The following is a 461,373-nucleotide window of genomic DNA, read 5'->3' as shown; positions in this document are numbered from 1 at the left end:
TGCAGGGCAGCACCTGGTCGTCCCGGATTCCTCCGTCAGCGACGCGGCATGGTCGGGAACGACATTTGCCAGGTGCGCGGTGGCCGCTGGTAGCCGGTGGACGGCGGGCGCGGGGGAACCTTCAGCGGCAGCCGCCTCACCTCGTGGTACGGGATGGTGGACAGAAGGTGAGCGATCGTGTTGATGCGCGCGCTGCGCTTGTCGTCGCTCTCCACGATGTACCAGGGCGCTTCAGGGATGTCACTCGGGGATGTCAGTGTGGACGGGCATCCCGTCCTTGGCACGGGAGTACGCCTCCCAACGGGAGATGGACTCCAGATCCACCGCCGACTGCTTCCAGCGGCGAGTGGGGTCCTCGAGCCTGGTGCGAAAGCGCTGCTCCCGCACGGCGTCGCTCACGGAGAACCAGTACGTGCGCAGCAGGGTCCCCGGTGCGTACACCCCAGGGCCGCGCTCGTCGAGGGCCACCAGGAGCAGCGGTCGGTGTACCGCTTGACGTGGTCCGTGAAGTACGGGGTCCGCCGGTCGACGAAGAAGTCCTTGAGCACCACGTGCCCCATGGCCAGGGCGCCGTCGGTGCCCGGCCGGGCGGTCAGCCACTCGTCGGCGAACTTCACGTTGTCGGCGTAGTCCGGCACCACGGCCACGACCTTCTGGCCGCGGTAACAGGCCCCGGCCATCCACTGCGCGTCCGAGGTACGGGTCACGGGCAGATTCGAACCCCACATGATCACGTACCCGGCGTCCCACCAGTCTCCGGGCTCCGGTACGTCGGTCCGGTCGCCGAACACCTGCGGCGAGGCCGCCGGAAGGTCGGCGTACCAGTCGTAGGAGGACAGCCTGACTGGGACAGATGCCGCGCTGCGCCGGTCGGCGCGCGGCAGGGGCAGCCCTCAGCAGCCCTGCCGGTCGGCCGATCCGGTATCGAGCAGCTTGTGCGCGGCGCGCCGTGGGGTGGCGGGTCCGTCCGGGCCGTATCCCAGACGGATCAGCATCTGGGCGGGTGCCCGGCTCAGGGACCGGCGCAGGTCGGGCCATTCCATCGGCTGGTGCAGCACGGACGCGCGCAGGCCGTGGGCCGTCGCGACCAGCAGGACGTGTTCCAGCGCCTGCCCGGCCCGCAGCCAGTCGGCGCGGCGGTCGTGCTCGGTGGTCAGCAGCGCGATGACCGGCTGAGGTTCGAACGGTTGCGAGGAGAGCCGCTCCGGGTGCCGCTGCGCGGTGAAGTCGCGCATGGGGAGACGCTCGTGGGAGTCCTGCGGGCCCAGTGTTGTCCGCGGGAGCCCGACGTCGTTGGGCTCGTACCAGTCGGGGTGTATCCAGCGGCGGCTCTCGGATCCACGGTCGGGGTCGTCCCTGTTGCGCCTTTCGGCCTCTGCGGTCACCCGCAGCAGGCGGGCCGTCTCGTCGGACGCGGGGAAGTCGAGCCGGGTGCCCTCGGCGTGTGCGGCCTCGGCGAGTTCGGCGCGCACGTGCGGGGGCAGCGGTTTCGCGGAGAAGGGCAGCCGACTGCTGTGCCTGCGCCCGATCGCCTCGTACAAGTCGGCGCGGTGCGACGTCGTCGACCGGGAGGCGGATCCTGTCAGGCGGACGGTGGCGAGCAGTCCGGGGTCCCCCGGAGAGGGCAGCAGCCGAGTCACGGGCGACCAGCCGAAGTGGGCGACCGCGACACGGAGGTTGAGGACGGACGCCCCCACCGAGAGGTGCAGGGCGCGGCCCATGGGATCCGTGTGCCGCAGACCACGTTCCGGGGCTGCGCGTACCTGGAACGTGACGGTCTCGGGGACCAGGCGGTAGCACCACGGCTGCGTGTTGTAGATCGAGGGCGCGGCGACGGCGGCCGAAAGGCAGGCTTCCAAGGTCGAGGCGTCAAGGGTCGCGGATCGCATGATGTCCTCCTCGCCAGACCGACGTCGAACAGGGAGTGCTGTCCTTTGAGACTGCGAGCATCCGGGCTGCCCGGCGAGGGGCCGGTGGTCCCTACTCGGGGTCCGGGCGGTCCGGACATGCCCGGTGCGGCGGTCGGCCTCATCACCGACCAGGGCTGAACTGACCATCGCCGCACATGCCTGGTCCCCCAACGGCCCCTCGAACACGTCTGGTCAGCCCATGCCGCGACGCGTTCCCAGGTGTCACCTTGCTGACTGTGTCGACGAGGAGGTGCGGTCCGACGCACAAGGGAAAGCCCACCAAGCAGTCGTTGTGGCGGTGGCCGGGGCAATCGCCTGCGACGGCGCGACGACATCGTCGAGGCATGGATCGTGGTGGCTGTACGGACGGTCATCGCACTGGGCGGCACGCTCGCGGGCGTGGTGACGACTCGTGCCGCCGATGCGTCCTTCACATAGCTGCGCGAAGGACGGCATGCGGTCCCCGCTGTGCTCGTCGAGAGCACAGCGGGGGCTGAGCCGACGGAGGACGGCGCGTACGGCGAACGGGGCCGGGCGAAGGTCCGTTGGACCACGTCGGACGGTTCCACGCATACCGGCCGGACCTCGGTTGACTCCGAAGTCGGGAGGGCGTGCTTGGGAAGGAGGCCGACGCGTGGGGCACTGGTGATCGTGTTCAGCCTCACCGAACTCGGCTAGCGAGGCGAAGCGCCGGCCCTCGACAGCTCCGCGTGAGCTGCTCTCGTAGCGACCGGTGGCATGTCCGCCATGAGGGCGCAGAGGCGTAGGCGAGAGCCCGCGGGTCGTCCGGCAGACGCAGGCTCTTCCTTCATGAAGCATCAGGCCCGCCGTGGCGTCCGCTGATCTGGGGTTCGACATCCACGACGCCTTCCACAGCACGTGTCAGACGCGCGGCGACCGGTACGAAGACTGTCGCCGACAGGACCTCACGCTGTGGGCCGACTGTCCCGGAACGAGGGCCGAACCGGCCCTCCTGTTGCCCGCGTTCGCCGTGTCACGGTGGGGTTGTGGAACCCCTCCGGCATGCGCGTGAGAGGCGGTACGGATCATGGAGCTGCCCCTGGTCGTGGGCGTCGACGGATCGGAGTCCAGCCTTCGGGCGGTCGACTGGGCCGTGGACGAAGCAGCGCTGAGCGGGCTGCCGCTGCGGCTCGTGTACGCCTCGCGGTGGGAACGGTACGAACTCGTGTACGCCTCGCGGCGGGAACGCTACGAAGGGGGCGACCTCGCCGCCGGCGTCAGCAAGCCCTCCGCGCAGGAGGTGGCCGAGAGCATCGTCCGCGTGGCGGCGGAGCGGGCCCGGCTGCGGAATCCGGACGTGAAGGTCACAGCCCACGTGTTGCCCGAGGACACGGAAAGCGCACTGCTGCGCGAGTCACGCAACGCATCTGCCCTGGTCACCGGGGAGCGCGGCCGGGGCCAGGTGGCGGAGCTGCTGCTCGGCTCCGTCAGCCTCGCGATGGCGTCCCGGGCCCACTGCCCGGTGATCGTGGTGCGGGGCAGCAAGAAGAGCCGCAGCACTGGGCACGGACGGATCGTGCTCGGCGTGGGCGATGAGGTGAGCGGGGCGGCCGCGATCCGCTTCGCCTTCCGCGAGGCCGAGGTCCGCCACTGCGTCATCGATGCGGTACGCGCCTGGCGGTGCCCTGCGCACGAGACGGCCGATCACCCGCTGCTGGCCGGAGAGCCCGCCCACTACCACCAGCAACAGGCGGTGGAGCTCCTGGGCGCTGCGCTGCGCGACCCGATGCGCGAGCGCCCCGAGGTCGAGGTGCACCGCACCATCACCGAGGGCCCGGCGCGCAAGGTGCTCCTGGACCGGGCTTCCGACGCGGACCTGCTGGTCGTCGGTGCCCGCCGACGCCACGGACACTTCGGTATGCAGCTCGGCCGGGTGGGTCACACCGTGCTGCATCATGCGGACTGCCCGGTGGCTGTCGTCCCGCACCGCGGGTGAAACCGTGCCTCGCGCGACCCCGGAAACGCCGGGGGCCGCCGTCCAGGAAGGGCGGCTTCGTGACCGGGATCTCCGCACCGCTCAAGGGTGTACAGGACGTCGTGTGCGACACCGACGGAGTGATCACCGGTTCGGCGCGAGTGCACGCCACGGCCTGGAAGACGGCCTTCGACGGAAAATCCCGGCTGGACGGAGCCGCCCCTTTCCTCGTCTCCCGCGGGCTGCGGCCGTCCGCCTCCGCGGTGGCCGCGGTGGCCGCGGGCAAGGAAGCGCTCTTTGTCGAGCAGTTGCGCAAGGGCGGTATCGCCGCCTATCCGGGAACGGTGCGGCTGCTGCACGTGCTCAGCGCAGAGAGCGTACGCCTCGCCGCGTCTCCACATCCCGGCACGTCCGTGAACTCCTCGTGCGTTTCGGGGTGTTCGTTTTCTTCGACACCCTCGTGGACGGTGCCGAGGCGGCGAGGCTGGGGCTGCCCGGCAAGCCGGATCCCGCGCTCTTCCTGGAAGCGGCCCGCGGGCTCGGCAGTCCGCCGGCCCGCACCGCGGTCGTCGAGGACGCTCTGGCCGGCGTCTAGCGGGCAGGCGAGGCGGCTTCGGCCTGGTCATCGGCGTCGACCGCGCGGCCGGCCCGAACGCAAGCCTCCAACTGAGGCGTGACGACGCCGATGTGGCGGTACGCGGCCTCGGTGAACTGCTCACAGAAGGAGCCCCCGCGTGACCGAATCGACCTGGGAGTACGAGGGCTACGACCCGGCGCAGGAGCGGCTGCGGGAATCCCTGTGCACGCTGGGCAACGGCTACTTCGCCACCCGCGGGGCAACCCCCGAATGTGCCGCGGGCGCCGTGCACTACCCGGGCACCTACGCCGCGGGCTGCTACAACCGGCTCGTCTCGGACGTGGCAGGACGCCAGGTCGAGAACGAGGACATGGTCAACCTGCCCAACTGGCTGCCGCTGCGCTTCCGCATCCGCGGCGAGGACGGCACCGGTCGGTGGCTGACCCCGGACGTCTCCGATGTCCTCGATCACCGCCAGATCCTCCATCTGAGTACGGGCATCCTGGAACGCCGGACACGGTACGCGGACGAGACCGGGCACCGGATCAGCGTGCGCCAGCTGCGCCTCGTACACATGGCTGACCCTCATGTGGCCGCGCTGCGAACCGAGTTGACCGCCGAGAACTTCTCCGGCGATCTCGATGTCGAGGCGGCTCTGGACGGGGGCGTCGACAACTCCGGGGTCGCGCGCTACCGCGATCTGAACGGCAGCCATCTCACCCACATCCACACCGGCGCGGCCGCCCCGGACACCATCTGGCTGCGCTGCCGCACCAACACCTCCGACATCCGCATCGGCATGGCGGCCCGCACAGCCACGTCCACCGGGACAATGGCAGCGACCCACCACGAAGGTCCGCGCGCCGCCCAGCGGTTCCGGCTCACCCTCGCCCCGGACCGCACCGTCACCGTCGACAAGACCGTCGCCCTGCACACCTCCCGGGACCCGGCGATCAGTGACCCGCTCCGGGCCGCCGTCGACCGTGTGAGCAGCGCGCCCGGCTTCGACGAGCTGCTGGAATCGCACCTCACCGCATGGGATCTGCTGTGGCGCAGGGCCGAATTGGATGTACCCGGCGAAGCCGGCCGCATCCTGCGGCTGCACCTTTTCCACGTGCTGCAGACCCTCTCGCCGCACACCGCCGAACTGGACGTGGGCGTACCGGCGCGCGGTCTGCACGGCGAGGCCTACCGCGGCCACGTCTTCTGGGACGAGCTGTTCGTCCTGCCGTATCTGAACCTGCACTTCCCGGAGGTCTCCCGGGCGCTGCTCAGCTACCGTCACCGACGGCTCGAGCAGGCGCGCTCCGGAGCATCACGAGCCGGACGGTCCGGTGCGATGTACCCGTGGCAGAGCGGCAGCGACGGCCGCGAGGAGACACAGGAGCTCCACCTCAACCCGCGTTCCGGACGCTGGCTGCCCGACCACTCCCGGCTCCAGCATCATGTCGGCTCAGCCGTCGCCTACAACATCTGGCAGTACTGCGAGGCCAGCAGGGACACGGAGTTCCTGCACACCAAAGGTGCCGAGATGCTGCTGCAGATCGCCCGCTTCTGGGCGGACTCGGCGACGTACGACGACGACCTGCGCCGGTACCGGATCCGTGGCGTGGTCGGCCCCGACGAGTACCACGACGGCTATCCGGGTGCCGACCGGCCAGGGCTCGACGACAACGCGTACACCAACGTCACGGCCGCCTGGGTGCTCGCGCGCGCCCTTGACCTGCTGCGCACACTCCCTGAACCACGGCGACGGGAATTGGCCGAGCGCACCGGATTCGACGGCGGCGAACTCGAGCTGTGGGAGGACGTGTCCCGCTCGCTGCACGTCCCCTTCCACGCCGGTGTCATCAGCCAGTTCGAGGGATACGGCGAACTGGCCGAGCTGGAGTGGGAAAAGTACACGAACAAGTACGGCGACATCCGGCGGCTCGACCGCATCCTGGAAGCGGAGGGCGACACCGTCAACCGCTACCAGGCGTCCAAGCAGGCCGACGTGCTCATGCTGGGCTACCTCTTCTCGCCCGCCACCCTGAGGTCACTCTTCGGACGGCTCGGCTACGAACTGGACGACGCCGGCTGGCGCCGCACCGTCGACTACTACCTGCGCCGCACCAGCCACGGCTCGACCCTCAGCGGGCTCGTGCACGGCTGGGTACTGGCCAGGGTCCGGAGAGCCGAAGCGTGGACCTTCGTACAGGAGGCCCTGAAGGGCGACATCGCCGATCTGCAGGGCGGCACCACCGGCGAGGGCATCCACCTGGGCGCCATGGCCGGCACCCTCGACCTCGTCCAACGCGGACTGACGGGCCTGGAAACCCGGGGCGGCGCCCTGTGGCTCGACCCGGTGCCGGTGCCCGAACTCGCCGAGTACCGATTCGCGATCCGCTACCGGGGTCACTGGGGTGTACGCCTGCGCATGCGCCCCGGGCGGCTGCACATCGAGGTGCCGGCCTCCGACCGCTCCCCTATCGACGTCGAGCTGCCCGACCGGGCCGTGTCCGTGAGGCCGGGCGAGTCGTGTGAGCTGACGCTGTAGCGGTGATCCAGCCCGCGTCATGGGGCGCCGGAGTTCCCTGACACCTGGGCACGGCAAGGCAGGGCGGCCAACGGGACTCGGATGCCGGGCCGGACGGCCACCCGGGAGGGGACCGAACGCCCCTGGCCGCCGGAGTCGACAAGGCCTGTGCTGAGTGTGTGGGCCAAACGCTCGCCGAACATGGGAGACCGCGATGACGTGGAAGAGGTCCTTCACCGAGCCCAGCCGGACCCGTACGGAATGCGGACGCACCATCGCCGTGTCCCGCTTCGACACCGAAGGGCTGCCAGCCGGATCGGGGCGCGTGATTCTCGACGTCCCCCGCGAGCCGTGCGACGACCGCCAGATCCGGGCGAGCCTGACACCGCGTGAAGCGCGGGAACTGGCCGGGACGTTGCTCGCCCAAGCAGCCGCCGTCGAAGTCGGCGAGGCGCAGCACGCGGAAGGCGGTGTCCGGGAAGCCGCTGCCCAAGATCAGGTCGAAGTGGTCCATGTCCAGGGCGACGCCTACGGGGTCGAGGTCCGCGGGCACCGTCTCGCTGTCGACCAGCCTGTCGACGGCGGCGGTTCGGACACGGCGCCCACCCCCGTGGAACTCTTCGTCGCCTCCCTTGCCACCTGTGTCGCCCACTACGCCGGCCGATACCTGGCCCGTCACGCACTCGACCGCGACGGTTTGACTGTGACCGCCCGCTACACCATGGCCACGGGCCGCCCGGCGTGCGTCGCCTCCGTGGCGCTCAGCGTGACCGCTCCGGGACTGCCGCGCGAGCGGGTCGCCGGACTGCTGGCCGTGGTGAAGCACTGCACGGTCCACAACACCCTTGAGCACCCGCCCGAGCTCACGTTCGGCATCACCTCCGCGGTCTCCCTGGCCTCGCAGCAAGGAGTAAGGCCATGAAGATCTCCGACCTCATGGACTCACCTGCCGTCACGGTGCCCGCGGACGCCCCCGCCCGGCAGGCCGTTCTCCGCATGGAGGACAGCGCGGTCGGCGTTCTGCTCGTCGAGAGCGGCGGCCGGTCGCAGGCACCCTCACCGATCGCGATGTGGTGGTCCGCTGTCTCGCCCGAGGCGCGGATGCGGACACCCCGGTGTCGGAGCTGATGTCCAAGCCCGTCACCTCGGTGGCGGCCACCCACGAGGTCGCGGCCGCGCACCACGCGTTCCGCCGGCCCGGGGTGCGGCGGCTGCCCGTCCTCGACCGTCACCGCGTCGTGGGCGAACTGGCCCTGGACGACCTGGTCCTGGACGTGTTCCAGCGCCTGGCGGGTCTTGGGCCGGTCGCCTGCTCGGTGCTACGAGAGCCGCCCGAGCCTCTTCCGCACTCGGGGACCGGGAGCTGATGGAGAGACCTGCGGCGGGCGTCGCGGTGCCGGTCGGCCCGGGGCACAGGCCGACCGGCCCTGCGCCCCGGCGCCTGGAACGGGTCATGATGGTGAGGGGCAGTGATCCGGGAGGATCTGATGGACACGAAGACCTCGACCCCGACCCGCACACCACTGCTGCTGGACGGTGTGCTCCCGAGTTTCCGCTTCGCGCGTCTGGAGGCCACGGCGATCGCGGCTCCGCCGGACGCGGTGTTCCACGCCGCGCGCGAGCTGGATCTGCTCAGCGTCCACGCGCCGCTGTTCGACGCGGTGATGTGGGTGCGCGGGATGCCGGACAGGCTCCTGGACCGAACCCCGCCCCCTCTCCCGTCGATGCGGGTCGCCGATCTCTTCGACCTCGCACGCAAGGGCGAGCAGCCCTGGTTGCCGCTGGGCGAGGTCCCTGGCCGCGAGCTGGTCTTCGGTGCGGTCGGCAAGGTGTGGCGGCCGTCGATCGAGTGGCGGTGGATCGCGCCGGAGGACTTCACGGCGTTCGACGAGCCGGGCTGGGCCAAGATGGCCGCCTCGTTCGTCGTTCACCCGTACGGGAAGCGGCGTGCCCTGCTGACCTACGAGGCCCGCACGGCCTGCACCGACCCCGAGTCCGCCGCGCGGTTCCTGCGGTACTGGACCCTCGCCTCGGGCAGTATCGGCCTCGTGCTGCGCGCCACCCTCAAGGCGGCCAAAGCGGCCGCAGAGCAGAAGTGAGGAGTTGAGCACGATGCGAGTGGTGATCGTCTACGAGAGCATGTTCGGCAATACGCGGGAAGTCGCGGAGGCCATCCGCGACGGTGTGCGGCGAGCCAGGCCCGACGTACAGGCCGACTGCCTGCGCGTGTCCGAGGCAGGCCCCGAGCAGATCGGGGCGGCGGACCTCCTCGTCGTCGGAGGCCCGACACACATGCGGAGCATGACGACCCGTATGTCACGGAAGATGGGCCTGACAGCCGAAGAAAGGGAACACGCGGAGGACTCCGCCGGTCACGAGCCCGACCCGGGCGCGGAGGGGCCAGGGGTCCGCGGCTGGTTCCACAGCATCCCGCCCGACGCGCACGGCACCCACGCTGCCGCCTTCGACACCCGTGCCGACTTCCGCCTCGCCGGCGGTGCGGCACCCGCCATCGCGCGCCGACTGCGCGGTCACGGCTACGAACTCGTCACCGGCCCCGAAGGGTTCATCGTCGAGGACTCCGACGGCCCGCTGCGCGAGGGCGAGGCCACCCGGGCCGCAGCGTGGGGCGCCGGAATGCTCGACGCCGTCGGGGCTTGACGCCCCTGCAGGTCCGTCGCTCACGGTCACTGGAACGCGGCAAGCACCTCCTTCTCCGTGGCGGAATGGGAGACCAGGAGGAGTTCCCCTCCCGGCCGGAGCCGCAACTCGGGGGACGGCGCGGCGGGTTCACCGTCGCGGATGACGGCTGCGACGACGGTGCCGGGCGGGACCGGCAGGTCGACGAGGGCGCGGCAGACGGCCCGGGACCGCGGGCCGATGGTGGTCTCGACGACGTTGACGCCCCGCCTTGCTCAGGCGCAGCAGGGCGACGGTGTCGCTGGTGCTGGTGGCCTCCTCGATGAGAGAGATGAGCGGCGTGGCTGCGGGCACGGCGGCGTCGACGCCCCAGCGCTGGTCGAACAGCCAGGTGTTGTCGGTGTCACTGGCCAGGGCGGCCACCCGGGGCGCGGCGAACTCGCGTTTGGCGAGCAGGCAGATGACGAGGTTGTCCTCGTCCTCTCCGGTGGTCGCGATGACGAGGTCGGCGGCATCCACCAGCTGCCGACCGAGGTCGCGCGTGGCCCTGCTCGCCGCCGGTTCGTCACCGATCTCCGGCACGCCCGCGTCCGCCGGGTTGCGGTGCGCGATCCCATGGCCGGTGAGCGCCCTCGCTCCGGCATCCAGCACCACACGTGCTTTCGTCATTGCCTCGTCCTTGAAGAGGTAGAGGCGAACCTTCCACTCCACGGGATGGGGCATCGCTTCCTGCTCACTCCGGCACGGACCGATGTGATCCGGAGATGGTCCGCTCCGGGCTCCGCACCCGCACGGCCGGGCGTTGGGGTCCCCATGCGCCGCAGAAGGACTTGGGGGTACTCCTCAAATGAGAAGCACCCGTGGTCCGCGACATCTCAGATGCTCACCATCGAGTAACGGGGACGGCAGCGATCTGGGCCGACAGACTCGCTCACCGTCGTTCCAGCTTCCTACGAGACGGAGGCAGCCGCCATGGCGCCAGTCATCACCGTGGGCCTCGACGGCTCACCCGAGAGCATCGCCGCCGCCCGCTGGGCCGCCGACGAAGCCGAGCGGCGGAGCCGCACGCTGCGGCTGCTGCACGCGTGGCCCCTGCTGGTGCCGGAACCGGCCCGCACCCCCGCGGAAATCGATCAGAACTACTGGGCGGAGCGGCTCGTGCGCAACGCGCGGGCGGAGCTCCAAGCGCGTCACCCGGGCCTCTCCATTGCCGACGACCTCGTCGCCGACGACGCCCAGCACGCACTGCTGCGAGCGGCATCGGAGTCCGAGTTGACCGTGCTGGGGTCGCGCGGTCTTGAGCCCGTCCAAAGCTACTTCCTGGGCGACGTCAGCATGCCCGTCGTAGCGCGGGCCGAGCGGCCAGTGGTTCTGGTACGCGCCGAAACACGCGAGGCAGAGCCACCGCCCGCTCCGGGTATTGGCCGTGACGTCGTCGTGGCGCTGAAACTGCGTGGTCCATGCGACGACTTGCTCGAATTCGCCTTCGGCGCCGCCGCGGCACGTGGCACGCGCCTACGCCCCGTCCATGGCCAAAGCCTGCCCGTCCACGCATACGTTCCCTGGGGCGTGGACCACGACGTCACCGAAGAAATCACGCGGGACGCCCAGCAGCGCCTGCGCCAGACCCTCCGCCCCTGGCACGAGAAGTTCCCCCGCGTGGAGGTAGCCGACAGCATCGGTCTCGAAAGCCCCGCCAAGGCCGTCGTACGGGCTGCCGCGGGCGCCGGGCTGCTGGTGGTCGGCCGACGCAAGCACCGCCCCGCCTTGGCGCCACGCCTGGGCCCTGTGGCCGCCGCCGCCATCCACCACGCGCGCTGCCCTGTCGCCGTCATCCCCCATGACTGAGCGGAGCCCGACGTGACCGTGGGCTAACGTCGGGCGGTCTTCCGCAGGTGCCGGAAGGCCAGCTCGGCGACGAGCACCGTGGACGCGGTGGGCGAGGCACTCCGACTGCTGGTCGAGCGGTTGTTGCCGTACGAGAACGCCGAAGAGCACCCGCTCTACCTTGCGCTCGCCCCCGCACTCGGCGGCCCCGAGTCGACCGCCATCGTGAGCTGCGCCCACGCGGAGATCGAACAACTCGCCCGGCGCATCGCCGTCCACCTCAGTCTCGCCGAAACCGACGGCCGACTGGACCCGGACCAGGTCGACGACCTGTATGCCTGCCTCTATGGGCCGCACACGGTCCTACGCCTGCACTTCACGCAGGCGGAGGAGATCCGCTTCTCCCTCGCCCCCCTGATGGCTCGTCCGTCCCGACCCCACGGCCAGGCTCGCAGGCCGGGCCGTCACGCAGGCTGCGGCACGATCGCCACCGGGCAGTCCGCGTGGTGCAGCAGGGTGTGGCCCACCCGCCCGAGCTGGAGTCCGAAGTGTCCGTGCCTGCGCTTGGCCCCGACGATCACGAGGTCCGCGGCGGCCGAGCGGTGCAGCAGCACCTTGCGGGCCGCCCCTTCGACCGTGGCACGGCGCACCCATACGGCCGGATGGTCCGCCACCGCGTCATGGAGGACGGCTTCGAGCAGGGCCCTCGCCTGCTCCTCGTAGTAACGCGCGGGTTCCTCCGCCAGCAGGGGATCGTCGGCAGCGGCGTGCGCGGGGCAGCGCCAGGCGCGTACGGCGTCGAGCGTGCACTTGCGTGCCTCGGCCTCTCGGAAGGCGAACCGCACCGCTTCCGCACCTGCGGAAGGGTCGCCCGCGCCGAACAGGATCCGCTCGTGGCCGCTCTCCAGCGCCGCCTTGTCGCCACGGACCACGATCACCGGACACTGGGCGCGGGCCGCCACGGCCAGACCGACCGAGCCGAGGAGAAGGCCCTTCAGCTCGCCACGGCCACGTGTCCCCGTCACCAGGGCCGAGGCACTGCGGCCTTCGCGCAGCAACGCGGACACCGGCTCCTCGCCCACCACATCGGCGGAGACCTTCACGCCGGGGTTGCGCCGTCGGGCACGTTCCGAGGCGGATCCGACGATGTTCTCCGCGATCACCTGGTCGGAGGGGCGATCCAGACTGCCCGGCAGTGCGACGCCTTCATAGCGCTCCCAGAGGGACGCGTACACCAGGCGCAGCGACAGACCGTGCCGGGCCGCTTCGTCCACCGCCCAGTCGATCGCCAGGAGGCTCGAGTCCGATCCGTCCACGCCCACGGTCAAGGGCAGTTCCATCGTCCCCATCGCCTTTCGTCCCTTTGCGGAGATCACGCAGCGAGGTGGGTTCCGCGGTCATTGTCGCACCACCGGCCGAGCGCGAGGAGGGGCGGTTCGGCCCTTGTCGGGGACGTTCGGCCCATGCCGTCCCTGCCCCGGAAGGCAGAGGATGATCACACGTCACTGAAGGAAGGCAGGGAGCGGGAAGATGGCAGTCGCCCCGCGGATCGTGGTCCTCGGTGTCGGGAACGAGTTCCGGCACGACGACGGGGTGGGGTGGGCCGTGATCGAGCGGCTCAAGAAACGCGCGATCAGCCGTCCTGCCCCGGCCTCTCAGCTCTGTTCAGGCGGGGGACACCCCATTCCGCCCGGCACCGTCCTGGAGACGTGCGACGGCGATCCGGGCCGACTGCTCGGTCTGTGGGAGAACGCCGAGTTCGCCGTGGTGATCGATGCCGCGCACGCCCACCCTCCGCACCCCGGTCGCGTCCACCGGCTGACGCTCGGTGGCACGCAGTTGGAGCAGGCGGGAGCAACGAGTTCGCACGGTCTGGGGCTTGGGGAAGCCATCGAACTGTCCCGTGTTCTCGGGCGGTTGCCGGGCTGTCTCGTGGTGTACGCCGTCGAGGGCGCCGACGGGACGCTGGGCACCGGTCTGTCGGATCCGGTCGCGGCGCAGGTGGACGCCTTGGCGCACAGGGTGGAGAAGGACATCGCGCGGCACCTCGGCGCCACCGCGCGCGATCCCGGCGAGGGCAGGTCATGAGCGAGCGGATCACCCAGCGCATCGAGGTCTTCGGCCGCGTCCAGGGCGTCGGCTTCCGGCCGTACGTGCACAGGACGGCGACCACCCTCAGCCTCGACGGGTGGGTGCGCAACGTCAACGGCCACGTGGAACTCACCGCGTCCGGCCGCCCCGCTGCCCTGCACGACCTCGTCGCGAGGATCCGCGATCAGGCACCGCCGCTGGCCGCCGTCCGACGCGTGCAGGTGGCGGACGTGCCGGGCGGGGACACCCCCGCCCGCAGCGGCTTCACGGTGCGGGCGAGCCACACCGACGCATCCGCGGCACAGCGCGAGATCCCACCCGACGCGGCCACCTGCGAAGCCTGCCTGCGCGAGCTGTTCGACCCCGCCGACCGCCGATACCGCTACCCGTTCATCAACTGCACCGACTGCGGGCCACGGGCCACGGTGATCGAGGACCTGCCGTACGACCGCGAGCGCACCACCATGCGCGGCTTCCCGTTGTGCCCCGCGTGCGCGGCCGAGTACACGGACCCGGCCGACCGGCGTTTCCATGCCGAGCCCCTGGCGTGTCCCGTCTGCGGGCCCAGACTCTCCTGGGGCTCTCTGACCGGCGAAGAGGCCCTGCACGCCACAGTGCGGACCGTCGCGGGCGGCGGCGTCGTCGCGGTGAAGGGGCTCGGCGGCTACCAATTGGTGTGCGACGCCACCGATCCGGCGGCGGTGGCGGAGCTGCGGCGCCGCAAGCGCAGGCCCGCGAAGCCGTTCGCCGTCATGGTTCCCGACCTCGCGGCCGCGCGGCGCCTGGCGCACGTCGGCCGCACGGAGCACGACGTGCTGATCTCGCCGCAGCGGCCCGTGGTGCTGCTCTCCGCACGCCGGCCGCGCCGTGTCGGGGGACACCCGCCGATCCCACCGGAAGCGCGCGTCGGCGGAGCCGGCCGCTCCGTCGAGCGGATCGCCCCGGAAGCGCCCCCCGGCGCCCTCCCCCGAGCTCTCCACCGCGTTCCAGCAGAACAGACCCCGACGATCGGCCTCTTCCTCCCCACCACCGGTCTGCACCACCTCCTCCTGCGCGAGCTGGACCGGCCGCTCGTCGTCACCAGCGGCAATCTCGCCGACGAGCCCATCGCCACGGACGACGCCGAGGCGTTGCGGACACTCGGGCCGGTCGCGGACGGCTTCCTGACCCACGACCGGCCGATCCACGCCCGCTACGACGACTCCGTCGTCCAGACCGCCCGCCGCAGCGTGCTCACGCTCCGCCGGGCCCGCGGCTACGCCCCCGAGCCTCTCCCACTCCCGCTCTGCGCCGATCTCCCTCTGGTGGGGGCCGGGGCCCAGCTGAAGCACACCTTCACACTGGCCGAGCACGGCAGGGCCCATCTCGGTTCGCACACCGGAGACTTGGCGGACGCAGCGACGTACGACGCCTTCCAGGCCTCCTACGCGGATCTCACCCGCCTCACCGGGATCACCCCGCGCGCGGTCGCCCACGATCTGCACCCCGGCTACCTGTCCACGCAATGGGCGCACGCCAAGACCGTCGAGCACCGGATCCCCGTGCAACATCATCACGCGCACGTCGCGGCGGTCGCGGCCGAGCACGGTCTTGACCGGCCCTTCGTCGGCGTCGCCTACGACGGTCTCGGTCTCGGTGACGACGGCACGTTGTGGGGCGGCGAGATCCTGGTCGCCGACCTGACCGGCTACCGCCGCGTGGGGCGCTTCGGCCACGCACCGCTGCCCGGCGGAGAGGCAGCCGTGCGTCACCCCGCCCGGATGGCACTGGGCTATCTGTACGGGGCGGAGCCGCTGGGCGTGCCCCGGACCGCACCGCGGCTCATCCGGCCGTTCACGGACCGGCTGGACGGACACGAGGTGCGCGCGATCCGCGCCATGGTGGAGCGCGGGGTGAACTCCCCTCAGGCTTCGAGCGCGGGGCGGCTGTTCGACGCCGCGGCAAGTCTGCTCGGCCTGGGGGACACAGTGTCGTACGAAGGGCAGGCCGCCGTCGCCCTGGAGAACGCCGCGGGCACCCTCCGCGCGAGCGCGCTGCCCTGGCGGCTGGCCCGGGCCGACGGACTGTGGGTGTACGACCCCTCCCCCACTCTCACCGCGATCCTTGAAGGACTCGCCGCCGGCGTCGAAGTGTCCCGCCTCGCCGCCGCGTTCCACACCAGCGTCGCCGAGGTCACCGCCGCGCTCGTCGAGCGTGCCGTCGCCGTCGGCGCCCCACGCACCGTGTGCCTGGGCGGCGGCTGCTTCCAGAACCGACGGCTGCTGGCCGACGTGGGCCGCCTGCTGCGCGCTCAGGGGCTACGGGTCCTGACCGGCGGTGCGGTCCCCGTGAACGACGGTGGCATCAGCTACGGGCAGGCCGCCGTGGCGTCCGCTCTCCTCGCACGGCAGACCACGAAGGGATGATCGCGATGTGCCTGGGCATCCCCGGACGGATCCTCGACGTCCACGACAACGTCGGCGTGCGGATGGGCACGGTCGACTTCGGCGGCGTACGACGCGAGGTGTGCCTCGCCTACACCCCGGATGCGGACATCGGCACGTACGTCATCGTCCACGTCGGCTTCGCCATCGCCAAGGTCGACGAGGCCGAGGCCGAGCGCACCCTCGACGTGCTGCGCTCCATGGCCGACGCGGTCGCGAGCGAGCTGGGAGAGCCCCTTCCCGACCGCTTTGCGGGCTCCTGAGCGGCCGAACAGGCGTGGGGCGGCCCGGTGTCCCATCCCTCCGCCGGGAAAGGACCGTTCGGCACCCACCGAAGCCTCTCGGCCTCTCCCCGGGACCTGCCGCGCCGGGCCACAGTGGAACAAGGGGACGTCCAGGGAGGAAGCCATGACGGAACTCGTTGCCAACTGCGGCATCGTGGTCGGCGTGGACGGCTCCGAGGCGTCCATGGCCGCATTGCGCTGGGCCGCGCGACAGGCTCGGGCTCTGCGCGCCGAGGTCGTCGCGGTGCACGCCTGGGAGCCACGTGCGTACGGGATCGCTCCCTACGCACCCGTATCGGCGCTTCCGACGGTCGCGGAGGAGCGTGACCAGGCCGCTCAACTGCTTGCCTCGACGGTACGGGCGGTCTTCGGCCCGCGGATCGACGGTTGCGTACGCGCCGTCCTGGCCGAGGGGCCACCCGCACGGGTGCTCCTGGAACACACGCGAGGGGCCCTCATGCTCGCCCTGGGACGCAAGACCCACGGCGGGTACGAGCGGCCCCCGATCGGCTCCGTCGGCCGCGAGTGCCTGCGTCACGCGTCGATCCCCGTGGTCGCCGTACCCGAAACCGACCGGCCCGCGTCGCCGCTCAGGGCCGTGGAGACGTCTCTCCCCGCCCGAAGGGAACACGCCGTCAAGGTGATGTCATGATCGTCTTGGTGGGATGCGCGACCGCGCACGGTTCCACTCGCGAGATCGCGGAGCGGCCGGCCGTGAAGCTGAGCGAGGCCGGGCTGAAGGCCGAGCGAGGAGCATAGAGACGGCATAGGGACGAGAGTCTGCCGGGTGGCCTCTCGGCCGCAGGGGCACCATCGATCACGTTATGGGATCAGGTGGCGGTCGATGGCGACGGTCGGATCGAGCACCTGACGGGCCTCGATCGGGTCGTCACGACGCGATGCCGCTCGGTCCCCCCTGCCGAGGACCACCTGGAGGGGCGCCGCAGCCGCACCGACCGGGCCAACACCTCATCCCCCGCCGGCACCAAGCCGGGGACCAGGTCAGCGTGGTGCCCAGGCGATCGAGCACGGTGTCCTTGCCGTTCCTCCCTGCCGGGCATACGCAAAGCGCTCCTCCCGCACCTTCCCGGCCCGGGTTCGGGCGCGGCCACGTCAGCGGGCGACGGGCCTGCGGAGGTGCGCGGTGGCCGACCGGGGCGGGGCCTGAGTCGGTGGCCTGCGTACGCGACGGCGCAGCAGCCTGACGGCAAGCGCGTCGAGCGACGCGGCGAGGACGAGCGTGACGCCCACGGCCACGACCAGCAGCACGGCGAACATTTCCCAGAACTCAGGCGTCAGAGCCGTACGCACTGTTCTCACTCCCTTCAGGTCGACATCGTTCCCTTCACTGACAGCCAACTCCGAAACGGCGCACGGCGCATGAGCCGACCGGCTCGAACCTCAGGCCTGATGCGGCCCTTGCGCCGACAGTACGGGGCGGCCCCGGCGCACGACATCGCGCCGGGGCCGCCCGGGACTTGACCTGACTCCGCTACCTCGACCGCGTGACCAGAAACTCCACGGTGTCGGCCAGGGTGGTGAGTTGGGGATAGTCATCCTCGTCGATCCGTGTGCCCGTGCGTTCCGAGAGGATCTCCACCAGGCTCAGGAAGTCGATGGAGTCGAGCTCCAGTACGTCACGGAACTTGTCGTCCGGTCCGACGTCGGTGAAGTCGGCGTCCGGGATGATCTGTGTGATGGACTCCTTGACGACGGTGATCGCCTCCGAGCCGTTCAAGGGCTTCATCTGGCTCACAACTCCTCCGGCTTCTGCAGCAGACGGTCGACAACCGTTAGATACCGCGCGCCGACGGCACCGTCGCTTGCGCGGTGGTCGGCGGACAGGGTGGCGGTCACCACCGGGCGTACACCGAGCAGGCCGCCCGTGGCCCAGGGCCGCTCGACGACCGCGCCGAAGCCGACCAGGGCCACCTGGGGCGGGTGGATGACGCCGAACACTGACTCCACGCCCTGGTCGCCCAGGTTGGTGACGGTGAGGGTGGCATCGGACAGCTCGCTGCCGCGCAGGCGGCCCTGACGGGCCCGCCGGACCAGATCCTTCAGCGTGGCCATCAGCTCCTCGGGCTTCAGGGTGTCGGCACCGTGGATCACGGGTGTGAGCAGGCCCCCGTCCCGCAGTGAGACCGCGACGCCGAGGTGCACGCCGGTACCGGGGACGAAGCCGCCGTCCTGCCAGAAGCCGTTGAGCTGTGGTACGTCACGGCCCGCGACGGCAGCCGACTTGAGCAGCAGGGCCGCGGGGACGAGGCGCTCGCCGGGCGACCGGCCGCGGTTGGCCCGGTGGAGCCACTCCATGGCGGTCGCAAGGTCGATGGTGGTCGCCAGGTAGTAGTGCGGGATCTCCCGCTTGGAGCGGCTCATGAGGTCGCCGATCGCCCGGCGCATCGCGGCTGCGCGCTGCGCTTTGCCGTCCTCGTGCGACTTGCCCTCCTCTGGCCTCTCGCCGTCCTCGTGCGGCTTGGCGGCCGCGGGTGGCCTTCGCTTCGGCTGCTCGGGCTCCCGGCCCGGGGGACGCTCCGTCCCCTGTTGCTCGGATTCGCCTCGCACTCGTGCGGCTTCGCTCACGTCCATCGCTCGGACGGCGCCGCTGTCGCCGGAGCCGTGCAGCGCGGACAGGTCGAGGCCCAGTTCACAGGCGAGGCGGCGCGCATAAGGTGTGGCGCGCACCCTCGTTCCGGTCGCAGGGCCCGTGTGCTCGATGTCGGCCCGGGTGATGCGGCCGCCGCGCCCGGTGCCGTGCACGGACGTGAGATCGATGCCCTTCTGCGCGGCGAGGTGCCGGACGAGGGGGCCCGCCCCGACGACGGCTTCCTTCGCCGTGGTCGAGGCCGACGCCTTCGGATGCGGCATCGTGGAGGCGGCACCCACAAGAGCAGGCGTTGGTACCGGCTTCGGCGCCGAGGCAGGGATTGAGGGAACCGGCTCCGGCACGGGGCGCGCCGGCTCCGGGGCCGACTCGGGAAGTTCCGGAACCGACTCGGGAAGTGTCGCGGCAGTCGGCTCCGGGACCGGGACCGGCTCGGGCATCGGCTCGATGTCCGGCCGCGCGACCGCCGCCCCAGCCCCGGTCGCCTCGATCAGTGCCAGCGGCGTGCCCACCGGCACCCGCGTTCCCGGTTCCACCAGGAGCCGCCCCACCGTCCCCGTCTCGAAGCATTCGACCTCGATCGCCGCCTTGTCGGTCTCCACGACCGCCACCGCGTCGCCCTTGCGCACCCGGTCTCCGGGGTGCACGAGCCACTCCTGCAGCAGCCCTTCGTCCATGTCGGCGCCGAGTGAGGGCATGGTGAACTCGGCCATCTCAGCCCACCGCCCGACGTGCCGCAGCGACGATGTCCGCGACCTGAGGCAGCGCTGCCTCCTCCAGCTTGCGGGCGTAGGGGATGGGGACCTCGGCGCTGCACACGCGCTCGACGGGGGCGTCGAGGTCGTAGAAGTTCCGCTCGGCGATGCGGGCGGAGATCTCTGCGGAGAGGCTGCCGCTGCGCCAGGCCTCGTCGATGACGACGGCGCGGTGCGTGCGGGCCACCGAGCCGCAGATCGTCGCTTCGTCGAGCGGGCGCAGGACGCGCAGGTCCACCACCTCCGCGCTGATGCCGCGACCCGCCAGTTCGTCCGCGGCCGCGAGGGCCTTGTGCAGCGAACCGCCGTACGTGATCAGGGAGATGTCGGTGCCGGGCCTGCGCACCACCGCGCGGTTCAAGTCCACGGGACCCGCGTCCACCGGCAGGTCGCCGGAGACGTTGTAGAGGCTGCCGTGCTCGAAGATCAGCACCGGGTCGGGGTCGGCGAGGGCCGGGGCCAGCATGTGCCGGGCGTCCACGAGGGTCGCCGGGGCCAGCACCCTGAGGCCGGGGATGTGCGCGTACCAGCCCTCCAGGCTGTGCGAATGCTGGGCGGCCAGCTGCCGTCCGGCGCCTGTGGTCATCCTGATCACGAGGGGGACGGGCAGTTGTCCGCCCGACATGTGCTGCAGCGTCGCGGCGTTGTTGAGGATCTGGTCGAGGGCCAGCAGGCTGAAGTTGACCGTCATGATCTCGACGATCGGCCGCATGCCCGCCAGGGCCGCGCCGATCCCGGCGCCGACAAACGCGGACTCCGAGAGCGGGGTGTCTCGGATGCGTTCGGGGCCGAACTCCTCCAGCAGGCCGAGGCTGACGCCGAAGCAGCCTCCGTAGCGGCCGATGTCCTCTCCCATCAGGAAGACGCGGTCGTCGGCGCGCAGTGCGTCCCGCAGGGCCTCGCGGAGGGCTTCGCGGTACGTCTTCTTGTGCTCGGCGGGATCGCCGGTCCCGGTCGCGTGCTCAGTGACAGTCATGGTCAACTCGCCTCCCCCGCAGGGCTGGTGACGAACCTCAGCAGGTCCTCGGCCGGTTCCTCCGGCGCCTGTTCCGCCGCCTCGACGGCTGCGCCCACCTCGGCGGCCACCCGGCTCTCCAGACGGGCGAGCCCCTTGTCGGTCAATCCGCCGCTCTCCCGCAGCTGTCCGGCGAGCAGTTCGATCGGGTCACGTTCCCTCCAGTGCCCGATCTCGGCCTTGTCGCGGTAGCGGTCGGGGTCGTACATGGAGTGGGCACGGAAGCGGTAGGTGCGCACGTCGAGGAAGTGCGGTCCGGTTCCGGTGCGGATGCCCTCGGTGGCGCGCCGGGCGGCGTCCTCGACGGCGAGCACGTCCATCCCGTCGACGGCCCAGGAGACCATTCCGTACGAAGAGGCCCGCATCGCCAGGTCGGTCTGGGCCTGGGCCCGTGCGAGGGCGGTGCCCATGGCGTACTGGTTGTTCTCGCAGACCAGCAGCAGCGGCAGGCCCCACAGCGCGGCCAGGTTGGCCGTCTCGTGGAACTCGCCCTCGGCGAAGGCGCCGTCACCGAAGAAGCAGCAGGTGACGCGGTCCCGGCCGTTCATGCGGTCGGCGAGCGCGAGTCCGGCAGCGAGCGGCAGACCGCCGCCGACGATGGCATTGCCGCCATAGAAGCGGCGGCTCACGTCGAAGAGGTGCATGGAGCCGCCGCGGCCGCGGCTGCAGCCGGTGGTCTTGCCGAACATCTCGGCCATGACGGCGTCGGCGGGGATGCCACGGGCGAGTGCGTGGCCGTGTTCGCGGTACGTCGAGACGACCGCGTCGTCCTCGGTGAGTGCCTCATTGACGCCGACGGCGACGGCCTCCTCCCCGATGTACAGGTGGACGAAGCCACGGATCTGCGCGGCGCTGTACAGCTCCACGCAGCGTTCCTCGAAGCGGCGGATGCGGAGCATCGACTGGAGCAGGTCCAGCCGGTGTGCGGCCTTCTGCGTCCGCTGTGCGGTCTTGGGCTGCTTCGGCTGTGCTGATTTCGGCGCGGCGTTGCGGGGGCCACGCGGGGTGCGGGCGGCGCTCATGCCGACTCCTCCTTCTTCTTTCCCTCCGGCACCGAGAGGTCGCCCTCCAGCGTGGAGGTGTCCCCCTCGGGCAGCCCAAGTTCACGGTCCCGCAGGAGCCGGCGCATGACCTTGCCGCTGCGCGTGTGCGGCAGATGCTGGTCGAACGCGATCTCGCGCGGTGCGACGGCGGGGCCGAGCCTGCGCCGGGCGAAGGCGAGCAGTTCCCGACGTGTCGCGCCGGTCGCCTCGAAGCCGGGCCGGAGCGACACGAACGCCTTGATGATGTTCCCGGCGACGGGGTCCGGGCGTCCGATCACTCCGGCCTCGGCGACCGCGGGGTGTTCCATCAGGGCGCTCTCGACCTCGAAGGGCCCGACGAGGTGTCCGGCGGACTTGATGACGTCGTCGGTGCGGCCCACGAACCAGTACCAGCCGTCGGCGTCCTTCCGCACCAGATCACCGGTCAGGTACCAGCCTCCGGCGAACGCGGCGGAGGACTGATCCTCGGCATGCAGATAGCCGTGGAACATGGACGGCCAGCCGGGCCGCAGCGCCAACTCGCCTTCCACGCCCGGCCGCTGCAGAACACGCACGCGTCCGTCGACACCCTGGGCCCGCCCGTCCGCACCGCGCTCCAGGACCGCCGCCTCCACACCTGGCAAGGGGCGCCCCATCGAGCCTGGACGGATCTCGCACCCGGCGAAGTTGGCGATCATGATGGCGCCGGTCTCGGTCTGCCACCAATTGTCGTGCACCGGCAGCCCCAGCACGTCCCGGCCCCACACCACGGCCTCGGGGTTGAGCGGTTCGCCGACCGAGGCGATGAAGCGCAGGGCGCGCAGGTCGAAGGAGTCGGGCAGGTCGTGCGGGCCCTGCCGAGGCGTCGTGCGCATCAGCATGCGCAGCGCGGTGGGCGCGGTGTACCACACGGTCACCCGCTGTCCGGCGAGGATGCGGTACCAGCGGCGGGCGTCGAAGTCGCCCTCGTCGACCACGACGGTCAGCCCGTGCACGAGCGGTGCGATGATCCCGTACGACATCCCGGTGACCCAGCCGGGATCGGCCGTGCACCAGTACACGTCGTCCGGGTGCAGATCGAGGGCGAACGAAGCGGTCGCGTAGTGGGCGACGACCGCCTCGTGCACATGGATGGCGCCCTTCGGGGTGCCGGTGGTACCGCTGGTGAAATGGAGCAGGGCCATGTCGGCGGGGGATGTCGGTGGGATGGCGAAGGTCTCGGAGGCATCGGCCATCAGCGCGTCGTACGAGACCGTGCCGGGCAGTTCGTCCGCGCCCTCGCCGACGATCAGTACGTGCTCCAGCTCGGGGAGCAGCGCACGGCGATCGGCGACCTTCTTCCGGTAGAGCGCCGCGGTGGTGACCAGTGCCCGCGCGTCGCTGATCCGCAGCCGCTGCTCCACGGGGTCGGGGCCGAAAGCGGAGAACAGCGGGCACAGCACGCTGGTGTTCTTCAGCGTGCCGAGGACCACGGTATACAGCTCCGGGCACCGTCCCAGCAGGGTGACGACCCGGTCCCCCCGGCCGACACCGAGGACGTTCAGGACGTTCGCGAACCGCGCGGAGGAGCGGGCCAGTTGGCTGTACGTCACCGTGGTCACGGAGTCGTCGCGGCCGACGCAGCGCAGCGCCACCGCCGTACCGTGGTCGGATTCGGCGTGCCGGTCCACGGCTTCGTACGCGATGTTCAGTCCGCGTCCGCCGGGCAGCCCGTGGAGCTGGGTGCGCGCGCCCGCCCAGGAGAAGGCGGAACATGCCTTCTCGTAGTCGTCCAGATTGGGCGGGACGCTTGGCGAGGTGTCCTTGTGGATCGTCTCCCAGGGCATAGCAGCCCCCTTCCCGTTGGCCTACTTCGACCATCCGCCGAGGCCGTACGGCACGCACCGGGCCGAAGGGCCCCCTCACAGCGCCGGGCGGCTCCCGTCTGCTGCGCTCGGCGCACCCAGACGACGGGCATGCTGGGGGTAGGACCGCGGGTACGGCCCGGACAGCCGCCCCGCGAGCCGAGACTGCCCGGCTGAGCGTCGGACCTGGTCCGTCCGGACCACGGCAAGGGACCGGCGGCCCCTCCGCCCAACGGCGTCGGCGCACCACGATGAGAGCGAGCCCATCGTGGGCTGCGAAGGCGCTGGAGGTGCCACGTCATGGTTCGACCGGTTGTCGCCGGGGTCGATGGATCCCCCGAGAGTCTGGCCGCCGCCGCGTGGGCGGCCCACGAGGCACTGCGCCGTACGTTGCCACTGCACCTGGTGCACGCGACCAACTGGAGCCCGCGTCCCTCGGCCTCGGATCCCGCGAACGTGGTCCGGCGCCAGATGGGGCGCGGCATCCTGCGCAAGGCCGAGGTCCACATCGTGCGGACGTGCCCTGAAGTCCGCCTCACCGACGAGCAGGTCGAGGGACCGGCGACCGCCGCCCTCTTGAAGGCCGCGGACCGGGCCGAGCTGATGGTCCTGGGCTCCCGCGGACTGAGCGGGCTCACCGGGTTCCTGGTCAGCTCGGTGGCCCAGGGTGTCGTGGCGCGGGCGACCCGGCCGGTGGTCCTGGTCCAGGCGGGAGAGGAACCTGAGGGCGAACAGCGACTGGACCAGGACGGCCGCCCGTCGGTGCACGCCATGTGCCAAGACGTCGTTCTCGGTCTCGATCTGAACGACCCGAGCGACGAGGTGATCGGGTTCGCCTTCGAGGCCGCGCGGGTCCGCGGCGCGCGACTGCACGTCATTCATGCGTGGAGCGGCCCGTCCCTGATGTCCCTGGGCCCCGGCGAGATCGGCCTGGAGAGCGCCCCCGAGCGCACCGAGGAGTGGCGCGGCTTCCTCGAAGCGGTGCTCCAGACCTGGCGGGAGAAGTTCCCCGGCGTGGACGTGGACACGACGGTCGTCGAAGGCAGGGCGGCCACACCCCTGGTGTACGCCGGTTCCGACGCCGGACTGCTCGTCGTCGGCCGCCGCATGCACGAAGGCGGTGTCGGCCCGCACACCGGTCCGGTCACTCACGCGTTGATCCACCGCGCGCGCTGCCCGGTGGCCGTCGTCGCGCACGACTGAGGCGGCCCCGCGCACTGGTGAAGGAGGTGTCCGTCACGTTGAGGCCCGTCGTCGTCGGTCTGGACGGCTCGCGCGAGGGCGTCGCCGCCGCGGACTGGGCGGCCCGTGAGGCACTGCGCCGCAGGCTGCCGCCGCGTGTCCGTCAACGCCTGGGAGGGACTGTCCGGACGAGGAGGCGTCACTGCCCGAGTCGAAGGTCCCCCAGTACTGGGCGCGCCGTATCCTGCGAGGTGCCCTGGACCGGCTCACCGAACGGTATCCGCAGGTCTGCATCAGCTCTGCATCAGCGCGGAGCGGCTCCGGCAGTCCCCGGCCCGGACTCTCGCGGCCGAGGAGGCGGAGGTGCTGGTCCTCGGCAGTCTGGGATTCGGCGGTCTCGGCGGCTTCTTCGCCGGTTCCGTTGCGATGACCTCCGTGGCCCACGCGCAACGGCCGGTTGTGTTGGTGCGGGCGGGGAACCTCGCGGAGGACGAGCGGTTCCCGGACACCGACGGGCGGCCGTCCGACCGGACTCCGTACCGCGTCGTGGTACTCGCCGTGGACCTGGGCGAGCCGTGCGACGCCGTCGTCCGCTTCGACTTCGAGGCCGCCGTCTCCCGCGACACAGGCCCGCGAGACGAGCTCGCTTCCCGTGGGCCGCTGTCACGCCCGCCGGCCTGGCAAGTGGATACGGGCGGAGGCCCCCGTGAGGGAGCATCTGCTCGCCCGCCACGGGCTTGTCTTCCGACCCTCGCACCACGGGCTCGTGCCGCAGCAAGGGCCGACCGGCCCAATTGAAGGCCCAACCGACCCAATCCTCCACTGCCCGGGACGAGTCGGAGTTCCGAGAAGGACGCCCGGCCGCCCGGCAGGGGCGTCCACGCCCTGTCGTCTCTTCCGTCTCCTGCTGACTGCGGATGGCCTCCGACCTGGCGGCCTGCAACAGCACCTGCCCCCGCGAGACGCTCTGGGCCGCGAGCGAGGAAGGCGCTGCTGCTGCGAGTCGCCCCGCGCCCGCGAGCCCCACCTCATCGTCGGCGACGGTGTTCCCCCTGGACCGGCCGTGCGATCCGGCGCACGCTGGGGATGAGCAAGGTCCGGCACGCCCCAGGTCGACTGGGCGCATCGAAGCAGCGCCCCCACTCCGCACACGTCCGGCCCGTCCACCTCCTCCGCACAGGAGTGATCACGATGGAAACCAAGCAGTGGACCGTGCAGATCTACCTCACCGAGGAGGGCGACGACACGCATGCCCGTGCCGTGCTGACCACCCGGGACACGTCGACGGTCACCGGGCGGGGCATGGCCCGGCGCAACCCGATCGACCGTTCCATCCCGGAGATCGGCGACGAACTCGCCGCCAGCCGCGCCCTGGAGGATCTGGCCGTCCGGCTGCACGACGTCGCCTCCGACGACATCGTGCAGCTGGCCGGCCCTGCGGATCCACCGCCGCCCGGCCGCTGACCATCGCCGCACGACCTCCAGAGGTGCAGCACTGAGCGACTTCCTCGTCACGCCGCACAGGGGCCGAACGACCTCCGCCCAGGACCGGGCGGCCCGTGGCGTCTCACCCTGTCGCGCGTTCACGCTGACATCAACAACCCGCACGGCTTGCGGAGGGTAACGATGACAAGCAGCCCCGCGTCCGCTGTCCTGGACAGGAACGGGCTCGACGCCCTCATCAAGACCCTGGCCTCCCAGGGACGCACAGTCGTCGGCCCGACCGTCCGGGACGGCGCCGTGGTCCTGTCCGAGCTCGCCTCGGCCGACCAGCTGCCCTTCGGCTGGGGCACCCAGGTCGAGGCCGGCCACTACCGTCTCGTGCCCCGGGAGGACGGCGCGGCTTTCGCGCACTCCGCGGGCCCGCAGTCCTGGAAGACGTTCCTGCACCCACAGCGGGAGAAACTGTGGAGCGCCGACCGTACCGCCGACGGCCGGCTGTCCGTCACCGAAGAGCGTGCCGCCCAGCCGTCGTACGCCTTCCTGGGCGTGCGCCCCTGTGACCTGCGTGCCATCGCGATCCAGGACCGGGTCCTGACCGGCGGCCATCCCCAAGCTCTCGGCTCCGCTCGAGCAGGGGAGGCCCCATCCAAGGACACCAGCTATCAGCAAAGGCGTGAGGGAGCGTTCCTGGTAGCTGCCGAGTGCACCGAACCGGGGGCCACCTGCTTCTGCGTCTCCATGGACAGCGGCCCAGCGGCCGACACCGGCTTCGACCTCGCGCTGACCGAGGTCGTGGACAAGGCCGGCCACCGCTTCCTCATACGCGTCGGCAGCGAGGCCGGGGCCGAGGTTCTGTCCCACGTTCCCCACCGCCCGGCCGACACGGAGACGGAGACGGCGGCCCACGGCGCGGTGGACGCCGCCCGGGACCGGATGGGGCGGGCCATGCCCCCCGTGAGCCTGCGCACCCTCATGGGCGAGAGCCTGGAGGCCGAGCGCTGGGACGATGTCGCCGACCGCTGTCTGACCTGCGGCAACTGCACCATGGTCTGCCCCACCTGCTTCTGCACCACGACCGAGGACGTCACCGACCTCACCGGAGACCACGCCGAGCGCTGGCAGCGCTGGGACTCCTGCTTCGACCTCGACTTCTCCCACCTCCACGGCGGCCCGGTGCGCAAGTCGCCACGCAGCCGCTACCGGCAGTGGCTCACCCACAAACTCGGCACCTGGCATGACCAGTTCGACAGCTCCGGATGCGTGGGCTGCGGCCGCTGCATCACCTGGTGCCCGGTCGGCATCGACATCACCGAAGAAGCCACGGCACTGCATGACGAGCTCGCGGCCCGGCTGCAGCAGGACAAGGACGAGAAGCAACTGGAGGGAAGGGAGACGGAGCGATGACTTCTGCCACCACCATGGCCGCGGCCCTCCCTGTCGAGCACCGCGAGCAGCTCATGCGGATCGCCCGAGAGGTGTCCTTCGAGGCGGGCGCCCGGCTGTTCGAGGAGGGGGGGCGAGCCGACCGGTTCTGGATGGTGCGCACCGGTACCGTCGCGCTCGATCTGCACGTGCCCGGCCGTCGAGCCGCCGTCGTCGAGTCGCTCGGACACGGCGAACTGATCGGCTGGTCCTGGCACTTCGCGCCCCATGTGTGGCAGCTGGGCGCCAAGGCCATGAGTCCGGTGCGGGCCTACGAGTTCGACGCGGCGGCGGTGCGGACGATGTGCGCGAACGACCCCGAGCTCGGCCGCGCGGTCGCGGTCTGGGTGGGCCGGGTGCTCGCCCACCGGCTGCAGGCGGCACGCACCCGACTGCTCGATCTGTACGGCCCCTACGGCAGCGGCGACCGACCATGACCAACAGTCCCCTGCCCTACCAGGTGACGCACGTGCGCGGCGAGACGGCCGACACGGTCACCCTCACGCTCGCCCCGGCGGGCCCGGCGACCCTGGCCCCCTTCGCGCCCGGACAGTTCGCCATGGTGTACGCCTTCGGGGTCGGCGAGATCCCGGTCTCGGTGTCCCGCATCAACCACCACGAACTCGTCCACACCATCCGCTCGGTCGGGGCGGTCTCGGCCGCCCTGTGCGGCCTTGTGCCGGGCGCCCAGGTCGGGCTGCGCGGTCCCTTCGGCACCGGCTGGGAGCTCGGCAGAGGAGCCGGGCAGGACCTGCTGGTCATCGCCGGTGGTATCGGTCTGGCCCCGCTGCGCCCGCTGGTGCTTGACGCGCTGACCGCCCCGCGCGCGTACGGGCGGCTGAATCTCCTGGTCGGCGCCCGCACCCCGGACGGTCTCCTCTACGCCGACCAACTGCGCGCCTGGACGGCGGATCACGGCCGACTGCACTGCGCGATCACCGTCGACCGCCCGGCCCCCGCCTGGCGCAGCCACGTCGGCATCGTCACCACCCTGCTGAACGGCGCCCGGTTCCAACCGCAGAACACCACGGCGTACATCTGCGGCCCCGAGGTGATGATCCGCGCGACCGCGCGCGATCTGCTCCACCGCGGGCTTCCCGCGCACCGGATCCGCGTCTCGCTCGAACGCAACATGCGCTGTGCCACCGGGCACTGTGGTCACTGCCAGCTGGGCGGTGTCCTGTTGTGCCGGGACGGCCCGGTGATCGGCTGGGACAGGGCGGAATCCCTCCTCTCTGTAAGGGAGTTGTGAGATGACGCCGAAACTCGCGGTGTTCAAGCTGGCGTCCTGCGACGGCTGCCAGCTCACGCTCCTCGACTGCGAGGACGAACTCCTCGCGCTGGCCGGGCAGGTCGAGATCTCCCACTTCCTGGAGGCGTCGAGTGCTGTCCGGCCCGGGCCGTACGACCTCACGCTCGTCGAAGGGTCCGTCACCACGCCCGCCGACGCGGAGCGGATACGGGAGATCCGCGCGCAGTCCCACGTCCTGGTGACCATCGGCGCCTGCGCCACCGCGGGCGGCATCCAGGCGCTGCGGAACTTCGCGGACGTCGAGGAGTTCCGCCGCACCGTCTACGCCCGCCCCGACTACATCGACACCCTGGCCACCTCCACCCCCGTCTCCGCGCACGTGGACGTCGACTTCGAACTGCGAGGCTGCCCCATCGACCGCGGCCAGCTCCTTGAGCTGATCACGGCCTACCTGGCGGGCCGCAAGCCCGGCATCCCGAATCACAGCGTGTGCTTCCAGTGCAAACGGCGCGGCACGGTCTGCGTGACTGTCGCCCATGGAACCCCTTGCCTCGGCCCGGTCACCCACTCCGGGTGCGGGGCGATCTGCCCGGCGTACGGGCGCGGCTGCTACGGCTGCTTCGGCCCTTCCGGATCGGTGAATCTGCCCGCGCTCATCCCGCTGCTGCATCGCGACGGCATGGACGACCGCGACACCGAACGCTTCCTGCACACCTTCAACGCCAACGCCTTCGCGGAGATCGAGGAGGAGACGTGACCCACCGGGGCTCCCGCATCCTGCACGTCGGCTCGCTCGCCCGCGTGGAGGGCGAGGGCGCCCTGCATCTGCGGGTGGACGGCACGGCCGTGACCGAAGCCAGGCTGCAGATCTACGAACCGCCGCGGTTCTTCGAGGCGTTCCTGCGCGGCCGCGCGTACACCGAGCCGCCGGACATCACCTCCCGGGTGTGCGGGATCTGCCCGGTGGCCTATCAGCTGAGCGCCTGCGCGGCGATCGAGGACGCCTGCGGTGTCACCGTCGAACAGGGCATCCGCGACCTGCGCAGGCTGCTGTACTGCGGCGAGTGGATCGAGAGCCAGGTCCTGCACATCTACCTGCTGCACGCGCCCGACTTCCTGGGCTGCGACGACGCGATCAGCCTCGCCCGCACCCATCGCGCGCATGTGGAGCGGGGCTTGCGCCTCAAGCAGACGGGCAACGCGATCCTCGAACTGCTCGGCGGCCGCGCCATCCACCCGGTCAACGTTCGCCTAGGCGGCTTCCACCGGGCGCCCGCTCCCGCGGACCTCCGCCCACTGGCCGAGCAGTTGAGGCGCGCCCAGGACGACGCCTGGGAGACGGTCCGCTGGGTGGCGGGCTTCGACTTCCCCGACGCCACCGTGGACGCCGACTTCCTGGCGCTCGCCAGCCCGGGAACGTACGCCGTCGAGGGCGGCGAACCCACTGTCCTGCGCGCCGACGGAACGTACGCCGCCTTCTCCGTCCACGACTTCCTGGACCACGTACGCGAGGAGCAGGTGCCGCATTCCACGGCCCTGCACTCCCGGCTCGACGGGCGGCGGCATCTCACCGGCTCGCTGGCGCGGTTCGCGATCAGCGGGCGCCGGCTGTCGCCGACCGCCCGGCAGGCGGCGCGGGAGGCCGGGCTCGGCGGGGAGGTGTGCCGCAATCCGTTCCGGTCGATCCTGGTGCGTGCGGTCGAAACCGTGTACGCGGTCGACGAGGCGCTGCGGATCGTCGAGGCGTACGAGCCGCCACCGCGTCCCTTCGTGGAGGTGCCGCCGATCGCGGGCACCGGCCATGGCGCGACCGAAGCACCGCGCGGCCTCCTCTACCACCGTTACGTCCTGGACGCCGAAGGCACAGTCACCGACGCCCGCCTCGTGCCGCCGACCGCGCAGAACCAAGGCGCGATCGAGGAAGACTTGCGCCGCGTCGCCGAGAGGGCGATCACGGCGCGGGCCGTGGACGACGAGGAGTTGACCCGGCTGTGCGAGCGGGCCATCCGCAACCACGACCCGTGCATCTCCTGCTCCACCCACTTCCTCGACCTCACCGTCGAGCGCACCAGCAACCGCTGAGGAGCCCTCCATGACCGACACGCCGGCATCCACCGATACTCCGGAATGCGAGGACTCCCCGCGCCCCGAGAGCACCTGATGACCCAGACGGTCGTCGCCATCGGTCGTGAGGCCTCCTGCAAGGAGATCGTCGAGCTGTTCCAGCGATGGTCGAGCTGTTCCAGCCATGGAAGGTCAGCGCCCTGCCGGTTCTGGAGGGCGAGGGGCAGGTCGTCGGCGTCGTCTCCGAGGCCGACCTGATGCTCAAGGAGGAGTTCCGCGATGCCGACCCCACGCGCTCCGATGTGCTGCGCCGACTGCCCGACCTTGCCAAGGCCGGTGGGGTGAGCGCCGGCGAGCTGACGACCGGCCCGGCCGTCGACGCGCGCGCGGACGCCACACTCGCCCAGGCCGCCCGGACCATGGCGCACCGGCGCGTGAAGCGACTCCCGGTCGTCAACGTGCAGGGCACGCTAGGGGGCGTCATCAGCCGCAGCGACCTCCTGAAGGTGTTCCTGCGATCGGACGAGGAGATCTCCGACGAGGTGCGGCGCGCCGTCCTCGGCCGGCTGACACCCGACGCCCGCCAGACGGTCACCGTCAAGGGCGGGGCAGTGGCGATGAGCGGTGAGCTTCACGACCGGGCGCCGGTGCCGCTCCTGGAGTGGCTGGTCCGCGCCGTCGAGGGCATCGTCGACGCCCGTACCCACCTCCCCGGACAGAACGCCACCGCCTCCCCCGGACAGAACACCGACACCGCCTCCGGACGGGACACCCCATGAAGTACCTCGACGAATACCGCGATCCCGAACTCGCCCGCCGCCTCCTGGCCGAGCTGCGGACGACCGCCACCCACCCCTGGCGGATCATGGAGGTGTGCGGCGGACAGACCCACACCCTGGTCCGCCAGGGAATCGACGAACTGCTGCCCGCCGGCATCCGCATGATCCACGGGCCCGGATGTCCCGTCTGCGTCACCCCCCTGGAGACCCTCGACCGGGCCATGGCCATCGCCGCCCGGCCCGGCGTGATCTTCACCAGTTTCGGCGACATGCTGCGCGTGCCGGGCTCGGACACCGATCTGCTGGCGCTGCGGGCGCGCGGCGCGGACGTCCGCGTCGTGTACACGCCGATGGACGCGGTCCGCGTCGCGCAGGAGTCCCCGGAGCGTGAAGTGGTGTTCCTGGCCGTCGGATTCGAGACGACGGCGCCCGCAAACGCCATGGCGGTCCTGCACGCGGCCCGCCTGGGCCTGACCAACTTCTCGGTCCTGGTCAGCCACGTCCTGGTGCCCCCCGCGATGACCGCGCTGCTCGACGACCCCGACTGCGAGGTGCAGGCGTTCCTCGCGGCAGGGCATGTGTGCGCGGTCACGGGCTGGCGCGAGTACGAACCGATCGCCGCCCGCTACCAAGTACCCATCGTGGTCACGGGTTTCGAGCCGCTGGATCTCCTGGAGGGCATCCTGATGGCGGTGACGCAACTGGAGCAGGGGCGCCACGGGGTCGAGAACCAGTACGTGCGGGCCGTGCACCGTGGCGGCAACACCGAGGCCCAGGACGCGGTGCGCCGGGTCTTCCGCGTCACCGACCGGGCGTGGCGCGGTATCGGCGCCCTGCCGGACAGCGGCCTCGACCTCACCGACGCCTACGCGAAGTTCGATGCCGCGCACCGCTTCGACGTGGGCGGGCTGAGGTCGGTCGAGGACCCCGCGTGCATCGCTGGCGCCATCCTCACCGGTGCCCGGCTGCCCACGGACTGCGAGGCCTACGGCGACCGCTGCACCCCCCGCCACCCGCTCGGCGCGCCGATGGTCTCCACCGAGGGAACGTGCGCAGCCTTCCACGCCGCCGGCCGCACCAGAGACCCCGAGGACGCGCCATGACCATGGAATGCCCCGCCCCGCGCCACGAGGACGAACTCGTCCTGCTCGGCCACGGCGCCGGAGGACGCCTCACCTCGGAACTCCTCGACGCGCTCGTCCTGCCCTCCCTCGACGGCCAGAGCGGCCCGCTGGAGGACGCCGCGCTGTTGCCCGGCCACCCCGACCTGGTCGTCAGCACCGACAGCTTCGTCGTCAGCCCGCTGTTCTTCCCCGGCGGAGACATCGGCTGCCTCGCCGTCCACGGCACGGTCAACGACATCGCCATGCGCGGCGCCTGGCCCCTCGCCCTGTCCGTCGCGCTCATCGTCGAGGAGGGGCTCCCCCTCTGCGAACTCCGCGCCGTACTCGCGTCGTTGGGCAAGGCCGCCCGCGCCGCCGAGGTCCCCGTCGTCACGGGCGACACCAAGGTCGTGGACAGGGGTGCGGCCGACAAGATCTTCATCAACACCACCGGCGTCGGATACCGGCACGGTGCCCTGCGCCCGTCCGCCGCGCTCGCCCACCCAGGCGACGCGATCCTGCTGTCCGGCCCGATCGGGCTGCACGGCACCACCGTGCTCTCCACCCGCGAAGGCCTCGGCTTCGAGAGCGACATCGCCTCCGACACCCAGCCCCTGCACCGTCTCGTCCGCGCCCTGACGCCGCTGGACAAGCATGTCCACACCCTGCGCGACCCGACCCGCGGCGGACTCGCCGCCACCCTCAACGAGATCGCCCGCGACTCTTCCGTCGCTCTTGAGATCGAAGAGAGCGCCGTCCCGGTACCGGGCCCCGTCGCCTCGGCCTGCGACCTGCTCGGCCTCGACCCGTTGATCGTCGCCAACGAGGGCTGCATGGTGGCGTTCGTCGCACCCATGGTGGCCGACGAGGCGCTGGCCGCCATGCGCTCCCTACCCGAGGGCGCGGGCGCCGTGCGCATCGGCGAGGTCCTGCCGCACGGGCCGAGCGGACGGGTGGTCCTGCGCACGCTGGTCGGCGCCCAGCGGGTCGTGGACATGCCGCTGGGAGAGCAGCTCCCCCGCATCTGCTGATCGTCGGCTCCCGCCGGCACAGCTCATGAGCACGGCGGAAGAGGAGCGGTCCGGTGCCGGACAGATGTGTGCGCGGCCGGGAGTACATCCGGGCCGCACACCTGTGAACCCGCGCTCGGACGCGCCGCACGGGGATGGTCCTGGTGCCCGTCTTCGCCTCTGGCACCGGGACAGTGCTGGTCAGGACACCGTCCTTGTACTCCGCGGTCGCCTCGTCGCCCTTGGCCCCAGCCGGCAGCCGGACGGCGCGGGCGAACGTGCCGTAGCAAAATTCGGAACGATGCTTCTGTGTGGTCTCCTCACTGCGCCCGGCGCGCAGTGTCAGGACACCTTCCGTGACGCTGATCTCAACGTCCTTGGCCGGGTCGATGCCTGGAAGCTCGGACCGCAGCACAAACCTCCCATCCGCCAGCCGCTCGTCAATGCGGATGCCGGGTGGCCCCGCTGCTGCCGCCTGCTCCCGAACGGCGCCATCGCCACCCCGGGCGGCTGCGGGTTCCCGACCGAGCGGCGCTCGCCGGCGTCATGTACGTGCTGCGGACCGGTGTCGCGTGGCGCGATGTTCCCGCGGAGACCGTGGGCTGCTCCGGCGTGACGGCCTGGCGTCGGCTGCGGGACCGGACCGAGGCCGGCGTCTGGCCTCGCCTGCACGCCGCCCTGCTGGCCGAGTTGCGCCGCGCCGGTCTGCTGGACCCGGACGACTGCTCCGTGGACGGGTCGCGCGTCCGGGCTCTCACAGAGGGGATCACGTCGGCCCCTCGCCCGTCGACCGCGCCCGCCCCGGCTCGAAGCACCACCTGATCGTCGACCGTCACGGAACCCCGCTCGCTGTCACGCTCACCAGTGGCAACCGGCACGACGTCACCCAGCTTCTGCCGCTGCTGGACGCCGTCCCGTCGCTTCGGGGACTGCGGGGACGCCCCTGCCGCAAACCCCGGCGGCAGCCTCATATGCCTGCGCCGCCTACGAACCGCATCCTGAAACGATCAGTGAGTCAGGTGTCAGGAGGGCCGGATACCCTCCGGCCTATGGCCGACACTGAACTGACCACGCTGCTCGGCGTCCTGAACAGCAAGCGCACGCATGTCCTGAGCATCCTGGAGGGCCTGGACGAGGAGGAGCTGCGGCGCCCGGTGCTACCGTCTGGCTGGACGTGCCTTGGGCTGGTGCACCATCTCGCCCTGGACGACGAGAAGTTCTGGTTCCGCGCGGTCGCGGCCGGGGAGAAAACGGCGATCGAGGAGATCCTCGGGTCCGGGGAGAACGCGTGGCAGCCCGCCCCGGAGAAGACAGCCGAGGAGGTCTTCGCCCTCTACCGCCGGGAAGGTGAGCTCGCGGACGCCTTCCTCGCCGGCGCTGACCTGGAAGCGGCCCCGGGCTGGTGGCCGGACTTCTTCGGCACCTGGCGATACGACAACCTGCGCGAGGTCATCCTGCACGTGATCACCGAGACCGCCACTCACGCAGGCCACCTGGACGCCGTGCGCGAACTCATAGATGGCAGCCAACGCTTGGTCGTCGACTGACGGGAGAGCCGCTCCGCTCTGCCGACCAGATCGTCGAGCGCAAGGTCCAGAGCTCAAGCTCATTGTGAAACGATCAGTCAGCGAGTTCGTACGCGGCTGAAGGCTCCCGCGCTCAAACCCTGCTCACCTTGCGTCTCTGCCGATTCCAGCTCCGCGGAGGCGAGTCGGAGAAACTGGCGCCTCAAGGTCCATGCGACACGCGTGTGGCGACAGATGTGATCACCTCGACCGCCTCCGAGCTGCGAAGCCCCTCCCTCGCACACTCGTTGAGCCCCAGAGGAACGTGGACGACGAGGAACCAGACGCACGTCGTCATAGCTGGTCATGCCACGCTCGGCTGTCCGCGGTTCGGACTCAACGACGGTCGCCTCTCACCTCCTTGAAGAAGCAGGCCCTTTGCATCTTCCGCCGCGAGCGGTGCGGGATGCGATGGTGGCCGCTGGCCACAGCGCAGATCCCGCATGTCGCTGACAAGGGGTCCGGACCTGCTCTCGGACCGGACCCCTTGTCAGCGTGTGCTACTCCTCGCTAGGCCGCTTGACCCGTCGGGTGGAAGTTGATGCGTTCCCTGACGACGGGGAAGCCGGCCTTGGCGAAGTTCGCGGCCATGGGGAAGTTGCCCTGGTCCGTCGCCCCGGTGACGAACTCCGCGCCCTGCTCGACGAGGAGGTGGGTGCACTCCGCGAGGAGGTCGTAGGCGTAGCCGTGACCGCGCTGTTCCGGGACGACTCCGATGAAGCCGATGGTCGGGCCGGAGGGGTTGTGGGCCGGGATGTGGATGCCGGCCAGGTCGCCCTCCGGTGTGTGCGCGACCTGCCACCACTCCCGTGGGGAGGGGCACCAGTGGAAGAAGTCGAGTTCTTCCTGGGCGGCCTGGTCGAGGCCGCCCTCCTCGATGGCCCTGAGCGCGTGGGCGTCCAGGGTGACGGAGTGGATGCGGCGCAACGCGTCGAAGAACACGGTGTCGTCGGGTTCGGCGCTGAAGCGCAGGCGTCCGGGCCGCTCGGGCAGACCTCGTTCCGGGGTCCAGCGGTACAGGAAGCGTTCCACAAGGAGTTCGTACCCGGCGGCTCGTGCGGCGGCGAAGCGTGCCCCGGCCGCGGCTCGCAGGTCGGTCTTCTCTCGCCAGCCGCCGGGCAGGTTGATCTCAAGTTCGACCTGCCAGGGAGCGGAGCGCAGGAGTTCGGCCCCGGCCTCCTCCTCGCCCTCCGCCACGTCGAACCAGTTGACGTTGACGGGCTCCGAGTCTTGGGGGCCGCCCCACCAGGCGCCGCGTGCGACGACCTCGCCGTCGCGCAGGGCGACGCGCTTCCAGTCGGGGCGGAACTGGGTACGCCGATGGCTTTCACGGGCGCCCAGGGGGTCGGGAAGTGCGTCGAAGAGATGAGCGTCGCTCGCGGAGAGCGCGCGGATGACCGCATCGGTCATGAATTCCTCCGGGATACAGGCTGCTTGGAGCGCTCCCGGGCAGAACTCACGAACCACGCCGGGACAGCGTGAAGAGGGAGCGCTGGAAAGGTGTGAACTGCACGGCACTCGCCTCCTTCCATCCGTCTCAGGGCGTGGAGCCACACATTAAGTGATCTGCCACGGTCCGGTCCACTGATTTCCCTACGCCCTGGCCCGCGACTGATGCGGCGGAGAGCGCCCGGCTCTCGCGCTCAGCCACACGACCTCATCTGTGACCCCAGCCGTAAAAGATCTCCAGACGGTGGCGGCCCGAGGCCGGGTGATGCCGTCAGCGGGAGGGTCGGGGGAAGCGCGCGGGGTTGAACCGGGCGAAGGCGGGCGGCACGGTCTTCTTCTCGAACGTCGCCAAGTCAAGGACCTGCTGGAACTCCGGCTGATAGCGGCCGACGGACCGGTTCAGTGTCCGAGGGTCGGTGCTGGGCCAGCGGCCGGTGTCGGCCTTGGTCAGCAGGGCCTCCAGTGCGGTGATCTCGTCGGCCGCGCTGAACGCGCAGTGCGAGCCGCGGTTCACGTACATCTGGCGCAGGCTGCCCGGCTCGCCGTTGCGGCGGACCTGGTCGGCGTACCAGCCGGTCTGGTCGGAGACCGCGCCGCCGTCCTGGGTGTTGTGGAGCGTCACCACGGGCTGCGGAGTCGTCCCACGCGCGATGGTGTACCGCTTCATGTAGTCGACGGCCCTCGTGTCCGCCGTGATCCGCGTACCGGCGTTCAGCTTGGCCACATCGGCGGCCAGGGCGACGCCGGGCGACCCGGCGGCACGGTACGCCTTGCGGACCAGGTCCTTCTGCGCCGAACCGGCAAGCTGCCGCCGGTAGTCGACGCCTGTGTTGGAGGACGGGTTGCCGCCTGCCCGGCGCTCCAAGTCGACCCGGCCGAGCGGGCCGGTGCCCGCGACGTACGCGTTGCGCAGCCACTGCGCCTGTGCCCGCACGCGGTCCACGGTCTTCGTCGGCCGCGCCTCGTGCGCGGAGTACCACCCGGGGATGTTGCCCAGCGCGCCGACGAGGGCGAGGCGCGCCCTGCCGTGCTCGGTCTCCAGGGCGCGGTCGATCGCCGCCACAAGAACCTTGACGCTGCGCTCGGGATCGCGTGGCCGCACCAGGTCGATGTCCTGGTCCGCTTCGGGCACCAAGAGCGTCTTGAGCGCGTAGGTCATGTCCAGCGTGGTGTTCCAGGTCCCGTTGCCGTCGTACTCCGCGCACATCGCCAGTACGCCGTCGAACCGGCCCGGGTGCCGCTCCCCCAACAAGGTGGCGACGGTCCCGCCCATCGACTGGCCGGTGCTGATGGTGCGCCTGGGCCGACCGACGTTCCGGTCGAACCAGTCCTGCAGCGCGAGCTGGTCGGTCAGCGCGTCCGCCACCGCGTACCCGTGCGTGCCCTTGTAGTCGGACGCCGCCAGGGCGAACCCCTTGGCCAGCAGAGCCTTTTCGGCCTCCTCGCTGTTGGTCAGGGCGATCTTCTCCGGGGCCCAGCCCTCGGGATAGTAGCCGTGGCTGTACAGCAGCAGCGTCCCGTTCCAGCGCTTCGGGACCTCCACGCGGTACTTCGCCCCGTCGATCTCCCCGGTGTACGACCGACGCTCGCCGACCGTGTCGGCCGCTTCGGCGGCCCCCGCGGTGCCGGTCCCGAGCATCGAGCCCGCCACCAGCACGGCAGTCACGACGACGCTTCCCCCTCGTCTCCTCATCAGGGTCATCAGGAGCGCTCCTTTCATCATTCAACGTTTGACGTATACAGGGACAGACCCTCGGCACACGGTGAACTCATCGGGGTCCGAGGCATTTCCGCGTTCTCGGCGAACTTCAGGGCCACCACGGCCCGGGGCGCTCGGCCTGCGTGCGGCGGTCGGCGTCGGTGCGCCGACCGCCGCACGGAAAGAGCCCCACGGTGCCGTGGTGGGTGCCGCGCGTCGGCTACGCGGCGGTGGCCGCCGGGGCCTTGGGCCGGTAGGTGCACACGAGTACGCCGGTGCCGCTGGTGACCGTTGAGGCCAGCTCGAAGGAGCGCAGGACGCCGTCCACCGGGTATATCGACTTCCCGCCGCCGAGGACCACCGGCATGATCATGAGCCGGAGCTCGTCGACCAGACCCTCGGCCAGCAAGGTCCGTGACAGCGACGCGCTGCCCAGCACGGTCAGGTCACCGCCTTCGGTCTCGCGCAGCTTCTTGATGCGGTCGACGGCCTGGTCACCCGGGATGAGCGAGGAGTTGTTCCAGGCCGTCACGTCGTTCTCACCGAGGGTGCTGGACACGACGTACTTGGCGACGCTGTTCATGTGGTCGGCGAACGGATCGCCTGCCCGGTCGGGCCAGGCCGCGGCCATGACCTGCCAGGTGCGGCGCCCGTAGAGCATGGCCTCGGTGCCCTTGGACCAGTCGGCCAGGGCGGGGCCCATGACCTCCGGGTCGAAGAACGGGTGGGACCAGCCGCCGTGGGCGAAGCCGCCGTCGCCGTCCTCGTCCGGGTGGCCCGGGGCCTGAACGACGCCGTCGAGGCTGATGAACTCGCCGATGGTGATGCGCATGAGTGACTCGCTTTCCTGTGGATTGGATTCGTGCGGAATGCCGCGAAGCGGGATGCGGGGAGCCGCGGGTGCCGGGAAACCGCACCGGCTCGCGGATAACCCGGGCTCCTTGGGGTCAAGCGCGCCCGGGTTCGTGGTGCAGCGCCGCGGTCCACAGCCGAAGGCTTGGGCCGAGACGAGACGAAGCCGCCCGTACGCGTCGGGCCGAACACCGGCTGGCCCGCGCCGATCGCCGAGGGGCTGCCGAACAGGTGGACCTCGTCCATCGGTTCGCGGGCGAGGAGGGTGGCCGTCGACGGTCGCTCGGATCTGAAGCTGCAACTTGCGCATGGCGAAGCCCCTTTCATGGGTGTGATGGCCGAGTGGTGAGAGGTGGGGACCGGCGCGGTGAGCAGCGGCGCGAGCCCCGCTGCGGCACGGAGGGCGGTCAGATCCGCGCCGGTGCCCGGTAGTCAAGGGCGACAGCGCCGGAGGGAAACAGCGACGTGCCGGTGAGTGTCCACGTGCTCGGGGCACCACCCTGCGGGAACAGGCGCCGCCCGGTACCCGCCGTCTCCGGATGGACACACAGCTTGAGCACGTCGACCAGACCGAGCCGGACCAGCTGCTGGACGAGTTCGGCCCCGCCCAGCACCAGCAGGTCCTGGCCCGGTTCGCGCCGTAGCTTCGCGACGTGCTCGGCGAGCTGACCGGGGATCAGCACGCCGTTCCACGGCACGTGGTCAAGGGTCGTGGACACCACGTACTTCGGCGCGGCGTCCACCAACCTGGTGTATTCCTCCGCCGCGTCCCGTAAGGGCCAGGCCGCGGCCATCTCCTGGAAGGTCACTCGCCCCAGCAGCAGCGCCCGGCTCGCAGCGATCTGGCCGAGCTGGTACTTCTCGTGCTCGTCGTACCGCAACGGCCGGGCCCAGGACGGGTTCGCGACGACGCCGTCGAGAAGGACGTGCATCAGGACGACGACTTTGCTCATGTGCGGGGCTCCGATCGATGCGACGGGACACCGACGTCCGGCACAGTCCTGGCCAGGAGGAAGGCCTGTTGAACGCGGCACCGCCAGAGTGCGTGATCCATGGCTGAGCCATCAAGATCGGAGAGTGGCATGCTCCGTTGAGCGGTGCTAAACGCTGGGGAGCGGCACCAAGCACGGGGGTGGAGATGCTGGAGCGACTGGAGCTGGAAGCGTTCCTGACGCTGGCCGAGGAGTTGCACTTCGGGCGTACGGCCGAGCGCCTGCATGTGACGACAGGCCGGGTCAGCCAGACCATCCAGAAGCTGGAACGCCGCGTCGGAGCCCCGCTCTTCGAACGCAACAGTCGCAAAGTGACCCTCACCGAGGTCGGACGCCAGCTGCGTGACGACCTGTTGCCCGCGTACGAGCAGATCAGTGCTGGGCTCGCACAGGCCATCGCGGTGGGCCGCGGGGTGCGCGTCAGGGGGGTGGTACGGGTCGGCTGGTCCGGGCCGTGGTGCGGGAACCTCATGGTCCAGGCGGCGGACCGGTTCCGCGTGCGCCACCCGCACTGCGACGTCGAGATCATGGAAGTGCAGTTGTGCGACCCGCTCGGAGGGATGCGGGCGGGCACGATCGACCTGCAGCTCACCGAATTCCCCATCCTCGAACCGGACATCACGATCGGACCACTGCTCTTCACGGAGCCGAGGGCGCTCATGGTTCCGGCGGACCACCCTTTCGCACGACGGGACTCGGTGTCGCTCGAGGACCTTGCCGACACAACCCTGGTCACCCTCGACGACGCGCACATACCGCGCTACTGGATGGACCGCTACTTCCCCCGCAAGACCCCATCCGGCCGCAGGATCCCGCAGGGCCCGGCAACCAAATTCTGGCCCGAGGTCCTCGTGCACATCGCCAACGGCGTCGGAGTCAGCACGGTCTCGCTGCGGGCGGAGAACTTCCACCAGCGGCCCGGCATGGTCTTCGTACCGTTCCACGACGCCCCGCCCATCGAGTACGGACTCATGTGGCCCACCGCGGGAACAAACCCCCTGACCGGCCTGTTCCTTGACATCGTGAACGAGATCGCCCGCCCGATCCGCAGCGCTCCCCCCACCCCCGAGGAGCTGCCGCAACCGGACACGAACGGCAGGCCGCTCGGCTGACGTACAGGTCTCCGCACATGCCCGCACCTGGTGGCCTTGCGGGACGCCGGTCCGGCCGGACGTGGGAAATTCGGTTTTCCAGTGCGCCTCGTGCGCCGCAAGTGACCGGATGGGTGACCAGACTCCGAGTCCATCTCCCCTCGTGAGTATGCGGGCAACCTACGGCCCTTGCATGGCCCACGTCCGCGTGGCGTTTTCGGCCACCCACCGGCAGCGCCCGTAGACGGACGCAGCGATGATTTTCACCGACCCGGCACGTCTCACCTCCGTTGTCGACAACACAGGAGGAACACGTGGCTCAGCTGCTGAGAGTCCAGAACTTCAACGTCTCCAGTGACGGAATCGCTGCCGGTGAAGACCAGACCCTCGAGAGGCCATTCGGTCATGTCGAGCCCGAGAGGCTGTTCGCCTGGGCCGGCGCCACGGCGAGCTGGCCCATGCGCACCGACCCCGGGGGCAGCCGGGGCCTTGACGACTACCTCACGCGGGACTACGCCCGCAACATCGGCGCCGAGATCATGGGCCGCAACAAGTTCGGGCCCCAGCGTGGGCCTTACCTCAACACCCCTCACCTGTCCCACTGACGCACAGTCCGCGCACCACGGTTCCTCACGCGATGCGGAGGCGGTCACACTGTGGTCGACGGCCTCGGAGGTCAGTCGTACGAGAGGCGGCCGGAATCGTGGAGATACCCTCGGACACCGAGCCGACGGACTTGTTCGACACGGGCCCTGTGCCCCCGCACAGTCCGCTCAACCACTTCCTCCGGAACCGCGTGTACGGCGAGGTGCTCGGACTTCCGAGGCCGGAACTGCGGTTTTCCCTACGGTCGCTCGGCAACGAAACGGTACTGCGCTGCGACGAGGCCACCACGTCGACGCCGGTCCTGTTGAAGGTATACGGCCTGAAGTGGATGGACGGGCGCCGCTGGGACCGCCCCCGGCTGCGAGCCGACCTCGTGCTCAGGGAGTACGAGAATCTGTGCCACGCACGCGCCCTGGGGTTCGACGGTCAGGGGCACAGGGTCGTACGGCCGTTCGCCGTGTCCGCCGAGCTCGGGTACACGCTGGCGGAGGAGTACGTGCCCGGCCCCGATCTCCTCCATTACATCGAAGAGGCAGCGCTCCGGGGCGGGCACGGCAAGCTCGATGCCAGGCTGGCCCAGACCGCCGGCTTCCTCGCCGACCTCCACAACCGGTCGGCGACCCGTCGACCTGGCAGTGACCGCGCCGCCCTCGCCTATCTGGGCAAAGTCGTGGCCCAACTGACCGAGGCAGGAGTCATCACACGCGGTCGGGGCGACGAACTGCGCCGTATCGGGCGGTCCTGGGCGGACTCGGGACATCTGCGCGGCCCGGCCGAAGTGCTCATCCACGGAGACGCCACGCCCACGCAGTTCCTCTTCGCGGGCACCGGAGAACTGGTGGCCATCGACTTCGAGCGTCTTCAGTACGGCGACCGGGCAGCGGACATCGGTCGTATCGCCGGAGAGCTCAGGCACCTGTTCCACTTGCACACGGGCGACGCGTGGGCAGGTGAACCACACATCCGATACTTCTACGCTGCCTACCTGGACGCAGCCCCCGGGGTGGGCGACCCCGCGCTCCTCATGGAGCGGGCCCGCTTCCACATGGCCTGCTCGGAGCTGCGGATCGCCCGCAACTCCTGGGTGGACATGGGCAACCGCCGGTTCCTGGCAGGGGAGGCCGCGGCATGCATGGCGCTGTGACACCGCGTGTGGTGCTCTTCGACCTCTACCGGACGCTGATCGATATCACGACGGACGAGCGAAGCCCGGAGGTGTGGCAACAGATGTCGCGATTCCTGAGCTACTGGGACTTCGCCCGCATCGCCCCCGAGGAGTTCTCCCACCAGTATTTCGCCCATGCCGTCCAGCAGCAGCGGGACAGCGCCGAGCCACATCCCGAGATCGACATCACCAGGGTCTTCCTGGACCTCCTACGCGAGTTCGGTGTCGCGCAGGCCGATGCCTTGTCGAGCATCTGCCCGCGAGTGCTCCGCGTGCTCAGCCTCCGCCACTTCGGTACGTACCCCGATGTGCTGCCGGGCCTGGAGAGACTGCGCGGCCGGTTCCGTCTCGGAGTCGTCAGCGATGCCCAAGTCCCCTTCGTCCACAGCGAGATCAAGACCGCAGGACTCGGTCCGCTTCTTGACGTGGTGATCGTCTCTGGCGAGCACGGCATCCAGAAGCCCGACCGGCGGCTCTTCGCCTTGGCGCTCGACCGCCTGGGCGTCGGCCCGGATGAGGCGGTGTACGTGGGCGACAACGTGCAGCGGGACATCCGGGGCGCGAGAGCCGCAGGTATCAGCGCCGTACTGGTGGACCGCCGGGGCCGGTTCGACGCCGCCGCGTCGCCGTACCGGCCGGACCACGTGGTGGGCGGCATCGGCGAGTTGTGCGACACCCTGCTGGGCGCAGCCCGATAGCGGCCTCACCCCGGAGGCTGTGCCGAGGGAGGGCGCCAGTCCGGGTCAGGATGGAGATAAACCAGCCGAGTGGGCTTCTCCGGACCCAGCAGTGCGGTGAGGTCCTGGTTGGCGGACACTTCCTTGTCGGAGTCGTCCGGAAGGGGCAGGTGCAGCGCCCTGAGCAGGTCGAAACGGTGCAGGTCGAAGGCAGTCCTGATGAGGACCCCGTACAGGACGGCGGCCGTGACGGCGGAGCGGTACGCGAGCCACGACCCCAGCGCCAGCAGCGCCGGGACGATGAGCCACGGCATCCCATCGCGGCCGGACAGGGCGAACTTCACCAGGGTCAGCGGCACCAGGAGCCCCATGATCGCGCTGAAGCGCACCAGGAAGTCCAACTGGTCCCGCTGGTCGTCCACGGCCTCCCGGATCCGCGGCCCGAGCACACTGTGGAGGGCCGGCCACACGGCGACGGCGTCGAGTCCGTAGCGTTGGTGAGGGGCCTCCTCGGCGGCACGCAGCGCGTTGCCGAGGCGGGTCGGCAGGAGCTTGTCCGTCGCCGGGAACTCTTCGTTCATACGTGCAGTCGCGTACCGCTGTCGCCATTCCGGGACCAGGGCCCGTGTCTCCAGCCACGCTTCCCTGCGGTTCGTGGCCACCAGGTCGCGTTCACCGGGGCTTCCGCCAGTCGTAAGTTCTATCAGCCTCATGAGCCGTAGCCGCTGACGAGCCACCAGCAGCGTCGCCAGCCAGACCGGACAGTACGGGCGCCACGCCCAGTACCCCTCCAGCAGCCGCACCAGAGGCAGTTGAAGAGAGTGGGTGACCAAGGCGAGAGAGGCGATGGTCAGGGCCAGCAGCACCAAGCGGGTGCCGTTGAGATGGTCGATCGCGTCCTTCAGGTTGGCCCACTCCGGCGGCGCGCCGAGGGCGAACACGGCGAGGAAGACGGACACGAAGAAGGTGGACGGCAGGAGTCCCACAACCCGCATTCGGCTGAGCCCGCCGGTCAGCACCCCCGACAGGCCCTGCCAGATCACGGCTGCACCCCCGGAGGATCCGTGAGGACGTACCGTTTGTGGTGCGGCTTACAGACGGGGAAGTGCGGTTCGAAGCGATGCAGGATCCGGGTCGGCGGCAGGCCGCCATCGGCCGGGTCCGGGCACCGCACCCACGCCTCATAGAGATGCACGGGGCCGGGCAATCCGTCGTACAGCGGCACTCCGGCCTCCTGCCGCGCCGTGACCCGCGCCAGCGCGGCCTCGATGTCGGCCAGCCCATCTGTCACCTCCAGCGGCTCCAGTTGCTCGAAGGCCTCCAGCAGACGGGTGTGCGCCTCCACCAGATCACCGGCGGCTTCCTGCAACTCCGCGAGCGTGCACAGAACTCGTGCCTGCTGCTCGGGGAGGCCCATCCCCTGATACTCGGCCAGGCTCGCCCACAGCCAGGTGTCCGCGGCCTTCCGGTCGGGGCCGGCCATCGCCAGGCGTCCCAGGTGGTGCTCCATATTGGCCGTGCCCCACCTGTCCCCCGCCTGCCGATAGATCTCCAGCGCCTCCTCGTACAGCTGCCCGGCCTTCTCGTAGTCCCCCTGTGCCTCCGCGGCGGACGCCTGGCCCGAGACCAGGTGGCCGCGGACGGCCGTCGGGGTGTCCCGGGACGCCAGCTCCAGGCCATTGCGCCAGTGCAGTTCGGCCTCGATCAGAAAGCCCATCCGCGCGAACACCCGGCCCAGGTACTTCTCGGCGAGTGCCCTGCCGTGCCGGTGGTCCAGCCGCTCGAACTTGTCGTACGCCTTCTCGCTCCACAGCCGGGCCTCCTCGAAGCTGCCCTGCGCGAAGCGGACCCTGGCGAGCGGGAAGAGCGCGCACCACGCCTGCGCCTCCTCGTCGTCGATCCGGTCCGCCGCGTCGTAGGCCCACTCGCCCAGTTCGAACGCCTCGTTGTACAGGTGGCGGTGGTACAGGACGTCGTGAAGCGTGTCGCGGAAGCGCAGCACGGCGGGCCAGTCGCGCAGGCCGTAAGCCTGCCCGGCCGCCCAGAACTCGTTGGCGAGCTTGTCGGCCGAGACGCCCTGCTGGGTACTTCCCCCGGTGCCGGAATTGCGTTCCGCGAGGGTGAGGGCGTGAGCGACCGCCGCCCTGATCAGCTGCTGTGCCTTGTGCTGGCCGCAGCCGTAGAGGGATTCGAGCCGGACGCGTTGCGACACGTGCACCCGCCGCGCCCCGGGCTCCACCGCGACCAGACCGAGCACCTCCAGCCGGTGCAGGCACCGCAGGGTGTCCTCCGGGTCGCGGTGCAGCAGTTCGGCCATGTCGTCGAGGGCCAGGGGCTCGGGGAAGACCGCCGCGAACTCCAGCGCCGCACGTTCCGTGTCGGCCAGCCGGCTCATCGAGCGCCGTACGACACGGCGGATCAGCCCACCGCCGGCCTTGCCCTCGGACACGGCGAAGTCCTCGACCCGGGCGCCGTCGGCCAGCGCACCGGTGAACTGCCGCAGGGCGAACGCGTCGCCGGCCGCGCTCCTGAGGGTCTCCTGGAGCCGGTCCGGGCCGGGGACGCTCCCCCGGGACAGGCCGAGGTCCGCGGCAGTGTCGCGGACGAAGGTGTACGCGTCGCCGAGCGGGAGGGCGTCGAGCTGGATGTCGCAGCCCTGCTCATCGCAGTAACCGATCGGCACATGGCTGGTGGCCAGCACGGTGGTGGGCGCCGGAAACCGGTCGAGGAGATCGGCGGGTGTGAGTCCCCGCAGGTCGTCGATGTCGTCGATCACCAACAGATACCGCTGCTGGGCCAACGTGCCGCGCAACAGGTTCCACCGCTCGGTCGGCGAAGCCTGCAGCAGGCCGCGCACCCGCAGCCCGAAGGCGATCTGCCGGAAGAGTTCGTCTGCGGTCCACCCCATGTGCTGCCGGTTCGGGAAAGGCGCGGACAGCGGCGAGGACCGCCGGTACGCCCAGGCCACCCCCGCGATCCGGCCGGTCCGCTCCACACGCGTGAGGTAGCGCCGGGCGGCTTCGAGGATCAGGCTCGAACTGCCGTAGCCGGCCGGGCCACGCACCACGACGAGCCGCTCACCCCGCTCCAACGCCTCCCCGATGGCCCGCAGTTCGCCGTTGCGGCGGGGCAGCCGGGCGTACGGCGGCCAGGGCAGCCGCTCCACCAGGCTGTGTTGCGGCACCGGCACGACGGCGACCGGAAGCTCCTCGCCGCCGCGCTCGTCGGGCTCGGAGGCCGGCGCATCGGTGTAGAGCAGCCCGTCCTTGATGTTGCTGTAGAGCACGGGGGCGGCCCAGGACGTGTCATGCAGGGCACTCACGCTGAGCCGGTGCCGGGCACTGGTCATGGCCGCTTCGAGCCGCTCCCCGTTGATCAGCGCGTGGTAGAACTCGTACGAGAAGTCTGCCATCTGCCGGTCCGTGATCACCCGCTGCATGGCGACGGCCGCAGGCACCTCGGCCCGTAACGCCGCCTCGGCCACCCCGAGCAGCCGGTGCGGATCGCAGCCGCCGCCGTGTCCGCCGCCGCACGCGCAGGACAGGAAGAGCCGGAGCGCCGGGTCACGGAGAAGGATCTGACTGAGCGACTCGCCGTCCAGGTAGCTGGTCCGACCGCCCTCGTCCTCCAGGAGCAGGCAGTCGGTCCCGTCCTGTCGGCCACCGTGTCCGATGAAGTGGACGACGTCCCAGCCGCCGCCCATCTCCTCGTCGAGCTGGGGGACCGTCACATGTTCGACGACGCGCAGCTCGATCTTCGGCCCCAGCCCGCCGAGGGCGTCCTGGACACGGCGGACGATCCCGGCCGCGTCGAAGGGCGGCCGGTCGGCCGGTTCCGCCACCGCGACCAGGATCCGCAGGGGGTGCGGGAACTCCTGCCTCGTGCGCTCCGCCAGCAGATCGCTGCACCGCACGACGGGACGCAGCGGCGACAGCACGAAGGGATACGACGCCGGACCGGCCGCACAGATCAACTCCCAGGGCAATGAGCCGAGTTCGGGGTCGCGGATGTTCAGCCTGAGCCGCAGGGGCCGCTCCCGTCCGAGCGCTTGGACGGCCCAGTCCCACAGCGCCCGCAGACCACCGGGGAGCAGCGCGGCGAACAGCTCCTGGCCCAGCCATTTGACGTCCGCTTCCGAGGCCGTCCCCAGCTTGAAGCCGTCGAGACGGGCCACGAGACCGGGGTCGCGCAGCACGAGCTGCACGGGATCGCCCTGCCTCGGCCCGACCACCGCCTGAACCCATGTGTCATTGTTCCGGTCCCTGGTGACCATCAGGTCAAGGTCGGAATAAGACGCCGTCGCCATGACCGCCCCCCGATCCGGGCGGGGCTTCCCCAGGCCGATCGCCCGCGTATCGCCATTCAGCCCGAATCTTCAGTTTCGGGCGGCTTGGGCCGGCCCGCCATGGGCCGAACGGGACACGCTCCGGGCCCAGACGATGGGACGGTGCACTTCTGTGATGTACGGCGTGCTGAGGGACGCTGGGACGGCCCTCCCCCTCAGCCGGACTCCTCGCGCGGGGTGGTTTCGGGGGCGGACTCCTCCGCTTCGTCGGGCTCTGGCTCCGCTGTGGACATGCTGTTCTCCGAGGTGGTGCGGGCGCGCGGTACGAGCCGGGCTGCGGCCTCGGCGATGGCGAGGTCGGCCTCGGGTAGCAGGCTCGACCGCCGTGTGACGTTGGCGGAGTGGAGCATCTCGCCGTTCTCCTGGGTGAAGACGCGTCCGGTCTCCACCCAGGCAGTGCCCCATTCCTCGTGGTCCTTGTCCTGCTGCACGCGGTGCCGCTTGAGCGCCTGGACCGTGTCGGAGTCCAGCGCGATGGTCCGCGCGCCGGCATCGGTCTTGGGGTCGTCCTCGTACACCTCCCACCCGTCCACGACGAGTTGCTTGGCGACGGTGATGAGCCCGGCGTCCAGGTTGGTGTCGGTCCACTTCTGCCCGCACGCCTCGCCGCGCCGCAGTCCGCGGAACGCGATCAGGTGGAACACGTACAGGCGGCCCTCCGCGACGTGGTCGAGGAAGAGGCCGGTGTGCTCCGGCGTCCAGACCATCACCGGCGAGGGCTTCTCGCCGGTGCGCTTCAAGTGGAGGATGCGCTCCTCGATCCACACCAGCGCCTTGAGTTGCTTGCCCGCCTCCAACTCGACGTGGGCGGCCGGGCTGAAGGTGATCAGCTGCTGGGCGATCGCGGCGTTCAGCGCGGCCCTCAGTGTGGAGCGGACGCGCTGGCGCGTGGCCGGACCGACGAGGCGGCGGTAGGGCTCCATCTCGGCGATGGCCGCCTTCATTCGCCTTGCGGCGGGCGCGGGGCTCGCGCCCCTTCCAGGGAATCTGGACGAGGTCCTCGAACGCCTTGCGGCGGGCTGCGTTGCCTTCAGCGATCTCGACGTTGGCCTCAGCGATGGCTTCGAACATGTCCGACAGGTGGATGACTCCGAGGCGATCGAGTCGCAGGTGACCGATCCGCGATTCGAGGTGCACCCTGATGTTGCTCTCATCGCGGCTGATGGCACTCTGCCGCCCCTTCTTGCCCGCCAGCCACATGTCCAGCCACTCGCCTTCTCCACCAGCTCGGCAATCTGGGCCAGGCCCTCGGAGTCGTCGGACTCGGCGAGACCGAGGAGCGCGCGTATGTGGTCGAGGTCGGCCTGGGCCGCCTCGATGGACTCGTAGCCGACGCGACTGAAGGAGCGACGGGTGCCGTCCTCGCGCGGCGGGAGTTCCTGACGTATGGAATACGAGCCGTGCTTACGGCTGGAGAGCCTTTGGGGAAATTCTTGCCGAGCGGCCTGCTGCTCTTGGGGGCGCGGCAGTAGCAACAGCGGTGGGTGGAGTCCTTCAAAGATCAATCTCCTTGGTGGTGCCGGGGTCGGTTCCGGGTGGGTCGACTTCGGCGGCGTGGTGGGCGCGGAAGTAGCGCAGCATGTCGCCGTCCGCGCCAAGTGCGACGTTCTCCCCGGTGAACCAGCTCAGGGCGTTCAGGGTGGGTACGGGGTGCTGAAGTGGGAGCCGCTGCACGTAGCCGACGGGGTAGATGAGGCAGACAAGGGACGTGTTCAGGGCCTCGGCCAGGACCATGACGTCGATCAGGGGCAGAGTGGAGCGCCGTCCGGACTCCATGCTGGCGATGACACTTCGGGGGACGGGATGACCGATCTCCTCACACTTGTCGGCCAAGTCCTGCGCGCTCCAACCCAGTTCCTTCCATCGCCTGCGGACCTCGGCGGCCACGGGGGCCGTGACCTGGAGACGGGCGCGGTCGTCGTGTTAGCCGAGGGCTCAGTCATGAATGGAGCGCTGCCTGTGCGACGACGAGATCACCCACCTGCCGAAGGGCATGACTCAGGAGGAACTGTTGCCCCTTCCGGTCGCCGTTGACCTGGAGGCAGAGAACCGGGCACCGGGGCTGGGCAGAGCAAGGGGTACGAGCTCGCGAGGCGCGGCCAGTACCCGTGCAAGGTGTTGCGCCTGAGCAACGCCTACCGGGCGGTGACCGCGGATCTGCTGACCATCCTGGGGATAGCCGCGTAAGCGGAGCACTGCATAGCAGACGCTTCTGCGCTGAGCTGACACAGAAATGCTGGACTGTGGTCAAGCGTGGACGTACTGTCCGTGTCCCTCGCTGTGGCCGAGTGCCCGCGAGAACGAAGCGGGCCTCCGGCGGTGCCACGCCGGAGGCCCTCAACTCCCCTACATCCCTGATGTGCACCAACCCGGCGGCAAGGGTGTGCCAGCCCGCCACCGCCAGACGCCTGTTCTGGCACCCCGCCCCGGCACCGACTCCGCCGACGGCATCTGGGCCCTCTACGGCTTCACCGGCACCGGCATGTGGATCTCACTCGGTCAACAGCAGTGGGCCGTATTGCTGACCAACAAGCTCGACTACACCCGCGACCGCCAGCCCCTGACGGACTCCGCAACGCCGTCCGTGGGCTTGCCTTCGACTGGGACGGCAGCCCCGCAGCGAGCGGGTTCATCCTGCGCGGTCAGCCCTGTACGCCGACACACCGGGCGTTGTCGTCCGAGCGGGAGAGGAGAACGCCTTCAGGACCTGGGTCCGGCACACGGCCCTGACCAGGACCAGGGTCCTGGTCAGGGATCGGTCCCTGGTGCCTGCCCGGGGCTGGGAGCCGCTGCGAGAATGGTCCGCGGACGCTCGCTCCTCCGGGATCGCAGGCCTCCGTGAGAACGGCTCACGAACGTCGGCCGCGGTAGACCGGCGAAGGCCGGGATCGACCGGCCATGGAAAGGACCACCACCAGTATGTCGACGCACTACCGGCCCCTGCCGCCGTCACCGAGAGTCGGCGGCCCGCCCTGGACCGCCAGTGACGCGCTGGTGGCTGTCGGGGCGGCCGTCGTCGACCTCCTCGCCTACACGGTCGACGGCCCGGACCGCGGCCAGCCCGTCTCCCTGGCCGCGTTGGTCCTGCTGGTACTGGCGGCCGTACCGCTGCTCATCAGGCGCCGCTACCCGCTGGCGTCACTGACGGGTGTGCTGATCCTCGGCTTGGCGCTGAACCTGAGTGGGCCGATACCACACCACTTCAACGGCACGCTCTGCGTCGCGATGTTCGCCGTGGCCCGGTACCGCGGTCTCGCGGTGGCGGTGCCGGCCGCCCTCGTGGCGGCTGCCGCGGCGCTGCTGGGCCGGGGACATCCGCTGCCCCCGCCGGTCGCGGACATGGCGAGCAACATGATCGCCGCGGCGCTGGTCATCGCTGCGGCCGAGGCACTGAAGCGCTGGCAGCACGCGGCGGCGGTCCGGCGCAAGCTGCTGGCCGACCGTGCGGTGGCCCAGGAACGCCGCCGCATCGCACGGGAGCTGCACGACATCGTCGCCCACCACATCACCACCATGCAGCTGATGGCCGGGGGTGCCAAGGCCAACCTCGAGGGCGACACCGAGGTGGTGCGCGACGCCCTGGTCACCTTGGAGGGCTCCGGGCGCATAGCGCTGCGAGAGATGCGCCAACTGCTCGACGTGCTCCGGGCCGACGACGAACCGGAGGAGGCGCCGTCCGCGCCGCAACCCGGTGTCGGGAGCCTCGGACAGCTCGTCGACGAATCCCGGCAGGCCGGCCTGCCCGTCGACTTCGCCGTCCTCGGGAAGGAACGCCCGCTGCCACCGAGCACCGGCCTGGCGGTGTTCCGGATCGTCCAGGAGTCCCTCACCAACACCCGCAAGCACGCCGGCCGGGCCCAGGCGCGGGTGCGGCTGACGTACTTTCCGGACCGGATCACCGTCGAGGTGTCCGACGACGGCACGGCCGCACCGGCCGACACCCTGGTGGGTGCCCTGGCAGGGGCGGGCGGTGTGGGTGGGCCGAGGGCGCGCCGCACCGGGTACGGTCTGATCGGCATGCGCGAGCGCGTCGCGCTGCAGGGCGGCAGCATGGTGGCCGGCGGCCTCGACGGCGGTGGCTTCCGGGTGGCGGCCACCCTGCCAGTGGCGCCGGTCGGCGGAGAGGAGCAGCTCGAATGACGGGACCCTCGGAACGGATCCGGGTGCTGATCGCGGACGACCAGCCGCTCGTGCGGCGGGGTGTGGCCCTGACCCTGACCCCCGATCCGGCGCTCGACGTGGTGGCCGAGGCGGACAACGGGCAGCGGGCGGTCGAGCTCGCGCACCAGCACCGGCCCCACGTCGTGGTGATGGACATCCGGATGCCGGTTCTCGACGGCGTCCAGGCGACGGAGCGGCTCGCGCGGGAGCTGCCCGCATGCCGAGTCCTGGCGCTGAGCACCTTCGACATGGACGAGTACGTGGTCGCCGCTCTGCGCGCCGGCGCCTCCGGGTTCCTGCCCAAGGACGTCTCCCCGGAGGAGCTTGTGGCGGCCGTGCGCACCGTGCACACCGGGGAGGCGGCCGTGGCGCCCCGCCTGCTCACCCGGCTGATCTCCGCCTATGTCACCGCGCCCCGCCGTCCGCAGCCGCCGTCGCGGGTGTCCAGCGCGGACGAACTGACGCCCCGCGAGGTCGAGGTGTGGCACCTGCTGGCCACCGGCCTCGACAACGCCGAGATCGCGTTGGCGATGGACATCAGCGTCTCCACGGTCAAGAACCACATCACCAGCATCTTTGCCAAGCTGAGTGTCCGCGACCGTGCCCAGGCGGTGATCGCGGCCTACGAGTCGGGCCTGGTCGAGGTCGGGTCGGCGAACTCGGCGGGCTGAACCTGGCCGTCACTGGCCGACACGAGGCAGCCAGCAGGAACCCGGATGGCCGCTGTGCCTCGCGGACTGATCGCGGCTCCCGTGGACGGGAGCCGCGATCACTCCGCTCGATGTCGGGCTCCGCACAGGCAGGGGCCGTCCGCAGGGGGAATCAGTGGCAGAGCGCCGCGTCGAGCACATCTGCCATGTGCTGTGCGCCGCCCTCGTCCGGGACGGCGGTGACCGTGATGGTGGCGGCGCGGCCGTCGTCGGTGACACCGCCGCGGGAGCGGTAGCCGGGCGAGGTGCCGCCGTGGCCCCAAGAGAGGCCGCCGCAGGAAACGGGCTTGCTCTGCAGCCCCAGTCCGTAGCGGATCCCCCGGCCCAGGGAATCGGCTTCGACGGTGGTGCGCATCGCGGCGAGCTGTGCTGGGGCCAGGAGACTGCCGCCGATGAGCGCGGTGAAGAAGGAGTTGAGGTCGGTGTTGGTGGTGACGATCGCCCCGGCCGCCCAGGCCATCGAGGCGTCCATCTCGGTGTAGTCGATCCCAGGAGCGTTCGGCGTGCCGCGGAAGTAGCCCTTGGGGTGGGCCTCGTGGATGGTGGTGTCGCCGGGAGCGGGGAAGTAGGTGTGGCGCGGGCCGATGGGGTCGATGACGTGCGCAGCAGGCCCGGCAGATAGGTCCCAACAGGCGCGCCTAGGCGGATCTTTCCTTCGGCAACGACTTGCAGGACGACGACGGTGAAGGTCTTGGTGTTGCTGCCTGCGCGCACCTGGCCGTCGACAGGGACCTTGGCTCCGGTGGCGAGGTCGCCGACACCGGCAGTGTAGGTGCGGGTGCGGCCGTCGCGACCCTTGACGCTGGCCAGCGCGGCGGGCAGGCCGTCGTCGTTCACCAGCGCGTTCAGGCTCGACTGGGCGGTGTCCGGCCTGCCGCCCGCGAACGCCGCGGTCGGTGCCGGCACTCCGGCCGTCACGACCCCGGCTGCCATGAGCGCCACCACCCCGCGCCGACCGCGGCAGGAGTGTGAGAAGCGACTGTGCGGTGCGCATTCGTGCGCGAAAGAACCCCTCTGCTGGATGGCCCCGGTGATCCCCAGCTGTCGTCCAAAGGACCATTCAGGGCACGGGAATTCATCCGCTCCCAGGACGAGTCCGCCCCCAGGAGCGGACTCCTGGAAATGGTCCTCAGCCAGGACCGTGCTCCCGGATGAGGACCATTTCCCGTCCAAATGCGCCACGCGAGTCAACTCCCGTGCGTCCGGACGTGGTCCCTCCCTGCAACCACGGATCACCGCGTCACCACGAGCTTCACGAGGGGCGCACGGGCCGGGTGAGTGCCGCGACCGCGGCACGGCACGCTCAATCGCAAAGGAGCACGTCATGGCAGTACGTCGACGAGTGCGCACCGGGATGGTGGGGCTCGCCGCAGCGGCGGTGGCCGCTACCGCGTTCACGTTCCCCGCACACGCCGAGCCCAGGAAGGGGCACGCGGCGACCCAGCGTGCGATGGACGCCATGGTGACCGACGGGGTCCCCGGGATCACGGCCGCGGCAGTGGACAAGGGCGAGGCCTGGCGGGGAACTTCGGGCGTGGGCAACCTGAAGACGGGCACGCCGCGCGACGCCGCCGACCGGTTCCGGATCGGCAGCATCACCAAGACGTTCGTGGCGACCGTGCTGCTGCAGATGGAGGCCGAGGGCAGACTCGACCTCGACGACACCGTGGAGCGCTGGCTTCCCGGCCTCGTACGAGGCAACGGCAACGACGGCCGCGGGATCACCGTGCGCCAACTCCTCAACCACACCAGTGGGCTCTTCAACTACACCAGCGACCCGGAGTTCGCGCACGACACTCTGCTGGAGGGCTTTCCCACACACCGCTACGACACCCACACACCGCGGGAACTGATACGGGTGGCGCTGTCGCACAAGCCGGACTTCACGCCCGGCACCAGGCACTCGTACTCCAACACCGGTTACATCCTGGCCGGGTTGATCATCGAGAAGGTCAGCGGCAACAGCTACCAGCACGAGATCCGTGAGCGCGTCATCAACCCGCTCGGCCTGCGGACCACCCGTATCCCGGGCGCCGATCCCTTCCTGCCGAAGCCGAGCAGCCGGGCGTATTCGAAGCTGAGCAAGGATCCCGCCGCGACAAGGATCCACGACGTCACCGAGAACAACATGTCCTGGGCCTGGGCAGCAGGCGAGGGCATCTCCACGACCGGCGACCTCAACCGGTTCTTCAGCGCCCTGATGCGCGGCAAGCTGCTGCCCAAGAAGCAACTCGCCGACATGCAGACGACGGTGCCCACGCCCGACGACCCCTACTACTCCGGCTACGGCCTCGGGCTGTACAGCGTCAGGACGAGTTGCCACGCGAAGCTGTGGAGCCACAGCGGTGGCACCCCCGGCTCCATCACGGAGGCCGTGTCCACTCCGGACGGCCGCCACACCCTCACGTACAACGCCAACGGCGACTGGAGCGCGAAGGGCGACGTGGTCGACGCGGAGTTCTGCGGCGCGGTCGGCAAGGGGAAGCGGGGGGAGCGTCCTGCGCCGCGGCTGTGAAGTGCCGCCAGGAGCGGTGACATGAGGGCCCCGACAGTGCACGGGAGCTGTTCCTCCGGGTACGGCTGATGTTCGCTCCGGGGCACGATCGACGGCGGGCGCGGGCCGGTTCGGATGCAGGTGACCGAGCGGGCCCGTGCCCGTCGCGACTTCCCGGCGTTGACCAGATGGATGACCAGGGGCGGGGCACCGCGCGCTCGGTGTGCCTCTGCGGTCGTCCGGAGCACCCGCCAGATCCTCGTCCCGGACGACGACCCGGCGAGCCAGAGGTGCTTGCCCCGAAGCTGATCCCGGCCGGGCGCCCCGACGTCTGCCTCGTCTTCCAGACCGGCATCAAGGGGAACATCGGCCATGCCCCCGATGGAGGACTTCGTGAAGCACTACGCCAAGGGTCCGGTCCACACCGAGCTGAGCTTCGTCGAGGGCGGTAGGCACAACGCCAAGACGTACGTGCCCCACACGGAGGGGGTCGGGCTCATCCAGTAGACCGTTGGGCCGTGCCTCAGGGCGAACTGGGAGGTCGCTCCCAGGAAGGCATTGGGAGTCCGTTCCCAGGCAGACCGGGGTCTGATCAGGGTGATCCCTGATGGGCAGCAGCGTCTGTATCCAGCAGAGTTGATCTCGCCGCTAAGGCCCGTCACCCCCACTCTGGAGGAACCTTGATGCGTAAACGTCTCGCCCTGACCACCCTTGCCCTGGCCACCGCTGTCGCCGCCGGTACAGCGGCACCCGCAAGCGCCGCCGGGCCGGACCCCGTGCGACAGGGTCTTGAGACGCTGGTGCAATCGGATCACGCACCCGGCGCGCTGGCGAGTGTGCTGGACGGCAAGGGGAAGTTCCGTACCTATACCGCGGGGGTGGGAGACCGGGACACACACGCGAAGATGCCCCGCAACGCCCAGGTGCGGATCGGCAGCGTCACCAAGACGTTCACCGCGGCGGTCGTGCTGCAACTGGTCGGCGAGGGCAAGATCGGCCTCGACAAGCCGGTCGACAAGTATCTGCCGGGACTCGTCCGGGGCGAGGGGATCGACGGGAACCGCATCACGGTGCGCCAGCTCCTGCAGCACACCAGCGGACTGCCCGACTACGAAGACGAAGTCACCAGCGACATCCTGGAGCGCCGCTACCTCTCGCCCCGCGACGCCCTCGACATCGCCCTCAAGCACAAGGCCGTCTTCAAACCCGGCAAGAAATGGTCGTACAGCAACACCAACTACCTGGTGGCCGGCCTGATCATAGAGAGGGTCACCGGACGGCCCCTCGCCCAGCAGATCGACAAGCGCGTCATCCAGAAGCTGGGGCTGCGCCACACCTACTTCCCCGCCCCCGGCGAGACGACCATCCGGGAACGCCACCCCCAGGGCTACCGCCCGGAGCCCGAGGGCGCGCCCGCGCGCAACGTCACCGAGATCGACCCCTCCGCGGCCTGGGCGGCAGGCGCGATGGTCTCCACCAACTCCGACCTCAACCGGTTCTTCTCCGCCCTGCTCAAGGACGACGGCAACCCTCTCCTCAAGCAGGCCCAGCGCAAGCAGATGCGCACCACCGTCGTCATGAAGAAGGGGAACTCCCGCAACGCCATGGGACTGGGGATCATGCGGGTCCAGCAGTCGGACAAGTGCGCCTTCTGGGGCCACAGCGGCGGCATCCCCGGCTTCGGGACCTGGGCTGCGGCCACCGACGACGGCCGCGCCGCCAGCGTCACGATGAACCTTGAACCGAAGACCGGCGAAGCCGTAGGGCACCTTGAGGAGACCGTGGCAGCGGGTCTGTGCCGACGCTGAACCACACTGCGCGTTCGAAAGGGAGGTGAGCTCACTCATGGCCCGTCCCTTTCGAACGCGGCTCTCCACGACCGGCTACACCCCCAGCGCGAAGACACCAGAAGCCGACAAGCGTCTCCTGAGACTTACACCGCCACGTCAAGCGCCTCCTGACGACGAACCGTCAAAGATCTCTGGGATCCACCGGCCGTTGTCCTCCTGGTCCCGCCTATCGACCAGCTTGTTCAGTTCGGCCGGCGAGGCGGCTCGCGCTCGGAGACGGGGCCGAGGTGGTGGAGTGCACGGCAGGCGTGGAGGAAGCTGGGTGCCATCAAGATGTCCGCCCGTGCTGTGCGACGATCGTGGCGTGAACGATCTACGTTTCCGTCTCGCCGACGACGCCGACCTTGCCGCTGTCGTCCGGCTCCGTGACGACGCTGCTCGCTGGATGATCGCCCAGGGCATCACTGGCCAGTGGCAGCCCGGCGAGTTGGGCGAGGACCACTTCCGCCGGATCGTGGAGAGCGGGGAGGTGTGGCTCGCGGAGGCGGCTGATCGTGTGGTCGGTGCCTGGGAGTTGTGGTGGGAGGACGAGGATGCCTGGGGGCCGCAGCCTCCGACGGCCGGCTACGTACACAGGCTGATGGTGGACCACAGCCGGGTTCCGCCCGGGACCGGGCAGCACCTTCTGCGCGTCGCGGAACGCCGCGTGGCCGAGGCCGGCCGGCCGCTTGTACGTCTGGACTGCCTGGCCGGCAACGCCCGCCTGAGTGCGTACTACCTCAATGCCGGCTACCAGGTTGTCGGTCACAAGGAGGGCAAACCGCAGCCGGGCGGTACGACGAAGTCGTTCACGCTCCTCGAAAAGTCCGTCCGGGACGTGAGAGGGCAGGAGTCGCCAACCAGGGTCGGCCACTCGCACTCGTGAACACCCGGCATCCACGGGATGGAGCTCGCCCGTCATATGTCGAGGCGAACAGGTCGGAGAGGACGACGACTGCGGTTCTGGTGGACAGGGTCCGCTGTCCGTCTCAGGCCGCGAATCCCACGTTGGTCACGTACTCGTACTGCCCCCACTGGCTTCCCAGGTCCACGATCTTTTCCCCCCACGCGTCGTCCATCGCCTCGTCGTCCGCGTCCGTCCACGCTCGCACCAGGGCATCCCACTGGCGGACATTCAAACTTCGGAACTCCACCACCCGCTGACGCGGCCTGGGCACCTGGGACTGATTCAGCGGGTGAATCTCCACGCGCGTCCCCCGGCCTTCCGCGTTCAGACGCCGCAGCAGATACCGGGCCACGTTCTGCCGCCGCACCATGCGGTAGGCGACCTCAATGCGCTCAAGGTTCCTCTTCGAAGGCCTGCGCCTGCCCTCCAGCCAGCTCTTGAGCGTGCGATCGGCCACCGTCAGGCCAGCAGTTCGTGCCGCCTGGCGCGCATGGTCACTGCGCGTGAGGTAATGCAGCCTCGCCAGCAGACCTCGGCGAGACGTCACGGGCGTAGTGAAATAACCGGCGAGAGCATCGAGCTGACGTGCGACGGCCTCATGCCCTTTGATGCCACGAGCCCCGTACTTCCCGAAATCGCGAACCCTCTCCGGCACCCCAAAACCTCCCGCACAACAATTCAATCACCCAGCAGACACGCTATCCATAATACCCCAACTCCCGCCACCACGCGCGCAATTCTGCGCCCATCCGAGTATCCCCACATAACAGCCCGGACCGGTGAGGAATTTCATCCCGACACCATGGGAGCAGCGATGACCTGAATGCCAGCTGCTCGCTTCTTTCCTGGGCCGATGGCCGGAGCCCGACGAATGGGCGTCCGGCCATCATTGTTTTCCGTCCTCGCCGGCCGTCTGCCTGTCGCGACCGTGGGCCGCTCGTTACCCGAACTGGCCCGGCTGGTAATCGCCCGCGGGCTGCTGGATGATCACGTTCAAGCGGTTCAGGGCGTTCATCAGCGTGATCGCCGACACCAAGGCGACGAGCTGATCCTCGTCGTAGTGCTGGGCCGCGTCCGCCCAGGCCGCATCGCTGACACCACCCGCGGCGTCCGCGATCCGGGTGCCCTGCTCCGCCAGTTCCAGAGCGGCACGCTCGGCCTCGGAGAAGACCGTCGCCTCCCGCCAGGTCGCAACCAGATTCAGACGCACCGGAGTCTCCCCGGCGTGAGCGGCGTCCTTGGTGTGCATGTCGGCGCAGAACCCACAGCCGTTGATCTGGCTGATCCGCAGCGCCATCAGTTCCATCGTCGCCTTCGGCAGCGACGTGGCCAGCAGCGCCTGGCCCGCCGACGCGAGGTACTTCACGTGCTTGGCGCCAATCGCATTGCCATGGAAATCAATACGGGCCTTCATCATCATCTCCCCATCTCGGGCCTGACCGCTCCCCCACGGGAACGGAACGGCTGGTCGCGGGACCGTGTGCGTCCCTGTACATCCGACGAGGCAGCCCCGCCGGATGTCAGGCCAGCGAGCAAAGACCCGGTCTGCGGGGCCACCTCGAACGGACGACGGCGACAGCGACAGGGGTCGAGGTGATGGCGCCGTGGGAGACCTCGATGAGCCAGGAGCTCAGCGCCCGGCTCGCTCCCAGGTCCGACCGGCCGGTTCCTTGATGGTGCGGTTGATCCGGTTGAAGAAGTTCGTCAGCGCGATCTCCAGGTTGATCGCGCCGAACTGCTCTTCTGCGAAGTGGGCGTCGACCTCTTCCCAGATCTCGTCGGTGACTCCCTCCGCGCCGTCCTGAAGCCGGGTGGCGGCCTCCGCCAGTGCCAGCGCCGCGCGCTCCGCGTCGGTGTAGAACGGCGCCTCGCGCCACGCCGCCACGCTGTGCAGTCGCTCGTCGGTCTCTCCGGCCCTCCTCCCTCCGGTGGCGGCGGCGTGGACGCACGGCGAGCAGCTGTTGATCTGGCTGACGCGCAGGTGGACCAGCGTGAGCAGCTTCGAGTCGACGCCCCCGGCCGCGATCGCCTTCTGGAGGTGCTGGATCCCGGTCCATACGTCGGGGTTGTTCGTGTTCTTGTTCTTGAGCCGGTTCTCCACGTGAGGGTGCTCTCCTTGATCGGGGTTACGTTCCGGGGCTGGTGCCCGTCACCCCTCTGACGGAGCAGTTTCGAGGAAGGTAACAACGTGCCTGAGGCCCATCCCGTGGATCCGATCTCCGAGGCCTTCGAGTCCCACCGTGTCCGGCTCCGAGCCGTCGCCTACCGCGTGCTCGGCTCACACCCCGACGCGGAGGACGTGGTCCAGGAGGCGTGGCTGCGGCTCTCCCGCCAGGACCCCGGCACCATCGACAACCTCGGTGGCTGGCTCACCACCGTGGTCGGCCGCCTCAGCCTCGATGTTCTCCGGTCGGGCCGGACCCGCCCGCACGTCGCCCTCGACGACCAGGAGCACGAATTCACCGTGACGCTCGACGACGCCCCCGCTCCGGACGACCTCGTGGAGCTCGGGGACTCCGTCGGCCTCGCCCTCCTCACGGTTCTCGACTCGCTGCGTCCGGACGAACGGCTGGCGTTCGTGCTGCATGACGTGTTCGCCGTGCCCCACGCGGAGGTAGGCACGATTCTCGGCAAGTCCGCCGACGCGACCAAGATGCTCACCAGTCGCGCCCGCAGGAAGGTCCGGAACGTACAGGGCGCCCAGCCTCCTGCCGGCACCGCACGGCAGGAACGCGAGGTGGTTCACGCTTTCCTGGCCGCCGCCCGCGAGGGCCAGTTCGAGCGGCTTCTGGAAGTCCTCCACCCCGAAGTGGAGTTCACCGTCCACACTCCGGAGGGTCAGTTCGTCACCCTCGGAGCCACCGAAGTCGCCGCCCGCGCGCGAGTGGCCGGAGGCGCGGCTCATGGACGTCCAGCGACCGTCAACGGCCGCCCCGGCGTCATCGCCTGGAAGGAAGACGGCACCCCGCTCTCCCTCCTGGCCTTCACTGTCATCGACGGCCGCGTCACCGAGATCACTGCTGTGACCGATCCGGCCGCGCTCGCACTGATGCGGCTGCCAGCCCCGGCATGACTCCCTGACCAAGATCGCGCATGGCGCGTCGGGTTCACGCGTCGGGTTCAGTCGGTGATGTACCAGTCCTTCTTGAGGTACTCAAGGGTGTAGCTGCCGAGGTCGCTCTCGGAGAAGGTGGCGGAGGACTTGACCGCTGCGACCGGCATCTCGATCTTGGCGGGCGTGCGCACGACGACACGCTCCGGATCGACCGTCGCCGTCTTCAGGGCCTTCTTCTGCGCGGGCGAGATCATCTTGAACACTGTGGCGTACGTCGACGTACACGGGCCGGCACCCTCCTCCTCTGCCTTCTTCGCGGCGGGCCCGGCCACCTCGCAGACCGTGTCGATGTCCTCGCGGCCGAGGGCGTGGAGGTACTGCTCGTAGCGCTGGATCGCGCCCTTCTTCGTCCTGGGCGCGGGCTGGTCGCCGGACGGAGTGACCGACGGCTTCTCGGTCCGAGCGGGCTTGGAGGGCGCGGCCGACGGCTCTTTCACCGGCGTGGACGCTGACGGCCGGGACGGCTTGGAGTCCGTGTCCTTCTTCGCCTCATCCGGGCCGCACGCGCTCGCCACCAGCACCACACATGCCGACACCGCCACGCTCACCCACGTCCGCGTTCTCATACCGTCCCCTCCGGTCACGCCACCACCTGCCGACAACACACCACCAGATCACGCGGGAAGCGGAGGAACGGTTCCCGGATACGCGGTGAAGAGTGGAGAAGGACTGCGGCCGAACAGGAACTCAGGTCGTGGTGACCTCGGGTTCCGGGCGCACCTGGGCACATCGCGTGCGCGGTCGATGCGGAGCATGAGGCTCGCGGTCGGCCGCGCGAGCGGCGACCAGGTCATCGCCCTGGAGCCGGCCGTCGGAAGAAGCAGTGAGCTTCGGCCGCTGCGGACGCCAACTGCTCCCCGGCCTCCAGCCATGTGGTCACCGAAGCCGTCCAGCAACCAGTGGCTCTCAGCCAGGGGCGCAGCGTCCACGTCAGCCCGACGTAACCGCCCGGCCGGAAGACGGCCGAGACCGCGAGGTCCGCGTCAGCGGTCTCCCAACTGCGTTCGCCCTCCCATCCTCGGTAGTTCGAGGCCAGGGATTCCAGGAACGGGGCGAGCTCGTTTCCCTGGGCCCAGGACGCGATCCCGTGGGCGCGGGCGGTCAGGCCGGGGGCCCGCAGGCCGACGGTGTAGTGCGTCAGGTCTTCGTCGACGGTGAGACGGTCGCTCAATGTCACTGCGACAAACGAGTTTTCCTGGCAGGGGATGCTCACACCGGGCGCCTCGTCGGTGCCGCTGCCGCTGTTGCTTTCTCTGTCGGGGGAACTCATGGGCGGAACGCTAGGTCGGTCTTTCGTTCCCTGTCATTCGGGTTTGATGCCGGTGAAGTCAGCCGCCACAGCAGGCCGTGTGCCGGCCAGTCCGGGATGAGGCGGTCCTGGAATCGTGGCTCCGCCCGGAGGACTTCGTCCGCGGCTCGCCCCCCCGAGCGGATCGCGCCCTCGATGCAGCCGGACCACTGGGGGGGGCGGTCTCGCTGCCCGCCCAGTGGATGCGGCCCATCGGGGTGCGCAGGGCGTGGCCGACGGTGGTCAGGACTCGTGGTGGGAAGTCGGCGTGGTATCCGCCGCGGGAGTACGGAGCGTCGGACCAGTTCTTCTCGTGTCAGTCGACGGGGTGGGCCGCACGGGAGCCGTATCCGCGTACGAGGGGTCGGATGATCGTCGCCTTGCGTTCGGGCGGGGTCAGGCGGGTCAGGTGCCTGGCCGCGGGGTCGTTGGCCAGGGTGCACAGGACGCCGGGGCCGTCCGGGCGTGAGGCGTCGAAGGTCATGGGGCCGTCGAGGTCGAGTGCGAGGCCTGAGAGTCCGTCCGCGCGCCAGAAGGGGGTGTCGTACACGGCGAAGGTCTTGAAGGCCTCGCCCATGGGCATGCGCTGGGTCAGTCGGTCGCGCGGCCGTGGCGGGCCTCACACCGCGGGTGCCAAGGCCGGGGCCGGGGTCAGACGGGACGCGGGCGCGGCGAGTCCGGGGGCGCCGTCCGGCACGGGCACGGCGGCGAAGAGCGCGTTCTGCTGCGCCTGGAGTTCCTTCTTGCGCTCGGGGCTGGTCGTGGGCAGCCGCTGCTCCTCGTACAGCTTGTGCGTCTCCTCCTGGGCGTACTTGCTCGCCGGGGTGTGGAACTGCACCTCGAACCGCTGCTGCGAATCAGGCGCGCGCCAGCCTGTGTTGAGGCCCTTGTAACCCTGCGCGCGGCCCCAGGTGTTGCTCCACTTGGTGGGGTCGTTGCCCCAGGCGGACAGCACTTCGGAGGCGATGGTGGCGCCGGTGACGTACTCGCCGTCGGGCCACTGGAAGGTGTAGCGCACCGCGTCGTTGAGGCGGGCGAGCGCCTGGTCGACGGTGTTCTCGGTGTGCTCTTCGAGGTCCGTGGCGACCTTCCGCTTGAGCGAGTCGGGCGACTTCAGGCGGTGGTCGAACCCGACCAGCTCCGCCCCGCTCAGGTCCGCGGCGGCCCGCACGTCTTGGCTGATCGACGGCTCGGCCGCACGGGCACGCGTGACGTAGGCGTCGACCTTGCGGTTCTCCTCGGCGCTCAGCCGCAGCCCGTCACCCTCCCAGCCGTCGTCCGGGGCGGTCTGGGGCAGCCCCGCACCGGCACGCGGCAGGGAAGCGGCGGTCGCGGTGGTGTGCTTGCCGGTCTTGTGGGCGCTGTCGGCGGCGTGCGCGGTGAGACCGGTGGCCGCCGTGGTGAAGGCGAGGGCGGCGGTCAGTACGGCGGCGCTCCGGCCGAGGTGGTGCCGTGAGGTCATGAGCTGGTGGTGTCCCTTCTGGGCGCGTGGCACCGCCCGCCCTCGGCAGGGAGGGCGGGCGGTGATCGTCGCCGGGGACAACGGGGTGGACGCCGGGGAGGTATCGGGAATCCGCCCGGTCGGTAGATCTTGGCGCGAAGGCATCGTCCGGCGGCGCAATCGCCGGAGGCGCGCGCAGACGGGCGGGGGGCTTTACCTGGCGGGCTGCTGGGACAGGAACGTGCGGACGGCGGCGGCGAACTCGTCAGGGGCGTCGTGATGCACTACGTGCCCGGCTGGGATTTCGGCGAGCCGTGCCTGGCCGGTCCGGCGGGCGATCATTTCCCGGGCGTGGTCCTCGGCCAGTACCTCGCTGTCCGTTCCGCGGATCAGGAGGGTCGGGCAGGTCACCGCCTCCCAGTCGCTCCAGTGGTCGCCGGTGAGAGCCTTCTGGGTCAGCACCGTGTCGTCGATGCCGAAGGAATACCCCCAGCCGTCGTCGAACTGGCGGAACGAGTACGCGAAGTAGGGCGCCGTCCAGCCGATGGCCGAGGCCAACGCCTCGCGCGACGGCGCCCTGCGCGGCAGCTGTGTCGTGAACGTCCAGTCGGCGTTCACCACGGCGCCGACGTCCTCGACGACGAGGGCTGTGACCTGGTCCGCGTGCCGGACGGCGTACTGATAGGCGTTCACGCCGCCCAAGGAATGCCCGAGGATCGCCACCGGACCGAGTCCCAGGTGGCGGTGGAAAGCCGCGATGTCGGCGACGAAGTCGTCCCGTTCGTAGCTCTCGGCACGGTCGGACTCGCCATGGCCGCGCTGGTCCAGTGCGATTACCCGCCACTGCGGCGCCAGCGCCTCCGCGAGTGGGGCGAACACCGCCGCCTCGTTGAAGTTCCCGTGAAACGCCAGCAGCGGAAGACCCGGGCCGCCGAAGTCGAGGAACGACAACCGCTGCCGGTCGGCTGTGAAGAACTCACGCATGGTGCTCATGCTAGGCACCGACCCCGGCCTCCCTCCATCGACTATTTATCCGCCGACCGCCAGGACGATCTTCCCCGTGGTGCGCCCCGTCTCGCCCAACGCGTGTGCCTGCGCGGCCTGTTCGAGTGGAAGCACCGTGTCGACGATCACCCGCAGGCGGCCGTCCTCGACAAGGGCGCTGATCTCGCGCAGCCCCTGCTGGTCCGGTTCCACGAGCATGAACACCGCCCGCGCCCCGGCTTCCTCGGCCCGCTGGACGGGGAAGGTGTCGTCCGGCGGCACCAGGGAGATGAGGAGGCCGCCCGGACGCAGGGTGCGCAGCGAGCGGGCCCAGTTGGGTCCGCCGATGCTGTCGAGGGCGACGTCGACGTCGTGGACGGTGTCGGCGACGTCCTGGGTGCGATAGTCGATGACTTCGTCGGCGCCGAGCGTGCGCAGTACGTCGTGTTTGGCGGCGCTGGCCGTGGCGATGACGTAGGCCCCGCGGGCCTTCGCGATCTGCACGGCCAGGTGGCCGACACCACCGGCCGCGGCATGGACAAGGACCCGCTGCCCCGCCTGGATCCGGGCCGTGTCGACCAGGGCCTGCCAGGCCGTCAGCGCCGCCAGTGGCAGGGCGCCCGCCTGGATGGCGTCCAGGCCGCGCGGGCGCGGCGCGAAGTGGCGGGCCGGCGCCGTGACGTACTCGGCGTACGCGCCCGCCGGATGCGGGAAGCGGGGCATCCCGAACACCTCGTCGCCGGGCTGGAAGATCGTCACGCCGGGGCCCACCGACGCGACGACCCCGGCCACGTCGAATCCGAGGATGAAGGGAGGCGTCGCTCCGGTGGCGAACAGCCCCCGCGCGCGGGTCTTCCAGTCGGCCGGGTTCACACCCGCCGCTTGTACGCGGACCAGGATCTCGCCCCGGCCCGGCTCGGGCCGCCTGGTCTCCACGACCTTCAGGACGTCGGGGGCTCCAGCCCGGTCCTGGGACACAGCGCGCATGGTGGAGGGGGCGGTGACGGGCTGGGACTTGGCCATGACGACGTTCCTTGTGCGGTGGGAGGTGCTGGGGAGTTCGTACCCGTGAACCGGGGCACGACGTAAGACTGGCTGGTCGGCGCCCTCCCCGGTGGTGGCTCGATGGCCATGTACTGACAGGATCTGGCCATCCGTCGCCATGAGACGGTGGACCGGGGCATGGTCGCTGGTTCTCCCGTGGCAGTGCCTCCGCCGCACGGGGGAAGCGGATCATTCGCTGGTCCGATCCCTGCGTGCCGCGGATCCAGCACAGTCGCCCCATGGCCATCAGCGAGACGAGTCCAACGACGGCGGTCCAGACGGTTGCCGAGAGCGCCGGGCGGCGTCTGCCGCTCTGGGGCGATCCCACTGCCCGCGAGAGAGGAAGGCCTCCCTGTCGGGTGACGTACGGCAGGAACCGTCCGTGACGATCTGGCTCCTGTCGTTCCCGGCGTTCGTGTGTCAGCTCGTCTTGTTCGCCCTGGTGGAGAGCGTGTGGCGATGGTTCACGGGGCTGGGTCTGATCCCGTGGCTGCGCGGGCGCACGGGGCGGTCGCTGTCGAGCACGGCCTTCGACGAGTTCACAGCGGTCGTGAACGGAAACAAGACGGTCGAGGTGGAGCGGCGGCGGGTGGAGTTGCTGCTGCGGGACGACGAGAGCGACGGTGCGCCGCCTCGCTCCAGCATCGACTTGACCCGGGGCACGGCGTTCATCGTGTTGCCTCAGAAAGCGAGCGGCACGTGCGCCGACCGACGCGATGTCCGTGCGGGACGGCGGTGAGGGGCAGGGGCGATGGCCCTCGGTCCCGCCATCCTTCGAAGTGGGGTCGCGCATGGGTCTTTGCTGCCCCCTGTACAGCAAAGACCCATGCGGACGGGTGGTCAGAACCTCCAGGGCTTGCAGTTGAGGAGCTTCTTCGTGCCGACCTTGCGGTCGCAGGCGTACGCGACGACCTTGTCCTTGGCCTTGAACGACCACGACTTGGTGCTGTTGACGACGGCCACGCGGTTCTTGACCGTCCGCCAGCCGCCGCTCTTGAATTCGTCGTACTTGAGCGCCAGGACGGCCTCGTACCCGTCACCCGCCACGCGGTCCTGTGCCGTGGCGCCCGAGAACCTGCCGTCGTAGAAGGCGCGGCCGTTGGCGTCCTTGCCCGCGTACCAGTACTGGTACGTCCCGCTGATCTTGGCCTTGCTGCTGCCGGACGTCCCGTGGAAGCCGATGGGCGCGGCGCTCGAGGAGCGGGGGCTCTTCTCGTCCTGTGCCGTGGTGGACGCGCCGGCGGATGACGCTCCGCTGAGTACGAGCCCCGCGAAGGCGCCGGTGACGCCGATGCTCGTGGCCGCCTTGCGCAAACGGGTGCGCGGCTTCGTCGATGCAGACATGTCTCGTCCCTCCCCGCCACGGGCCGACCTCCGCTCGGAGGTCTGTGGAACCCGCGGACCGACAGCGCGGCAGGCCCCGCGCCGAGGCGGGCCGTGGCCGTGCTGATGACGAAGAGTTCACAGCGTGCGGCGTTTTTCAGCACCCCACTTCCGTGCTGGTGAACAATCACGGCAGAGTCGGGCGGGGCGTGTCGCGTGACCCGCGCGGGCCATCGCATTGCTTGGTGGGAGCGGTGGCGGCTCGTAGGTTGACACGGTTGATCAACGGAATACGGGGGGCGTGGGGTGGGGCGTCGGGAAAAGCCGCTCGATCCGACGGACGGGCCGGTGGCCCGGTTCGCGGTGGAGTTGCGCAAGGTGCGGCAGGAGGCGGGAGCTCCGTCGTATCGAGTGATGGCCCAGCGGGTGGGGTACTCGGTCACGGCGCTGTCGCAGGCGGCCGCGGGCGAGAGACTGCCGTCGCTGGCGGTGGCGCTCGCGTACGCGCGGGCCTGTGGGGCCGATCCGCAGGACTGGGAGCGCCGCTGGCGCGAGGTGGTACGGGAGCAGGCCGAGGAGTCGCTGGACGAGGGTGAGGGCGATGGCGGGCAGTCGCCGTATCGGGGTCTGACGCGCTACGAACCGGGCGACGAGGGGCTGTTCTTCGGGCGGGACCGGTTGACCGAGGACTTGGTGGGGCGTACGCGGGCGTCCCGCTTCACCGTGGTGTTCGGTCCCTCCGGGGGTGGCAAGTCGTCCCTTCTGCGGGCGGGGCTCATACCCCGGCTGCGGCGCGCCGATGACGCGGCGGAGCGTCCCGTGGCCATTCGGATCCTCACGCCGGGCGAGCATCCTTTGCGTACGCACACCGCGGTGCTGAAGCCCGCCGCCGGGGACGGTGACACCTGGCTGATCGTGGATCAGTTCGAGGAGGTGTTCACGCTGTGCCGGGATCCGCAGGAGCGGGCGGACTTCATTGACGGCCTCCTGGCGGCGCGGAGTCCCGACAGCCGGTTGCGGGTGGTCCTCGGCGTGCGGGCCGACTTCTACGGCCGCTGCGCCGAACACCGCGCCCTGGCGGAAGGGTTGTCCGACGCCAGCCTTCTGGTCACGGCGATGTCGGCCGCCGAGCTGAGGCAGGCGGTCGTGAAGCCCGCCCAGGTCGCGGGGCTGATCGTGGAACGCGAGTTGACCGCCCGCCTTGTGAAGGAGGCCGGGAGTGAGCCGGGGGCGCTGCCGCTGCTCTCCCACGCGCTGCGGGAGACCTGGCGGCGACGGCGCGGCCGGACGCTGACCTTGCAGGGGTACGAGGACACGGGCGGCGTTCACGGTGCCATCGCCCGCACCGCCGAGGACGTCCACGCCCAGCTCTCCGACAGCCGCAGGGAGTTGGCGCGGCTGGTGCTGCTGCGGCTGATCGCCCCGGGTGAAGGGGCGCAGGACACCAGGCGGCCGATCCGGCGCGCGGAACTCGACTTCGGTGACCACGACGAGGTCGACGCCGTGGTGGACCTGCTGGCCCGGGCCCGGCTCATCACCCTCGACGACGACACCGTCGACCTCGCTCACGAGGCGCTGATCACTTCCTGGCCCCGCCTTGGTGCCTGGGTGGACGCCCACCGGGACCGGCTGCGCGCCCACCGCCATCTGACGGAGGCGGCGCGCACCTGGGAGGAACTGGCGCATGACCGGGGCGCGTTGTACCGGGGCGCCCGGCTGACCACGGCGACGGAGCACTTCACCGCCGACGGTGACGGGTGTGCGGATCTGACCGGGCTGGAGCTGTCCTTCCTCACGGCGAGCCGACGTGCCCGTACGCGTGCGCGGCGCCGCCGTCGTGCCCTGTCGGGCGCGCTGGCGGTGCTGGTGGTCCTGTCGGTGGTCGCGGGTGCCATGGCGTGGCGGGAGAGCCGTACGAGCGAGCGGCGGCACGTCGAGGCGGAGGCCCGCCGCATCGCCGCTGCCGCCGCCACCATGCGTGATCACGACCCGGTCACCGCGATGCGGCTGAGCGTCGCCGCCTGGCGGCTCGCGGAGTCCACCGAGACCCGCTCGGCACTGCTGGGTGCCATGGCGCAGAACGAGGTGTCGTCCTTCTCCCTCCCCGGCGCCGCGGCGGAGACCGTGGCCACCGAGTTGACCGCCGACGGGCGGACGCTGGTAGCGGTGGGCGCGGCGCACGTGCGTACCTGGGACATGCGGGAGCTGCGGCCGAGGGTGCGGGCGTACCCCGGTCTCGGCAAGCTGGCCGCGGACGGTCCGGATGTGACGGTGAGCCCGGACGGCCGGACGCTGGCCGTGATCACGACCGACTCCACGGTGCTGTGGGACGTCCGCGCCGGTCGAGTGCTCAACCGACTGCCCGCGACCGAGTCGCCGAGCGTGGTCTTCTCCCCCGACGGCAGGCGTGTGGCGCTGAAGGTGTGGAACGTGGACGGCGAGGACACGGCGGAGGGCACGGGCGGGGCGGATGTGCCGGAGGGCACGACCGGGGCGGACACGTGGGAGGGCGCGGCCGGGTCGGACACGTCGGAGGGCGCGAGCGGTGCAGGTACGTCGAAGGGCGCGGACACCGCGTACAGCAAGCTCTTCGATGTACGCAGCGGCCGCGCCCTGCTGGCCATGAAGCATCGGCATCCGTACAAGTCGGAGAGCTTCGCGCTGAGCGCGGACAACCGCCTGCTGGCCCGGTGCGGTGAGGAAGGTCCGCTGGAGGTCTGGGACATCGCCCGGCGTGCCCGGCTCGACCGCTCCTGGCTGGACGAGGACAAGAAGCGGTTCGACTGCGGCGGCGCCTCATTCGTCTTCACCCCCGACAGCAGGTATCTGGCGCGCGTCACCGGCCGTGAGATCCGCCGCTGGGACCTGCGCGGCGGCCACGAGGCGCCGCGGGTGGTGGGCAGAGGGCTGGAAGACGTCCGCTTCAGCGCGGACAGCAGGTTCGTGGTGGCGTCCACGGCGGACGGGGTCGCGATGTGGCGGCTTGCCGCTCCGGGCGCGCCGGTGTTGCGCCACGCCACCGTCGGCAGCGCGTCCTGGGGGTTCGAGCTCGACCTGGACGCGGGAGTCGTGCGCTACTTCAACGAGACGAGGACGGTCCTGCACTCGCTGAGCGTGAAGTCGGCGGTCGAGGCGTCATGGCGCGAGGAGTACTTCTCCCCAGGGCGACTGGCCGAGGACGGCCGCACGCAGGCCGTCGTCCGCCACGCGGAGGGCGACGAGGAACTGCGCCTGGTGGACACCCGTAGCGGGCGGACCGTCTTCGAGCCGCCGGTCGAGCCCTGCCCCAAGGCCGCCGAGGACAGCCCCGCGCCCGCCGGGCCTGAAGAAACACCACCGGACGAGGAACCGGGCACGGCCGAAATGGGTGACGCTCCGGGGCCGGAGGAGTGCGCCGACCTCATGGCGTTCAGCGCCGACGGCCGGTACTTCGCCTATGCGCAGGCGCGGCAGTCGGGCGGCGCCAAGGCACCGAAGCGGGACCAAGTCAGCGTCTGGGACGTCCGGAAGGGACGTGAGCACGCGGTGGTCGATCTGGACGCGAACGAGATGGGCGGGAGCGGTCTGGACGGTCTCGTGCTCAGCGCCGACGGGTCCCGTCTGTTCCTGGCCCGCACCTCGATGCAGGAGACCACCGAGGTGTGGGACCTGCGCTCCGGCGGCCGGCCGAGGAAGGTCAGGACGCTGTCGGGCATCTCCGGCGGGCTCGCGGTACGAAGGGACTCGGCCCGGGTCGCCTCCTGGCAGGCCATCGCCGACCCCCGCTCCGGCAAGACCGTGCGCACATCGCTGAGCGGCACCCTGACCAGCGAGCTGGCGTTCAGCCCCGGCGGGCAGTACCTGGCCGCGGGCGACGCCTACGGCCGGGTGACCATCTGGGACGGCACCGGACACACGCGCCGCGCCGTGCTGACCGCCGCGGACGCCGACACCGCGCCCACCACCGACGACGACCCGGTCAGCGCGCTCGCCTTCTCCCGCGACGACACCACGCTCGCCGTCGCCACCCGCTCCGGCACCATCCAGCTGTGGGACGTCCCCTCCAGCCAGCCGCTGGGCTCGCCCCTGCCCACCCCCGGCGACACGATCACGTCGCTGGCCTTCAGCCCCGACGGCAGGACGCTGCACGCGGGCGGATCCCATGTGCCGTCGCAGAAGTACGCGCTCGCCCCCGCGCATCTGGTCGCCGCCGTGTGCGAGCGGACTGGGTCGGGGCTGTCGCGGCGGGACTGGCGGACGTATCTGCCGGATCTGTCCTACCGTGCCACCTGCTGAGTGGTGGAGCGGCCGCTCGCACCGCAACGGCAGCCCCGGTCGCTCCGACCGCGAAGTACCCACTACGGAACTGGAATGAGCCGACCTGCACGCGCGTTCGAGCAGACATGACGAATGATCACCGCACCATCACCAACCCGGCCACCCTCCACGACCCGACCCCCTTCGGCTACAGCCACGCCGTCTCGGCACCCGGCGAACTCGTCTTCATCGCCGGGCAGTACGCCTCCGACAGCACCGGCGCACCCGTCCCCGGCGACTTCGCCACTCAGGTGGAGCTCGCGCTCGACCGGCTGCGGTCGGCGCTGGAGGGTGTCGGCCTCGGATACGAGCACGTGGTCCGCCTCGGCAGCTTCATCGTCGACCACGACCTGGAGAAGCTGGAGGCCCTCGGCAAGGTACTGCACGCCCGCTTCGGCGACCGGCTTCCCGCCCAGACCCTCAGCGGTGTCGCCGCCCTGGCGCTGCCGGGCATGCTCTTCGAAGTCGACGCGATAGCGGTACGGCCGTAGCGGCGTGGCAGGAGCAGCCGGAGCGGTACCGCCGTAGCCGTACGGCCTCGGCCGCATCAGCGACGCGGGCCCGCCACCACTGAACTTGATCGGTCGCTGTCGGGCGGCTCGCCGGACGGCGTGCAGGCGGCGTCGGCAGGACCAGCGGTGACCTCTGGCCCGGGTGAAGACGCTGATCGGTCGGCTGTTCCCCGTCTCGCACGCGGTGCAGGGCACATGGCGGTTGCTGCGGCGGTACGGCTGGTCGTGGCAGCAGCCGGCTCGACGCGCGATCGAACGCGGCGATGACGCGGTGGGACTGCGGAGGCGGGAGGTGTGGCCGCAGGTGAAAGCACCGCGGCGAACGGAGCCTGGGTGGTCTTCGAGGACGGAGCCGAACAGTCGATGACGCCGCCGCGTGAGGCGGTGCGCAGGTGGGCGGTGAAGTCACCGGCACAGAGGGCATAGAGGCGGTCGGCGGCAACGCGCGGCATGCCGAGGTGGCTGGTGGAGCGTTGATGTGCGGCGGCGCGGTCGAGGACGGCCAGGGGCAGCGGCCGGGCGCCGTGTGTGGCCACGAGCGTGGTCAGTCGGCTGCGGCTGGTGATCAGGACAGTGCAGCCGGGACTGCCGGAAGGAGCGGGTGGACCTGGTCGGCGTCGCGGGCGTTGTCGAGCACGATGAGCATGCGGCGTTCGGCGACGAGGCCGCGGTAGCGCGCGGTCCGGCCATCGAGGTGCGGCGGGATGCCGTCCGGTGCCCCTACGGCTTCGTCGTACGCGGCCTGCGGCGGGTACAGACCGAGACGCTGCCGGACAACGCCGCGATGCTCCGCGCCGCCGAGCGCAACGGCTTCGTCCGCGAGGGCGTGCTGCGCTCCTCGGCCTCGGTGATGGGCGAATTCCTGGACGAGGTGCTGCTCGGGCTGCTCGCCGAGGAGGGGAAGCCGGACTCCAAGGCCTGGGACCTGTCTCAAAGTCCGGCTCATTCGTCCTTGTGGCAAGATCACGGGATGCTACGACTAACCGACTTCATCATCGATTGCCCGGACACAATGAAGCTCGCAGCCTTCTACTCCGAGGTGACGGGGCTCCCGGTGAAGGAGAGCAGTAACGAGCACTGGGCCGGTATCCAGTTCGGCGAGATAGAACTGGCCTTCATCCAGGTGGAGGACTACCGCGCCCCGCAGTGGCCCGACAGCGAGCACCCCAAGCAGTTCCACCTCGACTTCGAAGTCGACGACATCGAGGCCGAACAGCGCCGTGTCCTGGCCCTCGGCGCGACCCTGCAGCGGGACTGCATCGGCACCGACGGCTACGGCTTCCGCGTCTACACCGACCCCATTGGCCACCCCTTCTGCCTCTGCCGCAACAAGGGTGTCATCTGGACCGATCAAGGCCCCACCTGGCCCAAGCGCGACCAGTAGGCCGCGTTTCGAAGTAGGTGGAGCCATGCGTTGGTGGCGGTGATGTGGACGGTGGCCAGGTAGCGGACGGCGAGCTTGTTGAACCGAGTGGCTGCCGCCCGGTGGCGTTCGAGGCGGTTGATGCCGTACTTCCACGGCATGTCGACACGGACCCGCCGCGGCCGGGTCCGCGGCCGGCCACCATCCGGCCGGGCTATGCGGATACCGGCCGTCATCGCCCCGAAGTGCGGGCATCCCGGGCCTGCCTGGTGGACCGTTCCCCTCCCGACGCCAGGTCCGCGCGATCCCGGCCGATACGGTTGCCCCATGCACGTACGAGGAGTGGATCCGCGAGACACCACCTGGGAGCACGACGACGCCACCTATCGGGCCTGCTTCTGGGACCGGTCACAGGGGGCGTCGGACGAGTACGAGGTGACGGGCGCCGATGTCGAGGATGTCCTGACCTGGGCGCGCGTCAAGGCGGATGAGACCGGCTCGGGCTACACGCTGTACCTGCGCGTCACCGACGGGGGCAAGCCCGGTCTGGTCCGACTCAGCGGGGTGGCGGGCGACCCGTTCGCTTGAGGCCTCCGCCCGTCTCACGGCGGGTCGGCCCCGGGCGCCATCGTCAGGACCACCTTGCCCCGGGGATGGCCCCGCTCCAGACGGCGGACGGCGGCCGGGGCCTCGGCCAGGGGGTAGGTGCTGTCGACGACCGGGGTCAGGGCGCCGCTTTCGATCAGGGATGTGAGGGTCACGAGGTCGGCACGGCGTACGACCGCGAACAGGCCGAGGAGGTCGTGCCGCGCGACACGGGTCACCAGTGCCATCCGCAGCCGGGTGCCGGTGTCGCCGAGCCAACGGTTTCCGCCCTCGCCGCCGACGCGTACGAGGGTGCCGCGCGGGGCGAGGGCGCGCCGCAGCAGGGGCAGGGGACGGTTCCCGGCGGCGTCGACCACGACGTCGTACCGGTGGGGGCTGTCGGTGATCTCCTGGCGGGCGTAGTCGAGGACGGTCGTGGCACCGAGGGAGCGTACGAACGTGGCCGCGCGGCCTCCGCAGACACCGTCGACCTCCGCGCCGTGGGCGACGGCGAGTTGGACGGCGTAGCTGCCAACCCCGCCGGATGCGCCGATGACAAGGACCCGCTGACCGGCCCGCAGACCCGCCTTGGTGCGCAGCGCCTGCAAGGCGGTGACGGCGGAGACCGGGACGGCGGCAGCCTGCACGAAGGTGACGTTCGCGGGCTTGGGGGCGATCCTGTCGGCCTTGGCGAGCGCGTACTCGGCGAAGGAGCCGTCGAGGTGCCCGTACACCGCGTCGCCGGGCGCGAAGCCCGTCACCTTCGCGCCGACCGCCTCGACGCGTCCGGCGCCGTCCCAGCCCCGTACGGGATTCCTGGGCCTGCGCAGTCCGAAGACCGGGCGGACCAGCAAGGGCAGTCCGGTCATCAGGTGCAGGACATCGGGGCCGACTCCGGCGGCGTGCACGCGTACCAGCACCTCGCCTTCGGCAGGAGTGGGCCGATCGACATCCCGTACGTGAAGCGTGTCCGCGGAGCCGTAGACGTGCTGCACGATGGCCTTCACGGTGGATCCTCCCGGTCGAAGCGAGCGGGTACGGCGGGCCTCCGCAAGCATCGCGCGGACCCACTCCTCTGCCCAGAGCTCGACGGCGGTGACGCCGAAGTCCGGCACCGGCCCATGGTCGACGCCGGACTCATCGGGCAGGCTCCGGGCCGCCGCCCGTCGGTCGAGCGGTGTGCCCCGGTCCCCGCGTCCCTGCCCGGGCTCTATGAGCGGGTCAGTTCGCCCCGCCCTGCCCGGCGCTGCCCATCGGGCCGACCTTGACGGGGGAACCGCCGTCCTCGGTCACGGGCAGGGTGGAAGCGCCCGGCCACTCGACGGAGAACGACTTCGTCTCACCGGGAGGAGTGATCACAAGCCCCGTGACGCTGACGCCGGAGCCGCCCGAGTCGTTGACCGGGTAAGTGACACCGAAGGACACCGACTCGCCGTCCTTGAGGGTCATCGGGCTGGACTGCCCCGTGCGCGTGGCGGACAGGTCCCCCTCGCTGGTCTTCAGGTCGACGCCCGCGAATCCGGTCAGGGCGCAGTCCCGGCCGCCACCGTTCTTGAACGTCACCGCGACCGTGCCCTCGGTGTCACCGTCGATGGTGTGGTCCGACGCGGAGATGTCCAGCTCATCGGTGCGACACTTGCCGGCCTTGGCGCTCGCGTCGGAGCCGCCCCCGGTGGCCGAACCTTGCCCTCCGGAGCCCTGTCCAGCGGAGTCCTTGCCGCCGGAGTCCTTCCCCGCGGAATCCTTCCCGCCGTCCTGGTCCGAGCCGCCCGAGCCCGAACCGCCGGACGAGGACGACGCGGTGGACTCGGCCGACGGGGAGTCCCCTGCCGAGTCGTCACCGTCGTTGCACGCCGTGAGCGAAAGAGTCGCGGCAACGGCCAGGGCGGCGAAGGTGAGCTTGTGAACGCGCATCGTTTCTTCCTCAGTATCGGTTGGGGTGTCGGCCGCTCGGTCCGAGCTGTACGAGTCGTGCGAGTCGGTCCGAGCGAGCGTTGCTGACCTGCATGAGCCGCTCGGTTCGGAGCCGCGTTCATCCCAACCACCCGCTAATACATCCCTGTTACACGCACCACGAGGCACGGGGCACACCGCCCCAGGGCGCGCTCCGTCCGTGCCCGCCTCCCTCGGCACCGGTGCCGCGCCCTCCCCGGCCGCCCTCCAGCACGGGCAACGGGGCCCGTGCGCCGTGAGCCGCATGGGCTCGGGGGCATACCACCGAGGAACCGGTGACGCCGGTTCCGACCGCAATTGCGCACCCGTTCGAAACGGTCGCCCTCTGGGACAGACCTGTAACCCTGTGGATCTTGACCCGACCGGCGCCAACCCCCGTGCTCCGTCGACGACTTCGCGACCGAGCGCCTCTCGGGTGAGCCGATGCCCCAGGCATCCCGCCGCCCAACTACCTTTGCTCCACATGACAGTCGCCAAGACGGACATCACAGCGGACCTGATCCGGGATCTGCTGCGCGAGCAGCACCCCGACCTGGCGGGTCTCCCCGTGAAGCTGGGAGCGCGCGGCTGGGACAACCAGCTGTGGCGGCTGGGCGACGACCTCGCCGTCCGGCTCCCGTGGGCGACGGAGTCCGCGGACGCGCTGCTGCGCAAGGAGCACGCATGGCTGCCCGCCCTGGCCCCGCGCCTACCGCTGCCGATCCCCGTCCCGCAGCGCCTCGGTGAGCCCTCCGAACGGTTTCCGCGGCCCTGGATCGTCACCACCTGGGTACCGGGCGAGCCCGCCGACCGCGCCCCCGCGACGCACGCCCCAGAGGCGGCCGACACCTTGGCCGCCTTCCTGACCGCCCTCCACCGCCCCGCCCCCGATGGGGCGCCCGCAGGCCGGAACCGGGGCGGTCCACTGACCGAGCACACCGAACCCTTCGCCCAGGGGCTCGCCTCCGCGACCGAACTGGGGCTGATCCGCGACCCGGACGCCGTCCGCGCGGTCTGGGAGGACGCCCTTTCCGCGCCGGACTGGGCGGGGCCGCGTCTGTGGCTCCACGGCGACCTGCATCCGGCCAACATCCTCACCACGAACGGCACGTTCTCCGGCGTGATCGACTTCGGTGACCTGTTCGCCGGTGACCCGGCCTACGACCTCGCCGCCGCTTGGATCCTGCTGCCGGACGGCGCCGCCGACCGCTTCCACGCGGCCTACCGGCCGGCCCCGGACGCCGCGACCCTGCGTCGCGCCCGCGGCTGGGCGGTGCTGCGCGCGTTCGCCTGCCTCCACATCGGCCACGCCGGCGACCACGGCCTCCCCGGCGGCAAGCCCACTTGGGGGCCGCCCGCACGCGCCTCCTTGCGGCGCCTCACCTCGTCGTAGATCCACTTGGCCGGTGAGGGCGGCCTGCGCCTCCGGAGCCGTGACCGTCGCGGCCGTGCGCCCCTGGCCCTGCGCACGACCCGCCCACGGCCTGGAGCGCGCCGAGGAACTCAACCGCCCTCCGGGTCAGGAGCTTGGCGGCGTCCGGGTCGTGGGATGCCAGCGACTGGTCCGCGAACAAGTGCTGGCTTCCGGGATACAGGAACATCTCCGCGTCAGCGCAGTCGGAGACGAGCGCGCGGGCGGCGTCGATGTCGTCGGCGAAGAACGGATCGGCCTCCTTCGCATGCGCCTGCACCGGCACACCGTCAAGCCAGGCCACGCCGAACTCCGGGACGGGGATGCAGGCGTGGAACACAAGCGCGCCCCGCACGCCCGCCCGCGTCCGCGCCAGCTTCTGAGCGGGCAGCACACCGAGCGAGAAGCCGACGTAAACGGCGGGGCGACCGGGTCAATCCTCCAGGATGAGATCGACGATCCTGCGGGCCAGCTCAAGGTCGGCGATCGCCCATGTCCCCTTCCTGGTGCTGAAGTTGGTGAACAGCACCACCAGGGCGCGCCCGTCGACGGAGCGGACGATCTCCGAGTAGGAGCCGCCGACCTGGCTCTGCCCGGTGTGCCAGGCGATGCGGTGTTCGCCGGTGCCGGGCTCCAGGGCCCAGCCGTATCCGTACGCGAGCCCGTCCTCGGAGTCCTCGGCCGCGGACGCGTGCGGGGTGAACATCTTGCGGCGCGCGTCGGCGGAGAGGACCTCGCTGCCGTTCAGGGCGACGTGCCAGCGGAACAGGTCCGTCGCCGTGGAGAGCATGCCGCCGTTGCCCCGCAGGTTCCAGTACGGCCCGTCGGGTGCCCAGGGCTGTTCGTTCGGCCGGCCCGCGGGCTTGCCCTTCTCGTCGTACTCGACGGCGATGTCCCGCTGGGGCCACCGCGGCCGGACGTAGCCGGTCTTCTCCAGGCCCGCCGGGCGGAAGAGACGGTCGGCGAGGAACTGCTCGTACGGCAGCCGTGATCGCTCCTCGATGGCCGCGGCGAGCAGGCTGTACCCCAGGTTGGAGTAGTGGAAGGCGTGGCCCGGGCGGGAGCGCAGCTCGGTGTGGGTGAGGGCCTGGAGCATCTCCGCGCGGGACACGGGGGTGTAGTCGTCGCCGTAGCGGTCGGGCAGGAACTCCGGCAGGCCAGAGGTGTGCGACAGGAGCTGATGCACCGTCAGAGGGCGTATGTGCGGGGGAAGGCCCGGGAGCAGGTCGCCGAGGCGGTCGCGTACGTGGACGCGGCCCTCCATCTCCAGCTTCAGTACGGCGGCCGCGGTGAACTGCTTGGTGTTGGAGGCGATGTCGTACACCGTGCCGCGTCCGCACCGGATGCCGCGTGCGCGGTCCGCGAGCCCGAAGCTCTCGCTGTACACGATCCCGGACTCGCTCGCGGCGAGGACGGTGACGCCCGGCCCCTTCGGCAGGTCGGCGGTCACCACGTCGTGGATCCGGTCGTGGAGTTCCCCGTCCGACCGGCGGTCTCGCTCCTTCTGGCCGCACGCCGTGGCACCCGCCAGGGCGGGCACGATGAGTGCCGCCCCGCGCACCACCGTTCGGCGCCCGACCACAACCCCCTTGAACGCCCCGCTCGTTGACACCCTCGGCCCCGACATCGGCCACTCCCCCATCCGACACTCACGCCAGCCCGGCACCGGCCGTCGACGCGAGCACCACCGCCCGTTGATGCCCAGCATGCCGGAGCGGGCGTGAAGGCCGAGTGAGGAGATGCCCCGGGCACGCGCGTGCGTGAGCCGTGTCAGCGGCGCGTGAGCACGTCTTCGACGTCCGGGGTGTCCGCTCGGCCCCCGGCGAGGGCCGCGGCGACATGAGGGCTGCGTTCCATGGTCTCCGCCACCGTGACCAGCCAGTCGATCTCGTCGGCGAGGCCGGAGCCCTCGGGGCCCGTGGCGGTGTGCGGCGCGCCGTGGGAAGCGGGAGCCGTGTCGTGGCGGCGGGATCGGACCATGGAGGCGAGCCGGGTCGCCTCCTGAACCGCCAGGACCTGGCGGGCGCCCAGTCCGGCCGCGCGGCCCAGCTCGCCGGCGACGCGGACGGCACCCGGATCGGCGTACGGGCGCAGCGCCAGCTGGCAGTCGCGGATCTCGATGACCTGCCGGTAGACCTTGAACTCCAGGTAGGAGGGGCCCAGTCGGCGCCAGAACCCGTCCGCGCAGGCGGGCAGTTCGATGGTGGGGGCGAACTCGTGCAGGGCGTCGCGCAGGGGGCGCAGCCGCCGGTACTGGCGCCGGGCGCGCAGTCGTCGGCCGGGGGCGGCGAGGGCAGGGCCCCAGCCGGGCAGGGTCCAGCCGATGTACATGACCAGCGTGCCGAGGTCGCCGAGCACGCGCAGGAGGGGCTCCATCGCGTCCAGGTCCACCGAAAGGGCCGCCAGAGAGACGCCGGCGGCGCGGCTCAGGCTGAGGGAGAGGGTCAGCCAGGAACCGAAGGCCACGAGGTGGAGGCCGCGCCGCAGCCACAGGCGGTGGGAGACCTTGGCGTAGGCGTGGCTCATCCGCGCGATGGCGACCTCGCCCCGGATGAAGTACAGGAAGTAGATCGAGAGGAAGACGGCGAAGGGCGGGTTGTCCACGTAGTGCAGCGCGAAGTCCTTCGGGCGCTGCTCGGACGGCTCGGTCAGCGGGAAGAGGGTGAAGAGCGCGAGCAGCACCAACACGGCGGCGAGCACACGGGGCCGGGCCTCGCGGCGGGCGACGGCGGGCGGGTGGGCCCAGAAGGTGAGGACGAACTGCTGGCCGGCCAGGCCGAGCACGATGCAGCTCATCGCGACCAGGGCCGCGGCGTTGGGAAAGCCGAGGAGCCGGTCGACGGGGACGTACACGCGCGGGTGGGCGACGGTGTAGGCGATGGCGGAGAACAGCAGCGTGCCGCACAGGGCGACAAGGGCGTAGTCGCGGGGCGCCTTGCGCAGGGCGGTGAGCTTGTAGCCCAACGCCAGCCAGGCGGTGGCGGCGCACACCGAGTGGAGCGCGTACGCGTTCACCGCGGCTCGTCGGGGGCGTGCCGCAGCGAGCGGTCGAGGCGCTCGATGACGTCGGCGGAGCCGGAGGGCACGGGCCAGGAGGGTTCCCGGGTCCTGCGGTGGACTTCCTGAAGGATGAGGGAGGCGATCACCTCGGCCTCCTGTTCCTCCACGCTGCTGCGGTGCGAGCGCTCGAGCACACGCCGCACCATCCGGGGGTCCAGGGTGGGGAGGATGACGCGCGCGGCCTCGTCGCCGACCGCGCCGCTGGACTGGTGGTCGCACAGCACATGGCCCAGTTCGTGGGCGATGATGTGCTCCTGGTGCAGCGGGCTGGTCTCCTGTTCGTAGAAGACGTAGTCGGTCCCTCCTGCCGCGACCCACAGGCCGTACGGCCCGCCCGGCGGCAGGGAGACCGGCGCGAGGCGGATCGGGCGGCCGGTGTGGTGGGCCACGCGGTCGCAGAGGTCCTGGATCGTCAGCGGCGCGGTGATGGCGAGGCCGCGGACGAGAGCGCGGCATCGGCGGTTCAGCGCTCTTGAGCTCACTGTTGCTTTCCCCCGATTCGGTTGAAGTCCGCGGTGGCACCGCTGTCAGGAGTCCGAGGTGTCCCGCGGCTGCGGGGGCTGTCCCTGGTCCGGGTCGCGCGGGAGTCCTTCGAGTTCCCGCACCCGCTCGATCACCTCGTTGATCGAGCTGAGGGTCTGTGGGGACAGGCCCACCGTGCGCAGAGCGACCTGCTGCACCTGTGCGTCCCGCAGGGCGGCGAGCAGCTTGAGGTCGGCTTCGACCTTCCGGGACACGTCGTCGTCGAAGAAGTAGGCGGGCGGAACGCCGAAGAACCGCGCCATTCCCTCGATATGGCGCAGGGTCGGGTTGTCCCGCTGGCCTCGGCGCAGCAGCCAGATGTAGCTCCCGGAGATGGGGATGCCGTCGGCCGTGATGGCGCGCGCGACCTCCTCCGAGCTGTAGGGGCCCCGGCCTGCCGGTACGACCGATTCGAAGAGGTGGTTGAGCTTGGCCGCCAGCATGCCTGCCGTGTCGCGTGCACCGGTCACGGCCACGTCTCCATCCCGTCGGGCCAGGAACGGCCTCTTGACTCATGTGGATTCTGAACTTCGGCGCATCCTACGCCAGTTGACACCCCAGTTGAGGGCTGCCTAAAGTCCCCGACATCCAGAGCCGTTGACTCATGTGCGATGGATGGGGCCAGTCGTCGTACATCAGTTGACGTCGGAGTACCGACAGGTATGCACGCGCCCGGACGGAGCGGGGGAACGGGTGAATCGCGACCTACAGATCGGAACGTTGCGGACCCTGGCGACCATCGTCGACCTGGGCGGCTTCAGCCGTGCGGCGGAGGCGCTGCATCTGACCCAACCTGCCGTGAGCCAGCAGATGCGTCGCCTCGACTCCTTCCTGAAGGAGCCCGTCTTCACCACCACGGGACGGAACTTACGGCTCAGCCCGGCGGGCCAGGAACTGCTCGCCTACGCGCGCAAGATGCTGTCGCTCAACGACGAGGCGGTCGCCCGCTTCACCACGCCCCGCGACGGCCTGCGCGTCACGATCGGCATATCGGACCAGTTCAGCGAGGCCCTGCCGGCGATTCTGCGCGGTCTCAAGCGCCAGGCACCCGAGTCCCGGATCACCTTGCGGACCGGGCCCAGCGAAGCGCTCGCCGAACAGGTCGCCACCGGCAGCCTGGACCTCGCGCTGCTGATCGACCCCTCCGCCACCCCGGTCCACCGCGTCCAGGAGCTCGGAGCCATCGAGCTGGCCTGGTTCGGCCGGCCCGCGGTCGGATACGGGGCGCCCCTGCCCCTGGTCCTGTTCACCGAGCCGTGCACACTGCGCGGCCATGCGCTGAGCGCCCTCCGCCGCGCCGAGGTGCCGTGGACGAGCGCGTACGAGGGTGCCGAACTGATCGGGCTGCGCGCCGCCATCCACGCGGGGCTCGGCATCGCGTGTCTCGTGGCCAACGCCGACGAGGTGTGGGGGCTGCCCCTAGCGGTCCACCCGGCCCTTCCGCAGCCCCCGGCTCCCGTGCCCACCGCTCTGGCCATCTCCTCGCGGGTCCCGCAGGAGTACGCCCGGGACGCCCTGAGGTCCATCCGCGCGGCCCTCGCCGCCTACCCCTTCGCGGCACCCCGGCCCGTGTGATCCCGGGAGGGGCGGACACGCCCGTTCCGCAGGGCTTGTCCCGCTGACGGGACTGGCTATATCCCTTTATAGGCAGGCATGTTGGGCATGGCATCGCGGAGTCCAGTGGGGCGCGGGTCGGTCCGGTCCCGCTCGATGTAGTCCATGCAGTCGCGGCGGCCGTCCGGGCCGAAGACGCTGCGCCAGCCGTCGGGAATGTCGATGAAGGACGGCCACAGCGAGTGCTGCCGCTCGGCGTTGATGAGGACGAGGAAGACACCGGACTCGTCGTCGAACGGGTTGGTGCTCACAGTCGGACTCCTGTCGCGCTCGACCAGACCGTGATCACGACGCACGGGAATCACAGCCGGAATTCGGGACGCACTCCATTCCCCACGGAAAGGAAATGCGGTGCGGTACGAGAACAGTAAGTCCGGAGCGGCCCTCACCGCCCTCCACGAACGCTTCTTGTTTTCATCACCAAAACTTATGCGTACGGGAATATCAGTGGGCGTTGTGCGAACCATAAGAGCTCGTAGCGAGGTCTAGGTCGCTGGTGACGGCAAGGCCGGCACGGATCGAACCGCTGTTGCCGCCCCGGCCCGAGGGGGCACCGGGACCGCGTCCGGTGGATGACCGGCTGTGCGGCGTTCATAAGACGTTGATCCATCGAGGATCGCTCCCCGTCAGTCTTCACCGCGGGCGCGTCCGCGCCCGGAATCGGCAAGAAGACCGGCAAGAAGAAGGGAGCGTCCCTGTGCGTAAGAGACGCACGGCGGCTGCCTGGTGCGCGGCACTGGCCTTCGCCCTGCTCGCGACCCCCGCGGTCGCGGCGGACGGTCCGGAAGGGCCCACCAGACCCGACCGCCCTGAGAAGCCGCGGCCACCGGCGGCGGCGAAGGCGACCGGCGGAGCGGGGGCCCCGTCGGCTACGGCGGGCACGGAGGCCGCCGCGAGCGAGGACGAGGGGCCGCCGACGGACGGCAAGTTCTACATCCAGAACGCCGACAGCGGCTACCACATGTCGGCGACCAACAACCCCGTCGCCACCCACCGCCCCAAGGGCGACGAGGACGAACAGCAATGGGAGTTCGCCCGGAACACCGACGGCACGTACAAGATCAAGAACCCGGACTGGGACGGGCAGTGCCTTGCCGAGCAGAGCGGCGACCAGCTCGGGGTCGAACCCTGTGGCAACGAGCAGACGGACTGGGAATTCCGGCACCAGAAGGGTGACCGGTACCGCATCCACGTGCCGGGTTCGGAGCGCAGGTTGCGGGGCGGGGAGGACAAGGACTCTCCGCTCTGGGTGGACACCGGCGATCCGACCACCGAGAAGCAGAACTGGTACGTCACGCCGATCAAGCCCCCGAAGGCACCGATGCCGTCGGATCCGACGCTCGACGACATGACGTTCCTGACGACGCACAACTCCATGCACAACACCGAGGATCAGTACGTCGGGCTGCCCTTTCCCAATCAGCCGCACGACATCACCACGCAGCTGAAGGCAGGAGCACGGGCGCTGATGCTGGACGCCCACTTCTCCGAGGGACGAGTGCGGATGTGCCACAAAATCGCCGTGGTGCACGGGTGCGGCGGTGACATCGAGGCGGCCAAGACGTTCGCCGATATCGCCGCGTTCATGGAACAGGACAAGGAAGCGATCATCACGATCTTCCTTGAGGACTACACCACCGCAGAGCAGCTCCAGGAGGAGCTGAAGGAGCAGCTCGGCGAGGGCAAGCCGCTCGCCGGGAAGGTCTTCCGCCCCGACGCGGAAGGTGTCACCGAAAAGGGCTGGCCGACAGTGCGGTCCATGGTGGAGTCCGGCAAGCGCCTGCTGCTCTTCACCGGCGACCGGGAGGCCCAGAAGAAGGAGTACGGCAAGAACAAGCTGGGCTTCATGTACCAGCCGGACTGGACCGTGGAGAACCACTGGTCCATGGGCGCTGGTCTCGGCAACTCCGACTGGAGCTGCTACAGCCGCTGGGGCCACCCGCTCACCCACGAGGACAAGAACTTCCGGCGCCTGTACGTGATGAACCACTTCCGGGACGCCCCGATGGATCCCACCTACCGCACCGACAACGAGAAGCTCCAGGACCGCGCCGAACGCTTCTGCACGCCGGCCGCGCGCAAGAAGCCGAACTTCCTCGCGGTCGACCAGTACAAGGACGGCGACCCCATGGCCGCCGTCAAGGCCCTGAACCAGTACACGTACCACGGCGACACCCCCGGCATGGGCGGCACGCCCGAGACCCCGCCCGCCACGGGCAGCGCCGGTGACCCCATGGACAACGCCACCGACGACCGCTCCGCCAAGCCCTCCACATCCGGCCCGCACGAGCGGTGCCGCCCCGAGGGGCTCGCCGCGACCAAGGGCGTCGACACCCCGTACTGCAGGGTGTACGGCGACGACGGGCGCGAGTGGCTCGGCGGCAACGGGCACGACAAGCGGGTCGTCGGCTACTTCACGGGCTGGCGTACCGGCGCCAAGGGCGACCCGCGCTATCTGGCGAAGAACATCCCCTGGTCGAAGGTGTCTCACGTCAACTACGCCTTCGCGAGCGTCGACGGCGGCGACCGGATCTCCGTCGGTGACACGGACGACCCGAAGAACCCGGCGACCGGAATGACCTGGCCGGGCGTGCGCGGGGCCGAGATGGACGACTCACTCCCGTACAAGGGCCACTTCAACCTCCTCAACCGCTACAAGAAGAAGCACCCGCAGGTGAAGACGTTGATCTCGGTCGGCGGCTGGGCCGAGACGAAGAACTTCTACACCATGGCCACCCACGCCGACGGCTCCGTCAATCAGGCGGGCATCGACACCTTCGCCGACTCGGTGACGGCCTTCCTCGACCGGTACGGCTTCGACGGCGTCGACATCGACTACGAGTACCCGACCGCGCTGCCCGACAGCGGCAACCCCGCCGACTGGGAGCTGTCCAACGGCCGCCGCAAGGGCCTCCAGGCCGGATACAACGCGCTGATGAAGACCCTGCGCGAGAAGCTGGACCGCGCGGGCGCCGACAAGGACCGCTACTACCTCCTCACCTCGGCGGGCTCCGCCTCCGGCTACCTGGTACGCGGCTACGACGCGGGCCAGGCCCTCCAGTACCAGGACTTCGTCAACGTCATGTCGTACGACCTGCACGGCTCCTGGAACAAGTACGTCGGCCCGCAGGCGCCGCTGTACGACGACGGCAGGGACGCCGAGCTGGCGGCCGCGAAGGTCTACGACGAGAAGGAGTTCGACAAGACCGGCTACTTCAACGTCGACTGGTCGTACCGCTACTACCGGGGCACGCTGCCGCCCGGCCGCATCAACCTCGGCGTCCCCTACTACACACGCGGCTGGCAGAACGTCTCCGGCGGCACGGACGGCCTGTGGGGCACCTCGTCGCTCCCCGACCAGGGCGCCTGCCAGCCCGGCACCGGCGAGAAGGGAGACTGCGGCCACGGCGCCGAGGGCATCGACAACGTCTGGCACGACCTCGGCACCCGGGGCGAGGAGGTCGCCTCCGGCTCCAACCCCCTGTGGCACGCCCGGAACCTCCAGGACGGCATCACCCCCGGCTACCTCCCCTCCTACGTCGACACCGACAAGGAGTCCGGCAAGCTCAAGGGCACGTACGCGGAGAAGTACGACGACACGCTCAAGGCGTCGTGGCTGTGGAACGCCGAGAAGAAGGTGTTCCTCTCCACGGAGAACGACGCCTCGATCGACGCCAAGGCGCGGTACGTGAAGGACAACGGCATCGGCGGCGTCATGCTGTGGGAGCTGGCGGGCGACTACACCAAGCGCGCAGGCGGCGAGTACGGCATGGGGTACGACGTCACCAGCCGCCTGGACGAGGCGCTGCACGGCTCCGGGGGCTACAAGACGGAACGTGCCGGTGACACTCCCCTGCCCGACGACGTCGTGGACGTCTCCGCCGAGTTCGTCGACTACCCGACGGCCGAGGGCGACCTGTGGCCGATCCAGCCGAAGCTGCGCGTCACCAACAACACGGAACGGACCCTCGGCACCGGCACGGAGATCTCCTTCGACCTGCCCACGTCCACGTCCCCGCTCCTCAAGGACGCCGGCGGGGCGGAGCTGAAGGACGCGGTGAAACCCGGCCGCTCCGGGCCCAACGTGGGCGGCCTGAAGGCCGACTTCCACCGCGTGACGCTGAAACTCGGCTTCTGCGAGGCCATCGCGCCCGGCAAGTCCCACGACATCGGCCTCAAGTACTACCTGCCGGTGACCGGCCCCGCGAACATCACCGTGTCGACCGGCGACCACACATACGGCTCCGTCCAGGACGACCGCAAGGGCGTGCGGACGGTCCAGCCGGACACCGGTGACGCCAAGGAGTGCGGCGCCCCGGAGTGGAAGCGGGGCTCCGCGCACGGCAAGACGGTCGGCCGGACCTTCGCGGCCTGGGACAAGGGCGACAAGGGCTGGCAGTTCGAGTACCAGGGCAACCTGATGGACCACCACCCCGGTGAGAACCGTGCCCACCTGGTGGAGCCGCAGCCCGGCAACCCCAACCAGCTCTGGACCCCGCGCAGCGCCGGGAACGGCTGGTACACCCTCACCAACGCCGGCAAGTGCCTGACCGCGACCGGCGCCCGCGAGGACATCAAGACCGCCAACTGCGGCTCCTCGGAAGCCCAGCGCTGGCACTTCGTCCCCATCGACCCGGCGACGGGGTCGGAGGGCTCCCCCTCCACGCCCGCCCACGGCAAGCTCTTCACCCTCCGCTCGGCCGGCGGCAAGGACGTCGAGGCCGCCTTCGGCGCCACGACTCCCAACACCCATCTGTGGAGCGGCAACGCCGCCGACCCGGCGACCGGCGCCTACGTCTCCTGGAAGGGGTCGTACTGGGCGGCGTCCTGGTACACGACCGTCGAACCGGGCACTTCGGAGCGGGACAGCCAGGGGAAGGAGGTGTTTCCCTGGCGGAAGTTGGGGCGGGTGAGCTGACGCTGCCCTGAGGTCCTGGGTTCCTGGGGCGTGAGCCCCGAAAGCCTGCCGGGTCGTCGGGATCAACCTGAGGACCGGCCGTGCATGGCGGAACGGCAGGACGAGTCCCGACCGGACCGTGGCGCCCGCGCCTGCTCCGCGGACGCCACGGTCCACCGCGTCGCGCTGCCCGACCGCGGGCCCCGAGGCCCCCGCCGCAAGTGATCAACGCTCCTGCGGCCCCACGGCGTCCGGTCCCGCGGCCGGGATCCGGCGGTGGACGTCGGCCAGCAGATTCCGCATCGACAGGCGGAAGATCTCCGCCTGGTGCTCGCCCAGGAACCCCGTGTGGCCGAACACCTCCAGGACGACGAGGCCCGTCATGTGCCCCCAGCCGCTCAGGAGGAGGGAGGTCGCCGCGGGCGGCAGGTCTCCCATGCCGTCCGGAGGCAGGTGGCCCAGGAACGCCTGGAGCGAGGGTGAGAGAGCGGGGGTGTCGGCCGCGGCGAGTTGCTCCCAGGTGAAGCCGTCGAACATCGCGGCCTGGAAGATCGCGCTCATGCGGCGCACCGCCTGGGTGGTGGGGCCGTCGGCGGGTGCGGCGTAGTCGCGCAGGGGTGCCCCGTAGAGGAGTTGGAATCTTTCGGGGTGGGCGATGGCCCAGCGGCGGTAGCCCTCGGCCGCCACGACGAGTCGCGGCACGTCCGCGCCGTCCCCGGCGGTGTCGACGGCCGTCTGCACGGCGTCGGCCACATCGTCGTACGCCTTGGTGATGAGCGCCGTGACGAGGGCGTCCCGGTTCGGGAAGTAGTGGTAGAGCGCCTGCACGGTCATGCCGAGGCTGCGGGCTATCGCGCGCAGGGACATTGCGTGCGGGCCGTGCTCGGCGATGTGGCGCTCGGCGGCTTCGAGGATCTCCTGGGTGGCGGCGGCTCGACGTCGCTGGCGCAGCGTGGGCGGGGCCGCCGCGGGGATGTCTGCGGACATGTGACGACCGTACGTCGGCGACGCTCGCAGGTCAGCAGATCAGTGCGAGGTGTGAGGAAAATCTAACACTGCCAAATTTTCCTTGTCCTCGCTAACGTCGTTTGCGGCGCGAGGGGTTCGACATCAGGCCATTCGCCGCCACTGACGGGGAGCCCGCGCGGGGCGTCCCGCTCCACCTCCCTCCCCACTCTGACCCGCTTCGGGTTTCTTAGTTGGCTTTTGTCAATTTTCGTCACTTCATGGCACGTATAGAAGGAGACCTCCCGTGTTTGACCGCCTGGCCGAACTGGCGATTCGCCGCTCCCGGCTGATCCTCGTCGTCGCCGTCGTGGCCGTGGCCCTCATGGGTGCCGTCGGCAGCGGCGCGTTCACCAAACTGAAGGGCGGCGGCTTCGACGACCCCGCTTCCGAGTCCACCCGGGCCGAGAAGGTCATCGAGGAGAAGTTCGGCGGCGAGACGAACCTGATCCTGGTGGTCCGTGCCGACAAGGGCCGTGTCGACACCCCGGCCGCCCGGGACGACGGCCGGGCTCTGGTGGCCGACCTCAAGAAGGAGAAGCACCTGGAGAACGTGGTGTCGTACTGGGACACCAAGAGCCCCACGCTCCGGTCCGAGGACGGTCGCGAAGCCATGGTGCTCGCCCATGTGAAGGGCGACGCCACGCAGTTCGAGAAGAACTCCAAGAGCGTCATCGACGACTACAGCGGTCCCTACGAAGGCGGGCTGGCCGTTCGCGCCGGGGGCGGGGCCGCGGTCAGCAGCGACATGTCGAGCCAGGTCGTCGACGATCTCCTCCTGGCCGAGGCCATCGCCATCCCGCTGACCCTCGTGCTGCTGCTGTTCGTCTTCGGCAGTGCGGTCGCGGCCCTGCTGCCGCTCGCCATCGCCATCTTCGCCATCGCGGGCTCGTTCGCCCAGCTCAGCATCCTCGGGGGCATCACCGATGTCTCCAACACCGCGACGAACCTCACCACGGCCCTGGGTCTCGGCCTGGCCATCGACTACGCCCTGTTGATGATCAGCCGTTTCCGGGAGCAGCTCGCGGCGGGCGCGAGCGTGGACGACGCCGTCCGCAGGACGGTGCACACGGCGGGCCGCACCGTCGCGTTCTCCGCGGCGACCGTGGCGGCCGCGCTCGCGGCGCTCCTGGTGTTCCCGCAGTACTTCCTGCGCTCGTTCGGCTACGCCGGGGTCGGTGTCGTCGCCATCGCGGCCCTCGGCACCCTGTTCGTGATGCCCGCGCTGCTCGCGGTCCTGGGGCACCGGGTCAACAGCGGGAAGCTGCCGTGGTCGAAGCCGGGACACACCGCCGAGCGGGCCCCGCTGTGGGGCAGGCTGGCCCGGACCGTCATGCGCCGGCCCGCGCTCACCGCGCTGCCCGTCCTCGCGGTCCTGCTGGTGGCGGCGAGCCCGCTCCTCGGCATCACCTTCGGCACGCCGGACGAGCGGGTGCTGCCCGAGGACGCGCAGAGCCGCCAGGTCTCCGCGACCCTGCGGGAGGACTTCGACGGCAACGACGACGCGGCCCTGCACATCGTCATCGACCGGCCCGTGGCCAAGGGCCCGCTGGCGTCGTACGCGACCGAGCTGTCCGGTCTCGACGGTGTCGCGCGCGTCGAGACCGGCGCGGGAACGTACGCCAAGGGGCAGGCCGAGGCGGACGGCCCCGTGAACGCCTCCCTCAGCCGTGCCGACGCGCAGCGGATCACCGTGGTGAGCGATCTGGCACCGAAGTCGGACGCGGCCCAGAGCCTCGTCAAGGACGTGCGGACGCTCGCCCCGCCCGCCGGTTCCGACCCCCTGGTGGGCGGCGTCGACGCCGAACTCGTCGACTCCAAGGACTCCATCGGCGGCCTGCTCCCGCTCGCCATCGTCCTGGTCGTGCTCACCACCTTCGTGCTGCTGTTCCTGTTCACCGGCAGCGTCGTGCAGCCGCTGCGGGCACTGGTCCTCAACACGCTCAGCCTGGGAGCGACCCTCGGCGTGATGACGTGGATCTTCCAGGACGGCAACCTCTCCGGCCTGCTCGGCTTCACCGCGCAGCCCATGGAGCTGGCGATGACCGTGCTGATGTTCTGCATCGCCTTCGGCCTCTCGATGGACTACGAGGTGTTCGTCACCAGCCGGATCAAGGAGCTCCACGACCAGGGCGCGGACAACGAGACCGCCGTGACCGACGGCCTCGGGCACACGGGCCGCATCGTCAGCGCGGCGGCCTGCCTGCTCGCGGTGAGCTTCCTCGCCTTCGGCACGGCCAAGCTGAGCTTCATGCAGATGTTCGGCCTGGGCAGCGGCCTCGCCATCCTCATCGACGCCGTCGCCGTACGCGGTGTGCTCGTCCCCGCCGCGATGCGGCTGCTCGGCCGCTCGGCCTGGTACGCGCCCGGCTTCCTGCGGGCGTTCCACGGACGGTACGGCCTCAGCGAGGCGAGCCCCGAGACCGTGCCCGTGCACGCGCCGTCGGCCGGGGCCGAGTCCGAGCGCGAGCCCGCGTCCGAGCTGACGGCGAAGTCGCCGTACGTACGGAACTAGGCGCGGCCCGCGGGGAGGTCAATGGGAGAGGTGGATGCCGAGAACAAACGGAATCCCTCTCTCCGACACCCCATTGCCCCTCCCTGGACTGCCCCACGCGTCCCACTCCCGCGTTCCAGGCACCTTGCATTCCTGCAGGTCAGATCCCTTTTTACCGTTCCAGTGTCCCGAACTGCCCTACTTTCCTGGCGGTTGGGGCGGATCACCCGACATGCTCGTTCCGTGCTCATCCGAGAGCTCCCCACGCCCCACCGGAATCGTTCCCGTGTGCGGCGCCGCGGGACGCCCGGTGGGCGAGCACGGCTCAGCAGTGACGACATGGGAGTTCGTAGATGCAACGCATGCGCGCACGTTTGATCGCCGCGCCGGTCGCGGCTGTCGCCCTGACCCTGACCGTCGGCGGCTTCCAGGCCGGCGCGGCGGGGTCGTCGGCCTCGGGCGGTGCGGGACAGTCCGGCAAGGCCGCCGCGGGCGCCGCGTGCCTGGCGGGTGCCACGACGCTGGTCGGCGATCTCGACGGTGACGGCCGCCCGGACAAGATCTCGAACCCCGGGCACACCGGCACCAAGATGACGGTCCAGTGGGGCACCGCGAGCGGCTCGTTCGGCGCGAAGAAGTCGGTCGGCAAGCTGCTCGGCGCGAAGCCGGGCGAGATCGCGTCCGCCGTTGTCGCCGACTTCCAGAAGGACGGCAAACTCGACATGGTCGTCAACATCGTCAAGCCGTCCGGCATCGACGACCCCAACAAGGCGCGCGTCGCCCAGTACCGCCCCGGACCGCTCAAGCGGACGAACCTGCGCTCCACGCAGGCCCGGCACTCCGACATCGGCGACCACGGCGAGGCCAAGCAGTTGCGCGTCGCCAACTACAACGACGACGCGTACCCGGACATCGCGATCCTCAACAACTCCGGTGACGGGTCCCTCGACCGGCAGGTGCGGCTGTCCAAGCGGAACAGCGGCCCCGGCAGTTACGTCTACGAGCAGCAGACGAAGTACGGCCAGGTCGGCACTCCGGCCGAGCCGCCGACCATGCCCACCAAGGGCTGGAAGCACTTCTACAAGGCCTGCTCCTGACCCCATGAACCCCGGGCGCCGCCGATCCCCCGTGTCGGCGGCGCCCGGCACCGCCGAAGCCTCAGCCGCAGAAGTGAGGAAGTCCCTTGTCCGCTTCGCTCCCGTCCGCGTCCGCCACATCCGACGCGTCCTCAGTGTCCCCCGTGTCCCTCGTTCCCTCCATACCTTCCGCGTCCTCCGCTCCCTCCGTGCCCAAGGCGCCCCGGGTCAAGGTCAGCGTCACCGCCCCCGACCCGATCAGCCGCGAGGGGGTCCTCAGCCAGCTGCGGCGCCACCCCGAGGTCGAGCTGTGCGACGACTCCGGCCCCGCCACCGTCGCGTTACTCGTCGAGGACGTCCTCGACGAGGCCGCGCTCACCCGGCTGCGGCGGACCGTGCGCAGCGAGGGCACGCGTGCCGTGCTCGTCGTCGGTACGGTCCGCGAGAACGAGCTTCTCGACGTCATCGAGTGCGGTGTGGGCGCCATCGTCTGGCGCCGCGAGGCCACCACGCACCGCCTGGTGCAGGCCGTGCTGACCACCGCCAAGGGCGGCGGCGACCTGCCGCCGGACCTCCTTGGCCGGCTCATCGGCCAGGTGGGGCGGCTGCACCGGGGCGGCGCCGACCAGCCGGGCACCACGCTGGGCCTCACGCCCCGCGAGGTGGACGTCCTGCGTCTGGTGGCCGAGGGCCTCGACACCTCCGAGATCGCGACGAAGCTGTCGTACTCCGAACGCACCGTCAAGAACGTGATGCACGGCCTCACGACCCGGCTCCACCTGCGCAACAGGTCGCACGCTGTGGCGTACGCGCTGCGGGAGGGCTACATCTGAGGGGTCGGGGCGGGTCCGCGGGGCGCCACGTCTCCGTGTACCCAGTGCACGAGGCCCTAATCCGTTGCTAAGGGCATTCCGATGGACCGGTGGTTCCCCGGGATGTTCGAGTGCCGGATCGTGACATCCAAGGGCAGCCTGGTGATCTATGCCTCAACGTAGACCGGGTGCTCGAACTTGGCGCTCAGTGGTGGCGGTCGCGAGCAAGACGCACGCCTGGAAGGCGCATGGCCGTCAGGCCCATCGGCAGACTCGGCGGCATCTGTGCTCGCGCCCGCCATCACGTCAACATCCGCCGCCTTGATCACTCGTTGGTGTTGGTGGTGCGAGCCCGCCGTGCGGCGACCTCTCACGACGCCCGAGCCGCTTGAGCTCCTGCTGAGACCGGGGCCCGTGGGGTGCGCTGGTGCCACGAACGGCTAGTGAGGTGTCTGCCGGTACTCGGCAACGGCGGGGCGGGGACCGCAACCTGCGCCCGTAGCCAGCGCTTTTGTCCCGGGCCTCGGACGAGCAGCCACACGGCGTCCTACCGATCGGCACCGAGCTGCTGCCCGAAGCCATCGACATCCGGCACGGGCAGTGCCTCCCGAACCGCCCGAGAAACACTGCTCCTCGTCATCGACAGAGCCACCGGCTCGCCGAACGGGGTCGCGGTCGACGACAGCAGCCGCCACGGGACCGTGACCCCGGGTGCCCTCGCGGTGGTCACGCAGCCAGACGAGCCGGATGTCGTAGGCGTTGACCGCCTGGATCGGATGCCACCTCCGCGCGGTGGATGGCATCCGACTGGCCGGGCGCCGGAACCTACGCGCTCTGGGTCAGCAGACCGGCGTCGATGACCTCGGCGATAAGGGTGGCGCCGCGGCTGTTCTGGTGGATGTGGTCGGTCGTGAGCACGAGACCTCGCCGCCGCGAGATCGTGTCGAGGCTGCGGCGCAGCACTGCGTGCTGGACGAGGACGCCGACGACCGCTGCGGGCGTCACCTCCCGGTATGAAATCGGCGGCGGGTCCGCTCGGCTCAGTTCCTCGATCTGGCGTTCGTGGAGCGGAAGGTAGGCCACCTCGTTGGTGGCGGCGACCTCGGCGATCATCCGGCTGTACGCCTGCGATGCCTGTGCCGCTGCCCCGTCGAGTTGTTGGCCGAGTACCGGTAGCGACAGCAGGCCGATCGTCGCGTCGGTCTCCGCTCGCAGCCGTGCGACGACGGCTCCCAGGCACTGTTGGAACCAGCCGGCCGACGGGCGATCGGGGAGCTGTTTGCGCTTCATGGCCTGCTCGACGGGGTAGCCGGCAAGGCTCGCTCGGGCGTCGTTGGTCCCGATCAACACGGTGATCACATCGGGTGGGTTCGTGACGACAGCATCGAGGCGCTGCAAGAGGTTGTAGGCGAAGTCGCCGTTGACGCCGAATCGGGCAAGCCGCATGTCACCGGGAGGGTGATGTCGTCCGAGAAGATCCAGGTAGTCGACGCTGAACTGCGCGCGGGTGAGGCTGTCGCCGAGGCACGCGATGCGTGTCGTCACGGCGCTTCCTCCGGGCTGGGCGTGCCGACGCGTTCGGTCGGGCGGGTGTCGGTCCGAGGACGGTGGTCGGTGCCGAGGGTCGCGGTGATGGCCAGGATGGACGTCGGCCCCTCCGTGTCGACCACGTGCCATACCCCGGCCGGGTTGATGGTGGCCTCGCCCGGCCCGAGTAGAACGTGGTCGGGCACCCCGTCCACGTCGCGGGTGACCGTCACAGACCCGCTGAGGCAAACGACCAGTTCGTCGCCTGCAGGGTGGCTCTCCCAATGGTCGCCGAGCCCGTCGCCGTCGAAGATCATCACCATCCGGCCCTCGGCGCCGTCTGCCGCGACCGCGGCGCTGTAGGCCTGGAGCACCTCCGGGTCCCAAGTGAAACCCTCGACGGGTTTCGCTCTCGATCCCAGTCCGAGGTGCACGGGGGTGGTCCGCAGGTCCATGGCATTGTGTTCGTGGTTGACGAGTCTCATGCCGACGATCGTCCACGACAGCGATCGGGCGGTCTTGAAGAAAAGGGAAGAGAAGCCGACGCGAAGGGCAGACGGTTGGCGGCTACCCGGCTCCGAGGAGGACTTCGCCGCGACGCCAGGCCGTCGGCGATCGGCCAGTGAACTCGCGCCAGTCCCGAACGAGATGGGCCTGGTCGGCGTAGCCGGAGACGGTGGCCACATCGCCCCACGGGAGCGGGTCCTGCGCCGCCGCCAGTTCGTGCGCGTGCTCGAAGCGCAAGACTCGGGCGAAGGTCTTCGGCGACAGGCCCACCTCACCGCGAAACCGCTCGGTGAGGTACCGACGGCTCCAGCCGAGTTCCGCGGCGACCGCACCAACCTGGACGCAACCCCGCGCGGCGACGAGGCGGCGCCACGCCTCGCCTACCTCGGGACGCACCCAGCGCGCATGGTCGCCGCAGGCGCCACGGCCGACAGCTCGGAGGAGCAATTCGTCCAGCGCGGTGAACCGCGCCGCCCATGTGGTCGCCGATCGGAGCCGGTCGACCAGCTCGACGGCAATCGCTCCGAGAAGCTCGTCAAGCGGGACCAGTCGGTGGGCGAGCTCGGCGGCGGGCATGCCGTAGATGGCCCGGGCCCCGAGCGGTGTCAGCGATACCTGAACACCTTGCTGGCGTCCGTCGTGGTGAATCGCGACGGACCGGCACATCAGACCGCCGGCCACGCTGCCGAATCGGGTGACCGGTGACCCGTCGTCAACGCCCGCCGCCACCTCCAAAGGGTCTGACAGGCTGATCACCGCAGTGAGCGCGCGGCTCGGCGGGCCGCAGTGCACCCCCGCCGGGAGCCCGCGGAGGTCGAAGCCGACATACGAGTCGACGTACTCCCGCAAGACGGGCGCCGGACGCGCACCGATCCCGGTGGCCGTGTGGTCCTCCATTTTCGTCAGTGTACGAGCCGCCCAGCCCAGAAAGATCACCGTCCAAGGACTGATCACCGCCGTTCGCGGCTGGTGACGCGGTTCTTACCGGCACCCCGTCACGCAGCGCCACCTGTCCGTTGGCCGTAGCTGTACGAGAACAGGGCCGGATCAGAGAGCAGTGGTACACATCGGGCCAGCATCTCCTCGGGATCGCTCAAATAGCGCCCGCCATGGAGGTCGAAGGCCAGCGCTACGTATCCCAGCCCGGCGAGAGCATCGGCCCGGCGGCGCTCGACGTCGCTGAGCCCCATGCCCTCCGGTCCGAGCAGCACCGCGGCCCGACGGTCGCCACCGGCCGGGAGCGCGAGGTGCCCGACCATCGTCAGACCGTCCGCCGGGTACTCGACCGCACGCGTCGAAATCGCCGTCATGAGGCCGGACGACCCCCGCCACGTCCGGGCGAACTCCCGTACGGGCCACACCTCCCGCGTCGACCGTGACTCGCCGTGCTCGGCGAGGTCGACCGCGAGGACACGGTGGTCGTCGGGCAGGTGGCCGGTCACCGCGTCGAAGTCGTGCGACGGGTCCGGTCGACTCGATCGGCATCGACGGGTGGGGGGTCCACTACGGCCTGCTCGACGCCGACGGTCACCTGCTCGTCCAGCCCGTCCACCACCGCGACGCCCGCACCGAAGGCGTCAAGCGCACCGCGTGGGCGAGGATTCCCGCCGAGCGGCTGTACACCGCGACCGGCATCCAGCACTCACCCATCAACACCCTCTACCAGCTCCTGGCCGCCCAGTGCACGGCCCAACTCACCGCCGCCAGACGCCTGCAGCTTGCCGGTCGTCGCGGGACCGGCCGAGGCTGCGGCCTTCGGCGAACACCCGCGTGCCCACCTTGAGGTGGCGCAGGGCGGCCGTGCCGTCGCCCGCGGTCTTCGCGGTGAGCCCGAGGTGGGTGCCGTCGGGGGCCACCGACCGGGCCAGGCTTTGGGGCCGGTCCGGCATGGCGGCGGTCCTGTGGCGCGCGGCGTGGGGATGCGGAGGGCCTGACCAGGCAGAAGAGAGCGTGGACGCATCCAGCCCGCACCCGGCCCGAGGCCGGGCGGCCCCGGCTCGGGCCGTACCGTCGCCGCCGAACCAGGCGTCATCTGCATCGCGCTCGGCGCCGTCCTCACGGTCATGCTCGCGCAGGGTTCCTGGCAGTGGTTCGCCACGTACATCGGCGTGACGCTGCTCGCGGCGCTCTTCTCCCTGTACCGGCTGCCGACGTGGCAACCCGGCCTCCGATCCGCGTACGTGGCGAACCTGACGGCGTATTCGCTGGTCGTCGGCCTGTGCGCGGTGATCGCTCTGGCCCCGATGCTGCAGCGCTGGTCGTGGCTCTTCCCCATGCCGGGCACGCGCGACAGCTGTCCCGCGCTGGGCGCCTACGAGAGCGCCCGGACGGAGGCGGCGCTTGTGGACCTGGCCCACCGCGACGCCGCCGCCCCGGCCCGCGCGCGGGACGTCCACAGCGACACCGCCGTCGCGGACTGCCTGTCGGCCACGACGACCCTGTGGCTGCCGGTCTACGCGGCCGGGCGGCCGTCGTCGTGGCGCTGACCGCGTGGTCCGTCGACCGGGTCCGGGGCGCGGAACAAAGTGGCCGGGCACGCCCAGGGCCTGCTCGCCCTCCCCCCGGGGCTCCTGCCGGGCGGCTGTTCGGACCCGGCGTGAGGGGCTGTGCCCACCCGACCCGATCGGGCACAGGATGTCGGGTCGGGCCAGGTGCCTGCCGCCTAGCGTGGTGATCACGAAAGAGGAAGGGGACCGGGGTGCTGGAGCGTCTCAACCAGAGCCTGGAGTACATCGAGGGGCGTCTCGACCAGGACGTCGACGTGGCCGAGGTGGCGCGGATCGCGGCCACCTCGGAATACCACCTGCGCCGGATGTTCTCCGCGCTCGCGGGCATGCCGCTGTCGGAGTACGTACGCCGCCGTCGGCTCACGGTCGCGGGCGGCGAGGTGCTCGCGGGGCATGCGTCCCTGCTGGATGTCGCGGTGCGCTACGGCTACGGCTCGGGCGAGGCCTTCGCCCGAGCGTTCCGCGCCATGCACGGGGTCGGTCCCGGCGAGGCCCGGCGTACCGGAGCGGCGCTCGTCTCCCAGCCCCGGCTGACCTTCCGCCTCACCGTCGAAGGGAGCAGCAGCATGCGTTATCGCGTCGTGGACAAGCCGGACTTCAGCGTCGTCGGCCTCAAGACCCGGGTGCCACTGGTGCACACGGGGCCGAACCAGGCGATCATCGACTTCGTCCGCGGGATCGCCCCGGGGACCCTGGAGCGCCTGGAGAAGCTGTCGGACCAGGAGCCGCGAGGCGTCGTCGCGGTCTGCGACGACCTGGACCCGAGTCGCGCCGAAGGCACCGAACTCGACTACTACCAGGGGGTGATCACGTCCGCGGCCGCCCCCGAAGGCACCACGGTCCTGCCGGTCCCCGCCGGGACCTGGGCGGTCTTCACCACCAGCGGACCCGCGCCGGAGGCCATCCAGGAGCTGTGGCGGGACGTGTTCACCCAGTGGTTCCCGTCCAACCCCTACCGCGGCCGCCCCGGCCCCGAGATCCTGCGCACCCGCATGTCCCCGGACAGGGCCGAGGCCGACGCGGAGCTGTGGCTCCCGGTGGAGCGGGAACAGGGCTGAACCAGGCCCACGTCGGCGGTCCGCCCCGAGCCCTGCGAACGGCCACGGGACGGGCCGCCGACGTGGGCTGTTGTCGGCTCAACTACTCTCGGCGCGGACGACGTTCACACCGTGATCCGGCCGACCGCGGCCGCATCGCCTCTCGGGGAGACGCCCACGTATGAATACGCCACCATCGCCTCAAGGAGCGCGGCGCGCTGACGACTCAGCGGTCCGGATCGGCGCTCTCGTTCCGCTGACGCGGCCCGGCTGGGTCGGGGCGGGTCAGCACTTGCTCGCCGGGCTCGAGTTGGCCGTACGAGAAGTCAATGACGCCGGTGGGATCGCCGGAACGCCGCTGGAGCTGGTGGTGCGGGACACCGCGGCCGATCCGCAGCGGGCCGAGGCGGCCGTGGACGAACTGGCCGGCCTGGGTGTGGCCGCGCTGGCGGGGGAATACCACAGCGTCGTCGCGCGCACCGCCGCTGCCCGGGCCGACGCCCTCGGCCTGCCGTTCCTCTGCTCGTCGGGGGTGCTCGACGCGCTCACCGAAGAGCCGACGGACTGGGTCGCGCGCCTGGCCCCGGCGCAGTCCCACGGCTGGCGGATCTACGCGGACTTCCTGCTCGGCGCGGGCCACAGCCGTATCGCCGTTGCGGCGGATCCGAGTGTGTACTGGGCGTCCGGGACCCGCATCCTGCGGGACCACCTCGCTCCTCGCGGCGGCACGGTCGTCGCGCTCGACACGCGCACTCTCTCCCCCGCGGCGTTGTGCGACGAACTCGTCGCCACGGGCGCGACAGCCCTCCTCCTGCTCGTCGGCCACCCGGATCCGGCGGTGCCGATCGTCAAGGCCGTCCGTCACGACCCGCGTCTCGCCGACCTGTTGATCGGCGCTCCGGCCGGGCAGCCGGAGCTCGCCGACTGGGCGGCGTCGCTGGGCGCGGACGGCGCCGCGGTCCCGTTCCTGCGCTACCTGCCCGAGCGCCTCACCCCGCTCGGCACACGCGTGGAGGCGGCCCTCCGCGAGCGGCTGGCCGGGGCGCCGTCCTTCGTCGCCTTCGAGGGGTACGACACGATCACCGTCCTCGCCGAAGTGCTGCGCTCGCACGGGGCGGACCGGTCGCGCGTCGCCGCGTCCTGGCCGCGCGTCGCCGTCGAAGGCACCCGCGGCCAGATCCGGTTCTCCCGCACGCCGGGCATCGGCGTGTGGCAGTGGGCCTGGCCGCCGGTCCAGGTCGTCGACCGGGACCCGGCGCGGCCCGACCGCTATCGGGTCCTGCACGTCGGCTGAGCGGGGCGCGGCACACGGACCGTTTCGGGTGGCGTGACGTTACGGTCGTCGTCATGACTGACCATTCACTGCGTTCTGTCTCCATCGAGCGGTCCGGGCCGGGCCAGTTCACCGCGACCAATGCCCGCGGGGGCACGATCAGCTTCGGCACCGGCTCCGGGACCGACTTCACACCGGTCGAGCTCTTCCTCGCCGCGATCGGCGGCTGCACCGCGGCCGACGTGGAGGTAGCCACGAGCCGTCACACGGATCCGACCGCCTTCTCCGTCACCGTGACCGGCCACAAGGTCGAGGAGGAGAGCGGCAACCGGATGTCGGACCTCGAAGTCGCCTTCACCGTCACGTTCCCGGACGGGCCGTCGGGGGACCGCGCCCGCGCGATCCTCCCCCGCGCCGTGAAGACCTCGCACGACCGGCTCTGCACGGTCAGCCGCACCATCGAGGCGGGCACACCGGTCCGCGCGACCGTGTCCGACGCGGCGGACGGCGCCTGACCCCCACGCGAATGTTATGGGTACATGACAGTAGGCGCGGGGAGCACGGGGCTCTACGGTGCTGGGCGAACGCAAGCGACGGGCAGCGACGGCTGCACCGCTCCCGTCGCTTGCGGCACCCCCCACACACGCTCGCTTCGAGAAGAGGTTCTCGTGAGCCGCAGAGTCTTTGCCCGCCTGCTGACGGCCTGCCTCGCCCTGGCCCTGAGTTCGGGCACCGTGGCCGCCTCCGGCCCCGCCTCGGCCGATCCTTCCGCGGACACCGGGCAGAGCCGTGCACCCGACCCCTACTGCTACGACGAGCCGTCGCAGCCGACCGCCGACCTCAGCGACCTCAAGGCGTCCTTCAACTCCTCGAACTGGATGCGGACCCTCCAGGCCATGTACAAGCGGCGCTGGCCCAGCGGCGAGGCACTGGCGATCGCCCAGGCCAACGACAAGTACTGGGACCAGTTCGTGGACAAGCGGAGCTTCGACGGGTTCGCCGAGTCGATGATGGTGGCGGTCCACGAGGAGACCCACATGTGGGACCTCGACCCGTCCCGGACCCGGTGGGACGTTCACAGCGCGGCGTGGATCAACGCCGGCCAGCAGGCGCTGACGGTGCCCCTGCACGGCGGCTTCCCCCGCAAGGAGATCCTGCCGCTGATCAAGGACAGGCTCAGCTCGTCGATGGACGACATCTACCTGCGGGACCAGACGCAGGGCTCGTACCGCCTCCAGGGGGTCCTCGCGGAGCAGAACGCCGGGCTCACCGGACTGCCCGCGGTGACGGTGCTCCAGGAGTTCATCAAGGGCGTCGGCGCCGGCAACGCCCGGGACATCGCCGCCACCAACCTCCGTTACCTGCTGCTCTACCTGCGCGTCGCCAAGGACAAGCACCCCGACTACTGGGCCAGGATCAAGGCCGAGCCGAAGCTGCGCGACCTGGTCCTGACCCAGTTCCTGCGGACGGCGTACTGGCTGGAGAAGTCCGCGCCCTACACCGGCAAGCTGGGCAGCAAGGACGCCGACAAGATCACCGCGACGAACTACGCCCCGGAGAACATCGCCGTCCTGGAGGAGTTCACCGGCCGCAAGGTACGCCTGGACTCACAGAAGCACTGCACTGTGGCGCCCCGTCAGGCTTCCGCGCCCTCAAAGGCCGGGAGGCCGACTACAGGTCAGCGGCGATGATCTTCTCGATGTTGCGTTCGGCGAGCGCCGTGATGGTGACGAACGGGTTGACGCTCGTGTTGCCGGGGATCAGGGCGCCGTCGATGACGTACAGACCCGGATGTCCGTGCAGGCGACCGTAGTTGTCGGTGGCCTTGCCGAGGACCGCGCCGCCGAGGGGATGGTACGTGAGGTGGTCTCCCCAGATCTTGTACGTGCCGAAGAGGTCGGTGCGGTAGATCGTCCCCTCCTTGGCGTTGATCTTGTCGAAGATCGTCTTGGCGGCGTCGATCGACGGCTGCTTCCAGGCGGTCTGCCAGTCGAGTTCGGCCCGGCCCGCCGCCGCGTTCCAGGTGAACTGGGCGCGGTGCGGGTTCTTGGTGATCGACAGATAGAACGAGGCGTACGTCTCGATCCCGGTCGGCAGCGGCGCCACCTCGGCGAACGCGCCGCCCGCGGCCCAGTTGTCGATGCCCGCGGTGGGGATGGCCGACTGGAGGCTGCCGGTGGGGTCCCACAGGTGGTTGGCGCGCCCGCACATGACGTTGCCGTTGTCGCCCCAGCCCTTGCCGACCTCGCCGTTGAGGTGCGGCAGCGCGCCGGTGGCCCGTAGTTTCACCAGGAGCTTGCTGGTGCCGACGCTGCCCGCGGCGAAGAAGACCCTGTCGGCGGTCATGGCCTTGGTGGCGACGGTGTCGCCGGTGGTGTTGATCTGGTCGACCGTCACCGTGTAGCCGCCCCCGGCCGCCGGGGTCACCGAAGTGACCTTGTGCAGCGGGGAGATGGTGACGCGGCCGGTCGCCCGCGCGCGGGCGAGGTAGGTCTGCTGCAGGGACTTCTTGCCGTGGTTGTTGCCGTAGAGGATCTCCCCCGCGAGCGCCGACTTGGGGACGGTGCCCGCGGCCTCGCGCTTCATGTAGTCCCAGTCGTACACATCGGGCACGAACACGAAGGGGAAGCCGGAGCGCTGGGCGTGCTTGCGGCCGACGCGGGCGTACTTGTAGCACTCGGCCGTCTCGAACCACTCCGGGTCGATGACGTTCACGCCGAGGCCCGCGTTGGCGCGCGGGTAGTAGGTGTCGTACATCTCCCCCGCGCTCACCGAGGGCAGGACCGCGGCGAAGTTCTCGCGCTTCGGCGTGACCGCCATGCCGCCGTTGACGAGGGAACCGCCACCCACACCGCGGCCCTGGTAGACGGTGATGCCGCCGAACTCCTCGGCGTCCAGGATGCCGGTGTGGCGCGGGACGTCCCTGTCGATGGGGAAGCCGAGGAAATTGCTCAGCGGCTGCTTGGTCTTGGTGCGCAGCCAGTAGGAACGGGCGTCCGGGCTCGTGGTGTTGGCGAAGATCTTGCCGTCGGACCCCGGGGTGTCCCAGGCCATGCCCATCTCCAGCATGTGCACGTCGACGCCCGCTTCGGCGAGCCGCAGGGCGGCGACGGAGCCGCCGTATCCGGTGCCGATCACCAGGACGGGGACGTTGGCGCCGTCGACGGCGCGAGCCACAGGCGCCTGCGCGGCGAGCGCGGCGACGCCCAGAATAGAACTCGTTCCAGCAAGAAATCTTCGACGCGACAGGCCATCAGACACCTTGCCACGTAAGGGTGTACCGCTCATGTGATCTTCCTCACTTCTGACTGAATTCGAAACGAGTTCTACTGCCGCCCGCATGGGAAGTCACGGCATACCTAAAAGTAACCCCTGTCCGATCTTGCACCGTCTGCACTCAGCCGCCGTGGCCGACGACGGCGGTGACCCTGATCTCGACCCGCATCAACGTCGTCAAGCGGTTCGAGAAGCGTGGCTGGATGGAACGGTCACCCGACCCAGACGACGGCCGCTACACCATCGCCGCCCTCACCGACGCCGGGTACGACGTGGTCGCCGCCGCCCCCACCCATGTCCGCTCGGTCCGACAACTCGTGCTCGACCAGCCCACCGCAGCCAACCAGCAGGCGCTCGCCCGGATCGCCGAGAAGCCGCGGGTGCGCCCGGCCGACCTGACGTAGGGCGTCACCGCGCCGCGGGCCGTCCGGAACGGGCACGGCGCAGGGCGACGACGAGCGCGGCCCCGGCCGCGACGATCAGGCCCACTGAGACGGGGTGGATGTCCTTCGACAGGCTCTGCGCGCCGTCCGGCCGCACCAGCCAGATCGTGAGCGGGATCGCGAAGGAGACGGCCAGGAGGGCTGCGGCGGCGCGGACCGCTCGGTCGCGGACGCGGGCGAAGGCGCCGACCAAGGCGATGACGACCGGCACGCCCGAGATCAGGGCGAACTGGCCCAGGACCATGATCGGGACCGCCCAGGCGGAGATGGTCACCGCCCGCGGGATGCCGTGTGCCGTCACTGCGGGTGACGCGGCGGGCGTGGAGGTGGGGGCGGGCGTGGAGGTGGAGGCTGACATGACGTTCCCCTCGTGTGCGCGTGGCCGGGCGTGCGGAGTCGGATGCGCGCACCAGGAGCGCAGATCAGGACCGCGGATGAGAGGTGCGCGGCGCATCGCGTCACACCGTGCCGCCCAGACGATTAGTAGCTTTGTCGTTCGTTATAAGTTCTAACTCCCGCGACGAGCTCTCGTCAATAGCTCCAGTGATAGCCTCTAACTAATTCTTGAGTGCATTGCAGCGGTGTGGGGCGAAAGAGGTGGCTGGGCCATGGCGGACACGGACACGAAGACCCCGCGCGAGCGGTACCGCGCGCAGGTGCGGACCGAGATCAAGGACCACGCGTGGGAGCAGATCGCCTCGGCGGGCGCGTCCGCGCTCTCCCTCAACGCGATCGCCAAGCAGATGGGGATGAGCGGGCCGGCGCTGTACCGGTACTACGCCAACCGCGACGAGCTGATCACCGAACTCATCAGGGACGGCTACCGCAGCCTCGCCGACACCTTCCACACGGCCGCCGCCTCCGGAGCCGGCCTCGCCGCGCTCGCGCACGCCCTGCGCCGCTGGGCGCTGGCCGACCCCCAGCGGTACTTCCTCCTCTACGGCACACCCGTCCCCGGCTACCACGCGCCCGGCGACACCACCGCGATCTCGACGGAGATCATGGCGACGCTGCTCGACGCCTGCGCCGCGCTCCCCTCACCTCCGCCGTCCCCGCCGTCCCCGCCGTCGGAGCAACCCTCGTATCCCCACGCGGAACAGCCCGCGAACAGTCCGGCGACCGCGTTCACAGCCCACCTCGCGGACCACCGCCAGTGGGCGGGCGACCATCCCGCCCCGCCCGCGGTCCTCCACCGGGCTCTGGCCTTCTGGACCCGGCTGCACGGCGTCCTGTCCCTGGAACTCGCCGGGCACTTCACGGGAATGAGCTTCGACGCCGAACAGCTCTACGCGGCCGAGCTCGACAGCCTGCTCGTCGGCGGTGGCGGACCGCCCACCGGGCACTGAAACCCTCCTGAAACCGCGCTGAATGCGGCCTGCCGCACCGTCTGCGGCATGACGACAACGACATCCCGACCACTCGCCATCGCGGCCAAGGGGCTGCGCAAGGCATACGGGGACAAGACGGTCCTCGACGGCATCGACCTGGCGGTGCCGACCGGCACCGTCTTCGCCCTGCTCGGCCCGAACGGCGCCGGCAAGACCACCGCCGTCAAGATCCTCTCCACCCTCATCACGGCGGACGCCGGTGACCTGCGGGTCAGTGGCCACGACCTGGCCGTCGAGCCGCAGGCGGTGCGGGCCGCCATCGGCGTCACCGGGCAGTTCTCCGCCGTCGACGGGCTGATCACCGGCGAGGAGAACATGCTCCTCGTCGCGGACCTGCACCACCTCTCCCCCCGCGAGGGCCGCCGTACCACCGCCGCGCTCCTTGAGCGCTTCGACCTGGTGGCGGCCGCGAAGAAACCCGCCGCCACCTACTCGGGCGGCATGCGGCGCCGACTCGACATCGCCATGACACTGGTCGGGGACCCGCGCATCATCTTCCTCGACGAGCCGACGACCGGCCTCGACCCGCGCAGCCGCCACACCATGTGGGGCATCGTCCGCGAGCTGGTCGCCGGTGGCGTCACCGTCTTCCTCACCACCCAGTACCTGGAGGAGGCCGACGAACTCGCCGACCGCATCGCGGTGTTGAACGACGGCAGGATCGCCGCCGAGGGCAGCGCCGACGAACTGAAGCGGCTCATCCCGGGCGGGCATGTGCGGCTGCGCTTCGCCGACCGGTCCGCGTACCGGTCCGCCGCCGTCGCCCTGCGCGAGGTCACCGCGGACGACGAGGCGCTGACGCTGCGGATCCCCAGCGACGGCAGCCAGCGCGAGCTGCGTTCCCTCCTCGACTGGCTGGACTCCGCCGACATCGAGGCGGATCAGCTGACCGTGCACACCCCCGACCTCGACGACGTGTTCTTCGCCCTGACCGGCGGCGGCGACCAGCCCGCGGAGGCGGTCCGATGAGCTCCCTCTCCCCCGCCGTGCGCGACTCGTACACGATGCTGCGCCGCAACCTGCTGCACGCGCGGCGCTATCCGTCGCTCACCCTGAACGTGCTGCTGATGCCGATCGTCCTGCTGCTGCTCTTCGTCTACATCTTCGGTGACGTGATGAGCGCGGGCATGGGTGACGGCGGCGCCGACCGCGCCGAGTACATCGCCTATCTCGTCCCCGGCATCCTGCTGATGACCATCGGCGGCGCCCCGGCCGGGACGGCGGTGTCCGTCGCCATGGATATGACCGAGGGCATCATCGCCCGCTTCCGGACCATGGCGATCCATCGCGGCTCCGTGCTCATCGGGCACGTGGTCGGCAGTGTGCTGCGGGCGATCATCAGTGTGGTCCTCGTGGGCGCGGTCGCCGTGGCCGTGGGCTTCCGGTCCACGGACGCCACGTTCCTGGAGTGGCTTGCGGCGCTCGGGCTGCTCGCACTGGTCGCCACGGCGTTCACCTGGATCGCGGTGGGGATGGGGCTGGCCAGCCCGAACGTGGAGGCGGCCAGCAACAACGCGCTGCCGCTGATGATCCTGCCGTTCCTCTCCAGTGCCTTCGTCCCGGTCGACGCGATGCCCGGCTGGTTCCAGCCGGTCGCCGAGTACCAGCCGTTCACGCCCGCCATCGAGACCCTGCGCGGACTGCTGCTCGGCAGCGAGATCGGCGACGACGGGTGGATCACGATCGTCTGGTGCCTCGGTCTGGGCACGCTGGGCTACTTCTGGTCGACGTCGCTGTTCCACCGCGACCCCCGATGAGCGAGCGGGCCGCGTCCCGCAACTCGTCACGCCCCAGGGCGGCGTACTCCGACACCGCGTCGGCGTAGGCCGCCCTGTCGGTGTCCTCGGCCGCCCGCCGGGCGCGGGCGGCCGACATGGTCGGCTGGAACTCGCGCAGGACCCGCAGGCGTTCGGCGAGCGCGATCATCCGTACAGCCGCACGACCGGCACCGCCGGACCCCAGACCGGCCACGCCCAGCGCGTGCAGCACCGTCCCGTACACCGGCAGTTCCATGGGCGTGCGCGGCGGGCCGGCGAGCAGCGTCCGCAGTCGTCCGCGCAGCCGGTCGACGGGCTCCGCGACCTGTTCGATCCGGTCGGCGTACGCGTGCGCCGTCACCGCGGCCGCCTGGATCTGCAGCGCCCACGGGTCGATCCAGGGATCGGCGTGGTACATGGACCCGGCGTGGGACAGCCGCTCCATCGCGCCGCGCCAGAGTTCGAGCCCGCTCTCCGTCCGCCCCCGTGCGAGCGCGATCTCGGCGCGCACGCCGATGTCGGGGCTGTAGAAGGTGTCCTGCTGCGCCACGGTGCCGTCCACCTGCCGCAGCCAGTGCTCCGCCTCTTCGAAGTCGCCGCGCTGCACGCAGGCGAGGGCGAGGCCGGAGCGGATGCCGATGTAGTCGCGCTCGTCGCCGAGTTGCGGCAGCACCTCCAGGGCGGCCTTCAAGTTGCCGTACGCGGCCTCTCCCTGCCCCGTCTTCAGGCACAGCTCGCTCAGCCGGGAGTGGCTCACGACCCACACGGTCGGATTGTCGACCGACGCCAGCGCGGCGATCATCCGGCGCGCCGAGGCGAGCGCGCGGTCGATGTCGTGCTGGTACTCCCAGACGTATGTGGCGACGCACTCGGCGATGCCCGCGACCAGCGGCCGCTCGCTGGCACAGAGCCCGCGCAGCACGGCGTAGTCGGGAGGCCGCATCTCGGGGACCGCGCTCAGCACCACGGCGGTGGCGCGCAGCAGCGTGTCCGGCGGGGCCGGGGGGAGCCGCCGCAGAGTGACGAGCTGGCGCAGGACGTGCGAGCCGTTGAAGAGGCTCCCCGTGCACAACACCGCCGCGGCGCGGGCGACTTCGACGTACGCGGGTTCGGGGTGGTAGTGCGACAGGGGCGGGCCGGTGTCGGCGGCGAGCGCGGCGAGGCGCGGGTAGTTGGAGTCGGTGGACCACAGGGCGGCGAGGACGGCGGTGACGGCGGCCGTGGTGGGGCCGTCGGCGCGGGCGAGGGCGTGCCGCAGCGCCGCCACGAGGTTGTCCTGCTCGGCCTTGACGCGCTCCCAGGTGGCCAGGGGCTCCGGGCCGAGGAGCACGTCGTGGTGGGCGACGCCGAAGTCCCGCGCCCAGGCGAGGAACCGGCCGACGGCCTCCTCTTCGCCGCCCGCCGGGGTCAACTCCCCGCGCCTCGCCGCGAGTCCACCACCCGCCACCGCGGCCTCCCGGCCCGCCACCGCGCCTTCCCGGCCCTCTTTCGTGGCCTCCCCGCCCGCCCCCGCGCGCCCCCGCCCCGCCTCCGCACGCCCCCGGCCCACCCCCGTGGCCTCCCCGCCCACCTCCACCAGCCGCGCCGCCCCGAACTCCCGTACGGTCTCCAGCATCCGGAACCGCACGCCGACCGGCGTGTCGGCGACCGTGAGCAGCGACTGGTCCGCCAACTGTTCCAGGAGCGGCAGCGCGTCCTCGCCAAGGACCTGTTCGGCCGCGTCCCCGCTGAAGCCGCCGGGGAAGACGGACAGCGTGCGCAGCGCGGCCCTGGCGTCCCGCGCGAGCAGGTTCCAGCTCCACTCGACGACGGCGTGCAGGGTGCGGTGCCGCTCCGGCGCGTCCCGGGCCCCGCCGCGCAGTAGCGCGAACCGGTCGCCGAGGCGGCGGGCGATGTCCGGCACGGACAGCACCCGGACCCGCGCGGCAGCCAACTCCACGGCGAGCGGCAGCCCGTCGAGGTGGCGGCACAGCTCGGCCACCGCGTCCGGCGGCAGCAGCACGCCGGGCCGGGCGGCACGGGCCCGCTGGGTGAACAGCTCGACGGAGGTGTCGAGGCCGAGTTCCGGCAGGGCGTACACCGCTTCCGACGTGAGGTCGAGCGGGGCTCTGCTGGTGGCGAGCACGGTGAGATCCCGCGAGGAGGAGACCAGGGCGTGCACGAGGTCGGCGGCGCCGCGGATGACGTGTTCGCAGTTGTCGAGGACCAGCAGGGCAGGTCCGGTTCCGAGCACACCGAGGATGCCGGTCACGGGGTCGACCGGGGTGGGGCCGGGCACGCCGCCGTGCCGGCCCTCGCCCGCGCCGAGCGCGGCGGCCACCTCCGCGGCGACGTCCTGGTCGGCGGTGACACCGGCGAGCGGCACGAAGTACAGCACGCGCTGCTCGGCCCGGCGGCTGACGGCGTGCGCCAGCCGGGTCTTGCCGAGCCCGCCGGGGCCGACGACGGTGACGGCCCGGGAGGCGCGCAGCAGCCGCTCGACCTGCGCGATGTCCTCGTCCCTGCCGAGGAGTTGGTTCGGCTCGTGCGGCACGCCGTGCCTGACCGCCGGTGCCTCCCCACGCAGCAGCTCCCGCTGCACGGCCTTGAGCCCGGCGCCCGGATCCGCGCCGAGGTCGTCGCGCAGTTCACGGCGGTACGTCTCGTAGCGTGTCAGCGCGGCGGCCGGGCCCGCCGTCGCCGCCGTGCCGCGCAGCAGTTCGGCGAGCACCTCCTCGTCGCGGGGCTGCGCGGCGGCGGCCGCGGCCAGCGGTCCGGCCGCCTCCGTGTGGCGGCCGAGGCGGGCGAGCGCGAGGGCACGGGCACGGACGAGCGCGTCGCGGACGGGGGCGCGCTCGGCGCGCAGCGCGGCCACGGGGTCGGCGGTGTCGCCTGGGTCGCCGGGGTCGCCCCCGGCGTCCGGGGTGCCCGGCCAGAGCGCGAGCCCGGCCTCGGCGGCGGCGAGGGATCCGGCGTGGTCCCCGGCCCTGGCCCGGTCCGCGCTCGCGGCGGCGTGCTGCGGCAGGGCGGAGCTGTCGACCTGGTCCTCGGTGAGGGCGAGCCGGTAGCCGGTCGGGGTGCTCGCGATGGTGTCGGCGCCGAGTTGGGCCCGCGCCCTGGACACGAGGACCTGCACCGCCTTCCCCGGCCGCTCCGGGCGCTCGTCCGGCCACAGCCCCGCCACCAGGCGTTCGGTGCTGCGGCCGGTGCGCAGGTCTCCCGCGAGCAGCGCGAGGAGGCCCCGGATGCGGGGCGCGGTGACCTCCTGCCCGCGATGGGCGACACGCGACAGCAGGGTCAGGTCAGTGCTCATCCGTGCAGATTAGCCAAGGTGGCGACGGGCTCGGCGTCGGCTTCGAGACGGTCTGCCACCGCCTCAGCTCCAGCGCTCCGGGCCGCGCGGGGTGCCCTTCTCGTTTCCCGCGCGTGGACCGTGCGGGAAACGTCTGCGAGCGGCAGCCCGCCACCGACTTCCACTTCTCCCGCCTCGGCGGCACCCGCCCGCTGTGGACGGTGTACGAGGCGTTCTCCGCGCCCGGCCGGATCCTCACCCAGGTCGCCGAAATACCCGACGGCAAGCGCTACTTCTGGGTGGCGCGCGCGGTCGCCCGGGGCCGCGCCGGACATCACGCGGCGCGCCCCGAGTTCGCCGTCGCCCTGGGCTGCGAGCTGCGCCAGGCGCACCGCCTGGTCTACGCGGAGGGCGTCGCCCCGGACGCCCCGCGCGCGGCGACCCCGATCGGCCTGGGCTGCCGCCTCTGTGAACGCCGTGACTGCGCCCAGCGGGCCCGGCCGACGGCCGCCTGGCGGTCGACCCCGACCGCCGGACGTACGTGCCGTATCCCGTCGAGACGTCGGGCACCGCCTGACCCGTCAGCCGATGCTCTCCCGCGCGCCCACCACCGGGTAGGGCACGAAGGTGCTGCTGTTCTCGTCGATCGCAAGGCGCCGATCCAGCGGGGGGACGGCCCGTTGGGGGCAGTCGGTGCGTTCGCAGAGGCGGCAGCCCATGCCGATGGGGACGGCGGCCGAGGCGTTGTCGAGGTCGAGGCCGTCGGAGTAGACGAGCCGGGAGGCGTGCCGGATCTCGCAGCCGAGGCCGATGGCGAAGGTCTTGCCGGGTTCGCCCCAGCCGCCGCGGTGCCGGGTGAGCGCCCGCGCGGTCCACAGGTAGCGCTGCCCGTCCGGCATGGCGGCGACCTGGACGTGGATGCGGCCGGGCGCGGCGAACGCCTCGTACACGTTCCACAGTGGGCAGGTGCCGCCCGCGCGGGAGAAGTGGAACGCAGTGGCGGACTGGCGTTTGGACATGTTGCCCGCGCGGTCGACCCGGACGAAGGAGAACGGGACGCCGCGCAGCCGGGGCCGTTGCAGGGTGCTGAGGCGGTGGCAGATCGTCTCGTAGCCGAGCCCGAAGTGGTCGCAGAGCCGCTCGATGTCGTAGCGGAACTCCTCCGCCGCGGCGTGGAAGCGGCGGTAGGGCAGGATCAGGGCGGCGGCGAAGTAGTTGGCGATGCCGATGCGGGCCAGCGGCCAGGCCGCGGAGTCCGGCTCGAAGTCCTCCGAGGCGAGGGTGGAGACCTGGTCCGTGTGTTCGAGCAGCGCGAGCTGGGTGGCCATGCGGAACGCCTGCTGGCCGGGGCGCAGCCGTCCGGAGAGGTGCAGGACGCGGGCCGCCGGGTCGTAGTGGTGCAGGAGCTGGTCGGAGTCCGCGGCGATGCGCACGCCGTGGCGTTCGGTGAGGCGCGCGGACAGGACCCGGACGACCTCGCCGGGGCGGATGCCGATCTCCGCCGCGAACCGCTCGGCGGCGAGGTCGATGTCGTGCAGGTAGTTCTGGCGCCGGTAGAAGAACTCGCGGATCTCCTCGTGCGCGGAGCGCGGCTGCGCCACCGGGCCGGGGCCCCGTCCCTCCGCGGCTTCGGCGAGTTGCTCGGTGAGGCGCTGGTTGCGGCGGCCGAGGTCCACCAGGAGCGTGGCCACGGCGGGCATCCGGGAGGCGAGGTCCGAGAGGTCGGACGCCGACACCTGGCCGGTGGAGACCTCGCCGGTGAGGGCGTCCCGCAGGTCGGCCACCAGCCTGCTGGTGTCCCGTTCGGAGAAGAAGCCCGGGTCGACGCCGAACGCCTCGGTCAGGCGCAGCAGTACCGGCACGGTGAGCGGGCGGGAGTCGTGCTCCATCTGGTTCAGATAGCTCGGCGAGATGGCGAGGGTCCGGGCCAGGTCGGCCTGGCTCATCCGGCGTTCCTCGCGCAGCCGTCGCAGCCGCGCTCCCGCGTACGTCTTGCTCACTCGTGGCTCCCGTCCCGCTCACTCATCCGCGGCTTCCGTCCCCTCGGGCATCCGCGGCTCCCGTCCCGTGGGTCATCCGCGGCTCCCGTCGGGCATGCCCGCGATCGTAGTCACGCAGACCCGCACCGCCAGCCTTAACAGAGTTGGCAAAACCGCCGCAGAAGATGCGCAGAACTTGGCAGCCCTCCTCACTTGCTGGCACTGAGTGCCGATGCCACAGTCGAAACGCGGCCGCCGGACTCCGTCGGGCGGAGCGGAACCGGGGCGCGAACTCAAGCCCTGACGTCGGAGATCCCGGCCCATCCGCCTGACTCGGCAGCATTGCTCACCTGTCCCCACACGGACCCGGCGGGCCGCACCCCAGACCATTCAGGCACTCAGTGCCAGATGTTCGCACAGTTCACGAATCTCCAGGAGACGGTCATGGCACAGGCAGGGACGACGACGGCGACGGCCGAGGAGCTCGCGCGGCGGTGGGCGACCGACCCTCGGTGGCAGGGGATCGAGCGCACCTACAGCGCCGCGGACGTCGTGCGCCTCTCCGGCAGCGTCCGCGAGGAGCACACCCTGGCCCGGCGCGGCGCCGAGCGGCTGTGGCGCCAACTGCACGAGCTCGACTACGTCCACGCGCTCGGCGCGCTGACCGGCGGTCAGGCCGTGCAGCAGGTCAAGGCGGGGCTGCAGGCGATCTACCTGTCCGGCTGGCAGGTGGCCGCCGACGCCAACCAGGCCGGGCACACCTACCCCGACCAGTCGCTGTACCCGGCCAACTCCGTTCCGCAGGTGGTCCGCCGCATCAACAACGCGCTGCTGCGCGCCGACCAGATCGCCACCAGCGAGGGCGACTCCGCCGTGGACTGGCTGGCTCCGATCGTGGCCGACGCCGAGGCCGGTTTCGGCGGCCCGCTGAACGCCTTCGAGCTGACCAAGGCGATGATCGCGGCGGGCGCGGCCGGTATCCACTACGAGGACCAGCTCGCCTCGGAGAAGAAGTGCGGCCACCTCGGCGGCAAGGTCCTCGTCCCCACCGCTCAGCACGTGCGCACCCTCAACGCGGCCCGCCTCGCCGCCGACATCGCCGATGTGCCGACCCTGATCGTCGCCCGCACCGACGCGCTCGCCGCCAACCTCCTCACCAGCGACGTCGACGAGCGCGACGCCGAGTTCGTGACCGGCGAGCGGACGGCCGAGGGCTTCTACCGCGTCCGCAACGGCATGGCCCCCGTCATCGCGCGCGGCCTCGCCTACGCCCCGTACGCCGACCTCATCTGGGTCGAGACCGGCACCCCCGACCTCGCCCAGGCCCGCGAGTTCGCCGAGGCCGTCCACGCCGAGCACCCCGACCAGATGCTGGCCTACAACTGCTCGCCGTCCTTCAACTGGAAGGCCGCGCTGGACGACGACCAGATCGCCAAGTTCCAGCGCGAACTGGGCGCCATGGGCTACAAGTTCCAGTTCATCACCCTGGCCGGTTTCCACTCCCTCAACCACGGCATGTTCGACCTCGCCCGCGGCTACGCCGACCACGGCATGACCGCGTACGTGGACCTGCAGGAGAAGGAGTTCGCCGCGCAGGAGCACGGCTTCACCGCCGTCAGGCACCAGCGCGAGGTCGGCACCGGCTACTTCGACCTGGTGTCCACCGCCGTCAACCCGGCCTCCTCCACCACCGCGCTCTCGGGCTCCACCGAGGAGGAGCAGTTCCACTAGGTGCTCCGCGCCGGGCCGAGGGGCCCGGCCGCCGTGTGAAGGGGCGTGGCCCAGCGGATTCCGCCGGGCCACGCCCCTTCACACGTGCGCCCAAACGGCTCGCACTCGTGTCTCATCTCACGTTCCGGAATGTGAACAGTGCTGCCCAGGACCGCGTCCACCCTCTAACCTGACGCGTGCAGCTGGTTCGCCCTGTCCGCCAGGCAGGCGCGTCGTAAGAGGGAACCCGGTGGGAATCCGGGACTGCCCCGCAGCGGTGAGCGGGAACGACCGCCGTCACACGCACTGGGCCCGATGAACGGGGCCTGGGAAGCGACGGCCAGTAGGTGTCTGCCCCGGCAGACGTGCCCGCGAGTCCGAAGACCTGCCCGTTGCCCGTACGTGACCGATCGCGTGCGGATATCCCGGTGACCTCGTGGGCGGGTCGGCGTACATACCAGACGGAGCACCATGCCAGTGGCGTGTGTGTGGTCCGTCTTGTTCGTCATCCCTTCGCGTCCGCGTCCCGTCCCGGGATTCTCAGGAGTCATCTCGCGAAGGAGATTTCCGTGACAGCGAAGTCCGCAGCCGCGGCAGCACGGGCCACCGTGTACGGCTACCCCCGTCAGGGCGCAGGCCGTGAACTCAAGAAGGCGATCGAGGGGTACTGGAAGGGCCGCGTCACCGCCGACGCCCTCAACCAGACCGCGACGGAGCTGCGCCGCTCCACCTGGCAGCGTCTGGCGGCGGCTGGTGTCCACGAGGTGCCGACCGGTGACTTCTCGTACTACGACCACGTCCTGGACACCAGTGTCATGGTCGGCGCCGTCCCCCAGCGGCACCGCTCCGCCGTGGACGCCGACCCGCTCGACGGCTACTTCGCCATGGCCCGCGGCACCCAGGACGTCGCGCCGCTCGAGATGACCAAGTGGTTCGACACCAACTACCACTACCTCGTGCCGGAGCTCGGCCCCGACACCGTCTTCAGCGCCGACTCCACCAAGCAGGTCGCCGAGTTCAAGGAAGCCCTCGCGCTCGGCCTCGCCGCCCGCCCGGTCCTGGTCGGCCCCGTCACGTATCTGCTGCTCGCCAAGCCCGCGCCCGGCGTGGCCGCGGAGTTCGAGCCGCTGACGCTCCTGGACCGGCTCCTTCCCGTGTACGCCGAGGTCCTCGCGGACCTGCGCGCGGCCGGCGCCGAGTGGGTGCAGCTCGACGAGCCCGCCCTGGTCCAGGACCGCACCCCGGCGGACCTCAACGCCGCCGAGCGCGCCTACCGCGACCTCGGCTCCCTCACCGACCGGCCGAAGCTGCTCGTCGCCTCCTACTTCGACCGGCTCGGCGACGCCCTGCCGGTCCTGGCGAAGGCCCCGATCGACGGCCTCGCGCTCGACTTCACCGACGCGGCCGCCGCCAACCTCGACGCGCTCGCGGCGGTGGGCGGACTGCCCGGCAAGCGCCTCGTCGCCGGTGTCGTCAACGGCCGCAACATCTGGATCAACGACCTGGAGAAGTCCCTGTCGACCCTGGGGACGCTCCTCGGCCTCGCCGACCAGGTCGACGTCGCCGCGTCCTGCTCGCTCCTGCACGTCCCGATCGACGCCGCGGCCGAGCGGGACATCGATCCGCAGATCCTGCGCTGGCTCGCCTTCGCCCAGCAGAAGACCGGCGAGATCGTCACCCTGGCCAAGGGCCTCGCACAGGGAACGGACACCATCGCCGCCGAACTCGCCGCGAACCGGGCCGACCTGGCCTCCCGCGCCGGTTCCGCGATCACCCACGACCCGGCCGTCCGGGCCAGGGCCGCGGCCGTCACCGACGCCGACGGCCGCCGCTCCCAGCCGTACGCCACGCGGGCCGCCGCCCAGCGCGCCCACCTCGGCCTGCCGCTGCTCCCCACGACCACCATCGGCTCGTTCCCGCAGACCACGGAGTTGCGCACGGCCCGCGCCGACCTGCGCGCGGGGCGCATCGACACCGCCGGGTACGAGCAGCGCATCGAGCACGAGATCCGCGAGGTCGTCTCCTTCCAGGAGAAGACCGGGATCGACGTCCTGGTGCACGGCGAGCCCGAGCGCAACGACATGGTGCAGTACTTCGCCGAGCAGCTCACCGGCTATCTCGCCACGCAGCACGGCTGGGTCCAGTCGTACGGCACCCGCTATGTGCGCCCGCCGGTCCTCGCCGGTGACATCTCCCGCCCCGAGCCGATGACGGTGCGCTGGACGGCGTACGCCAACTCCCTGACGGAGTGCCCGGTCAAGGGCATGCTCACCGGGCCCGTGACCATGCTCGCCTGGTCCTTCGTCCGCGACGACCAGCCGCTCGGCGACACCGCGCGCCAGGTGGCCCTCGCCCTGCGCGACGAGGTGAACGACCTGGAGGCGGCGGGCACTTCGGTCATCCAGGTCGACGAGCCCGCGCTGCGCGAGACGCTGCCGCTGCGCGCCGCCGACCGTCCGGCCTATCTGGACTGGGCCACCGAGTCCTTCCGCCTCACCACCAGCGGGGTGCGGCCCGACACCCAGATCCACACCCACATGTGCTATGCCGAGTTCGGCGACATCGTCCAGGCCATCGACGACCTCGACGCCGACGTCATCAGCCTGGAGGCCGCCCGCTCGCACATGCAGGTGGCCCGTGAACTGGCCGAGCACGGCTACCCGCGCGAGGCGGGCCCCGGCGTCTACGACATCCACTCCCCGCGTGTGCCCGGCACGGACGAGGCCGCGGCCCTGCTGCGCAAGGGACTTGAGGCCATCCCCGCCGAGCGCCTGTGGGTCAACCCGGACTGCGGCCTGAAGACCCGCGGCTGGCCCGAGACCCGCGCCTCGCTGGAGAACCTGGTCGCGGCGGCGCGCACGGTCCGCGGGGAGCTGTCCGCGTCCTGACCGGCGGCCCTGCCGGGGGCCGGGGCACCCACGGGTGCCCCGGCCTCGGGTCTCAGTCGGTGACGTCGAGGGCGGCGGACACGATGCTGTCGACGTCGATCCGGTGGTGGCGGTAGACGTCGGTGAGCGAACCGGACTGGCCGAACCTCGTGACGCCGAATGCGCTGGTGGCGGCCTTGTTGACCATGGCCAGGAACGACAGCGCGTGCGGATGACCGTCGAGTACCGTGACCAGCGGTGTGGCGCGGTCCGCGGGGAACGCCTGGTCCAGGTTCCAGAGGTCGGCCTGCTCGTCGTGGCCCTGCCGGGCGCGCAGGGCTCGGTACAGCAGATCGGGGCTGCTCACACAGACGACGTCGGCGGTCACCTGCTCCTGCTCCAGCTCCTGGACACGCCTTCGCGGAGCAGGCCGTGCCCGGGCCGAGTTGCTCGGCCCCGGTGCCGGTGTCCTCGTAGCCGAGGGCGCCGTCCGGCACGTTCACCCTGGCCGTGCCGGACGGCCCCTCGTTCGTCAGCAGAACGCGGACGCCGCAACGGCGTCCGGCAGGAGGTATCGGATGAGTTTCCGGCTCGCGGCGTACGCCGTGTGCGTCGAGGAGGGCCGGGTACTGCTCGCCCGGCACGTGCCGCCGAGCGGCGAGAGCAACTGGACTCTGCCGGGCGGCAGGGTGGAGCACGCGGAGGATCCCTTCGACGCGGTGATCCGGGAAGTCGCCGAGGAGACGGGCTGTGAGGCGGTGGTCGAGCGCCTCCTCGGCGTGGACTCACGGATGATCCCCGCGGCGGACCGCGCCCCCGGCCTCCCCGACCACCAGAACGTCGGCATCTTCTACCGCTGCCGCATCACCGGCGGCCACCTCCGCCCCGAACCGAACGGCGAGACCGCCGAGTCGCGCTGGATCCCGATCCCGGGCGTCGCACGCCTGCGGCGGTCGTCACTGGTCGACAACGGCCTCGACCTGGCACGGACTGTTCCACCGACCGGGCATGTGGAGCCTGTTGCGGTCGGTGGCCTCATCCAGCACTGACCGCCGCGCCGGCGGCGCAGGGCGGAACGGGGAGCGCAAGGGTGGCCATCCGCGCGCTCTGGTCTCTGAAATCTGTTTGGTGTGGTGTCACCGTGTGCCTACTGTGGCGCCGTGAAGACCCAGGTGATCGTTCTCAATGGTGGTTCCAGCTCGGGGAAGTCCGGGATCGTGCGGTGTCTGCAGGATGTTCTGCCGGGGCCCTGGTTGGCCTTCGGGGTCGATACATTCGTTGACGCGTTGCCCGCGGCGATGCGGGCGTCGGATGCGGGGATCGAGTTCGGGCCGGACGGTGAGGTGGTCGTCGGGCCGGAGTTCCGGGCGCTGGAGGGGGCCTGGATCGCGGGGCTCGCCGCGATGGCCGGTGCGGGGGCGCGGATCATCGTCGACGAGGTCTTCCTCAGCGGTGCGGAGTCGCAGCGGCGGTGGCAGGAGGCGCTGGGCGAGTTGCGGGTGCTGTGGGTGGGCGTGCGGTGCGACAGCGCCATCGCCGCGGACCGTGAGATCGCGCGCGGGGACCGCGTCGTCGGGATGGCCGCGTCCCAGGCCGATGTGGTCCACCGGGGCATGGTGTACGACGTGGAGGTGGACACCGGGCATGCCAAGTCGATGGCGTGCGCACGGGCCATCGCGGGGCGGGTCAAGTAGACGCGGGCTCGGTTCGGGTGGGCGCGAGGGGTTCCGGGGCGTCGTGGCGGCGGAAGGTCGCGCGGTACGTGCTCGGCTGGTGGCCCGTGTGGCGGGAGAAGACCTGGGCGAAGGCGCCGGGGTTGCGGTATCCGACGTCGGCGGCGATGCGTGCGACGGTTCTGTCCGTTGTCTCCAGCAGGTGTCTGGCTCGGCGTACCCGGGCGGTGTGCAGGTAGGACAGGGGGGTCTCGCCGGCTTCGTCGCCGAAGCGGCGGAGCAGTGTTCTCGTGCTGACGCCGAACTCCTTGGCGAGGGCGGGCAGGTCGTAGCGCGCCCCGAGGTTCTGGTCGAGCCACCGCTTCACCCTGAGCGAGAAGCTCCTGCCCACGGCGGGCAGCAGCCCCACGTCCACGTACGCGGACTGTGTGGCACGGGCGTCGTCGAGCAGGGTGATGCGCGCCGTGCTGCGGGCCACGCGGGGGCCGTCGTGCTCGCGGACGAAGCGGAGCGCGAAGTCGTACATCGCGCTGAACGCCGCCGTGGTCGTCACGCCGCGGTCGGTCACGACCAGCTTCTCGGAGCGCACCGCCACATCGGCGTACCGCCGCGCGAACCGGTCCGCGTACAGCCAGGATGTCGTCGCCTCACGGCCCGTGAGCAGTCCGGCCTCGGCGAGGAGGAAGGCGCCCACGCAGATCGACACGACCGCCGTCCCGGCGGCGGCCTGCGCGCGGACGGCCGCCACTTCCGGCTTCAGGTCCGCGAGGGTGGTGTCGAGGTCGAGCGCGGGTGAGATCTCGAATCCCGGCACGATCAGTACGTCCGCGGGGCGCATCGCCGAGACGTCGACGCCCGTGCCGCCGGACACGGTCACCCGTCGGCGGGGCGAGACGACCGAGGTCTCGTACGACGCCTCCCCCGCTCCGTGCGCGGCGGCGACGTGCCCGGCCATGGTGAGGAGGTCGAGGACGCCGAACACCTCCGACCCGAAGCAGCCGGGGTAGGCCAGCACACTCACACGCAGCGGAACCACCATGTGGCATCTGCCTCCGACACTTCGGTGCTTGGACTTTTTCGGTACTTCGGCGATTCGGCGCTGCGGCTCTTCGGCGCTTGGCGAGATCGCGGTGAAGCGTGGCGATGTCGCCGCTTCTCGGTGAGGGCAGCATCTCGTCATCCTGTGCGTCATGACAACTGTGCGAGGGCAGCGCGACGACCTCCTGGGGGACTTCTCCCGGAGGACCGTCGACGTCGACGGCATCAGCAAGACCGTGTACGTCTGCGGGTCGGGGCCGGCCGTCATCCTGATGCCGGAGATGCCGGGCATCAGCCCCGACCTCGCGCGGTTCGCACGCTGGATGCGCGACGCGGGCTTCTCCGTCTACATGCCGTCCCTGTTCGGGACCGACGGCGCCCATCCGCTCGTCGAGGCGGGCGAGGCCGTCGTGCGCCGCGCCTGTGTCAGCGCCGAGTTCCGGGCCTTCGCCGGTGGCGGCACCAGCCCCGTCGTCTCCTGGTTGCGCGGTCTCGCCCGCATCGCGCACGCCGAGCGCGGCGGGCCCGGTGTCGGCGCCGTGGGGCTGTGCTTCACCGGCAACTTCGCCCTGACCATGGCGCTGGAACCCGCGGTCGTCGCACCGGTGGTCAACCATCCGTCGCTGCCCCTCGACGACCCCGGCGGCCTCGAGATCGGCGCCGAGGACGCCGCCGCCGTGGCCGAACGCGTCGAGCGCGACGGCCTGAAGGTCCTCGCGTACCGCTTCGCCGACGACAAGTGGTGCACGGGCCGGCGCTTCGCGGCCTATCGCGCGCTGCTCGGCGACGCGTTCGACGGCCGTGTGCTGCCCGACGAGGTGGCGAACACGAACCCTCCGCCCTTCTTCCGCGACAGCGTCGGCTGCGCCCACAGTGTCGTCACCGCGCATCTCGTCGACGAGGAGGGCCACCCGACCGTGCGGGCCCGCGACGAGATCATCGCGTTCCTCGCCGAACGGCTCGGGACCCGGGGCGACCCGAACGACCGCCTCTGAGGCAACCCCGTGGCCCGCTGCGTCCTACTCAGTGGATCTGACTCAGCAGAGGCGCGGCCGCCCGGGCGGCTCCACCACGAGAACGGAGAGTTCGGATGATCAAGTGGGCAGGTTGGCTCATCGCGATGTTCGGAGCGGCGCACACGCTGCTCGCCCTGACCGTGGAGGAAGCCGGGAGTCACGCCGGGGACTGGTTCAGTGGGGAGCTGTGGGGCGAGGACCTCTCCGCGATGAGCGCGGCGAACAGCGCGTACTGGCTGAGTTGGAACAGCTTCGGCCCGCCGCTCGTCCTCGTCGGTCTGACGGTCCTCTGGCTGGACCGCCGGGGCATCGTGCCGCCGTCGTTCATCGCGTGGGTGCTGGGGGTCTGGGCCGTGGGCGACACCGTGATCCTCGGGCTCTCGCCCTCGCCGGTCATCCTGCTCGCGAGCGTGCTGCTGCTTGTCGGGTCCCGCCGTGCCGCCCGTCACGGCGACGCCGTGCCCGCCGCCGACACGACACGGGCTCCGTAGGCGGCCAGGACGGCCACAGCAGTCAGGGCGGCCAGAGCAGCGAGAGCCAGCAGACCGCTCCCGGATCCCCCTCCACTCCCCCTTGTTTGCCGCCCGTTTAAGCTTCTGTCGCTGGTCAGCCCGTCCGCTGACCAGATGGGGACGGGGGGGGAAGAGCGCCGATGAATCATCCGGCCGAGGTGTTCAAGGCATTGCAGGCGGACGATCCACCGCTGGTGGCCGGCTACCGTCTCGCCGCCCGGCTCGGCGCGGGCGGCATGGGCCGGGTCTATCTCTCGCACACCCAGGGCGGCCGCCCGGTGGCCATCAAGGTGGTGCGGCCGGAGCTCGCCGACAACCAGGAGTTCCGGCGACGGTTCCGCCGGGAGGTGGAGGCCGCCCGTCGGGTCCGGGGCGCGTACACCGCCGAGCTGATCGACGCCGACGCCGACGGCGTACCGCCCTGGCTGGCCACGCTGTACGTACCCGGGCCCTCTCTCGCGGAGGCCGTCGCGCGGCGCGGGCCGCTTCCGGTGTCCGCGGTGCTGTGGCTGGTGGCGGGGGTGGCCGAGGCACTGCAGGCCATCCACGGCGCGGGCATCGTGCACCGGGACCTGAAGCCGTCGAACGTGCTGCTCGCCACCGACGGACCACGGGTGATCGACTTCGGCATCTCGCTGGCCTCCGACATCACCTCGCACACGGTCACGGGCTCCGCCGTCGGCACCCCCCAGTTCATGGCTCCCGAGCAGGCGTCCGGGGGTGAGGTCACAGCGGCGACGGATGTCTTCGCGCTGGGACAGACGGCGGCGTTCGCGGCGCTCGGGGAGCCGCTGTACGGGGACGGCCCTTCGGTCAGCGTGCTGTACCGGATCGTGCACTCCGAGCCCGATCTGTCCCTGCTGCCCGCGCAGTTGCGCCCGCTGATCGCCCGGTGCCTGGCCGCCGATCCCGCGCGGCGGGCCACCCTCGCGGAGGTCGTGCACTGGTGCCGACAGCGGCTCGGCCAGGACGCGGGTCCGGGACCGGAGGTCTGGCGGGAGGTCATGGGGCCGGAAGTGCGGGTTCCGGCGCCGGTCCCCGACCCCACTCCGGTGTACACGACGCCGCTGGTGGCGCGGAGCCGGCCGACGGGGCCGGACGACCGGCGGGTCCGCAGGAGACGTATCACGCTGATCACCGCCGCGGCCATGACGGCGGGGGCGCTGGTGCTCGGCGGCGCGGCCTGGACGGTCATGGAGGCGAGGGAGGGGTCCCGCGACCGCAAGGCCGCCGGGGCGTCGACGGCGGGAGCGTCCGGCCGGTCGGACGGGTCCTCGTCGCGGTCGGACTCCGGGTCGGGGTTGGACGGGGCGGGGTCGGACGGCTCGGCTTCGGGTGAGGCGGGGGCGGGGGCGGGAGAGGCGGGGGCCAAGGGGTCCTCGTCGAACGCGCCCAAGCCGCCGCAGGCCATCCCGTACCCCTTCCAGTGGCTCGACGAGAAGAACTCGCTGAACATCAAGGAGCCGGTCGAGCGCAAGGACCGCCAGGGCGACATCCGCTTCGTCTGCAACGACACCAACTGCTCGCTGGAGAGCGACACCAGCGTCATCACCATGCTGTACAGCAAGCCGGGCGCCACCCGCGAGTCCTGCCGCATCGCCCTCAGCGGCGCCGACAGCCGCCGCCTCCCCCTCGCCGCCGCGGCGGCGGGCAGCGAGATCTGCGTCAAGCACCCCTCCGGGGACATCGCGCTGCTCGTGATCCAGGTGAAGTCGACCGCGCTGCCGAAGAGCGGGATCAGCTTCATGACCGCCGACATGACGGTGTGGCGGGCGTAGTGGCGCACTCGCCGGGCTCTCCGGTCCTTCCGGCCCTTCCAGACTTTCCGGGCTTACGTGAACACGAGGGCCGCCGACCACGCGTCCTGCCGACCGCTTCGCCGTAGGCATCGCGTCGCCACGCCGTCCGACCCGCAACCGAACCGTGGAGTGAATCATGAGTGATCGTCACGCGCCTGCCCGGCCGGGCCCTGCCACGACGCCGCGCCCGGCGCCCCCGTTCGACCCCGAACTGAGCCCGGTCCTGGACGCCTTGGGCAGAGCGTCATGGGAGTCGATCACCCCGGACAACCTTCCGGCCCGGCAGCAGCGGGACGCCACGGCCCGGCCCAGGCCGACGGTCGAGGACCTGCGCGCCGACGGCCGGTTCGAGGTGACGGAGCTGCGCGTGCCGGGGCCGCCCGGCGGGCCGGAGGTCACGCTCGTGAGCGCGCGACCGGCGGGGGCCGTCGGGCCGCTGCCCCTGCTGTACTACATGCACGGCGGCGCCATGGTCATGGGCAACGCGTGGTCCGTACTGCCGCGCATCCTTCAGGAGTGGGTGCTCCCGTTGAACCTGGCCGTCCTCTCGGTCGAGTACCGGCTGGCGCCGCGCGCGCAGTACCCGGCGCCGCTGGAGGACTGCTACGCCGGACTCGTCTGGGCGGTGGAACACGCGGCGGAACTGGGCATCGACGCGGACCGCGTCATCATCGGCGGCAAGAGCGCGGGAGGCGGGCTCGCCGCGGCGCTCGCCCTGCTGGCCCGCGACCGGGGCGGCCCCGGGGCACTGGGGCAGCTGCTGCTGTGCCCGATGCTCGACGACCGCGGCAGCACGTTCTCCAGCCGTCAGATGACGGGCATCGGCATGTGGGACCTCACCTCGAACGCGACCGCGTGGCAGGCGCTCCTCGGTGAGCGTTACGGCGCCGCGGACCTGCCGCCGTACGCGGCCCCCGCCCGCGCCACGGATCTCTCCGGCCTGCCCCCGGCGTACATCGACGTCGGCTCGGCGGAGATGTTCCGCGACGAGGACATGGCGTACGCGAACGCGATATGGCAGGCCGGGGGTCAGGCCGAACTGCATGTGTGGTCCGGCGCGTACCACGGCTTCGACGGCATCGCGCCGCGCGCGGCCGTCACCCAGGACGCACGCGACGCGCGCACGCGCTGGCTGCGACGCCTCCTCAGGAGAGGAAGCCTCGGGTGATGTGCGTGCCCGCTCCGTCGTTCTCGGCGCGGTAGTCGGCCTGGCCGACGCAGTCGCTGTACTCGTAGTTGGCCCTGGACGTGCCGCTCAGGCCGCCCGCGTCGGTGCTGGTGGGACCGCCGAGGACGACGTCCGACCTGGGCATTTCGGCGCAGCTGGGGATCCCGGCGTAGTACTCGACGAACCCGCCCTGGGAGCCCTTCAGGTTCCCGCTGCCGGACGGCAGGGTGTACGTGCCCAGGTGCGTGGAGGCGCCGGTGACCGTGTTTCTCGCCGTGCCGGTCCAGGTGTCGGGTCCGGTCCGCTGGACCTTGATGTCGTAGCGGTGGCCGTACACGGCGTCGAAGTCCACCGCGCAGGTCACGCCGGGCCCGCCGTCGGCTCCTTCGTGGCAGTTGGGGTCGGAGGTGGTCGCTCCGGCGGTGAAGGTCGAGAAGCGGGCCGAGAGCCGCTCCTTGCCACCGCTGTTCTCCCTCGGCTGCAGGCCCGTGTAGCCCATGCCGTTCGCGAAGTCGTACTGCTGGGCGAAGTAGGTCCCGGCCTTGTGGGCCGTGGCGGGCCGCACCGTCATGGGGAAGGTGATGTTGGTCAGGCCGGCGGAGGGAGTGCCGGGTATGGACCAGCTGACTGAAACGTTCCCGCCGCCGACGGAGGCAGAGGCGGAGGCGGTGTGGGGAGAGAGCAGGAGCACGCTCGCGGCGGCACTGGCCGCGGCACTGAGGCGGAGAGTCCGGACTGGCATGTGCTGTTCCTCTCTGTGGGGGTGTCGAGGAGGAAGTGAGCGCCGACGTGCGCGGATTGAAGGCGTTTCGCGGCTTGCTCGATGGCGTTCCGCGGCCTCATGGGCGTTCCGCGGCTTGATGGCGCTCTCCACTTGTACTCAGCGGCGGACTCCGGCGACATGGACTCGTACGGGGCCGGGCTTGGACTCTTGACGGCGCCGCGGTCGGGCACGTGCTCAGCCGTAAGAGCCTGTCGCCCTCAGTGCGACTCAGCGCGACTCGGCGCGCGCTCGGTCCAGGACCGCCTCGGCGATCTCGCTCATCACCGCCACGTCGGTGTGGGCGGAGCCCGGCGAGGAACCACCGGGCTCCCGCACCCGGAGGTCGACGCAGATGTTGTCCTGACGCACGATCACCCGGCCGCCGCTCCCGGACCCCCACCAGGCCGACTCGTCACCGAGATCGACCGCTTCTCGGTGCGCTCCGCGCCCCCGGCTGTCGGACTCCGCGTCGCGGAAGCACTTGATGGCCTGCTCCACCGCGCTCTCTCCCACCATCGCGGCCCCTCTCGTGACGACCAGCTCGACGGACGCCGACTGATCCTCGTGATCGGTGCGCCACGTACAAGCCCCATGCGTATCGGAGTCGTACCGGACCGACTCGACGAGCTGCGGCCGGGGTACCGCCCGGGCGGCCAGGTCCCGGTCCAGGAGCACACACGCGGAAGGAAGGGAGCGGTAGCGCTCGTCGTTCGGAGTGGCGAGGGTGATGATCAGTTCCGGCACGATCAGGGACAGCATCAGGGCGGCCCCGTAGTGCGTCAGAGTGGCGGCCTTGCGGATCCTGCCGAGGCCCGCTCGGGCAACGCGGGGCCGGGGTGGGGCCAGCGTGTCCTGGAGTCTGCCGTGCCGAAAGGACAGGACGCCCCCGGACTGGCGGAGGGCGCCGCGGGCGCAGGCGTCCTCCAGGAAGTCCAGTGTCCGCCAGGGCAGTCGGCCGGTCGCGGCCAGCCAGACCCTCGCGACGCCGAACTGTCCCCATGCCGACACGGCGACCCCGTACAGCAGGAGTGCCGCCGCCGCGCTCAGGGAGGACAGCAGCCAGTCCCCGGCGGTGACGACGTCGTAGACGTCCGACGGCGGTACGGCCCCTTCGGGGAGGTACGTCGTGGTGTGTTCGTTCAGGAACAGGGCGATCGGCGCGACGAGGCACACGGCCGCGGCGGCGGCCCGACGTGGTGTGGTGAAGGCGCGGGTGCCGGGGAGGGCCAGCGTGACCCGGCGGTCCGCGTGCAGCAGTGCGCGGGGGCCAAAGGCCAGGGAGTGGTCGGCGACGCCCTGGAAGACCGAGCCGCCCATGAGCAGCATCAGCGGGAGGGCCACGTAGAGAGCCGACCACGGGGGCGCGTCGGTCGTGCTCAGGGCGGTGGCGGTCAGGACGAACGCGAAGGGGCCGGTCACGGCGGTTCTTCGCAGGAACGGGGCCAGCCAGCCGCGCTTCGTGAACGTCCACGGCGCGGCGCTGTCCAGTGCGACGTCAATGACGGCGAGGGCGGCGAAGGGCCCCACCAACGCGATCAGCGGGATGGTGCCGAGTCCGAACGGAGCCTCGAAGGGCCGCGCGTGGCCGACGGGCACCAGGGCCAGGACGCCCAGCGCCATGGCCGCGGCCGCGCAGGCGCCGCGCACGATCCAGGGCACGGCGAGCGGCAGGCTCCACCAGGTCACCTCCCCGGCTCCCTGGTCCCTGGCGTGCCCGGCGAGGAAGACGAGCCAGCGGTGGGCGTCATCGGCGTCCCAGCGACGCCCGGGGCTCGCGGCGGCGAGGGACGGGTCGTAGGCGGCGGGTACGAACTGGGCGAGGAGATGGGCCTCGATGGCCTCGCGGTCACCGAATCGTCGGGAGTCGAGCAGTTCCTCCGGGTCCCGGTCGGTGTCGCTGTACGCCTTGCGGGCCAGCGCGGCCATCAGCGGGGTGGCCAGGGCATCGGTGAGTACGAGGATCCGCGCCGCGCGCTGCCGGTCACCGGCGGGCCCGGTGAGCGCGCGGTCCCAGGAGGTGGTCGTACGCTGCCTGTCCCCCGGCCGGGGCCGGGTGGTGCGCCGGAGGTAGTCGGCCAGATCGGCCACGGTGAGCGGCCGCATCGCGACGGCGGCCGCGCCGGTCAGCGGTCGGCTCTCGCGTATGGCCTCGCGGTACTCCGCCGCACGGCTGGTGAGAACGGCCCCGGCGGCCCGGTCGAGGGTGCCGTTCAGCGTGGTCAAGGCGCGCGGTCGGACGGCTTCGGGGAGTTCGTCGAATCCGTCGAGCACCGGCAACAGTCGGCCGGTGCGCAGCAGTTCGCGGCAGATGTCGCGGGCGGACGCGGTGCCGGTGCTCAGCGCCGCGTACCGGCGGCCGAGCGCATCGGCCGCCCACTCCCACAGGTCCGGCTCGCTCTCCGGCCGCCAGGAGGCGAGGGGCAGGATCACCGGGACCTTCTCGCCCGGCTTTCGGCGTTCCAGAAGGTCGAGGGCGAGACGCACCGCCAGCACCGACTTCCCGGTGCCCGCAGGGCCGAGGACCACGAGTCGGCCGGACGGCACCCGGTCGAAGACGTCGGCGATCTCCTCGAACCGGCCGCAGAGCGAGACAGGTCCGTCGCCCGTGATGTTCTCCCAGTGGTCGATCAGCTCGTCGGGGGCGGTGGTCCACCGAACGGGAATCGGCGCCGGGTCCTGCAACCGGCGCAGCCGCTCCTCACGGAGCAGTTGCTCGCGTACGGCCGTCGCGAGCCGACCGGCCGCCGCGTTGAGCTCCGGGCCGGACCGGTCGCCCCACAGCACCCGGGACCGGCGGTGACGTACAAGAGCGGTGGGCGCCAGCCACAGGCCGAATGTCACGAGCACCACGCTCACCGAACCGAGCAGCAGGTCGAACGCCCGAAGCCGTTCACCGCCGCCGATGTCGACGGCGACCGCGAACAGCAGCACACCCGCCACCGCCGAGCACCCCGCGAGCACCAGCCGCCCGGCGAGCCAACGGCCGGTGACCGGGCGGCGATCGTCGTTGAAGTGGATGCCGCCGTGGATGGTGTGGGCCTGGATGACCGTGTGCGCGGTGCCCGAGAACTCGTTGTACGACACCGGATCCTTCTCCATGCGTCCCCTCACGCATCGCGCCGCACATCGCCGCTCACACCGGCGCGGACGCCAGAAAGGCGTACCCCGACCGGAGCTGGAGCACACAGCATGCCGCGCTCGGACCGATTGAGGGGAATCACCGGTCCTGGGAGAGGTCGTACAGCTCGGCGAACAGGGAGCCCGGGGTGGCACGGAGTTCGTCGAAGGTGCCGTGTTCGGCGATGTGGCCTCGGTCGAGGACGAGGATGCGGTCGGCCAGGCTGGTGTTGTCGAGGCGGTGGGTGACGATGACGGTGATGCGGTCGGCGCGCAGCTGTCGCAGGGCGTCGAAGATCTGGCGTTCGCCGCGTGCGTCGAGCTGGCTGGTGGGCTCGTCCAGGATCAGCAGGGCCGGTCGGCGGTCTGCGTACCTCCTGGACGGCGTCGGGGCCCTGAGGGCGGGATGCCGGGCTCAACGACGAACGTCAGACTTTCGAACACACATGTTTCAGACGGAGCGGTGAGCGCTCTGTCTCGCGGCGGGCGCCGGGTGCCGGTTACACCGACCGTTGCGACATCCGGCGCGGGATCGCGCTCCCCAGATCACCTGCCGACTCGTACACGGCTGCGAGGCGCCACAAAAGCTCGCAGCCGCGGAGTGTCTCGCAGTCCACGTAGGTTTCCGAAGCTCGATCGCCGGTTGCCGGAGAGTCAGATTCGGCGGGGTGCCGCTCCGTCCTGCCAGAGGTAGAGGTCGCGCAGCAGGGAAATCTCGGCGCCGTGATGGATCAGCTCCCTGTTGACGTGCAGGACGATGCCCTCCATGGGAAACCGCTCGGGACCCACCGCGGGCGGATTCTCCAGGTCGGCGTCCGAGAGCTCGCGGACCCCGGCGATCCATGTCCCATACATGTCATCGAGCTGTTTCAGCGCCTCGTCAGCGGTCCCCGCATAGGCGAAGGTCTCGGATTCGACGTCCTGGCCGCCGAAGTGCCACGCGGTCCGATAGCCCAGGACGGAGACGATGACGTGCGCCAGCCGCCAGGCGATCGTGGTCACCGGCGCCGGCTCCGGGCCGGGCCACGCGAAGTCCATCGTCCATTCCCCCGAGCCTTCCGACATCGGTGCGACCGACGTGCCGCGTGGACGGATGCTCCAGCAGCCGCGCACCGGCTCCCAGAAGTACTCCTCATCGGTAAGACCGTGCAGCCGCGGCCGCAGGTTCTTCTGCCAGTGCCGGTCCAACTGGTCCGCGATTCGTTCGCTTCTTGTCATTTCCGCACACTACATACGACACATACAACGGAGACCTGGCTGCGCCGAGCGCCACGCCCCACAGAACGTCCACGAAGTGAAGCGGCGGGTCGAAGGGCTTCATCATGAAGACTTGGGCCCGCGGTGGCACATTCTGCGATGAGGGAGCCGACACAGAGCGGCGGACCCTGCCCGCAGAGATGCCGAATCGGCCGTCGAGGCCGGAGAGAGAGCGGTGCGCCATGAAGCTGGTCGTGCAGGAGTTCCTGTCGCTTGATGGTGTTTCGCAGGGGCCGGGGTCCCCGGACGAGGACACCAGTGACGGGTTCACGCGGGGCGGCTGGTTCGTGCCGCACATGGACGAGGAGTTCGTGGACCTCGTCGGTACGTGGCTCGGTGAGGCGGACGCGCTGCTGTTGGGCCGTCGCACGTACGAGAACTTCGCGCGGGACTGGCCGACGATGACCGATCACCCCTTCGCCCCCACCATGAACGGCCTGCCGAAGTACGTGGCCGCCCACAGCCTGACCGAGGCCGACTGGGATCCGACCACCATCCTGTCCGGGGAGGTCCCCGCCCAGGTCGCCGAGCTGAAGCAGCAGCCGGGGCGGGAACTGCAGATCCACGGCAGTGCCCTGCTGGCCCAGTCCCTGCTGGCCGCCGGGCTCGTCGACACATTGCGGCTCGCCATCGCGCCGGTCGTGGTGGGCAGGGGCCGACGCCTGTTCCCGGAGGGCGGCGCACCGGCCGGGCTGCGCCTCGTCGACCACCGGACGACGCCGGGCGGCCTGTCCGTGCACACCTTCGAGGCGGCGGGGCTTCCGGCGTACGGGCACTACGGGGCCGGGGCGTAGCTCCCTGGTGCCGGGTGGGCGGGCGCCGACGGCGGGCCGGGGTCAGCTTCCGGACGTCCAGCCGATCGTGATCTCGGGGTAGTCGGCGTCCGGTCCGTCCAGGGACGGCGAGGTCGTGGTCCGGCCGCGCAGCCAGCGGTCGAAGAACGCGTGTACGTACGCCCCCGTGACCGCCTGCGAACGGCGCCCCTCGGCCGTGCCGAAGAACCTGGCGTAGCGCTCCGCGGTCCATGTCTGGTCCAGGCGCAGCCCGACGCCGAGCGCGGCGAGGTCGTTGAAGCTGTAGTGGCGCGCGCCTGCGAGGACCATGCGGCGGCCCCAGGCCGTGTGGTGTGCCATGAAGTCGGTCCAGGTCGGCAGCTCCATCGGCTCGGTGAAGAGCAGCAAGGGCTGCTTGAGTCCGGTTTTCACCGCATCCGTCTGGAGGGCCCCGTCCAGGCAAGCGCCCGCCGTGAACCGCGGGTCGGTGCGCAGCGCTTCGGCGGCCGCCGAGCCCCCGAGGGAGTGGCCGAACACGCCGAAGCCGGTGTGTCGCGGCGCCCGTGAGAACTCCGCGGGCAGCCGCGTCGCGCGCTGGCCGGTCAGGACGTCGAGCACGAAGCTCAGGTCGGCTGCGCGGACGTCGGAGTACTTGCGCAGCAGTGTCTGGTCGCCGGTGGCGGGGTTCTGCGGGATGATCCGGCCGTCGGGGAACTGCGTCGGGCCGTCGTAGGTGTGGTTCACACCGATGACGACGTAGCCGTGGCTCGCCAGGTCCTGGGCGAAGGCCGTGCCGGTGGCCGCGGGGTCCTGGCGTCCCGGGCCGAAGAACACCACGGGCGCCCGGCACACGCGCGGGTCCACCGGAGCGTCCTGCCAGGCGCCGGTGCGTACCGATCCCAAGGAGCCCTCGGGGAGTTCGAAGCGCCGCTCGACGACCGGTTCGAGGCCGACCGGGAGGTAGCGGGCGCGCTCAAGGCCGCGGTGCCCGGCGGCCGCGTACCAGATCTGGATCATGAGTTCGCGCGGTGCCGGAACGGGCGCGAAAGGGTCCTCGCGGCGGTCGTCGACGAGGTGGAAGATCCGGGTGCCGACCGGGTGCGGGCCGGTGGCCGCGGGGAGGGGGACGGCGGTACCGGCCGGGGCCGCGAAGGCCGCTCCCGCTCCGAGACCACCGGCGAGCGCCGCCGTCGCCCCCGTCACCGATGCGCGAAGTATCGAACGGCGGGACAGCCTCCCTGAAGGTCCGTCAGGCACAGAGCCGTGGGGCGAAGACCCGTCGGGCAGAGGGGCGGGCAGAGGCTGGTCCGTCATGAGAGGTCTCCTTGATGGCGCCCGTGCGCCAGTCGGTTCGACAGCACCCGTGCGCCGGTCGGTCGTGCGCAAGGGCTGGGCCCAACATCATCTCCCGGGCCGCACGCCCGCTCAGAGGCCGATCGCCCCGTCGATCCGCTCCCGCAGCAGGTCGGCGTGGCCGTTGTGGCGCGCGTACTCCTCGATCATGTGGACGAGCACCCAGCGCAGGGACACGGTGCCGCGCCAGGAGTCCGTGCCTTCCACGTCGAGGTGGGGCGCGTCGGTCACGAAGCGTTCGGAGAAGGCGACTTCGGTGCGCCAGGCGTCCCAGGCCGCCGTGGCGAGGGCGGGGTCGGGCAGCGCGCCGGTGAAGTCCGCGTCGGGTGCGGCCGGGGAGGAGAACAGGGGCGGCGCGTCGTGCGCGGCGAGCACGCGCCGGAACCAGCGGCGCTCCACGTCGGCGAGGTGCCGCACCAGGCCGAGCAGGGAGAGCGTGGAGGGGGTGACCGACCGCTGCGCCAACTCCGCGCCGAGGCCCGCGCACTTGAGCGTGAGCGTCGCGCGCTGCGCCGCGAGGACTCCGGCGAGCAGCGCGCGCTCGTCGCCGGTGGCGGGCCCGCTGAACCGGTCCTCGCCGGAACTGGACGTCGGCGACGCCCCGTCGGCGGCCGGGGTGGCTTCGAACAGCTCGGCCCGTCGCCGGGTGACGCGTTCCTGGGGAAGGTGTGTCATCCGTACATCATCTTGCGTCCGGCGCGCGGGCCCACCTCACTTCCGCCGCTCGACGACCTTCGCGTGCAGGAGCTTTCCGACGAGTTCGATACGGAGACGGGGCTTGGCAGCGGTCGTCTTGGGGCGGAGCTTGAGCTTGGAGTACGTGAGGTTGAGCCCGTCGGTGTCCATCTCGATGTCCGGAGAGCCGACGAAGACCAGCTTGCCGTGCGTCAGGTCCGTCTCGATGCGCAGGACGTCCGAAGTGATCACGGCGTGGGTGAAGTCGAAGGTGACGCGGCACTCCTGCGTGCGCAGCTCGATCCGCGAGGGGACCGGCCAACGGCCCTCCCGGACGAACTTGCCGCCGTGCTGCTCGACCACGAGCACGTCCTTGCCCTGGGCGGCGGGCGCGCTCGGCAGATCGGTGGTCAGCTCGGCCAGCTCGCCGAGCGTCTTGGCCGACAGCGCGCGCTCAAGGCGCATGTCGAGTTCCTCGGCGTCGAGTCGGCCGTCACCGGCGGCGACCCGCAACGCGTCCACGACGCGGTCGCGATCCTCGTGCGATGCCCTCAGGTCGGGCAGATCATTCGACATGGCGCCACGTTATCCGCACCCCACGGCGGCGACCAGCCGCGCCGAACTCACGGGCGCCCGGCAGCGGTCGGCCTCGGGCGTCGAGTGGGCACCTTCGACGTTTCGAGCGGAGGCCGGGGAAGCTAGGCGGTGGCGGGCAGCAGCACTGAGGAGTCCGGTTCCAGTTGGGTCGCGAAGCCGCCGACGACGGCGAGGCGGTCCAGGTCGACGACGGCGATCCGGTTGTTGCCCAGCTGGGAGACGTACGCGAGGGGCTCGGTGGGGTGGAACGACACGGCGGCCGGGGTTCCGTCGAGCTGGAGCGAGCGGATCGCTCGCAGGTCGGCGGCGCTGAACACGGTGAGGGTGTTGGCGGCGATGTCCGTCGCCAACAACCGTTCGTCGTCGACGGTGTAGACCCGCAGGGGGTCTCCCCCGACCGTGCGGCTCCGGCGCACCTTCATGGTGCGCGCGTCCACGGCGACCAGGCACTTGCTCTTGCGCGCGCCGACGAACAGGGTCTTCTCGTCCCGGCTCAGGCAGCTGCTCTCGGGGAGTTGGCCGGGGGTCACGAGGAGCGGCGGGACTGCCGCGTCGTGGGGGCGTACGAGGCTCACCGTGTGCGACAACAGGCCGGTGACGTAGGCGCGTTCACCGTCGCGGCTGAGCGAGAAGAGGTGGGTCTTCACGCCGTGCGTGGGCACCGCCCGGGTCGGGGCCGTGTCGGTGGCCGGGGTGTCGAAGCCGAGCAGGACGGCGTTCTCCTCGCTCAGCGCGTACAGCCGGTCGTGGCGGTCGATGCCCATGCCGTGGACGCGGTGGAACGGCCGGGTGTCGATGGTGCGGGCCAGGGTCCGCTCGGCCAGGTCGACGACGAGGACGGCGGCGCCGCCCTCGCCGACGGTGGCGGCCATGCGTACGCCGTAGTGCCCGACATAGGCGAAGCGCCGACGGGAGTCGACGACCATCTCATGTGGATAGTCGGGCAGTGGGACGCTCCGCAGGCGCCGCCCCGACGAGACGTCGTAGAAGCTCACGGCGTGGCTGCTCTTCTCCACGACCACCAGGACGTCACCGTCCCGTGCCCGGGAAACGCTCACGGCGGGCGTGGTCAGCCCGGTCGCCACCGTCCCGGCTCCCGCGGCCTTGATCACCGTACGACGCGTCACCACAGCCCCTGACTCCGATCTCCCGACCCGAGCTCTTGGCCCGAGCTCTTGGCCCGATCTCCTGACGTGATCCGGCACCCTCAATCCCTACCGGGGACCTCAGGCCGCGGCCCTGGACCCGGCCGCGCGGCGCCGGAGCGACGGCGTGGTGAGCGACGGCGGTGTCCACGCGCCGTCCGGAGGATAGACGTCGGTCCCGGGCGGCACGATCGCGTCGATCCGGTCGAGGGCGGCGTCATCCAGGGTCACGGAGGTGCCCTTGAGCGTGGAGCGCAGGTGCTCCATCGTGCGCGGGCCGATGATCACCGAGGTGACGGCGGGATGTGCGAGCGGGAAGGCGATCGCCAACTCCGGCAGTGTGCAGCCCACTTCGTCGGCCACGGCCACGAGCTGCTCGACGACGTCCAGCTTCGCGGCGGTGCGCGGCGCCGCCGGATCGAAGCGGTCGGGGTTCAGGGTGGGGCGTCCGCTGCTCAGGTCGAGCGCCCGGCCCTTGCGGTAGCGGCCGGTCAGGAAGCCCGAGGCCAGCGGGCTCCAGGTCAGCACCCCCATGCCCAGGCGCCGCGCGACCGGCAGGACCTGCCTCTCGATTCCCCTGGCGAGGAGCGAGTAGGGCGGCTGCTCGGTGCGGAACCGCTGGAGACCCCGGCGGTCGGCGACGTGGTACGCCTCGACGATGTCGTCCGCCGGGAACGTCGAGCAGCCGAACGCCCTGATCTTGCCCTGGCGCACCAGGTCGGTCAGCGCGGAGAGCGTCTCCTCGATGTCGGTCGTGTGGTCCGGCCGGTGCACCTGGTACAGGTCGATCCAGTCCGTGCCGAGGCGCCGCAGGCTGTTCTCCACCTCCCGGACGATCCAACGCCGGGAGTTGCCGCCCTGGTTGGGCCCCTCCCCCATCGGAAAGTGGACCTTCGTCGCGAGGACCACGTCGTCGCGGCGGCCCTTGAGCGCCTTGCCGACGATCGTCTCCGACTCCCCGGCCGAGTACATGTCGGCGGTGTCGACGAAGTTGATGCCCTCGTCCAGCGCGGCGTGGATGATCCGGGCGCAGTCGTCGTGGTCGGTGTTGCCGACGGAGCCGAACATCATCGTGCCGAGGCAGTAGGGACTGACGTGGATCCCGGTACCGCCCAGTACGCGGTGGCGCATGCGACTCTCCTTGGCCGTCGTCGTGTTGGCTCCCGCGGGCCTCTTCGCCATCGTGGCCCTCCAGGCCCTCCAGGCCCTCTTGGCCCCAGCGGTCCTCGTGAGTGCCGTGACTCTACGAGCTGGAGTGCGCTCAAGGGCAAGTGCGTACGTCGGCGGGCGACGGCATGCCAGAGAGCCGGGGCCGCCCTCACGGCGCGGCGACGCCGCAGGGGATGATCTCGGCATGAGCGAGATCATCCTGATGTCCGATCCGAAGGTCACCTCGACTCCCGTACGGGACTGCGGTGAACCGCTGGTGGATGTGCGGACCGAGGCCGCCCTGCTGGTCGACGACCGCCTCAAGGACCCGGCGCACGCCTTCGCGTATCTGCGGAAGGGCGTCGTCGGCCGGCTCCTGGAGGCCCAGACGCTGCTGCCCGACGGGCTGCGGCTGCTGTTCGTCGAGGGCTACCGGCCGCTGTCGTTGCAGCGCGCGTACTTCGAGGAGTACGCGGACGAACTGACGGCGCTCCACCCGGACTGGCCGGCCGACCGGATCCACGCGGCGGCGAGCCGCTATGTCTCCCCGCCCACCATCGCGCCGCACAGCGCGGGCGCCGCCGTGGACCTGACGCTGGCCGACGCCGACGGGCGCGAACGGGACCTCGGCACCCGCATGAACGCCTCCCCGGAGGAGAGCGCGGGCGCCTGCTACACGGAGGCCGACAACATCAGCGCCGAGGCGCGCGAGAACCGCCGCATCCTCGGGACCGCGCTGACCGCGGCGGGCCTGGTGAACTACCCCACCGAGTGGTGGCACTGGTCGCTCGGCGACCGCTACTGGGCCCTGGCCACGGGGTCCGAGCACGCCTACTACGGGCCGCGGGAACTGCCCGGCGACTCGGCGGCACCGGAGCCCGGGCAGCCGCAAGCCGGGTGAGCGGAGAGCCGAGGGCTAGCCGAGCCGGTCGAGGGCCGCGACGACCTGCCGACCGCCGTCCTCCCGTGCGAGGGCGGCGGCGAGGTCGTGCGCGCGGGTCCGCAGGACGGGGCTGTGCACGGCGGCGGTGATGGCGTCGGCGAGGCGCCGGGCGGTCAGGCGCTGGAAGCGCAGGGGGCGGGGCGCCACACCCAGGGTGTGCAGGCGGGCGGCCCAGAAGTGCTGGTCGAGCTGGACCGGGACGGGGACGGCCGGAGTTCCGGCGCGCAGTCCCGCCGCTGTCGTGCCCGCGCCCGCGTGGTGGATCACGGCTGCGGTCCTGGGGAACAGCCAGGCGTGCGGGACGTCCCGCACGGTGATCAGGTCGTCGTTCTCGGCGTGCAGGCCGCTCCACCCGGCCTGGATGATTCCGCGTACCTTCGCACGGCGCATGGCCTCGGCGAGGAGAGCGCTCAGCCGCTCGGCGTCGGCGGTGACGAAGCTGCCGAAGCCCGCGAAGACCGGCGGCGGGCCCGCGTCGAGGAAGTCCGCGAGGCGGGCGTCGGGCCGCCAGTCGGGCGGGGTGTGCGGCCACCAGTAGCCGCACACCTCGTGCCCCGCGGGCCAGTCCGCCGGGCGGGGCACGACCGTCGGGCTGAAGCCGTGCAGGACGGTGCGCCCGCGGGGCAGCCCCAGCGGACCGCCGAACCTCCGCTGCGGCAGGCCGAGTTCGCGCCGCAGCGCGCCGACGGCGGGGGCGAAGATCCGGTCCGTACCCGCCCAGAGGGCCAGCGCGGCAAGGCGATTGCCGTGGGATCCGAACGAGCGGGCGCGGATCATCATCGGCGGGAACGCGCCGGTGGGATGGATCGGCTGGAGGTACGCCCCGATGCTCGGCAGCCGCAGCGCCTCGCCGAGCGCCGCGCACACGGGATCGGTGACCGTGGAGCTCAGGACGACGTCGGCGCCTTCTCGTACGGCGTCCGCGACGCCGACGGTCAGCCGGGGCATGAACGCCCGCGCCATGCGCGTGATGCGCGCCATCTCCACGGGCGGGCTGGCCGCCTTGGCAAGGCCCTGGCCGACCTGGGAGGCCAGCTCCTGCCGCGGGTCCACGGGCAGGGCCCGGAAGTCAAGGCCGTGGACCCGCACCGCCTGCTCGAAGCGCTCATGCGTGGCGAGGACGACCTCGTGGCCCGCGGCGCGCAGCCGCACGCCGAGCCCGGTGTACGGGGCCACGTCGCCCCAGCTTCCCGCCGTCACGATCAGTACGCGCACGACGGCAGGATGTCAGAGACGCCTGGTCCTGGTCAGGGTGCCTCACCCGGGCGTCTGGGTGCCGTCCTCGCCCCCGGCCCGCGGCGGCAGCCGGAAGCCGACTTCCGCGCCGCCCCCGGCCGCCTCGGCGGCGAAGACGGTGCCGTTCTCCGCCTCGACGAGGTCGTGGACGATCGCCAGACCGAGCCCGGATCCGGGTGTGGCCTGGGTGCCGGGACCCCGGTAGAAGCGGTCGAAGACGGCCTGCCGTTCGTCGGCCGGGATGCCGGGGCCCTGGTCGCGTACGGACAGCCGGCAGCCGTCGACGTGGAGGGTGATGGCGGTGCCCGGAGGGCTGAACTTGACGGCGTTGCTGAGGAGGTTGTCGACGCAGCGCTGCACGGCGCGGGGCCGGGCGTGCACCGGGGCGGGCCGGGTGGTCGTGACGGTGATGGTGCGCCCGGTGCGCTGGCTGTGGCGGCGTGCGCTGTCCTCGGCCAGGGTGGGCAGGTCGACGCTCGTGGGGTCGTCCTCGGTGTAGCGGTCGGTGGCCAGTTCGACCAGTTCTCGGACCAGGTCGTCGAGGGCGACCGCCTCGGTGACCAGGGTGGCGAGGATCTTCTCCTCGTCCTTGGGGTCGAGTCGGCCCCGGGCGCGTTGCAGGAGTTCGGCGCTGCCGCGCACCGAGGTGAGGGGGGTGCGCAGTTCGTGGCTGGCGTTGTGGACCAGTTCCTGCTGCTGGGTGCGGGAGCGGCGCAGCGCGCTCAGCATGGTGTCGAAGCTGAGGGTGAGCTGGCCGATCTCGTCCTTCCCTGCGGGCGGCAGCGGCGTGGAGAGGTCCTGGGTGCTGGTGATGCGCCAGGTCGTACGGACCAGGCGGCGCACCGGACGCAGGATCCGGCCGACGGCGAGCCAGCCGAGCAGGGCCGAGACGCCGGTGGCGGCGGCCGTGGTGAGGGAGATGCGCCACATGAAGTCGCGTTCGAGGCGCACGGCGTCGCGGTAGCTCTGGCCGACCATGACCGCGCCGCCGTCGGGCAGGGGCCGGGTGAGGATTCCGTACTCGGTGCCGGAGACCACGACGTCCTGGCGGCTTGTGCCCTTGCCCGTGCGGGCGACGCGGCGGTCCGCGGCCGAGACGGGCAGCGCGGTCCGTCCCGGTGCCAGCGCTCGCACGGCACCCTTCGGGGACAGGACCTGCTCGATCATGTCGTCCCGCTTCGGCGGGGTGCGGTCGGCGGCGAGCAGGGTGACGACCGTGTCGGTGCGGTCCTCCAGGCCGCGTTCGAGTTCGTCGCCGACGACGTCGCTCACGTTGCGGAAGGAGGCGAAGGCGGTGACGGCGATGGCGAGCGCGGCGGCCGCGACGACCAGAACGGTGATCTTGGTGCGCAGCATCACGCGGGCCTGATGGTGTAGCCGACGTTGCGCACGGTGTGGATCAGGCGCTCGCCGCCGCCCTGTTCGGTCTTGCGGCGCAGGTAGCCGATGTACACGTCGAGGGAGCGCGAGGAGGTGTCGAGGTCGTAGCCCCAGATGCGCTCGTAGATCTGGGTGCGGGTGAGGACGGCTCCCTGGTGCCGCAGCAGCAGTTCCAGTACGTCGAACTCGGTCTTGGTGAGGTCAAGGGGCCGTGGTCCGCGCTCGGCCCGGCGGGCGGTGGGGTCCAGGGTGAGGTCGGCGACCCGCAGGAGGCCCGCGTCCGCGGGCGGATCGGTGCGGCGCAGCAAGGCGCGTATGCGGGCCAGGAGTTCCTCGGTCGCGAAGGGCTTGGCCAGGTAGTCGTCGGCCCCGGCGTCCAGGCCCGCGACGCGGTCGCCGATCTGGTGGCGGGCGGTGAGCACGAGGATGGGCAGGCGCTCGCCGCGCCTGCGGAGCATCCGGCACAGTTCCAGGCCGTCGAGGCCCGGCATGACCACGTCCACCATCGCGAGGTCGGGCCGCCGCTCCTCGAACACGCTCAGGGCGCCGAGCCCGTCGGCCGCCACGAGTACGTGGTAGCCCTCGAAGCGGAGGAGCTGCTCCAGGGTGCTGCGCACCCCTGGGTCGTCCTCGACGACCAGCACGGTGCGGTGGGACTCGACAGCGTTCGTCATGGGGACATCTTCGCTGGTGGTGGACGTGGTCACGGCAGTGGCCCCGTCAGCGGCGCACGGGGGCGACGGCGATCGGCGGGAGGCTCTTCAGGCAGGAGGTGTCTCCCGGGGTGCCGGTCCGGATGAAGCGTCCGGTGACTCCCGTGACGCAGCCGCTCTGCTCGAGGTCGGGCACGTGCCCGACGTTGCGGACCGAGAAGAACTCACTGTGCTTGAACTGCCGTGCGGCGGCGCGGCCGTTGGCGTCGGGGGTGTTGGCGTCGAGGTCGCCGGAGATCACCAGGACCGGCACGTCGGGCATCTCGGGGTGCGTGGGCTGCGGGCTCGCGGTGTTCTTCCGGGGCCAGCCGATGCACACGTCTCCGCCGTCCGTCGGGCCCTCGGTGAACCCCTTGGCGCTGAACACCCCGTACGCGCCGGGCTTGGTGGCCGCGAGTGCCGCGCGGTACTGGCGCCACCGCTCGCTCTGCGATGCCTGCGTGGACCACGCCCTGCGGTAGTCGTTGCAGACCACGGCCACGTACGGCGCCTGGTCCTCCGTGCCGACCGATGACGCCTGGTCCTTGACGAGGCGCCGCAGTGGTGCGGGGTCGTCGTGGACGAAGCGGTCCAGGGCGCGTGGCACGCTGCCGAGCAGTGACGGCTCGCCGGGGACCGCGCCCGCTCCGCTGCTGGCCGCCTCGAAGAGCAGGTTGGCAAGCTGGCCTTCGGTAAACCGCAGGTTCCGCTTGACCCCGGCGGACGTGAACGGCACGTCCAGGGGTCGCTCCCGCAGCCGCGCAGCGGTGGTGCCGAGGTCCCGCACGGCCTTCTTGCCGTCGCAGGCCGCGGGGACGGAGCGGTCGCAGATCCGGCGCAGGGCCAGCGACACGGCTTGCGCGCTGGGGCGGACGAGCGGGTCGAACCCGAGGGGGTATGCCCCGGACAGCACGATGGACCGCACGCGCTCGGGGTGCCGGCTCGCGTACACCGGCATCAGGTAGGTGCCGTAGGACAGCCCGTACAGCGTCAGTTTCTTCGCGCCGAGCCGGGCCCGGATCGCGTCGATGTCGTCGGCGGTGGCCGCCGTGGTGTATCCCTCGGCCTTGGGGCCGAGGTTCCGGGCGCAGCGGGTGACGGCGTCGCGCTGCTTCTGCCGTGAGCTGTAGCGGTACTCGACGTCGGTCACCCCGCACGGGATCCGCTCGGACCTGCCGGTGCCCCGCGGGTCGACGAGCAGGACGTCGTGGTCCTTCAGGACGGTGTCGAGGCCCATCGCGAACTCGGGGGCCCGGTCGATGGCGACCTCGCCGGGGCCTCCCGGGTTCACGGCCACGGTCCCCTTGGCGGCACCGGGACCCCGGTGCCGTATGACCGCGTAGCTCACGTCGACCGTGCCGAGCTTCGGCTTCCCGGCGACGAGGGGGCGGGTGATCGATCCGCAGTCCACCCGGTGGTCGTCCACGGTGGGGCACCACTTCGGGCCGCTTGCCCGCTCGGTCGGCGCGGCCACCGCCGTGGGTGTCGCCGAGGCCAGCACCGCCATCATGCTCACAGCAAGCACTGTCCGCCGCACCGTGTTCTGGTAGGTCATCGTTGCTCCTCTCCTGTGACCACCACAGTGGCGGGGCCACTTCAGAGGGACGGCAAAGCAATGACAAGAACGGGTAAGAATGCGCGAGCGCCAGGACGCGCTCGCGCGCGGCTGGGATGTGTGCGGGCGCGTGGGGCGTCCGCCCGCGCGTCCGCACGGGCTACTTCGCGGCCCACTTCCCCAGGGTGTTCGTAGCGGTGTCCGCCGCCTGCCGCAGAGCCTCCGGCGAACCCACGAGCTCACTCGGCAGATATCCGGAGCGCACGCGCAGCTCCCACCCGTGCGCCTGGACCGCGAGTGCGGCCAGGGCGAGGGGGCCGAGCGGCAGCAGGGTCCTGGGTGCGGGGTCGGCGGCGACGCTCTCCCGGTGCTCGACGAGCCGGGCCGCGAGGGCCGTCTCGAAGGCGTCCTGGTCGTCGTCGAGGAGGACGCGCAGGAGCCGGTGGTCCGGTGGGAGAGCGCCGACTGCGTCCAAGTGCCGGGCGGCCTCGGCGCGCTCGTCGGCGTCCGGCTGGCACAGCGGCACGGTGGGCCAGTCGCGCGGGAGATGCCCCTGCGCCTCGGTCAGGTAGCCGCACAGCGCGCCCATCGCGGCGAGGTCCGCCGGATCCGACTTCGAGGGCAGCGTCGAGTACGGCACCCCGTCACGGATCGCGGGCGCGTAGTCGCCCCGCAACAGCAGCCCGATCACCCGCTGCCAGTCCCACACAAGCCCGCTGACCACGCACACGGCGAGGGTGTCGAGCCACGTCCGGGCCGATGGCGCCTGCCCGGTCCCGCTGCCGTACGCGACGACGTCACCGAACCCGATGTCGTCGCTACTGAGTTGCTCGCCGATGAGCGGAAGAACGATCTCCTGGTCCCCGCCGGGGAAACAGCCGACGCTCAACTCCCCGAGGAAACATTCGGCGGCGGTCCGCAGCGCCGTACGCGCGGTCTCGTCGAGCACGCCGCCCACCACCGTGCGGGCCGCGACGTGATCGAGGAGGTCGTCCCCCGTCTCCCGCATCTTCCTGGGCGACGGATCGTCGTACCGCATCCACCGCCACCGCTCCCGGGTGCGCCCGGTGATGTCGTCGAGTGCCTGGACCAGGCGCTCTTCCCGCACCTCATGGCGTGTCACGTCCCGCACGGCTCTCGCCCTCCCCCGTGATCTTCAACTTGGACGCGGCACGCTATCAGCGGCCCCTGACATCGCCCTGGACCTGCCCGCCGGGACCGCTCCCCCGCGCCTGAGGGACCTACAGGGGGCGGACGGTGAGCATCTGCTGTGCGGTGCCGACCGGGCCGTTCAGATCGTGCAGGACGGTGCTGGTGATGCCCTGGCCGGTGGGGCCGAAGGTGACGGTGGTGTCGAGGCCGGTCCAGCGGCCTTCGGGCTGACGGTGCAGGTGGATGGTCAGGTCGACGTTGGGGTACATCCAGGCGGTGGGCGGCTGGCGTACGGCGATGCCGTTGGCGGTGTCGACGAGCGCGAGGTAGGACGCGAGCGGGCTGCTGGTCTGGCCCCCGACGAGGTCGAGGTCGGTGGAGATCCAGGCGGTGGTGCGTCCCGGCTGCGGGGGCGCGAGCGGGCGTACGTCCACGGAGGCGATGTACCCGCCGGGCCACACGGAGCCCATCTCCCAGGGCGCGAGCACGTCGGGAGGCGTGAGTCGGCCGGCGGCGCCGCCCTCGACGGCGGTGGTGTCGAGGGCGGCGAGCAGCCAGGCCCGGGCCCGGACCACCGGGCGGTCGCCGATGAGCACGACGGCTTCGACGAGTTCGATGGTGCGGCCGGGCCGGACGGTCTCGACGCGGATCTCACACTCGTCCAGAGCGGGGCGTCCGAGGATGTCGAAGCTGATCCGCGCCAACAGGAGACCGTTGTCCGGACGGTCGGCCAGGTGGCGGTCGATGGCGTGGACGATGAGGCCGCTGAGCGGGCTGAAGTGCTGCTCGTCCGAGCTCCAGGCACCACCGGCGTGGAGCGTGGGCTTGTAGCGGTGCGCGTCGATGGGCTCGTAGTAGCTGCCGGTGTTCAACGGTGCTGACCTCTCGGCTGGGCGGACCAGGGCGCAAATACGTGCAGGATACAAAAGGATGCCGGGGTGCGGATGTTGAGCGGCGCGCGGGTGGTCCTTGTGGGAGACCCACCCGACCGTGGAGGCCATCGCGCACCGGCCCGGCCCGTCGTCCTGCGTGGAGATCCGTGTCCGTAGGCTGGCCCCATGCCGCCCGACCACAGCTCCGCCGACGCCATCAGCCACATACGGGGATGCTCCGACGTGTACGACGTCCTGGAGCAGATCCGCCTGCGGCCCGGCATGTGGCTGCCGGGCGGCTCGCTCAACGACCTGCGGTCCCTCCTCATCGGCTATGTCATGGCGCTCGCCGTGCACTCCGAGAGCGAGCCCTTCCCCTTCTGGCCCGAGGGAGAGTTCACCGACTGGCTCCACGGTCACTACGGCACCGTCAGCTCCCTCGACTGGGCCGCGGAGATCGAACGCCGCACACCGGCCGGCTCCTCCCCCATCGACGAGTTCTTCCGGCTCCTGGACGCCTTCAAGGACGACCCGGCGCGGCGGCCCACGCCGGACGACCTGAGGGCTCGGCGGCCCGACCTCCCGTACATGAGCAGCACGTTCGTGACGCTCTTCTGGCGCCGCGAGATTCTCGACCAGGCCGTCCAGCAGCTCGAAGGCCACGGCTTCCGCGTCGTCCAAGTGGCGGCGAGCGGCTGGACGACCGCGAAGGACATGCATCAATGCCTGGCCGCGGCCCTGGAGTTCCCCTCCCACTACGGCCACAACCTGTCCGCGCTCAACGACTGTCTCGGCGACGTGGCCCTCTCCGGCACGTACGACGACTCCCCCGCGGGCGCCGGACTCGTGCTGTCGTTCACCGGCTACGACCGCTTCGCCGCCGCGTGCCCCGAGGACGCCCACAGCGTCCTCGACATCATCGCGAACCTCGCCCGTCGTGCGGCGGTGGGGCGGCGCCGCTTCTTCGCCCTGGTCCAGAGCGACGACCCCGACATCCGGTTCGAACCGGTCGGGGCGATGCCCGTCCTGTGGAACGGCGACGAGTGGCTCGATTCCCACCGCCGTTGAGGGTCCCGCCGTTGAAGGTCCGGCCCCACCCCGACGGGCCGGACGCACCCCCTAGTTGCCCCGCAGCCTGACCATCGCGCGCCCTGACTCCGGATCACGTTCCAGCAGGACGTACCGGCTGAGGATGGCGAGGGCGACGATGCAGCCGCTCATCTCCAGCCCCTCCTCGACGAGCGTCCCCAGCATGAGCACGAGGCTGTGGTCGTTCTCCAGCGCCCAGCCGTTGAACGCCTCCGTCACCAGCGCCCCACCCAAATACACCCCCAGTGCGGCGAGAAGGCCGTTGCGCAGGTCACGTGGGAGCTTCCGCGCCCACAGCACGGCGATCACGGTCCCCGTCACCGCGAGCAGCGCGCCGGGCAGCACCCATGCGTGCGTGGGCAGCGATCCCCCGGCCCACTCCTTCCACGACTTGCCGACCTCGCCGAGGCGTTCGTGCAGCGAGACCGACTCGTCGATGCTGAGCAGCGCGGTCGCGGCCGCGAGGCCCAGCCAGGACAGCCGCCCGGGACGCGCGTCGCGCCCGCTGAGCAGGGCGGCGATCAGTGCCACGCCCGCCACGGCCAACAGCAGCGTGCTGTTCCACCACGTGGCCAGGTTGGCCTCGACGTCGACGTTCACCAACTTGCGGATGGTGGGTATGGAGTCGTACCGGTTGTAGGCACGCGTGCCGAGGTCGGCGAGGAGCAGGGCCGCGGTGGCGCCCGCGGCGAACCACAGGACACGGCGGGCCGGGGGTCTCGCGCCCTTGTCCGCAAGTTGGTCAGGAATTTGAAGATCGGTCATGTGTACGGAGGCTAGCCGCTTGATCAGCGGACGAAGCGGCTGGGGCGCCCCGCATGATGCCCTTTCGGACAGACCCGGTGCGACCGCGCGTACACGGTGAACTCGGCCCGGACATCGTCCTGGTGGCCAGGACACCTCGGACGCGTTGCCGACGGGGATCACCGCCTGACGCCTTGCCGTCGACGATCGCCGCCACCCACGCGAAGAGACCGAAGGGCACGCGCTGGCAGACAACTTGGCGGAGCGGGTCAGCCGCCGCGGCGCACCCGGGCCGCCTTGCGGGCCTCGGCCAGCTTGCGGGCCTCGCCGGACTTGCCGGACTTGCGGCCGCCCTTGCCTCCGGTGCCTCCGGTGCCTCGCGAGGCGTCCTTGCTGGTGCCGAGGCCCCGGAAGGGAAGGTTGGTGTTCTTGGGCCGGGGCGCGGCGGGCCCGCCGTCGAGCGGGGTGCCGGAGGGGGCCTTGGCGCCGGTGATCCGGCTCAGTTCGGCCTCGCCCGAGCGGACCTTGGTGGTCCTGGCCTCGATGCCCGCATCGGCCATCAGCTTGCTCATCTCGCGGCGCTGGCCCGAGAGGACCAGGGTGACGACGCTGCCGCGCTCCCCGGCCCGGGCGGTGCGGCCCGCGCGGTGCACATAGTCCTTGGGGTCGGTGGGCGGGTCGACGTTGACCACGAGGTCGAGGTCGTCGATGTGCAGGCCGCGGGCCGCGACGTTGGTCGCCACGAGGACGGTGATCTGGCCGTTCTTGAACTGCGCGAGGGTCCGGGTGCGCTGCGGCTGGGACTTGCCGCTGTGCAGGGCGGCCGCGTGCACGCCGCTGGCGCGCAGGTGCCGGGTGAGCTGATCGACGCCGTGCTTGGTGTCGAGGAACAGCAGGACGCGGCCGTCGCGGGCGGCGATCTCCGTGGTGACGGCGTACCGGTCGGGTCCGTGCACGACAAGCACATGGTGGTCCATCGTCGTGACCGACCCCGCGGCCGGGTCGACCGAGTGGACGGTGGGGTCGTGCAGGTAGCTGCGGACCAGGTGGTCGACGTCGCGGTCCAGCGTGGCCGAGAACAGCATCCGCTGGCCGTCGGGGTGCACCTGGTCGAGCGCCTCGGTGACCTGCGGCAGGAACCCCATGTCGCACATCTGGTCGGCCTCGTCGAGCACGGTGATCCGCACCCGGCCCAGGCGGCACGCCTTGCGCTCGATGAGGTCGTGCAGGCGGCCGGGGGTGGCGACGACGACTTCGGCCCCGTCGCGCAGCGCGGCCACCTGGCGGCCGATCGACATGCCGCCGACGACCGTGGCCATCCGCAGCCGCAGCGCCTCGGCGTACGGCGTGAGCGCCTCGGTGACCTGCTGGGCCAGCTCCCGGGTGGGCACCAGGATCAGGGCGAGGGGCTGCTTCGCGTCCGCGCGCCGCCCGGCCGTCCGTACGAGAAGGGGCAGGCCGAAGGCGAGCGTCTTGCCCGACCCGGTGCGCCCGCGCCCCAGGACGTCGCGGCCCGCGAGGGCGTTCGGCAGCGTGGCCGCCTGGATGGGGAAGGGCTCGGTCACGCCGAGCTCGCCGAGCGTGCGCAGCACCGCGGGGGGCAGGTCCAGGTCGGCGAAGGAGGTCACCGGGGGTGCGGCGGGGGTGGCGGCCTCCGGCCCGGCGGGGTCGCTCTGCGGGGTGCCGGGGCGGTCCTGGTGGTCAGCGCGGTCCGGGTGGTTCATGACGAGCCTTCCGTCTGAGGGACGTACCGAGGAAGGCCCGGCAGGAACGAGAAACGGGGAGTGAGCAGCCACGCGCAGGGCCAGCGGCCTGGCCTGCGGAAGTCGCCAGCTTCACCACCGTACAAACGGTTGAGGATAACACAAAGTGACTGGTCGGTCCGTCGTCGTGGGGTGAGAGGCCAAGCCCCGCCCAGGCCCGCGGCCCGGGCGCTCAGCCCCTCGCGCCGCGTCGCGTCACCGCCCACAGAACAAGAGCCGTCGCGCTGATCCCGGCGCCCAGGACGCAGACGGCTCCCCACCCGGCCGCCGCGTAGACCGTGGTCGACGCGAGCGCTCCCGTCGCGCTGCCGATGGAGTAGAAGACCATGTAGCCGCCGATCAGGCGACCTCCGGCGTCGGGGCGGAGGCCGTAGATCAGGCTCTGGTTGGTGACGTGGACGGCCTGGACGGCGAGGTCGAGGACGATCGCGCCGATGGCCAGCGCCCACAGCGACTGCCGGGTGAAGGCCAAGGGGAGCCAGGAGGCGACGAGGAGGGCGAGGGCTGTGCCGGTGGTGCGCTGGGCGAAGCCGCGGTCGTGCAGACGCCCGGCCGGGGCGGCGGCGAGGGCGCCCGCCGCGCCGACGAGACCGAAGGCCCCGATCGCGGTGTGCGTCAGCGACTGGGGAGGCTCGCTCAACGGCAGGGCGACGCAGCTCCACAGGGCGCTGAAGGCGGCGAAGACGAGGAGGGCGAGCAGGGCCCGGTCGCGGAACACGCGTTCGCGGGTGAACAGGGTGATCGTCGAGGCGAGCAGTCGGCCGTAGCTGAGCGCGGGAGGGGGCGTGGTCCGGCGTGGGAGCTCGTGGTGGAGGGCCAGGGTGAGGGCGAGGGTGAGTGCCGCGGACGCGAGGTAGACCGCCCGCCAGCTCGCGAGGTCGGCGAGGAGCCCGGAGGCCGTGCGGGCGAGCAGGATGCCGATGACCACGCCGCTGGTCACCAGGCCGACGACACGGCCGCGTTGGGCCGGTCCGGCGAGAGAGGCGGCGAAGACGACCAGGGACTGGGTCACGACCGCGAGGAAGCCCATCAGGGTCATGCCGATCAGCAGGACCGAGGCCGTCCCCGAGAGCCCGACGGCGGTCAGCGCCCCTGCCAGCAGGACGAGTTGGACGAGGATGAGGCGCTTGCGGTCGATCAGGTCGCCGAGCGGCACGATCAGGAACAGCCCGAGGCCGTAGCCGATCTGCGTCAGGGTGACGATGGCTCCGACGGCGCCCTCGCTGATCCCGAAGTCCTGACTCAGGGTGGCCAGGAGCGGTTGGGCGAAGTAGACGTTGGCGACCGCCACCGCGCCGGCGAGGGCGAAGAGCAGTGTGGTGCGGCGGGAGAGCGCGCGTGTCGGCGCTTCCCCGGTCGCCTCGACGGCCCGGGGCGTTTCGTCGCAGGAGGTCACGGGATCCCTTTCCGGTCAGTGGTTGCATGTTGCTACCAGATGGGAAACGTAACCTCGCCTGGTAGCATGTTGCAACCATTAACGTCGGACGGAGGCCGCCGTGGTCAGACGGACCCGCTTGGACGAGAGCACCTGTCCGGTCGCCCGGTCGGTGGACGCGATCGGCGACTGGTGGTCACTGCTGATCGTGCGGGACGCCTTCGACGGCAGCCGGCGCTTCGGGGAGTTCCAGCGCAGCCTGGGCGTGGCGAAGAACATCCTGTCCACACGCCTGCGCGGCCTCGTCGCGGGCGGCGTCCTCGACGTCGTACCGGCATCGGACGGCAGCTCGTACCACGAGTACGTCCTCACCCCCAAGGGTCAGGACCTCTTCCCCGTCATCGTGGCGCTGCGACAGTGGGGTGAGGGCCACTTCTTCGAGCCCGGCGAACCGCACTCGGAGCTGGTGGACCGCCGCAGCGGGCGCCCGCTGCGCGCCCTTGAGGCCCTTGCGGCCGATGGGCGCCGCCTCGGCCCCGAGGACACTGTGGTGAAGAAGGTCGAGGGGTCGGAGGCATCGGCCGCGCCGCAATAGCCCTCAAGGACTTGCCCACTGGCGCCGGGGCAGCGGTGGGACCTGTCTCCGACGGGTCGGCGCCGCGTCGCGACATCTGGCACGCGCGCTCCTTGCGCCACGCCGATCCATCGGACAGGTCCTGACCCCCGCCCACCCGCGGCACCACAAGACCCGACGCATACGCCACCACCGCCTGCGTCCGGTCGCGCAGGCCGAGCTTGCCGAGCACCTGGCTCACATGGGTCTTCAACGTCTCCTCGCTGCCGTGCAGGCGGGCCGCGACCTCCGGGTTCGACAGGCCTTCGGCGATCAGTCTCAGTACCGGCAGCCCGCCCCTGGGCCGCCGGTCCACGGAAGGAATCCGACCGTGCGCAAAACCCGCATCCTGGCGGCCACCGTCCTCACGGCGGGCCTCGGCCCGTCCGGAGTGGCCACCGCGTCGGCGAGCGGCACCACCGACTCCCCGACTCGCGGTTCAGGCAGGCGACTTCGTCCGCGAGCCGGAGTCACGGCGCGCCCCCTGGGCAGGCTCAAGGACGACTGCCCCACCAAGCCGCCCGTCCTGGGCAAGGGCGGCAAGCTTGCCGGGGGCATGACGGCGGGCAGCGCCGCCGTGGGCGGCGGCGAGCGGGATCCCGCGAAGGGCACGACGCGTGGCGAGTAACGCCTGGGGGTCCGCCCGCGTTTCCGACGTGGACCCGCACCCGGGGCATGCCCTGGCCTGAACGCCGCCGGGGGCGGTCAGGACAGGGCATGCCACCGGTGGTCAGCCCGTTTCCCTGCCGAGTACCGCGTCGACCTCCACCTCGACGAGCCAAGCGGGGTCGATGAAGCGGGAGACCTCGACGACCGTGCAGGCGGGGCGGACTGCGGCGAAGCGTTCGCCGTGGGCCCGCGCGGCCTCCTTCCACTGCGTCACGTCCGTCAGCAGGAGGCGCGTGCGCACCACGTCGTCGAGCGACGCCCCCGCCTCCCGCAGCGCCCGCTCGGCGATGTCCAGGCACCGCACGGTCTGGGCGTAGACATCGCCGGGTCCGACGGTGGCGCCGTCGTCCCCGATCGGGGCCGTGCCCGCGACGGCGACGTACTGTCCCGAGCGCACCGCGCGCGAGAAGCCGATCTGCGGCTCCAACGGCGATCCTGAGCTGACGATCTGACGCACATGCTCCATCGCGTCATCGTGTCAGTCCTGCGCCGGACGGCCGGGCGTGGGGCGTCCAGCCGTCAGCGAGCAAGGGCGGTCACCGGGTGAGGGTGGCGGGAGGGGTCGTTCCGCAGAACTCGGCGAGGAGTACGTACGCGGCCGCGTCGGTGTCGCCCGCCCAGTCGGTGTTGAAGTTGACCACCAGGCGGTGCCGTCCGTCGCGGGTGGTGTACGCCATGGACTGCGAACCGGGCAGGAAGCCGGTGTGCCCCCAGACCACCTTGCCGCAGGGCAGCTTGGCGCGGAAGATCCCGAGGCCGTCGTCCTGGCCGTCGCCGAAGTCGGGTGAGGGGACGGTGGTCGTCATCTCCTTGAGCTGGGCCTCGGGGAGCAGTTCTCCACGCATCAGGGCGGTGAGGAAGCGGTCGAGGTCGCCGGTGCTGGAGATGATCTCACCGGCGGCCCAGCCCCAGGAGGGGTTGAACTCGGTGATGTCGTGGACGGTGTGCCGCGGGTCGTCGGGGAACTTGGTGTACATCCGCCCGCTCGGCGCGGGGATCCGGACGCCGGTGCCGGGCAGGCCGGTGGCGTGCAGCCCGAGCGGCTCGAAGATCCGCCGCTCGGCCTCGGCGGCGTAGCTGCGGCCCGTGGCCCGTTCGACGACCATCGCGGCGAGGACGTACTCGGTGGTCGTGTAGTTCCAGCCGGAGCCGGGCGCGAACTTCGGCTTGTGACGCATGGCGAGGGCGACGAGCTGTTCGGGCTGCCAGGTGTCGTAGCGGTGGGACAGGTAGATCTTGCCCTGCAGGTGCAGGTCGGGGTCCTCGGTGTAGTCGTAGATGCCGCTGGTGTGGTTGAGGAGCTGGCGGAGGCTGACCTTGCGGCCGTCGTGGCCGTGGCCGCGGACCAGGCCCGGCAGCCACTCCTCCACGGTGTCCGACATGCTGAGCCTGCCCTCGGCCTCCAGTTGGAGCAGGACCGTGGCGATGAACACCTTGGAGATGCTGCCCGCCCGGAACCGGTCGGCCGGCAGCGGGGGACGCCGCGTGCCGAGGTCGGCGGCCCCCGCACCGCCGTGCCAGGTGCCGCGCGCGTCGTGCGCCCGCACCAGGACACCCGGGACTCCCGCCTTCACCGCGGCGTCCATGGCGGCCCGGGTCGGTTCATGCCCGCGGGCGGCCGACCCGGCGGACGCCTCGGCCGCTGTCGACGGGGCGCTCAGCCCGGCCGCGGCGACCATCGCGGCCGCAGCGACCAGGGTGATCAGTGTGGTCCGTACCGTACGCAACGTCATGCGAACCTCCCTCTCACCGGAAGGGACCCGTGCTGCCCAGGCAACGGTTGGCTCCCCGGCGCGGCGCGAGGGAGGCAACCCGTTCGGGTCAGGGCCGCCCGCCACCCCTCCGCGCGCCTCCGCGCCCCTTGCACTCGGCCGCCACCCGGCCGTTCGGGTCCCGCGCGCCGGGATCCGAACGGCAGGGGCTGCCCCTGAGGTCTCGCTGCTTCAGGTCCTGCTTACGGTCCTACTTCCAGGGGTCCGTGAACGCCCGGCCCGGAACCGGCTTGGCGATGAGTGCCGTGGCGGTGAAGAAGTTGACCTGGCCGATCGCGAACATCAAGGTGGCGAGCGCCTTGGGCTCGTAGTGCTCGGCGACCTCTGCGTACAACGCGTCGGAGACCCGCTCACCGTCCTCGGACGGCCGCAGGACGGCCTCCACGAGAGCCAGCGCGGCCCGCTCGGCGGCGGTGAAGTACGGCGAGTCCTGCCAGGACGCCACGGAGGTGATCCGCTCCTCCGACTGCCCCGCCGTGCGCAGGAATCCCGTGTGCAGCACCGTCAGATACGTGCTGCCGACGACCTGCCCCGCCCGCAGGTGGACCAGGCTGATCGTGGGACGCGGCACCGAGCCGTTGCCGACGACCTTGAACAGGGCCGCCGACACTTCCGCCACCTCCGGGACCAGCTCCGTGGGGTCCTCCTTCATGCGCGGAGCGAGCGGGACCTCAGCGGTGATCGAGCGCGTTCCCATTGTCTTCTCCCTCAGCATCAGTCAGTCGTCACGCCTTGCTTTCACTTGGCTGACGGATCGCGGCGGGGAAGTGTGACCGGTGGCGGTCGATCACTGACTTCACGGGCCCTCCGTATTGACCTCCACGGCTTCCGGGATGACGGCGACGAGGTGTTCCTGCCAGCAGTCCGTCTGCCGCGTGGCGACTTCGGCCCCGCAGCCGGCGCACACGAGGTTGGGGCCGTCGAGGCCGTCGGGTTCGCAGCAGCCGTTCTGTCGCCCCGGCCCGCGGTGCCGGTGGGTACCCGGGGCACCGTCGGGGTGCAGGGTGATTGCCCCCGTCTCGGGGTTGATCGCGTAGGTCCCCTGCTGCAAGAGGGGCAGGCCCAGGCGCTCACCCGTGAACTTCTCCGGGGTGGGCGGGAAGGGGACCTGTCGGAGTTCGTCGGTCAGAAGCTCGCCGCAGTTCACACACGTGATGATGGACACCGAAGGATTTTCTCGCGGTCGAGCCGGGCCGGCCCAGACTCTCGCGGCTACGGCTGGGTGCTCGTTGCCACAAGTGGGTCGCGGCGGCAACAGCTGGGTCTCAGCGGTCTCCATTTCAGTTCTCACCGTTACGAGCGCTGCGGCGCCGGTACGCGTTCGCCAGCGGCAGCGGGTACGACGGCGGGGACGGCGACCGGCACCGTCGCACCCTTTCGTCCCGCCAGACGGCAGCCGAGGCAGTGGGCGTGGCCGCGGCGCGCCGCGGTGTCGCGGACCCGCCAGGGCTGCTGCGCGACCGGCCGCGGCCCCGTGGGCTTGCCCCACCCGGCGAGGTGGAGGAGCCAGGTGGCGAGTGCGGCGAGGACGACGACGGCGCCGCCCGCCACCAGCGCCCCGGTCGAGTCCGCCGCGAGCCCCGCCCCCATCACCGCGCTGCCGAGCACGGCCGTGCAGGTGCCCGTCCAGCCCGCGACCGTGTGACCCATGTCGTGGTCTCCGTGCATGCTCATGGCCGTCTCCTCGGGAAATGGGATGCTGTGACGGGTGATCGCGACTCGCCCGCGCGAATACGTCTTATCTCGCGAGCTAATTTACTTAGATGCTAAGGGGATCTGTGGTGCAGGGCAAGACGCGTCCGGCGGCGACGGCCGACCAGGCGCTGTACGCGATGGACCGGATGATCGCGACGGCCCAGTTCGGGCAGCAGGACATCGCCCGGCGCATGGGCCTCAACGTCACGGACCTCACCTGTCTCGGCTTCCTCATCGAGGCGGCCAACGCCGGTGAGTCCCTCGTGGCGGGCGACCTCGCCGAGCGGGCCCGGCTCACCACCGGAGCGGTGACCGGTGTCCTCAACCGCCTGGAGAAGGCCGGTTACGTACGCCGCCAGGCCGACCCGAAGGACCGCCGCCGCGTCCACGTGACCATGGAGGAGTCCGCGCAGAGCCGCATCCTGGAGGTGTACGGCCCCGTCTACGAGCGCCTGGGCACGCTGTTCGCCGACTACGGCCCGGACGAGATCGCCGTACTGACGGACTGGTTCACCCGCGCCAAGGCGCTGCTCCAGGACTCGCTGGACGAGATCCGCCAGGAGGGCGCCGAACCGCCCAGGGCCGAGGGCTGAGCGGCCCGGCACGCCGACACCCGATCCCTCTCAGCCCTTCCGGCCCCTCAGGTAGTCGTCGACGACCCGCATCACCTTCTCCGTCGCGCCCCTGCGGTACAGCCAGTGGCCGACGACGTCCATCGCGAACAGGGACGCCTTCGGGTAGGCGGCCGCCATGCGCCGGGCGCCCGCCAGCGGGGTCGCCGTGTCGTGGGTGGCGTTGACGACGAGGACGGGCGGGAGACCGCCCGGCGCCCGGGCCGGGCGGGGCTTGGGCGGCATGGTCCAGCCCTGACAGCTGAGGATGGTGTCCAGGGACTGGGCGTTGTAGCGGACGTGAGGTGCGGCCTTCGCCACTCGCGCACGCAGGGAACGATAGTGCGCGTAGTCGCGGATCCGGAGGTCGTAGTCCCGGCACATCACGAGCCGCGCGTACGGGTCGAGGCTGTTGTCGAACCACCTGACCTTGCCCTTCCCGGTGTGCAGCGCGGCCAGTTCCCGCGCCGTGGTCTGCGGGAACCACCCCTCGAGCCGGGCGTTGAGGAAGCCGGAAAGCTGATCTGCGCTCATCTTCGCCCGCGTCGGCCCGTCGGGGCCGGGGAAGCGGAGCGTACCCGCGTCGGCGCGGGCGAACAGCCTGTCCACGACGCCCGCGAGGCTCTGCCCCTTCAGCGCGCAGGAGGCGCTTCGCGCGCACCAGGCCGCGAGCCGCTTCAGGGTGCCGTTGAGGGAGACGCTGCCCGTCCTGAGGTACCGCTCGGCGGTCGGCCGGTTCGGATCCATCGCGCTGTCGAGGGCCAGTGCGCGGAGCCTGTCCGGGAAGAGGCGCGCGTAGCGTTCGCCGATGAACGTGCCGTAGGAGTGGCCGAGGAAGCTGATCCGGCGTTCACCGAGGGCGGCGCGGATGGCGTCCATGTCGCGGGCGACGCTCTCGCTGTCCATGTGGGCGGCGAGCGGGCCCGTCAGCTCGCGGCAACTGTCCGCGAACCGGCCGTTCAGGGTGCGAAGGCGCGCGAACTCGGCCGCGTTGCGCGGGCGGGCCGGGATCGCGTCGAGGAGCGACTCGTCGCAGCGGGCGCCCTGACTGCGGCCGATGCCTCGCGGGTCGAAGCCGATCATGTCGAAGCGCCGGAGCATGGCCGGGGCGTAGCCCTCTACGGGATCGTCGGCGTACAGCGCGTCATCGGCCCCGGGCGCCCCGGGGCCGCCGGGGTTCGACATCAGGACGCCGATGCGCCGCGACGGGTCGGTGGCCGGGTAGCGGGCGACGAAGATGCCGACCTTGGGCCCGCTTGGCTTCGCCCAGTCCACCGGCACCTTGACCGTCGCGCACCGCGCCTTGGGGCTGGGGTCGGGCTCGGGCGGATCGGCCTTCGGGCAGGCGCCCCAACTGATCCGCGGAACGGGGGTGTTGCGGATGCCCGACGACTTCGGTGCGGACGCCGCGCCGGGGGTGGCCAGCGCCAAGGTCGCCGTCAGAGCGGTGGAGGCGACCAGGGCCAGGAGCACGGTCCCGGGCCTGGTCGGGTTCACAGTCGTACGCATGCTGCTGTTCATGCGCGTCACTGTCGCGCTTGGGCGTGATGGTGCCTCTATCGGCTCATGATGGATACGTAACAGCGTTACGAGACACAGCAGATGACGCTCCCTCACCCGGCCCCGCGCCCGAGCCGACCACGCCCCACCGCCTCGGGCGCGACAGCGGTCCGGCGCCGACTACCGAGAAGCGCCGAGCCAGTCCTCGTAGCGGGTGGCGGCCAGGCGCGCGCCGGGCCGCGGGACCAGGACGTCGCCCTCGACGGCGGCGAACATGCCCGCCTTGTCGTCGGTGACGACGGTGCGCGGGTCCTTCCGGTGCTCCAGCGTGATGCGGCCGAGGTCGTCCAGGGAGAAGGCCTCGGGGCCCGCGACGTCGAGCGTGCCGTTGAGGGGCGGGGCGGTGGCGACGTCGGCGAGGGCGGCGACCACGTCGGCCGCGGCGATGGGCCGGACGGGGGTGGCGGGCAGCCGGACCGTCTCGTCGTCGGAGGTCCAGGACATGACCGCGTCCACGAACTCGTAGAACTGGGTGGCGCGCACGATCGAGTAGGGCGTGGGTCCGCCGCGCAGCAGCTCCTCCTGGAGCGCCTTCGCACGGTAGTAGTCGAGCTGCGGCACCTGGTCGACGCCGACGATGGAGAGGATGACCTGGTGGGTCACGCCCGCACGCTCCCCCGCGGCCAGCAGGTTCTCCATGGTGGTGCGGAAGAACGCCGGGGAGGCCTCGTCGAACGTGGGCGAGTTCGACACGTTCACGACCGTGTCCGCGCCGTCGAGCGCCTCGTCGAGACCCGCGCCGGTGAGCAGGTCGAGCCCGGTCGACAGGGACGAGGCGACCACCTCGTGCCCGGCGTCGCGGAGCCTGGAGACCAGCTGGGAACCGATGAGGCCGGTGCCGCCGATGACGGTGATCTTCATGATCGCGCCCTTCCGTGAATCGAGTGCCACCGTCACGTCACATGACGTAGCTAACTCGGATACCTGATGTCCGAGATAATACTCGGATACCCTGTGTCCGAGTCAAGCGGGCGAGCACGGCACACGGGGAGAGCACATGAAGATGTCCGGCGGCGTGGAGTGGGCGGTGCACTGCTGTGTGGTGCTGACCGCGGCGAGCGAGCCGGTCCCGGCCGCCCGCCTCGCGCAGTTGCACGACGTCTCGCCCAGCTACCTGGCCAAGCAGATGCAGGCCCTGTCCCGCGCGGGCCTCGTCAGGTCCGTCCAGGGCAAGACCGGTGGATACGTACTGACCAGACCCGCCGCCGAGATCACCGTCCTGGACGTGGTCCAGGCGGTCGACGGGGCGGGCCCGGCGTTCGTGTGCACCGAGATCCGACAGCGGGGCCCGTTCGGGACTCCGCCCGAGGACTGCGCCAAGGCGTGCCCCGTCGCGCGCACGATGGCGGCCGCCGAAGCGGCCTGGCAGGCGTCCCTGCGGGGCGTCTCCATCGCCGACCTCGTCGGCTCCGTGGAGCAGGACAGCGGACCCGAGGCCCTGCCCACGATCGGCGCGTGGCTCAACACGGCGAACAGCTCCGGCGGCTGAGCGCCACCCGGCGCGGTCACAGCCGTAGCGACAGCCGCGATCGCCTCAAGTCCGCAGCGCGTCCGGTGGCTGGTCCTCGTCGGTGGCGGGCGCGGCGCGGTCGTCGATGGCGATGTGGACGGGTTCGGCGCCGGGGCGGGGTGAGGTGGTCAGGGAGCGCACGGTGGCGGCGATGCGCTCGTACAGGTGGCGGGCGATGGCCGCGGTGCCGGGGTCGACGCTTGGGGCGCGCCGGACGTCGCGCAGTCTGGTGAGGGCGGCGACGAGGCTGAGCCCGGAGACGTCGACCGCGACGGTGCCGCGGTCCTCCGCGACGGCGCCGGGGATGTGGAAGTGCCGGTCCTGCCCGGCGTGTTCGACGAGGAAGGCCCAGGTGTCGCGGTGGACCGTGAGGCGCGCGGCGGAGATCCCGGCGGCCTTGCTCAGCAGGTCGAGGTGGTCGTCGTCGGCTTCGTCGTGACGCACGCGCTCTCCCTCGTGACGTCCGGGCTCTTCGGCCGCGGACGGCGACCCCTCTCGGGCGGGTGGTGTTGCCTCTCCCTCCGGCCGACGGCGGCTGATGTCGTTGAGTGCGGCGCGGATGGCGACCAGTTCCGTGCTGAGGGTCGCTAGCGGGTCGCGGAGGGCGTCGTGGCCGCGGCCCAGGGCCTCGCGGACGACGGCTCGGATCTCGGCGAGGCCGGTGGTGATGGCGGCGTTGGCGTCCTGGCGGGCCTGGTCGACGGCGTGCCGCTGGTCGTCGACCTGCTGCCGCAGTTCGGCGAGGTCGACGTGCATCCGGTTGAGGTGTTCGGTGATTTCGGGTCGCTTGTTGAAGATCGTCATACGTCTCCCTGGCCGCTGGAAAGGGCCAGCGTGACGAGAGGGCAACTCGGCGACAAGCGCGTGAATCGGACACGCGGGACGTCGGCTCCGGTGGTCGCCGAAAGTGGCGTCGGCCCCGTTTTCGTACAACTGCCGTGAGCCAAGCCTTTGTTGGCCGTGGGGCCGCTGTTCGCGCAGAGGTTCAGCGCTGTACCGTCTGGCACGACCCACAGCAGCAAGGAACGGAGCCCCGCATGTCCAGCCCCCTGGATCGAGTCGACACCTCAACCGCGCACTCCGCTCGGGTGTACGACTACATCCTGGGCGGCAAGGACCACTACCTCGTGGACATCGAGGCGGGCGACGCCATGTGCAGGCACTGGCCGTCGCTGCCCGTGCACATGCGGGAGAACCGCCGGTTCATGCACCGCGCCGGGCACTTCCTGGCGCGGGAGAAGGGCGTCCGGCAGTTCCTGGACATCGGGACCGGGCTGCCCACCGCCCCGAACCTGCACGAGGTGGTGCAGGAGGTGGCCCCGGAGTCGCACGTGGTGTACGTGGACAACGACCCCATCGTCCTCACCCACGCCCGCGCCCTCCTGCAGAGCTCCCCCGAGGGCGCGACCGCGTACGTCGACGCCGACATGCACGACCCCGATGCCATCCTCGACAGCCCGGAACTGCGCGCGCTCCTGGACCTGAACCAGCCGGTCGCCCTGATGGTCATCGGCATGCTGCACTTCATCCTGCCGCCCGACGACGAGCAGTTGGTGCGGCGCCTCCTCGACCCGCTCCCCTCCGGCAGCTATCTGGCGATGACCATCGGCACGGCCGACTTCGCGCCCGAGGAGGTCGGACGGGTCGCCGAGGAGTACGCCCGGCAGAACATGCCCATGGTGCTCCGCGACCTGCCGACCACCACCGCGTTCTTCGACGGGCTCGACCTGGTCGAGCCCGGAGTGACCCAGGTCCACAAGTGGCGTCCTGGCAGCGGGCAGCGGGACGTCCGCGACCGGGACATCGCCATGTACGGGGCGGTGGCGCACAAGCCCTGAGACCGCGCCGCACCCCTCTCCCCGCACTCTCGGCGCCACACGGAGCCGAGACCCCCCACAAGTGAAGGGACAGCAATGGTGCACTACATACGGCTAGGAATAGCCGGCACCGCCGCAGCGGTCGCCCTGACCCTGGCGCCCGCCGCGAACGCCTTGTCCGCGCCCGAACCGGCCGCGGCGAAGAAGGCGTCGGCCGTCGTGACGCTCCGCTACGACGACAGCCGCGCCGCGGGCTGGGAGGCGGCCATCGCGGCCGGAGTCGCCTCGTGGAACGCGAACGTCGACAACGTCAAGCTCGTCGAGGCCGCGCCCGGCACCCGGGCCGAGATCCAGATCGTGGCTACCAGCGGCTGGCCGCAGGCCACCCTCGGCCCGGTCCGCCCCGGCGGCAGGGCCCAGGTCCAGCTCGGCCAGCAGGCGGTCACGGACGGCCACGACAAGACCCGTATCGCCGCCCACGAACTCGGCCACAACCTGGGCCTGCCGGACACCAAGCCCGGCCCGTGCTCCCAGCTGATGTCGGGCTCAAGCGCCGGCACCAGCTGCAAGAACGCGGTCCCCGACGCGCGCGAGCAGGCCCGCGTCGAGGCCGCCTACCGCACTGGCGCCACATCGCACGTCCCGACCGACGGCCGCACCCTGGTCGACGCGCGGTAGCCAACCCCCGCCAGGGCTGAGGCCCCTGGGGCACAACACGGCCACAGCGCCACGGTGCCTGACCGCGCGCACGCGCGGTCAGGCACCTCGCCGTCGGCCCTGCGGGCCGCTACGGCGCCATCTCGTACGCCCCGGCCAGCGCCTCCACGCGCTCCCACACCCGCGCCGAGCGGGCCTCGTCGACGACCGGGCGGCGGACCGCGCCGAGGGCCCAGTCCTGCTGCGCCTCGGTCGCGGAGTCCTTGCCGTGCAGTTCGACGGCGTACGCGGAGAAGTCCCGTACGAGCACGGCGAACAGCTCGTCGAGGACGTCCTGCTCCAGGCCGGTCAGGCGGGCCTGCTCCAGGATCAGCTGGCCGTGCACGACGAGCGCGAAGAGCTGGCCGATGGCGAGCAGCAGGTCGAGGTCGCGGCTCTGCTTCTCGTCGGGGGCCGCGGTGGTGACGAACTCGCAGAGCGCGTCGGCCTGTTCGCGGAACCGGGCGACGTTCGGCACCTCGGCGTACGCGTCGTAGGCGGTGCGCCAGTCGTGGAAGCGGATGGCGCCGAGGCCGCGGGCGGGGCCCTGCCGGAAGAGGAAGTCGTCGTCGGTCGCGTCCAGGCGGGTGGGCACGGGCGCGTACTCGGCCGGGTTCAGGAGGTGGTTGCCCATGAACTTCAGGATCAGGGCGAGATTGACGTGGACCGTGCCCTCCAGCTTCGGCAGCCCGCGGATCTCGGTGGCGGCCTGGGCGAAGTAGGTGTCCTTCTCGAAACCCTTGGCCGCGATGACGTCCCACATCAGGTCGATGACCTTCTCGCCCTCCGTGGTCACCTTCATCTTCGTCATGGGGTTGAAGAGGAGGTAGCGGCGGTCATCGGGTCCCGCGGAGCGGAAGTAGTCCACGGCGCGGTCGCTGAACAGCTTCATGCCGACGAGACGGACGTAGGCGTCGGTCAACTCCCGGCGCACGTGCGGGAAGGCGGTGACGGGGCGGCCGTAGAGGATGCGGCCCGTGGCGTGGGTGACGGCCTCGTACATCGCGTGCTCGCAGATGCCGATCGCGCCGGTGCAGAGGTTGAACTTGCCGACGTTGACCGTGTTGAGGGCGGCGTCGAAGGCGGCGCGGCCCGTGTGCAGGACGTCGGCGGCGGCCACCGGGTAGTTCTCCAGGCGGAACTCGCTGACGTACTTCGAGGAGTCGACGACGTTCTTGACCAGGTGGTACGCCTCGTGGCGGCTGTCGGCGGCGAAGAAGACGTAGCCGTCGGGGCCCTCGACGTCGGTGCGGCGGCCGAAGACGGAGACGAGGCCAGCGGCGTTGCCGTTGCCGATGTAGTACTTGGAGCCGCTGGCCCGGAACCCGCCCTGGCCGTCGGGCTCCAGGAGCATGTCGGTGGAGTAGATGTCGGCGCCGTGCGACTTCTCCGACAGGCCGAAGGCGAACACCTCGCCCTGGGTGAGGAGTTCGGCCGCGCGGGCGCGGGCGGCGGCGTTGTCGCTCTGCCAGACCGGGCCGAGGCCGAGAATGGTGACCTGCCAGGCGTACCAGTAGTCGAGGCCGTAGAAGCCGAAGATCTCGTTCAGGGCCGCGATGCGGGCGGTGTCCCAGCGCTTGTCGCCGTGCCCCTCCTGAGCGTCGGCCGCCGGGGTGAGGAAGGTCGCGAACAGCCCCTCCTTCGCGGAGAACGCGAGGAAGTCCGCAAGCCAGGCACGGGAGCGGTAGTCCTCGATCAGCTTGCGCTTGCCGCGCGCCTCGAACCAGTCGACGGTCGCGCGCAGCAGCCTGCGCGTCTCGGGGTCGAAGTGGGTCGGGTCGTACGTGCGCGGGTTGAACAGCAGCTGGTCGGCCATGGCAATTCGCCTTTCCGGCTCGGGAGTTGAGGAAGGGAGGACTTCGGGGAACGGACGGCTCCGGGCCCGGTTCAGCGCTCGGGGCCGAGCCGTCGGAGGGTGGCGATCACGTCGTCGAGCCAGGCGAGCGTCATGCGTTCGTACGCGATGCCGCCACGCAGTACGACGTGCTGGAGCTCCTGACCGGCGTCGGGCGTCCCGGGAGCCTCGGGTCCGGTGAAGTCGCGCCGCTCCCCCGCGAGATAGTGCGCGAGCCGGTCGGCGTGCGCCTGGCGGTGACGTTCCACCTCGTCGATCAGGGCGACCGGGTCGTCGAAGGCGGCGCCGCGGATCTTCACGGCGAGCTCGTGCCGGACGCTCTCCGGTTCGATCGGCTCGTGCAGCCAGCGGGAGAGCGCGCTCCGGCCGGGCGCGGCGACGGAGTACTCCTTCTTGTCCGGCCGGTCCGGTTGCGCCACCTCGCGGGCGTCGACCCAGCCGTCGTTCTCCATGCGTTTGAGGACGCGGTAGATCTGCTGGTGGGTCGCGGCCCAGAAGTAGCCGATGGACCGGTCGAAGCGCCGGGCCAACTCATAACCGGAGCCCGGCTTCTCAAGGAGGGAGACGAGAATCGCGTGCTCGAGCGCCATGCCCGAATCCTTCTATGCAACTCGTTGCATAGACAAGTGGCACTGCCCAGGTGAGACACGGCTCACCTGGGCAGTGCGGCATCCGGCGGTGCCGGGTCAGAGCACGGTCACGTATCCGGGGGCCGGGAGGCGGGTCGCCATCGTGGGCTCGTGGATGTCGGCCAGCGCCACGAAGAGCAGCGCGACAGCGAGCGCGCCGGGGTCCGGTACGCCGAGCGCGTGATCGCCGACGTAGCTCGCGCGGCCGCGCCGGGGGCGCAGCGACGCGGTGGAGAGGGCGCCCCGGATCGCGGCCTGCGCGGCGGTGGTGAGCGGGGCCTCCGCGCTCTCGGAACCGTCGGCGGGCTCACCCCCGGCCGCGGCGGCCAGCGACTCGGCGGCGGGCGCCAGCGCGTCGACGATGGTGCAGTCGCCCACCCGCGCCCCGCCCACGCGGTGGATCGCGGCCTGCGCGCCCGCCGTGGCCTCGGCGAGGGCCGCGACGGACGGCGCCTGTCCCGTGCCGGGCTCGGCGGCCGCCAGGTGCTGGAAGAGCAGGCCGAACAGCGGGCCGCTGGTGCCGCCGACGTCGTTGAGGAACGCCTCGGCGAGCGCGGCCACGCCGTCGGCTCCCGTCTCGTCGGCGAGCTTCACCGCGCGCCGGACGCCCCCGGAGAGGTTGTCGCCGAAGTCGCCGTCGCCGACGAGCTGGTCGAGCTTGGTCAGGTTGTCGCGGACCTGGGCCACGATGTCCGCGTAGCGGTCGAGCACCACGCGGCTGCCGGTGGCGAGTGCGGGCGCGGCGGCCGGGGTGGCGGAGGCGGGGCGCTCCGGGGCGCGGTCCACCGCCGTGGCGGGGCCCTCGGCGCTCATGGGCCGGGGCAGGACGAGCGGTGTCTCGGCGGGTGCCGTCCACAGGTCGGCCCAGCCCGCGTCGAGGCGGGTGAGGGTGAGCGAGAACCCGGACATGTCCAGGGCGGAGGTGTACGTCCCGGCGACGGTCAGCACGGGGCGCAGGCCGCGCTCGGCGAGCCGCTCGGTCAGCAGGACGCTGATGGCGTGCAGTTCGAGGTCGGTGGTGGCGCCGAGGCCGTTGACGAGGGCAAGCACCTCGTCGGGGCCCGGCGGCAGCGCGTCGAGCAGGTCGTCGGCCATGCGCCGGACGAGGTCGCGGACCGGGGGCCTGGCGATGGTGCGGGTGCCGCGCTCGCCGTGGATGCCGACGCCGTAGTCGAGGACTCCGGCGTCCAGGGTGAAGGCGGGGGCCGACGTCGTGGGCGAGGTCTGGGCGCGGGCCGCGACGGCGATGCTGCGGGACTGGGCCACGACGCGGGTGCCGAGCTCCTGGAGTTCCGCCAGGGAGGCGCCCCGGTCGGCGGCGGCGCCGAGCAGCTTCTCCACGACCACCGTCGCGGCGGTGCCCCGGCGGCCCGTGGCGCTGTCGGCGGCGTCGGTGGCCAGGTCGTCGTCGACGAGGACGGTCGCGACCGGGATGCCGTCGTGCCGCAGGCGCTCGGCCGCGATCTGAAAGTTGATCACGTCGCCCGTGTAGTTCTTGACGACCAGGAGCACGCCCTCGCTCTTGGCGGCGGCGACGCCGGCCTCGTAGATCTGCCGGTTGTGCGGGGAGGCGAACACCTCTCCGGGACACACCGCGTCCAGGCCGCCGCGCCCGAGCAGCCCGGTGTGCAGCGGCTCGTGCCCCGAGCCGCCGCCGGACACCAGGGCGACCCGCCGGTCGGGGTGCGGGTCGCGCGCCCGCAGGAACAGCGGCGCGGCGTTGACCTCGACCTTGTCGGGGTGGACGAGGGCGAGACCGCGGGCGGCGGTCAGTACGGGGTCGGTTTCCGGCAGGAAGTAGGTCATCGGTCGTTTCTCCGTAGGTCAGGGCGCGGGGTCGGGGGCGGAGCGTCGTTGGCGCCGCCGGCCGTGCCGACCGGGCCCACCCTGGACGTCGTACCGCGCCCAAGATCGGAACACTATCGTTCCGGAACCGGGAGGTTCCGGTGCGGGCGTCCGGCATGCGATCCTGCCACCTGCGCCGCAAGGCCGCGAATCGGACTTCGACACCGAGAAACCCCTGATCAGCCCAGTCATCTTTGCGAGGTCTTTACCCGTGACGAACGCGCGACGCGAGGACCTCGGCCGCATGCTCCGCACCTGGCGCATGGCCCGCGACCCCGCGCGGGTGCCCGGCATCGCCCCCGCGCGCGGCCATCGCAGCTACCTGACCCAGCTCGACATCGCGCTGCTGCTCGGCGTCTCCGAGCGCTGGTACCGGGCGCTGGAGAAGGGCGAGGACCGGCGGTACGGCCGCGAGATGATCGCCGGGATCGCCCGGATCCTGGAGCTGTCCCCGCGCCAGACGGCCGCACTGCACCGGGGCACCGGCCACGAGCCCCCGGCGCGGTCAGGAACGAGCGGCGCCCCCGACCCCGCGCTCGTCCAGCTCATGCGCGAGCAGCGCCACATCAGCTTCCTCTGCGACCAGGCCTGGGACGTGGTCGACGCGAACACCGTCGCCGCCCGCCACTGCCCCTGGCTGGTGCGCCCCGGCGCGAACGTCATGACCTGGGCGTTCTCGCACGAGGCCCGCTATCAGCTGCGGGACTGGGAGAGCCGCTGGGCCGTGCACCTGCTCACCCGCCTGCGCCTGGCCTGGCAGCGCTGGCCGGACAACGCCCGCCTCGACGAGGTCGTCGAGGCGGTGCGCGCCGAGCCGGGTGTCGCGGCGTTCTGGGACGCCCCGGCACCCGCCCCGCCGGAGCCGGACCCGTCCGACGACGTCCGCCCGATGTACTTCCCGCTGCTCGCGCCGGACCCCGTCGACGTCCGGGTCCTTGCCTGCGGCCCGTACGACGACACGTCACTGCGCTGGTACCTGGTGATCCCGGTGGACGGGACCCTCACGTTCCCGTAACCGTCGGGCCCCTCTCAGCCGCCGCTGCGGCACAGGGCGCCGTCGACCAGTTCCCGCATGACGTCCTCCTGGCGGGCCGCCGCCTTCGGGTCCGCGGAGCGGCTGTGCGCGGAGACGGTGACGGTGCGCCTGCCGTCGGAGGTGGTGGCGGTCCGCATGACGTAGCCGAAGCCGCTGCCGCCGTGCGTGAGGTAACTCCCGCCGCAGGACAGCGGGGTGGCGAAGAGACCGAGGCCGTCCTCGGTGCCCGCCGGGTGGCCGCTCCCTCGCGGCACCGGGACGGTGGTCCGCATGGCGGTCAGCTCGGCGGGCTTCAGGAGCCGCCCGGCGGCGAGGGCGGCGAAGAAGCGGTTGGCCTCGTGTGCCGTACCGGTCATCGAGCCGTCGGCCCCGCTGTCGAAGGGGCGGTAAGGGATCGTGGTGTCGATCATCGGGCCGCCCTCGGCGAACTGCTGGTAGTTCACCGTGTGCGGATCCGGCAGGAACGGCGAGCTGCCGGTGTCCGTGCGGCGCAGCCCGAGGGGGCGCAGGACGCGGTCCTCGACCTGCCGTTCCCAGGTCCTGCCGGTGAGCTTCTCGATGATCATTCCGGCGAGTACGTAGTTGGTGTTGGAGTACGCCCAGCCCTTGCCCGCCGCGAAGTCCGGCTCGTGGCGCATGGCCAGGGCCACCAACTGCTCGGGCCGGTAGGACTGCCAGCGTTTGGCGAAGTACGTCCGGGCGCCGGGGTCGGGGAAGACGTCCCGCGTGTAGTCGTGGAGGCCGCTGGTGTGCCGCAGCAGATCGCGGACGGTGATGGTCCGCCCGTCGTTCCCGGAGCCGGAGACGACACCGGGGAGGACGTCCTCCACCGACTGGTCGAGGGTCAGCCGCCGCTCGCCCACGAGTTGCATCACGACGGTGGCGACGTACGTCTTCGTGATGCTGCCGAGCCGCAGATAGCCGTCCTGCGGGACCGGCCGCCCGCTCCTCAGGTCGCGCACTCCGGAGCGGGCCTTGACGGTCCCGCGCGGGGTTTCGAGGCGGACGGCCACACCCGTGACCCCGGCGTCGCGCAAGGCGTCGGCGTCCCGTTGCAGGGCTTCGCGCTGACCGGCGTCGCGCTGCGCGGGCCGGTCCTCGGCGGCGGGGCGGGGCAGCGCCGAGGCCGCGGCGCACGGCAGCGCCGAAGCGGCCAGCGTCAACGCGCCGACTGACAACCACAAACGACGAATGATCATGCCCCGAGGCTAGGAACAGCGCAGGCCGCAGCCCATCCGGCCGACCCCCTGACGGAACGGGGGCCAGTCGGATGGACACCGTGGCGTGAGGCTACGACTGCGCCTGTGCGCCGGTGTGTTGATACAGCTCGGGCACCGAGACCTTGATCGGTTCCTGTGTGGTGCGGGCGATCACGACGACCACAGGCTCGACCGGGTCGGGGTTCTCCTCCCGGTGCGGGACGAACGGCGGCACGAGCACGAAGTCGCCGGGATCGGCGGTGATCCGCACCTCCTGCGTACCGTCGTGGAACACGAACACGGGGTGGCCGCTGACCACGAAGATCCCCGCCTCCGACTCGCCGTGGTGGTGGTTGTCCGTCGCGCTCAGCGGCGGGTTCTCCACCCGCCCCATCCACAGCCTCTTGGAGCCGACCGTGCCTCCGCTGATGGCGGCGTAGCCGTCCAGCTCGCCGGAACGGACGTGGTGGACACGGTTGTTGAGCGGCGCCTCGCCGCCCGGGCCCAGCGCGGATCCGGTGTCTTCGCGGGTGGTCATCGTCTGTCCTCCTGGTGGTGTACGTGGGCCCGTCGGCCGGACACCAGGTTGCGACGGCCGCGACCAAGACGACAACTAATGTTGCCGCTCTGGCAAGTTGTGCTGTGCGCAGAGTGCCCGGGTGACCATGCGCATCGCGGCCCGGTGCCGGCGAGGCGACGCTCGCGCCCACGGTGACCCGGCGCCTCATCCGCGCCTTCTCCGCCCTGCCGCCCCCGCTGCTTCCCGGCGCCACCCCCGCCTCCGCCCCGGGGCCGCGTACGGACGGCCCCCTCACCGCCCTCACCGCCCGGGAGCGGGAGGTCGCCCGGCTGGCGGCCCAGGGCATGCCGAACGCCCGGATCGCAGCCGCCCTTGGCCTTGCGCAGCCGGGCGTCAAGAGCACGATCAACCGGATCCTCCCCCGGCCCGGCCTGGAGAACCGCGTACCGATCGCGGTACTCGTCCTCACCTCCGAACCGGAGTCCGAACCGGAGGGCGCGGCGGACGCCGAGGGAGCCCAAGGCGCAGCGGCCGCCAAGACCGCCGAGGACACTGCGCGCGCCGAGAGCACAAGGGGCACCACGGATACCACAGACACCACAGACACCACAGACACCACAGGCACCACGGGCACCACCAGCCGCGCCGTCCTCACCGACTCCCGCCACAGGGAGAGGAGTTCGTAGCCGACCCCGTGCGGCGGAGCCCGGTGCGCGCTCCGTCTTCCCGTGCGGAATGCCGGGCAGACACACGAAGTTGCAGACGGCATGAAAGCGATAGGTGTCCATGACTTCGGCGGCCCGGAAGCACTGCGGGTCCTCGACCTGCCCGAACCGCAAGCGGGCCCCGGTGAGGTCCGCATCCGCGTGCACGCGGCCGCCGTCAATCCCACCGACGTGATGCTGCGCACCGGCGGCCACGCGGTCCGGATGGCCGACCGGCGGCCCCCGTTCGTGCCCGGCATGGACGCCGCCGGGGTGATCGACCAGCTCGGGCCGGGAGCGGACGACCGGCTCGCCGTGGGCCAACGGGTGGTCGCCATGGTCCTGTTCACAGGCCCGAACGGCGGGGCCTACGCCGAGCAGGTCGTCGTGCCCGCCGCGTCGGTGGTACCGGCACCGGAGGGGGCGGACTTCCCCGCCGCGTCCACCCTCCTCATGAACGCCATGACCGCACGCCTCGCCCTGGACGCGCTGGCCGTGCCGCACGGCGGGACCGTCGCCGTGACGGGTGCCGCGGGTGCCGTCGGCGGGTACGCGGTCGAGCTGGCCAAGGCCGACGGGCTGACCGTGATCGCGGACGCCGCCCGGCCGGACATCGAGGTGGTGCGCGGCTTCGGCGCCGACCACGTCGTCGAGCGCGGCGCCCAGGTCGGCGCCCGGATCCGCGCGCTGGCCCCCGACGGCGTCCCGGGCCTCGTGGACGGTTCGCTGCAGACCACCGAGGTGGCGCCCGCCATCGCCGACGGCGGCGCGCTGGCCGAGCTGCGGGGCTGGTCCGGCCCGGCCGGGCGCGGCATCCGGGTGCGGCCGGTGATGGTGTCGGACGGCATCACCGACACCGAGAGCCTCGACACGCTGCGGCGCCAGGCCGAGGACGGCACCCTGACGCTGCGCGTGGCCGAGGTGCTTCCCGCCGACGAGGCGGCCAAGGCCCACCGCATGCTGGAGTCGGGCGGCCTGCGGGGCCGGTTGGTCCTCGACTTCTCCTGAGGGCGGCGCCGGGGGGGGGCCGGGCCGACCGGGACGTTCGGCGAGCGGCCCCGGCTTCCGTCGCAGGGTGAATCCCGCCCGTGACGGACAGGAGGCCGGCGTGGCCGGGACGACGCCGATCGAGACGACGGTCGCCGCGGTGATGGCCGAGCTGGCCGAGTTCGAGGCCCCCGAGGCACGCACGGTGAACGAGAAACACGGCGACGACCACGGCGTGAACCTCGGCAAGCTGCGCGCGCTCGCCAAGCGGCTCAAGACGCGGCAGGACCTCGCCCGCGACCTGTGGGCGACGGACGACAGCGCGGCGCGGCTCCTCGCTCTCCTCATCTGCCGCCCGAAGGCGTTCGAGCGCGACGAGCTGGACGGCATGCCGCGCGAGGCCCGCACGCCCAAGGTGCACGACTGGCTCGTGAACTACGTGGTGAAGAAGAACCCGCACGCCGAAGAGCTGCGCCTGGCCTGGTCCGGCGATCCGGATCCCGTGGTCGCGAGCGCGGGCTGGGCGCTGACCGCCGAACGCGTGACGAAGAAGCCCGAGGGCCTCGACCTCGCCGGGCTCCTCGACGTCATCGAGGTGCGGATGAAGGACGCCCCGGACCGGCTGCAGTCGGCGATGAACCACTGCCTGGCCCAGATCGGCATCGATCACACCGAGCACCGTGCCCGCGCCATCGCCGTCGGCGAGCGCCTGGAGGTCCTCAAGGACTACCCGACGTCGCCGGGCTGCACGTCCCCGTACGCCCCCGTCTGGATCCCGGAGCTGGTGCGCCGACAGCAGGACAAGGCGGGGGCTTGACGGACGGGGACGCGAGGGGCGGCAGCCGGTCGTCCGGACCACCTGGTCGTCGAGGACGCGCCGTCCGGAGTCGAGGCCGGGCTCCGGGCCGGGATCACGGTGTGGGGCGTCAACGCCCCGGTCGCGGTGGACGGCGTGCACCGCCACTTCGGCGGCCCGCGCGGGGCGGGGCCCCACATGCTCACCTTCGCGACCGGAGGCGGCCCGAGGCGCGCTTGACCTTGACACGGTGACAAGGTCTTCACTGCGGTCAAGGTCATCACTGCGTCTAGGAGGTGGTCCGGATGACCCTGCCGGTACAGGACACGGAAGCGATGCGGGCCCTTCAAGGGCTGGGGGGCGGCAACGCGTCCGTGCGGCTTCGGGCAGCGCTGGCGGTCGGTACGAGCCCCGACCCGCGTTTCCTCGACAAGCTCGTCGAGCGGTGCGCGATCGAGCCCGATTTCTCCGTACGCGAAATGCTCACGTGGGCCCTTACCCGCCACGCGGCGTCGACGACGGTCCCGGCGCTGCTCCTTGAACTCCGCTCGGAGCGTGTCCAGGCACGAAGCCAGGCGCTGCACACGCTGTCCAAGATCGGCGATCGGCGGGCGTGGCCGGCGATCACACGGGAGCTACTGTCCGACACCGACGACGAAGTGGCGCGGAGCGCTTGGCGGGCCGCGGTCGTACTCGTACCGGAAGGTGCGGAGCCCGAGCTGGCCTCGGTGTTGTCGACACAGCTCGGGCGCGGTGGACATGAGACGCAGCTCAGCCTCAGCCGGGCGCTGATCGCACTCGGCGAGGCGGCTTCACCGACGCTGCGCGCCGCGATGGCGGACCTGGACCCGCGCGTGCGGGAGCACGCGATCGCCACGGAGCGGCTGTCGCGCGATCCGGACGCCGGATTCACGTCCGCGGTCGAGGAGGCGAAGCGGGTCATGGTGCTCGGCGCGACCGGCCAGGAGGAGTGAGGATTGAAGGGTGAGGAGGAGCGAGGAACGACGAGTGAGGAGTGAGGCGCCGTGCTGATCGGTGAGGTGGCCCGGCGGTCCGGGGTCAGCCCCCGCATGCTCAGGCACTACGAGTCGCTGGGCCTGCTGCGGCCGACGGGGCGTACCGGCGGCGGCTATCGGGAGTACGCCGACGAGGACATCCGGCGCATCTTCCACATCGAGAGCCTGCGGGCGTTGGGCCTCTCGCTGCGTGAGGTCGGGTCCGCGCTCGACGATCCCGGCTTCACGCCCTCGTCCCTCATCGACGACCTCGTGCGGCAGACGCACGAACGCATCGCACAGGAGACGGCGTTGCTCACGCGGCTCCGTCGGATCGGTGCCGCGGAGCCCACCGGCTGGGAGGACGTCCTCCAGACCGTGGCGCTGCTCCAGGCGTTGGGTTCGGAGAGCGCCGGGAAGCGGCAGCGCGCGGCCCTGTCCTCGGTCGACGAGGTTCCGGTGCCCGTGGAGGCCCTGGTCGAGGCGGTCCTGAGCGAGACGGACCCGAACGTCGCCGGGGCCCTCCGCTGGGCTCTGGCGCAGTCGGGCGACGGCGGACTGCCGCTCCTTGCGGAGGGGCTCGGCTCACCGGTCGCCGACGTACGCAAGCGTGCCGTCCAGTCCATCGCCGAGATCCCGCACGACGAGGCCACCGCGGTGCTGCGGGACGCACTCAGGAACGCCGACCTCGTGGTCCGCAGAGGTGCGGCTCTGGCGCTCGGGGCCCGCGGAGTCGCCGACGCGGTTCCGACGCTCATCGACATGGTCGTCGAGCAGGCGAACGACGTCGACGCGGCCGACGCCCTGAGCACGCTGGCGAGCGGTCCCGGATCGGCGGATCAGATCACGGCCGGACTCGTCGCCTTCCTCTCCGACGGCACCGACGGCGCTGAAGACGCGGCCGCACGGCTGCGCCTGACACAGGCGCTCGCGGAAATCCCGGGAACCGCGGCATCACGGGCTCTGACGGACCTGTCCCACGACGAAGACCGGACCATCGCGCTGACCGCCGCGTACATTCTCACGATGCGCGACAGCCACTAGCGGCTCCTGCCCGGGGTGCTGTGTGCGCGGGCGCACGACGAGCGGCACATCTACCGCTGACCGCAGGGTTACTGCCACCCGTGCCACACTGATCCCGTGCCGCCCTTCAAGACCGTCGCCGCGTACGCCCCGCCCGGAGTCGGCATGCTCGCCGTCGGTGTCGTCTGCGAGGTGTTCGCCCCTCGTGGGGCGGGCTTCCCCGGCTTCGAGTTCGCCCTGTGCGCCGACCGGCCAGGGACGCTGGCGACGGACTCGAACGTGCCGCTCACCGTGGAGCACGGCCTGGACCGGTTCGCCTCCGCCGACCTGCTGATCGCCCTGCCGGGCACCGGCTTCCGTACGCCTCCCCCGCCCGCCGTGGTCGACGCGCTGACGGCCGCGCACGCGCGCGGCGCGCTGGTGGCGGCCCACTGTGTGGGCGCGTTCGCGCTGGCCGCCGCAGGGCTCCTGGACGGCCGCCGGGCGACCACGCACTGGCGGTTCGCCGAGCTGCTCGCCGGCCGCCACCCGGACGTAACCGTCGAACCCGACGCCCTCTACATCGACGAAGGCCACATCGTCACGGGCGCGGGCGCGGCCGCGGGTTTCGACATGTGTCTCCACCTGCTGCGGCGGGAGTACGGCGCGGCGACGGCCAACGCCATCGCCCGCGACATGGTGCTGCCGTCCCACCGTGACGGCGGGCAGGCCCAGTACCTGTCCGCGCCCGTCCCCGAGGACTGCGAGGACGAGCGGCTCGCCGAGGTCCTTGCCTGGGCCCGCGAGCACCTGCACGAGCCGCTTCCCGTGGCGGAGTTGGCCCGGCGCGCCATGATGAGCAAGCGCTCCTTCGCCCGCCGCTTCACCGCCGCGACCGGCACCACCCCGCACGCCTGGCTCCGCAACCTCCGGCTCAGCGGCGCCGAGGAACTCCTGGAGACCACCGACCTCCCGGTCGAGGAGATCGCCCACCGGGTGGGCTACGGCAGCGCGGCCGTGCTCCGCGAACAGTTCGTACGCCGCCGGGGGGTACCGCCGAGGTCGTACCGGCGCTCGTTCACCAACGCCCTTTAGTTCCCGCGGCGCCTGCCGCACGCCCCCGACCTACGATGCGCCCATGACGATCACGTACGAGTGGCGCGGTGGCTTCGACAACGCGGACGTCAACGCGCTCCACGCCGAGGCGTTCGAGCACGCCGTGTTGCCCATCGACTGGCTGGCGCAGGTGCGGCGGCACAGCCTCGGGTGGGTTTGTGCCCGTGCGGGCGGGAGGCTGGTGGGGTTCGTCAACGTCGCCTGGGACGGGGGTGTGCACGCCTTCGTGCTCGACACGATGGTGGCCGGGGACGTGCGCAGGTCCGGGGTGGGGAGCGAACTCGTGGCGGTCGCGGCGCGCGAGGCGCGGGCGGCGCACTGCGAGTGGCTGCACGTCGATTTCGACGAGCACCTGCGGGGCTTCTACTTCGACGCGTGCGGCTTCAAGCCGACGGACGCGGGGCTCATCGCGCTGCGTTGAGCCACTTGCCCGCGTGCCGCAGGTTCTTCGTGCCGACCGGCCGGGCCTTGGCGCGGCCGGTCGGTTGGGGTGCCCCCCGCTCGCCGTGCAGGGGGGGCAGCACGCCGCTCCCGCCCGGTACAGGACCGGGCGGGAGCGGTCGGCGATCCGTCAGTTCTTCCCCCACTGGTTCGGGACCAGCTCGCAGGGTGCGGCCTTGCCCCGGATGCCGTAGAAGCTCGTGAAGCCCTTGTCGTTGCCGGGGTAGAAGCCACTGCCGCGCTCCATCACCATGGTGTCGCCCCGGTGGAAGACCAGCTTCCACACCTTGCCCTTCGGGCCGGGCCTGCCCGGGCGCTTCTGGGCATCCTCGGGCAGCTTCTCCCCCGCCTGTGCGCCCGCGCTGTCGCCGCTGCCGTCCTGCTCGGCGGAGTTGAGCAGGCTGATGACGGTGTCGCTGATCATCTCGCCACGCGGCATGCGGCAGGCCTTGCCCTTGGGCGCATCGTCCACCGACACCCTGACTCCGGCCGCGCGCAGCTTGCCGGCCAGCGCCTCCTGCTCGTCGATGTCGAGCGTCAGGTCATGGAGGGTGACACGCACCGCTCCGCCGGAGAGCCGCTCCACGGCATACGCCGACGATCCCCCTTCGTCGCCCGGCAGGACGATCGCCGTCGCGGTCGCCGCCGCGCAGGCCACCAGGACCGCACCGGCCCGCACCGGCGTCACCATCCGTCGGCGCACCGGCGCGACCGCAGGCCGCGAGCCCTCCCCGGCTCCCTGGAGTCGTACTTCGCGCTGCAGTTCTTCCAGCAGGCGGTCCTCGAATGTCTCGGTGCTCATGACTCTCCCCCCGCGTAGGCGATTTTGGCGGTATGTGTCTCGGCCTGCCGCGCGTGCTCGGCGTGCTGGGTGCGTTCGTCCTGCTGCGTGCGCTGGACCGGCTTGCGCTGCGTGCGCTCGACCGGCTTGGGGTGCTCGGTCTGCTGGAACTCCGGCTCCTCCCGCGCGAATTCGGCGGCGCCGCGCAGTTTCCTGCGCGCGCGGTGCAGCCGTACGCGGGCGGCGACCTGGGTGGTCCCCAGGGCCGCCGCGGCCTCGCTCACCGTCAGCTGGTCGACGGCGACGAGTTCGAGCACGGCCCGCTCGCTCTCGGGCAGATCCGCGAGCAGTTCGAGGGCCCGCCGCCCGCCCCGCTCGGCGTCGAGCTTCTCCTCGAGCCGCGCGATGTCGTCATCGTCGAGCAGCCGCCGCCCCGCGATCCGCGCTCCCAGCCCGGCCTGCCGCGAACTGCGCCGGTATTCGGCACGGACGACATTGCGGCCTATCCCGAACAGCCAGGCCGCCTCGCTCCCGAGCCCGGGACGGTACCCGTCGGCGGAGTCGACCACCGCGAGGAAGACATCGGCGGTCAGATCCGCGACGGTGTGCGGATCGCTCACCCGCCGCGCCACGAACCGCGTCACGGCGTCCACGTGCCGCCGGTAGAACTCCTCGAACACCCGAGGATCCCGCAGCCCACCCCCGACCGGCCCGCCTCTGCTTCTGCTCTCGGTCCCCATCACTCTCCTCGTCGCCCTGATCGATCCTCACCGATGCTGCGTCGTACGACTGTTCTTGGCCGGAGGGGGCACGGGCGTTACATCCGGCGTGAGGTCAGTCGGTGTAGGTGAAGCCGATGGACGCGGTCATCGCGTTGCCGCGGGCGGTGGCGATCTTGACGGGGCCCGCATCCGGGTACGCGGGCGCGGTGAACGTGACCTGACCGTCGTCGACGACGCGTACGTTCGTCGCCGCGACCCCGCGGAAGCCACCCGCGGTCGGGGTGCCCACCAGGATCTGGGTGGTGCCGGTGAGCCCGCCGCCGGTGAGGGTGACGGTGAAGCCGCCGTCGACGGAGCCGGTGTCGGGGCTGACGGCGGTGAGGGCGGTCGGGATCGGGCTGAGCGGGGCGCCCGCCTCGACGAACTTCACGGCGACGTAGTGGTCGCTGTTCATGGTGACGCTGAGGGACGCCGCGCGGGTGGGCTGCACCTTGCCGTCGACGATCCACCGGTCGATCTTGTGGCCGGAGTCCGGCGTCGCGGTGATCGTGACCTGGTCCCCGGCGGCGAACAGACCGGTCGAGGCGGCGGTGACGGTGCCGCCCGTACCGTCCTGCGGCACCGCGGTGAGGGCGTGGCGCTTGGGGGCGGTGCTGTCGGCGGGCGTGCGGTAGTTGGCGAGCACCGGCCCGGTGAGGTTCATGACGCGGGTGGAGTCGGCGGGTTCCGGCGAACCGAGGGCCACGCCGCGCGGCTTTCCGTCATGGTCCTGGCGGGGGTTGGAGAACCACATCTTGTTCTCGCACGTGGCCTGGCTGGCGCAGCTCATGTTGTAGCCCATGATGTCGACCCAGGTGCGGTCCTCGGGCAGGAAACCGTGGTTGTCCGGGTAGTACGGGTTGTAGTTGCCTGCCCGGTAGTTGTCGGCCGTGGGCTCGATGGGGTCGGTGACGTAGTCGTGGTTGAGGCCGAAGTTGTGGCCGATCTCGTGGGCGAGGTGGTGGGTGCCGAAGGTGTCGGCCTGCTGCGCCCCGAAGCCGGTGCCGTCCGTGCTGTACCGGCTGTTGTCGCCGGGGATGAGACGGGGCAGGAAGGGCGTCATACCGGTTCCGGCCGTGTACGTGCCCGGGCCGGGGGTGAACTTGGACAGGACGTGCACGAGGTCGGCGCCCTTCGCGTCCCGGGTGGCGCGCACACTGGTGGCCCAGTCGTCGGAGTACCGCGGGTCGTCCGGATCGGCGAGCGCGCCCGTCATGCCGTCCAGGTCGGCCGCGCTCCCGGACCACTCCGGCGTCTCGAAGGTGCCGAGCAGGTTCAGACGGGCCTTGACCTGGCTGTCGGCGTACGCCTGGTTGGTGCCCTCGACGGCGGCCTTGGCCTGGAGTTCGAGGGTGGCCGCGCCGCCCTCGGTGTCCTGGACGGTGCCGGGCGTGTAGCCGATCAGGACGTCGATGACCGGATCCGTCGGCTCGGCCCGTCTGCTCGGTGGCGCCGCCGGGCGCGCTGTCCGCTCCAGGCGCAGCCCGTCGCGTACGAGCGGTGTCTGGCGCGCGGTGTCGAACGACCGGATGCGGGACACGCCGGGCCGCACGGCTTCCAGTACGTAGCGCACCTGCCCCGCGGTGATCTCACCGGCGACCCGCGGCCTGCCTCCCGCGCAGGCACCGTCGACGGCGAGAGCTACCGGCCGGTCGGGGTGCCCGGCGAGATGCCCGCTCCACAACAGGGTGCCCTCCCGGTCCCGTGACACCTTCTTGGCGTGGGCGGTGACGCTCTCGCCGTCGAACAGCGGGAGGGCCCGCCGGTCGGGGGCCGCGACGGTGCCGCGTCGGCACAGGGCGCTGAAGGTGTCCTCGGCCCAGGTGACCTCGCCTGAGCGGAGCTGGCCGGGGAGACCGGGCGTCGGCGCCGCGGCGGGGCTCGGGGCCGCGGCGGGGCTCGGGGCCACGGCGGGGCTCGGGGCCACGGCGGGGCTCGGGGCGGCGGTCAAGGTGGCGGTGAGAGCGGCGACGGCGCCGATGACGATGAACCTGGCGGAGACCAAGGGAAGACTCCTTCGCGCACACATGCGATCGACTCGGACACGAGTACGGTCCCCCGTAGCGGGTGGGGGCGCGGGAGGAGCGGGGCCGAATGGCGGCCTGAGCAGGGTGAATGAGCGGGGTGAAGGGAGCGCGGACCGCCGTTGTCGAAAGCTGGGTGAGTCTTGGTGTCACCGGCTTGGCGCCAGGGCCGGTGCGGGCGAGGGCCTCCTTGGCACGGGCCCCGCCGACGTGGGCCCTAAGGCCTGTCAGACCATCAGCTCCGTCGAGTCGATCCTGCACACGACGGCGCGGCGCCCCCTCGGCGTCAGGCGTTCGGGGCGACGCGCAGGCCCGCACGACGCCCCCCCGGCTGTACGCGGCGGGCGACCTGGCCCTGCGTACCGCGCAACTAGATGATCGGAGCGTTCGTCTTCGGGGACCTGGCGGGCGCGGACGCGTCCCGGTCCCAGGAGTCCGACGGCGAGTTGCCCGGTGAGCGGCTGTCCACCGCGCACGAGCTGTTCTACCGGCCGCTGCGGAACCCCGACGGGCCGCCGCAGGACGGCCTGGTGACCCGGCATCATGTCTACGAGGACAGCCTGGCCGTCGCCCAGGCATTCGAGCCGGAGAACCGGTGAAGCACCACGGAGCGGCCGACGGGTTTCACAGGTCCGCGGTCGGCCGCGGACCGGGCGGCTGCCCGCGGTAGGTCAGGCGACGTCCCAGGCCGCTTCGATCATCTGGAAGATCTCGTCCACGGCGGCCCGCGGGTCGGCCGCCTCGCGGGCCAGTGCGTAGGCGTCGATCACGAACCTCGCGATCGCCCGGCAGGCCGTCGCGCTCTGCGGCAGGCCGGGATCGGCGACGAGGGCCGCCGCCAGCGACTCCGCGTGGCGCAGCCTCATCGACTCCTCGTACTCCCGCAGGGCCCGGGACTCGTCGATCATGCGGTAGATCGGCGCGGAGCCGTCCGCCGTGCAGTGCCGGACCATGGCCTGGATCTCGCGGCGCAGGGCGGGGATGAGCGGTTCCTGCGGCGTCCGGTCGGTGACCGCCCGCGTGAGGCGCTGCTCGAAGTCGTCGTCCCGCTCGAACACCAGGGCCTCTTTCGAGGCGAAGTGGGAGAAGAGCGTGGTGACGGCCACGTCGGCCTCGGCGGCGACATCGCGGATGCCCACCGCGTCGTACCCGCGCTCCAGAAAGAGCCGCAGGGCGGCGTCGGCGATCTTCTGGCGGGTCGCGGCCTTCTTGCGCTCACGGCGTCCGGTCGGCACGGTCATGCCCTGACGCTACCAGGTGCAAAGCAGTAGCTGTCCCAAAACACTAACCGTTAGTGTTACGTTCGAGGGCATGAAGAGAGTGAGCTTCGCCGAGTTCGGCGGTCCGGACGTTCTCCAGTTCGTGGACGCCGAGGAGCCCCACGCGGGCCCCGGCCAGATACGCGTCGCCGTGCGGGCGGCGGGTGTGAACCCCGTCGACTGGCGGATCAGGGAAGGGCAGTTCCAGCAGGTCCGTCCGGTCGAGTTGCCTGCCGGAGTCGGGCAGGACGGCGCCGGGGTGGTGGACGAGGTCGGTGCGGGCGTGGCGGGGGTCGAGGTCGGTGACCGCGTGTTCGGGCGCGGCTCGGACGCCTACGCCGAGTTCGCCGTGCTGTCGGCCTGGGCCCGGATGCCCGAGGGGCTGACGTTCGAGGAGGCGGCCGGATATCCCTCCGTGGTGGAGACCGCGCTGCGCATCATCGGCCAGGCCGGCGTGCGGCCCGGGGAGACGCTGCTGGTCAGCGGCGCCTCCGGGGGAGTCGGGTCGGCGGTCCTGCAGATCGCCCGCGACCGCGGCATCACCGTGATCGGTACGGCGGGCGCCGCGAACCAGGAGTATCTGCGGGGCCTCGGCGCCCTCGCGACGACGTACGGCGAGGGCTGGGTCGAGCGGGTGCGGCGGCTCGGCCGCGTCGACGCCGCGCTCGACCTGGCCGGTTCGGGGGTGATCCGCGAACTCGTCGAACTGACCGGGGACCCGGGGAAGGTGGTCTCCATCGCCGACCTGGGTGCGCCGGACCACGGCGCCCGGTTCTCCGGCGTGACCGGGGACGTGCCGAAGGCCCTCGCCGAGGCCGTCGACCTCATCGAGCGGGGCAAGCTCCGCATCCCGGTCGAGAAGGCGTACGCGCTCGCCGATGCCGCGGCGGCGCACATCGACAGCCAGGCCGGTCACACACGCGGGCGCCGGGTCCTGGTCGTCTGAGCCGTTTCCTGCCCGGGCGCACGGCCGGGCCCGTCATCTTCCGTCCAGCGGTCCCGCCGGGTCCCACCCGGCGGGACCGCGACACACGAGGAGCCCCATGCGTACCCCTGTCACCATCATCGGCGCCGGACTCGGCGGCCTCTTACTGGCCCGCGTCCTGCACCTCAACGACATCCCCGTCACGGTCTACGAGGCGGAGTCCTCCCCGGCGGCACGCGCGCAGGGCGGGATGCTCGACATCCACGCAGACAGCGGACAACTCGCCCTCAAGGCGGCCGACTTGACGGACGAGTTCCGCGGCCTCGTCCTGGAGGGCCGCCAAGCGATACGGCTCCTGGACCGCAGCGGGACCGTCCTGTTCGACAAGGCCGACGACGGCACGGGCACGAGCCCCGAGGTGCAGCGCGGCGAGCTGCGCCGACTCCTGCTCGACGCGCTCCCCGACGGCACCGTCCGCTGGGGCCACAAGGTCACGGGCGTCCGCGCGCTCGCCGAGGGCCGCCACGAGGTGACCTTCGCGGGCGGCACCAGCGCCGTCACGAGCCTGCTGGTGGGCGCGGACGGCGCATGGTCACGAGTCCGGCCGCTGCTCTCCGACGCCGTACCCGCATACGTCGGACGGACCTTCGTGGAGACCTTCCTGCACGACGCCGACACCCGGCACCCGGCCACCGCGAAGGCGGTCGGCGGCGGGACGCTCGTCGCGCTCGACCCGTACGAGCACGGGAAGTGGCTCGTGGCCCACCGGGAGAAGGACGGGACGCTGCACGCCCACATCTCCCTGACCAAGCCTCGGGACTGGTTCGCCACCGTCGATTTCACCGATGCCGCCGCAGCCACCGCACTAATCGCGGCGGAGTACGAGGGCTGGGCGCCGGAACTCACCGCCCTGGTCACCGGCGGCCGGACCGGGCCGGTCCCGCGCCCCCTGCACGCCCTGCCCGTCGGGCACCGCTGGGACCGGGTGCCGGGAGTGACCCTGCTCGGCGACGCCGCCCATCTCTCACCCCCCGACGGCGCGGGCGCCAACCTGGCCATGCGGGACGGCGCCGAACTCGGCATGGCCCTCGCCGCTCGTCCCGACGACATCGAGGCCGCCCTTTCGGCGTACGAGCAGGCGCTGTTCCCGCGCAGTGCGGCGGCCGCCGCCGTGGCCCCCCGCGACCCCGCACCCCGGGAGATCATCGACTTCTTCGCGCCCCCTGCAGCGTCGGCACCACCATCGGCGTCTCCGTGACCGGGTCCGCGACGATGACGCTCGGCAGGTCGAAGACGTCCTTGACCAGAGCGGCGTCGACGATCGTGCCGGGGTCGCCCTCGGCGACCACGCGGCCGTTCTTCATGGCGATCAGGTGGTCGGCGAACCGGCACGCCTGATTGATGTCGTGCAGGACGGCGATCACCGTGCGGCCTTCGTCGCGCAGCTCGGCGAGGAGGCCGAGGAGTTGGTACTGGTGCGTGATGTCGAGGAACGACGTCGGCTCGTCCAGGAGCAGGTAGGGCGTCTCCTGGGCGAGGACCATCGCCATCCAGACCCGCTGGCGCTGGCCGCCGGACAGCTCCCGCACCGGCCGGTCGGCCAGGTCCTCGACACCGGCGGCTGCCATCGCCTCGACCACGGCCTCCTCGTCACGCGCCGACCACAGCGCGAGCAGCGACTGGTGCGGGAAGCGGCCGCGGCCGACGAGTTGGCGGACCTTGATGTCGTCGGGGGCGAGGGGATCCTGCGGCAGGAAGCCGAGTTGCTTGACCAGTGCCTTGGTCGCGTAGCCGCCGACCTCGCGGCCGTCGAGGCGCACCTCCCCCGTGCCGGGGCGAAGCAGGCGGACGAGTGCGCGCAGCAGCGTGGACTTTCCGCAGGCGTTGGGGCCGACGATGGCGGTGAAGGCGCCGTCGGGGACGTCGAGGTTCAGATGGGTGGACACCACCCGGTCTCCGTAGCGCAGGGTGATGTCCCGCGCGGTCAGGCGTGCGGTCACGCGCGCGCCACCTCCTTGGTGAGCAGCCAGATCAGATAGCAGCCGCCGATCGCGGTGCTGACCACTCCGACCGGCAGGGCGACAGGGGCGAGGAGCATTTGCGCGATCAGGTCGGCGCCTTGGAGCAGGACCGCCCCGGTGAGCGCGGCGGGCAGCAGCGGCACCCCGGCCGCGCCCGCGAGCCTGCGGCCGATCTGTGGTGCGGCGAGCGCGATGAACGCGATCGGTCCGGCGACCGCGGTCACCGTGGCCGTGCAGCCGACGCCGACGAGGACCATGAGGAGGCGCAGCCGGTCGAGGCTGACGCCGGTGGTCACCGCGACGGCGTCGCCGAGCGCCGCCTGGTGCATGGCGTGCGCGCGGGCGGCCATGAGGGCGAGGAGCACCCCGATCACCGTGAACGGAATGCCGAGGTCGCCCCAGCCGACGCCGCTGAGCGAGCCCGCGCTCCAGCCGACCGCGGCGATGGCGACCTCCAAGTCGGCGCGCAGCACGATCCACGAGTTCAGCGCGGTCACCATCGCGTTGACGGCGACGCCGATCACGACCAGGCGCAGCCCGGAGAACCCCCGGTCGTACGCAAGGACGTAGATCACAGCCGCGACGACGAGCCCGCCGAGCGCGGAGCCGACGGCCAGTTGCGCGGACGTGCCCGAGAGGACGGTCAGGGCGACCAGGGCGCCGGTGTAGGCACCGGCGTCGAGGCCGATGACGTCCGGGCTGCCCATCGGGTTGCGGGTGAGGTTCTGGAAGAGGGCGCCGGAGACGCCGAGGGCGGCGCCGAAGACCAGGGCGGCCAGGACGCGGGGCAGCCGCCAGTCCTGGATCACGACGACGGAGGGTTCCGTCCCGTTCAGGGCGGCGAACACCTCGCCGGGGCTCTTCCAGGACGCGCCGTAGCAGAGTCCGAGGAGCCCGAGGCCGAGGATCAGGGCGGTGAGGACCGCGACGAGGGTCACCGTGCGGCGTTCGGGCCGCAGTCCGAGCGCGGTCAGGGGGCTCCGGCGCCGCGCGGCAGCGGCGACGGTCTTGCGTGCGGTCACAGCGCCCCCGCCCCGTGGCGGCGGACGGCCCAGATCAGCATGGGGCCGCCGAGGAACGCGGTCACGACGGCGACCGGCACCTCGCCCGTGGGCAGCAGCACCCGTGATCCCATGTCGGCGACGAGCAGCAGGATCGGGCCGACGACCATCGTGTAGAGGATGAGCCACGGCACCGAGCCCCCGGCGGGTCTGCGGACCAGGTGCGGCACGATGAGGCCGACGAACAGGATCGGTCCGGCCACCGCCGTCGCCGCGCCGCTGAGCACGGTGATCAGGGCCAGTGCGGCGATCCGCACGCGGCCCACGTTCGCGCCCAGCGTGTTGGCCACGCTCTCGCCGAGAGCGAGGACGTTCAGTGCCCGGCTCAGGAGCAGCGCGCCGACCAGGCACACCCCGATCGCGGTCAACGGCCAGGCGAGCGGGGCCTGTTCGCGGGCGGCGAGGGAGCCGACCGACCAGAAGCGGTACGCGTCGAAGACGTCCGGGAGCATCAGCCGCAGGCCCATGGCGACGCCGCTCAGGACCGCGGTCAGGGCCACGCCGGTGAGCACCAGGCGCAGCGGCGAGCGCCGCCCGACCGCGGCGACGAGCAGTGCCGCGAGCACGGAGCCGACGATGGCGAAGCCCAGTTCGCCCGCCTGTCCCCCGGTCAGGCCGAGCGCCGAGCCGAGGGTGATGGCGAACCCGGCGCCCGCGGTGACCCCGAGGATGCCGGGCTCGGCCAGCGGGTTGCGGGCCAGCGTCTGGATGAGGGCACCCGCCACGGCGAGTGCGGCGCCCACCGCGACGGCGAGGAGCGCGCGCGGCGCCCGGACGTCCCGCACGACCACGTGGTCGTCGGTGCCCCGGAAGTCCAAGAGCGCGCGGACGACTTCGGCGGGCGGCACCGAGCGGGCGCCGATGCCGATGCTGACGACAGCGACGACCGTCAGGAGCACGAGTCCGCCGACGAGCAGGGCGATCCGCGGGGTGACCCGCCCCGGCGCCGTCGTCCCGGACGCGCGGTCCCGATGCGCCGTGGCCCCGGACCCGCGGTCCCCTTGCCCCGCAGCCCCGGACCCGCGGCCCCCTTGCCCCGCAGCCCCGGACCCGCGGTCCCCTTGCCCCGCAGCCCCGGACGCGCGGCCCGCGACGGTCACCGCTTCAGGAGCGGAGCGAACGACTTGTCGATCGCGTCCAGGGTCTTCATGGCCGACCCGTAGGTCGCGGCCTCGGTGTAGCGCAGGGGGAAGGTCTTCCCGGCCTTGACGGCGGGCAGGTTCTTCCACAGCTTGGAGTCCATGACGTACCGCACCGCCTTGGGGACGCTGCCGTCGGCCTGGACCGAGTACGTGATGGCGTCGGCGTCGCGGAGCGAGGCGGGCAGTTCCTCGATGGACGGGGTCTCGCTGACCGCGTGCGAGCCGGGGCCGGGCTTCTTGACCTTGCCGTAGTACTTCGCGCCCAGGTCCTCAGCGATGTTCGTGCCCCACGAGTTGCCGAACTCGCGCTGGAAGGTGCCCTTGGCGACCTCACCGTACGCCCCGACGTGGCCCAGCTTGAGCTGGGGCAGCACGCCCTTGTACTTCTTGGCGAGCTTCGCGGCCGTGGCCTCGTACCGCTCCTGCACCGCGTCGAACTTCTCCAGCGAGCCCGCGGCGTCGGACTGCTTGCGCGTCAGCTTGCGCCACGCGGACGGCACGGTCGGGCCGATCGCCACCACGGGGGCGATGGACTCCAGGCGCTTGACGTCGATGTCGCCGAGGACCGGGGCGGGGACACCGATGACGATGAGGTCGGGTTCGGCCTCGGCGATGGCCTCGTAGTTGGTCTCCTTCGCCAGTTCCCCTGCCACCTTGGGGAGTTTCTTGTACGTGGCGAGGTCCTTCTCGCTCATCAGCGGCTCGCCGCGCTTCCACGACGAGATCCCGACCAGCGACGCGTCGGCCTCGATCATGGCGGGCACGGCGTAGCCCGTCGCCACCACGCGCTTGGGGTGGGCCGGGATGGTGATCTTGCCGTTGTCCGCGGCGAACACCCGGGTCTTGCCCTTGCCTGCGGCGTCCGAGTCGTTCTTGGACGAGCCGCACCCGGTGACGACCAGGGCCAGCGCCACGGCGCCGACCAGGGCCGACGATCTACGGATGGACATGTGTTGCTCCTTGCTCGTGCGGGAGGGTGTGCCGCGTGCGGCGGCGTCGCCCCGCCCCCCGTTCGGCCGTTCGGTCAGTGGCTGTGGACGTGCCCGTGCTCGTGGCCGTGGTCATGGCCGTCCTCGTCGTCGAAGTCGGCGACGCCGCGCTTCCAGTAGCCGGTGATGTCGTGGTCGGCCTTCGCCAGCCGCAGGTCGTCACGGACCCAGCGGCGCAGCGGCTTGATCTGTCCCGCCTCGCCCGCGACCCACACGTAGAGCCGCTCGCCCTCGGGCACGGTCACCGCGGTCACGGCGCGCGCGAGGGCGTCGCCGGTGCCCGGCGGGCGGTCGCCGCGGTGCAGCCAGCGCACCTCGACGCCCTCGGGCGCGGACAGCTCGATCTCCTGGGTGGCGTCGGCGACTTCGACGAACGCCCAGCCCTCGGCGCTCCCGGGGAGTTCCTCCAGCCAGCGCGCGATGGCGGGCAGCGCCGTGATGTCGCCCGCGAACAGATAGCGGTCGTAGGCGTGCGGGACGATCAGTCCGCCGGGCGGCCCGGCGACATGGACGACGGCGCCCGGCTCGACGGCGTGGGCCCAGTCCGAGGCGAGGCCGCCGTCGTGCGGGACGATGTCGATGTCGATCTCGCCGGTGACGGGGTCGTAGCGGCGCACGGTGTACTCGCGTGAGGTGGGCGCCGGTCGCGGCCAGCGCAGCATGGTCCCGTTCGGCTCGGGCAGCCGCAGCGTGCCGTCGGGCTCCGGGAACAGCAACTTCACGTGCTCGTCCGGCGCGTGGGCCTCGAACCCCTCGGTGCCGGGCCCGCCGAGGGTCACCCGCAGCAGGCCCGCGCCGACCATGGCGGTCCGGACGACCTCGGTCTCCCGGACGCGGATCGGGTAGCCCACCTTCTCGGCGTGCTCGCCCGCGCGCACTTCGGCGATCCGCTCCAGGTGCCGGTGCCGGTGGTCTATCAGGCTCATGCGGCACCGCCCGTCAGCGGTGCCGTCCGGCGCCCCGGCCCGGGCCGCTCGGCGCGTGCGCGGTCCTGCCGGGATTTCGGTCGCCCTGCTGACCAGGGCGACCGAGCCCGCCCTGCCTCCGCGTTCCAAGTCGGCATGAGATCCCCTCCCCTGACGGAAACAGAGGCAAGGCTAACCTAACTTAGATCTTGATCTGGAGACCGGGCCCTCTCCCCCCGGTCTCACCTGCGGCCGGAGACCCCGTCGACGACGAAACTGGTGACCGACTCGGCCGGGACGGTGACCGTGGCGCGCTGGTCCGTGACCCGGACGGGGTCGCGGCGTTCCAGTGCGCCGTCGGCACTGGTCACAACCGGCGTCACGGTCGCGTCCGGGCTGACGGCGGCGAACTTCGACAGATCCACCGTCACCGTGCGCTCCGCTCCGGCGGAGTTGACGTGGACGATCGTGGCGCCCTTGCCGTCGGCGTCGAGCGCCGCCGCGCTGGAGGCGTCGTCCACGGTGATCAGACGGTCGCCCGGACGGATGTGGTGGGTGAAGTTCCGGGCCGTGTCGAACTTGGTGTTGGTCCTGATGGGGCAGGTCTTCAGGGTGTCCTCGGCGGTGCAGTCGAAGGGGAGCTGAATGCTGCCCCAGTTGCCGCCCTTGGGACTCTCACCGCCCGGCTTCATGTTGTCGTAGTCCTCGACGGGCTGCCAGAACACCCAGGCTGTGGGCTCCAGTTCACGCAGGTCGTCGACCATGTGCTGGGCCAGCCCGAGACCGGACCTCATGTCCTCGAAGTCCTGCCCGTCCGGGTCCCACTCCCCCTCGACCTCGCTCATCCACAGCGGCTTGCCCGCCGCCTTGGCCAGGTCCCGCACCGTGGTGCGGCCCGCGGTGCCGTACGTGTGGACGTTGAGCTGGTCGACCAGGCGCCGCACCTCCTCCGGGTAGGAGTTCCAGTTCTCGGCGAACTTGGTCGGGTTGGTCTCGTCCATCGCCGAGATCTTCGTGCGGCTCTTGGACTTCCGCAGGGCCGGAGCCAGCGAGCGGATGACCTGCTGCTGGAGGCCGGGGCCCATGTGCGCGCCCTCCTGACGGCCGCCGACGGGCTGTCCGTCGGGGCCGAGCCTGGTGCTCCAGTAGTCGGTGTTGGGCTCGTTGAAGGGATCGAGCGTCTTCACCTTGATGCCGTGCGCCTTCTCCAGGCGCCGGGTCGCGCCGACGAGGTACGCGGTGAAGTCATCGACGGAGTCCGCCTTGAGCTGGTCCTCGTTGGCGTCGAAGCCCCCGGAGACGTAGCCGCTCTTCGTCATGAACCACGGGGGCGAATTGCTGAACGTCTCCCAATGGTCGATCTTCGACTTGATCCGGTCGACCCACCAACGCTGGGGCTTGTCCGCGTCGCCCTTCCAGTGGGCGGGGTTCGCGGAATCCCACCACTCGGTGTCCTCGCGGGTGGTGCCCTCGGGGGCCCGCCACCAGCCCTCGACCGCGCCACCGGCCCGGAGGTAGTCCTTGACGTCGGGGGCGTTGCCGCCGCCGATGTTGTAGCGGGCGATGTTGAGGTTGAGCCCGTCGGCGCCGAACAGCAGCTCGGCGAGTTCGTTGCGGATCTCGTCGGGGTAGCCCCCGGTGGCGTTGGCGAACCAGACCAGGCTGGTGCCCCAGCCCTCGAACTTCTGCTGCGCGTGCACGGGGTCGGGCCGGACGGTGACGGAGTCGGCGGCCGTGCGCTCGGCCGCGGGTGACGGTGGGGCGGCGGCGAGTGCGGTGACCGCGGCCAGGGCGGTGACGCCGAGGACGGTCGGCAGCGGCCGTTTGCGGGTGCCGTGTGCCATCGTGATCCTTTCTGGAGTTGTCACTTCGGGTGGGGCGCCGTGCTGTCAGGGGGCGGGCTCGCGCAGGACCGCGACTCCGCGTGGCGGCAGGGTGAGGTGGCTCCGCGGGACGTCTCCGGGGGCGCCGGTGAGTACGTCCCCGGTCAGGCCGGTCAGGGTCACCGCCTCATCGGTGCGGTTGACCAGGAACAGGTAGCGGTGGTCCCCGGCCCGGCGGACCGTGAGCTCGACCCGGCCGCGCGCGGCGGCGGGAAGCTCGCTGTGGACGTCGGCCGCCTCCAGCAGACGGGGCAGGAGCCCGGCCAGCCCCTCCGCCCCCAGGCGGCTGCCGACATAGGCGGCCGCGCCGCTCCCGGCGGGGCGGCGGGTGACCGCCGGGCGCCCGCTGTGCTCGCCCGAGCCGTAGCGGGCGAGCACCTCCACGGCGGGGTCGGTGACGTCGACCCGGTCGGCCCACAGCGTGCCCGTGAAACCGCCGTCCAACGACACGGCGTCGCCGTCGAGGAGCGGCCCGAACTCCTCCACGCGGATGCCGAGCAGATCCCGCAGCGCGCCCGGGTAACCGCCCAGCCACACATGGTCGTTCTCGTCGACGACACCGGAGAAGTACGTGGTGACCAGGTGGCCGCCGCCCTCCGCGTACCGGGTGAGCCGATCGGCCAGCTCGCCGGGCACCACGTGCAGGACGGGCGCGACGAGCAGCCGGTACGGGGCGAGGTCGGTGTCCGTCGTGATCACGTCGGCGCGGATCCCGAGGGCGAGCAGCGCGGAGTACCAGTCGAGCGCCTCCTGGCGGTAGTCGAGGCGGGACGTGGGGTGGGAGTCCTGTTCGCTGGCCCACCACGACTCCCAGTCGAAGAGGATCGCGACGGCGGCCGGTTCGCGCTCGGAACCGGCGACCGGCGCCAACTCGTCCAGTGTGCGGCCGAGTTCGGTCACAGAACGGAAGACCGCGCTGTCCGCGCCGGCGTGCGGGACCATCGCCGAGTGGTACTTCTCCGCGCCCGCCGCCGACTGGCGCCACTGGAAGAAGCAGATGCCGTCGGCGCCGTGGGCGACGTGCAGCAGCGAGTCCCGGGCGAGGTCGCCGGTGCGTTTCGCGACGTTGACGGGCTGCCAGTTGACGGCGCTCGTGGAGTGCTCCATCACGTACCAGGGCCGACCACCGGCGATGCCGCTGATGAGGTTCGCGGAGAACGACAGCTCGTCGCGGTCCTGGGGGCCGGGGTGGACGTAGTGGTCGTTGGAGACGAAGTCGACCTCGCGGGCCCAGTCGGCGTAGTTCATGCCCTTGGTGCCGCCCATCACCATGAAGTTGCTGGTGACGGGCGTTTCGGGGGTGAGGCGGCGCAGGATGTCCCGCTCGGCGCGCAGATACTCCTTGAGGGCGTCCGACGAGAAGCGCTTGAAGTCCAGCTGCTGGGTGGGGTTGGGGTGGGAGGCGGCGAGGCGGGGCGGCAGGATCTGGTCCCAGTCGCTGTAGCACTGGGACCAGAAGGCCGTGCCCCAGGCGTGGTTGAGCCGGTCGAGGCCCTCGTACCGGTCGCGCAGCCAGCGGCGGAAGGCCCGGGCCGCGTCGTCGGAGTAGTCGTAGATGTTGTGGCAGCCCAACTCGTTGTTGACGTGCCAGGCCGCCAGGGCCGGATGGCCCGCGTACTGCTTCGCCATGGCGGAGACCAGCCGGAGCGCGTACTCACGGAACACCGGCGACGTCGGCCGCCAGTGCTGCCGCGCCCCGGGCCAGACCGTCGCCCCCTCGGCCGTGACCGGCAGGATCTCCGGGTGCGCCGTGGTCAGCCAGGGCGGCGGTGACGCGGTGGCGGTGGCGAGGTCGACGGCGATGCCGTGGGCGTGCAGGAGGTCCATCAGTTCGTCGAGCCACGCGAAGTCCCAGACCCCGTCGTCGGGTTGGACGCGCGCCCAGGAGAAGATCCCCAGGGAGATGATGTTGACCCCCGCCCGGCGCATCAGGCGGACGTCCTCCTGCCACACCTCCCGGGGCCACTGCTCGGGGTTGTAGTCGGCGCCGTAGGCGAGCCGGGCGCGGCTGCCGCCGTCCGGTGCGGGCAGCAGGCGGGGCAAGGTGGTGCGACGGGTCATCGTCACTCTCGTCTTTCGAGCGTCGTGCGAGCGTCTGTGGAGGAGTGGGCGCGTGTGGGGTCGCGGGCGGGCGTGCGGCGGGCGTGCGCACGGCGGGCGGATCACTCGTGGACGGTGAACCCCTGCTGCTTGCCGTATTCGGCCGACTTCCGCTGCCAGGACCTCAGCCCGTCGGCCAGCGGGGTGTCCGACACGTACGCCTTGCCCGCGGTGTCGTTGAAGACGGAGTTCGAGTAGACCTGGAACGGCAGGTACGTCCAGTCGTCCGGGACGCGCGCCGCCGACTCGGCGAAGACCTGGTTGGCCTTCTGCCCGCCGAAGTAGGGGAACTTCGTCTGCTGGAACTCGTCCGACGTCAGATCGGTGTTGGTCGCGGGGAAGGCGCCGTTCTTGATCCGGGTCTGGACACCGGCTCCGTGATTCGCGTACTCGATGAAGGCGTACGCGAGTTCCTTGTTCTTGCCGGCCGAGGGCAGGGCCAGGGAGCTGCCGCCGTTCTCCGCGCTGGCCTTGCCGCCCTTGGTCCACTGCGGCAGCGGGGCCACGCGCCAGTCGCCCGCGCCGGACTTCACGCCGGAGGCGAGGTTGGCGGGCATCCAGGCGCCGATGGCCAGGGTCGCGATGGTGCCCTTGGCCATGCCCTGGTACCACTCGTCGCTCCAGGACGTGATGGGCGCGAGGAGCTTGTCGTCGATCAGCTTCTGCCACGTGCCCGTGTAGGCGGCGGCTCCCTTGTCCTTGAAGCTGATGCCGACGTCGGTCTTGTCCTTCACGTCGAAGGGCCGTGAACCCGCCTGCCACAGCAGGCTCGTGGTCAGGCCCGCGTCACCGGTGTCGTTGGTGATGTACACCTTCGGATCGGCCTTGTGCAGGGCGCGGGCGGCGTCGACGTACTCGTCCCAGGTGGTGGGCACGGCGATGTTGTGCTTGTCGAAGAGCTTCTTGTTGTAGAAAAGCGCCATCGGCCCGGAGTCCATCGGCAGGGCGTAGGTCTTGTCGCCGCCCTGGCTGACGGCGCTCCAGGGACCGCGGGAGTAGCTGCTGGCGAGCTTGTCCGCGCCGAAGCCGGACAGGTCGGTGATCGATTCCTTCAGGGCGAACTGGCCTAGGGCGTAGTACTCGATCTGCGCGACGTCGGGGACGCCCTTGCCCGCGGACATGGCGTTCTGCAGTGCGGTGTACTGCTTGTCGTTCGTGCCCGCGTTGACGAGGTCGACCTCGACGCCCGGGTGCTTCTCCTCGAAGTCCTCGGCGACCTTCTTCAGGGTGGGTTCCCAGGCCCACACGGTGATCTTTCCGCCCTTCTTCAGGGCCGCGTCGATGTCCTTTCCGGATACGTTCTTCGGGCTCGCGCCGTCGTCGGAGGAGCCGCAGGCGGCCGCTCCCAGGGTCAGTGCGCAGACGACGGCGAGACCGCGCAGGGCACGGCGGGTGTGCAACGGCATGGACGTGTTCCCCTTGGCTGGACGTGCGGATCGGTGTGCGGTGAGCGGGAGGTAGCGGGGGCCGGTTCGGGCGCGGGCGCGGAGAGCTACTCCTTGACGCTTCCGGCGGCGAGGCCCGACTGCCAGAACTTCTGGAGCAGCAGGAAGGCGGCGACGAGCGGCACGATGGTGAGGAGCGACCCGGTGATCACCAGGTGGAAGACGGGCTCGCCGCCCGCCGTGGAGGCCTGGGCGTTCCAGCTGTTGAGGCCCAGGGTCAGCGGATACCAGTCGGGATCCTTGATCATGATGAGCGGCAGGAAGTAGTTGTTCCAGGTCTGCACCATCGTGAACAGCAGGACGGTCACCATCCCGGGCGCGAGCAGCGGCAGACACACCTGGACGAAGGTGCGCAGTTCCCCGGCGCCGTCGACGCGCGCGGCCTCGAGCAGTTCGGCGGGGATCGCCTCGGTGGCGAAGACCCACATCAGATAGAGGCCGAAGGGCGAGATGAGGGAGGGGATGATGACGGCCCAGGGGGTGTTGGTCAGGCCCATCTCTCCGAACATCAGGAAGGTGGGCACCGCGAGGGCGGTGCCGGGCACGGCGACCGCCCCGATGACGACGGCGAAGACGACGCGCTTGCCGGGGAAGTCGAACTTGGCGAGGGCGTAGCCGCCGAGGACGGCGAGGACGGTGGCGCCGCCGGCACCGAGGACGACGTACAGGAGGGTGTTCAGGAGCCAGCGGGTGAAGACGCCGTCGTTGTAGGTGAACGTCTCCCTGATGTTGTCCCAGAGGGCGAAGTCACCGCCGAACCACAGGCCGAACGAATCGGCCAGGCTCTCCTGGGACTTGGTGGCGCTGATGACGAGCCACAGCAGCGGCACGAGGGTGTAGAGGACGACCAGTCCGGTGAGCAGGGTCAGCGGGACGCTGCGGCGGGGTCGGGCGAGGCTGTGGCGGCGGCGCCGGGCGGGGCGCAGGCGCGGTGGCGGGGTGTGCCTCGCGCGTGTGGCGCGGGTGGTCCTCGCCGCGGTCCTGGTGGGGGTGGCCATGGGTCACGCTCCCTTGCGCATGCCGCGGAGCTGGACGACGTAGGCGATGACCATGGTGATGAGACCCATGATGATCGCGACGGTCGCGGAGTAGTTCTGCTGCTGTCCGTTGAACGACAGGGAGTACGTGTAGAGGTTGGGGGTGTACGAGGTGGTGATGGCGTTGGGCGCGAGGTCCTGGAGGATGCTCGGCTCGTTGAAGAGCTGGAAGCTGCCGATGATCGAGAAGATGGTGGCGATGACCAGCGCGCCGCGGATGGCGGGGAGTTTGATGGCGGTGATGACGCGCAGTTGGGACGCGCCGTCGATCTCCGCGGCCTCGTACAGGGAGTGCGGGATCACGCGCAGCGCGGAGTAGAAGATCAGCATGTTGTAGCCGACGAACTCCCAGGTGACGATGTTGCCGATGGACGCGAGCACGAGGTCAGGGGAGAGCGGGTCGGGCAGGTCGGCGCCGAAGGCGTCGTTCACGTCGCCGACGAGTCCGAACCGGGTGCCGTACATGAAGCCCCACATGAGGGTGGCGACCACGGCGGGCACGGCGTACGGCAGGAAGATCGATATGCGGAAGAAGCTCTTGCCGTACAGCCGGCCGCTGTCCAGGGCGAGCGCCACGAGCAGCGCGATCCCGAGCATGATCGGCACCTGGACGGCGAGGAACAGCGCCACCCGGCCGAGCCCCTCCCAGAACTCGGGGTCGTCCAGGGCTCGTTGGTAGTTGTCCAGGCCCACGAAGGTGGTGCCGCCGATCAGCCGGTCCTGGAACAGGCTGAGGTAGATCGAGTAGGCGATGGGGGCCAGGAAGACCAGGGCGAAGACCAGGGCGAACGGGGCGACGAACCCCCAGCCCGTCCAGGACCGCCGCCGTCGCGGCGGTGGTGGGCCCGCGCGCCCGACAGCCGCGGATTGCAGTGTTGCCATGACAAGTCCCCTCGTGCTCGCCTCGCGCCCTAAGGGGCGCGCCTTGCGATGTTTACGTAAACATCGATGGCCGGAAAGGGCCGCTGGTCGTGTTATGTTTACGTAAACATTGAGTGGGAGATGTCTACACTGCGCCGCAGCGGAGGGTCAAGAGGCTGCGTGAGAACTCGACTTGAGTGCAGGGAAGGGTGCAAGTGACAACCAGCGGAACACCTGCGGGCGGGCGCCGGACGCCGGGCCGTCGGGGCGGGGCGCCCCGCCGCAAGCAGGGCGCGTCCATGATCGACGTCGCCCGTCTGGCCGGTGTCTCAGGCCAGACCGTCTCCCGGGTCTCGAACGGCTTCCCCGGCGTCACCGAGGAGACCCGCGCGCGGGTCCTGGAGGCGATGACGGAACTGGGCTACCGCCCCAACAGCGCCGCGCGGGCCATGCGCCGCGGCGAGTTCCGCACCATCGGCGTCGTCACCTTCACGCTGTCGACCACGGGCAACGTCCACACGCTGGACGCCATCGCGCGCTCCGCGGCCCAGGAGGGGTACGCGGTCACGCTGCTTCCGGTCGCCGTGCCGACGCAGGACGAGGTGCGCGGCGCGTTCTCCCGCCTCGGCGAACTCGCCGTGGACGCGATCATCGCCATCATGGAGGTGCACCTCCTGGACGCGTCGTCCCTGGTCCCGCCGCCCAACGTGCGGGTCGTCGTGGCCGATTCGCACGCCGGCGACCGCTACAGCGTGGTGGACACCGACCAGGCGGGCGGCGCCAGGACCGCCGTGGACCACCTGCTCGGCCTCGGCCACCGGACGGTGTGGCACGTGGCCGGACCCGAGGAGTCGTTCGCCGCCCAGGGCCGGGAAGGCGCCTGGCGCGCCACGCTGGAGGCGGCGGGCCGCGAGGTGCCGACCGCCCCGCGCGGCGACTGGACCGCCGAATCGGGCTACCGCGCCGGGCTCCTGCTCGCCGAACAGCCCGACTGCACCGCCGTGTTCGCCGCCAACGACCAGATGGCCCTCGGCGTGATGCGCGCCCTGCACGAGAAGGGCCGCTCCATCCCCGGCGACGTCAGCGTCATCGGCTTCGACGACATCCCCGACGCGTCCTCCTTCTTCCCGCCCCTGACCACCATCCACCAGGACTTCGACCAGGTCGGCCAACTGCTCGTGGAGAGCGCCCTGCGGCAGATCCGCACCGGGTCCGGCGAGCAGGGGACGACGCTGGTGCCGACACATCTCGTGGTGCGGGAGAGCACGGGGGCGCCGCGCGCGGGGCGCCGCTGACGGGGGCGGTACGCAGATCCGCTGCTCGCGCATGGAAGGCACGCGCGCGTAGCCGTGGGGGACACTACGCGCGCGTGCCGGTCGAGGGTGCGGCCACCTCCAGTGCCCTCACAGCTTGTTGACGCCGCCATGACGGTCGGGCCGCGGCATGCACGCCAGGGCGTCGGCTCTGCCCGTCAGGGTGGCGCGGGCGGGGCCGGGGCGGGATGGACTTTCGCGTACGGCCCCATGGACTCTCGTACGTCCGCGAAAAAGTGTTGTCTCCAGGCGCCGAGCCGCTCTCCTATACGTCGGACCGACCGGCGTACACCACAGAGCGGAGCAGACATGCACCTGGATCACCACGGCGAGCAGGACCGGACCCTCACCCCGGAGGCCGGGGCCGCCGACAGCGAGCGGCGCGGTCGTCACGGGCGGAGCACGCGCGGGCGCAGGGTTCGCATCCTGGCCGGAGGTGTCGTGGCGGCCGCCGCTGTCGCCTCGGTGGGGACGCTCGCGCTGGCCAACCCCTCCGGCGATGAGGACCAGGGCAAGGACGCGGCGACCGCCGCCGCCCCGCGCGCCAAGACCCCGCCGAAGCGCCCGGCGCCGAGCAAGTCCGTGAAGTACGCGAAGCAGCTGCTGGTCCTCGTCAACAAGGAGCGGGCGCGGGCGGGTTGCAGGCCCCTGCGCCTGGACCGCCGGGTGCAGGCCGCCGCGATGGCGCACGCCAAGGACATGGCGGCGCGCAACTACTACGACCACACCAGCCCGGAGGGCGTGAGCGCCGGAGACCGGATGCGCAAGGCGGGCTACCCGGCCGGGGCCTGGGGCGAGAACATACACAAGGGCCCGAAGGGCCCCAAGACCGCGATGCGTGACTGGATGCGGAGTTCCGGACACCGCAAGAACATCCTCAACTGCGCGTACAAGGACTTCGGCGCCGGTGTCAGCCTGAAGGCCAACGGCCCTTGGTGGGTGCAGAACTTCGGCACCAAGCGCTGATCCCGCAGCCCGCCGCACCGCCCCGGGGTCAGCCCTTCAGCGGGCAACTGGTCAGCAGGGTGACCGCGTCCGCCCCTGCGGGACGCGGGACGGTGCGGCCGGGCGGTGGGCGACGGCCGGAGCGGAGCCAGTCCTCGACGGCTGCGAACGCCGAGCGATGGCAGGGCACGAGCGGGCGGAGCCGGTCGGGGAAGGTGTCGAAGAGCGAGTCGGTGTGGGTGGCGCCCTCGACGCGGTACGAGCGGAACAGGTCGCCGCGTCCCGCGTCCCGGACCAGCCGGGCGTAGACGTCCGCGTCACGGCCGATGGGCAGCAGAACGTCGAGCGTGCCCTGCACCGTGATCAGCGGTTTCCCGATCTTCCCGGTCAGCTCGATCCGCTCCACCGCGCGGTGGACCCGCGCCGGACGGCGCGCGTAGTCGTAGTCCGCGTCGCAGCCGGGCGTGCCGGGTGCGCAGTACGGGGTGCCCGCCTCGGTCGGCCCGTCGAAGCCGGGGTCGAACTCCTCGCGGTACACGCGCTGGGTCAGGTCCCAGTAGCTGCGGTGGTGGTAGGGCCACAGGAACTCCGAGCCCGCGGGGAAGCCCGCCGCGAGGAGATTTCGGTGGGCGCGGGCGGCTCCGGCGCCGCCCGCCGCGTAGGCGGGGTACGCGCGCAGTGCGGTCGGCAGGGAGGTGAGCAGGTTCGGCCCGTCGGCGCGCCACAGGGTGCCCTCCCAGTCCACGCCGCCGTCGTACAGCTCGGGGTGGTTCTCCAACTGCCAGCGCACGAGGTAGCCGCCGTTGGAGATGCCCGTGGCCAGGGTGCGGGTAGGAGGCCGACCGTAGCGCTGGGCGGTCACCGCGCGGGCGGCCCTGGTGAGCTGGGTGACGCGCCGGTTCCATTCGGCGACGGCGTCACCCGGCCGTCGGCCGTCGCGGTGGAACCGGGGTCCGGTGTTGCCCTTGTCCGTGGCGGCGTAGGCGTAGCCGCGGGCCAGCACCCAGTCGCCGATGGCCCGGTCGTTGGCGTACTGCGCCCGGTTGCCGGGGGTGCCCGCGATCACCAGGCCGCCGTTCCAGCGGTCGGGCAGCCGGATGACGAACTGGGCGTCGTGGTCCCAGCCGTGGTGGGTGTTGGTCCGGGAGGTGTCGGGGAAGTGGCCATCGATCTGGATGCCCGGGACGCCGGTGGGCGTGGGCAGGTCCTTCGGGGTGAGGCCGGCCCAGTCGGCCGGGACGGTGTGGCCCGAGCCGACGGTCCCGGCGGTGGTCAACTCACCCAGGCAGGAGATGAGTTGACGCTCGGCGCCGGGGACGTGCGGCTGGTGGGGGCGGGCGCAGGTCGCGGATTCCGGAGTGTGCGTGGCGGCGCCGCTCGGGTCGGCGGTGAGGACGAGGAGGAGGGCCGCCCCGGTGGCGGCGGCGCGCGCCAGGCGGAGGGGGCGTGATCCGCGCGGCGCGGGTGGGGTACGGGCGGTGAGGCGTGCGGGGCGCATGCGGCTGCCTTCGGGTACGGGAAGGGGGCGGAGGGGGCGTGGCGCCGGAGCGGTGACGCGGCCCCGGCGACCGAAGCGCGGGCTCACCCGTGGAGGCCGAAGAACTCGGTGATCCAGTAGCTGGAGCAGATCGACGCGACGAAGTGGGCGGTGCCCGTCGCCCCGCACTGCCGCGCCCCGCTTCCGGGGTCGACCGGGGTGCCGTGGCCGATGGTCGGCACCCGGTCGACCTCGACCGCGACGCTGCCGTCGGCGGCGAGATACTGCTCGCGTCGGGTGCCGTTGGGCCCGATGGTGGACGTGCGGTCGGGCGTCTGTTTCAGGCCGTGCACGGCCGTCCACTGATCGCGCAGCGCGTCCGCGTTCTTCGGCACGACCGTGGTGTCGCGGTCGCCGTGCCAGACGGCCACGCGCGGCCACGGCCCGGTGTGGCCCGAGGCGGCGTCCTTCACGCTCTTCGCCCAGGCCGCGGGGGTCCGGGTCACGCCGGGGTTCATACAGGTGAACGCGGACAGGACGTCGGTGGCGCAGCGGTAGGGCAGACCGGCGACGACCGCCCCCGCCCGGAAGACGTCCGGGTAGGTGGCGAGCAGAGCCGAAGTCATCCCGCCACCCGCCGACAGGCCCGTCACGTACGTACGGGTGGGGTCGCCGCCGTAGGCGGATCCGGCCTTGGCGACCATCTGCCGGATCGAGGCGACCTCACCCTGTCCGCGCTGGGTATCGGCGCTCTGGAACCAGTTGAAGCACTTGTTGAGGTTGTTCGACGTCGTGGTCTCGGCGAAGACCAGCAGGAACCCGTACCGGTCGGCGAACTTGGTCAGGCCGGAGTTGTCGGCGTAGAGCTGGGCGCTCTGGGTGCAGCCGTGCAGGGCCACCACCACGGCCGGACGCGCGGGCAGTGACGTCGGCCGGTACACGTACATGTTCAGCGCCCCCGGGTTGGCTCCGAAGTCGGTCACCCGCTGCAGGGCGACCGCCGCGCGCGCCTCGGGGGCCGGGGCGAACAGGGACGCGCCGGAGGCGAGCGCGAGGGCCGCGACCAGCGTGCCGATCCTGCGCGTCCGGCGTCGGAGCCATTCCGTCCGCCGGGCCAACAGACCTGTTCGGGTGGGTAGTTGGGCGATTGCGTACGCCATGAGTGCCTCCTGCGAGCGGCGAGGTGCCCGTCACCCTAGGAGCGCCCCCGAACCTCGCGACATGGCGCCGACCCCCACAACCACGCCGCACGCACAGGCCGTACGCCCTGTTGCGCGGCCGGAACGGAGTCGCTGTGCGCGGCGATCCGCCAAGCAGCCGTGAAACGGACCGTGTTGAACGTATTGACGAACCGCGCGCACGCTCCTACGGTCCCGTTCCACAGAATCACACATGAATCAACAATTCAGAACGCAACGAAGGTTCCTTCATGTTGAGACGCACCCTCACCCCCCTCCTGGCCGCGTGCGCGAGTGTGCTCGCGCTCCTCACCGCCGCTCCCCCGGCACAGGCCGCCCCGGTCACGGTCACCAACGGAACGCAGTTCAGCGACACCGACGGGGCGCCGGTCCACGCCCACGGCGGCGGGATCATCAAGGTCGGCTCCGCCTACTACTGGTTCGGCGAGAACCGCGACGGCGGCAACAACTTCAAGGCCGTGTCCGTCTACCGCTCCACCGACCTCAAGACCTGGGAGTTCAAGAAGGACGTCCTGACCCAGGAGTCCACCCCCGAGCTGAAGGTCGCCAACATCGAGCGCCCCAAGGTGATCTACAACAAGTCCACCGGCCAGTTCGTCATGTGGATGCACAAGGAGAAGGGCAACGGCGACTACAGCGAGGCCCGCGCGGCCGTCGCCGTCTCCGACACCGTCGACGGCGACTACACCTGGAAGGGCAGCATGCGGCCGCCGGGCGACGTCACGTCCCGGGACATGACCCTGTTCCAGGACGACGACGGCACGGCGTACCAGATCACGTCCGCCAGGGACAACGCCGACCTGCACATCTACCGGCTCACCTCCGACTACACCCGCTACGACAAGCTGGTCGCGAACCCCTGGGCGGGGACGTACCGGGAGGCGCCCGCGCTGTTCAAGCGGGACGGCGTGTACTTCATGCTCACCTCGGGCAACAGCGGCTGGCAGCCCAACCAGCAGCAGTACGCCACCGCGACCAGCGTCACCGGCCCCTGGAGCGAGATGAAGGACGCGGGCAACGACAACGGCTACCACTCCCAGACGACCTTCGTCCTGCCCGTGCAGGGGAGTTCGGGCACCTCGTACCTGTACATGGGCGACCGCTGGGGCAACTCCATGGGCGGCACGGTCAACGACTCGCAGTACGTGTGGCTGCCACTGTCGTTCCCGACGCGGACCCGGCTGACGCTGCCGTGGTACCCGAAGGTCGGCATCGACGCCGCCGCCGGGACCATCGAGGGCGCGGAGGGCGGCCCGCACTTCGGCCTTGAGGCCCGGCACAGCGGCAAGTGCCTCGACGTGTCCGACGACTCCGCCGCCGACAACGCGACCGTCGTCCAGTACGGCTGCGACCTCGGCCTCAACCAGCGGTGGCGGCTCGAGGACGTGGGCGGCGGATACGCCCGCGTGCTGGCCCAGCACAGCGGCAAGTGCCTGGACGTCGCCGACGAGTCCACCGGCGACGGCGCCGCCGTGAACCAGTACCGCTGCGGCAATGGAGCCCACCAGCAGTGGCAGTTCCAGGACCAGGGCGACGGGCGCTACCGGCTCGCGGCCCGGCACAGCGGCAAGTGCCTGACCGTCGCGGACGGGTCCACGCAGGACGGGGCGCGGCTCGTGCAGCAGCCTTGCGGGAGCGGCGCCGATCAGCAGTTCCGGCGGCGCGCGGCCTGAGTCGGGCGGCCCGTCGTCCGGCGTCGGCGGACCTGCCGTCCGGCGCATGGCCTCTCGTCCGGCTCCAGCGGGCCTCTCGTCCCGCGGCGGACGGGGCGGTGTCCCGCGTCGGCTTAGATCCACCCCGCGGCCAGGCGCAGGCTCTCCTCGACCGCGTGCGGGATGTCGACGACCGGGAACAGCGTGTGCCGCACGGTCCGTTCGGCGTCGACGATCAGGATCAGACGCTTGTGGCGCAGCCTGCCAGCGCCACGGAAGGTCGGCAGGCGCAGGGCCGCGGCCAGCCGGTGGGAGGCGTCGGAAAGGAGGGTGTACGGCACCTGCTCGACGCGCGCGAACTCTTCCTGCTCGTGGAGGAGTTGGGTGCTGATTCCGCGTACGTCCACGTCCGCCGCGCGGAAGTCGGGCCAGGCGTCGCGGAAGAGCCGGTTCTCCAACGTGCAGCCGACCGCGCCGGGGATCGGCGGCTCGCCCCACTGGATGCCCGTGCCGGGGTAGGTGAACAGGACGGTCGCGACGGCGTCCGGGGAGATCAGGGGCAGGTCGGCGCCCCCTGGGCCGGGCAGGTCGAGGCCGTCGGGCAGGCGGGTGCCGGTCAGGGCGTGGACGCGGGCGTGTTCGGCGCTGTCCGCCTCGGCGGTCCCGGTGAGGCTGCCGTCACCGAGGAGCCACCGGTCGCCCCAGTCCTGCATGGCGACGAGCAACGGGAGCAGCGCGGCTCCGGCGTCGGTGAGCACGTACTCGTACCGTACGGGACGCCGTTGGTAGAGGCTGCGGCGCAGCACACCCTGGGCGACGAGCCGCCCGAGGCGCTCGGTGAGGACCTTGCGGGACAGTCCGATCTCGGCGGCGAGCGCGTCGAAGCGGACGTGGCCGCGGGCTACTTCGCGCAGCACCAGCACGTTCCACCAGTCGCCAAGGACCAGGGCGGCCTGGGCGATGCCGCAGGTCTCGTCAGCGTTGTGCATCCTCATGGACCCATAGTAGGTTCCTTTTCGGGACCCACTTTGTTTCTGCTTGAAACTTACCGCCCGCCGCCGCGCGGGCCCAGCGTGAGGAGTTGCACCGTGACCGCCATCAGCCGGGTCGTCGCACGCGAGATCATCGACAGCCGGGGCAATCCCACCGTCGAGGTCGACGTGGAGCTCAAGGACGGTTCGCTCGGCCGCGCGGCCGTTCCCTCGGGCGCGTCCACCGGAGCCAGGGAGGCGGTGGAGCTGCGTGACGGCGACCCGAACCGGTACCACGGCAAGGGAGTTCGGCGTGCCGTCGACGCCGTGAACGAGAGCATCGCGGACGCCGTGACCGGACTCGACGCCGAGGACCAGGCGACCGTGGACCGCACGATGATCGACCTGGACGGCACGGACACGAAGTCGCGGCTCGGCGCGAACGCCCTGCTCGGCGTCTCCCTGGCGACCGCCAAGGCCGCCGCGGCCGCCCACCGGCTGCCGCTCTACCGCTACGTCGGCGGGGTCGACGCCCGGCTCCTGCCGGTGCCGATGATGAACATCGTCAACGGCGGCGCGCACGCCGACAATCCGCTCGACTTCCAGGAGTTCATGATCGCCCCGATCGGCGCGGCGACTTTCGCCGAGGCCGTCCGGATGGGCTCGGAGGTCTTCCACACCTTGCGCGGCAACCTGATCGCCGCCGGACACAGCGTGAACGTGGGTGACGAGGGCGGCTTCGCACCCGACCTGCGCACCGCCGACGAGGCCCTGGACTTCGTCGTCCGCGCCATCGAGCAGACCGGCTACAAGCCCGGCACCGACATCACCCTCGTCATGGACCCGGCCACCTCGGAGTTCTTCCACGACGGGGTCTACGACTACGCGGGCGAGGGCGTCCGCCGCACCCCTGCCGAGCACGCCGACTACCTCGCCGCCCTCGTCGACCGCTACCCCGTCGCCTCCATCGAGGACCCGATGGCCGAGGACGACCACGACGGCTGGCGCGACCTCACCGCCCGCCTCGGCGACCGCTGCCAGCTCACCGGCGACGACGTCTTCTGCACCAACGAGACGCTGCTCACCGCCGGCATCCGCGACGGCGTCGCCAACTCGATCCTGGTGAAGGTCAACCAGATCGGCACCCTCACCGAGACCCTCGCCACGGTCTCCACCGCCCACCGCGCCGGCTACACCGTCGTGATGTCCCACCGCTCCGGCGAGACCGAGGACACCACCATCGCCGACCTCGCCGTCGCCACCGGCTGCGGCCAGATCAAGACCGGTTCCCTGTCCCGCTCCGACCGCACCGCCAAGTACAACCAGTTGTTCCGGATCGAGGAGGAGCTGGGCGCGCAGGCGCGGTACGCGGGGCGGGAGGCGCTGGGCCTGCGGCGCTGACGTCGTCGACCGGCACAGGCCGCCCGCCTCAGGGCGATGTTCGCGGTCACTTTGCGTGCGGTGGAGTCGGTCATGACTGCGTTTCCTCCTCCGTGGTTTCGGTGTGAGGTGCCTTGTACGTTCACCGGGATGCACGGACGGTTTCGGCGAGCTTGTCGAGGCTCTGGCCGAAGCCGACCTCGATGCCCGCGATGAAGTCCGCGGAGTCGACCGTGCTGCCGGTGATCCGGTACTGGACGTCGAGGTCCGTGCCGGTGCCGGTGGCCCGGAGGCCGAAGTCGACGTGGGCGGTGAAGGCGGAGCTGCCGTCGGGAAGGTGCGGGGAGAGCCGGTGGGCGAGGCGCTCACCGGGGCGCACGTCCTCGACGACTCCTTCTCCGTGCCCGGCGACCTGGTCGGAGCCGTCGACGTCGTCGGAGTCGCGGTACCGCAGGACGACGCGTCCGCCCGGGCGCGCCTCGAAGACGAGTTCGGAGACGCGCAGCTCGTCGGGCGTCCACCACCGGGTGAGCAGGGAGGGCTCGGTCAGGTGGCGCCAGACCAGGTCGAGGTCCCCGGCCAGGGAGCGGTGGAACCGGAACGAGCGGCAATCGGCCCACCCCGGTACCTCCGCCGCGCGGCGCTCCGCGTCGAGGCTGCGTCCGTAGCGGTCGGAGGTCTCGCGGGGGCCGCCGGCCTGGTCCGCGGTGTCGGCGAGCCCGTGGAGCACGGCGGCCAGGTCCCGCAGGGAGTCGGAGCGGAGGGCGTAGATGCGGCGCTGGCCGGTGCGCTGCGACGTGACGACACCGGCGCGCTCCAGGTGCTGAAGGTGCTTGGTCGTCTGCGGCTGGCGCGCCTCGGCGAGCTGGGCGAGGACGCCGACCGGCCGGGGCCGCTCGGCCAGGAGGGCCACGAGCCGCCAGCGGGCCGGGTCGGCCAGTGCGGTGAGGAGTGCGTCTGCGCCCATGGGCAGCAGCATTCACCCAGACGAATATTCGCGTCAAAGGACATCTGAGTGGGCAGTCGCACCCTTCGCCCCGCCTTCAGCGAAGCGAACGTACAGGGCCCTCCTGGAGAACGTCGGGTCGATCACTCGGCAGCCGGATGTTCAGCGGCAGGCGCCGCGTCCGGCTACCTCCCGAACACCTGGGTCCACGTCCAGTCCTTCTCGACCACGCCCACGCCCATCGTGGTGAGGTCGCAGTTGAGGATGTTCTCGCGGTGGCCCTGCGAGTTCATCCACGACTGCATCACGGAGTCAGGGGAATTCTGGCCGCGGGCGATGTTCTCGGCGCCGGGCGACGGATAGCCCTGGGCCGTGGCCCGGTCGGCGAAGGAACGGCCGTCCTGGCTGGTGTGGTCGAAGTAGTTGTTGTCGGACATGTCCTCGCTGTGGAGCTGAGCGGCGCGGGAGAGCCGGTCGTCGAGCTTCAGGGGACGGCAACCGGCCTTGACCCGCTCGTCGTTGACGAGAGCCAGGACCTTCCCGGCCGTGGTGTTCGCGGGGGCGGCGGTGGGCGCGGTCGGCGCGGTGGGCCTGGGCTTCGGCTTCTCGGTCCGGGGCGGCTTCGGCGCGGGCTTCTTCGTACGCGAGGGCTTGGGCTTGGGCGCGGCGGACTTGCTCGGCTTCGCCTTGGGCTTGCGCGACGGTGAGGGCGAGGCGGTGGGCGAGGGCGAGTCGGGGGCGGCGGACGTCTTGGGCGGCGCGTCCGCCGCGGAGGTCGACTTGTCGTCCTCTCCGTCGCCCGGCAACAGGTGCAGGCTCGCCATCGTGCCTCCGGTGACGAGTACGGCGGCGGCGGCCGCGAGGACGGTGGCGCGCCGCCGCTTGGCTATTCGGCCCGGGCGGCGGTGGCTGCGGCGGCCGGGGGGCGGGGCGTCGCCCACGGTGGCGAGGACGGAGGTGTCACCGGCGGGAACGCCGGTCGGCGCGGAGATGTGGTCCAGCGGGACGTCCGGGCGCAGAGGGTCGCCCGCGAAGCCGTCGTAACCAGCCGGGGCGAAGTCGGCGCCCTGGGCCGAGCCCGAGCCGTGAGCGAAGTCCGCGCCCTGGGCGAAGTCGCCCCCGTGACCCCAGTCCGCCCCCTGGCCCAAGTCCGCGCCATGCCCCAAGTCCGCACCGTACGCAACATCCGTACCGTGACCGAGCCCCGCACCCGACCCTCCACCCCGCCCCAGCGCCGCGAGCCCCGCAAGCCCGGCCAGCGCCACCGGCACCAACCCGAGACCCACCAGCAGCCCCTCGGCCGGCACCAGCCCCGCCTCGTACCCGGAGCAGGCCGTGCAGTCCCGCACATGCCGGGCGATGCGCTTGCGCCACAGCCCGGACGGATGCCCGTCCCAGACCCCGAGCACCGAGGCGAGCCCCGCGCACGAGGGCTGCGCGGACAGCGCCCGTACGACAAGGCGGGCCGTCTCGAGCTGCGCCTTCATGCGCTGCACCCGCACCGCCGTGTGCTGCGGTGACAGGCACATGGCGGCGGCCACATCGCTGCGGCTCAGCTCCCCCGCCGCCTCCAGCCACCACAAGGAGAGGAGCGCGCGGTCGTCGGTGTCCAGCCAGCGGGTGGCCTCGGCCGCCTCCCGCCGCTGCCCCTCCAGACCCAGGCGCAGGATCGTCAGGTCCACGAAGTCGGCGCCCGGATCGGCCACGTCGTACGCGTCCTGGAGACCGGAACCGGAGGGTGCGGCCTGCTGCTTGTGCCAGTGCCCGCGGATCTGGTTCATCGCGATGGCCACCAGCCAGGACCGGAAGCTGCGCGGGTCCTGGAGCGAGGCGAGCGCGCCGAGCGCGCGGATCATCGTCTCCTGCACCACGTCGTCGACGTCCGCGTGCCCGTTCAGCGCCCGGCCCACGATGTTGTAGACCAGCGGCAGATACTCGGTGACCAGCTCGTCCTGCGCCCACAGGGCACCCTGCCGCGCCGCCTCGACCACCGCGGCACGGTGCTCCTCAGTCGCTGTCACGGCCGCCCACGTCCTTTCCCTGTCCCCCGCATTTTCCGTCCGACACCAGGGAGACCTGAGGGCGGGGGCGGGATAACAGAAACAGGAGTGGCGGATGAACAAGCGAGTGGCGAGGCGGACGCGACCACGACCGGGGCCGCGTCCGGCTCAGACCGGGCCGATCACCCGGACACGGACAGTGGCCGGTGGCCGGTCACCGGTCACCGGTCATCGCCGTCGTGGAACAGCCCCACGTTCTCCTTGGTCACCAGCGGCGCGGACAGCTGGTCCTCCAGCATCCCGTTGGGCAGCCGCACGATGGTCGAGCCGTGATCGGTGGGGCCGGGCTTGAACTTCTCCCCGTTCATCGCGGCCTTGATGTAGAACATGCCGTACTTCGCGTACGCGTCGGCGGGCTGCGAGACGGTCGCGTCGATCTCGCCCTTGCTGATCGCGTCGAATTCCTGCGGGATGCCGTCGTTCGACACGATCGTGATGTGCCCCTTCGTGCCCGCCTTCTTCAGCATGCCCTTCGCCTTGAGGGTCTGGAGGGTGGGCGCGAGGTAGACGCCGCCCGCCTGCATGTAAATGCCCTCGATGTCCGGGTCGGAGTTGAGAAGGGTGTCCAGCTTGGACGCGGCGGTGTCCGACTCCCACTTCGCGGGAATCTCCAGGACCTTCACCTTCGGGTACTTCTCCTTCATGCACTGGCGGAAGGCCTTGGACCGGTCCCGGCCGTTGACGGAGGCCAGATCGCCCATGATCTGGACGACCTTCCCGCTCTTGATCTCGTCGCCGAGGTAGTCACAGGCCTTCTGGCCGTACGCGACGTTGTTCGCGCGCACGACCATCGCGACCTTGCCCTTCTCCGGCGCCACGTCCACGGCGACCACGGGCACGCCCTTGCGCTCCGCCTGGTCGAGGCCCGCGGAGATCGCGGCACTGTCGATCGGCGCGACGACCAGACCCTTCACACCCTGGTTCAGCTGGTTGTTGATGTCCGTGATCTGCTGCGCGGGATCGCTGTTGGAGTTGACGGTCTTGAGCGCGTCGACGTCCTCGGACTTCGCCATCTTCGGCACGTAGTCGTTGTACGACTGCCAGAACGGCGAGGTCAGCAACGGCAGGATCACGCCCACCTTGCCCTCACCACCGCCCCCGCCACCGGATCCCGCGGTGTCATCCGTGCTGCCACAGGCCGAGAGCACCAGGGTGACGCTGGCGCCAACTGCCGCCACGCGCACTGCTCGTGCTCTGATCCCGAGGGTTGTTCTGGCCACGTATCGGCTCCATACAAGTGTGGTGAGCGTGAGGGGTTCCGACATCCGCCGTCGGTGGCTCTGAATGTTCATCGGATCACTCGGCGGAGTCAATGGCTCAGAGGTACTGATCTTCGGCGCGATACCGGAGATTGGTCTGATCACCCTCGTGGTTAGACTCGGCCGCAAGGGACTTGGAGGAGCAGCTGTGGAAGATCTGGACGTGCGCACCGCCCCGCAGAAGGGCACGGTGACACAGCGCGCCATCGACCAGATCAAGGCGATGATCGCCGACGGACTGCTCGGACCGGGGCAACGACTTCCCACCGAACGGGACTTGGCCGTGCAGCTCGGCGTATCGCGCAGCTCGATGCGCGAGGCCGTACGCGCGCTGACGTTCATGGGCGTCCTGGAGGCGCGGCACGGGTCAGGGGTGTACGTCACCCAGCTCGCGGCCGGTGACCTCCTGGAGTCCTTCGGCGTCGTCGCCGACCTCTCCCGGGGGCCGCAGATGGTCGAACTCCTCGAAGTCCGCAAGGTGTTGGAGTCCACCGCGGCCGCGCTTGCGGCGGCCCGCATCGACGCCGACCAACTCGTCGAGGTCGAGCGGCACTTGAGGGCCATGGACAGCACCGACGACGCGGAGGATCTCCTCGCCCACGATGTCGCGTTCCACCGGGCCATCAACGAGGCCGCGGGCAACGACACCATGGCGGCCGTCCTCGACGGCCTGTCCTCCCGCACCTTCCGCACCCGGGTCCGGCGGGGCTACCAGGAAGAGGGCGCCATCGAGCGCACCCGCCGCGAACACGCCAGCATCCACCGGGCGCTGGTCGCCCGGGACCCGGAGGCGGCCCGGGTCGCGGCCGCGGCCCACGTCGGCGAGGTCGAGCAGTGGCTCCGAGAGAGGCTGGCCGCGAGCCGCGAGGCCTGAAGTCGTCGCGGCGGCAGCCCTCACCGCATGTGGGAGCAGTCGGAATCAGAGTCCCGCGTGATGGCGATCACGTCGTCGAGCCGGTCGCGCACCGCGAGCAGGTCGGCGATCCGCTGGCAGCCGAACTCGGCCGCCAAGGCCGCTACACACCGCGCCTCGACCGGACCTACCCGCTCGACGACGTCTCCGAAGCGCACGCGTACGCCGAGCGCGGACACACACGGGGGAAGGTCGTGGTCCGCGTCTGAGCTTCCCTCTTCGCAGAGTCCCGCTCACCCGTCGGACAAGAAGAGTTCGCCTGCGCGGGCCTCATCAGCGGGGCGCGGCGCCCTCTAGGTTCTCCTCGATGACCAGTCGGCAAGGTGCTCAACCCATCGTTGTCCGCCCCTCCTGGACGAAGGAGTAGATGTGGAACGTCGTACCTTCCTGCGCGGAGCCGTCATCGGGACGTCGGCCGCCGCCTTCGGCGGCACCCTCATGCACGGCGCCGCCTACGCGGCCCCGGCCCAGAACGGCCCCGGCCCCTACGGCGCGCTCGGTACCGCCGACGCCAACGGCATCCGACTGCCCAGCGGCTTCACCAGCCGGGTCATCGCCCGCTCGACCCAGGCCGTCCCCGGCACGTCCTACACCTGGCACAACGCCCCTGACGGCGGCGCGTGTTTCGCCGACGGCGCGGGCTGGATCTATGTCTCCAACTCGGAGATCAACCCCGGCGGCGGGGCGAGCGCCGTGAAGTTCGACTCCTCGGGCACCGTCACCGGCGCCCACCGCGTCCTGTCCAACACCCGGCAGAACTGCGCGGGCGGCGCCACCCCGTGGAACACCTGGCTCTCCTGCGAGGAGGTCTCCCTCGGCTACGTCTACGAGACCGACCCGTGGGGCGTGAACGCCGCCACCCGGCGGGACGCCATGGGCCGCTTCAAACACGAGGCCGCGGCCGCCGACCCGGGACGCCAGGCGATCTACCTCACCGAGGACGAGGGCGACGGCTGCTTCTACCGCTTCCGGCCGACCACCTGGGGCGATCTGTCCGCCGGCACCCTGCAAGTGCTGGTGGCGGGCACCGGCACCTCCGGCTCCTTCACCTGGGCGAACGTGCCGGACCCGGACGGCTCACCCACCGCGACCCGCAACCAGGTGTCCGGCGCCAAGCGGTTCAACGGCGGCGAGGGCTGCCACTACGCGGGCGACACCGTCTGGTTCACCACCAAGGGCGACAACCGTGTCTGGCAGCTCAACCTCACGAACAGCACCTACGAACTGGCCTACGACGACAACCTGGTCAACCCCGGTCCTGCCCCGCTGACCGGCGTCGACAACGTCACCGGCTCCTCCTCCGGCGACCTGTTCATCGCCGAGGACGGCGGCAGCATGGAGATCTGCATCATCACCCCGGACGACATCGTCGCGCCGTTCCTGCGGATCAACGGCCAGTCCGGCTCGGAGATCACCGGCCCGGCCTTCTCGCCCAACGGGTCCCGCCTGTACTTCTCCAGTCAGCGCGGCACTTCGGGAAGCTCGTCGGGCGGCATCACCTACGAGGTCACCGGGCCCTTCCGCACCTGACCTTCCTACAGCGGCACTTGAACACCCCCCGGGGCCGCCCCTGAACAACGGCGGCGGCCCCGGAGAGCAGTCCCGCTGGAGTCGGCCGGGCATCGCAGCGGTGATCGCGATCGGGATCCGGTCGCTCCTGGCGTACCGCCTGGACCTGTCCCATGGGACGCCGGACCCGTGGGAGATGCGCCAGGACTGAGCGCGGGCCGGAGGCGGTAACCACCGCTTGTGGCAGCGGCGTTGACAGCGGATCTGGGCTGTTCCATCGTCGATGGCGGGGATTGTCGGATTTTACCGGCCCCGCCGGGCCTGCTGGGCGCGATGACCGGCCCGGCGGTCCCGTCACTCCGGTCCGGGCCGCCCCGACCGGTCAGGGGAACCGCATCCCCTTCCGGCCGTCCCCGTGAGGAGACGGACATGAGCGAGCCATCCGGACGCGCACAGCGGCCTCCGTCCCGGGGCGCCGGGGGCGAGGACCCGGCGGTGCGTTTCGACGCCACGGTCCACCCCGGAGCGGCGAACCGCGACCTTCGCGGCATCGCCGATCTGGACCTGGACCGGATCCCCGACCCGGAGGGCGCGGTCCGGGTGCTCGTCAGCGCCGACGAGTGCCGTCGATTACTGGAGAGCGGCTACGAAGTCCATCTGCACGCCCCGGTGCCCGTCCGCCCCCTGCCCGCCGAGCTGGTCGAGCAGGACGACGCGGTCAGGGCCTGGCTGGACGAGCGGCTCCAGGGCATCCAACGGCCGGGGGGTGCGTGATGTACCGCACCGTCTCCCAGCTCGACTCGGTGATCGCACAGCTCGCCACGTCGTTCCCGCAACTGTGCACGAGGATCCAACTGCCCGAGCCCTCCCTTCAGGGGCGCCCCGTGTTCGCCCTGCGGCTGCGCGGCGGTCCGGGCGGAAACCGCCGCGGTGTCCTGTTCGTGGGCGGCACCCACGCGCGCGAACTGATGAACCCCGACGCCCTGGTGGAACTCACCGTCGACCTCGTCACGAGCTACCTGAACGGCACTCCCGTGGTGTACGGCGGCCGGACCTGGACCGCCCTCGACGTCAAGCTCGTCCTGGAGAGCCTCGACGTGTGGATCGTGCCCTGCGTCAACCCAGACGGGCGCCACCGGGTGATGACGGTCGACAACATGTGGCGCGGCAACCTCCGTGACAACCCGGGGACCACGTGCGACGGGGTCGACCTCAATCGCAACGCGGACTTCGTGTGGGGCGTGACGGAGGGGCAGACCTCGTGCAACCCCTGCAGCGAGGTCTTCGTCGGGTCCGGCGCCTTCTCCGAGCCGGAGACCCGCAACGTCAAGCACCTGCTCGACACACGGCAGATCCTCACGTTCGCGGACGTGCACTCGTTCTCGGAGCTGGTCCTCTATCCATGGGGCCACGCCCACAGCCAGACCGACGACCCGGCCCAGCGCTTCACCGGCCTGCCCACCGGAACCTGCGCGCCCCTCGGCACCCCGGGCTACCGGGAGTACATCACCGCCCGGGACCAGCTCCGCTTCACGACGGTCGCACAACGCGTCGTCGAGGCGATCGCGGCGGTACGCGGGCGGGCGTACACCCCCCAGACGGGCCGGGCGCTGTACGCCACCACCGGCACCCAGAGCGACTACGCCTACAGCAGGCACATCGCGAATCCCGCGCTGCACAAGACGTACGGCTTCACCCTCGAAACGGGCCCGCGGGTCGCAACCGTCGAGGACTCCTTCCACCCGCGGGACCCCACCCTCATCAAGCGCGACGCCAAAGCGGGCGTCCTCGCCCTCGCCCAGCAGAGCGTCTGCGCCTTCGACCTGATCGGAGTACGGCTGCTCGGCCGCCAGACCGAGGTGGACGCGCTGCGCCGGGTCCGCGACGAACAGCTCTCGACCACCGAGGCCGGACGGGAGTGGATCACCCTCATCGAGCGGGTCGAACTGCCCGTCGCTTCGGTGCTGTTGGCCGACGAGCGCCTGGCGGGCCGGGCCGCCGCACTGATCGAACGCGCGGCAAAGCTGGTCGCGGACGAGAAGCTCGTGGCGACCGACGACGACGTCGACCAGGGCCTCGCCCTCCTGAACGAACTCGCCGGCCGGGCCGGAGCGAAGGACGAGCAGGTGCGCGTCGATCTGAAGGCGGTCGGTGTGACACTCGACCGCGCGCGGAGGGTGCCAGCGGCCGAGGTGGTGCGGGAACTGATGGGCAGGGGCCCGCGGTCGGAGTGACGAGGCCCGGGACGCCGCCGACCAGCCGGGCGGGACCGCTCGGCGCCCGTGCGGGGCGTCAGCCCGGCAGCGCCTCGCCCAGCCGCGTCAGCTCTCCCGCGCTCAGCGTGAGTTCCGTGGCCCGCGCCGAGTCGGCGATGGAAGTCGGGCGGCTGGCTCCCGGCACCGGGATCACGGAAGGGGAGCGGCTCAGGAGCCACGCCAAGGCGATCTGCTGCGGGCTGACACCGCGCTCGGCCGCGACGCGGTGGAAGGCGGTGCCGACGGAGGACGGGCCGGAGGGGCCGTCGAGTGAGCTGCGGGAGATGCCGCCGAGAGGGCTCCAGGGCAGGAACGCGAGGCCCAGTTCGGCGCTCAGGCGCAGTTCGGGCTCGCTGTCCCGGACCGCGGGCGAGTACTGGTTCTGTACGGAGACGAGTCCGTCGCCGAGGATCTGACGCGCCTCGCGGATCTGCTCGACGGTCACGTTCGAGACGCCGGCGGCGCGGACGATGCCGGCGTCGAGCAGGTCGCGCAGGGCGCCGACGGACTCCGCCCAGGGCACGGCGGAGTCCGGCTTGTGCAGTTGGTACAGGCCGATCGTGTCGACGCCGAGGCGCTTGGCGGAGGCCTCGGCTGCGCGCTTGAGATGGGCCGGGGTGCCGGTCACGGTCCAACTGCCGTCTCCGGGGCGCCCTCGGCCGCCCTTGGTCCCGATCAGGACGTCGGAGGTGTCGCCGCCGTAGCGGGCCAGGGCGCGGGCGATGAGGAGTTCGTTGTGGCCCACCTCGTCGGCGTGCCAGTGGTAGCTGTCGGCGGTGTCGATGAACGTGACACCGGCGTCGAGGGCGGCGTGGACGGTGGCAATGGCGCGCGCCTCGTCCGGGCGGTGCTCGATGGACAAGGGCATGGCGCCGAGGCCGATGGCGCTGACGGCGGTGTCTCCGATGAAGCGGTGTCGCACGGCGGTTCGGTTCCTCAGGCAGTGGGGGCGGCGGACGCGGTGAGGGCTTCGGCGACGGCGCCGGGGAGCCAGTCGGTCGTACGGGAGAAGGCGAAGCCCAGTTGTTTCGCGCGGGAGTTGCTCATGGCGTAGTGGCGGTCGAAGGAGAACGGTGAGGCGGTCGCGCCCGCCGCGACGGTCTCGTGGACGGGCTCGCGGCCGGTCTGCGCGGCGACGATCGCGGCCAGGTCGTGTACGTCGAGCGGCCCGTCGGAGCAGGCGTTGACCGGGCCGGTGACATCGGTGGCGGTGGCCGCCCACAGCAGCAGGTCCGCCAGTTCCTCGTGGTGGATGAACACCGTCGGAAGCGCGTTGGCATGCACGGCGATCGTGTCGCCTCGGGCGATGCGCTCGGTGTAGTACGTCAGGCGGCCCGTGAACTCCTGCCTGCCGCCGCCCAGGACGTGCGCGCTGCGGACGGCGGTGAACGCGAAGCCGCCCTCCCGGGTGAGGACGGCCTCCGCCTGGCGCTTGCCCTCGGCGTAGTGGGCCTCCAGGTACGCCTCGTCGTGCCAGGGCAGGTCCATGGCCACCTGCCAGGCGCGCGGGTCGACGTTCCCCTCCGGCACCGGGGTGCCCGTGGGCACCGTCGGCAGCGCGGCGGTCGCCGGGTCGTAGACCTCGATCGTGGAGGTCATGACGTAGCGCCGGGTGCGGTCGGCGAAGGCGCGGGCGGCGATCGCGGCCTGCACGGGGGTGTAGCAGACCTGGTCGACGACCGTGTCGAAGGTGCGGGAGCCGAGCGCGGCGACCAGGGCGGCCTCGTCGTCGCGGTCCACGACGAGGTGCTCGACCCCGGCGGGCGGCCGGGCGGAGCCTCGGTTGATCACGGTGACCTGATGGCCGCCCGCCCTCAGGCGCTCGACCAGGAGCTTTCCGAAGTAGCGGCTTCCGCCGATGACGCAGATCCTTTGCATGCCTCCACTCTGGACACCTACTGTCATCAGCAGAAGTGGTGGCTTACTGGAATCGCTTTAAGGAAAACTGTTGATCGATGTGCAGCGGCTCCGCGTCCTGCGGGCGGTGGCGGACCACGGCAGCTTCAGCAAGGCCGCCGCGGCCCTCCGCCTCACCCCCTCCGCCGTCTCCCAGCACGTGGCGGTCCTCGAACGCAGCCTCGGCGCCCAGGTCGTGGCGCGCAGCACGCGCGGGGTCACTCTCACGCAGGCGGGTCAGATCATGGTCGGGGCCGCCGAGTCCGTCGCGGCCGAGCTCGCACAGGCGAAGCAGCAGGTCGAGCGGCTCAGCACGGGCCGCGTCCAGTTCACCGTCGCCACCTTCAGCAGCGGCGGCAGGCACCTGCTGCCCGGCGCGCTCCCCCGGCTGATGGCAGCCCACCCCCACACCCAGCTCCACATCAGGGAGGGCGAGCCCGAGGTCACCCTGCCCCTGGTCCGCCAGGGCGCCGTCGACCTCGCGCTCGCCTACCACTTCGACGGCCCGCTGCCCGTCGGGCCGAGCCCGACCAGTCTGCGGTGGACGCCGCTCAAGGAGGATCCCCTGCACGTCGTCCTGCCCGAAGGGCACCGTTTCGCCGACCGCGCGGCGCTCGACATCAGCGAACTCGCGACGGAGCCCTGGGTGCTCGGCTGCCTCAAGACCGAGGCGCACCTGCGCCGCCACGCCGAGCGGGCGGGCTTCGAACCGGACGTGCGCGGGACCACCACCGACTACTTCTTCGCCCGCTCGCTCGTCGCCGCGGGCCTGGGCATCTCCCTGATCCCTTCCATCGCGCTCGTCCCGCCGGTGCCGGGCCTGCGCACCATCCCGGTCCGACCACCGGCTCCGGCCCGGTACATCGGCGTCGCCACGATCGACCGCCGTCACGACCGCCCGCACCTCGCGACGTTCATCGAGGCACTCCGCGAGCAGGCCGACTGGGGTTAACCCCAGCACCGATCCGGATGGTCGCCTCATCGCCCTGGCTCCGCTCTGGGGACATCGTGGGACGGCGGGCACAGGGAGCGCCCACCGCGCTCCCTCCATGAGGGCCCGCACGACGACCAAGGGGGCACAAGTGATCGGACACAGGCGTGCGTTGCGGGGCTCCGTCACCCTGGCCGTGGCGGTCGGTGTCGCGATGGGCACGCTGACGGCCGGCGACCTCCCCGGGCGGGACGCCACCGCGCCACTCGCCGCGGCCGGGTCCGCCGCCCCCGCCGATGCCTCTGCCGCCACCAGCACTGCCACCACCGCCGACCACGCTCGGCTCCGTGCGCTCCTGCGACGGCTCACCACGGTCGACGGCGGGCCCGGGGCGCTCGTCGCCCTGCGCGACCGGCGCGGTAGCACGGTGCTGACCAGCGGGGTCGCGGACGTCAAGAGCCACGCCCCGGTGCGGGGCGACAGCAGATTCCGGATCGGCAGCATGACCAAGACGTTCGTGGCGACGGTCATGCTCCAGTTGGTCGGAGAGCGGCGCGTGGTCCTCGACGCGCCGGTGGAGCGCTACCTTCCCGGTGTCGTACGCGGACACGGCAACGACGGCCGCCGCACGACGGTCCGTCAACTCCTTCAGCACACCAGCGGCGTACCCGACATCCTCGACCACTTGAAGCCGCAGGAGATCATCAAGAACCCGCTCGCCCACCACGACACGCGCGACCTCGTGAACACCGCGCTCGCCCACCCCCCGACCTTCAAGCCGGGCGCGGGCTGGCGCTACTCCAGTACGGGCTATCTCCTGGCAGGCATGATCATCGAGAGGGTCACCGGCCATCCGTACGCCGACGAGATCCGGCGGCGCGTCATCAAGCCGCTCGGCCTGCGCGAGACCCAGGTGCCGGGGGACGCGTCGGCCATTCCCGGGCCGCACCCGCGCGGGTACGTACGGCCGGGCGAGAACGCGCCGCTCCTGGACCTCACCGCCATCAACCCCTCGGTCGCGGGGGCGGGCGGCGAGATGATCTCCAGCGGCGCCGACGTCAACCGGTTCCTTGACGCGCTCCTGCGCGGCAGGCTGCTCCGCCCGGCCCAGCTCCGGGAGATGACGCGGACGCGCCCGACCGGCAACCCGGACGGCCGGGCGTACGGCCTCGGCCTGGAGAGCAGGCCCCTGCCCTGCGGCGGCCTCTACTGGGGGCACAGCGGCGACATGTTCGGCTACGAGACGGTGGCCGGGGCCACGTTCGGCGGCAGGCAGGCGACGGTCATGGTGAACGTCGACCCGGGTGGTACGGACGCGCAGAGCGCCGACATGAAGGCAGCCGTCCAGACGGCGCTCTGCAAGTAGCAGGGTCCGCCCCGGTCGCCCGCTACTCGGCCGAGCCGGAGGCCGGGCGGACCTCCAGGACGAAGAGCAGGAAGCTCATCTTGGTCGAGAGGCTCGGGAAGTCGTCGGGGTACAGCTCGCGGGCGGCCGGATCGGGCTTCGGCTCGCTGAGGGCGGCCAGGCGGAACCCGGCCGCGGTGAAGGCGTCGGTCATCGCGTGCAGCGGCCTGCGCCAGAAGGTCATCGGGGCGGGCCGCCCCACCAGGTCGGTCCAATCCGCGGTGTAGCTGGTGGTCGCGGAGTAGTCGGGCCGGGGGTCCTGGATCGCGTAGTCCACGAACGGGTGCGACACCGACACGATCAGGCGGCCGCCGGGCCTGAGCACGCGCCGCATCTCGGCCAGCGTCGGCCCCCAGTCCTCCAGGTAGTGCAGCACCAGCGAAGCGAGGACATCGTCGAACGCCCCGTCGGCGAACGGCAGCGGGTCCCTCAGGTCGGCCACGTGCAGGTCCGCGTCGGCACCGAGCCGCCGCCGTGCCAGCCCCACCATCCCGGCGCTGGAGTCGACGCCGGTGACGGCCGCGCCCCGATCGCGCAGCGCGGCGAACAGCGGACCCGAACCGCAACCGGCGTCGAGGATCCGGCGGTCGGCCACGTCCCCGGCGAGGGACAGCATCGCGGGCCGCTCGCAGTAGGCGTTCAGGAGACTGGTCTCACTGAGGGCCGCGTACGCCTCGGCAAAGCTGTCGTAGTCGTTCGCCCGAGCCGGAGGCGTGGGCTGGGCAGGGCTTTCGGCGGTGGGCACGCTGCGGTCTCCGTCCAGTCGTCTCGGCATGACGCGCTGGCGTCCCACTGGTCCCGGCAGGGCGCACTGGTGTCACACCGGTCCCGGCAGGGCGCGCCGGCATCATCCTGATGATCGACGCCGTTTCGCTCCACACCGGTTCCCGCGCCGTCGCCCCGGAGCGCGCCGAGACCGCCGGGACGCGCGTCAGTCCGGCCGGACCTGGGTGAGCACGGCGTCGAGCAGGCCGGGGAAGCGGTCGTTCAAGTCGTCGCGGCGCAGGCTGACGTACCGCGACCGGCCTTCCACCGTGGTCCAGGTGAGTCCGGCCTCGCGGAGCACCCGGTAGTGGTGGGACATCGTCGTCTGGTGGACGTCGATGGTCTCGCTGATGCCCGAGCAGCTCTCGCGGCCGCTGTCGGCAAGGCGGCCCAGGATCGCGAGCCGGACCGGGTCCGCCAGCGCGTGGAGGATCTCAACGAGCTTGATCTCGTCCTTCGTCGGCTGCGTCAACGCACGCATGACCGACCTGTCCGTAGCTTCACGGCGACCAGGCTAGCCCACACATTGATACATGGACAAGCATCCATGTGTTGGTTACGTTGTGCCGCGTCGAACCGCCTCGACGCACCGTGCAGCGGAATGGATGGCCCATGTACAAACGCCTGTCGCCCCTCGCCCTTGCGACGTTCGCCGTCGGCACCGACGGCTTCGTGATCGCCGGACTGCTCCCCGCCATCGCCGACGACCTGGACGTCAGCGTTCCCACGGCCGGACAGCTCGTGACCGTCTTCGCGCTGACCCTCGCGGTCGCCGCCCCGGTCCTCGGCTGGGCGACCAGTACCCTCGACCGCCGCACCGCCCTGCTCCTGGCCCTCGGCGTCTTCGTCGTCGGCAACGCCGCCACGGCCCTCGCGACCTCGTACGGCGCCGTCATGACCGCCCGCGTCGTGACCGCGGCCGGGGCCGGGATCATCTCCTCCACCGCCTCCAGCGCCGCGGCGGCCGTCGCGCCGCCGGAACGCCGGGGCCGGGCCCTCGCGTTCGTGCTCGGCGGGCTGACGCTCTCCAGCGCGATCGGCCTCCCGCTGGGCACCCTCATCGGGCGCGGCGACTGGCACCTGACGCTGTGGGCCGTCGCCGCGCTCGGAGCCGTGGCCGCGCTCGGCATCGCGTTCGGCATCCCGAGGATCACGCTGCCCGCCGCCACGTTCCGGGCGCGGCTCGCTCCCCTCAAGGACCGGTGGGTACTCGGGGTGCTCAGCGTCACCATGCTCGCCCTCACCGGGACCTACCTGCTCTACACGTACATCGCGGCCGCGCTGGCCGAGGTGACGGACGGCTCCGAGGCCACGCTCACCGCGGTGCTCTTCGTGTTCGGGCTCGGAGTCCTTGGCGGCAACCTGCTCGCGGGGCGGCTCTCCGACCGCCACCGGCCCGAACGGGTCCTGATCGGGAGCCTCGCCGCCGCCGTCGTCGTGCTGGCCACCGGCCGCGTGGCCGTGGAGACCCTCGGCACCGCCTTCGTGTGGACGGCGGCGCTGGGCCTGTGCGCGGGCGTCCCGGTGGTCCCACAGCAGCACCGACTCATCGCCCACGCCCCGGCAGCCACACCGGTGCTCCTCGGCCTCAACGCCTCGGCGATCTACGTCGGTGTCGCCCTGGGCGGAGCGCTCGGCGGCCTCGCACAACGGTCGGTCTCCCCCGTGTGGCTCGGCATACCGGCGGCGGGCGTCACCGCCCTGGGGCTCCTCGTCGCCCTGGCGAGCACGCGCGGGGCCGGCGGGAAGCGCCCGGCCGGGCAGGACGGCACGGAGCAGGGCCCCACCGAGACGGCGACGACGGACCGCGCCCAGACCATCTCCTCCAACTGAGCCCGAACGAGGCGGCGACGAACAGGCGGCCGCGCTGCGGGACTTGGAGACCGGGGAAGCTGCTGCGCGGGAGGAGCTACGGCGAGCCCTCAGCGTGCACCGGGACGGCGTCGCACAGGTCTGGGACCTGGCTGACGCAGCGGGTCACCGGGGCTCCGCGTCGAGCCATGAGCGGCGGCCCGGCCCGGTGGGGTGAGTGCCGGTGACGCCCATGACCACCGAGTAGAGGCTGGTCTGCGCCGCGACGAAGAGGCGGTTGCGCTTGACGCCGCCCCAGGAGATGTTGGCGACCGCCTCGGGGACGTTCAGCCGCCCGATCAGCGTGCCGTCGGGGGCGTAGCAGTGCACGCCGTCGCCCATGGCGGCGGCCCACAGGCGGCCGGAGTCGTCGAAGCGGAGGTTGTCGAAGCGGGCGGCCTCGCGCGCGGCGGCCGTGGCGAAGACCTCGCCGTCCGACAGGGTGCCGTCGTCGCGTACACCGAAGACCCGGATGAAGCCCGCCCGCGCGTCGGAGACGAACAGACGCCGCTCGTCCGCCGAGAACACCAGGCCGTTCGGGGCGCCGAAGCAGTCGGCGACCAGCCGCACTTCGCCCGTGCCGAGGTCGACCCGGTAGACGTTGTTGGCGCCGATCTCGCTCCGCGCGCGGTACCCCTCGTAGTCACTGGTGATGCCGAAGTCCGGGTCGGAGAACCAGATGGAGCCGTCGGACTTCACCGTGGCGAGTTTCGCCGCGCTGCCCGAGGTCCTGGAGGCGCACGTCATCGCGAGCAGCGCGTCCGCGCTCGTGAAGGTCAGGACCGCGACCACGCAGCAACTGCAGGACGTGCTGCGGCGGTTGTACGCCATCGACGGGGTCAGCGGCACGCAGGCGACGGTGGCCCTTGAGACGTTCTTCGAGCGACCGGTGTCGCCCCCTGGCCGCGGCCGCCGATCAGGACTGACCCATGCGCCGGCGGCCCGACGTGCGACGCCCGCCTCCGGGCGCCGTCAGCCATTCGGCCTCATCACATGGGGTGACTTCCGTCAGCCTCGCTACGCCGACACTCTGCCAATGGGCGAATATCCCCCAACGCGGGGCATCGGAGGATGTATTGATTCATGTCTCCCTGACCAAAGCTCTGCACTGGAGTGACATGCAAATCCGTAACCTCCCCTACGCTCTCAGCGTCGCCGCCCTCGCCCTCACCGGGGCCACGGGGAGCGCCGCCGCCATCGGCGACGACGAGGGCACCTCCAGCCTCAGCGGCAACGGCGCCGAGCAGGCCTTCGGCAACAACGTCACCAAGGGGAACCTGAGTGCGCAGGGGGCCGCGATCCAGGGCTCGTTGAACAAGCTCTGCCTGGGCGTGCCCGTCAAGGCGAACGTGGGCTCCATCGTCGGCCTCCTCGTCCCGGTCGCCGTCCAGGACATCCCGGTCCTCTCGGCCCCGCAGAACCAGCAGTGCGCCGAGAACTCCACGCAGGGCAAGGGCGACGAACCCGGGTCGCACATCCTCGAGGACATCTCCGCCATCTCCGGCAACGGCGCGAACAACCACTGAACCGAACGTCCTGCGGGCCGCGTCGCGCGGCCCGCAGGACGTTGCCCGGGGCCGCGGAGGTGCGGCTCGGGGTCCGGCCGGGTATCAGCGGCGGCTTTCGACCCTCATGTCGCCGTGAAGCAGCGTCCGGACGAAGTCGCTCGCGAGCGTGGTGTGCGGGAAGCCCAGTTCGATCGCGCCGGCCTCGTCGAGGCGGGCCAGTTGGGCGGCGGTGAAGTCGACCTCCAGGGCGCCGAGGTTGTCCTCCAGTTGGGCGGGCGTGCGGGCGCCGACGACCGGGGCCGTCACGGCCGGGTTCTGCAGGGTCCAGGCAAGGCCGACCTGCGCGGGCGTCCGGCCCAGCTCGGCGGCGACCTCCTTCACGACGTGCACGATCGCGAGGTTGCGTTCGCTGAGCGCGCCGCCCGCGATGATGACGCTCTTGCGGGTGCCGTCGGCGGCGGCGTCCCTCGCGGTCAGGTCCTCGCGACTGTACTTGCCGGTCAGCACCCCACCGGCCAGCGGTGACCACGGGGCCACTCCGAGCCCCAGCTCGCGCGCCATGGGGATCAGGTCGCGTTCCCCGGCCCGCTCGATCAGGCTGTACTCGATCTGCAGCGCGACCAGCGGCGACCAGCCGCGCAGGTCGGCGACCGTCTGCATGCGCGCCACCTGCCAGGCCGGGGCGTTGGAGATCGCGACGTACAGGACCTTGCCCTGGCGGACCAGGTCGTCCATGCCGCGCAGGATCTCCTCGACCGGTGTCGTGGCGTCCCACAGGTGCAGGTAGAGCAGATCGATGTAGTCCGTCCGCAGCCGTCGCAGACTGGTCTCCACCGACGCGAACAGGTTCTTGCGGTGGCTGCCCCCGGAGTTGGGGTCGCCTGGCCGGCGCAGCGTCGAGTGCTTCGTCGCGAGCACCAGGCTCTCGCGGCGGCCCTGGGCGAATTCGCCCAGCAGACGCTCGGAGCTGCCCTCGGTGTAGGTGTCGCGGTGTCGATGATGTTGCCGCCGCGCTCGACGTAGAGGTCGAAAAGCTTGCGGACCTCGTCCTGCCCGGCGCCCCGGCCCCACTCGGTGTAGAAGGTCGCCGCGCCCAGCGCCAGCGGTGAGACCCGCAGCCCGGAGCGGCCGAGGAGCCGGTAGGTGTCGAGGGTGAGCGGCATCGTGTCCCCCTGTGCTTGATCCGTTGCCGGGAACAAGCCTGTGACGGCCGCGGGCCGGGGGTGAGGGAGAGAAGTTCCTGGGACCGCCGGTCCTACCCTCGCCGCGTGGCGGCGGGGCGGATACGGGGTCGTCGCGTGCGCCGTCAGAACCAGTGCAGGCAGTACGGGGCGCGGTCGCCGCGGAAGAGGGCGTCCGCGAGGGTGGCCGCGCCCGGGCGGTGGGCGCGGATGTGTCCGGCTCGCACGAGCGTGCTCGGGGCGGTGCCGCCGAGGTAGACCGAGGCCAGGTCGCTCACGTCCAGGGACAGGTCGGGCTCCCGGTCCGTCGGGACGCAGTCGGCCTTGCCGTCCTGGACGGTCAGCAAGTAGCGGCTCCGCTCGCCGAGGAAGGGGTCGTCGACGTCGAGGACCAGCTCGCCGTCCACGAACCAGCCGCGGGCGGTGAGCGCGCGCGGGACGTCCAGGAGCCGGACCCAGAGTCCGTCGGTGTCGGCGGTCACCTGGCCGGCCCGGAAGTCCGCGAGCTGCCAGCGCACCGGATGCCCGGGAGGGCAGCGCTTGAACACGACCTGGGTGATCAGGTCGTGTCCGAGGACGAACCGGGCCAGGGCCGTGGCGGCGGTGTCGTCGACGGCGATGGTCTCGTCGACCGTCAGGGTGGTGTCGGGGTCGCCGAGCGCGTAGCTGGCGTAGCCGTCCGGTACGCCGTCGGCGTCGCGGTGGACGGCGACGTAACGCGGCGCCGGGGAGACCGGAGGCTGCCCCGCGCCCAGGGCCCACCAGCGGTGCGGCCGGGACAGGGCGCCGGGCTGTGCGCGACGGTACCGGTCGTAGACCTCTTCGAGGATCTCGCCGCACTCGGTACGCCGCAGCACCTCGACCGAGCCGGGGTCCGTGCCGGTCGCCGGGGCGTCGGCCGCTCCGTGCACCCGGGGGTGGGCGAGAGCGGCCTTGTGGCGCGGCACCGTCAGGCGCTGCGTGTAGGTCGCCGGTCCGTACCCGAACCTGCGGTAGATCACGGCCTCGGACGCGAGGAGCACGGAGAGGAACTCGCCCCGGGCCCGCAGCTCGGTGAGCTGATGCCGCATCATCGCGCTGAGCACGCCCTGACGCCGGTGCGAGGGCAGGACGCCGACGCCGGTGACCCCGGCGGTCGGGGCGATGATCTCACCGGGCAGGGTGAGTTCGAAGGAGTATGCGGCGGCGGTGCCTACGGGGCGCCCGTCCGCCGCCACGGCGAACAGGCCACGGTCCATTTCGAGCGCCGCCCACCAGACCCCGCCGCCGTCGGTCGGGGTCTCCGGAAACCTCCCGAACGCGGCGAGCATGGTGTCGACGAAGACGTCGAAGTCCTGGTCGGTCGTGGGACGGATGTCCATGGCTGCGGCTGCCTTCCGGGGATACACGCACCACGACTCGTGGTGTCGCGCATCAGTGCAACGTCGCCCCGGGGCCGGGTCAATCGAATTACGGCCGGGCGGGCGTGAACGCTGCCCGCCCGGCCGCAGCAGTCAGGTCCGGTCCCGTTCCGTCAGGACGGGCGTTCCCGGTGGTACACCGACCAGTCGCTCGGCGGGTACGTGGCCTCCGGGGCGGAGAGGGCCACGTCCACCGCGAGCCCGATGTCGTCGGTGAAGAAGTCGTCGAGATCTCGGATCATCTCGAGGCCCCGCACGGTGCCCTCACCGAGCGGGCGCTTCATGCGGTCCACCCCGGAGGGAACGCCCACCGGCTTCCGGCGGGCCATCGACACCGCGTGGTCGGCCCGCTTGTCCAGGCCGAACGCGATGTATCCGGCGCCCAGGGCGAGGTACTTGAGCGCGTCCTGCACACCGCGGGAGAGTTCACCGATCCCGTGCATGGTCTGCATGGGGCTGCCCGCGGAGCTTTCCCCGTACGGTGCGGGGCCGTGCAGTTCCTCCAGCCGTCTCCGCTCGCCCTCGAACAGCTCCAGAGCCTCGTTCAGCGCCCGGCCCACACGGCTGAGTTCGCCCAGGTCATGGATCATGCGATGCGCCCTTCCCGTCAACTGCTGTGACTCTACGACCGACTGGGGTGCCCCCGTGGGCCGTCGCGCACAGCAGACCGGTTGTAGTGAGGAACTGCTCGCAAGCGGAACCGCTGTTGATCCGCTTTGCGTCTCGGTCCCGGAAACCTGCTGCCGATCTGGAGCACAGGACTGGAAGGAGGCAGGTGGAAATGGCGTCGCTCGCGGAGCTGCTTCGGGAGTTCAAGGAGCGGTCCGGGCTCAGCTATGGGGTGCTGGCCAAGCGACTTCACATGAGTACGTCCACGTTGCACCGGTACTGCAACGGGGACGCGGTGCCCACCGACTTCGGGCCGGTGGAACGGTTCGCCCGCCTCTGCGGGGCGACGTCTGAGGAGCTGGTGGAGGTCCATCGGCGGTGGATCCTGGCGGACGCGGATCGGGGACGGAAGACGGAGCAACCCGCTTCCGGCGCCTCGGCACCCGAGCCGGAGCCCGAACCCGTCTCAGGCATACGCCCCGTGCCCGCCGCATCGCCGCTCTCCCTCGCCCGCAGGCCCCGGACCCTCATCCTGGCGGCCTCCGTCGCCGCGGTCCTCGGCATCGGCTCCGTCGCCCTCGCCATGAACGGCGGCGACGACGGCGACCAGCACAAGCGGAGCGCCGGCCCCACCGCCCCGCGGGACCCGGGCGCCTCTCTGCCCGACCGGTCCGGCGAGAACAACGGCAAGGACAACCCCAACGGCAAGGGCCCCGCCGCCGACGGCACGCGCGGCGAGGACTCCACTGCACCGCTGACAGCCCACACCAAGCCGTACGTGTACGAGGACGACTGCGTGCACAGCTTCCTGGTGAACCGGAAGCCGGCCGAGGTGCCCCGGCCGCCCGTCGAGCAGGACGCGCCGGGCTGGGTGGGTGACCTCGGCGCTGTCACGGCCGGTGACCAGTACATCGAGGTCACCGTGCAGGGCATGGGCAAGGAAACGGTCGTCCTGCAGGACATGAACGTCCGGGTGCAGAGCACGGGCGCGCCGCTGGACTGGAACAACTTCCAGATGGGGTCGGGCTGCGGCGGCAAGGCGCCCACCAAGTCCTTCGCCGTCGACCTCGACGACGCGGCGCCACGCGTCACGACCAGGGCGGGCCAGCGCGACTTCCCGTACAAGGTCAGCGAGAACGACCCCGAGGTGTTCCGCATCAAGGCGAGCACCGAACTGCACGACGTGCGCTGGTACTTGGAACTGGAGTGGTCCAGCGGCAACCGGCACAGCACGCTGCGCATCGACGACCAGGGCAAGCCGTTCCGCACCAGCAGCAAGGAGGGACGCCCCTCGTACCGCTGGTGGGGCGCCTCGAAGTGGGAGCGGGAGGGGGCGCAGAACGGCTGAGTCTTCGTGAGCCGCGGCGGGTGAAGGCCTCAGGGAGCCGGCCTGGGCTGCGGCCCCGGCCGGTCCGCGCCGCTCCTGGCCGCTGATGCCGGAGCCGAGGGGTTGTCGCCGAGGTCGACGTCTCCACTCGGTCGGGTCTGAGGGACCGCGTCCGTTGCGTACCGATGTGACGCATGTCCCTCGGCCCGGGGTACAACCTCCATCTGCGCCTGCCAGTCCTCCATAGGTCCAGGCCAATATGCTCACCCCAGGAGAGACCCCCCGCATGACCTCGCGCATCACCCCCGTACGTCTGGCGGCCGCCACAGCGGTGACCGCCACTCTGACGGCCGGGCTCCTCGCCGTCCCCGCGGCGGCGACGGCCGCCCCGGCCCCCTCCCGGCTGAGCGGCGACTTCGACGGCGACGGCTACCGGGACGTCGCCGTCGCCGCCCCGGCTGCCACCGTCGGCGGCAAGAAGTGGGCCGGTCAGGTCGTCGTCACGTACGGCACCGGCCAGGGCCTGGCCTCGACGGCGCGGCGGACCGTCATCAGCCAGGACTCTCCCGGAGTCCCGGGTGCGGCGGAGAAGAACGACGAGTTCGGGAGCCAGCTCGCCGTGGCGGACCTCAACGGTGACGGCTACAGCGACCTCGTCGCGTCCGCGCCCAAGGAGAAGGTGGGTCGGAAGGAGGACGCCGGGGCGCTGGTGGTCGTATGGGGCTCCCGCAAGGGCCTGTCGGGTGCGACGACGGTGAAGAACCCCCAGACGCTGTCGGGGAGTTACTTCGGCATCGGTCTGGCCGCCGCCGACTTCACCGGCGACGGCAAGCCGGACCTGGCCGTGGCCGCCCAGAGCGACACGGGCCGCAACGCGTACCGGATCCGCCTGATCCGGGGCCCGTTCACCAAGCAGGGCCGCACCGGCAAGGTCACCACCTACCAGGCTCCGCTGGAGAGGCCCGGACTCACCGCAGGGCACGTCAACGGCGACAAGAAGGCCGACCTGATCGTCACCGGCCTCCAGACCGGCAAGGACGTCCTGGGCGCCGCCGTCTTCTACAAGGGCACCGCGTCCGGCCTGGCCGAGGGCGCCAAGCTGCGCGCGGGCACGACGGCTGCCGTCGGCGACCTCAACGGGGACGGCTATGGGGACATCGTCCTCGGCAACCCCGACGAGCCGGACGTCGAGCCGTCCGGCTCCAAGGGCGGAGAGATCAGCGTCGTCTACGGGACGAAGTCGGGGCCGAGCAAGACCCGTCGTAAGACCCTCACGCAGTCCAGCGCGGGGGTGCCCGGCGCGTCGGCGACCGGGGACGGCTTCGGCTCGGCCGTCGCGATCGGTGACTTCGACGGCGACCGCCGCGCGGACCTGGCGGTCGGCGTGCCCGGCAAGACGTACGGCGAGGACCCCTATCTCTACGGCGCGGGTTCCGTGGTCTACCTGCGCGGTTCGGCGTCCGGCCTGACGACGGCGGGCGCGACGGCCGTACACCAGGACAGCGCGGGCGTGCCCGGTGCGCGGGAGGCCGACAACACCTTCGGCGAGGCGCTGCTCGCCACCGACGTGAACGGAGACGGCCGCGCCGACCTCACGATCGCCTCGTCCCAGGCGAACGCCGAGTCGGGCGCGCTCTGGCACCTGCCGGGCGCACGGGGCTCCGTCCCCTACTCCACGACGGCCTCGACGGGATTCGGGCCGGGGCAGCTCGGCCTGTCCACGAAGTACTCCGCGTTCGGCACCATGCTCGCGGGCTGAGGCACCCACCACGCGCCCCCACGCCGACTCCCACGCTGGGCGGACCCGTTACCCGCCCGGCGTGGGGGGGACGAGCCCACAGCACCCTTCAGGCAGCGTGCCGGAGACCTCGGCCAGGAATACGGGGGATGTCGAGGATCGGGCATATCGCGCGCGTATCGAAAAGCGCACACCCCACCGCAACAGTCTCCCGCGTTCCATGGGGGCACGGACCACAGCGGTCCGTGCCGAGGACGTGATGCCCCGGCTCCGGAAAGTGGTCACGAAGAGGAGCGTGTCATGCCATCTGGGAATGGTCGTCTACCGCTGAGGAGCGCCGGTTTGGCCGCCGGTGTCGCCATGCTGATGACGGCCCATACCGGGCCTGCCACCGCCGCCCCGCCTCAGGTCGGGAACGTACAGAAGGCGATGGAGGAGCTGGCAAGGATTCCTGGGGTCGTGGGGGTCGTCGGCGGGGCCTACGTCGACGGGAGAGCCGTCGGGCTGGGCAGCGCGGGCTCCCGGTTACTGGGGGGCCGGGGCGGGAGGATGCCCGCGAACGCCCGCTTCCCGATCTGGTCACAGACCAAGCAGATGGTGGCCACCGTGGTGCTCCAGCTGGTCGAGGAGGGCGAGTTGGGTGTGGACGACAAGCTCGGCGACCTGCTGCCGGTGGTGGTGGAGAAGGACCTGGTGACGCGGGCCGACGAGATCACGGTACGTCAGATGCTCCGGCACACCTCCGGCATTCCCGACTGGTGGGCCGGGAAGCCGAACCCGGACGGGAGCGAGGGAGACCCTTCGTTCGACGTCTTCGACTTCACGACCCCCTATCGGCCGCTGGATCTGGTGAAGTGGAGCCGTGATCGGCCCCGGACCGGGGAGCCGGGCGAGAAGTGGTTCTACTCCAACACCAACTACACCCTCCTGGGCCTGATCATCGAGAGGTTGACCGGCCATGACCTGGCCACCGAGCTGCACACGCGCCTGTTCGGCCCGCTCGAGATGACCAGGACCTACCTCAGGGTCAAGCCGCCGGAGGGCATCAAGGGGCCGCACGGCCACGGCTACTACCCCGACGCCGACGGCAGGCTGCGCGACGTGGACCGGTTCAACGCCAGCCTCACCGGCGCGGGGGCCGGAGGGGTGGTCTCCACCGCGCACGACGTGAGCGCCTTCAACCGGGCGTTCACTCAGGGCAAACTGCTGCCGCCGGAACTCCAGCGCATCCTGACCGACCGGCCGTCCGATTCCCCACAACCCCAGGGCGAAAGCCACCGCCGTTGCGGCGACGACTTCTCCATCACGGGCGGGTTGGCACCCGGCTCCGTCGCCATGACCTTCTACTCGGCGGACGGCCGCCGCCAGTTCGCGGTGTCGTTCACTCTGAGCGTCAAGCCCAGCGCCGTGGAGCTCGACGTGGGCAAAGCCGTGGAGACCATCTTCTGCCCCACCCCGTCGGCAAGTGCTCCCGCCTCCTCGGCCCACGTCAGCGGATGAAGGCGAGGGCGTCAGGTTCCGGGGGACGCCACCCGCCGGTCGCCCGACCGAACGCCCTAGTCCAACGGCCTCAGGAAGCGCCGCTCGTAGCGGCGGATGCACCCGGTGCGCCGCGCCAGCTCAATGGCCTCCTGGCACTCGGGGTCGCTCGCGCTGTCCGTGCGGTACTGCTCGTACGCGGCGAAGCTCGGGAAGGAGAACAGCGCGTACGCGATGTCGCTGTCGCCTTCGCTGGGCAGGAAGTAGCCGTGGTGCGTGCCGCCGAACCGGTTCACGAGGACGACCCAGCGGCGGCCGTACTCCTCGAAGTCCGCTATGCGCTCGGGGTCGATCTCGTACTTCAGGTGAATGCTGATCATGCGACGACATGATGCCCGAGCGATCGCGCGGGGCACAGCGGGAATCGGTACGCGGGCGACTCGGTGTGCGGACGGCTCGGTGCGGCGGAACGCATCGGTCGCGGCCCTCCCGGACACCGCCCCGGTGTGGGATGGTCCAGACCTGACCGGAATCGCACGCCGACGGCGGCCCGCCGTAGTGGCCACAGCCCCTGTCCGACGCGAGGCATCACGTACGCCTTCACGCGATGCGCGCATTATCAGCCTCGATATCCAGCTATCAGTCAATTCACTACGGAATATGCGCTTCTCGTTGCCCCTGCCCGCAGGTCTGGACCAGTCTTCCTTCAGCCATCGGGGCGCGGACCTCGATGGCCCTGCCGAAGAGGGAGGACTCACCGTCATGCCCCTGCGCAAGCTGTTCGCCACCGCGGCCGCCGCCGCGGCCATCGCCGGTGCCGGAGTGATGGCCGCTCCGGCGGCCCAGGCCGATACGGTCTCGGCCGCGACCCTCGGCCCGACCGCGTGGATCCCCTGGGGTACGTACGCGGATCTGGCCAGTTGCCACCACGCGGGCCAGTGGGCGGTCCAGAACGCCGGAGCGTCCAACTACACCTGCTCCCAGACCGCGCCCAACCAGTACGCGCTGTACATCTACCGCGTCTGACGCCCACGCACGGACAGCGCCAAGCGCCCGCGGCCGGTTCCCCCGACCGCGGGCGCCCCCACTACTCCTGCGGCTCCGACCGCGGAGCCGTCGGCTCCTCGGCGACGATCCGGGTGAAGCCGTGGGACTCGGTCATCCGGCCGTCCGGCGTGAAGGTGTAGAACGCCATGACCTCCGTCGCGACCCGTTTCCTGCGTGTCGCCGCGTGGATCGTGAGGCGTGCCGCGATCCGGTCGCCGTCCGCGATGGCCTCGTGCACCTCGAATCGGGCCTCGTCGTCCGCGGCCAGGTTCTTGCGTACGGGGCGGATATGGGCGAGGAGCTTGTCCCAGTCGAGCCGGATGCCGTCGCTGACCATCACGATGTCGGGCGCGTAGAAGCGGGCCATCGCCGGGGCCGGGTCGTGGTCGCCCCGGACGACCTGCTCGTGGAACGTGGCGAAGAAGTCTGCGATGAACTGCTCGGGCGTGCTCTGGGCCAGCGGCTTCATGGCGCTCCCCTCCAGGCGCGGCGAAGCGGAGCGGTCCGCGCGACACCGCCCCACTAACTCTTACAGCCTGTAAGATATGGAGCAGCCGACAACTTTGACAAGGTGTAAGAGTTGAGCCTTCCTCCACGACGTCGCGCCGACGCCGAACGCAGCCGTACCGCCGTCCTCGACGCGGCCGTCCAGCTCCTCGGCGAGCGCCCCGACGCGGGCATGGCCGCCGTCGCGACGGCGGCCGGAGTCACCCGGCAGACCGTCTACGCCCACTTCTCCTCGCGGGACGACCTGCTCACAGCAGTCGTCGACCGCGTGACGGAGCGGGTGGCGGAGGCGATGGACGCCGCGGGCGCCGACGAGGGTCCGGCACCCGACGCGCTCCTTCGGCTGCTCGACGCGGCCTGGCGCGCCGCCGAGACGTACCCGGCACTCGTCCGGCTCGGAGCCCGCCCGGCACCGCCCGAGGAGGACCGGGCCCGCCACCGGCCGATCGCGGACCGCATCGCGCGCGTCCTGCGACGCGGCCGTGACAGTGGGGAGTTCGACCCGCGCCCCGCACTCTCCTGGCAGGTGGCGGCCGTGATCGCACTGAGCCACGCCACGGGAGAGGAGATCCGAACCGGCCGTATGCCCGCCGCCGACGCCACGGCCGCCCTCCACTCCGGGCTGCCGCGCCTCCTCGCACCGGACGCCCCCGGGGAATCCTGACACCGCGCCCCGACCCCCGCCGCCCGAGCGCACGGCACCCTCCGCGTTGCGCCCGCACGCCCGACGCGACAAGGTCGAAGCATCGGCTGAGACCTACCAGGAGGGCAGGCGCATGCCCATCGCAACGGTGAATCCGGCGACCGGTGAGACCGAGCGGACCTTCGAACCGCTGGGGGCCGAGGAGGTCGAGGAGCGCCTCGCCCGGGCGGCGGCGACCTTCGAGCGCTATCGCACCACTCCCTTCGCCGACCGCGCCGCCCTCCTGCACCGGGCCGCCGACCTCCTCGACGAGGACGCGGACGCCGTCGCACGCACCATCACCACGGAGATGGGCAAGCCGCTGGCGGCCGCCCGCGCGGAGGCCGGGAAGTGCGCCAAGGCCATGCGCTGGTACGCCGACCACGCCGAGGGGCTGCTGGCCGACGAGCACCCCGACGACGGGGACGTGCGCGACTCCGGCGCGGGCAAGGTGTTCGTGCGGTACCGGCCGGTCGGTGTCGTCCTCGCCGTGATGCCGTGGAACTTCCCGCTCTGGCAGGTGGTGCGGTTCGCCGCGCCCGCCCTGATGGCGGGCAACGTCGGGCTGCTCAAGCACGCCTCGAACGTGCCGCAGACCGCCCTGTACCTGGCGGACCTCTTCCGCCGCGCGGGCTTCGACGAGGGGTGCTTCCAGACGCTGCTCATCGGCTCCGGTGCCGTCGAGGGCGTCCTGCGCGATCCGCGCGTCGCCGCCGCCACGCTCACCGGCAGTGAGGGCGCGGGGCGGGCGGTCGCCGCCGTCGCCGGGGACGAGATCAAGAAGACCGTCCTGGAGCTGGGCGGCAGCGATCCGTTCGTCGTGATGCCGTCGGCCGACGTGGCGGCCGCCGCGCGCACCGCCGTCACGGCGCGGGTGCAGAACGCGGGTCAGTCGTGCATCGCCGCCAAGCGGTTCATCGTGCACACCGAGGTGTACGACGCCTTCCTCGAGCGGTTCAGCGCGGGCATGCGGGAGCTGACCGTCGGCGACCCGATGGCCGAGGGCACCGACGTGGGCCCGCTGTCCGGCGCGCAGGGCCGGGCCGACCTGGAGGAGCTGGTCGAGGACGCCGTGCGCCGGGGCGCCGTCACGCACTGCGGCGGACAGCGGCCCAAGGGGCTCGACCAGCGGCTGAGCGAGGGCTTCTTCTACGAGCCGACGGTCCTGTCCGGCATCACCCCTGAGATGCGCATCCACCGCGAGGAGACCTTCGGGCCCGTGGCCACCGTCTACCGGGTCGCGGACCTGGACGAGGCGGTCTCCGTCGCCAACGACACGTCCTTCGGGCTGAGTTCCAACGCGTGGACCGACGACCCGGCCGAGCAGGAGCGTTTCGTACGTGACCTGCAGGCGGGCGGTGTGTTCTTCAACGGCATGACCGCTTCGCACCCGGCGTTCCCGTTCGGTGGCGTCAGGCGTTCCGGGTACGGCCGTGAGCTGTCCGGCCACGGCATCAAGGAGTTCTGCAACGCCACCACGGTGTGGTTCGGCGCCTGAGGCGCGCGGCGGTCGGGAGGTGGCACGCATGGAGCCCGTCGAGGCGCTGAGCCGGATCGCCTTCCTCCTCGAACGCGCCCAGTCCCCCACCTACCGGGTGCGGGCCTTCCGCACCGCCGCGGCCGCCGTCGCCGCCCTCTCGCCGGACGAGCTGGCCGAACGGGTACGGACGGGGACCCTTGAGGCGCTGAAGGGCGTCGGCCCGAAGACGGGTCAGGTGGTACGGGAGGCGCTGCGCGGCGAAGTGCCCGCGTACCTGGCCGACTTGGAGGAGGCGTCCCGGAAGCCGCTGGTGTCCGACGGCGGCACGCGGCTGCGTTCCCTGCTCCGCGGCGACTGCCATCTGCACTCCGACTGGTCCGACGGCGGCAGCGGCATCGAGGAGATGGGCCGGACCGCCGCCGCACTCGGCCACCAGTGGGCCGTGCTCACCGACCACTCGCCGCGCCTGACGATCGCGCGTGGACTCTCCCCGGACCGGCTGCGCGAGCAACTGCGCGTCGTGGCCGAACTCAACGCGAAGTGGGCGCCGTTCCGGCTGCTCACCGGCATCGAGTGCGACATCCTGCCGGACGGCACGCTCGACCAGGAGCCCGAACTCCTCGCCCGGCTCGACGTCGTGGTCGTCTCCGTCCACTCCAAGCTCCGCATGGACGCGCCCGCGATGACCCGCCGCATGCTGAAGGCCGTACGCAACCCGCACGCCGACGTCCTCGGCCACTGCACCGGCCGCCTCCTCGGCGAGCGGGGCCGACCGGAGTCGACCTTCGACGCCGACGCGGTGTTCGCCGCCTGCGCCGAGGCCGGGACGGCCGTGGAGATCAACAGCAGGCCCGAGCGCAAGGACCCGCCGAGGCGGCTCCTGCGCCGGGCGGTCGCCGCGGGCACCCTGTTCGCCATCGACACCGACGCCCATGCTCCCGGCCAGCTCGACTGGCAGATCATCGGGTGCGCGCGGGCCGAGGAGTGCGAGGTGCCGGCCGAGCGCGTGGTCACGGCGTGGGGTGTCGACGAGCTGCTGGCGTGGACGGGCGGGGCCGCGCCGGAATGAACCTCGGCAGCGTCGAAGAGCGGGGCGCCGGTGTTGTTGCCGGTGTTGTCGAAGAGCGGCCGGAGGCTCAGCCGGTGGCCAGGGTACGGCCGAGGAGCGGGAGCAACCGGTCCCAGTGGTGCTGGAGGGCGGAGGGGTTGAAGGCCGCGGTGTCGGCCATGGTGAAGCCGTGGACGGTGTCGGGGTAGATCTCGGTGGTGTAGCCGACACCCGCGGTGTCCAGGGCCTGGTTGAGCTCGCTCATGGCCTCGGGCGTCATGTCGCCCTCGGCGAGGCCGATGTGGACTTCGGCGGTGAGCTCGGGGATGCGGCGGTGCGGGCTGTCGGGCGCGTCGGTGACCAGGGCTCCGGGGTGGAATCCGGCGACGGCGGCCACCCGGCCGGGGTGGGCCGTCGCGGTGCGCATCGCCAGGACGGCGCCCAGGCAGTAGCCGAGCGCGCCTACCGGCCCCGGGCTCACCTCGGGCTGATCGGCGAGGAACGCGAGGTAGGCGTCCGCGTCCCGCAGGACCCGTTCGGTGGTGTGCGCCTCGACCAGGGGTATCAGCTGGGCGAAGAGCCCGGGACGGTCCTCTTCGCCGATGTGCTCGGGGAGTTCGACGACCGGTGTCGGGCCGTGCCGGTAGTAGACGTTGGGGACGAGCACGTAGTAGCCGTGCCGGGCCAGTTCGCGGGCCATGTCCTCCAGGACGGGCCGCAGGCCGAACGCGTCCATGTACAACAGCACGCCCGGGTGCCGATCGCCGTCGTCGGGGAACGCGGCGAAGGCGTCGGCCTGTCCGTCCGGGGTGGGAATCCGCAGTGTCTTCGTGGGCATGGTCACGAACCTAGCAGCGGTGATCAACTCGACCGCCACCAGGAAGGGTCACGCACCACGCGGGCCGCCCGCGCCCACGAGGGCCTGGAAGGCCGCCGGGTCACCGCTGCCTTCCTCAGCGCGGTCCCGCTCCTCGTACCGGGTGCGGTACCGGGTCCCGATGGCGTCGTCGGGGTCGGTCTCACCATCCCCGGCGACGATGCCGAACGCGATGGTCACCGTGCCGACGTGGACTCCTTGCGGGGCGAGTTCGGCGTGCCGAGCGTGCGCCCAGTTCCGCAGACCGGCCATGGCCATGCCGACGTCGGCCAGGAAGGGGGCCGGGATCGTGGCCGAGACACCAGTGGTCAGCAGCAGCGTGCCGGCGCCTCGGGCGTGCATCCCCGGCAGTACGTGCGCACGGCGGCTACGGCCTGACGCTGAGGCAGCTCGAACGCGACGGTCTGGTGACCCGCACCGTCCATGCTGCGTTCCGCCCCGCGTCGAGTACACCTTGACCAAGCTCGGCTCGACCCTGCTGGCCGCCGCCACGGCGCTGGGCGACTGGGCCGCTGCCCACCGCGCGGAAATCGGAGCCGACCGCCGCCGCTACGACGACGAGCACACCCCCACGGGCCCGCGCCTGACCTACCGGGATCCCGCCGGTCGAGCACACCGGGCTCACCCCTCGGCCGCGCCGTCCGACGCCCGCTGGGGACCGGGGCGGACATGCGCCCGTACCCCTTGCAGGCCGAACAGGACGAGCAGTTCGACCGCGCCGCCGTCCGCGCTGCCCAGCCAGTGCGGCATGGCCGTGTCGAACTCGGCCGCCTCGCCGGGCGGCAGCGTCAGGTCACGCTCGCCGAGCAGCAGGCGCAGGCGGCCGCTGAGCACGTACAGCCATTCGTGGCCCTCGTGGGTCTGCGGGGTGGGTTCGAGGGGTTCCGGTCGGGCGGGGATGATCATTTTGAAGGCGTGCACTCCGCCCGGGCGTCGGGACAGCGGGAGGAAGACCATCCCGAAGCGCTGGATCGGCTTCAGGTGGATCCGCGGGTCGCCCGTGCGCGGGGCGCCGACGAGGTCGTCCAGCGGCACGTCGTAGATCCGGGCCAGCGGCAGCAGCAACTCCAGGCTCGCCCGGCGCTGCCCGCTCTCCAGCCGGGACAGGGTGCTCTCCGACGCTCCCGTCGCCGCCGCCAGGTCGGCGAGCGTGATGCCGCGCTCGCGCCGCAGCGCCCGCAGCCGCGGTCCCACCGCATCGAGTACGTCTTCCGTTCCACGGTCCACCAGACCATCTTGCCGGAACCGCAAGATTGCGTGCCAGGTCCCGCGGAGCCTGCCGACACTGGGCGCATTCCGACACGAGGAGCCTCGATGAGCACCAACGAAGCGGTCACATTCTGGGAAGACGTCTACGGGAGCCGACAGCCGACCACCGACCCGCGGCCGAACCAGCGGCTCGCCGAGATCGTCCCGGGCATTCCGCCCGGTGATGTGCTGGACCTGGGCTGCGGCGACGGCGGCGACGCGCTGTGGCTCGCCCGCCAGGGGTGGCGGGTCACCGCCGTCGACATCTCGGCCGTGGCGGTCGAGCGGCTCGCCGGCCTGGCCCGCGCGCGGGGCCTCGGCAACCGGGTCGTCACCGCGCGGCACGACCTGCAGGAGTCCTTCCCGCCGGGCACGTACGACCTGGTCTCCGCCCACTACCTCCAGACCCCCTTCGCCCTGGACCGGGCGGCGGCCCTGCGGACGGCCGCGCACGCGCTGCGCCCGGGCGGGCGGCTGCTGGTCGTCGACCACGGCTCGGCCGCGCCGTGGTCGTGGAACCAGGATCCCGACACGCACTACGCGCCCCCGCAGGAAGTCGCCGCGGGGATGGACCTGGACCCGGCGACGTGGAGGGTCGAGCGGGCCGACGCGCCCCGCAGGACCGCGACCGGACCGGACGGGCGCACCGCCGAGGTCACCGACCACGTCCTGCTCATCCGCCGCACGGTGTGATTTGGCGCTGCCACACGTCCTGCTCATCCGCCGCACGGTCTGACGTGGCGCCGCCACGTGTCCTGCCCATCCGCCCCACCGCCTGCCCCGGCGTCGCCGCGCCGACCGACCCGGCGCCGACGCCCCCCCAAGCCGACCGGCCCTCGCTCTCCCAAAGGACCCCGCCATGCCCACCACCTCCCACCGCGCCCGCCGCAGCGACACCCCTCCGCCCCGTCCCGGCAGCAGCGAGGCCGACGTCCTGCGCGGCTTCCTCGACTATCTGCGGGCCTCGGTGGCCGCGAAGGTCGACGGCGCTCCCGAACCGCAGGTCCGTACGGCCGCGGTGCCGTCGGGCACCAACCTGCTGGGCCTGCTCCAGCACCTCACGTCCGTCGAGCGCGCGATCTTCCTCGGGGACCAGGTCAGCGACTGGCAGGCGACGTTCCGCGCCGCGCCGACGGACAGCGTGGCCGACGTCGTCGCCCGCTACCGGGAGGCGGTCGCACGCGCCGACGCGGTGCTGAACGCATGCGTCGACCTCAGCGCACCGGTCCCCCGCCCACAGCCGGGAAAGCCCGCCCCCAGCGTCCGTTGGGCCCTCACCCACATGATCGAGGAGACCGGCCGCCACGCGGGCCACGCGGACATCCTCCGTGAACTGATCGACGGCGCCACCGGTCGCTGACTCCCTCTCAGACGCGGGGCCTGGTCCCGGCGCACGGTGCGCCGACGAGGCCGGGGCCCTCGCGCGGCTCCCCGAGGAACGGGGGCGGGCCCTGCCCGTATCGGCGGGCCGTCTCGCACGTTGGCCGGGTGACCTTGTCGGTCCCGCGAGACGAGAGACGAGAACACAGCACGATGCGCGCTCATCCCCGCAGGCGTCCGGTCGGACGGACCCTGCTCCTGTTCGCCGCCCTGGCCCTCCCCCTGACCCTCGGTCAGGGGCCTGCCCCTGCCGCGGTCCCCGCTCCCCCGCCCTCCGCGGCCCCTGCCGTCGCCCCCGTCCTCGACCAGGACTTCGCCGACCCGGACATCCTCAAGGCGGGTCGCACCTACCATGCGTACGCCACCCATGGCGCCACGCAGAACATTCAGCACGCCACGTCCACCGACCTCACGCACTGGAAGGCCGACAGCGGCGACGTGCTGCCGGTGCTCGGCGCCTGGGCGCTGCCCAAGCGCGATCTGGTGTGGGCTCCGGAGGTGTACGACAACGGCGGCGGCTACACGATGCACTACACCGCGCGGGACCGCGCGAGCGACAAACAGTGCGTCGGGGTCGCGCTGTCCGACTCGCCGGACGGGCCGTTCCGGCCGGTCGGCGACGGGCCGCTGATCTGTCCCGCGGCACAGGGCGGGGCGATCGACGCCTCCAGTCACACCGAGGGCGGGCAGCGGTACGTGCTGTGGAAGAACGACGGCAACTGCTGCGGCCTCGACACCTGGCTGTACCTCCAGCCCACTTCGTGGGACGGCACCCGCGTCACCGGGGAGCCGGTTCCGCTGGTCAAGCGGGACCAGGACTGGGAGGGCCCGCTCGTGGAGGCACCCACGCTCGTGCGGCGCGGCGGCCGCCATGTGCTGTTCTACTCGGCGCACTTCTACCGCGGCGACCAGTACCTGACCGCGTACGCGGTGGCGGAGAAACTGACCGGCCCGTACGTGAAGTCGTCCGGCCCGCTCATGACGACGGGCGGCTTCGCGGGCGCCGTCCGAGGGCCCGGCGGCCAGGACGTGGTGACCGGGCGGGACGGCCGTGACCGCATCGTCTTCCACGGCTGGAACGCCGACTACACGCAGCGGGCGATGTACGTCGCCGGGCTGCGCTTCGAGGGCGGCCGACCGGTCGTGGGAGGCATCGAAGTGCCGTGAGCACTCCCTGTCCGTGCGGTCTGACGGCATGCGCCGGTGCGGTCCGCCCGCCGCGGCCGTCGACCGGCGCGGTCACCCGCAGTGGTGAGCGGTCACCCGCAGAGGTGAATCGCCGGGCCGGTGACCTGAGTTTGCGGGGGTGGGCGGGCCCGCACCACCGTATCCCGCTTGCTTCCGGCATCTCGGGATAAATACATTCCCGACCTGCTGGGACGCGCCCGTCCCAGGACAGGAAACAGCGGGGGCGGAACGCCGTCGCCGGCCATCCAGGGGGCTGTTCTCGATGACCGACCACGGCGGACGCGAACATCCCCCGGCCCACACAGGACGCGAGCACCCCGCCGCGGCACGGCAGTTGGGCGGGGCGCTGCGGGCGCTGCAGCAGCGTTCGGGACGTACGTTACGGAGCCTGGAGGAGCAGGTACGGATCAGCGACTCGTCGCTCTCCCGCTACTTCCGGGGCGACACCGTGCCGCCCTGGCCGGTGGTCCGTGACGTGTGCCGGGCTCTGGGCGGCGACCCCACCGAGTTCCGGGCGCTGTGGGAGGCGGCCGATCGGAGCCGACCCGAACCACCGCCCGGTCCTCCGCGCGGGCCTGACGCTCCGTCGCCGCCCGCTCCCGGCCGGATCGCCGCCGTGCGGGCCCGCCTCACCGGCCGCTGGGCGTTCGCGACGGCGGGCGCCGTGGCCGGGCTGCTCGCCGGGGTCGCCGTCGCCGTGCTGACGCTCCCGTCCGCGCCCTCGGGCCCCGCCACCGGTACCGGCGCGCCCACCGGTTCCTCCGGGCAGGCCCCGGTCGCGGAGGGGAGCGTGCGGGCCGAGGAGGCCTCGGCCGACGCGCCGAAGCCGCCCGAGGCGACACGGATTCTCGTCAGCCGGGCCACGGGCAACTGCCTGGACGACAGCCTCGACAAGGGCCTGCGTTCCTACGCGTGCAACGGGATGCCGTACCAGTGGTGGACCGTCAACCGGTCCGCCGACGGCGGCCGCCAGCTCCGCAACCACGCCACGGGGAAGTGCCTCGACGACGGCGGGAAGGGGCTGCGTACGGTGCCGTGCGGCGCCGCGCCGTCCCAGCGATGGCTGTTCGTCGCGGGCGCCGACGAGGCGGTGGGGCTGCGGAACACGGTCACGGGCAGGTGCCTGGCCGACCACAGCCGTCCGGGTCTGCGGGCGTTGCGCTGCGCGTCCACGCGGCACCAGAAGTGGGCGTGACCGGTGGCCGTGCCGTCGGCCGTCGCCGCTCGCGCCGGGCCGCGGGCGACGGCGCCGGAGCACACGCGGAGGGGGACGGGCCGGTCCGGGAGGCGCCGACTGCCCCTACATGTACCTCGACATGCACCGAACGAGCGGTTTGCGGAAGGGGCTCTTCCAGGGGCGTCACGGACGGTGGACTCTCGCCGGGAAGGCTGCCCGTCCGCCTCTTCTCGCGGAGCGGCAGCGTGGAAGGCCTCACTGGGAAAGCGCTGAGGCCCGACCCCCGAGGAGCGACATCACCCATGGCCGCACACAGGAGGACCCTCCGGAGCCTACTCGCCGCCTGCGCCGCGGTGGCGCTGGCGACCGCCCTGCCCACCAGCGCCCAGGCCGCCACCGGCAAGTTCCATTACACCGGCACGGACGGATCCAACAATCTGCTGATCAACCCCACCGACGGCCTCTGCATCGACCTCACCAGGACCTCACTCGGCGTCGACAACCAGACCGGCACCAAGGCCACGGTGTACGCGGGCTCCGGCGCGTTCCGCTGCCAGGGCGCCAAGGAGGTCGTACCGGCGGGGACAGGGGTGACCTGGGGGACCTTCCGGGCCAACACGGTGTGGTTCGGGACCGGGGCGCCATAGACGCCCGCCTTCACACCGAAGTGCCGCTGCGCGCGGAGGCGTTGACGGCGCCAGGTGCCGCGCCGGGCCCCCGGGGTCGAGGCGGAGGCGAGGTGAACCGTGCTCCGGACGTGACGGGGCAGGGTCAGGGGACCCCGCCGGGACTTCGGGGGGTGCGGGGCACTCCGATGTCGTCCAGGAAGTCGGTGTAGGCGCACAGCCGGGCGGTGTAGTCGCGGATCAGGGCGACGCACTCGTCCAGGTCCCGCACCGCCACCTCGGGCAGTTCCCGCAGCAGCTCCCAGGGCGCGTCGCCGTCGCCGGGGCGCAGCGCGTCGACGCCCGCCTCCCCCGCCACGACGAACATCTCGTCGCGCAGGTCCACCGACACCGCCACGCGGGCCTCGCGGCGGTCACCGCGCCGCGCCGCGCCCACCAGGTCGAACGAGACGCCGACGGAGACGTGGGCACGGACCGCGGGCGGCAGGACCCCGCCGTAGCGCGGTGTGACGGCGTCCTGGTGGGCGAGGAACTGGTCGTATCCGTAGGACTGGAAGTCGCGCACCGCCTCGTTGAGCGCTGCCAGCAGTAGGGCCGCCCCCGCGGCCGCGGCATCCATGGCCACAGCATAGGACGGGCCTTCCCTGTTCCCTGCGGTCCGGCCGGATTCCCCGCGGTCCGTCCGGCGAGCGGCGTCTCTTACAGGGCTATCCATTCGCGAGAGGTGGTGACTTCGTCGAGCACGTCGGGCAGCGGTACGACACCGAGGCCGGGGCCGGTGGGGACGTCGAGGTGGCCGTCGGCGAGGACGAAGGGCTGCGTGATGTCGGTGGCGAAGTAGCGGTGGGAGCCGGAGGTGTCGCCGGGGAGGGTGAAGCCGGGCAGGGCGGCGAGGGCGACGTTGGCGGCGCGGCCGATGCCGGTCTCCAGCATGCCGCCGCACCAGACGGGGATGCCGTGGGCGCTCGCGATGTCGTGGATGCGGCGGGCTTCGAGATAGCCGCCGACCCGGGCGGGCTTGATGTTGATGACGGAGCAGGCGCCGAGCGAGATGGCCGCGGCCGCGTGTGCGGCGGACTCGATGGACTCGTCCAGGCAGACCGGGGTGCGGAGCTGCTCGGCGAGTGCGGCGTGCTGCACCATGTCGTCGTTGGCCAGGGGCTGTTCGATGAGGAGCAGGCCGAAGTCGTCGAGCGCGGTGAGGTGCTGGGCGTCCGCCAGGGTGTAGGCGGCGTTCGCGTCGACCTGCAGGAGCAGCTCGTCGCCGAAGCGCTCGCGCACGGCACGTACGGGCTCGACGTCCCAGCCGGGTTCGATCTTCAGCTTGATCCGGACGTAGCCCTCGGCGATGTAGGCCTCGACGGCGTCGAGGAGTTCGGGGACGGAGTCCATGATGCCGACGGAGACCCCGCACGGAACCCGGTCCCTGGCAGCACCCAGGTAGGAGCCGAACGACTCGTCGGTGCCCCGGAGTCGGGCGTCCAGCAGGGCCGTCTCCAGTGCGGACTTCGCCATCCGGTGCCCGGTGAAGGGGGCCAGGATCCGTCCCACCGCCTGCACGTCCACGCCGTCCTTCGGCAGGGCGGGGATCAGGAACTCCCGCAGGACGTGCTGGGCGCCGTCGACGTACTCGGAGCAGTAGCGCGGCTCGGACATGGCCGCGCACTCGGCCCAGCCCTCGCCGTCGGCGGTGACGACACGGACCAGCAGCACGTCGCGGCTGGTCTCCACACCGAAGGAGGTACGGAACGGAGCGACGAGGGGCATCGCGATCCGGCGCAGCTCGACACCGGAGATCTTTGTCTTCATGGCTGGTGGCTCCCTTTCAGGCGGGGTCAGGATCTGTCGGGCGGGGTCAGTGATCAGGAACGGGGTGGGGTGCGCCGGACCACGTAGCGGCGGCGTTCGTGGAAGCCGACGACGTGGGCGCCCTCGGCGAGGAGGCCGCCCAGGGTGTGCCGTACGGCGAGGCGCCAGGCACGGGCGGCGCCGGGATCCGTGTGGCGCAGGGCCTCGATGTCGTCCGGGAGGTCGATGAGGACGGTGTCGGCGTCGGTCGGGCCGGTCTCCGGGCGGCCTTCGTGGTCGCGCAGAGCGTGGGTGGCGCCGACGGGCAACTCGATCGGGTCCGGCGGGGCGGGTGCGGTGAGGTCCCAGGCGGCGAGGACGCGGTCGGACTCGTCGCCGCCGTTGATGGCGTCGTCCATCGCGCCGTAGAAGGAGGTCAGGTACTCCTCCGGGCGGGCGCCGAGTTTGACTAGGTTGAAGTAGGCGTTGCGGCGGATGAGCGGGTCGTAGGTCCAGGTGATGCGCGTCAGTCGGCGGGCGAGGGCCCACTGCCGCTGGTGCGTCTTGAGGGCGAGGCCCACTCCGCGGCCCATGACGGCGCCGGTGATGTGCGAGTGCAGGCTGGTGCCTATGGGTGCGCCGAAGAAGGCGACGGACGCCCCGACGAGACGGCCGCCCTCGTACGCCCCGGCCACGTAGTTGCCCGCGTGGGAGAGGGCCCGCATGGCCTCGGCCGAGAGGGGTGAGTGGCCGGGTTCGCTGCCCCAGATGTCGGCGTAGAGGAGGCTGACCGCTTCGAAGTCGTCCATGGCGTGGAGTTCCCGGATGGCCGGTCCGTTCACGCCGGTCGGCTCGTTCAGGAGCGTCGACGCGCTCGGGAGGGGCGAGGCGTTCGCGAGGGCCGAGGTGTCCGGGACGCGCGATCCGGTCATCGCACCGCTCCGACGAGGTGCGCCAGGAGCCGCGCGCGGTCCGGCATGGTGGCGGTGAGCACGTGTTCGTGGTCGGCGTGCGCGCCGTCGCCGACCGCGCCGAGGCCGTCGAGTGTGGGGCACCCGGCCCCGGCGGTGTAGTTGCCGTCGGAGGCCCCGCCGACCGCGGTCTGTGACAGCGGGCCGAGGCCGAGCCAGACGGCTTCCTCTGCGGCCAGGGCGAACAGTTTCCGGGAGGCTTCGGCGGCCAGGGGCGGCCGGTTGGGGCCGCCGTCGATCTGAAGGCGGGCGGCCGGGTTTCGGGGCTCCAGGTTCTTGATGAGCCGGTCGACCGCTTCCTGCGCCGCCGCGTCGGGTACGCGGACGTCCACGCTCAACTCGGCCCGCGCGGGCACGGTGTTGCTCGCGCTTCCGGCCCGCATCACCGTGGGCGTCACGGTCGTGCCGGGGCCGGTGGATGCGGTGACGGTGTCGGCGATGCTCCGCAGGGTGAGGAGTTGATGGGCGAGTTCGGTGGCCGCGTTGACTCCCTTCTCCGGTTCGAGGCCGGAGTGGGCGGCGCGGCCGTGGACGGTGATGTCGTAGAGGGACACGCCCTTGCGGCTGGTCTTCAGCGCGCCGCCGGGTGCCGAGGCCTCCAGGACGAAGGTGGCCGTGCACTGGCGTGCGATGTCCTCGATGAGCCGCCGGGAGGTGGCCGAGCCGGTCTCCTCGTCCCCGGTGACGAGGACGCAGAGGCCGTCGAGGGAGGGCAGCGAGGCGAGGGCGTGGAACATCTGGACCAGTCCGGCCTTCATGTCGAAGACCCCGGGGCCGCGGGCGACGCCCTGCTCCACCGACCAGGGGTGGGTGACGAGGGAGCCGATGGGCCAGACCGTGTCGTGATGGCCGAGGAGCAGGATGCGCGGTGTGCCGAAGGTCCAGCGCACGTGGGTGACGCCGTCGGTGACGAGGGTGCGGGGTGAGGCGCCGAGCAGTCTGCGGCCCTGGGCCGCGACCACCTGGGCGCTGCGGGCGACGGCGGCGTGGTCGGCCGAGTAGGACTCGCAGGTGACGAGTTCTTCGAGGTCGGCGAGCATGGCGTCGAGGCTCGGCGCCGGGCCCGCCCGGCGGTGAGGCTGCCGGGCCACCCGCACGTCCGGCTGCTGGATCGCCCGTCGACCCGGCTGTGGCTCCGGCTGCGCGGAATGGCTTTCGTCGTCGTGCGGCACGGGTGAGTCCTCCAAGGTGGGTTGGCCACCACGCTGACCATGCGGCGGGAGCCGCGTACGTGGTGAGGTGACGACCTGATGCGGCGTCAGACCAGGTGCTTGTTCAGGCCAAGCACTCGTTGAGTGCGGGCGCTCGTTCAGCCCATGTGCTTGTGCATGAGCCGTCGCGTGTTCCCGCCCAGGATCTTGAGGATGTCCTCCTCGGGCAGGCCCCGGCGGACCATCGCCTCGGTGACCCGGGGCAGGTCGGCCGGGCCTTCCAGGCCGGGGAAGCGGAAGAGGGGGTCCTCGTCGTCGACGTTCTCGCAGCAGGGCGGGGTGAGATCCGCGATGATCTCGTCGAGGAAGTCCGCCCCGAGGCCGACGTGGTCGACCCCGGCCACCGAGACGACGTGCTCGATGTGGTCGACGACCCGGTCGACGCTCACCTTCGCCTCGTCGTCGGTGAGGAAGTCGGCCACGAAGTTCACGCACACCAGGCCGCCGGTGTCGGCCACGCCACGGATCTGCTCGTCCGTGAGGTTGCGGTGGTGGTCCCGTAGCGCACGGGCGCAGGAGTGGGTGGCGATCAGCGGGCGGGTGGCCAGCTCAAGGACATGGGCGACACCGCTGTCTCCCAGGTGGGAGATGTCGAAGAGCATGCCCAGGCGTTCCATTTCCCGCAGCGCCTCGACACCTGGGGCGGTCAGGCGGCTGCCGGTGGCGTTCTCCCGGCTGCCGTCGGCGAGCGGCGTACGTCCCCAGTGGGCGATCGAGGCGATGCGTACGCCGAGCCGGTACAGGGTGGAGAACAGTTCGACGGAGGCGTCGACACCCGGCGCGCTCTCCAACGCGAGGACGAGGGCGATCTTGTCCTCGGCGAGGGCCCTGTCGATGTCGGCGCCGTTGAGGCACAGGGCGACGTGGTCGGCGTTGGCCTCGGCGATGACGTGGCCGCACTCGATCATGCGGAGGGTCTGCCGCAGCGCTCCTTCGGGCCGGTACTGCTCGTCGATGAACACCGGCAGGACCTGGATGCCGACGCCGCCCTCGCGCAGCTGCGGCAGCCACCGTTCCCGGAAGAAGCCGCCCCAGCGCTTGGGCGGGCGAGCGGAGACCGCCATGAGGAGGTCGTTGTGGGCATCGGCGACGACGGCGCGGCGATGGAGGCCGAGGGACACGACGGAACCTTTCGCGTGGCGGGGAGCAGGGGTGGCCCGGCGGCACGCCGCCGAAGGGCGGCGCGACAGGGACAGGGGGCGGGCTGGGGCGGGCGGACCGAACAGGGCCCGGGTGTGGGCGAGGTCCACGTGCGGGACCGGCTCCGGGTGCGGGACCGGTCCGGAACGATGCGGGCGTACGCGACACAACGTACGCACGACGAACCCCCGGGATCTTGGTCCAACGGGACAAATCAGTGGGCCGATGCTTGGACACGCGGACAAACCCGGGGCGTGACGCGGTCTTTAGAGTGGCGAACCACTACCCCCCTGCACCTCACGTGGCCTGACCCGTCACACCGCACGTACGCAGAAGGAGACACCCATGCGACGCAGGACAAGCGCTCCCGTGACCTTGGCCTTCACCGCTTCTCTGTTGACGGCTCCCGCCGTGTCGGCCGCGTCCGCCGAGCCCGTCGGGTCACCGCGGTGTGACGCCAAGCCCATCCAGACGGCACTGAAGGCGCTGGGCGGTGTCGGCGCCTCGGGGATCAGCGTGACGGTGAAGAGTCCGCGCTGCGGCGTGCGGAAGAGCGGTGTCGGCCTCGCCGACCTCAGGACGGGCCGCAAGGCCGTCGGCAACGAGCACAGCCGTATCGCCAGCAACACCAAGACGTGGACGGCCACGGTCGTGCTGCAGCTCGTCGGCGAAGGCAGGATCAAGCTCGACGACACCGTCGACGACTACCTGCCCGGCCTGATCCGCACCAACGTCTACGACGGCCGCAAGATCACGATCCGGCAGTTGCTGCAGCACACCAGTGGCCTGCCCGACTACCTGGAAGCGCCGTTCTGGGAGAACGACGAGGAGCACCGCTGGGATCACATCGAGCCCCTCCTGACGGTCAAGCAGGCGCTGGAGCTGCCGCCGCCCGACGACAGGACCCCGGACGGCTTCTCCTACTCCAACACCAACTACAACCTGGCCGGACTGATCGTCACCAAGGTCACGGGGCGGAGCATCGGCACCGAGATCAAGCAGCGGATCATCAAGCGCCTCGGGCTGCGCGAGACCTACTGGCCCGGTGACCGCGTCACGATCCGCAAGCCGGACCTGCGCGGCTACGTGGAGCGCAACGGCACCCTGGTGGACAAGACGGAGTGGAACACCTCCGCGGCCGACGCGTCGGGGGCGCTGGTCTCCTCCGGCGTGGACGTGACGGCGTTCTGGACGGCGCTGATGTCCGGGAAGCTCCTCGCCCCGGCGCAGTTGGCCGAGATGAAGCGGACCATTCCGGATGACTCCGCGAGGTCGCGCTACGGCCTGGGTGTCGAGCGCTACGAGCCCCGTCCCGGCCTCGTCGCCTGGGGACACAGCGGCTACATGGAGACCGGCCACAAGCTCAGGAACGCCGTCACGGACGACGGCAAGCGGGCCGTGACGCTGCTGATCGGCTCGGAGTCGTTCAACGAGGAGAAGGTGGACGCCGTCGTCAACCGCCTCATCCGCGATCTGCGCTGACCGGCGCGTGCCGCGCCCCCGGGGGTTCGCCCTCCGGGGTTCGGCGCCCTGGGGTCGCGGCACCGGTGCACATCATGGGGGTGCGCCGGTGCCGCGCCTCACTCCGGCGCGTCGGTGAACCCGGCTCCGGCGGTGCCGCCGAGCCCCGCCAGCGTCCTCAACTGCAGCCAGAGGACGAGCCGTTCGTCGGGGTTCTCCAGGTCGACGCCGAGCTGCCGTCCGGCCTGCTTGAGGCGGTAGCGGCAGGTGTTGGGGTGGACGGAGAGCGCCTTGGCCGCGCTCGCCACGTCACACCCGGCGTCGAACCAGGCCACCAGGGTGCGCGCGTAGTCGGTGCCGTGCTCGGCGTCCGCCGCGAGCACCCGCTGCCAGGAGCCCTCCTTCAACTCCCGCCGCTCGCGCATCACTTCGGAGAGCCGCAGCAGCGTCACCCGGGGGCGCACTTCGTCGACCGTCGCCACCGGCAGCGCGTCGTCAAGGAGCCGCAGGACGAGGTCCGCGTCCGCGCGCGAGCCCGCCACCCCGCCGAGGTCCGGCACCACCGCGCCGAGCGCCGCCCGCACCGGCACCCGCAGCGACCGCCCGGCCCGACGCACGATGTCCTCCGCCAGCCGCCGGTGCCGCCGGTCACCCGCCACCCGTTCCTGCGGTACGTGCGCCACGCCCGGCTCCCCCGCCGCGGGCAGCAGCGCGTACACCACCCCGTCCAGAAGCACACACGCGTGCCGCCCGTAGCGCGCCTCGCACTGCAGGCGTACGACGTCGAGCAGCCGCGCCGACGTCCGCTCGGCGTCCGGCACGCTCGCCGCCGCGTCCAGGACGAACGCGGCCACGCGCACCACGTCGAGGCCCAGGCGGTGCGCGGCCGTCGAGGCGTCCGCCGTACCGTCGAGGAGCCTGCGCAGCAGGTCGGTGTTCTGATGGCGTACCAGTTCCTGGGCCGCGCGGGTGCGCAGCAGGAGCAGCGCCGCCGTGGACGCGCCCTGGGCCAGGGTCTGCTCGGCGTCCGGGGCGAGCGTGCCGTCGTCGACCACCCAGACCGAGCCGAGCGCCTCGCCGCCCGCCCGCACCACGGTGGCGAGCCTCGACAGGCCGCCCTCCTCGAGCGGGGGCAGCCGCACCGGCTTGTCGGCGGCGAACACCAGCCTGACCTGTTCCGCGTTGTCGAGGCTGCCCGGTACCTGAAGGCCCAGGATGCCCTGGCGGCGGTCCTCGTCGACGGGCTGGCCGGGCACGGTGGAGTAGGCCAGGATGCGCCCGCGCGGATCCTCCACCGACGTCGCCCCGCCGGTCGCCGCCGCGATCGCGTCGGCCAGCGCGAACAGGTCCCCCACGCCGCCGCCGTGGGTGGACCGGCCGTCGATCGCCGAGGCCAGCATCAGGTGCACGTGGTGCCAGGCCGTCTCGTCGTCGACCGTCAGCAGCGCGAGCCCGCACGCCTCGGCCGCACCGACCGGCCCGTCCGCGCCCCGCACCACGACACCGGTCATCCCGGCGTCCGCCGCGGCCCGCACCAGCGGTTCGGCCGCGGCCGCGGGCACGCCGACCGCGAGCAGCAGGGCTCCGGGCGCGTGCGGCAGCGGAACGTGCGCGTCGTACAGCAGCACCTCGGTGACCGGGGTGGCGGGTCCGGCGGGCGCGGTGCGCAGCCGCAGCGACGAACCGCCGACGACGTCCACCAGGTCGCCGAGGGTGCAGGCGTCCATGGGTGCTCCTCATCGCGTCGGCCTCGGATCGGCACGGACCGCCGTCCTGGCAGCCCAGAGTGCTCCCCCGAGGCATCCGACCGTTTGGCGGATCCCCACGGAAACCTAGGCTTCTGCTGTCCGGATTGACAACCCCGGTCGCCTGGGCTGGCGTCGCCCCTTCCTCGTCGACGTTCCACGCATGGTGGCGGCCCGGCACCCTGGGGGTGCCGGGCCGTCCGTCGTGTCGGGCTTCCGCTCAGCGGACGTCGACGTCAGCGGATGGTGATGTCAGTGGATGTTGGCCTCAGCGGATGTTGACGTCGATGCACGCGTAGAAGGCGTTGGCCGTGTCGCCGATGTTCCATACCGCGAGGACCTTGTGCCTGCCGGTGGCGTTGCCGAGGTTGACCTGGTGCGAGACGGTCGCGGGGGGCTGCTGGTTGCCGCCGTCGATGGTGGCGACCTTGGTGCCGTCGACGAAGTACTCGTAGTTCGCGGTGCGGTGCCGGGCGGTGAACGTCCAGGTGAACGTCTGCGTCCTGCTGACGTCGCTGACCCGCCAGCCCTTGCTGTCGTTGTCGAGCTCCGCGAACCTCGCGTTGCCGCCGCTGCAGCTGCGCAGGCCCTTGGGGCCCTCGACGCTCTGCGGTTCCCACTTGATCTCGCCGCACGACACCGCGCCCTGGGCGCACTGCGCCTGACGGCTCGCGGGTGCGTTGACGTATCCGTGCGCGCTGGCCGAGCCGGTCGGCAGGGTGAGAGCGAGGACCGGTGCCAGACCGGCTCCGATCATGGCGGCTACCTTGCGCTTCTTGTCCATGCGTACTCCTTCACGGCATTGCTTCATGGGGGGGGGTGACGTGAAGTGCTCTGGTGTGGGGGGTGGGGGTGCGGCAGGCCGTTGTGGACAGTGAGGCCTGATGTTCACGGCTGCCGATTAGTCTGGACCATAGACTTTGGCAGGTCACGGTCAAGGGCGATTTCGGGCCAGGTCCGCGACCGCCCACGGCCGTCGGTGCCGGTCGGACGCCAGGCGGATGCCGGCTTCACTGCGGCCGCGCCCTGGTCCGCTCCCACCCGTGGGGCCCCGCGAGCCAGGCGCTGGCCGACGAGATGCCCTCGGCCGGTGAACTCGTCACCTCGCAGCTGGGCCGGGACGTCGACCCCAAGGTCGTCGACGAGGGCCTCGAAGACGCGTATCACACGCTCCACTGACGCCACGTCAGCCACTTCACCGCCCCCCCCCCCGCGGACCCGTCCGCCCCACCGGCCCGCCTTCCTGCACCGCCCCTCAGTCCCACCGACCCGCCCCGAGGTGAATCAGCGATGCAGGCGCAGCACACCGTCATCGATCGCGTCGACCAGGCGGCCGAGGACGTCGTCTCGCTCGTCCTGCGCGCCGCCACCGGCTCCCTGGCACCCTGGGAACCGGGCACGCACATCGACTTGACGCTGCCGAACCGACTGACCCGCTCGTACTCGCCGTGCGGGGACCCCGCCGACCAGGAGCGCTATCGCGTCGCGGTGCGCCACGGCCCGCTGAGCCGGGGCGGCTCGGAGTACATCCGCCACCACTTCCGCCCGGGCCGCACCCTCGAAGTGTCGCCGCCCCGCAACCACTTCCCGCTGCTGCCCACGCCGCGCCACCTCTTCCCCGCCGGCGGGATCGGCGTCACCCCTCTGCCGCCGATGCTGTCCGCGGCCGTCGCGGCGGACATCCCGGCCTCCTTCGTCCACGCGGGCCGGTCGACGTCGACCACGCCCTTCGCCGAGGGGCTGCCGCTCGCCGTACGGCGACGGGGTGCGGCTCGTGGCCACCAGCGAGGACAGCCGACCGGACCTCGGGGCCCTGGCCGCCGCTCTCGCGCCCGACGCCTTGGTCTACTGCTGCGGCCCCGCCTCAGGCTGCCGCGAGGGCGTCTGCGGCAGTTGCGAGGTCACCGTGCTCTCCGGCAGCCCCGAACACCGCGACGACATCGGCGCCCCCGCCGGTCGCATGTACGCGTGCGTGTCGTGCCCGCTCACGCCGGAACTGCACCTGGACCTCTGAGGCCCCCTTCCCGGCACCACGACGCTGGGGTTCGAGACGGTGGTCTCAAGTCCGAGCAAAGCGTTCATGCATCTGAACGTGCGGAACCCGGTCGAGTTCGACTACTGGTCCACGGCGGCCCGTGATTCCACGACAGCGGGGGCCACCACCCCGTGGCGCGGCTCCTTACCCGTTCAGGACGGGCGCGAACGGGTACCCCGAAGGGCGGACGGGTCATCTCCGCAGTCGCCGACCTGCGGAAGTCTCCACCAGTTCACCGATATGGACACCACCGGTACCCGCAGTACCGTACGGTTTCTCGTACACGGTACGACGAGTGGCTGCCGATGAACCGCGCGTCCGTGGCAGTCTCTAGCCAGTCGGCTGGCTTTTGTTGAACGGCCAGGAAGGAACGACTCAATCCGATCGCGGATTGTCCAACGGGGTGTCGAGGAAGCATAGGTTCCGGTCTCGGAACGCCAACGGGGTGTTGTCTCACGATTGATTAAGTGATGTTGCATGGCTCCGAGTCCCGGCCTGACCAGCCCGCGGGAGTCAGTCGCGGGCCGGCTCTTGGGCCGCACACGGCAGCAGAGCCCTCCTCTCCTTCGTCCGCCGCCCCAGGGGCGGCGCCCGGAGCGTGGCCGCCGCCGCAACTCGGAGCACCGCAGACCCGACCAGCATCCGCTGCACTCACTGTGTGAGGAGTTCTCCATGCAAGCGTTAGGTGTCCTCGTCGTGGACCGGCATCCCGTCATCAGGTACGCCCTCTCATCCCTGCTGGACACCAGAGTGGCGTGGACCGCCGAAGCGGCGACGAGCGACGAGGCATGGCACGCAGTCAGGAACTCCTGCCCGGGTGTCGTCGTCCTCGAACTGGAGCTGGAGGGCACGACCAGCGGCGCCGACCTGTGCCAGCAGGTGAAGGCGATGGAGAACTCACCCCGGGTCGTGGTCTTCACCGGGGACACCTCACCCGGCGCCGTCGTCGCCGCGATCTCGGCCGGGGCCGACAGCTTCCTGCACAAGAGCGTGGGCAGCGCGGAGCTGGTGGACGCGGTGGTGCGCACCCACCTCGGCCAGCGCATGTGGATACTCGGCAAGAGCGAACGCGATCACATAGACGTGCGGAGCGTCACGTCCGACGGGCTGCCCGCCATCACCCGCAGGGAAGAAGAGGTCCTGAGCCTCGTGCTGCGGCGGTACACCAACGAGGAGATCGCCGGTGAACTCTCCCTGGCCCCGCAGACCATAAAGAATCAAGTCAGCAGCGCGCTGCGGAAACTGGGCGTCAGCGGACGCCGCGAGCTGTTCCGCAAGTACTCCTTCCAGGCGGGCGTGGCCACCGGAGCCAGAGGCTGACCGGGCGGACCGCCCCCGCAGATGTCATCCCGTACAGACGGCATCCCGTACAGACGGCACCAACTGCAGCGGTCATCCCCTCCCACTCGAACGCCCCTGGACGAAGTCGCGTGCCCCGGCACGCGCGCCGGGGGAATCGATGATGTCGGCCAGCAGCTCACGATGCGAGCGGTACTCGTCGGCCAGTTCCCCGTCGCGCGCCCGGGCCAGGACGGCCTTGCTCGCGAGGACGGCGTGGTCCGCGTGCGCGGCGATCCTCTCCCCCAGCTCACAGGCGGCCGCGACGGCCGTCCCCGCGGGCACGACGCGGTTGACCAGACCCAGCGCGAACGCACGCTGCGCGTCGATCGGTTCGCCGGTCAGAGCCATCTCCATCGCCACGACGGGAGCGATCGCGCGCGGCAGCCGCAGCAGACCGCCGGCCGCGGCCACGAGCCCCCGGCGGACCTCGGGCAGCGCGAACCTGGCGTCCGCCGACGCCACCACCATGTCGCAGGCGAGCACCATCTCGAAGCCACCGCCGACCGCCGCCCCCTCCACCGCGGCGATCAACGGCTTGGCCGGTGGACGCTCCGTGAGGCCTCCGAAGCCGCGACCCGGCAGGGAGGCGCGCTCACCGCGGGCGAAGGCCGCGAGGTCCATCCCGGCACAGAACGCCGGCGGGGTGCCCGTGAGCACGCCCACCCTCAGCTCCTCACGGTCGTCCAACTCCGCGAAGGCCGCGGCGATTCGCTCCGCCATGGCACGGGTCAGCGCGTTGCGCACACGGGGCCGGTTCAGTCGCACGACGAGGATCGGGCCGCACCGCTCGACCAGCACATCGGCAGCGTTCCCGGGAGCGGCGCCGCCGTCGGCGCGGTCCTCTCCGCGGCCGCCGTCCGCCTCGGCGGCGGGGCCCTGCCTGAGCTCTCCGGTCACACCTCTGCCCACCCTGATTCGGCGTGTTACGGGGGTTTGACCAGCAAGCGTAGTGCGGGCGTCGGCAGCCACCTACGCCCTGGAAGTACTCGTCCTGATGCCCGTTTGAGTACCCCCGATGACTGTACGGGCGCGCCCGCGCACACGTGCAATCCCTATGCGGGGAGGGGGGTCGTCCCCCTCATGCCGCCCGACGAGGGAGAGGTTTGCCATGGACGCGCTGACGGAAGCCCTGCAGGCCGATGCGCCGACCCGGGAGTGGAAGGGCCTCTCGCCGCCCTCCGCCTATCTGGCGGCACACCTGCGGGCCGAGGACATGGACCGGTTCGCCCCCGGCGAGGAACGCGACGTCCGCACCACCCTGCACGTCGACACCGTACCCATGCCCGAACTCGCCCCGGACGAAGTCCTCGTGGCGGTCATGGCCAGCTCCATCAACTACAACACCGTGTGGTCGGCGACGTTCGAGCCCGTACCCACGTTCTCCTTCCTCCAACGCCTCGGCCGCCAGGGCGGGTTCGCGAGCCGCCACGACCAGCCGTACCACGTCGTCGGATCCGACGCGGCGGGCGTGGTCGTGCGCGCGGGAGCGGGCGTACGCCGCTGGGCCGCGGGAGACCACGTGGTGGTGAGCTGCGTCCAGGTGGACGACCAGGAGCCGGCCACGCACGCCGACGGCATGATGGGCGCCGAGCAGCGCATCTGGGGCTATGAGACGAACTTCGGGGGCCTCGCCCACTACGCCGTGGTGCGCGCCAGCCAACTCCTTCCCAAGCCCACGCACTTGACGTGGGAGGAGGCCGCGTCCGTGCTGCTCACCGCGGCGACGTCGTACCGCATGCTGGTGAGCGACAAGGGTGCCCGGATCAAGCAGGGCGACATCGTGCTGATCTGGGGCGCGGCAGGCGGACTCGGCGGCTACGCCCTGCAGATGGTGAAGAACGCCGGGGGCATCGCCGTGGGCGTCGTCGGCTCCGAGCGCAAGGCCGAGGCGCTGCGGCGGCTCGGCTGCGACGTCGTCATCAACCGCGCCGGCCTGGGTCTCGACGCGGGCTCCGACCGCACGCCGGAGCAGACCATCGAACTGGGCAAGCGGCTCGGGCGGGTCATCAGGGACGCGCTCGGCGAGGACCCGCACGTCGTCTTCGACTACGTCGGCAAGGCGACGTTCGGGCTCTCCGTCTTCGTGGTCCGGCGCGGCGGCACCGTGGTCACCTGCGGCTCGAGCACCGGCTACGACCACCACTTCGACAACCGCTACCTGTGGATGAACCTCAAGCGCATCGTGGGCAGCCACGCCGCCAACCTTCAGGAGCAGTGGGAGTGCAACCGGCTCTTCCAGCTCGGCCGCCTCACCCCCGTCCTCTCCGACGTCTATCCGCTGGAGAAGGTCGGCGAGGCGGCCGCGCTGGTCCAGCGCAACGAGCACCTCGGCAAGGTCGGCGTGCTGTGCCTGGCGCCCGAGCCCGGTCTCGGCGTCACCGACCCCGAGCGGCGCCTTGCCCTGGACCCGGAGGGCAAGAACCCCTTCGCCGCGCGGCGGCCCGCGCGGGCCTGACGGACATGAGAGTGCGGGCCCGCGCGTCGCGCGGGCCCGCACTCTCATGTCTCGACGGTTACTGCTTGCGGTAGACGGACACCGCGTCCCTGCTGTCGTAGTGGAACGGCTCCTTGCGCCAGCCGCCCCAGCGGTCCTCGAGCTCCAGGCCGCCGAGACGGGCCATCAGGTCCTGCTCCGACGGCCAGACGAAGCGCATGGTCGCCGCGATGATCTTGTTGCCCTTCTCGCTCATGATGACGTCCGTGCGCTTGACCATCTGCGTCGTCGGGTCGACGTGGTTCATCTCGAACCAGGCGAGCCGAGGGTGCCCGGCGAGGCGGCCGGAGATGCGGAACGGCTCGGTCATGCCGTAGTCGTTCTGCCGCCCGCGCTGGTAGTACGTCATGTCCGGCACGATGTTCTGGACGACGAGCCGCCCGCCGGGCTTGAGCCGCTTGGCGCTGTTGGCGAGGCAGCGCGCCTGCTCGTCCTGGTCGGGCAGGACGAACAGCGTGGCCAGGGCGATGAAGACGACGTCGTACTCCTCTTCGACGTCGACGTCGGCGAAGTTGCCCTCGAACACCTCGATCTGGTCCCCGCCGGGCTTCTCCTTCAGCTTCTGCAGCATCTTCGGGGAGGCGTCGATGCCGGCCACCCGCACGCCGCGCTGCGCCAGCGGCAGGGCCACGCGGCCGGTGCCGATGCCCAGTTCAAGGGCCGTGCCGTCCTTGGCGAGCGCCGCGAGGAAGTCCGCGGCCTCCTCCGCGTCGTCCCGGCTGTCGTCAGGCGTCCAGGAGTCCCAGATGTCGGCGTAGCGGTCCCACTCCTCCGCCGCCTCTTCCTGCCACTGCTTGCTGGTCTTGCGACCGGTGTGCTGACTGGTCATCTCGTCACTCACCTCTCGTCACGTGGAGAAATCCCGTTGTCATGCCCTGGCCCCGGGTGTCATCCCATGGCCTTGGCGAAGCCGGACTCGGGCAGCCGGCCCGACTTCACATCGGTGAGCGCGCCGTCGAGCGCTCCGGCTATCTCCGCCACGTCGTCCTCGGTGATGACGAGCGGCGGCATGAGCATCAGGTTCGGCACCACGCGCAGGCTGGAGCTGAGCACGCCCCGGCTCTCCAGGGCCATGCGCAGCTTGTTCACCTTGCCGGGCGACCACGAAGGGCCGCCGGGCTCACCGAACTCCAGGCCGCAGAACAGGCCGAGGCAGCGGAAGCCGGTCAGTTCGGGGTGCTGGGCCTGGAGCTTGCCCAGGGCGGCGAGGAGGTCCGACTCGCGTCGGCGCACGTTCTCCAGGACGCCGTCCTCGGTGAGGGCCCCGATCACCGCGAGGGCCGCCGCAGCGGCCACCGCGTGGCCGTCGTTGGTCGAGCCGACGCTGAGCGCGGTGTCGCCCGTGGTGCGCTCGTGCAGTTGCTCGTAGAGGCGGTCGTGGATGGCGACGGCCGACATCGGCACGTACCCCGAGGTGATGCCCTTGCCCAGGGTGATGATGTCGGGGGTGACGTCGGGCAGTTGCCCGGCCCTGGTGAAGTCGCCGACGCGGCCCATGCCGGTGACGACCTCGTCGAAGATCAGGTGGATGTCGTGCTCCCGGCAGAACCGGCCGAGGGAGCCCAGGTACTCGGGGGAGAGAATGTGCCCGCCCTCACCGACGACGGGCTCCACGATCACCGCGGTCACCCGCTCGGGGCCGAATTCGCGGATCAGCCGCTCCATGTCGCTGACGCCCGGCGTCGCGCCCACGGAGAACGGTCCCGGGGCGTGGTGCACCTCGGGGAGCATGGGGCCGGTCTGGTGGTGCAGGTAGGGGACGCCGGTCACCATGCCGGCGCCGGGGCCCTGCCCGTGGAAGCCGTCCCACATGGCGAACACGGCCATGCGCTCGGGCTGTCCGGCCCGCAGCCGCAGGAAGCGGGAGAGCTGCAGGGCCATCTCCACCGCCTGGGCGCCGTTGCTGGCGAACCGGACGTGGTTGATGCCCTCGGGCAGATGGCCGACGAGGGCCTCGGCGCAGTCCACGGTGACCTGGGCGGGGCGGCCGTAGCCGTAGCTGTTGGCGAACGGCAGCTTGTCCACCTGCTGCTTGATGGCTTCCTTGACGCGCGTGTTGCCGTAGCCGAGCGTCACGTTCCACAGTCCGGAGCGGCCGTCCAGGTACCAACGTCCGCCGGAGTCGCGGACACGCACACCGTCGGACTCGGCGAGCAGGTCGTCGGGGGACAGCGCCTTGAGGTACGGGCGCGGCACGCCGCTGTTCCACAGGGCGTAGTCAGCGGGGTCGATCACGATAGGTCCCTTTCTCTGCTGGGGGTGCGCTCGCTGGCGGTGGTCGGGGGTTCGGGATGGGAGTGCGGGTGGGGGTGGGGTGCGGGTGATTCGGGGGTGTCGCCGGTGCGGGTGGGTTCAGAGGTGTCAGTGGTGCGGGTGGGGTCGGGGAGTGTCGGCGGCGCGGGTCGGCGCACGAGGTCAGCCCGGTCCGAGCCCGAGCAGCCGGGCCGCGTTGCCGTACAGCCAGCCGTCCGTGACCTCGTCGCCGAGGCCGAGGTCGGCCACCTGCCGGGCGAGCACGGCGACGGGGTCGGCGTTGACCCAGGTCGCCGAGCCGAACAGGACCCGGCCGCGCAGCGCGGTGCTGCCGTACAGGAGCAGTGGCTCCCAGCCCGATCCGGGGCGGGCCATCCACGGCGGCCGGTGGGAGGAGATGTCGAGGTAGACGTGGCGGTGGCGCTGGGCGACGGAGATCAGGGCGAGCACCCAGGGCCAGGCCGCGTGCCCCGCCACGATGGGCAGGTCGGGGTGGCGCAGGGCGATCCAGTCGACGTTGCGGGGGTGGCACAGCTCGGCGGCGTGCCGCGAGAAGTGGTGCCCGGTGTGCAGCCACAGCGGCATGCCGAGCTCCTGCGCCCTGGCGTAGACCGGGTCGTACGCCACGTCCCGCGGGTCGACGCCCTGCCAGAACGGCGTCACCGCGAAGCCGCGCATGCCGAGGCCGTGGCAGCGTTCCAGCTCCGCGACGGCTCGGGCGGGGTCGGTGAGGTCGATGCCCGCCCAGGCCTGCAGCCGGTCGGGGGCCTTGGCGGCGACGGCGGCGACGCGGCTGTTCACGTCGTCCCCGTCGGCGGTGGCGCCGCCGCAGCTCATCAGGACCTGGTGGACGACGCCGTTGTCGTCCATGGCCGCAAGGAGCGCCTCGGTGTCCACGCGCTCCGGTTGTGCCGCGACGAGCAGGTCGACGGCGCCGTCCTGGTCGCCCGCGTCCAGACGGGCCCGGAAGCGGGGATGGTCGGCGCCGAAGACCGCCGTGGCGTGGCGGCCGAAGGCGCGCAGGTACGACGGTGCCACCGCGCCGAGCCCGCGGAAGTACGTGCGCCAGCACTCCCGGTCCAGGGCCAGCGCGCACACGTCGATCACACGGTGCGCGGCGGCCGCCGGTTCAGCGGATGCGGTCACGGGTGACCTCGATCCCTGCGGCCACCCGGTCCCAGGTGTCGGGGGTGACGCCCTGCGCGCGCAGCGTCTCCTTGCGGACCTTGCCCGTCTCCGTCACCGGCAGCTCGGCAACGACCCGCACATAGCGCGGCACCATGAAGTGGGCCATGCGAGGCCGCAGATGGGCGAGGAACTGCTCCGGGTCGAAGCGGACGCCGGACCGCAGCACGAGGGCGGCGAGTATCTCGTCCTCGGCCTGGTCGCTGGGCACCGCCACGGCCGCGGCCAGGGCCACGGCGGGGTGGCTGAGCAGTTCGGCCTCCACCTCGGCGGAGGAGACGTTCTCGCCCCGGCGCCGGATGGCGTCCTTGATGCGGTCCACGAAGAAGAAGTCGCCGCCCGGTTCGCGCAGCACGGCGTCCCCGGTGTGGAACCAGCCGTGCCGCCACGCCGCCGCGGTGGCCTCCGGCATGCCGTGGTAGCCGTGGAACAGCGACCACGGCCGGTCGGCGCGCAGCACCAGCTCGCCCGCCTGACCGTCCGGTACGTCGATGCCGTGCTCGTCCACGACCCGGCACTGCACCCCGGGGCGCGGCCGCCCGCAGCTGCCGGTGCGCTGCGGGTTGAGCGCGGACACCAGCGGCGCCGACGTCTCGGACATGTTGAACCCGGTGTAGACGTCCACGCCGAAGCGGCGGCCGAAGTCGAGGGCCTGGCGCGTCAGCGGGATCACGCAGGCGGCCCGCAGCGGATGGTCGGTGTCGCCCGGGCGGGGCGGCAGGCCGAGCAGGAAGTCCACCATGGCGCCGAGCAGCGTGCACATGGTGACCTCGTACCGGCGGATCACCTCCCAGAACTCGCTCGTCCTGAAGCCCTCGGTGACGACGACCGAACCCCCGAACAGGAGCATGCAGTAGGCCACTTCGGTGCCGCCGCCGTGGCACAGCGGCAGGTTGAGCAGGTACCGGTCGTGCTCGGTGATGTCGTCGTCGAGGAGTGCCGTCACCGTCGAGTAGTGGTGGACGTAGGAGACGAGGACGCCCTTGGACGGCCCTGTGGTGCCGGAGGTGTAGATCACCGCCATGGTGTCCCAGGGGGCGACCGGCCGCTCGGGCGGCACGAAGTCCTCCGGCCGCCCGCGCAGCGCCGCCGGGCCGTGGACGCGCGGGGCGCCGGGCAGGGCGTCGGGCCATGGGTCGTCGGGGCCGCCGCCGAGGACGACGACCTCCTGGAGCCGGCCACCGCTCGTGTGCTGGAGCCGGTCGACGAGCAGCGTGTGCGCGACCAGGACGCGGGCACCGGAGTTGGCGAGCACGTGCCCGAGCAGGCTGCCCCGGTAGGCGGTGTTGACGGGGACGTGGACGGCGCCCAGCAGATTGACGCCGTACCAGACACGCAGCGCGTCCCGGCCGTTGGGCAGCCAGCACAGCACGGTGTCGCCCTGGCGCACGCCGAGGCGGTACAGAGCGGCGGCGGTGGCACGCGCGTCGTCGTAGGCCTGTCCGTACGTCCACGCGGTGCCGTCGCTGCCGTCGGCGCTGTCGTCGAAGACGGCGTACACGCGGTCGGGGTGGGCCTGGGCGCGGGCCGCGAGCAGCGCGCCCGTCACGCAGTGCGCGGCGTCGGGCACCCGGGGGTCCCCGGGCGGGAGGATCTCGACGAGGCGGTCGGGCGCCTGCTCGGCGGGCCCGGTCGCCGCGGCCGGGCCGGGGGCGGTCGTGGCGCCGGTCATTCAGGGATCCCGGGCACGTCGACCATGTGGCCGCCGGAGGCGTCGTAGTGGCGCAGCGTCCGCAGGTACTGCTCCCAGTTGACCAGGGTCTGCGCGTTCCTGCTGACGGGGCGCACGGGGATCAGCGGGCCGATGCTGACGGCGGGCGGGCGGGTGACGGCCCACAGCACGACGTCGGCGATGTCCGCGGGATCCAGCAGATCGCTGACCTCGACGCCCAGGGTCTCGGGGTCCTGCGCCAGGTCGGTGCGCACCCAGCCGGGCAGCACGGCGATGGCGCGCACCCCCACGTGCCGGTTCTCCAGGTCGATCTGGGCGGTGAGGGCGTTGAGGGCGCGCTTGGTGAGGGAGTACGGGGCCGACCAGTCGGCCTGCAGCAGGCTGCCCTCGGAGCTGATGTTGACGATCCAGCCGTGGCCGCGTTCGCGCATGCCGGGCAGCACGGCGCGGGCCAGCAGGAACGGCACGTCCAGGTTGAGGTGGAAGGCCTGCCGCCAGTGCCGGGGGTTGGTTTCGTGGATGGGCCCGGTGCGCGCGAGGGCGGCGTTGTTCACCATGATGTCGATGGGGCCGAGGGCCCGTTCGGCGGCGGCCACCGTGTCCTTGGGGGCGCCGTCGGCCGCCAGGTCGGCGACGAGGGTGACGGCGGGCACCTCGTGAGCCGCCACGTCCTGTTCCACGGCGGCGAGCTGTTCCTTGCGGCGGGCCACGAGCGCGACGGAGGCACCCGCCTGGGCGAGCGTGCGGGCGATGCTCGCCCCGATCCCGGAGGAGGCGCCCGCGACCAGCGCCACCTTGCCCTTCAGGGGCCTGTCGTCGGTCACCTGCGGTCTCCTTCCGGCACGGTGGGGTGGGGGCGCGGCACGGAGGGCGTCACTGCCGGGGTCCTTCCTCTAGGGGGCGCTCGGACGGGTCCAGGTGCGGCAGTCCGGCCAGGCAGTGGCCGCCGCCGTCCACGCGCAGCTGCGCGCCGGTCAGACCGGCCGCCGCGGGGCTGATGAGGTAGCAGACGAGCGCCGCGACCTCCGTGGGCTCGCTCATCCGGCCGGTGGGCACCAGCCGGTTGGTCGCGTCCAGGAACGCGGGGTTGGTGACGTCCGTCATCGGGGTGCGGACGAAGCCCGGGAGCACACTGTTGGCCCGCACGTTGTACCGGGCGGCCGAGGTGGCGAAGTGGCTGGTGAACTGGGCGGTGGCGGCCTTGCTGAGGCCGTAGCTCGCCAGGTTCGCCACCGGTGCGCTCACCGCGGCGAGCGAGGAGACGACGGCCACCGCGCCGCCCCTGCGGGTCGCCGTCCAGTGCTTGAGCAGCGCGTCGCAGGTACCGGCGTACGAAAGGGAGTTGAGGGCGAGGAGCCGTTGGCGGTTGTCGGAGTTGTCGCCGGCGCCGTCGAAGGAGACGGCGCCCGCGGCGTAGGCGAGGGCGTCGACGCCCCCGGTGCGTTCCCATGCCTCGTACACCAGGCCGCCCGCGCGCGCCGGATCGGACAGGTCGGCGGTCACCACCCAGGCCCTGCGGCCCAGTTCACGGACCTCGGCGGCGAGCTTCTCCAGTTCGGGGCGGCGGCGGGCGACGAGGACGACGTCGGCGCCGCGGGCCGCGCTCTCCCGCGCGATGCTCGCGCCGATGCCGCTGCTGGCACCCGTGACCATCACGACGCGCCCGGTGAGCCGGAACGGATCGGAGGCCTCCGTGTCGGCGGCGGCCGGGTCGCGGCGCGGCGGGCGCGCCGACGGCATGGGCACGATGCCCGCGTCGAGCCCGCCGTCCAGCGGCAGGGTCTCCCCCGCTACGCTGCCGAAGCCCCGTGACGCCAACAGGCGCAGCGCCGCCGTGAGTTCGGGCGGGGTGACGGGGCGGCGGGTGACCAGGTGCCGGAGCAGTTCGCCCTCGGCCTCGTCGGTGAGTTCGTGCCCGAGGAAGGGGGCGTAGCCGACGCGCACGGTGTTGGCGAGCACCCCCTGGGTGGCGCACCGCTTGGCCAGGTGCTGCCACCAGGCGTGGTCGGCCGCCCGCTCCGCCGCGCACTCGGGCTCCGCGTCGTCGTGGACGTGCGGGCCCGCGTCGGTGACCAGGACGGCGCGGCCGTCGCCCCGGCGGGCCATGGCCTCGAGGACGCGGGCCACGTGCGCGCGGCGCAGCGACGCCGAGGCGCGGCTGCCGAGCGCTTCGTTGCCGAGGGCCACGACGCAGTACACGTCGGGGGGTTCGGGTGTGTCCGCGCCGTTGACGGCGGTGACGTGGAAGCCGAGGCTCTCCCAGGCCTCCTTGACCGCGCGCGCGTGGGTCGCCCCGGGCGCGGACTCGAGGAGGACGTGGCGGCCGACGGGGGCGAGGGACTCCGTCTCAAGGCGCGACGTGGGGGCCGACTCGGCCGTCGTCCGCTGATCGGTCGCCGTCCGGTGTTCAGTCGTCGTCCGGTGTTCAGTCATCGGAGGCTCCCACGAGGATGGCGCTGGCGACGGATCCGATCGTGTAGTTGAGGCTGAGGGCCAGGTCCACGCGCGCGGTCCTGCCCTCCGACCCGGACACCGGGTCGAAGGTGCACACCTCGGCGGGCTTCTCGCAGTTGGCGGTCGGGGCGATGTGGCCGTGGCCCATCATCTGGAGCGTCGCGGCCACCCCGATCACGCCGAGCGGCGCCCCGCTGTGGCCGAACACGGCCTCCTGGACGGTGACGGGCAGCCTGGCCGTCCGCTCCCCGAAGATCGCGGGCATGATGTTGCCCTCCATGAGGTTGAAGGCCCGGTCGCCGGTCGCGGCGCCGTTGACGTAGTCGATCTCGTCGGGCGTGGCCAGTCCCGCCATGCAGGAGCGCGCGGCGCGCACCGCCCCGGCGCCGCCGGTGTCGAGGGCCAGGTTCGGCTGGGCGTTGCGGGTGGTGGTCTGGCCGAGGATCCGGCCGTAGCTGCGCGCTCCCCGGCGCCGGGCGTGCTCGCGGCTCTCCAGGATCAGCGTGGCGGCGCCGTTGCCGTAGTTGAGTCCGGCGGCCCGCTCGTCGTAGGGGCGCATGGGTTCGTCGATGAGGGTGGCGGTCTGCGGCTCGGTCCCAAGGACCGACCGGGCCTCCAGTTCGGCGTACTGGCGCAGGCGGCTCTCGCGCCAGTAGTCGGCGCCGGTGACGACGGCGATGTCCGTCTCGCCGGCCGCGATCATCCGGGCGGCGTTGCCGATCAGTACGGCGGACGAGGCGCATCCGCACGACAGCGTGTAGCTGGGTCCGGTGGCGCCGACGAGGCCCGCCTGGGTCGTCTCCACGTCCGACATCACCGCGTTGAGGACGTTGCGGAACAGCACGGAGCGGGCCTCGCGCGGGCTGATGTGCCGGGTGTCGGCGAGCAGCACCGGCAGGTACGTGTCGACGATGGCGTCGGCCGTGGCGTTGCGTCCCGCGAGCACCGCGGCCTCGCGGAGCGCGCCCGTGCGCCAGTCGAGGGTGGCGTCCTCGCACGCCTCCAGGAGGGCGAGCAGCCCGTACAGATGGATGTCGGAGTACTTCGCGACGAAGCGCGGCGGGATCTCCGGCAGCCGGGCGACGACGGACTCCGGGTCGAGGGGCACGCTGCCGAAGTACGTGCCGTCGTCCTGTGCGAGGAACGAGTCGCCGTGCGCGACGGCCGTCCAGAACTGCTCCGGTGTCGCCGTCGGCGCCCCGCGCCCCGGCAGACAGAAGCCCATGCCGGTGACGAGTGCGTCCCGGGGGCTCTTGGTCGTGGTCACCGCTCGGAACCCTTCGCTCGATTCGCCAAGTTCGCCCAGCTCGCTCGGTGCGCTCAGATCCGGTAGAGGAGGCTGCCCCAGCACCAGACCCCGCCGCCGATGGACGGGGAGAGGACCAGGTCGCCGGGTTTCACGACGCCGCGCTCGCGCAGCTCCGAGACCGTGGTGGGGATGGAGGCGCTGGAGACGTTGCCGCGGAAGGAGAGGTTGGTCAGGACGCGGGCCGGGTCCGCGCCCAGGTTGTGCTGGATGCCCTTGGCCAGCGGCTCGGTCCCGGAGTGCGGGATGAGCCAGTCGATGTCCCCGATGGTCAGCTTGTTGCGGCCGAGGATCTCCTCGACGGTGTCGGCGATGTGCGCGAGGGCGACGTCGTTGAGGTCCGGGTGGCTCTTGACCCAGCCCTTCTCGCCGCCCGCCGCGGACATGTTGGCGAGGCTGCCGTCGGTGTGGAACACGGAGTCGATCAGGCCCGGCGCGGCGCCGGGGGTCGCCTCCAGGACGCAGGCGCCGGCGCCGTCGGAGACGAGCATCGAGCCCTTGGAGCCGGGACGCACCCGCCGGGTGACGCGCTCGGTGGTCGCCACCAGCGCCTTGCGGTAGCCGGTCGGGGAGGTCAGGAACGAGGCCGCGGTATGCACCGCCTGGATGAACCCGGCGCAGGAGCCGCACACTTCGAAGGCCATGGAGCCCTTCATGCCGAGCTCCGCCGCGGTCAGCGCGCCCACCTCGTGGACGTAGTTGCGGTCCGTCCAGTGGCTGACGACCACCACGTCGATGTCGTCGGCTTCGACCCCGGCCTGTTCGAGGGCCTGCCGGGAGGCCGCCGCGGCCATGAAGACGGGGGTCTCCTCGTCACCGGCCCGATAGCGGGTGCGGACGCCGACTCCGCCGATGACGCGGTCCTCCACGACGCTCGTCGTGGCGTCCTCCACGCCCTCGTTGTGTATTTCCTCGGAGCCGAAATAGTGGCCGAATCCGGTGAAACGTATTCCGGCGTCTTCCCAAATGCCGTGCTGGCCTGTCGTCATGGACGGAAAACTAGTGGCGTCGGCATTCGAGGGCATCTGGCCTCCAGTACTCGATGATTCAATCCGCGGGTACTCGACGTACCCCACTCATAGGCGCACTCCGCCCGGTCCTGCGTTTTTCGTCACGGCACCCAGCCGGGCGGCCCGCCGCCGTCGACCCGAATCACGGAACCGGTGACATAGGGGTTTTCCGCGGCGAAGCACACCGCGTCCGCGATCTCCTCCTCCGCACCCCAACGGCCCAGCGGCACAAAGCGCTTCAGCCCGTCCATGTAGTGGGCGTGCCGCGGGAAGGCGGTGCTCTTCTCGCGCAGCGCCTCGCCGTCCATGACGCCCGGCGCGACGGCCGCCACCCGGATCCCGTAGGGGCCGAGTTCATAGGACCAGGTGCGGGTCAGCGCCTCCACGCCCGCCTTCGCGGCGGTGTACGCGGACTGTCCGTAGGCTCCGGCCGCGAGGCCGGAGGAGACGTTGACGATGGCGCCCGCCACCTGGTGCCGCACCATGCTGGCGGCGGCCTCGCGCCCGACGAGGAACACCCCCGTCAGACACAGCCGCAGCGTCTTCTCCCAGTCGTCGAGCGGGTGCGTGAGCAGCTCGGCGGCGCTCTCGTCCCGCGGCTTGCGCAGCAGCAGCCGGGAGAGGTTGCGGCCCGCGTTGTTCACGCACAGATGCAGCGGCTGGTCCGCCGTCAGCTCGGCGAAGACCTCCCGGACGGACGCCTCCGACGTGACGTCGGCGCGCACCGCCCGCAGGTCGAGACCCTCGGCCTCGGCCATGGCTCGTACCTTCTCTAGGCGGCCCTGGTCGAGGCCGATGACCGTGGTGCGCCACCCGCGCTCCGCCAGCATCCGGCCGACGGCCAGGCCCAGGCCCCGGGTGCCCCCGGTCACCAGCGCGTTCCTGGAATCGGACAAGACCGTTCACCTCTCGCTCTCGGATTCACCCGCGGACTTCTCTGGTACGCCGGTTCACTGGTACCGGAAAACCATGGCGCCCCAGCTCAGACCGCGCCCGATACTGACGCCGAGGAGCAGTTCGCCGGGTTTCACCGTGCCGTCGCGCACATATTCGGAGAGCGCGCTCGGCATGCCCACGCTGGAGGTGTTGCCACGCCGCGGCAGGTTCAGGAGCATGCGTTCGCGGGGAATCCCGAGGCGGTCCGCCATCGGGTGCAGGAGATTGGTGTTGGCCTGATGGGGAATGCACCAGGAAATCTGTTCCGGCGCCAGGCCGTTGCGCTTGAGTACGGTCTGCCCGGCGTCGACGAGCATGTCCGGCGTGACCTCGGAGAGCACTCCCCCGCGCATCACCATCTTGTCGTTCTCGTCGATGTCGAAGGCGTCGTAGTAGCGGCCGTCGGCGCGCAGGACCACGTCGATCATCCCGCTGCGGGTGGGCAGTCCGTCGGCGCCGCCGCCCACGGACTCGCCGCGCCGCCAGACCGCCGCCGCGGCGCCCGCGCCGAACAGCGCGGAGTTCTTGAAGCCGAAGTTCAGGATGGCGCGCGGGCTCTCGGCGCACACCACGAGCGCGGTCCTCGCGCCCGTCGTCGCGAGGAGACCGCGGGCCACCACGCTCGCGTAGAGGAACCCGGCGCAGGCCACCGCGGTCACGTCGAAGCAGAACGCGTCCCGCGCCCCCAGCTGCCGTTGCACCGGCAGGGAGATGTCCATGTAGTTGTTGCCGATGGAGGACGGGTTGGCGCGCGGCCGCGCGGTCGCGCTGGTGCCGACGATCACGTCCACGTCGGAGATGTCGAGGCCCGCGTCGTCGAGGGCCGCCCGCGCCGCCTTGACGCCCATCTCGGCGAACCGCTCCCCGGGTCCGGCCCAGTGGCGGGTGCGGACGCCCGTGTGCTTGCGGATCCAGGCGTCGTCCACGTCGAGGTCCGGCAGTCCGGCGAAGTGGTCGTTGGTGACCGGCTCGCCGGGGAAGTAGTGGCCGACTCCGCTGAGCACGACCGGCGGACCGCCGTTGTCGAGCGGTGACTGGGTTTCGGACATGGGGGAGGTCCTTTCCTCGTCTTCCCGTCGTGTGCGCGCTGTCTCGTCGTCGCGTCTGTCTCGTCGTCGCGCCGTGTCGTGCCGACGTCGCGTCATGCCGTCGCGATGTCGTCGCGCCCTGCCGTCGCGTCGTCGCCTTTGTGCCGCTGGTGCGGCCCGTGCCCGTACCCGTGCCTCAGAGCTGGTACAGGAGCGCTCCCGAGAACCAGCCCGCGCCGGCCGCGGGCGACAGGATCACGTCGCCCTTGCGCAGTTCGCCGGACTCGGTGAACTCCGACAGCGCGCTCGGGATCGTCGCGCTGGTCGTCTGGCCGCGGGTGCGCAGGTTCGTCAGGACCATCGCGGGGTCGGCGCCGACGCGCCGTATCAGCTCCTCGCTGATCCGGGTCGACCCCGGATGCGGCACCACCCAGTCCACGTCCGCCATCGTCATGCCGGCGCGCCGCAGCACCAGGTCCGTGGCCTCGCCCGCGGTCGCCGCCGCCACCTGCGCGATGGAGGGCAGGCTGACCGTCCAGCCCTCGCTGCCCCGGGCCTTGGAGACGCCCGCGTGCTCGCCGTAGCTGAGCACGACGGAGTCCCGCAGCCGGGAGTCGTCCGGCGGCCCCGCCTCCAGGACCGCCGCGCCCGCCCCGTCCCCGCCGACGTAACTGCCGCGCCGTCCGGGCTTGAGCCGCCGCGAGAACTGGTCGGAGCAGACCACGAGGGCGCGCCGCCACTGGTGGCTGGTCAGCATCGCCGCGGCCGTCTGCACGGAGTGCACGAAGCCGACACAGGCCGCGCACACGTCGAAGGCCAGGGCCCGCCCAGCGCCGAGCCGCATCGCGATCCGGGGCGCGTCCTCCGGCGCGTACCGGCGCTGCGACCAGGAGGAGAAGACCACCAGGTCGAGGTCGGCGGCTTCGAGACCGGCGTTGCGCAAGGCGTGCCGTCCGGCCTCCACCGCCATGAACGGCACCGTCTCCGTGTCGTCGGACAGGTGCCGCCGCTCCACGCCGAGGTCGGGGCCGAGGACCGCGGCCTCCATCTCGGGCGCCTCCGGCAGGTCCGCCGGGATCTCCTCGCAGTGCCGCGGGAAGTAGTGCCCGAAGCCCCGGAAGGACAGGCCCTTGCCCATCCAGATTCCACCGCTCACACCGTGCTCCTCACCTGTAGAAACCCTGCGGGTCGAGACTGCGCAGCCAGGCGATCTCCGCCTCGGTGACCTCCGGTTCCGCGGTGCAGCCCGCGCTGCTCACGGGCCAGCGGGTCAGCGTCGCCACGGCGTCCTCGGGCCGGGTGGGTCCGTCGCCGCCGGGCGGCAGCCAGGTGGCGAGCCGGAAGGGGCCGGGGGTGTCCGTGCCCGCCGCGCCCGCCGCGTCCTCCGTGCGCCGGAACCGCCCGAAGTGGCTGACCACTTCGCGCACCCGGGCGCCGGGGCTCGTCACATAGGCGACGCGCTCGACGAACTTGCGCGGCGAGGCCGTGGAGAGGACCAGGCAGTCGGTGCTCGTGGCGATGTCGTTGGCGCCGCCGGAGCCGGTCAGCCACCGGCCGTCGGCCAGCAGGCTGGTGTTGACGTTGCCGTCCGCGTCGACCTCACCGGCGGCGAGGACGCCGAGGCAGCGCGGGTTCGCCGACACCATGCCGCCGAGGATCTCCGGGATGCCGCCGAGTTGCTGGGAGCGCGTGGCGTGCAGCTGGCTGAACAGGAAGACGTCGCCGGGCTCGGGATCCGTGGCGTAGAAGCCGAGTTCGGCGCAGATCGGTACCCGGATGCCGCGCTCGCGCAGCAGCGCGGCGGCCAGCCAGGCGGCCAGGTGGGACACGCCGATGCCGGCGAGCAGGGTGTCGTAGGCGCCGCTGGTGACCCGTTCGACGATGGCGCGCGCCCCGAGGACGATGGTCCGCTCCGCGCGCGTCACCGGCTCGGCGGTCGCGGGGAGCGGTGGCGCAGTCGCAGGCTCGCGCGGAGTCAACGGCTTGACGGCGAGGGTCAGTTCGGCGCGCCGTTTTGCACCGAGCTTGCGCACGTACTGGGCGTGCCCGGCGGGTTCCTCGACCCACTCGCGGTACCACTCCTTGGCCCCGTCCTCGGTGGCGAGGCGCTCGACCAGATCGGTGAGGAAGGCGTAGTCGTCGCGGTAGCCCACCACGTCGCCGCTCGCGTCGCCGGTGGCGAGGCCGCGCAGCGACTGCGGGTGCGCGCCGTACGGCGCCTCGCACAGGGCGAGCACGCGCTGCCCGGGGATGACGACCCGCTCCGGGTGCGCGTCGACGAAGTCCTCCGGCACGATGCGCTCCACCGTGGCGATCACGCCCTGTTCGGCGGCGTACGCGGCCCAGGGGCCCTCGCCCGCGGGCGGCACGAGCACGATGTTGCCGCGCCGGTCCGCGCAGGCGCCGTGCACGAGCGTGAGGTCCGGACGCAGCCGCTCGACCAGGGCGAAAGGACGCTCCCCGGCTGCCGGGTCGGCCACCCGCAGGAACTTCGGCCCCTCCCCCGCCGCCTCCGGCCGCGCACCGGGGGCGTCGGCGGTGAGTCCGCGCTCCAGGTCGCTGCCGACGAGCGAGGACGTCACGGCGTACGGCAGCCCGGTGGCCCCGGCCATCAGCCGCTGCGTGAAGCTGAGCAGGGACCACAGCTCGCAGCTGAAGGGGGTGCCGTGGACCAGGTCGCGGTAGAGCGGGTTGGGGCGCGGCGTGGGGTAGGTGTCGCCGAGGAAGCACGTGATCAGGTGCTTGACGGCGCCCGACATGGTCAGCGCGTGCATCGCCGTGTGCGTCGCCGAGGTGCTGACGGTGAACTCGCCCCGGCCCGCGAACTGTCGCGCGAGGGCGTAGACCATGGCGTTGGGCCGGGCCATGGTCATCGCCAGGTGCAGATGCATGCCCGGCGTCACGTACCGGGACACCAGGGAGTCGACGTCGGGGACGACGACGGGGCGGGACGCCGTGCCGCTGTGCGTGCTCATGGTCTCCTTCAGGGTTTGGGTCCGCGGGAGCGGCGCACCGGTCACGCGGCGCCCAGGGCCAGCACCGAGGTCTGGCTGCCGATGGCGAAGGCCAGGGACACCGCGAGGTCGGTGCGGGTCGGCCGGGGGCCCTCCGCGACGTGGTCGTGGTCGCACTCCGGATCGGGTACGGCGCCCGCGTAGTTGGCGGTCGAGCACAGGCACTGGTGGTGCAGGGCCAGGGAGGTGGCCGCCGCGTTCACCATCGAGGCCGCGCCCAGGAGGTGGCCGTAGACGGGCTTGACGGAGCTGAGGGGCGGAAAGGCGGACCGCGGCCTGCCCTCGTAGAGCGCGCCGAGCATCCGGCTCTCCGCCACGTCGTTCTTCGGCGTGGCGGTGCCGTGCGCGCAGAACCAGTCGACGTCCCGCGGGGTCCGGCCCGCGTCGTGCAGCGCCTCGGTGACGGCCGCGGCCGTGACCTGCCCGCTCATGTCCATGCCGAAGGGGTGGGTGGCCTCGTTCAGGGCCCGGTGGGACAGGAAGCGGGCGTAGCCCGTGGCACCGCGCGCCCGGGCGTGGCTCTCCCGCTCCAGGCACAGGGCGACGGCGCCCTCGCCGAAGGCGAAGCCCTCGCGGTCGCGGGTGTAGGGGCGGATGGCACGCCGGGGGTCTTGCGCCTCGGTCGACAGGACGCGGTCGCCCATCGCGCGGAAGGACTGGAAGACCAGGGGCGTCAGGGGGAACTCGTAGCCCACGACGACCACGGCGTCGGCGATGCCCGCGCGGATCAGGTCGGCGGCGAAGGCGATGGCGTGGTGCCCGCCCACGCAGGCGCTGCTCAGCGTGGTGACGAACCCGCGCACGTCGCCGTAGATGGCGGACAGGGTGGCCGGGGCGCCGGGCATGCCGCGCAGCATGGCGCCGCTGTCGCCGAAGTGGTCGGTGGCGGCCGCCTCCTGGGCGCCCTCGCCGTCGTCGGCCGTCAGTGCCTCGCTGACCCACTCCAGGGGTCCGCGGGAGGACGAGGCGATGAGGGACAGGCGGCGCGGGTCGATGTCGTCGGACCCGAGCCCCGCGTCGCGGCGGGCCTCCTCGACGGCGGACATGGTCACCAGCGCGTCCCGGGTGTACCGGGCGGCGAACTTCTCGTTCAGCTCCGGCAGGAACTTCCGGTGGTCGAAGTCCCGCAGTTCTCCGGCCGCGCCGACCCCGGCCCGGTCCGGATCGACGCGGGTCAGACGGCCGATCCGGGAATTGCCGTCGCGCACGTCCTGCCAGAATTCATTGACGTGGGTCGCGCCGGGGAGCATGACGCCGATACCGGTGACGAGTACCGAGCCCCGGCGGTCTTTCCGTCCAGCGGTTCCAGCCAGTTCAGCCATGCGGGAAAGCTATCCGGCGACTTCCCGTGCGGCATCGGTCCGCCGGTACCCGCCAGAATTCACCTCCGGTACTTGAAGTACCAATTATTGATTTAGGTACCACCGATACCTGCCGCGGGAAGAAACCGGGTACCTGCGGCCGGTTACGCCCCGGCCGGTCAGCGCCCTAACGTCGGCAGCCGTCACCGGCACAGCACGGTGCACCAGCATGCGCCCACTGCGTGCGGGCGACCTGTCGACAGCGGCACGCAACACAGGGAGTCTCATGGCGGACCAGCAGCAGGATTCCGGTCGCGACACATTGATCACGGGCATGGGATTCGCCCTGCCCGGCCCTGGCGGACTGTGCGCGACTTCCGCGGAATTCCTGGAAATCGTCTCCACAGGCGCCTGTCACGTGGAAAACAACGGTGTCTTCTTCGGTCAAGTGCGCACCGATGTCGCGGATGTGAAGGAGCGATATCCCGAACTTCCCGTCAAGGCACTGAAACTCTATTCCCCGGTGCAGTTGCTCGGCCTCGTCTCCATGGCGGAGGCCTGCGGCGACGCCGGGCTCGACTGGCGTGCGGGCGCGCTGTCCGAGGCGGCGATCCTCGCCGCCCGCGACGGCGGTGACTGCTGGTCGGCCCAGTACGCCGACATCCTCAACACCGACCGCGCCAAGGCCACCAAGGACGAGATCAACGAGCTCGGCACCCGGCTCGCCCTCACCGGCATCCCCATGGACGTGGCCAACGTCCAGGTGTCCGTCGTGGCCGGGACCGGCCCCAACTTCACCGTCTCCAACGGGTGTACGTCATCGGCGGTGCTGCTCGGCATGGCGCAGCGGATGATCGCGAGCGGCGAGGTGGACGTCGCGGTGGTCACCGGCGCCGACGTGTTCGGCCTCGACTTCCTGCGGCACTACGCCGACCTGCTCGACCGCTACGCCGAGCTGAGCGCCGAGGAGGGCGTCACCGTCGACGCCATGGAGGACGCGGCCCTGGCGATGGGCGCGCAGATGCGCCCGTACGACAAGAACTCGCCGGGCTCCAACATGGGCAACGGCTCCATCACGATCGTCGTGGAGAGCCGCGCGCACGCCGAGCGGCGCGGCGCGACGCCCTATGCCCGGATGCTGGCGCAGCGCACCCGGCGCAGCCCGCAGCACAGCGCCTTCGCCATCGACCGGGCCGGGGTCGGCATGGTCCAGGCCGCGCGGGACGCCATGGCAGGCCTGGTCGAACCGGACCAGATCGATTACGTCAACGGCGGTGCCGAGGGCGACCGCGTCTTCCACGAGACGGAGTCGAACATCGTGCACAGCCTCTTCGGGGACCGTGCGACGCGCATGCCCGTGACCGTGCAGGAGGCCTGCTTCGGACACAACGGCGGGCCGCTCGGCGGCCTCGGCGTGGCGGCCACGTCGCTGATGATCCAGCGCGACGCGGTGTTCCCGACGGCGGGCTGCGTCGACCCGGACGACGCCTGCCTCTTCGACCCGGTACCGGGCACCACCGCCCGCCCGCAGCGCGTCGAGCACGCGCTGTCCTTCAACTACACCGTCGGCATGGTCAGCAGCGCGATTCTGCTGGGGAAGGCGTGAAGGCCAAGGAGATGGACAAGCACCGCACACGCGCGGCCGTCCTGACGGGCGTCGCCGGCTATGTGCCGCCCGGCACGGTCACCAACGCCGAGTTGGAGGCCCGGCTCGACACCACCGACGAATGGATCCGCAGCCGCACCGGCATCGCCGAGCGGCACACCGTCCCCCCGGGCACCGCCACCCGTGAGCTGGCCGTCGAAGCAGGCCAGTTGGCCCTCAAGTCGGCGGGCCGCGACAGCGTGGACGCCGTCGTCCTCGCGACGGCGACCCCGGACCGTCTCTGCCCGGCCACCGCCCCCGAGGTCGCGTCGGCGCTCGGGCTCGGCCCCATCGCCGCGCACGACGTCGCCGCCGTGTGCGCCGGGTTCCTGTACGCCCTGTCGGCCGGGGTCGGGGCGATCGCCGCGGGCTTCGCCGAGCACGTCCTCGTCATCGGCGCCGAGACGTTCTCCGCCATCGTCGACCCGGAGGACCGGAACACGGCCGTCATCTTCGGCGATGCCGCCGGTGCCGTCGTGCTGCGCGCCGGGGATCCGGACGAGCCGGGCGCCATCGGCCCGATCCGGCTCGGCAGCGACGGTACGTACAGCGACCTGATCCAGATCCCCGCGGGCGGCGCCCGGCAGCGCTCCACCGGCACCGTGCCCGAAGCGAGCGACCACCACCTGCAGATGCAGGGCCGCAAGGTCTACCGGCACGCCAAGGAGCGCATGGCCCAGTCCGCGCTCGACGTCCTGGAGCGCTCCGGCTGGGCCGTCGAGGACGTGGACCGGCTCGCGACCCATCAGGCCAACGCGCGCATCAGCGAGGCCGTCGCCGACGAGCTGGGCGTCCCGCTCGACCGGGTCCTGTCCAACATCGAGCACGTCGGCAACACCGCGGCCGCGTCCCTGCCGCTGCTGCTCGCCGACTCCGCGACCCAGGGCAAGCTGCGCCCGCACGACCGGGTGCTGCTCGCGGCGTTCGGCGGTGGACTCGCCTGGGGCGCGGCATCGCTGACCTGGCCGGACGTGACGGCCTTCGCGGCGCACGCCTATCGCGGCTGAGGTTCTCCCGGCGCGGGCCCCGCGCCGACCCCACCGACACTGCGCTCCCGGGAGGAAACGGTGTACGAAACGGTCAAGTCCCTGCTCACCAAGGAATTCGACATCTCCGAGGATCAGATCGCCCCTGAGTCCACGCTGGAGGACCTGGGCCTGGACTCGCTGGCCTCGGTCGAGTTCGCCCTCGCCCTGGAGAAGGGCCTCGGCGTGGAGATCACGGACGACGAGGTGGTGGAGCTGGAGCGGCTCGACAAGATCCTCGAACTCGTCGAGCGCCGCAAGCGCGCGTCCTGACGCGGTCGCGCGCCGGCCCGTGGAGAGAGCCGCGCGCACGGGCGTGAACACCAGCGCCGGACAGCCGGGGCCCGTGACGGGCCCCGGCTGTCTCGACGTGCGCTCCGCGCACCGTCCCCGCGCACGTCCCGCGCGTGGCACCCGCCCGGTCCACGGGCGGGTGCCACGCGCGGGCGGCGTACGGTTGCGACGCGCGGAGCGCCTGCGGTCAGGACCGGTCCACGGACTCGGTCCTGTTCTCCACGGACTCCCCCGGTGCCTGCTTCACCAGGTCCACGCTTCCCTCAGGGCCGCCGTCGGCACCCTCGGCCGCCGGGGTGAGCCGCCCCGCCGACCGCGGGATGAACAGGAACACGGCGATCGCCACCAGGACCAGAAGGATGCCGGTGCACAGCGACGTGAACCCGAACGCGTCCGCGAACGCGTCGTCGGCCTGCCGCTTCAACTCGTCCCCCGCGGAGCCCGGCAGCGCTCCGGCGACCCCGACGGCGTCGGCGATGCCCTCCCGCGCCGCGTCCATGGACTTCTCGTCCACGCCCGGGACGGAGGTGTCCATCTCCCTGCGGAACAAGGCGGACGCCACGCTGCCCATGATCGCCACGCTGAGCCCGTTGCCGAGTTCGTAGGAGGTCTCCTCGATACCCGCGGCGCCGCCCGCGGTGTCCGCCTCGGCCGTCGACATGATGGCGTCCGACGCGGCCGTCATGGCGCAGCCCGCCCCGGCGCCGATGCCCGCGAGGGCGATGGCGAAAACCCAGTACTCGGTGTCGGGCTCGACGTTCATCAGGACGAAGAACGCCCCGCCGATCAGCCCCATCCCGATCGTCATCGCGTACCGCGTGCCGTACCTCGGCACGATGATCGACATGATCGGGGCCCCGATCATGGTGGCGAGCAACAGCGGCAGCAGCCGCAGGCCCGACTCCATCGGCGAGGCGCCGCCGATGAACTGCCAGTGCTGCGTGAGCAGAAGCATCAGCCCGCCCATGCCGAACATGGCGAGGACCACGCTCACGACCGCCACGGAGAACGCGCGGTTGCGGAACAGCGCCGGGTCGAAGAGCGGGTCGGGCACCCGAAGGACCCGCAGCACCAGGGCGGTGAGCAGCGCGAGGCCCAGGACGCCCGTGATGATCGTCTGAGCCTCCAGGCCCTCCGCGCCGCCGTGCTGGATGGCGTACACCAGGGAGATCAGGCCGGTGACGGAGAGCACCGCGCCGGCGGTGTCCCAGCGCGGCGGGTTGGGGTGCCGGGACTCCGGCACCAGGGTCACCGCGGCGAACAGCGCGAAGACCATGATCGGGACATTGATCAGGAAGACCGAGCCCCACCAGAAGTGCTCGATCATGACCCCGCCGACCACGGGTCCGACCGCGGCGCCGGCCGCGGACATGGTGGCCCACACGGCGAGCGCCACCGTGCGCTCTTTGCGATCTGTGAAGACATTGCGAATGATCGACAGCGTCGACGGCATGATGATCGCGGCGCCGATGCCGAGCATCGCGCGGGCCGCGATCAGCATCTCGGGCCCGTTCGCCCAGGCCGCGGTGGCCGAGGCGGCGCCGAAGACGACGAAGCCCAGGCACAGGAACCGCTTGCGGCCGAGGCGGTCGCCGAGGGTGCCGCAGCTGATCAGCAGCCCGGCCACGATCAGCGAGTAGACGTCGACGATCCACAGCAACTGCACCGACGACGGCTTGAGTTCGGTGCTGAGCGTGGGCAGAGCCACGTTCAGCACGGTCAGGTCAAGGGCGACGACCAGCAGGCTCAGCGAGAGGACCCCGAGCACCGCCCACCGGTTCTTCGCCCCGGGGACTTCGCCGCCCCCTCCCTTGCCCCCGCCTCGCCTGTCGTCCACCACGCCATCCATGGCCGGCCTCCTTCGGGATTCCGTCAACTGTGTTCCCGTACGGCATACCGTCTATCGTACGGCGTACGAGTCTGCGTTAGCATAGAGACGTGACTGAAACTTCTGGACGAGACACGACACCGAACGGCCCACCTGGCTCGATCTGGCTGCGCGAGCTGAAACAGCGGCCGGCCAAACAGCCGCTGAGCCGGGAGCAGATCGTGCGGGCGGCGGTGCGACTCCTGGACGAAGGGGGCGTGCGCAACCTCCGCATGCGGCAGCTCGCCGACTCACTGAACTCGGCCCCGATGTCGCTCTACTGGCATGTGCCGACCAAGGACGACCTGCTGGAACTGGCCATCGACGCCGTCTTTCCCGACCCGCCCACGCCGTCCGGCTCGGGGAACTGGCGCGCCGACATCCAGACCTGCGCGACGGACCTGTTCGACGTGCTCCTCGAGCACTCCTGGATGATCGAGCTGATGGGCGGTCATCCCCCGGTGGGACCCCGGGCCCTGGCCCACACCAGCGCCATCATCGAGATCCTGGAGCAGGCCCGTTTCTCGCCCCGCCAGCTGGACTCGGCGCTCTCCGCGATCTACTACTACACCGTGGGCGCGGCCCTCTCCGAGGCGTCCTGGCAGGCCATGGCCCGGCAGAGCGCCGAGAGCGAGGAGGAGTGGGCGAGCCGCCTCGGGCCGTACCTCAGCACGGCCACGCAGGACCATCCGGAATCCCTCGCCGACTACGTCAAGCGCAGTGCCTCCAGCAGCACGGGCCAGCGCTTCCGTGACGGCCTGGAGTGCATGGTGTCGGGAATGGACCAAATGCGGTCGATGAACTCATGACCCGCACGAACACGCCGTCCGACCGCCCCGTCCAGGTGGCGTTAAGGAACCGTAAATCGCCGCCTCATTGCCCGGTACGTCTGACACGCTCCCGGGATGTCAGTAGCTGCTGACCCTTACCCAGGGTGCCGGCAGTCAGCGACACGCGCCGTATACGGAACCCCAAAGGGGAAGTCCCATGAGTGATGTGGTCGTGCGTGCCCAGCTTCGAGAGCCGTACGAGGACGAACAGCGCATCCCCGACATCATCATGGCCTGCCCGCACGAGGCCCCCGAGCCGCCCGGCGGCGCCGACCAGGTCGGGGAGTTCACCCGCACCCTGGAGTGGGCGTTGCTGCTGCTGCGCACCCTGGAGCGGGACGGCCGCGACCGCGTCCCCGAGGACGACCTGAACCGTCTGCACTCCCTCGTCCGCGCCCTGGACCAGCGGCTCATCCCGGCCCTCGAGGGCGTCAGGGACGCCGCAGTCCGTCGCTACCGCGAACTCGGCGGTTCCTACGGCGGCCTGGCCAAGGCGATGGGCGTGCCGCGCTCGACGGCACAGACCAGATCGATGGCCCTCCTCGGCCGCGAACCGTCAGCCCACGAGCGCTGGGCCTCCGGCCAGTAACACCGCACCCGCCCACCGCCGGACCCACCACCTGACGGACAGCCAGTCCCCACGCACAGCCCCGGAGCGGCCCCACGCCCGGGGCTGCGTGCTGTCCGACGCAGGCCACGGCCTCGGGGCCTGCGTCGGCGAGCCGGGGACACCGCGTGCGTCGCTGATCCCCCCGTCCCATAACCTCATGCGTGCGGACGTCGGATGCGACGTGTGTCCACGCTGAGGAGGCGACGGTGCTCGGAAGGGTCACGCGGTTGCTCGCGGGCGCCATGACGCTGGCCTGTCTGGTGCTCATCGGCCCCAGCACCCCGAGCGGTGCCCACTTCGCCAGGACACCGCCGGTCGAGCCGGTCAAGGACGTCGTACCGAACCGGGTCATGACGTGGAACATCTGCAACCCCTGCGGCGACGAGAACAACGTCGGCCGGGCGGCGGAGATCGCCACGTACGCGCCCCAGGTCATCGGGATGCAGGAAGCGTGTGTGCGGGACGTCGAGAGGATCCGGGACTATCTGGAGCACCTGCACGGGCTGGTGTACCACGTCGAGTACGGGTCGGTGCTGCGGAACCGGAGCCGGTGCGGCGGCTGGCCGTGGAGTCCCGGGGGCTTCGGCCAGGCGATCCTCTCGGCGGCGCCGATGAAGGACCACGTGAACGTGGAGTACCCCGACGGCGGGTCCGAGGACCGCGGGTACATGGCCGTCACCACGACGGTGGGCGGCCGGTCCGTCCGGGTCTTCAACACCCACCTCGCCCAGCGACGCCAGGAGGAGTTCCGGGCGGACCAGGTCGACGTGCTCGCCCCAGCCGTCGCCCGGCACGACCGCGCGATCGTCCTCGGCGACTTCAACGCCGTGCCGGAGGCGGCCGAGCTCGCCCGGATGTGGTCGGTGGCCACCGACGCGGACCCGCAGTGCCGTCCCTCGCCCACCGGGTCCGGTACGTGCGAGCCGACCACCGACTGGCAGCTCAAGTTCGACTACGTCTTCCTGCGCAACATCGCCCCGCTCGAACAGGGCGTGCATCCCAGTGCGTACTCGGACCACCACCCGGTGCACGCCGACGTGGATCTCAAGTAGACGCGGAAGTAGACACGGAGCGGGTTCTCGCATTGCCGCCCTCCGCCAACTCCCCAGTCGACGCGAGACTCCGTATCGTTCGCCTGTGCACATGATCTGACCGACCCGAGGCGAGTCTGGGAGGACGCATGCGGGGGGACGGCATCATCACTGGGCGGGGAGGGCAGCCCCGGTTAGGGGCGGTGCTGCGACAACGGCGGGAAAGTCGGGGTATGTCGCTGCGGCAGATGGCTCGGCTCCTGCACTACAGCCCCGGCTGGATCAGCCGCGTGGAGAACGGGCGGGCCATCCCCACCGACGAGTTGGCCCGCGCCTGCGACCAACTGCTCGCGCTCGACGGCGAGCTGATCGCGCTCGCCCGGGCCGAGAGGGGCGGCACCGCCGAACTGCTCAGGCCCGCGCAGCTGCCACCAGGAGCGTCCGCCTTCGTGGGCCGTCAGGCTCTCCTCCGGGAGCTGGACGCCCTCCTCGCGGATGCAAATCGGAGGGAGAGCGTGCTGACGATCGCCCTCGACGGACCGGCGGGCGTGGGCAAGAGCACGGTGGCGCTCCGGTGGGCGTACGAGATCGCCGACCGGTTTCCCGGGGGCGTGCTGTTCACCGACCTTCAGGGCAACTCCCCCGAAGCACGGCCGCTCGACGCGGCCGACGTACTCGAACAGTTCCTGACCGCCTTCGGCCTTCCCGCCACCGCCATCCCGGCGGACGAGGCCGAGCGTGCCGCGGTCTTCCGCAGCGTCGCGGTGCGGCGCCCCATCCTCGTGGTCCTGGACAACGCCGCCGGCTCCCGGCACGTCGAACCGCTGCTCGTCGGCGCGCGCGGCTGCGTCGCCCTCGTCACCAGCAGACGCCGGCTGACCGGGCTCGCGGTCAAGGCGGGCGCGCACCGGCTCTCGGTGCGGCCGATGGACCAGGCGGAGTCCGCCGACCTGCTGAGCGCCGTCGCCGGTCCGGAGCGGGTCGAGGCGGAACCGACGGCGACGGCGGTCCTAGCGCGGCGCTGCGCGCACCTGCCGCTGGCCCTGCGCATCGCCGCCGAGCGCCTCGCCACGTTCCCGCACCGCTCCATCGCCGACGCCGTCGCCGAACTCGCCGACCGGCGGCACCGGTTGAACGTCCTGACCGACATCGACGACCCGCACCTCGCGGTGCGCGCCGCCCTGTCCTGCTCGTACCGGGCCCTGGACGTCGAGGCCGCCCGGACGTTCCGTTTCCTCGGCCTGTTCCCCGGAGCAACGATCAGCGCCGCCGCCGCGGCCGCCCTCGTCGACCGGCCCCTCGGGCACACCCGGCGCCTCCTGGAGGTCCTTGTCGCCGTGCACCTCCTGGAGGAGACCGGCCCCGACCGCTACCGCCGCCACGACCTGCTGCGCGACTACGCCGCCGAGCGCGCCGCCGAGGAGGAGCCGGTGACCGCCTGCCAGGAGGCCGTGCTGCGGCTCATCGGCTGGTACGCGCGCACGGCGCGGGACTGGGCGCCGCCACACGAGCCGGGCAGTGCGCGGGTCGACCCCCACGAGGCCGGTGCGGGGCGCGCATGAGCGTGCCCGGCCCATGAAGGGTGCCCAGCCCCGGCCCCTTCCATCGCCGCCCCCTGTTGCGCAACGGAGAAACACTGTCGGGCGCCGGACCCGCTGACCACAGTGGGACCGCGTCGTTCCGGGCAGCTCCGGGCCTACCGCGCGTGACCTGCGCGGCGTACCGCCGAGCCCGACTCAGCACCACACGTCGGAGCACCACCGCGCCCGGGCACCGCACGGCACGGCATCACCACGACAGAGCTTCCTGACCGAGCTTGGGGTGCGAAGAACCTGCCTATGAACGCCAACGACCGCCACACACGGCACGCATGACGCCCGGGCGTCGCCTGGGAGCGAGAAGGAACGCCGCCAGACAGGCACTCGACACGCATCCGGCGCGCGACGACACGGCCCTGCGTCAGGTGCTCGAAGACGCCTCGATGGGCCGCTGGGAAGGCCCACGCGACCTGCTCACGGCCACCGGCGCGAACTGGGACCGCAGGGTCTTCCAGCTCCAGGTCCTCGCCGAGGCGGGCGCGCGGCTGCGGTTCGCCGACACCTGGGCCGAGGCCGAGCCGCGCTCCCCGCACGCTCTGGCCCTGCTCGCCAACGTGCAGGCCCTGCGCGCGATGATCGCCGGACGCGACGAGGGCCGGACGCTGATGGAGGACGCCTGGCACACCTGCGCCGCCGTGCAGCGCGTCTGGCCCGAGGACGTGGCGCCGCTACTCGTCATGCTCGCGCTGCTGCGCACCCACGCCCCCGACCGCTACACGCTGCGGCAGGTGTGGGACGAGATCAAGCAGCGCGACCCCTGGAACCGCGAGGCCCACCACGAGGTGGTGACGTACCTCTTCGCCCGCAACCACGGCGAGCAGGGCGAGGCCATGTGGTGGGCCGAGGAGCAGGCCGCCGTCGCCCCGCCGGGGCTGCCCCTCGCGGTCCTGCCCCTGGTGGTCCTCGCCGAGGCGCACCGGTCGCGGCAGGAGCGGGACCAGGACGGATACGGACTGACGATCCACCCCTGGGTGGAGTGCCCGACGACCGACCTGGTCCTGGACCGCTGGTGGCGCTATCGCCCGCCCCGCCCGCACGCCTGCTTCGCCGACGACGCCAACTACCTCGCCCACGCCCTGTCGTTCGCGAACCGCCACAGCGAGGCGTCCGAGGTCTTCGACGCGATCGGCCCGTACGCCACGACCGTGCCATGGTCCTACTGCGGCCCCGCCACCGAGTTGTTCCGGCGCCACCGCGCCTGGGCCTACGACCCACCGCGCATCCGCCGCCGCTAGCCCCACCCGCTCCCCCCACCCTCTACCCCTGATGTCCGCCTCCCCGATTCCCCCCTCCCCTTTCACAGACCAAGGACAGACGAACCGTGCCTCTTGATGTATCCCGCGTCTCCGACGAGGAGCGCCTGAAGCAGCTCGGCTACCAGCAGACCCTGTCCCGCTCCATGTCGGGCCGCGCCAACTTCGGCGTCAGCTTCACGATCATCTCCATCCTGTCGGGCTGCATGACCCTGTACGGCTACGGCATGAACACCGGCGGCCCGGCCGTCATCATGTGGGGCTGGCTGTTCGTCGGCGTCATGACACTCTTCGTGGGCCTCGCCATGGCGGAGGTGTGCTCCTCGTACCCGACCAGCGCGGGGCTGTACTTCTGGGCCCACCGGATGGCCCCGGAGCGCTCGCGGGCGGCCTGGGCGTGGTTCACCGGCTGGTTCAACACCCTCGGCCAGATCGCCGTGACCGCGGGCATCGACTTCGGCGCGGCGACGTTCCTCAACGCGCTCCTCGACCTGCAGTTCGGCTTCGAGGCCACGCCCGAGCACACGATCATCCTGTTCGGGATCATCCTCGCCCTGCACGGGGCCCTGAACACCTTCGGCGTGCGCATCGTCGCCTTCCTCAACGAGGTGTCGATCTGGTGGCACGTCCTCGGTGTCGTCGTGATCTGCGGCGCCCTGGCGATCGTCCCCGACGACCACCAGTCGATCAGCTTCGCCCTGGGCGAGTTCGTCAACAACACCGGCTTCTCGTCCAGCATCTACGTCGTGGCCATCGGTCTGCTGATGGCCCAGTACACCTTCACCGGCTACGACGCCTCCGCGCACATGACCGAGGAGACCATCGACGCCGCCACCGCGGGACCCAAGGGCATCGTCCGCTCGATCCTCGTTTCCCTCGTGGCCGGGTTCGTGCTCCTCTTCGGCTTCACCTTCGCCATCCAGTCGTACTCCGGCGCCCTCGACTCCGACACCGGCGTGCCCCCGGCCCAGATCCTCATGGACGCGCTCGGCACCACCGCCAGCAAGTGGATGCTGCTCGTCATCATCGTCGCCCAGCTCTTCTGCGGCATGGCCTCCGTGACCGCCAACTCCCGCATGATCTACGCCTTCTCACGCGACGGCGCACTGCCCTTCTCCCGCACCTGGCACAAACTCAACCCCACCACCCGCACCCCCACCAACGCGGTCTGGCTCGCCACCGGAGGCGCCTTCGCCCTCGGCCTGCCCTACCTGTGGAACAACACCGCCTACGCCGCCGTCACCTCCATCGCCACCATCGGCCTCTACATCGCCTACGTCATCCCCACCTACCTCCGCCTGCGCCAGGGCGACCGCTTCGAACGCGGCCCCTGGCACCTCGGCTCCTGGTCCACCATCGTCGGCACCATCGCCATCGCCTGGGTCGCCGTCATCACCGTCCTGTTCATGCTCCCGCAGAGCTCACCCATCACCCGGGACACCTTCAACTACGCCCCCGTCGCCGTCGGCGTGGTCGTCGCCTTCTGCGGCACCTGGTGGCTCGCCTCCGCCCGCAAGTGGTTCCTCAACCCCGACCGCCCCCGCGACGTCTCCGGCACGTCCGTCCCCGAACACCACGACGCGAAGCGATGACGCGCGCGGCCGTGCCACCCAGCGGCGGTGGGCGTCGAACCCGGTGCCGGGGGTGGTGCTGACGCCACCCCGACTCGGGCCCCAGGCCTCCTGACCCGCGCCCCGCACCGGAGCAGGATTCTCCGTGTCACCAGCGACGACCCCGGCGCCAGCGCCGGGGTCCGGACACGAACGGGGTTGCACGATGACCAGTCAGACGCCCGGCCACACGCGGCGAAGGATTCTCCAGGGTGCGACGTTCGCGGCGGCGGCCGGCGTGGCGGGGGGCCTGGGGCTCGGCGGGTACGCCCCGACGGCACGGGCCGCGACGCCGGGCCCGGCCCCCGCGGGAACGGGCATGGCAGCGGGGGCGAACCCGTTCCTGGAGGGCGCGTTCGCCCCCGTCACCGACGAACTGACCGCGTTCGACCTGAAGGTCGTCGGGCGGGTGCCGCGCGACCTGGACGGACGGTTCCTGCGCACCGGCCCGAACGCGCTGGGCGTCGAGGACCCGCGGGCGCACCACTGGATGCTGGGCGACGGCATGGTGCACGGGGTGCGGCTGCGCGACGGGCGCGCGGAGTGGTACCGCAACCGGTGGGTGCGCTCCTCGGGGGTGGCGAAGAAACTGGGCGAGACCTACCCGGGTGAGGTGCCGCCGGACGACTTCGCGTGCAACACACATGTGATCCCGTACAAGGGGCGTGTCCTCGCGCTCCAGGAGGGTGGGCCGCTGCCGTACGAGCTGGACGGCGACCTGAACACCCTGCGCCCGTACGACTTCCGGTCCACGCTCGAGGGCGCGTTCACCGCGCACACCAAGTACGACGCGGTCGCCGACGAGTTGCACGCGGTGGCGTACTACCCGACCTGGGACCACGTGCGGCACATCGTGATCGACCGGACCGGCCGCGTCGCGCGGACCACCAAGGTCCCGGTGGCGGACGCGCCGATGATGCACGACTTCGCGCTCACCGAGAAGTACGTGGTGATCGTGGACGTGCCGATCACGTTCGACGCGGCGGCCGCTGAGGCGGGCGCGCTGGTGCCGTACATCTGGGACGACGAGCGCCCGATGCGGGTGGGCGTGCTGCCGCGCGCCGGCGGCAGCACCCGCTGGTTCGAGGTCGACCCGGTCTACTACTCGCACACGCTCAACGCCTACGACCAGGGCGGCTCGGTGATCGTCGACTTCACCTCCATGCCCGCCCCGTTCTACGCCGCCGGACGCGGCAACGGCGGGCCATCGGCGACCGGTTCCCCGGCCCTCGACCGCTGGACGATCGACCTGCGCGCGGGCCGGGTCCGCAGTTCCCGCACCGACGACCGCCCGCAGGAGTTCCCCCGCGTCAACGAGTCCCTGATCGCGCGCCGGCACCGCTACGGGTACACGGCGAGCGCGGCCGCCATGTGGACGGCGTACGAGACGGTCGACGGGGTGCCGCCGGACACCAAGTTCACCAACTGCCTGGTGAAGCACGACATGCTGCGCGGCACGCGGCAGGTACACCGCTTCCCGAAGGGCGCGGCGGCGAGCGAGCCCGTGTTCGTGCCCCGGCGCGGCGCGCGGGACGAGGACGACGGCTACATCGTGTCGTACGTCAACGATCCCGACCGGGGCGCGACCGACCTGGTGATCCTCTCGGCGCAGGACTTCACGGGCCGCCCACTGGCCCGCGTCCAGCTCCCGGGCCGGGTGCCGCTCGGCTTCCACGGGAGCTGGGTGGCGGCCTAGCACCGCCGGGGCGGTCACGTTGTCGCCGAACGTGGAGCCCAGCGGTGCTTTCGCCTCGGGCGGCAGTTCCTGGGTGATCTGTGCGGGGGCTCTCCCCCGCGTCGGGCGAGAATGCGACGACGTAGACGAGACCGCTGGCCTGGGGCAGGTCGCCCGCCTCGGTGATGACGGCGCCCCCGTAGGAGTGGCCGACGAGGGGGACCGGCCCTGCGAGCTGCTTGACCATCTCGCGGGTGCGCTCGGCGTCGTCGGCAAGGGAGGTCAGCGGGATCTCAAACAACGCCGGGCCCGCTCGCGGATCAGGTGGGCCGGAGCGGAAGGCTCAGGGTGGCGACGGCGCCGTGCGGCTCGGCGTTCGAGAGCGTGACGCGGGCGCCGATGACGTGGGCCTGGCCCAGGGCGATGGTGAGGCCCAGGCCGTGGCCGTGACCGCGTTCGGCGGCGCCGGTGCGGAAGCGCTGGGGGCCGCGGGCGAGGAGGTCGGCGGGGAAGCCGGGGCCGTGGTCGCGTACGACGACGGTGGTGGCGTCGGTGGTGCCGTCGACGGTGACCTCCACCGGCGGGCCGCCGTGCCGGTGGGCGTTGAGGACCAGGTTGGTGACGATGCGGTCGACGCGGCGCGGGTCGGTCTCCACGACCGGGTCCCCGACGACGGTGACCCGGGTGTCGAGGCCGGTGCGGCGCACGGACTCGGTGACCAGGTCGCCGAGCGGCACCGGCTGCGCGTCGGCCCGCTCGGCGCCCGCGTCGAGGCGGGAGATCTCCAACAGGTCGTCCACCAGCGCCCGCAGCACCCGCACCCGGTCCTGGACGAGCTCGGTGGCCTCGCTCTCCGGCAGGAGCGACGCGGAGGTGACGAGGCCCGCGAGCGGGGTGCGCAGTTCGTGGGCGACGTCGGCGGTGAAACGCTGTTCGTCCCGCAGGCGTTCCTGGAGGGCGTCCGCCATGTGGTCGACGGCCGAGGAGATCTCACTGATCTCGTCGTGGCCGCGGCTCGCGGTCCGCGCATCCAGGGCGCCGTTCCTGATGCGCCGGACGGTGCCCGCGACCCGGCGCAGGCGCCGCAGCACCAGTTCGGCGGCGAGCAGCGTCAGGGGCACGACGACAGCGAGGGTGGCGATGGCCGCGTACCGGATGTGCCGGTCGAGCGCCTGCAGGCTGCGCAGCTCGGCCCCCATGTCCATCTGGACGGCCAGGTCGGTCCCGTCGACGCGGCTCGCCGCCCACATGGACGGGCCCTGCAGCGGCTTCCTGGTGTCGTACCAGGTGAGCGGGCCGGGTTCGGAGGCGAGCCGACGTCGCAGTTCGTCCGGCACCTCGTCGCCGATGTCGTAGCCGGGCGTCCCCGAGGGGTTCCGGCTCACGGACCTGCCGTCGCGGAACTCGGATTCGGCCACTTCCAGTTCACGCAGCGCGGTGCCACGGCCGATGCTCAGGGAACGCGACTCGGTGGTCTGGTGCACCAGGACGCCGATGCCCACGGCCATCGCGCAGGCCGCGGCGGCCACTCCCGCGGCGATCTTCCAGCGGAGGGAGCGGGGGTCGACGAGGCGGAGGAGGAACTGGGGGACGGAGGTGCGGTCCTCGTCATCGGGAGTCCGTCGCATGTCAGCGCCGGAACTTGTAGCCGAAACCGCGCACCGTCTCGATGTGATCGGCGCCGATCTTCTTGCGCAGCCGCTGCACGGTCAGGTCGACGACCCGGCTGTCGCCCTCCCAGCCGTAGTCCCACACCTTGCGCAGCAGGGTCTGCCGCTCCAGGACGATGCCGGGAGCGGCCACGAACTCCAGGAGCAGGCGCAGTTCGGTGGGGGTGAGCGCCAGGAGGCGGCCGTCCGTGCGGACTTCGAGGCCACGGGTGTCGACGGTGAGGTTCCGGAAGGTGAGCAGGCTGCCGTCGGGCGCCGGGGCGTCGGCCGTGGCGGGCGCGGTGAAGGTGGCGCGGCGCAGCAGGGTGCGGATGCGGGCGACCAGGACCGTGGTGTCGACGGGCTTGACGATGTAGTCGTCGGCGCCCGCCTCCAGGCCCGCGACGACGTCCAGTGCGTCGCCGCGCGCGGACATCATCAGGATGGGGGCCTGGCTCGTCTCGCGGACCCGGCAGGAGAGACCGATGCCGTCGAGGTGGGGCAGCATGACGTCGACCAGGAGCAGGTCGTGCCGGCCGTCCCGGAACATCTCCAGGCCCGTCAGCCCGTCCGGGGCCGCTGCCACCTCGTAGCCGTAGCGCTCCAGGGCCATTCCCACGGACTTGCGGATCGTGTCGTCGTCCTCGATCAGCAGGACGCGCACGGGGGCGGCTGGGCCGCCCGCATGGGGGGCGGGGCGTCCCGCCGGTTCGTTGTGGGGCTGTGGCATCTCGTCACCTGGGGGTCGTCTCGTGCGGGGGCCGGGCCCGCTGATCACGACGGTATCCGCTTTCGCCGTGGTCACAGGGTCAGGGCCGCCGCGACGGGCAGGTGGTCGCTGCCGGTGCGCGGCAGGGTCCAGGACGAGGCCGGGGTGACGCCCTTGACGAGGATCTGGTCGATCCGGGCCACCGGGAACGACGCGGGCCAGGTGAACCCGAACCCGGCGCCCGCCTGCTCCTGCGCCGACCTCAGCTGTCCGGTCAGCGGGCGCAGGGCCGTGTCGTCGGTCGTGCCGTTGAGGTCGCCGACCACCACGACGCGCGGCAGCGGCTCGGCGCGTACGACGGCGGCGAGCTTCTCGGCGGCCTCGTCGCGCGTGGCCGTGGCGAAGCCGCCGCCCGGGTGCACGCGCACCGACGCGAGGTGCGCGGTGTACACGGCGAGCGGGCCCTTCGGGGTCTCGGCGGTGGCCCGCAGCGCGCGGGTCCACGGCATGATCGGGATCGGTTCCACGTCCCGCAGGGGGTACTTGCTCCACAGCCCGACCGTGCCCTGCACCGCGTGGTACGGGTAGCGGCCGTCCAGTACCCGCCCGTACTCCGGTGCCGTGGCCGGGGACAGTTCCTCCAGGGCGACCAGATCCGCTCCGGAGGCCATGAGAGCGCGGGCGGTGCCGTCCGGGTCGGGGTTGCGGTCGTGGACGTTGTGGCTGACGACGGTGACGTCGCCGGAGCCGGAGCGCTTGTCCATGACCATGCCGCCGAACAGCGAGCACCAGACGACGGCCGGGACCAGCACGGCGAGGGCGGCGGTCGCGGAGCGGCGCACGGCGGCGAGCACCAGGAGCAGGGGGACGGCGGCGCCCAGCCAGGGCAGGAAGGTCTCCAGGAGGCTGCCGGGGTTGCCGAACCGGTGGGGCACCCAGGTGTGGCCGAGCATGATCAGTGCGAGGAGCACGGCGGCCGCCGCGATGAGTCGGCCGCGGCGCCAGGGGCCGCCGCCGGTGCGGCCCTCCCCGAGGCCCCCGGCCATCGCGGGCGCGGGCCCGTCCGTACCGACCGTGTGTTCCGGCAGTCGTTCGTGCAGCGATGTCATGACCGCACCGGCTTGTCCGCGTCCAGGGCGAGGGGAAGGTTCCGCTGTACGGCGTCGATCAGCGCGCCGCTCCTGTCGATGGCCGCCGCGAGCCCTTCGGTGGGGGTGGTGTCGGCGCGCTGTCCGAGGACGACTCCGAGGACGAGGTACCGCTTGCCGCCGGACTTCGCCTCGGCGGCCCACATGAGGTTGCCGCCCGCGGGTGTGCTCGACCCGGTCTTCAGGCCGATGACGCCGGGCTTCTCCAGGAGCCGGTTGGTGTTGGTGACGGTGCCGGGCACGCCGGGGACCGTCGTGTCGCGCAGGGCCACCACCTCGCGGAGCGTCGGCTGTCTCATGGCACGCCGGGCGAGCTTCAGCTGGTCGTCGGCGGTGCTCTTGGTGCTGGACTCGAAGCCGCTTGCTCCGGTGTACGTCGTGCGGGTCATGCCGAGTTCTTCGGCGGCGCGGTTCATCTTCGCGACGAACGCCTTCTGGCTTCCGGCGTCCCAACGGGCCAGCAGCCGGGCGACGTTGTTGCCGGACGGGAGCAGGAGGAGTTCCAGGAGTTCACGCTGGGTGTGGCGGCGGCCCTCGCGGAGTCGCACGGTGGATTCGCTGAGCGAGTGCGACTCCTGCGCGGCTGCCGCGTCGACGGTGATCCGTGGCCCCCTCTCCCCCGCGTCCAGGGGGTGTTCCTTGAGGAGCACGTACGCGGTCATCACCTTCGTGACGCTCGCGATCGGCACCGGCTCCCGGCCGCCCCTGCTGCCGAGGCTGCCGACGCCCCGCACCTCGATGCTCGTCTGCCCCTCGTCGGGCCACGGCAGCCCCAGGGATCCGACGGAGCCGAGGCCCCGGCCGTCCCCGCCGTCCTCGCCTCCGGGAAGAACCAGCCAGCCGCCCGCTCCGGCCACGACCAGCACGGCGGCGGCCGCGCACAGCGCCTTGCCCCGGTGCGGCCCCCGCCGCAGCACCCCGCCCGCACCGACCACTCGTACCCGACGCACCCTCACCGACGACCACCTCTCCACGCCCGACGTCCGCGGGCTCTCCCGCGAACGCCTCCAGCCTTGGAGAGGACCGCGTCCAGCCGGTCAGGGCCGTGCATCCACCGGCGCGCGGTTATGTGTCAGCCAGGTATCAGCGGGGATCAGCGGGCGGGCCGGAGGGCGGCCGGTGCTCGGGTCCGGCGCGGTGTCAGCGGGACACGATGTGGAGGGTCGCCGTCCCGCCCTCGCCGGTCGTCGCCTGGATGACCACCGCGTCGGGCTGAGGGCTCGGCCGGGTGGCGCCGCCGAGCCCGCCGCAGGAGTTGCCGCTGCCGTTGACGCGGAGGACCGTGACGCAGCCTTGGCCGGGGCCGGACGCGCCGCCCTTGGCCCGGCCGCTGCCCGACTTCACCGTGTACGCGACCTTGTTCGGGCCGACCTCGGTCACGGACAGGGTCGCCGTACCCCGCGGGCCCTTGAAGCGGAAGGTCACCTTCTCGGACACCGCGATCTCGCAGTCGCCGTCCGCGCAAGCCCCGACGTCATGCCCGTCGGCAGCCGAGACGGACGGCTTCGCCGAGCGCTTCCCGGCGGATGCCTGCTCGGACGGGGACTTCGAGGTCCCCCGGTGGGAGGGCGACTTGTCGTCGGCGTCGTCCGAGTCACCGCAGCCGACCGCTGCCAGGGACGCAAGGGCGGCGAGTACGAGGCTCGCCGCCCAGCGGATCGTCCGTCGACGCGCCCTGCGATTAGGCCGTCGGCTCGACGGTCGCGTCGCCCGTCGATGCGAGAGCCGCGCCCGCTGCCCACGTGCCGTTGTCGTCGCCGCCATGCGGTACCCCCGTGTCCCGGCCTGCCTGGGTCCGGTGTTCGGCAGCCAGCCTTCCCACTTGTCACCGCCGTCACGCGCGGCCCCCGCGACCACCGGGGCTTCGTCCAAAGGCAGGCCTTCAGGGGGTGCCGCACAGGACGAACGCGACCAGCGGGCGCCTGGTCCTCACCGAACTTGTCGCCCCCGATCACCACGCGCCGATGACCTTCGTGCGCGGGGTGCTGGAGCAGACCAGGGTGGCCCGCAGGTGTCAGTGGCCGCTGCCACGATGACCGGATGACCTCCACGCTCTTCGACCGGCTCCGGTCCGGCGGCTTCGAGCAGGCACACTTCCATCAGGACGCCCGGACGGGGCTGCGCTCCCTCGTCGTCCTCCACGAGACCACCCTCGGCCCCGCGCTCGGCGGCGTCCGCATGCACGCGTACGAGGACGAGACCGCCGCCCTCGAAGACGGCCTGCGCCTCGCCCGGGCCATGGCGCTGAAGGCCGCGGCCGCGGCGGTCACCGCGTGCGACGTTCTCGCGCCCTGTGCCTCGGGGGCGTCGTCGACGACCGTACGCTGCCGGAGCTGCGCTGCCGGATCATCGCCGGCGGCGCGAACAACGTGCTCGCCGCGCCGGAGCACGCCGCCGCGCCGGAGGCCCGCGGCATCCTCTACGCGCCGGACTTCTGTGTGAACGCGGGCGGGCTGATCTTCCTGGAGGAACGGCTCCGCGGGCATGACGACGCCCGGACCGAGCAGCGGGTCCGTCAGGTCGGCGAGCGCCTGGCCACGGTCATCGAGCACGCGCGCCGCTCCGGCGTGCCCCCCACGGAGGCCGCGCTGGCGCTGGCCAGGGCACGCCTCCGCTCTCGCTGACGCGCCCTGCCAGGGAGCGGTTCACCTTAGGGGCGATTCACCGTAGGAGCGGTTCACCGTGTTTCGGGGAGCCCCGAAACTCCTGGAGTCGGTCGGATGGAGGCCACAAACGTGGTGGCCCGGAACAGGAGACGACTACGGGGAGATCTCATGACCAAGAACCGCACGGCCACCATCGGCGTCGCCTCGCTGCTGCTCGCGGCGGGCGCTCTCGGGGCGACCGGCCTGCCGGCCGCCGCCGACACCGGGACCGGGGAGGCCCGCGCCTACGCCGAGGACATCGTGAAGGGCGACAAGGTCCAGGTGCAGCGCAGCATCAAGCCGTTCAGGACGAAGAACCATGTGCAGCACCCTTTGACGAAGTACATCAAGGAGAAGATGGGCGGCGGGGCGTCCCGCGACGTCACCCCGGGCCCGCATCATCCTCGCCGCCCGTCTGCCTTAAGGTACTGCGGACACCCCCGTATACCGCGCGAAACCGGAGCAAGTGCCCGTGCCCCCGTCCCTCAAGGCCGTCCTGGACCGCATCGCCACCGAGATCCAGGCCCTGCCGGGCCGTGGCCGCCCCGCCGACTACATCCCGGCGCTCGCCTCGGCCGACCCGCGGCACTTCGGGATGGCCGTCGCCGAGCTCGACGGCACGGTGTACGGCGTCGGCGACTGGCAGCGGCCCTTCTCCGCCCAGTCCATCACCAAGGCTTTCACCCTGGCCCTCGACCTCTCGCTGGACGGCGACCTGCTGTGGGAGCACGTCGGCCGGGAGCCGTCGGGCAACCCGTTCAACTCCCTGGTGCAGTTGGAGTACGAGAACGGCATCCCCCGCAATCCGTTCATCAACGCGGGCGCGCTCGTCGTCACCGACCGCCTGCATGCCGCCACCGGCGACGCGGCCGGAACGCTCCGTGCCTTCCTGCGCGCCGAGTCCGGCAACGACCGCCTCGACTTTGACGAGGCGGTGCTCGCCTCCGAGACCGCGCACGGCGACCGCAACGCCGCCCTCGCCCACTTCATGGCGTCGTACGGCAACATCACCAATCCGGTGCCCACGCTCCTCGAGCAGTACTTCCGCCAGTGCTCCATCGAGGCGTCCTGCGCCGACCTGGCCCTGGCCGCCGGTTTCCTCGCCCGCCACGGCATACGGTCCGACGGCTCCACGCTCCTCACCCGCAGCCAGGCCAAGCAGGTCAACGCGGTCATGCTGACCTGCGGCACCTACGACGCCGCGGGCGACTTCGCCCATCGCGTGGGCCTGCCCGGCAAGAGCGGCGTCGGCGGCGGCATCATCGCGGTCGTCCCCGGCCACTGCACCGTCTGCGTCTGGAGCCCGGGCCTCGACCAGCGCGGCAACTCCGTGGCGGGGGTGGCCGCGCTGGACCGCTTCACCACGCTCACGGGCCTGTCCGTGTTCTGACGCACCAGGCTCCCGGGGCGCTCCGTGCTCTGCCCGTCGGCTCCTCGGCCCCTCGGCCCCTCGGCCCCTCGGCCCCTCGGCCTCTGAAGGCTCCCGCCGACGCCCCCAGACCCCAATACTGAGCCTCATGGGATTCGCCGTCTTGATGACCCTGCCCGGCCTGGTCATCCTGCTGACCGTCATCGCCTTCGCCGACCAGCTGTTCCTCCGCGCGGGCCGCGCCGGTCTGCTGCCCTGGCGCACCAGCGCCCGCCAGGGCCAGATATCGTCGACCGGCTTCGAACAGCTCCACGCCAGCTTCTCCCCCGGCAAGCAGAACGAACTCAAGGAACGCCAGTCGGCGCTGGTGATGCGCGACGACGAGCAGGACGGGGCGCCGCCGAACCGGACGACGGTGGACCTGGAGGGCAGGGTCGCAGTCGTCCGCGTACCGCCGCGGGCCGACCGGTAGGGGGTCCGGTGGTAGGGGGTCCGGGTGGGTGAGACGTTGGAGGGGGCGCCCACTCCTTCGAGGCGACGGGCCCGGACGCCCCGGCGCTCGGGGGGGGCGTGGGCAGGCGCCACCCTGGGCCTGCCCCTTGGCGACGGAGACCCCCAACTGGCCACGGCGGCCTGCCAGATCGTCTCCATCGTCTCCTGATCGGATCGCTCCGACCCGGGGCGGGTACACGTAGTCCTCGCCCTGCGTTCGCCGGAAGCGCTTCGGGGTCGTCTGACGTAGCTGTGCCGCGACCCCCTTCGACGGGGCCGGTCGCGCGCCTACGCTGGCGGCCCGGCGCACGGGCGATGCCTCCATGCACGCCGGTCGGGGGGCACATCGGGGGGCTCGATGGGATCCAGGGGCATGGCGGCGGGGGTCGTCGCGGCGCTGATCGGCGTGGCGGGGATGATCATCGCGGCCCTCATCACGGTGACCGGCGGCGACGGTGGCGACAAGTCCGGCCCGAGCCCGATCATCCAGACCAACGACAGCGGCGACAACATCCTCTGCCTCGGCGACGTCAAGGTCTGCGTGGGCCGGACGGACAAGGCGAACCCCAAGTCGTCCGCGTCGTCGGCGCCGAAGAAGCCGCCGCCACGGACGTCACCGGCGCCCAAGGACTCGCCCGCGACCCGCACCCGTGCACCCTCCCCGACGGACGAGGACGAGAAGGGCGACGGCGGCGGGACGGAACCGCGGCCCGACAGCGCCGCGGTCACCTCCCTGCTCGCCCGGGCACCCAGGGTCGCGCTGCGCGGCCCCGGTCCCGGCGCCCTCCGTGCCGTCCTGCTCGACGTGCCCTCCCCTGCGCCGCGGTGGAGCACGCTCGGCATCGGGGCCCGGCGGCTGCGTGCCGCCGGGGTGGACGGGGTGCTGTTCCGGCTGCCGGCGCCGGTCTCCGCCGGAGTGTCCGTCGACACCTCGCAGGCACCGGCCGACGTGGAGTACGTCTTCTTCGACACCGACGGATGGCGGCTCGGCACCCAGACCGCCACCAGCTGCGCCACGTTGTGCCCCTCCCTGACGCAGAACCAGGTGACCGCACCCCAGTACCAGCACGTCCTGGTGACTGACGCGGGGCGCAGCATGGGGTGGCCGCCGGGGCAGCGGTACGTCTACACGCCGGGGTGAGCCGTCGCCGGGCGGGAACTGCCTAGTGGTGGAAGGTCGTGACCGTATCGAGCGCGGCCCGCGGGGTCGTGACGCGGTTCACCGGCGCGGCCTCGTCGGCGTAGCCGAAGGAGACACCGACGAGCAACTTCCCTTCGGTGACGCCGAGTTCTGCGCGGACCGTGTCGGCGTAGAAGCTCAGCAGCCCTTGCGGGCAGCTCGCCACGCCGTACGCGGTCATCGCCAGGAGCAGGGTCTGGAGGTAGGCGCCGACGTCCGCGGCGAGGCGGGGGCCGCCGTCACCGGTGACGAACAGGAACGCGGCGTGCGGGGCGTCGTAGAAGCCGAGGCTCCGGGCGTCGTAGGCCGCCCGTGCCGCGTGGTCGTCGGGGCCGATGCCCAGCGCCCCGTACAGGTCGGCGCCGAACGCCGCCCGGCGCTCCTGGTGCACCGCCGTGTAGATGTCCTCGGAGTACGGGATGTCGATCGAGGTGCGCCGCGCGGCGTGGTCGGCCCGCAGGGCGTCCGCGAGGCGTCGGCGCGCCTCGCCGCCGGCCACCTCCACCCGCCACGGCTGCGCGTTGGAGTTGGACGGAGCGGCACCGGCCAGCGAGAAGATCGCACGGATCGTGTCCTCGGGCACGGGGTCCGGGCGGAAGGCGCGGGTCGCGTGCCGTCCGCGTATCAGTTTCTCCGCGCAGCCGCTCAGCTCGGTGGGGACCAACGGACTCATGCCTCACTCCTCGACGACAGCCAATGTAAACGGATTCGTTTACATGACCGACCCTAGCAAGCCACTCCCCTCGAAGTAAACGCAGACGTATACTTTGCGGATGGGTATGACGACTACGGCATCGACGACTGCGACACCTCAGGGGCGGGGGCGCGGCGGACGGGAGCGCGTCCTGGCCGCCGCCGCCCGGCTGTTCGCGACCCAGGGGATCAACGCGACCGGCATGGAACAGGTCGCGGAGGAGGCCCCGGTCTCCAAGCGCACGCTGTACGCGCACTTCCGGACCAAGGGCGACCTGGTGATCGCCCACCTCCAGGACCTCGCGTCGTCGGGGGCCACCCTGGAGAGCGCCCTGACCCGCGAGGACGTCCCGCCGATGGAGCGGATCCTCGGGCTGTTCGACCCGCCCGCGGTGGATGCGGACCCGGTCCGCGGATGCCCCTTCATCGACGCCGCGGCGGAGTTCCCAGATCCGGAGAACGCGGTCCACTCCTACGCCCGCGAGCAGAAGCTGCGGATGGTGGAGCTGGTCACCGCGCTCGTGACGGAGCTGGGCTGCCGCGAACCCGCCGCGCTCGCCGAGCAGTTGGTCACCCTCGCGGACGGGGCGGCCAGCCGCGCCATGGTCCTGGGCGAAGCGGACTACGGCCGGCACGCGCGGGCGGCGGCGGAGGTCCTGCTCGCCCACGCGTCGGCGGGCACGGCCTGACGCGGTCCGCTACGCCCCGCCGCCCTCCCGGCCCCCGCGCGCCGCCCGCGCACGGTCCCGGCGCTCGGCGTGGGCGAAGTGCCGCGACACGGCGTGGAACGACTCCTTCGGCTCCCAGTGCCACCGCGCCGTCGGGTCGTCCTTCGTCTTCCAGATGGCCTTGGTGAGGCTGTAGCCGGCGATGTCGAGGTCGTGGCGGCGGGTGCGCCGGTGCGGGGCGTCGGAGGTGACGAACTGGTACACCATGGCCGCGTGCAGGTCCAACTGCTCGAACGCGTTCAGGACCTGCCCGAGGTACTGGGCCTGGGTGTGCTCGCTGCGCCGCACACCCTTGCGGACCTCCGGCTCGGGCTTGCTGTAGTCCACGACGTCCCAGCCCATGCCGCCCGCCTCGGGCGCGCCCTCGAAGGTGCAGGTGCCGCACTCGGTGATGGCGACGGGCTTGCCCCACTTCCGGTACGGGGTCAGCTCCTTGGCGTAGCCGCGCGGGTCGGCGAAGTACGAGTAGTAGTTGACGCCGACGATGTCGAAGAGGTCCCAGTCGACCTGGTCGCCGTGCGCGGAGCCGTAGGTCAGCGGGCCGTGGAACACGCGGCGGCCGGTCTTCGCGGCCAGGCCGATGAACCGCTTCAGCGCGCGCTGCGTCGCCGCGGGGTCCCAGTTGCCCTTCTGGATGTTCTCGATCCGCTCGACCGCGTTCGCACCGGGGACGATGCCCGGCACGAACAGGATGAACTCGCACCCCACGCTCAGATACACCCGCGCGCCCTGGCGGCGCAGCCGCTCGGCCTGCCTGCCGGTCTCGGCCAGGTGGTCGAGGATCTCGCGCTCGGGGACGTCGGCCAGGCGCGGCTGGAGCCATACGTGCATCCCGTGCTCGACGGCCTCCCTGGCGGTGGCGGTCAGACGCTCGACGCCGGTGCCGAAGACGACGACCGAGTTCGCGTGCAGGTCGTGCCTGATGGAGCGCATGTCGGAGCGCATCCGGGCGCGGCGCCACCCCGTGTGCCGGGTCTCGCCGTCCTCGCACTCGTACGTGACGCCGCGGTGGACCAGGCCGCGGCCGGTCGCCGTGCGCGTGTCGGCCGAGGTCGGGGCGGCCCCTGGGCGCGCGCCGGACCGCGGGTCCGGCGCGGAAGCCGGGTGCGTACCGGACCGCGGGCCCGTCGCGGCGCCCGCCTGCCCGGTGAGGGCCGTGCCCACCAGCGCGCCCGCGCCGACCGCCGCCGCCCCCGTCAGGAACGTCCCTCTCGTCATCGCTTCCTTGCGCATCGAGCACTCCCACCGTCGTCAACAGGTCGCGTTCCGGAACGTCTCCGCGACGTCCCCGGAACGTCTCAAGACTCGGCGTCGGGCAGGGTCCCGCTCATCAGCCATCGGTCCTCGCCCGCCGTATCCAAAGTCGCAACCGTCCGGTCGACGGCCCGACTTCCGGCCCGACTTCCGGCACGAGGGGGCGCGGCACGTCTGGGCGAGCCCCCGCTCACGCCGCCCGGACCGACAGCGCGTGGTGGAAGACGTCGCGCGGGTCCCACCGCTCCTTCACCGCGCCCAGGCGGGCCTGGTTGGCCTTGTAGTAGAGGGTCTGCCAGGGCGTGCCCGAGGTGTTCCAGCGCGGGTCGGCGAGGTCGGTGTCGGGGTAGTTGATGAAGGCGCCGTCGGCGTGCTCGCCGGGGACGGGGACGCCGCCGGTGTCGGCGAAGAGGTCCCGATAGCAGGCGCGGATCCAGGCCAGGTGCGCGGACGCCCGCTGCGGGTCGGCCCAGGCGGCGAGGCAGGAGAGCTTGAGGACGGAGTCGCGGTGGGGCATGGCCGTCGCGGTGGGGGACGGGGTGTTGACGGCGCCGCCGTAGGTGTTGAGGACGACGCTGCCCCCGGCCACGTCGGAGTCGGCGCGGGTGAGGTGGCGGTGCAGCACGGCCACCTGGCGGTCGGTGAGACGGCGGCGCAGGAACGCCGACTCGATCTTGATGTGCCGGTCCGCAACGGCCTCCCCCGAGCCGCGCAGCGCGGCGGTGAGCCAGGGAAGCCGCTGGACGTTCAGCTTGGCCGGCCGACGGGTGCCCGCGCTCACCGCGTCGAGGAAGCCGTCAAGGAGCCGCCTGTCCGCGCCGGGCACGGCGGTGACCTGCCCGAACATCCGGTGCGCCCCGGCCGCCCTGCGGGTCAGGGCGAACTCGGCGTACAGCGCGGCCTGCGGGTCGTCGGCGCCCCGGTGGCGCTCGGCCCACTCGCCGTGATTGCGCACCAGGCGGGCGAAGTGCTCCTCGTCCATGCCGTCCCAGCTCCAGTCCGCCGTGAAGGTGAGGGCGGTCCGGGTGGGGGCGGGCAGCATGTACGCGGGGTCGGTGTCGCGGGTGGCGTCCGGCGAGCGGAACCACATGCGGGTGACGACCCCGAAGTTCCCGCCGCCGCCACCGGCGTGGGCCCACCACAGCTCGCGGTGCGGGTCGTCCTGCTCCCGGCTCGCCACCACCGCGCGGGCCTCGCCGTGCCGGTCCACGACGACGACCTCCACGGCGTACAGGTAGTCGCTGACGAGGCCAAAGAGGCGGCACAGCGGCCCGTATCCGCCGCCCGGGACATGCCCGCCCACGCCCACCTCGGGGTGGTTTCCGGCGGGCAGCGTCACGCCCCAGCCGAGGTACAGCTTCCGGTAGACCTCCCCGAGCGTCGCCCCGGCCTCCACGACGAAGGCGCGGCGCGCGGCGTCGAACGACACCTCCCGCATGGGCGACATGTCGATGACGGACTTCACCTGGGGGTGGTCGACGAAGTCCTCGTAGCAGTGCCCGCCGCCGCGCATGGCGAGCCGGGCGCCCGCCCGCACCGACTCCTCTACGGCGCGCGCCACTTGGGCCGTCGAACCGACCAGGTAGACCTGCTCGGGCCGGCCTCGGAATCGGTTGCTCGCGCCTCGGGTGGTGAGTTGGGCGTAACGCGGGTCCGCGCGGGTGACGCGGACGGAACCGTCCGGCAGCCAGTCCGCCTTCCCCGCGCCGGTCCCGGTGATGCCGACGGCGGCGGGGCGAGTGGCTTCGGCCGCCGGTGACGTCGCCCTGGCGGACGCCGGGTTCCGCACCGGGCTCAGCGCCGGGCCGAACGCCACCCCCGCGCCCGTGACCGTCGCGGCCCGCGGAACGGTGCGTCGAGCGTGCTCGTCCTTGGAACCCATCACTGCCCCTTCGGTAGTCGGCCATGCGCACGCGCCGCGCGCCCATGCCCTGCGTCCGTGCCGCAATTCCCAGTCGTACGGCGGCACTTATGAAGGTAGGCAGGAGCGGCGGCGGTGGCAGGCGCGCTACCAACCACGTCGGGGGTGCACTCAGCACCACCCCCATGGAGGTGGTGCCGCGCCAACGGCCCAGGGAGGTCGTGCCCTGCGCAGGGCTCACCGGGCCGCCCGGTCACATACCGCTCGGCCGGATCATCTCCCGCCCCGCCGTGACCCCGCCGTCCACGGACACGGAGGCGCCGGTCATGTACGAGAAGTCGTCGGTCGCCAGGGAGACCACGGCGCGGGCGATCTCCGCGGGCTCCGCCATGCGTTCGAGGCCGTCGACGTTGAGGGGCCCGAACGCCTTCTTGTACGCGGCCCAGTCGGCGTCGGGGAGGCCCGGCGGGCGGACGAAGGGGGTGTCGGTGGTGCCGGGCAGGACGGCGTTGACGCGGATGCCCCGGGGGCCGTAGGCGAGCGCGGCGGACTTCACGATGCCCTGGACGGCGCGTTTGCTCGCGGTGTACGCGGCGCCGTTCGGCCGGGCGCACTCGGCCGCCGAGGACGACGTGCAGAGGACGACGCCGCGCCCCGCCTTGAGCATGTGCGGGATCTCGTACTTCAGGGCGAGGAACACCCCGCGCGCATTGGTGGACTGGACGTCGTCCCACTCCTCGACGGTCAGTTCGTGCGGCAGTCTGGCGCTGCCGATCCCGGCGTTGTTGAAGGCGACGTCGATGCCGCCGTAGCGGTCGGCCATCGCGTCCACGAAGGCGCGCACCTGGTCGGCCTCGCGGACGTCGGCCCGCATGTAGGTGGCCTCGCCGCCCGCCTTGCGTATCTCCTGCTCGACGCGGCGCCCCGACGAGACGCGGCGGCCGCAGAATCCGACGCGCGCGCCTTCCGCGGCGAAGGCCTTCGCCGTCGCCTCGCCGATGCCCGAGGTGGCGCCGGTGATGAGGACGGAGCGGCCGTCGAAGCGCCGTTTCGCCCGGGGGCCCGGACGGGGTGTCGCCGCGCGGGCGGAGCCGTCGAGGGTCAGGGAGGCGAGCCCGAGGGCGGCGGCGCCGCCGAGGAGGGAGCGCCGGGTCGTGTCGTGTGCGTTCATGCGGCCAACGCTGTCAGCGCGGGCGGGCGGGACGCTTCCTGCGACGGGCCCCCGCGGCGGCCACGAGGAGGAGGCGGCCGCGGGGGCCTCCTCCTTCGGCAGGACCCCGGTGGCGCGGCGGCGCCTATCGTTGTCCCGGTGAACCGATCTTGGGTGGAAGCGGCCTTCGACCGCGGGTACGCGCGGGTGCGCGCCCTGGCGGTCGCCGGTGCGCTGCTCGGCTGTCTCCTCCTGGTCCAACGGCCCTCCCAGGCAGCCGACTGGGGGTTCGCGGCGGTCGGCGTCGCGCTGTGTCCGGCCGGGGTCCGATGGGTGTTCGCCTCGGCAGTGGCCCGGTCGGGGCTGCTGGTCGCCGCGCACGCGTGGGGCGCGGAGCCGGTCGTGGCCTTCAAGGTGCTCGCCGCCCTCGGCGTCTTCGAGGTGTCGGTACGGCGCACGGGGCGACGGCCGGTCGTCGCGGCCTCCGTACTGGCCTGCGCCGTCGTCGTGAACCGACTGGACGACCTCCCCGCGGAACTGCCCTCCGTGCTCTACAAGATGAGTGTTGTCGCCGGGGTCCCCCTGCTCCTCGGCGCGTACGTCCGGGCCACGCGGGACGCCGCCCGCCGCGCCCGCGACCACGCGGAGCAGGAGCAGGCACGCGCCGAGCAGCGTCTCCTGTCGGCCCGCACCGCCGAACGCACCGCCATCGCCCGCGAGTTGCACGATCTGGTGGCACACCATGTCTCGTCCATGGTGGTACGGGTCGGGGTCGCCCGGCACGTCCTGCCCGCCGCGGGCACCGACGGCACGCCCGACCCCCGCATCACCGCCGTCCTCGACGACCTGCACGCCGGCGGCACCGCCGCGATGGCCGACCTGCGCCGCCTGGTCGCGGTGTTGCGGGACCCCGACAGCGTCACCCCGGGCGCCTCCCCGCTCCTCTCCCCCGGCGCCCTCGCCGCGGCCCTGGAGTCGGTCGTGGCCCAGAGCGCGCGCTCCGGCCTGGTGGTGGAGGCCGCGATGGACGACGGGGAACTCACGCGGGTCGACACGGCACGGGGGCTCGCGGTGCTGCGGCTCGCCCAGGAGGGGCTGGCGAACGTGACCCAGCACGCGGGTGCGGGGGCGCGGGCGTGGCTGAGGGTGCGGGTGGGTGCGGACGGGGGCGTGCAGGTCGAGGTGGAGGATGACGGAGGGAGTGGTGGTCGCGGAGGGGGTGACGGTCACGGTGGAGGGGGTGGCTCGGGGCACCAGCACCCTGCGGCGGCGCGGGCGGCCGGGCCGTCCGGGCACGGGCTTGTCGGCCTGCGTGAGCGGGTGCGGCTGCTGGGCGGGCGGTTGGAGGCCGGACCGGTCGGGCCGGGGTGGCGGCTTCAGGCGGAACTCCCGCTCCTGGAAGGGGATGTGACGGCCGAGGAGGCCCTGGACGGCGTGGCAGGCGTGCGGGCCGGGAGACCCTTGGAAGCCGCCGGGACGGAGCCGCGGCCGTGATCCGCCTCCTCATCGTCGACGACCAGCAGCTCGTCCGCATGGGCCTCCGCATGCTCTTCGAGCAGCCCGACGACATCGACCTCGTGGGCGAGGCGGCCAACGGCAAGGACGCCGTCCGCCTGGCCGAGCGCCTCGCCCCCGACGTCGTCCTGATGGACCTGCGGATGCCGGGCGTGGACGGCATCACCGCCACCCGGCGCATCACCTCGGCCCGTCCCACCACCCGGGTCCTCGCCCTGACCACGTTCGACGACGACGATCACCTCTACCCGGCGCTCGCCGCCGGGGCCTGCGGCTTCCTGGTGAAGGACACCCCGCCGCCCCAACTCCTGGACGGCGTACGCCGCGCGGCCCGCGGCGAGGCTCCCTTCAGCCAGGCCGCGCTGGACCGCATCGTCGCCCGCGCCCTGCACACCGGCACGGCCCCGCCCGCGCAGGGCGCCACGGCGCCGCCCGCCGGTCTGACGCCCCGCGAGCGACAGGTCCTGAGTCTGCTCGGGCAGGGCCTGTCGAACAGGGAGATCGGAGATCGGCTGCACCTGGGGGTGACCACGGTCAAGACGCACGTGGCGAACCTGATGGCCAAGACGGGCTGCGACAACCGCATCCGGCTCGCGGTCCTCGCGGTCCAGTCCGGCGTCACCGCCTCCGGCTGAGCCGACACGTCATCGGCTCACCCTGCCCGGCGGGTCGATGGGTCAGGCCCGGCAGCGCAGCATCACCAGCGGCGGGTTGCCGAGGGAGGTCCGCGCAGAACTCCGCGCCGAACGCGCGCAGGCCCGCGTCGGACACCTCAAGGGGGACCCAGGTCAGCTCGCTGAATCCGGCGGCCCGCAGGCACGGTTCGTAGACCTCGCGGCGCGGGCAGGCGCCGTTGAACGAGAGCGGCGGGTCGAGGAGCGCCGTGACCCGCACGCGCGGGCCGGTCTCGATCTCCTCGCCGGTCGCTCGCAGAGGAAGCCGTACTTGGCCAGCGACGGCCCGTCGAAGCGGTATTCGGGTGTCTGGGCGAGCACGAAGAACTCGGCGCCGGGCTTCAGGTTCCGGTGCACGTTGCGGCACATCCGCTCCATGGCGGCGATGTCCGGCGCGTGGTTGAGCAGCTGCACGCTCAGGGCGATGTCGAAGGAGCGCTCCAGCGGCCGCAGTTCGGCCACGTCCCCGACCTCGTAGCGCACGCCCGGCGGATCGCTGTCCTCGACCGCCTCACCGATCCCGTCGTACTGCTGCACGCTCACCGCGCTGCCCTCCCGTGTGGACCGTCAAGGCGTCGGCCCCGGCTCGCCTCAGGAGACGGGCCGCGGCCGCTGGCGGGCAGTCTTCCCGCGCCTCGGCGGCCGGTCGTACTCACAGAAGCCACAAAGATCGGGACGCCGTCCCGGCAGCCCGCACAACGGGGCCGGCCTCAGGTCAGGTTGCGGGCCCGTTCAAGCACCTCGGCCGGGGCCTTGGCCACCGAGCCGGTGTCGAACGGGGGCTGCGGGTCGTACTCCGTGTAGAGCTGGATCGCCTGTGCGGTGGTGTCGTCGCTGAGCAGGGCTGCCAGTTGGAGCGCCATGTCGATGCCCGAGGACACCCCGGCGGAGGTGATGATCCGGTCGTGGCGGACGATCCGCTCGGGGGTTTAATGGGCGCCGTAGGACCGCAGTTCGTCGATCACGCCCCAGTGGCTGGTGACGGTCAGGCCGTCCAGGAGGCCGGCCGCCGCGAGCACCAGGGCTCCGGTGCACACCGAGGTGGTGAAGCGGGTGCCCGCATGCATGCGTCGGACCCAGTCGAGGAACTCGGGGTCGTCCGCCACCGTCCAGGCGCCTCCGCCGCCGGGGATCAGCAGGACGTCGCAGCGCTCCACCTCGGAGTACCGGGTCGGGACGTGCACCGGCAGGGAGCCGAGCACGTCCTGCACCAGGCCGGGTTCGGGAGCCACGAAGCGCACGGTGGCGTCGGGCACATGGGCCAGGATCTCGTACGGTCCGATCGCGTCGAGCGGCTCGAAACGGTCGAAGAGCGGGATCACTATGTCCATGCGCCGCATCCTAGCCCGGGAGTTGATCAGCGCCCGCGGGGCCGGGGAGGCTCGGGGCGGCCGGTGAAGGGCCGCGCCCCGGCGCCACCCCGTCCCTCACTTCCGGCCCGCTCCCCCTGCCCGGACCGCGCCCGCGCTCGCCCCCACCACCAGGGCGATCGCCACGCACTGCAGCGCCGAGAGCGTCTGTCCGAGGACCAGGAATCCGGCGAGCGCGGCGACCGCGGGGGCCAGACTCATCAGGACCGCGAAGGTGGCCGCGGGCAGCCTGCGCAGGGCGAGCAGCTCCAGCGTGTAGGGCACGCCGGACGACAGCAGCGCCACGACCAGGCCGATCCCGAGGACCTTCGGCTCCAGCAGGGTGGTGCCCGCGGCACCGATCCCCAGCGGCAGGCTCACCAGGGCGGCCACGGCCATCGCCAGGGCCAGCCCGTCCAGACGCGGGAAGCGGGCCCCCGCCCGGGAGCTGAAGACGATGTACGCCGCCCACATCGCGCCCGCACCGAGCGCGAACCCCGCGCCCGCCAGGCTGAGTTCACCGAAGCTGCCCTGCCCGAGCAGGAACACGCCCGCGAACGCCATCCCTGCCCACACCAGGCTCGCCGCCCGCCGCGCGGTGACGACGGACAGGAGCAGCGGGCCGAGCACCTCCAGCGTCACCGCCGGGCCGAGCGGAATGCGGTCGATCGCCTGGTAGAAGAGGATGTTCATGCCACCCAGGGCGAGCCCGAAGGCGCCGACGACGCCCCAGTCCGTACGACTGTGGCCGCGCAGCCGGGGACGGCAGACGACAAGGAGCAGGACGGCCGCGATCGTCACCCGCAGCGCCACTACGCCGAGCGCGCCCGCGCGCGGGAAGAGCAGGGCCGCCGCGGCGGAGCCGAACTGCACCGAGAGGACACCGGCGAGCACCAGGCCGATGCCGCCGAGGCTGCCGGCGCTGGCGGGGGCGGCCGCCTTGCGTATCCCGACGGCGGGGGCGGCCCGCCCGGCCGTGGACGTCGCCCCCACGGAGCCTGCCGCCGCGGGCTCCGCCGCCGTGGCGCTCGTGCCCCCAGCCACCGTGGGACCTGCCACCGCGGGCCCCGCCGCCCCGGCCCCTGTCACCGCGGAGCTTGCCGCCGCGGTCCCCACCTGAACCCTCGTGTTTGTCATGCCCCCACGCTAGAAAGCCGCAGGCGTCCTGGGAAATGCCAGGTGATCCGTGGTTATGCTTGCGAGGCATGACCATGGAACTGCGCCACCTGCGGGCCTTCCTCGCCATCGCCGAGGAGGGCACGATCACGCGCGCCGCGACCCGGCTGCACACGGGCCAGCCCGCGCTGTCCCGCACGCTGCGCCAGCTCGAGACGCATCTCGGGGTGCGCCTGATCGACCGGTCCACGCACCATCTGGAACTCACGGCCGCGGGCCGGGCGTTCCGCGACCAGGCCGCGGCCGCCCTGTCCGCCGTGGAGACGGCCTTCGATCCCCGTTCGCTGGCCGCCCTGCCGCTGCGCCTCGGCCACCCCTGGGCCGCGCTGGGCGATCTGACCCTGCCGCTGCTGCGCCGCTGGGACGAGGAGCATCCCGATGTGCCGCTGGAGCTGCGCCGCGTCGACGACCGTACGGCGGGGCTCACCCAGGGCAAGGTCGACGTCGCGTTGCTGCGCGGCGAGCTGAGGGCTCCGGACCTGGTCACGGAGCTGCTGATGCGGGAGGAACGCGTGGCGGTGGTGCCCGCCGACAGCGACCTCGCCGCACGCGACGCGCTCACGCTGGCCGACCTCACGCCCTGGCCGATCGCCCTCAACACGGTGGCGGGCACGACCACGCTCGACCTGTGGTCCACCGCCTCACGCCCCAAGGTGGTGATCGAGGTCACCAACACGGACGAGTGGCTGACGGCCATCGCGGCGGGCCGGGCCGTGGGCATCTCGACATCGGCGACGCCCCGCATGCACACCCACCCGACGATCGCCTACCGCCCCCTGACCGACGCCCCGTCGGTCCCCCTGGTGCTGGCCTGGCATCGCGGCGCCCCGGCGCACCCGGCGATCCCGGACCTGATCCGCCTGGCGCACGAGTTGGTGGGGGAACACTGACGGTCAGCACGGCCGGACGACGGGCGGGTTGCCGCGTCGCAGGCGGCGTGTGCGCCCGCCGACCACACGGGTCCGGCGCTGAGCGGCGGGCTCGATCAGCGAGTAGCGGGCTTGAGGCCAGCGAGCCTCGTGATCCGACAGCACGTGGTCGAGAGCTCCTGTCGGCAGTTCCTCGCTCGAGTTGTGTTCACGAGTTGTGTTCACGAGTTGTGTTCACGCACGATCCGCCGGCCCTTCGGCGTTCGGCGCCAGACCAGCGAGGCCGTGGCGCGAAGGTCGAGCAGTATGGGGTACGGCCGCCCTCCCGCACCTGGCAGTACATGCCACCACTCCTTGGAACTACGCGCTCGCACCCGCCCCGGAAGAGGATCTCTCCTTCACCGCCGAGGCGGGGCCGCTGGTCGGCGACCCCCTGGCGCATGCGGGCACCCCGGTACGGATACGTGGCCGCGCCCGGCGTCTGAAGGAATGGGTCGCGGACGACGAATACGTGGTGACCCCGCTCCACCCCGGTTCGGCCCGTGCCGTCACCCCGCGGGAGAAGGTGACGCTCATCCCGATGGGCGCGGCACGACTGCGCGTCACCGCGTCTCCCACCGCGACGCCCGGCGGCCGCCCCTGGACACCCGAGCCCGCCTGCCACCGGATCGGAGACCAGCACAGCGGCAAGGCTCTCGGGGTGGACGGCATGTCGACAGCGAACGGCGCGCAGGTCGTGCAGTACGAGGACAACGGCACCGCGGACCATCTGTGGCGGCTGGTCTGGGCGCGGCGCACCTTCTCCGGTTCACACCCCCACGTACTGACTGACGTACTCACCGCTGGGCGGTATCGGGGTGATGACGTCGACGAGAACCCCCGAGGGGTCGGCCACGATGAAGTGCCGTTGCCCGAAGTCCTCACTGCGCAACTCCAGGGCGGGGCTGAGCCCTTCGCGCACGACAAGGCGCTCCCACTCCGCGTCGACGTCCTCGACCTCCAGGTTGAGCAGGAGGCCCTGAGCGGGGAGACGGTAGGCCTCCGGGATGGTCGGGTGGGTGTGGTCGAGGAGGGCGAGCTCGTACGGCGAGTCGCCCGGGCGGCGCAGGCTCACGTACCAGTCGGCTTCGAAGGTGGTCTCGAAGCCGAGGAGCCGGGTGTAGAAGTCCCGGGACTCCGCGAGGCGGGCGGTGCAGATCACGGGATAGAGGCTGGTCAGTTTCATGGTCACTCCTCTTCACATACCATCGGTATGCGAATGACGGTAGTCACGTACTATCGGTACGTCAACCGTCAACGGAGTGGAGCGCGATGAGCCAGCAGGGCGTCCGGGCACAGCAACGGGAGCAGACGCGGCGGACGTTGCTGCGGGAGAGCAGGCAGTTGTTCGCCGCTCAGGGCTATGGTGCGGTGGGTCTGGCGCAGATCGTCGAGGCGGCGGGGGTGACCAAGGGCGCGCTGTACCACCACTTCGACAGCAAGGCCGGCCTCTTCGGTGCCGTGCTGGAGGAGGTGCAGCGGGAGGTGGGTCGGCGCGTGGCCGCGGCGGCCGAGGCGTACACCGACCGCTGGGATCAACTGACGGCGGGCTGCCGCGAGTTCCTCACCGTGACCGCCGAGCCCGACATTCAGCGGATCATGCTGGTCGACGGGCCCGCCGTCCTGGGCTGGAGCGCCTGGCGCGCCCTGGACGAGGCGTCATCGGCCCAGCACCTCCACGACGCCCTGACCGCCCTCATCACCGAGGGAACCCTCCCTCCGCAGCCCGTGGAACCCCTCACCCACCTCCTGTCCGGCGCCATGAACGAGGCCGCCCTGTGGCTGGCCTCCCCCTCCGGCCCGACGGACCCGGCCGAGACCTGGACAGCCCTCGAACGACTGCTCCGGGCCCTGCGCCACACCGGCTGAAGGCGCCCGGTCGACGCCCTCCCCGCCGCTCCTGCGCGGGTCGGACCGCCCATGGCTGGGCAGGAGAGCGCAGGGAATGCTTGCGGGGCAAGGCAAGGCGCGACGGGGAGGTGCCAGTGGGCCGGAGACGGCGGCTGCGGGTGGCCGGCGCACTGGTGGGGGTGGCCGCCTCGGCGGTGACGTGCGGGCTTGCCGTGATCGCGGCGCGACCAGGCCGTGCTCGACGTGTGGGGCGAACGGCGGGAGACCGTCGTCACGGAAGCGGTTCGGCACGAGAGGAACGCGCCGACGGGTGAGGTCACCGGAACCTGGTGGGAGTGCTCGCTGGAACGGCTCGACGGCACGAAACTCGAACGGAACCTCAGAGAATCGGACTTCCTCCCCCTGGGCGAGGCGTGCCCCGCCGACGCGAAGGCAGGCGACCGGGTCGTGGTGTACGCGGCGCCCGGTGGGTTCGCCGCGCCGCAGACCAACGCGCCCGTCGGGGGCATCTGGCTGGTCACCGCGCTCACCGCTGCCGCGACGGTGGCGGCGGGGGCGCTCACGTCCACCGGAATGACGCGCGCGGGCACGCCGACGGCCGGGTGGCTCCCACGCCCTCTGCGGACCTGGGCGGACGCCTCACCGGCGACGCGCACCTGAGCGCCATCGCTCTTTCAGGGGCAGCCGTGCCGCGTCCGCGTGCGGGCTTTCACGCCGCGTCACCCGACACCGGCCCGGTCGGATCCTTGTGCCAGACGAAGACCTCCGTGCCCGGCCGGTGCTGCGAGAACTGGCCCGACGGGGAGGCCTCCTGGAGTACGCGGCGCAGGTCGGCCTCGAAGGCGGGGCGATGCGGGCCGAACAGATGGGGGGCCGAGAAGGACATCGAGAAGACCTCGGCCACCAGGTCGTCGCAGTCGCGGGTCAGGGGCCGGCCGCCGGGGAAGACGTGATGGTCCGGGCCGGTGAATCCGGCGCGGGTGAACACCGTCGCCTCGTCGCCTGGTGTGCCTTGCGGCAGGGTTCCTCGGCCCGCCCGTCTGACCGGGCCGAGGTACTTTCTGACCAGGTCGTCGATCGCGGCGCGGGGCGGGGCCGGGTGGGGCAGGACCTCCGAGTCGGGGGGTGCCGTCTTCAGGTCCGAGATGTGCAGGAGCACGCCGCCGGGGCGGAGCATGTCCCGTACGGTCGCCGCGACCAGGTCGCGGTCCATCCAGTGGAACGACTGGGCGAAGCCGACCGCCGTGAACGTGCCGAGGTCCGCGGGCAGGTCTTCGGCGCGGGTCCGCACCCAGCGCGTCTTCCCCGCCAGGCCCGCCCTCGCCGCCTGGCGCCCGGCCTCGGCGATCATTCCGCCGTCCGGGTCCACGCCCACCACCTCGCGGAACAGATCCGCCAAGGTCAGGGCGACCGTGCCCGGACCGCATCCCACATCGAGGAGGCGTCCCCGCCCGTCGAGGCGCAGGGCATCCGCCAGCGCTTTCGCAAGGCCGGGCGCGTACGGGAGCCGCCCCCGCGAGTAGTAGGCAGCCGCTCCCGAGAACAAGGTCTCGTCCCATTCCCAGCCGTCCATCACGCCCACCCCTCTCCTCTTGCTGGTCCTTGGTGCCTCGCGGACCCTCTTGCCCGTTCGGGCCGGACCGCCCGATGATTCCACGACTGGGGTGATGTGGCGGGGTTTTTCCCCTCGTCAGCAAGCGCGCGGGTCTCGGTCACCGTCAGTGAGGTGGCGCGAGGAAGCCGTCCACGACACGGCTGACCTTCGCGGCGCCCGGCGGCGCACTCCGCGTGGGGCCGATGACCGCTTCGGTGAACGCTTCGCGCGCCGACTCCGCGACCGCGAGTTGCCGGTTCTCCTTGGTCCTGAAGAGCGTCTGGATGCCGCTCCAGCTCAGCTCCAGGTCGGCGGCCAGACGGCCGATGCTCAGGCCGTGCCCGGCCTGCCCTTCCAGGCCCGACGCATCAGCCTGTGAACTCCGCTGCCCTGCAGGCTCGTTCTCGGGTCGGGCTACCTCGTCGAAGGGGGCATCGCCTACAAGGTCTCCCAGGTTCTGTGACGGATCGTCAACCGGCCCCTGGGACAGGTGGCTTCTGCGCCAGGAACGTGGCGAGCGTCCTCGTCGCCCCTCCGTCGGGCTCCTGCACCAGCCGCGCCGTGACGACGAGTCCGGCCCGGCGCAGGAGCTCCACGATCCGCTCCACCGGCACCAGATGCGACGCGAACGACACCGGATGGCCGCCGTACGCCCGCGCGGGACGCACGCGCTCCCCGTCACCCACGTAACCGACCATCATCAGGCGGCCGCCAGGAGCGAGGGTGCGGTGGAACTCGCCGTACACCAGCGGCAGCAGCTCGGGCGGTGTGTGGTGGGTGGAGTAGTAGGCGAGGATGCCGCCAAGGGTGTCGTCCCCGATGTCCAGGGCGGTGCTTGACCCCACCGTGAAGCGCAGGTCCGGGAAGGCCTGTCGGGCCAGATCGATCATCTTGGGCGACAGGTCGACACCGAACGCGGGCAGGCCTTGCCCGACCAGATACGCCGTCACAAGGCCCGGACCACACCCCACATCCGCGACCGGCCCGCGACCGGCTTTCCGTACGTCCGCCACGAACGCGGCCAGCATGGCGCGTGACAGCGGGTCCAACTCCGCCGGGGTTTTGACGCGTTGGAGATAGTCGACCGCCACGGTGTCGTACGACTCCCGGACCGCAGCGAGGTAGGCGGGCTCCGCCGCCCCAGCTGTCCCAGTCACCCCTGGGACATTAGGGCACGGCGGGGCCCGGGGGACACGGGGGCGGCCCAGTTGTGCCCCGCGCGCGGCTACGGCCGGCGGGTGGCGGTGATGAGAAGGCGAGTGGCCTGGGCCGCCTGCGTCGCCGGGGCCGGGGTGTCCGTGATCGCCGCCGTCGCCATCGCGCCTTCCGCCAGGAGGAACACCTGGTCCGCCAGGCTGTCGGGGAGGTTCGCCCGGGACACCAGGTCCGCCACGTACTGCTTGAAGGCCTGCTTGTGCAGGCGGACTTGGCGGGCGACCGGCTCCGAGGTGGCGCCCAGTTCTCCGTAGGAGTTGATCCAGGCGCAGCCGTTGAAGTCGGGTTCGGCGAACCACTCCCCCAGCCAGTCGAAGATCGCCAGGATGCGACGCTCGGGGTTGTCGTGCCGCTCGACGTGCTCGGCGAGGTCGTGCCGCCAGCGCTCGTCGCGGCGTTCCAGGTAGGCCTCGACGAGGCGTTCCTTCGCGGGGAAGAGCTGGTAGAGGCGCTTGAGGGACAGACCGGACGCGGTGCGGATCTGGTCCATGCCGACGGACTGGATGCCCCGCTGGTAGAAGAGCCGCTCGGCCGCGTCCAGCGCCCGTTCGGCAGCGGTGACTGTGGTGTCCATCGGCCAACGCTACCGCGACGACCTGCCGGAGGACCGGCCGGTTTGCCTCGGAGGCAATTTCGCTACCCAGGAGAACGGTCGTTCTCTAGAGTGGCGGACGAGGCGGAGAACGAGCGTTCTCCAGCTGTGGTCAGCATGCGCGCATGAAGGAGCAGACATGACGTCACGCCCTCCGTTCCCTCCGTTCGACGAGGAGACGGCACTGCTGAAGGTCCAGGCCGCCGAGGACGCCTGGAACACCCGCGACCCAGAGCGCGTCGCGCTCGCGTACACCGTGGACTCGGTCTGGCGGAACAGGGACCGCTTCCTCACCGGCCGGGACGAGATCACCGCGTTCCTGCGCGACAAGTGGTCCCGCGAGGGCGAGTACGCGCTGCGCAAGGAGCTGTGGGACTTCCACGGGCCCCGGATCGCGGTGCGTTTCCAGTACGAGTGCCGGGCGCTGGACGGCCAGTGGTGGCGCAGCTACGGAAACGAGCTGTGGGAGTTCACGGCGGAAGGGCTCATGGCCCGCCGCGAGGCCAGCATCAACGACGTGCCGATCAGCGAGGCGGAGCGGCGCATCTTCGGCCCTCGGCCGGAGAGCGAGCGGCGCACGCCGCTCCCCGTCCAGTAGGGCACGCGGGCGAGGCGGGGCCGGTGCGGCTCCGGTCCCGCCTCGCTCCGTCGTGCGCCGGACGCGTCCCGTCAGTCGGTGCGAAGGAGCAGCTTCGTGGCGCCGATCGCCTGCTCCACCGGCAGGAACTCCGGCGGGTTGGCGGGGTCCGTGCGCAGCACGGGGTAGCGCTCCAGGAGCGCGTTGATGGCGATGCGCGCCTCCAGGCGGGCCAGCGGCGCGCCGATGCAGAACTTCATGCCGCGGCCGAAGTCCAGGTGCGGGTTGGGGTCACGGTAGGGGTCGAACTCGTGGGGACGCTCGAAGCGCCGCTCGTCGCGGTTGGCCGCGCCCAGCCACAGCGAGACGAGGGAGCCCTTGGGCACCTTGACCCCGGCGGCCTCCGTGTCGGCGGCGGCGATGCGGTACGAGCCCGCGATCGGGCTGAGGAACCGCAGGGTCTCCTCGGCCACGCCCGAGACCATCTCGGGGTTCTCGCGCAGCCGCGCGAAGTGCTCGGGGTGGGCGTCCAGGCACAGCAACATGTTGCCGAGCAGCGCGCTGGTGGTGGTGTGCCCGATGATCAGCAGCTCGTTGGCGAAGTTCACGACGGCCGCGTCGCTCAGGCCCTCGCCGTCGACCTCCGCCTGGACGAGTTTGGTGAGCAGGTCCTCCCGCGGCTTCGAGCGGCGCTCGTCCACGTGCTGCTGGAGGTAGGCGAGGAACTCCGGTACGTGCCGCAGCGCGGCCGCCACGTCGGCGTCCTCCGCCGTCTCCTCGCCGCCCACCGAGATGTCACCGGCGGCGGCGATCATCTGGTCGACCCACTGCTTGAACAGGCCGCGGTCGCTCTGCGGCACGCCCAGCATCTCGGCGATGACCATGACGGGCATCGGGTAGGTGAGGGCGTCGACCAGCTCCAGCTGGTTGCCGGTGGCGCGCTCCTCCGCCTCGTCGAGGAGGCTCTTGGTGATCTCGACGATGCGCGGCTCCAGCTCGGCCACCATGCGCGGGGTGAACACGCCGCTGATGAGCCTGCGCAGCTTGGTGTGGCCCGGCGGGTCCGCCTGCAGGAGCGTGCCCTGGTTGAAGGCGTCGGCGGCCGCGGTGTCGCCCATCAGGGCGGCGCTCACGTTGGCCGAGTACTCCTTGGGGCTGCTGTAGACGCCGACGATCTCGTCGTAGCCGTAGATGTGGACCACGCCGTTTTCATCGATCTTGACGGGGTGCTCCGGGTTGCGTCCCCACATCCAGAAGTGCAGCGGGTTGAGTCCCCAGCGGTCGGCGAGTTCGGTCATGTTCGTTCGTTCCCTCTCTTCGGCACTGCTCGGCTCTCGGGGGTTGTGCGCGGTGGGTGGTGTGCGGGGTGCGTGGGTGTACGCGACCGGCGGGGGCCGTCGTCACGCGCCCGCGGCCATGGCCTCGCGCAGGCTCTTGGGTCGCAGGTCCGTCCAGTTCTCCTCGATGTAGGCCAGGCAGGCGGCGCGGTCCGCCGTGCCGAAGACGACGCGCCAGCCCAGCGGGACCTCGGCGAACTGCGGCCACAGGGAGTGCTGTTCGTCGTCGTTGGCGAGGACGTAGAACGTGCCGTTCTCGTCGTCGAAGGGGTTGGTGCTCATGCTGGCTCCCTGTCCTTAGTCCGTGAGGTGGCGGGTGATGATGGAGCACATCTCGGCCGCGGGCCCGGGCGCGTTCAGGCCCAGGTGTGTGGCGTCGATGTCGTGGGTGTGCAGGTCGCCCTCGATGTGGGGCTCCCAGAAGGCGGCCTGGGCCTCGGGGTTCCGCGTGGCCTTGAAGAACAGCGCGGTGCCCCGGTACGTCGGCTGGCTGAACTCCCGGACCATCCGGCCGTGCTGGACCATCAGGGCGGCGCCGTTGTCGATGAGCGTCCGGCGCTCCTCGCCGTCCTCCTCGCCCGGCAGGTAGTTCTCCAGGAAGTCCCTGGCCTCGTAAAGGTCCAGGCGCGCGTCCTCCTGTGCGGCGAACCAGTCGCCCGGTACGGCGTCGAGGAGGACGACGAGGGGAACCTCGTGGCCGCGGCGCTGCAGTTCCACGGCGACGGCCTGGCCGATCGGGCCGCCGATGGAGTGGCCGACGAGGTGGAAGGGGCCTTCCGGCTGGACGGAGAGGATCTGGTCGGCGTAGTCGGCGACCATGGCCTCGAAGGTCTCCGGCAGCGGCGCCCCGTCGAAGCCGCGGGCCTGGATGCCGTACGCCGGGCGGTCGCCGAGCTGCGTGGCCATGCCGAGGTAGGACCAGCACAGTCCGAAGCCGGGGTGGATGAACCACACCGGCGCCTTGGTGCCGCCGGTCTTCAGGGGCAGCACCACGCCGAACGGGTCGCTGTGTCCGGTGGCTTCGGAGCCCCCGGTCAGGTGCGCGGCCACGTCGGCGACGGTCGGTGACTGGAACACCAGGCGGATCGGCACCTCGACCATCAGGACCGTGCGGATGCGGCTGATGAGTTTGGTGGCGAGCAGCGAGTGGCCGCCGAGGTCGAAGAAGTTGTCGTCGACGCCCACCTTCTCGACGCCGAGGACCTGGGCGAACAGGCCCGCGAGCACCTCCTCCTGCGGGGTGCGCGGCGCGCGGTAGGCGGCGCCGCTGACGAGTTCGGGGGCGGGCAGCGCCTTGCGGTCGACCTTTCCCGCGCCGGACAGCGGGATGGACTCCAGGGTGACGAACGCGGCCGGCACCATGTGCTCCGGCAGCCGCTCGGCGGCGAAGGCCCGCAGCTCCTCGGTGTCCGGCCCCTCTCCCTCGGCCGGGGTGACGTAGGCGACGAGGCGTTTGCCGGTGCCCCGGTCGTCGCGGGCGATCACCACGGCCTGGGTGATGCCGGGGTGTCCGGCGAGGACGGACTCGACCTCGCCGGGTTCGATGCGGAAGCCGCGGATCTTGACCTGGGTGTCGGCGCGGCCCTGGAAGACCAGGCCGCCTTCCTCGGTCCAGGCCACCACGTCACCGGTGCGGTACATCCGCTCCCCCGGCCCGCCGAAGGGGCAGGCAACGAAGCGCTCCGCGGTCAGGGCGTGCCGCCCCAGATAGCCGCGGGCCAGGCGCTGCCCGGCGACGTACAGCTCTCCGGGAACGCCGGGCGGCACCGGTCGCAGGGCCGTGTCGAGGACGTACAGACGGGTGTTCTCCATGGGCCCGCCGATCGGCACGGTGCCGGGGATGTTCTCGGGGTCGGTCACGAAGTGGTGGGAGGTGGCCGCGGTGGTCTCGGTCGGGCCGTAGCCGTTGACGACCTGGAGTCCGGGGCAGGTGCGCAGCGCCCGCTCCAGGGAGGCCGGGGCCACCACGTCGCCGACCGTCCACACCTCGCGTGCCCCGCGGAACGCCTCCGGGCTCTCGTCGGCGATGGTCATGAACAGTCCCGCCGCGAGGGCGAGTCCGGTCACGCCGTGCTCGGCGATCAGCTTCGCGAGGGCCGCCGCGTCCAGGCGCCCGGGCGGGGCGACGACGACGGTGCCGCCGCCGAGCAGCGGGATCCACATCTCGTACGTCGAGGCGTCGAAGGCCTGCGGGTTGTGCATCAGCACCCGCTCGTGGCGGCCGCCGGCGAAGCAGCTGTCGGCGGCGAGGAGCACCACGTCGCGGTGGGTGGTGCCGACGCCCTTGGGCAGCCCCGTCGAACCGGAGGTGTACATCACGTAGGCGAGCTGGTCGGGGTGTCCGGCGGGGGCCGCGGCGAGTGGTCCCGCCCCGGCCCGGGCGATCTCGGCAGCGGTGCCGGGCTCGTCGACGACCAGGTGCGGGCAGGGGCTGTCGAAGAGCCGCTCCGAGATCTCCGCGTCGGTCACCAGGAGCACCGGCGCGGCGTCGCCGAGGAGGAACGCGAGGCGCTCGGCCGGGTAGTCCGGGTCGACGGGCAGATAGGTGCCGCCCGCCTTCAAGACGGCAAGGACGGCGACGACTTGCTCCACCGAGCGCGGCAGGGCGAGTCCGACCACCGACTCCTGTCCGACGCCGCGTGCGGCGAGCACCCGGGCGAGCCGGTCGGCCCGCTCGTCCAGCTCCCGGTAGGTCACCCGCTCCTCGCCGAGGACCACCGCGATCCGGTCCGGCACCTGCGCGGCCTGCTCGGCGAACGCCTCCTGGATGGTGCGCGCGGCCGCCGGGGCGACCGTGTCGTTCCATGCGGCGACGACCCGTTCCAGCTCGGCCTCCGGCATCAGGTCGAGGTGGCCGAGGGGGGTGTCGGGGTCGGCGGCCAACTGCTCAAGGAGGCGCCCGAGGCCGGCGGCTATGCGTGCGGCCGTGGCGGGGTCGAACAGGCTCTCCTGGTAGTGCAGGCCCGTGCGCAGGTGCGGGGAGGCCTCCGCGGCCACGCCCATCGGGTAGTGGGCGCCGGTGACCGGCCGGGCCCCGGTGATGGCGATGCCCGCCTCGTCGTGCGCCTCGACCAGGCCCGCCCGGTCGATCGGGTAGGACTCGAAGACGACCATCGTGTCGAAGAGGGTGCCGAGGCCCGCGGCGTCCTGGATGTCGCTCAGACCGTGGTTCTGGTGGTCCATCAGGACGGCCTGGCTCTGCTGGAGCCGGGTCAGCACCTGCGCCAGGGTGTCCTGCGGGGTGTAGCGCACGCGCACGGGCAGGGCGTTGATGAACAGGCCCACCATGTCGTCGACGCCGGGCACCTGCGGCGGGCGGCCCGAGACGGTGGTGCCGAACACCACGTCCTGCCGCCCGGTCAGGGCGCCGAGCAGCACGCCCCAGGTGCCCTGCACCAGGACGTTGAGGGTGACGCCCAGTTCGGCGGCCCGCTGCGACAGCATCCGGGACGTCTCCGTGGACAGCGGCACCTCGGCCGACCCGAACCCGCCGTCGTCGTCACCGACGGCATCGGTACCCGCCCCGGCGAGCATCGTCGGCGTGTCCACACCGTCCAGCTCGGTGGCCCAGGCGCGGGCCGAAGTGGCGCGGTCCTGCCCGGCGAGCCAGGTCAGGAAGTCCCGGTAGGGGCGCACGCGCGGCAGCTCGGAGGTGTCGCCGTCGGTGCCGTAGGCGCGGATCAGGTCCTGCAGGAGGTGCGGGATCGACCAGCCGTCGTACAGGGCGTGGCTGGCGGTGAAGACCAGCTCCGAGCGGCCCGGCTCCATCAGGACCAGGGTCAGCCGCATCAGGGGCGGCTTCGCCGGGTCGAAGTGGTCCGCGTGGTCGGCGGCGAGCAGCCGCTCCAGCTCGGCGTCGCGCGCCGCGTCGGAGAGGTCGCGCAGGTCCACGACCTTGTACGGCAGTTCGACGTGGTCGCGGACGAGCTGTACGGGCTCGCCCGCCGCGCTGGTCACGAACGCGGCGCCGAGGTTCGGGTACCGGTCGAGGAGCACCTGACCGGCCCGGCGCATGCGCTCGGGGTCGACGTCGCCGGACAGGTGGAACGTCAACTGCACGTGGTAGGCGTCGAACGACGAGTCGGCCATCATGCTGTGGAACAGCAGGCCCGACTGCATCGGCGTCACCGGCCACACGTCCACCAGGCCCGGGTGGCTCTCCGTCCACACGTCGAGGTCGCGCTGGCTGACCTTGACGAGCGGCACGTCCGACGGCGTGAGGCCGCCCGCGTCGGGCCGCTCGGCGTGCCGGGCGAGGCCTTCGAAGGCCGTGCGCCACAGGTCCGCGAGCTGCTGCGCCTCGTCCCGGGTGAGCAGCCCGCCGGGGAAGCCGATGCCCGCGCTGAGCCGCGGTCCGGCCTCGGTGTCGGTGACGTACGCGGTGACTTCGAGGGTGGCCATGGCGGGCATGTCCGCGTCGGGCTGGGCGAACAGGTCGTCCACGTCAGAGGCGGCGGTCCAGCCGAGGCCCCGCAGGCTCTCCGGCATGTCGGCGGAGGCGAACCGGCCGAGGTAGTTGAAGGAGATCTGCCCGGTTCCGTGGTCCTGGAGGGCGGCCGCGGTCTCGGGGTTGAGGTAGCGCAGCAGGCCGAATCCGATGCCGTGGTCCGGTACGGCGTTCAGCTGCTCCTTGACGGCCTTGATGGCGCCGCCCGCGGCTCGGCCGCCGGTGGCGGCGTCGTCAAGGTCGAAGCCGCCGACGTCCAGGCGTACCGGGAACATGCTGGTGAACCAGCCCACCGTGCGGGACAGGTCCGCGCCCGGTGCGGCGCTCTCCTCGCGGCCGTGGCCCTCCAGGCGGATCAGGGCCGAGGAGGCGTCGCGCTCGTCGACGCCGCGGGCGCGCCGCCACTGGGCGAGGGCCACGGTCAGCGCGGTGAGCAGGCCGTCGTTGACGCCGCCGTGGAAGGCGGCGGGCAGCGTGGTGAGGAGGGTGTCGGTCGCGGCCACCGGCAGTTCGAGGTGGACGGTCTCCACGGTGGCACGCACGTCGAGCGCCGGGTCGAAAGGACGGGACCCGATGGCCGGGTCGGGTCCGTCCAGGATGCCCTGCCACAGCGGGAGTTCGGCGACGCGGTCGGCGTCGGTGGCGTGTTCCGCCAGGGCGTGCGACCAGCGGCGTACGGAGGTCGCGACCGGGGCGAGTCCGGGGGTGCGGCCCTGGCCGAGCTGCTGCCAGGCCTCGGCGAGGTCGGGCAGGAGGATGCGCCAGGAGACGCCGTCGACGGCGAAGTGGTGCAGGACGATGATCAGGCGTCCGGGTGTGACGGCGCCCTCGGATTCGCCCTGGCCCGGCGCGGCAGAGGTGTCGAACCAGACGAACTGGGCCATCACCCCGGCCTCCGGGTCCAACCGCCCGGCAGCCGCGTCCAGTTCCGCCGCGGCCCGCTCGTGCCAGTCCGGCCGCTCCCAGCCGTCCCGCCACTCCACGCGGTGGATCAGCTCGGCGGCGTCCACCGTGCCCGGCTCGGCCACCTCCAGGCCCTTGGTCCCGGTGAGCACCAGGCGGGAGCGGAGGATGTCGTGCCGGTCGACGACCGCGCCGAGGGTGGCGGCGAGGCCGTCGTGGTCGATGCCCGCGGGCAGGTCGACGACGGTCGACATGGTGAACCGGTCACTGCCGCCGCCCAGTTCGAGCAGGTAGTGGCCGATCGGCAGCAACGGCATGAAGCCGACGCCGCCGCCCTCCAACTCCTCAAGGACGGTGCCGGTGCGGCCCGCGGCCGCGGCCTCGGCCAGCTCGGCGACCGTACGCAGCTCGAAGATCTGCCGGGGTGTCACTTCGAGGCCCTGGGCGCGGGCGCGGGAGACCACCTGGATGGAGCGGATGCTGTCGCCGCCGACGGCGAAGAAGTCGTCGTCGACGCCGACGCTCTCCAGGCCGAGGACCTCGGCGTACACGGCGGCGAGGGTGTGCTCGTCGGCGGTGCGCGGCGCCCGGTAGGCGCCGCCGGTGAACTCCGGCTCCGGCAGGGCCTTGTGGTCCAGCTTGCCGTTCAGGGCCAGCGGGAGGCGGTCCAGCATCACGAAGGCGGCGGGCACCATGAACTCCGGCAGCCGCGCGGACACGAACTTGCGCAGGTCCCTGGCCTCGACACCGGCGGTGATGTCGTAGTTGTCGCCGGTCTCGTCGACCTCCACCGGGACGACGTAGCCGACGAGCTGGGTGCTGCCGCGCACCTCCCGGGCGACCACGGCGGCCTGGGCCACCGCGCGGTGGGCGGTGAGGGCCGCCTCGATCTCGCCGGGCTCGATGCGGAAGCCGCGCACCTTGACCTGCGCGTCCCCGCGGCCGACGTAGTCGAGCTGGCCGTCGGCCCGCCAGCGGGCGAGGTCGCCGGTGCGGTACATGCGCGCGCCGGGCTCGCCGAACGGGTCGGGCACGAACCGCTCGGCGGTGAGCGCGGCCCGGCCGTGGTAGCCGCGGGCCACGTTGCCCGCGACGTACAGCTCGCCCACCACACCGACGGGTACGGGCGCGAGGCCCGGGCCGAGGACGTAGGCGCGCATGTTGCCGAGCGGGGCGCCGATGGGGGCGCCCGCGGCGCCGGTGCCTTCCTCGGCGATGGTGCTGGTGGTGGCGTAGAACGACTCGGTCTGGCCGTAGGCGTTGACGACGCGCACGCCGGGGATGGCCTCGCGCACCCGCTCCACGAGGGAGGCGGACAGGGCCTCGCCCGCGAACACCACCGCGTCCGCCGTGATGTTCACGTCGGCCTGGTCGAGCAGTCCGGCGAGGACGGACGGGACGGTGCTGATCACGCCGCCGGACCAGCCGCCGCGCTCGCCGACGACCAGGACGTCGCGGACGACCTCGACGGTGCCGCCCTGGGCGAGCGTGGTGACGGTCTCGAAGACGGACACGTCGAAGTTGACCGAGGTGCCCGCCAGGGTGCGGGTGCCCGCGTCGATGCCGACGGACTCCGCCAGGCGCAGCACGCCGTTGACGACGTCCCGGTGGGTGATGGTCACGCCCTTGGGCACACCGGTGGAGCCGGAGGTGTACATCACGTACGCGGCGTTCGCGGGCCGCGCCGCCGTCACCGGGGCGCCCGCGGCGCCCTCCGTCAGGTCCCCGAGGTCGTCGAGGCTCTTCAAGATGAGCGCGGGGCGGGCGTCGTCGAGGATGTGGTCCAGGCGGGTGCTCGGGTACTTGGGGTCGATCGGCAGGTAGGCGCCGCCCGCCTTGAGGATGCCGAGCATGGCCACCACGAGGTCGGCCGAGCGCGGCAGGTTCAGGCCGACGATCGTCTCCGGGCCGACGCCGCGCGCGGCGAGTGCGTGGGCCACCCGGTCGGTGCGGGCCTCCAGTTCGGCGTAGGTGAGCTGCTCCTCGCCGAAGACGACGGCGGTCGCCCGCGGAGTCCGGGCGGCCTGCTCGGCGATGAGCTGCGGCACGGTCAGGTCGGGGGTCTCGGCGGCGGTGTCGTTGAAACCCCGCAGGACCAGCTCGCGCTCGTGCGGCTCGACCAGGTCGACGGTCGCGACGGGCCGCGCGGGTTCGGCGGCGAGCCGGTCGAGCAGGCGCACGAAGCGGTCGGCGATCGTGCGGGCGGTGCCCTCGTCGAACAGGTCGGTGGCGTACTCCAGGACGCCCAGGACGCCACGTCCGGGCAGGTCGGCCATGTTGAAGAACAGGTCGAACTTGACGGTGTCGTTGGGCACGCGCTCGAACTCGACCTGCAGGCCGGAGAGTTCGAAGTCCTGCCGGCTGAAGTTCTGCCAGGCGAACATCACCTGGAACAGCGGCGAGTAGGCCGTGGAGCGCTCCGGGTTCAGGACCTCCACCAGGCGCTCGAAGGGCACGTCCTGGTGGTCGTAGGCGGCAAGGGACTTGGTGCGGACCTGGTCCAGGACGTCGTTGAAGGTGGGGTTGCCGTCGAGGCGGGCGCGCAGCACCCAGGTGTTGACGAAGAAGCCGACCATGTCGGTCAGGTTCTCGTCGGTGCGGTTGGCGATCGGCGAGCCGATGGTGACGTCGTCGCCACCGCCGAGGCGGTTCAGGAGCACCGCGAGGGCGGCCTCCAGGACGATCGCCACGGTCGCACCGCGCTCCCGGGCCAGTTCGCCGACGCCCGCGACGGTGTCCGGGTCGAGGGCGAAGTCGACGTGGGCGCCGCGGTGGCTGGCCTTGGGCGGCCGGGTGCGGTCGGTGGGCAGTTGCAGGGGCTGCGGTACGCCGGTCAGCTCGCCGCGCCAGTAGTCGAACTGGGCCGTGAGCAGGCTGTCGGGGTCGTTCTCGTCGCCGAGCAGGTCGCGCTGCCACAGGGTGTAGTCGACGTACTGGGCGGGCAGTTCGGGCCAGCGCGGGGCCTGGCCGGCGAGCCGGGCCGCGTAGGCGTCGGCGAGGTCCCGGAACATGGGCGCCATCGAGGAGCCGTCACTGGCGATGTGATGGACCATCAGGACCAGGACGTGGTCGTGCTCGGCGAGCCGCAGCAGCACCGTGCGCACGGGGATCTCCGTGGCCAGGTCGAAGCGGTAGGACGCGAAGTCCATGATCGAGGCGGTCAGGTCCGCCGCCGCCACGTCCACCACGGGCACGTCGAGGCGCACCTCGGCGGCCGGGAGGACCCGCTGGTAGGGGGTGCCGTCGGGGTCCTCGGCGAAGAGGGTGCGCAGGCTCTCGTGCCGGGTCACCACGTCGCGTACCGCCGCCGCGAGCGCGTCCGGGTCCAACTCGCCCTTCAGCCGGAGCGGGAAGGGCGCGTTGTACGTGGCCGATGGACCCTCGAACTTGTCGAGGAACCACAGGCGGCGCTGGGCGAAGGACAGCGGCACCCGCTCCGGGCGCGGCTCGACGCGGACCATCGGCGGGCGGGCCCGGTCGCCCTCGGAGAGGTGACCGGACAGGCCCACCACCGTCGGCGCGGCGAACACCGCGCGGATGGGCAGTTCCACGCCGAGGACGGCGCGGATGCGGCTCACCAGGCGGGTGGCGAGCAGCGAGTGGCCGCCGAGGGCGAAGAAGTCGTCGTCGATGCCGACCCGGTCCAGGCCGAGGACCTCGGCGAACAGGCCGCACAGCAGCTCTTCCTGCGGGGTGCGCGGGTCCCGTCCTGTGGCCTGGGCGACGAAGTCGGCGACGGGCAGCGCCTTGCGGTCCAGCTTGCCGCTGGCCATCAGCGGCACCTCGGCGATGGCCACCACCGAGGCGGGCACCTGGTGCGCGGGCAGCCGCTCGGTGAGGTAGTCGCGCAGCGAGCCCACGAGGGTGCCGATGCGCCCGGCCGCGGCGGGCTCGCTCGCCAGCTCGCGCTCGGCACGCCCGGCGGGCACGAAGAGACCCGTCAACTGGTCGGGCAGCTCGGGGCCCTGCGGGAAGACCAGCACGTCGAAGCTCTCGGCCACCGCTCCCGACCAGGTCAGGAGCACCGTCCAGCCCTGCTCGGCGGCCTGGTCCCAGACGTCCTGCGGGTCCACGGCGGGGCCCGTCACGGCGGGAGCGGTCATCAGCCCCGCGGCGACCGCGAGGTCCACCTCCTCCGTCAGGCGGGCGTTGGGGATGCCCACGACCCGCAGCACCTCGGTGTCCTCGCGGGCGGCGCACAGCTGGGCCAGCTCGCGCAGGTCGCCGACCTGGCGGCCCCAGTACAGCGGAGGCGCCTCGGTCAGCTCCACCGGCGCCGCGGGATGCTTGTGCAGCACGGCCTCGTAGCGGTGGCGGGTGAGTTCGTTGTGGGCGCGGCCGGGCTTGAGGCGGATGTCCACGCCGGCGGCGCCGTGCCGCGCCGCCCACTGGGTGAACCACTCCGGGTCCAGGACCAGTTCCTGCTCCATGAGCATGGCGCGGGTGATCGCGGCCCGGGCCTGGGAGGTGGCTGCCTCCGGCTGGTGGGCGTGCTGGACGCCCGCGCGGAACAGCCGCAGGGTGGCGGCGTTGCGGACGTCGCCGACGATGATCCGGCCGCCGGGCGCGAGGAGTTCGAAGGCCTGCGCCAGGACGCGGTCGAGGTAGTCGGCGTCCGGGAAGTACTGCACCACCGAGTTGAGCACGACGGTGTCGAAGTGGCCCTGGGGCAGCCCGGTCACGTCGTCGGCGGCGCGGTGGCGCAGGGTCGCCTTATCGGCGTATCCGGCCTGCTCGGCCTCGTGGGCGAGGCGCTCGATGACGGCGGATGACAGGTCGGTGGCCCAGTACTGCTCCACGTGGGGCAGGACGTGCGCCATCAGCAGGCCGGAGCCGACGCCGATCTCCAGGACGCGGCGCGGGGCGCGGCTGAGGATCTGCCGTACCGCGGCGTCCCGCCACTCGCGCATCTCGTGCAGCGCGAGCGGCCGGTCGGTGTAGGTGGAGTCCCAGCCGGTGAAGTCCTCGCCCCAGACGGTGTTCGCCGCGGAGTAGACCTGGTCGTAGATGGTCTCCCATTCCTCGACCTGCCGCTCGGCGGCGGCCGTCTGTCCGGTGCCGTCCAGGTGCGGGACGACGTAGCCCATCAGGCGCCGCTCCCCGGCCTCGTCCTCCTGGACCGTCACCACGGCCTGCGCGACACCGGGGTGGGTGGACAGGGCGGCCTCGACCTCGGCGGGTTCGATGCGGAAGCCGCGGATCTTGACCTGGGTGTCGACGCGGCCGTGGAAGACCAACAGGCCCTCGTCGGTCCAGGCCACGACGTCGCCGGTGCGGTACATCCGCTCCCCCGGCGCGCCGAAGGGGCAGGCCACGAACCGCTCGGCGGTCAGGCCCGGGCGGTTGCGGTAGCCGCGGGCCAGGCGCTCCCCGCCGATGTACAGCTCGCCGGGCACGCCGGGAAGGACCGGCCGCAGCGCGGCGTCCAGGACGTAGACCTGGGTGCTGTCGAGGGGGCGGCCGATCGGGACGACCTCGCCGATGTCCTCGTGGGTGTCCATGTTGTGGATGGAGGTGGCCATGGTGGCCTCGGTGGGCCCGTAGCCGTTGACGACCCGCAGGCCGGGGCAGGTGTCGAGGACGCGCCGCACCAGGGCGGGCGCCACCGCGTCACCGGCCGACCAGACCTCGCGCACGCCGGTGAAGGCTTCGGGCATCTCGTCGGCGATGACCATGAACAGGCCCGCCGTCATGACGACGCCGGTCACGTCGTGCTCGCGCACGGCCGCCGCCAGGGTGGCCGCGTCCAGGCGGCCGGGCGGGGTGATGACGATGGTGCCGCCGCCGAGCAGGGGGATCCACTGGTCGTAGGTGGAGGCGTCGAAGGCCTGCGCGTTGTGCATGAGGGCGCGCTCGTGGTTGCCGCCCGCGTAGCAACGGTCGGCCGCGAGGCTCACGACGCCCCGGTGGGTCACGCCCACGCCCTTGGGGCGGCCCGTGGAGCCGGAGGTGTACATCAGGTAGGCGAGCTGGTCCAGCTGCCCGGCCTGCGCGGAGGCCAGCGGCTCCGCCGAGGCGGCGGTGATCTCGGCGGCCGTGTCGGACTCGTCGATGACCAGGAACGGGCAGGGGCTCCTGGGCAGGCCGGCGGCGATCCGCGCGTCGGTCACCACGAGGGTGGGGTCGGCGTCGCTGAGCATGAACGCGAGGCGGTCGGCCGGGTACTCGGGGTCGACGGGCAGATAGGCGCCGCCCGCCTTCTCGATGGCCAGGAGCGACACGATCTGCTCCACGGAGCGCGGCAGGGCGAGCCCGACCACGGACTCCTGCCCGACGCCCCGCGCGGCCAGGACCCGGGCGAGGCGGTTGGCCCGCTCGTCGAGGTCCCGGTACGTCAGGGTCCGCGCGCCGTCCACCACGGCCGGGGCGTCCGGGGTCCGCGCCACGTGCGCCTCGAAGACCTGGGGGACGGTCTGCTCGGCGGTCGCGGCGGGGGTGTCGTTCCAGTCGGTGAGGATCCGCTTGCGCTCGTCGTCCTCCAGGATGCCGAGGGCGGCCACCGGGGTGTCCGCGTCGCGCGCCAGGAGTTCCAGGATCCGCGCGAGGCGGCCCGCGATGGCGCCGACCTGGGCGGCGTCGAACACGTGCGGCCGGTACTCGATGCCGACCTTCAGGTGCGGCTCGGCGAGCGCCATGACGACCAGCGGGTAGTGCGCGCCGCTGAGCGGGCTGATGCCGGTCAGCTCGATCCCGGCGGCGGCTCCGGCCTCGCTGAGGGCGACGGCGTCGATCGGGAAGGACTCGTAGCCGACCATCGTGTCGAACAGCGTCGGCAGGCCCACCGCCTGGTGGATGTCGAGCAGCCCGTGATGGTGGTGGTCGAGCAGCGCGCTCTGGCGCTCCTGCAGGTCGGTGAGGAGCTCGCGCAGGGTGGCGCCCGGGGCGCAGTTCACCCGCACGGGAAGGGAGTTGATGAACAGGCCGACCATCTCGTCGGCCCCCGTGACCTGGGGCGGGCGGCCGGAGACCGTGGTGCCGAACACCACGTCCTGGCGCCCGGTCAGGCCCGCGAGGAGGACCGCCCAGGAGCCCTGGATCAGGGTGTTCAGGGTGATGCCGAGGTCGGCGGCCCGGCGCGCCAGGTCGCGGCCCGTCTCCGGGGACAGCGGCACGTCCGCCATGGCGATGCCCGCCGGTTCCGCGTCGCTGTCGGCCGCGCCCGGCGCGAGGAGCGTCGGTGACTCGACGCCGGACAGCTCCGTGGCCCAGGCGCGGGCGGCCGCGCCCTCGTCCCGCTCGGCGAGCCAGGACAGGAAGTCGCGGTAGTCACGGATCCTGCCGAGGCCGCTCGCGTCGCCCGCCGAGCCGTACAGGCGCAGCAGGTCCTCCATGACGAGGGGCAGCGACCAGCCGTCGAACAGGACGTGGTGGGCGGTGAAGACCAGTTCCCACCGGTCGGCGGCCAGCTTCACCAGCGACATGCGCACCAGGGGCGCGGTGGCCGGGTCGAAGTGGCGGGCGTGCTCCTCGGCGAGGTGGCGCTTGAGCCGCTGCTCGCGCTCGCCGTCGGCGAGGCCACTGAGGTCGTACTCGGCCCAGGGCAGCTCGACGTGCTCGTGCACGAGCTGGACGCGGCGGCCGTTGTCGGCCATGACGAACGCGGCGCGCAGGGTCGGGTAGCGCTCCAGGAGCGCTTGTCCGGCGGCGCGCATCCGGGCGCCGTCGACCTCGCCGTTCAGGTGGAAGACCAGTTGCATCTGGTAGGCGTCGAAGGAGGCGCCGGCCAGCTCCGCGTGGAAGAGCAGGCCGTCCTGCATGGCGGTGAGCGGCCACACGTCGGCGAGGTGCGGGTAGCGCTCCTCCCACGCCTCGAGCTGGGCTTGGTCGGCGGTGACCAGTGGCACGTCGGAGGGCGTCAGGCCGCCCGCGTCCGGCTGGTCGGCGTGGCGGGCGACGCCTTCGAGGGCCGTGCGCCACAGGACGGCGAGCTCCTCGGCCTCGCCCTCGGACAGCAGGCCGGAGGGGAAGTCGAGGCGGGCGTCCAGGCGCGGGCCCTGCGGTGTGTCGGTGACGTACGCGCTGACCGCGAGGGTCGCGAGGGCGGGCATGTCGGCGTCGAGGTCGGCGATCAGCTCGGTGGTGCCGTCGGCCTGGGTGAAGCCGAGGCCGCGCAGGTGCTCGGGCATGTTGCCGGAACCCGTGTAGTGGCCCAGGTAGTTGAAGGAGATCTGCCCGGTGGGGTAGCGCTCCAGGATCTCGGCGGTCTCCGGGTTGAGGTGGCGCAGCATGCCGTAGCCGACGCCCTTGTCCGGCACGGCGAGGAGCTGTTCCTTGACGGCCTTGACGGCGGCACCGGCGGCGCGGCCGCCCGCGAGGGCGTCGTCGACGTCCACGCCCGCCACGTCGAGGCGCACCGGGTAGACGCTGGTGAACCAGCCGACCGTGCGGGACAGGTCCGCGCCCGGCGCCGCCGCTTCCTCGCGGCCGTGGCCCTCCAGGCGGATCAGCGTCGAGGCCGAGGCGTCGTCGGCCACGCCCCGGCCGCGCCGCCACTTGGCGACGGCGAGGGCGAGGGCGGCGAGGAGGCCGTCGTTCACTCCGCCGCGGAACGCGCCGGGCAGGGTGGTGAGAAGCGTCTCGGTGGCCGCCGTCGGCAGGTCCATGTGCACCGTCCGCACGGTGGCGCACACGTCCACCGCCGGGTCGAACGGCCGTCGGCCGAGGTCCGGGTCGGGGCCGGTGACGATGGCGCGCCACAGCGCCAGCTCGCCCGTGCGCCGCTCGGTGGCCGCCTCCTCTGCCAGGGCGTGCGCCCAGCGCCGTACGGAGGTGGTGACTTCGGCGAGTTCGGGGGTGCGGCCGTCGCGGACCTGACGCCAGGCCTCGGCGAGGTCGGGCAGCAGGATGCGCCAGGACACGCCGTCGACGACGAAGTGGTGCAGCAGGATCAGGAGGCGTCCCGCGGTGTCGGCGCCCGCGTCGAACCACACGAACTGCGCCATCACTCCGCGCCGCGCGTCGAGGCGGCCCGCGGCGGCGTCGAGTTCGGCGGCGGCCTGGTCGCGCCACGCGCCGTCCCAGGCGCCGCTCCAGGTGACGCGGTGCAGCAGCGCGCCCGCGTCGACCGTGCCGGGGCCGGTCACGTCGAGTCCGGGGGCGGGGTCGGTGACGAGCCGGGAGCGGAGGATGTCGTGCCGGTCGAGGACCGCGCCGAGGGTGGCGAGCAGGCCGCGCTCGTCGATCCCGGCGGGCAGGTCCACGGTCATCGACATGGTGAACCGGTCGGTGCCGCCGCCCAGTTGGGTCAGGTAGTGCCCGATGGGAAGGAGTGGTACGAAGCCGACTCCGCCGCCGTCCAGTTCGGCGAGGACGGGACGGCCCGGGCCTTCGCCCGCCGCCTGCGCCAGCTCGGCCACGGTGCGGCACTCGAAGATCTGCCGGGGTGTGACGTCGACGCCCTGGGCGCGGGCGCGGGAGACCACCTGGATGGAGCGGATGCTGTCGCCGCCGATGGCGAAGAAGTCGTCGTCGACGCCGACGCGTTCGAGGCCGAGGACCTCGGCGTAGACGGCGGCGAGGGTGAGTTCCTCGGTGGTGCGCGGGGCGCGGTACTCGCCGCCGGTGAACTCCGGCTCCGGCAGCGCCTTGTGGTCCAGCTTGCCGTTGGGTGCCAGCGGAAGCCGGTCGAGCATCACGAACACCGACGGCACCATGAACTCGGGCAGCCGCCCGGAGACGAACCGGCGCAGGTCCCGCGCGGACACGATCGCCGTGAGGTCCAGGTCCAGGTCGCCGAGGCTCGACACGCTGTCGAGGCCGCCCTCGCCGGAGTCCACCGGCACGACATAGCCGACCAGTTGGGTGGAGCCGCGGCCCGCGTGGGTGGTCACCACGGCCTGCGCGACGCCCGGGTGCGCGGTCAGGGCCGCCTCGATCTCGCCGGGCTCGATGCGGAAGCCGCGCACCTTGACCTGCGCGTCGTCGCGGCCCGCGTACTCCAGCCGGCCGTCCGGGGTCCAGCGGGCGAGGTCGCCGGTGCGGTACATCCGCGCGCCGGGCTCGCCGTACGGGTCGGGGACGAAGCGTTCGGCGGTGAGTGCGGCGCGCCCGTGGTAGCCGCGGGCCACGTTGCCCGCGACGTACAGCTCGCCCACGACGCCCGGTGCCACCGGCTCCAGGCCGGGGCCGAGGACGTAGGCGCGCATGTTGCCGAGGGGCGCGCCGATGGGGGCGCTGCCGGTGCCGCGCCAGGTGTCGTCGGCGGTGAAGGTGGTGGCGTAGAACGACTCGGTCTGGCCGTAGGCGTTGACGACGCGCACGCCGGGGATGGCCTCGCGCACCCGCTCGACGAGGGAGGCGGGCAGGGCCTCGCCCGCGAACACCACCGCGTCGGCCTGGAGCTTCCCGCCGACCTGGTCGAGGAGTTCGGCGAAGACGGAGGGGACGGTGCTGATGATGCCGCCGGACCAGCCGCCGCGCTCGCCGACGACCAGGATGTCGCGGACCACTTCGAGGGTGCCGCCGACGGCCAGGGTCGTGATCGTCTCGAAGACGGAGACGTCGAAGTTGACCGAGGTGCCGGCCAGCGTGCGGGTGCCCGCGTCGATGCCGATGGCGTCGGCGAGGCGCAGCACGCCGTTGACGACGTCGCGGTGGGTGATGGTCACGCCCTTGGGGACGCCCGTGGAGCCGGAGGTGTACATCACGTAGGCGGCGTTCGCGGGCTTGACGCGCGGCAGTTCGCCGCCTTGGACCTCTCCGGCGCCCGACTCGAAGTCGACGTCGTCGACGATCAGCGTCGGTATGTCCGTCGTCGGCAGCACGCCCACGGTGTCGGCGCTGGTCAGGACCAGGCACGGGCGGGCGTCGCGGAGGATGTGGTCCAGGCGGGTGCTGGGGTAGCGGGGGTCGATCGGCAGGTAGGCAGCACCGGACTTGAGGATGCCGAGCATGGCCACGACCAGGTCGGCGGAGCGGGGCAGCGCCAGGCCGACGACGCTCTCCGGACCGGCGCCGCGCGCCACGAGCTCGTGGGCGAGCAACCCGGCCCGCGCGTCGAGTTCGCCGTAGGTCAGCTCCGTGTCGCCGTGGACCACGGCGAGCGCGTCGGGTGTCGCCTCGGCCCGGCGCTCGACCAGGCCCGCGACGCTGAGTTCCGGCGTCTCCGCCGCCGTCTGGTTGAACGTGCCGAGGACGAGTCGGCGCTCGCCCGCGTCCAGGACGTCCGCGAGGGCGACGGGCCGCTCCGGCGCGTCCACGAGCTGGCGTACCAGGCGGACATAGCGCTCGGCGACGGCTTCGGCCGTGGACCGGTCGAACAGCTCGGTGGCGTACTCCAGGGACACGGACAGGCCCGGCTCGTCGGGGTCCGCGAAGCAGCTGAACTCCAGGTCGAACTTGGCGGTCGGCGTCGGCAGGCCGGTGCAGCGGGCGGTGAGGCCGCCGTGGAGTTCGAGGGTGACCGAGCGGTGGGTCTCCCAGGTGAACATCGTCTGGAACAGCGGGTGGTAGGCCGTGGACCGCTCGGGGTTGAGCATCTCCACCAGGCGCTCGAAGGGCGCGTCCTGGTGGTCGTAGGCGGCCATGGCCTTCTCGCGGACCCGGCCGAGCAGGTCCTCGAAGGAAGGGGTGCCGGACAGGTCGGTGCGCAGCACCCAGGTGTTGACGAAGAAGCCGACCAGGTCGTCGAGCTGGCTGTCCATGCGGCCCGCGACGGTGGAGCCGATGGTCACGTCCGCGCCCGCGCCGAGCTGCTGAAGGAGCGCCGCGAGCGCCGCCTGGAAGACCATCGGCCCGGTCACGCCGTGGCGGTGGGCGAGCTCCTCGGCCCGGCCGTACAGCTCCGCGTCGACGCGGAAGTCCACCACGTCGCCGTGGCGTCCGGCCACGGGCGGGCGCGGCCGGTCGGCGGGCAGGCGCAGCGGCTGCGGGACGCCCGTGAGTTCGCCGCGCCAGTAGTCGAGCTGGGTCGCCAGGATGCTCTTGGGGTCGTGCTCGTCGCCGAGCAGGTCGCGCTGCCACATCGTGTAGTCGACGTACTGCACGGGGAGTTCGGGCCAGTCGGGCTCGGCGCCCTCGGCGCGTGCGGTGTACGCGGCGGCGAGGTCGCGGACGAGCGGGGCCATGGACTCGCCGTCGGTGGCGATGTGGTGGGCGAGCAGGAGCAACTGGTGGTCCTGGGGGCCGCTGCGGAACAGGGTGGCCCGTACGGGGATCTCCTCGGCCAGCGTGAACGCGTACTGGGCGGCCCGTGCGACGGCCGCGTCCCGGTCCGCGGACGCCACCTCGACGAGCGGGACGTCCAGGTGGACGTCCTCGGCGGGGACGACTTCCTGTGCCGGTACGCCGTCGGCGTTGTCGATGATCAGGGTGCGCAGGCTCTCGTGCCGGACCACCACGTCCCGTACGGCTGCGGTGAGCGCCGCCACGTTCAGCTCACCCGTCAGCTCGATGAGGAACGGGAGGTTGTATGTGGCCGAGGGACCCTCGAAACGGTCGATGAACCACAGACGGCGCTGCGCATAGGACAACGGGATCATTTACTTTGCACTCCTGTTCATCTTCTGCAGACGGGGCCGCCTGGTGGTCGATGCCTCCAGGACGGTGCGCGAGAGGTCGGCGACGTCGCGGGAGTCGAGCACCGCGCGGATGGGAACGTCGACGCCGAAGCTGTCGCGGATGTGATTGGTCAGGCGGGTGGCGAGCAGGGAGTGGCCGCCCAGGTCGAAGAAGTTGTCGTCGATGCCGACCCGGTCGAGGCCGAGGACTTCGGCGAACAACGAGCAGAGTTGCGCTTCCTGCGGAGTGCGCGGGGCCCGTCCGGTGTTCTGCGCGGCTGGCGCGGGGTCGGGGAGCGCCTTGCGGTCCACCTTGCCGTTGGCGGTGAGGGGAATCTCGGCGAGGGCCACGAGGCCGGTGGGCACCAGGTGGGCCGGGAGGAGTGCGGTGAGGTGCTCGCGCAGGGCGGCGATCAGGGCGTCGGCGCTTCCGGCAGTCCGGGTACCGGCGGTTGGCCCGGCCCCGCCCCCTCCCCCGGCGCCGTCGTCCGGCTCCGGCACCACGTAGCCGACGAGTTGCCTGCCCGCCTTGCCGGTGCCGTCCCGGGCCACGACCACGGCCTGCGCCACATCGGGGTGACCGGTCAGGGCCGCCTCGACCTCGGCGGGCTCGACGCGCACCCCGCGGATCTTGATCTGGTCGTCGGCGCGCCCGGCGTATTCGAGCTGCCCTTCGGCGTTCCAGCGGGCCAGGTCCCCGGTGCGGTACATGCGCGCGCCCGCCGGGCCGAAGGGGTCGGCGACGAAGCGCTCGGCGGTCAGGGACCGCTGCCGGTGGTAGCCGCGGCCGAGGCTGCCCGCCACGTACAACTCGCCGACCACGCCGGGCGGTACGGGGGTGAGCCCGGGGCCGAGGACGTAGGTGCGCATGTTGCCGATCGGGGTGCCGATGGGTGCGCTGCCGGTGCCCTGCCAGGTGTCGTCGGCGGTGAAGGTGGTGGCGTAGAACGACTCGCTCTGGCCGTAGGCGTTGATCACGCGCACGCCGGGCAGGGCCTCGCGCACCTTGGCGACCAGGGACGCGGGCAGGGCCTCACCGGCGAACACCACGGTCCTGAGCCCGGTGATGGTGCCCATCTGGTCGCGGAGTTCGGCGAAGACCGACGGCACCGTGCTGATCACGTCGGCGGTCAGGGAGGTCCGTTCGCCGAGGACCATGGCGTCGCGGACCACTTCGACGCAGCCGCCCCGGGAAAGGGTGGTGACGATCTCGAAGACGGACACGTCGAAGTTGACGGAGGTGCCGGCCAGCATCCGCGTGGACGCGTCCACGCCCACGCGCCGGGCGAGCCGGGCGACGCCGTTGACCACGTTGGCGTGCGTGATCATGACGCCCTTGGGGGTGCCGGTGGAGCCGGAGGTGTACATCACGTACGCCAGGTGGTCCGGGCTCGGCGGCTCGGTCCGGTCGGGGCCCACCCGGTCCGGGGCGCCCTGGAGGTCCACGTCGTCGAGGTACAGGGACGGCGTGTCCGTCCTCGGCAGCACCTCGACCGTCGCGGAGTCGGTGAGGATCAGGGCCGGGCGGGCCTGGGCGAGGATGAAGTCCAGGCGGTGGCTGGGGTAGGCGGGGTCGATCGGGAGGTATCCGGCGCCCGACTTGAGGACGGCGAGCATGCCGGTGACGAGGTCCGCCGTGCGCGGCAGCGCCAGGCCCACCACCTGTTCCGGACCTGCGCCGCGCGCGCACAGCTCGCGGGCGAGAACGTTGGCTCGGGCGTTCAACTCGCGGTACGTGAGGGAGTGTTCGCCGCAGACCACGGCGGTGGCGTCGGGTGTCTCGGCGACCTGCTTCTCGATCAGCTCGGGGATCGTGTGCGCGGCCGTCGGCTCCGCGGTGTCGTTCCACTCGCCGACGATCCGGTGGCGCTCGCCGTCGTCGAGGAGGTCGACGAGGCCCACGGGGGTGCCCGGCTCCTCGGTGAGCCCCAACAGGACGCGGCCGAGGCGGGTGGCCAGGTCGTAGGCCGCGGCCGCGTCGAGGGCGTGGCGCTGGTACTGGACGGTCAGGCGCGGGTGGGCGCCGTCGGGGTAGACGAACAAGGTCACCGGGTAGTGGCTCGCGGTGAAGGAGCGCAGGCCGCTCACCGTGATCCCGGCGGCCTCGCTCGCCTCGCCGATGCCGGTGCGGTCCAGCGGGAACGACTCGAAGGCGACCACGGTGTCGAAGAGCGCCGCGAGCCCGGTGCCGCGCTGGATCTCGGTGAGGCCGAGGTGATGGTGGTCGAGGAGCGCGGCCTGCCGGTCCTGGAGGTCGGTGAGGACCGACGCGAAGGGCGTCGCCGGTGCGCAGCGGACGCGTACGGGAACGGTGTTGAGGAACATGCCGACGACGGAGTCGACGCCCGGCAGCGTGGGCGGCCGTCCGGACACCGTCGCGGAGAACACCACGTCCTGCCGTCCGGTCAGCTGGCCGAGGAGGACTCCCCAGGCGCCCTGGACGAGGGTGTTCAGGGTGACGCCCGAGTCGGCGGCGCGGGCGGCGAGTTCACGGACCTGGGCGGGGGTGAGCGGGACGTCGGTCTGGTCGATGCCGGGGCTCGCGGTGTCGAGGGCGGCGGGGGCGATCAGCGTCGGCTCGGTGACGCCGTCGAGTTCGTCGGCCCAGGCGCGCAGGGACTCCTGCGGGTCCTGCCGCTCCAGCCAGGCCAGGTACTCCCGGTAGCTGCGGGCCCGCCCGAGCGCCGAGGCGTCGCCGTCCGCCGCGTAGAGCTGCAGCAGGTCCTGGATGAGCAGCGGCAGCGACCAGCCGTCCACCAGGACGTGGTGCACCGTCAGGACGACGGCGTGGCGGCCGGTCTCCGTGGCGATGTGGGCCAGGCGCAGCATCGGTGGCGCGGCCGGGTCGAAGTGGGCCTTCAGGTCCTCGGCGAGGAAGTCCTCGTACGCCGTGGTGCGTTCGGCCGCGGCGTGGCCGGTGAGGTCGAGGTGGCGCCAGGGCACCTCGACGCCGTCGACGACGAGTTGGACCAGGTCGCCGTCGGGGCCGGGCACGAACGCGACGCGCAGGGCGGGGTGGCGGTCGAGCAGGGCCTGGGCGGCGGTGCGCAGCCGGGTGGTGTCCACGGGTCCGGACAGGTGCAGGACGTACTGCTCGTGGTAGGCGTCGAAGTCGGATCCGGCCTCGGCGACCAGCTTGGAGTGGAAGAGCAGTCCGGACTGCAGGGGCGAGGCCGGCCAGACGTCGGACAGGCCGGGGTAGCGCCGCTCCCAGCCCTCGATGTCGCCCTGCTCGACGGGGGTGAGGAGCACGTCGGAGGGGGTGAGGCCACCGGCGCCGGGGTCGGCGGTGTGCCGGGCGAGGCCGGTGAGGGCGGCGCACCAGAGGTCGGCGAGTTCCCGCACCTCCGCGGCGCTCAGCACGCCCTGCGGGGCGGTGAACAGGGCGCCGAGGCAGGGGCCTTCGGGGGTGTCGGTGACGTGGGCGTTGATGTCGAGCTCGGCGAGGGCGGCCATGCGGGGGTCCTGGCCCGCGTCCAGTTCGGCGAGTTCCGTCAGGCCGGGGGTCTGGGTGAAGCCGAGGCCGCGCAGGTTCTCGGGCATGTCGGCGGCGGCGGAGAAGCGGCCCAGGTAGTTGAAGGAGATCTGGCCGGCCTCGTGGCCCTTGAGGGCGTCGGCGGTCTCGGGGTTGAGGTGGCGCAGCAGGCCGTAGCCCATGCCCTTGTCGGGGACGCCGGCCAGGTGCTCCTTGACGGTCTTGACGGCGCGGCCCGCGGCGGCGCCGCCCGCGAAGGCCTCGTCGAGGTCGGTGCCCGAGAGGTCGAGGCGGACCGGGAAGACGCTGGTGAACCAGCCGACGGTGCGCGACAGATCGGCGCCCGGCGCCACGGTCTCCTCACGGCCGTGCCCCTCCAGGCGGATCAGCGTGGACGGCTCCTCGACGCCACGGCCGTGCCGCCACCGTGCGACCGCCATCGCGAGAGCGGCGAGCAGGCCGTCGTTCACACCGCCCCGGTAGGTCGCGGGCAGGGTGGTCAGGAGCGCCTCGGTGACGGCCGGGGGCAGCTGCACCCGCACCTTGCCGAGGGTGGCGACGACGTCGACGGCGGGGTCGAGCCGCCGGGTGCCGAGCACCGGGTCCGGTCCTTCGACGACGGACTTCCAGTGCTCCAGTTCGGCGGTGCGGCCGGGGCGGCCCGCCTCCTCGACCAGCGCGTGCGACCAGCGGCGCACGGAGGTGGCGACCGGCGCGAGCTCCGGTGTCGTACCGGCGCGCACCTGCTGCCAGGCCGCCGCCAGGTCGGGCATCAGGATGCGCCAGGAGACGCCGTCGACGACCAGGTGGTGCAGGGCGAGCAGCAGCCGCCCTGCCCGCTCCGGTCCGGCGTCGAACCACACGAACTGCGCGACGGTCCCGGCGACGGGGTCGAGGCGTCCGGCGGCGGCGTCCAGTTCGGCGAGCAGCGACTTGTGCCACTCGTCCGCGTCCCACTGGCCCGCGCACTCCACGCGCCGGATGAGCGACGCCGTGTCCACGGAGCCCGGGGCCTGGGTGACCAGGCCGCTGAGGACGCCCTCCACCAGGCGTGCCCGCAGCAGGTCGTGCCGGTCGACGACCGCGCCGAGGGTCGCCGCGAGCCCCGCCTCGTCGATGCCCTGGGGCAGGTCGAGGACCATCGCCTGGAGGAACCGTTCGAAGCCGGGACCGCGGCCCCGCAGCCAGCGCGTCACCGGCAGATGCGGTACGAAGCCGATGCCGCCGCTCTCGAACTCCGCCAGGACGGGGGCGTCTTCACCGGTCCCGGCGTTCGCCGCGGTCTCGGCGAGATCGGCGACCGTGCGCCGTTCGAAGACCTCCCGGGTGCTGAGGACCACACCGCGGGCGCGCGCCCGGGTGACCAGCTGGATCGACTGGATGCTGTCGCCGCCGACGACGAAGAAGTCGTCGTCGACGCCGACCCGCTCCACGCCGAGGACCTCGGCGAACAGCGTGGCGAGTATCTCTTCCCGCTCCGTGCGCGGCGCCCGGTAGGCCGCGCCGCGGAACTCCGGCTCCGGCAGCCCCGCCCGGTCGAGCTTGCCGTTGGCCGTGAGCGGCAGCGCGTCGATGACCACGAACGCGGCCGGGACCAGGTACTCGGGCAGAGCGCGGGCGAGGAAGGCGCGCAGCTCGCCGGGGCCGAGGCCCGCCGCGAGGGCGAAGTGGCCGGTGCCGCCGCCGCGTTCGGCCTCCAGGGAGGCGTCGTCGGCGGCCGGGACGACATAGCCGACCAGTTGCTTGCCTCGGTTGCCGCGCCCCTCGTGCGGGACGACCACGGCGTGCGCCACCCGGGGGTGCAGTTCCAGGGCGGCCTCGATCTCGCCGGGCTCGATGCGGAAGCCGCGGATCTTCACCTGGGCGTCCGAGCGGCCCTCGAAGCTCACTTCGCCGCCGGGGGTACGGGAGACGACGTCGCCGGTGCGGTACATGCGCTCGCCGGGCGCGCCGAAGGGGCAGGCCACGAAGCGTTCGGCGGTCAGGGCGTGGCGGTTCAGATAGCCGCGGGCGAGGCCCGGGCCCGCCAGGTACAGCTCGCCGCTGGTGCCGGGCGCCACCGGGCGCAGCCCGTCGTCCAGGACGTACGCGTCGATGCTGTCCATCGCCCAGCCGACGGGGAACGGCTCGGCCACGTCGGCGGGTTCGGACACCGGGCGGCACAGGGCGAACGTCGTCGTCTCGGTCGGGCCGTAGCCGTTGACGACCGTCAGCCCCGGGCAGCCGCGCAGCACCCGCCGCACCGCCTCGGGTGACACCACGTCGCCCCCGGCCCACACCTCTCGCATCCCGGTGAAGCTCTCCGGCCGCTCCTCGGCGACGACCTTGAACAGACCGGCGGACATGAAGGCGGCGGTGACGCGGTGTTCGGTGATGAGGGCGGCCAGGGCGGTGGCGTCGAGGACACCCGGCGGGGCCACGACCACGGTGCCGCCGGACAGCAGCGGCACCCACAGTTCGTACGTCGAGGCGTCGAAGGCGAGCGGGGCGTGCTGCAGGACGCGGGTGTGCGCGCCGCCCGCGTAGCGGCCGTCCAGGGCGAGGGTCACCACGTCGCGGTGGGTGACGGCCACGCCCTTGGGGGTGCCGGTCGAGCCGGAGGTGTAGATGACGTACGCGAGGCTGTCGGGGTGTCCGGGCAGGGGTGCGGCCGGGGTCTGCGGGGCGTCGGTCGTACGCGGCCCGCTCGGCGTGGTCGCTTCGCCTGTACGCGGCCCGCTCCGCGCGATCGCATCTCTCGTGCCGGGCTCGTCCAGGACGAGGTGCGGGACAGTGCTCGGGGGCAGGGAGCGGGCGGTCTCGGTGTCGGTGACCAGGACCGTCGGCGCGGCGTCGGCCAGCATGAAGTCGAGGCGCTCGGCCGGGTAGTCGGGGTCGACCGGCAGATAGCCGCCCCCCGCCTTGAGTACGGCGAGGACCGACACGACGTACTCCGGCGACCGGCGCAGCGCCACGCCGACGATCGACTCCTGGCGCACCCCGTGTCCGGTGAGCACCCGCGCGAGCCGGTCGGCGCGCTCGTCGAGCTGGCGGTAGGTCCACGCGACGTCGGTTCCGCCGACGACCGCCACCGCGTCCGGTGTCGCGGCCGCCTGGCGCGCGAAGAGCGCGGCGACGGTCACGTCGGGGACGGGCAGGGCTGTGGCGGAAGACTCATGAGGGTCGGTCACGAAGGCTCCAGAGGCTCAGAAATTCCGTGCGGGACGCGGTGAGCGAACAGTTCGCGGCGCCGGTGGGGCGGCGGCGAGCCATGGCAGCGCAACGGAACCCAGCATTCGCCGGTGCCTCGGAGAGCCGTGGAGATAAGGCGGACCGACCCGAAGCGCGGCGCACTTCCTTCGGCCCGGACCGTCTCCACTCCCCCATTGGTTTCCGGTCTCGCTTGCCTGCCGGGGAACCGTAACGCAACGAGTTCCGGGCCGTCCGACCACCGGATTTCCCCCGTCGCCGCGCCCACCGTTCTCAACTGAACGGGCGGCTGCCCGGCGCATCGGACGCGTCCTGCGCGGTTCGCGTGAATGTCCTTTCTCACGCCTTCATCGCGGTGCGTCGCTCGATATTTCCCAAAGGGGGTGACTGTACTTTCTCAACACCCGATTCAGAGCCGCCTTTTCAGCCCTCTGCTCCGCAGGTCAGAGGCGATGTCCCGACCGTTCTCACACCGCTCCAAGGGAGTGTTGGAATGACCTTCGGAACGGCCGGTCCACGCAGTCCGCACAAGTCCTGGCCAGCCATGTCCCGTCACCGGGACAGCCCTCCTCTGCGAGCCTTTCTTCGGTTCACCAGGGGTCGGGTACGGGGTACGTTCGGACTCGGCCCGAGTGCGGCCCGACGGCCTGTGTTGAATCGGCGCGGCACCTCTCGTCATGAGACCGGGAGTTCTTGGACATCGGCCGGGTCCCCACGATTTCCTGACGGAGAAATAACGCCGCCCGAATACCGCACGGCCTTCTTTCGGACCGTCCTGACGAGTTCCGCCACGGCCGTCCCTTTCGCCCCGTGCCGCCGCACGGCATCCGCCTAGACCGAGAGCGAGTAGAACCGTGTCTGCCGACCGCACGCGCACCGATGCCGGGTCCGCCGGGGAACCCCTCTTCCGCAGCGGCACGATTCCGCTGGTCGTCTCCGGGGCCACCCCGGCGGCCGTACGCACGCGGGCGGAGCGGCTGCTCGCGCTCCACGCCGAGGACCGGCCCGCGGTGCGGGACCTCGGCCTGGCCCTGGCGGCCGCCCATGCCGCCGCTCCCCCGGGCGCCGCCGACGAGCACGCCGGGCGCGCACCGACCGCGGCGCGGCACCGGGCCGTCCTGTGGGCCGACGACGAGGGGCAGCTCGTCGAGGAGTTGACGGCACTCGCCGAGGGCGGCCGCAGCGCCACCCGGATCAGCGGGGTCGCCGGGCCGCTCGACCGGGCCGTGTTCGTCTTCCCCGGCCAGGGCCCGCAGTGGCTCGGCATGGCGGCCGGGCTCCTCGACGACTCCGACGTGTTCCGCGCCTCCGTCGACGCCAGCGCCCGCGCGCTCGCCCCGTACCTCGACTGGTCCCTTGAGGACGTGCTGCGCGGGACGCCCGACGCGGCGTCCCTGGAGCGCGACGACGTGGTGCAGCCCGCCCTGTTCGCCGTGATGGTGGGCCTGGCCGAGCTGTGGCGGTCCTTCGGGGTGCAGCCCGCGGCGGTGCTCGGGCACAGCGTCGGCGAGATCGCCGCGGCCGTCGTCGCTGGCGGCCTGTCCCTGGACGACGGGGCGCGGGTGGTGTCCCTGTGGAGCAAGGCGCAGGCGCGGCTCGCGGGGCTCGGCGGGATGATCTCGGTGTCGGCCACGCGGGCGTACCTGGACACGAAGGTCGCGCGCTGGGACGGCCGCGTCGCCGTCGCCGCGGTCAACGGGCCGCAGTCCGTGGTCCTTTCCGGCGACCGTGACGTGATCGACGTACTCATGGAGGAGTTCGCCGCCGAGGGCGTGCGGGCCCGCCGGATCCCCGTGGACCTGGCGGCCCACTCCTCGCACATCGAGGCCATTCGCGAGGAGATGCTGACCGGACTCGCGCCGGTACGGCCGCGCACGGGGAACGTGCCCTTCCACTCCACCGCGACCGGCGACTACTTCGACACCGCCGGGCTCGACGCCGGGTACTGGTACGCCAATCTGCGCGGCACGGTGCTGTTCGAGCAGTCGACGCGCGCCCTGGCGGCGGACCACCACGCCTTCATCGAGGTCAGCCCGCACCCGGTCCTGACCATGGCGCTCCAGCAGACCCTGGACGACCTCCAGTCGGACGCCGTGGTGGTGGAGTCGCTGCGGCGCCGCGAGCCCGGCACCCGCCGGTTCCTCACCTCGGTGGCCCGCCTGTACGCCGGGGGCGCCACGGTGGACTGGCGGCCGGCGTTCGGCCCGGACGCGACGCCCTTCGAACTGCCCGCGGCCGTCCTGCCGTCGCCCGACCCGGTAGCGGACGCCGACGCTCCGCAGCGCCCGGGCGCCCCGGCCGACGAGTCCCCGCAGGAGGCCGTGGCCCGCCTCCTCGACGTCGTACGCGCCGAGATCGCCGCCGTCCTCGGCCTCGACGCGGACGCCGAACTCGACGACACCGGGGCGTTCAAGGACCTCGGCTTCGACTCCGTACGCGCGGTGGAGCTGCGCAACCGCCTGGTGGACGCCACCGGGATGCGCCTGCCGGTGACGATCGTCTTCGCCCACCCGACACCGGAACGCCTCGCCCAGCACCTCGCCGCGCAGCTGACCGGTACCGCGGATTCCGCAACGCCCGCGCCGCTCCCGGCCCGGCGGAGCGCCGACGCGGACGAGCCCGTCGCCATCGTCTCCATGGCCTGCCGCTTCCCCGGCGACGTGGCGTCGCCGGAGGACCTGTGGCAGCTCGTCGTGGACGAGCGGGACGTCATCTCCGGCTTCCCCGTCAACCGCGGCTGGCCCCTTGACACCCTCTTCGACGGCGACCCGGACCGCGCGGGCCGCTCCTACACGCGCCAGGGCGGATTCCTGCACGACGCGGACCAGTTCGACGCCGAGTTCTTCGGCATCAGCCCGCGCGAGGCGCTGGGCATGGACCCGCAGCAGCGCCTCGTCCTCGAAACCGTGTGGGAGGCCCTGGAGCGGGCCGGAGTCGACCCGGCGGCCCTGCACGACACCGACACCGGCGTGTACCTCGGTGCGCTCGCCCAGGACTACGGCCCGCGCCTGCACGAGGCCGACGACAAGGCCGGCGGGTACCTGCTCACCGGCAACTTCACCAGCGTCCTCTCGGGCCGCGTCGCCTACACCCTCGGCCTGCGCGGGCCCGCCGTCACCGTGGACACCGCGTGCTCCTCGTCCCTGGTGGCCCTGCACCTGGCCGCGCAGGCGCTGCGCGCCGGTGACTGCGAACTGGCGGTCGCGGGCGGCGTGACGGTGATGTCGAGCCCCGGCATGTTCGTCGAGTTCAGCCGCCAGCGCGGCCTGTCGCCGGACGGGCGCTGCAAGGCGTTCGCGGAGGACGCGGACGGCACGGGCTGGGCCGAGGGCGTGGGGGTGCTGCTCCTGGAACGGCTCTCCGACGCGCGCCGCAACGGCCACGAGGTCCTGGCCGTCGTCCGCGGCTCGGCCATCAACCAGGACGGCGCGAGCAACGGCCTCGCCGCGCCGAGCGGACCGGCCCAGGAGCGCGTGATCCACGCCGCGCTCGCCGCCGCCGGGCTGGCCCCCGCCGACGTCGACGCCGTCGAGGCGCACGGCACCGGCACCCGGCTCGGCGACCCGATCGAGGCCGGTGCGCTGCTCGCCACGTACGGGCAGGGACGCAAGGACGAACAGCCGCTGTATCTGGGCTCGTTGAAGTCCAACATCGGGCACGCGCAGGCCGCGGCCGGGGTCGGCGGCATCGTCAAGATGGTCCAGGCGATGCGCCACGGCACGCTGCCCCGCAGCCTCCACCTCGACCGGCCCACGTCGCACGTCGACTGGAGCGCCGGCGCGGTGCGCCCGCTGGCCGAGGCGCGGTCCTGGCCCGAGACCGGCCGTCCCCGGCGCGCCGGGGTGTCCTCCTTCGGCATCAGCGGCACCAACGCGCACGTGATTCTGGAGCAGGCGCCGGTGGAGGCGGCCGTTGCTGGTGAGGCGGCCGAGGGCGATGCCGACGGCGCGGGCAGCGTGGGTGTCACGGACACCCTGAGCAACGCCACCCCGGTGAGCGGCGCGGATGTCGCGGCCGACGCGCAGGACGCCCACGGCACGGGCACCACCACCCTCCCCCACCCCACCCCGCACCCCTGGCTCCTCTCCGGCCGCACCGAGGACGCCCTGCGCGCCCAGGCCGCCCGCCTGCACGCCTTCGTCGCCGAGCACCCCGAGCCCCCCGAGCGGGACGGCCTCGCGGACATCGGCCTGACGCTCGCCACCGCGCGCACGCGTTTCGCGCACACCGCCGCCGTCGTCGCACAGGACCGCGAGGGCTTCCTCGGCGGGCTCGCGGCGCTGGCCGACGGCGCGCCCTCCGCCGACGTGGTGCGCGGTCCGGCGGGCGCGGGCGGCCGGACGGCGTTCCTGTTCACGGGGCAGGGCAGCCAGCGGCACGGCATGGGCCGTGAGCTGTACGCGTCCCAGCCGGTGTTCGCGGCCGCGTTCGACGCGGTGTGCGCACAGCTGGACCAGCATCTCGAGGTACCTCTCAAGGACGTGGTGTTCGCGGCGGACGACGCACGCCTGCACCGGACGGAGTACACGCAGCCCGCCCTGTTCGCGCTGGAGGTCGCGCTGTTCCGGCTGCTCGAACACTTCGGGGTCACGCCCGACCACCTCCTCGGCCACTCCGTCGGCGAGATAGCGGCCGCCCATGTCGCCGGCGTACTCGACCTCACCGACGCCTGCACCCTGGTCGCCACCCGAGGCCGACTGATGCAGTCCGCCCCGGCGGGCGGCACGATGACGGCCATCGAAGCCACCGAGGACGAGATACGCGAAACCCTCACCCCCTACGCCGGACGCCTCGACATCGCCGCCGTCAACAGCCCCGGCTCCGTCGTCGTCACCGGCGACACCGACGCCGCCGCCGACCTCGCCGCGTCCTTCCGGGAGAAGGGCCGCCGCACCACCGACCTCAAGGTCAGCCACGCCTTCCACTCGCCGCACATGGACGGGGTCCTCGACGCGTTCCGCGAGGTGGCCGCCGGGCTGACCTACGCGCCGCCACGCATCCCCGTGGTCTCCAACGTCACCGGCCGCGTCGCCACCGCCGACGAACTGGCCGACCCCGAGTACTGGGTCCGCCACCTGCGGCACACGGTCCGGTTCGCCGACGGAGTCGGCGTTCTCCACGACGAGAAGGTCACGACGTACGTCGAGCTGGGCCCGGCGCCCGTGCTCGCCGCGATGACCCGGGCGTGCCTGGGCGAGGACGGCCCGCGGCCGGTCGCCGTGCTGCACCCCGACCGGCCCGCGGCGCACACCCTCGCCACCGCGCTGGCCCATCTCGCCCTGCACGGGGCGCCCGTGGACTCCGGCGCGCTGTTCCCCGGCGCCCGCAGGACCGTGCTGCCCACGTACGCCTTCCAGCGCCGCCGCTACTGGCTCGACACGCCCGCGCCCACGGGCGACGCCACCGGCCTCGGCCTGGAGGCGGCCGGGCACCCGCTGCTCGGCGGCATGACGAGCCTCGCCGGGGGCGACGGCCTGCTCCTGTCCGGGCGGCTCTCGGCACACACCCACCCCTGGCTCGCCCAGCACCTCATCGCGGGCTCCACGCTGGTGCCCGGCGCGGCCCTCGTGGAACTCGCCGTCGCCGCGGGCGACCGGGCCGGGCTCGGCTCCTTGCGCGAACTCGTCCTCGAAGAGCCGCTGCGCCTGCCCGACGAGGGCATCCGCCTCCAGCTCACCGTGGGACCCGCCGACGACTCCGGCGAGTGCGCCGTCGCCGTCCACTCGCGCCGCGACCCGGCAACCGGGGGGTCCGCGTGGGGCGAGGGCGAGTGGACGCTGCACGCCTCGGGCGTCCTCGCCGCGGCCGGTGCGCCCGTGCCCGCCTCCGCCGCGGAGGGGAGCTGGCCGCCGCCCGGCGCCCGGCCGCTCGACCACGAGGGTCTGTACGCGCGCCTCGCCGACCTGGGGTACGCGTACGGCCCGGCGTTCCAGGGGCTGCGGGCCGCCTGGCGGTCGGGCCCCGACCTGTACGCGGAGGTGGCGCTGCCCGAGGAGCAGCACGCGGAGGCCGCCGAGTACGGCCTCCACCCCGCTCTCCTCGACGCGGCCCTGCACGCCCTGCTGCTCGGCGAACCGGACGCGCCGGGCGCCCTGCGCCTGCCGTTCTCGTACGACGGCGTCACCCTGCACGCGGCGGGCGCCACCCGACTGCGCGTCCGGCTCAGTCCGGGCGAGGGCGACGGCGTCGTCCTGGAGGCCACCGACCCCGCCGGGCAGCCCGTGCTCACCGTGGGCTCGCTCACGATGCGCCCGGTGCCGCTGGACCGGATCGCCGCAGGGGGCGGCTCCGTCCGCGAGGGCCTGCACCACCTGGAGTGGCACCCGGTCCCGGCCGTCAACCCCGCGTCTCGCAGCGGCCGTTGGGCTGTCCTCGGCGGCCCCGCGCCCGGCTTCACCGGCACGCCGTACCGGGACCTGGAGGCCCTGGATGCCGCCCTGGCCTCCGGCGAGCCCGCTCCCGACGTCCTCGTACTCCCGTACCGCACCCCCGAAGACCGGCGCGACGAGTTGGCGGCGACGGGCGACGCGGTCCGCCGGACCCTCGCCACCGTGCAGCGCTGCCTCGCCGACGAGCGGCTGCAGTCGACCACGTTCCTGTTCCTGACCCGCGAGGCGGTCGCCACCGCGTCCGGCGACGACGTGCGCGACCTGCCCGGGGCCGCCGTGCACGGGCTGCTGCGCACCGCGTCGAGCGAACACCCGGGCCGCTTCGCCCTCTTGGACATCGAAGACACCGCCGACAGCCCCGCCGAAGACCACGGCCCCACCGGGATCGACGCGGCCGCCGCCCTCGCCGCCGCCGACGGGCTCCAACTGGCGCTGCGGGGCGGCACCTTGTACGCGCCCCGGCTGACCCGCGCCACCGTCCCCGAGGACGCGGCGGTTACGCTCGACCCGGACGGCACCGTCCTGGTCACCGGCGGCACCGGGGGCCTCGGCCGACTCGTCGCCCGGCATCTGGCCGTCCGGCACGGGGTGCGGCACCTGCTGCTGTGCAGCCGCAGCGGGCACGCCCCCGAACTGGTCGCGGAACTCGCCGGGTCGGGCGTCACCGTGACCGTCGTGGCCTGCGACGTCACGGACCGGGAGCGGTTGGCCGAGGTCCTCGCCGCCGTGCCGGACGAGCATCCGCTGACGGCCGTGGTGCACACGGCCGGTGTCCTCGCCGACGCCACGCTCGACAACCTGCGCCCCGACGACGTCGACCGGGTGCTCGCCGCCAAGGCTGACGGCGCCCGGCACCTGCACGAACTCACCGCGGAGCTGCCGCTGGCCGCGTTCGTGGTGTTCTCCTCCATCGCCGGTCTCCTCGGCAACCCCGGCCAGGGCGCCTACGCCGCCGCCAACGCCCACCTGGACGCGCTCGCCCAGCACCGCCGTGCCCACGGTCTGCCCGCGACGTCGCTGGCCTGGGGGATGTGGGACGCGACGGCCGGGGGCATGGCCGCGAAGCTGTCCGACGCGGACGTCGCCCGCTGGAGCCGCAACGGCGTCCTGCCCCTGTCGGCCGAGCGCGGCATGGAGCTGTTCGACGCGGCCCTGGCCTCGGGTGAGCCGCTGCTCGTCCCGGTCGAGCTGGACGTGGCGGCGCTCCGCGCCCCCGACGCGTCCCCGCCCGCGCTGCTGCGCACCCTGGCGCCCCGCACCCGCTCCCGCCGCCGCGCCGCGGACGGCGGCGCGGGGACCGGCGCGGACTCGTGGGCCGCGCGCACGGCCGCGCTGCCGGAGACCGAACGCCGCCGCGCCGTCATGGACCTGATCGTCTCGACGGTGGCCGCGGTGCTCGCGCTGCCGAGCGCCGCGGGCATCGCCCCGGACGCGGCGTTCCGGGAGCTGGGTCTGGACTCCCTGTCGGGCCTCGAACTGCGCGGCCGGCTCGGCACGGCCACCGGCCTCAAGCTGTCGGCCACCGTCGTCTTCGACCACCCCACCCCGTCCGCCCTCACCGACCACGTCGTGTCCCACCTCGACCAGGCCCCCACCGCCCGGCCGGGCGCGCCGAGCACCGCGCCGACGGCCGTCCGGGACGACGACCCGATCGTGATCGTCGGCATGGCCTGCCGCTACCCCGGCGACGTCCGCACCCCGGACGACCTGTGGCAGCTCGTCTCCGAGGGCACCGACGCGATCGGCCCGTTCCCGGAGAACCGCGGCTGGGACGTCGAGAACCTCTACGACCCGGACCCCGAGCGGCCCGGCAAGTCCTACACGCGCCACGGCGGCTTCCTGTACGACGCGGACCGCTTCGACCCCGAGTTCTTCGGCATCAGCCCGCGCGAGGCGGCGGGCATGGACCCGCAGCAGCGCCTCCTCCTGGAGACCAGCTGGGAGGCCGTGGAGAGCGCGGGCATCGCGCCGACGGCCCTGCACGGCAGCCGTACCGGCGTGTTCTGCGGCGTGATGTACAGCGACTACACCTCGCGGCTGCGCGCCACGCCGGAGAGCGTGGAGGCGTACGGCTTCACCGGCAACTCGCCCAGCGTGGTGTCCGGCCGTGTCTCCTACACGCTGGGCCTCAAGGGGCCCGCCATCACCGTGGACACGGCGTGCTCCTCGTCGCTGGTCGCCACGCATCTGGCGGCGCAGGCACTGCGCAACGGCGAGTGCGAGTACGCCCTCGCCGGGGGTGTCACGGTCATGTCGGCGCCCGCCACGTTCATCGAGTTCAGCCGTCAGCGCGGCCTCGCCCCCGACGGGCGCTGCAAGGCGTTCTCGGGCGCGGCCGACGGCACCGCGTGGAGCGAGGGCGCCGGCGTGCTGCTGCTCGAACGGCTTTCCGACGCGCGCCGCAACGGCCACGAGGTCCTCGCCGTCGTCCGCGGCTCGGCCATCAACCAGGACGGCGCGAGCAACGGCCTCACCGCGCCCAACGGCCCCTCGCAGGAGCGGGTCATCCGCGACGCCCTGGCCCAGGCCGGGCTCGCCCCGGCCGACGTCGACGCCGTCGAGGCGCACGGCACCGGCACCCGGCTCGGCGACCCGATCGAGGCGCAGGCACTCCTCGCCACCTACGGCCAGGACCGGGACGCGGAGCGGCCCCTGTACCTGGGCACGCTGAAGTCCAACATCGGGCACGCGCAGGCCGCGGCCGGGGTCGGCGGCATCGTCAAGATGGTCCAGGCGATGCGGCACGGCATCCTGCCGCGCACGCTGCACGTGGGCGAGCCGACGCCGCACGTCGACTGGGGCTCCGGCGCGGTGTCGCTGCTCACGGACGCCAGGCCCTGGGACGCGGGCGCGGCGCCGCGGCGGGCCGGTGTGTCGTCGTTCGGCGTCAGCGGCACCAATGCCCATGTCGTACTGGAAGAGGCGCCGGTGGTCGCTCCGTCGCCCGAGCAGGCGGGGCAGCCGGGGGCCGGGCAGCAGGAGACCGGGATCGCCGCCGGGCCGGGTCTTGTGCCGTGGCTGGTGTCGGCTCGGGGAACCGGAGCGTTGCGGGCGCAGGCGGCGCAGTTGCGGCCGCTCGCGGCCGGGGCGGGCAAGTCGTCCGCAGGAGCCGCCGGGTCCGCTGCGGCCGCCCTGCGCGACGTGTCCGCCGAGGTCGCCTTGTCCGACGCGTCCGCTCAGGCCATCCGGTCCGTCGCGTCTGTCGCGTCCACCGAGGCCGCCGGAGCCGTCGGGGGCGTCGGGGCCCCCGACGCTCACGACGCGGTAGCGCTCGGCCGGGCGGACCTCGACATCGGCCACTCCCTCGCCGCGTCCCGCGCCACCCTCACGGACCGTGCCGTGATCCTGGCGGCCGACCGCGCGGAGCTGCTCGCCGGGCTCGACGCCCTGCGGGACGGCGAGACGGCGGCGAACGTGGTGACCGGCGGCGCGGCGGGCCCGGTGCGCACCGCGTTCCTGTTCACCGGACAGGGCAGCCAGCGGCCGGGGATGGGCCGTGAACTGCACGCCCGTTTCCCGGTGTTCGGCGCCGCCCTCGACGAGATCTGCGACCGGATGGAGTCCGTCGCGGGCATCGACCTGCGCGAGCTGATCTTCGCCGACGAGGGCAGCCCGGAGGCGGCCCTGCTCGACGAGACCCGGTACACGCAGCCCGCCCTGTTCGCCGTCGAGGTCGCCCTGTTCCGGCTCATGGAGCACTTCGGGGTCACGCCCGACCACCTCCTCGGCCACTCCGTCGGCGAGATAGCGGCCGCCCATGTCGCCGGCGTACTCGACCTCACCGACGCCTGCACCCTGGTCGCCACCCGAGGCCGACTGATGCAGTCCGCCCCGGCGGGCGGCGCGATGACGGCCGTCGAAGCCACCGAGGACGAGGTACGCGAGACCCTCACCCCCTACGCCGGACGCCTCGACATCGCCGCCGTGAACGGACCCACGTCCGTCGTCATCACCGGCGACGTCGAAGCCGCCCTGGAACTGACCCGCGTCTGGCGCGACGAGGGCCGCCGCACGTCCCGCCTTCGCGTCAGCCACGCCTTCCACTCGCCGCACATGGACGGCGTCCTCGCCGACTTCCGTGCCGTGGCGGCCCAGTTGACGTATGCGGCACCCCGCATCCCGGTCATCTCCAACGTCACCGGCCGTGTCGCCACCGCCGACGAACTGGCCGATCCAGACTACTGGGTACGTCAACTGCGCGGCACCGTCCGCTTCTTCGACGGCGTGCGCCACCTCGCCGCGGACGGCGTGACCGGGTTCCTCGAAGTCGGCCCGGACGCCGTGCTCACCGCCATGGTCCGGGGCAGCGAGGGCGAGGACGTCTCCGTCGCGCCGCTGCTGCGCCGCGGCCACGACGAAGTCCGTACCGTCACCGCCGCACTGGCCCGGAACTACGTGGGCGGCGCCGCCGTCGACTGGAGCGACTTCTTCCCCGGCGGCCGTACGGTGCCCCTGCCCACCTACCCCTACCAGCGCGAGCGGTACTGGCTCAGCGCCCCGACCGCCCCGGCCGCCCCGGCGGCGGCCGCGGGCCGCGGCCACCCGGTGCTCGACGACGGCGTGGAACTGGCCGACGGCCAGGCCCTGTTGTTCACGGGGAACCTCGACCCGTACGCCGAGCCGTGGCTCGCCGATCACGTCATCGCCGGTTCCGTACGACTGCCGGGCGCCGCCGTCGCGGAGCTCGCCCTGTACACGGCGCGACGCACCGGCGCGGCACAGGTGGCCGACCTCACCCTGGAACAGCCGCTGTCGCTCACCGAACCCGCCGCGGTCCAGGTCATCGTCGGCGCCCCCGCCGACGACGGCAGCCGCTCCCTGGCGCTCTACTCGCGGCCGGGGGGCTCGCCGTCCACGCCGTGGACGCGGCACGCGACCGGTGCGCTGAGCGCGGACGGGGCCGACGGACCTGGTGGGCTTGGTGGGCTTGGTGGGGCCGACGCGACCGATGGGTCGACCACTGCCGCGCGGGGCCCGGCCGACCTCACCGCCTGGCCGCCCCCGGAGGCCTCCCCCGTGCCGATCGACGGCCTCTACACCCGCCTCGCCGACCGCGGTTACAGCTACGGCCCCACCTTCCAGGGCCTGCGTCGGCTGTGGCGCGCCGGGGCCGAGCTGTACGCGGAGGTCGACGCACCGACGGGCGCGATCGATGCCGGGTTCGTGCCGCACCCCGCCGCCCTCGACGCCGCCCTGCACTCCCTGCTCGGCGCCGCGGGCGACGACGACCGGCTCCTCGTACCGTTCGCGTGGAGCGGCCTGAGGCTGCACACCGACAGCACCGATGGCTCCGAGCACACCGAACGCGCCCAGGGCACGGGCTCGAAGGACAGCGCCGAGAGCGCCACGCTGCGCGTGCTGCTGCGGCGCGGCGACGGCGACACGTACGCGCTCCTCATCGCCGACGCGACCGGCGCCCCGCTGCTCAGCGCCGACGCGCTCGCCCTGCGCGAGCTGCCGCCCGGCGCGGGCCGACCGGCCGACAGCGCCGCCCTGTTCGCCCTGCACTGGCCCGAGCGGAAGCTGTCCGCGCCCACACCGACCGGCACCTGGGCCGTGATCGGCCGGGGCACGGACGCGCTGCGCGACACCGTGCGGGCGGGGGGCGTGACCGTACGCGCCCACGCGGCCCTCGACGACCTGCTCCGCACGCACGACGACGGGACCGAGGCGCCCCATGTCGTCGTCCTCACGCTCGGTGGGGCCGCCGCACACGGCGACCTCACCGGATCCGGCGCGCCCGGCCACCCGGGCGGAGCCAACGGGTCCGCGGCACCCCGCGGATCCCACGCACCCGGTGGGTCCACCGAACCTGGCGGACCCACCGGGGCGGCCACCACCGAAGCACTCGAACTCGTCCAGCGCTGGCTCGCCGAGGACCGGTTCACCGCGAGCCGCCTCGTCCTGCTCACCCGGGACGCGGTCGCCGCGGCCGACGGCGAGCACCCGGACCCGGCGCGGGCCGCGGTGTGGGGGCTGGTCCGCTCCGCGCAGGCGGAGCACCCCGGCCGGTTCATGCTGATCGACACCGACGACCACCCCGACTCCGTCCGCGGCCTCGTCCGGGCCATCGCCTCCGAGGAACCCCAACTCGCCGTCCGCGCCGGTGCGTCACTCGTCCCGCGGCTGCGCGAGCACCAGCCGGGCGACACCGCGGCCGTGGCGTTCGGCGCGCACAGCAACGTACTGATCACCGGTGGCCTGGGCGCCCTGGGCCGGGTCGTGGCCCGTCATCTGACGGAGCTGCACGGCGTACGCCGCCTCGTCCTGACCGGGCGGCGCGGCCTGGACACGCCGGGCGCCGAGGAGTTCGTGGCCAAGCTGGAGGCCACCGGCGCGCAGGTGACCGTCGCGGCCTGCGACACGGCCGACCGGGCCGCCGTGGCCGCGCTCCTGGAAGGTCTCGAGCAGCCGCCGACCGCGGTGGTGCACTCGGCGGGCGTCCTCGACGACGTGGTCGTGGAAGGGCTCACGCCACAGCGCCTGAACGCCGTCCTGCGGCCCAAGGCGGACGCCGCCCTGCATCTGCACGAGCTGACCCGGCACCTGGACCTGTCGGCGTTCGTCCTGTTCTCCTCCCTCTCGGGGATGCTCGGCACCGCGGGCCAGGGCAACTACGCGGCCGCCAACACCTTCCTCGACGCCCTGGCGCGGCGACGGCACGCCGAGGGGCTGCCCGCCGTGTCGCTCGCGTGGGGCCTGTGGGCGGGCGAGGAGGACATGGCCGCGGGGCTCGGGAACACGGATCTGCTGCGCCTGGCGCGGTCCGGTGTCGCCCCGCTGTCCGCCGACGAGGGCCTCACCCTCTTCGACGCGGCCGTCGCGGACGGGGCGCCGGTCCTTGCACCCGCCCGGCTCGACCTGCGCGGCCTCGACTCCGGTACGGTCCCGCCGGTCCTGCGGACCCTCGCCCCGGCGGCGGCCCCGGCCCGGGCGGCCACCGCGCGGCCCACCGAGACCCCGGCCGCCGTGCTGCGCGGCCGTCTTTCCACCGCGCCGCACAAGGAGCAGCGGCACATCATCCTGCAGGCCGTGCGGGCCGAGGTGGCCGCCGTCCTCGGGCACGCGGCTCCGGAGCGGGTCGCGGCGGCGAGCCGGTTCCAGGACCTCGGGTTCGACTCGCTGACGGCGCTGGAGCTGCGCAACCGGCTCAGCACGGCGACCGGCGTCCGGCTGCCCCCGACCCTGGTCTTCGACCACCCGAGCCCCGGCGCCCTCGCCGACCGGCTCGCCGTGGACCTGGCCGTGCGGACGGGCGGGGCGCAGGAGGGACCGGTGGATGGAGGCGCGCCGTCCGGCCGGGACGGGGCCGACGCAGCTGATGGGGCCGACGGGCCCGGTGATGACAGCGCCGTCGACGCGATGAGCACCGACGAGTTGGTGCGGCTTGCCCTGGGCGCCGACTCCGCCGAGCCGTCCGGCCACCGCGCCGTAGGAGCGGATGGGGCAACCGTGGCGTAGGGCGCGACACAGCGGCCCTGGTCCCGGGTGGCACTTCCCCCGGGACCAGGGCCTTCTGCGTGTCTCGGACCTGGCAGGCCCACCGGCCCTATCGGGGCCCACCGGACCCGTCGGACCCGCTGGACCCGCCGCGCCGTCAGTCGGCGGCGGCCTCCGCCTCGATGGCGTGGAACGGCGGGGCCTGCGGCAGCGGCGTGACGGACGTGACCGCGAGCCCGGCGCGGCGGCACACCTCCTCGAACTCCGCGCGGGTGCGTTCCCTGCCGCCGACGTTCACCAGCATGTTCAGGTCGCTCAGGTAGATCCGCCCGGCGGTCTCGGCGTCGACGATCTCGGAGAGGACGGGCTCCACGATCAGGACGCGGCCGCCGGGTGGCAGCGCCGCGCGGCAGTGGCTCAGGATCGTCACCACCTGGTCGTCCGACCAGTCGTGGACGATGCTCTTCATCATGTGGAGATCGGCGCCTTCGGGCACCGAGCGGAAGAAGTCCCCGGCCACCAGGGAACATCGGTCGGCGAGTCCGTCCCGGCTCAAGGTGGCCGGGGCCTGGGCCAGGCCTTCCTCGGTGTCGTAGATGACGCCGGTGACGGCGGGGTGCTCCCTCAGCACGGCGCTGAGGAGCGTGCCGTCGCCGCCGCCGATGTCCATGACCGTCTTGAACCGCCCGAAGTCGACGGCGCCCGGCAGCGCCGCGGCCGTCTGCCGGGTCCCCTGGCTCATCGCCGTGTTGAACTCCGCCGACAGGTCCGGGTGTTGCTTGAGGTGACCAAAGAAGTCCGTCCCGAAGACCTTGTCGAAGGCGACCTCGCCGGTACGGACGCTGTCGTCCAGTTGCTCCCAGCCCCGCAGCATCATCGGGTCGGTGAACATCCGGGCGATGGAGGCGAGGGAGTCGGGGCGCGCGGGGTCGAGCAGGGCGCCGGCGGGCGTGACGGCGAAGATGCCCGCGGCGCGTTCCTCCAGCAGGCCGAGACTGGCCAGGGCGCGCAGCAGCCTCGCCATGGGCTGCGGCGCCGCGGCCGCCTGGGCGGCCACGTCGTCCGCCGCCATCTCCTTGTCGCCGATCAGCTCGACCACCCGTAGCCGCAGGGCCGCGCGCATCGTCTGCGCCGCCACGCCGCCGAAGGCGTACTCGATGACCAAGCGGGCGTCGTCGGGAGTGGTCTCCCGGGCCTCGTCGTTCGTCACTGTGTGGTCCCTTTCGCCAGGTGAGTCGTCTGCTTCGCCAGGTGAGTCGTCTGCGTTACGGGATGGGTGGCGGCGTCGACCTCATGCGCGGCCTCCGCATGAGCGTCCCGTCGGCGGCGTCGGCGTCCTCGTAGATGTCGGCATGGGCCGACGTCGCTAGGCGTACCAGCGCACCCGGCGTGCACCCGGTGAAAGCGTGCACATCGCGATGGAGGTGGGACTGGTCGACGTATCCACAGGCCAGCGCGGCCTCGGTGACGTCCGCGCCCGCGTGGAGGCGGCGGACCGCGCTGTGGAAGCGGACGAGCATCGCCGCGCGCTTGGGGGTGAGGCCGACCTGGGCCGTGAACCGGGCCCACAGCCGCTTGCGGCTCCACCCGCACGCGGCCGCCAGGTCACCGACCCGCACCCGGCCCCGCCGGGCCACGATGGCCGACCAGCTCGCCGCGACTTCCGCGTCCACCGACGGCGCCCGCGCCGCCCGCTCGACGAGGAACCGGTCGACGAGGGCGAACCGCTCCGGCCAGCCCCCGGCGCCGGTGATCCGTTCGCCGAGCCGCCGCCCCCGCGCTCCCCACAGCTCCTCCAGGCCGGTCACGGACCCCTGGAGGTCGGCGGGCGCGGTGTCCATGAGCGCGTAGGCGGCCAGGGGCGACAGGCGCAGCTCGACGCAGGAGAACCGCCCGGAGCGAATGCGGGTCGGCCCGGGCACGGGACCGGCGACGAGGCTGCCCAGGGCCGCCCGGCCCGAGCCGTCCTCGACGTGCAGCAGGGCGTCGCCGGAGCCGAGGACGACGGTCACGAACGGCTGCGGGAACACACGCATGTCGATGCGTCCGCCCGCGCGGGAGCGGTACCCGGCCACGTGGACCCCGCGCACCGCGGACCCGCCGACGGGCCGCACGGTGTCCCAGCCGTCGTCGGAGCCCGGGCCGCCGGCGTGGGCACGGCGTGTCGCGGAGTCCCGGCCGCGTTCAGGGTCCCGGCCGTCTTCGGAGTCGTCGCCGTACATGCCCCCACCCTGGCCGGTGCGCGCCGGCTCGTCTTGGACGAATGTTCCCCGTCCTACGCCGGGACGCGCGGGCTCACCAGCATGCGGATGTCGTCGGCCGCCCAGAGCACGAACCGTTCGACCGGCGTCACCTCGTGGCCCGGCACCGGCCGGAACCGGAAACGTTTGAGCAGGACGGCCAGGATCAGTTGGGCCTCGACCACGGCCAGGTTCGCGCCCTCGCAGCTCCGCGGGCCGATGCCGAAGGGAATGTGGGCGAGCCGCGGCCGCTTCGCGATCTCCTCGGGCGTGAACCGCTCGGGGTCGAACCGCTCGGGCTCGGGCCAGTGCTCGGGGTTCATGTGGACGGCCCAGAAGGGGTAGAAGACCGTCGCCCCCGCGGGGATCTCGTAGTCGCCGACGACGAGGGCGTCGGTGGTCTCCCGCGCGCCGTAGGGGCCGGGCGGGTAGAGCCGCATCGACTCCTTGAGGACCATGTTCAGGTACGTGAGCCCGCGCAGGTCGGTGTAGTCGGGGGCGGCGCGGTCGCCGAGCACGCGGTCCAGTTCGTCGGTGACACGTGCGGCCACGTCGGGGTGGCGCGCGAGCAGATGCAGGGTCCAGGAGACGGCCACGCCCGTGGTGTGGTGGGCGGCCAGGAGGGTCGCCATGACGGTGTCGCGGATCCGTGCGGGCGGTTCACCGGCCTCGACGAGCGCCCCGATCAGATCGCTGCGGTCCGCGCGGTCGTCGGAGCGGTGCGCCGCGACCACCTGGTCGACCGTCGCGCGCAGTTGCGCCAGGGCCGCTTCGGCGCGCTCGGCGCGTTCCTCCTGGGTGCCGGGGACCGGGACCTGGTAGAGCCGTCCCAGGTACTCGGTGAGGACGTCCTCGAACGCGGTGATGACGCGGTCGGGGTCGGCGGCGCCGCTGCCGCCGAGGGCGTATTCGCAGATCATCCGCAGGGTCAGCGCCGTGAGGTCCTTCTGGAGTTCGACGGGCTCGCCGTCGGCCCGCTCGGCCCAGCCGTCGGCCAGGTCCGTGGTCAGCGCGGTGAAGGTCGCGAAGTGCCGCTCGTGGGAGGGGCGTCCGGCGAACACCGAGAGCAGGATCCGTCGCCACGGCGTGTGCTGGGCGGCCGGGATGACCTGGAGGTTGTCCGCCTCGCACAGCGGCGCGAGGAACTCGAACAGCTGGTCCGGCCGTTCGTTCAGGTGCGCGGTGGCTTCGAGGAGCACGGGGTCGGCGACGGAGACGGCCGTCTCCGCGCCGGGCAGTTGGAACCGCACGACGGGGCCGTACTCGGCGTGCAGCCGCAGTTGGTACTGGTGCAGCCCGCCCGCCTCCGTGACGGCGCCCACGCCGCCGTCCGGCCGGGGATCGGGGCCCGGTATCTTCGTCATGGCCATGGCCGGATTTCCTCCTCGTGCAGCCGCCCCACCAGAAAACCCCCACCCCGTAGGCCAGTTCCACTCCATTCGAGCCATTCGAGCCACGGATACCAGCCCCTCGGTCCCTCGGGCCCCTCGCGCGCCTCGTCAGGGCCGCTCGCGGCGCCGCCCTTGGGAGCGGTCGGCGGGGTCGGCGTCGCGCGCCGCCCGATAGCGGGTGATGAGCGCGGTCAGCTGCGGGTTGAAGCCCTCGGCGGCTTCAAGGGCGGCGTCCGGCAGCGGGTCGTCGGGGGCGTAGCCGAGTGCGGGCTTTCCGGCGAGGTGTCCGCACAGGGCGTCGAGGTGGTCCAGGAGGGCCGCGTTCCGAGCCTGCTCGGGGGTGAGGGAACGCAGCCACGCGAAGCGCTCGGCCGGTGCGTCGGGGCGGGGCGGCAGTTCCCGGCGCAGGCCCTCGGCGCGCGCGGACAGGGTGTTCCACACCGGCAGTCGCAGGGCCGCGACCAGGTCGCCGGGTGCGGCGCGCGTGGTGGTGGTCATGCGTCCACGTTCGCAGGGGGCACTGACATCGGCGCGGTGCCGACGCGGCGATTCGGGTGGGTCAGCCGTCCGGGCCCGCGCGTTGCGGCAGGTGGGGCAGCCGATGGCGGCGCATCTGGGCCTCGGTGGACGCGGGCGGCGCGCGGCGGGTCCGCCCCGGCCTCAGCGGGCTGCCCCGGGGCGGGCGCGCCCTCAGGCCCGGCGGGCTGCCCCCGAGTGGGCCCGCCCTCAGGCCCCGGCGGGCGTGGCCTGTGGGCGGCTCGCGGTGAGCACGGCCCGATGGACGGCCCGGGCGAGGCGGGCGCCCCACAACGATCTCGGCCCGGCGAAGGCGTGCGCCTCCTCCCCGGCACGCGGGACGCGCGCGGCCACGCACACCGCGTCCGTGGGCGTGCCCGAGCAGTCGTGGGAGGCGTCCAGGAGCGCCTGCACCTTGGCCTCCGTGGCGGTGGCGACGGCGTTCACCAGCGCCGCGTCGGTCAGGGCCGTCGGCAGCGCCACGACGATGTTGATCGTGCCGGGGCGCGCCAGGAGCAAGGACCCCTCGTCCGGGGCCGCCGCCCAGCCGCGCACCCTGATGCCCGCGGTCACGACGGCCTCCACGCCCCCGTCGGCGGCGTGGGCGTACGCGGACACGTCGGCGGCGGTCATCAGGCCGACGCCGGGCCCCTCGGCTCCCGCCGCGCGCGCGAGGTCCGTCAGGTGCCGCTCCGGGTCGGTCCGCCGATAGCCGTGCGACACCTGCGCGTTGAGCACCCAGGAACGCTCCCCGATACCGCCGCCCAGGACAGCGCTGCTGACCATCCGCCAGCCCGGCCCGGCACGCCACAACAGCGCCCGCAGCCGCTCCCCGTCCTCATCCCTCGTACGCATCTCCGGAGACAACAGGCCACTCTCCGAAGACAACGAGCAACTCTCCGGAGGCAACAGGCCCGTCTCCGGAGACAACAGGCCGGATTGCGCGGGACTCGGTATGGCGGAGGGCACGGGCAAGGACCTTTACGGAGAGACTGAGCGGCAGGTGATCGTACGCCGTCACCGTCGCCGTCTGCTGCCCCCCCCCGGCGAGAAGCACCGCCCCAGGAGTAGCGCCATGGACGTCTCACTCGTGCTGTTCACGTCCGACCTGCGGCTGCACGACCATCCCCCGCCGCGCGCCGCGCTCAACGAGGCGGATGAGAGCGTGCCGCTCTTCGTCCGGGCGGACCTGGACGGCGCCACGGTGCACGAGCCGTGGCGGCTCACCGGCCTGGACCGCGCCCGGTTCGACTACCCCGAGCCGGTCGTCGACCTCGCCGAAGGCCTGGCGCGCTTCCGGCGGGCCCGGGGGCGCGACTGAATCATTCGCTCCGCTTGTTCCGGGGTGGTGTCCCGGCCCGCGTGGGGCACCGTGAATGATCGAGGTCATGCTCTTCGAGTTCCTGTCCGTCGCCGCCCTGATCGTCGTACTGGTGTGCGCGGTCGTTCGTCCCTTCGGGCGGCCGGAGGCGGTGTTCGCCGTGCCCGCCGCCGCCCTCGTCATCGTCACGGGGGCGATCCCGCTGGACGACGTGCGCGACGAGGCGGCCCGGCTCGGGCCGGTGATCGGCTTCCTCGCCGCCGTCCTGGTGCTCGCCAAGCTGTGCGACGACGAGGGGCTCTTCCGGGCCTGCGGCACATGGATGGCCCGCTGGGCCCGGCACCGGCCACGGCGGCTTCTCGGCTCGGTGTTCGCGCTCGCGTCGGCCGTGACCGCCGCGCTCAGCCTGGACGCGACCGTGGTCCTGCTGACTCCGGTGGTGTTCGCCACGGCCACCCGCATGGGCACCTCCGCCAGGCCGCACGCCTACGCCTGCGCCCACCTGTCGAACACGGCGTCCCTGCTGCTCCCGGTGTCGAACCTGACGAATCTGCTCGCGTTCACCGCGACAGGCCTGACGTTCACCCGCTTCGCGCTCCTGATGCTGCTTCCCTGGGTGGCCGCGATCGCCGTCGAGTACGTCGTGTTCCGCCGCTACTTCGCGGCCGACCTGGACGCGCCCACCGACGACGACGGGGCCGAGGAGCGCCCGGAGGTGCCGCTGTTCGCGCTGGTGACCGTCGCCGCGACGCTCGCCGGGTTCGCCGTGGCCTCCGCGGCCGACGTCGACCCTGCCTGGGCGGCGGCGGCCGGCGCGGCTGTCATGGCGGTACGCGCCCTGGCCCGGCGGCACACCACACCGGCGGCGATCGTCCGCTCCGCGGGCCTTCCGTTCCTGGCGTTCGTCCTGGCCCTCGGCGTCGTCGTGCGCGCCGTCATCGACAACGGCCTCGGCGACGCGCTCGGCCACGCCCTGCCCGACGGCACGTCCCTGCCCGCGCTCCTCGGCACCGCGGCACTCGCCGCCGTCCTCGCGAACCTGATCAACAACCTGCCCGCCGTGCTCGCCCTCACCCCCCTCGCCGCCGCCTCCGGCCCCGGAGCGGTCCTCGCCGTGCTCCTCGGGGTCAACATCGGCCCCAACCTCACCTACGCGGGCTCCCTGGCCACGCTGCTCTGGCGCCGCATCACCCATCACCACGAGCACGACGTCCGGCTCAAGGAGTTCACCGTCCTCGGGCTCCTGACCGTCCCCGCCGCCCTGCTGATCTCCACCCTCGCGCTGTGGGCCTCGTTGCGGGTCATCGGCACCTGACGGCGGCCTGGCCTGTCCGGAACCCGGCGCGCCCTCAGCGCGGGCAGGGGCGGCCGTGGTCGCGGGCCTCGCTCGCCATGGTGATGGCCGCGTCGAGGCGGTCCCTGGTCTCCAGCATGCCGGTGATCTGCCCGTCGATGCGGGCGCGTTCGGCGCGCAGCAGCTCCAGGACCTGCGGGGCCACGTCGTCGGTCTCGATGCAGGGCAGCAGCTTCACGACGGTCCTGCTCGTGAGACCGGCCGCGTACAACTGCTGGATCAGCCGGACGCGGTCGACGGCCGCGGCCGGGTAGTGTCGCTGGCCGCTGGGGCTGCGGTCCGCGGACAGCAGGTCCTGCTCCTCGTAGTACCGCAGCGCCCGCACGCTCACACCGGTCGCCGCGGCGAGTTCGCCGATCCTCATGAGCCCCTCCTCCGAGTCCCGCGCGGCCCTGCCGCCCGCCGTCCGTCCCCCGGCGAGGCCTGTCGCCTACGACACTTGCCTCTGACGTCAACGTCAGGTTTTAGCGTAGCCGACGCACCACCCCGCATTGCGCCGGTACTACGCGAAGGACACGACTGTGACCAGCCTGTTCGACAGTTTCCAGCTCGGGAGCCTGACGCTGCCCAACCGCCTCGTCATGGCCCCCATGACCCGCGCCCGCGCCTCCGCCGACGGCATCCCCGGCGAGCTCACGGCGACGTACTACGCGCAGCGCGCCACCGCCGGGCTCATCGTCACCGAGGGCGTGCAGCCCAGCCTCACGGGCCAGTCCAACCCCAACACCCCGGGCCTGCACACCGACGCGCAGGTCGCCGCGTGGCGGCCGGTGACCGACGCCGTCCACACCAACGGCGGCCGCGTCTTCGCCCAGCTCATGCACGCCGGGCGCGTCGGCCACCCCGATGTCGCCGGGCACCACCCCGTCGCGCCGTCCGCGATCGCCCTCGACGCCACCCTGTACACCGGCTCCAAGGGCCGCCAGGCCGCACCGGTCCCGCGCGCCCTCAGCACCGCCGAGGTCGGGGGCGAGATACGGGTCTTCGCGGACGCCGCCAGGCGCGCCGTCGACGCGGGCTTCGACGGCGTCGAACTCCACGGCGCCAACGGCTATCTCATCCAGCAGTTCCTCTCCGCCAACACCAACCGGCGCACCGACGCCTACGGCGGATCGGTCACCGGCCGCATCCGCTTCGCCGTCGAGGCGACCGAGGCCGCGGCCGACGCCATCGGCGCCGACCGCGTCGGCCTGCGCCTCTCCCCCGGCGGCAGCGTCTGGGGCATCGCCGAGGACGACGTGCCCGAGCTGTACGCCGCCCTCGTCGCGGCCCTGGCGCCCCTCGGCCTCGCGTATCTGCACGTCCTCACCGGCACCGACGAGGACACCCTCGTCGCGCTCCGCAAGGCGTGGCCGGGCGCCTACATCGTCAACCCCGGCGGCCAGATCGGCCCGCGGGCGGGCGACCGGGCCGCCGGCGAGCACCGGCTCGCCCAGGGCGCCGACCTCATCAGCTACGGCCGCGCCTTCCTCGCCAACCCCGACCTCGTCGAACGCTTCCGCGCGGACCTGCCGCTGCACACCGCCGACCCCGACACCTGGTACCAGGGCGGCACGACGGGCTACACCACCTTCACCAGCTACCAGCACTGAGCGCGTAACGACGGGGGGTGTCCGCGTGCGGCACCCCCCATCACTACGCTCACCCCAATGGGCCTGGACATCAACGTGCTGATCGCCGACTGGTCGTGGCTCGGCGAGGTGCCGCCCCGGGAGCGGCTGCCGCGGTTGCGGGACGCTTGGTACGCGGACGAGACGGGGCTGTGGGACGTCGGCCCGGAGGCCGCGCGGGCGGTCGAGGGGGACTGGGAGTGGCCGCGCGGGTCCGGTGGCCCGGTCTTCGGGATCTACGAGTTCCGGGGCACCCTCGGTTCGTTCAAGGCGCACTTCTGGGCCGGGGAGCGGTGGGAGGCCGTACGCGACCACGTCGACCCGGTGCTGCGCTCCGCAGGGGACGCCCTGCTGCTCGGACTGATCTGGAACGGCCTCGACGGCGAGGCCGAGCACACGGATCCGGGCTTCTTGGCGGACCCGCGCTCCGCCTGTGCCGACCCCGCCGCACTCCACGGAGTGCTGCTCGCGCGGTCACCCGACAGCGTGCGACGCCTGGCGGCGGCGTGGGAACGGCTGCGGCCGCTCCTCGGCGGGCTGCGCGAGGCCTTCACCACCCATTCCGCGCCGGCTCCTGGAGGCGGGTGGATGCGCACCTTCGACGAGTTCGGCGTCCTTCTTGAGGACTGGGGGCGCGTCCTCGCCGAGGCGGACCGGCGCGGGTGGTGCGTGGTGGGGCTCAGTGAGTAGGCCGGGGCGGCGGCCACCGGGTGTGCCCGCGCTCCGGCCCAGCCGGATTCGCCGCCCTCCTCCCCTCCCTTCCACCCCATCCACCCCATCCACCACACACGATCGGAGCGTTGATGACCGAGACGAACGACGACCGCCTGCCCGACCACGACGACCGCTTCCTCGACGCCGTGGCCGACCGGCTCGCCGCTCTCCCCTCCGTGCACGCCGTCACCCTCGGCGGCTCGCGGGCCCAGGGCACGCACACCCCGGACAGCGACTGGGACCTGGCGGTGTACTACCGGGGCCGTTTCGACCCGGACGACCTGCGGGGCATCGGCTGGTCCGGTGAGGCCTCCGAGATCGGCGGCTGGGGCGGCGGCGTGTTCAACGGCGGCGGGTGGTTCACCATCGACGGCCGTGGCGTCGACGTCCACTACCGCGACCTCGACGCGGTCGAGCACGAACTCGCCGAGGCCCGCCAAGGCCGGTTCCACTGGGAGCCGTTGATGTTCCACCTCGCGGGCATCCCCAGCTACCTGGTCGTCGGCGAACTGGCCATCAACCGAGTCCTGCGCGGCACGCTCCCTCACCCCGAATACCCACGGGCGCTGCGCGCGGCCGCCCCGCCGGTGTGGCGCCAACGTGCCGCCATGACCCTGGACTACGCCAAGTCCGCCTATGCGCCGCGCGGCCAGGCCACCGAGGCCGCGGGTGCCATCGCCACGGCCGCCCTGCAGTCCGCGCACGCCGTCCTCGCCGAGCGCGGCGAATGGGTCACCAACGAGAAGCAGCTCCTGCGCCGGGCGGGCCTGCGCGGCATCGACGCGGTCGTGGCTCGGCTGCGGCCCGACGACCCGACCGCGTTGAAGCAAGCGGTCGCCGAGGCGGAGGCGCTGCTGCTCCCATGAGTGATCACCTACAGGACCAGGAGGCGTTCCGGGCGTCGGCAGCACGGTTGGTCGCGGCGCGCTACCCGCACGCTCTGGGCGCGCTGCTCGGCGGCTCGGCCGCGCGGGGCCGCGCCACGGCGAGCAGCGATCTGGACGTGGCGGTGCTCCTGCCGGACCAGGACCACAGCGGCCGGGAGGTGGTCCGGCACGAGGGCCGCCTGGCCGAGCTGTTCCTCAACACCGTCGCGGACCTGCCGGAGTTCTTCGCATGGGACCGGGCCCGCCGCCGCGGCACCGTGCTCTTCCTCTACGACCAGGGCCTGCCCCTGACCGACCCGCACGGCCATGTCGCCCGCACCCGCGACCTGGCCCGGCAGGTGCTCGCGTCCGGGCCCGCCCCGCTCACCCCCGAGGAGCGGGAACACGGCCGCTACGTCCTCACCTGCTACCTGGACGACCTGATCGACCTGATCGACCCGCGCGACTCGACCGTCACCGGCTCGGCCGGGCGCTACGAGCAGTTGTCCGTCGCCGACCACGTCCTGCGCGAGGCGGCACACCTGCTCACCGCCCACCACAACGCGTGGACGGGCATCGGCAAGTGGCTCCCCCGCAGGCTCCTGAGCGCGGACCCGGTCCTGGGCAGGGCACTCCTGGACGGCCATCAGGCCGTGGCCGAACGGGCCGACCCCACCCCCCTCGCCGCAGCCGCGGAGCAGGTGCTCGATCTCCTGGGCGGCCCTGTGCGCGAGGGATACGCGCACCGCTGGAAGCCGTGACCAGGCCCCGGAGCACCCGCCGCGGCGCCCTCAGTGCCGGCTCAGCATCGGCAGCAGCAGCGCCGCCGACCAGCTGAAGTTGGGTGAGTTCAGGGGTGCGCCGGTCAGGGGGTCGTAGTTCTCCATGACCGGGCTCCGGGCAGACAGGCCGTGGGCCGTGGCCAGGAGGCGGTCCGTGAGGGTGCGGGCCTGTGCCGTGTGGCCGTAGCGTCGCAGGCCCGCCTGGGCGAAGTACGCCTGGTCCAGCCAGACGGGGCCGCGCCAGTAGCGCTGCGGGGCGAAGTAGGGCGAGCTGCGGGCGACGGTCGGGAACGGGACGGGGGTGGCGAACTCGCGCGGGTCGGTGAGGCGGTCGCGTACGGCGGCGGCCTGTGCGCGCGACGCCGTGCCGGTCCACAGCGGGATGGCGCCCTCGATGCCCCGGCCCCGCGCGGTGAGCCGCTCGCCGCTGTCGAGGGCGATGTCGTGGAACCAGCCGTCCCCGGGGTCGTACATGCGCTCGCGCACCGCCCGGTGCGTGGCCTCGGCCCGGCCGCGCCAGCGCCGCTCCCCCGCGCGGTCACCGGTCGCGCGGGCGATGTCGGCGAGATGGTCCTGGTCGGCGGCGAGGTAGGCGTTGAGGTCGACGGACTCCTGGGTGAGGGAGTAGCCGGTGACGGTGCCGGAGGCGTCGCGGTTGGTGACGACGGAGGTGCCGAGGGCGGCGTCGAAGCGCGGCGCGTTGTCCATGCCGCTCTCCCAGGCGGCGGCGAGCCTGCGCTCCTCGGTACTGTCGTTGGCGGGGTCGACGGTCGCGCCGTACTCGGCGAGCCCGTCGCGGTCGTGGTCACGGTTGCGGTACCACCAGGCCTGGTACGCGGCCAGCTTCGGGTACATCTCGCGCAGGAAGGCACGGTCGCCGCCGCGCCGGTAGACCTCCCACACGGCCCAGGCGGCCAGCGGGGGTTTGCTGTTGCGTTCGTTCCAGTTGCCGCCGCCGTCGGCCTGGTCGTTGTAGAAGACGGCGTCGGGGATCATGCCGGCGTCCTGCGGCCGGGTCGCCGATGTCGGCCGGATCTGGTGGTCGAACATGGCGCGGATCTGGGACTGGGCGAGCCGGGGGTCGAAGCGCGCGGTGCCGACGGCCTGTTTCCAGGTGTCCCAGGACCAGATGCCGCCGGTGAACCACTTGTAGGAGATCGAGGGGCTGATGGCGTCGTGCCGGATCCGCCCGGCGGCGGAGCGCCAGTTGGTGACGAGGGTCTCCAGCGACTTCACGGCGAGGCGGCGCCGGTCGGCGGGAACGCCTCGGGTGACGGCGGCGACGTAGCGGCGCCAACGCGCCTCACCTGCGGCCGCGTTGGCGGCCGGATGGGCGAGGACACGGCGTACCGCGGACGCTTCGCGGGTCCGTTCGGCGGCGGTGAACGTGTAGCTCTCGGTCCAGTCCAGACTGCGGGCCGCTCCGGGGGCGAGCGTGAGGGGCGCGGCGAGGTCGCTGCGGTAGGTGTCGCCCGTGACGGTGGTGCGGACGGGCTCGCGGTGGGTGACCTCGAAGCGTTCGGTGCCGTCGGTGAGGTAGTCCCACTTCTCCCGGACCCGGGCGAAGCCGACGGCGACACCGCGGGCGGTGGCGGCCAGGGCGGGCGCGTCGCGCTGGGGCGGCGCGGCGGGGCGCAGCAGGGTGCCGGTCCAGCCCGCGCCGAGGGTGCGTGGTGCCCGGCCGGTGTTGTGGATCCGAGCCCGGACCAGGGCGGTCCGGTCGGTGGCGAAGCGCAGGTCCAGGGTGAGCCGCAGGCCGTCGAGGCGGTAGGTCTGGCGCAGCGCCCCGGGCAGCGAGGTGAGGCGCGGTGCGCCGCCCGCGCCGAGGTCGAGGGCCTTGCCCGCCTCGGTGAGCCGGATCCGGCTGAAGGACTTGCTCAGCCACCAGGGGTACTCCTGGGCGATGTGCAGCGGCCCGGTGAAACCCCCGTACGCGGCCGGGTCGTCGGCGGACGGCAGCGCGTAGGCGTGCCAGGCGCCGCGGTCGGCGAAGACGTTGACCGGGTTGAACTCTCCGGGCTGCGCGGCGGTCGGGGCGCCTTGCAGGTCAAGGACGTCGGCGTACGAGGAGGGGGCGTCCGGCGCGTGCGGGTCCGCCGCCGGGGTGGCGTGCCGTGCGGAGTCCTGTCGTGCCGCGTGTGCCGGTGGCGGCCCGTGGACCGGTCGAGCCGCGTCGGCGGCGGGGGCGAGGCCTGCGGCCAGGGTGACGGCGAGGGCCGCGGCGGTCAGGGCGCGCGGGCGGGAACGCAACGTGCGGTTCTCCGAACTCTGCTGTGGGGACGGGGAGACGGCCGGGGCGGGCGGGCCCGGCGTCGCCTCCGCGCGATGAACGCACGGAGGCGACAGGACTGGCTGGGTGCTGCTCAGTCGTGCGAGTCGGGCGGCGGGGTGCTCAGACGCCCGCGACGCTCTGGATCCAGGAGCGGTACGCCGTCACGTTCGTGTACGCGGTCGTGGTCTGGCGGTCACTGGTGGACGCCACGCCGACCTGGATGCCGTTGGCCATCATCGGGCCGCCCGAGTCGCCGCCCGCGGTGATGCCGTTGCCGCGCCGGGCGCAGATGGCCTGGCCCTGGTAGGCGTCGCGGCAGCCGCCGGTCACGACGACGTTGGCGACCTTCAGGAGCTGCGACTGGCAGTTGATCTCCTGGCCGCACTGGGAGGTGGCGCCCCAGCCGTACACCTGCACGGTCTGGTTCACCTGCACGGAGCCCGGGGTGCCGAGGCGCGCGTAGGTGCCCGCCACGGAGCGGTCGAGCTTGACCAGGGACAGGTCGGAGCTGGCGTTGTTGTGGACGCTGACGCCGTTGGCCGTGGTGCCGCCCGAGGTCTGGTCGAGGCTGCCGATGCGGAACGAGAGGCCGCCGCCGCTGACGCAGTGCTTCGCGGTGAGGATCCAGGTCGGGGCGATGATGGTGGCGCTGCAGGTCTGCCGGCCGTTGGAGAACAGGCGGGCCGCCCAGGGCGCGTTGCTGGCGTAGCCGCCGCCGATGATCGGCTGGGCGGAGGTGCCGGATGCCACGGTGGGTGCGTTGGCGGACGGCGCCGTCTGGGCCGCGGCCGTGGGGGCGAGCCCCAGGACGGCGAGGGCGGTGGCCGCGAGCGCGGGGACGAGTCTGGATATTCGCACGTTCGTCTCCATTGTGTGGGGGATGAAACGTCCTGCGATAAGGACGCGACCGCATAGGTATGCGGGTGGAGCGCACACGCGGAAGGCGGGTTTCCCCTGGCGCGTGCATGCCATGCTCGGCTGGGGTGAATGTGGCAGAGGAGTCACGGAGGACGCAAGAGGTTGACCGCCGAAATTCCCTCGCCATAGCTGCCCCGAGGGCGAGTTTGGATCTGTTTCGCAGTTCACTGTTGCGATTTGACCTTCAATCACCTGCCGGGAAGGGCGCGGCGCGAAGGGCACCGGGAAGCCCGCGCGAGGGGCCACGGATCGGCTGCGTGAGCTTGCGTCGGCCCGCATGTCCAAACGGGGCATCTTGGTCCGGACCATTCTGCACGCAAGCGCCGCCACCCTGACAACCGCCTTTTGCGACAAGCCTGTTGGCCCCAGACGGACACGCGAAGCCGCACTGATGCGTTCAACAAGTCAAGGAACTCCGGTCACTTCCCTTGACGAGTGATGCACCCGGATGAAGCATGCAACGCGAGAGAGCGCTCCCATCACCCCCACGTGTTCATTTCCTGAACCAGGAGAGTGCCCCATGTCCGCTTTCCCAGCCCGCAGGTCCGTCCTCGGGGCCGCTGCCGCGTCCGTGCCCGCCCTTCTCGCCCTGTCCGGTCCGGCAGAGGCCGCGTCCTCGGCCAGGAAGGCCAGGAAGCCCCGGCTGCCCGGTGGCGGCGACCTCGGGCCGAACGTCATCGTCTTCGAACCGTCCACGAGCGGCATCCAGGCCAGGCTGGACGAGATCTTCAAGAAGCAGGAGTCGGCGCAGTTCGGCACGGGCCGGTACGCCCTGCTGTTCAAGCCCGGCACGTACCACGGCCTCAACGCCCAGATCGGGTTCTACACCGCCATCGCGGGCCTCGGCCTGTCCCCCGACGACACCACCATCAACGGTGATGTCACCGTCGACGCGGGCTGGTTCGACGGCAACGCCACGCAGAACTTCTGGCGGTCGGCGGAGAACCTGGCGCTGGTCCCCGTCAACGGCACGAACCGGTGGGCCGTGTCGCAGGCCGCGCCGTTCCGCCGCATGCACGTGCGCGGCGGCCTCAACCTCGCCCCCACCGGGTTCGGCTGGGCGAGCGGCGGCTACATCGCGGACAGCCGCGTCGACGGCGAGGTCGGACCGTACTCGCAGCAGCAGTGGTACACCCGCGACAGCGCCGTCGGCGGATGGCGCAACGCCGTCTGGAACATGGTGTTCTCCGGCGTCGAGGGCGCCCCGGCGCAGAGCTTCCCCGAACCCCCGTACACGACGCTCCAGACCACCCCGCTCTCCCGCGAGAAGCCGTTCCTCTACCTGGACGGCACCGAGTACAAGGTCTTCCTGCCGGAACTGCGCACCAACGCCCGCGGGGTGTCCTGGGGCAGCGGCACCCCGCGCGGCACGTCAGTGCCGCTCTCGCGGTTCTACGTCGCCCGGCCCGGGGTGTCCGCGGCCACCCTCAACCAGGCCCTGGACGAGGGGCTGCACCTGCTGTTCACGCCCGGGATCTACCACCTGGACCGGACGGTCGAGGTACGGCGGGCGGGCACCGTCGTCCTCGGGCTCGGCTACGCCACCCTCATCCCCGACAACGGCGTCACCGCCGTGAAGGTCGCCGACGTCAACGGGGTGCGCCTGGCCGGTCTCCTCGTCGACGCCGGTCCGGTCAACTCCCCCACCCTGCTCGAGATCGGCCCGCGTGGAGCCGCCGCCGACCACTCCGCCGACCCCATCACCGTGCAGGACGTGTTCATCCGCATCGGCGGCGCGGGCCCCGGCAAGGCCACCACCAGCATGGTCGTCAACAGCCGCCACACCATCGTCGACCACACCTGGGTCTGGCGCGCCGACCACGGCGACGGCGTCGGCTGGGAGACCAACCGCGCCGACTACGGCCTCCGCGTCAACGGCGCCGACGTCCTCGCCACGGGCCTGTTCGTGGAGCACTTCAACAAGTACGACGTGCAGTGGTACGGCGAGCGCGGCCGCACGATCTTCTACCAGAACGAGAAGGCGTACGACGCCCCCAACCAGGCAGCCATCCAGAACGGGAACATGAAGGGCTTCGCGGCCTACCGCGTCGACGACTCCGTGACGACGCACGAGGCGTGGGGTCTGGGCAGCTACTGCTACTACAACGTCGATCCGGGCATCGTCCAGCACCACGGCTTCGCCGCCCCGACGAAGCCCGGGGTGAAGTTCCACCATCTGCTGGTGGTGTCGCTCGGCGGCAAGGGCCAGTACGAGCGCGTCATCAACGACACCGGCGCCCCGACCTCGGGCACGTCGACGATCCCGTCCAAGGTCGTCTCGTACCCCTGATCCCGTACCCCGGAGCGAAGGGGCTGGACAGGTCTCTCGTCCAGCCCCTTCCTCCGAAGCCTGCCTAGCCGACGGCCACAGCGCCGCGCAGCGCCTCATGCACCGTCGCGATCACCTCCGCCGCGCGCGGGCTGAGGTAGAAGTGCCCGCCGCGGAACACCTTGAGGTGGAACGCGCCGGTCGTGTGGGCGCGCCACCGCTCGGCTTCCGGGACCGTCGTCTTCGGGTCGTCGTCGCCCGTCAGGGCGGTGATCGGGCAGTCGACGGTCGTGTCCACGGGGCCGTACGTCTCGATGGCCCGGTAGTCGCTGCGGATGGCTGGCAGCACCATCCGCAGCAGTTCCTCGTCGCCGAGCACCTGGGCGTCGGTGCCGCTCATGGCCTTCATCTCGGCGACGATCCCGTCGTCGTCCCGCTGGTGGACGTTCTCCTCGCGCCGCGTCGACGGCGCGCGCCTGCCGGAGGCGAAAAGGAGCGCGGGCTTGTGGCCGCGGTCCTCCAGCCTGCGCGCGACCTCGAACGCGAGGACCGCGCCCATGCTGTGCCCGAAGAACACCACCGGGCGGTCGAACAGCGGCTCGACGACGGGGGCGATCCGGTCCGCCAGCACGCCGATGTCGTCCACGTTCGGCTCGTGCCGCCGGTCCTGGCGGCCGGGGTACTGCAGGGCCGTCACGTCGCAGCCGTCGGCGAGCGCGGCCGACACGGGGAAGTAGAAGCTCGCCGATCCGCCCGCGTGCGGGAAGCACACCAGCCGGACCGGGGCGTCCGCTGCGGGGTGGAACCGGCGGAGCCAGAGGTCGCTGCCGTCGGCAACTGTCATGTTCTTCGTCCATTCTGTGTCGTTGTCGTACGGGGACGGGGTTGGCGCCCCGGTGCGAAGGGTGACAAGACCCGCTGCTCCAGAGGGTCTTGTCGCCCGGTCCTAGCGGGAGTCGGCGCCCGGACCCTCGTCCAGCCAGGCGCGCACGGCGAGCGCGGTGGACTCGGAGCGGTCCTCCATGATCGTGAAGTGGTCGCCGGGGACGTGGGTGTCCTCGTGCGGGAACGGCCAGTCGGGCTGCCAGTCGTCCTCGGTCTCCATGGCCTGCGACTCCCCCGGCGGAAAGGTCGCGTGCACGTACAGCGTCGGGCTCTCGACCGGCTCGGGCTCCCAGTCGCTGAACACGCGCAAGTAGCCTCCCTGCCCGGTCAGTTGCGCGCCGTTCATCATCGCGAACGCCTCGGTGGTGGTGCCGCGCGCCTGGAGCGCCGCGTACAGCCGGTCCTCGAAGGAGGTCGTCGCGGTGTACGTGTCCACGAGGACCGAGGCCACCGGCGCGTGCCCCTGCCGTTCGAGGAGCGCGGCGACGGCGTTGACCATCCACCCGCCCGACGAGTACCCGGCGAGGACGAACGGCCGGTCACCGGCCGCCCTGCGCACCGCCTCCGCCTGGTAGCGGACGACCGCGTCACGCGTCGCGGGCAGCAACTCCCCCGCGCCGAAGCCTGGGTTGGGCAGCACGGTCACGTCCCGCTCGCCCGCGAACACGGGGGCGAACCGGGCGTAGTAGTGCGGGCCGGAGGGCGCCATCGTCGGCGGGAAGCACAGCAGCGGGACACCGGGGCCGGTCGCCAGGGTGACCGGCGGCAGCGCGGGCGTCCCGTCCGGCTCCTCGAACACCTGCCGCAGCCGCGCGGCGGCGTTCACCATCTCCCACGCCTCGTCCTCCAGGCCGAGTTCGTACGCCTGCCGGTACAGGCCCGTGAGCGAGTCCTCCAGCGCCGACGAGGCCGGGGCGGCGGGGGCGTCACCGACCGCCGAGGCGAGTTCGCGCCGCAGATACCCGGCGAGCGCCGGTCCGGTCGGCTGGTCGAACACGACGGTCGTGGGCAGGCGCAGACCGGTCACGGCCGCGAGCTGGTTGCGCAGTTGCAGCGCGGTCAGGGAGTCCAGGCCGAGCTGGGTGAGGGTGCCGGAGACGTCGAGGCCGTCCGGCGCGTAGCCGAGGACAGCCGCCACCTGGTCCCGTACGAGGCGCAGCAGTTCGCGCTCCTGCTCCTCCTCCGTCAGACCGGCGAGGCGCCGCGCCAGCGGCTCCTCGTCCACGGCGGCGGCCCTGGTGGCGCGCGGGCGCACGAGGCCGCGCAGCAGCGGCGGCACCGTGTCGGGCCCGCCGCGCAGGGCGCCGGCGTCGAGCCGCATCGGCACCACCAGGGCCTCGTCGGCGGCGCAGCCGAGGTCGAACAGGGCGAGGCCCTGTTCCTCGGTGAGGCCCGCGACGGCGGAGCGGGACATCCGCGCCACGCCGGTCCCCGCGAGGTGTCCGGTCATCTCGCTCGCCGTCTCCCACAGGCCCCACGCCAGTGAGGTCGCGGGCAGACCCGCGGCCCTGCGGTGCTGTGCGAGCGCGTCGAGGAACGCGTTGGCCGCCGCGTAGTTGCCCTGGCCGGGGCCGCCGAGGATGCCCGACACGGAGGAGAAGAGGACGAACGCCGACAGGTCGAGGTCGCGGGTCAGCTCGTGCAGGTGCCAGGCCGCGTCGACCTTGGGCCGGAACACGCCGTCGACCTGGGCGGGCGTCAGCGAGCCGATCGTGGCGTCGTCGAGGACGCCCGCGGAGTGCACCACGCCGGTCAGCGGGTGGTCCAGGGGCACCGCGGCGAGCAGCTCCGCGAGCGCGTCCGGGTCGGTCACGTCGCAGGCGGCGAGGGTGACGTGCGCACCGAGGCCGGTCAGTTCGGCGTGCAGTTCGTCGGCGCCGGGCGCCGCTGCGCCGCGGCGGCTGGCGAGGACGAGATGCCGGACGCCGTGCTCGGTCACCAGGCGCCGGGTGACGAGGCCGCCGATCATGCCGGTGGCGCCGGTCACCAGGACGGTGCCGCCGGGCGTGAACGCGAGCGGGGCCTCCGCCTCGGACGGCCGCGAGCGGGCGAGCCGCGGCACCAGCGCGTCACCGGCGCGCACCGCGGCCTGCGGCTCGGCGCCGGTGAGGACGGCGGGCAGCGCGGCCCACGACGCGTCGTGTCCGTCCACGTCGACCAGCGCGAACCGGTCGGGGGTCTCGGACTGCGCCGACCGGATCAGGCCCCACACCGCCGCGTCGGCGACGTCGGGAACGTTCTCGGCGGGCACGGCCGCGACGGCCCCGCTGGTCACGAAGACCAGGCGGGAGTCGAGGAACCGGTCGTCGGCCAGCCACTCCTGGGCGAGCCGCAGCGCGCGCAGAGCGGCGGTGCGGGCGCCGGAGACCGGCTCCGCGTCGCCCTCGGCGAACGGAACGACGACCACCTCGGGCACCCCGGCCTCGGCGAGGGCCGCCAGGTCGGCGTGCTCCTCGACGGTGACGCCGGACGCCGCGAGGCCCGCACCGGCCTTCAGGTCGTCCGGGCCGACGATCGCGAGGGCGCGGGCGGGAGCGTGGGTGGCCGCACCGGTCGGCGCGGCCACCCACTCCAGCCGGAACAGCGCGTCGCGGTGGCGCGCACCCCACTGTTCCGCGGCGATCGGCCGCAGGACGAGGGATGCGACCGTCGCCAGGGGGTGCCCCTGGGCGTCGGTCAGTTCCAGGGAGACGGCGTCGGTTCCGGCCGGGGTGAGGCGGACGCGCGCCGCTGTGGCACCGGTCGTGTGCCAACGGATCCCGCTCCAGGAGAACGGGAGCCGGGGCCGACCGGCGTCTTCGACGAGGCCGCCGAGCATGCAGGCGTGCAGCGCGGCGTCGAGGAGCGCCGGGTGCAGGCCGAAGGACGCGGCGTCCCCGTGCTGGTCCTCGTCGAGCTCGATCTCGGCGTACACGGCGTCCTCGCCGCGCCACGCGGACTTGAGGCCCTGGAAGGCGGGGCCGTAGGAGATCCCCTTCTCCTCCAGGCCTTCGTAGAGGCCGTCGAGGTCGACGGGTTCGGCGTCGGCGGGCAGCCAGTCGGCGACCGGGGCCGGGGCTCCGGTGGCTCCGGTGGCTCCGGTGGTGAGGAAGCCGGTGGCGTGCCGGGTCCATTCGGTGTCGGCCGTCGGGTCGTCCGGGCAGGAGTCGACGCTCAGCGTCCGGCGGCCGGAGCCGTCGTCGCCGCCGACCGTCACCCGCAGCCGTACGCCGCCGCGCTCGGGCAGCACCAGCGGTGCGGCGAGGGCCAGTTCCTCCACCTCGTCGAGGCCGAGCCTGCCGCCCGCGGCGAGCGCGACCTCCGCGAAGGCCGTGCCGGGCAGCAGGGTCGTCCGGGCGACGGCGTGGTCGGCGAGCCACGGGTGGGTGTCCGTGCCGAGCCTGCCGGTGCACACCAGGCCCTGCCCGTCGGCGAGTTCCACGACGGCGCCGAGCAGCGGGTGGTCCGCGCCCGCCAGGCCGAGCCCGCCTGCCGCCTCGTCGAAGCGCAGGTCGCGGGGGGCGTCCAGCCAGTAGGACGTGTGCTGGAACGCGTACGTGGGCAGGTCGACGCACCGCGCGCCACGACCGGCGAAGAACGCATCCCAGTCCACCGGCACACCGCGCGTGCACACCTGCGCCACGGCGGCGGCCAGCGCGGACTCCTCCGTACGATCGCCGTGCAGCACCGGCACGAACGCCGCGTCGGGCGCGGATTCCAGCCCCAGCGCCGACAGCGTCCCGCCCGGCCCGACCTCGACGAACGTGGCCACACCCTCATCCACGAGGGTGTCGACGGCGGCGCCGAACCGCACGGCCTCGCGCACGTGCCGCACCCAGTACTCGGGCGAGGCCAGCTCCTCGGCGGTCGCCTTAGTGCCCGTGAGGGTGGAGACGATCGGGATCGAGGGCGCCTCGTACGACACGCCTTCCAGGACCGTGCGGAAGTCGTCGAGCATCGGGTCCATCAGGGGTGAGTGGAACGCGTGGCTGACCTTGAGGCGGGTCGCCTTGCGGCCCGCCTCACGCCAGTGGTCGGCGACCGCCTCGACGTCAGCGGCGACACCGGAGACGACCACTGAGTTAGGGCCATTAACCGCCGCGACACCCACTGTCTCCGGCAAGTCGTCCGAAGCTACCTCGGCCTCCGACGCCTGAATCGCGACCATGGCGCCACCCTCAGGCAACGCCTGCATCAGCGCGCCGCGCGCCGACACCACCTTGACCGCGTCAGCCAGCGACCACACACCAGCCACATGCGCCGCGGCCAGCTCACCGATCGAGTGACCCACAAGAACGTCAGGCCGCACACCCCACGACTCCAACAGCCGGAACAGGGCGACCTCGACAGCGAACAGCGCGGGCTGCGTCACCCCGGTCTCATTCAGCGCCTCGGCATCCTCACCGAACAGAACGCCACGTACCGACGGATCGAACTCACCCAGGACCTCGTCCAAGGCCTCTGCGAACACAGGGAAACAGGCCGCCAGTTCACGCCCCATCCCCAACCGCTGCGACCCCTGCCCCGAGAACAAGAACCCCACGCCACCCACGGCGACAGACCCCACGTACAAGCCGGGGAACGGCCGCCCCTCGGCCAGCGCGCCGAGCCCGTCGAGGAGCGCCGCGCGGTCGTCCGCCACGACGGCGCCCCGGTGGTCGAGGGCCGACCGCGTCGTCACCAGCGAGTAGGCGACGTCGAGGACGCCGGTCCCGGGCTCGCCCGCGACCCGCTCCCGAAGGCGGAGAGCCTGCTCCCGCAACGCCTGCGCGTTCTGCGCGGACAGCACCACCGGCACCGGGCCGTCCGGCGCGGCGGCGGCAGCGGACGCCTCGGGCTCCGGGGCCTGCTCGATGATGGTGTGCGCGTTCGTACCGCTCACACCGAACGACGACACGCCGACGCGGCGCGGGCGCCCCGTCTCCGGCCACGACCGGGCCTGTGTCAGGACCTCGACCGCCCCCGCGGTCCAGTCGACGTGGGGCGAGAGCCGGTCGACGTGCAGGGTGCGGGGCAGCTCCGCGTGGCGCAGCGCCATCACCATCTTGATCACGCCGGCGACACCGGCCGCGGCCTGGGAGTGGCCGATGTTCGACTTCAGCGAGCCGAGCCACAGCGGCTCACCGGCACGGTCCTGGCCGTAGGTGGCGAGGAGTGCCTGCGCCTCGATCGGGTCGCCGAGCGAGGTGCCGGTGCCGTGCGCCTCGACGGCGTCGACGTCGGACGGCGCGAGTCCGGCGCTCGCGAGCGCCTGGCGGATGACCCGCTCCTGCGAGGGGCCGTTCGGGGCGGTGAGACCGTTGGACGCGCCGTCCTGGTTGACCGCCGAACCCCGTACGACCGCGAGGACCTTGTGGCCGTTGCGGCGGGCGTCGGAGAGCCGTTCGAGGACCAGCATGCCGACGCCCTCGCCCAGGCCGGTGCCGTCCGCGTCGGCGGAGAACGCCTTGCAGCGGCTGTCCGGGGCCAGGCCGCGCTGGCGGCTGAACTCCACGAAGGCCCCCGGGCTCGCCATCACGGTCACGCCGCCCGCGAGGGCCAGCCCGCACTCGCCGGAGCGCAGCGCCTGGGCGGCCAGGTGCATGGCCACCAGCGACGACGAGCAGGCCGTGTCGATGCTCACGGCGGGCCCTTCGAGGCCGAAGGTGTAGGAGAGGCGGCCGGAGGCGACGCTGCCCGAGCTGCCGAACCCGAGCTGTCCTTCGAGGCCTTCCGGGGACCGTGTGAGGCGGGCGGCGTAGTCGTTGTACATCACGCCCGCGAACACGCCGGTCGCGCTGCCGCGCAGCGACCTCGGTTCGATGCCTGCCCGTTCGAACGCCTCCCAGGAGGTCTCAAGGAGCAGGCGCTGCTGCGGGTCGACCGCCAGGGCCTCGCGCGGCGACATGCCGAAGAACGCCGGGTCGAACTCGGCGGCGTCGTGCAGGAAGCCGCCCGTGCGGACGGTGCTCGTGCCGGTGTTGTCGGGGTCCGGGTCGTAGAGCGACTCCACGTCCCAGCCCCGGTTCTCGGGGAAGTCGGAGATCGCGTCACGGCCCTCGGCGACGAGGCGCCACAGGTCCTCGGGCGAGCGCACCCCGCCGGGGTAGCGGCAGCTCATGCCGATGATCGCGATCGGCTCGTCCTCGGCGACGGCCCTGCGTTCGACCGCCGCCCCCTCGTCACGGTCACCGAGCAGCCTGGAGCGCAGGCGGCCCGCGAGCGCCAGGGGCGTCGGGTAGTCGAAGACCAGGGTCGCGGGCAGGCGCAGGCCGGTGGCCGCGTCGAGCCGGTTGCGCAGTTCGACGGCGGTGAGCGAGTCGAATCCGAGGTCGCCGAAGGAGCGCTCCGGTTCCACCTCGGCGGCGGACGCGTGGCCGAGCACGGCGGCGACGGCTGTGCGGACGACGTCGAGCAGCGCCGGGAGGCGCTCGTTGTCCGGCAGGTCGGCGATGCGTGCCGCGAGGCCCCCTTCGGCCTTGGCGGCCTCGGGGCGGGCCGTGCGGACGAGGGCGCGCAGCAGCGGCGGGACGGTGTCGGGGCGTGCCCGCAGCGGCGCCAGGTCGAGGCGCATGGGGACGGCCACGGGTGCGGGCAGCGCGAGGGCGGCGTCGAAGAGGCGCAGGCCCTCGTCGGCGGACAGCGCGGCGGCACCGGCGCGGGTGAGGCGGCCGCGGTCGGTCTCGGCCAGCTCTTCGGTCATGCCGCTGGCGTCCGCCCACAGGCCCCAGGCCAGTGAGGTCGCGGGCAGGCCCTGGGCGCGCCGGTGCTGGGCGAGCGCGTCCAGGAAGGCGTTGGCTGCCGCGTAGTTGGCCTGCCCGGGGTTGCCGAACGTGCCCGCCGCCGACGAGAAGAGGACGAACGCCGACAGGTCCAGGTCGCGGGTCAGCTCGTGCAGGTGCCAGGCCGCGTCGGCCTTCGGCCGGAACACGGTGTCGATCCGCTCCGGGGTCAGCGAGCCGATGACACCGTCGTCCAGGACGCCCGCCGCGTGCACGACGGCCGTCACGGGGTGCTCGGCCAGGAGGGCCGCCACCGCGTCCCGGTCCGCCACGTCGCACGCGACGGCGGCGACTTCGGCGCCCAGCTCCATCAACTCGTCGTACAGCCCACCGACTTGACCCCGCCTGCTGGCAAGCACAAGCCGTCGTACGCCGTGCCGCCGCACCAGGTGCCGCGCCACCAGCCCGCCGAGCATGCCGCTCGCACCGGTCACAAGCACCGCACCGTCACCGAAGGACGAAGCCCCCGACTCCTCGGGGCGGTCCCGGACGAGCCTCGGCGCGAGGAGTTCACCGGCGCGCAGGGCCAGTTGGGGCTCGTCGGTCGCGACGGCGGCGGGCAGCGCGTGGGCGGAGGCGGCCAGCAGGTCGACGTCGACGAGGACGAAGCTGCCGGGGTGCTCGGCCTGGGCCGCGCGTACGAGGCCCCACACGGGCGCGTTGGCCAGGTCGGGGGCGTCCTCCTCGGGGCCCGCCGCCACCGCGCCCCCGGTGACGAACACCAGCCGTGCCGAGGCGAACCGGTCGTCGGCGAGCCACTCCTGCACGAGGGCGAGCGCCCAGTGCGCCGCCTCTGACGGGTTCGCGGCCGGGGGCACGGGGGCGAACACGAGGTCCGGGACCGCCTCCTCCGCCAGCGTGGCCAGGTCCGGGTACGCGTCGACCGGCTCGGCGAACTCCGCCTGGGCGAAGCCGCGTCCGAGGACGGCCCAGCGGAGGGCGGGCGATGCGGCAGGCCGCACGCGCGTCCAGTCGACGCGGAACAGCGAGTCCAGGCGGCGGCCGGTGAGGCCGTCCGTCGTCAGGGGCCGCAGCGACAAGGCTTCGACCGAGGCGACGGGGGTGCCCGCGGCGTCGGTGAGGTCGAGGGCGACGCCCGCGGTGCCCGCCGGGGAGAGCCGCCCGCGCAGGGCGGTCGCGCCGCCGCTGTGCAGTCGCACGCCGCTCCAGGAGTACGGCAGGTGCAGCTGCTCGGTGTCGGCGACGAAGGGGCCGAGCCCGATGGCGTGCAGCGCGGAGTCGAGGAGCGCGGGGTGCAGCCCGAAGGAGCCCGCGGCGTCCTGCTCGGGCAGTTCCACCTCGACGAACACCTCGTCGTCCCGGCGCCACGCGGCGCGCAGGCCGCGGAACGCGGGGCCGTAGCCGAGCCCGGCCGCGGCGAGGTCGTCGTAGCGCCCTTCGAGGTCGACGCGTTCGGCCCCCGGGGGCGGCCAGGCCTCCGCGCCCGCCGCGCCGCCGGTCGCCGGGACGGCCCCGCCCGCCGTGAGCGTGCCGAAGGCGTGCCGTGTCCACGGCTCGCCGTCCGGCTCGTCGTCGGGCGCGTCGTCGGCCCGGGAGTGGACGCTCACCGCGCGGCGCCCGGACTCGTCCGGTGCTCCGACGGCCACCTGGAGCCGCACGGCGCCGTCCTCGGGCAGGACCAGGGGCGCCGCCAGCGTCAGTTCCTCGACGTGGTCGAGGCCGACCTGGTCGCCCGCCCTGATCGCCAGTTCCACGAACGCGGCGCCGGGCACGAGGACGACGCCGCCGACGGTGTGGTCGGCGAGCCACGGGTGGGTGGCGAGGGAGAGCCTGCCGGTGAGCAGGGCGCCCTCCTCGTCGGCGAGGGTGACGGCGGCGCCGAGGAGCGGGTGGTCGGCGGGACGCAGGCCCACCGAGGCCACGTCCCCGGTGGGCGCGCCCGCGTCCAGCCAGTAACGGGCGCGCTGGAAGGGGTAGGTGGGCAGGTCGGCCCGTCGGGCGCCGCGGCCCGCGAACACCGCCTGCCAGTCGACGGCGACGCCCCGCACGTGCAGGGCGGCGACCGCCGAGGTGAGCGTGGCGCCCTCGGGCCGGTTCGCGCGCGACGCGGCCACGAGCAACGCGCCTTCGTCGGCGCAGTCGCGCCCGGCGGCGGTGAGGACCGCGTCGGGGCCGAGCTCCAGGAAGTGCGTGACGCCGTGCCCGGTCAGGGTCCGCACGCCGTCGAGGAACCGCACGGCCTCGCGGACGTGGCGCACCCAGTGCTCCGGGTCGCGCGCCTGCTCGGGGGTGAGCACGGCGCCGGTGCGGGTGGACACGACGGGGATGGTCGGCGTGCCGTAGTCGACGCTGCGGGCGACGGCTCGGAAGTCCGCGAGGACGGCGTCCACGTGCGGGGAGTGGAACGCGTGGCTGACCTTCAGGTACCGGGTCTTGCCGCCGCGCTCCCGCCAGACCACGTCGATCGCGGCCACCGCGTCGGCGTCGCCCGCGACGACCGTGGACTCGGGGCCGTTGACCGCGGCGATGTCCACCGTGCCGCCGTGCTCGGCGACCAGGCCGCGGACGGTGTCCTCGTCGGCGCGCAGCGACAGCATCGCGCCGCCCTCGGGCAGCGCGCCCATCAGCCTGCCGCGGGCGGCGACCAGCTTGCACGCGTCGGCGAGGGAGAACACGCCCGCCACGTGGGCAGCCGCCAGTTCCCCGATGGAGTGCCCGGCGAGGAACTGCGGGGCGAGGCCCCAGTGGGTGACGAGGCGGAACAGCGCCACCTCGATCGCGAACAGCGCGGGCTGCGTGTACGTGGTGAGGTCGAGCAGGTCGGCGGCCGTGTCGGCCTCGGGTCCGGGCTCGGCGAAGAGCACGTCCCGCAGCGGCCGGTCCAGGTGCGGGTCCAGTCCGGCGCAGACCTCGTCGAGGGCCCGGGCGAACACGGGGAACTCCCGGTACAGCTCGCGGCCCATGCCCACGCGCTGGCTGCCCTGCCCGCTGAACAGGAACGCGAGCTTGCCGCGCGTTCCGACGGTGCCGCGCGTCAGGTGGGGCGCGTCGCTGTCGGCGGCGAGGGCCGCGAGGCCGCGCAGCAGTTCGGCGCGGTCCGCGCCGACGACGGCGGCCCGGTGTTCGAGGGCGGTCCTGGTCACGGCGAGGGAGTAGCCGATGTCCACCGCCGGTACGTCCGTGCCGTCCAGGTGGGACAGGAGGGCGGCGGCGCGCTCGCGCAGCGCGGCGGGGTCGTTGCCGGAGAGGACCCACGGCAGGGTGTCGGCGCGGACCGGGTCGACGGGTGCCTCGGCCGGCTCGTCGTCGGGGTCGGGGGCCGGGGCCTGTTCGAGGACGACGTGGGCGTTGGTGCCGCTGATGCCGAACGACGACACCGCCGTGCGGCGCGGCTGCCCCGTCCGTGGCCACGGCCGCGCCTCGGTGAGGAGTTCCACGGCGCCCGCCGACCAGTCGACGTGCCGGGAGCGCTCGCCGACGTGCAGGGTCGGCGGCAGCACGCCGTGCCGCATCGCCATGACGGACTTGATGACTCCGGCGACACCGGCGGCGGCCTGGGTGTGGCCGACGTTGGACTTCACCGAGCCGAGCCACAGCGGCTCGCCGTTGCGCTCCTGGCCGTACGTGGCGAGCAGGGCCTGCGCCTCGATGGGGTCGCCGAGGGTGGTGCCGGTGCCGTGTGCCTCGACCGCGTCGATCTGGGCGGCGGTCAGTCCCGCGCTGTCGAGGGCCTGGCGGATCACGCGCTGCTGGGAGGGGCCGTTGGGGGCGGTGAGGCCGTTGGACGCGCCGTCCTGGTTCACTGCCGATCCGCGGACGACGCCGAGGACGGGGTGGCCGTTGCGGCGGGCGTCGGAGAGCCGCTCCAGGAGCAGCATGCCGGCGCCCTCGCCCCAGCCGGTGCCGTCGGCGCTCTCGGAGAACGACTTGCAGCGGCCGTCGGCGGCCAGGCCCCGCTGCTGGCTGAAGCCGATGAAGGTGTCCGGCGTCGCCATCACGGTGACACCGCCCGCGAGGGCGAGCCCGCACTCGCCGGAGCGCAGCGCCTGAGCCGCCAGGTGCATGGTGACGAGGGAGGACGAGCAGGCGGTGTCCACCGTGACGGCGGGCCCCTCCAGCGCGAACGTGTACGACACGCGCCCGGAGGCGACGCTGCCGAAACTGCCGGTGCCGAGGAAGCCGGCCACTTCCTCCGGCACCGACCGCAGCCGGGACGCGTAGTCGTGGTACATCACTCCGGCGAACACGCCGGTCCTGCTGCCGCGCAGCGTCGCCGCGTCGATCCCGGCGCGCTCGAACGCCTCCCACGACGTCTCCAGGAGCAGCCGCTGCTGCGGGTCCATGGCGAGGGCCTCGCGCGGCGATATCCCGAACAGGCCGGGGTCGAACTCGGCGGCGTCGTGCAGGAATCCGCCCTCCCTGCGGAACTCCCGGCCGGGGTCTTCGGGGTCGGTCAGTGCGACGTCGCCCCAGCCCCGGTCGGCGGGGAACGCCGTCACGCCGTCGCGGCCGTTCGCGACCAGTTCCCACAGGTCCTCGGGCGAGCGCACGCCGCCGGGGTAGCGGCAGCTCATGCCGATGATCGCGATCGGCTCCTGCTGCCCTTCCTCGGCCTCGCGCAGCCGCCGACTCGTCTCGCGCAGGTCGGCGGTGACCCGCTTCAGGTAGTGGCGGAGCTTCTCTTCGTTGTTCATGCGGTCTCTACTCCAGGAAACGTTCGAGCAAGTGGGGTGGCCGGGCGGGTCAGGAGATGCCGAACTCCTTGCCGAGCAGGTCGAAGACCTCGTCGTCCGTCGCGTCGTCGAGGTCGTCGGACGCCGCGTCGGCGCCGTCGGCACGGCTCTCGCGCCACACGGCGAGGAGCGCCGAGAGGCGGGCGCCGACCTGGTCGTCCTCGTCGTCGCCGGGCTCGACCGCGGCGAGGCTCGCCTCGATGCGGCTCAGTTCGGCGAGCAGCGGCGCCACCGCGCCGGGCTCCTCGACGGCGAGCCCCTCTTCGAGGTAGCCGACCAGGTCCAGCGGGGTCGGGTAGTCGAAGATGAGGGTGGCGGGCAGCCGCAGGCCCGTGGCCGCGCCGAGCCGGTTGCGCAGCTCGACCGCGGTCAGCGAGTCGAAGCCCAGCTCCGTGAACGCGCGCCGTTCGTCCACTTCCTCCGCGCCGCCCAGCGCGAGCACGGCGGCGACGTGGGCGCACACGAGGTCCACCAGCGCCGACGGCCGCTCGGACGCGGGCAGCGCCGCGAGCCGGTCCCGGAGCGCGGCGGCCGGGTCGAGCCCGGTCTCCGCGGCCCTGCGGGTCGTCGTCCGTACGAGGCCGCTGAACACCGGGGGTACCTGCGGGAGTTCCCGTACGGCGCGCAGGTCGAGGCGCATCGGTACGACGACCGGGTCCGCCCCGAGGGCCACCGCGTCGAACAGCTCCAGGCCCTCCTCGGGGGCGAGGCCCGCGGTCCCGGCGTCGGCCATCCGGGCGCCCATGCCGTCCCCGCCGGACCACAGGCCCCACGCGAGTGAGGTCGCGGGCAGGTCGTGGGCGCGCCGGTGCCGGGCGAGCGCGTCGAGGAACGCGTTGGCCGCCGAGTAGTTGCCCTGGCCGGGGTTGCCCAGCGTGCCCGCGGCGGACGAGAACAGCACGAACGCCGACAGGTCGAGGTCGCGGGTCAGCTCGTGCAGGTGCCAGGCCGCGTCGACCTTGGGCCGGAACACGGTGTCGACCTGCTCGGGCGTGAGCGAGCCGATCGTGCTGTCGGCCAGCACACCGGCGGTGTGCACGACGGCGGTCACGGGGTGCGCGGAGAGCAGGGCGCTCACCGCGTCCCGGTCCGCCACGTCACAGGCGACGGCGGCGACTTCGGCACCCAGCTCGATCAACTCGTCGTACAGCTCCCCGACTTGGCCCCGCCTGCTGGCAAGCACAAGCCGTCGTACGCCGTGCCGCCGCACCAAGTGCCGCGCCACCAGCCCGCCGAGCATGCCGCTCGCACCGGTCACAAGCACCGCACCGTCACCGAAGGACGAAGCCCCCGACTCCTGCTCCGCCTCGGCGGGCCGGACCCGTGCGAGCCTCGGCACGAACGACTCGCCGCCGCGCACGGCCAGCTCGGGTTCCGAGCTGGTGAGGGCGGGCTTCCAGCCGTTCTCGTCGTCGACGTCGACGAGCACGATGCGGTCGGGGTTCTCCGACTGCGCCGTACGCACCAGCCCCCAGACGGCGGCCGCGGCCAGGTCCGGCACATCCTGGCCGGATCCGACGGCCACGGCACCCCTGGTCACGAGGACCAGGCGCGAGGTCTCGCACCGGTCGTCGGCCAGCCAGCCCTGCACCAGCTCCAGGACGGCCAGGACCTCGGGGCGTACCGCGTCCGCGCCCTCGGACCCGGCGCACCGCACCACGACGTTGTCCGGCAGCAACTCGCCCGCGTCCAGCTCCGACCGCACGGCGGCCCAGTCCGCGAACTCCGCCACCGAACCGACGCTCCCGCCCGACGACGCCGAGGCCGGTGTCCAGTCGAGACGGAACAGCGACTCCCAGCTCTGCCGGGACAGCGCGGCCGTGACGGGCCGCAGCACCAGCGAGTCGATCGAGACCACCGGAGCACCGGCCCCGTCGACGACGGTCAGCGCCACGCCGTCGGTCCCCGCGGGCTTCAGTCGCACCCGCAGCGCCGTCGCGCCCGAGGCGTGCAGCCGCACACCCGACCACGAGAACGGCAACCTGCCAGGACCGTCCGCCGCACCCATCAGACCGATGGCGTGCAGCGACGCGTCAAGAAGCGCCGGGTGCAGACCGAAGCCACCTGCTTCGACGCCCTCCGGCAGGGCGACCTCGGCGAAGACCTCCTCGCCCTTGCGCCAAGCGGCCCGCAAGCCCTGGAACACCGGCCCGTAACCGAAACCACCATCGGACATACGGTCGTAGAGCCCATCCAGGTCCACAGCCTCCGCCCCGGCAGGCGGCCAGACACCGGCGTCGACCAGCGGCACCTCCGCGCCGCCTGTGAGGGTGCCGCTCGCGTGCCGGACCCACACATCGCCGTCGTCCTCGCGAGCGTGGACCGTCACCGAGCGTCGACCGGACTCGTCCGGCACACCGACCCGCACCTGCACCCGCACACCACCACGCTCCGGCACCACCAACGGCGCCTCCAGCGTCAACTCCTCCACCACACCGCACCCGACCTGATCACCCGCATGCACCGCCAGCTCCAAGAACGCCGTACCGGGCAGCAGGACCGAGCCCTGGACCGCGTGATCGGCGAGCCACGGGTGGGTTCCCATCGAAAGGCGGCCCGTGAACAGGACGGTGTCCTCGTCCGCGAGCGCGACCGCGGCGCCGAGCAGCGGGTGGTCGGCGGAGCCGAGTCCGAGACCGGTGGCGTCCGTGGCGGGCCGCAGGCTCGTGTCGGGCCAGAACCGCTGGTACTGGAATGCGTACGTCGGCAGGTCGACGGCGTGGCCGCTGCCCGAGTAGTAGGCGTTCCAGTCGACGCGCACGCCGCGTACGTCCAGTTCGGCGAGCGCGGTCATGACCGCGCCGTCCTCCGGCCGGTCGCCGCGCAGCACCGGCACGAAGGCCGCGTCCGGCAGGGACTCCTGCCCCAGCGCCGAAAGAACGCCACCGGGGCCGATCTCGACGAGGACGTCCGCGCCCATGTCGACCACGGCGTCGGCGAAGCGCACCGACTCGCGGACGTGCCGCACCCAGTAGTCCGCCGAGCCCAATTCCGCCCCGGAGACCGGCTTGCCGGTCAGCGTCGACACGATCGGGATCGAGGGCGCCTCGTACGACACGCCTTCCAGGACCGTGCGGAAGTCGTCGAGCATCGGGTCCATCAGGGGTGAGTGGAAGGCGTGGCTGACCTTGAGCCGGGTCGCCTTGCGGCCCGCTACGCGCCAGCGGTCGGCGACGGCCTCGACGTCAGCGGCAGCCCCGGAAACGACCACCGAGTTAGGACCATTAACCGCCGCGATACTCACCGTCTCCGGCAAGTCGTCGGAGGTGATCTCGGCCTCGGACGCCTGGATCGCGACCATGGCTCCACCCTCGGGCAGCGCCTGCATCAACGCACCACGCGCCGACACCACCTTGACCGCATCCGACAGCGACCACACGCCCGAGACGTGCGCGGCAGCCAGCTCACCGATCGAGTGACCCGCCAGCACATCCGGCCGCACACCCCACGACTCAAGCAACCGGAACAAGGCGACCTCGACCGCGAACAGCGCAGGCTGCGTCACCCCCGTCTCGTTCAGCGCCTCGGCATCCTCACCGAACAACACCTCACGCACCGACGGATCAAACGCCGCCAACACCTCGTCCAGCGCCTCCCCGAACACCGGGAAACGAGCCGCCAGTTCACGCCCCATCCCCAACCGCTGCGAACCCTGACCCGAGAACAGGAAGCCGACCCGGCGTTCGTAGGCGACACCGCGTACGACTCCGCTCGTCAGCCGTCCCTCGACGGCGTCGTTGAGTCCGGCGAGGAGGTCGGCCGAGTCCCGGCCGACGACGGCGAGCCGGTGTTCGAACCCGGATCGCGAGGTCGCGAGAGTGCGGGCGACGTCCGCCGGGGCGAGGTCGGGCCGCGCGGTCAGGTGGTCGCGCAGCCGTACCGCCTGGTCGTGCAGCGCGCTCTCGGTGCGGCCGGAGACCAGCCACGGGCCGAGCGGCGCCGCGTCGGTGGCCTGCGGCGCGTCGTCGTCCGGCGCGGACTCGATGATGACGTGCGCGTTGGTGCCGCTGAACCCGAAGGACGACACACCGGCCCGGCGGGGGCGGTCAGTCCGTGGCCAGGGCCGCGCCTCGGTGAGGAGTTCCACGGCGCCCGCGGACCAGTCGATGTGCGGCGAGGGCTCGCCGACGTGCAGGGTCTTCGGCAGCAGGCCGTGCCGCATCGCCATGACCGTCTTGATGACGCCGCCCACACCGGCGGCGGCCTGGGTGTGGCCGATGTTGGACTTCAGGGAACCCAGCCACAGCGGGTCCCCGGCGCGGTCCCGCCCGTAGGTGGCGAGCAGCGCCTGCGCCTCGATGGGGTCGCCGAGGGTGGTGCCGGTGCCGTGTGCCTCGACCGCGTCGACGTCGGACGCGGTCAGGCCCGCGCTCGCCAGCGCCTGGCGGATCACCCGCTGTTGCGAGGGACCGTTGGGCGCGGTGAGGCCGTTGGACGCGCCGTCCTGGTTCACGGCCGAGCCGCGGACGACCGCGAGCACCTGGTGTCCGTTGCGGCGCGCGTCCGAGAGGCGTTCCAGTACGAGCATGCCGACGCCCTCGCCCCAGCCGGTGCCGTTGGCGTCCGTGGAGAACGAGCGGCAGCGGCCGTCCGGCGACAGCCCCTGCTGGCGGCTGAAGTCGATGAAGGCGGAGGGTGTCGCCATCACGGTGACTCCGCCCGCGAGCGCGAGCTCGCACTCGCCGGAGCGCAGCGCCTGAGCGGCCAGGTGCAGGGCGACCAGGGACGACGAGCAGGCCGTGTCCACGGTCATCGCGGGCCCTTCCATCCCGAAGACGTAGGACACGCGGCCGGACGCGACGCTGCCCGCGTTGCCCGTGCCGAGGAAGCTCTCGACGCTCTCGGGCACGCCATGCAGCTGGGAGGCGTAGTCGTGGTACATCACGCCCGCGAACACGCCGGTCGCGCTGCCGCGCACCGACTTGGGGTCGATGCCCGCCCGCTCGAACGCCTCCCAGGAGGTCTCAAGGAGGAGCCGCTGCTGCGGGTCCATGGCGAGGGCCTCGCGCGGCGAGATGCCGAAGAAGCCCGGGTCGAACCGGTCGGCGTCGTGCAGGAAGCCGCCCTCGCGGGTGTAGGAGCTGCCGGCCCGCTCGCCCGCCGGGTCGTACAGCGACTCCACGTCCCAGCCGCGGCCGGTCGGGAACGGCGTGATGCCCTCGGCCTCGTCGACGAGCAGGCGCCACAGGTCCTCCGGGGTGGTCACCCCGCCGGGGTAGCGGCAGCTCATGCCGACGATCGCGATCGGCTCGTCGGTCACGACCGGGGCCGCGACCGCGCCGGTGGCCGGTGCGGCGGCGGGCGCGCCCGCGAGTTCGACGCCGACGAACGCGGCGATCGCCGCGGGGGTCGGGTAGTCGAAGACCAGCGTGGCGGGCAGCCGGAGGCCCGTGGCGGTGCCGAGGCGGTTGCGCAGGTCGACGGCGGTCAGCGAGTCGAAGCCGAGCTCCGTGAACGCCTGGCCGGGTGCCACCTCCTCCGGTCCGGCGTGGCCGAGCACCACGGCGGCCTGGGTGCGGACGAGGTCCAGGAGCACCCGGTCGCGCTCGTCGTCGGCCAGCGGCGCGAGCCGGTCGCGGAGCGCGGCGGCCGGGTCGGCCCCGCTCCCCGCGGCCCTGCGGGTCGTCGTCCGCACCAGGCCGCTGAACACCGGGGGTACCTGGGGGAGTTCCCGTACGGCGCGCAGGTCGAGCCGCATCGGTACGACGACGGGCTCGGTCCCGCAGACCGCGGCGTCGAACAGTTCGACGCCCTCCGTCGCGGACAGGCCGGTCGAGGCGGACTGCGCCACGCGGGCGCCCATGCCGTCGGCCCACAGGCCCCACGCGAGTGAGGTCGCGGGCAGGCCCTCGGCGCGCCTGCGCCGGGCCAGGCCGTCGAGGAACGCGTTGGCCGCCGAGTAGTTGCCCTGTCCGGGCCCGCCCAGCGTGCCCGCCACGGACGAGAACAGCACGAACGCCGTCAGGTCCAGGTCGCGGGTCAGCTCGTGCAGGTGCCGGGCCGCGTCGACCTTGGGCCGGAACACGGTGTCGACCTGCTCGGGCGTGAGCGAGCCGATGGTGCCGTCGTCGAGGACTCCGGCGGTGTGCACGACGGCGGTCACGGGGTGCTCGGCCAGGAGCGCCGCCAGGGCGTTCCGGTCGGCGACGTCGCAGGCCGCGTACGTCACTTCGGCGCCCAGCGCGACGAGTTCGGCACGCAGTTCCTCGGCGCCCTCGGCGGCGATGCCGCGCCTGCTGGCGAGGACCAGTCGGGCGACTCCGTGGCTTTCGACGAGGTGCCGGGCGACGAGGCCGCCCAGCGCGCCCGAGGCGCCGGTCACCAGGACCGAGCTGTCCGGTCCGAACGCCGGGTCCGTGCCGGGCTCCGGCCGCACCCGCGCGAGGCGGGCCACGTACGCCCGTCCGTCCCGCACGGCGATCTGGGGTTCGCCGGTGGTCAGCGCCGGCTCCCAGCCGCTGTCGTCCGCGGTGTCCGCGTCGTCGAGGTCGTCGAGGTCGACGAGCACGATGCGGTCGGGGTTCTCCGCCTGTGCCGTACGCACCAGACCCCAGACGGCGGCCGCGGCGAGATCCGGCACGTCCTGGCCGGATTCGACGGCCACCGCGCCGCGGGTCACGAGGACGAGGCGCGCCGCGCCACAACGGTCGTCGGCGAGCCAGCCCTGCACCAACTCCAGTGCGGCCAGGACCTGTCCACGTACCGCGTCCGGCTCGTCAGACTCGGCGCACCGCACCACTACGTTGTCCGGCAGCGACTCCCCCGCGTCCAGCTCCGACCGCACGGCGGCCCAGTCCGCGAACTCCGCCACCGAACCGACGCTCCCGCCCGACGACGCCGAGGCCGGTGTCCAGTCGAGACGGAACAGCGACTCCCAGCTCTGCCGGGACAGCGCGGCCGTGACGGGCCGCAGCACCAGGGAGTCGATCGAGACCACCGGAGCACCGGCCCCGTCGACGACGGTCAGCGCCACGCCGTCGGTCCCCGCGGGCTTCAGTCGCACCCGCAGCGCCGTCGCGCCCGAGGCGTGCAGCCGCACACCCGACCACGAGAACGGCAGCCTGCCAGGACCGTCGCCCTCGCCCATCAGACCGATGGCGTGCAGCGACGCGTCAAGAAGCGCCGGGTGCAGACCGAAGCCACCTGCTTCGACGCCCTCCGGCAGGGCGACCTCGGCGAAGACCTCCTCGCCCTTGCGCCAAGCGGCCCGCAAGCCCTGGAACACCGGCCCGTAACCGAAACCACCATCGGACATACGGTCGTAGAGCCCATCCAGGTCCACAGCCTCCGCCCCGGCAGGCGGCCAGACACCGGCGTCGACCAGCGGCACCTCCGCGCCGCCTGTGAGGGTGCCGCTCGCGTGCCGGACCCACACATCGCCGTCGTCCTCGCGAGCGTGGACCGTCACCGAGCGTCGACCGGACCCGTCCGGCACACCGACCCGCACCTGCACCCGCACACCACCACGCTCCGGCACCACCAACGGCGCCTCCAGCGTCAACTCCTCCACCACACCGCACCCGACCTGATCACCCGCATGCACCGCCAGCTCCAAGAACGCCGTACCGGGCAGGAGAATCGAGCCTTGGATCGCGTGATCGGCGAGCCACGGGTGGGTCTCCACCGACAACCGGCCGGTGAAGAACTGCCCGTCCGAGTCGGCCGTGTCGACGATCGCGCTGAGCAGCGGGTGGTCGGCCGCGCCGAGACCCGCCGCGTCGAGGTCACCCGCGGAGACTCCGGCGTCGAGCCAGTAGCGCTTCCGCTGGAACGCGTACGTCGGCAGGTCGACGCGCCGCGCGCCGCGACCGGCGAAGAAGGCATCCCAGTCCACCCGCACACCGTGCGTGGCCAGTTGGGCCACCGCGGTGGTCAGCGCGGTCTCCTCCGGGCCGTCGCCCCGCAACGCGGCGACGAAGGCCGCGTCCGGCGCGCACTCCTGCCCCAGGGCCGCAAGGACCCCACCGGGACCGACCTCGACAAACGTGACCATGCCCTGGGCCACGAGTGTGTCGACGGCGTCGGCGAACCGCACGGACTCCCGCACGTGCCGCACCCAGTACTCGGGCGAGGCCAGCTCTTCGGCGGTCGCCTTCGTACCGGTGAGGGTGGAGACGATCGGGATCGCGGGCGCGTCGTACGACACGCCGTCCAGGACCGCGCGGAAGTCCTCCAGCATCGGGTCCATCAGCGGTGAGTGGAACGCGTGACTGACCTTCAACCGGGTCGCCTTGCGGCCCGCCTCACGCCAACGCTCCGCAACCGCCTCGACGTCAGCAGCCACACCGGAGACGACCACCGAGTTAGGGCCATTAACCGCCGCTATACCCACTGTCTCCGGCAAGTCGTCCGAAGCGACCTCCGCCTCCGACGCCTGGATCGCGACCATGGCTCCGCCCTCGGGCAGCGCCTGCATCAGTGCACCACGCGCGGACACCACCTTGACGGCGTCAGCCAGCGACCAGACACCGGCCACATGCGCTGCGGCCAGCTCACCGATCGAGTGGCCCGCAAGAACGTCGGGCCGCACACCCCACGACTCAAGCAGCCGGAACAACGCCACCTCGACAGCGAAGAGCGCAGGCTGCGTCGTCCCCGTCTCGTTCAGCGCCTCGGCATCCTCACCGAACAGCACCTCCCGCACAGACGGGTCAAACGCCGCCAACACCTCGTCCAGGGCCTCGGCGAACACCGGGAAGCGGGCCGAGAGTTCACGGCCCATCCCCAGCCGCTGGGACCCCTGACCGGAGAACAGGAAGCCAACGCCGCCCACGGTGACGGACCCCGTGTGCAGGCCGGGGAACGGCCGCCCCTCGGCCAGCGCGCCGAGCCCGTCGAGGAGCGCCGCGCGATCGTCCGCCACGACGGCGCCCCGGTGGTCGAAGGCGGACCGGGTCACGGCCAGCGAGTAGGCGACGTCCAGGACGCCGGTCCCGGGCTCGCCCGCGATGTGGTCCCGCAGTCGCCGTGCCTGCTCCCGCAGTGCCTCCGTGTTCCTGGCCGACAGGAGCCACGGCACGACGCCGTCGGCCGGTGCCGGAACGTGGTCGTCGCTCGGCACCTGCTCGATGATGGTGTGCGCGTTCGTGCCGCTCACACCGAACGACGAGACACCGGCGCGGCGCGGACGGCCGGTCTCCGGCCACGAACGGGCCCGCGTGAGCAGTTCGACGTCACCGACGGACCAGTCCACCTGCGAGGTGGGCTCACCGACGTGGAGGGTCGGAGGCAGCACGCCGTGCCGCATCGCCATGACCATCTTGATGATGCCGGAGACACCGGCGGCGGCCTGGGTGTGCCCGATGTTCGACTTGATCGAGCCGAGCCACAGCGGCTCACCGGCACGGTCCTGGCCGTAGGTGGCGAGGAGTGCCTGCGCCTCGATCGGGTCGCCGAGCGTCGTGCCCGTACCGTGTGCCTCGACCGCGTCCACATCGGACGTGGACAGGCCGGCGCTCGCCAGCGACTGCCGGATCACGCGCTGCTGCGAGGGGCCGTTCGGGGCGGTGAGGCCGTTGGACGCGCCGTCCTGGTTGACCGCCGAACCCCGTACGACCGCGAGGACCTTGTGGCCGTTGCGGCGGGCGTCCGACAGGCGCTCCACGAGGAGCATGCCGACGCCCTCGCCCCAGCCGGTGCCGTCGGCGCTGTCGGAGAACGACTTGCAGCGGCCGTCGGCGGCGAGGCCGCGTTGACGGCTGAAGTCCACGAACGTGCTCGCGGTGGCCATCACCGCGACACCGCCCGCGAGCGCGAGCTCGCACTCCCCCGAACGCAGCGCCTGCACCGCCATGTGCAGCGCGACGAGCGAAGACGAGCACGCGGTGTCCACCGTGACCGCGGGGCCCTCGAGGCCCAGCATGTAGGCGACGCGGCCGGAGGCGACACTTCCGGACGCGCCGGTGCCCAGATAGCCCTCCACGTCCTCCGGCACGGAACGCAGGCGCGCCGCGTAGTCGTGGTACATCAGGCCCGCGTACACGCCGGTGGCGCTGCCCCGCACCGACTCCGGGGCGATCCCGGCCCGTTCGAACGCCTCCCAGGAGGCTTCGAGGAGGAGTCGCTGCTGCGGGTCCATGGCGAGGGCCTCGCGCGGCGAGATCCCGAAGAACCCCGGGTCGAACTGGTCGGCGTCGTAGAGGAAGCCGCCCTCACGTGCGTACGAGGTGCCGGTGTGGTCCGGGTCCGGGTGGTACAGCCTCGCCAGGTCCCAGCCGCGGTTGTCGGGGAAGTCGCCGATGGCGTCGACGCCGTCGAGGACGAGCTTCCACAGGTCCTCGGGCGAGTTCACGCCGCCTGGGTAGCGGCAGCTCATGCCGACGATCGCGATCGGCTCGTCGGTGACGGCGGCCACCGTGCGGGTGGTCGCCGCGACGACCGGGGAGCCCGCGAGTTCGGAGCCGAGGAAGGCGGCGACCGCCGCGGGGGTCGGGTGGTCGAAGACCAGCGTCGCGGGCAGCCGCAGTTCGGTGACCGCGTTGAGGTTGTTGCGCAGTTCGACCGCGCTGAGCGAGTCGAAGCCCACCTCCCGGAAGGCGCGGTCGGGTGCGACGGCGTGCGCGGAGCTGTGGCCGAGGACCATGGCCACGTGTTCGAGGACGAGGTTCAGGAGGGTCTTCTCCCGCTCCGCGTCGGTCAGGCCGGCCAGCGACTCGGCCAGCGCCGAACCTGCGAGGGCGGCACGCTCGACGGTCCTGCGCACGGCGGTGCGCACCAGGCCGCGCAGGACGACCGCCACGGGGTGTGAGCGCGCCTGCCGGTGCAGCCCGGGCAGGTCGAGCGGGACGGGCGCGAGGACGGCGCGGCCGGTCGAGGCGGCAGCGTCGAACAGCGCCAGGCCCTGGGCCGTACGCAGGGGAATCAGGCCACCCCTGCTCATCCGCTTCACGTCGGCTTCGTCGAGCTGGCCGCTCATGCCGCTGGCCTCGGCCCACAGGCCCCACGCCAGCGAGGTGGCGGGCAGCCCGGCGGCACGGCGGTGCTGCGCGAGCGCGTCCAGGAAGGTGTTCGCCGCCGCGTAGTTGCCCTGGCCCGGACCGCCGAACACACCGGAGGCGGACGAGAACAGGACGAACGCGGACAGGTCGAGGTCGCGGGTCAGCTCGTGCAGGTGCCAGGCCGCGTCGACCTTCGGCCGGAAGACGGTGTCGATCCGGTCCGCGGTGAGCGAGCCGATCGTGGCGTCGTCGAGGACACCTGCCGTGTGTACGACGGCGGAGATCTCGTGTCCGGCGAGCAGGTCGGCGATGGCGTCGCGGTCGGCGACGTCGCAGGCCGCGTACGTCACTTCGGCGCCCAGCGCCACGAGTTCGGCACGCAGTTCCTCGGCACCCTCGGCCGCGATGCCGCGCCTGCTGACCAGGAGCAGCTTTTGTACGCCGCGCTGCGCGACCAGGTGCCGGGCGACGAGGCCGCCCAGCGTGCCGGTCGCACCGGTGACCAGCACCGCACCCGAACCGAAACCCGGGTCGTCCACGACGGACCGCTCGGCCCTGGCCAGGCGCGGCACGCTGGTGCGTCCGGCACGCACGGCGAGTTGGGGTTCGCCGGTGGCGAGCGCGGCGGGCAGCGCGTCGAGCGAGGCCGCCTCGTCGTCGAGGTCGACGAGCACGATCCGGTCCGGGTTCTCCGACTGGGCCGTGCGCACCAGGCCCCACACGGCGGCGTGCGCGAGGTTCCGTACGTCCTCGTCAGCCGTGGTGGCGAGCGCGCCCTTGGTCACGACGACCAGGCGCGCCGCGTCGAAGCTCTCGTCCGCCAGCCACGTCTGGACCACGTCCAGCGCCCAGTGCGCCGCCTCGTGCGCCGAGGCCACCGGGTCGGACGCGAACGTGCCGGGGCACGACACGACCACGTAGTCCGGCAGTTCCGCCGACGGCGTGAGCGAGTCGGTCCACTCGGTCGTCGGGAGATCGTCTTCAGTGAGCGGTACGGGGGCCCAGTCCAGGCCGAACAGCGCGTCACTGAGGTCGTCACCGGCCAGCTGTTCCTGCGAGACGGGCCGGATCACCAGCGAGTCGATCGTGGCCACCGGGGCGCCCGCCCCGTCCGCGATCGCCAGCGCCACCCGGTCCGGCCCGGAGGAGGTCAGCCGCACCCGCAGCAGCTCCGCGCCGGAAGCGTGCAGCCGCACGCCCGACCACGCGAACGGCAACCGGCCGACCCCGTCGGCCTCGCCGGACAGGCTGATGGCGTGCAGGGCGGCGTCAAGCAGCGCGGGGTGCAGCCCGAAACCGTCGGCCTTCACACCCTCGGGCAGCGCGACCTCGGCGTACACCTCACCGCCGTCGCGCCAGGCGGCCCTCAGGCCCTGGAACACCGGCCCGTAGCCGAAGCCGCCTTCGACCATGTGGCCGTAGAAGCCGTCCAGGTCGACGGCCTCGGCCCCGGTCGGCGGCCACTCGGTGAGCGAGGCGCCGCCGCGGGCCCTGCCGCCCGCCTGGAGCACGCCGATGGCGTGCCGGGTCCACGGCCGGCCGTCGTCGGTGTCGCCCGCACTGGAGTGGAGGGTCAGTTCGCGCCTGCCGGACTCGTCCTCGGCGCCGACCCACACCTGGACCCGCACCGTGCCGTTCTCGGGCACCACCAGGGGCGCCTCCAGCGTCAGTTCCTCCACCACGTCGCAGCCGACCTGGTCACCGGCGCGGATCGCCAGCTCAAGGAACGCCGTCCCGGGCAGCAGGATCGAGCCGAGCACGGCGTGATCGGCCAGCCACGGGTGCGTGCGCACCGACAGGCGGCCGGTGAGCAGCACGCCGTCGGTGCCGCCGAGGACGACCGTCGCGCCCAGCAGCGGGTGGTCGGCCGCGCCGAGCCCGGCCGCCGTCACATCGCCCGTCGCGGGCATCACGTGGGGCCAGTAGCGCTGGTGCTGGAAGGCGTAGGTCGGCAGGTCGACGCGTCGCGTACCACTGCCGTCGAAGAAAGGCTGCCAGTCCACCTGGACGCCGCGCACATGCAGCTGTCCGGCGGCCGTCGTGACCGCCACGTCCTCCGGACGCTCACCGCGCAGCACCGGCACGAAGACCGCGTCCGGGGCGGACTCCTGACCCAGCGCCGACAACACCCCGCCTGGGCCCACCTCGACGAACGTCGCCACGCCCTCATCCACGAGCGTGCTCACGGAAGCGGCGAAGCGCACGGACTCGCGCACGTGCCGGACCCAGTAGTCCGGGGAGGCCAACTCCTCGGCGGACGCCCGGACACCGGTCAGCGTCGACACGATCGGAAGCGACGGCTCCCCGAACGACACGCCCTCCAGGACCGCACGGAAGTCGTCCAGCATCGGGTCCATCAGCGGCGAGTGGAACGCATGGCTGACCTTCAGCCGGGTCGCCTTACGGCCCGCCTCACGCCAGCGCTCCGCAACCGCCTCGACATCGGCAGCCACCCCGGAAACGACCACCGAGTTAGGACCATTAACCGCCGCGATACCCACCGACTCCGGCAAGCCCTCGGAAGCGACCTCGGCCTCCGACGCCTGAATCGCGACCATCGCACCACCGGACGGCAGCGCCTGCATCAACGCACCACGCGCCGACACCACCTTGACCGCGTCAGCCAGCGACCACACACCAGCCACATGCGCTGCGGCCAGCTCACCGATCGAGTGACCCGCAAGAACGTCAGGCCGCACACCCCACGACTCCAACAGCCGGAACATGGCGACCTCGACAGCGAACAGCGCAGGCTGCGTCACCCCGGTCTCATTCAGCGCCTCGGCATCCTCACCGAACAACACCTCCCGCACCCGCGGGTCGAACTCACCCAGGACCTCCTCCAGGGCCTCCGCGAACACCGGGAAACGGGCCGCCAGTTCACGGCCCATACCCAGCCGCTGCGACCCCTGACCCGAGAACAAGAACCCCACCTGGCCAGGTTCACCAGCGACCCCAGTGACCACCGCACCGGTCACCTGACCGTCGGCCACCGCCGCCAACGCGGCCAGGAACTCGTCCCGCTCACCGGCGACCACCACCGCACGGTGCTCAAGCACCGCCCGCGTCGACACCAGCGCACGGCCCACATCCGCGACGGTCGACTCGGAGTCCTCCGCCACGAAGGACCTGAGGCGGGCGGCCTGTTCGCGCAGCGCCTCCGGGCTCTGGGCCGACAGCGTCCACGGCACCAGGCCGTCGTGCGCCGGTTCCGGCGCGTGCTCCGCTGCTTCCTCCGGCTCGATCGCCGGGGCCTGCTCGATGATGGTGTGGGCGTTGGTGCCGCTGACGCCGAACGAGGACACACCTGCCCGCCACGGCCTGCCGGTCTGCGGCCACGGCCGCGACTCGGTGAGGAGTTCCACCGCTCCCGCCGACCAGTCGACGTGCGACGAGGGGGCGGTGACGTGCAGGGTCTGCGGCAGGACACCCTGCCGGAGCGCCATCACCATCTTGATCACACCCGCCACACCGGCGGCGGCCTGCGTGTGCCCGATGTTCGACTTCACCGAGCCCAGCCACAGCGGGTCGCCGGTGCGGTCGCGGCCGTAGGTGGCGAGCAGGGCCTGGGCCTCGATCGGGTCGCCCAGGGTCGTGCCCGTGCCGTGTGCCTCGACGGCGTCGACGTCGGACGGCGCGAGTCCGGCGCTCGCGAGCGCCTGGCGGATGACGCGCTGCTGGGAGGGGCCGTTCGGGGCGGTGAGACCGTTGGAGGCGCCGTCCTGGTTGATCGCGGAGCCCCGTACGACCGCCAGGATGTTGCGTCCGTTGCGCTGGGCGTCGGAGAGGCGCTCGACGAGCAGCATGCCGACGCCCTCGCCCCAGCCGGTGCCGTCCGCGCTGTCGGAGAAGGCCTTGCACCGGCCGTCGTCCGCGAGGCCGCGCTGGCGGCTGAAGTCGATGAACACGCCGGGTGTGGTCATCACCGTGACACCGCCGACCAGGGCCGTCGAGCACTCCCCGGAGCGCAGTGCCTGCACGGCCATGTGCAGGGCGACCAGCGACGACGAGCAGGCCGTGTCGACCGTGACGGCTGGGCCCTCAAGGCCGAACGTGTAGGACAGGCGGCCGGAGATGACACTCGCGGCGCTGCCCGTGCCGATGTATCCCTCGACCCCTTGCATGCTGTCCGGCGCGGCCATCAGGAGCGTCGGGTAGTCCTGGCCGTTGGTGCCGATGAACACGCCGGACCGGCTGCCGCGTACCGAGTGCGGGTCGATGCCCGCCCGCTCGTACAGCTCCCAGGTCGCTTCGAGGAGGAGCCGCTGCTGCGGGTCCATGGCGAGGGCCTCGCGCGGCGAGATCCCGAAGAACGCCGGGTCGAACTCCGCGGCGCGGTCGAGGAAGGCACCCTTGTTGGTGTACGACGTGCCGGGGCTCGCCAGCTCCGGGTCGTAGAGCGCGTCGACGTCCCAGCCGCGGTCGGTCGGGAACTCCACCACGGCGTCGGTACCGCCGACCAGGAGGCGCCACAGGTCCTCCGGCGAGTTCACGCCGCCGGGGAAGCGGCAGCTCATGCCGACGATCGCGAGGGGCTCGTCGACGGCGACGGTGGTGTGGGTGGTCGCCGTCACGGCGGGTGCGCCCACGAGTTCGGTGTCGAGGAACGCGGCCAGCGCGGCGGGCGTCGGGTAGTCGTAGATCAGCGTCGCGGGCAGGCGCAGTTCGGTGACCGCGTTGAGGTTGTTGCGCAGTTCGACTGCGCTGAGCGAGTCGAAGCCGAGTTCCTTGAACGCGCGGTCGGGTGCGACGGCCTGCGCCGAGCCGTGGCCGAGGACCACGGCGACGTGGCTCTGCACCAGCTCGACGAGTGCCTTCTCGCGGTCCGCGGCGGTCATGCCCGCAAGGGACTGGGCCCAGGTGTTCCGTGCCGTGGCTCCGGCTTCGGCGGTCCTGCGCGCGGCGGAGCGCACCAGGCCGCGCAGGACGGGCGCCACGGGGTGGGAGCGCGCCTGCCGGTTCAGCGCGGGCAGGTCGAGCGGGACGGGCGCGAGCAGGGCGCGGCCTGTCGAGGCCGCCGCGTCGAACAGCGCGAGCCCGTCGGCCGTGCGCAGCGGGAGCAGTCCGCCGCGGCCCATCCGCTTCACGTCGGCGTCGTCGAGCGCGCCGGTCATGCCGCTGGCCTCGGCCCACAGGCCCCACGCGAGGGACGTGGCGGGCAGCCCGGCGTCGCGGCGGTGCTGTGCGAGCGCGTCCAGGAAGGTGTTCGCGGCCGCGTAGTTGCCCTGTCCGGGGGCGCCGAGGATGCCCGCCACCGAGGAGAACAGGACGAACGCGGACAGGTCGAGGTCGCGGGTCAGCTCGTGCAGGTTCCACGCGGCGTCGGCCTTCGGCCGGAACACCGTGTCGACGCGCTCGGGCGTCAGCGAGCCGATCACGCCGTCGTCGAGGACACCTGCGGTGTGTACGACGGCGGAGATCTCGTGCGCGGACAGCAGCGCGGCCACGGCGTCGCGATCGGCCACGTCACAGGCCACCAGGGCGACTTCGGCTCCGAGAGCGACCAGTTCGGCACGCAGTTCCTCGGCGCCTTCGGCCGCGGCGCCGCGCCTGCTGACCAGGAGCAGGTTCCGTACGCCGCGCTCCGCGGCCAGGTGTCGCGCGACCTGGGCGCCCAGCGTGCCCGTCGCGCCGGTGACCAGCACCGCGCCCGTACCGAAGCCGGGGTCGTCGACGACGGATCGCTGCACCCTGGCGAGGCGCGGCACGCGGAGGTCGCCGGAGCGCACCGCCAACTGCGTCTCGCCGATGGCGAGTCCGGACGGCAGCGCGTCCAGCGAGGCCGCGTCGTCGTCGAGGTCCACCAGCACGAACCGGTCCGGGTTCTCCAGTTGGGCGGACCGCACCATGCCCCACACGGCCGCCTGTGCGACGTCCCGCACCTGCTCGTCGTCCGAGGCGGCGACCGCGCCCCTGGTGACGACGGCCAGGCGGGCCGTGTCGAACCGCTCGTCCGCCAGCCACGTCTGGACCACGTCCAGCGCCCAGTGCGCCGCCTCGTGTGCCGCGGCCGCCGGGTCGGACGCGGGCGTGCCGGGGCACGAGACGACCACCCAGTCCGACCGCGGCTCGGTCAGGTCCGCCAGGTCGGTCCACTCGGTCGTCGGTGCGGCGCCGTCGGACGGCGCCACCGTCACCCAGTCGACGCCGAACAGCGCGTCGTCGCGGTCTTCTCCGGCGATCTGGTCCGGCGTGATCGGGCGCAGTTCGAGGGAGTCCACGGTCGCGACCGGCGCACCCGCCCCGTCCGCGATCGCCAGCGAGAACCCGTCCGCGCCCGTGGGCGCGAGGCGTACCCGCAGCACCGTGGCGCCCGAGGCGTGCAGCCGCACGCCCGACCACGCGAACGGCACCCGGCCGGCCTCGTCGGCGCCGCCGGACAGACCGGTGGCGTGCAGCGCCGCGTCAAGGAGCGCGGGGTGCAGGCCGAAGCCGTCCGCGCCCGCCTCCTCCGGCAGGACGACCTCGGCGAACACCTCGTCGCCGCGCCGCCACACGGCCCGCAGGCCCTGGAACACCGGCCCGTAGCCGAGACCGGCGTCGGCCGCCCGGTCGTAGAGCCCGTCCAGGTCGACGACCTTGGCGCTCGCGGGCGGCCACTCCACCAGGGAGGTGCCGCCGGTACGTCCGGCCGCGCGCAGCACACCGGTGGCGTGCCGCGTCCACGGCCGGTCGTCGTCGGTGTCGCCCGTGCTGGAGTACAGGGTCAGCTCGCGGCTGCCCGACTCGTCCTCGGCGCCGACCCACACCTGTACGCGGACAGCGCCGTGCTCGGGCACCACCAGCGGCGCCTCCAGCGTCAGCTCGTCGACGAGGTCGCAGCCGACCTGGTCGCCGGCGCGGATCGCCAGCTCCAGGAGCGCCGTGCCGGGCAGCAGCACCGAGCTGTGGACCACGTAGTCGGCCAGCCACGGGTGGGTCTGGACCGACAGACGGCCGGTGAGCAGCACGCCGTCCGTGCCGCCCACGGTGACGGCGGCGCCGAGCAGCGGGTGGTCGGCGGCGCCGAGCCCGGCCGCCGTCACGTCGCCGACAGCGGGCAGCGCGTCGAGCCAGTGGCGCTGGTGCTGGAAGGCGTACGTCGGCAGGTCCACGCGCCGTGCGCCACGCCCGGCGAAGAACGCCTCCCACGCGACCTGGACACCGCGCACGTGCAACTGCCCGGCGGCCGTCGTGGCCGCGGCGTCCTCGGGCCGATCCGTACGCAGCATCGGTACGAAGACCGCGTCCGGGGCGGACTCCTGACCCAGCGCCGACAACGCCCCGCCCGGCCCGACCTCGACGAACGTCGCCACACCCTCATCCACGAGCGTGCCCACGGCATCGGCGAAACGCACCGACTCACGCACATGGCGCACCCAGTACTCGGGCGAGGCCAACTCCTCGGCGGACGCCTTCGTGCCGGTCAGCGTCGACACGATCGGAAACGACGGCTCCCCGAACGACACGCCCCCCAGGACCGCACGGAACTCGTCCAACATCGGATCCATCAACGGCGAGTGGAACGCATGGCTCACCTTCAACCGGGTCGCCTTACGGCCCGCCTCACGCCAGCGCTCCGCAACCGCCTCGACATCGGCAGCCACCCCGGAAACGACGACCGAGTTAGGGCCATTAACCGCCGCGATACCCACCGTCTCCGGCAAGCCCTCGGAAGTGACCTCAGCCTCGGACGCCTGGATCGCGACCATCGCGCCACCGGACGGCAGCGCCTGCATCAGCGCACCACGCGCCGACACGACCTTGGCCGCGTCAGCCAGCGACCAGACACCAGCCACATGCGCCGCAGCCAGCTCACCGATCGAGTGCCCCGCCAGCACATCCGGCCGCACACCCCACGACTCCAACAGCCGGAACAGCGCCACCTCAACCGCAAACAGCGCAGGCTGCGTCACCCCGGTCTCGTTCAGCGCCTCGGCATCCTCACCGAACAACACCTCCCGCACCCGCGGATCGAACTCACCCAGGACCTCGTCCAGAGCCTCCCCGAACACCGGGAAACGAGCCGCCAGTTCACGCCCCATCCCCAACCGCTGCGAACCCTGACCCGAGAACAGGAACCCCACCTGACCGGGATCGCCGACGACCCCCGTGACCGCCGCACCGGTCGCCTGGCCGGCGGCCACCGCCGCCAACACGTCCAGGAGTTCCGTCCGCTCGGCGGCCACGATCACCGCACGGTGCTCCAGCATCGCGCGCGTCGTGGCGAGCGAGTAGCCGACGTCGGCGATCGGCTGATCGGCGACGGCGGCGAGGAGGCGCTCGGCCTGTTCCCGCAGGGCGTCCGCGTCGCGTGCCGAGAGGACCCACGGAACGAGGCCGTCGCGTACCGGCTCCCGCGCGTCCTGCGGTGCTTCCTCCGGCTCGGCCACAGGGGCCTGTTCGACGATGACGTGCGCGTTCGTACCGCTCACGCCGAACGACGACACGCCCGCCCGCCACGGCCTGCCGGTCTCCGGCCACGACCGGGCCTCGGTCAGCAGCTCGACCGCGCCCGCCGACCAGTCGACGTGCGAGGACGGCTTGTCGACGTGCAGCGTCTTCGGCAGGGTGCCGTGCCGCATCGCCAGGACCATTTTCATCACACCGGCGACACCGGAGACCGCCTGGGTGTGGCCGATGTTCGACTTCAGGGCGCCCAGCCACAGCGGCCGGTCGGCGGCCCTGTTCTGGCCGTAGGTGGCGAGCAGGGCCTGGGCCTCGATCGGGTCGCCCAGGGTCGTGCCCGTGCCGTGTGCCTCGACGGCGTCCACGTCGGAGGGCACGAGGCCCGAGTGGGCCAGTGCCTGGCGGATGACGCGCTGCTGCGAGGGGCCGTTCGGGGCGGTGAGGCCGTTGGACGCGCCGTCCTGGTTGACCGCCGAACCGCGGATCACCGCGAGAACGGGGTGCCCGTTGCGCCGGGCGTCCGACAGCCGTTCCAGGAGCAGCAGGCCCGCGCCCTCGCCCCAGCCGGTGCCGTCCGCGGCGTCGGCGAAGGGCTTGCAGCGGCCGTCCTCGGCGAGGCCGCGCTGGCGGCTGAACTCGATGAAGGTGTCCGGCGTCGACATGACGGTGACGCCGCCCGCGAGGGCGAGCCCGCACTCGCTGTGCCGCAGCGCGTGCACGGCGAGGTGCAGGGCGACCAGGGAGGACGAGCAGGCGGTGTCGATGGTCAGCGCGGGGCCTTCTAAGCCCAGGACGTAGGAGATGCGGCCGGAGACGACGCTGGCCGCGTTGCCGGTGAGGAAGTAGCCCTCATGGCCGTCGGGCACACCGCCCTTGGCCAGGCGCGCCAGGTAGCCCTGGCCGTTGGTGCCGATGAACACACCGGTCCTGCTGCCGCGCGTCGAGTGCGGGTCGATGCCCGCGCGCTCGAACGCCTCCCACGACGTCTCCAGGAGGAGGCGCTGCTGCGGGTCCATCGCCGCGGCCTCGCGCGGCGAGATCCCGAAGAACGCCGGGTCGAACTGGTCGGCGTCGTAGAGGAAGCCGCCCTCGCGGGTGTAGCTGGTCCCGTGCCGCTCGGGGTCCTGGTCGTAGAGCGCTTCCAGGTCCCAGCCGCGGTTGGTGGGGAATCCGGAGACGGCGTCCCTGCCGTCCGCCAGGAGCTGCCACAGGTCCTCGGGCGAGTTCACTCCGCCCGGGAACCGGCAGCTCATGCCGACTATCGCGATCGGCTCGACCTCGCGCTCCTCGGCCTCGCGGAGCTTGCCACGCGCCTCTTGGAGGTCCACCGTGGCTCGCCGGAGGTAGTCGAGGTACTTCTCCTCGTTCGACATGTGTTGCGACCTTTCAAGCGAGTTCATCGGCTCAAGACCTACCGAGTTGTTCATCAAGGAGTGCGAGAAGTTCGTCCGCCGAAGCGGTGCGCGCGTCCGGTCCGGACTTCGCGGCTTCCGTGCTGGTGTGCGCCTCGTCCCACCTGGCCACGAGCGCGCGCAGGCGGTCGCCCACGGCGGTGCTCTGCTCGGCGTCGGGTGTCAGGACGGACAGCGCGGCCTCCAGGCGGTCCAGCTCCGCGTCGATGGTGGGCGCGCCCATGCCGAGCATCTGCTCCAGCACGTGTGCGGCGAGCGCCGACGGGGTGGGATGGTCGAACACGAGCGTCGACGGCAGGCTCAGCCCGGTGGCCGAGTTGAAGACGTTGCGGAACTCGACCGCGGTGAGCGAGTCGAAGCCCAGGTCCTTGAACGCCCGGCCGGGTTCCACGGCCGTGGTGCTGTCGTAGCCGAGTACGGCGGCGACCTGCTCCCGTACCAGATCGAGTACGACGCGCTCGCGGTCCGGCACGGGCAGTGCGGCGAGCTCGGCCGACAGGTCGAGCGGCGCCGTGGCCTCGGCGGGAGCCGGGGCCCTGCGTGCGGCGGGCAGTTCCCGCAGCAGCGTGGCCGGGAGCGTGGGCGCGTACACGGTCCAGTCGATGTCCGCCACGACGAGGACCGTCGGGTCGTCCTGGCGCAGGGCCCGGTCGAGGGCGGCGATGGCCAGTTCGGGCTCGAACGGGGCGGTGCCCCGGCCGCGCAGGATCTCGGCGAGCTGCTCGCCGACCATGCCGCCGCCGCCCCACGGCCCCCACGCCACCGAGGTGGCGGCGAGGCCCGCCGCCACGCGCCGTTCGGCGAAGGCGTCGAGGAAGGCGTTGGCGGCCGCGTAGCTGCCCTGGGCGACCGCGCCGAACGTGCCCGAGATCGAGGAGAACAGCACGAACGCCGACAGCTCCAGGTCCCGGGTCAGCTCGTCGAGGTTGACCGCGGCGTCGACCTTGGGCCGCAGCACGGTGGCGAGCCGCTCCGGGGTGAGCGCGGTGAGGACACCGTCGTCCAGGACGCCCGCGGTGTGCATGACGGCGGTGAGCGGGAACTCCTCCGGCACCGACGCGAGGAGCCGTGCCAGCGCGTCCCGGTCGGCGACGTCGCAGGCGGCGATCGTCACCTGTGCGCCGAGCGCGGTCAGTTCCGCGCGCAGTTCCTCCGCGCCGTCGGCGTCCGGTCCGCGCCTGCTGGTGAGCAGGAGGTGTTCGGCGCCCTTCGCGACCAGCCACCTGGCGACGTGCGCGCCGATGCCTCCGGTGCCGCCGGTGACGAGGACCGTGCCGGTGGGGTCCCAGTCGCCGAGGTGCCCCACGGGGGCCTGCACCAGCCTGCGGGCGAACACGCCGCCGGGGCGGAGGGCGACCTGGTCCTCGTCCCGGGTGCCGGACAGGATGCCCGCGAGGCGGGCTCCGGCGCGGTCGTCCAGGGTGTCGGGCAGGTCGACGAGGCCGCCCCAGCGCTCGGGCTGTTCCCGCCCGATGACGCGGCCCATGCCCCAGACCATGGCCTGCTCGGGGTCGATGGCCGTGTCGGAGCGGCCGACCGTGACGCCGCCCCGCGTCGCGTGCCACAGGGGGGCGACGAGTTCGGCGTCGCCGAGTGCCTGGACGAGGGCGAGCGTCGCGTACACGCCGCCCGACGGCAGTTCGGGGTCCAGCGCGAACAGTGACAGGACGCCCGCGACGGGCTCGTCGACGGCGAGCCGCGCCGTCAGCGCGTCCCGGTCCAGGGCCTCGCCGGCCCGGACCGGCACCACGCGGGCGCCGTGCCGGGTCAGCGCGGCGGCGACGGATTCCTCACCGGCGCCGTCCCTGCTGACCACGAGCCAGGTGCCCTTGAGCGCGGCGACGGGCTCGGGCACGGGCAGCCAGCTGACGCGGTAGCGCCAGCCGTCGATCTCGGAGTTCTCGGACTGTGCCTGCCGCCACGACGCGAGCCGGGGCAGCACCGTGCCGATCGGGTCGTCGAGCGACACGTCCAGCTCGTCCGCGAGATCGCCGAGGTCGCCGTCCGCCACGGCCGCCCAGAACTGCGCGTCGACGGTCCCGGTGACGTCGCCCGTGGGGGCCGCGGCCATGGTGGGCCAGATCCGCCCGCGCCGGAAGGCGTAGGTGGGCAGGTCCACGTGCCGTCCTTCGGGCACCAGTTGGTGCCAGTCGAAGGGCAGGCCCGCCACGTACGCCTCGGCGACGGAGGTGAGGAACCGGTCGGCGTCACCGTCGTCGCGGCGCAGGGTGCCCACGACGACGGCCCGGGTGCCGGTCGCGTCCAGCGTCTCGCGTACGCCGAAGGTCAGCACGGGGTGCGGGCTGCACTCGACGAACGCGCCGATGCCCCGCTCGAGCAGGCCGCGTGTGGCCTCTTCGAAGCGCACGGTGTTCCGCAGGTTCTCGTACCAGTAGTCCGCGCCCACCTCGGCGCCGGTCAGCCACTCCCCGGTGACGGTGGACAGCATCGGCACGCGCGCGGCCCGGGGTTCCACCCCGGCCAGCACGGTCGCCAGTTCGTCCTTGATGCGCTCGACGTGCGCCGAGTGGGACGCGTAGCTGACGGGGACGCGCCGTGCGCGGGTGCCGTCGGCGGCGCGGGCCTCGATCAGCTCGTCCAGGGCGTCGGCGTCTCCCGCCACGACGACCGAGCCGGGGCCGTTGACCGCGGCGATCGCGATCCGCCCGTCCCACTTCTCGATGTACGCGCGGGCTTCGTCGACGGTCACCGCGAGCGACACCATGCCGCCCTGTCCGGACAGCGTCAGGATGGCCTGGCTGCGCAGAGCGACGATCTTGGCGGCGTCGGCGAGCGACAGGGCACCCGCGACGTGCGCGGCGGCGATCTCGCCCTGGCTGTGCCCGACGACCGCGTCCGGCTCCACACCGTACGAGCGCCACAGCGCCGCCAGCGACACCATCACCGCCCACAAGGCAGGCTGCACCACGTCGACGCGTTCCAGCGCGTCCGCGTCGGCGAGGACGTCCCACAGCGACCAGTCCACGTACGGCGAGAGAGCCTCGGCGCACGCCTCCATCGAGGCGCGGAACACCGGGGAGGACCCGGCGAGTTCCGCGCCCATGCCGAGCCACTGCGAGCCCTGGCCGGGGAACACGAACGCCACCTTGCCCACGGGCCCGGCGACACCCGTCGCCACCTGCGCCGACTCGACACCGCGGGCCACCGCCGTCGGCCCTTCGACGACCGCGGCGAGGCCGGCGAGCAGGCCGTCACGGTCCTGGCCCACGACGACCGCCCGGCTGTCGAGGGCCGACCGCGACACGGCGAGCGTCGCGGCGACGTCGCGCGGGTCGAGGTCGGGGTGCGCCGCGAGGTGGGCGCGCAGCCGGTCGGCTCCCGCGCGCAGCGCCTCGTCGTCCTTGGCCGAGACGAGCAGCGGCACCAGGGACGTGTCCGGAGCGGCGGGCCGCTCGGGGGCTTCGGTGGCGGGCGCCTGCTCGATGATGGCGTGCGCGTTGGTGCCGCTGAATCCGAACGACGACACGCCGAAGCGGCGCGGCCGGTCGGTGTCCGGCCAGTCGTGCTCCTCGGTCAGGAGCGCGACGTCGCCGGTCGACCAGTCGACTTCCGGGGTGGGCTCGTCGACGTGCAGGGTCTTGGGCAGCACGCCGTGCCGCATCGCCATGACCATCTTGATGATGCCCGCGACACCGGCCGCGCCCTGCGTGTGCCCGATGTTGGACTTCACGGAGCCGAGCCACAGGGGCTCGCCGTCGCGGCCCTGGCCGTAGGTGGCGAGGAGCGCCTGGGCCTCGATCGGGTCGCCCAGTTTCGTGCCGGTGCCGTGCGCCTCGACGGCGTCCACGTCGGACGCCTCCAGTCCGGCGCTGGCGAGCGCCTGGCGGATGACGCGCTGCTGCGAGGGGCCGTTGGGCGCGGTGAGGCCGTTGGACGCGCCGTCCTGGTTGATGGCGGATCCGCGCACCACCGCGAGCACTTGGTGTCCGTTGCGCTGGGCGTCGGAGAGCCGCTCCAGGACGACCGTGCCGACGCCCTCGCCCCATCCTGTGCCGTCCGCGTCGGACGAGAACGGCCTGCACCGGCCGTCGGTGGACAGGCCGCGCTGGCGGCTGAACTCGATGAACGAGCCCGGCGTCGACATCACGGTCACGCCGCCCGCGAGGGCCATCGAGCAGTCGCCCGTGCGCAGCGCCTGCACCGCCATGTGCAGCGCGACCAGCGACGAGGAGCAGGCGGTGTCGACCGTCACCGCGGGGCCTTCGAGGCCGAAGGCGTAGGCGACCCGGCCGGAGACGACGCTGGCCGCGTTGCCGGTGCCGATGAACCCTTCGACGGTCTCGTCGCTGCGCGTCAGGAGCAGGGTGTAGTCCTGCACGTTCGAGCCGGTGAAGACGCCGATGTCACGCCCCCGCACCGAGCTCGGGTCGATGCCCGCGCGCTCGAACGCCTCCCAGGACGTCTCCAGGAGCAGCCGCTGCTGCGGGTCCATGGCGAGGGCCTCGCGCGGCGAGATCCCGAAGAACGTCGGGTCGAACTGGTCGGCGTCGTAGAGGAAGGCTCCTTCCCGGGCGTACGAGGTGCCCGCGTGGTCCGGGTCGGGGTTGTACACGTTGGCCAGGTCCCAGCCGCGGTTTCCGGGGAACTCGCCGACTGCGTCGACACCGTCGTGGACGAGCCGCCACAGGTCCTCGGGCGAGTTCACGCCGCCCGGGAACCGGCAGCTCATGGCGACGATCGCGATCGGGTCGTCGCTCACACCGGCCACCGTGCGAGTGGCCGTCACGACGGCGGGCGCGCCCGTGAGTTCGGTGCCGAGGTGCGCGGCGAGCGCCGCCGGGGTCGGGTGGTCGAAGACCAGCGTCGCGGACAGACGCAGCTCGGTGGCGGCGCCGAGGCGGTTGCGCAGTTCGACGGCGGTGAGCGAGTCGAAGCCGAGGTCCTTGAACGCGCGGTCGGGCACGATGGTGTGCGCCGAGCCGTGGCCGAGGACCACGGCCACGTGCTCGAGGACCACGTCGAGGAGTGCCTTCTCCCGCTCGGCCCCGGTGAGGCCCGCCAGCGACCGGGCCAGCGCGGATCCGACGGCGACGCCGGACTCGGCGGTCCTGCGCGCGGCGGTGCGCACCAGGCCGCGCAGCAGGTGCGGGACGGGGTTGGTACGGGCCTGCCGGTGCAGCGCGGGCAGGTCGAGCGGGACGGGGGCGAGGACGGCACGCCCGGTGGTGCCCGCCGCGTCGAACAGCGCCAGGCCCTGGGTCGAGCGGAGCGGGATCACTCCGCCCCTGCTCATCCGCTTCACGTCGGCCTCGTCGAGCTGGCCGCTCATGCCGCTCGCGTCCGCCCACAGGCCCCACGCCAGCGAGGTGGCGGGCAGCCCGGAGGCACGGCGGTGCTGCGCCAGCGCGTCCAGGAAGCTGTTCGCCGCCGCGTAGTTGCCCTGCCCGGGGCCGCCGAGCACTCCGGCGACGGAGGAGAACAGGACGAACGCGGACAGGTCGAGGCCGCGGGTCAGCTCGTGCAGGTGCCAGGCCGCGTCGACCTTGGGCCGGAAGACGGTGTCGATGCGATCGGGGGTCAGGGAACCGATCACGCCGTCGTCGAGGACACCTGCGGTGTGTACGACGGCGGAGATCTCGTGTCCGGCGAGCAGGTCGGCCAGCGCGTCGCGGTCGGCGACGTCGCAGGCCGCGTACGTCACTTCGGCGCCCAGCGCCACGAGTTCGGCACGCAGCTCCTCGGCACCCTCGGCCGCGATGCCACGCCTGCTCACGAGCAGCAGGTTCCGTACGCCGCGCTGCGCGACCAGGTGCCGGGCGAGCAGACCGCCCAGCGTGCCAGTGGCACCGGTGACCAGCACCGCACCCGAACCGAAGCCGGGGTCGTCCACGACGGACGCGCTGACCCTCGCCAGGCGAGGGGTGCGGATGTCGCCCGAGCGCAGGGCGAGTTGGGGTTCGCCGGTGGCGAGCGCGGCGGGCAGCGCGTCGAGCGAGGCCGCCTCCTCGTCGAGGTCGACGAGCACGATCCGGTCCGGGTTCTCCGACTGGGCGGAGCGGACCAGGCCCCACACGGCGGCGTGCGCGAGGTTCCGTACGTCCTCGTCAGCCGTGGTGGCGAGCGCGCCACTGGTCGCGATGACCAGGCGTGCCGTTTCGAATCGCTCGTCGGAGAGCCAGGCCTGGACCGTGGTCAGCGCCCAGTGGGCCGCTTCGTGCGCGGCGGCGACCGGGTCGGACGCGGAGGTGGCCGGGCAGGACAGGACGGCGAAGTCGGGGAGTTCCGTCGATCGCGCCAGTTCGTCCAGGTCGGTCCGCAGGGTTGTCGGCGTCTCGCCGTCGGGCAGCGGGGCGGATGTCCAGTCGACGCCGAACAGCGCGTCGCCGCTGTCGTCACGGGCGAGTTGGTCGGCCGAGACCGGGCGCAGCATCAGCGAGTCGATCGTCGCCACCGGCGCGCCTGCCCCGTCGGCGATCGCCAGCGTCACGCCGTCCGCCGCGTCCGTGGGCGTGAGCCGCACCCGCAGCACCGTCGCTCCCGAAGCGTGCAGCCGCACGCCCCACCACGAGAACGGTAGTTGGTCGGGATCCGCGCCGTCGGTGAGGCCGATCGCGTGCAGGGTCGCGTCGAGCAGTGCCGGGTGCAGCCCGAAGCCGTCGGCCTTCACATCCTCGGGCAGGACGACTTCAGCGAACACCTCGCCGTCCTTGCGCCAGGCGGCCCTCAGGCCCTGGAACACCGGCCCATAGCCGAACCCGGCCTCAGCCCGCTCGTCATAGAAGCCCTCCAGGTCCACGACCTCGGCCCCCGCCGGAGGCCACGCCTCCAGAGCAACCCCATCGGACAGGCCACCCTCGCGGAGTACACCAACGGCATGCCGGGTCCACGCACGACCGTCCTCGACATCGCCGGAGCTGGAGTAGAAGGTCAGCTCACGCCGACCCGACTCATCCGACGCACCGACCCACACCTGCACCCGCACCGAGCCGTCCGAAGGCAGAACGAGCGGCGCCTCCAGCGTCAGCTCCTCCACCAGATCGCAGCCGACCTGATCCCCGGCACGCACCGCCAGTTCGGCAAACGCCGCGCCAGGCAGCAGCGCCGTTCCCTGGACCATGTACTGAGCCAGCCAAGGGTGCGTCTGGACCGAGACCCGTCCGGTCAGCAGCACACCGTCCGTACCGCCGACAGCGACAGCCGCACCCAGCAACGGGTGCTCCGCCGAACCAAGCCCGATCGCTGCGGCATCGCCGGTCGAGTACGACGCGTCGAGCCAGTAGCGTTCGCGCTGGAAGGCGTAGGTCGGCAGGTCGACGCGTCGCGTACCGCGGCCGTCGAAAAAGGGCCGCCAGTCCACCTGGATACCGCGTACATGCAGTTGCCCGGCGGCCGTCGTGACCGCCACGTCCTCCGGACGCTCACCGCGCAGCATCGCCACGAAGACGGCGTCCGGGGCGGACTCCTGACCCAGCGCCGACAACGTGCCGCCGGGGCCGACCTCGACAAACGTCCCGACGCCCTCGTCCACGAGCGTGCTCACGGCATCGGCGAAGCGCACGGCCTCGCGGACGTGGCGGACCCAGTACTCGGGCGAGGCCAGTTCCTCGGCGGTCGCCCTCGTGCCGGTGAGGGTGGAGACGATCGGGATCGCGGGCGCCTCGTACGACACGCCCTCCAGGACCGCGCGGAACTCGTCCAGCATCGGGTCCATCAGCGGCGAGTGGAACGCATGGCTGACCCGGAGGCGGGTGACCTTGCGGCCCGCTTCGCGCCAGCGCTCGGCGACTGCCTCGACGTCGGCGGCGGCACCGGAAACGACCACCGAGTTAGGGCCATTAACCGCCGCTATACCCACCGTCTCCAGCAAGCCGTCCGAGCTGACCTCGGCCTCCGACGCCTGAATCGCGACCATCGCCCCGCCAGTTGGCAGCGCCTGCATCAACGCACCACGCGCCGACACCACCTTGACCGCATCCGACAGCGACCAGACACCCGAGACGTGCGCGGCAGCAAGCTCACCAATGGAGTGACCCGCCAGCACATCCGGCCGCACACCCCACGACTCCAACAGCCGGAAAAGCGCCACCTCGACCGCAAACAGCGCAGGCTGCGTCACCCCGGTCTCGTCCAGCGCCTCGGCATCCTCACCGAACAACACCTCACGCACCGACGGATCAAACGCCGCCAACACCTCATCCAGGGCCTCCCCGAACACCGGGAAACGAGCCGCCAGTTCACGCCCCATCGCCAACCGCTGCGAACCCTGACCCGAGAACAAGAACCCCACCTGACCGGGCTCATCGGTGACCCCAGTGACCACGGCACCACTCGACTTGCCGTCAGCCACCGCAGCCAAAGCGGCCAGGAACTCATCCCGCTCACCGGCCACGACCACCGCACGGTGCTCAAGCACCGCCCGCGTCGACACCAGCGCACGGCCCACGTCCGGCACGGACAGCTCGGGCGTCGCGTCCACAAGGGACTTCAGTCGCACGGCCTGCTCGCGCAGCGCGTCGGCGCTCCGGGCCGAAAGGACCCACGGCGTGATGCCGTCCGGCACCGGCGCCACCTCAGAGGTGGCCACATCCTCGGCTGCTGCCGGGGCCTGTTCGATGATGGCGTGCGCGTTGGTGCCGCTCACGCCGAACGACGACACACCGGCCCGGCGCAGGTGACCGGTCTCCGGCCACGGCTGGGTCTCCGTGAGCAGTGCGACGGCGCCCGCCGACCAGTCGACGTGCGACGACGGCTCGTCCACGTGCAGCGTGCGCGGAAGCACACCCTGCCGCATCGCCATCACCATCTTGATCACGCCGGCCACACCGGCGGCGGCCTGGGTGTGGCCGACGTTCGACTTCACCGAGCCGAGCCACAGGGGCTCGCCGTCGCGGTCCTGGCCGTAGGTGGCGAGGAGGGCCTGGGCCTCGATCGGGTCGCCCAGTTTCGTGCCGGTGCCGTGTGCTTCGACCGCGTCCACGTCGGACGGGGCCAGGCCCGCGCTGGCGAGCGCCTGGCGGATCACCCGCTGCTGCGAGGGACCGTTCGGAGCCGTCAGACCGTTCGACGCGCCGTCCTGGTTCACCGCCGAACCGCGTACGACAGCGAGCACGTGGTGACCGTTACGCTCGGCGTCCGAGAGCCGCTCCACGAGCAGCATGCCGACGCCCTCGCCCCAGCCCGTGCCGTCCGCGCCCTCGGCGAACGCCTTGCACCGGCCGTCCTCCGCGAGCCCGCGCTGACGGCTGAACTCGATGAACGCGCCCGGCGTCGACATCACCGTCACGCCGCCGACCAGCGCGAGCTCGCACTCGCCCTTGTTCAGCGCCTGGCCCGCGAGGTGCAGGGCGACCAGCGACGACGAGCAGGCCGTGTCCACCGTCACCGCCGGGCCCTCTAGCCCGAAGGTGTACGAGAGCCGGCCGGAGATGACGCTCGCCGCGCTGCCCGTGCCCGCGTACCCCTCCGCGCTCTCCTGCGCGGCCATCAACAGCGCCGCGTAGTCCTGGCCGTTGGTGCCGACGAACACACCGGAACGGCTGCCGCGCACCGCGTGCGGGTCGATACCGGCCCGCTCGAACGCCTCCCACGACGTCTCCAGGAGAAGTCGCTGCTGCGGGTCCATGGCGAGGGCCTCGCGCGGCGAGATCCCGAAGAAGTCCGCGTCGAACTCACCGACACCGTGCAGGAATCCGCCTTCACGCGCGTAGGTCGTGCCCGCGTGGTCGGGGTCCGGGTCGTACAGGGACTCCACGTCCCAGCCGCGGTCGGTCGGGAAGCCGGACAGCGCGTCCGTGCCGGACTCGACGAGCCGCCACAGGTCCTCGGGCGACTCGACCCCGCCGGGGAAACGGCAGCTCATGCCGACGATCGCGATCGGCTCGTCCGTCGTGGCCATGGCCGTGCCGGTGACCGTGCCGACCACGGTGACGCCCGCGAGTTCGGCTCCGAGGTGCGCGGCGAGCGCCGCGGGAGTCGGGTAGTCGAAGACGAGGGTGGCGGGCAGGGCAAGCTCGGTCGCCGCGTTGAGGTGGTTGCGCAGTTCGACGGAGCTGAGCGAGTCGAAGCCGAGGTCCTTGAACGCGCGGTCGGGCGAGATGGCGCCCGCGGAACTGTGGCCGAGCACCACGGCCACATGGCCGAGTACGAGGTCAAGGAGGGCCTTCTCCCGGTCCGCCGCGCTCATTCCTGCGAGCGTGCGGGCCAGCGCCGAACGCGCGGCGGGGCCAGCCCCGACGGTCCTGCGGGCGGCGGTGCGCACCAGGCCGCGCAGGAGGTGCGGTACGGGGTTCGTACGCGCCTGTCGGCGCAGCACAGCCAGGTCCAGGGGTACCGGCACGAGCGCGGCGCGCCCGGTCGTACCCGCCGCGTCGAACAGCGCGAGCCCTTCGGCCGAGCCCAGCGGGATCATGCCGCCGTTGGTGATACGCCGTACGTCCGACTCGTCGAGCTGGCCGCTCATGCCGCTCGCGTCCGCCCACAGGCCCCACGCCAGCGAGGTCGCGGGCAGCCCGGCAGCACGGCGACGCTGCGCGAGCGCGTCCAGGAAGGCGTTCGCCGCCGCGTAGTTGCCCTGACCGGCGGCGCCCAGCGTGCCCGACACCGAGGAGAACAGGACGAACGCGGACAGGTTGAGGTCGCGGGTCAGCTCGTGCAGGTGCCAGGCGGCGTCGACCTTGGGCCGGAAGACGGTGTCGATCCGGTCGGGGGTCAGGGAACCGATCGTGGCGTCGTCGAGGACACCTGCGGTGTGTACGACGGCGGAGATCTCGTGTCCGGCGAGCAGGTCGGCGACGGCGTCGCGGTCGGCGACGTCACAGGCCGCGTACGTCACTTCGGCGCCCAGCGCCACGAGTTCGGCACGCAGCTCCTCGGCACCCTCGGCACCCTCGGCCGCGATGCCACGCCTGCTGACCAGGAGCAGCTTTTGTACGCCGCGCTGCGCGACCAGGTGCCGGGCGACCAGGCCGCCCAGCGTGCCGGTCGCACCGGTGACCAGCACCGCACCCGAACCGAAGCCGGGGTCGTCCACGACGGACGGGCTGACCCTCGCCAGGCGCGGAGCGGTCGCGGTGCCCGAGCGGAGCGCCAACTGCGGCTCGCCGGTGGCGAGCGCGGCGGGCAGCGCGTCGAGCGAGGCCGCCTCCTCGTCGAGGTCCACGAGCACGATCCGGTCCGGATTCTCCGACTGGGCGGAGCGGACCAGGCCCCACACGGCGGCCTGTGCGACATCACGTACAGCCTCATCAGCCGAGGCGGCGACCGCGCCCTCGGTCACGACGACCAGGCGCGCCGCGTCGAAGCTCTCGTCCGCCAGCCACGTCTGGACCACGTCCAGCGCCCAGTGCGCCGCCTCGTGCGCGGCGGCGACCGGGTCGGACGCGGACGTGCCGGGGCACGACACGACCACGTAGTCCGGCAGTTCCGCCGACGGCCCCAGCGTCTGCGCGTCGGTCCACTTGGTTGTCGGCGCATCGACTTCAGGCAGGGGTACGGGCACCCAGTCGACGCCGAACAGCGATTCCCCGTCCTGCCGCGACAGCGTCTCCGAGACCGGGCGCAGCACGAGCGAGTCCACCGTCGCGACGGGGGCACCTGCCCCGTCGGCGATCGCCAGCGTCACGCCGTCCGCCGCGTCCATGGGCGTGAGCCGCACCCGCACCACCGTCGCACCCGAGGCGTGCAGCCGCACACCGGACCACGCGAACGGCAGCTCACCAGAGCCATCGGCTTCTATGCCGTCGATGAGGCCGATCGGGTGCAGGGTCGCGTCAAGCAGTGCCGGATGCAGACCGAAGCCGTCGGCCTTCACACCGTCCGGCAGGGCGACCTCGGCGAACACCTCGCCACCCTTGCGCCAGGCGGCCTTCAGGCCCTGGAACACCGGCCCATAGCCGAACCCGGCCTCAGCCCGCTCTTCGTAGAACCCCTCCAGGTCCACAACCTCGGCCCCCGCCGGAGGCCACGCCTCCAGGGAGACTTCACCAGAGAGGCCGCCCTCCCCCAGCACACCGACGGCATGCCGGGTCCACGCACGACCGTCCTCGACATCACCGGAGCTGGAACCGGAGCTGGAGTAGAACGTCAGCTCACGCCGACCCGACTCATCCGACGCACCGACCCACACCTGCACCCGCACCGAGCCGTCCGAAGGCAGAACGAGCGGCGCCTCCAGCGTCAGCTCCTCCACCAGATCGCAGCCGACCTGATCCCCGGCACGCACCGCCAGTTCGGCAAACGCCGCGCCAGGCAGCAGCGCCGTTCCCTGGACCATGTACTGAGCCAGCCAAGGGTGCGTCTGGACCGAGACCCGTCCGGTCAGCAGCACACCGTCCGTACCGCCGACAGCGACAGCCGCACCCAGCAACGGGTGCTCCGCCGAACCAAGCCCGGCCGCCGTGACATCGCCGGTCGGCGCCAGGGCCTCGGGCCAGAACCGCTCATGCTGGAAGGCGTACGTCGGCAGGTCCACGCGCCGTGCGCCACGCCCGGCGAAGAACGCCTCCCACGCGACCTGGACACCGCGCACGTGCAACTGCCCGGCGGCCGTCGTGGCCGCGGCGTCCTCGGGCCGATCCGTACGCAGCATCGGTACGAAGACCGCGTCCGGGGCGGACTCCTGACCCAGCGCCGACAACACCCCGCCCGGCCCGACCTCGACGAACGTCGCCACACCCTCATCCACGAGCGTGCCCACGGCATCGGCGAAACGCACCGACTCGCGCACATGGCGCACCCAGTACTCGGGCGAGGCCAACTCCTCGGCGGACGCCTTCGTGCCGGTCAGCGTCGACACGATCGGAAGCGACGGCTCCCCGAACGACACGCCCTCCAGGACCGCACGGAACTCGTCCAACATCGGGTCCATCAACGGCGAGTGGAACGCATGGCTCACCTTCAACCGGGACACCTTCCGCCCCGCCTCACGCCACCGCTCCGCAACCGCCTCGACATCGGCAGCCACCCCGGAAACGACCACCGAGTTAGGACCATTAACCGCCGCAATACCCACCGTCACCGGCAACTCGTCAGAGCTGACCTCGGCCTCCGACGCCTGAATCGCGACCATCGCGCCACCGGACGGCAGCGCCTGCATCAACGCACCACGCGCCGACACCACCTTGACCGCGTCAGCCAGCGACCACACACCAGCCACATGCGCGGCAGCCAACTCACCGATGGAGTGGCCCGCAAGAATGTCGGGCCGCACACCCCACGACTCAAGGAGTCGGAACAGCGCCACCTCAACCGCGAACAGCGCAGGCTGCGTCACCCCGGTCTCGTTCAGCGCCTCGGCATCCTCACCGAACAACACCTCCCGCACCCGCGGATCGAACTCACCCAGAACCTCATCCAGAGCCTCCCCGAACACCGGGAAACAGGCCGCCAGTTCACGCCCCATCCCCAACCGCTGCGACCCCTGCCCCGAGAACAGGAACCCCACCTGGCCAGGTTCACCAGCGACCCCAGTGACCACCGCACCAGTCACCTGGCCGTCGGCCACCGCCGCCAACGCGGCCAGGAACTCATCCCGCTCACCGGCCACGATCACCGCACGGTGGTCCAACGCCGACCGCGTCGTGGCGAGCGAGTAGCCGATGTCGGCGAGCGCGTGCTCGTCGACCACGGACTTCAGCCGCTCGGCCTGACCCCGCAGAGCATCCTCGCCGCGCGCCGAAAGCACCCACGGCACGACGCCGAGGCCGTGGCCGTCGGTCACCGGCACCGGCTCCAGGGCGGGGGCCTGCTCGACAATGACGTGCGCGTTCGTCCCACTGAACCCGAACGACGACACACCCGCGCGCCACGGCTGGCCCGTCTCCGGCCACGAGCGCGTCTCCGCCAGGAGTTCCACCGCGCCGGCCGACCAGTCGACGTGCGGCGACGGCGCGTCCACGTGCAGCGTCTGCGGCAGCACGCCGTGCCGCATCGCCATCACCATCTTGATCACGCCCGCCACACCGGCGGCGGCCTGCGTGTGCCCGATGTTCGACTTGATCGACCCCAGCCACAGGGGCCGGTCGGTAGCACGGTCCTGCCCATACGTGGCAAGGAGCGCCTGCGCCTCGATCGGGTCGCCCAACGTCGTACCCGTGCCGTGCGCCTCGACCGCGTCCACATCGGACGCGGTCAGACCCGAACTGGCCAGGGCCTGGCGGATGACGCGCTGCTGCGCGGGGCCGTTCGGGGCCGTCAGGCCGTTGGACGCGCCGTCCTGGTTGACCGCCGAACCGCGCACCACCGCGAGCACCTGGTGCCCGTTGCGCCGCGCGTCCGAGAGCCGCTCGACGAAGAGCATGCCGATGCCCTCGCCCCAGCCCGTGCCGTCGGCGGCCGCCGCGAAGGCCTTGCACCGGCCGTCGAGCGAAAGGCCGCGCTGACGGCTGAACTCGATGAACGAGCCCGGCGTCGACATCACCGTCACACCGCCCGCGAGCGCCAGCGAGCACTCGCCCGAGCGCAGGGCCTGGATGGCCAGGTGCAGGGCGACGAGCGAGGACGAGCAGGCGGTGTCGACGGTGACGGCGGGGCCTTCGAAGCCGTACGTGTACGAGAGTCGGCCGGAGGCCACGCTGGCCGCGTTGCCGGTCGCCGCGTAGCCGCCCACGTCCTCGGCCGCACCGCCGAGGACCTGCCCGTAGTCCTGCATGTTCGAGCCCACGAACACGCCGACGCTCTCACCGCGCAGCGAGGCCGGGTCGACGCCCGCCCGCTCGAAGACCTCCCAGGAGGTCTCCAGGAGGAGTCGCTGCTGCGGGTCCATGGCCAGCGCTTCGCGCGGGGAGATCCCGAAGAAGCCCGCGTCGAAGCCGCTCACGTCCGACAGGAACGCGCCCGAGCGGAGGTAAGTGGTGCCGACGGCGTCCGGGTCGGGATCGTACAGCGCCTCCACGTCCCAACCACGGTCGGCCGGGAAGCCCGTCACGGCGTCGCCGCCGGACAGGAGCATCTGCCACAGCTCCTCCGGGCTGGACACACCCCCGGGGAACCGGCAGCTCATGCCGACGATCGCGATCGGCTCGTCGGTGGCGGTGGTGGAGCCGGTGGCCGGAGTGGTGGATGCGGTGACGCCTGTTCCGGACAGTTCGGTACGCAGGTACGCGGCCAGAACGGCGGCCGTCGGGTAGTCGAAGACCAGCGTCGCGGGCAGGGCAAGGCCTGTCGCCTCGCTGAGGCGGGCGCGCAGTTCGACAGCCGTCAGCGAGTCGAAGCCCAGGTCCCGGAAAGCACGGGTCGCGGAGAACGCGTCCCCGGACACATGGCCGAGCACCGCAGCGGCCTCGTACCGCACCAGCTCCGTGAGCTGACGCTCCTGCTCGGCCTCGTCCAGACCGGCCAGGCGCCGCGCCAGCGCCGACGTGCCCTGCTCCACCTGAGCGGTGACGAACGCCGCCTGCACCTCCGGCAGTTCACCCAGGAGCGGGCTCGGCCGCTGCGCCATGAAGGTGCCCGCGAACCGCTCCCAGTCCACATCGGCGACGACGACGTTTCCGTCACCGCGCTCCAGCACCGTGGCCAGACCGGCGATCGCCACCACGGGAGCCATCGAGTTCAGACCCCGGCGGCGCAGCTGCGCCGCCGCGTCGTGACCGGAGTTCGCGACCATGCCGCCGTCGGCCCACGGGCCCCAGGCCACCGCGGTGGCGGGCAGGCCCGCGGCCCGGCGGTGCTCGGCCAGGGAGTCCAGGTAGGCGTTGGCGGCCGCGTACGCGCTCTGCCCGCCACTCCCCCACACGCCCGCTATAGACGAGAACAGCACGAACGCGTCCAAGGGCGTGTCACCCATGAGTTCGTGCAGGTTCCGCGCGCCGTCGACCTTCGCCGCAAGGACGTCGGCGAAGTCGGTGAGGTCGGTCGGGTCGAGGTCGGCGAGAGCGCCCGAGCGCTCGATGCCCGCCGCGTGCACGACGGCGGTGAGCGGGAACTCGTCGGGCACGGAGGCGAGTACGTCCGCCAGCGCGTCCCGGTCGGCGGCGTCACAGGCCGCGACGGTGACGCGCGCGCCGAGCGTGGTCAGCTCCGCGCACAGTTCCTCGGCACCGTCGGCGTCCAGGCCACGCCTGCTGGTCAGCAGCAGGTGCTCGGCGCCCTTCGCCACCAGCCACCTGGCGACGTGCGCGCCGAGCGCGCCGGTGCCGCCGGTCACCAGGACCGTCCCGCGCGGCGACCAGCCCTCCGGGGCGGCGCCACTCAGCGGTGCGGGCACCAGCCTGCGGCCGAGCACCGCGTCGCCGCGCACCGCGACCTGGTCTTCCCCATCCGTACCGGCGAGGACCGAGGCCAGCAGGTCACCGGCCGCCTCGTCCAACGCCGCCGGTACGTCGACCAGACCGCCCCAGCGGCCCGGCTGCTCCAGCGCGGCCACCCGGCCCAGGCCCCACACCAGCGACTGCTCGAACCCGACGACGGCGTCACCCTCTGCCGCCGCCACCGCGCCCGACGTCAGGCACCACAGCGGCGCGGACGCGTCCGCGTCACCCAGCGCCCGCAGCAGGCCGATCGTGGCCGTGACGCCCGTGGGTACGGACGATTCCCCCGCGTCGGCGAACCCGAGCAGCGAGACGACCCCGTCAAGAGCGGGCAACTCGCTCAGCCGTTCCGCCCAGTCCACTGCCTCCGGGCCCACGTCCAGGACGTGGACGTCCGCACCCTGGCGGGCGAGCGACTCGCGAACCCAGTCCGCGCGCTCCTCCCCCGTGGGCGCCACGACCAGCCAGGCGCCGCCCAGTTGGCTGCTCCCGGCGGTGACCGGGCTCCAGTCGACGCGGTACCGCCAGCCGTCCACGGTGGCCCGGCCCTGCTGCTCCGTGCGCCAGGCGGACAGCATGGGCAGCACGGCGCTCAGCGGGTCGTCCGACGACACGTTCAGCATGCGGGCCAGATCGGCGAGGTCACCCTCCGCGATGGCCTCCCAGAACCGGGCCTCGACCGGCGACATCCGCTCGGTGCGCGCGTCGGCGGGCACGTCGAGCCAGAAGCGCTCGCGCTGGAACGCGTACGTCGGCAGCTCCACCCGCCGGGCGCCACTGCCGTCGAAGCGGGCGGTCCAGTCGACCGGCACGCCCTGCGTGTGCAGCGCGGCGACCGTGCCGACGAACGCGTTCTCCTCAGCCCGGTCCGTACGCAGCGCGGGCAGGAACACCGCCTCGGGGGCACTGCCCAGACCGAGCGCGGACAGCGTGCCACCCGGGCCGACCTCCACGAACACGTCGACACCCTGCTCACGCAACGCCACCACCGCGTCGGCGAACCGCACGGACTCGCGCACATGCCGCACCCAGTAGTCCGAGGAGATCAACTCCTCGGTGGTGGCCAGCTGGCCCGTGAGCGTCGACACGATCGGGATCTCGGGCGCCTCGTACGACACACCCTGAAGGACCGCGCGGAAGTCGTCGAGCATCGGGTCCATCAGCGGCGAGTGGAACGCGTGGCTCACCTTCAGCCGGGTCGCCTTACGGCCCGCCTCGCGCCAGCGGTCGGCGACGGCCTCGACGTCAGCGGCGATACCGGAAACGACCACCGAGTTAGGGCCATTAACCGCCGCTATACCCACCGTCTCCGGCAAGCCCTCGGAAGTGACCTCAGCCTCGGACGCCTGGATCGCGACCATCGCGCCGCCGGACGGCAGCGCCTGCATCAGCGCACCACGCGCCGACACGACCTTGGCCGCGTCAGCCAGCGACCAGACACCAGCCACATGCGCCGCAGCCAGCTCACCGATGGAGTGCCCCGCCAGCAGGTCCGGGCGCACACCCCACGACTCAAGCAGCCGGAACAGCGCCACCTCAACCGCGAACAGCGCGGGCTGCGTCACCCCGGTCTCGTTCAGCGCCTCGGCATCCTCACCGAACAACACCTCCCGCACCCGCGGATCGAACTCACCCAGGACCTCATCCAGAGCCTCCGCGAACACCGGGAAACGAGACGCCAGTTCACGCCCCATCCCCAACCGCTGCGAACCCTGACCCGAGAACAGGAACCCCAGCAGGCCGCTGCCCGCGGAGCCCGTGACCAGGCCGGGGGTCTGCCTGTCCTCGGCCAGGGCCGTGAGGGCGGTCAGGCGGGTCTCGTGGTCGTCCGCGACCACCACGGCGCGGTGTTCGAGGGCTGCCCGGGTCGTGGCGAGGGAGAAGCCGACGTCCACGGGGTTGAGGTCGGCCACGTGGGCGCGGAGCCGTTCGGCCTGGCGGCGCAGGGCTTCGGGGCTGCGGGCCGAGAGGACCCACGGCACGAGGCCGTCGCGCGCCGGTTCCGGGGTTTCGTCCTCCTCGACGGCGGGGGCCTGCTCGATGATGGCGTGGGCGTTGGTGCCGCTCACGCCGAAGGACGACACGCCGGCCCGGCGCGGGTGGCCGGTCTCGGGCCACGGCCGGGCCTCCGTGAGGAGTTCGACGGCGCCCGCGGACCAGTCGACGTGGGTCGAGGGCTCGTCGACGTGCAGGGTCTTGGGCAGCACGCCGTGCCGCATCGCCATGACCATCTTGATGATGCCCGCGACACCGGCGGCGGCCTGGGTGTGGCCGACGTTGGACTTCACGGAGCCGAGCCACAGGGGCTCGCCGCCGCGGCCCTGGCCGTAGGTGGCGAGGAGCGCCTGGGCCTCGATCGGGTCGCCCAGCTTCGTGCCGGTGCCGTGCGCCTCCATGGCGTCCACGTCGGACGCGGCAAGGCCCGCGCTCTCCAGGGCCTGGCGGATGACGCGCTGCTGCGAGGGGCCGTTGGGCGCGGTGAGACCGTTGGACGCGCCGTCCTGGTTGACGGCCGAGCCGCGTACGACCGCGAGGATCCTGTGGCCGTTGCGCTGGGCGTCGGACAGGCGCTCCACGAGCAGCATGCCGACGCCCTCGCCCCAGCCGGTGCCGTCGGCGGCGTCGGCGAAGGCCTTGCAGCGGCCGTCCACCGAGAGGCCGCGCTGGCGGCTGAACTCCACGAAGGAGGCGGGCGTCGACATCACCGTCACGCCGCCGACCAGCGCCAGTTCGCACTCGCCCTTGCGCAGGGCCTGTGCCGCCAGGTGGAGGGCGACCAGCGAGGACGAGCAGGCCGTGTCGATGGTGACGGCGGGGCCTTCGAGGCCGAAGGTGTAGGACAGGCGGCCGGAGATGACGCTCGCCGAGATGCCGGTGCCCGCGTACCCCTCGACGGTTTCCCGCGCGGCCATCAGCAGCGCCGCGTAGTCCTGGCCGTTGGTGCCGACGAACACGCCGGACCGGCTGCCCCGCAGCGTGTGCGGGTCGATACCGGCGCGCTCGAACGCCTCCCAGGACGTCTCAAGGAGCAGGCGCTGCTGCGGGTCCATCGCTAAGGCTTCGCGCGGCGATATCCCGAAGAAGCCCGCGTCGAACTCCGCGGCGCGGTCGAGGAAGGCGCCCTTGCGGCTGTAGGTGGTGCCGGAGCGGTCGGGGTCGGGGTCGTAGAGGGACTCCACGTCCCAGCCGCGGTCGGCCGGGAAGTCCGCCACCGCGTCCGTACCGGACTCGACCAGCTGCCACAGTTCCTCGGGCGACTCCACGCCGCCGGGGAAACGGCAGCTCATGCCGACGATCGCGAGGGGCTCGCCGGCCTTCTCCTCGACCTCGCGCAGCCGTTGCTTGGTCTGCCGCAGATCCGTGGTGACGCGCTTCAGGTAGTCGAGGACCTTGTCGTCGTTCGACATGTGCTTTGTTACCCCTTTTGGTAAAAGTCCGGACCTGCGGATCAGGACTCAAGTTCCTCGTCGATGATGTTGAACACGTCGTCGAGCGTTGCCGCGTCGAGGTCGCCCGTCGTCGCCTCGGGTTCCTTGTCGTCCCATGTGGACAGGAGCGAGCGGAGCCGCAGCCGGATGTCTCCGACCAGCGCGTCGTCCGGGTCGAGCTTGGAGATGGTGACGGTCAGCTTGTTGAGTTCGCCGAGCACCTCGGCGGCGGGCGTGCGGTCGTCCGCGAGCACCGTCGCCCGCAGATGGGCCGCGAGTGCCGCCGGTGTCGGGTGGTCGAACACGAGGGTGGCGGGCAGTCGCGAGCCGACCTCGGCGTCGAGCCTGTTGCGCAGTTCCACGCCGGTCAGCGAGTCGAACCCGAGTTCCTTGAAGGCCCGTTCCGCCTCGACGGCCTCCGGTCCCGTGAAGCCGAGCACGGCCGCCGTGTGGGTGCGGACGAGGTGGACGAGGGTGCGGTCCCGCTCCGCCTCGGTGAGGCCCGCGAGCCGCTGGGCGAGCGAGACCGTGCCGGAGCCGTCGCCGGACCTGGCGGCCCTGCGGGCGGGCGTGGGCACCAGGCCGCGCAGCAGCGGCCGGACGTGCTCCGGGTGGGCCCGCAGCGCCGTCAGGTCGATCGCGGCGGGCACCGCCGTCGCGGCGCCGGTCGCGCGCGCCGCGTCGAACAGCGCCATGCCGTCGGCGGAGGCCAGGGGGGCCATGCCGCCGCGCGCCATCCGCTGTACGTCGGCGTCGTCGAGGTGCCCGGTGATGCCGCTGGCCTCGGCCCACAGGCCCCAGGCCAGTGAGGTCGCGGGCAGTCCGGCGGCCCTGCGGTGCTGGGCGAGCGCGTCGAGGAACGTGTTGGCGGCCGCGTAGTTGCCCTGTCCGGGGCTGCCGAGCACTCCGGCGATGGCGGAGAACAGGACGAACGCCGACAGGTCCAGGCCGCGGGTCAGCTCGTGCAGGTGCAGCGCGGCGTCGGCCTTGGGGCGGAACACCGCGTCGACGTGCTCGGGGGTCAGGGACTCGATCACGCTGTCGTCCAGGACACCGGCGGTGTGCACGACGGCGGTCACGGGGTGTGCGGCGAGGAGCGCGGCGACCTCGTCGCGGTCGCTCACGTCGCACGCGACGATCGTGACGCGTGCGCCCAGTTCCTCCAGTTCCCCGCGCAGTTCGTCGGCGCCCGGCGAGGCGGTGCCGCGGCGGCCGGTCAGGACCAGCTCGCCGACTCCATGGCGGGTGACGAGGTGGCGTGCGGTCAGGCCGCCGAGCATGCCGAGTCCGCCGGTGATCAGCACCGTGCTGTCGGCGGTGAACGCCAACGGCTCGGCGGGCGTGGCAAGTTCGGCGTCGAAGCCGCCGCCCGGGGCTGCGGGCTGCGCGTCGGCGGCCCGCGCCCCGGTCCCGTCGGCCGCAGTGGCCGCCCGTCCCCCGGTCCCGTCGGCCGCGGTGGCCGCCCGTGCCCCGGTACCCTCACCCGGCGCCGCGAACGGCGCGTCGGCCGGAGCCGCGAGCCGTCCCAGCCTCGCCACCGAGGCCACCCCGTTCCTGATCGCGAGCTGCGGCTCCCCGGTGGCCACCGCGGCGGGCAGCCCGCGCAGCGACTTCTCGTGCTCGTCGACGTCGACGAGCACGAACCGCTCGGGGTGCTCCGACTGCGCCGACCGCACCAGGCCCCAGGCGGGTGCGCGGACCAGGTCCGGCACGTCTTCGTCCGGGCCCGCCGCCATCGCGCCGCTCGTCAGGAGCACGAGCCGGGCGTCGGCGAACCTGTCGTCCGCGAGCCAGGTCTGGAGCAGGTCGAGGGTGTGGCGCGTCGCCTCGCGCGGCGTCGTCGCGCTCTCGCCTGGCGTCACCGCCACCCACCGGGGCGCGGGCGCGCCCCCGTCGACGGCGGCGACGAGCGCGGCCAGGTCGTCGTGTGTGTCGACCGGCTCGCCCGCCGCGGTGAGGGCGTGGGCGAGGCGGGCGGTGTCGCCGCCGAGGACCGCCCAGGTGCCGGTGTCGGGAGCCGCGTCGCGTACCGGGACCCACGTCACCTCGAACAGCGAGTCGCGGTGGGCGGACCGGGCGAGGTCGAGCTGGTCGGCCGAGACCGGGCGCAGGCTCAACTGGTCTACGGCGGCGACCGGTTGGCCGGAGCCGTCGGCGACGAGGACCGCCACGGCGTCCACGCCGACCGGCGTGAGGCGGACCCGCAGCACCGTCGCGCCGGTCGCGAGGAGCCGCACCCCGGCCCACGAGAACGGCAGCCCGTCCGAGCTCACGCCGAGCCCGGCCGTGTGCAGCGCGGCGTCCAGGAGAGCCGGGTGCAGGCCGAAGCCGTCCTCGGTGAGGCCGTCGGGCAGCTCGACCTCGGCGAACACCTCGTCGCCCTTGCGCCAGGCGGCGCGCAGGCCCTGGAAGGCGGGGCCGTGGTCGAGGCCGGAGGCGGCGACGGTGGCGTAGTGGTCGTCGACCTCGACCGGTTCGGCCTCGGTGGGCGGCCAGGCGACGAGGTCGTCGGCGACGGGTGCGGCGTCGGCCGCCAGGGTGCCGGTGGCGTGGCGGGTCCAGGCGCCGCCGCCGTCGCCCCGCGAGTCCACGGTGAACGCCCGTCGGCCCGACGCGTCGGGCCCGTCGAGGCCGAGCCGGACCTGGACGCCGTCCCGCTCGGGCAGCACCAGGGGCGCCTCCAGGACGAGGTCGTCCAGGGACGCGCAGCCGACGTGGTCTCCGGCGCGCAGCGCGAGGTCCACGTAGGCCGCGCCGGGGAGCACCGCCGTGCCGAGGACGCGGTAGTCGGCGAGCCACGGGTGGGTGCGCAGGGACAGCCTGCCGCTGAACACGAGGCCTTCGGAGTCGGCGAGTTCGGTGACGGCGACGAGGACGGCGTGGTCGACGCGGCCGAGGCCGGCCGAGGTCACGTCGCCGGACGCGGTGTGCGCCGCCGTGGGCCAGAAGCGCTCGCGCTGGAACGGATACGTCGGCAGGTCCACCCGCCGTGCTGCGGGGAGTTGCCATTCGACGCGGCCGCCGCGTGCGAACAGCGCGGCCGCCGAGGCCATGAGCCGTCCCTCGCTGCCGTCGCCGCGCCGCAGCGAGCCGACGACCACGCCGTCGGCGCCGACGAGTTCACCGAGGCCGGCCACGAGGACCGGGTGCGGGCTGACCTCGACGAAGGTGCTGGAGCCCGCCGCCACGAGGGCGGAGACGGAGTCCGCGAACTCCACGGTCTGCCGCAGGCTGCGGTACCAGTACGCGGCGTCGAGGTCGCGGGTGTCCAGCCAGCCGCCGGTGAGCGGCGAGAAGTACGGTACGTCGCCGGAGCGCGGCGACACGCCCGCGAGACCCGCGACGAGTTCCGCCTCGATCCGCTCGACGTGGTGGGAGTGCGGGGCGTAGTCCGCCTGGACCCGCCGTGTCCACACGCCCTTCTCGGCGCAGACCTCCATGAGTTCGTCGAGCGCGGCCGTGTCCCCGGACACGACGACCGAGGCGGGGCCGTTCACCACGCCGACGTCGAGTTGCCCGTCCCACGGCCTGAGGAGTTCCCGTACGGCGTCCACGCCGAGCGCGACGGACACCATGCCGCCCTGTCCGGCGAGCGCGGTCAGTGCCTTGCTGCGCAGGACGACGAGCCGTGCCGCGTCCGGAAGGGGCAGGGCGCCCGCGACGCACGCGGCCGCGATCTCGCCCTGGGAGTGCCCGAGGACGGCGCTCGGTTCGACGCCCCAGGACCGCCAGGTGGCGGCGAGCGACACCATCACGGCGAACAGGGCGGGCTGGACGACGTCGAGGCGTTCCATCAGACCGGGGTCCTGGATCGCGTCGAGGAGCGACCAGTCGACGTGCTCGGCGAGGGCCTCGGCGCACTCCTCCATCCGCGCGCGGAACACCGGCGAGGACTCCAGGAGTTCGTGGGCCATGCCGACCCACTGGGTGCCGTGGCCGGGGAACACGAACACCGGGCCGGTGCCGCGGTCGTCCGCCACGCCGGTGACGACGTTCGGTGCCTCCCGGCCGTCGGCGAGGGCGGTGAGGCCGCTGCGGAACTCCTCGCGGTCCGCGCCCACGACCACGGCACGGTGGTCGAACACCGACCGGGACCGCAGCGAGTGGGCGACGTCGGCGACCGGCACGTCGGCCTGGTGGTCGAGTTCGTCGCGGAGTCGCGCTGCCTGTTGCCGCAGCGCCTCGCCGGTGCGGGCCGAGAGCACCCACGGCACGACGCCCGGCTCCGTCGGCCCGGTCTCCTCGGCGGGTGTCGCCTCGGGGGCCTGTTCGATGATGGCGTGCGCGTTGGTGCCGCTGAACCCGAAGGACGACACACCGGCACGCCACGGCCGGTCCACAGCGGGCCACGTACGCGGGTCGGTGAGCAGTTCCACCGCGCCCGCCGACCAGTCGACGTGCGGCGACGGCTCGTCGACGTGCAGGGTGCGCGGCAGGACGCCGTGCCGCATCGCCATGACCATCTTGATCACTCCGGCGACACCGGCGGCGGCCTGCGTGTGCCCGATGTTGGACTTCACGGAGCCCAGCCACAGGGGCCGGTCGGCGGGGCGGTCCTGCCCGTAGGTGGCGAGGAGCGCCTGGGCCTCGATGGGGTCGCCCAGCTTCGTGCCGGTGCCGTGCGCTTCGACGGCGTCCACGTCGGACGCGGCAAGACCGGCGCTCGCCAGGGCCTGACGGATGACGCGCTGCTGCGCGGGGCCGTTCGGGGCGGTGAGGCCGTTGGACGCGCCGTCCTGGTTGACCGCCGAACCGCGGATCACCGCGAGGACGGGGTGCCCGTTGCGCCGGGCGTCCGACAGGCGCTCGACGAAGAGCATGCCGACGCCCTCGCCCCAGCTGGTGCCGTCGGCGGCCGCCGCGAAGGCCTTGCACCGGCCGTCGAGCGAAAGGCCGCGCTGACGGCTGAACTCGATGAACGCGCCCGGCGTCGACATCACCGTCACACCGCCCGCGAGCGCCAGTTCGCACTCGCCGGACCGCAGCGCCTGCACGGCCATGTGCAGCGCCACAAGGGACGAGGAACAGGCCGTGTCGACGGTGACGGCGGGGCCTTCGAAGCCGTACGTGTACGAGAGTCGGCCGGACACGACGCTCGCCGCGTTGCCGGTCGCGACGTAGCCGCCGACATCCTCTGCGGCGCCGCCGAGGACCTGGCCGTAGTCCTGCACGTTCGAGCCCACGAACACGCCGACGCTCTCACCGCGCAGCGAGGCCGGGTCGACGCCGGCGCGCTCGAGCAGTTCCCAGGAGGTCTCCAGGAGGAGTCGCTGCTGCGGGTCCATGGCCAGCGCTTCGCGCGGGGAGATCCCGAAGAAGCCCGCGTCGAAGCCGCTCACGTCCGACAGGAACGCGCCCGAGCGGAGGTAAGTGGTGCCGACGGCGTCCGGGTCGGGATCGTACAGCGCCTCCACGTCCCAACCACGGTCGGCCGGGAACTCCGTCACCGCGTCCCCGTCGGACAGGAGCACCTGCCACAGCTCCTCCGGGCTCGCCACGCCACCGGGGAACCGGCACGACATCGACACGATCGCGATCGGCTCGTCGGTCACACCGGCGACCGCGGCGGGAAGGGATGCGGTGACGCCCGTTCCGGACAGTTCGGTACGCAGGTACGCGGCCAGAACGGCGGCCGTCGGGTAGTCGAAGACCAGCGTCGCCGGCAAGGCGATACCGGTCGCCTCGCTGAGGCGGGCGCGCAGTTCCACGGCCGTCAGCGAGTCGAAGCCCAGGTCCCGGAAAGCACGGGTCGCGGAGAACGCGTCCCCGGACACATGGCCGAGCACCGCAGCGGCCTCGTACCGCACCAGCTCCGTGAGCTGACGCTCCTGCTCGGCCTCGTCCAGACCGGCCAGGCGCCGCGCCAGCGCCGACGTGCCCTGCTCCACCTGAGCGGTGGCGAACGCCGCCTGCACCTCCGGCAGTTCACCCAGGAGCGGGCTCGGCCGCTGCGCCATGAAGGTGCCCGCGAACCGCTCCCAGTCCACATCGGCGACGACAATGTTCCCGTCACCGCGCTCCAGCACCGTGGCCAGACCGGCGATCGCCACCGCCGGGACCATCGTCGACAGACCCCAGCGCCGCAGCAGCGCGGTCTGCTCGGTGGTGGAGACCATGCCGCCGCCGCCCCACGGGCCCCAGGCCACCGCGGTGGCGGGCAGGCCCGCGGCCCGGCGGTGCTCGGCCAGGGAGTCCAGGTAGGCGTTGGCGGCCGCGTACGCACCCTGCCCGCTGCTGCCCCAGACTCCGGCGATGGACGAGAACAGCACGAACGCGTCCAGCGGGGTGTCGCCCAGGAGTTCGTGCAGGTTCCGGGCGCCGTCGACCTTGGCCGACAGCACGCCGGCGAGGTCGTCCGCGTCCAGCTCGGCAAGAGGGGCCGAGCGCTCGATGCCCGCCGTGTGGACGACCGCGTCGAGCGCCGGAACGCTCGCAAGGAGCCCGCGCACCGAGTCCTTGTCCGTCACGTCGCAAGCGGCGAACGTGACGCGCGCGCCGAGCCCGACGAGCTCAGTCTCCAACTCCTCGGCTCCCTCGGCGTCCCGGCCGCGACGCCCCGCCAGGACGACGTGTTCGGCGCCGCTCGCCGCCAGCCAGCGCGCCACATGGCCGCCCAGGGCGCCGGTGCCGCCGGTCACCAGGACCGTGCCGCGCGGAGTCCAGCCGGAGCCGGAGCTGTCGGCGCTCAGCGGCGCGGGCACCAGCCTGCGGCCGAGTACCGCGTCGCCGCGCAGCGCGACCTGGTCCTCGCCGCCCGCCCCGGCGAGGACCGAGACCAGCAGATCACCGCCCGTCTCATCCGCCGCTGCGGACACATCGACCAGACCGCCCCAACGGCCCGGCTGCTCCAACGCGGCCACCCGCCCGAGACCCCACAGCATCGACTGCTCGAACCCGGCGACGACGTCACCCTCGACGGCCGCCACGGCACCCGACGTCAAGCACCACAAGGGCGCGGACACACCCGCGGCGCCCAGGGCCCGCAGCAGGCCGATCGTGCCCACGACACCCGTCGGCACGGCGGCCCCACCCGCGTCGGCAAGTCCCAGGAGCGAGACGACCCCGTCGACAGCGGGCAGTTCGCTCAGCCGCTCCGCCCAGTCGACCGCCTCCGGGTCCACCTCCAGGACGTGGACGTCGGCGCCACCGCGGGCCAGCGCCTCACGCACCCATGCGGTGCGCGGCTCTCCCGACGGCACTCCGGTCGGCGCCACGACCAGCCAGACACCGTCCAGCCGCCGTCCTTCAGGGGACACCGGGCGCCACTCGACGCCGTACCGCCAGCCGTCGGCGACAGACCGGTCCCGCTGCTTGCGCCGCCAGGCGGAGAGCCGGGGCAGCACCTCGCTCAGCGGATCGTCCGAGGACACGTCGAGCGTGCGGGCGAGGTCCGCGATGTCGCCCTCCTCGACGACCTCCCAGAACCGCGCCTCGACCGGCGACATCCGCTCGACGTCCGCGCCGTCGGACGCGGGATCCAGCCAGTAGCGCTCACGCTGGAAGGCGTAGGTCGGCAAGTCGGCCTGCCGGGGCCCACCGCCCGTGAAGTAGGCGGTCCAGTCGACCGGCACGCCCTGCGTGTGCAGCGCGGCGACCGTGCCGACGAACGCGTTCTCCTCAGACCGGTCCGTACGCAGCGCGGGCAGGAACACCCCCTCTGGGGCACTGCCCAGACCGAGCGCGGACAGCGTGCCACCCGGGCCGACCTCCACGAACACGTCGACACCCTGCTCACGCAACGCCACCACCGCGTCGGCGAACCGCACGGACTCGCGCACATGCCGCACCCAGTAGTCCGAGGAGATCAACTCCTCGGTGGTGGCCAGCTGGCCCGTGAGCGTCGACACGATCGGGATCTCGGGCGCCTCGTACGACACACCCTGAAGGACCGCGCGGAAGTCGTCGAGCATCGGGTCCATCAGCGGCGAGTGGAACGCGTGGCTCACCTTCAGCCGGGACACCTTCCGCCCCGCCTCACGCCACCGCTCCGCGACCGCCTCCACATCGGCGGCCACACCGGAGACCACCACCGAGTTAGGACCATTAACCGCCGCAATACCCACCGTCTCCGGCAAGCCGTCAGAGCTGACCTCGGCCTCCGACGCCTGAATCGCGACCATCGCGCCACCCTCAGGCAACGCCTGCATCAGCGCACCACGCGCCGACACGACCTTGGCCGCGTCAGCCAGCGACCAGACACCAGCCACATGGGCCGCAGCCAGCTCACCGATGGAGTGCCCCGCCAGCAGGTCCGGGCGCACACCCCACGACTCAAGCAGCCGGAACAGCGCCACCTCAACCGCGAACAGCGCGGGCTGCGTCACCCCGGTCTCGTTCAGCGCCTCGGCATCCTCACCGAACAACACCTCCCGCACCCGCGGATCGAACTCACCCAGGACCTCATCCAGAGCCTCCGCGAACACCGGGAAACAGGCCGCCAGTTCACGCCCCATCCCCAACCGCTGCGACCCCTGCCCCGAGAACAGGAACCCCACCCGGTGCGAAGCCGCCTCGCCCACCACGGCACCCGGACCACCGCGCCCCTCGGCAAGGGCGGTCAGCCCCGCCTGGAAGTCGGCGGTGTCGGTGGCGACAACCACAGCCCGGTGCTCAAGGAGCGCCCGTGAGAACGCGAGGGCACGGCCCACTTCCGCCACGGCAACATCCGGTGAGCCGTCCACGAACGAACCGAGTCGCGCGGCCTGCTCGCGCAGCGCCTGCGGGCTCTTGGCCGAAAGGAGCCACGGGACGACCGCGCCGACCGGCAACGGCTCCGGGGCTTCCTCCCGCGTGACGGCGGGGGCCTGCTCGATGATGGCGTGGGCGTTCGTGCCGCTGAACCCGAAGGAGGACACACCGGCGCGCCAGGGCTCACCGGTCTCCGGCCACGGCCGGGCCTCCGCGAGCAGTTCGACCGCGCCCGCGGACCAGTCCACGTGGGGTGACGGCTCGTCCGCGTGCAGCGTCTGCGGCAGCACGCCGTGCCGCATCGCCATCACCATCTTGATCACGCCCGCCACACCGGCGGCGGCCTGCGTGTGGCCGATGTTCGACTTGATCGACCCCAGCCACAGGGGCCGGTCGGTAGCACGGTCCTGCCCGTATGTGGCGAGGAGCGCCTGCGCCTCGATCGGGTCGCCCAACGTCGTACCCGTGCCGTGTGCTTCGACCGCGTCCACGTCCGACGGGGTCAGACCCGCGCTGGCGAGCGCCTGACGGATCACCCGCTGCTGCGAGGGACCGTTCGGAGCCGTCAGACCGTTCGACGCGCCGTCCTGGTTCACCGCCGAGCCGCGCACGACGGCGAGCACCTGGTGGCCGTTGCGCTCGGCGTCGGACAGGCGCTCGACGAGGAGCATGCCGATGCCCTCGCCCCAGCCGGTGCCGTCGGCGTCCGCGCCGAACGCCTTGCAGCGTCCGTCCGCGGCGAGTCCACGCTGACGGCTGAACTCCACGAACGCGGCGGGCGTCGACATCACCGTCACGCCGCCCGCGAGGGCCAGTTCGCACTCGCCCTTGCGCAGGGCCTGCACCGCGAGGTGCAGGGCGACCAGCGACGACGAGCAGGCCGTGTCGACGGTGACGGCGGGACCTTCGAGGCCGAACGTGTAGGACAGGCGGCCGGAGATGACGCTCGCGGCGCTGCCGGTGCCGAAGTAGCCGTCGACGCTCTCCTGCGCGGCCATCATCAGCCGGGTGTAGTCCTGGCCGTTGGTGCCGACGAACACACCCGACCGGCTGCCGCGCAGCGACTGGGGGTCGATGCCCGCCCGCTCGAAGGCCTCCCAGGAGGTCTCCAGGAGGAGTCGCTGCTGCGGGTCCATGGCGAGGGCCTCACGCGGCGATATCCCGAAGAAGGCCGGGTCGAAGTCCGCCACGTGGTCGAGGAAGGCACCCATGCGGGAGTACGAGGTGCCGATGCCCGCGCCGTCCGGGTCGTACAGCGCCTCCAGGTCCCAGCCGCGGTCGGCCGGGAACTCCGCGACCGCGTCCGCGCCCGTCCGCAGCACCTGCCACAGGTCCTCCGGGCTCGCCACGCCGCCGGGGAAGCGGCACGCCATCGCCACGATCGCGATCGGCTCGTCGGTGACCTCCGACACGGTGACCGCGGTGGTGGGGGTGGCGGCGGCCGCGCCGGACAGTTCGGTGCGCAGGTAGGTGGCGAGCGCGGCCGCCGTCGGGTAGTCGAAGACCACGGCGGCGGGCAGGGCGACGCCGGTGGCCTCGCTGAGGCGGGCGCGCAGCTCCACGGCTGTCAGCGAGTCGAAGCCCAGATCGCGGAAGGCACGGGTGGCGGAGAACGCGTCGCTGGACGCGTGCCCCAGCACGGCGGCGGCCTCGTACCGCACCAGCTCCGTGAGCTGGCGCTCCTGCTCGGCCTCGTCAAGACCGGCCAGGCGCCGTGCGAGCGCCGAAGAGCCCTGCTCGGCGGGAGTGGTGTCGAACGCGGCGCGGACCTCGGCCAGTTCGGCGAGGAGCGGGCTGGGGCGCTGGGCCATGAAGGTGCCCGCGAACCTGGTCCAGTCGACGTCGGCGATGGTGATCTGGCCGTCGCCGTGGTCGATGGCCGTGCCGAGACCGGCGAGTGCCGCGTCGGGTGCCATCGTGGTGAGGCCCCGGCGGCGCAGCTGCGCCTCCGCGTCCTGCCCGGAGTCGGCGACCATGCCACCGCCGCCCCACGGGCCCCAGGCGACCGCCGTGGCGGGCAGGCCCGCGGCCCGGCGGTGCTCGGCCAGGGAGTCCAGGTAGGCGTTGGCAGCCGCGTACGCGCTCTGCCCGCCACTCCCCCACACACCCGCGATGGACGAGAACAGCACGAACGCGTCCAACGGCGCATCACCCAGAAGCTCGTGCAGGTTCCGCGCGCCGTCCACCTTCGCCGCAAGAACCGCGCCGAACTCCGTGAGGTCGTCGATGTCGGCGAGGGCGGCCGAGCCCTCGATGCCCGCCGTGTGGACGACGGCGGTGAGCGCAGGGACGCTCTCCAGGAGCGCTGCGACGGCGTCCCGGTCGGCCATGTCGCACGCGGCGATGGTGACGCGCGCGCCGAGGCCGACGAGTTCGGCCTCCAGCTCGGCGGCGCCCGCGGCCGCCGTACCGCGACGGCTCACCAGCACGACGTGCTCGGCGCCGTGGGCCGCGAGCCAGCGCGCCGTGTGGCCGCCCAGGGCGCCGGTGCCGCCGGTCACCAAGACCGTGCCGCGCGGCGTCCAGCCGTCACCGGAGGCACTGCCCACCGGTGCGGGCAGCAGCCTGCGGCCGAGTATCTTGCTTCCGCGCAGGGCGAGTTGGTCCTCGCCCGTCGCCCCGGCGGCGAGGGCGGAGACGATGAGGTCTCCGGTGGTCTCGTCCGCTGCCTCGGGTACGTCGATGAGTCCGCCCCAGCGGTCGGGGTGCTCCAGGGCGGCCACCCGGCCGAGGCCCCAGAGCGTCGACTGCTCGAATCCGGGGACCGTGTCGCTCCCGGCCGCCGCCACCGCGCCCGACGTCAGGCACCACAGGGGCGCGGAGACGTCCGCATCACCCAGGGCGCGTAACAGACCGATCGTGGCCGCCACGCCCGTGGGCACGGCCGATGTGCCGACGTCGGCGAGTCCGAGGAGCGAGACGACTCCGTCGAGTGCGGGCAGCTCGCTCAGCCGCTCCGCCCAGTCGACCGCTTCCAGGTCCACGTCCAGGACGTGGACGTCGGCGCCGCCGCGGGCCAGCGCGTCACGCACCCAAGCGGTGCGCTCCTCCCCCGTGGGCGCCGCGACCAGCCAGGCACCGTCCAGTTGTCGGGTCCCCGCGGACACCGGCCGCCACTCGACCCGGTACCGCCAGCCGTCGGCGGCAGACCGCTCCCGCTGTTTCCGCCGCCAGGCGGACAGGCGGGGCAGCACCTCGCTCAGCGGATCGTCCGAGGACACACCCAACGTGCGGGCGAGATCGCCGGGATCGCCTTCCTCCACGGCCTCCCAGAACCGCGCCTCGACCGGCGACATCCGCTCATCGCCCGGGGTGGCGGGCGCGTCGTCGTCCAGCCAGTAGTGCTCGCGCTGGAAGGCATACGTCGGCAGGCCCACCCGCTGGGCACCGCTGCCGTCGAAGCAGGCGGCCAGGTCCACCGCGACACCGCGCACGTGCAGTTGGCCGACGGCGGTCGTCAGCGCGACGAGCTCGGGGCGGTCGCCCCGCAGAGCGGGCACGAAGACGGCCTCCGGGGCGCTCAGCTGCCCGAGGCCGGACAGCACACCGCCCGGACCGATCTCGACGAAGACGTCGGCGCCCTGCTCGCGCAGCGCCACGACGGCGTCGGCGAACCGCACGGACTCGCGGACGTGCCGCACCCAGTAGTCCGGGGAGGCCAACTCCTCGGCGGACGCCCGGACACCGGTCAGCGTCGACACGATCGGAAGCGACGGCTCCGCGTACGACACACCCTGAAGCACCGCGCGGAAGTCGTCCAGCATCGGGTCCATCAACGGCGAGTGGAACGCGTGACTGACCTTCAGCCGGGTCGCCTTACGGCCCGCTTCACGCCACCGCTCCGCGACCGCCTCCACATCGGCGGCCACACCGGAAACGACGACCGAGTTAGGACCATTAACCGCCGCTATACCCACCGTCTCCGGCAAGCCCTCGGAAGTGACCTCAACCTCGGACGCCTGGATCGCGACCATGGCGCCGCCCTCAGGCAACGCCTGCATGAGCGCGCCGCGCGCCGACACGACCTTGACGGCATCAGCCAGCGACCAGACACCCGAGACGTGCGCAGCAGCCAGCTCACCAATGGAGTGACCAGCCAGCACATCCGGCCGCACACCCCACGACTCAAGCAACCGGAACAAGGCGACCTCGACCGCAAACAGCGCGGGCTGCGTCGTCCCCGTCTCGTTCAGCGCCTCGGCATCCTCACCGAACAACACCTCCCGCACTCGCGGGTCGAACTCACCCAGGACCTTGTCCAGGGCTTCCGCGAACACCGGGAAACGGGCCGCCAGTTCACTCCCCATGCCCAGCCGCTGCGACCCCTGCCCCGAGAACAGGAACCCCAAGCGGTGCGATGCCGCCTCGCCCACCATGACGCCCGGGCCGCCGCGTCCCTCGGCGAGCGCGGTGAGCCTGGCGATGGTGGTGGCGCGGTCCTCGGCGACGAGGACGGCACGGTGCTCGAACAGGGTGCGTGTCGTGGCCAGGGAGAAGCCGATGCCCGCCGGGTCGAAGTCGGTGGCGGCCGTCACGGCGGACAGGAGCCGGTCGGCCTGGGCGCGCAGCGCGTCGGGGGTGCGGGCCGACAGCGTCCAGGGCGTGACAGGGCTGGCCGAGGTGGTGGCGTCCGCTGCGGGCTCCGGGGCGGTGGCGGGCGGCTCTTCCTCCGGGGCGGTGGGCGCCTGCTCCAGGATGACGTGCGCGTTCGTGCCGCTGACGCCGAACGAGGACACACCGGCGCGGCGCGGTTCGCCGGTCTCAGGCCACGGCTGCCCCTCGGTCAGCAGCGCCACGGTGCCCGCCGACCAGTCGACGTGGCTGCTCGGCTCGTCGGCGTGCAGGGTCTTGGGCAGTACGCCGTGCCGCATCGCCATGACCATCTTGATGATGCCGCCGACACCGGCCGCCGCCTGGGCGTGGCCGATGTTCGACTTCAGCGAACCGAGCCACAGCGGGCGGTCGGCGGTGCGCTCGGCACCGTAGGTGGCGATGAGGGCGTGTGCCTCGATGGGGTCGCCGAGGGTGGTGCCGGTGCCGTGCGCCTCGACGGCGTCGACCTGCGCCGGGGTGAGCCGGGCGCTCGCGAGGGCCTGGTTGATGACCGTCTGCTGGGAGGGGCCGTTGGGCGCGGTCAGGCCGTGGGACGCGCCGTCCTGGTTGACGGCCGAGCCGCGGACCACCGCGAGGACGGGGTGGCCGTTGCGGCGGGCGTCGGAGAGGCGCTCCACGAGCAGCATGCCGACGCCCTCGCCCCAGCCGGTGCCGTCGGCGCTGTCGGAGAAGGCCTTGCAGCGGCCGTCGACGGACAGGGCGCGCTGCCTGCTGTACTCGACGAACGTGCGTGGCGTGGCCATGAACGTGGCGCCGCCGGCGAGTGCGAGGGAGCACTCCTCGCGGCGCAGGGCCACCATCGCGAGGTGCAGGGCGACGAGGGACGAAGAGCACGCCGTGTCGACGGTGACGGCGGGCCCGACGAGGCCGAGCGTGTACGCGATCCGGCCGGACGCGATGCTGCCCGCGCTGCCGTTGGCGAGGAAGCCCTCGAACCCTTCGGGTGCCTGCGGCAGCCGCGTGGCGTAGTCGTTGTACATGATGCCCGCGAACACGCCGGTCCTGGTGTCCTTGGCCTGGGTCGGGTCGATGCCCGCCCGCTCGAAGGCCTCCCACGACGTCTCCAGGAGCAGCCGCTGCTGCGGATCCATCGCCGTCGCCTCGCGCGGGCTGACCCCGAAGAACGCGGGGTCGAAGCCGGCGGCGCCCTGCAGGAAGCCGCCGTGCCGGGTGATCGACGTGCCCACGTGGTCCGGGTCGGGGTCGTAGAGCGCGTCGGCGTCCCAGCCGCGGTCGGCGGGGAACTCCACCACGGCGTCGGTGCCGTCGGCGAGGAGCTGCCAGAGGTCCTCCGGCGACTCGACGCCGCCGGGGTAGCGGCAGCTCATGCCGATGATCGCGATGGGCTCGTGCTCCCGGTCCTCGACCTCGCGCAGGCGTCGGCGCGTGTTGCGCAGATCGGTGGTGGCCCGCTTGAGGTAGTCGCGGAGCCTGTCCTCGTTCTCCATCTGGGGTGTGCTCCTTACGGCGGTGCGGACGTGTTCGTTGCGGTCCGACCGGTTCACGAGGTCTCGAGTTCGTTGTCGAGGTAGCCGAAGAGTTCGTCGTCGGTGGCCGAGTCGAAGCCGGCCTCGGTGTCGTCGTCCGTGTCGTCGGCGCGGGCGTCGCTCCAGTTGGCGAGCAGGGCGCGCAGCCGCAGGTCGACCTTGGTGGCGGTGCCGTCGTCGGCGAGGGAGAGCAGGGCGCTCTCCAGGCGGTCGAGCTGGTCGAGCACACCGGACTCCGGGTCGGGCTCGCTGCTCGGGAGCAGCGTGAGCAGGTATCGGGTGATCGCGGCGGCCGACGGGTGGTCGAAGACGAAGGTCGAGGCCAGTCGCAGGCCGGTGGCGGCGGTGAGCCGGTTGCGCAGTTCCACCGAGGTCAGCGAGTCGAAGCCGAGGTCGCCCAGGGCGCGGCCGGGGTCGACCTCGGTGCCGACCGCGTAGCCGAGCACTCCTGCGACCTGCGTGCAGACCAGGTCGAGGACCGCCTGCTCGCGGTCCGCGGCGGACTGGCCCGCGAGGGTGTCGGCGAACGTCGCGGTCGCGACGGGGGGCGCGGTCGTGGTGCGGCGGGCGGGGGCTCGGACCAGGCCGCGCAGCAGCGGGGGCAGGGTGCCGTCGGCGGCCTGCCCGCGCAGTGCGGCGGTGTCCAGGAGGACGGGTACGAGCGCGGCGCGGTGGTCCTCGGTCGCGGTGTCGAGGAGCGCGAGCGCGTCCTCGGTGGGCAGTTCGAGGATGCCGGAGCGGCCGAGCCGCGCCCGGTCGCCCTCGTCGAGGCCCGCGGTGATGCCGCTCGCGGCCGCCCAGATGCCCCACGCCAGCGAGATGCCGGGCAGGCCGAGCGCCCGGCGGCGGCGCACGAGCGCGTCGAGCGCCGCGTTGGCGGCCGCGTAACTGCCCTGACCCGCGCTGCCGATGACCCCGGACGCCGAGGAGAACACGACGAACGCGGACAGGTCGGCGTCCCGGGTCAGTTCGTCCAGGTGCAGCAGGCCGTCGACCTTCGGGCCGAAGACGTGGTCGACCCGCTCGGGCGTCAGCGACTCCAGTACGCCGTCGTCGACGACGCCGGCCGCGTGGACGACCGCGCCGAGCGGCCGGTCCAGCGAGTCGAGGAGCGCGGCGACGGAGTCGCGGTCGGCCACGTCGCACGCGGCGACGGTCACCTCGGCGCCCAGCGCGGCCAGTTCGTCGCGCAACTCCGGTGCGCCGTCGGTCGCGAGGCCCTTGCGTCCGGCGAGGACGAGGTCGCGGACGCCCCGTTCGGCGACCAGGTGCCGGGCCACGATGGCGCCGAGCGTGCCGAGGCCGCCGGTGACCAGGACCGGGCGGCCCGGGTCGACCGGTGCGGGCACGGTCAGCACGGCCTTGCCGACGCACCGGTCCTCGCTGAGGTGCCGGAACGCCTCGGGGGCGCGGCGGACGTCCCAGGCGCGCACCGGCAGGGGGCTGAGCGCACCGGCCTCGAACAGCGCGAGGATGTCGGTGAGGATCTCCTGGGCGCGGTCGGGGCCCGGCTGCGCCTGGTCGAACGTGGCGTACTTGACGCCGGGCGGCAGCGCGTCGGGCTCGCGGCCGTCGGTCTTGCCCGGCTCGACGAACCGGCCGCCGTCGGGCAGCAGTTCCAGGGTGGCGTCCATGAACTCCCGCTGTGCCAGGGGAAGGTCCGCGAACTCCCTCGGTTCCGGGGAGGTGTCCGCGTACTCCCGCACGAGCGGGTTCAGGACCACGTGCACGCCGCGCCCGCCGGTCTCGGCGGTGAACTTCGCCGCGAAGCCGGTGTCGTCCGAGGACGCCAGGTGCGAGTCGGGTACACCGGCAGCCCGTACGACGTCCCAGTCCTCGGGGCTCGCGGTGGCGAACACCTCCGCGCCCCGGTGCCGGGCGAGTCGTACGGCCGCCAGGCCGACGTCGCCCGCGGCGGCGTGGACGAGGACGGATTCGCCGTGGCGCAGGTCTGCCAGGTCGTGCAGGGCGTAGTGGGCGGTGAGGAAGGCCAGCGGTACGGACGCGGCGTCCGGGAAGGACCATCCGGCGGGCACCGGGGCGACCAGCCTGCGGTCGGTGACCACGAGCGGCCCGAAGCCCTTGGTGACCAGGCCGAGCACGCGGTCGCCCACGGCCAGGTCGGTGACCGCCGAGCCGAGCTCGGTGACGACGCCCGCGACCTCGCTGCCGGGTTCGGCGGTGCCGGAACGGGCGCCGAGGGCGATCAGGACGTCGTGGAGGTTCAGTCCGGCCGCGCGGACGGCGACGCGTATCTCGCCGGGCGCGAGGGGCGCGATGGCGTCGGGGTGCGGCACCAGGGCGAGGCCGGTGAGGGAGCCGCGCGGCTGGGCGTCGAGGCGCCACGGGCCTTCGGCGGGCGGGGTGAGCGGTCCTTCGGCGGTGGCGCGGGTGAGCCTGGGCACGGTCACCCGGCCTGCCCGCACGGCCAGTTGGGGCTCGTCGGAGGCGAGGGCGGAGGGCACCGCGAGGGCGGAGTCGGCGGCGTCGTCGAGGTCGAGCAGCGCGAACCGGCCGGGGTTCTCGGTCTGCGCGGACCGCACCAGGCCCCACACGGCCGCCTGCGCCGGGTCGGGCACGTCGGTGTCGACCGCGCCACGGGTCACGAACACCAGGCGGGCGTGCGCGGTCCGCTCGTCGGCGAGCCAGCCCTGGGCCAGCGCCAGCGCCCAGGACACCGCATCGCGCGCCGCCTTCCCGTCCACGGCGGACGGTCGGGGGCAGAGGGCGAGCAGGTCGGTCACGCCGTCGAGGGCGCCGAAGTCGGAGACGGTGGGCGCGGCGACACCGAGTCGGGCCGCGTCGAGGCTGTTCGCTTCGCGGCGGTCCGCGTCGAGAGCCGTCGCGTCGAGCCTGTTCGAGTCGACGCCATTCGCCTCGCGGCGGCCCGCGCCGAGGGCCGTCGCGTCGAGGCCGCCCGCACCGAGGGAAGTCGCACCAAGGCCGTCCACACCGAGCACGGCGAGCCCGACCGCCCTGTCCCCGGTCGCGTTGCCGGGCACCCACTCCACTTCGAGCAGGGCGTCCGACGTACGGGACGCGGCCTTGCGGAGCTCCGCCGGTCGCATCACCAGGGACGCGACGGTCGCGACGGGCCTCCCGGCCGGGTCCGCGACGGCCAGCGACATCTCGTCCCGTCCCGTGGGCGACCAGCGGACCCGCAGCGCGGAGGCGCCGACGGCGTGCAGCCGTACGCCGGTGAAGCTGAACGGCAGCCGCGGGCCGCCGCCGATCTCGTCGAGCGCGTGCAGCATGGGTGCGTGCAGCGCGGCGTCGAGCAGCGCGGCGTGCACGCCGAAGCCTTCGCCGCCGGTCTCGTCCGGCAGGGCCACCTCGACGTACACGTCGCTGCCGAGGCGCCAGGCCGCGCGCAGCGCGCGGAACACGGGCCCGTAGTCGTAGCCGAGTTCGGCGAAGCGGTCGTAGACGTGGTCGATGGCCATGGGCGTGGCGCCCTGCGGGGGCCACGCCGTCAGTTCGGTCGCGGGCGCGTCGCTCGTGGTGAGGGTGCCGGAGGCGTGCTCGGTCCACGGCGCGTCCCGGTCGGCGTCCTCGGCCCGCGCGTGCACCCGGATGGTCCGCCTGCCGTCGGTCTCCGCGCCGACGGTGACCCGCAGGACGACGGCGCCGCGCTCGGGCAGGACCAGCGGGGCCTGCAGGGTCAGTTCCTCGACCGTGTCGAGCCCGCAGTGGCTCGCGGCGTGCAGGGCGAGGTCGAGGATGCCCGTGCCGGGGAACAGGACCCGGTCGCCGACGCCGTGGTCGGCGAGCCAGGGCTGGGTCCGCGTGGACAGCCTGCCGGTGAAGACGACGCCGTCGGAGTCGGGCAGGGCGACCGCGGCGCGGAGCAGCGGGTGTTCGCCGGCGGCGACGCCGAGAGCCGCCGTCGCGCCGTCGCCCGCGGGGGCGACGGCCGCGGTCAGCCAGTACCGCTCGTGCTGGAAGGCGTAGGTGGGCAGGTCGACCCGGCTGCCGCCGCCCAGCGCGACGGCGAGGTCCAGCTCGGCGCCGCGGACGTGGAGGTGCGCGGCGGCGAGGGTGAGGGCGTCCGGTTCGGGCCGGTCGGAGCGCAGCGTCGGCACGAACACCGTGTCGGGGGCGCTGTCCTGGCCCATCGCGGCGAGCACCGTGCCGGGCCCGACCTCGACCATGGTCGTGACGCCCTGCGCGACGAGCGCCGTGACGCCGTCGGCGAACCGCACGGGCCGGCGCACGTGCCGTACCCAGTGGTCCGGCGATGCCAGTTCCTCGGCGTCGACCGGCGCGCCCGTCAGGGTGGACACGATGGGCAGCGCGGGCGCGTTGGCGGTGGCACCGGCGACGACGCGGCGGAACGCGGCGAGCATCGGCTCCATGAGCGGCGAGTGGAACGCGTGGCTGACGCGCAGCCGGGTCACCTTGCGGCCCTGTGCCTCGAGGCGGTCGGCGAGGTCGAGCACCTCGCGTTCCCGGCCGGAAAGGACCAGGGAGCGGGGGCCGTTGATGGCGGCGATGCCGACGTACTCGGAGCACTCCGGAGCGATCTCGTCCTCGGCGGCCTGCACGGCGACCATGACGCCACCGGCGGGCAGCTCCTGCATGAGGGCGCCGCGGGCGGCGACGATCGCGCAGGCGTCGGCCAGCGAGAAGACCCCGGCGACGTGCGCGGCGGTGAGTTCGCCGATGGAGTGGCCCGCGAGGGCCTCGGGCCTGAGGCCCCAGGACTCCCAGAGCCGGTAGAGGGCGACCTCGACGGCGAACAACGCGGGCTGGGCGTACTCGGTGCGGTCGAGGAGGGCCTGGTCGTCGCCGAAGACGACGTCGCGCAGCGGCAGCGCGAGGTGCGGGTCGAGGTGGGCGAACGCCTCGTCGAGGGCGTCGGCGAACACGGGGTGCGCCGCGTAGAGGCCCCGGCCCATGCCGATGCGCTGGGAGCCCTGGCCGGAGAACAGCACGGCGAGCCTGCCGCCGTCGGGGGTGCCCCGCACCACGGTCGGGTCGTCGCCGCCCACGACCAGCGCGTCGAGGCCGACGCGCAGTTCGGAGGTGTCGGTGCCGAGGACGACGGCGCGGTGGTCGAGCGCGGCGCGCCCGGTCGCGAGCGTCGTGGCGACGTCCACCGGGGACAGGCCGGGCCGCTCGTCGACGGCGGCGGCCAGGCGGGCGGCCTGGTCGCGCAGCGCGGCGGTGTCGCGGGCGGACAGCGCCCACGCCAGGGTGCGGCCTTCGGGCTCGTCGGCGGGGGCCGCGGGTATGGACTCGGCCTGGTCGAGGGCTTCGGCCTGTTCGAGGATGACGTGGCCGTTGGTGCCGCTGACGCCGAACGAGGACACGGCGGCCCGCCTCGGCCTGCCGGTCTCCGGCCACGGGCGGTGGTCGGCGAGCAGTTCGACGGCGCCGGTCGTCCAGTCGACGTGCCGGGACGGCCGGTCGAGGTGCAGGGTGCGCGGCAGTACGCCGTGGCGCAGCGCGAGGACCATCTTGATGACGCCCGCGATGCCCGAGGCGGCCTGGGTGTGGCCGATGTTGGACTTCAGGGCGCCGAGGAGCAGCGGCCGGTCGGCGGGGCGGTCCTGGCCGTAGGTGGCGAGGAGTGCCTGCGCCTCGATGGGGTCGCCGAGGCGGGTGCCGGTGCCGTGGCCCTCGACGGCGTCCACGTCCGTGGCGGACAGGCCCGCGTTGGCGAGGGCCGCGCGGATGACCTGCTGCTGTGCGGGGCCGTTCGGCGCGGAGAGGCCGTTGGACGCGCCGTCCTGGTTGATCGCGGAGCCCCGGACGACGGCGAGCACTTCGTGGCCGTTGGCGCGTGCGTCGGAGAGCCGCTCCAGGAGGACCAGCCCGCTTCCCTCGCCCCAGCCGACGCCGTCGGCGGCGTCGGCGAAGGGCTTGCAGCGGCCGTCGGGGGCGAGGCCGCCCTGGAGGCTGAACTCGGCGAAGGGCGTGGGCGTCACCATGACCGCCGTGCCGCCGGCCAGGGCCATCGTGCAGTCCCCCGCGCGCAGCGACTGCACCGCGAGGTTCAGGGCGACCAGCGAGGACGAGCACGCGGTGTCGACGGTGACGGCGGGGCCGCGCAGGCCGAGGGAGTAGGCGATCCGGCCCGATACGACGCTCAGCGCGTCGCCGGTCACGCGGTAGCCGTCCATCTCGGGCGCCGCCTGCTCCAGGGTGCCCGCGTAGCCCTGCGGGGACGCGCCGATGAAGACGCCGGTGAGGCTTTCGCGCGCGGAGGTCGGGTCGATGCCCGCCCGTTCGAAGGCCTCCCAGGCGAGTTCGAGCACCTGGCGCTGCTGGGGGTCCATGGCAAGGGCCTCGCGCGGCGAGATGCCGAAGAAGCCCGCGTCGAAGCCGCCCGCGTCGTCGACGAAGGCGCCTTCCAGGGTGCGGCTGTGGCCCTGGGCCTCCGCGTCGGCCGCGTACAGCCGGTCGGTGTCCCAGCCGCGGTCGTCCGGGAAGGGGCCGACGGCGTCGTGTCCGTTCAGGACGAGCGACCACAGGTCCTCAGGGGCGCGCACGCCGCCGGGCAGGCGGCAGCTCATCGCCACCACGGCGATGGGCTCGTCGGCGGTCCGGGTCGTGGTCCTGCCGGACGCGGCGGCCTGCCGTTCGCCGAGCACCACGGAGTGCAGGTGCCGGGCGAGGCGCTCCGGCGTCGGGTGGTCGAACATGACGGTCGTGGGCAGCCGGGCGCCGGTGGCGTTGTTGAGGCGCTTGCGGACCTCGATGGTGGTGAGGGAGTCGAAGCCCAGCTCGCGGAACGCCCGGTCGGGTGTGACGGCGTCGGGTCCTTCGTGGCCGAGGACCGCGCCCGCGTGGGCGCGGACCAGGTCGAGCAGGTGCCGGTGCTGGTCGGCCTCGGTGAGCTCGGCCAGGCGTTCGGCGAGGGCCCCGCCCGAGGCCGGCTGCGCTGTCGCGTCCTGTTCGGCCAGCGCGACGACGTCGGGGATGTCGCCGATCAGCGGGCGCGAACGGGCCGCGGTGAAGGCGGGGGTGAAGCGGGCCCAGTCGATGTCCGCGACCGTCAGGGTCGTCTCGCCCGCCGCGAGGGCGGTGGCGAGCGCGCCGATCGCGAGCTCCGGCCGCATGGGCCGGCTGCCCCTGCGGCGCAGTTGGTCGTCGAGGTCGCCCGCGCCCATGCCCTCGCCCGCCCACATGCCCCAGGACACCGAGGTGACGGGCAGGCCGTCGGCGTGGCGGCGCTGCGCGAGGCCGTCGAGGAAGGCGTTGGCGGCGCCGTACGCCCCCATGCCGCCGCTGCCCCACACCGCGGACCCGGAGGAGAACAGCACGAACGCGTCCAACTCGCGCCCGGCGCACAGCTCGTCGAGGTGGGCCGCGCCGCCCGCCTTCGCCGCCAGGGCCTCCGCGAGGTCAGAGGTGCCGGTCTGGGCGAGCGGCACGGACGGGACGGTGCCCGCCGCGTGGAAGACCGAGCGGACCGGGGTGCCGTCGGCGTCGAGCCGGGCGAACAGTTCGGCGAGCGCGGCGCGGTCGGCGGCGTCGCAGGCGGCGACGGTGGTCCTGACGCCGAGCGCGGTCAGCTCGGCCTCCAGGTCGCGCGCTCCGGGGGCGTCCGCGCCGCGGCGGCTGGTCAGGACGAGGTGCTCGGCGCCGTTGGCGGCGAGCCAGCGGGCGACGTGGCCGCCGATGGCGCCGGTGCCGCCGGTGATCAGTACGGTGCCGCGGGCGCGCCAGGCGGATGCCGCCTTGGGCGCGGGGGCCGGGGTCATCCGCCGCGCGGACACGCCGGAGGCGCGGACGGCCAGTTGGTCCTCGTCCGTCTGTCCGGCGAGGACGGCGGCGAGCCGCGTCGCGGTCCTGTCGTCGGGGGTGACGGGCAGGTCGACGATGCCGCCCCAGCGGTCCGGGTGCTCCAGGCCGACGACGATGCCGAGGCCCCAGACCTGGCTCTGCACCGGGTGGGTGAGCGGGTCGGACCGGCCGACGGACACCGCTCCCGTCGTCGCCAGCCACAGCGGCGCGCCGATCCCGGCGTCGCCGAGCGCCCGCACCAGCGCCAGCGTGCCGGAGAGGCCGTTCGGGACGGCGGGCGCGGCGGGGTCGGGGTGTTCGTCGAGGGCCAGCAGGGAGAGCACGCCGCTCGGTTCGACGTCCAGGGAGCGCAGGGACTCCAGCGAGCCGTCACTGTGCAGGACGTCGGCGCCGTGGGCGCGCAGCGCGTCGGCGGCCGCCGCGCACCAGGGGTGCTCGGCCTCGGCGGGCGGGGCGACCACGAGCCAGGTGCCGGTGAGGGTGGGCGTGGTGGCGGCGCCGAGGGGGCGCCAGGTGACGCGGTAGCGCCACGCGTCGACGGTGGTGCGCTCCTGGCTGCGGCGCCGCCAGTCGGCGAGGCTGGGCAGGACGTCGGTCAGCGGAGCGTCGACGGGCACGTCGAGGGTGGTGGCGAGGTCGCCGCGCTCCACCGCGGACCAGAACTCCTCCAGGGCCGGGTCGCCGCCCGCCGTCGGGCGGGCCGTCTCGTCGATCCAGTAGCGCTTGCGCTGGAAGGGGTACGTCGGCAGGTCCACGTGCCGCCCAGCGGGCACCGCGGTGCGCCAGTCGACGGGCAGGCCCTCCACGTACGCCTCGGCGGCGGAGAGCAGGAACCGGTCGGGGCCGCCGTCGTCCCGGCGCAGCGTGCCGATGACGAGGGCGTCGCCGTCGGTCGCTTCGAGGGTCTCGCGCACTCCGTAGGTGAGCACGGGGTGCGGGCTGCACTCGACGAACACGTCGGCGCCCCAGTCGAGGAGGCCGCGGGTCGCGTTCTCGAACAGGACGGTGTTGCGCAGGTTCCCGTACCAGTAGTCGGCGTCCGCGTCCGTCCCGGTCAGCCATTCCCCGGTGACGGTGGACAGCATGGGTACCCGCGCGGGCATCGGCTGCACGTCGGCCCACACGCTGGTCAGTGCCTCGCGGATGGGCTCGACGTGCCGCGAGTGGGACGCGTAGTCGATGGGGACCCGCCTGGCCCGCAGGTCCTCGGCGCAGGCCTCGGTCAGTTCGCCCAGCGCTTCGGTGTCGCCCGCGACGACCACGGAACGGGGGCCGTTGACGGCGGCGATCGTGAGCCGCCCGTCCCACGGCGCGATCAGTTCGCGCGTGTCGTCGAGCGTCGCGGACAGCGACACCAGGCCGCTGCGGCCCGCGAGGGCGCGGAGCGCCTGGCTGCGCAGTGCGACGATCTTGGCGGCGTCGGCGAGCGACAGGATGCCCGCGACGTGCGCGGCGGCGATCTCGCCCTGGCTGTGCCCGACGACCGCGTCCGGCTCCACACCGTACGAGCGCCACAGCGCCGCCAGCGACACCATCACCGCCCACAAGGCAGGCTGCACCACGTCGTCCCGGTCCAGTTCGGCGCCGTCGGCGAGGACGTCCCGCAGCGACCAGTCCACGTGCGGGGCGAGGGCATCGGCGCACGCGTCGAGCGAGGCGCGGAACACCGGGGAGGACTCGGCGAGTTCCGCGCCCATGCCGAGCCACTGCGAGCCCTGGCCGGGGAACACGAACGCCACCTTGCCCACGGGCCGCGCGACACCGACCGCCGTGCGGGCGGGCGCGGCCCCCCGGGCCACCTCCGTCAGCGCGTCGGCGCCGCCCGCCACCACCACGGCCCGGTGCTCGAACACGGAGCGGGACAGCAGGCCGGCCGCCATGTCCGCGGGCGTCAACTGCTCCACGACGGCGGCGAGTCGGGCGGCGTGGGCGCGCAAGGCGTCCTCCGAGCGCGCGGAGAACACCAGCGGCACGGACGCGGTCGACGGCTCCGGGTCGTCCGGAGTCTCGTCGGGCGCCTGCTCCAGGACGGCGTGGGCGTTGGTGCCGCTGATGCCGAACGAGGACACACCGGCCCGCCGGGGGCGCTCGACCTCGGGCCACGGCGTGTTCTCGGTGACCAGGGACACCGCGCCCGATGTCCAGTCCACGTGCGGGGTGGGCTCGGTGATGTGCAGGCTCTTGGGCAGCTCGCCGTGCTGGAGCGCGAGCACCATCTTGATCAGGCCCGCGACGCCGGACGCCGCCTGCGTGTGGCCGATGTTCGACTTCACCGAGCCGAGCAGCAGCGGCCGGTCGGCGGGGTGCTCCCGGCCGTAGGTGGCGAGCAGCGCGTCCGCCTCGATCGGGTCGCCCAGCTTCGTGCCGGTGCCGTGCGCCTCGACGGCGTCGACCTCGGCGGCCGACACGCCCGCGTCGGCGAGCGCCTGCCGGATCACCCTGCGCTGCGCGGGGCCGCTGGGGGCGGTGAGGCCGTTGGACGCGCCGTCCTGGTTGATGGCGGTGCCCTTGACCAGCGCGAGCACGGGGTGTCCGTTGCGGCGCGCGTCGGAGAGACGCTCGAGGAGCACCATCGTGGCGCCCTCGGCGAGGCCGAAGCCGTCCGCGCTCGCCGAGAACGCCTTGCTCCGGCCGTCGGGGGCCAGCGCGCGCTGCCTGCTGAACTCCACGAACAGGCCCTGCGAGGGCATGACCGTGACGCCGCCCGCCAGCGCCATGGGGCATTCGCCGCGGCGCAGCGACTGCACGGCCAGGTGCAGGGCGACCAGCGACGACGAGCACGCGGTGTCGACGGAGATGGCGGGCCCGCCGAGCCCGAAGGTGTAGGAGAGCCTGCCGGACGCGACGCTCGCGGTGTTGCCGGTGACCAGGTAGCCCTCCAGGTCACCGGGCGCCTCGTGCGGCCGCGGTCCGTAGTCCATCGTCATCGTGCCCACGAACACGCCGGTGCGGCTGCCGCGCAGTTCCGCCGGGTCGATGCCCGCGCGCTCCATCGACTCCCAGGCGATCTCCATGAGGAGCCGCTGCTGCGGGTCCATCGCGAGCGCCTCGCGCGGCGAGATGCCGAAGAACTCCGGGTCGAACTCGGTGACGTCGTGCAGGAATCCGGCCTCGCGCTGGTAGTAGCCGCCGACGCGCTCGGCGTCCTCGTCGTAGCGCCCGTCCAGGTCCCAGCCGCGGTCGGTGGGGAACGCGGTGACGCCGTCGCCGCCCGCGGACAGCATCGCCCACAGGTCCTCGGGGCTGTGTACGCCGCCGGGCAGGCGGCAGCTCATCGCCACGACGGCGATCGGCTCGTCGTCGCCGGCCGCCATCGGGGCCAGGGGCTCGTCGTCCTCGTCGGACGTGCCGAGCAGGACCCGGTCGATGTGCCGGGCGAGGCCGCGGAGCGTCGGGTTGTCGAACACCGCCGACACCGGCAGCTTCAGGCCGGTGGCGGCGTTCAGATGGTTGCGCAGCGACACCGCGCCCGCCGAGTCGACGCCCAGCTCCAGGAGCGGCGCGTCCACGTCGCCGGAGAGTTCGGTGTCCTGGCCGACGACGGCGGCGACCTGCGCGCGGACCAGGTCGAGGAGGAGCGCGTGCCGGTCGGGGGCGTCCGCGAGCCGGTCGGCGAGGGACAGGACGGGGGCGGACGGGGGCGCCGCGTGCAGCGGGTAGGCGGGCAGCGGGACGGCGCGTGCGTCGCGGCCGGTGAACACCGCGTCCCAGTCGGGGAGTACGCCGTGCGCGTGCAGTGCGGCGAGCGCGGCGGTCAGGTGGTCGGCGCTGCCCGGGCCCCGGCGCAGCGTCCCGATGACGACGGCGTCCACGGCGGCGTCCTCGGCGGTCTCCTGCACGGCCCGGGTGAGCACGGGGTGCGGGCTCGCTTCGAGGAACAGGCGGTGGCCCGCGGCGAGGGCGGCGCGCGTGGCGCTCTCGAAGTCGGCGGTGTGGCGCATGTTTTGGCACCAGTGGTCCGCGGTGAGCGTGAGCGGGTCGACCCGTGCGCCCGTGGTGCCCAGGTAGATCGGCACGTCGGTGGGGCGCGGCTCGATCGGGGCGAGGTCGGCGCGCAGCAGGTCGAGCACCGCGTCGACCTGGCGGCCGTGGGCCGCGATGCGGATGTCGATGCCCTTGGCCCTGATGCCGTCCGCGGCCAGTTCGGCGAGGAGTTCGGTGGCCGCGTCCTCGGTGCCGGAGACCAGTACCGAGCCGGGGGCGTGCACGGCGGCGAGGTCGAGGCCGTCGTAGCGGGTCAGTCGTTCGCGTACGTCGTCGGCGGACGCGAGGACGGACAGCATCACGCCGCCTTCGAGCAGGTGCAGTTGCACCTTGCTGAACAGCGCCACGGCCCGCGCGCCGTCCTCGACGGACAGCGCGCCCGCGACCGTCGCGGCGGGGAGTTCACCGGCGCTGGAGCCGATCACGGCGTCGGGTCGCACGCCCCAGGAGCGCCACAGGGCGGCCAGGGCCACCATCATGGCCCAGAGTGCGGGCTGGCCCACGTCGGGACGGTCGAGCGACGGGGTGTCCGTCTTGCCGCGCAGTACGTCCATGACGGGCCAGTCGACGTGAGGTTGGAGGGCGTCCACGCAGGTCCGCAGGTGGTCGGCGAATTCCGGGTACCGGGTCGTCAACTCGTCGGCCATGCCCGGCCACTGCGGTCCGTGCCCGGGGAACACGAAGGCGAGGCCGTCCGCGGCGGCCGGCGTGGGGCCGCCGGTCGCGAGTCCCGGGACCGGTAATCCGCCTTCGCTGAAGGCGAGCAGTTCCTCGGCGAGCCGCGCCCGGTCGCCGCCGACGAACACGGCGCGCTCGGTCAGGGCGGGGCGGGTGGTGGCGAGGGACAGGGCGACATCGGCGAGCGGCAGGTCCGGCTCGGCGTCGAGCAGGGTGCGCAGGTCGGCGGCGCGTGCCCGCAGGGTGTCCTGGTTGTGGGCCGACAGCGTGAGCGGGACGGCGGGGCCGTCCGCCGCTTCGCGGCCGGGGCCGGGGCGGCCTGCGTGCTGGGCGGCTTCGACGAGTGCGAGAACGTTGTCAGGCCACGTGTGCTCGGTGCCGAGCCGGTAGCCGAAGGTCGCGGTGCGGGCGTAGTCGCCCCGCGCGAGCACGGCGTGGGCGCCGCCGGAGCCGACGAGCGCCAGGGCGCACGCGCCGGAACGCACGGCTGCGAGGGCGTCGGCGAGGGCGTCGGGCCCGGTCCGGCGCGGGCCGCTGAGGCCGAGCGCGTCCGCTAACTCGTCCGCTTCGCCCGGGTCGCCCGTGTGCGTGCCGTCGGCGGTCAGGAAGACGCCGATGCCCGCCCGGTCGTCGCCGACGCCCGCGTCCTCGCAGGCCGTCCACGCCGACTCCACGGCGGCGGTCCGGTCCGCCGACGGCGTCACACCGGTCGACTCGGCCCACACACCGGGATCCGGCTCGGTCCGCACCGGTGCCGCGGGGGCGACTCCGATGACGGCGACAGTGCCGATGTCCACTCGTGCCAATTCGCACATGGCAGCCTCTGCCCTCGTCAATCGTCCACTAAAGAACACGCACTTGATTGGCCCGAATTGACGTCGATCACTTCTCAGCCAATCGGTCCTGACAACTGGCGCAAGTCAAGACCAGGGCTCCAGAAATTGTCAACTGACGTCCATTTCAAGTCGGTCGACGTCTATTTCCGGTCTCAACCATGACTGGCCATGTTTGGCGTATCGCGCCCGCGCGAGGAATACACACCACCGACACACGGACGCCAGTCGGCACGCCCTGACTCATGAAATTTACGAGGAGGACCTCAGGGATTCACCAGGGCCGTTGCCCTTTAGGGCAACGGAAACCCCAGCTCATAGCACGCGACATGACCGTAGGGGCACGTGGAGGTGTGACGAGTTCGAAACATCGGGTTCACATGGGGGCATGCCCCTGCCATGCGACCACCCATCTCGGGCCATGCGGAGCTCCATAACAGGTAAACGCCTGCCAATATTGGCGCCGAAACGCCGATCACATGACGAGAAAATGACGCCGAGCAGACCGGTGGCGCACCCCCGGAGAACACCGGAGCAGGGGCTCAAGGCGCGGCGGCGCGGGCGAGGACGCCGTACCGGCGTGGCGCGCGGAGGCCGCGGGACACTCCGGCCCCGGCGCTCCCGGCCCACGAGGCCCCGCCTATGGAGGCATGGCGCGGCCGTGAGCTGGGATGACGGAGGCGTCAGTGGCGTTGCCCCCAAGGACCCGCCACGGGCGGGTCGGGCGGCGCGCGTCAGCGATACCCGGGGCGGGCCATGAGTGCGAGCCGTGCGTACTCAGCGCGGCCCAGCCGGATACGGCTTTGGTACCGCGTGTCAGCCGTCGACGGAGCGATGAGCCAGGAAGGCGCGGCGATCGGCTGTTTCACGGCCGTCGGGACACGTGGGAAAGCATTGCGAAAACCCTGGTTCCGCTCTCGACAGAACACAGTTCGGGTAGGGGCGCGCAATACGCCGAGGCATGTAATACAGCGAAGTTCACACTCAACGGCCCGAGGAGTACGGGACGCCGGGGTCTACTTAGTTCTGGGTATGGACAACGACCTGGAACGGTCTCCGCAAGGCGGCCGAGAGGGCTTGCCGGGAAGTACCAGAACCTGCATCGCCGGTCACCGGACCTCAGTCTCCCTTTACCTGGACTCCACATGAGCATCGGGCCCACTGCGAGAAGTCGGGGAATGACTCTCCGGGAGGCCCAATGGGGGGTGCGCGGATGTCTCGCTCACGGGTCAGGTGAATGCGATGTCACCGCGTTGCGCCTGCGGCAACAGTATCGGACCGGCCTTTGCCCGTACCACCCTGACCTTTTGTGACTATCGGCGGCGCGACCACACTTCCTTACTCCTGCGTAAGATACGTTGTCGCGCGCGCCGAACACCCCGTAACTATGCCTAAGCGAAGAGCCACCGCCCGTGCCACCTGGGCGTCAACTCCGCCCGGTTCGCATCCGCGATACCTGACACCGACACCCTCGAGACGCCGGGCCCCCCTCCTGGGAACGGGCATCCATGCAGTGGGCCGTGCCCGTTTGGTCAACAGGGCTGCCCGTTTCCCGCCCGTATCGGGCCCTTAAATGATCACCGTGGCCCATCTCACAACGCGCCCGGACGCTCACGCACCGCAGTCCCGCGGGGGCCGCCTCAAACCGGCGCGGAGGAAGTCGAGGATCCGCGCCCGCGCGACCTCGGCCTGCGGGACCACGCCCGGCAGACTCAGGAACGCGTGCGGCGCTTCGGGGTGTTCGGTGAGCCGTACGGACGTCCCGGCCTCTCGCAGCCGTTCGGCGTAGCGGCGGCCGTGATCGGCCAGCGGGTCGTGGGTCGGCACCACCACGAGCGCCGGGGGCAGCCCGCCGAGGTCGTCGGCGTACAGCGGTGAAAGCGCGCGGGGATCGGTTCCCGACGGAACGGCGAGCCGCTGGAACAGGCGCAGTTGGGGCAGGGCGAGGGTCGGAGTGTGCGCGTGCTCGGCGATCGAGGCGTACGCGAACATCGTCCCGGTCACGTCGACCGCGGGGTTGACCAGCACCTGCGCCCGCAGGCCCAAGTCGGCCCGGCCGGCCCGGATCGCCACCAGGGCACTGATCAACGCGCCGCAGCTCTCGCCGAAGACAGCGGTCCGCGCCGGGTCGACGCCCCAGCGTGCGGCATCGCGCAGCACATGCTGAAGCACGTCCCAGCCGTCGTCGACGGCGGCCGCGAGGGGATGGTCCGGGTCGAGAAGGCGGTGCTCCACCGAGACGACGACGGCGGGCAGTTGAGCCGCCACGTGGCTGGTGACCCAGTCGCACTGCGCCGCCGTCCCCACGAACCCGCCCCCGTGCACGTGGAGCACCAGCGGCAGGCCGGTCCGCTCGGCGCCTTGGCCGTCGCTCCCCGGGACCGGCCGGTACACCCGGACCGGGAGTTCACGCCCGGGCAGCGCCACCTTCTCCCACTGGATCGTGGCGCCGGGGTCCGGCTCCCCCAGGATCGGCCGCGCCGCGCTCGACGCCCGGAAGCGGTTCTCCGCCTCGCGGTAGGCGACCAGCTCCTCGGCCGTCACGGTCGGCCAGTCCGGCTCCGACGGGCGCTGCGCGGCAGTGATCTCGCTCATGTTCCTTCTCCTTGCCCAGAGTTGGTCGATTCGCCCAAGGATGGTCGCCACCTGGTCTGCACCCGAGAGTTTCGCGACTTCAGGTATCGATACTCAAGGTAGCGAAAAGAGATAGAGTGCGGGTATGACATCGCCCACATCCGCCAGGCCGCCGGGCCGCCCGCGCGCCGGCGTCAACGCCGCGGTCTTCGCCGCCACGCTGAGCACGGTCCAGGAGGTCGGCTACGCACGCGCCACCGTCGAGCGCATCGCCGGCGCGGCGGGGGTCGCGAAGTCGACGGTCTACCGGCGCTGGCCGACGAAGGGCGCGCTGATCGTGGACTGCCTCCTGGACGCGTTCGGCCCGGCGCCGCTCGAGGGCGACAGCCGGGCCGAGCTCATGACCTCCATGGTCCGCTGGGTCGCGGCGAAGATCGGCGAACCCGGGGTCGGCGACGCGTTCGCCGGTGTGTTCAGTGACGCCGTCAGCGACCCGGCCCTGCGGGAGATCCTGTCCACGCGGTTGCAGGACCCGTACCGGCTCGCGCTCCAGGAGGCGCTCGACGAGCCGGAGAACCGGGTCCTGTTCTTCATCGACGTCGTCGTCGGAGTGCTCCTGCACCGTATGGGCATGACCGGCGCGCCGATGGTCGACAGCGACGTCGACGCCCTGATCGACATGATCCTGCCGCACTTCGCCGACGGCCCGGGCCCGGACTGACGCCCCGTCGGGCAACGTCCGCCGGACGCCCCGGACATCGACGCCCCGAACATCCACGTACCAACCCTCCACGCACCGGACCCGAATACGCCCCAGGGGCCCTGTCGCCGACGAGTGTCGAGCGACAGGGCCCCTGGGGCCTCGCGCGGGGACGAGCGGTACGGGACCGGTCAGCGGTCGAGCACGCCGAACTCCCCGCCGCGCCACGGAACCTCGGAGTCCACCGGCGGCTTCACGACGCGGCTGGGCGCGGTCCCGGCGATCTTGCCGCTCTTCGTTCCGACCGACCAGACCTCCGAGGTGTTCGCCCGGACCGGGATGGTGATCTCGGGCTGCTTGTCCCCGTTCAGGTCCGTGACCTTGAGCAGTTGGGGAATGCGGTAGACGCCCGCGGGCCGGGGCAGGCCGGGTGCGTTGTAGCTGGTGAACACGGCACCGGTGCCGGTCACGCCCTTCTTGGCGCCCTTGAGCACGTACAGGCCGCCCCCGCTGATGTAGCAGTGCTCGCAGGTGGCGTGCCGCTCGCCGGGGGCGCCGACGATCAAGTCGGCGTAGCCGTCCCGGTTGAGGTCGCCCGTGGCGACGTCCATGCCGAAGCTGTCGCCCGCCTCCACGCCGCCGGGGACACCGGCGCTGTCCTCGGTGAACACCTTGGCGGCGCGGTTCTCGTCCACGCCGCCCGAGGAGCCGTACTGCACCTGGACGCGGCCCGCGTGGCGCTCGGAGTCGCTCACGTACGTCGAGTCGCCGACCGCGATGTCGCCGTACCCGTCCTTGTCGAAGTCGCCGATCGCGACGCTGTTGCCGCCGCGGACAGTGGCCGCGGTCTTGCGCAGCCCGGACGCGCCGCCGAGCAGCACCCGGCCCTTCCTGCGCTCCTCGCCGAGGACCACGAGGTCGTCGATGGCGCCCTTGTTGATCCGGCCGACGGCCAGCCGCTTCTGGGCGTCGGTGTACCTGAACGAGGCGCCGACGTCCACGGTCTTGGCCGACGCGGGCGAGCCGTCCGCCTTGAAGGGGCCCTTGTGCAGGCGGATCGCCGTGGAGTAGCCGACGATCAGGTCGGTCTTGCCGTCCCCGGTGAAGTCACCGGCCTTCAAGGCCGTGCCGATTTCGGGTCCGGCCTCGCCGCCGGGCATCGCGGTGCCGCCCTTGAGGCCGGTGGGGCTGCCCCAGAGCAGCGTGACCTCGGCGCGGGACGCGACGGCGAGGTCCGCGTAGCCGTCGGCGTTGAAGTCGCCGCCCGCGACCGTCCGGCCGAACCGCTGGTCCTCCTGCGCGTCTCCCGGCACACCGGGGCTGTTCTGGGTGACGGCCTTCAGGCCGGTCTTCTGGGCGCCGTTCTTCGAGCCGTACGAGACGGTGACGTAGCCCGCGCCGAGGGCCCGGGTGGTGCCGCCGTCCGCCCCGGGGACGTTCACGGCGCCGTCCGGGGCGCCGATCGCGAGGTCGTGGTACCCGTCGCCGTTGAAGTCGTCGGCGTACCGGGTGGGCGCGGGACCCGCGGGGGCGGCCTGGGCCGCCTGGGTGCCGGTGAGGCCCGGCAGCCCTCCGGTGAGTGTCGTGACCGTCGTGGCCGCCGCGGCGACCACGATCGCGCGACGGATGTGGCTGCGCACGTCCGTTTCCCCCTCTGGGAAGTGAGTTGATTGCACCCCCAAGACCCGTGACGCGCGGGAACGGTTGTGCGGATCTTCACGGCACTTTCACCACCACGCTCGGCCCCGCCCCCGACAGCCGCACCTGCGGGGACGACGGCCGGGGCGCTCGGGCCACACCCGCAGGAGGACGGAGCGTCGGCACGCTAGCCCCATCGATGTACTGGCGGGCTCCGCACTCGGCACGATGAACGGCCCCTCGGCGCCGCCGAGCATGGAAAGCGGACATCCTCCCCACTTGCTCGTACCTGCTCACCCCTGCTCGCACCCGCCGCCTCGAGGAGGCCCGTCGTGCCCAAGGCATCGAGATCACGGACGCAGCGCACCACAACGGCCGTCACCGTCACCCTGCTCGCCGCCACCGCCCTGGCCGGACCACCGGCGGCCGCAGCCGACCGGCCACCCGGCTCCGACCCGCGCGCGGACCTGCGCGCCGACGTCAACCAGGACGGCCGCGTGGACGTCGCAGGCCGCTCCGACGAGGCCGGGGAGGACGCCTGGCGGCCGGGGCGCGGCGCGGTGTTCCTCGCGAACGTCGACGACGACTCGCGGCGCTGCCGGACGCGCCCCGGCGACCTCGACCGGATCGACCCGGCCGTGGACACCCGCCTCGCCGCCTGCCACGACGCGGCCGACGAGAAGGTCAACGGGCCGCGCGACGCGGCCGATCTGGCGCCGCTGCGCATCGCGCCGACAGCCGTGGGCGACGACGCCACGGGCCAGGTCACGGTGCCCGCCGCGCAACGCCCGTACGTCCGGCTCTTCGTCAGGCGCGACGGCCAGCTGCGCGTCCTGCGCGGCCCCCTCACCGCCGCCGAGTTGCGCGCCGGGGTCGAACTGGCCCTGGAGGGCCGCGACATCGTCCGTGACCCGCGCCGCTGGAACGGCCAGGTCGACGTGACGCTCACCGTGCGCGGCCAGGGACACCAGAGTTCCGATCGCGTGCGCCTGAAGGTGGCGCCCGTGCTGTTCCAGAACGACCTCCAGCGCGCGCGGAGCGTCTTCGCGGCGAAGCCGGGCCCCGGCAGCGGCGCCATCCCCGGGGGCGTCGGCGCCGGCTACCGGCCGCGCGAATGGAAGCCGTTCGCCTCCTCGCTGCGCCGGGCCGCGCGCGCCGCGGGCCTCGCCGACCGGGACGTGACGTTCACGGCAGGTACCCGGCAGTGGTGGCGCGACATCTGGCGGCAGGACATGGTGGAGCCCACCGTCGCGAGCGTGCCCGCGCCCGGCGGCCGGGTGCACACCATGCGCGTACTGCTGCGCAGCCCCATGAAGTGGATGTCGCCCGACGGCGGCAGGACGACCCTCAGCCGGTCCGGGCGGCTGCTGTTCCGTGACTTCCGGGGGCCGGACGTCGGCGTCGTGCAGCAGTTCACGCCCGGCCGCGAGCCGGACGGCATGGACCTGCAGAACGCCACCGGCAACTTCGAGTCCCTGCCGCCCTCTCCGGGGCATCCGCGAGGGCGGGTCCTGTACGGCACCGATCCGCTCCGGCAGCCGGACGCGTCGTACGTGAAGATGATCGAGGCGCAGGCCCAGCAGCCGTCCCTCACCATCGACACGTCCTGGCTGCTCGTCGGCCATGTGGACGAGACGGTGCATGTGGTGCGGGCGGACAACGCGCGCGGCTGGACGCTCGCCGTCGCCGACCCACGCCAGGCGCTCGACCTGCTGCGGCGCACCCAGCGCGCGGGCCAGGGCGGGCAGCGGATGTTCGCCGCGACGAGCATGCCCGACAAGCCGACCGTCGACGAGCTCCTGGCCGACGACGAGTTCCTCGCCGACAACGCGAAGGCCGCGGGCCACATCGACGGACAGATCCGCGTCCTGCTGCGGCAGACCGGCCTGACCGAGCGCGACCTGGTGCGCCTGCCCGTGCTCTACACCATGGCCACCGTCCACCCCGAGATCCCCGAGGGCGCGGTCGCCCTCTCCCCCAGCATCGCCAACGGCCTGTCCCTGACCAGCCGTGACTACGCGGCGCCCGACCCCCACGGTCCCCGCCTGCGCGGCCGCGACCTGTTCCGCGCGGCGGCCGAGAAGGCGCTGGCCACGGGCGGGGTGCGCGTGCACTGGGTGGAGAACTTCGCCTGGGCGCACCTGGCCGGCGGTGAGGTGCACTGTGCGACGAACGCGCTCCGGGACACCTCCGGGACGGCACGGTGGTGGGCTCGGCGCACGCCATAGCTGGACATAGAGTGATCGGTCGCAGCCCGCGGCCGAGTGCGCCGCGGGCCGCGTCGTCGATCACCTCTCCGCGGTTCGCCCAGCAGGCTCCGGGCGCCGCGGATCTCTCAGCCAGGAGTTGTTCCCTTGTCCCCACGTGAGCATGTGAAGTCGCAGGCGCCCGCCGGGTCCACGCCTCTCGGCGCGGCGGCCCGGCGTACCCGGCGGCTGTCCGTGGCGGCCGTGCTGGCCGGTGCGGCGGCCGTGGCCTGTCTCGCGGGCACCGTCCCGGCCCACGCGGCCGAGGGTGCCGGGCCGGTCGCCCGCCGGGCCTCGGCCACCGCCCACAACGCCCCAGCGGTGACGACCGTGGTGACGGAGGGCCAGGTCAAGGAGGCGGCGCCCGGCGGGACGCTCCTGTATCCCAGCGTCACCAGCTGTCTGACCGTCACCGTCCACCTCCGCTCGGGCGGCGCGGTCGGCGCGCACGCGAGCCTGTTCCAGGTGCCCGGCGAGCTGCGTTCGGACCAGATCCTGGACCGGGCCAAGGCCCTGGCGGGCGGGCGCGAGGTGGCGTCCGTGGAGGTCAGGGGCGCCGTCGGGGCCTGGCATCCGGCGTACTTCACCAAGGCGATCGAGAGCTACGGCGAGGGCGAGGAGGTCCCCGTGCCAGCGGGCCGGGACTTCGCCGGGCTGACGGCGGCGGTGGCGCGGGGGCTCAGTGTGCCGACGGCCGCGGTGACGGTCACGGACGTACCCGATGGTGATCAGGTCGTCGAGGTGCGGCGACACTGACCCGCGGGCCCGGACCGGCCAGGCCTCCGTGACCATTGCCTGGCGGTCCGTCTGGCCTCCACGACCTCCTGCCTGGCGGTCCGTCTGGCCTCCAGGACCTCCTGCCTGGCGGCTCGTCTGGCCTCCATGCCCCCGCCGGGCGGTCCGCCAGGCCTCCGCCATCGCCTGGCGGTCCGTCGGGGACCGCGCCTTGGCGTTCTCGATGTGCCGCCGCGTCTTCTTCGCGGCGCCCTCCGCGTCGCCCGCCGCCGTCGCCTCGTATACCGCGGTGTGTTCACGCGCGGGGGGCTCGGCCTCGGAGGAGCCGAGTTCGGTGAAGAGGCGGAAGCGCTGGACGTGGCCGCCGAGGGAGCGGTAGGCGGTCTCCAGGAGCGGGTTGTCGCACTGGGCGGCGATGCGCAGATGGAAGCGCTCGTCAGCGGCCCGGTACGGACGCACCGAGGCCGACCGGGGCGCCGCCGCGCGGCGCTTCAGCTCCTCGGTGCTCTCCTTGAGATCGTCCAGGAACTCCGGTGTGGTGCGGCGCGGCGCCTCCTGGACCATCGCCCGAACGAGGGGAAGAGCGTCTGGGACTGCCCCGGACCGGCCGTCACCTGCCGCATAGGGGCCCCGGGAAGGGGCACTCGGTGCGGCGGAGGTGGAACGACATGGTTCCTTTGCTGCTGGTTCTGCTGATCGCGCTCGTGCTGTTCGGCGCGGGCTTCGCCTTGAAGTTCCTGTGGCTGGTGGCCGCCGTCGTGATCGTGGCGTGGCTGATCGGCTTCATCGTCCGCCCGGCCGGGGCCGGCGGACGCAGGGGGCGGTGGTACCGCTGGTGAGCACCGGAGACGGCTGGTGAGCCCCGGCTGCGGAGCCACCGCGCCGCGCGAACTCAGCGCGCCGCGGGCTCCTCGGCGGTGCCGACGGTGTAGGTGTCCTTGACCTTCACCTCGGTCACCCCGCGCCCCTCGGGGAACACGGCCCGCCAGTCGCCGATGACGTGCAGCTCGTCCGTACCCATGGCGCGGACGACGGCGAGGCCCGCGCGGTGCGCCTTGTACGCCTTCGTCCAGAGGTTGGAGAACGCCTGGGAGCGGATGAGGTGCATCCAGTCGGGGCGGTACAGCTCACGGTTGTAGTTCGACTCGCCCATCGTCGAGACGAACTTCGAGTACATCGCCTTGACGTACTCCAGCGTCACCTCGTCCTGCGCGGCGATCGCCGCGTCCCGGGCGTCCTTCAGGGCGACACGGAACTTCTCCAGGAGGTTCTCGGTGGCGCCGGACGTGAACGACTCGTGGATCTCCGGCGGGTCGCACAGGCCGTACTTCGGGCCCGACAGGCGAAGGAGCAGCCGCAGGATGGGTTCGGTGACCCACAAGGGTCCCGGTTCGTCGCGGTTGCCCAGCGGGTTGGGCAGTACGTCGTCGTGGTGCCAGTCGGGCGGAGTGATGAGGTGGACGCCCGCGCGGCGGTGGTCGTGGTCGAAGCCGGTGGAGTGCTCCAGCTGGCCGATCGGCAGATGGGTCTTGAGGGCGGAGAGGTAGGCACCGTTGATGTCGAGCGCGGTCACCTCGTGGGCGCCGGGCGGGAGTTCGCCGCGGGTCCACTTGGGGCGGCCCTCCCAGATCCGGTCGGCGCCGCGGGCCGTCTGCTTGCGCAGGATGTCGGGGACCCAGGGGTGGGCGACGACGTCGTAACGGGCGCCCTTGCGGGTCTCGTCGAGCAGCGCCATGGCGTCCGGGATCGCCCGCTTCACCAGCGCCGCCGTGGCCGCCTCCACATCGCCGGAGTGCTCGGCGAGCGCCCCGGCGACCGCGTCCCCGATCAGGTCGGGCACGTCGGAAGCGGCCTGCGCGCGCCGCCCCACGGGGACGACCTTCATGCCCCGGCCGGGGCTGCGCACGACACGCTGCGGGGCGGAGCCGGTGGGCCGCTGCGCGGTGGAGGGGGCCGGCCGGGGGGCGGGGGCCTGGGGCTCCGGCGCGGCGGCCGGGGGCTCAGCGGCGGCGACCGGAGGCTCCGCTGCGGGAGCGGCACACTCGGCGGGGTCCAGATGCTGCGGATAGCCCTCCACCTGATGCCGGGCGGGCTGACCGCACAGCACACAGGGGCGGGGCTCGGCGAGTTCGTCCTGGTCGTCGGCGGCCTCGGAGTGGGCGGGCGCGGTCTGTGTCGAGGCGGCTTCGGAGTCGGCGGGCGCCGTCCGTGCCGAGGCGGCTTCCGCTGCGGCAGCCGGTTCCGGCGCGGCGGCCGCTTCCGATGCCGCCGGTCCGGAGCCAGGCCCGACCAGGTCGTCCGAGGCCCCGCTCCTCTCCTCCCCCCGCCGACCGTGCCGCTCCTCGGCCTGCCGCAGGAAGTACACGTACCGGCCGCGCAGTTCCCCGCTGGGATCACGCCCCGCCTCCCAGGCCGCGAGCGTCGACGAGCTGACCCCCATGGCGCGGGCGACCTGCGCCCGCGACAGGCCGAGCTCTTCGCGCAGCAGCCGGCGCCGCTCGGCGGGGGGCAGCGGGGTGGCGTCGGGCGCGGCCGCGAGCAGCGCGTCGATCGCCTCGAATTCACTCACGGCGCTTCTCCTGGATGGGCGGAGCTGTCAGCAGCCAGTATCCAATGTCCGCGGCGCACCGCGGGCTGCCCGGGCCCGCTCAGCCCGTCTTCCTCCGGTCGAACCACACCGTGGCGAACGTCGGCACCAGACCGGCCCAGAACAGCACCGTCGGCACGGCCCGGTCGGTCCAGGGCACTTGGGTGATGAGGAGGGTGCAGAGCATGGCCCAGGCCGCCTGGGCGACCACGACACGGGCCCAGCGGCCGCGCCGGAGCAGCGACTGCACGTTCAACTGGACGCCGGTGCGCCGACGGCGGTAGCGCAGCAGGGCGCCGACGGCCCAGATCGCGCTCATCGGGACGAGGAACCACAGCCGCTGGCCGAGTTCGACGGGCAGTTCCCGCTGGGTCTCGCCGTCGACGGCGAACAGGTCGATCATCGCGGCGCCGAGGCCGAGGCACAGCAGCGCGAGCCAGCGCACGCCGCGCAGCATGCGGTACGTGGCGTGGTCGAGGCCGCGCCGCAGCTCCTCGGAGTCCGGCGCGGCGGCGAGCCCGGCGGCGTACAGGTCGGCGGCCTCCACGGCCTTGACGCCGGGGGTGTCGGCGGCCTTGCGGGTCTGCCGCTCCAGGGCCTGCGGGTGGTTCGGGTCGAGCCTCAGGATGGCGAGGTCGAGCTGGTCGGCGGCGGTGCCGTTGCCCGCGAGCGACGCGATCTTGTACGCGACCTCGTAGCCGTAGACCTCCTCGGGCCCCAGGCGCAGCGCCTCCTGGACGTGCACTTCGGCGAGGCGCGCCGAGGTGTCCATGTCCTGGCGCGAGACCTCGCCGCCGTTGGCCTGGCCACGGCTGACGATGTTCGTGATGAACACGACGTCGGCGAGGAGCGCGTGGCCGAGCCAGTACTCCGGCGCGAGGCGGACCACCTCGCGCAGGACCTGCTCGACCTCGGGCATGCGGGCGCCTCCGACCCGGCGCAGCGCGTAGGACCGCATGAGGAGCCCGCCCACGTCCTCCGGGTCGAGCTTCAGGGCCTCGTCGGCCGCCGCGAGCGCCTCGTCCGGGCGGCCCGCGTCCAGGTGGCAGCGGGAGAGCTTGGCCCAGGCGCGGACGTCGGCCGGGTCCTCGGCGATGCGCTGGCCGAGCAGCGCGCTCGCCTCGTCGTACCGCGCCAGGTCGATGAGGGCGTCGGCCCGCTCCACGGCGGGGTGGATCGTGGTCACAGCTTCCGCTTCTTCTTGAGATGGGCCACCAGGTCGTCGTACATACCGCCGTCGTTGGCGTACATCGCCACGTTGCGCGCGGACGCGAACCACGGCTCGGTGGACGGCACGACCTGCCGCGCGGCGGCGAGCAGGTCCTTCATGTTGATGAGGCGCACGGTGCCGGTGCGCGCCGAGTCGAGGAGCGCGCGCTCGGCCGCGGCCTCGCACAGGTGGGCCAGGTCGGCGCCGGACAGGCCGTCGGTGGCCTTGACGAGCTTGCCCAGGTCGACGTTCTCGATGGGCCGGTCCCGCAGGTGGTAGCGGAGGATCGCCTCGCGGGCCGGGCCGTCGGGCGGCAGCACGAGCAGGGTGCGGTCGAGGCGGCCCGGGCGGCGCAGCGCGATGTCCACGTCCCAGGGCACGTTGGTGGCGGCGAGGACGAACACGCCCTCGTTGGCGCCCGCGTCGACGCCGTCGAGCTCGGTCAGGAGCTGGTTGACGGTGTTGCGCATGCCGCTGCTCTGGCTGCGGCTGCGCTTGCCGCCGAGCGCGTCCAGCTCGTCGAGGAAGACCACGCAGGGGGCCTGGCGGCGTGCGGTGCGGAAGATCTCGTGCATGTTGCGCTCGGAGTTGCCGATCCACATGTCCAGCACGTCGTTGACCGACACCGACAGGAACGCGGCGCCGAGTTCACCGGCGACGGCCCGCGCGATGAAGGTCTTGCCGCAGCCGGGCGGCCCGTACAGCAGGAGCCCGCCGCGCAGGCTCTTGCCGTACACACGCCGCAGCTCGGGGTTGCGCAGCGGCGCGAGGAACGCGGCCTCCAGACGCTCCTTGACCTCCTGCATACCGCCCACGTCGGCGAGGCGCACCGATCCTGGCCGCTCCACGTCCCACGCGTCGGCGTCCCCGGCGTCCCCACTCCCGTCGACGGTCAGCGGCGCCTCGACGAACCGGGGCGGGAGCACGTCGCCGACCTGGTCCTGGGCGGCCTTCCAGTCGAAGCCCGGGCGGGCGGGCGCCGCGCCGTCGGGCTCCTGAGCGGGCGAGGTCTCCTGAGGGGGCGCGGCCTGCGGGGCGGGAGGGGCTTGCGGGGCGGGAGGGGCTTGCGGGGCGGGAGTTGCGTGCGGGGCAGGCGCGATGTCCGGCGCGGGTGCGACCTGCGCGACTGTCGCGACCACCGGCGCGGGCACAACCTCCGCGGTTGACACGACCACCGGCGCGGGCACAACCTCAGGCCCATTCACCCCCAACGCCCGCGCCATCAACCGCCGGGCGTCCGCGTCCCCGGGCGCGCGCTGCAGCGCGACGGCCGTCTCGGCGACCGCGGCGTCGCCGTGTCCCGCGTCCAGGAGCAGCGCGGCCAGGTGCAGCCGCAGGGGGACGTCGTCGGGCGCCGCGGCGACGGCTGTCCGCAAGCTCTGTATCAGGGGGGATTCCACCGGCATGGCGCCAACTCTACGAAGCCGCCTCCGGTGTCCGGGCCCCGCCCCCGCGAGGGCGGTGCCCGGGGGCCGGCCCTACCGAGGGGCCAACGCGCGCGCGTGCGCTGCCCGTGCGACCTTCGGGCCGAGCCACCGCTTGAGCCGACGCAGCGCCGTCAGCCGGCCCACGGCCTTGTCGAGGCCGTAGTAGAGCTGCGGCGGGATGTGCGGGAGGAGCGGCGAGTGGCGCTGCCCGAGCAGGGCGAACATGCGGTGCGGCGGCAACTGGAGATAGCGGGGCAGGTTCTCGTACCACTGGGCGCTGTAGCGGGCCGCGCTCTGCACGGGCAGGAGGGCGGACTTGCGCTCCTGCTCGTACGCGCCGAGGGCGTCGGGGAGGTCCGGGTGCGCGCGCAGCGCGTCGGCGAGCGCGATGGCGTCCTCCAGGGCGAGGGTCGTACCGGCACCGATGGAGTAGTGCGTGGTGTGGGCGGCGTCGCCGAGCAGGACGACGTTGTCGCGGTACCAGCGCTGGTTGGTGAGGGTGCGGAAGGTCAGCCACTGGGGACGGCCGTCGGTGGCGGAGCGGCCGACGAGGCGGTGGCCGTCGAGCAGGTCGGCGAAGAGTTCCTCCAGGAGCGCGAGTCCCTCGGCCTCGTCCGCGCGGTCGAGACCGAGGCCGGTCCAGGTCTCGGGGGCGCACTCGACGACGCAGGTGCTGCCTTCTGCGCCGTACCCGTAGGCGTAGCACCAGACCCAGCCGTGCTCGGTCTCCACGAAGGCGAAGTGGAAGGCGTCGAAGACCTTGGTGGTGCCGAGCCAGGTGTAGTGGTTGCGCCCGGCCCGGACCTCGGTGCCGAAGTGGTCGGCGGCATCGGTCCGCAGGGCGCTGTGCAGCCCGTCGCCCGCGACGACGAGATCGGCGTCGGACGGCAGCGCGCCGACCTCCATCTCGTGCGCGAACTCAAGCCGCACACCGAGGGACCGGGCCCGCTCGGCCAGGATCCGGAGCAGCCGGTGCCGACCGATCCCGAAGCCCTCGTCCCCGTGGTGGCGGGTCGTCAGGTCCCGCACATGGGCGACCCCGTCGTGCCACCGCACGGAGTGCTCCTCGACGGCACGCGCGGACTCGGGGTCGTGCGCGTGCAGCTTGTCGAGCAGCCCCCGCCAGTACGTGACGCCCCACCCGTAGGTCGAGCCTTCCGGGTTGCGTTCATACACGGTGATCTCGGTGGACGGGTCCTGACGCTTCAGCAGGATGGAGAGGTACAGGCCCGCGGGCCCGCCTCCCACGCAGACGACCTTCACGCACACCTCTACACGTTGCTCATGATTGCCGAATCGCAACGGAGAGTAGCACCAGGAGTCAGAGATCTTACTAAATGCCGGAATTGAAGCCATCGATAGCGCCCTTCTCAGGGCTTGCGTGCCACCCCCACATAAACCGGCATCTCCTCGTCGCGAACCGTCATCGCCGGGTCCGGCCGCCACTTGGGCCCCACGACGACGCCGGGCTCGCACAGATCGAGCCCGGCGAGGAAAGCGGACACCTCGGTGCGTGACCTCGCCCGTACCGGGGTGCCGCCGCTGCGGTAGATCTCGTCGATGCGCTCCCAGATGCCGGGGTTGAACTCGTGGGTGACGTGGGACAGCAGGAGGTAGCTGCCGGGCGCCAGGGGTTCCAGGAGGGCGTCGACGATCCGCTGCGGATCCTGCTCGTCGGTCACGTAGTGGAGGAGGGCGATCAGTGACAGGGCGATCGGGCGGTCGAAGTCGAGGTGTGTGCGGGCGTACCTGATGATCGACTCGGGGTCTTTGAGATCGGCCTGGACGTAGGCGGTGCGACCCTCGGGCCTGCCGCGCAGGAGCGCTTCGGCGTGGCGCAGGACGATGGGGTCGTTGTCGGTGTAGACCACGCCGGCGTCCGGGACGACGTCCTGTGCTATCTGGTGGAGATTCGGCTCCGTGGGGATTCCGGTGCCAATGTCCAGGAATTGCCGCACCCCCCGGTTGGCGACGAAGCGCACGGCTCGGTGCATGAACTCGCGGTTGGCCCACGCTGCCTCCTTGGCGCCGGGCATCAGCTGGACCACTTCCTCCGCGGCCGCCCAGTCGGCGGGGTAGTTGTCCTTCCCGCCGAGGAACCAGTCGTACATACGAGCCGGATGCGGAACGCTCGTGTTGATGCCGTCCGCGTGGAACGCGCCCTCTGTCACGTCAGTCCTCCCCCGCCGCAAGGCGGCGCGCCGTCTTCAGTTCGTTCGGATAGCCCGGATTCCAAGTACGCAGTTGCACAGGCTGAAGCATGTTCTCACTTACCTCACCGCACCAAAAGGCCATCAGTTAACTTTGCATAGTGAAAAGTTGGAGGGTGTTGGGCGGCCGCCCGCTACGATCTCGATCACATGGGCCCGGGACCAGGGCCCGACAGGCAAGTGGGGAACTTCCTATGGTGAGAAATGCGTTCGCTCGTTCGGCGACCGTGGCGGTGACCGGCGTGGTGCTCGCGGCGGTGGGCGCGACCACCGCCGTGGCGCAACCGGCCGGGGACAAGGCCGCGGCCGGCGGCAACGCGACGGCAGCCGATCCCGCGGCCGTCCGTGCCGCCCTTGAGCGCACCGTCACCGCGGGCGCGCCGGGCGCGTTCGCGGAGATCCGCGACCACGTCGGCCCCAAGCAGAGCTTCGCGGTCGGCAAGGCCGACCTCGACGGCACGCCGATGAACGCCAACTGGCGTTTCCGCGTCGGCAGCAACACCAAGATGTTCACGTCCGTGCTCGTGCTGCGCCTCGCCGAGCAGGGCCGTATCGACCTCGACAAGCCGCTGCGCGACTACCTCCCCGCGGGCACCCTGCCGGAGGGCTGGGACATGACCGGACGCCAGGTCATGCAGCACCGCTCCGGGATCTTCGACCACACCAACGACCTGCTCGAGCAGCAGGGCGAGGAGACCACCAAGGCGTTCGAGGAGCGCATCCGCAACACCGTCTACAAGCCCGCCGACATGGTGGCGATGGCGGTGAAGCACGGCAAGCAGTTCACCCCGGGCAGCAAGTACGCGTACTCGAACACCAACTACGTCCTGCTCGGCATGGCGATCGAGCACCTCACCGGCGGCTCGTACGCCAAGGCCCTGCGCAAGCAGATCATCGAGCCGCTGAAGCTCAAGAAGACCTCGTACGTGGTTCCCTCCAAGACCATCACCGGCAAGCACGTCACCGGCTACCTCACCAACGACGACCGCACCAAGCCGCTCCTGGACTCCACCGAGCAGAACGGCTCCTGGGTGGGCAGCGCGGGCGCCGTCATCTCCTCCGCGGCCGACTTGGACCGGTTCCTCACCAAGCTGCTCAAGGGCCGCTCCGGCGGGCTGCTCTCCGACGCCTCGGTGAAGGAGATGACGACCACCCTGCCCACGCCCACGGCCAAGGTCTCCTACGGGCTCGGGCTGCGCGCGATCGAGCTGTCCTGCGGCACGGTGTACGGCCACGGCGGCATCGTGCAGGGCTTCCAGACGCAGTCCTTCGCCACCCGCGACGGCAAGAAGACCGTCGTCGTCTTCGGCAACGCCTCCAACAACACCGCGGTGACGCAGGGCCTGACCAACACCCTCGAACCCGCCTTCTGCAGCACCAAGCCCCCGGCCACGTCGCGGCGCTCGGCCGACACCGGCGCCGACCGGCACGGCCCGGCCGCTCCCGCCGTCCCGGTGGTCGACGACACCCGTATGTGAGACACCCCCACAGGTGACGCCTCGGACAGCACCGTCCGAGGCGTCACCGAAGCCCCCTCGCGCCGTTGACACTGTGCGGCCGTACGCATACGTAGAGAAGCGGAAGTACGTATCCCGTACGGCGGTCGGGACAAGCGGTTGGGACAAGCGGTTGGGACAACAGGCGAGGCGACGGTCGACTGGCCCGGGACGCGGCGGTCGACGGGCACGGGGGCTTCATGGGATTCGGCTTCGGGCAGCGGCGCGGTGGGCAACTGCCCGTCGAGCGGACCAGTTTCGTCGGACGCACAGCGGAGATCGCGCGGGTGCGGGCGGCGTTCACGCAGGCTCCGCTGGTCACGCTGGTGGGGCCGGGCGGCGTCGGCAAGAGCCGTACGGCACTGCGCGCGGCCGAGGGGCTCGGGGAAAGGTTCCCCGACGGCGTCTGGCTCGCGGAGCTGTCGGGGCTGCGGGACCCGCAGCTGGTGCCCGCGACGCTCGCCGCCGTCCTCGAACTGCCCGAACAGGCGGGGATGGAGCCGCTCGACGCGGTCGTGGCGCATCTGCGGGGGCGGCGGCTCCTGATCGTCCTGGACACCTGCGAGCATCTGGTGGACGCCTGCGCGATGCTCTGCGACGTCCTGCTGCGGGAGGCCGCCGACGCGTGTGTTCTCGCCACCAGCAGGCAGCCCCTGGACGTGCCCGGCGAGCAGTGCCTGCACCTCGCGCCGCTCGCCGCCGAGGACGCGGTGGAGCTGTTCGTGCAGCGCGCCACCGCCGTGGCCCCGGGCTTCACGGCGGGTGAGGACAACCAGGCGCAGCTCAGCGCGCTCGTGGGCCGCCTCGACGGCATCCCGCTGGCCCTGGAACTCGCGGCCGTACGCCTGCGCGCCGTGCCCCTCGGCCACCTGGTGGCCCGGCTCGACCAGCGCTTCGGGGTGCTCACCGGCGGGCGGCGCACCGCCCCGGCCCGTCACCAGACGCTGCGTACGGCGATCGACTGGTCGTACGAGCTGTGCCTGCCCCAGGAGCGCGAACTGTGGGCGCGGCTCTCGGTGTTCGCGGGATCCTTCGAACTGGCGACGGCGGAGCGGGTGTGCGGCGGGGGCGAACTGGCGCCGGAGGACGTGCTGGAGACACTGGTCGGGCTTGTCGACAAGTCGGTGGTGCAGCACCTCGGCGCGGGCACGGGCCGCTATCGGCTCCTGGACACGCTGCGCGCGTACGGCGCCGAGCGGCTGACCGGGGCGCAGGGCATGGCGGCCGTGCGCGAGGCGCACTTCGCGTACTACCGGCGGCTGGGCCAGCGGCTGTGGGACGAGCTCCTGACGGACGCGCAGGCCGAGCTGTTCCGGACGGTGCGCGCCGAGGTCACGGACGTGCGGGCCGCGTTGCGGTACGCCTTCGCCAGCCCGGTCCTGGCCCGGCAGGGGCTGTGGCTCGCCGCCCAGTTGGCGTCGTTCTGGCGGGCCGCGGGGACGCTCTCGGAAGGGCGGTACTGGATCGACAAGGGGCTCGACCTGGTGCCCGAGGACTGCTGGGAGCGTGCCTGGGGGCTGCTGCTCGACGGGGTGCTCGCGGTGTGGAGCGGTGATCTGGAGGCGGCGCCCGGCCGCTTCGCGGACGCTCGGGAGGTCGCCGAGCGGTGCGGCGAGGAGCGGGTGCTGCTGTTCACCGACGCCTACATCGGCGCGATGCGCGCGCTCTGCGGCGAGGTCGAGGAGGGTCTGGCCGCACTGGAGCGGGGGCGGCTGCGGATCGTGGCGGCCGGGGACGCGCTCGGCATCGGCGTGGTGCACTACGAGGCCGCGCTGCTGCGGGCCGTGTTCGGCGACATCGACGGGGCACTGGACCTGTGCGCGATCGGTCTCGCCGCCCTCGAAGGCACCGGCGACCGGCAGTTGTACTCCTCGACGCTGATGGTGCAGG

312 protein-coding genes, 32 pseudogenes and 1 riboswitch (1 of these 345 running past the window's edge) are annotated in these 461,373 nt (G+C 72.3%); of the genes and pseudogenes, 160 read left to right on the top strand and 184 right to left on the bottom strand.

What is annotated here, in order from left to right; translation table 11 throughout:
• Window positions 1-36: 36 nt before the first annotated feature.
• From ACZ6BG_RS19500 to ACZ6BG_RS19490, 3 genes and pseudogenes are all read right to left on the bottom strand, one after another.
• Window positions 37-429, bottom strand: a pseudogene (locus tag ACZ6BG_RS19500) (polyphosphate kinase 2 family protein); the annotation flags it as partial.
• Window positions 396-791, bottom strand: coding sequence for a molybdopterin-dependent oxidoreductase (locus ACZ6BG_RS19495; protein WP_469002751.1), 396 nt, complete (start codon window positions 789-791; stop codon window positions 396-398). The pseudogene ACZ6BG_RS19500 and the gene ACZ6BG_RS19495, both read right to left, overlap by 34 nt.
• Before the next feature lie 102 nt (window positions 792-893).
• Entirely contained in the window at window positions 894-1,889 is a 996-nt protein-coding gene (locus tag ACZ6BG_RS19490) for an Acg family FMN-binding oxidoreductase (RefSeq protein WP_469002749.1), read from the bottom strand.
• Between the two features lie 1,069 nt (window positions 1,890-2,958).
• On the opposite strand from ACZ6BG_RS19490, the gene ACZ6BG_RS19485 reads away from it, so the two are divergent.
• The 8 genes and pseudogenes from ACZ6BG_RS19485 to ACZ6BG_RS19450 all read left to right on the top strand — a co-directional run bounded on the left by ACZ6BG_RS19485 (window position 2,959) and on the right by ACZ6BG_RS19450 (window position 9,602).
• Complete coding sequence (locus ACZ6BG_RS19485; protein WP_469002746.1) at window positions 2,959-3,867, top strand: universal stress protein; 909 nt, start codon at window positions 2,959-2,961, stop codon at window positions 3,865-3,867.
• 59 nt (window positions 3,868-3,926) lie between these two features.
• Window positions 3,927-4,584 (top strand): annotated as a pseudogene (locus ACZ6BG_RS19480) (HAD family hydrolase).
• Window positions 4,581-6,962 (top strand): glycoside hydrolase family 65 protein, encoded by a 2,382-nt coding sequence (locus ACZ6BG_RS19475; RefSeq protein WP_469002744.1) that lies wholly within the window; start codon window positions 4,581-4,583, stop codon window positions 6,960-6,962. The pseudogene ACZ6BG_RS19480 and the gene ACZ6BG_RS19475 overlap by 4 nt, the downstream one beginning before the upstream one ends.
• 193 nt (window positions 6,963-7,155) lie before the next feature.
• Complete coding sequence (locus ACZ6BG_RS19470) at window positions 7,156-7,863, top strand: OsmC family protein (RefSeq protein ID WP_469002741.1); 708 nt, start codon at window positions 7,156-7,158, stop codon at window positions 7,861-7,863.
• Window positions 7,860-8,069 (top strand): CBS domain-containing protein, encoded by a 210-nt coding sequence (locus ACZ6BG_RS19465; protein ID WP_469002739.1) that lies wholly within the window; start codon window positions 7,860-7,862, stop codon window positions 8,067-8,069. Before ACZ6BG_RS19470 ends, ACZ6BG_RS19465 begins: the two co-directional genes overlap by 4 nt.
• Complete coding sequence (locus tag ACZ6BG_RS19460; protein ID WP_469002736.1) at window positions 8,069-8,308, top strand: CBS domain-containing protein; 240 nt, start codon at window positions 8,069-8,071, stop codon at window positions 8,306-8,308. Before ACZ6BG_RS19465 ends, ACZ6BG_RS19460 begins: the two co-directional genes overlap by 1 nt.
• Before the next feature lie 120 nt (window positions 8,309-8,428).
• A complete protein-coding gene (locus ACZ6BG_RS19455; RefSeq protein ID WP_469002734.1) occupies window positions 8,429-9,040 on the top strand; it encodes a hypothetical protein in 612 nt (203 codons plus the stop codon).
• A 13-nt stretch (window positions 9,041-9,053) separates the two neighbouring features.
• Window positions 9,054-9,602, top strand: coding sequence for a flavodoxin family protein (locus ACZ6BG_RS19450; RefSeq protein WP_469003023.1), 549 nt, complete (start codon window positions 9,054-9,056; stop codon window positions 9,600-9,602).
• Between the two features lie 26 nt (window positions 9,603-9,628).
• Here ACZ6BG_RS19450 and ACZ6BG_RS19445 read toward each other — a convergent pair whose 3' ends face one another.
• Window positions 9,629-9,781 carry a hypothetical protein gene (locus tag ACZ6BG_RS19445; RefSeq protein WP_469003021.1) on the bottom strand — a complete coding sequence of 51 codons (153 nt, stop codon included), beginning with the start codon at window positions 9,779-9,781 and terminating at the stop codon, window positions 9,629-9,631.
• Window positions 9,732-10,250, bottom strand: coding sequence for a dsRBD fold-containing protein (locus tag ACZ6BG_RS19440; protein WP_469002731.1), 519 nt, complete (start codon window positions 10,248-10,250; stop codon window positions 9,732-9,734). Before ACZ6BG_RS19440 ends, ACZ6BG_RS19445 begins: the two co-directional genes overlap by 50 nt.
• Before the next feature lie 303 nt (window positions 10,251-10,553).
• Between ACZ6BG_RS19440 and ACZ6BG_RS19435 the strand changes: the two genes are divergently transcribed.
• Together ACZ6BG_RS19435 and ACZ6BG_RS19430 are read left to right on the top strand one after the other, a co-directional pair.
• Window positions 10,554-11,429, top strand: coding sequence for a universal stress protein (locus ACZ6BG_RS19435; protein ID WP_469002729.1), 876 nt, complete (start codon window positions 10,554-10,556; stop codon window positions 11,427-11,429).
• Between the two features lie 84 nt (window positions 11,430-11,513).
• Window positions 11,514-11,822 (top strand): annotated as a pseudogene (locus ACZ6BG_RS19430) (heavy metal translocating P-type ATPase); the annotation flags it as partial.
• 50 nt (window positions 11,823-11,872) lie between these two features.
• On the opposite strand, the gene ACZ6BG_RS19425 reads toward ACZ6BG_RS19430, so the two are convergent.
• Entirely contained in the window at window positions 11,873-12,757 is an 885-nt protein-coding gene (locus ACZ6BG_RS19425) for a universal stress protein (protein WP_469002726.1), read from the bottom strand.
• 181 nt (window positions 12,758-12,938) lie between these two features.
• Here ACZ6BG_RS19425 and ACZ6BG_RS19420 point away from each other — a divergent pair, with 181 nt between their 5' ends.
• The 4 genes from ACZ6BG_RS19420 (at window position 12,939) to ACZ6BG_RS19405 (ending at window position 16,858) form a co-directional block, all read left to right on the top strand.
• Window positions 12,939-13,496 carry a hydrogenase maturation protease gene (locus ACZ6BG_RS19420; RefSeq protein WP_469002723.1) on the top strand — a complete coding sequence of 186 codons (558 nt, stop codon included), beginning with the start codon at window positions 12,939-12,941 and terminating at the stop codon, window positions 13,494-13,496.
• Window positions 13,493-15,904 carry a carbamoyltransferase HypF gene (locus ACZ6BG_RS19415; RefSeq protein ID WP_469002721.1) on the top strand — a complete coding sequence of 804 codons (2,412 nt, stop codon included), beginning with the start codon at window positions 13,493-13,495 and terminating at the stop codon, window positions 15,902-15,904. The genes ACZ6BG_RS19420 and ACZ6BG_RS19415 overlap by 4 nt, the downstream gene beginning before the upstream one ends.
• A 5-nt stretch (window positions 15,905-15,909) precedes the next feature.
• A complete protein-coding gene (locus ACZ6BG_RS19410) occupies window positions 15,910-16,185 on the top strand; it encodes a HypC/HybG/HupF family hydrogenase formation chaperone (RefSeq protein ID WP_469003019.1) in 276 nt (91 codons plus the stop codon).
• Window positions 16,186-16,330: 145 nt separating this feature from the next.
• Entirely contained in the window at window positions 16,331-16,858 is a 528-nt protein-coding gene (locus ACZ6BG_RS19405) for a universal stress protein (protein ID WP_469002719.1), read from the top strand.
• 461 nt (window positions 16,859-17,319) lie between these two features.
• Here the strand turns inward: ACZ6BG_RS19405 and ACZ6BG_RS19400 are convergent, their stop codons facing one another.
• From ACZ6BG_RS19400 to acsA, 6 genes are all read right to left on the bottom strand, one after another.
• Window positions 17,320-17,517 carry a hypothetical protein gene (locus ACZ6BG_RS19400; protein ID WP_469002716.1) on the bottom strand — a complete coding sequence of 66 codons (198 nt, stop codon included), beginning with the start codon at window positions 17,515-17,517 and terminating at the stop codon, window positions 17,320-17,322.
• A gap of 181 nt (window positions 17,518-17,698) precedes the next feature.
• Window positions 17,699-17,953: an acyl carrier protein gene (locus tag ACZ6BG_RS19395; protein ID WP_469002713.1), complete on the bottom strand. Its 255-nt coding sequence runs from the start codon at window positions 17,951-17,953 to the stop codon at window positions 17,699-17,701.
• 5 nt (window positions 17,954-17,958) lie between these two features.
• Window positions 17,959-19,527, bottom strand: coding sequence for a dihydrolipoamide acetyltransferase family protein (locus ACZ6BG_RS19390; RefSeq protein WP_469002711.1), 1,569 nt, complete (start codon window positions 19,525-19,527; stop codon window positions 17,959-17,961).
• 1 nt (window position 19,528) lies between these two features.
• On the bottom strand, window positions 19,529-20,545 hold the full coding sequence (locus ACZ6BG_RS19385; RefSeq protein WP_469002709.1) for an alpha-ketoacid dehydrogenase subunit beta: 1,017 nt from the start codon (window positions 20,543-20,545) through the stop codon (window positions 19,529-19,531).
• A gap of 2 nt (window positions 20,546-20,547) precedes the next feature.
• Complete coding sequence (pdhA, locus tag ACZ6BG_RS19380) at window positions 20,548-21,483, bottom strand: pyruvate dehydrogenase (acetyl-transferring) E1 component subunit alpha (protein ID WP_469003017.1); 936 nt, start codon at window positions 21,481-21,483, stop codon at window positions 20,548-20,550.
• A 119-nt stretch (window positions 21,484-21,602) separates the two neighbouring features.
• On the bottom strand, window positions 21,603-23,432 hold the full coding sequence (gene acsA, locus ACZ6BG_RS19375) for an acetate--CoA ligase (RefSeq protein WP_469002707.1): 1,830 nt from the start codon (window positions 23,430-23,432) through the stop codon (window positions 21,603-21,605).
• Window positions 23,433-23,750: 318 nt separating this feature from the next.
• Between acsA and ACZ6BG_RS19370 the strand changes: the two genes are divergently transcribed.
• The 11 genes from ACZ6BG_RS19370 to hypE all read left to right on the top strand — a co-directional run bounded on the left by ACZ6BG_RS19370 (window position 23,751) and on the right by hypE (window position 33,726).
• Window positions 23,751-24,653 (top strand): universal stress protein, encoded by a 903-nt coding sequence (locus ACZ6BG_RS19370; protein WP_469002705.1) that lies wholly within the window; start codon window positions 23,751-23,753, stop codon window positions 24,651-24,653.
• 105 nt (window positions 24,654-24,758) lie between these two features.
• Entirely contained in the window at window positions 24,759-25,430 is a 672-nt protein-coding gene (locus tag ACZ6BG_RS19365) for a universal stress protein (protein ID WP_469002703.1), read from the top strand.
• A gap of 393 nt (window positions 25,431-25,823) precedes the next feature.
• Window positions 25,824-26,096 carry a DUF1876 domain-containing protein gene (locus tag ACZ6BG_RS19360; protein ID WP_469002701.1) on the top strand — a complete coding sequence of 91 codons (273 nt, stop codon included), beginning with the start codon at window positions 25,824-25,826 and terminating at the stop codon, window positions 26,094-26,096.
• Between the two features lie 162 nt (window positions 26,097-26,258).
• A complete protein-coding gene (locus tag ACZ6BG_RS19355; protein ID WP_469002699.1) occupies window positions 26,259-27,479 on the top strand; it encodes a 4Fe-4S dicluster domain-containing protein in 1,221 nt (406 codons plus the stop codon).
• Window positions 27,476-27,934, top strand: a complete 459-nt coding sequence (locus ACZ6BG_RS19350; RefSeq protein WP_469002697.1) for a Crp/Fnr family transcriptional regulator — start codon at window positions 27,476-27,478, stop codon at window positions 27,932-27,934. The genes ACZ6BG_RS19355 and ACZ6BG_RS19350 overlap by 4 nt, the downstream gene beginning before the upstream one ends.
• Entirely contained in the window at window positions 27,931-28,749 is an 819-nt protein-coding gene (locus ACZ6BG_RS19345) for an FAD/NAD(P)-binding protein (protein ID WP_469002695.1), read from the top strand. The genes ACZ6BG_RS19350 and ACZ6BG_RS19345 overlap by 4 nt, the downstream gene beginning before the upstream one ends.
• Window position 28,750: 1 nt before the next feature.
• Complete coding sequence (locus tag ACZ6BG_RS19340; RefSeq protein ID WP_469002692.1) at window positions 28,751-29,506, top strand: NADH-quinone oxidoreductase subunit B family protein; 756 nt, start codon at window positions 28,751-28,753, stop codon at window positions 29,504-29,506.
• Window positions 29,503-30,831 carry a Ni/Fe hydrogenase subunit alpha gene (locus ACZ6BG_RS19335; protein ID WP_469002690.1) on the top strand — a complete coding sequence of 443 codons (1,329 nt, stop codon included), beginning with the start codon at window positions 29,503-29,505 and terminating at the stop codon, window positions 30,829-30,831. Before ACZ6BG_RS19340 ends, ACZ6BG_RS19335 begins: the two co-directional genes overlap by 4 nt.
• 146 nt (window positions 30,832-30,977) lie before the next feature.
• A complete protein-coding gene (locus ACZ6BG_RS19330; protein WP_469002688.1) occupies window positions 30,978-31,592 on the top strand; it encodes a CBS domain-containing protein in 615 nt (204 codons plus the stop codon).
• Complete coding sequence (gene hypD, locus ACZ6BG_RS19325) at window positions 31,589-32,695, top strand: hydrogenase formation protein HypD (protein ID WP_469002686.1); 1,107 nt, start codon at window positions 31,589-31,591, stop codon at window positions 32,693-32,695. Before ACZ6BG_RS19330 ends, hypD begins: the two co-directional genes overlap by 4 nt.
• Window positions 32,692-33,726: a hydrogenase expression/formation protein HypE gene (gene hypE / locus ACZ6BG_RS19320; protein WP_469002684.1), complete on the top strand. Its 1,035-nt coding sequence runs from the start codon at window positions 32,692-32,694 to the stop codon at window positions 33,724-33,726. The genes hypD and hypE overlap by 4 nt, the downstream gene beginning before the upstream one ends.
• 139 nt (window positions 33,727-33,865) lie before the next feature.
• Here hypE and ACZ6BG_RS19315 read toward each other — a convergent pair.
• Window positions 33,866-34,138, bottom strand: a pseudogene (locus ACZ6BG_RS19315) (Hsp20/alpha crystallin family protein); the annotation flags it as partial.
• 23 nt (window positions 34,139-34,161) lie between these two features.
• Between ACZ6BG_RS19315 and ACZ6BG_RS19310 the strand changes: the two are divergent.
• Both ACZ6BG_RS19310 and ACZ6BG_RS19305 read left to right on the top strand, forming a co-directional pair.
• Window positions 34,162-34,664, top strand: a pseudogene (locus ACZ6BG_RS19310) (IS5 family transposase); the annotation flags it as partial.
• A 90-nt stretch (window positions 34,665-34,754) separates the two neighbouring features.
• Entirely contained in the window at window positions 34,755-35,252 is a 498-nt protein-coding gene (locus ACZ6BG_RS19305) for a DinB family protein (RefSeq protein ID WP_469003014.1), read from the top strand.
• 528 nt (window positions 35,253-35,780) lie between these two features.
• Here the strand turns inward: ACZ6BG_RS19305 and ACZ6BG_RS19300 are convergent.
• The 4 genes from ACZ6BG_RS19300 to ACZ6BG_RS19285 form a co-directional block, all read right to left on the bottom strand.
• A complete protein-coding gene (locus ACZ6BG_RS19300; RefSeq protein ID WP_469002682.1) occupies window positions 35,781-36,680 on the bottom strand; it encodes a GNAT family N-acetyltransferase in 900 nt (299 codons plus the stop codon).
• 310 nt (window positions 36,681-36,990) lie between these two features.
• Window positions 36,991-38,421: an alpha/beta hydrolase family protein gene (locus ACZ6BG_RS19295; RefSeq protein ID WP_469002680.1), complete on the bottom strand. Its 1,431-nt coding sequence runs from the start codon at window positions 38,419-38,421 to the stop codon at window positions 36,991-36,993.
• A gap of 217 nt (window positions 38,422-38,638) precedes the next feature.
• Complete coding sequence (locus tag ACZ6BG_RS19290; protein ID WP_469002676.1) at window positions 38,639-39,250, bottom strand: dihydrofolate reductase family protein; 612 nt, start codon at window positions 39,248-39,250, stop codon at window positions 38,639-38,641.
• A 427-nt stretch (window positions 39,251-39,677) separates the two neighbouring features.
• Window positions 39,678-40,223, bottom strand: coding sequence for a dihydrofolate reductase family protein (locus ACZ6BG_RS19285; protein WP_469002674.1), 546 nt, complete (start codon window positions 40,221-40,223; stop codon window positions 39,678-39,680).
• Window positions 40,224-40,408: 185 nt separating this feature from the next.
• On the opposite strand from ACZ6BG_RS19285, the gene ACZ6BG_RS19280 reads away from it, so the two are divergent.
• The 4 genes and pseudogenes from ACZ6BG_RS19280 to ACZ6BG_RS19265 all read left to right on the top strand — a co-directional run bounded on the left by ACZ6BG_RS19280 (window position 40,409) and on the right by ACZ6BG_RS19265 (window position 43,822).
• Window positions 40,409-41,374: a LysR family transcriptional regulator gene (locus ACZ6BG_RS19280; RefSeq protein WP_469002672.1), complete on the top strand. Its 966-nt coding sequence runs from the start codon at window positions 40,409-40,411 to the stop codon at window positions 41,372-41,374.
• Between the two features lie 293 nt (window positions 41,375-41,667).
• A pseudogene (locus ACZ6BG_RS19275) lies at window positions 41,668-41,931 on the top strand (dihydrofolate reductase family protein); the annotation flags it as partial.
• A 125-nt stretch (window positions 41,932-42,056) separates the two neighbouring features.
• Window positions 42,057-43,103 (top strand): phosphotransferase family protein, encoded by a 1,047-nt coding sequence (locus ACZ6BG_RS19270; protein WP_469002669.1) that lies wholly within the window; start codon window positions 42,057-42,059, stop codon window positions 43,101-43,103.
• Window positions 43,104-43,114: 11 nt separating this feature from the next.
• Window positions 43,115-43,822: an HAD family hydrolase gene (locus ACZ6BG_RS19265; protein ID WP_469002666.1), complete on the top strand. Its 708-nt coding sequence runs from the start codon at window positions 43,115-43,117 to the stop codon at window positions 43,820-43,822.
• A 5-nt stretch (window positions 43,823-43,827) separates the two neighbouring features.
• On the opposite strand, the gene ACZ6BG_RS19260 is transcribed toward ACZ6BG_RS19265, so the two are convergent.
• The 4 genes and pseudogenes from ACZ6BG_RS19260 to ACZ6BG_RS19245 form a co-directional block, all read right to left on the bottom strand.
• Window positions 43,828-44,844 (bottom strand): hypothetical protein, encoded by a 1,017-nt coding sequence (locus ACZ6BG_RS19260; protein ID WP_469002663.1) that lies wholly within the window; start codon window positions 44,842-44,844, stop codon window positions 43,828-43,830.
• Complete coding sequence (locus ACZ6BG_RS19255; protein ID WP_469002660.1) at window positions 44,841-48,005, bottom strand: CHAT domain-containing protein; 3,165 nt, start codon at window positions 48,003-48,005, stop codon at window positions 44,841-44,843. Before ACZ6BG_RS19255 ends, ACZ6BG_RS19260 begins: the two co-directional genes overlap by 4 nt.
• 467 nt (window positions 48,006-48,472) lie before the next feature.
• Window positions 48,473-49,644: pseudogene (locus tag ACZ6BG_RS19250) on the bottom strand (site-specific integrase); the annotation flags it as partial.
• 47 nt (window positions 49,645-49,691) lie between these two features.
• A pseudogene (locus tag ACZ6BG_RS19245) lies at window positions 49,692-50,033 on the bottom strand (helix-turn-helix domain-containing protein); the annotation flags it as partial.
• A 54-nt stretch (window positions 50,034-50,087) separates the two neighbouring features.
• Here ACZ6BG_RS19245 and ACZ6BG_RS19240 point away from each other — a divergent pair.
• The 4 genes and pseudogenes from ACZ6BG_RS19240 to ACZ6BG_RS19225 all read left to right on the top strand — a co-directional run bounded on the left by ACZ6BG_RS19240 (window position 50,088) and on the right by ACZ6BG_RS19225 (window position 52,978).
• Window positions 50,088-50,333, top strand: a pseudogene (locus ACZ6BG_RS19240) (hypothetical protein).
• 215 nt (window positions 50,334-50,548) lie between these two features.
• A pseudogene (locus tag ACZ6BG_RS19235) lies at window positions 50,549-50,744 on the top strand (serine hydrolase domain-containing protein); the annotation flags it as partial.
• 300 nt (window positions 50,745-51,044) lie between these two features.
• Window positions 51,045-52,286 (top strand): sensor histidine kinase, encoded by a 1,242-nt coding sequence (locus ACZ6BG_RS19230; protein WP_469002658.1) that lies wholly within the window; start codon window positions 51,045-51,047, stop codon window positions 52,284-52,286.
• Entirely contained in the window at window positions 52,283-52,978 is a 696-nt protein-coding gene (locus ACZ6BG_RS19225; protein ID WP_469002656.1) for a response regulator, read from the top strand. The genes ACZ6BG_RS19230 and ACZ6BG_RS19225 overlap by 4 nt, the downstream gene beginning before the upstream one ends.
• Window positions 52,979-53,129: 151 nt before the next feature.
• Here ACZ6BG_RS19225 and ACZ6BG_RS19220 read toward each other — a convergent pair whose 3' ends face one another.
• Together ACZ6BG_RS19220 and ACZ6BG_RS19215 are read right to left on the bottom strand one after the other, a co-directional pair.
• On the bottom strand, window positions 53,130-53,558 hold the full coding sequence (locus tag ACZ6BG_RS19220) for a serine hydrolase (RefSeq protein ID WP_469003011.1): 429 nt from the start codon (window positions 53,556-53,558) through the stop codon (window positions 53,130-53,132).
• Between the two features lie 72 nt (window positions 53,559-53,630).
• A pseudogene (locus tag ACZ6BG_RS19215) lies at window positions 53,631-53,950 on the bottom strand (serine hydrolase); the annotation flags it as partial.
• Between the two features lie 391 nt (window positions 53,951-54,341).
• Here ACZ6BG_RS19215 and ACZ6BG_RS19210 point away from each other — a divergent pair.
• The 4 genes from ACZ6BG_RS19210 (at window position 54,342) to ACZ6BG_RS19195 (ending at window position 58,226) form a co-directional block, all read left to right on the top strand.
• Window positions 54,342-55,532: a serine hydrolase domain-containing protein gene (locus ACZ6BG_RS19210; RefSeq protein WP_469002654.1), complete on the top strand. Its 1,191-nt coding sequence runs from the start codon at window positions 54,342-54,344 to the stop codon at window positions 55,530-55,532.
• 351 nt (window positions 55,533-55,883) lie between these two features.
• Window positions 55,884-56,018, top strand: coding sequence for a hypothetical protein (locus ACZ6BG_RS19205; RefSeq protein ID WP_469002651.1), 135 nt, complete (start codon window positions 55,884-55,886; stop codon window positions 56,016-56,018).
• 176 nt (window positions 56,019-56,194) lie between these two features.
• Window positions 56,195-57,319 (top strand): serine hydrolase domain-containing protein, encoded by a 1,125-nt coding sequence (locus ACZ6BG_RS19200; protein ID WP_469002649.1) that lies wholly within the window; start codon window positions 56,195-56,197, stop codon window positions 57,317-57,319.
• A gap of 346 nt (window positions 57,320-57,665) precedes the next feature.
• Window positions 57,666-58,226: a GNAT family N-acetyltransferase gene (locus ACZ6BG_RS19195; RefSeq protein WP_469002647.1), complete on the top strand. Its 561-nt coding sequence runs from the start codon at window positions 57,666-57,668 to the stop codon at window positions 58,224-58,226.
• A 103-nt stretch (window positions 58,227-58,329) separates the two neighbouring features.
• On the opposite strand, the gene ACZ6BG_RS19190 is transcribed toward ACZ6BG_RS19195, so the two are convergent.
• The 3 genes from ACZ6BG_RS19190 to ACZ6BG_RS19180 form a co-directional block, all read right to left on the bottom strand.
• A complete protein-coding gene (locus ACZ6BG_RS19190) occupies window positions 58,330-58,902 on the bottom strand; it encodes a transcriptional regulator (protein WP_469002645.1) in 573 nt (190 codons plus the stop codon).
• 285 nt (window positions 58,903-59,187) lie between these two features.
• The gene (locus tag ACZ6BG_RS19185) at window positions 59,188-59,661 is read right to left on the bottom strand and encodes a carboxymuconolactone decarboxylase family protein (RefSeq protein ID WP_468462414.1); all 474 of its coding nucleotides are present in this window, start codon (window positions 59,659-59,661) and stop codon (window positions 59,188-59,190) included.
• 216 nt (window positions 59,662-59,877) lie between these two features.
• Window positions 59,878-60,348: a carboxymuconolactone decarboxylase family protein gene (locus ACZ6BG_RS19180; protein WP_469002643.1), complete on the bottom strand. Its 471-nt coding sequence runs from the start codon at window positions 60,346-60,348 to the stop codon at window positions 59,878-59,880.
• A gap of 87 nt (window positions 60,349-60,435) precedes the next feature.
• Between ACZ6BG_RS19180 and ACZ6BG_RS19175 the strand changes: the two genes are divergently transcribed.
• Window positions 60,436-61,320, top strand: a complete 885-nt coding sequence (locus ACZ6BG_RS19175; protein ID WP_469002641.1) for a sigma-70 family RNA polymerase sigma factor — start codon at window positions 60,436-60,438, stop codon at window positions 61,318-61,320.
• 47 nt (window positions 61,321-61,367) lie between these two features.
• Here ACZ6BG_RS19175 and ACZ6BG_RS19170 read toward each other — a convergent pair whose 3' ends face one another.
• The 6 genes and pseudogenes from ACZ6BG_RS19170 to ACZ6BG_RS19145 all read right to left on the bottom strand — a co-directional run bounded on the left by ACZ6BG_RS19170 (window position 61,368) and on the right by ACZ6BG_RS19145 (window position 66,098).
• Window positions 61,368-61,928 (bottom strand): hypothetical protein, encoded by a 561-nt coding sequence (locus ACZ6BG_RS19170; RefSeq protein ID WP_469002639.1) that lies wholly within the window; start codon window positions 61,926-61,928, stop codon window positions 61,368-61,370.
• 224 nt (window positions 61,929-62,152) lie between these two features.
• A complete protein-coding gene (locus ACZ6BG_RS19165; protein WP_469002637.1) occupies window positions 62,153-62,632 on the bottom strand; it encodes a DUF6228 family protein in 480 nt (159 codons plus the stop codon).
• Between the two features lie 334 nt (window positions 62,633-62,966).
• Window positions 62,967-63,251: pseudogene (locus ACZ6BG_RS19160) on the bottom strand (FAD-dependent oxidoreductase); the annotation flags it as partial.
• Window positions 63,252-63,269: 18 nt separating this feature from the next.
• Window positions 63,270-64,112 carry an ATP nucleotide 3'-pyrophosphokinase gene (locus tag ACZ6BG_RS19155; protein ID WP_469002635.1) on the bottom strand — a complete coding sequence of 281 codons (843 nt, stop codon included), beginning with the start codon at window positions 64,110-64,112 and terminating at the stop codon, window positions 63,270-63,272.
• Window positions 64,113-64,304: 192 nt separating this feature from the next.
• On the bottom strand, window positions 64,305-65,075 hold the full coding sequence (locus tag ACZ6BG_RS19150; RefSeq protein WP_469002633.1) for an alpha/beta fold hydrolase: 771 nt from the start codon (window positions 65,073-65,075) through the stop codon (window positions 64,305-64,307).
• A 45-nt stretch (window positions 65,076-65,120) separates the two neighbouring features.
• Window positions 65,121-66,098 carry an NADP-dependent oxidoreductase gene (locus ACZ6BG_RS19145; protein WP_469002631.1) on the bottom strand — a complete coding sequence of 326 codons (978 nt, stop codon included), beginning with the start codon at window positions 66,096-66,098 and terminating at the stop codon, window positions 65,121-65,123.
• A gap of 403 nt (window positions 66,099-66,501) precedes the next feature.
• Between ACZ6BG_RS19145 and ACZ6BG_RS19140 the strand changes: the two genes are divergently transcribed.
• Complete coding sequence (locus ACZ6BG_RS19140; protein WP_469002628.1) at window positions 66,502-66,858, top strand: DUF6191 domain-containing protein; 357 nt, start codon at window positions 66,502-66,504, stop codon at window positions 66,856-66,858.
• A gap of 101 nt (window positions 66,859-66,959) precedes the next feature.
• Here ACZ6BG_RS19140 and ACZ6BG_RS19135 read toward each other — a convergent pair whose 3' ends face one another.
• Window positions 66,960-67,463 carry a hypothetical protein gene (locus tag ACZ6BG_RS19135; RefSeq protein WP_469002626.1) on the bottom strand — a complete coding sequence of 168 codons (504 nt, stop codon included), beginning with the start codon at window positions 67,461-67,463 and terminating at the stop codon, window positions 66,960-66,962.
• A 285-nt stretch (window positions 67,464-67,748) separates the two neighbouring features.
• Between ACZ6BG_RS19135 and ACZ6BG_RS19130 the strand changes: the two genes are divergently transcribed.
• The 6 genes and pseudogenes from ACZ6BG_RS19130 to ACZ6BG_RS19105 all read left to right on the top strand — a co-directional run bounded on the left by ACZ6BG_RS19130 (window position 67,749) and on the right by ACZ6BG_RS19105 (window position 74,201).
• Window positions 67,749-71,717, top strand: coding sequence for an nSTAND1 domain-containing NTPase (locus ACZ6BG_RS19130; protein WP_469002623.1), 3,969 nt, complete (start codon window positions 67,749-67,751; stop codon window positions 71,715-71,717).
• 107 nt (window positions 71,718-71,824) lie between these two features.
• Window positions 71,825-72,229 (top strand): RidA family protein, encoded by a 405-nt coding sequence (locus ACZ6BG_RS19125; protein ID WP_469002621.1) that lies wholly within the window; start codon window positions 71,825-71,827, stop codon window positions 72,227-72,229.
• Window positions 72,230-72,383: 154 nt separating this feature from the next.
• Window positions 72,384-72,646 (top strand): annotated as a pseudogene (locus ACZ6BG_RS19120) (helix-turn-helix domain-containing protein); the annotation flags it as partial.
• 211 nt (window positions 72,647-72,857) lie between these two features.
• Window positions 72,858-73,166: pseudogene (locus tag ACZ6BG_RS19115) on the top strand (GNAT family N-acetyltransferase); the annotation flags it as partial.
• Between the two features lie 54 nt (window positions 73,167-73,220).
• Window positions 73,221-73,634, top strand: a complete 414-nt coding sequence (locus ACZ6BG_RS19110) for a VOC family protein (protein WP_469003008.1) — start codon at window positions 73,221-73,223, stop codon at window positions 73,632-73,634.
• Between the two features lie 306 nt (window positions 73,635-73,940).
• On the top strand, window positions 73,941-74,201 hold the full coding sequence (locus ACZ6BG_RS19105) for a hypothetical protein (protein ID WP_469002618.1): 261 nt from the start codon (window positions 73,941-73,943) through the stop codon (window positions 74,199-74,201).
• 14 nt (window positions 74,202-74,215) lie between these two features.
• On the opposite strand, the gene ACZ6BG_RS19100 is transcribed toward ACZ6BG_RS19105, so the two are convergent.
• Together ACZ6BG_RS19100 and ACZ6BG_RS19095 are read right to left on the bottom strand one after the other, a co-directional pair.
• Window positions 74,216-75,205, bottom strand: coding sequence for an NAD(P)-dependent alcohol dehydrogenase (locus ACZ6BG_RS19100; protein ID WP_469002616.1), 990 nt, complete (start codon window positions 75,203-75,205; stop codon window positions 74,216-74,218).
• A 214-nt stretch (window positions 75,206-75,419) separates the two neighbouring features.
• On the bottom strand, window positions 75,420-76,112 hold the full coding sequence (locus tag ACZ6BG_RS19095) for a DUF4232 domain-containing protein (RefSeq protein ID WP_469002614.1): 693 nt from the start codon (window positions 76,110-76,112) through the stop codon (window positions 75,420-75,422).
• A 502-nt stretch (window positions 76,113-76,614) separates the two neighbouring features.
• On the opposite strand from ACZ6BG_RS19095, the gene ACZ6BG_RS19090 reads away from it, so the two are divergent.
• On the top strand, window positions 76,615-77,523 hold the full coding sequence (locus tag ACZ6BG_RS19090) for an aminoglycoside phosphotransferase family protein (RefSeq protein WP_469002610.1): 909 nt from the start codon (window positions 76,615-76,617) through the stop codon (window positions 77,521-77,523).
• Here the strand turns inward: ACZ6BG_RS19090 and ACZ6BG_RS19085 are convergent.
• From ACZ6BG_RS19085 to ACZ6BG_RS19065, 5 genes and pseudogenes are all read right to left on the bottom strand, one after another.
• Window positions 77,510-77,944, bottom strand: a pseudogene (locus ACZ6BG_RS19085) (dienelactone hydrolase family protein); the annotation flags it as partial. The gene ACZ6BG_RS19090 and the pseudogene ACZ6BG_RS19085 overlap by 14 nt on opposite strands.
• A 30-nt stretch (window positions 77,945-77,974) precedes the next feature.
• Window positions 77,975-79,123, bottom strand: coding sequence for a serine hydrolase domain-containing protein (locus ACZ6BG_RS19080; RefSeq protein WP_469002609.1), 1,149 nt, complete (start codon window positions 79,121-79,123; stop codon window positions 77,975-77,977).
• Window positions 79,124-79,311: 188 nt separating this feature from the next.
• Window positions 79,312-80,556 carry an MAB_1171c family putative transporter gene (locus ACZ6BG_RS19075; protein ID WP_469002608.1) on the bottom strand — a complete coding sequence of 415 codons (1,245 nt, stop codon included), beginning with the start codon at window positions 80,554-80,556 and terminating at the stop codon, window positions 79,312-79,314.
• Entirely contained in the window at window positions 80,553-81,083 is a 531-nt protein-coding gene (locus tag ACZ6BG_RS19070) for a hypothetical protein (RefSeq protein WP_469002607.1), read from the bottom strand. Before ACZ6BG_RS19070 ends, ACZ6BG_RS19075 begins: the two co-directional genes overlap by 4 nt.
• Before the next feature lie 45 nt (window positions 81,084-81,128).
• Complete coding sequence (locus tag ACZ6BG_RS19065; RefSeq protein WP_469002606.1) at window positions 81,129-81,593, bottom strand: helix-turn-helix domain-containing protein; 465 nt, start codon at window positions 81,591-81,593, stop codon at window positions 81,129-81,131.
• 223 nt (window positions 81,594-81,816) lie between these two features.
• Between ACZ6BG_RS19065 and ACZ6BG_RS19060 the strand changes: the two genes are divergently transcribed.
• Window positions 81,817-82,698 (top strand): LysR substrate-binding domain-containing protein, encoded by an 882-nt coding sequence (locus ACZ6BG_RS19060; protein WP_469002604.1) that lies wholly within the window; start codon window positions 81,817-81,819, stop codon window positions 82,696-82,698.
• A gap of 56 nt (window positions 82,699-82,754) precedes the next feature.
• On the opposite strand, the gene ACZ6BG_RS19055 is transcribed toward ACZ6BG_RS19060, so the two are convergent.
• The gene (locus tag ACZ6BG_RS19055) at window positions 82,755-82,988 is read right to left on the bottom strand and encodes an MbtH family protein (protein ID WP_469002602.1); all 234 of its coding nucleotides are present in this window, start codon (window positions 82,986-82,988) and stop codon (window positions 82,755-82,757) included.
• A 446-nt stretch (window positions 82,989-83,434) separates the two neighbouring features.
• On the opposite strand from ACZ6BG_RS19055, the gene ACZ6BG_RS19050 reads away from it, so the two are divergent.
• On the top strand, window positions 83,435-87,655 hold the full coding sequence (locus tag ACZ6BG_RS19050; RefSeq protein WP_469002599.1) for a glycosyl hydrolase family 18 protein: 4,221 nt from the start codon (window positions 83,435-83,437) through the stop codon (window positions 87,653-87,655).
• A 204-nt stretch (window positions 87,656-87,859) separates the two neighbouring features.
• Here ACZ6BG_RS19050 and ACZ6BG_RS19045 read toward each other — a convergent pair whose 3' ends face one another.
• Window positions 87,860-88,621 (bottom strand): TetR/AcrR family transcriptional regulator, encoded by a 762-nt coding sequence (locus ACZ6BG_RS19045; RefSeq protein ID WP_469002596.1) that lies wholly within the window; start codon window positions 88,619-88,621, stop codon window positions 87,860-87,862.
• Between the two features lie 265 nt (window positions 88,622-88,886).
• Here ACZ6BG_RS19045 and ACZ6BG_RS19040 point away from each other — a divergent pair, with 265 nt between their 5' ends.
• From ACZ6BG_RS19040 to ACZ6BG_RS19030, 3 genes are all read left to right on the top strand, one after another.
• A complete protein-coding gene (locus ACZ6BG_RS19040) occupies window positions 88,887-91,154 on the top strand; it encodes an MMPL family transporter (protein ID WP_469002592.1) in 2,268 nt (755 codons plus the stop codon).
• A gap of 341 nt (window positions 91,155-91,495) precedes the next feature.
• Window positions 91,496-92,230: an FG-GAP repeat domain-containing protein gene (locus ACZ6BG_RS19035; protein ID WP_469002590.1), complete on the top strand. Its 735-nt coding sequence runs from the start codon at window positions 91,496-91,498 to the stop codon at window positions 92,228-92,230.
• A gap of 188 nt (window positions 92,231-92,418) precedes the next feature.
• On the top strand, window positions 92,419-93,042 hold the full coding sequence (locus ACZ6BG_RS19030) for a helix-turn-helix transcriptional regulator (RefSeq protein ID WP_469002588.1): 624 nt from the start codon (window positions 92,419-92,421) through the stop codon (window positions 93,040-93,042).
• 804 nt (window positions 93,043-93,846) lie between these two features.
• Here ACZ6BG_RS19030 and ACZ6BG_RS19025 read toward each other — a convergent pair.
• From ACZ6BG_RS19025 to ACZ6BG_RS19005, 5 genes and pseudogenes are all read right to left on the bottom strand, one after another.
• The gene (locus ACZ6BG_RS19025) at window positions 93,847-94,566 is read right to left on the bottom strand and encodes an SGNH/GDSL hydrolase family protein (RefSeq protein WP_469002586.1); all 720 of its coding nucleotides are present in this window, start codon (window positions 94,564-94,566) and stop codon (window positions 93,847-93,849) included.
• Window positions 94,563-95,033, bottom strand: a complete 471-nt coding sequence (locus ACZ6BG_RS19020) for a cupin domain-containing protein (RefSeq protein ID WP_469002583.1) — start codon at window positions 95,031-95,033, stop codon at window positions 94,563-94,565. The genes ACZ6BG_RS19025 and ACZ6BG_RS19020 overlap by 4 nt, the downstream gene beginning before the upstream one ends.
• An 82-nt stretch (window positions 95,034-95,115) precedes the next feature.
• On the bottom strand, window positions 95,116-95,952 hold the full coding sequence (locus ACZ6BG_RS19015) for an AraC family transcriptional regulator (protein ID WP_469002581.1): 837 nt from the start codon (window positions 95,950-95,952) through the stop codon (window positions 95,116-95,118).
• Window positions 95,953-96,098: 146 nt separating this feature from the next.
• Window positions 96,099-96,365, bottom strand: a pseudogene (locus tag ACZ6BG_RS19010) (dienelactone hydrolase family protein); the annotation flags it as partial.
• Window positions 96,366-96,749: 384 nt separating this feature from the next.
• Window positions 96,750-96,944 (bottom strand): hypothetical protein, encoded by a 195-nt coding sequence (locus tag ACZ6BG_RS19005; RefSeq protein ID WP_469003045.1) that lies wholly within the window; start codon window positions 96,942-96,944, stop codon window positions 96,750-96,752.
• A gap of 174 nt (window positions 96,945-97,118) precedes the next feature.
• On the opposite strand from ACZ6BG_RS19005, the gene ACZ6BG_RS19000 reads away from it, so the two are divergent.
• The 5 genes from ACZ6BG_RS19000 (at window position 97,119) to ACZ6BG_RS18980 (ending at window position 101,563) form a co-directional block, all read left to right on the top strand.
• Entirely contained in the window at window positions 97,119-97,541 is a 423-nt protein-coding gene (locus tag ACZ6BG_RS19000; RefSeq protein WP_469002579.1) for a hypothetical protein, read from the top strand.
• A 212-nt stretch (window positions 97,542-97,753) separates the two neighbouring features.
• Window positions 97,754-98,620, top strand: coding sequence for an AraC family transcriptional regulator (locus tag ACZ6BG_RS18995; RefSeq protein WP_469002577.1), 867 nt, complete (start codon window positions 97,754-97,756; stop codon window positions 98,618-98,620).
• Window positions 98,621-98,780: 160 nt separating this feature from the next.
• Window positions 98,781-99,893, top strand: coding sequence for an ABC transporter substrate-binding protein (locus ACZ6BG_RS18990; RefSeq protein WP_469002574.1), 1,113 nt, complete (start codon window positions 98,781-98,783; stop codon window positions 99,891-99,893).
• Window positions 99,894-99,946: 53 nt separating this feature from the next.
• The gene (locus ACZ6BG_RS18985; protein ID WP_469002571.1) at window positions 99,947-100,387 is read left to right on the top strand and encodes an OsmC family protein; all 441 of its coding nucleotides are present in this window, start codon (window positions 99,947-99,949) and stop codon (window positions 100,385-100,387) included.
• A 153-nt stretch (window positions 100,388-100,540) separates the two neighbouring features.
• Window positions 100,541-101,563: a hypothetical protein gene (locus ACZ6BG_RS18980; protein WP_469002569.1), complete on the top strand. Its 1,023-nt coding sequence runs from the start codon at window positions 100,541-100,543 to the stop codon at window positions 101,561-101,563.
• Here the strand turns inward: ACZ6BG_RS18980 and ACZ6BG_RS18975 are convergent.
• Window positions 101,544-103,160, bottom strand: a complete 1,617-nt coding sequence (locus ACZ6BG_RS18975; RefSeq protein WP_469002567.1) for a GMC oxidoreductase — start codon at window positions 103,158-103,160, stop codon at window positions 101,544-101,546. The genes ACZ6BG_RS18980 and ACZ6BG_RS18975 overlap by 20 nt on opposite strands.
• Window positions 103,161-103,294: 134 nt before the next feature.
• Between ACZ6BG_RS18975 and ACZ6BG_RS18970 the strand changes: the two genes are divergently transcribed.
• Window positions 103,295-103,552, top strand: coding sequence for a MarR family winged helix-turn-helix transcriptional regulator (locus ACZ6BG_RS18970; protein ID WP_469002565.1), 258 nt, complete (start codon window positions 103,295-103,297; stop codon window positions 103,550-103,552).
• Window positions 103,553-103,556: 4 nt separating this feature from the next.
• Here the strand turns inward: ACZ6BG_RS18970 and ACZ6BG_RS18965 are convergent, their stop codons facing one another.
• Window positions 103,557-103,949, bottom strand: coding sequence for a hypothetical protein (locus ACZ6BG_RS18965; protein ID WP_469002563.1), 393 nt, complete (start codon window positions 103,947-103,949; stop codon window positions 103,557-103,559).
• A 250-nt stretch (window positions 103,950-104,199) separates the two neighbouring features.
• On the opposite strand from ACZ6BG_RS18965, the gene ACZ6BG_RS18960 reads away from it, so the two are divergent.
• The 3 genes from ACZ6BG_RS18960 to ACZ6BG_RS18950 are packed head-to-tail and all read left to right on the top strand — an operon-like array spanning window position 104,200 to window position 106,736.
• Window positions 104,200-104,937 carry a TetR/AcrR family transcriptional regulator gene (locus ACZ6BG_RS18960; protein ID WP_469002560.1) on the top strand — a complete coding sequence of 246 codons (738 nt, stop codon included), beginning with the start codon at window positions 104,200-104,202 and terminating at the stop codon, window positions 104,935-104,937.
• A 48-nt stretch (window positions 104,938-104,985) separates the two neighbouring features.
• Window positions 104,986-105,948, top strand: a complete 963-nt coding sequence (locus tag ACZ6BG_RS18955) for an ATP-binding cassette domain-containing protein (RefSeq protein ID WP_469002558.1) — start codon at window positions 104,986-104,988, stop codon at window positions 105,946-105,948.
• Window positions 105,945-106,736, top strand: coding sequence for an ABC transporter permease (locus ACZ6BG_RS18950; protein WP_469002555.1), 792 nt, complete (start codon window positions 105,945-105,947; stop codon window positions 106,734-106,736). Before ACZ6BG_RS18955 ends, ACZ6BG_RS18950 begins: the two co-directional genes overlap by 4 nt.
• On the opposite strand, the gene ACZ6BG_RS18945 is transcribed toward ACZ6BG_RS18950, so the two are convergent.
• Window positions 106,657-110,028, bottom strand: a complete 3,372-nt coding sequence (locus ACZ6BG_RS18945; RefSeq protein WP_469002553.1) for an ATP-binding protein — start codon at window positions 110,026-110,028, stop codon at window positions 106,657-106,659. The genes ACZ6BG_RS18950 and ACZ6BG_RS18945 overlap by 80 nt on opposite strands.
• 32 nt (window positions 110,029-110,060) lie before the next feature.
• Between ACZ6BG_RS18945 and ACZ6BG_RS18940 the strand changes: the two are divergent.
• Window positions 110,061-110,584: pseudogene (locus tag ACZ6BG_RS18940) on the top strand (helix-turn-helix domain-containing protein); the annotation flags it as partial.
• A gap of 4 nt (window positions 110,585-110,588) precedes the next feature.
• Here the strand turns inward: ACZ6BG_RS18940 and ACZ6BG_RS18935 are convergent.
• Complete coding sequence (locus tag ACZ6BG_RS18935) at window positions 110,589-112,007, bottom strand: short-chain fatty acyl-CoA regulator family protein (protein ID WP_469002550.1); 1,419 nt, start codon at window positions 112,005-112,007, stop codon at window positions 110,589-110,591.
• A gap of 423 nt (window positions 112,008-112,430) precedes the next feature.
• Between ACZ6BG_RS18935 and aceA the strand changes: the two genes are divergently transcribed.
• Window positions 112,431-113,717 (top strand): isocitrate lyase, encoded by a 1,287-nt coding sequence (gene aceA / locus ACZ6BG_RS18930; RefSeq protein ID WP_469002548.1) that lies wholly within the window; start codon window positions 112,431-112,433, stop codon window positions 113,715-113,717.
• A gap of 166 nt (window positions 113,718-113,883) precedes the next feature.
• Window positions 113,884-114,103: riboswitch (cobalamin riboswitch) on the top strand.
• 162 nt (window positions 114,104-114,265) lie between these two features.
• Window positions 114,266-116,584: a 5-methyltetrahydropteroyltriglutamate--homocysteine S-methyltransferase gene (gene metE / locus ACZ6BG_RS18925; protein WP_469002546.1), complete on the top strand. Its 2,319-nt coding sequence runs from the start codon at window positions 114,266-114,268 to the stop codon at window positions 116,582-116,584.
• 52 nt (window positions 116,585-116,636) lie between these two features.
• Here the strand turns inward: metE and ACZ6BG_RS18920 are convergent, their stop codons facing one another.
• Window positions 116,637-116,951, bottom strand: coding sequence for a hypothetical protein (locus ACZ6BG_RS18920; protein WP_469002544.1), 315 nt, complete (start codon window positions 116,949-116,951; stop codon window positions 116,637-116,639).
• A gap of 190 nt (window positions 116,952-117,141) precedes the next feature.
• On the opposite strand from ACZ6BG_RS18920, the gene ACZ6BG_RS18915 reads away from it, so the two are divergent.
• The gene (locus tag ACZ6BG_RS18915; RefSeq protein ID WP_469002542.1) at window positions 117,142-117,612 is read left to right on the top strand and encodes an NUDIX hydrolase; all 471 of its coding nucleotides are present in this window, start codon (window positions 117,142-117,144) and stop codon (window positions 117,610-117,612) included.
• 111 nt (window positions 117,613-117,723) lie between these two features.
• Window positions 117,724-118,257, top strand: a complete 534-nt coding sequence (gene cpt / locus ACZ6BG_RS18910; protein WP_469002540.1) for a chloramphenicol phosphotransferase CPT — start codon at window positions 117,724-117,726, stop codon at window positions 118,255-118,257.
• Here the strand turns inward: cpt and ACZ6BG_RS18905 are convergent.
• Window positions 118,250-119,257 carry a GlxA family transcriptional regulator gene (locus ACZ6BG_RS18905; protein ID WP_469002538.1) on the bottom strand — a complete coding sequence of 336 codons (1,008 nt, stop codon included), beginning with the start codon at window positions 119,255-119,257 and terminating at the stop codon, window positions 118,250-118,252. The genes cpt and ACZ6BG_RS18905 overlap by 8 nt on opposite strands.
• 169 nt (window positions 119,258-119,426) lie before the next feature.
• Between ACZ6BG_RS18905 and ACZ6BG_RS18900 the strand changes: the two genes are divergently transcribed.
• From ACZ6BG_RS18900 to ACZ6BG_RS18885, 4 genes are all read left to right on the top strand, one after another.
• On the top strand, window positions 119,427-120,269 hold the full coding sequence (locus ACZ6BG_RS18900; RefSeq protein WP_469002536.1) for a dienelactone hydrolase family protein: 843 nt from the start codon (window positions 119,427-119,429) through the stop codon (window positions 120,267-120,269).
• 95 nt (window positions 120,270-120,364) lie between these two features.
• Complete coding sequence (locus ACZ6BG_RS18895) at window positions 120,365-120,781, top strand: DUF6463 family protein (protein WP_469002534.1); 417 nt, start codon at window positions 120,365-120,367, stop codon at window positions 120,779-120,781.
• Window positions 120,782-120,942: 161 nt separating this feature from the next.
• On the top strand, window positions 120,943-122,580 hold the full coding sequence (locus ACZ6BG_RS18890; protein WP_469002532.1) for a serine/threonine-protein kinase: 1,638 nt from the start codon (window positions 120,943-120,945) through the stop codon (window positions 122,578-122,580).
• A 157-nt stretch (window positions 122,581-122,737) separates the two neighbouring features.
• Entirely contained in the window at window positions 122,738-123,769 is a 1,032-nt protein-coding gene (locus ACZ6BG_RS18885; protein WP_469002530.1) for an alpha/beta hydrolase, read from the top strand.
• Here ACZ6BG_RS18885 and ACZ6BG_RS18880 read toward each other — a convergent pair.
• The 4 genes and pseudogenes from ACZ6BG_RS18880 to ACZ6BG_RS18865 form a co-directional block, all read right to left on the bottom strand.
• A complete protein-coding gene (locus ACZ6BG_RS18880) occupies window positions 123,747-124,511 on the bottom strand; it encodes a hypothetical protein (RefSeq protein ID WP_469002528.1) in 765 nt (254 codons plus the stop codon). The two genes, ACZ6BG_RS18885 and ACZ6BG_RS18880, sit on opposite strands and share 23 nt — an antisense overlap.
• Before the next feature lie 249 nt (window positions 124,512-124,760).
• The gene (locus ACZ6BG_RS18875) at window positions 124,761-127,631 is read right to left on the bottom strand and encodes an NACHT domain-containing protein (RefSeq protein WP_469002526.1); all 2,871 of its coding nucleotides are present in this window, start codon (window positions 127,629-127,631) and stop codon (window positions 124,761-124,763) included.
• 118 nt (window positions 127,632-127,749) lie between these two features.
• A pseudogene (locus ACZ6BG_RS18870) lies at window positions 127,750-128,013 on the bottom strand (ABC transporter ATP-binding protein); the annotation flags it as partial.
• Window positions 128,014-128,303: 290 nt separating this feature from the next.
• Window positions 128,304-128,867, bottom strand: coding sequence for a DinB family protein (locus tag ACZ6BG_RS18865; protein WP_469002523.1), 564 nt, complete (start codon window positions 128,865-128,867; stop codon window positions 128,304-128,306).
• Window positions 128,868-129,088: 221 nt separating this feature from the next.
• Between ACZ6BG_RS18865 and ACZ6BG_RS18860 the strand changes: the two genes are divergently transcribed.
• The gene (locus ACZ6BG_RS18860; protein ID WP_469002522.1) at window positions 129,089-129,700 is read left to right on the top strand and encodes a dihydrofolate reductase family protein; all 612 of its coding nucleotides are present in this window, start codon (window positions 129,089-129,091) and stop codon (window positions 129,698-129,700) included.
• A gap of 42 nt (window positions 129,701-129,742) precedes the next feature.
• Here ACZ6BG_RS18860 and ACZ6BG_RS18855 read toward each other — a convergent pair whose 3' ends face one another.
• The 5 genes from ACZ6BG_RS18855 to ACZ6BG_RS18835 form a co-directional block, all read right to left on the bottom strand.
• Window positions 129,743-130,882: an alpha/beta hydrolase gene (locus ACZ6BG_RS18855; RefSeq protein ID WP_469002519.1), complete on the bottom strand. Its 1,140-nt coding sequence runs from the start codon at window positions 130,880-130,882 to the stop codon at window positions 129,743-129,745.
• Between the two features lie 222 nt (window positions 130,883-131,104).
• Window positions 131,105-131,707, bottom strand: a complete 603-nt coding sequence (locus tag ACZ6BG_RS18850) for a DinB family protein (RefSeq protein WP_469002517.1) — start codon at window positions 131,705-131,707, stop codon at window positions 131,105-131,107.
• A 36-nt stretch (window positions 131,708-131,743) separates the two neighbouring features.
• Window positions 131,744-132,283, bottom strand: a complete 540-nt coding sequence (locus tag ACZ6BG_RS18845) for a DUF1707 SHOCT-like domain-containing protein (RefSeq protein WP_469002513.1) — start codon at window positions 132,281-132,283, stop codon at window positions 131,744-131,746.
• 122 nt (window positions 132,284-132,405) lie between these two features.
• Window positions 132,406-133,431 carry a YncE family protein gene (locus ACZ6BG_RS18840; protein ID WP_469002511.1) on the bottom strand — a complete coding sequence of 342 codons (1,026 nt, stop codon included), beginning with the start codon at window positions 133,429-133,431 and terminating at the stop codon, window positions 132,406-132,408.
• Between the two features lie 99 nt (window positions 133,432-133,530).
• Window positions 133,531-134,580, bottom strand: a complete 1,050-nt coding sequence (locus ACZ6BG_RS18835) for an aldo/keto reductase (RefSeq protein ID WP_469002507.1) — start codon at window positions 134,578-134,580, stop codon at window positions 133,531-133,533.
• A 223-nt stretch (window positions 134,581-134,803) separates the two neighbouring features.
• Here ACZ6BG_RS18835 and ACZ6BG_RS18830 point away from each other — a divergent pair, with 223 nt between their 5' ends.
• Window positions 134,804-135,499 (top strand): M15 family metallopeptidase, encoded by a 696-nt coding sequence (locus ACZ6BG_RS18830; RefSeq protein WP_469002505.1) that lies wholly within the window; start codon window positions 134,804-134,806, stop codon window positions 135,497-135,499.
• Between the two features lie 15 nt (window positions 135,500-135,514).
• Here ACZ6BG_RS18830 and ACZ6BG_RS18825 read toward each other — a convergent pair whose 3' ends face one another.
• The 6 genes from ACZ6BG_RS18825 to ACZ6BG_RS18800 form a co-directional block, all read right to left on the bottom strand.
• Window positions 135,515-136,756, bottom strand: coding sequence for a glycosyltransferase (locus ACZ6BG_RS18825; protein WP_469002502.1), 1,242 nt, complete (start codon window positions 136,754-136,756; stop codon window positions 135,515-135,517).
• Window positions 136,757-136,798: 42 nt separating this feature from the next.
• On the bottom strand, window positions 136,799-138,133 hold the full coding sequence (locus ACZ6BG_RS18820; RefSeq protein WP_469002500.1) for a HAMP domain-containing sensor histidine kinase: 1,335 nt from the start codon (window positions 138,131-138,133) through the stop codon (window positions 136,799-136,801).
• Complete coding sequence (locus ACZ6BG_RS18815; protein ID WP_469002497.1) at window positions 138,133-138,831, bottom strand: response regulator transcription factor; 699 nt, start codon at window positions 138,829-138,831, stop codon at window positions 138,133-138,135. The genes ACZ6BG_RS18820 and ACZ6BG_RS18815 overlap by 1 nt, the downstream gene beginning before the upstream one ends.
• 46 nt (window positions 138,832-138,877) lie before the next feature.
• Entirely contained in the window at window positions 138,878-140,404 is a 1,527-nt protein-coding gene (locus ACZ6BG_RS18810; RefSeq protein ID WP_469002495.1) for an alpha/beta fold hydrolase, read from the bottom strand.
• A gap of 160 nt (window positions 140,405-140,564) precedes the next feature.
• A complete protein-coding gene (locus tag ACZ6BG_RS18805; RefSeq protein WP_469002491.1) occupies window positions 140,565-141,536 on the bottom strand; it encodes an immunity 49 family protein in 972 nt (323 codons plus the stop codon).
• 109 nt (window positions 141,537-141,645) lie between these two features.
• On the bottom strand, window positions 141,646-142,428 hold the full coding sequence (locus ACZ6BG_RS18800; RefSeq protein ID WP_469002487.1) for a thioesterase family protein: 783 nt from the start codon (window positions 142,426-142,428) through the stop codon (window positions 141,646-141,648).
• A gap of 186 nt (window positions 142,429-142,614) precedes the next feature.
• Between ACZ6BG_RS18800 and ACZ6BG_RS18795 the strand changes: the two genes are divergently transcribed.
• On the top strand, window positions 142,615-143,496 hold the full coding sequence (locus ACZ6BG_RS18795) for a barstar family protein (RefSeq protein WP_469002484.1): 882 nt from the start codon (window positions 142,615-142,617) through the stop codon (window positions 143,494-143,496).
• A 51-nt stretch (window positions 143,497-143,547) separates the two neighbouring features.
• Here the strand turns inward: ACZ6BG_RS18795 and ACZ6BG_RS18790 are convergent, their stop codons facing one another.
• From ACZ6BG_RS18790 to ACZ6BG_RS18780, 3 genes are all read right to left on the bottom strand, one after another.
• On the bottom strand, window positions 143,548-144,282 hold the full coding sequence (locus ACZ6BG_RS18790) for a hypothetical protein (RefSeq protein WP_469002482.1): 735 nt from the start codon (window positions 144,280-144,282) through the stop codon (window positions 143,548-143,550).
• A 248-nt stretch (window positions 144,283-144,530) separates the two neighbouring features.
• Window positions 144,531-145,985, bottom strand: coding sequence for a DEAD/DEAH box helicase (locus ACZ6BG_RS18785; protein ID WP_469002479.1), 1,455 nt, complete (start codon window positions 145,983-145,985; stop codon window positions 144,531-144,533).
• A 211-nt stretch (window positions 145,986-146,196) separates the two neighbouring features.
• The gene (locus ACZ6BG_RS18780; protein WP_469002477.1) at window positions 146,197-147,420 is read right to left on the bottom strand and encodes an MFS transporter; all 1,224 of its coding nucleotides are present in this window, start codon (window positions 147,418-147,420) and stop codon (window positions 146,197-146,199) included.
• A gap of 100 nt (window positions 147,421-147,520) precedes the next feature.
• Between ACZ6BG_RS18780 and ACZ6BG_RS18775 the strand changes: the two genes are divergently transcribed.
• Window positions 147,521-147,994, top strand: a complete 474-nt coding sequence (locus ACZ6BG_RS18775) for a winged helix-turn-helix transcriptional regulator (protein WP_469002474.1) — start codon at window positions 147,521-147,523, stop codon at window positions 147,992-147,994.
• A 139-nt stretch (window positions 147,995-148,133) separates the two neighbouring features.
• On the opposite strand, the pseudogene ACZ6BG_RS18770 reads toward ACZ6BG_RS18775, so the two are convergent.
• Window positions 148,134-148,298, bottom strand: a pseudogene (locus ACZ6BG_RS18770) (response regulator transcription factor); the annotation flags it as partial.
• Between the two features lie 45 nt (window positions 148,299-148,343).
• Here ACZ6BG_RS18770 and ACZ6BG_RS18765 point away from each other — a divergent pair.
• On the top strand, window positions 148,344-148,640 hold the full coding sequence (locus ACZ6BG_RS18765; RefSeq protein WP_469002471.1) for a hypothetical protein: 297 nt from the start codon (window positions 148,344-148,346) through the stop codon (window positions 148,638-148,640).
• Between the two features lie 102 nt (window positions 148,641-148,742).
• On the opposite strand, the gene ACZ6BG_RS18760 is transcribed toward ACZ6BG_RS18765, so the two are convergent.
• From ACZ6BG_RS18760 to ACZ6BG_RS18740, 5 genes are all read right to left on the bottom strand, one after another.
• On the bottom strand, window positions 148,743-149,147 hold the full coding sequence (locus ACZ6BG_RS18760) for a RidA family protein (RefSeq protein WP_469002469.1): 405 nt from the start codon (window positions 149,145-149,147) through the stop codon (window positions 148,743-148,745).
• Between the two features lie 70 nt (window positions 149,148-149,217).
• Entirely contained in the window at window positions 149,218-150,414 is a 1,197-nt protein-coding gene (locus ACZ6BG_RS18755) for a serine hydrolase domain-containing protein (RefSeq protein WP_469002466.1), read from the bottom strand.
• 229 nt (window positions 150,415-150,643) lie between these two features.
• The gene (locus tag ACZ6BG_RS18750; RefSeq protein ID WP_469002464.1) at window positions 150,644-151,150 is read right to left on the bottom strand and encodes a carboxymuconolactone decarboxylase family protein; all 507 of its coding nucleotides are present in this window, start codon (window positions 151,148-151,150) and stop codon (window positions 150,644-150,646) included.
• Window positions 151,151-151,249: 99 nt separating this feature from the next.
• Window positions 151,250-151,618: a hypothetical protein gene (locus ACZ6BG_RS18745; RefSeq protein ID WP_469002462.1), complete on the bottom strand. Its 369-nt coding sequence runs from the start codon at window positions 151,616-151,618 to the stop codon at window positions 151,250-151,252.
• Window positions 151,619-151,746: 128 nt separating this feature from the next.
• Window positions 151,747-152,127, bottom strand: coding sequence for an HGxxPAAW family protein (locus tag ACZ6BG_RS18740; RefSeq protein ID WP_469002459.1), 381 nt, complete (start codon window positions 152,125-152,127; stop codon window positions 151,747-151,749).
• An 89-nt stretch (window positions 152,128-152,216) separates the two neighbouring features.
• Between ACZ6BG_RS18740 and ACZ6BG_RS18735 the strand changes: the two genes are divergently transcribed.
• Entirely contained in the window at window positions 152,217-152,741 is a 525-nt protein-coding gene (locus tag ACZ6BG_RS18735) for a MarR family winged helix-turn-helix transcriptional regulator (RefSeq protein ID WP_469002456.1), read from the top strand.
• Between the two features lie 30 nt (window positions 152,742-152,771).
• On the opposite strand, the gene ACZ6BG_RS18730 is transcribed toward ACZ6BG_RS18735, so the two are convergent.
• Together ACZ6BG_RS18730 and ACZ6BG_RS18725 are read right to left on the bottom strand one after the other, a co-directional pair.
• Window positions 152,772-154,280, bottom strand: coding sequence for an alpha/beta fold hydrolase (locus tag ACZ6BG_RS18730; RefSeq protein ID WP_469002454.1), 1,509 nt, complete (start codon window positions 154,278-154,280; stop codon window positions 152,772-152,774).
• Window positions 154,281-154,439: 159 nt separating this feature from the next.
• The gene (locus tag ACZ6BG_RS18725; protein ID WP_469002452.1) at window positions 154,440-155,180 is read right to left on the bottom strand and encodes an SDR family oxidoreductase; all 741 of its coding nucleotides are present in this window, start codon (window positions 155,178-155,180) and stop codon (window positions 154,440-154,442) included.
• Between the two features lie 136 nt (window positions 155,181-155,316).
• On the opposite strand from ACZ6BG_RS18725, the gene ACZ6BG_RS18720 reads away from it, so the two are divergent.
• Complete coding sequence (locus tag ACZ6BG_RS18720; RefSeq protein WP_469002450.1) at window positions 155,317-155,808, top strand: RrF2 family transcriptional regulator; 492 nt, start codon at window positions 155,317-155,319, stop codon at window positions 155,806-155,808.
• Between the two features lie 45 nt (window positions 155,809-155,853).
• Here ACZ6BG_RS18720 and ACZ6BG_RS18715 read toward each other — a convergent pair whose 3' ends face one another.
• Window positions 155,854-156,633 (bottom strand): hypothetical protein, encoded by a 780-nt coding sequence (locus tag ACZ6BG_RS18715; protein WP_469002447.1) that lies wholly within the window; start codon window positions 156,631-156,633, stop codon window positions 155,854-155,856.
• Between the two features lie 233 nt (window positions 156,634-156,866).
• Here ACZ6BG_RS18715 and ACZ6BG_RS18710 point away from each other — a divergent pair, with 233 nt between their 5' ends.
• Together ACZ6BG_RS18710 and ACZ6BG_RS18705 are read left to right on the top strand one after the other, a co-directional pair.
• Window positions 156,867-157,667: an SAM-dependent methyltransferase gene (locus ACZ6BG_RS18710; RefSeq protein ID WP_469002445.1), complete on the top strand. Its 801-nt coding sequence runs from the start codon at window positions 156,867-156,869 to the stop codon at window positions 157,665-157,667.
• Window positions 157,668-157,742: 75 nt separating this feature from the next.
• Window positions 157,743-158,324 carry a snapalysin family zinc-dependent metalloprotease gene (locus ACZ6BG_RS18705; protein WP_469002443.1) on the top strand — a complete coding sequence of 194 codons (582 nt, stop codon included), beginning with the start codon at window positions 157,743-157,745 and terminating at the stop codon, window positions 158,322-158,324.
• 109 nt (window positions 158,325-158,433) lie between these two features.
• On the opposite strand, the gene ACZ6BG_RS18700 is transcribed toward ACZ6BG_RS18705, so the two are convergent.
• The 3 genes from ACZ6BG_RS18700 to ACZ6BG_RS18690 form a co-directional block, all read right to left on the bottom strand.
• Window positions 158,434-160,158, bottom strand: coding sequence for an acyl-CoA dehydrogenase family protein (locus tag ACZ6BG_RS18700; RefSeq protein WP_469002441.1), 1,725 nt, complete (start codon window positions 160,156-160,158; stop codon window positions 158,434-158,436).
• Window positions 160,159-160,229: 71 nt separating this feature from the next.
• Window positions 160,230-160,787, bottom strand: coding sequence for a PadR family transcriptional regulator (locus ACZ6BG_RS18695; protein ID WP_469002438.1), 558 nt, complete (start codon window positions 160,785-160,787; stop codon window positions 160,230-160,232).
• Between the two features lie 96 nt (window positions 160,788-160,883).
• Entirely contained in the window at window positions 160,884-162,632 is a 1,749-nt protein-coding gene (locus ACZ6BG_RS18690; protein ID WP_469002436.1) for a dihydroxyacetone kinase family protein, read from the bottom strand.
• A gap of 250 nt (window positions 162,633-162,882) precedes the next feature.
• Here ACZ6BG_RS18690 and ACZ6BG_RS18685 point away from each other — a divergent pair, with 250 nt between their 5' ends.
• On the top strand, window positions 162,883-163,686 hold the full coding sequence (locus tag ACZ6BG_RS18685; protein ID WP_469002433.1) for a helix-turn-helix domain-containing protein: 804 nt from the start codon (window positions 162,883-162,885) through the stop codon (window positions 163,684-163,686).
• A 14-nt stretch (window positions 163,687-163,700) separates the two neighbouring features.
• Here the strand turns inward: ACZ6BG_RS18685 and ACZ6BG_RS18680 are convergent, their stop codons facing one another.
• Window positions 163,701-164,906 carry a serine hydrolase domain-containing protein gene (locus ACZ6BG_RS18680; protein WP_469002431.1) on the bottom strand — a complete coding sequence of 402 codons (1,206 nt, stop codon included), beginning with the start codon at window positions 164,904-164,906 and terminating at the stop codon, window positions 163,701-163,703.
• A 91-nt stretch (window positions 164,907-164,997) separates the two neighbouring features.
• Complete coding sequence (locus tag ACZ6BG_RS18675) at window positions 164,998-165,444, bottom strand: cupin domain-containing protein (RefSeq protein ID WP_469002429.1); 447 nt, start codon at window positions 165,442-165,444, stop codon at window positions 164,998-165,000.
• 173 nt (window positions 165,445-165,617) lie between these two features.
• On the opposite strand from ACZ6BG_RS18675, the gene ACZ6BG_RS18670 reads away from it, so the two are divergent.
• The 8 genes and pseudogenes from ACZ6BG_RS18670 (at window position 165,618) to ACZ6BG_RS18635 (ending at window position 171,447) form a co-directional block, all read left to right on the top strand.
• Entirely contained in the window at window positions 165,618-166,112 is a 495-nt protein-coding gene (locus tag ACZ6BG_RS18670) for a helix-turn-helix domain-containing protein (protein ID WP_469002426.1), read from the top strand.
• Window positions 166,113-166,193: 81 nt separating this feature from the next.
• On the top strand, window positions 166,194-167,138 hold the full coding sequence (locus ACZ6BG_RS18665) for an NADP-dependent oxidoreductase (RefSeq protein WP_469002424.1): 945 nt from the start codon (window positions 166,194-166,196) through the stop codon (window positions 167,136-167,138).
• A gap of 142 nt (window positions 167,139-167,280) precedes the next feature.
• Window positions 167,281-167,934, top strand: coding sequence for a DNA alkylation repair protein (locus ACZ6BG_RS18660; RefSeq protein WP_469003005.1), 654 nt, complete (start codon window positions 167,281-167,283; stop codon window positions 167,932-167,934).
• Between the two features lie 36 nt (window positions 167,935-167,970).
• A pseudogene (locus tag ACZ6BG_RS18655) lies at window positions 167,971-168,153 on the top strand (phosphatase); the annotation flags it as partial.
• A 65-nt stretch (window positions 168,154-168,218) separates the two neighbouring features.
• Complete coding sequence (locus tag ACZ6BG_RS18650; protein WP_469002422.1) at window positions 168,219-168,887, top strand: HEAT repeat domain-containing protein; 669 nt, start codon at window positions 168,219-168,221, stop codon at window positions 168,885-168,887.
• Between the two features lie 51 nt (window positions 168,888-168,938).
• A complete protein-coding gene (locus tag ACZ6BG_RS18645) occupies window positions 168,939-169,952 on the top strand; it encodes a HEAT repeat domain-containing protein (RefSeq protein ID WP_469002420.1) in 1,014 nt (337 codons plus the stop codon).
• 144 nt (window positions 169,953-170,096) lie between these two features.
• Window positions 170,097-171,005, top strand: coding sequence for a GlxA family transcriptional regulator (locus ACZ6BG_RS18640; protein ID WP_469003003.1), 909 nt, complete (start codon window positions 170,097-170,099; stop codon window positions 171,003-171,005).
• A 43-nt stretch (window positions 171,006-171,048) separates the two neighbouring features.
• Entirely contained in the window at window positions 171,049-171,447 is a 399-nt protein-coding gene (locus ACZ6BG_RS18635) for a GNAT family N-acetyltransferase (RefSeq protein WP_469002418.1), read from the top strand.
• A gap of 150 nt (window positions 171,448-171,597) precedes the next feature.
• Here ACZ6BG_RS18635 and ACZ6BG_RS18630 read toward each other — a convergent pair whose 3' ends face one another.
• The 3 genes from ACZ6BG_RS18630 to ACZ6BG_RS18620 form a co-directional block, all read right to left on the bottom strand.
• Window positions 171,598-172,269 carry a hypothetical protein gene (locus tag ACZ6BG_RS18630; protein ID WP_469002416.1) on the bottom strand — a complete coding sequence of 224 codons (672 nt, stop codon included), beginning with the start codon at window positions 172,267-172,269 and terminating at the stop codon, window positions 171,598-171,600.
• Window positions 172,266-172,988 carry an RNA polymerase sigma factor gene (locus ACZ6BG_RS18625; RefSeq protein WP_469002413.1) on the bottom strand — a complete coding sequence of 241 codons (723 nt, stop codon included), beginning with the start codon at window positions 172,986-172,988 and terminating at the stop codon, window positions 172,266-172,268. Before ACZ6BG_RS18625 ends, ACZ6BG_RS18630 begins: the two co-directional genes overlap by 4 nt.
• A 94-nt stretch (window positions 172,989-173,082) precedes the next feature.
• Window positions 173,083-175,014, bottom strand: coding sequence for a reprolysin-like metallopeptidase (locus ACZ6BG_RS18620; protein WP_469002411.1), 1,932 nt, complete (start codon window positions 175,012-175,014; stop codon window positions 173,083-173,085).
• Between the two features lie 290 nt (window positions 175,015-175,304).
• Here ACZ6BG_RS18620 and ACZ6BG_RS18615 point away from each other — a divergent pair.
• Both ACZ6BG_RS18615 and ACZ6BG_RS18610 read left to right on the top strand, forming a co-directional pair.
• A pseudogene (locus ACZ6BG_RS18615) lies at window positions 175,305-175,554 on the top strand (hypothetical protein); the annotation flags it as partial.
• A pseudogene (locus ACZ6BG_RS18610) lies at window positions 175,552-175,632 on the top strand (nuclear transport factor 2 family protein); the annotation flags it as partial. The pseudogenes ACZ6BG_RS18615 and ACZ6BG_RS18610, both read left to right, overlap by 3 nt.
• A gap of 72 nt (window positions 175,633-175,704) precedes the next feature.
• Here the strand turns inward: ACZ6BG_RS18610 and ACZ6BG_RS18605 are convergent.
• Complete coding sequence (locus ACZ6BG_RS18605) at window positions 175,705-176,274, bottom strand: TetR/AcrR family transcriptional regulator (protein WP_469002409.1); 570 nt, start codon at window positions 176,272-176,274, stop codon at window positions 175,705-175,707.
• A 70-nt stretch (window positions 176,275-176,344) separates the two neighbouring features.
• Between ACZ6BG_RS18605 and ACZ6BG_RS18600 the strand changes: the two genes are divergently transcribed.
• Window positions 176,345-177,238, top strand: a complete 894-nt coding sequence (locus ACZ6BG_RS18600; RefSeq protein ID WP_469002407.1) for an NADP-dependent oxidoreductase — start codon at window positions 176,345-176,347, stop codon at window positions 177,236-177,238.
• 97 nt (window positions 177,239-177,335) lie between these two features.
• Window positions 177,336-178,475: an FAD-dependent oxidoreductase gene (locus tag ACZ6BG_RS18595; protein WP_469002405.1), complete on the top strand. Its 1,140-nt coding sequence runs from the start codon at window positions 177,336-177,338 to the stop codon at window positions 178,473-178,475.
• Here the strand turns inward: ACZ6BG_RS18595 and ACZ6BG_RS18590 are convergent.
• The 10 genes and pseudogenes from ACZ6BG_RS18590 to ACZ6BG_RS18545 form a co-directional block, all read right to left on the bottom strand.
• A complete protein-coding gene (locus ACZ6BG_RS18590) occupies window positions 178,420-179,217 on the bottom strand; it encodes an ABC transporter ATP-binding protein (RefSeq protein WP_469002403.1) in 798 nt (265 codons plus the stop codon). The two genes, ACZ6BG_RS18595 and ACZ6BG_RS18590, sit on opposite strands and share 56 nt — an antisense overlap.
• Window positions 179,214-180,212 carry a FecCD family ABC transporter permease gene (locus ACZ6BG_RS18585; protein WP_469003001.1) on the bottom strand — a complete coding sequence of 333 codons (999 nt, stop codon included), beginning with the start codon at window positions 180,210-180,212 and terminating at the stop codon, window positions 179,214-179,216. Before ACZ6BG_RS18585 ends, ACZ6BG_RS18590 begins: the two co-directional genes overlap by 4 nt.
• Window positions 180,213-180,256: 44 nt before the next feature.
• A complete protein-coding gene (locus ACZ6BG_RS18580) occupies window positions 180,257-181,198 on the bottom strand; it encodes a FecCD family ABC transporter permease (RefSeq protein ID WP_469002400.1) in 942 nt (313 codons plus the stop codon).
• Window positions 181,199-181,395: 197 nt separating this feature from the next.
• Window positions 181,396-182,391, bottom strand: a complete 996-nt coding sequence (locus ACZ6BG_RS18575) for an ABC transporter substrate-binding protein (protein ID WP_469002395.1) — start codon at window positions 182,389-182,391, stop codon at window positions 181,396-181,398.
• A 74-nt stretch (window positions 182,392-182,465) separates the two neighbouring features.
• A complete protein-coding gene (locus ACZ6BG_RS18570) occupies window positions 182,466-183,356 on the bottom strand; it encodes a siderophore-interacting protein (RefSeq protein WP_469002393.1) in 891 nt (296 codons plus the stop codon).
• 230 nt (window positions 183,357-183,586) lie between these two features.
• A pseudogene (locus tag ACZ6BG_RS18565) lies at window positions 183,587-185,179 on the bottom strand (glycoside hydrolase); the annotation flags it as partial.
• A 45-nt stretch (window positions 185,180-185,224) separates the two neighbouring features.
• Window positions 185,225-187,279, bottom strand: a complete 2,055-nt coding sequence (locus ACZ6BG_RS18560; RefSeq protein WP_469002391.1) for a beta-galactosidase — start codon at window positions 187,277-187,279, stop codon at window positions 185,225-185,227.
• Window positions 187,280-187,380: 101 nt separating this feature from the next.
• A complete protein-coding gene (locus tag ACZ6BG_RS18555; RefSeq protein WP_469002389.1) occupies window positions 187,381-188,724 on the bottom strand; it encodes an ABC transporter substrate-binding protein in 1,344 nt (447 codons plus the stop codon).
• A gap of 86 nt (window positions 188,725-188,810) precedes the next feature.
• Entirely contained in the window at window positions 188,811-189,761 is a 951-nt protein-coding gene (locus ACZ6BG_RS18550) for a carbohydrate ABC transporter permease (protein WP_469002387.1), read from the bottom strand.
• Window positions 189,762-189,764: 3 nt separating this feature from the next.
• The gene (locus ACZ6BG_RS18545) at window positions 189,765-190,682 is read right to left on the bottom strand and encodes a carbohydrate ABC transporter permease (RefSeq protein WP_469002385.1); all 918 of its coding nucleotides are present in this window, start codon (window positions 190,680-190,682) and stop codon (window positions 189,765-189,767) included.
• Between the two features lie 278 nt (window positions 190,683-190,960).
• On the opposite strand from ACZ6BG_RS18545, the gene ACZ6BG_RS18540 reads away from it, so the two are divergent.
• Both ACZ6BG_RS18540 and ACZ6BG_RS18535 read left to right on the top strand, forming a co-directional pair.
• A complete protein-coding gene (locus tag ACZ6BG_RS18540; RefSeq protein WP_469002383.1) occupies window positions 190,961-191,956 on the top strand; it encodes a LacI family DNA-binding transcriptional regulator in 996 nt (331 codons plus the stop codon).
• Between the two features lie 327 nt (window positions 191,957-192,283).
• Window positions 192,284-192,940, top strand: a complete 657-nt coding sequence (locus ACZ6BG_RS18535; protein WP_469002381.1) for a CAP domain-containing protein — start codon at window positions 192,284-192,286, stop codon at window positions 192,938-192,940.
• Window positions 192,941-192,968: 28 nt separating this feature from the next.
• On the opposite strand, the gene ACZ6BG_RS18530 is transcribed toward ACZ6BG_RS18535, so the two are convergent.
• Together ACZ6BG_RS18530 and ACZ6BG_RS18525 are read right to left on the bottom strand one after the other, a co-directional pair.
• On the bottom strand, window positions 192,969-194,417 hold the full coding sequence (locus ACZ6BG_RS18530; RefSeq protein WP_469002379.1) for a 3-hydroxybutyrate oligomer hydrolase family protein: 1,449 nt from the start codon (window positions 194,415-194,417) through the stop codon (window positions 192,969-192,971).
• An 86-nt stretch (window positions 194,418-194,503) separates the two neighbouring features.
• A pseudogene (locus ACZ6BG_RS18525) lies at window positions 194,504-195,556 on the bottom strand (extracellular catalytic domain type 1 short-chain-length polyhydroxyalkanoate depolymerase); the annotation flags it as partial.
• A gap of 269 nt (window positions 195,557-195,825) precedes the next feature.
• Between ACZ6BG_RS18525 and ACZ6BG_RS18520 the strand changes: the two are divergent.
• Window positions 195,826-197,268 carry an RICIN domain-containing protein gene (locus tag ACZ6BG_RS18520; RefSeq protein WP_469002376.1) on the top strand — a complete coding sequence of 481 codons (1,443 nt, stop codon included), beginning with the start codon at window positions 195,826-195,828 and terminating at the stop codon, window positions 197,266-197,268.
• 113 nt (window positions 197,269-197,381) lie between these two features.
• Here the strand turns inward: ACZ6BG_RS18520 and ACZ6BG_RS18515 are convergent, their stop codons facing one another.
• Window positions 197,382-198,242 (bottom strand): winged helix-turn-helix transcriptional regulator, encoded by an 861-nt coding sequence (locus ACZ6BG_RS18515; protein ID WP_469002374.1) that lies wholly within the window; start codon window positions 198,240-198,242, stop codon window positions 197,382-197,384.
• 93 nt (window positions 198,243-198,335) lie between these two features.
• Here ACZ6BG_RS18515 and eno point away from each other — a divergent pair, with 93 nt between their 5' ends.
• Window positions 198,336-199,619 (top strand): phosphopyruvate hydratase, encoded by a 1,284-nt coding sequence (eno, locus tag ACZ6BG_RS18510; RefSeq protein WP_469002372.1) that lies wholly within the window; start codon window positions 198,336-198,338, stop codon window positions 199,617-199,619.
• A 121-nt stretch (window positions 199,620-199,740) separates the two neighbouring features.
• On the opposite strand, the gene ACZ6BG_RS18505 is transcribed toward eno, so the two are convergent.
• The 3 genes from ACZ6BG_RS18505 to ACZ6BG_RS18495 all read right to left on the bottom strand — a co-directional run bounded on the left by ACZ6BG_RS18505 (window position 199,741) and on the right by ACZ6BG_RS18495 (window position 203,782).
• A complete protein-coding gene (locus ACZ6BG_RS18505) occupies window positions 199,741-200,565 on the bottom strand; it encodes a metalloregulator ArsR/SmtB family transcription factor (RefSeq protein ID WP_469002369.1) in 825 nt (274 codons plus the stop codon).
• A gap of 164 nt (window positions 200,566-200,729) precedes the next feature.
• Window positions 200,730-202,565: a sigma-70 family RNA polymerase sigma factor gene (locus ACZ6BG_RS18500; RefSeq protein WP_469002367.1), complete on the bottom strand. Its 1,836-nt coding sequence runs from the start codon at window positions 202,563-202,565 to the stop codon at window positions 200,730-200,732.
• Window positions 202,566-202,765: 200 nt separating this feature from the next.
• Entirely contained in the window at window positions 202,766-203,782 is a 1,017-nt protein-coding gene (locus ACZ6BG_RS18495) for a sugar ABC transporter substrate-binding protein (RefSeq protein WP_469002365.1), read from the bottom strand.
• Window positions 203,783-204,020: 238 nt separating this feature from the next.
• Here ACZ6BG_RS18495 and ACZ6BG_RS18490 point away from each other — a divergent pair, with 238 nt between their 5' ends.
• The 5 genes and pseudogenes from ACZ6BG_RS18490 (at window position 204,021) to ACZ6BG_RS18470 (ending at window position 208,519) form a co-directional block, all read left to right on the top strand.
• Complete coding sequence (locus tag ACZ6BG_RS18490) at window positions 204,021-204,737, top strand: FadR/GntR family transcriptional regulator (protein ID WP_469002998.1); 717 nt, start codon at window positions 204,021-204,023, stop codon at window positions 204,735-204,737.
• A 116-nt stretch (window positions 204,738-204,853) separates the two neighbouring features.
• A pseudogene (locus ACZ6BG_RS18485) lies at window positions 204,854-204,985 on the top strand (zinc-binding dehydrogenase); the annotation flags it as partial.
• A 160-nt stretch (window positions 204,986-205,145) separates the two neighbouring features.
• Window positions 205,146-206,306 carry an alkaline phosphatase PhoX gene (locus ACZ6BG_RS18480; protein ID WP_469002363.1) on the top strand — a complete coding sequence of 387 codons (1,161 nt, stop codon included), beginning with the start codon at window positions 205,146-205,148 and terminating at the stop codon, window positions 206,304-206,306.
• A 408-nt stretch (window positions 206,307-206,714) separates the two neighbouring features.
• Window positions 206,715-207,059: a hypothetical protein gene (locus ACZ6BG_RS18475; RefSeq protein WP_469002361.1), complete on the top strand. Its 345-nt coding sequence runs from the start codon at window positions 206,715-206,717 to the stop codon at window positions 207,057-207,059.
• Entirely contained in the window at window positions 207,059-208,519 is a 1,461-nt protein-coding gene (locus tag ACZ6BG_RS18470; RefSeq protein ID WP_469002359.1) for a M14 family zinc carboxypeptidase, read from the top strand. The genes ACZ6BG_RS18475 and ACZ6BG_RS18470 overlap by 1 nt, the downstream gene beginning before the upstream one ends.
• A gap of 58 nt (window positions 208,520-208,577) precedes the next feature.
• Here the strand turns inward: ACZ6BG_RS18470 and ACZ6BG_RS18465 are convergent, their stop codons facing one another.
• Together ACZ6BG_RS18465 and ACZ6BG_RS18460 are read right to left on the bottom strand one after the other, a co-directional pair.
• Window positions 208,578-209,462 (bottom strand): aldo/keto reductase, encoded by an 885-nt coding sequence (locus ACZ6BG_RS18465; RefSeq protein WP_469002357.1) that lies wholly within the window; start codon window positions 209,460-209,462, stop codon window positions 208,578-208,580.
• Between the two features lie 14 nt (window positions 209,463-209,476).
• Window positions 209,477-210,418 (bottom strand): NAD-dependent epimerase/dehydratase family protein, encoded by a 942-nt coding sequence (locus ACZ6BG_RS18460; protein ID WP_469002354.1) that lies wholly within the window; start codon window positions 210,416-210,418, stop codon window positions 209,477-209,479.
• A gap of 70 nt (window positions 210,419-210,488) precedes the next feature.
• Here ACZ6BG_RS18460 and ACZ6BG_RS18455 point away from each other — a divergent pair, with 70 nt between their 5' ends.
• Complete coding sequence (locus tag ACZ6BG_RS18455; RefSeq protein ID WP_469002352.1) at window positions 210,489-211,388, top strand: LysR family transcriptional regulator; 900 nt, start codon at window positions 210,489-210,491, stop codon at window positions 211,386-211,388.
• Between the two features lie 130 nt (window positions 211,389-211,518).
• Window positions 211,519-212,733, top strand: a complete 1,215-nt coding sequence (locus tag ACZ6BG_RS18450) for a serine hydrolase domain-containing protein (protein ID WP_469002350.1) — start codon at window positions 211,519-211,521, stop codon at window positions 212,731-212,733.
• 22 nt (window positions 212,734-212,755) lie between these two features.
• Here ACZ6BG_RS18450 and ACZ6BG_RS18445 read toward each other — a convergent pair whose 3' ends face one another.
• Together ACZ6BG_RS18445 and ACZ6BG_RS18440 are read right to left on the bottom strand one after the other, a co-directional pair.
• Window positions 212,756-213,547, bottom strand: a complete 792-nt coding sequence (locus ACZ6BG_RS18445; protein ID WP_469002348.1) for a class I SAM-dependent methyltransferase — start codon at window positions 213,545-213,547, stop codon at window positions 212,756-212,758.
• 156 nt (window positions 213,548-213,703) lie between these two features.
• Window positions 213,704-214,018 carry an ArsR/SmtB family transcription factor gene (locus ACZ6BG_RS18440; RefSeq protein ID WP_469002346.1) on the bottom strand — a complete coding sequence of 105 codons (315 nt, stop codon included), beginning with the start codon at window positions 214,016-214,018 and terminating at the stop codon, window positions 213,704-213,706.
• Window positions 214,019-214,149: 131 nt separating this feature from the next.
• Between ACZ6BG_RS18440 and ACZ6BG_RS18435 the strand changes: the two genes are divergently transcribed.
• The gene (locus tag ACZ6BG_RS18435; RefSeq protein ID WP_469002344.1) at window positions 214,150-215,370 is read left to right on the top strand and encodes an MFS transporter; all 1,221 of its coding nucleotides are present in this window, start codon (window positions 214,150-214,152) and stop codon (window positions 215,368-215,370) included.
• A gap of 144 nt (window positions 215,371-215,514) precedes the next feature.
• Here ACZ6BG_RS18435 and ACZ6BG_RS18430 read toward each other — a convergent pair.
• Window positions 215,515-216,093 (bottom strand): annotated as a pseudogene (locus tag ACZ6BG_RS18430) (SMP-30/gluconolactonase/LRE family protein); the annotation flags it as partial.
• A gap of 1 nt (window position 216,094) precedes the next feature.
• On the opposite strand from ACZ6BG_RS18430, the pseudogene ACZ6BG_RS18425 reads away from it, so the two are divergent.
• Together ACZ6BG_RS18425 and ACZ6BG_RS18420 are read left to right on the top strand one after the other, a co-directional pair.
• Window positions 216,095-216,286 (top strand): annotated as a pseudogene (locus ACZ6BG_RS18425) (Lrp/AsnC ligand binding domain-containing protein); the annotation flags it as partial.
• Window positions 216,287-216,506: 220 nt separating this feature from the next.
• The gene (locus tag ACZ6BG_RS18420; protein ID WP_469002342.1) at window positions 216,507-216,914 is read left to right on the top strand and encodes a rodlin; all 408 of its coding nucleotides are present in this window, start codon (window positions 216,507-216,509) and stop codon (window positions 216,912-216,914) included.
• An 84-nt stretch (window positions 216,915-216,998) separates the two neighbouring features.
• Here ACZ6BG_RS18420 and ACZ6BG_RS18415 read toward each other — a convergent pair.
• The 3 genes and pseudogenes from ACZ6BG_RS18415 to ACZ6BG_RS18405 form a co-directional block, all read right to left on the bottom strand.
• Window positions 216,999-218,059: pseudogene (locus ACZ6BG_RS18415) on the bottom strand (aldo/keto reductase).
• 143 nt (window positions 218,060-218,202) lie between these two features.
• Window positions 218,203-219,438 (bottom strand): GNAT family N-acetyltransferase, encoded by a 1,236-nt coding sequence (locus tag ACZ6BG_RS18410; protein WP_469002340.1) that lies wholly within the window; start codon window positions 219,436-219,438, stop codon window positions 218,203-218,205.
• Window positions 219,439-219,590: 152 nt separating this feature from the next.
• Entirely contained in the window at window positions 219,591-220,067 is a 477-nt protein-coding gene (locus ACZ6BG_RS18405) for a hypothetical protein (RefSeq protein WP_469002338.1), read from the bottom strand.
• A 191-nt stretch (window positions 220,068-220,258) separates the two neighbouring features.
• Here ACZ6BG_RS18405 and ACZ6BG_RS18400 point away from each other — a divergent pair, with 191 nt between their 5' ends.
• The 3 genes from ACZ6BG_RS18400 to ACZ6BG_RS18390 all read left to right on the top strand — a co-directional run bounded on the left by ACZ6BG_RS18400 (window position 220,259) and on the right by ACZ6BG_RS18390 (window position 224,651).
• Window positions 220,259-221,434 carry a helix-turn-helix domain-containing protein gene (locus ACZ6BG_RS18400; RefSeq protein ID WP_469002336.1) on the top strand — a complete coding sequence of 392 codons (1,176 nt, stop codon included), beginning with the start codon at window positions 220,259-220,261 and terminating at the stop codon, window positions 221,432-221,434.
• A 265-nt stretch (window positions 221,435-221,699) separates the two neighbouring features.
• Window positions 221,700-223,172, top strand: coding sequence for an FG-GAP-like repeat-containing protein (locus ACZ6BG_RS18395; RefSeq protein WP_469002334.1), 1,473 nt, complete (start codon window positions 221,700-221,702; stop codon window positions 223,170-223,172).
• A 279-nt stretch (window positions 223,173-223,451) separates the two neighbouring features.
• Entirely contained in the window at window positions 223,452-224,651 is a 1,200-nt protein-coding gene (locus tag ACZ6BG_RS18390; RefSeq protein ID WP_469002332.1) for a serine hydrolase domain-containing protein, read from the top strand.
• A gap of 56 nt (window positions 224,652-224,707) precedes the next feature.
• Here the strand turns inward: ACZ6BG_RS18390 and ACZ6BG_RS18385 are convergent, their stop codons facing one another.
• Entirely contained in the window at window positions 224,708-225,010 is a 303-nt protein-coding gene (locus ACZ6BG_RS18385) for an NIPSNAP family protein (protein ID WP_468457747.1), read from the bottom strand.
• A 382-nt stretch (window positions 225,011-225,392) separates the two neighbouring features.
• Here ACZ6BG_RS18385 and ACZ6BG_RS18380 point away from each other — a divergent pair, with 382 nt between their 5' ends.
• Window positions 225,393-225,656 (top strand): hypothetical protein, encoded by a 264-nt coding sequence (locus ACZ6BG_RS18380; protein WP_469002330.1) that lies wholly within the window; start codon window positions 225,393-225,395, stop codon window positions 225,654-225,656.
• A 61-nt stretch (window positions 225,657-225,717) separates the two neighbouring features.
• On the opposite strand, the gene ACZ6BG_RS18375 is transcribed toward ACZ6BG_RS18380, so the two are convergent.
• Window positions 225,718-226,146: a nuclear transport factor 2 family protein gene (locus ACZ6BG_RS18375; RefSeq protein ID WP_469002327.1), complete on the bottom strand. Its 429-nt coding sequence runs from the start codon at window positions 226,144-226,146 to the stop codon at window positions 225,718-225,720.
• A 111-nt stretch (window positions 226,147-226,257) separates the two neighbouring features.
• Between ACZ6BG_RS18375 and ACZ6BG_RS18370 the strand changes: the two genes are divergently transcribed.
• From ACZ6BG_RS18370 to ACZ6BG_RS18360, 3 genes are all read left to right on the top strand, one after another.
• Entirely contained in the window at window positions 226,258-226,848 is a 591-nt protein-coding gene (locus ACZ6BG_RS18370) for a TetR/AcrR family transcriptional regulator (RefSeq protein ID WP_469002325.1), read from the top strand.
• 112 nt (window positions 226,849-226,960) lie between these two features.
• Window positions 226,961-228,364 carry an NADP-dependent succinic semialdehyde dehydrogenase gene (locus ACZ6BG_RS18365; RefSeq protein ID WP_469002322.1) on the top strand — a complete coding sequence of 468 codons (1,404 nt, stop codon included), beginning with the start codon at window positions 226,961-226,963 and terminating at the stop codon, window positions 228,362-228,364.
• Window positions 228,365-228,392: 28 nt separating this feature from the next.
• Window positions 228,393-229,415, top strand: a complete 1,023-nt coding sequence (locus ACZ6BG_RS18360; protein WP_469002320.1) for a PHP domain-containing protein — start codon at window positions 228,393-228,395, stop codon at window positions 229,413-229,415.
• Between the two features lie 67 nt (window positions 229,416-229,482).
• Here the strand turns inward: ACZ6BG_RS18360 and ACZ6BG_RS18355 are convergent, their stop codons facing one another.
• From ACZ6BG_RS18355 to ACZ6BG_RS18345, 3 genes are all read right to left on the bottom strand, one after another.
• The gene (locus ACZ6BG_RS18355; RefSeq protein WP_469002318.1) at window positions 229,483-230,232 is read right to left on the bottom strand and encodes a dienelactone hydrolase family protein; all 750 of its coding nucleotides are present in this window, start codon (window positions 230,230-230,232) and stop codon (window positions 229,483-229,485) included.
• 48 nt (window positions 230,233-230,280) lie between these two features.
• Window positions 230,281-230,613 carry a hypothetical protein gene (locus ACZ6BG_RS18350; RefSeq protein WP_469002316.1) on the bottom strand — a complete coding sequence of 111 codons (333 nt, stop codon included), beginning with the start codon at window positions 230,611-230,613 and terminating at the stop codon, window positions 230,281-230,283.
• Between the two features lie 279 nt (window positions 230,614-230,892).
• Window positions 230,893-231,498 carry a helix-turn-helix domain-containing protein gene (locus ACZ6BG_RS18345; RefSeq protein WP_469002314.1) on the bottom strand — a complete coding sequence of 202 codons (606 nt, stop codon included), beginning with the start codon at window positions 231,496-231,498 and terminating at the stop codon, window positions 230,893-230,895.
• 87 nt (window positions 231,499-231,585) lie between these two features.
• Between ACZ6BG_RS18345 and ACZ6BG_RS18340 the strand changes: the two genes are divergently transcribed.
• From ACZ6BG_RS18340 to ACZ6BG_RS18320, 5 genes are all read left to right on the top strand, one after another.
• On the top strand, window positions 231,586-232,212 hold the full coding sequence (locus tag ACZ6BG_RS18340) for an SAM-dependent methyltransferase (protein ID WP_469002312.1): 627 nt from the start codon (window positions 231,586-231,588) through the stop codon (window positions 232,210-232,212).
• Window positions 232,213-232,378: 166 nt separating this feature from the next.
• Window positions 232,379-232,879: a DinB family protein gene (locus ACZ6BG_RS18335; RefSeq protein ID WP_469002309.1), complete on the top strand. Its 501-nt coding sequence runs from the start codon at window positions 232,379-232,381 to the stop codon at window positions 232,877-232,879.
• A 173-nt stretch (window positions 232,880-233,052) separates the two neighbouring features.
• Window positions 233,053-234,066: a glycoside hydrolase family 43 protein gene (locus ACZ6BG_RS18330; RefSeq protein ID WP_469002307.1), complete on the top strand. Its 1,014-nt coding sequence runs from the start codon at window positions 233,053-233,055 to the stop codon at window positions 234,064-234,066.
• 283 nt (window positions 234,067-234,349) lie between these two features.
• On the top strand, window positions 234,350-235,282 hold the full coding sequence (locus tag ACZ6BG_RS18325) for an RICIN domain-containing protein (protein ID WP_469002305.1): 933 nt from the start codon (window positions 234,350-234,352) through the stop codon (window positions 235,280-235,282).
• 284 nt (window positions 235,283-235,566) lie between these two features.
• A complete protein-coding gene (locus tag ACZ6BG_RS18320; protein WP_469002303.1) occupies window positions 235,567-235,911 on the top strand; it encodes a hypothetical protein in 345 nt (114 codons plus the stop codon).
• Window positions 235,912-236,035: 124 nt separating this feature from the next.
• Here the strand turns inward: ACZ6BG_RS18320 and ACZ6BG_RS18315 are convergent, their stop codons facing one another.
• The 5 genes from ACZ6BG_RS18315 to ACZ6BG_RS18295 form a co-directional block, all read right to left on the bottom strand.
• Window positions 236,036-236,509: a hypothetical protein gene (locus ACZ6BG_RS18315; RefSeq protein WP_469002301.1), complete on the bottom strand. Its 474-nt coding sequence runs from the start codon at window positions 236,507-236,509 to the stop codon at window positions 236,036-236,038.
• A gap of 80 nt (window positions 236,510-236,589) precedes the next feature.
• Window positions 236,590-237,699, bottom strand: coding sequence for an o-succinylbenzoate synthase (menC, locus tag ACZ6BG_RS18310; RefSeq protein ID WP_469002299.1), 1,110 nt, complete (start codon window positions 237,697-237,699; stop codon window positions 236,590-236,592).
• Between the two features lie 53 nt (window positions 237,700-237,752).
• Window positions 237,753-238,487: a GNAT family N-acetyltransferase gene (locus tag ACZ6BG_RS18305; RefSeq protein ID WP_469002996.1), complete on the bottom strand. Its 735-nt coding sequence runs from the start codon at window positions 238,485-238,487 to the stop codon at window positions 237,753-237,755.
• 119 nt (window positions 238,488-238,606) lie between these two features.
• Window positions 238,607-239,689, bottom strand: a complete 1,083-nt coding sequence (locus tag ACZ6BG_RS18300) for a M20 family metallopeptidase (RefSeq protein ID WP_469002993.1) — start codon at window positions 239,687-239,689, stop codon at window positions 238,607-238,609.
• 269 nt (window positions 239,690-239,958) lie between these two features.
• A complete protein-coding gene (locus tag ACZ6BG_RS18295; protein WP_469002295.1) occupies window positions 239,959-240,981 on the bottom strand; it encodes a dipeptidase in 1,023 nt (340 codons plus the stop codon).
• Between the two features lie 364 nt (window positions 240,982-241,345).
• Here ACZ6BG_RS18295 and ACZ6BG_RS18290 point away from each other — a divergent pair, with 364 nt between their 5' ends.
• Window positions 241,346-242,482 (top strand): serine hydrolase domain-containing protein, encoded by a 1,137-nt coding sequence (locus ACZ6BG_RS18290; protein ID WP_469002292.1) that lies wholly within the window; start codon window positions 241,346-241,348, stop codon window positions 242,480-242,482.
• A gap of 98 nt (window positions 242,483-242,580) precedes the next feature.
• Here the strand turns inward: ACZ6BG_RS18290 and ACZ6BG_RS18285 are convergent, their stop codons facing one another.
• Entirely contained in the window at window positions 242,581-244,188 is a 1,608-nt protein-coding gene (locus ACZ6BG_RS18285; RefSeq protein ID WP_469002290.1) for a PucR family transcriptional regulator, read from the bottom strand.
• Window positions 244,189-244,474: 286 nt separating this feature from the next.
• A complete protein-coding gene (locus ACZ6BG_RS18280; protein ID WP_469002288.1) occupies window positions 244,475-244,990 on the bottom strand; it encodes a lytic polysaccharide monooxygenase auxiliary activity family 9 protein in 516 nt (171 codons plus the stop codon).
• A 990-nt stretch (window positions 244,991-245,980) separates the two neighbouring features.
• On the opposite strand from ACZ6BG_RS18280, the gene ACZ6BG_RS18275 reads away from it, so the two are divergent.
• Together ACZ6BG_RS18275 and ACZ6BG_RS18270 are read left to right on the top strand one after the other, a co-directional pair.
• A complete protein-coding gene (locus tag ACZ6BG_RS18275) occupies window positions 245,981-246,220 on the top strand; it encodes a 2Fe-2S iron-sulfur cluster-binding protein (RefSeq protein ID WP_469002286.1) in 240 nt (79 codons plus the stop codon).
• Between the two features lie 693 nt (window positions 246,221-246,913).
• On the top strand, window positions 246,914-247,561 hold the full coding sequence (locus tag ACZ6BG_RS18270; RefSeq protein WP_469002282.1) for a response regulator transcription factor: 648 nt from the start codon (window positions 246,914-246,916) through the stop codon (window positions 247,559-247,561).
• A 72-nt stretch (window positions 247,562-247,633) separates the two neighbouring features.
• Here the strand turns inward: ACZ6BG_RS18270 and ACZ6BG_RS18265 are convergent, their stop codons facing one another.
• Window positions 247,634-248,479: a crotonase/enoyl-CoA hydratase family protein gene (locus tag ACZ6BG_RS18265; protein ID WP_469002279.1), complete on the bottom strand. Its 846-nt coding sequence runs from the start codon at window positions 248,477-248,479 to the stop codon at window positions 247,634-247,636.
• 211 nt (window positions 248,480-248,690) lie between these two features.
• Between ACZ6BG_RS18265 and ccrA the strand changes: the two genes are divergently transcribed.
• Window positions 248,691-250,037 carry a crotonyl-CoA carboxylase/reductase gene (gene ccrA, locus ACZ6BG_RS18260; RefSeq protein ID WP_469002277.1) on the top strand — a complete coding sequence of 449 codons (1,347 nt, stop codon included), beginning with the start codon at window positions 248,691-248,693 and terminating at the stop codon, window positions 250,035-250,037.
• A gap of 58 nt (window positions 250,038-250,095) precedes the next feature.
• On the opposite strand, the gene ACZ6BG_RS18255 is transcribed toward ccrA, so the two are convergent.
• The 13 genes from ACZ6BG_RS18255 to ACZ6BG_RS18195 all read right to left on the bottom strand — a co-directional run bounded on the left by ACZ6BG_RS18255 (window position 250,096) and on the right by ACZ6BG_RS18195 (window position 266,256).
• Window positions 250,096-250,905: a class I SAM-dependent DNA methyltransferase gene (locus ACZ6BG_RS18255; protein ID WP_469002275.1), complete on the bottom strand. Its 810-nt coding sequence runs from the start codon at window positions 250,903-250,905 to the stop codon at window positions 250,096-250,098.
• A 59-nt stretch (window positions 250,906-250,964) separates the two neighbouring features.
• A complete protein-coding gene (locus ACZ6BG_RS18250; protein WP_469002273.1) occupies window positions 250,965-252,311 on the bottom strand; it encodes an aminotransferase family protein in 1,347 nt (448 codons plus the stop codon).
• Between the two features lie 180 nt (window positions 252,312-252,491).
• Window positions 252,492-253,475: an amidohydrolase family protein gene (locus ACZ6BG_RS18245; protein ID WP_469002271.1), complete on the bottom strand. Its 984-nt coding sequence runs from the start codon at window positions 253,473-253,475 to the stop codon at window positions 252,492-252,494.
• A complete protein-coding gene (locus tag ACZ6BG_RS18240; protein ID WP_469002268.1) occupies window positions 253,459-255,186 on the bottom strand; it encodes an AMP-binding protein in 1,728 nt (575 codons plus the stop codon). Before ACZ6BG_RS18240 ends, ACZ6BG_RS18245 begins: the two co-directional genes overlap by 17 nt.
• Window positions 255,183-256,010 (bottom strand): SDR family oxidoreductase, encoded by an 828-nt coding sequence (locus ACZ6BG_RS18235; protein ID WP_469002266.1) that lies wholly within the window; start codon window positions 256,008-256,010, stop codon window positions 255,183-255,185. The genes ACZ6BG_RS18240 and ACZ6BG_RS18235 overlap by 4 nt, the downstream gene beginning before the upstream one ends.
• Window positions 256,011-256,059: 49 nt before the next feature.
• On the bottom strand, window positions 256,060-257,619 hold the full coding sequence (locus tag ACZ6BG_RS18230; RefSeq protein ID WP_469002264.1) for an SDR family NAD(P)-dependent oxidoreductase: 1,560 nt from the start codon (window positions 257,617-257,619) through the stop codon (window positions 256,060-256,062).
• The gene (locus tag ACZ6BG_RS18225; RefSeq protein WP_469002262.1) at window positions 257,612-258,907 is read right to left on the bottom strand and encodes a beta-ketoacyl synthase N-terminal-like domain-containing protein; all 1,296 of its coding nucleotides are present in this window, start codon (window positions 258,905-258,907) and stop codon (window positions 257,612-257,614) included. The genes ACZ6BG_RS18230 and ACZ6BG_RS18225 overlap by 8 nt, the downstream gene beginning before the upstream one ends.
• A gap of 53 nt (window positions 258,908-258,960) precedes the next feature.
• Window positions 258,961-259,935: a ketoacyl-ACP synthase III gene (locus ACZ6BG_RS18220; protein WP_469002260.1), complete on the bottom strand. Its 975-nt coding sequence runs from the start codon at window positions 259,933-259,935 to the stop codon at window positions 258,961-258,963.
• A gap of 122 nt (window positions 259,936-260,057) precedes the next feature.
• Window positions 260,058-260,852 carry an SDR family NAD(P)-dependent oxidoreductase gene (locus tag ACZ6BG_RS18215; protein WP_469002258.1) on the bottom strand — a complete coding sequence of 265 codons (795 nt, stop codon included), beginning with the start codon at window positions 260,850-260,852 and terminating at the stop codon, window positions 260,058-260,060.
• A 54-nt stretch (window positions 260,853-260,906) separates the two neighbouring features.
• Window positions 260,907-261,941, bottom strand: coding sequence for a 3-oxoacyl-ACP synthase III family protein (locus ACZ6BG_RS18210; protein WP_469002256.1), 1,035 nt, complete (start codon window positions 261,939-261,941; stop codon window positions 260,907-260,909).
• 175 nt (window positions 261,942-262,116) lie between these two features.
• Window positions 262,117-263,076 carry a ketoacyl-ACP synthase III gene (locus ACZ6BG_RS18205; protein ID WP_469002254.1) on the bottom strand — a complete coding sequence of 320 codons (960 nt, stop codon included), beginning with the start codon at window positions 263,074-263,076 and terminating at the stop codon, window positions 262,117-262,119.
• A gap of 10 nt (window positions 263,077-263,086) precedes the next feature.
• Window positions 263,087-264,895: a CoA-transferase gene (locus ACZ6BG_RS18200; RefSeq protein ID WP_469002252.1), complete on the bottom strand. Its 1,809-nt coding sequence runs from the start codon at window positions 264,893-264,895 to the stop codon at window positions 263,087-263,089.
• Between the two features lie 41 nt (window positions 264,896-264,936).
• The gene (locus ACZ6BG_RS18195) at window positions 264,937-266,256 is read right to left on the bottom strand and encodes a beta-ketoacyl-[acyl-carrier-protein] synthase family protein (protein WP_469002250.1); all 1,320 of its coding nucleotides are present in this window, start codon (window positions 266,254-266,256) and stop codon (window positions 264,937-264,939) included.
• A gap of 397 nt (window positions 266,257-266,653) precedes the next feature.
• Here ACZ6BG_RS18195 and ACZ6BG_RS18190 point away from each other — a divergent pair, with 397 nt between their 5' ends.
• Genes ACZ6BG_RS18190 through ACZ6BG_RS18180 form a run of 3 tightly spaced genes read left to right on the top strand, consistent with a single transcriptional unit; the run spans window position 266,654 to window position 269,178 of the window.
• Window positions 266,654-267,841: a beta-ketoacyl synthase N-terminal-like domain-containing protein gene (locus ACZ6BG_RS18190; protein ID WP_469002248.1), complete on the top strand. Its 1,188-nt coding sequence runs from the start codon at window positions 266,654-266,656 to the stop codon at window positions 267,839-267,841.
• An 11-nt stretch (window positions 267,842-267,852) separates the two neighbouring features.
• Window positions 267,853-268,887, top strand: a complete 1,035-nt coding sequence (locus tag ACZ6BG_RS18185; RefSeq protein ID WP_469002991.1) for a beta-ketoacyl-ACP synthase III — start codon at window positions 267,853-267,855, stop codon at window positions 268,885-268,887.
• A 60-nt stretch (window positions 268,888-268,947) separates the two neighbouring features.
• Entirely contained in the window at window positions 268,948-269,178 is a 231-nt protein-coding gene (locus tag ACZ6BG_RS18180) for an acyl carrier protein (protein ID WP_190118824.1), read from the top strand.
• 208 nt (window positions 269,179-269,386) lie between these two features.
• On the opposite strand, the gene ACZ6BG_RS18175 is transcribed toward ACZ6BG_RS18180, so the two are convergent.
• Window positions 269,387-271,048, bottom strand: coding sequence for an MFS transporter (locus ACZ6BG_RS18175; RefSeq protein WP_469002245.1), 1,662 nt, complete (start codon window positions 271,046-271,048; stop codon window positions 269,387-269,389).
• 89 nt (window positions 271,049-271,137) lie between these two features.
• Here ACZ6BG_RS18175 and ACZ6BG_RS18170 point away from each other — a divergent pair, with 89 nt between their 5' ends.
• The 7 genes from ACZ6BG_RS18170 to ACZ6BG_RS18140 all read left to right on the top strand — a co-directional run bounded on the left by ACZ6BG_RS18170 (window position 271,138) and on the right by ACZ6BG_RS18140 (window position 279,694).
• Complete coding sequence (locus ACZ6BG_RS18170; RefSeq protein WP_469002243.1) at window positions 271,138-271,875, top strand: TetR/AcrR family transcriptional regulator; 738 nt, start codon at window positions 271,138-271,140, stop codon at window positions 271,873-271,875.
• 178 nt (window positions 271,876-272,053) lie between these two features.
• Complete coding sequence (locus ACZ6BG_RS18165) at window positions 272,054-272,485, top strand: hypothetical protein (protein WP_469002241.1); 432 nt, start codon at window positions 272,054-272,056, stop codon at window positions 272,483-272,485.
• 182 nt (window positions 272,486-272,667) lie between these two features.
• Window positions 272,668-273,558, top strand: a complete 891-nt coding sequence (locus tag ACZ6BG_RS18160; protein WP_469002239.1) for an endonuclease/exonuclease/phosphatase family protein — start codon at window positions 272,668-272,670, stop codon at window positions 273,556-273,558.
• A 128-nt stretch (window positions 273,559-273,686) separates the two neighbouring features.
• Entirely contained in the window at window positions 273,687-275,099 is a 1,413-nt protein-coding gene (locus ACZ6BG_RS18155; protein ID WP_469002236.1) for a helix-turn-helix domain-containing protein, read from the top strand.
• Window positions 275,100-275,407: 308 nt separating this feature from the next.
• A complete protein-coding gene (locus ACZ6BG_RS18150; RefSeq protein WP_469002234.1) occupies window positions 275,408-276,370 on the top strand; it encodes a hypothetical protein in 963 nt (320 codons plus the stop codon).
• 86 nt (window positions 276,371-276,456) lie between these two features.
• A complete protein-coding gene (locus tag ACZ6BG_RS18145; RefSeq protein WP_469002232.1) occupies window positions 276,457-277,980 on the top strand; it encodes an amino acid permease in 1,524 nt (507 codons plus the stop codon).
• Between the two features lie 184 nt (window positions 277,981-278,164).
• Window positions 278,165-279,694 (top strand): carotenoid oxygenase family protein, encoded by a 1,530-nt coding sequence (locus ACZ6BG_RS18140; RefSeq protein ID WP_469002230.1) that lies wholly within the window; start codon window positions 278,165-278,167, stop codon window positions 279,692-279,694.
• On the opposite strand, the gene ACZ6BG_RS18135 is transcribed toward ACZ6BG_RS18140, so the two are convergent.
• From ACZ6BG_RS18135 to ACZ6BG_RS18110, 6 genes are all read right to left on the bottom strand, one after another.
• A complete protein-coding gene (locus ACZ6BG_RS18135; RefSeq protein WP_469002989.1) occupies window positions 279,615-279,920 on the bottom strand; it encodes a hypothetical protein in 306 nt (101 codons plus the stop codon). The two genes, ACZ6BG_RS18140 and ACZ6BG_RS18135, sit on opposite strands and share 80 nt — an antisense overlap.
• Window positions 279,921-279,993: 73 nt before the next feature.
• Window positions 279,994-281,301, bottom strand: coding sequence for an ATP-binding protein (locus ACZ6BG_RS18130; RefSeq protein WP_469002227.1), 1,308 nt, complete (start codon window positions 281,299-281,301; stop codon window positions 279,994-279,996).
• A 1-nt stretch (window position 281,302) separates the two neighbouring features.
• A complete protein-coding gene (gene cseB / locus ACZ6BG_RS18125; protein ID WP_469002225.1) occupies window positions 281,303-282,052 on the bottom strand; it encodes a two-component system response regulator CseB in 750 nt (249 codons plus the stop codon).
• Between the two features lie 71 nt (window positions 282,053-282,123).
• Complete coding sequence (locus ACZ6BG_RS18120) at window positions 282,124-283,077, bottom strand: endonuclease/exonuclease/phosphatase family protein (RefSeq protein WP_469002987.1); 954 nt, start codon at window positions 283,075-283,077, stop codon at window positions 282,124-282,126.
• A gap of 59 nt (window positions 283,078-283,136) precedes the next feature.
• Window positions 283,137-284,135 carry a D-alanyl-D-alanine carboxypeptidase family protein gene (locus ACZ6BG_RS18115; protein WP_469002223.1) on the bottom strand — a complete coding sequence of 333 codons (999 nt, stop codon included), beginning with the start codon at window positions 284,133-284,135 and terminating at the stop codon, window positions 283,137-283,139.
• A gap of 184 nt (window positions 284,136-284,319) precedes the next feature.
• On the bottom strand, window positions 284,320-284,943 hold the full coding sequence (locus tag ACZ6BG_RS18110; protein ID WP_469002221.1) for a hypothetical protein: 624 nt from the start codon (window positions 284,941-284,943) through the stop codon (window positions 284,320-284,322).
• A 276-nt stretch (window positions 284,944-285,219) separates the two neighbouring features.
• Between ACZ6BG_RS18110 and ACZ6BG_RS18105 the strand changes: the two are divergent.
• From ACZ6BG_RS18105 to ACZ6BG_RS18085, 5 genes and pseudogenes are all read left to right on the top strand, one after another.
• Window positions 285,220-285,435, top strand: a pseudogene (locus ACZ6BG_RS18105) (Glu/Leu/Phe/Val dehydrogenase dimerization domain-containing protein); the annotation flags it as partial.
• A gap of 17 nt (window positions 285,436-285,452) precedes the next feature.
• Entirely contained in the window at window positions 285,453-285,803 is a 351-nt protein-coding gene (locus ACZ6BG_RS18100) for a Rossmann-fold NAD(P)-binding domain-containing protein (protein WP_469003042.1), read from the top strand.
• Between the two features lie 493 nt (window positions 285,804-286,296).
• Window positions 286,297-287,214 carry a glutaminase gene (locus ACZ6BG_RS18095; RefSeq protein WP_469002219.1) on the top strand — a complete coding sequence of 306 codons (918 nt, stop codon included), beginning with the start codon at window positions 286,297-286,299 and terminating at the stop codon, window positions 287,212-287,214.
• Between the two features lie 127 nt (window positions 287,215-287,341).
• On the top strand, window positions 287,342-287,665 hold the full coding sequence (locus tag ACZ6BG_RS18090) for a DUF6191 domain-containing protein (protein ID WP_469002217.1): 324 nt from the start codon (window positions 287,342-287,344) through the stop codon (window positions 287,663-287,665).
• A 378-nt stretch (window positions 287,666-288,043) separates the two neighbouring features.
• Window positions 288,044-288,826 carry a hypothetical protein gene (locus tag ACZ6BG_RS18085; protein WP_469002215.1) on the top strand — a complete coding sequence of 261 codons (783 nt, stop codon included), beginning with the start codon at window positions 288,044-288,046 and terminating at the stop codon, window positions 288,824-288,826.
• Between the two features lie 22 nt (window positions 288,827-288,848).
• Here the strand turns inward: ACZ6BG_RS18085 and ACZ6BG_RS18080 are convergent, their stop codons facing one another.
• The gene (locus ACZ6BG_RS18080) at window positions 288,849-289,538 is read right to left on the bottom strand and encodes a nitroreductase (RefSeq protein ID WP_469002213.1); all 690 of its coding nucleotides are present in this window, start codon (window positions 289,536-289,538) and stop codon (window positions 288,849-288,851) included.
• A gap of 106 nt (window positions 289,539-289,644) precedes the next feature.
• Between ACZ6BG_RS18080 and ACZ6BG_RS18075 the strand changes: the two genes are divergently transcribed.
• Window positions 289,645-290,247, top strand: a complete 603-nt coding sequence (locus ACZ6BG_RS18075; protein ID WP_469002983.1) for a TetR/AcrR family transcriptional regulator — start codon at window positions 289,645-289,647, stop codon at window positions 290,245-290,247.
• 9 nt (window positions 290,248-290,256) lie between these two features.
• On the opposite strand, the gene ACZ6BG_RS18070 is transcribed toward ACZ6BG_RS18075, so the two are convergent.
• The 3 genes from ACZ6BG_RS18070 to ACZ6BG_RS18060 form a co-directional block, all read right to left on the bottom strand.
• Window positions 290,257-291,519: an abortive phage infection protein gene (locus ACZ6BG_RS18070; protein ID WP_469002211.1), complete on the bottom strand. Its 1,263-nt coding sequence runs from the start codon at window positions 291,517-291,519 to the stop codon at window positions 290,257-290,259.
• A gap of 211 nt (window positions 291,520-291,730) precedes the next feature.
• On the bottom strand, window positions 291,731-293,422 hold the full coding sequence (locus ACZ6BG_RS18065) for an FAD-binding oxidoreductase (RefSeq protein WP_469002209.1): 1,692 nt from the start codon (window positions 293,420-293,422) through the stop codon (window positions 291,731-291,733).
• Window positions 293,423-293,654: 232 nt separating this feature from the next.
• The gene (locus ACZ6BG_RS18060) at window positions 293,655-294,572 is read right to left on the bottom strand and encodes an SDR family NAD(P)-dependent oxidoreductase (RefSeq protein ID WP_469002207.1); all 918 of its coding nucleotides are present in this window, start codon (window positions 294,570-294,572) and stop codon (window positions 293,655-293,657) included.
• Window positions 294,573-294,710: 138 nt separating this feature from the next.
• Between ACZ6BG_RS18060 and ACZ6BG_RS18055 the strand changes: the two genes are divergently transcribed.
• Together ACZ6BG_RS18055 and ACZ6BG_RS18050 are read left to right on the top strand one after the other, a co-directional pair.
• Entirely contained in the window at window positions 294,711-296,045 is a 1,335-nt protein-coding gene (locus tag ACZ6BG_RS18055; protein ID WP_469002205.1) for a sensor histidine kinase, read from the top strand.
• Window positions 296,042-296,701, top strand: a complete 660-nt coding sequence (locus tag ACZ6BG_RS18050; protein WP_469002203.1) for a response regulator — start codon at window positions 296,042-296,044, stop codon at window positions 296,699-296,701. Before ACZ6BG_RS18055 ends, ACZ6BG_RS18050 begins: the two co-directional genes overlap by 4 nt.
• A 153-nt stretch (window positions 296,702-296,854) precedes the next feature.
• On the opposite strand, the gene ACZ6BG_RS18045 is transcribed toward ACZ6BG_RS18050, so the two are convergent.
• The 4 genes from ACZ6BG_RS18045 to ACZ6BG_RS18030 form a co-directional block, all read right to left on the bottom strand.
• A complete protein-coding gene (locus ACZ6BG_RS18045) occupies window positions 296,855-297,283 on the bottom strand; it encodes a class I SAM-dependent methyltransferase (RefSeq protein WP_469002201.1) in 429 nt (142 codons plus the stop codon).
• Between the two features lie 167 nt (window positions 297,284-297,450).
• On the bottom strand, window positions 297,451-297,621 hold the full coding sequence (locus ACZ6BG_RS18040) for a hypothetical protein (RefSeq protein ID WP_469002198.1): 171 nt from the start codon (window positions 297,619-297,621) through the stop codon (window positions 297,451-297,453).
• A gap of 48 nt (window positions 297,622-297,669) precedes the next feature.
• Window positions 297,670-298,071 (bottom strand): DJ-1/PfpI family protein, encoded by a 402-nt coding sequence (locus tag ACZ6BG_RS18035; RefSeq protein WP_469002196.1) that lies wholly within the window; start codon window positions 298,069-298,071, stop codon window positions 297,670-297,672.
• 96 nt (window positions 298,072-298,167) lie between these two features.
• Complete coding sequence (locus ACZ6BG_RS18030) at window positions 298,168-299,226, bottom strand: EamA family transporter (RefSeq protein ID WP_469002193.1); 1,059 nt, start codon at window positions 299,224-299,226, stop codon at window positions 298,168-298,170.
• A 68-nt stretch (window positions 299,227-299,294) separates the two neighbouring features.
• On the opposite strand from ACZ6BG_RS18030, the gene ACZ6BG_RS18025 reads away from it, so the two are divergent.
• Both ACZ6BG_RS18025 and ACZ6BG_RS18020 read left to right on the top strand, forming a co-directional pair.
• A complete protein-coding gene (locus ACZ6BG_RS18025; protein WP_469002191.1) occupies window positions 299,295-300,155 on the top strand; it encodes a LysR family transcriptional regulator in 861 nt (286 codons plus the stop codon).
• A gap of 559 nt (window positions 300,156-300,714) precedes the next feature.
• A pseudogene (locus ACZ6BG_RS18020) lies at window positions 300,715-300,906 on the top strand (hypothetical protein); the annotation flags it as partial.
• A gap of 36 nt (window positions 300,907-300,942) precedes the next feature.
• Here the strand turns inward: ACZ6BG_RS18020 and ACZ6BG_RS18015 are convergent.
• The gene (locus tag ACZ6BG_RS18015; protein ID WP_469002188.1) at window positions 300,943-301,359 is read right to left on the bottom strand and encodes a VOC family protein; all 417 of its coding nucleotides are present in this window, start codon (window positions 301,357-301,359) and stop codon (window positions 300,943-300,945) included.
• Window positions 301,360-301,445: 86 nt separating this feature from the next.
• Here ACZ6BG_RS18015 and ACZ6BG_RS18010 point away from each other — a divergent pair, with 86 nt between their 5' ends.
• On the top strand, window positions 301,446-302,042 hold the full coding sequence (locus tag ACZ6BG_RS18010) for a TetR/AcrR family transcriptional regulator (RefSeq protein ID WP_469002185.1): 597 nt from the start codon (window positions 301,446-301,448) through the stop codon (window positions 302,040-302,042).
• Between the two features lie 216 nt (window positions 302,043-302,258).
• Window positions 302,259-302,684 (top strand): hypothetical protein, encoded by a 426-nt coding sequence (locus ACZ6BG_RS18005; protein ID WP_469002183.1) that lies wholly within the window; start codon window positions 302,259-302,261, stop codon window positions 302,682-302,684.
• Between the two features lie 49 nt (window positions 302,685-302,733).
• On the opposite strand, the gene ACZ6BG_RS18000 is transcribed toward ACZ6BG_RS18005, so the two are convergent.
• The 3 genes from ACZ6BG_RS18000 to ACZ6BG_RS17990 form a co-directional block, all read right to left on the bottom strand.
• The gene (locus tag ACZ6BG_RS18000; RefSeq protein WP_469002181.1) at window positions 302,734-303,597 is read right to left on the bottom strand and encodes a class I SAM-dependent methyltransferase; all 864 of its coding nucleotides are present in this window, start codon (window positions 303,595-303,597) and stop codon (window positions 302,734-302,736) included.
• Window positions 303,598-304,088: 491 nt separating this feature from the next.
• On the bottom strand, window positions 304,089-304,775 hold the full coding sequence (locus ACZ6BG_RS17995; protein WP_469002179.1) for a class I SAM-dependent methyltransferase: 687 nt from the start codon (window positions 304,773-304,775) through the stop codon (window positions 304,089-304,091).
• A gap of 68 nt (window positions 304,776-304,843) precedes the next feature.
• Window positions 304,844-305,407, bottom strand: a complete 564-nt coding sequence (locus ACZ6BG_RS17990) for a TetR/AcrR family transcriptional regulator (RefSeq protein ID WP_469002177.1) — start codon at window positions 305,405-305,407, stop codon at window positions 304,844-304,846.
• Between the two features lie 157 nt (window positions 305,408-305,564).
• On the opposite strand from ACZ6BG_RS17990, the gene ACZ6BG_RS17985 reads away from it, so the two are divergent.
• Window positions 305,565-306,023 carry a nuclear transport factor 2 family protein gene (locus ACZ6BG_RS17985; RefSeq protein ID WP_469002174.1) on the top strand — a complete coding sequence of 153 codons (459 nt, stop codon included), beginning with the start codon at window positions 305,565-305,567 and terminating at the stop codon, window positions 306,021-306,023.
• A gap of 71 nt (window positions 306,024-306,094) precedes the next feature.
• Here ACZ6BG_RS17985 and ACZ6BG_RS17980 read toward each other — a convergent pair whose 3' ends face one another.
• The 4 genes from ACZ6BG_RS17980 to ACZ6BG_RS17965 form a co-directional block, all read right to left on the bottom strand.
• The gene (locus ACZ6BG_RS17980; protein WP_469002171.1) at window positions 306,095-307,300 is read right to left on the bottom strand and encodes a cytochrome P450; all 1,206 of its coding nucleotides are present in this window, start codon (window positions 307,298-307,300) and stop codon (window positions 306,095-306,097) included.
• Window positions 307,301-307,402: 102 nt separating this feature from the next.
• The gene (locus tag ACZ6BG_RS17975; RefSeq protein WP_468483125.1) at window positions 307,403-307,621 is read right to left on the bottom strand and encodes an MbtH family protein; all 219 of its coding nucleotides are present in this window, start codon (window positions 307,619-307,621) and stop codon (window positions 307,403-307,405) included.
• Window positions 307,622-307,636: 15 nt separating this feature from the next.
• Window positions 307,637-325,168, bottom strand: coding sequence for an amino acid adenylation domain-containing protein (locus ACZ6BG_RS17970; protein ID WP_469002168.1), 17,532 nt, complete (start codon window positions 325,166-325,168; stop codon window positions 307,637-307,639).
• Window positions 325,169-331,831, bottom strand: coding sequence for an amino acid adenylation domain-containing protein (locus tag ACZ6BG_RS17965; RefSeq protein WP_469002166.1), 6,663 nt, complete (start codon window positions 331,829-331,831; stop codon window positions 325,169-325,171).
• 873 nt (window positions 331,832-332,704) lie between these two features.
• On the opposite strand from ACZ6BG_RS17965, the gene ACZ6BG_RS17960 reads away from it, so the two are divergent.
• Entirely contained in the window at window positions 332,705-345,700 is a 12,996-nt protein-coding gene (locus ACZ6BG_RS17960) for an SDR family NAD(P)-dependent oxidoreductase (RefSeq protein WP_469002164.1), read from the top strand.
• Between the two features lie 136 nt (window positions 345,701-345,836).
• Here ACZ6BG_RS17960 and ACZ6BG_RS17955 read toward each other — a convergent pair whose 3' ends face one another.
• The 5 genes from ACZ6BG_RS17955 to ACZ6BG_RS17935 all read right to left on the bottom strand — a co-directional run bounded on the left by ACZ6BG_RS17955 (window position 345,837) and on the right by ACZ6BG_RS17935 (window position 350,681).
• Entirely contained in the window at window positions 345,837-346,889 is a 1,053-nt protein-coding gene (locus ACZ6BG_RS17955; protein WP_469002162.1) for a methyltransferase, read from the bottom strand.
• Window positions 346,890-346,944: 55 nt separating this feature from the next.
• The gene (locus ACZ6BG_RS17950; protein ID WP_469002160.1) at window positions 346,945-347,901 is read right to left on the bottom strand and encodes a helix-turn-helix domain-containing protein; all 957 of its coding nucleotides are present in this window, start codon (window positions 347,899-347,901) and stop codon (window positions 346,945-346,947) included.
• A 53-nt stretch (window positions 347,902-347,954) separates the two neighbouring features.
• Window positions 347,955-349,283, bottom strand: coding sequence for a cytochrome P450 (locus ACZ6BG_RS17945; RefSeq protein ID WP_469002158.1), 1,329 nt, complete (start codon window positions 349,281-349,283; stop codon window positions 347,955-347,957).
• Window positions 349,284-349,418: 135 nt separating this feature from the next.
• A complete protein-coding gene (locus tag ACZ6BG_RS17940; RefSeq protein ID WP_469002154.1) occupies window positions 349,419-349,808 on the bottom strand; it encodes a hypothetical protein in 390 nt (129 codons plus the stop codon).
• Window positions 349,809-350,036: 228 nt separating this feature from the next.
• Window positions 350,037-350,681 (bottom strand): adenosylcobinamide amidohydrolase, encoded by a 645-nt coding sequence (locus tag ACZ6BG_RS17935; protein ID WP_469002152.1) that lies wholly within the window; start codon window positions 350,679-350,681, stop codon window positions 350,037-350,039.
• Window positions 350,682-350,901: 220 nt separating this feature from the next.
• Here ACZ6BG_RS17935 and ACZ6BG_RS17930 point away from each other — a divergent pair.
• A pseudogene (locus ACZ6BG_RS17930) lies at window positions 350,902-351,117 on the top strand (hypothetical protein); the annotation flags it as partial.
• Between the two features lie 85 nt (window positions 351,118-351,202).
• Complete coding sequence (locus ACZ6BG_RS17925) at window positions 351,203-352,462, top strand: SLC13 family permease (RefSeq protein ID WP_469002150.1); 1,260 nt, start codon at window positions 351,203-351,205, stop codon at window positions 352,460-352,462.
• Between the two features lie 34 nt (window positions 352,463-352,496).
• Here the strand turns inward: ACZ6BG_RS17925 and ACZ6BG_RS17920 are convergent, their stop codons facing one another.
• Complete coding sequence (locus ACZ6BG_RS17920) at window positions 352,497-352,865, bottom strand: MerR family transcriptional regulator (protein ID WP_469002149.1); 369 nt, start codon at window positions 352,863-352,865, stop codon at window positions 352,497-352,499.
• Window positions 352,866-353,022: 157 nt separating this feature from the next.
• Here ACZ6BG_RS17920 and ACZ6BG_RS17915 point away from each other — a divergent pair, with 157 nt between their 5' ends.
• The 4 genes from ACZ6BG_RS17915 to ACZ6BG_RS17900 all read left to right on the top strand — a co-directional run bounded on the left by ACZ6BG_RS17915 (window position 353,023) and on the right by ACZ6BG_RS17900 (window position 356,452).
• The gene (locus ACZ6BG_RS17915) at window positions 353,023-354,093 is read left to right on the top strand and encodes an alkene reductase (protein WP_469002145.1); all 1,071 of its coding nucleotides are present in this window, start codon (window positions 353,023-353,025) and stop codon (window positions 354,091-354,093) included.
• A gap of 57 nt (window positions 354,094-354,150) precedes the next feature.
• Window positions 354,151-354,801: a hypothetical protein gene (locus ACZ6BG_RS17910; protein WP_469002143.1), complete on the top strand. Its 651-nt coding sequence runs from the start codon at window positions 354,151-354,153 to the stop codon at window positions 354,799-354,801.
• Window positions 354,802-354,914: 113 nt separating this feature from the next.
• Window positions 354,915-355,691: a nucleotidyltransferase domain-containing protein gene (locus ACZ6BG_RS17905; protein WP_469002139.1), complete on the top strand. Its 777-nt coding sequence runs from the start codon at window positions 354,915-354,917 to the stop codon at window positions 355,689-355,691.
• Complete coding sequence (locus ACZ6BG_RS17900) at window positions 355,688-356,452, top strand: nucleotidyltransferase domain-containing protein (RefSeq protein ID WP_469002137.1); 765 nt, start codon at window positions 355,688-355,690, stop codon at window positions 356,450-356,452. Before ACZ6BG_RS17905 ends, ACZ6BG_RS17900 begins: the two co-directional genes overlap by 4 nt.
• 30 nt (window positions 356,453-356,482) lie before the next feature.
• Here the strand turns inward: ACZ6BG_RS17900 and ACZ6BG_RS17895 are convergent, their stop codons facing one another.
• Together ACZ6BG_RS17895 and ACZ6BG_RS17890 are read right to left on the bottom strand one after the other, a co-directional pair.
• Window positions 356,483-358,723, bottom strand: a complete 2,241-nt coding sequence (locus ACZ6BG_RS17895) for an MGH1-like glycoside hydrolase domain-containing protein (protein WP_469002134.1) — start codon at window positions 358,721-358,723, stop codon at window positions 356,483-356,485.
• A 142-nt stretch (window positions 358,724-358,865) separates the two neighbouring features.
• Window positions 358,866-359,603 carry a S1 family peptidase gene (locus ACZ6BG_RS17890; RefSeq protein WP_469002130.1) on the bottom strand — a complete coding sequence of 246 codons (738 nt, stop codon included), beginning with the start codon at window positions 359,601-359,603 and terminating at the stop codon, window positions 358,866-358,868.
• A gap of 580 nt (window positions 359,604-360,183) precedes the next feature.
• Here ACZ6BG_RS17890 and ACZ6BG_RS17885 point away from each other — a divergent pair.
• Window positions 360,184-361,953 carry a coagulation factor 5/8 type domain-containing protein gene (locus ACZ6BG_RS17885; RefSeq protein ID WP_469002128.1) on the top strand — a complete coding sequence of 590 codons (1,770 nt, stop codon included), beginning with the start codon at window positions 360,184-360,186 and terminating at the stop codon, window positions 361,951-361,953.
• Window positions 361,954-362,017: 64 nt separating this feature from the next.
• Here the strand turns inward: ACZ6BG_RS17885 and ACZ6BG_RS17880 are convergent, their stop codons facing one another.
• From ACZ6BG_RS17880 to ACZ6BG_RS17850, 7 genes are all read right to left on the bottom strand, one after another.
• Window positions 362,018-362,776 carry a thioesterase II family protein gene (locus ACZ6BG_RS17880; protein WP_469002126.1) on the bottom strand — a complete coding sequence of 253 codons (759 nt, stop codon included), beginning with the start codon at window positions 362,774-362,776 and terminating at the stop codon, window positions 362,018-362,020.
• 102 nt (window positions 362,777-362,878) lie between these two features.
• Window positions 362,879-374,212, bottom strand: a complete 11,334-nt coding sequence (locus ACZ6BG_RS17875; RefSeq protein WP_469002124.1) for a type I polyketide synthase — start codon at window positions 374,210-374,212, stop codon at window positions 362,879-362,881.
• A gap of 49 nt (window positions 374,213-374,261) precedes the next feature.
• Window positions 374,262-395,003: an SDR family NAD(P)-dependent oxidoreductase gene (locus ACZ6BG_RS17870; protein ID WP_469002122.1), complete on the bottom strand. Its 20,742-nt coding sequence runs from the start codon at window positions 395,001-395,003 to the stop codon at window positions 374,262-374,264.
• Entirely contained in the window at window positions 394,981-414,603 is a 19,623-nt protein-coding gene (locus ACZ6BG_RS17865) for a type I polyketide synthase (RefSeq protein WP_469002120.1), read from the bottom strand. Before ACZ6BG_RS17865 ends, ACZ6BG_RS17870 begins: the two co-directional genes overlap by 23 nt.
• Window positions 414,604-414,644: 41 nt before the next feature.
• Entirely contained in the window at window positions 414,645-429,374 is a 14,730-nt protein-coding gene (locus ACZ6BG_RS17860) for a type I polyketide synthase (RefSeq protein WP_469002117.1), read from the bottom strand.
• A 53-nt stretch (window positions 429,375-429,427) separates the two neighbouring features.
• Window positions 429,428-442,624: a type I polyketide synthase gene (locus ACZ6BG_RS17855; protein ID WP_469002980.1), complete on the bottom strand. Its 13,197-nt coding sequence runs from the start codon at window positions 442,622-442,624 to the stop codon at window positions 429,428-429,430.
• A 1,647-nt stretch (window positions 442,625-444,271) separates the two neighbouring features.
• On the bottom strand, window positions 444,272-445,255 hold the full coding sequence (locus ACZ6BG_RS17850) for an alpha/beta hydrolase (RefSeq protein ID WP_469002113.1): 984 nt from the start codon (window positions 445,253-445,255) through the stop codon (window positions 444,272-444,274).
• A gap of 124 nt (window positions 445,256-445,379) precedes the next feature.
• Here ACZ6BG_RS17850 and ACZ6BG_RS17845 point away from each other — a divergent pair, with 124 nt between their 5' ends.
• Window positions 445,380-445,955 (top strand): TetR/AcrR family transcriptional regulator, encoded by a 576-nt coding sequence (locus ACZ6BG_RS17845; RefSeq protein ID WP_469002110.1) that lies wholly within the window; start codon window positions 445,380-445,382, stop codon window positions 445,953-445,955.
• A gap of 170 nt (window positions 445,956-446,125) precedes the next feature.
• Here the strand turns inward: ACZ6BG_RS17845 and ACZ6BG_RS17840 are convergent, their stop codons facing one another.
• Window positions 446,126-447,574: an FG-GAP-like repeat-containing protein gene (locus tag ACZ6BG_RS17840; protein WP_469002108.1), complete on the bottom strand. Its 1,449-nt coding sequence runs from the start codon at window positions 447,572-447,574 to the stop codon at window positions 446,126-446,128.
• 330 nt (window positions 447,575-447,904) lie between these two features.
• Between ACZ6BG_RS17840 and ACZ6BG_RS17835 the strand changes: the two genes are divergently transcribed.
• Window positions 447,905-449,800, top strand: a complete 1,896-nt coding sequence (locus ACZ6BG_RS17835) for a protein-arginine deiminase family protein (protein WP_469002106.1) — start codon at window positions 447,905-447,907, stop codon at window positions 449,798-449,800.
• A gap of 126 nt (window positions 449,801-449,926) precedes the next feature.
• On the top strand, window positions 449,927-450,574 hold the full coding sequence (locus tag ACZ6BG_RS17830; RefSeq protein WP_469002104.1) for a hypothetical protein: 648 nt from the start codon (window positions 449,927-449,929) through the stop codon (window positions 450,572-450,574).
• A gap of 207 nt (window positions 450,575-450,781) precedes the next feature.
• Here ACZ6BG_RS17830 and ACZ6BG_RS17825 read toward each other — a convergent pair.
• Window positions 450,782-451,117: pseudogene (locus ACZ6BG_RS17825) on the bottom strand (FCD domain-containing protein); the annotation flags it as partial.
• Window positions 451,118-451,221: 104 nt separating this feature from the next.
• Between ACZ6BG_RS17825 and ACZ6BG_RS17820 the strand changes: the two are divergent.
• A complete protein-coding gene (locus ACZ6BG_RS17820; RefSeq protein ID WP_469002101.1) occupies window positions 451,222-451,392 on the top strand; it encodes a hydrophobic protein in 171 nt (56 codons plus the stop codon).
• A gap of 53 nt (window positions 451,393-451,445) precedes the next feature.
• Here the strand turns inward: ACZ6BG_RS17820 and ACZ6BG_RS17815 are convergent, their stop codons facing one another.
• From ACZ6BG_RS17815 to ACZ6BG_RS17795, 5 genes are all read right to left on the bottom strand, one after another.
• Window positions 451,446-453,122, bottom strand: a complete 1,677-nt coding sequence (locus ACZ6BG_RS17815) for a helix-turn-helix domain-containing protein (RefSeq protein WP_469002099.1) — start codon at window positions 453,120-453,122, stop codon at window positions 451,446-451,448.
• A 79-nt stretch (window positions 453,123-453,201) separates the two neighbouring features.
• The gene (locus ACZ6BG_RS17810) at window positions 453,202-454,326 is read right to left on the bottom strand and encodes a tetratricopeptide repeat protein (protein WP_469002097.1); all 1,125 of its coding nucleotides are present in this window, start codon (window positions 454,324-454,326) and stop codon (window positions 453,202-453,204) included.
• The gene (locus ACZ6BG_RS17805; RefSeq protein ID WP_469002095.1) at window positions 454,323-455,756 is read right to left on the bottom strand and encodes an ATP-binding protein; all 1,434 of its coding nucleotides are present in this window, start codon (window positions 455,754-455,756) and stop codon (window positions 454,323-454,325) included. The genes ACZ6BG_RS17810 and ACZ6BG_RS17805 overlap by 4 nt, the downstream gene beginning before the upstream one ends.
• A gap of 72 nt (window positions 455,757-455,828) precedes the next feature.
• Window positions 455,829-457,046 (bottom strand): FAD-dependent monooxygenase, encoded by a 1,218-nt coding sequence (locus ACZ6BG_RS17800; RefSeq protein ID WP_469002092.1) that lies wholly within the window; start codon window positions 457,044-457,046, stop codon window positions 455,829-455,831.
• 101 nt (window positions 457,047-457,147) lie between these two features.
• Window positions 457,148-457,948, bottom strand: coding sequence for an SAM-dependent methyltransferase (locus ACZ6BG_RS17795; protein WP_469002090.1), 801 nt, complete (start codon window positions 457,946-457,948; stop codon window positions 457,148-457,150).
• Window positions 457,949-458,181: 233 nt separating this feature from the next.
• Here ACZ6BG_RS17795 and ACZ6BG_RS17790 point away from each other — a divergent pair, with 233 nt between their 5' ends.
• Window positions 458,182-459,465: a serine hydrolase domain-containing protein gene (locus tag ACZ6BG_RS17790; RefSeq protein ID WP_469002088.1), complete on the top strand. Its 1,284-nt coding sequence runs from the start codon at window positions 458,182-458,184 to the stop codon at window positions 459,463-459,465.
• 218 nt (window positions 459,466-459,683) lie between these two features.
• On the top strand, window positions 459,684-461,373 hold the 5' portion of the coding sequence (locus tag ACZ6BG_RS17785) for an ATP-binding protein (RefSeq protein WP_469002087.1). Its footprint extends 593 nt past the window's final position; 1,690 of the gene's 2,283 nt are visible here — the first part of the coding sequence; it begins with the start codon at window positions 459,684-459,686; the stop codon falls past the right edge of the window.

Source organism: Streptomyces sp. NPDC041205, from assembly GCF_055591765.1.
The sequence above is the reverse complement of the archived record's forward strand: the minus strand, read 5'-3'. Positions and strand labels throughout refer to the sequence as shown.

Coding starts and splice junctions, on each gene's coding strand:
- ACZ6BG_RS19360 (WP_469002701.1), top strand. CDS start 25,824: ATGGAAACCAAGCAGTGGACCGTGCAGATCTACCTCACCGAGGAGGGC.
- ACZ6BG_RS17940 (WP_469002154.1), bottom strand. CDS start 349,808: ATGACCACCACCACGCGCGCCGCACCCGGCGACCTGGTCGCGGCCCTG.
- ACZ6BG_RS18550 (WP_469002387.1), bottom strand. CDS start 189,761: ATGGCCACCCCCACCAGGACCGCGGCGAGGACCACCCGCGCCACACGC.
- ACZ6BG_RS18505 (WP_469002369.1), bottom strand. CDS start 200,565: ATGGGCGCAGACGCACTCCTCACCGCACTGGCCGACCCGGCCCGCTGG.
- ACZ6BG_RS19300 (WP_469002682.1), bottom strand. CDS start 36,680: ATGACCGATGCGGTCATCCGCGCGCTCTCCGCGAGCGACGCTCATCTC.
- ACZ6BG_RS18380 (WP_469002330.1), top strand. CDS start 225,393: ATGCCCCTGCGCAAGCTGTTCGCCACCGCGGCCGCCGCCGCGGCCATC.
- ACZ6BG_RS18915 (WP_469002542.1), top strand. CDS start 117,142: ATGAGTTTCCGGCTCGCGGCGTACGCCGTGTGCGTCGAGGAGGGCCGG.
- ACZ6BG_RS18630 (WP_469002416.1), bottom strand. CDS start 172,269: ATGAGCACCGAGACATTCGAGGACCGCCTGCTGGAAGAACTGCAGCGC.
- ACZ6BG_RS19165 (WP_469002637.1), bottom strand. CDS start 62,632: ATGAGTTCCCCCGACAGAGAAAGCAACAGCGGCAGCGGCACCGACGAG.
- ACZ6BG_RS18820 (WP_469002500.1), bottom strand. CDS start 138,133: ATGCTGCGCACCAAGATCACCGTTCTGGTCGTCGCGGCCGCCGCGCTC.
- aceA (WP_469002548.1), top strand. CDS start 112,431: ATGGCACAGGCAGGGACGACGACGGCGACGGCCGAGGAGCTCGCGCGG.
- ACZ6BG_RS19455 (WP_469002734.1), top strand. CDS start 8,429: ATGGACACGAAGACCTCGACCCCGACCCGCACACCACTGCTGCTGGAC.
- ACZ6BG_RS17925 (WP_469002150.1), top strand. CDS start 351,203: ATGATCGAGGTCATGCTCTTCGAGTTCCTGTCCGTCGCCGCCCTGATC.
- ACZ6BG_RS19440 (WP_469002731.1), bottom strand. CDS start 10,250: ATGACGAAAGCACGTGTGGTGCTGGATGCCGGAGCGAGGGCGCTCACC.
- hypE (WP_469002684.1), top strand. CDS start 32,692: ATGACCATGGAATGCCCCGCCCCGCGCCACGAGGACGAACTCGTCCTG.
- ACZ6BG_RS18110 (WP_469002221.1), bottom strand. CDS start 284,943: ATGGCGGCGACGACAACGGCACGTGGGCAGCGGGCGCGGCTCTCGCAT.
- ACZ6BG_RS18570 (WP_469002393.1), bottom strand. CDS start 183,356: ATGAGCCTGATAGACCACCGGCACCGGCACCTGGAGCGGATCGCCGAA.
- ACZ6BG_RS18165 (WP_469002241.1), top strand. CDS start 272,054: ATGAGTGATGTGGTCGTGCGTGCCCAGCTTCGAGAGCCGTACGAGGAC.
- ACZ6BG_RS18665 (WP_469002424.1), top strand. CDS start 166,194: ATGAAAGCGATAGGTGTCCATGACTTCGGCGGCCCGGAAGCACTGCGG.
- ACZ6BG_RS18270 (WP_469002282.1), top strand. CDS start 246,914: ATGCAAGCGTTAGGTGTCCTCGTCGTGGACCGGCATCCCGTCATCAGG.
- ACZ6BG_RS18730 (WP_469002454.1), bottom strand. CDS start 154,280: ATGAACAGCAGCATGCGTACGACTGTGAACCCGACCAGGCCCGGGACC.
- hypD (WP_469002686.1), top strand. CDS start 31,589: ATGAAGTACCTCGACGAATACCGCGATCCCGAACTCGCCCGCCGCCTC.
- ACZ6BG_RS18700 (WP_469002441.1), bottom strand. CDS start 160,158: ATGGCCGACCAGCTGCTGTTCAACCCGCGCACGTACGACCCGACCCAC.
- ACZ6BG_RS18755 (WP_469002466.1), bottom strand. CDS start 150,414: ATGACGTTGCGTACGGTACGGACCACACTGATCACCCTGGTCGCTGCG.
- ACZ6BG_RS18195 (WP_469002250.1), bottom strand. CDS start 266,256: ATGGCTGAACTGGCTGGAACCGCTGGACGGAAAGACCGCCGGGGCTCG.
- ACZ6BG_RS19435 (WP_469002729.1), top strand. CDS start 10,554: ATGGCGCCAGTCATCACCGTGGGCCTCGACGGCTCACCCGAGAGCATC.
- ACZ6BG_RS19280 (WP_469002672.1), top strand. CDS start 40,409: ATGCTGGAGCGACTGGAGCTGGAAGCGTTCCTGACGCTGGCCGAGGAG.
- ACZ6BG_RS18375 (WP_469002327.1), bottom strand. CDS start 226,146: ATGAAGCCGCTGGCCCAGAGCACGCCCGAGCAGTTCATCGCAGACTTC.
- ACZ6BG_RS18140 (WP_469002230.1), top strand. CDS start 278,165: ATGACCAGTCAGACGCCCGGCCACACGCGGCGAAGGATTCTCCAGGGT.
- ACZ6BG_RS19125 (WP_469002621.1), top strand. CDS start 71,825: ATGACGAATGATCACCGCACCATCACCAACCCGGCCACCCTCCACGAC.
- ACZ6BG_RS18030 (WP_469002193.1), bottom strand. CDS start 299,226: ATGACAAACACGAGGGTTCAGGTGGGGACCGCGGCGGCAAGCTCCGCG.
- ACZ6BG_RS18470 (WP_469002359.1), top strand. CDS start 207,059: ATGTACCGCACCGTCTCCCAGCTCGACTCGGTGATCGCACAGCTCGCC.
- ACZ6BG_RS19200 (WP_469002649.1), top strand. CDS start 56,195: ATGCGTAAACGTCTCGCCCTGACCACCCTTGCCCTGGCCACCGCTGTC.
- ACZ6BG_RS18130 (WP_469002227.1), bottom strand. CDS start 281,301: ATGCGACGGACTCCCGATGACGAGGACCGCACCTCCGTCCCCCAGTTC.
- ACZ6BG_RS18815 (WP_469002497.1), bottom strand. CDS start 138,831: ATGACGAACGCTGTCGAGTCCCACCGCACCGTGCTGGTCGTCGAGGAC.
- ACZ6BG_RS18575 (WP_469002395.1), bottom strand. CDS start 182,391: ATGTCCATCCGTAGATCGTCGGCCCTGGTCGGCGCCGTGGCGCTGGCC.
- ACZ6BG_RS18285 (WP_469002290.1), bottom strand. CDS start 244,188: ATGGACGCCTGCACCCTCGGCGACCTGGTGGACGTCGTCGGCGGTTCG.
- ACZ6BG_RS19155 (WP_469002635.1), bottom strand. CDS start 64,112: ATGACCTCACGGCACCACCTCGGCCGGAGCGCCGCCGTACTGACCGCC.
- ACZ6BG_RS18725 (WP_469002452.1), bottom strand. CDS start 155,180: ATGAAGATCACCGTCATCGGCGGCACCGGCCTCATCGGTTCCCAGCTG.
- ACZ6BG_RS18280 (WP_469002288.1), bottom strand. CDS start 244,990: ATGGACAAGAAGCGCAAGGTAGCCGCCATGATCGGAGCCGGTCTGGCA.
- ACZ6BG_RS18440 (WP_469002346.1), bottom strand. CDS start 214,018: ATGCGTGCGTTGACGCAGCCGACGAAGGACGAGATCAAGCTCGTTGAG.
- ACZ6BG_RS18985 (WP_469002571.1), top strand. CDS start 99,947: ATGACTGACCATTCACTGCGTTCTGTCTCCATCGAGCGGTCCGGGCCG.
- ACZ6BG_RS19330 (WP_469002688.1), top strand. CDS start 30,978: ATGGTCGAGCTGTTCCAGCCATGGAAGGTCAGCGCCCTGCCGGTTCTG.
- ACZ6BG_RS17790 (WP_469002088.1), top strand. CDS start 458,182: ATGGTGAGAAATGCGTTCGCTCGTTCGGCGACCGTGGCGGTGACCGGC.
- ACZ6BG_RS19385 (WP_469002709.1), bottom strand. CDS start 20,545: ATGACTGTCACTGAGCACGCGACCGGGACCGGCGATCCCGCCGAGCAC.
- ACZ6BG_RS18895 (WP_469002534.1), top strand. CDS start 120,365: ATGATCAAGTGGGCAGGTTGGCTCATCGCGATGTTCGGAGCGGCGCAC.
- ACZ6BG_RS18070 (WP_469002211.1), bottom strand. CDS start 291,519: ATGCGCAAGGAAGCGATGACGAGAGGGACGTTCCTGACGGGGGCGGCG.
- ACZ6BG_RS18085 (WP_469002215.1), top strand. CDS start 288,044: ATGGGATCCAGGGGCATGGCGGCGGGGGTCGTCGCGGCGCTGATCGGC.
- ACZ6BG_RS18560 (WP_469002391.1), bottom strand. CDS start 187,279: ATGACCCGTCGCACCACCTTGCCCCGCCTGCTGCCCGCACCGGACGGC.
- ACZ6BG_RS18735 (WP_469002456.1), top strand. CDS start 152,217: ATGCTAAGGGGATCTGTGGTGCAGGGCAAGACGCGTCCGGCGGCGACG.
- acsA (WP_469002707.1), bottom strand. CDS start 23,432: ATGCCCTGGGAGACGATCCACAAGGACACCTCGCCAAGCGTCCCGCCC.
- ACZ6BG_RS18445 (WP_469002348.1), bottom strand. CDS start 213,547: ATGCCGAGACGACTGGACGGAGACCGCAGCGTGCCCACCGCCGAAAGC.
- ACZ6BG_RS19105 (WP_469002618.1), top strand. CDS start 73,941: ATGCACGTACGAGGAGTGGATCCGCGAGACACCACCTGGGAGCACGAC.
- ACZ6BG_RS18210 (WP_469002256.1), bottom strand. CDS start 261,941: ATGTCCGAAACCCAGTCACCGCTCGACAACGGCGGTCCGCCGGTCGTG.
- ACZ6BG_RS18555 (WP_469002389.1), bottom strand. CDS start 188,724: ATGCCGTTGCACACCCGCCGTGCCCTGCGCGGTCTCGCCGTCGTCTGC.
- ACZ6BG_RS18355 (WP_469002318.1), bottom strand. CDS start 230,232: ATGCCCACGAAGACACTGCGGATTCCCACCCCGGACGGACAGGCCGAC.
- ACZ6BG_RS19340 (WP_469002692.1), top strand. CDS start 28,751: ATGACGCCGAAACTCGCGGTGTTCAAGCTGGCGTCCTGCGACGGCTGC.
- ACZ6BG_RS18360 (WP_469002320.1), top strand. CDS start 228,393: ATGGAGCCCGTCGAGGCGCTGAGCCGGATCGCCTTCCTCCTCGAACGC.
- ACZ6BG_RS17865 (WP_469002120.1), bottom strand. CDS start 414,603: ATGTCGAACGACGACAAGGTCCTCGACTACCTGAAGCGCGTCACCACG.
- ACZ6BG_RS18335 (WP_469002309.1), top strand. CDS start 232,379: ATGCCCACCACCTCCCACCGCGCCCGCCGCAGCGACACCCCTCCGCCC.
- ACZ6BG_RS18435 (WP_469002344.1), top strand. CDS start 214,150: ATGTACAAACGCCTGTCGCCCCTCGCCCTTGCGACGTTCGCCGTCGGC.
- ACZ6BG_RS18405 (WP_469002338.1), bottom strand. CDS start 220,067: ATGATCCATGACCTGGGCGAACTCAGCCGTGTGGGCCGGGCGCTGAAC.
- ACZ6BG_RS18065 (WP_469002209.1), bottom strand. CDS start 293,422: ATGGGTTCCAAGGACGAGCACGCTCGACGCACCGTTCCGCGGGCCGCG.
- ACZ6BG_RS19230 (WP_469002658.1), top strand. CDS start 51,045: ATGGAAAGGACCACCACCAGTATGTCGACGCACTACCGGCCCCTGCCG.
- ACZ6BG_RS18080 (WP_469002213.1), bottom strand. CDS start 289,538: ATGAGTCCGTTGGTCCCCACCGAGCTGAGCGGCTGCGCGGAGAAACTG.
- ACZ6BG_RS18640 (WP_469003003.1), top strand. CDS start 170,097: ATGCTCGCCGTCGGTGTCGTCTGCGAGGTGTTCGCCCCTCGTGGGGCG.
- ACZ6BG_RS19470 (WP_469002741.1), top strand. CDS start 7,156: ATGACGTGGAAGAGGTCCTTCACCGAGCCCAGCCGGACCCGTACGGAA.
- ACZ6BG_RS19345 (WP_469002695.1), top strand. CDS start 27,931: ATGACCAACAGTCCCCTGCCCTACCAGGTGACGCACGTGCGCGGCGAG.
- ACZ6BG_RS17910 (WP_469002143.1), top strand. CDS start 354,151: ATGGGCCTGGACATCAACGTGCTGATCGCCGACTGGTCGTGGCTCGGC.
- ACZ6BG_RS18220 (WP_469002260.1), bottom strand. CDS start 259,935: ATGACGACAGGCCAGCACGGCATTTGGGAAGACGCCGGAATACGTTTC.
- ACZ6BG_RS17845 (WP_469002110.1), top strand. CDS start 445,380: ATGACATCGCCCACATCCGCCAGGCCGCCGGGCCGCCCGCGCGCCGGC.
- ACZ6BG_RS18675 (WP_469002429.1), bottom strand. CDS start 165,444: ATGACCACCCGCGAAGACACCGGATCCGCGCTGGGCCCGGGCGGCGAG.
- ACZ6BG_RS17900 (WP_469002137.1), top strand. CDS start 355,688: ATGAGTGATCACCTACAGGACCAGGAGGCGTTCCGGGCGTCGGCAGCA.
- ACZ6BG_RS18390 (WP_469002332.1), top strand. CDS start 223,452: ATGCCATCTGGGAATGGTCGTCTACCGCTGAGGAGCGCCGGTTTGGCC.
- ACZ6BG_RS18400 (WP_469002336.1), top strand. CDS start 220,259: ATGGCGTCGCTCGCGGAGCTGCTTCGGGAGTTCAAGGAGCGGTCCGGG.
- ACZ6BG_RS18535 (WP_469002381.1), top strand. CDS start 192,284: ATGCACCTGGATCACCACGGCGAGCAGGACCGGACCCTCACCCCGGAG.
- ACZ6BG_RS17885 (WP_469002128.1), top strand. CDS start 360,184: ATGTCCGCTTTCCCAGCCCGCAGGTCCGTCCTCGGGGCCGCTGCCGCG.
- ACZ6BG_RS18545 (WP_469002385.1), bottom strand. CDS start 190,682: ATGGCAACACTGCAATCCGCGGCTGTCGGGCGCGCGGGCCCACCACCG.
- ccrA (WP_469002277.1), top strand. CDS start 248,691: ATGGACGCGCTGACGGAAGCCCTGCAGGCCGATGCGCCGACCCGGGAG.
- ACZ6BG_RS18595 (WP_469002405.1), top strand. CDS start 177,336: ATGCGTACCCCTGTCACCATCATCGGCGCCGGACTCGGCGGCCTCTTA.
- ACZ6BG_RS18420 (WP_469002342.1), top strand. CDS start 216,507: ATGCAAATCCGTAACCTCCCCTACGCTCTCAGCGTCGCCGCCCTCGCC.
- ACZ6BG_RS18885 (WP_469002530.1), top strand. CDS start 122,738: ATGAGTGATCGTCACGCGCCTGCCCGGCCGGGCCCTGCCACGACGCCG.
- ACZ6BG_RS18290 (WP_469002292.1), top strand. CDS start 241,346: ATGCGACGCAGGACAAGCGCTCCCGTGACCTTGGCCTTCACCGCTTCT.
- ACZ6BG_RS18520 (WP_469002376.1), top strand. CDS start 195,826: ATGTTGAGACGCACCCTCACCCCCCTCCTGGCCGCGTGCGCGAGTGTG.
- ACZ6BG_RS17985 (WP_469002174.1), top strand. CDS start 305,565: ATGACGTCACGCCCTCCGTTCCCTCCGTTCGACGAGGAGACGGCACTG.
- ACZ6BG_RS18795 (WP_469002484.1), top strand. CDS start 142,615: ATGCCGCCCGACCACAGCTCCGCCGACGCCATCAGCCACATACGGGGA.
- ACZ6BG_RS18035 (WP_469002196.1), bottom strand. CDS start 298,071: ATGGACATAGTGATCCCGCTCTTCGACCGTTTCGAGCCGCTCGACGCG.
- ACZ6BG_RS18785 (WP_469002479.1), bottom strand. CDS start 145,985: ATGAACCACCCGGACCGCGCTGACCACCAGGACCGCCCCGGCACCCCG.
- ACZ6BG_RS17850 (WP_469002113.1), bottom strand. CDS start 445,255: ATGAGCGAGATCACTGCCGCGCAGCGCCCGTCGGAGCCGGACTGGCCG.
- ACZ6BG_RS19290 (WP_469002676.1), bottom strand. CDS start 39,250: ATGCGCATCACCATCGGCGAGTTCATCAGCCTCGACGGCGTCGTTCAG.
- ACZ6BG_RS19390 (WP_469002711.1), bottom strand. CDS start 19,527: ATGGCCGAGTTCACCATGCCCTCACTCGGCGCCGACATGGACGAAGGG.
- ACZ6BG_RS18790 (WP_469002482.1), bottom strand. CDS start 144,282: ATGACCGATCTTCAAATTCCTGACCAACTTGCGGACAAGGGCGCGAGA.
- ACZ6BG_RS18845 (WP_469002513.1), bottom strand. CDS start 132,283: ATGTCGAATGATCTGCCCGACCTGAGGGCATCGCACGAGGATCGCGAC.
- ACZ6BG_RS19000 (WP_469002579.1), top strand. CDS start 97,119: ATGCTCGCGCAGGGTTCCTGGCAGTGGTTCGCCACGTACATCGGCGTG.
- ACZ6BG_RS19205 (WP_469002651.1), top strand. CDS start 55,884: ATGCCCCCGATGGAGGACTTCGTGAAGCACTACGCCAAGGGTCCGGTC.
- ACZ6BG_RS18750 (WP_469002464.1), bottom strand. CDS start 151,150: ATGGGAACGCGCTCGATCACCGCTGAGGTCCCGCTCGCTCCGCGCATG.
- ACZ6BG_RS18830 (WP_469002505.1), top strand. CDS start 134,804: ATGAGCGAGATCATCCTGATGTCCGATCCGAAGGTCACCTCGACTCCC.
- ACZ6BG_RS19135 (WP_469002626.1), bottom strand. CDS start 67,463: ATGTCTGCATCGACGAAGCCGCGCACCCGTTTGCGCAAGGCGGCCACG.
- ACZ6BG_RS18385 (WP_468457747.1), bottom strand. CDS start 225,010: ATGATCAGCATTCACCTGAAGTACGAGATCGACCCCGAGCGCATAGCG.
- ACZ6BG_RS19015 (WP_469002581.1), bottom strand. CDS start 95,952: ATGGAGGACCACACGGCCACCGGGATCGGTGCGCGTCCGGCGCCCGTC.
- ACZ6BG_RS19305 (WP_469003014.1), top strand. CDS start 34,755: ATGGCCGACACTGAACTGACCACGCTGCTCGGCGTCCTGAACAGCAAG.
- ACZ6BG_RS18150 (WP_469002234.1), top strand. CDS start 275,408: ATGACGCCCGGGCGTCGCCTGGGAGCGAGAAGGAACGCCGCCAGACAG.
- ACZ6BG_RS19110 (WP_469003008.1), top strand. CDS start 73,221: ATGCTACGACTAACCGACTTCATCATCGATTGCCCGGACACAATGAAG.
- ACZ6BG_RS18300 (WP_469002993.1), bottom strand. CDS start 239,689: ATGCTCGCCGACCTCGAAGAACTCGTCACCTGCGAGTCCTACTCGGCC.
- ACZ6BG_RS18650 (WP_469002422.1), top strand. CDS start 168,219: ATGACCCTGCCGGTACAGGACACGGAAGCGATGCGGGCCCTTCAAGGG.
- ACZ6BG_RS17990 (WP_469002177.1), bottom strand. CDS start 305,407: ATGGACACCACAGTCACCGCTGCCGAACGGGCGCTGGACGCGGCCGAG.
- ACZ6BG_RS17860 (WP_469002117.1), bottom strand. CDS start 429,374: ATGGAGAACGAGGACAGGCTCCGCGACTACCTCAAGCGGGCCACCACC.
- ACZ6BG_RS18680 (WP_469002431.1), bottom strand. CDS start 164,906: ATGATCATTCGTCGTTTGTGGTTGTCAGTCGGCGCGTTGACGCTGGCC.
- ACZ6BG_RS19350 (WP_469002697.1), top strand. CDS start 27,476: ATGACTTCTGCCACCACCATGGCCGCGGCCCTCCCTGTCGAGCACCGC.
- ACZ6BG_RS18880 (WP_469002528.1), bottom strand. CDS start 124,511: ATGCCAGTCCGGACTCTCCGCCTCAGTGCCGCGGCCAGTGCCGCCGCG.
- ACZ6BG_RS18760 (WP_469002469.1), bottom strand. CDS start 149,147: ATGGAGCATGTGCGTCAGATCGTCAGCTCAGGATCGCCGTTGGAGCCG.
- ACZ6BG_RS19410 (WP_469003019.1), top strand. CDS start 15,910: ATGTGCCTGGGCATCCCCGGACGGATCCTCGACGTCCACGACAACGTC.
- ACZ6BG_RS18350 (WP_469002316.1), bottom strand. CDS start 230,613: ATGCACGCCCGAGGCGCCGGCACGCTGCTGCTGACCACTGGTGTCTCG.
- ACZ6BG_RS19490 (WP_469002749.1), bottom strand. CDS start 1,889: ATGCGATCCGCGACCCTTGACGCCTCGACCTTGGAAGCCTGCCTTTCG.
- ACZ6BG_RS18060 (WP_469002207.1), bottom strand. CDS start 294,572: ATGAACGCACACGACACGACCCGGCGCTCCCTCCTCGGCGGCGCCGCC.
- ACZ6BG_RS18605 (WP_469002409.1), bottom strand. CDS start 176,274: ATGACCGTGCCGACCGGACGCCGTGAGCGCAAGAAGGCCGCGACCCGC.
- ACZ6BG_RS19355 (WP_469002699.1), top strand. CDS start 26,259: ATGACAAGCAGCCCCGCGTCCGCTGTCCTGGACAGGAACGGGCTCGAC.
- ACZ6BG_RS18365 (WP_469002322.1), top strand. CDS start 226,961: ATGCCCATCGCAACGGTGAATCCGGCGACCGGTGAGACCGAGCGGACC.
- ACZ6BG_RS19035 (WP_469002590.1), top strand. CDS start 91,496: ATGCGCGCACGTTTGATCGCCGCGCCGGTCGCGGCTGTCGCCCTGACC.
- ACZ6BG_RS18740 (WP_469002459.1), bottom strand. CDS start 152,127: ATGAGCATGCACGGAGACCACGACATGGGTCACACGGTCGCGGGCTGG.
- ACZ6BG_RS18475 (WP_469002361.1), top strand. CDS start 206,715: ATGAGCGAGCCATCCGGACGCGCACAGCGGCCTCCGTCCCGGGGCGCC.
- ACZ6BG_RS19005 (WP_469003045.1), bottom strand. CDS start 96,944: ATGCCGGACCGGCCCCAAAGCCTGGCCCGGTCGGTGGCCCCCGACGGC.
- ACZ6BG_RS19420 (WP_469002723.1), top strand. CDS start 12,939: ATGGCAGTCGCCCCGCGGATCGTGGTCCTCGGTGTCGGGAACGAGTTC.
- ACZ6BG_RS18185 (WP_469002991.1), top strand. CDS start 267,853: ATGGACAAGCACCGCACACGCGCGGCCGTCCTGACGGGCGTCGCCGGC.
- ACZ6BG_RS18695 (WP_469002438.1), bottom strand. CDS start 160,787: ATGGCGCTCGAGCACGCGATTCTCGTCTCCCTCCTTGAGAAGCCGGGC.
- ACZ6BG_RS18835 (WP_469002507.1), bottom strand. CDS start 134,580: ATGCGCCACCGCGTACTGGGCGGTACCGGGATCCACGTCAGTCCCTAC.
- ACZ6BG_RS17905 (WP_469002139.1), top strand. CDS start 354,915: ATGACCGAGACGAACGACGACCGCCTGCCCGACCACGACGACCGCTTC.
- ACZ6BG_RS18325 (WP_469002305.1), top strand. CDS start 234,350: ATGACCGACCACGGCGGACGCGAACATCCCCCGGCCCACACAGGACGC.
- ACZ6BG_RS18155 (WP_469002236.1), top strand. CDS start 273,687: ATGCGGGGGGACGGCATCATCACTGGGCGGGGAGGGCAGCCCCGGTTA.
- ACZ6BG_RS17975 (WP_468483125.1), bottom strand. CDS start 307,621: ATGAGCACCAACCCCTTCGACGACGAGAACGGCACGTTCTACGTCCTC.
- ACZ6BG_RS18315 (WP_469002301.1), bottom strand. CDS start 236,509: ATGGATGCCGCGGCCGCGGGGGCGGCCCTACTGCTGGCAGCGCTCAAC.
- ACZ6BG_RS18015 (WP_469002188.1), bottom strand. CDS start 301,359: ATGAAACTGACCAGCCTCTATCCCGTGATCTGCACCGCCCGCCTCGCG.
- ACZ6BG_RS18515 (WP_469002374.1), bottom strand. CDS start 198,242: ATGAGGATGCACAACGCTGACGAGACCTGCGGCATCGCCCAGGCCGCC.
- ACZ6BG_RS18705 (WP_469002443.1), top strand. CDS start 157,743: ATGGTGCACTACATACGGCTAGGAATAGCCGGCACCGCCGCAGCGGTC.
- ACZ6BG_RS18540 (WP_469002383.1), top strand. CDS start 190,961: ATGATCGACGTCGCCCGTCTGGCCGGTGTCTCAGGCCAGACCGTCTCC.
- ACZ6BG_RS18120 (WP_469002987.1), bottom strand. CDS start 283,077: ATGGCCGGGGGCCTCGGGGAGGGCCGCACCGGCGGCGGCCCCTGGCGC.
- ACZ6BG_RS18945 (WP_469002553.1), bottom strand. CDS start 110,028: ATGAGCACTGACCTGACCCTGCTGTCGCGTGTCGCCCATCGCGGGCAG.
- ACZ6BG_RS17945 (WP_469002158.1), bottom strand. CDS start 349,283: ATGACGAAGATACCGGGCCCCGATCCCCGGCCGGACGGCGGCGTGGGC.
- ACZ6BG_RS19450 (WP_469003023.1), top strand. CDS start 9,054: ATGCGAGTGGTGATCGTCTACGAGAGCATGTTCGGCAATACGCGGGAA.
- ACZ6BG_RS17875 (WP_469002124.1), bottom strand. CDS start 374,212: ATGAACAACGAAGAGAAGCTCCGCCACTACCTGAAGCGGGTCACCGCC.
- ACZ6BG_RS18305 (WP_469002996.1), bottom strand. CDS start 238,487: ATGGACGACTTCGAAGCGGTCAGCCTCCTCTACGCCGACATCTGGGGC.
- ACZ6BG_RS18320 (WP_469002303.1), top strand. CDS start 235,567: ATGGCCGCACACAGGAGGACCCTCCGGAGCCTACTCGCCGCCTGCGCC.
- ACZ6BG_RS19020 (WP_469002583.1), bottom strand. CDS start 95,033: ATGAGACTCGTCAACCACGAACACAATGCCATGGACCTGCGGACCACC.
- ACZ6BG_RS19285 (WP_469002674.1), bottom strand. CDS start 40,223: ATGAGCAAAGTCGTCGTCCTGATGCACGTCCTTCTCGACGGCGTCGTC.
- ACZ6BG_RS18990 (WP_469002574.1), top strand. CDS start 98,781: ATGAATACGCCACCATCGCCTCAAGGAGCGCGGCGCGCTGACGACTCA.
- ACZ6BG_RS18000 (WP_469002181.1), bottom strand. CDS start 303,597: ATGGACGGCTGGGAATGGGACGAGACCTTGTTCTCGGGAGCGGCTGCC.
- ACZ6BG_RS18715 (WP_469002447.1), bottom strand. CDS start 156,633: ATGACGATCTTCAACAAGCGACCCGAAATCACCGAACACCTCAACCGG.
- ACZ6BG_RS18860 (WP_469002522.1), top strand. CDS start 129,089: ATGAAGCTGGTCGTGCAGGAGTTCCTGTCGCTTGATGGTGTTTCGCAG.
- ACZ6BG_RS18955 (WP_469002558.1), top strand. CDS start 104,986: ATGACGACAACGACATCCCGACCACTCGCCATCGCGGCCAAGGGGCTG.
- ACZ6BG_RS18395 (WP_469002334.1), top strand. CDS start 221,700: ATGACCTCGCGCATCACCCCCGTACGTCTGGCGGCCGCCACAGCGGTG.
- ACZ6BG_RS17805 (WP_469002095.1), bottom strand. CDS start 455,756: ATGCCGGTGGAATCCCCCCTGATACAGAGCTTGCGGACAGCCGTCGCC.
- ACZ6BG_RS18965 (WP_469002563.1), bottom strand. CDS start 103,949: ATGTCAGCCTCCACCTCCACGCCCGCCCCCACCTCCACGCCCGCCGCG.
- cseB (WP_469002225.1), bottom strand. CDS start 282,052: ATGCCACAGCCCCACAACGAACCGGCGGGACGCCCCGCCCCCCATGCG.
- ACZ6BG_RS18690 (WP_469002436.1), bottom strand. CDS start 162,632: ATGACCTACTTCCTGCCGGAAACCGACCCCGTACTGACCGCCGCCCGC.
- ACZ6BG_RS18900 (WP_469002536.1), top strand. CDS start 119,427: ATGACAACTGTGCGAGGGCAGCGCGACGACCTCCTGGGGGACTTCTCC.
- ACZ6BG_RS19295 (WP_469002680.1), bottom strand. CDS start 38,421: ATGACCCTGATGAGGAGACGAGGGGGAAGCGTCGTCGTGACTGCCGTG.
- ACZ6BG_RS19465 (WP_469002739.1), top strand. CDS start 7,860: ATGAAGATCTCCGACCTCATGGACTCACCTGCCGTCACGGTGCCCGCG.
- ACZ6BG_RS17950 (WP_469002160.1), bottom strand. CDS start 347,901: ATGTACGGCGACGACTCCGAAGACGGCCGGGACCCTGAACGCGGCCGG.
- ACZ6BG_RS19045 (WP_469002596.1), bottom strand. CDS start 88,621: ATGTCCGCAGACATCCCCGCGGCGGCCCCGCCCACGCTGCGCCAGCGA.
- ACZ6BG_RS18875 (WP_469002526.1), bottom strand. CDS start 127,631: ATGGAGAAGGATCCGGTGTCGTACAACGAGTTCTCGGGCACCGCGCAC.
- ACZ6BG_RS18660 (WP_469003005.1), top strand. CDS start 167,281: ATGGCCGAGCTGGCCGAGTTCGAGGCCCCCGAGGCACGCACGGTGAAC.
- ACZ6BG_RS19405 (WP_469002719.1), top strand. CDS start 16,331: ATGACGGAACTCGTTGCCAACTGCGGCATCGTGGTCGGCGTGGACGGC.
- ACZ6BG_RS18625 (WP_469002413.1), bottom strand. CDS start 172,988: ATGGGGACCGAGAGCAGAAGCAGAGGCGGGCCGGTCGGGGGTGGGCTG.
- ACZ6BG_RS18600 (WP_469002407.1), top strand. CDS start 176,345: ATGAAGAGAGTGAGCTTCGCCGAGTTCGGCGGTCCGGACGTTCTCCAG.
- ACZ6BG_RS18410 (WP_469002340.1), bottom strand. CDS start 219,438: ATGGACATCCGTCCCACGACCGACCAGGACTTCGACGTCTTCGTCGAC.
- ACZ6BG_RS18010 (WP_469002185.1), top strand. CDS start 301,446: ATGAGCCAGCAGGGCGTCCGGGCACAGCAACGGGAGCAGACGCGGCGG.
- ACZ6BG_RS18340 (WP_469002312.1), top strand. CDS start 231,586: ATGAGCACCAACGAAGCGGTCACATTCTGGGAAGACGTCTACGGGAGC.
- ACZ6BG_RS19170 (WP_469002639.1), bottom strand. CDS start 61,928: ATGAGAACGCGGACGTGGGTGAGCGTGGCGGTGTCGGCATGTGTGGTG.
- ACZ6BG_RS19370 (WP_469002705.1), top strand. CDS start 23,751: ATGGTTCGACCGGTTGTCGCCGGGGTCGATGGATCCCCCGAGAGTCTG.
- ACZ6BG_RS19395 (WP_469002713.1), bottom strand. CDS start 17,953: ATGAAGCCCTTGAACGGCTCGGAGGCGATCACCGTCGTCAAGGAGTCC.
- ACZ6BG_RS18720 (WP_469002450.1), top strand. CDS start 155,317: ATGAAGATGTCCGGCGGCGTGGAGTGGGCGGTGCACTGCTGTGTGGTG.
- menC (WP_469002299.1), bottom strand. CDS start 237,699: ATGAAGACAAAGATCTCCGGTGTCGAGCTGCGCCGGATCGCGATGCCC.
- ACZ6BG_RS19095 (WP_469002614.1), bottom strand. CDS start 76,112: ATGCGCGTTCACAAGCTCACCTTCGCCGCCCTGGCCGTTGCCGCGACT.
- ACZ6BG_RS17935 (WP_469002152.1), bottom strand. CDS start 350,681: ATGCGTACGAGGGATGAGGACGGGGAGCGGCTGCGGGCGCTGTTGTGG.
- ACZ6BG_RS18090 (WP_469002217.1), top strand. CDS start 287,342: ATGGGATTCGCCGTCTTGATGACCCTGCCCGGCCTGGTCATCCTGCTG.
- ACZ6BG_RS18950 (WP_469002555.1), top strand. CDS start 105,945: ATGAGCTCCCTCTCCCCCGCCGTGCGCGACTCGTACACGATGCTGCGC.
- ACZ6BG_RS19225 (WP_469002656.1), top strand. CDS start 52,283: ATGACGGGACCCTCGGAACGGATCCGGGTGCTGATCGCGGACGACCAG.
- ACZ6BG_RS19090 (WP_469002610.1), top strand. CDS start 76,615: ATGACAGTCGCCAAGACGGACATCACAGCGGACCTGATCCGGGATCTG.
- ACZ6BG_RS19150 (WP_469002633.1), bottom strand. CDS start 65,075: ATGCGTGAGTTCTTCACAGCCGACCGGCAGCGGTTGTCGTTCCTCGAC.
- ACZ6BG_RS17870 (WP_469002122.1), bottom strand. CDS start 395,003: ATGAACAACTCGGTAGGTCTTGAGCCGATGAACTCGCTTGAAAGGTCG.
- ACZ6BG_RS18460 (WP_469002354.1), bottom strand. CDS start 210,418: ATGCAAAGGATCTGCGTCATCGGCGGAAGCCGCTACTTCGGAAAGCTC.
- ACZ6BG_RS18865 (WP_469002523.1), bottom strand. CDS start 128,867: ATGACAAGAAGCGAACGAATCGCGGACCAGTTGGACCGGCACTGGCAG.
- ACZ6BG_RS18175 (WP_469002245.1), bottom strand. CDS start 271,048: ATGGATGGCGTGGTGGACGACAGGCGAGGCGGGGGCAAGGGAGGGGGC.
- ACZ6BG_RS19460 (WP_469002736.1), top strand. CDS start 8,069: ATGTCCAAGCCCGTCACCTCGGTGGCGGCCACCCACGAGGTCGCGGCC.
- ACZ6BG_RS19485 (WP_469002746.1), top strand. CDS start 2,959: ATGGAGCTGCCCCTGGTCGTGGGCGTCGACGGATCGGAGTCCAGCCTT.
- ACZ6BG_RS19145 (WP_469002631.1), bottom strand. CDS start 66,098: ATGGCCAAGTCCCAGCCCGTCACCGCCCCCTCCACCATGCGCGCTGTG.
- ACZ6BG_RS18240 (WP_469002268.1), bottom strand. CDS start 255,186: ATGACCGGCGCCACGACCGCCCCCGGCCCGGCCGCGGCGACCGGGCCC.
- ACZ6BG_RS18530 (WP_469002379.1), bottom strand. CDS start 194,417: ATGCGCCCCGCACGCCTCACCGCCCGTACCCCACCCGCGCCGCGCGGA.
- ACZ6BG_RS19425 (WP_469002726.1), bottom strand. CDS start 12,757: ATGGGGACGATGGAACTGCCCTTGACCGTGGGCGTGGACGGATCGGAC.
- ACZ6BG_RS18810 (WP_469002495.1), bottom strand. CDS start 140,404: ATGACCTACCAGAACACGGTGCGGCGGACAGTGCTTGCTGTGAGCATG.
- ACZ6BG_RS19210 (WP_469002654.1), top strand. CDS start 54,342: ATGGCAGTACGTCGACGAGTGCGCACCGGGATGGTGGGGCTCGCCGCA.
- ACZ6BG_RS17970 (WP_469002168.1), bottom strand. CDS start 325,168: ATGATCCCGTTGTCCTATGCGCAGCGCCGTCTGTGGTTCATCGACCGT.
- ACZ6BG_RS18975 (WP_469002567.1), bottom strand. CDS start 103,160: ATGAGCGGTACACCCTTACGTGGCAAGGTGTCTGATGGCCTGTCGCGT.
- ACZ6BG_RS19415 (WP_469002721.1), top strand. CDS start 13,493: ATGAGCGAGCGGATCACCCAGCGCATCGAGGTCTTCGGCCGCGTCCAG.
- ACZ6BG_RS17980 (WP_469002171.1), bottom strand. CDS start 307,300: ATGACCGAACTCGCCGACCGCTGGGGACTCAACCCGCTGCACTTCTGG.
- ACZ6BG_RS19185 (WP_468462414.1), bottom strand. CDS start 59,661: ATGAAGGCCCGTATTGATTTCCATGGCAATGCGATTGGCGCCAAGCAC.
- ACZ6BG_RS18710 (WP_469002445.1), top strand. CDS start 156,867: ATGTCCAGCCCCCTGGATCGAGTCGACACCTCAACCGCGCACTCCGCT.
- ACZ6BG_RS18960 (WP_469002560.1), top strand. CDS start 104,200: ATGGCGGACACGGACACGAAGACCCCGCGCGAGCGGTACCGCGCGCAG.
- ACZ6BG_RS18890 (WP_469002532.1), top strand. CDS start 120,943: ATGAATCATCCGGCCGAGGTGTTCAAGGCATTGCAGGCGGACGATCCA.
- ACZ6BG_RS17820 (WP_469002101.1), top strand. CDS start 451,222: ATGGTTCCTTTGCTGCTGGTTCTGCTGATCGCGCTCGTGCTGTTCGGC.
- ACZ6BG_RS17920 (WP_469002149.1), bottom strand. CDS start 352,865: ATGAGGATCGGCGAACTCGCCGCGGCGACCGGTGTGAGCGTGCGGGCG.
- ACZ6BG_RS17880 (WP_469002126.1), bottom strand. CDS start 362,776: ATGACAGTTGCCGACGGCAGCGACCTCTGGCTCCGCCGGTTCCACCCC.
- ACZ6BG_RS18230 (WP_469002264.1), bottom strand. CDS start 257,619: ATGACTGAACACCGGACGACGACTGAACACCGGACGGCGACCGATCAG.
- ACZ6BG_RS18200 (WP_469002252.1), bottom strand. CDS start 264,895: ATGAGCACGCACAGCGGCACGGCGTCCCGCCCCGTCGTCGTCCCCGAC.
- ACZ6BG_RS18635 (WP_469002418.1), top strand. CDS start 171,049: ATGACGATCACGTACGAGTGGCGCGGTGGCTTCGACAACGCGGACGTC.
- ACZ6BG_RS18850 (WP_469002517.1), bottom strand. CDS start 131,707: ATGACACACCTTCCCCAGGAACGCGTCACCCGGCGACGGGCCGAGCTG.
- pdhA (WP_469003017.1), bottom strand. CDS start 21,483: ATGCTCCGCATCCGCCGCTTCGAGGAACGCTGCGTGGAGCTGTACAGC.
- ACZ6BG_RS18330 (WP_469002307.1), top strand. CDS start 233,053: ATGCGCGCTCATCCCCGCAGGCGTCCGGTCGGACGGACCCTGCTCCTG.
- ACZ6BG_RS18255 (WP_469002275.1), bottom strand. CDS start 250,905: ATGACCAGTCAGCACACCGGTCGCAAGACCAGCAAGCAGTGGCAGGAA.
- ACZ6BG_RS18025 (WP_469002191.1), top strand. CDS start 299,295: ATGACCATGGAACTGCGCCACCTGCGGGCCTTCCTCGCCATCGCCGAG.
- ACZ6BG_RS18075 (WP_469002983.1), top strand. CDS start 289,645: ATGACGACTACGGCATCGACGACTGCGACACCTCAGGGGCGGGGGCGC.
- ACZ6BG_RS18135 (WP_469002989.1), bottom strand. CDS start 279,920: ATGGTCAAGCAGCTCGCAGGGCCGGTCCCCCTCGTCGGCCACTCCTAC.